This window comes from Geomonas sp. RF6, assembly GCF_021044625.1.
In the GTDB taxonomy this organism is placed as follows: Bacteria; Desulfobacterota; Desulfuromonadia; order Geobacterales; family Geobacteraceae; genus RF6.
The window spans coordinates 4,662,773-5,124,145 of record NZ_CP087999.1 but is presented as its reverse complement, the minus strand read 5'-3'; the positions used below and the strand labels follow the sequence as shown (position 1 = coordinate 5,124,145).

At 61.0% G+C, this 461,373-nt stretch carries 369 protein-coding genes, 6 tRNA genes and 3 pseudogenes (2 of these 378 only partly in view); 255 read left to right on the top strand and 123 right to left on the bottom strand.

Features of this window, described 5'->3' with window-relative positions:
• The 10 genes from LPW11_RS21735 to LPW11_RS21690 all read left to right on the top strand — a co-directional run.
• Positions 1 to 794, top strand: the 3' portion of a protein-coding gene (locus tag LPW11_RS21735) for an aspartate carbamoyltransferase catalytic subunit (RefSeq protein ID WP_230995961.1). The gene continues 142 nt to the left of window position 1, outside the view; the window shows 794 of its 936 coding nt (coding positions 143–936); the start codon falls outside the window, past its left edge; it ends in the stop codon at positions 792 to 794.
• A 166-nt stretch (positions 795 to 960) separates the two neighbouring features.
• The gene (locus LPW11_RS21730) at positions 961 to 2,235 is read left to right on the top strand and encodes a dihydroorotase (protein ID WP_230995960.1); all 1,275 of its coding nucleotides are present in this window, start codon (positions 961 to 963) and stop codon (positions 2,233 to 2,235) included.
• A 43-nt stretch (positions 2,236 to 2,278) separates the two neighbouring features.
• Positions 2,279 to 3,403, top strand: coding sequence for a glutamine-hydrolyzing carbamoyl-phosphate synthase small subunit (gene carA, locus LPW11_RS21725; protein WP_230995959.1), 1,125 nt, complete (start codon positions 2,279 to 2,281; stop codon positions 3,401 to 3,403).
• A 115-nt stretch (positions 3,404 to 3,518) separates the two neighbouring features.
• Positions 3,519 to 4,430: a radical SAM protein gene (locus LPW11_RS21720; RefSeq protein ID WP_230995958.1), complete on the top strand. Its 912-nt coding sequence runs from the start codon at positions 3,519 to 3,521 to the stop codon at positions 4,428 to 4,430.
• Positions 4,431 to 4,541: 111 nt separating this feature from the next.
• The gene (gene carB, locus LPW11_RS21715; protein WP_230995957.1) at positions 4,542 to 7,796 is read left to right on the top strand and encodes a carbamoyl-phosphate synthase large subunit; all 3,255 of its coding nucleotides are present in this window, start codon (positions 4,542 to 4,544) and stop codon (positions 7,794 to 7,796) included.
• Positions 7,797 to 7,894: 98 nt separating this feature from the next.
• Entirely contained in the window at positions 7,895 to 8,371 is a 477-nt protein-coding gene (gene greA, locus LPW11_RS21710; protein WP_230995956.1) for a transcription elongation factor GreA, read from the top strand.
• Positions 8,372 to 8,470: 99 nt separating this feature from the next.
• Positions 8,471 to 8,671 carry a DUF1858 domain-containing protein gene (locus LPW11_RS21705; protein ID WP_230995955.1) on the top strand — a complete coding sequence of 67 codons (201 nt, stop codon included), beginning with the start codon at positions 8,471 to 8,473 and terminating at the stop codon, positions 8,669 to 8,671.
• Positions 8,672 to 8,731: 60 nt separating this feature from the next.
• Positions 8,732 to 11,038: an ATP-dependent DNA helicase RecG gene (gene recG, locus LPW11_RS21700; protein ID WP_230995954.1), complete on the top strand. Its 2,307-nt coding sequence runs from the start codon at positions 8,732 to 8,734 to the stop codon at positions 11,036 to 11,038.
• Between the two features lie 1,089 nt (positions 11,039 to 12,127).
• On the top strand, positions 12,128 to 12,502 hold the full coding sequence (locus tag LPW11_RS21695) for a VOC family protein (protein ID WP_230995953.1): 375 nt from the start codon (positions 12,128 to 12,130) through the stop codon (positions 12,500 to 12,502).
• Positions 12,503 to 12,555: 53 nt separating this feature from the next.
• Positions 12,556 to 13,008, top strand: a complete 453-nt coding sequence (locus LPW11_RS21690; protein ID WP_230995952.1) for a DUF4385 domain-containing protein — start codon at positions 12,556 to 12,558, stop codon at positions 13,006 to 13,008.
• 64 nt (positions 13,009 to 13,072) lie between these two features.
• On the opposite strand, the gene LPW11_RS21685 is transcribed toward LPW11_RS21690, so the two are convergent.
• The 7 genes from LPW11_RS21685 to LPW11_RS21655 form a co-directional block, all read right to left on the bottom strand.
• Complete coding sequence (locus tag LPW11_RS21685; RefSeq protein ID WP_230995951.1) at positions 13,073 to 13,267, bottom strand: twin-arginine translocase TatA/TatE family subunit; 195 nt, start codon at positions 13,265 to 13,267, stop codon at positions 13,073 to 13,075.
• Between the two features lie 73 nt (positions 13,268 to 13,340).
• A complete protein-coding gene (gene tatC / locus LPW11_RS21680; protein WP_230995950.1) occupies positions 13,341 to 14,183 on the bottom strand; it encodes a twin-arginine translocase subunit TatC in 843 nt (280 codons plus the stop codon).
• Between the two features lie 36 nt (positions 14,184 to 14,219).
• On the bottom strand, positions 14,220 to 14,387 hold the full coding sequence (locus tag LPW11_RS21675; RefSeq protein ID WP_230995949.1) for a twin-arginine translocase TatA/TatE family subunit: 168 nt from the start codon (positions 14,385 to 14,387) through the stop codon (positions 14,220 to 14,222).
• Positions 14,388 to 14,480: 93 nt separating this feature from the next.
• Positions 14,481 to 15,404, bottom strand: a complete 924-nt coding sequence (locus LPW11_RS21670; protein WP_230995948.1) for a C-GCAxxG-C-C family (seleno)protein — start codon at positions 15,402 to 15,404, stop codon at positions 14,481 to 14,483.
• Between the two features lie 84 nt (positions 15,405 to 15,488).
• The gene (locus LPW11_RS21665; protein ID WP_230995947.1) at positions 15,489 to 18,890 is read right to left on the bottom strand and encodes a cytochrome c3 family protein; all 3,402 of its coding nucleotides are present in this window, start codon (positions 18,888 to 18,890) and stop codon (positions 15,489 to 15,491) included.
• An 82-nt stretch (positions 18,891 to 18,972) separates the two neighbouring features.
• The gene (locus LPW11_RS21660) at positions 18,973 to 19,749 is read right to left on the bottom strand and encodes a cytochrome c3 family protein (protein WP_230995946.1); all 777 of its coding nucleotides are present in this window, start codon (positions 19,747 to 19,749) and stop codon (positions 18,973 to 18,975) included.
• Positions 19,750 to 20,308: 559 nt separating this feature from the next.
• Complete coding sequence (locus LPW11_RS21655) at positions 20,309 to 21,787, bottom strand: leucyl aminopeptidase (RefSeq protein WP_230995945.1); 1,479 nt, start codon at positions 21,785 to 21,787, stop codon at positions 20,309 to 20,311.
• A gap of 173 nt (positions 21,788 to 21,960) precedes the next feature.
• On the opposite strand from LPW11_RS21655, the gene LPW11_RS21650 reads away from it, so the two are divergent.
• The 3 genes from LPW11_RS21650 to LPW11_RS21640 all read left to right on the top strand — a co-directional run bounded on the left by LPW11_RS21650 (position 21,961) and on the right by LPW11_RS21640 (position 24,701).
• The gene (locus LPW11_RS21650) at positions 21,961 to 23,250 is read left to right on the top strand and encodes a hypothetical protein (protein WP_230995944.1); all 1,290 of its coding nucleotides are present in this window, start codon (positions 21,961 to 21,963) and stop codon (positions 23,248 to 23,250) included.
• A gap of 182 nt (positions 23,251 to 23,432) precedes the next feature.
• Complete coding sequence (locus LPW11_RS21645) at positions 23,433 to 23,921, top strand: DUF456 domain-containing protein (RefSeq protein WP_230995943.1); 489 nt, start codon at positions 23,433 to 23,435, stop codon at positions 23,919 to 23,921.
• Between the two features lie 30 nt (positions 23,922 to 23,951).
• Positions 23,952 to 24,701, top strand: coding sequence for an SDR family oxidoreductase (locus LPW11_RS21640; RefSeq protein WP_230995942.1), 750 nt, complete (start codon positions 23,952 to 23,954; stop codon positions 24,699 to 24,701).
• Here LPW11_RS21640 and LPW11_RS21635 read toward each other — a convergent pair.
• From LPW11_RS21635 to LPW11_RS21625, 3 genes are all read right to left on the bottom strand, one after another.
• Positions 24,689 to 25,912, bottom strand: a complete 1,224-nt coding sequence (locus tag LPW11_RS21635; protein ID WP_230995941.1) for an aminotransferase class I/II-fold pyridoxal phosphate-dependent enzyme — start codon at positions 25,910 to 25,912, stop codon at positions 24,689 to 24,691. The genes LPW11_RS21640 and LPW11_RS21635 overlap by 13 nt on opposite strands.
• A 262-nt stretch (positions 25,913 to 26,174) precedes the next feature.
• Positions 26,175 to 26,441, bottom strand: a complete 267-nt coding sequence (locus LPW11_RS21630) for a hypothetical protein (RefSeq protein WP_230995940.1) — start codon at positions 26,439 to 26,441, stop codon at positions 26,175 to 26,177.
• Positions 26,442 to 26,747: 306 nt separating this feature from the next.
• Positions 26,748 to 26,990 carry a hypothetical protein gene (locus LPW11_RS21625; RefSeq protein ID WP_230995939.1) on the bottom strand — a complete coding sequence of 81 codons (243 nt, stop codon included), beginning with the start codon at positions 26,988 to 26,990 and terminating at the stop codon, positions 26,748 to 26,750.
• 193 nt (positions 26,991 to 27,183) lie between these two features.
• Here LPW11_RS21625 and ygiD point away from each other — a divergent pair, with 193 nt between their 5' ends.
• From ygiD to LPW11_RS21610, 3 genes are read left to right on the top strand one after another with little or no spacing between them, the layout of a single operon-like run.
• Entirely contained in the window at positions 27,184 to 27,963 is a 780-nt protein-coding gene (gene ygiD / locus LPW11_RS21620) for a 4,5-DOPA dioxygenase extradiol (RefSeq protein ID WP_230995938.1), read from the top strand.
• 21 nt (positions 27,964 to 27,984) lie between these two features.
• A complete protein-coding gene (locus LPW11_RS21615) occupies positions 27,985 to 29,307 on the top strand; it encodes a cytochrome ubiquinol oxidase subunit I (protein ID WP_230995937.1) in 1,323 nt (440 codons plus the stop codon).
• Positions 29,294 to 30,313: a cytochrome d ubiquinol oxidase subunit II gene (locus LPW11_RS21610; RefSeq protein ID WP_230995936.1), complete on the top strand. Its 1,020-nt coding sequence runs from the start codon at positions 29,294 to 29,296 to the stop codon at positions 30,311 to 30,313. The genes LPW11_RS21615 and LPW11_RS21610 overlap by 14 nt, the downstream gene beginning before the upstream one ends.
• 27 nt (positions 30,314 to 30,340) lie before the next feature.
• On the opposite strand, the gene LPW11_RS21605 is transcribed toward LPW11_RS21610, so the two are convergent.
• Positions 30,341 to 30,610, bottom strand: coding sequence for a hypothetical protein (locus LPW11_RS21605; protein ID WP_230995935.1), 270 nt, complete (start codon positions 30,608 to 30,610; stop codon positions 30,341 to 30,343).
• Positions 30,611 to 30,679: 69 nt separating this feature from the next.
• On the opposite strand from LPW11_RS21605, the gene LPW11_RS21600 reads away from it, so the two are divergent.
• The 15 genes and pseudogenes from LPW11_RS21600 to LPW11_RS21530 all read left to right on the top strand — a co-directional run bounded on the left by LPW11_RS21600 (position 30,680) and on the right by LPW11_RS21530 (position 53,715).
• Positions 30,680 to 31,072, top strand: a complete 393-nt coding sequence (locus LPW11_RS21600) for a response regulator (RefSeq protein ID WP_230995934.1) — start codon at positions 30,680 to 30,682, stop codon at positions 31,070 to 31,072.
• A gap of 251 nt (positions 31,073 to 31,323) precedes the next feature.
• The gene (treY, locus tag LPW11_RS21595) at positions 31,324 to 34,263 is read left to right on the top strand and encodes a malto-oligosyltrehalose synthase (protein WP_230995933.1); all 2,940 of its coding nucleotides are present in this window, start codon (positions 31,324 to 31,326) and stop codon (positions 34,261 to 34,263) included.
• 31 nt (positions 34,264 to 34,294) lie between these two features.
• Complete coding sequence (glgX, locus tag LPW11_RS21590; RefSeq protein ID WP_230995932.1) at positions 34,295 to 36,517, top strand: glycogen debranching protein GlgX; 2,223 nt, start codon at positions 34,295 to 34,297, stop codon at positions 36,515 to 36,517.
• A 335-nt stretch (positions 36,518 to 36,852) separates the two neighbouring features.
• Positions 36,853 to 37,746, top strand: a pseudogene (locus LPW11_RS21585) (ABC transporter substrate-binding protein); the annotation flags it as partial.
• A 3-nt stretch (positions 37,747 to 37,749) separates the two neighbouring features.
• Positions 37,750 to 39,399 carry a sensor histidine kinase gene (locus tag LPW11_RS21580; RefSeq protein WP_230995930.1) on the top strand — a complete coding sequence of 550 codons (1,650 nt, stop codon included), beginning with the start codon at positions 37,750 to 37,752 and terminating at the stop codon, positions 39,397 to 39,399.
• 2 nt (positions 39,400 to 39,401) lie between these two features.
• On the top strand, positions 39,402 to 39,782 hold the full coding sequence (locus LPW11_RS21575) for a response regulator (protein ID WP_230995929.1): 381 nt from the start codon (positions 39,402 to 39,404) through the stop codon (positions 39,780 to 39,782).
• A 422-nt stretch (positions 39,783 to 40,204) separates the two neighbouring features.
• Positions 40,205 to 41,422, top strand: coding sequence for an ammonium transporter (locus tag LPW11_RS21570; RefSeq protein WP_230995928.1), 1,218 nt, complete (start codon positions 40,205 to 40,207; stop codon positions 41,420 to 41,422).
• A gap of 27 nt (positions 41,423 to 41,449) precedes the next feature.
• Entirely contained in the window at positions 41,450 to 41,788 is a 339-nt protein-coding gene (locus LPW11_RS21565; protein ID WP_230995927.1) for a P-II family nitrogen regulator, read from the top strand.
• 533 nt (positions 41,789 to 42,321) lie between these two features.
• Positions 42,322 to 44,277 carry a hypothetical protein gene (locus LPW11_RS21560; protein WP_230995926.1) on the top strand — a complete coding sequence of 652 codons (1,956 nt, stop codon included), beginning with the start codon at positions 42,322 to 42,324 and terminating at the stop codon, positions 44,275 to 44,277.
• 673 nt (positions 44,278 to 44,950) lie between these two features.
• Entirely contained in the window at positions 44,951 to 45,889 is a 939-nt protein-coding gene (locus tag LPW11_RS21555) for a peptidoglycan-binding protein (protein ID WP_230995925.1), read from the top strand.
• Between the two features lie 22 nt (positions 45,890 to 45,911).
• Entirely contained in the window at positions 45,912 to 47,084 is a 1,173-nt protein-coding gene (locus LPW11_RS21550; protein WP_230995924.1) for an ABC transporter substrate-binding protein, read from the top strand.
• Positions 47,085 to 47,106: 22 nt separating this feature from the next.
• Complete coding sequence (pruA, locus tag LPW11_RS21545) at positions 47,107 to 50,088, top strand: L-glutamate gamma-semialdehyde dehydrogenase (protein WP_230995923.1); 2,982 nt, start codon at positions 47,107 to 47,109, stop codon at positions 50,086 to 50,088.
• A 210-nt stretch (positions 50,089 to 50,298) separates the two neighbouring features.
• Positions 50,299 to 51,294, top strand: a complete 996-nt coding sequence (locus tag LPW11_RS21540; protein WP_230995922.1) for a class 1 fructose-bisphosphatase — start codon at positions 50,299 to 50,301, stop codon at positions 51,292 to 51,294.
• Between the two features lie 34 nt (positions 51,295 to 51,328).
• The gene (locus LPW11_RS21535) at positions 51,329 to 51,568 is read left to right on the top strand and encodes a hypothetical protein (protein WP_230995921.1); all 240 of its coding nucleotides are present in this window, start codon (positions 51,329 to 51,331) and stop codon (positions 51,566 to 51,568) included.
• Positions 51,569 to 52,260: 692 nt separating this feature from the next.
• On the top strand, positions 52,261 to 53,715 hold the full coding sequence (locus LPW11_RS21530; protein WP_230995920.1) for a sigma-54-dependent transcriptional regulator: 1,455 nt from the start codon (positions 52,261 to 52,263) through the stop codon (positions 53,713 to 53,715).
• Positions 53,716 to 53,964: 249 nt separating this feature from the next.
• Here the strand turns inward: LPW11_RS21530 and LPW11_RS21525 are convergent, their stop codons facing one another.
• The 4 genes from LPW11_RS21525 to LPW11_RS21510 form a co-directional block, all read right to left on the bottom strand.
• Positions 53,965 to 54,576 carry a hypothetical protein gene (locus tag LPW11_RS21525; RefSeq protein ID WP_230995919.1) on the bottom strand — a complete coding sequence of 204 codons (612 nt, stop codon included), beginning with the start codon at positions 54,574 to 54,576 and terminating at the stop codon, positions 53,965 to 53,967.
• Between the two features lie 107 nt (positions 54,577 to 54,683).
• Entirely contained in the window at positions 54,684 to 56,477 is a 1,794-nt protein-coding gene (locus LPW11_RS21520; protein ID WP_230995918.1) for a hypothetical protein, read from the bottom strand.
• A gap of 132 nt (positions 56,478 to 56,609) precedes the next feature.
• Positions 56,610 to 57,656, bottom strand: coding sequence for an HD domain-containing phosphohydrolase (locus tag LPW11_RS21515; protein ID WP_230995917.1), 1,047 nt, complete (start codon positions 57,654 to 57,656; stop codon positions 56,610 to 56,612).
• Positions 57,653 to 59,968: a PAS domain S-box protein gene (locus LPW11_RS21510; protein ID WP_230995916.1), complete on the bottom strand. Its 2,316-nt coding sequence runs from the start codon at positions 59,966 to 59,968 to the stop codon at positions 57,653 to 57,655. Before LPW11_RS21510 ends, LPW11_RS21515 begins: the two co-directional genes overlap by 4 nt.
• A gap of 232 nt (positions 59,969 to 60,200) precedes the next feature.
• Between LPW11_RS21510 and fliK the strand changes: the two genes are divergently transcribed.
• A complete protein-coding gene (gene fliK / locus LPW11_RS21505) occupies positions 60,201 to 61,586 on the top strand; it encodes a flagellar hook-length control protein FliK (RefSeq protein WP_230995915.1) in 1,386 nt (461 codons plus the stop codon).
• On the top strand, positions 61,567 to 61,869 hold the full coding sequence (locus tag LPW11_RS21500; RefSeq protein ID WP_230995914.1) for an EscU/YscU/HrcU family type III secretion system export apparatus switch protein: 303 nt from the start codon (positions 61,567 to 61,569) through the stop codon (positions 61,867 to 61,869). The genes fliK and LPW11_RS21500 overlap by 20 nt, the downstream gene beginning before the upstream one ends.
• Here LPW11_RS21500 and LPW11_RS21495 read toward each other — a convergent pair.
• The 3 genes from LPW11_RS21495 to purM form a co-directional block, all read right to left on the bottom strand.
• Positions 61,824 to 62,681: a ChaN family lipoprotein gene (locus tag LPW11_RS21495; RefSeq protein ID WP_230995913.1), complete on the bottom strand. Its 858-nt coding sequence runs from the start codon at positions 62,679 to 62,681 to the stop codon at positions 61,824 to 61,826. The genes LPW11_RS21500 and LPW11_RS21495 overlap by 46 nt on opposite strands.
• A gap of 115 nt (positions 62,682 to 62,796) precedes the next feature.
• Positions 62,797 to 63,414 (bottom strand): phosphoribosylglycinamide formyltransferase, encoded by a 618-nt coding sequence (purN, locus tag LPW11_RS21490; protein WP_230995912.1) that lies wholly within the window; start codon positions 63,412 to 63,414, stop codon positions 62,797 to 62,799.
• A gap of 149 nt (positions 63,415 to 63,563) precedes the next feature.
• Complete coding sequence (gene purM, locus LPW11_RS21485; protein WP_269145363.1) at positions 63,564 to 64,610, bottom strand: phosphoribosylformylglycinamidine cyclo-ligase; 1,047 nt, start codon at positions 64,608 to 64,610, stop codon at positions 63,564 to 63,566.
• 144 nt (positions 64,611 to 64,754) lie between these two features.
• Between purM and rimI the strand changes: the two genes are divergently transcribed.
• From rimI to LPW11_RS21455, 6 genes are all read left to right on the top strand, one after another.
• The gene (rimI, locus tag LPW11_RS21480) at positions 64,755 to 65,171 is read left to right on the top strand and encodes a ribosomal protein S18-alanine N-acetyltransferase (protein ID WP_230995911.1); all 417 of its coding nucleotides are present in this window, start codon (positions 64,755 to 64,757) and stop codon (positions 65,169 to 65,171) included.
• A 34-nt stretch (positions 65,172 to 65,205) separates the two neighbouring features.
• Complete coding sequence (locus LPW11_RS21475) at positions 65,206 to 66,021, top strand: dihydroorotate dehydrogenase electron transfer subunit (protein WP_230995910.1); 816 nt, start codon at positions 65,206 to 65,208, stop codon at positions 66,019 to 66,021.
• A gap of 2 nt (positions 66,022 to 66,023) precedes the next feature.
• Positions 66,024 to 66,941, top strand: coding sequence for a dihydroorotate dehydrogenase (locus LPW11_RS21470; RefSeq protein WP_230995909.1), 918 nt, complete (start codon positions 66,024 to 66,026; stop codon positions 66,939 to 66,941).
• Positions 66,941 to 67,975: a KamA family radical SAM protein gene (locus LPW11_RS21465; RefSeq protein WP_230995908.1), complete on the top strand. Its 1,035-nt coding sequence runs from the start codon at positions 66,941 to 66,943 to the stop codon at positions 67,973 to 67,975. The genes LPW11_RS21470 and LPW11_RS21465 overlap by 1 nt, the downstream gene beginning before the upstream one ends.
• 164 nt (positions 67,976 to 68,139) lie before the next feature.
• On the top strand, positions 68,140 to 70,497 hold the full coding sequence (gene metE, locus LPW11_RS21460) for a 5-methyltetrahydropteroyltriglutamate--homocysteine S-methyltransferase (protein ID WP_230995907.1): 2,358 nt from the start codon (positions 68,140 to 68,142) through the stop codon (positions 70,495 to 70,497).
• A 78-nt stretch (positions 70,498 to 70,575) separates the two neighbouring features.
• Complete coding sequence (locus tag LPW11_RS21455; protein ID WP_230995906.1) at positions 70,576 to 71,649, top strand: HD domain-containing phosphohydrolase; 1,074 nt, start codon at positions 70,576 to 70,578, stop codon at positions 71,647 to 71,649.
• A 15-nt stretch (positions 71,650 to 71,664) separates the two neighbouring features.
• Here LPW11_RS21455 and LPW11_RS21450 read toward each other — a convergent pair whose 3' ends face one another.
• From LPW11_RS21450 to hydE, 5 genes are all read right to left on the bottom strand, one after another.
• A complete protein-coding gene (locus LPW11_RS21450) occupies positions 71,665 to 71,895 on the bottom strand; it encodes a HypC/HybG/HupF family hydrogenase formation chaperone (protein ID WP_230995905.1) in 231 nt (76 codons plus the stop codon).
• 144 nt (positions 71,896 to 72,039) lie between these two features.
• A complete protein-coding gene (gene hydF / locus LPW11_RS21445) occupies positions 72,040 to 73,266 on the bottom strand; it encodes a [FeFe] hydrogenase H-cluster maturation GTPase HydF (protein ID WP_230995904.1) in 1,227 nt (408 codons plus the stop codon).
• The gene (locus LPW11_RS21440) at positions 73,250 to 74,674 is read right to left on the bottom strand and encodes an aspartate ammonia-lyase (RefSeq protein WP_230995903.1); all 1,425 of its coding nucleotides are present in this window, start codon (positions 74,672 to 74,674) and stop codon (positions 73,250 to 73,252) included. Before LPW11_RS21440 ends, hydF begins: the two co-directional genes overlap by 17 nt.
• A 52-nt stretch (positions 74,675 to 74,726) precedes the next feature.
• The gene (gene hydG, locus LPW11_RS21435; RefSeq protein ID WP_230995902.1) at positions 74,727 to 76,151 is read right to left on the bottom strand and encodes a [FeFe] hydrogenase H-cluster radical SAM maturase HydG; all 1,425 of its coding nucleotides are present in this window, start codon (positions 76,149 to 76,151) and stop codon (positions 74,727 to 74,729) included.
• A 50-nt stretch (positions 76,152 to 76,201) separates the two neighbouring features.
• The gene (hydE, locus tag LPW11_RS21430; RefSeq protein ID WP_230995901.1) at positions 76,202 to 77,251 is read right to left on the bottom strand and encodes a [FeFe] hydrogenase H-cluster radical SAM maturase HydE; all 1,050 of its coding nucleotides are present in this window, start codon (positions 77,249 to 77,251) and stop codon (positions 76,202 to 76,204) included.
• A gap of 1,351 nt (positions 77,252 to 78,602) precedes the next feature.
• Here hydE and LPW11_RS21425 point away from each other — a divergent pair.
• The 12 genes from LPW11_RS21425 to LPW11_RS21370 all read left to right on the top strand — a co-directional run bounded on the left by LPW11_RS21425 (position 78,603) and on the right by LPW11_RS21370 (position 89,452).
• On the top strand, positions 78,603 to 80,495 hold the full coding sequence (locus tag LPW11_RS21425; protein WP_230995900.1) for an NADH-quinone oxidoreductase subunit 5 family protein: 1,893 nt from the start codon (positions 78,603 to 78,605) through the stop codon (positions 80,493 to 80,495).
• On the top strand, positions 80,492 to 81,346 hold the full coding sequence (locus LPW11_RS21420) for a respiratory chain complex I subunit 1 family protein (protein ID WP_230995899.1): 855 nt from the start codon (positions 80,492 to 80,494) through the stop codon (positions 81,344 to 81,346). The genes LPW11_RS21425 and LPW11_RS21420 overlap by 4 nt, the downstream gene beginning before the upstream one ends.
• A gap of 83 nt (positions 81,347 to 81,429) precedes the next feature.
• A complete protein-coding gene (locus LPW11_RS21415; RefSeq protein WP_230995898.1) occupies positions 81,430 to 81,927 on the top strand; it encodes an NADH-quinone oxidoreductase subunit B family protein in 498 nt (165 codons plus the stop codon).
• A 16-nt stretch (positions 81,928 to 81,943) separates the two neighbouring features.
• Entirely contained in the window at positions 81,944 to 82,348 is a 405-nt protein-coding gene (locus LPW11_RS21410; protein ID WP_230995897.1) for an NADH-quinone oxidoreductase subunit C, read from the top strand.
• Positions 82,349 to 82,353: 5 nt separating this feature from the next.
• Complete coding sequence (locus LPW11_RS21405; protein WP_230995896.1) at positions 82,354 to 83,430, top strand: hydrogenase large subunit; 1,077 nt, start codon at positions 82,354 to 82,356, stop codon at positions 83,428 to 83,430.
• 88 nt (positions 83,431 to 83,518) lie between these two features.
• Positions 83,519 to 83,896, top strand: coding sequence for a 4Fe-4S binding protein (locus LPW11_RS21400; protein ID WP_230995895.1), 378 nt, complete (start codon positions 83,519 to 83,521; stop codon positions 83,894 to 83,896).
• Positions 83,897 to 83,904: 8 nt separating this feature from the next.
• Positions 83,905 to 84,288 (top strand): hydrogenase maturation nickel metallochaperone HypA, encoded by a 384-nt coding sequence (gene hypA / locus LPW11_RS21395; RefSeq protein WP_230995894.1) that lies wholly within the window; start codon positions 83,905 to 83,907, stop codon positions 84,286 to 84,288.
• A gap of 120 nt (positions 84,289 to 84,408) precedes the next feature.
• Complete coding sequence (hypB, locus tag LPW11_RS21390; RefSeq protein WP_230995893.1) at positions 84,409 to 85,107, top strand: hydrogenase nickel incorporation protein HypB; 699 nt, start codon at positions 84,409 to 84,411, stop codon at positions 85,105 to 85,107.
• A gap of 173 nt (positions 85,108 to 85,280) precedes the next feature.
• Positions 85,281 to 85,802 (top strand): NADH-quinone oxidoreductase subunit NuoE family protein, encoded by a 522-nt coding sequence (locus LPW11_RS21385; RefSeq protein WP_230995892.1) that lies wholly within the window; start codon positions 85,281 to 85,283, stop codon positions 85,800 to 85,802.
• 14 nt (positions 85,803 to 85,816) lie between these two features.
• A complete protein-coding gene (locus LPW11_RS21380; RefSeq protein ID WP_230995891.1) occupies positions 85,817 to 86,188 on the top strand; it encodes a (2Fe-2S) ferredoxin domain-containing protein in 372 nt (123 codons plus the stop codon).
• A 15-nt stretch (positions 86,189 to 86,203) separates the two neighbouring features.
• Positions 86,204 to 87,673 (top strand): NADH-ubiquinone oxidoreductase-F iron-sulfur binding region domain-containing protein, encoded by a 1,470-nt coding sequence (locus LPW11_RS21375; protein ID WP_230995890.1) that lies wholly within the window; start codon positions 86,204 to 86,206, stop codon positions 87,671 to 87,673.
• Positions 87,674 to 87,691: 18 nt separating this feature from the next.
• Positions 87,692 to 89,452, top strand: a complete 1,761-nt coding sequence (locus LPW11_RS21370) for an NADH-dependent [FeFe] hydrogenase, group A6 (RefSeq protein ID WP_230995889.1) — start codon at positions 87,692 to 87,694, stop codon at positions 89,450 to 89,452.
• 263 nt (positions 89,453 to 89,715) lie between these two features.
• Here the strand turns inward: LPW11_RS21370 and LPW11_RS21365 are convergent, their stop codons facing one another.
• A complete protein-coding gene (locus LPW11_RS21365; protein WP_230995888.1) occupies positions 89,716 to 90,708 on the bottom strand; it encodes a tetratricopeptide repeat protein in 993 nt (330 codons plus the stop codon).
• A 542-nt stretch (positions 90,709 to 91,250) separates the two neighbouring features.
• On the opposite strand from LPW11_RS21365, the gene LPW11_RS21360 reads away from it, so the two are divergent.
• Positions 91,251 to 92,114, top strand: a complete 864-nt coding sequence (locus LPW11_RS21360; protein ID WP_230995887.1) for an NAD(P)-dependent oxidoreductase — start codon at positions 91,251 to 91,253, stop codon at positions 92,112 to 92,114.
• A gap of 203 nt (positions 92,115 to 92,317) precedes the next feature.
• Here the strand turns inward: LPW11_RS21360 and trpS are convergent, their stop codons facing one another.
• From trpS to LPW11_RS21325, 7 genes are all read right to left on the bottom strand, one after another.
• The gene (gene trpS, locus LPW11_RS21355) at positions 92,318 to 93,355 is read right to left on the bottom strand and encodes a tryptophan--tRNA ligase (RefSeq protein WP_230995886.1); all 1,038 of its coding nucleotides are present in this window, start codon (positions 93,353 to 93,355) and stop codon (positions 92,318 to 92,320) included.
• 6 nt (positions 93,356 to 93,361) lie between these two features.
• Positions 93,362 to 93,811: a c-type cytochrome gene (locus tag LPW11_RS21350; RefSeq protein WP_230995885.1), complete on the bottom strand. Its 450-nt coding sequence runs from the start codon at positions 93,809 to 93,811 to the stop codon at positions 93,362 to 93,364.
• On the bottom strand, positions 93,808 to 94,344 hold the full coding sequence (locus tag LPW11_RS21345) for a quinol:electron acceptor oxidoreductase subunit ActD (RefSeq protein ID WP_230995884.1): 537 nt from the start codon (positions 94,342 to 94,344) through the stop codon (positions 93,808 to 93,810). Before LPW11_RS21345 ends, LPW11_RS21350 begins: the two co-directional genes overlap by 4 nt.
• A gap of 1 nt (position 94,345) precedes the next feature.
• Positions 94,346 to 95,713: an NrfD/PsrC family molybdoenzyme membrane anchor subunit gene (gene nrfD, locus LPW11_RS21340; RefSeq protein ID WP_230995883.1), complete on the bottom strand. Its 1,368-nt coding sequence runs from the start codon at positions 95,711 to 95,713 to the stop codon at positions 94,346 to 94,348.
• Complete coding sequence (locus tag LPW11_RS21335) at positions 95,706 to 96,419, bottom strand: 4Fe-4S dicluster domain-containing protein (RefSeq protein ID WP_230995882.1); 714 nt, start codon at positions 96,417 to 96,419, stop codon at positions 95,706 to 95,708. Before LPW11_RS21335 ends, nrfD (LPW11_RS21340) begins: the two co-directional genes overlap by 8 nt.
• Positions 96,420 to 96,468: 49 nt before the next feature.
• Complete coding sequence (locus LPW11_RS21330) at positions 96,469 to 98,643, bottom strand: molybdopterin-containing oxidoreductase family protein (protein WP_230995881.1); 2,175 nt, start codon at positions 98,641 to 98,643, stop codon at positions 96,469 to 96,471.
• A gap of 61 nt (positions 98,644 to 98,704) precedes the next feature.
• Positions 98,705 to 99,211: a cytochrome c3 family protein gene (locus tag LPW11_RS21325; RefSeq protein WP_230995880.1), complete on the bottom strand. Its 507-nt coding sequence runs from the start codon at positions 99,209 to 99,211 to the stop codon at positions 98,705 to 98,707.
• Positions 99,212 to 99,675: 464 nt separating this feature from the next.
• On the opposite strand from LPW11_RS21325, the gene LPW11_RS21320 reads away from it, so the two are divergent.
• Complete coding sequence (locus LPW11_RS21320; RefSeq protein ID WP_230995879.1) at positions 99,676 to 100,224, top strand: hypothetical protein; 549 nt, start codon at positions 99,676 to 99,678, stop codon at positions 100,222 to 100,224.
• A 234-nt stretch (positions 100,225 to 100,458) separates the two neighbouring features.
• Here the strand turns inward: LPW11_RS21320 and LPW11_RS21315 are convergent, their stop codons facing one another.
• Positions 100,459 to 102,426, bottom strand: coding sequence for a cache domain-containing protein (locus tag LPW11_RS21315; protein ID WP_230995878.1), 1,968 nt, complete (start codon positions 102,424 to 102,426; stop codon positions 100,459 to 100,461).
• A gap of 362 nt (positions 102,427 to 102,788) precedes the next feature.
• On the bottom strand, positions 102,789 to 104,141 hold the full coding sequence (locus LPW11_RS21310) for a sigma-54-dependent transcriptional regulator (RefSeq protein ID WP_230995877.1): 1,353 nt from the start codon (positions 104,139 to 104,141) through the stop codon (positions 102,789 to 102,791).
• A 266-nt stretch (positions 104,142 to 104,407) separates the two neighbouring features.
• On the opposite strand from LPW11_RS21310, the gene LPW11_RS21305 reads away from it, so the two are divergent.
• From LPW11_RS21305 to galU, 12 genes are all read left to right on the top strand, one after another.
• Entirely contained in the window at positions 104,408 to 104,932 is a 525-nt protein-coding gene (locus LPW11_RS21305; protein WP_230995876.1) for an NADH-quinone oxidoreductase subunit NuoE family protein, read from the top strand.
• Between the two features lie 62 nt (positions 104,933 to 104,994).
• Positions 104,995 to 108,021: a formate dehydrogenase-N subunit alpha gene (gene fdnG / locus LPW11_RS21300; protein WP_230995875.1), complete on the top strand. Its 3,027-nt coding sequence runs from the start codon at positions 104,995 to 104,997 to the stop codon at positions 108,019 to 108,021.
• Positions 108,018 to 108,872: a 4Fe-4S dicluster domain-containing protein gene (locus tag LPW11_RS21295; RefSeq protein ID WP_230995874.1), complete on the top strand. Its 855-nt coding sequence runs from the start codon at positions 108,018 to 108,020 to the stop codon at positions 108,870 to 108,872. Before fdnG ends, LPW11_RS21295 begins: the two co-directional genes overlap by 4 nt.
• Entirely contained in the window at positions 108,859 to 110,103 is a 1,245-nt protein-coding gene (nrfD, locus tag LPW11_RS21290; RefSeq protein ID WP_230995873.1) for an NrfD/PsrC family molybdoenzyme membrane anchor subunit, read from the top strand. Before LPW11_RS21295 ends, nrfD (LPW11_RS21290) begins: the two co-directional genes overlap by 14 nt.
• A 118-nt stretch (positions 110,104 to 110,221) precedes the next feature.
• Positions 110,222 to 111,004 (top strand): formate dehydrogenase accessory sulfurtransferase FdhD, encoded by a 783-nt coding sequence (fdhD, locus tag LPW11_RS21285; protein WP_230995872.1) that lies wholly within the window; start codon positions 110,222 to 110,224, stop codon positions 111,002 to 111,004.
• Positions 111,005 to 111,730: 726 nt separating this feature from the next.
• Entirely contained in the window at positions 111,731 to 111,898 is a 168-nt protein-coding gene (tatA, locus tag LPW11_RS21280) for a twin-arginine translocase TatA/TatE family subunit (RefSeq protein WP_230995871.1), read from the top strand.
• Between the two features lie 115 nt (positions 111,899 to 112,013).
• The gene (locus LPW11_RS21275; RefSeq protein ID WP_230995870.1) at positions 112,014 to 112,343 is read left to right on the top strand and encodes a YggT family protein; all 330 of its coding nucleotides are present in this window, start codon (positions 112,014 to 112,016) and stop codon (positions 112,341 to 112,343) included.
• Positions 112,340 to 112,789 carry a DivIVA domain-containing protein gene (locus LPW11_RS21270; RefSeq protein ID WP_230995869.1) on the top strand — a complete coding sequence of 150 codons (450 nt, stop codon included), beginning with the start codon at positions 112,340 to 112,342 and terminating at the stop codon, positions 112,787 to 112,789. Before LPW11_RS21275 ends, LPW11_RS21270 begins: the two co-directional genes overlap by 4 nt.
• Positions 112,782 to 113,081, top strand: coding sequence for a DUF167 domain-containing protein (locus LPW11_RS21265; RefSeq protein WP_230995868.1), 300 nt, complete (start codon positions 112,782 to 112,784; stop codon positions 113,079 to 113,081). The genes LPW11_RS21270 and LPW11_RS21265 overlap by 8 nt, the downstream gene beginning before the upstream one ends.
• A 121-nt stretch (positions 113,082 to 113,202) precedes the next feature.
• On the top strand, positions 113,203 to 113,454 hold the full coding sequence (locus LPW11_RS21260; RefSeq protein ID WP_230995867.1) for an FmdB family zinc ribbon protein: 252 nt from the start codon (positions 113,203 to 113,205) through the stop codon (positions 113,452 to 113,454).
• A gap of 162 nt (positions 113,455 to 113,616) precedes the next feature.
• Positions 113,617 to 114,465: a bifunctional methylenetetrahydrofolate dehydrogenase/methenyltetrahydrofolate cyclohydrolase FolD gene (gene folD, locus LPW11_RS21255; protein ID WP_230995866.1), complete on the top strand. Its 849-nt coding sequence runs from the start codon at positions 113,617 to 113,619 to the stop codon at positions 114,463 to 114,465.
• A gap of 129 nt (positions 114,466 to 114,594) precedes the next feature.
• Positions 114,595 to 115,497 carry a UTP--glucose-1-phosphate uridylyltransferase GalU gene (gene galU / locus LPW11_RS21250; protein WP_230995865.1) on the top strand — a complete coding sequence of 301 codons (903 nt, stop codon included), beginning with the start codon at positions 114,595 to 114,597 and terminating at the stop codon, positions 115,495 to 115,497.
• A 105-nt stretch (positions 115,498 to 115,602) separates the two neighbouring features.
• On the opposite strand, the gene LPW11_RS21245 is transcribed toward galU, so the two are convergent.
• Positions 115,603 to 116,526 carry an energy transducer TonB family protein gene (locus tag LPW11_RS21245; protein WP_230995864.1) on the bottom strand — a complete coding sequence of 308 codons (924 nt, stop codon included), beginning with the start codon at positions 116,524 to 116,526 and terminating at the stop codon, positions 115,603 to 115,605.
• 260 nt (positions 116,527 to 116,786) lie between these two features.
• Positions 116,787 to 117,068 carry an ArsR/SmtB family transcription factor gene (locus tag LPW11_RS21240; RefSeq protein WP_230995863.1) on the bottom strand — a complete coding sequence of 94 codons (282 nt, stop codon included), beginning with the start codon at positions 117,066 to 117,068 and terminating at the stop codon, positions 116,787 to 116,789.
• A 518-nt stretch (positions 117,069 to 117,586) separates the two neighbouring features.
• Here LPW11_RS21240 and LPW11_RS22555 point away from each other — a divergent pair.
• Positions 117,587 to 117,760 carry an FmdB family zinc ribbon protein gene (locus tag LPW11_RS22555; RefSeq protein WP_442899797.1) on the top strand — a complete coding sequence of 58 codons (174 nt, stop codon included), beginning with the start codon at positions 117,587 to 117,589 and terminating at the stop codon, positions 117,758 to 117,760.
• Positions 117,761 to 117,858: 98 nt separating this feature from the next.
• Here LPW11_RS22555 and LPW11_RS21235 read toward each other — a convergent pair whose 3' ends face one another.
• The 4 genes from LPW11_RS21235 to fdh form a co-directional block, all read right to left on the bottom strand.
• Positions 117,859 to 119,079 (bottom strand): molybdopterin molybdotransferase MoeA, encoded by a 1,221-nt coding sequence (locus LPW11_RS21235; protein ID WP_230995862.1) that lies wholly within the window; start codon positions 119,077 to 119,079, stop codon positions 117,859 to 117,861.
• 379 nt (positions 119,080 to 119,458) lie between these two features.
• Positions 119,459 to 120,544: an NrfD/PsrC family molybdoenzyme membrane anchor subunit gene (gene nrfD / locus LPW11_RS21230; RefSeq protein WP_230995861.1), complete on the bottom strand. Its 1,086-nt coding sequence runs from the start codon at positions 120,542 to 120,544 to the stop codon at positions 119,459 to 119,461.
• Positions 120,541 to 121,332: a 4Fe-4S dicluster domain-containing protein gene (locus LPW11_RS21225; RefSeq protein WP_230995860.1), complete on the bottom strand. Its 792-nt coding sequence runs from the start codon at positions 121,330 to 121,332 to the stop codon at positions 120,541 to 120,543. Before LPW11_RS21225 ends, nrfD (LPW11_RS21230) begins: the two co-directional genes overlap by 4 nt.
• A gap of 1 nt (position 121,333) precedes the next feature.
• A complete protein-coding gene (gene fdh, locus LPW11_RS21220) occupies positions 121,334 to 124,603 on the bottom strand; it encodes a formate dehydrogenase (protein WP_230995859.1) in 3,270 nt (1,089 codons plus the stop codon).
• A 201-nt stretch (positions 124,604 to 124,804) separates the two neighbouring features.
• Here fdh and LPW11_RS21215 point away from each other — a divergent pair, with 201 nt between their 5' ends.
• From LPW11_RS21215 to LPW11_RS21170, 10 genes are all read left to right on the top strand, one after another.
• Positions 124,805 to 127,714, top strand: a complete 2,910-nt coding sequence (locus LPW11_RS21215) for a 4Fe-4S dicluster domain-containing protein (RefSeq protein WP_230995858.1) — start codon at positions 124,805 to 124,807, stop codon at positions 127,712 to 127,714.
• A 237-nt stretch (positions 127,715 to 127,951) separates the two neighbouring features.
• A complete protein-coding gene (locus LPW11_RS21210; RefSeq protein WP_230995857.1) occupies positions 127,952 to 129,826 on the top strand; it encodes a quinol:electron acceptor oxidoreductase subunit ActD in 1,875 nt (624 codons plus the stop codon).
• Complete coding sequence (locus LPW11_RS21205) at positions 129,813 to 130,901, top strand: hypothetical protein (protein ID WP_230995856.1); 1,089 nt, start codon at positions 129,813 to 129,815, stop codon at positions 130,899 to 130,901. The genes LPW11_RS21210 and LPW11_RS21205 overlap by 14 nt, the downstream gene beginning before the upstream one ends.
• Entirely contained in the window at positions 130,894 to 131,436 is a 543-nt protein-coding gene (locus LPW11_RS21200; RefSeq protein WP_230995855.1) for a cytochrome c3 family protein, read from the top strand. The genes LPW11_RS21205 and LPW11_RS21200 overlap by 8 nt, the downstream gene beginning before the upstream one ends.
• A 30-nt stretch (positions 131,437 to 131,466) precedes the next feature.
• Positions 131,467 to 132,858, top strand: a complete 1,392-nt coding sequence (locus LPW11_RS21195) for a cbb3-type cytochrome c oxidase subunit I (RefSeq protein ID WP_230995854.1) — start codon at positions 131,467 to 131,469, stop codon at positions 132,856 to 132,858.
• Entirely contained in the window at positions 132,855 to 133,847 is a 993-nt protein-coding gene (locus LPW11_RS21190) for a cbb3-type cytochrome c oxidase subunit II (RefSeq protein WP_230995853.1), read from the top strand. The genes LPW11_RS21195 and LPW11_RS21190 overlap by 4 nt, the downstream gene beginning before the upstream one ends.
• Positions 133,844 to 134,071 (top strand): cbb3-type cytochrome oxidase assembly protein, encoded by a 228-nt coding sequence (locus LPW11_RS21185; protein ID WP_230995852.1) that lies wholly within the window; start codon positions 133,844 to 133,846, stop codon positions 134,069 to 134,071. The genes LPW11_RS21190 and LPW11_RS21185 overlap by 4 nt, the downstream gene beginning before the upstream one ends.
• Before the next feature lie 182 nt (positions 134,072 to 134,253).
• Positions 134,254 to 134,568 (top strand): hypothetical protein, encoded by a 315-nt coding sequence (locus tag LPW11_RS21180; RefSeq protein WP_230995851.1) that lies wholly within the window; start codon positions 134,254 to 134,256, stop codon positions 134,566 to 134,568.
• Between the two features lie 7 nt (positions 134,569 to 134,575).
• Positions 134,576 to 134,875, top strand: coding sequence for a hypothetical protein (locus LPW11_RS21175; protein ID WP_230995850.1), 300 nt, complete (start codon positions 134,576 to 134,578; stop codon positions 134,873 to 134,875).
• Positions 134,872 to 135,372 (top strand): c-type cytochrome, encoded by a 501-nt coding sequence (locus LPW11_RS21170; protein ID WP_230995849.1) that lies wholly within the window; start codon positions 134,872 to 134,874, stop codon positions 135,370 to 135,372. Before LPW11_RS21175 ends, LPW11_RS21170 begins: the two co-directional genes overlap by 4 nt.
• Before the next feature lie 115 nt (positions 135,373 to 135,487).
• Here the strand turns inward: LPW11_RS21170 and LPW11_RS21165 are convergent, their stop codons facing one another.
• On the bottom strand, positions 135,488 to 135,898 hold the full coding sequence (locus tag LPW11_RS21165; protein ID WP_230995848.1) for a DUF2267 domain-containing protein: 411 nt from the start codon (positions 135,896 to 135,898) through the stop codon (positions 135,488 to 135,490).
• Positions 135,899 to 136,164: 266 nt separating this feature from the next.
• Here LPW11_RS21165 and LPW11_RS21160 point away from each other — a divergent pair, with 266 nt between their 5' ends.
• From LPW11_RS21160 to LPW11_RS21135, 6 genes are all read left to right on the top strand, one after another.
• Entirely contained in the window at positions 136,165 to 136,386 is a 222-nt protein-coding gene (locus LPW11_RS21160; RefSeq protein WP_230995847.1) for a tetratricopeptide repeat protein, read from the top strand.
• A 135-nt stretch (positions 136,387 to 136,521) separates the two neighbouring features.
• Positions 136,522 to 137,115: a DNA-3-methyladenine glycosylase I gene (locus tag LPW11_RS21155; protein ID WP_230995846.1), complete on the top strand. Its 594-nt coding sequence runs from the start codon at positions 136,522 to 136,524 to the stop codon at positions 137,113 to 137,115.
• A gap of 218 nt (positions 137,116 to 137,333) precedes the next feature.
• Positions 137,334 to 138,137: a c(7)-type cytochrome triheme domain-containing protein gene (locus LPW11_RS21150; RefSeq protein WP_230995845.1), complete on the top strand. Its 804-nt coding sequence runs from the start codon at positions 137,334 to 137,336 to the stop codon at positions 138,135 to 138,137.
• A 3-nt stretch (positions 138,138 to 138,140) separates the two neighbouring features.
• On the top strand, positions 138,141 to 138,452 hold the full coding sequence (locus LPW11_RS21145) for a hypothetical protein (protein ID WP_230995844.1): 312 nt from the start codon (positions 138,141 to 138,143) through the stop codon (positions 138,450 to 138,452).
• Positions 138,412 to 139,266, top strand: coding sequence for a c(7)-type cytochrome triheme domain-containing protein (locus LPW11_RS21140; protein ID WP_230995843.1), 855 nt, complete (start codon positions 138,412 to 138,414; stop codon positions 139,264 to 139,266). Before LPW11_RS21145 ends, LPW11_RS21140 begins: the two co-directional genes overlap by 41 nt.
• Positions 139,267 to 139,483: 217 nt before the next feature.
• Positions 139,484 to 140,626: a potassium channel family protein gene (locus LPW11_RS21135; RefSeq protein ID WP_230995842.1), complete on the top strand. Its 1,143-nt coding sequence runs from the start codon at positions 139,484 to 139,486 to the stop codon at positions 140,624 to 140,626.
• 196 nt (positions 140,627 to 140,822) lie between these two features.
• Here LPW11_RS21135 and LPW11_RS21130 read toward each other — a convergent pair whose 3' ends face one another.
• Both LPW11_RS21130 and LPW11_RS21125 read right to left on the bottom strand, forming a co-directional pair.
• Positions 140,823 to 141,704: a response regulator gene (locus LPW11_RS21130; protein WP_230995841.1), complete on the bottom strand. Its 882-nt coding sequence runs from the start codon at positions 141,702 to 141,704 to the stop codon at positions 140,823 to 140,825.
• 134 nt (positions 141,705 to 141,838) lie between these two features.
• A complete protein-coding gene (locus LPW11_RS21125; protein WP_230995840.1) occupies positions 141,839 to 143,599 on the bottom strand; it encodes a two-component system response regulator in 1,761 nt (586 codons plus the stop codon).
• A 966-nt stretch (positions 143,600 to 144,565) separates the two neighbouring features.
• Between LPW11_RS21125 and LPW11_RS21120 the strand changes: the two genes are divergently transcribed.
• Positions 144,566 to 145,798 (top strand): hypothetical protein, encoded by a 1,233-nt coding sequence (locus LPW11_RS21120; RefSeq protein WP_230995839.1) that lies wholly within the window; start codon positions 144,566 to 144,568, stop codon positions 145,796 to 145,798.
• Positions 145,799 to 145,800: 2 nt separating this feature from the next.
• Here the strand turns inward: LPW11_RS21120 and LPW11_RS21115 are convergent, their stop codons facing one another.
• Both LPW11_RS21115 and LPW11_RS21110 read right to left on the bottom strand, forming a co-directional pair.
• Entirely contained in the window at positions 145,801 to 148,281 is a 2,481-nt protein-coding gene (locus tag LPW11_RS21115) for a response regulator (RefSeq protein ID WP_230995838.1), read from the bottom strand.
• Positions 148,282 to 148,445: 164 nt separating this feature from the next.
• Positions 148,446 to 149,336 (bottom strand): zinc dependent phospholipase C family protein, encoded by an 891-nt coding sequence (locus LPW11_RS21110; RefSeq protein WP_230995837.1) that lies wholly within the window; start codon positions 149,334 to 149,336, stop codon positions 148,446 to 148,448.
• Between the two features lie 214 nt (positions 149,337 to 149,550).
• Here LPW11_RS21110 and LPW11_RS21105 point away from each other — a divergent pair, with 214 nt between their 5' ends.
• Both LPW11_RS21105 and LPW11_RS21100 read left to right on the top strand, forming a co-directional pair.
• Complete coding sequence (locus LPW11_RS21105) at positions 149,551 to 149,877, top strand: DUF1540 domain-containing protein (RefSeq protein WP_331001590.1); 327 nt, start codon at positions 149,551 to 149,553, stop codon at positions 149,875 to 149,877.
• A gap of 283 nt (positions 149,878 to 150,160) precedes the next feature.
• Positions 150,161 to 151,072 (top strand): cation diffusion facilitator family transporter, encoded by a 912-nt coding sequence (locus LPW11_RS21100; protein ID WP_230995836.1) that lies wholly within the window; start codon positions 150,161 to 150,163, stop codon positions 151,070 to 151,072.
• Between the two features lie 15 nt (positions 151,073 to 151,087).
• Here the strand turns inward: LPW11_RS21100 and LPW11_RS21095 are convergent, their stop codons facing one another.
• Both LPW11_RS21095 and LPW11_RS21090 read right to left on the bottom strand, forming a co-directional pair.
• Positions 151,088 to 151,411 (bottom strand): TSCPD domain-containing protein, encoded by a 324-nt coding sequence (locus LPW11_RS21095; protein ID WP_230995835.1) that lies wholly within the window; start codon positions 151,409 to 151,411, stop codon positions 151,088 to 151,090.
• Between the two features lie 534 nt (positions 151,412 to 151,945).
• A complete protein-coding gene (locus LPW11_RS21090; RefSeq protein WP_230995834.1) occupies positions 151,946 to 152,731 on the bottom strand; it encodes a polysaccharide deacetylase family protein in 786 nt (261 codons plus the stop codon).
• 263 nt (positions 152,732 to 152,994) lie between these two features.
• On the opposite strand from LPW11_RS21090, the gene LPW11_RS21085 reads away from it, so the two are divergent.
• A complete protein-coding gene (locus LPW11_RS21085; protein ID WP_230995833.1) occupies positions 152,995 to 154,272 on the top strand; it encodes an NfeD family protein in 1,278 nt (425 codons plus the stop codon).
• A 51-nt stretch (positions 154,273 to 154,323) separates the two neighbouring features.
• Here LPW11_RS21085 and LPW11_RS21080 read toward each other — a convergent pair whose 3' ends face one another.
• Together LPW11_RS21080 and LPW11_RS21075 are read right to left on the bottom strand one after the other, a co-directional pair.
• A complete protein-coding gene (locus tag LPW11_RS21080; protein WP_230995832.1) occupies positions 154,324 to 155,280 on the bottom strand; it encodes an NAD(P)-dependent oxidoreductase in 957 nt (318 codons plus the stop codon).
• A 266-nt stretch (positions 155,281 to 155,546) separates the two neighbouring features.
• Positions 155,547 to 155,816, bottom strand: coding sequence for a DUF378 domain-containing protein (locus tag LPW11_RS21075; protein WP_269145361.1), 270 nt, complete (start codon positions 155,814 to 155,816; stop codon positions 155,547 to 155,549).
• 245 nt (positions 155,817 to 156,061) lie between these two features.
• Between LPW11_RS21075 and LPW11_RS21070 the strand changes: the two genes are divergently transcribed.
• Positions 156,062 to 156,877: a hypothetical protein gene (locus LPW11_RS21070; RefSeq protein ID WP_230995831.1), complete on the top strand. Its 816-nt coding sequence runs from the start codon at positions 156,062 to 156,064 to the stop codon at positions 156,875 to 156,877.
• Positions 156,878 to 156,984: 107 nt separating this feature from the next.
• Here LPW11_RS21070 and LPW11_RS21065 read toward each other — a convergent pair whose 3' ends face one another.
• Together LPW11_RS21065 and rbr are read right to left on the bottom strand one after the other, a co-directional pair.
• Complete coding sequence (locus LPW11_RS21065; RefSeq protein WP_230995830.1) at positions 156,985 to 158,001, bottom strand: metalloregulator ArsR/SmtB family transcription factor; 1,017 nt, start codon at positions 157,999 to 158,001, stop codon at positions 156,985 to 156,987.
• A gap of 204 nt (positions 158,002 to 158,205) precedes the next feature.
• A complete protein-coding gene (rbr, locus tag LPW11_RS21060) occupies positions 158,206 to 158,742 on the bottom strand; it encodes a rubrerythrin (RefSeq protein ID WP_230995829.1) in 537 nt (178 codons plus the stop codon).
• Positions 158,743 to 159,060: 318 nt separating this feature from the next.
• Here rbr and LPW11_RS21055 point away from each other — a divergent pair, with 318 nt between their 5' ends.
• Positions 159,061 to 161,091 (top strand): PAS domain-containing hybrid sensor histidine kinase/response regulator, encoded by a 2,031-nt coding sequence (locus LPW11_RS21055; protein ID WP_230995828.1) that lies wholly within the window; start codon positions 159,061 to 159,063, stop codon positions 161,089 to 161,091.
• Positions 161,092 to 161,598: 507 nt separating this feature from the next.
• Here the strand turns inward: LPW11_RS21055 and LPW11_RS22450 are convergent.
• Positions 161,599 to 162,207, bottom strand: coding sequence for a DnaJ domain-containing protein (locus LPW11_RS22450; RefSeq protein WP_331001589.1), 609 nt, complete (start codon positions 162,205 to 162,207; stop codon positions 161,599 to 161,601).
• A gap of 280 nt (positions 162,208 to 162,487) precedes the next feature.
• Between LPW11_RS22450 and LPW11_RS21040 the strand changes: the two genes are divergently transcribed.
• Positions 162,488 to 163,600, top strand: a complete 1,113-nt coding sequence (locus LPW11_RS21040; RefSeq protein ID WP_230995827.1) for an endonuclease/exonuclease/phosphatase family protein — start codon at positions 162,488 to 162,490, stop codon at positions 163,598 to 163,600.
• 159 nt (positions 163,601 to 163,759) lie between these two features.
• Here LPW11_RS21040 and LPW11_RS21035 read toward each other — a convergent pair whose 3' ends face one another.
• Positions 163,760 to 164,659: a sigma-70 family RNA polymerase sigma factor gene (locus LPW11_RS21035; protein WP_230995826.1), complete on the bottom strand. Its 900-nt coding sequence runs from the start codon at positions 164,657 to 164,659 to the stop codon at positions 163,760 to 163,762.
• 451 nt (positions 164,660 to 165,110) lie between these two features.
• Here LPW11_RS21035 and LPW11_RS21030 point away from each other — a divergent pair, with 451 nt between their 5' ends.
• Positions 165,111 to 166,007, top strand: coding sequence for an energy transducer TonB (locus LPW11_RS21030; protein ID WP_230995825.1), 897 nt, complete (start codon positions 165,111 to 165,113; stop codon positions 166,005 to 166,007).
• A gap of 750 nt (positions 166,008 to 166,757) precedes the next feature.
• Complete coding sequence (locus LPW11_RS21025) at positions 166,758 to 167,462, top strand: ROK family protein (protein ID WP_230995824.1); 705 nt, start codon at positions 166,758 to 166,760, stop codon at positions 167,460 to 167,462.
• Positions 167,463 to 167,471: 9 nt separating this feature from the next.
• Here the strand turns inward: LPW11_RS21025 and LPW11_RS21020 are convergent, their stop codons facing one another.
• The 4 genes from LPW11_RS21020 to LPW11_RS21005 form a co-directional block, all read right to left on the bottom strand.
• On the bottom strand, positions 167,472 to 168,326 hold the full coding sequence (locus LPW11_RS21020) for a sulfurtransferase (RefSeq protein WP_230995823.1): 855 nt from the start codon (positions 168,324 to 168,326) through the stop codon (positions 167,472 to 167,474).
• A gap of 104 nt (positions 168,327 to 168,430) precedes the next feature.
• Complete coding sequence (locus LPW11_RS21015; RefSeq protein WP_230995822.1) at positions 168,431 to 169,063, bottom strand: LysE/ArgO family amino acid transporter; 633 nt, start codon at positions 169,061 to 169,063, stop codon at positions 168,431 to 168,433.
• Between the two features lie 361 nt (positions 169,064 to 169,424).
• Complete coding sequence (locus LPW11_RS21010; RefSeq protein WP_230995821.1) at positions 169,425 to 169,688, bottom strand: hypothetical protein; 264 nt, start codon at positions 169,686 to 169,688, stop codon at positions 169,425 to 169,427.
• Between the two features lie 258 nt (positions 169,689 to 169,946).
• Positions 169,947 to 170,213 (bottom strand): hypothetical protein, encoded by a 267-nt coding sequence (locus tag LPW11_RS21005; RefSeq protein ID WP_230995820.1) that lies wholly within the window; start codon positions 170,211 to 170,213, stop codon positions 169,947 to 169,949.
• Between the two features lie 230 nt (positions 170,214 to 170,443).
• Here LPW11_RS21005 and LPW11_RS21000 point away from each other — a divergent pair, with 230 nt between their 5' ends.
• The 3 genes from LPW11_RS21000 (at position 170,444) to LPW11_RS20990 (ending at position 173,422) form a co-directional block, all read left to right on the top strand.
• The gene (locus LPW11_RS21000; protein ID WP_230995819.1) at positions 170,444 to 170,917 is read left to right on the top strand and encodes a MarR family winged helix-turn-helix transcriptional regulator; all 474 of its coding nucleotides are present in this window, start codon (positions 170,444 to 170,446) and stop codon (positions 170,915 to 170,917) included.
• Between the two features lie 86 nt (positions 170,918 to 171,003).
• Positions 171,004 to 171,819, top strand: coding sequence for a DUF169 domain-containing protein (locus LPW11_RS20995; protein WP_230995818.1), 816 nt, complete (start codon positions 171,004 to 171,006; stop codon positions 171,817 to 171,819).
• A gap of 1,075 nt (positions 171,820 to 172,894) precedes the next feature.
• A complete protein-coding gene (locus LPW11_RS20990; protein WP_230995817.1) occupies positions 172,895 to 173,422 on the top strand; it encodes a PEP-CTERM sorting domain-containing protein in 528 nt (175 codons plus the stop codon).
• Positions 173,423 to 173,597: 175 nt separating this feature from the next.
• Here the strand turns inward: LPW11_RS20990 and tsaA are convergent, their stop codons facing one another.
• Positions 173,598 to 174,119 carry a tRNA (N6-threonylcarbamoyladenosine(37)-N6)-methyltransferase TrmO gene (gene tsaA / locus LPW11_RS20985; protein WP_230995816.1) on the bottom strand — a complete coding sequence of 174 codons (522 nt, stop codon included), beginning with the start codon at positions 174,117 to 174,119 and terminating at the stop codon, positions 173,598 to 173,600.
• A 100-nt stretch (positions 174,120 to 174,219) separates the two neighbouring features.
• Entirely contained in the window at positions 174,220 to 176,463 is a 2,244-nt protein-coding gene (locus LPW11_RS20980) for a vitamin B12-dependent ribonucleotide reductase (protein WP_230995815.1), read from the bottom strand.
• Positions 176,464 to 176,881: 418 nt separating this feature from the next.
• Here LPW11_RS20980 and LPW11_RS20975 point away from each other — a divergent pair, with 418 nt between their 5' ends.
• The 8 genes from LPW11_RS20975 to LPW11_RS20940 all read left to right on the top strand — a co-directional run bounded on the left by LPW11_RS20975 (position 176,882) and on the right by LPW11_RS20940 (position 181,120).
• Positions 176,882 to 177,949, top strand: coding sequence for a GGDEF domain-containing protein (locus LPW11_RS20975; RefSeq protein ID WP_230995814.1), 1,068 nt, complete (start codon positions 176,882 to 176,884; stop codon positions 177,947 to 177,949).
• 116 nt (positions 177,950 to 178,065) lie between these two features.
• Positions 178,066 to 179,253: a right-handed parallel beta-helix repeat-containing protein gene (locus LPW11_RS20970; RefSeq protein WP_230995813.1), complete on the top strand. Its 1,188-nt coding sequence runs from the start codon at positions 178,066 to 178,068 to the stop codon at positions 179,251 to 179,253.
• A gap of 41 nt (positions 179,254 to 179,294) precedes the next feature.
• Positions 179,295 to 180,014 carry a ribonuclease PH gene (gene rph, locus LPW11_RS20965; protein WP_230995812.1) on the top strand — a complete coding sequence of 240 codons (720 nt, stop codon included), beginning with the start codon at positions 179,295 to 179,297 and terminating at the stop codon, positions 180,012 to 180,014.
• Positions 180,011 to 180,604, top strand: a complete 594-nt coding sequence (locus LPW11_RS20960; protein WP_230995811.1) for an XTP/dITP diphosphatase — start codon at positions 180,011 to 180,013, stop codon at positions 180,602 to 180,604. Before rph ends, LPW11_RS20960 begins: the two co-directional genes overlap by 4 nt.
• A gap of 109 nt (positions 180,605 to 180,713) precedes the next feature.
• Positions 180,714 to 180,791 (top strand) — tRNA-Pro (locus tag LPW11_RS20955).
• A gap of 27 nt (positions 180,792 to 180,818) precedes the next feature.
• A tRNA-Arg gene (locus tag LPW11_RS20950) sits at positions 180,819 to 180,895 on the top strand.
• Positions 180,896 to 180,903: 8 nt separating this feature from the next.
• A tRNA-His gene (locus LPW11_RS20945) sits at positions 180,904 to 180,979 on the top strand.
• 57 nt (positions 180,980 to 181,036) lie between these two features.
• Positions 181,037 to 181,120, top strand: a tRNA-Leu gene (locus LPW11_RS20940).
• A gap of 189 nt (positions 181,121 to 181,309) precedes the next feature.
• Here LPW11_RS20940 and LPW11_RS20935 read toward each other — a convergent pair.
• The gene (locus LPW11_RS20935; protein ID WP_230995810.1) at positions 181,310 to 181,528 is read right to left on the bottom strand and encodes a hypothetical protein; all 219 of its coding nucleotides are present in this window, start codon (positions 181,526 to 181,528) and stop codon (positions 181,310 to 181,312) included.
• A 458-nt stretch (positions 181,529 to 181,986) separates the two neighbouring features.
• Between LPW11_RS20935 and LPW11_RS20930 the strand changes: the two genes are divergently transcribed.
• The 18 genes from LPW11_RS20930 (at position 181,987) to yedE (ending at position 216,858) form a co-directional block, all read left to right on the top strand.
• Complete coding sequence (locus tag LPW11_RS20930; protein ID WP_230995809.1) at positions 181,987 to 185,595, top strand: hypothetical protein; 3,609 nt, start codon at positions 181,987 to 181,989, stop codon at positions 185,593 to 185,595.
• Between the two features lie 11 nt (positions 185,596 to 185,606).
• Entirely contained in the window at positions 185,607 to 186,926 is a 1,320-nt protein-coding gene (locus tag LPW11_RS20925) for an NHL repeat-containing protein (protein WP_230995808.1), read from the top strand.
• A gap of 143 nt (positions 186,927 to 187,069) precedes the next feature.
• A complete protein-coding gene (locus LPW11_RS20920) occupies positions 187,070 to 193,348 on the top strand; it encodes a CxxxxCH/CxxCH domain c-type cytochrome (RefSeq protein ID WP_230995807.1) in 6,279 nt (2,092 codons plus the stop codon).
• 53 nt (positions 193,349 to 193,401) lie between these two features.
• Positions 193,402 to 203,508, top strand: a complete 10,107-nt coding sequence (locus tag LPW11_RS20915) for a fibronectin type III domain-containing protein (RefSeq protein ID WP_230995806.1) — start codon at positions 193,402 to 193,404, stop codon at positions 203,506 to 203,508.
• A 47-nt stretch (positions 203,509 to 203,555) separates the two neighbouring features.
• Positions 203,556 to 204,440, top strand: a complete 885-nt coding sequence (locus LPW11_RS20910; protein ID WP_230995805.1) for a carboxypeptidase-like regulatory domain-containing protein — start codon at positions 203,556 to 203,558, stop codon at positions 204,438 to 204,440.
• Between the two features lie 171 nt (positions 204,441 to 204,611).
• Entirely contained in the window at positions 204,612 to 207,119 is a 2,508-nt protein-coding gene (locus tag LPW11_RS20905; protein ID WP_230995804.1) for a right-handed parallel beta-helix repeat-containing protein, read from the top strand.
• Positions 207,120 to 207,421: 302 nt separating this feature from the next.
• A complete protein-coding gene (locus LPW11_RS20900; RefSeq protein WP_230995803.1) occupies positions 207,422 to 208,150 on the top strand; it encodes a carboxypeptidase-like regulatory domain-containing protein in 729 nt (242 codons plus the stop codon).
• 38 nt (positions 208,151 to 208,188) lie between these two features.
• On the top strand, positions 208,189 to 208,737 hold the full coding sequence (locus LPW11_RS20895; protein ID WP_230995802.1) for a glycine betaine ABC transporter substrate-binding protein: 549 nt from the start codon (positions 208,189 to 208,191) through the stop codon (positions 208,735 to 208,737).
• A gap of 25 nt (positions 208,738 to 208,762) precedes the next feature.
• A complete protein-coding gene (locus tag LPW11_RS20890) occupies positions 208,763 to 209,659 on the top strand; it encodes a ResB-like family cytochrome C biogenesis protein (RefSeq protein ID WP_230995801.1) in 897 nt (298 codons plus the stop codon).
• Entirely contained in the window at positions 209,646 to 210,488 is an 843-nt protein-coding gene (locus LPW11_RS20885; RefSeq protein ID WP_230995800.1) for a HoxN/HupN/NixA family nickel/cobalt transporter, read from the top strand. The genes LPW11_RS20890 and LPW11_RS20885 overlap by 14 nt, the downstream gene beginning before the upstream one ends.
• The gene (locus LPW11_RS20880; protein WP_230995799.1) at positions 210,485 to 211,045 is read left to right on the top strand and encodes a tetratricopeptide repeat protein; all 561 of its coding nucleotides are present in this window, start codon (positions 210,485 to 210,487) and stop codon (positions 211,043 to 211,045) included. The genes LPW11_RS20885 and LPW11_RS20880 overlap by 4 nt, the downstream gene beginning before the upstream one ends.
• Positions 211,042 to 212,010 (top strand): right-handed parallel beta-helix repeat-containing protein, encoded by a 969-nt coding sequence (locus tag LPW11_RS20875; RefSeq protein WP_230995798.1) that lies wholly within the window; start codon positions 211,042 to 211,044, stop codon positions 212,008 to 212,010. The genes LPW11_RS20880 and LPW11_RS20875 overlap by 4 nt, the downstream gene beginning before the upstream one ends.
• Positions 212,011 to 212,012: 2 nt before the next feature.
• Positions 212,013 to 212,324, top strand: a complete 312-nt coding sequence (locus LPW11_RS20870; RefSeq protein WP_230995797.1) for a GeoRSP system PqqD family peptide chaperone — start codon at positions 212,013 to 212,015, stop codon at positions 212,322 to 212,324.
• Entirely contained in the window at positions 212,314 to 213,315 is a 1,002-nt protein-coding gene (locus tag LPW11_RS20865) for a GeoRSP system radical SAM/SPASM protein (protein WP_230995796.1), read from the top strand. Before LPW11_RS20870 ends, LPW11_RS20865 begins: the two co-directional genes overlap by 11 nt.
• A gap of 1 nt (position 213,316) precedes the next feature.
• Entirely contained in the window at positions 213,317 to 214,198 is an 882-nt protein-coding gene (locus LPW11_RS20860) for an SPASM domain-containing protein (RefSeq protein WP_230995795.1), read from the top strand.
• Positions 214,199 to 214,338: 140 nt separating this feature from the next.
• A complete protein-coding gene (locus tag LPW11_RS20855) occupies positions 214,339 to 215,253 on the top strand; it encodes a phosphate/phosphite/phosphonate ABC transporter substrate-binding protein (RefSeq protein WP_230995794.1) in 915 nt (304 codons plus the stop codon).
• Between the two features lie 4 nt (positions 215,254 to 215,257).
• Complete coding sequence (locus LPW11_RS20850) at positions 215,258 to 215,800, top strand: hypothetical protein (protein WP_230995793.1); 543 nt, start codon at positions 215,258 to 215,260, stop codon at positions 215,798 to 215,800.
• Positions 215,797 to 216,858 (top strand): YedE family putative selenium transporter, encoded by a 1,062-nt coding sequence (yedE, locus tag LPW11_RS20845; RefSeq protein WP_230995792.1) that lies wholly within the window; start codon positions 215,797 to 215,799, stop codon positions 216,856 to 216,858. Before LPW11_RS20850 ends, yedE begins: the two co-directional genes overlap by 4 nt.
• A 186-nt stretch (positions 216,859 to 217,044) precedes the next feature.
• Here yedE and LPW11_RS20840 read toward each other — a convergent pair whose 3' ends face one another.
• Positions 217,045 to 217,962 carry a universal stress protein gene (locus LPW11_RS20840; protein ID WP_230995791.1) on the bottom strand — a complete coding sequence of 306 codons (918 nt, stop codon included), beginning with the start codon at positions 217,960 to 217,962 and terminating at the stop codon, positions 217,045 to 217,047.
• Entirely contained in the window at positions 217,959 to 219,260 is a 1,302-nt protein-coding gene (locus LPW11_RS20835; RefSeq protein WP_230995790.1) for an Nramp family divalent metal transporter, read from the bottom strand. The genes LPW11_RS20840 and LPW11_RS20835 overlap by 4 nt, the downstream gene beginning before the upstream one ends.
• Positions 219,261 to 219,545: 285 nt before the next feature.
• Here LPW11_RS20835 and LPW11_RS20830 point away from each other — a divergent pair, with 285 nt between their 5' ends.
• On the top strand, positions 219,546 to 222,659 hold the full coding sequence (locus LPW11_RS20830) for a methylmalonyl-CoA mutase family protein (RefSeq protein ID WP_230995789.1): 3,114 nt from the start codon (positions 219,546 to 219,548) through the stop codon (positions 222,657 to 222,659).
• A 257-nt stretch (positions 222,660 to 222,916) separates the two neighbouring features.
• Positions 222,917 to 223,498 (top strand): cob(I)yrinic acid a,c-diamide adenosyltransferase, encoded by a 582-nt coding sequence (gene cobO, locus LPW11_RS20825; RefSeq protein WP_230995788.1) that lies wholly within the window; start codon positions 222,917 to 222,919, stop codon positions 223,496 to 223,498.
• 21 nt (positions 223,499 to 223,519) lie between these two features.
• Here cobO and LPW11_RS20820 read toward each other — a convergent pair whose 3' ends face one another.
• Positions 223,520 to 223,771: a hypothetical protein gene (locus LPW11_RS20820; protein WP_230995787.1), complete on the bottom strand. Its 252-nt coding sequence runs from the start codon at positions 223,769 to 223,771 to the stop codon at positions 223,520 to 223,522.
• A 63-nt stretch (positions 223,772 to 223,834) separates the two neighbouring features.
• Here LPW11_RS20820 and LPW11_RS20815 point away from each other — a divergent pair, with 63 nt between their 5' ends.
• Genes LPW11_RS20815 through LPW11_RS20800 form a run of 4 tightly spaced genes read left to right on the top strand, consistent with a single transcriptional unit; the run spans position 223,835 to position 226,465 of the window.
• Positions 223,835 to 224,491, top strand: a complete 657-nt coding sequence (locus LPW11_RS20815; RefSeq protein ID WP_230995786.1) for an endonuclease V — start codon at positions 223,835 to 223,837, stop codon at positions 224,489 to 224,491.
• Positions 224,492 to 224,528: 37 nt separating this feature from the next.
• Positions 224,529 to 225,566, top strand: a complete 1,038-nt coding sequence (gene rtcA, locus LPW11_RS20810; protein ID WP_230995785.1) for an RNA 3'-terminal phosphate cyclase — start codon at positions 224,529 to 224,531, stop codon at positions 225,564 to 225,566.
• A 13-nt stretch (positions 225,567 to 225,579) separates the two neighbouring features.
• Positions 225,580 to 225,936, top strand: coding sequence for a hypothetical protein (locus tag LPW11_RS20805; protein ID WP_230995784.1), 357 nt, complete (start codon positions 225,580 to 225,582; stop codon positions 225,934 to 225,936).
• Positions 225,890 to 226,465, top strand: coding sequence for an HD domain-containing protein (locus LPW11_RS20800; protein ID WP_230995783.1), 576 nt, complete (start codon positions 225,890 to 225,892; stop codon positions 226,463 to 226,465). Before LPW11_RS20805 ends, LPW11_RS20800 begins: the two co-directional genes overlap by 47 nt.
• Before the next feature lie 41 nt (positions 226,466 to 226,506).
• Here the strand turns inward: LPW11_RS20800 and LPW11_RS20795 are convergent, their stop codons facing one another.
• The 3 genes from LPW11_RS20795 to LPW11_RS20785 form a co-directional block, all read right to left on the bottom strand.
• Positions 226,507 to 227,829, bottom strand: coding sequence for a M23 family metallopeptidase (locus LPW11_RS20795; protein WP_230995782.1), 1,323 nt, complete (start codon positions 227,827 to 227,829; stop codon positions 226,507 to 226,509).
• Between the two features lie 61 nt (positions 227,830 to 227,890).
• Positions 227,891 to 228,376: a ferritin-like domain-containing protein gene (locus LPW11_RS20790; protein ID WP_230995781.1), complete on the bottom strand. Its 486-nt coding sequence runs from the start codon at positions 228,374 to 228,376 to the stop codon at positions 227,891 to 227,893.
• A gap of 106 nt (positions 228,377 to 228,482) precedes the next feature.
• Positions 228,483 to 229,382 (bottom strand): DUF72 domain-containing protein, encoded by a 900-nt coding sequence (locus LPW11_RS20785; protein WP_230995780.1) that lies wholly within the window; start codon positions 229,380 to 229,382, stop codon positions 228,483 to 228,485.
• A 212-nt stretch (positions 229,383 to 229,594) separates the two neighbouring features.
• On the opposite strand from LPW11_RS20785, the gene LPW11_RS20780 reads away from it, so the two are divergent.
• The 3 genes from LPW11_RS20780 to LPW11_RS20770 all read left to right on the top strand — a co-directional run bounded on the left by LPW11_RS20780 (position 229,595) and on the right by LPW11_RS20770 (position 232,976).
• The gene (locus tag LPW11_RS20780) at positions 229,595 to 231,064 is read left to right on the top strand and encodes an ammonia-forming cytochrome c nitrite reductase subunit c552 (RefSeq protein ID WP_230995779.1); all 1,470 of its coding nucleotides are present in this window, start codon (positions 229,595 to 229,597) and stop codon (positions 231,062 to 231,064) included.
• Positions 231,065 to 231,208: 144 nt separating this feature from the next.
• Positions 231,209 to 232,207 (top strand): acetylserotonin O-methyltransferase, encoded by a 999-nt coding sequence (locus tag LPW11_RS20775; protein ID WP_230995778.1) that lies wholly within the window; start codon positions 231,209 to 231,211, stop codon positions 232,205 to 232,207.
• A 16-nt stretch (positions 232,208 to 232,223) separates the two neighbouring features.
• Positions 232,224 to 232,976, top strand: a complete 753-nt coding sequence (locus tag LPW11_RS20770; protein WP_230995777.1) for a DUF1499 domain-containing protein — start codon at positions 232,224 to 232,226, stop codon at positions 232,974 to 232,976.
• Positions 232,977 to 233,240: 264 nt separating this feature from the next.
• Here LPW11_RS20770 and LPW11_RS20765 read toward each other — a convergent pair whose 3' ends face one another.
• Positions 233,241 to 234,365: a lipid II:glycine glycyltransferase FemX gene (locus tag LPW11_RS20765; RefSeq protein WP_230995776.1), complete on the bottom strand. Its 1,125-nt coding sequence runs from the start codon at positions 234,363 to 234,365 to the stop codon at positions 233,241 to 233,243.
• Positions 234,366 to 234,754: 389 nt separating this feature from the next.
• Between LPW11_RS20765 and nifV the strand changes: the two genes are divergently transcribed.
• The 9 genes from nifV to LPW11_RS20720 all read left to right on the top strand — a co-directional run bounded on the left by nifV (position 234,755) and on the right by LPW11_RS20720 (position 245,195).
• Complete coding sequence (gene nifV / locus LPW11_RS20760; RefSeq protein ID WP_230995775.1) at positions 234,755 to 235,894, top strand: homocitrate synthase; 1,140 nt, start codon at positions 234,755 to 234,757, stop codon at positions 235,892 to 235,894.
• Between the two features lie 283 nt (positions 235,895 to 236,177).
• Positions 236,178 to 237,047 carry a nitrogenase iron protein gene (gene nifH / locus LPW11_RS20755; RefSeq protein WP_230995774.1) on the top strand — a complete coding sequence of 290 codons (870 nt, stop codon included), beginning with the start codon at positions 236,178 to 236,180 and terminating at the stop codon, positions 237,045 to 237,047.
• A 124-nt stretch (positions 237,048 to 237,171) separates the two neighbouring features.
• On the top strand, positions 237,172 to 238,617 hold the full coding sequence (nifD, locus tag LPW11_RS20750; RefSeq protein ID WP_230995773.1) for a nitrogenase molybdenum-iron protein alpha chain: 1,446 nt from the start codon (positions 237,172 to 237,174) through the stop codon (positions 238,615 to 238,617).
• 176 nt (positions 238,618 to 238,793) lie between these two features.
• Positions 238,794 to 240,263, top strand: a complete 1,470-nt coding sequence (gene nifK / locus LPW11_RS20745) for a nitrogenase molybdenum-iron protein subunit beta (protein ID WP_230995772.1) — start codon at positions 238,794 to 238,796, stop codon at positions 240,261 to 240,263.
• A 73-nt stretch (positions 240,264 to 240,336) separates the two neighbouring features.
• The gene (locus LPW11_RS20740) at positions 240,337 to 243,090 is read left to right on the top strand and encodes a bifunctional nitrogenase iron-molybdenum cofactor biosynthesis protein NifEN (protein WP_230995771.1); all 2,754 of its coding nucleotides are present in this window, start codon (positions 240,337 to 240,339) and stop codon (positions 243,088 to 243,090) included.
• Positions 243,091 to 243,107: 17 nt separating this feature from the next.
• Positions 243,108 to 243,494, top strand: coding sequence for a nitrogen fixation protein NifX (nifX, locus tag LPW11_RS20735; RefSeq protein ID WP_230995770.1), 387 nt, complete (start codon positions 243,108 to 243,110; stop codon positions 243,492 to 243,494).
• Between the two features lie 78 nt (positions 243,495 to 243,572).
• Positions 243,573 to 243,836, top strand: a complete 264-nt coding sequence (gene fdxB, locus LPW11_RS20730; protein ID WP_230995769.1) for a ferredoxin III, nif-specific — start codon at positions 243,573 to 243,575, stop codon at positions 243,834 to 243,836.
• A gap of 97 nt (positions 243,837 to 243,933) precedes the next feature.
• The gene (locus tag LPW11_RS20725; RefSeq protein WP_230995768.1) at positions 243,934 to 244,266 is read left to right on the top strand and encodes a NifB/NifX family molybdenum-iron cluster-binding protein; all 333 of its coding nucleotides are present in this window, start codon (positions 243,934 to 243,936) and stop codon (positions 244,264 to 244,266) included.
• A 134-nt stretch (positions 244,267 to 244,400) separates the two neighbouring features.
• On the top strand, positions 244,401 to 245,195 hold the full coding sequence (locus LPW11_RS20720; protein WP_230995767.1) for an NAD(+)--dinitrogen-reductase ADP-D-ribosyltransferase: 795 nt from the start codon (positions 244,401 to 244,403) through the stop codon (positions 245,193 to 245,195).
• A 338-nt stretch (positions 245,196 to 245,533) separates the two neighbouring features.
• Here LPW11_RS20720 and draG read toward each other — a convergent pair whose 3' ends face one another.
• Positions 245,534 to 246,442, bottom strand: coding sequence for an ADP-ribosyl-[dinitrogen reductase] hydrolase (gene draG / locus LPW11_RS20715; protein WP_230995766.1), 909 nt, complete (start codon positions 246,440 to 246,442; stop codon positions 245,534 to 245,536).
• Between the two features lie 473 nt (positions 246,443 to 246,915).
• On the opposite strand from draG, the gene LPW11_RS20710 reads away from it, so the two are divergent.
• Positions 246,916 to 247,776 (top strand): radical SAM protein, encoded by an 861-nt coding sequence (locus tag LPW11_RS20710; protein ID WP_230995765.1) that lies wholly within the window; start codon positions 246,916 to 246,918, stop codon positions 247,774 to 247,776.
• Between the two features lie 3 nt (positions 247,777 to 247,779).
• On the top strand, positions 247,780 to 248,583 hold the full coding sequence (locus tag LPW11_RS20705; RefSeq protein ID WP_230995764.1) for a GNAT family N-acetyltransferase: 804 nt from the start codon (positions 247,780 to 247,782) through the stop codon (positions 248,581 to 248,583).
• Positions 248,584 to 249,065: 482 nt separating this feature from the next.
• Here LPW11_RS20705 and ldhH read toward each other — a convergent pair whose 3' ends face one another.
• Positions 249,066 to 251,198, bottom strand: a complete 2,133-nt coding sequence (ldhH, locus tag LPW11_RS20700; protein WP_230995763.1) for an L-lactate dehydrogenase (quinone) large subunit LdhH — start codon at positions 251,196 to 251,198, stop codon at positions 249,066 to 249,068.
• Positions 251,195 to 251,773 carry a LutC/YkgG family protein gene (locus LPW11_RS20695; protein ID WP_230995762.1) on the bottom strand — a complete coding sequence of 193 codons (579 nt, stop codon included), beginning with the start codon at positions 251,771 to 251,773 and terminating at the stop codon, positions 251,195 to 251,197. The genes ldhH and LPW11_RS20695 overlap by 4 nt, the downstream gene beginning before the upstream one ends.
• Positions 251,774 to 252,210: 437 nt before the next feature.
• On the opposite strand from LPW11_RS20695, the gene LPW11_RS20690 reads away from it, so the two are divergent.
• From LPW11_RS20690 to LPW11_RS20615, 16 genes are all read left to right on the top strand, one after another.
• Positions 252,211 to 254,160 carry an L-lactate permease gene (locus LPW11_RS20690; protein ID WP_230995761.1) on the top strand — a complete coding sequence of 650 codons (1,950 nt, stop codon included), beginning with the start codon at positions 252,211 to 252,213 and terminating at the stop codon, positions 254,158 to 254,160.
• A gap of 238 nt (positions 254,161 to 254,398) precedes the next feature.
• Entirely contained in the window at positions 254,399 to 255,772 is a 1,374-nt protein-coding gene (locus LPW11_RS20685) for an FAD-binding oxidoreductase (RefSeq protein ID WP_230995760.1), read from the top strand.
• 209 nt (positions 255,773 to 255,981) lie between these two features.
• Positions 255,982 to 257,139, top strand: a complete 1,158-nt coding sequence (sucC, locus tag LPW11_RS20680) for an ADP-forming succinate--CoA ligase subunit beta (RefSeq protein WP_230995759.1) — start codon at positions 255,982 to 255,984, stop codon at positions 257,137 to 257,139.
• A 64-nt stretch (positions 257,140 to 257,203) separates the two neighbouring features.
• A complete protein-coding gene (sucD, locus tag LPW11_RS20675; protein WP_230995758.1) occupies positions 257,204 to 258,082 on the top strand; it encodes a succinate--CoA ligase subunit alpha in 879 nt (292 codons plus the stop codon).
• A 270-nt stretch (positions 258,083 to 258,352) separates the two neighbouring features.
• Positions 258,353 to 258,730, top strand: coding sequence for an endonuclease domain-containing protein (locus LPW11_RS20670; protein WP_269145360.1), 378 nt, complete (start codon positions 258,353 to 258,355; stop codon positions 258,728 to 258,730).
• 473 nt (positions 258,731 to 259,203) lie between these two features.
• Entirely contained in the window at positions 259,204 to 260,457 is a 1,254-nt protein-coding gene (locus tag LPW11_RS20665) for a (Fe-S)-binding protein (RefSeq protein WP_230995756.1), read from the top strand.
• A 309-nt stretch (positions 260,458 to 260,766) separates the two neighbouring features.
• Complete coding sequence (locus tag LPW11_RS20660) at positions 260,767 to 261,501, top strand: FadR/GntR family transcriptional regulator (RefSeq protein ID WP_230995755.1); 735 nt, start codon at positions 260,767 to 260,769, stop codon at positions 261,499 to 261,501.
• A gap of 535 nt (positions 261,502 to 262,036) precedes the next feature.
• On the top strand, positions 262,037 to 263,818 hold the full coding sequence (aspS, locus tag LPW11_RS20655) for an aspartate--tRNA ligase (RefSeq protein ID WP_230995754.1): 1,782 nt from the start codon (positions 262,037 to 262,039) through the stop codon (positions 263,816 to 263,818).
• Positions 263,819 to 263,829: 11 nt separating this feature from the next.
• Positions 263,830 to 264,534: a DUF4398 domain-containing protein gene (locus LPW11_RS20650; RefSeq protein ID WP_230995753.1), complete on the top strand. Its 705-nt coding sequence runs from the start codon at positions 263,830 to 263,832 to the stop codon at positions 264,532 to 264,534.
• Positions 264,535 to 265,023: 489 nt separating this feature from the next.
• Positions 265,024 to 266,433, top strand: coding sequence for an NADP-dependent isocitrate dehydrogenase (icd, locus tag LPW11_RS20645; RefSeq protein ID WP_230995752.1), 1,410 nt, complete (start codon positions 265,024 to 265,026; stop codon positions 266,431 to 266,433).
• 159 nt (positions 266,434 to 266,592) lie between these two features.
• Positions 266,593 to 267,546 (top strand): malate dehydrogenase, encoded by a 954-nt coding sequence (mdh, locus tag LPW11_RS20640; RefSeq protein WP_230995751.1) that lies wholly within the window; start codon positions 266,593 to 266,595, stop codon positions 267,544 to 267,546.
• A 241-nt stretch (positions 267,547 to 267,787) separates the two neighbouring features.
• A complete protein-coding gene (locus LPW11_RS20635) occupies positions 267,788 to 267,982 on the top strand; it encodes a 4Fe-4S binding protein (RefSeq protein WP_230995750.1) in 195 nt (64 codons plus the stop codon).
• 11 nt (positions 267,983 to 267,993) lie between these two features.
• Positions 267,994 to 269,127: a 2-oxoacid:acceptor oxidoreductase subunit alpha gene (locus LPW11_RS20630; RefSeq protein ID WP_230995749.1), complete on the top strand. Its 1,134-nt coding sequence runs from the start codon at positions 267,994 to 267,996 to the stop codon at positions 269,125 to 269,127.
• A gap of 1 nt (position 269,128) precedes the next feature.
• Positions 269,129 to 269,944: a 2-oxoacid:ferredoxin oxidoreductase subunit beta gene (locus LPW11_RS20625; protein ID WP_230995748.1), complete on the top strand. Its 816-nt coding sequence runs from the start codon at positions 269,129 to 269,131 to the stop codon at positions 269,942 to 269,944.
• A gap of 12 nt (positions 269,945 to 269,956) precedes the next feature.
• Positions 269,957 to 270,523: a 2-oxoacid:acceptor oxidoreductase family protein gene (locus LPW11_RS20620; protein ID WP_230995747.1), complete on the top strand. Its 567-nt coding sequence runs from the start codon at positions 269,957 to 269,959 to the stop codon at positions 270,521 to 270,523.
• Between the two features lie 284 nt (positions 270,524 to 270,807).
• On the top strand, positions 270,808 to 272,055 hold the full coding sequence (locus LPW11_RS20615; RefSeq protein WP_230995746.1) for an HD-GYP domain-containing protein: 1,248 nt from the start codon (positions 270,808 to 270,810) through the stop codon (positions 272,053 to 272,055).
• Positions 272,056 to 272,459: 404 nt separating this feature from the next.
• Here the strand turns inward: LPW11_RS20615 and LPW11_RS20610 are convergent, their stop codons facing one another.
• Together LPW11_RS20610 and rlmD are read right to left on the bottom strand one after the other, a co-directional pair.
• Positions 272,460 to 273,695 (bottom strand): HD domain-containing protein, encoded by a 1,236-nt coding sequence (locus tag LPW11_RS20610; RefSeq protein ID WP_230995745.1) that lies wholly within the window; start codon positions 273,693 to 273,695, stop codon positions 272,460 to 272,462.
• 200 nt (positions 273,696 to 273,895) lie between these two features.
• Entirely contained in the window at positions 273,896 to 275,248 is a 1,353-nt protein-coding gene (rlmD, locus tag LPW11_RS20605; protein ID WP_230995744.1) for a 23S rRNA (uracil(1939)-C(5))-methyltransferase RlmD, read from the bottom strand.
• A gap of 878 nt (positions 275,249 to 276,126) precedes the next feature.
• Here rlmD and LPW11_RS20600 point away from each other — a divergent pair.
• The 6 genes from LPW11_RS20600 (at position 276,127) to LPW11_RS20575 (ending at position 281,632) form a co-directional block, all read left to right on the top strand.
• Positions 276,127 to 276,582 carry a YbhB/YbcL family Raf kinase inhibitor-like protein gene (locus tag LPW11_RS20600; RefSeq protein WP_230995743.1) on the top strand — a complete coding sequence of 152 codons (456 nt, stop codon included), beginning with the start codon at positions 276,127 to 276,129 and terminating at the stop codon, positions 276,580 to 276,582.
• A 178-nt stretch (positions 276,583 to 276,760) separates the two neighbouring features.
• On the top strand, positions 276,761 to 277,816 hold the full coding sequence (ispG, locus tag LPW11_RS20595) for a flavodoxin-dependent (E)-4-hydroxy-3-methylbut-2-enyl-diphosphate synthase (protein ID WP_230995742.1): 1,056 nt from the start codon (positions 276,761 to 276,763) through the stop codon (positions 277,814 to 277,816).
• A gap of 148 nt (positions 277,817 to 277,964) precedes the next feature.
• On the top strand, positions 277,965 to 279,680 hold the full coding sequence (locus LPW11_RS20590) for a proline--tRNA ligase (protein WP_230998335.1): 1,716 nt from the start codon (positions 277,965 to 277,967) through the stop codon (positions 279,678 to 279,680).
• Positions 279,681 to 279,858: 178 nt separating this feature from the next.
• A complete protein-coding gene (gene pyrF, locus LPW11_RS20585; protein WP_230995741.1) occupies positions 279,859 to 280,581 on the top strand; it encodes an orotidine-5'-phosphate decarboxylase in 723 nt (240 codons plus the stop codon).
• A 158-nt stretch (positions 280,582 to 280,739) separates the two neighbouring features.
• Positions 280,740 to 281,489: a 23S rRNA (guanosine(2251)-2'-O)-methyltransferase RlmB gene (gene rlmB, locus LPW11_RS20580; protein WP_230995740.1), complete on the top strand. Its 750-nt coding sequence runs from the start codon at positions 280,740 to 280,742 to the stop codon at positions 281,487 to 281,489.
• Positions 281,490 to 281,555: 66 nt separating this feature from the next.
• Positions 281,556 to 281,632, top strand: a tRNA-Met gene (locus LPW11_RS20575).
• Between the two features lie 94 nt (positions 281,633 to 281,726).
• Here LPW11_RS20575 and LPW11_RS20570 read toward each other — a convergent pair.
• From LPW11_RS20570 to LPW11_RS20555, 4 genes are all read right to left on the bottom strand, one after another.
• Complete coding sequence (locus tag LPW11_RS20570; RefSeq protein WP_230995739.1) at positions 281,727 to 282,845, bottom strand: hypothetical protein; 1,119 nt, start codon at positions 282,843 to 282,845, stop codon at positions 281,727 to 281,729.
• Between the two features lie 354 nt (positions 282,846 to 283,199).
• Positions 283,200 to 283,850 (bottom strand): undecaprenyl diphosphate synthase family protein, encoded by a 651-nt coding sequence (locus LPW11_RS20565; RefSeq protein ID WP_230995738.1) that lies wholly within the window; start codon positions 283,848 to 283,850, stop codon positions 283,200 to 283,202.
• Positions 283,840 to 284,649, bottom strand: a complete 810-nt coding sequence (locus tag LPW11_RS20560) for a glycosyltransferase family 2 protein (RefSeq protein WP_230995737.1) — start codon at positions 284,647 to 284,649, stop codon at positions 283,840 to 283,842. Before LPW11_RS20560 ends, LPW11_RS20565 begins: the two co-directional genes overlap by 11 nt.
• Positions 284,650 to 285,486: 837 nt before the next feature.
• Complete coding sequence (locus LPW11_RS20555; RefSeq protein WP_230994357.1) at positions 285,487 to 286,482, bottom strand: IS30 family transposase; 996 nt, start codon at positions 286,480 to 286,482, stop codon at positions 285,487 to 285,489.
• Between the two features lie 240 nt (positions 286,483 to 286,722).
• Here LPW11_RS20555 and LPW11_RS20550 point away from each other — a divergent pair, with 240 nt between their 5' ends.
• Positions 286,723 to 288,624 carry an acyltransferase family protein gene (locus tag LPW11_RS20550; protein WP_230995736.1) on the top strand — a complete coding sequence of 634 codons (1,902 nt, stop codon included), beginning with the start codon at positions 286,723 to 286,725 and terminating at the stop codon, positions 288,622 to 288,624.
• 144 nt (positions 288,625 to 288,768) lie between these two features.
• On the opposite strand, the gene LPW11_RS20545 is transcribed toward LPW11_RS20550, so the two are convergent.
• Both LPW11_RS20545 and LPW11_RS20540 read right to left on the bottom strand, forming a co-directional pair.
• A complete protein-coding gene (locus LPW11_RS20545; RefSeq protein WP_230995735.1) occupies positions 288,769 to 289,746 on the bottom strand; it encodes a DUF2950 domain-containing protein in 978 nt (325 codons plus the stop codon).
• A 37-nt stretch (positions 289,747 to 289,783) separates the two neighbouring features.
• A complete protein-coding gene (locus LPW11_RS20540) occupies positions 289,784 to 291,037 on the bottom strand; it encodes a DUF3300 domain-containing protein (RefSeq protein ID WP_230995734.1) in 1,254 nt (417 codons plus the stop codon).
• A 437-nt stretch (positions 291,038 to 291,474) separates the two neighbouring features.
• On the opposite strand from LPW11_RS20540, the gene LPW11_RS20535 reads away from it, so the two are divergent.
• Together LPW11_RS20535 and LPW11_RS20530 are read left to right on the top strand one after the other, a co-directional pair.
• Positions 291,475 to 291,837, top strand: a complete 363-nt coding sequence (locus tag LPW11_RS20535) for a lipoprotein N-acyltransferase Lnb domain-containing protein (RefSeq protein ID WP_230995733.1) — start codon at positions 291,475 to 291,477, stop codon at positions 291,835 to 291,837.
• A 5-nt stretch (positions 291,838 to 291,842) separates the two neighbouring features.
• Positions 291,843 to 293,741 (top strand): esterase/lipase family protein, encoded by a 1,899-nt coding sequence (locus LPW11_RS20530; protein WP_230995732.1) that lies wholly within the window; start codon positions 291,843 to 291,845, stop codon positions 293,739 to 293,741.
• 147 nt (positions 293,742 to 293,888) lie between these two features.
• On the opposite strand, the gene LPW11_RS20525 is transcribed toward LPW11_RS20530, so the two are convergent.
• The gene (locus LPW11_RS20525; protein ID WP_230995731.1) at positions 293,889 to 295,979 is read right to left on the bottom strand and encodes a serine hydrolase domain-containing protein; all 2,091 of its coding nucleotides are present in this window, start codon (positions 295,977 to 295,979) and stop codon (positions 293,889 to 293,891) included.
• A 586-nt stretch (positions 295,980 to 296,565) separates the two neighbouring features.
• Here LPW11_RS20525 and LPW11_RS20520 point away from each other — a divergent pair.
• The 8 genes from LPW11_RS20520 (at position 296,566) to LPW11_RS20485 (ending at position 308,118) form a co-directional block, all read left to right on the top strand.
• Positions 296,566 to 297,207: a hypothetical protein gene (locus LPW11_RS20520; RefSeq protein ID WP_230995730.1), complete on the top strand. Its 642-nt coding sequence runs from the start codon at positions 296,566 to 296,568 to the stop codon at positions 297,205 to 297,207.
• A gap of 179 nt (positions 297,208 to 297,386) precedes the next feature.
• Positions 297,387 to 297,692 carry a hypothetical protein gene (locus tag LPW11_RS20515; RefSeq protein ID WP_230995729.1) on the top strand — a complete coding sequence of 102 codons (306 nt, stop codon included), beginning with the start codon at positions 297,387 to 297,389 and terminating at the stop codon, positions 297,690 to 297,692.
• Positions 297,693 to 298,006: 314 nt separating this feature from the next.
• Positions 298,007 to 299,689 (top strand): hypothetical protein, encoded by a 1,683-nt coding sequence (locus LPW11_RS20510; RefSeq protein ID WP_230995728.1) that lies wholly within the window; start codon positions 298,007 to 298,009, stop codon positions 299,687 to 299,689.
• 237 nt (positions 299,690 to 299,926) lie between these two features.
• Positions 299,927 to 301,024 carry an MBL fold metallo-hydrolase gene (locus tag LPW11_RS20505; RefSeq protein WP_230995727.1) on the top strand — a complete coding sequence of 366 codons (1,098 nt, stop codon included), beginning with the start codon at positions 299,927 to 299,929 and terminating at the stop codon, positions 301,022 to 301,024.
• Positions 301,025 to 301,341: 317 nt separating this feature from the next.
• Positions 301,342 to 302,361, top strand: coding sequence for a queuosine salvage family protein (locus LPW11_RS20500; protein ID WP_230995726.1), 1,020 nt, complete (start codon positions 301,342 to 301,344; stop codon positions 302,359 to 302,361).
• A gap of 253 nt (positions 302,362 to 302,614) precedes the next feature.
• Positions 302,615 to 304,531, top strand: a complete 1,917-nt coding sequence (locus LPW11_RS20495) for an alpha-amylase family glycosyl hydrolase (RefSeq protein WP_230995725.1) — start codon at positions 302,615 to 302,617, stop codon at positions 304,529 to 304,531.
• A gap of 393 nt (positions 304,532 to 304,924) precedes the next feature.
• Entirely contained in the window at positions 304,925 to 305,377 is a 453-nt protein-coding gene (locus tag LPW11_RS20490; protein WP_230995724.1) for a ferritin family protein, read from the top strand.
• A 698-nt stretch (positions 305,378 to 306,075) separates the two neighbouring features.
• The gene (locus LPW11_RS20485) at positions 306,076 to 308,118 is read left to right on the top strand and encodes a sensor histidine kinase (RefSeq protein ID WP_230995723.1); all 2,043 of its coding nucleotides are present in this window, start codon (positions 306,076 to 306,078) and stop codon (positions 308,116 to 308,118) included.
• 112 nt (positions 308,119 to 308,230) lie between these two features.
• Here the strand turns inward: LPW11_RS20485 and LPW11_RS20480 are convergent, their stop codons facing one another.
• A complete protein-coding gene (locus LPW11_RS20480; RefSeq protein ID WP_230995722.1) occupies positions 308,231 to 308,620 on the bottom strand; it encodes a hypothetical protein in 390 nt (129 codons plus the stop codon).
• Positions 308,621 to 308,793: 173 nt separating this feature from the next.
• Here LPW11_RS20480 and LPW11_RS20475 point away from each other — a divergent pair, with 173 nt between their 5' ends.
• The 12 genes from LPW11_RS20475 (at position 308,794) to LPW11_RS20420 (ending at position 322,893) form a co-directional block, all read left to right on the top strand.
• Positions 308,794 to 309,246: a ferritin-like domain-containing protein gene (locus LPW11_RS20475; protein WP_230995721.1), complete on the top strand. Its 453-nt coding sequence runs from the start codon at positions 308,794 to 308,796 to the stop codon at positions 309,244 to 309,246.
• A 305-nt stretch (positions 309,247 to 309,551) separates the two neighbouring features.
• Positions 309,552 to 310,217, top strand: coding sequence for a hypothetical protein (locus LPW11_RS20470; protein WP_230995720.1), 666 nt, complete (start codon positions 309,552 to 309,554; stop codon positions 310,215 to 310,217).
• A 274-nt stretch (positions 310,218 to 310,491) separates the two neighbouring features.
• The gene (locus tag LPW11_RS20465) at positions 310,492 to 312,054 is read left to right on the top strand and encodes an ATP-binding protein (RefSeq protein ID WP_230995719.1); all 1,563 of its coding nucleotides are present in this window, start codon (positions 310,492 to 310,494) and stop codon (positions 312,052 to 312,054) included.
• A gap of 379 nt (positions 312,055 to 312,433) precedes the next feature.
• Positions 312,434 to 313,057 (top strand): DUF2760 domain-containing protein, encoded by a 624-nt coding sequence (locus LPW11_RS20460; protein WP_230995718.1) that lies wholly within the window; start codon positions 312,434 to 312,436, stop codon positions 313,055 to 313,057.
• A 12-nt stretch (positions 313,058 to 313,069) separates the two neighbouring features.
• A complete protein-coding gene (locus LPW11_RS20455; RefSeq protein ID WP_230995717.1) occupies positions 313,070 to 314,917 on the top strand; it encodes an Hsp70 family protein in 1,848 nt (615 codons plus the stop codon).
• A 3-nt stretch (positions 314,918 to 314,920) separates the two neighbouring features.
• Positions 314,921 to 317,752, top strand: a complete 2,832-nt coding sequence (locus tag LPW11_RS20450; RefSeq protein WP_230995716.1) for a hsp70 family protein — start codon at positions 314,921 to 314,923, stop codon at positions 317,750 to 317,752.
• A gap of 157 nt (positions 317,753 to 317,909) precedes the next feature.
• A complete protein-coding gene (locus LPW11_RS20445; protein WP_230995715.1) occupies positions 317,910 to 318,485 on the top strand; it encodes an HDIG domain-containing metalloprotein in 576 nt (191 codons plus the stop codon).
• Between the two features lie 113 nt (positions 318,486 to 318,598).
• Positions 318,599 to 318,832, top strand: coding sequence for a DUF2795 domain-containing protein (locus LPW11_RS20440; protein WP_230995714.1), 234 nt, complete (start codon positions 318,599 to 318,601; stop codon positions 318,830 to 318,832).
• A gap of 457 nt (positions 318,833 to 319,289) precedes the next feature.
• The gene (locus tag LPW11_RS20435) at positions 319,290 to 319,937 is read left to right on the top strand and encodes a class I SAM-dependent methyltransferase (RefSeq protein ID WP_230995713.1); all 648 of its coding nucleotides are present in this window, start codon (positions 319,290 to 319,292) and stop codon (positions 319,935 to 319,937) included.
• A 115-nt stretch (positions 319,938 to 320,052) separates the two neighbouring features.
• Positions 320,053 to 320,682, top strand: a complete 630-nt coding sequence (gene upp / locus LPW11_RS20430; RefSeq protein ID WP_230995712.1) for a uracil phosphoribosyltransferase — start codon at positions 320,053 to 320,055, stop codon at positions 320,680 to 320,682.
• 22 nt (positions 320,683 to 320,704) lie between these two features.
• Positions 320,705 to 321,982, top strand: a complete 1,278-nt coding sequence (locus LPW11_RS20425; protein WP_230995711.1) for a uracil-xanthine permease family protein — start codon at positions 320,705 to 320,707, stop codon at positions 321,980 to 321,982.
• A gap of 680 nt (positions 321,983 to 322,662) precedes the next feature.
• Complete coding sequence (locus LPW11_RS20420) at positions 322,663 to 322,893, top strand: hypothetical protein (RefSeq protein ID WP_230995710.1); 231 nt, start codon at positions 322,663 to 322,665, stop codon at positions 322,891 to 322,893.
• A gap of 172 nt (positions 322,894 to 323,065) precedes the next feature.
• On the opposite strand, the pseudogene rnhA reads toward LPW11_RS20420, so the two are convergent.
• Positions 323,066 to 323,470: pseudogene (gene rnhA, locus LPW11_RS22445) on the bottom strand (ribonuclease HI); the annotation flags it as partial.
• 138 nt (positions 323,471 to 323,608) lie between these two features.
• Positions 323,609 to 324,337: pseudogene (locus LPW11_RS22440) on the bottom strand (5'-3' exonuclease); the annotation flags it as partial.
• Between the two features lie 312 nt (positions 324,338 to 324,649).
• Here LPW11_RS22440 and LPW11_RS20410 point away from each other — a divergent pair.
• Positions 324,650 to 325,777, top strand: a complete 1,128-nt coding sequence (locus LPW11_RS20410; protein WP_230995708.1) for a putative sulfate/molybdate transporter — start codon at positions 324,650 to 324,652, stop codon at positions 325,775 to 325,777.
• Here LPW11_RS20410 and LPW11_RS20405 read toward each other — a convergent pair.
• Entirely contained in the window at positions 325,749 to 327,758 is a 2,010-nt protein-coding gene (locus tag LPW11_RS20405) for a cation:proton antiporter domain-containing protein (protein ID WP_230995707.1), read from the bottom strand. The two genes, LPW11_RS20410 and LPW11_RS20405, sit on opposite strands and share 29 nt — an antisense overlap.
• Positions 327,759 to 328,129: 371 nt before the next feature.
• Here LPW11_RS20405 and LPW11_RS20400 point away from each other — a divergent pair, with 371 nt between their 5' ends.
• From LPW11_RS20400 to LPW11_RS20380, 5 genes are all read left to right on the top strand, one after another.
• A complete protein-coding gene (locus tag LPW11_RS20400; RefSeq protein WP_230995706.1) occupies positions 328,130 to 330,115 on the top strand; it encodes a hypothetical protein in 1,986 nt (661 codons plus the stop codon).
• Positions 330,116 to 330,129: 14 nt separating this feature from the next.
• On the top strand, positions 330,130 to 330,813 hold the full coding sequence (locus LPW11_RS20395; RefSeq protein ID WP_230995705.1) for an FKBP-type peptidyl-prolyl cis-trans isomerase N-terminal domain-containing protein: 684 nt from the start codon (positions 330,130 to 330,132) through the stop codon (positions 330,811 to 330,813).
• A gap of 37 nt (positions 330,814 to 330,850) precedes the next feature.
• Complete coding sequence (locus tag LPW11_RS20390) at positions 330,851 to 331,114, top strand: hypothetical protein (protein WP_230995704.1); 264 nt, start codon at positions 330,851 to 330,853, stop codon at positions 331,112 to 331,114.
• Complete coding sequence (locus tag LPW11_RS20385) at positions 331,111 to 335,985, top strand: choice-of-anchor D domain-containing protein (RefSeq protein ID WP_230995703.1); 4,875 nt, start codon at positions 331,111 to 331,113, stop codon at positions 335,983 to 335,985. Before LPW11_RS20390 ends, LPW11_RS20385 begins: the two co-directional genes overlap by 4 nt.
• Positions 335,986 to 336,130: 145 nt before the next feature.
• A complete protein-coding gene (locus LPW11_RS20380; protein ID WP_230995702.1) occupies positions 336,131 to 337,513 on the top strand; it encodes a hypothetical protein in 1,383 nt (460 codons plus the stop codon).
• A 133-nt stretch (positions 337,514 to 337,646) separates the two neighbouring features.
• Here LPW11_RS20380 and fbaA read toward each other — a convergent pair whose 3' ends face one another.
• A complete protein-coding gene (gene fbaA / locus LPW11_RS20375) occupies positions 337,647 to 338,672 on the bottom strand; it encodes a class II fructose-bisphosphate aldolase (protein WP_230995701.1) in 1,026 nt (341 codons plus the stop codon).
• Between the two features lie 433 nt (positions 338,673 to 339,105).
• Between fbaA and LPW11_RS20370 the strand changes: the two genes are divergently transcribed.
• Positions 339,106 to 340,029 carry a TFIIB-type zinc ribbon-containing protein gene (locus LPW11_RS20370; protein WP_230995700.1) on the top strand — a complete coding sequence of 308 codons (924 nt, stop codon included), beginning with the start codon at positions 339,106 to 339,108 and terminating at the stop codon, positions 340,027 to 340,029.
• Positions 340,030 to 340,203: 174 nt separating this feature from the next.
• Here the strand turns inward: LPW11_RS20370 and LPW11_RS20365 are convergent, their stop codons facing one another.
• Positions 340,204 to 340,413, bottom strand: a complete 210-nt coding sequence (locus LPW11_RS20365; protein ID WP_230995699.1) for a hypothetical protein — start codon at positions 340,411 to 340,413, stop codon at positions 340,204 to 340,206.
• A gap of 189 nt (positions 340,414 to 340,602) precedes the next feature.
• Entirely contained in the window at positions 340,603 to 341,325 is a 723-nt protein-coding gene (locus LPW11_RS20360) for a hypothetical protein (protein WP_230995698.1), read from the bottom strand.
• A gap of 281 nt (positions 341,326 to 341,606) precedes the next feature.
• Here LPW11_RS20360 and LPW11_RS20355 point away from each other — a divergent pair, with 281 nt between their 5' ends.
• Positions 341,607 to 342,353, top strand: coding sequence for a hypothetical protein (locus LPW11_RS20355; protein WP_230995697.1), 747 nt, complete (start codon positions 341,607 to 341,609; stop codon positions 342,351 to 342,353).
• A gap of 52 nt (positions 342,354 to 342,405) precedes the next feature.
• Here LPW11_RS20355 and LPW11_RS20350 read toward each other — a convergent pair whose 3' ends face one another.
• Positions 342,406 to 342,609 (bottom strand): hypothetical protein, encoded by a 204-nt coding sequence (locus LPW11_RS20350; protein WP_230995696.1) that lies wholly within the window; start codon positions 342,607 to 342,609, stop codon positions 342,406 to 342,408.
• A 209-nt stretch (positions 342,610 to 342,818) separates the two neighbouring features.
• Between LPW11_RS20350 and LPW11_RS20345 the strand changes: the two genes are divergently transcribed.
• The 3 genes from LPW11_RS20345 (at position 342,819) to LPW11_RS20340 (ending at position 344,483) form a co-directional block, all read left to right on the top strand.
• The gene (locus LPW11_RS20345; RefSeq protein ID WP_269145359.1) at positions 342,819 to 343,613 is read left to right on the top strand and encodes an L-dopachrome tautomerase-related protein; all 795 of its coding nucleotides are present in this window, start codon (positions 342,819 to 342,821) and stop codon (positions 343,611 to 343,613) included.
• A complete protein-coding gene (locus LPW11_RS22380; RefSeq protein WP_331001588.1) occupies positions 343,610 to 343,861 on the top strand; it encodes a hypothetical protein in 252 nt (83 codons plus the stop codon). Before LPW11_RS20345 ends, LPW11_RS22380 begins: the two co-directional genes overlap by 4 nt.
• Positions 343,862 to 344,090: 229 nt before the next feature.
• Entirely contained in the window at positions 344,091 to 344,483 is a 393-nt protein-coding gene (locus LPW11_RS20340; RefSeq protein WP_230995695.1) for a DUF3750 domain-containing protein, read from the top strand.
• A gap of 110 nt (positions 344,484 to 344,593) precedes the next feature.
• Here LPW11_RS20340 and LPW11_RS20335 read toward each other — a convergent pair whose 3' ends face one another.
• From LPW11_RS20335 to LPW11_RS20310, 6 genes are all read right to left on the bottom strand, one after another.
• A complete protein-coding gene (locus LPW11_RS20335) occupies positions 344,594 to 344,782 on the bottom strand; it encodes a hypothetical protein (protein ID WP_230995694.1) in 189 nt (62 codons plus the stop codon).
• A 146-nt stretch (positions 344,783 to 344,928) separates the two neighbouring features.
• Positions 344,929 to 346,230: a magnesium and cobalt transport protein CorA gene (locus LPW11_RS20330; protein ID WP_230995693.1), complete on the bottom strand. Its 1,302-nt coding sequence runs from the start codon at positions 346,228 to 346,230 to the stop codon at positions 344,929 to 344,931.
• Positions 346,231 to 346,488: 258 nt separating this feature from the next.
• Complete coding sequence (locus tag LPW11_RS20325; RefSeq protein WP_230995692.1) at positions 346,489 to 346,767, bottom strand: cytochrome c7; 279 nt, start codon at positions 346,765 to 346,767, stop codon at positions 346,489 to 346,491.
• A 106-nt stretch (positions 346,768 to 346,873) separates the two neighbouring features.
• The gene (locus tag LPW11_RS20320; protein WP_230995691.1) at positions 346,874 to 347,158 is read right to left on the bottom strand and encodes a DUF2917 domain-containing protein; all 285 of its coding nucleotides are present in this window, start codon (positions 347,156 to 347,158) and stop codon (positions 346,874 to 346,876) included.
• An 18-nt stretch (positions 347,159 to 347,176) separates the two neighbouring features.
• Positions 347,177 to 348,154, bottom strand: coding sequence for a GlxA family transcriptional regulator (locus LPW11_RS20315; RefSeq protein WP_230995690.1), 978 nt, complete (start codon positions 348,152 to 348,154; stop codon positions 347,177 to 347,179).
• Between the two features lie 399 nt (positions 348,155 to 348,553).
• The gene (locus tag LPW11_RS20310) at positions 348,554 to 349,546 is read right to left on the bottom strand and encodes a zinc-dependent alcohol dehydrogenase family protein (protein ID WP_230995689.1); all 993 of its coding nucleotides are present in this window, start codon (positions 349,544 to 349,546) and stop codon (positions 348,554 to 348,556) included.
• A 197-nt stretch (positions 349,547 to 349,743) separates the two neighbouring features.
• Between LPW11_RS20310 and LPW11_RS20305 the strand changes: the two genes are divergently transcribed.
• A complete protein-coding gene (locus LPW11_RS20305) occupies positions 349,744 to 350,214 on the top strand; it encodes a CHRD domain-containing protein (protein ID WP_230995688.1) in 471 nt (156 codons plus the stop codon).
• Positions 350,215 to 350,314: 100 nt separating this feature from the next.
• Here the strand turns inward: LPW11_RS20305 and LPW11_RS20300 are convergent, their stop codons facing one another.
• Positions 350,315 to 350,782, bottom strand: a complete 468-nt coding sequence (locus LPW11_RS20300; RefSeq protein ID WP_230995687.1) for a DUF1810 domain-containing protein — start codon at positions 350,780 to 350,782, stop codon at positions 350,315 to 350,317.
• Positions 350,783 to 350,963: 181 nt separating this feature from the next.
• Here LPW11_RS20300 and LPW11_RS20295 point away from each other — a divergent pair, with 181 nt between their 5' ends.
• The 11 genes from LPW11_RS20295 (at position 350,964) to LPW11_RS20245 (ending at position 362,582) form a co-directional block, all read left to right on the top strand.
• Entirely contained in the window at positions 350,964 to 351,299 is a 336-nt protein-coding gene (locus tag LPW11_RS20295) for a hypothetical protein (protein WP_230995686.1), read from the top strand.
• Between the two features lie 152 nt (positions 351,300 to 351,451).
• Positions 351,452 to 353,062 (top strand): methyl-accepting chemotaxis protein, encoded by a 1,611-nt coding sequence (locus tag LPW11_RS20290; RefSeq protein ID WP_230995685.1) that lies wholly within the window; start codon positions 351,452 to 351,454, stop codon positions 353,060 to 353,062.
• A gap of 363 nt (positions 353,063 to 353,425) precedes the next feature.
• Positions 353,426 to 354,559, top strand: a complete 1,134-nt coding sequence (locus tag LPW11_RS20285; protein WP_230995684.1) for an NAD(P)/FAD-dependent oxidoreductase — start codon at positions 353,426 to 353,428, stop codon at positions 354,557 to 354,559.
• Between the two features lie 21 nt (positions 354,560 to 354,580).
• Positions 354,581 to 355,417: a rhodanese-like domain-containing protein gene (locus LPW11_RS20280; protein WP_230995683.1), complete on the top strand. Its 837-nt coding sequence runs from the start codon at positions 354,581 to 354,583 to the stop codon at positions 355,415 to 355,417.
• Positions 355,414 to 355,956, top strand: a complete 543-nt coding sequence (locus LPW11_RS20275) for a DUF488 domain-containing protein (RefSeq protein WP_230995682.1) — start codon at positions 355,414 to 355,416, stop codon at positions 355,954 to 355,956. Before LPW11_RS20280 ends, LPW11_RS20275 begins: the two co-directional genes overlap by 4 nt.
• A 490-nt stretch (positions 355,957 to 356,446) precedes the next feature.
• On the top strand, positions 356,447 to 357,559 hold the full coding sequence (locus LPW11_RS20270) for a hydrogenase small subunit (protein ID WP_230995681.1): 1,113 nt from the start codon (positions 356,447 to 356,449) through the stop codon (positions 357,557 to 357,559).
• Positions 357,543 to 358,478, top strand: a complete 936-nt coding sequence (gene hybA, locus LPW11_RS20265; protein ID WP_230995680.1) for a hydrogenase 2 operon protein HybA — start codon at positions 357,543 to 357,545, stop codon at positions 358,476 to 358,478. The genes LPW11_RS20270 and hybA overlap by 17 nt, the downstream gene beginning before the upstream one ends.
• The gene (gene hybB, locus LPW11_RS20260; protein WP_230995679.1) at positions 358,478 to 359,779 is read left to right on the top strand and encodes a Ni/Fe-hydrogenase cytochrome b subunit; all 1,302 of its coding nucleotides are present in this window, start codon (positions 358,478 to 358,480) and stop codon (positions 359,777 to 359,779) included. The genes hybA and hybB overlap by 1 nt, the downstream gene beginning before the upstream one ends.
• 65 nt (positions 359,780 to 359,844) lie before the next feature.
• Positions 359,845 to 361,524: a nickel-dependent hydrogenase large subunit gene (locus LPW11_RS20255; RefSeq protein WP_230995678.1), complete on the top strand. Its 1,680-nt coding sequence runs from the start codon at positions 359,845 to 359,847 to the stop codon at positions 361,522 to 361,524.
• Positions 361,525 to 361,537: 13 nt separating this feature from the next.
• The gene (locus LPW11_RS20250) at positions 361,538 to 362,032 is read left to right on the top strand and encodes a HyaD/HybD family hydrogenase maturation endopeptidase (protein WP_230995677.1); all 495 of its coding nucleotides are present in this window, start codon (positions 361,538 to 361,540) and stop codon (positions 362,030 to 362,032) included.
• 58 nt (positions 362,033 to 362,090) lie between these two features.
• On the top strand, positions 362,091 to 362,582 hold the full coding sequence (locus LPW11_RS20245) for a gluconokinase (protein ID WP_269145357.1): 492 nt from the start codon (positions 362,091 to 362,093) through the stop codon (positions 362,580 to 362,582).
• A gap of 26 nt (positions 362,583 to 362,608) precedes the next feature.
• Here the strand turns inward: LPW11_RS20245 and LPW11_RS20240 are convergent, their stop codons facing one another.
• On the bottom strand, positions 362,609 to 362,947 hold the full coding sequence (locus tag LPW11_RS20240; protein ID WP_230995675.1) for a tRNA-binding protein: 339 nt from the start codon (positions 362,945 to 362,947) through the stop codon (positions 362,609 to 362,611).
• 1,185 nt (positions 362,948 to 364,132) lie between these two features.
• Here LPW11_RS20240 and LPW11_RS20235 point away from each other — a divergent pair.
• The 3 genes from LPW11_RS20235 (at position 364,133) to LPW11_RS20225 (ending at position 366,454) form a co-directional block, all read left to right on the top strand.
• A complete protein-coding gene (locus tag LPW11_RS20235) occupies positions 364,133 to 364,690 on the top strand; it encodes a hypothetical protein (RefSeq protein ID WP_230995674.1) in 558 nt (185 codons plus the stop codon).
• 109 nt (positions 364,691 to 364,799) lie between these two features.
• Positions 364,800 to 365,249 carry a YiiD C-terminal domain-containing protein gene (locus LPW11_RS20230; RefSeq protein ID WP_230995673.1) on the top strand — a complete coding sequence of 150 codons (450 nt, stop codon included), beginning with the start codon at positions 364,800 to 364,802 and terminating at the stop codon, positions 365,247 to 365,249.
• Positions 365,250 to 365,773: 524 nt separating this feature from the next.
• On the top strand, positions 365,774 to 366,454 hold the full coding sequence (locus tag LPW11_RS20225; protein ID WP_230995672.1) for a hypothetical protein: 681 nt from the start codon (positions 365,774 to 365,776) through the stop codon (positions 366,452 to 366,454).
• A gap of 110 nt (positions 366,455 to 366,564) precedes the next feature.
• On the opposite strand, the gene adeC is transcribed toward LPW11_RS20225, so the two are convergent.
• From adeC to LPW11_RS20205, 4 genes are all read right to left on the bottom strand, one after another.
• Positions 366,565 to 367,980: an AdeC/AdeK/OprM family multidrug efflux complex outer membrane factor gene (gene adeC / locus LPW11_RS20220; RefSeq protein ID WP_230995671.1), complete on the bottom strand. Its 1,416-nt coding sequence runs from the start codon at positions 367,978 to 367,980 to the stop codon at positions 366,565 to 366,567.
• A 2-nt stretch (positions 367,981 to 367,982) separates the two neighbouring features.
• Entirely contained in the window at positions 367,983 to 371,147 is a 3,165-nt protein-coding gene (locus tag LPW11_RS20215; protein WP_230995670.1) for an efflux RND transporter permease subunit, read from the bottom strand.
• Positions 371,148 to 371,226: 79 nt separating this feature from the next.
• The gene (locus LPW11_RS20210; RefSeq protein WP_230995669.1) at positions 371,227 to 372,438 is read right to left on the bottom strand and encodes an efflux RND transporter periplasmic adaptor subunit; all 1,212 of its coding nucleotides are present in this window, start codon (positions 372,436 to 372,438) and stop codon (positions 371,227 to 371,229) included.
• Between the two features lie 197 nt (positions 372,439 to 372,635).
• The gene (locus LPW11_RS20205) at positions 372,636 to 373,208 is read right to left on the bottom strand and encodes a TetR/AcrR family transcriptional regulator (protein ID WP_230995668.1); all 573 of its coding nucleotides are present in this window, start codon (positions 373,206 to 373,208) and stop codon (positions 372,636 to 372,638) included.
• A gap of 397 nt (positions 373,209 to 373,605) precedes the next feature.
• Between LPW11_RS20205 and LPW11_RS20200 the strand changes: the two genes are divergently transcribed.
• The 4 genes from LPW11_RS20200 (at position 373,606) to LPW11_RS20185 (ending at position 377,805) form a co-directional block, all read left to right on the top strand.
• Positions 373,606 to 374,520 (top strand): hypothetical protein, encoded by a 915-nt coding sequence (locus tag LPW11_RS20200; protein ID WP_230995667.1) that lies wholly within the window; start codon positions 373,606 to 373,608, stop codon positions 374,518 to 374,520.
• 278 nt (positions 374,521 to 374,798) lie between these two features.
• The gene (locus LPW11_RS20195) at positions 374,799 to 376,103 is read left to right on the top strand and encodes an ATP-binding protein (protein WP_230995666.1); all 1,305 of its coding nucleotides are present in this window, start codon (positions 374,799 to 374,801) and stop codon (positions 376,101 to 376,103) included.
• A gap of 11 nt (positions 376,104 to 376,114) precedes the next feature.
• Entirely contained in the window at positions 376,115 to 376,669 is a 555-nt protein-coding gene (locus LPW11_RS20190) for a hypothetical protein (RefSeq protein ID WP_230995665.1), read from the top strand.
• Positions 376,670 to 376,878: 209 nt separating this feature from the next.
• Positions 376,879 to 377,805, top strand: coding sequence for a hypothetical protein (locus tag LPW11_RS20185; protein WP_230995664.1), 927 nt, complete (start codon positions 376,879 to 376,881; stop codon positions 377,803 to 377,805).
• 50 nt (positions 377,806 to 377,855) lie between these two features.
• Here LPW11_RS20185 and LPW11_RS20180 read toward each other — a convergent pair whose 3' ends face one another.
• Positions 377,856 to 380,645, bottom strand: a complete 2,790-nt coding sequence (locus tag LPW11_RS20180) for a PAS domain S-box protein (protein WP_230995663.1) — start codon at positions 380,643 to 380,645, stop codon at positions 377,856 to 377,858.
• A gap of 185 nt (positions 380,646 to 380,830) precedes the next feature.
• Positions 380,831 to 381,616, bottom strand: a complete 786-nt coding sequence (locus LPW11_RS20175; RefSeq protein WP_230995662.1) for an FRG domain-containing protein — start codon at positions 381,614 to 381,616, stop codon at positions 380,831 to 380,833.
• 261 nt (positions 381,617 to 381,877) lie between these two features.
• Between LPW11_RS20175 and LPW11_RS20170 the strand changes: the two genes are divergently transcribed.
• From LPW11_RS20170 to hutH, 8 genes are all read left to right on the top strand, one after another.
• The gene (locus LPW11_RS20170; protein WP_230995661.1) at positions 381,878 to 382,042 is read left to right on the top strand and encodes a hypothetical protein; all 165 of its coding nucleotides are present in this window, start codon (positions 381,878 to 381,880) and stop codon (positions 382,040 to 382,042) included.
• A 17-nt stretch (positions 382,043 to 382,059) separates the two neighbouring features.
• Entirely contained in the window at positions 382,060 to 382,770 is a 711-nt protein-coding gene (locus LPW11_RS20165; protein WP_230995660.1) for a C1 family peptidase, read from the top strand.
• Positions 382,771 to 383,073: 303 nt separating this feature from the next.
• Complete coding sequence (locus LPW11_RS20160; RefSeq protein WP_230995659.1) at positions 383,074 to 385,935, top strand: right-handed parallel beta-helix repeat-containing protein; 2,862 nt, start codon at positions 383,074 to 383,076, stop codon at positions 385,933 to 385,935.
• A 486-nt stretch (positions 385,936 to 386,421) separates the two neighbouring features.
• On the top strand, positions 386,422 to 387,096 hold the full coding sequence (locus LPW11_RS20155; RefSeq protein WP_230995658.1) for a PEP-CTERM sorting domain-containing protein: 675 nt from the start codon (positions 386,422 to 386,424) through the stop codon (positions 387,094 to 387,096).
• A gap of 222 nt (positions 387,097 to 387,318) precedes the next feature.
• A complete protein-coding gene (hutI, locus tag LPW11_RS20150) occupies positions 387,319 to 388,557 on the top strand; it encodes an imidazolonepropionase (protein ID WP_230995657.1) in 1,239 nt (412 codons plus the stop codon).
• Positions 388,550 to 389,551: a formimidoylglutamase gene (gene hutG, locus LPW11_RS20145; RefSeq protein ID WP_230995656.1), complete on the top strand. Its 1,002-nt coding sequence runs from the start codon at positions 388,550 to 388,552 to the stop codon at positions 389,549 to 389,551. Before hutI ends, hutG begins: the two co-directional genes overlap by 8 nt.
• Entirely contained in the window at positions 389,548 to 391,212 is a 1,665-nt protein-coding gene (hutU, locus tag LPW11_RS20140) for a urocanate hydratase (RefSeq protein WP_230995655.1), read from the top strand. The genes hutG and hutU overlap by 4 nt, the downstream gene beginning before the upstream one ends.
• Positions 391,213 to 391,287: 75 nt before the next feature.
• Positions 391,288 to 392,856: a histidine ammonia-lyase gene (gene hutH, locus LPW11_RS20135; RefSeq protein ID WP_230995654.1), complete on the top strand. Its 1,569-nt coding sequence runs from the start codon at positions 391,288 to 391,290 to the stop codon at positions 392,854 to 392,856.
• A 305-nt stretch (positions 392,857 to 393,161) separates the two neighbouring features.
• Here the strand turns inward: hutH and LPW11_RS20130 are convergent, their stop codons facing one another.
• On the bottom strand, positions 393,162 to 393,539 hold the full coding sequence (locus LPW11_RS20130; protein ID WP_230995653.1) for a hypothetical protein: 378 nt from the start codon (positions 393,537 to 393,539) through the stop codon (positions 393,162 to 393,164).
• Between the two features lie 151 nt (positions 393,540 to 393,690).
• A complete protein-coding gene (locus LPW11_RS20125) occupies positions 393,691 to 394,389 on the bottom strand; it encodes a hypothetical protein (protein ID WP_230995652.1) in 699 nt (232 codons plus the stop codon).
• 315 nt (positions 394,390 to 394,704) lie between these two features.
• On the opposite strand from LPW11_RS20125, the gene LPW11_RS20120 reads away from it, so the two are divergent.
• A complete protein-coding gene (locus LPW11_RS20120; RefSeq protein ID WP_230995651.1) occupies positions 394,705 to 395,202 on the top strand; it encodes a rubrerythrin family protein in 498 nt (165 codons plus the stop codon).
• Between the two features lie 311 nt (positions 395,203 to 395,513).
• Here the strand turns inward: LPW11_RS20120 and LPW11_RS20115 are convergent, their stop codons facing one another.
• The gene (locus LPW11_RS20115; protein WP_230995650.1) at positions 395,514 to 396,359 is read right to left on the bottom strand and encodes an ABC transporter substrate-binding protein; all 846 of its coding nucleotides are present in this window, start codon (positions 396,357 to 396,359) and stop codon (positions 395,514 to 395,516) included.
• A complete protein-coding gene (locus LPW11_RS20110; protein WP_230995649.1) occupies positions 396,359 to 398,230 on the bottom strand; it encodes a TonB-dependent receptor plug domain-containing protein in 1,872 nt (623 codons plus the stop codon). Before LPW11_RS20110 ends, LPW11_RS20115 begins: the two co-directional genes overlap by 1 nt.
• Before the next feature lie 377 nt (positions 398,231 to 398,607).
• Here LPW11_RS20110 and LPW11_RS20105 point away from each other — a divergent pair, with 377 nt between their 5' ends.
• Entirely contained in the window at positions 398,608 to 400,968 is a 2,361-nt protein-coding gene (locus LPW11_RS20105; protein WP_230995648.1) for a hybrid sensor histidine kinase/response regulator, read from the top strand.
• Positions 400,969 to 401,972: 1,004 nt separating this feature from the next.
• Here the strand turns inward: LPW11_RS20105 and LPW11_RS20100 are convergent.
• Positions 401,973 to 402,380 carry a hemerythrin domain-containing protein gene (locus LPW11_RS20100; protein WP_230995647.1) on the bottom strand — a complete coding sequence of 136 codons (408 nt, stop codon included), beginning with the start codon at positions 402,378 to 402,380 and terminating at the stop codon, positions 401,973 to 401,975.
• 304 nt (positions 402,381 to 402,684) lie between these two features.
• Between LPW11_RS20100 and LPW11_RS20095 the strand changes: the two genes are divergently transcribed.
• Complete coding sequence (locus tag LPW11_RS20095) at positions 402,685 to 403,533, top strand: MBL fold metallo-hydrolase (RefSeq protein WP_230995646.1); 849 nt, start codon at positions 402,685 to 402,687, stop codon at positions 403,531 to 403,533.
• Between the two features lie 123 nt (positions 403,534 to 403,656).
• Complete coding sequence (gene acs, locus LPW11_RS20090) at positions 403,657 to 405,699, top strand: acetate--CoA ligase (RefSeq protein WP_230995645.1); 2,043 nt, start codon at positions 403,657 to 403,659, stop codon at positions 405,697 to 405,699.
• Positions 405,700 to 405,954: 255 nt separating this feature from the next.
• On the opposite strand, the gene LPW11_RS20085 is transcribed toward acs, so the two are convergent.
• Positions 405,955 to 408,072, bottom strand: coding sequence for a PAS domain S-box protein (locus LPW11_RS20085; RefSeq protein ID WP_230995644.1), 2,118 nt, complete (start codon positions 408,070 to 408,072; stop codon positions 405,955 to 405,957).
• A 272-nt stretch (positions 408,073 to 408,344) separates the two neighbouring features.
• On the opposite strand from LPW11_RS20085, the gene LPW11_RS20080 reads away from it, so the two are divergent.
• Entirely contained in the window at positions 408,345 to 409,613 is a 1,269-nt protein-coding gene (locus LPW11_RS20080; RefSeq protein ID WP_230995643.1) for a M16 family metallopeptidase, read from the top strand.
• A gap of 812 nt (positions 409,614 to 410,425) precedes the next feature.
• On the top strand, positions 410,426 to 410,740 hold the full coding sequence (locus LPW11_RS20075; protein ID WP_230995642.1) for an ArsR/SmtB family transcription factor: 315 nt from the start codon (positions 410,426 to 410,428) through the stop codon (positions 410,738 to 410,740).
• A gap of 12 nt (positions 410,741 to 410,752) precedes the next feature.
• Here LPW11_RS20075 and LPW11_RS20070 read toward each other — a convergent pair whose 3' ends face one another.
• The 4 genes from LPW11_RS20070 to LPW11_RS20055 form a co-directional block, all read right to left on the bottom strand.
• Entirely contained in the window at positions 410,753 to 411,535 is a 783-nt protein-coding gene (locus LPW11_RS20070) for an OBAP family protein (protein WP_230995641.1), read from the bottom strand.
• 340 nt (positions 411,536 to 411,875) lie between these two features.
• Complete coding sequence (locus tag LPW11_RS20065) at positions 411,876 to 412,412, bottom strand: shikimate kinase (protein WP_230995640.1); 537 nt, start codon at positions 412,410 to 412,412, stop codon at positions 411,876 to 411,878.
• A gap of 78 nt (positions 412,413 to 412,490) precedes the next feature.
• A complete protein-coding gene (locus LPW11_RS20060; RefSeq protein WP_230995639.1) occupies positions 412,491 to 412,937 on the bottom strand; it encodes a PaaI family thioesterase in 447 nt (148 codons plus the stop codon).
• Positions 412,938 to 413,064: 127 nt separating this feature from the next.
• Positions 413,065 to 415,113 carry a PilZ domain-containing protein gene (locus LPW11_RS20055; protein ID WP_230995638.1) on the bottom strand — a complete coding sequence of 683 codons (2,049 nt, stop codon included), beginning with the start codon at positions 415,111 to 415,113 and terminating at the stop codon, positions 413,065 to 413,067.
• Between the two features lie 470 nt (positions 415,114 to 415,583).
• On the opposite strand from LPW11_RS20055, the gene LPW11_RS20050 reads away from it, so the two are divergent.
• Both LPW11_RS20050 and LPW11_RS20045 read left to right on the top strand, forming a co-directional pair.
• Positions 415,584 to 415,931 carry a 4a-hydroxytetrahydrobiopterin dehydratase gene (locus tag LPW11_RS20050; protein WP_230995637.1) on the top strand — a complete coding sequence of 116 codons (348 nt, stop codon included), beginning with the start codon at positions 415,584 to 415,586 and terminating at the stop codon, positions 415,929 to 415,931.
• Positions 415,932 to 415,982: 51 nt separating this feature from the next.
• Complete coding sequence (locus LPW11_RS20045; protein WP_230995636.1) at positions 415,983 to 416,522, top strand: THUMP domain-containing protein; 540 nt, start codon at positions 415,983 to 415,985, stop codon at positions 416,520 to 416,522.
• 80 nt (positions 416,523 to 416,602) lie between these two features.
• On the opposite strand, the gene LPW11_RS20040 is transcribed toward LPW11_RS20045, so the two are convergent.
• The 4 genes from LPW11_RS20040 to LPW11_RS20025 form a co-directional block, all read right to left on the bottom strand.
• Positions 416,603 to 416,902 carry a DUF2325 domain-containing protein gene (locus LPW11_RS20040; protein ID WP_230995635.1) on the bottom strand — a complete coding sequence of 100 codons (300 nt, stop codon included), beginning with the start codon at positions 416,900 to 416,902 and terminating at the stop codon, positions 416,603 to 416,605.
• A 179-nt stretch (positions 416,903 to 417,081) separates the two neighbouring features.
• Positions 417,082 to 419,517: a PAS domain S-box protein gene (locus LPW11_RS20035; protein WP_230995634.1), complete on the bottom strand. Its 2,436-nt coding sequence runs from the start codon at positions 419,515 to 419,517 to the stop codon at positions 417,082 to 417,084.
• A gap of 470 nt (positions 419,518 to 419,987) precedes the next feature.
• A tRNA-Leu gene (locus LPW11_RS20030) sits at positions 419,988 to 420,074 on the bottom strand.
• Between the two features lie 105 nt (positions 420,075 to 420,179).
• On the bottom strand, positions 420,180 to 420,668 hold the full coding sequence (locus tag LPW11_RS20025) for a ferritin-like domain-containing protein (RefSeq protein ID WP_230995633.1): 489 nt from the start codon (positions 420,666 to 420,668) through the stop codon (positions 420,180 to 420,182).
• A gap of 242 nt (positions 420,669 to 420,910) precedes the next feature.
• On the opposite strand from LPW11_RS20025, the gene LPW11_RS20020 reads away from it, so the two are divergent.
• The 10 genes from LPW11_RS20020 (at position 420,911) to LPW11_RS19975 (ending at position 436,163) form a co-directional block, all read left to right on the top strand.
• A complete protein-coding gene (locus LPW11_RS20020; protein ID WP_230995632.1) occupies positions 420,911 to 421,273 on the top strand; it encodes a hypothetical protein in 363 nt (120 codons plus the stop codon).
• Between the two features lie 380 nt (positions 421,274 to 421,653).
• Entirely contained in the window at positions 421,654 to 422,169 is a 516-nt protein-coding gene (locus LPW11_RS20015; RefSeq protein ID WP_230995631.1) for a MucR family transcriptional regulator, read from the top strand.
• Positions 422,170 to 422,467: 298 nt separating this feature from the next.
• Entirely contained in the window at positions 422,468 to 422,869 is a 402-nt protein-coding gene (locus LPW11_RS20010) for an SseB family protein (RefSeq protein WP_230995630.1), read from the top strand.
• A 740-nt stretch (positions 422,870 to 423,609) separates the two neighbouring features.
• Positions 423,610 to 426,789: an exodeoxyribonuclease V subunit gamma gene (gene recC / locus LPW11_RS20005; RefSeq protein ID WP_230995629.1), complete on the top strand. Its 3,180-nt coding sequence runs from the start codon at positions 423,610 to 423,612 to the stop codon at positions 426,787 to 426,789.
• Between the two features lie 542 nt (positions 426,790 to 427,331).
• Positions 427,332 to 430,937, top strand: coding sequence for an exodeoxyribonuclease V subunit beta (recB, locus tag LPW11_RS20000; protein WP_230995628.1), 3,606 nt, complete (start codon positions 427,332 to 427,334; stop codon positions 430,935 to 430,937).
• Between the two features lie 3 nt (positions 430,938 to 430,940).
• On the top strand, positions 430,941 to 432,764 hold the full coding sequence (gene recD / locus LPW11_RS19995; protein WP_230995627.1) for an exodeoxyribonuclease V subunit alpha: 1,824 nt from the start codon (positions 430,941 to 430,943) through the stop codon (positions 432,762 to 432,764).
• Positions 432,765 to 432,896: 132 nt separating this feature from the next.
• Positions 432,897 to 433,874, top strand: a complete 978-nt coding sequence (locus LPW11_RS19990) for a diguanylate cyclase domain-containing protein (protein ID WP_230995626.1) — start codon at positions 432,897 to 432,899, stop codon at positions 433,872 to 433,874.
• 178 nt (positions 433,875 to 434,052) lie between these two features.
• Positions 434,053 to 435,240: a chromate efflux transporter gene (chrA, locus tag LPW11_RS19985; protein ID WP_230995625.1), complete on the top strand. Its 1,188-nt coding sequence runs from the start codon at positions 434,053 to 434,055 to the stop codon at positions 435,238 to 435,240.
• 183 nt (positions 435,241 to 435,423) lie between these two features.
• Positions 435,424 to 435,822 carry a NifB/NifX family molybdenum-iron cluster-binding protein gene (locus LPW11_RS19980; RefSeq protein ID WP_230995624.1) on the top strand — a complete coding sequence of 133 codons (399 nt, stop codon included), beginning with the start codon at positions 435,424 to 435,426 and terminating at the stop codon, positions 435,820 to 435,822.
• Positions 435,822 to 436,163 (top strand): DUF134 domain-containing protein, encoded by a 342-nt coding sequence (locus tag LPW11_RS19975; RefSeq protein WP_230995623.1) that lies wholly within the window; start codon positions 435,822 to 435,824, stop codon positions 436,161 to 436,163. The genes LPW11_RS19980 and LPW11_RS19975 overlap by 1 nt, the downstream gene beginning before the upstream one ends.
• A gap of 58 nt (positions 436,164 to 436,221) precedes the next feature.
• On the opposite strand, the gene LPW11_RS19970 is transcribed toward LPW11_RS19975, so the two are convergent.
• The 3 genes from LPW11_RS19970 to LPW11_RS19960 all read right to left on the bottom strand — a co-directional run bounded on the left by LPW11_RS19970 (position 436,222) and on the right by LPW11_RS19960 (position 439,801).
• Positions 436,222 to 437,904 (bottom strand): FAD-dependent oxidoreductase, encoded by a 1,683-nt coding sequence (locus LPW11_RS19970; RefSeq protein ID WP_230995622.1) that lies wholly within the window; start codon positions 437,902 to 437,904, stop codon positions 436,222 to 436,224.
• A 90-nt stretch (positions 437,905 to 437,994) separates the two neighbouring features.
• On the bottom strand, positions 437,995 to 438,747 hold the full coding sequence (locus LPW11_RS19965; protein WP_230995621.1) for an alpha/beta fold hydrolase: 753 nt from the start codon (positions 438,745 to 438,747) through the stop codon (positions 437,995 to 437,997).
• Positions 438,748 to 438,841: 94 nt separating this feature from the next.
• Positions 438,842 to 439,801 carry an SDR family NAD(P)-dependent oxidoreductase gene (locus LPW11_RS19960; protein ID WP_230995620.1) on the bottom strand — a complete coding sequence of 320 codons (960 nt, stop codon included), beginning with the start codon at positions 439,799 to 439,801 and terminating at the stop codon, positions 438,842 to 438,844.
• Positions 439,802 to 439,944: 143 nt separating this feature from the next.
• On the opposite strand from LPW11_RS19960, the gene LPW11_RS19955 reads away from it, so the two are divergent.
• Entirely contained in the window at positions 439,945 to 440,532 is a 588-nt protein-coding gene (locus LPW11_RS19955; RefSeq protein ID WP_230995619.1) for a DJ-1/PfpI family protein, read from the top strand.
• A gap of 195 nt (positions 440,533 to 440,727) precedes the next feature.
• Here LPW11_RS19955 and LPW11_RS19950 read toward each other — a convergent pair whose 3' ends face one another.
• Genes LPW11_RS19950 through LPW11_RS19940 form a run of 3 tightly spaced genes read right to left on the bottom strand, consistent with a single transcriptional unit; the run spans position 440,728 to position 443,306 of the window.
• On the bottom strand, positions 440,728 to 441,291 hold the full coding sequence (locus LPW11_RS19950; protein ID WP_230995618.1) for a hypothetical protein: 564 nt from the start codon (positions 441,289 to 441,291) through the stop codon (positions 440,728 to 440,730).
• Complete coding sequence (locus tag LPW11_RS19945) at positions 441,288 to 442,361, bottom strand: threonine aldolase family protein (RefSeq protein WP_230995617.1); 1,074 nt, start codon at positions 442,359 to 442,361, stop codon at positions 441,288 to 441,290. Before LPW11_RS19945 ends, LPW11_RS19950 begins: the two co-directional genes overlap by 4 nt.
• 39 nt (positions 442,362 to 442,400) lie before the next feature.
• Positions 442,401 to 443,306 (bottom strand): DMT family transporter, encoded by a 906-nt coding sequence (locus LPW11_RS19940; RefSeq protein ID WP_230995616.1) that lies wholly within the window; start codon positions 443,304 to 443,306, stop codon positions 442,401 to 442,403.
• A 395-nt stretch (positions 443,307 to 443,701) separates the two neighbouring features.
• Between LPW11_RS19940 and LPW11_RS19935 the strand changes: the two genes are divergently transcribed.
• The 7 genes from LPW11_RS19935 to LPW11_RS19905 all read left to right on the top strand — a co-directional run bounded on the left by LPW11_RS19935 (position 443,702) and on the right by LPW11_RS19905 (position 449,612).
• Positions 443,702 to 444,445 carry a basic amino acid ABC transporter substrate-binding protein gene (locus LPW11_RS19935; protein ID WP_230995615.1) on the top strand — a complete coding sequence of 248 codons (744 nt, stop codon included), beginning with the start codon at positions 443,702 to 443,704 and terminating at the stop codon, positions 444,443 to 444,445.
• A 137-nt stretch (positions 444,446 to 444,582) separates the two neighbouring features.
• On the top strand, positions 444,583 to 445,365 hold the full coding sequence (locus LPW11_RS19930; protein WP_230995614.1) for an amino acid ABC transporter permease: 783 nt from the start codon (positions 444,583 to 444,585) through the stop codon (positions 445,363 to 445,365).
• Positions 445,352 to 446,098, top strand: coding sequence for an amino acid ABC transporter ATP-binding protein (locus LPW11_RS19925; RefSeq protein ID WP_331001587.1), 747 nt, complete (start codon positions 445,352 to 445,354; stop codon positions 446,096 to 446,098). The genes LPW11_RS19930 and LPW11_RS19925 overlap by 14 nt, the downstream gene beginning before the upstream one ends.
• A 76-nt stretch (positions 446,099 to 446,174) precedes the next feature.
• On the top strand, positions 446,175 to 447,644 hold the full coding sequence (locus tag LPW11_RS19920) for a hypothetical protein (RefSeq protein ID WP_230995613.1): 1,470 nt from the start codon (positions 446,175 to 446,177) through the stop codon (positions 447,642 to 447,644).
• A gap of 70 nt (positions 447,645 to 447,714) precedes the next feature.
• Positions 447,715 to 448,029 (top strand): hypothetical protein, encoded by a 315-nt coding sequence (locus LPW11_RS19915; protein ID WP_230995612.1) that lies wholly within the window; start codon positions 447,715 to 447,717, stop codon positions 448,027 to 448,029.
• 73 nt (positions 448,030 to 448,102) lie between these two features.
• Positions 448,103 to 449,281 carry an ABC transporter substrate-binding protein gene (locus LPW11_RS19910; protein WP_230995611.1) on the top strand — a complete coding sequence of 393 codons (1,179 nt, stop codon included), beginning with the start codon at positions 448,103 to 448,105 and terminating at the stop codon, positions 449,279 to 449,281.
• Positions 449,282 to 449,414: 133 nt separating this feature from the next.
• Positions 449,415 to 449,612, top strand: a complete 198-nt coding sequence (locus tag LPW11_RS19905; RefSeq protein WP_230995610.1) for a rhodanese-like domain-containing protein — start codon at positions 449,415 to 449,417, stop codon at positions 449,610 to 449,612.
• A gap of 742 nt (positions 449,613 to 450,354) precedes the next feature.
• Here LPW11_RS19905 and LPW11_RS19900 read toward each other — a convergent pair.
• Positions 450,355 to 451,071: a FadR/GntR family transcriptional regulator gene (locus tag LPW11_RS19900; protein WP_230995609.1), complete on the bottom strand. Its 717-nt coding sequence runs from the start codon at positions 451,069 to 451,071 to the stop codon at positions 450,355 to 450,357.
• A gap of 184 nt (positions 451,072 to 451,255) precedes the next feature.
• Between LPW11_RS19900 and pruA (LPW11_RS19895) the strand changes: the two genes are divergently transcribed.
• From pruA (LPW11_RS19895) to LPW11_RS19880, 4 genes are all read left to right on the top strand, one after another.
• Complete coding sequence (gene pruA / locus LPW11_RS19895; RefSeq protein WP_230995608.1) at positions 451,256 to 454,252, top strand: L-glutamate gamma-semialdehyde dehydrogenase; 2,997 nt, start codon at positions 451,256 to 451,258, stop codon at positions 454,250 to 454,252.
• Positions 454,253 to 454,931: 679 nt separating this feature from the next.
• Positions 454,932 to 455,723: an amino acid ABC transporter substrate-binding protein gene (locus LPW11_RS19890; RefSeq protein ID WP_230995607.1), complete on the top strand. Its 792-nt coding sequence runs from the start codon at positions 454,932 to 454,934 to the stop codon at positions 455,721 to 455,723.
• Between the two features lie 46 nt (positions 455,724 to 455,769).
• Complete coding sequence (locus LPW11_RS19885) at positions 455,770 to 456,804, top strand: amino acid ABC transporter permease (protein ID WP_230995606.1); 1,035 nt, start codon at positions 455,770 to 455,772, stop codon at positions 456,802 to 456,804.
• Positions 456,791 to 457,567: an amino acid ABC transporter ATP-binding protein gene (locus tag LPW11_RS19880; protein WP_230995605.1), complete on the top strand. Its 777-nt coding sequence runs from the start codon at positions 456,791 to 456,793 to the stop codon at positions 457,565 to 457,567. Before LPW11_RS19885 ends, LPW11_RS19880 begins: the two co-directional genes overlap by 14 nt.
• Positions 457,568 to 457,625: 58 nt before the next feature.
• Here LPW11_RS19880 and LPW11_RS19875 read toward each other — a convergent pair whose 3' ends face one another.
• Together LPW11_RS19875 and LPW11_RS19870 are read right to left on the bottom strand one after the other, a co-directional pair.
• Positions 457,626 to 458,621: an IS30 family transposase gene (locus tag LPW11_RS19875; protein WP_230995604.1), complete on the bottom strand. Its 996-nt coding sequence runs from the start codon at positions 458,619 to 458,621 to the stop codon at positions 457,626 to 457,628.
• 175 nt (positions 458,622 to 458,796) lie between these two features.
• Positions 458,797 to 459,732, bottom strand: a complete 936-nt coding sequence (locus LPW11_RS19870) for a DMT family transporter (protein ID WP_230995603.1) — start codon at positions 459,730 to 459,732, stop codon at positions 458,797 to 458,799.
• 362 nt (positions 459,733 to 460,094) lie between these two features.
• On the opposite strand from LPW11_RS19870, the gene LPW11_RS19865 reads away from it, so the two are divergent.
• Together LPW11_RS19865 and LPW11_RS19860 are read left to right on the top strand one after the other, a co-directional pair.
• Entirely contained in the window at positions 460,095 to 460,970 is an 876-nt protein-coding gene (locus LPW11_RS19865; RefSeq protein ID WP_230995602.1) for a branched-chain amino acid ABC transporter permease, read from the top strand.
• Positions 460,971 to 460,974: 4 nt separating this feature from the next.
• Positions 460,975 to 461,373, top strand: partial view of a branched-chain amino acid ABC transporter permease gene (locus tag LPW11_RS19860; RefSeq protein ID WP_230995601.1) — the 5' portion only. It continues 531 nt past the right edge of the window; only the first 399 of its 930 coding nucleotides appear in the window; its start codon is at positions 460,975 to 460,977; its stop codon lies beyond the right edge, outside the window.

The following is a 461,373-nucleotide window of genomic DNA, read 5'->3' as shown; positions in this document are numbered from 1 at the left end:
TCATCAACCTCTTCTACGAGGCCTCCACCAGGACCCGCACCTCCTTCGAAATAGCCGCAAAGCGCCTCTCTGCCGACACGGTGAACATCTCCGCCTCCACAAGCTCCGTGGTGAAGGGAGAGACCCTCGCCGACACCGCGCTGAACCTCCTGGCCATGCAGCCGGACATCATCGTCATGCGCCACAGCATCTCCGGCGCCCACCACTACCTGGCGCAGAAGGTGTCGTGCTCCGTCATCAACGCAGGGGACGGCGCCCACGAGCACCCCTCCCAGGCGCTTCTGGACATGCTCACCATTCGGCAGCAGCTGGGGACCCTCGCGGGGCTGAAGGTGGCGATCGTTGGCGACATCACCCACAGCCGGGTAGCCCGCTCCAACATCTATGGACTAACGAAGCTCGGGTCGCAGGTGTTTCTTGCGGGACCAGCGACGATGATCCCGCCGGGGATCGAGAGACTCGGCAACGTAACTGTGTGCCGCGACATCCGCGAGGCGGTCGACCAGGCGGACGTAGTGATGATGCTGAGGATCCAGCTGGAGCGCCAGGGGAAGAGCCTCCTGCCGAGCCTCGCCGAATACTCCCGCTACTACGGCCTTAACGAGCAGGTGCTCTCCCTTGCCAAGCCGGGGGCGATGGTGCTGCACCCAGGCCCTGTGAACCGCGGCGTCGAACTCGGCTCCAGCGTCATGGACGGCGACCAGTCATTCATTTTAAAGCAGGTGGAAAACGGCGTGGCGGTACGCATGGCGATGCTCTACCACGTCAGCGGCGGGACGCTGGCGACGGAGTAGGGGGTGGACGAACCCCATCCCCACCCTGTCCCTCCCCTTGAAAGGGAGGGGACGCCGGGGGGGCAGATCCAGCGAAGGGAAATGTAGGCCGGGATAAGGGAAGCGTTCCCGGCAAAACCGGAGGCGGCCATGGAGCCCCCCCGCAGCAATGCTTGAGAGGTGCCAGATGAACCTGTTGATAAAGGGCGGCCGCCTGATAGACCCTTCCCAGGGGATCGACTCTGTCACCGACATCCTGATCGCCGACGGCGTTGTCATGGAAATCGGGTCGGATCTCGTGGCTCCGGCGACGACCCCGGTCATCGACGCGGCCGGCCTGGTGGTGGCCCCCGGGCTGATCGACATGCACGTGCACCTGCGCGATCCGGGGCTGGAGTACAAGGAAGACATCGCCAGCGGCAGCCGCGCCGCGGCGGCCGGCGGTTTCACCTCCATCGCCTGCATGCCGAACACCTCTCCGGTGAACGACAACAAGGCGGTCACCTCCTACATACTGAACCGCGCCGAGAAAGAGGCTGTGGTGAACGTCTTCCCCGTCGGGTGCATCACCAAGGGGGGGAAGGGGGAGAGCCTCGCGGAGATCGGGACGCTGAAGGAAGCCGGGTGCGTCGCCGTCTCCGACGACGGGAAGCCCGTTTCCGACGCGGACCTCATGCGCCGCGCGCTGGAGTACGCCAGGGGAATCGGCATCGCGGTCATCTCCCACAGCGAGGAGATGTCCCTTGCCGGCGAAGGGGTGATGAACGAAGGTGCTGTCTCCACCGAGCTCGGCCTGAAGGGGATCCCGTGGGCCGCGGAGGACGTGGCGGTCGCCCGCGACGTCTACCTCGCCGAGTTCACCGGTTCCCCGGTTCATATCGCCCACATCTCCACGCAAGGCTCCGCTCGCATCATCCGCAACGCGAAGGCCCGTGGCGTGAAGGTCACCTGCGAGACCGCGCCGCACTACTTCACCCTCACGGACGAGGCGGTACGCGGCTACAACACCAATGCCAAGATGAACCCGCCGTTGCGCGGAGCCGACGACGTCGCTGCGATGAAGGTGGCTCTCGCCGACGGGACGATCGACGCCATTGCCACAGATCACGCGCCGCACCATGCGGACGAGAAGGATGTGGAATACCCCCTCGCCATGAACGGGATCGTGGGGCTGGAGACGTCGCTGCCGCTGACGCTCGCCCTTGTCGAGGAGGGGGTTCTCGACCTTCAAGGGCTGGTAACGGTAATGTCGTGCAACCCCGCGAAGATCCTTGGCATAGCCAGAGGGACGCTGAAGCCGGGAGCCATCGCCGACGTCACCATCATCGACCCGCAGAGGGAGTGGATGCTGGATGCGGCGAGCCTCAATTCAAAGTCGAAGAACACCCCGTTTCTCGGGTGTCGCCTGAAAGGGGCGGCTGCCTACACTATCGTGAAGGGGCAGGTCGTTCACCAGGGATAGACGTTACAGATTGATCGAACAGAAAAAGATTCAGGAGCGAAACATGAAAGCAGTACTGGCTCTGGCGGATGGCCGGATCTTCAAGGGTGAGGCGTTCGGCGCATCGGGCGAAACGTCAGGCGAGGTCGTCTTCAATACGGCCATGACAGGTTACCAGGAGGTCCTGACCGATCCCTCCTACAAGGGGCAGATGGTCACCATGACCTACACCCAGATCGGCAACACCGGGATCAATCCGGAGGATATCGAGAGCAAACAGCTCTATCTTTCCGGCTTCATCGTCAGGGAATACCAGGACTGCTACTCCAACTGGAGAGCGACCATGAGCCTCGATGCCTACCTCAAGGAGAACGGCATCGTGGGGATCCAGGGGATCGACACCCGCGCGCTCACCCGCCACCTGCGCGACAAGGGTGCCCAGAACGGCATCATCTCCACCATCGACTTCGACCCGGAAAGCCTCGTGCGCAAGGCGCGCGCCATCCCCTCCATGTCCGGCCTCGACCTCGCCACCGGCGTCACCTGCGATGCGCCGTACCACTGGACCGAAGGTCTCTGGGAGTTGGAAGGGGGCTACCCGCAGGTCGACAAGTCGCAGCTCAAGTACAAGGTCGTGGCATACGACTTCGGGATCAAGCTGAACATCCTGCGCTGCCTCGTCTCCGCCGGCTGCGACGTAACCGTGGTACCCGCCACCTTCCCTGCGGAGTCGGTCCTGGCCATGAATCCGGACGGGATCTTCCTCTCCAATGGCCCGGGCGACCCGGAGCCGATGAAAGAGGTGATCGAGAACCTGAAAGGGGTGGTCGGGAAGAAGCCGACCTTCGGCATCTGCCTCGGCCATCAGCTCCTCGGGCTCGCACTCGGCGGGCGGACGGTGAAGCTGAAATTTGGCAACCACGGTTCAAACCTCCCGGTCATGGACATGAAGACGCACAAGGTGGAGATCACTGCCCAGAACCACGGCTTTGCCGTCGACATCCTCTCCGTCGGGGACCACTGCGACCTCGGTCACGAAAACCTGAACGACCAGACCGTCGAGGGGATGTTCCACAAGAACCTGCCGGTCTTCTCGGTGCAGCATCACCCCGAAGCTTCGCCGGGCCCCCACGACTCGCAGTACCTCTTCAAGCGCTTCGTGGAGATGATGGAGAGTGAGAAGAAGTAGGCCGATAAAATGTAGGCCGGAATAAGCGGAGCGTTTCCGGCACAAGGCAGGAATGCTGCCGGGAACGCCTTTCGGCTTATCCCGGCCTACATGGACTACAAGCCAAGAAGGGAGCATGCGCTACAAGGAAATGTTCGAATCCGGTGAACTCCTCGAGCGGGTCAGAGAGGGGTATCAGCGGTTAAGGAAGTGCGATATCTGCCCGCATGCCTGCGGGGTCGATCGCCTCGCGGGGCAGGTCGGGCGATGCGGAGCCGGAAAGGGTCCCCGCATCGCCTCGGCAAACATCCACCGGGGTGAGGAGCCGCCGATCTCCGGGAGCCGCGGTTCGGGCACCATCTTCCTCTCGGGGTGCACTCTCACCTGCCGGTTCTGCCAGAACTTCCCGATAAGCCAGCTCAGAAACGGCACCGACCTGTCGGTGCGCGAGCTCGCCGGCAAGATGCTCGGGCTGCAGGCGCGAGGGGCGCACAACATAAACTTCGTTACTCCGACCCACTACACCCCCCAGATCATGGCCGCGCTATACGCCGCGGTGCAAGATGGCTTCACCATCCCCATCGTCTGGAACACCAGCGGATACGAGCGAGTCGATACCCTGAAGCTTCTGGAGGGGATCGTGGACATCTACCTCCCCGACATGAAGTACACCTCGGAGAGCGAGGCGGTGCGCCTCTCCGGTGCCCCCGGATACACCGAGCTGAACCGCCTCGCGGTCGCCGAGATGCTCGCCCAGGTGGGGCACCTGGAGACGGATGAGGATGGTATCGGGACCCGCGGTCTCATCATCCGCCACCTGGTCCTCCCGGAAGGGGCGGCGGGGAGCGCCGAGACCCTTCGATGGATCGCTGAGCACCTGGGGAGAGAGACGCACATAGCGCTCATGAGCCAGTACTTCCCCGCCCACGTGGCGCCGGAGACCCCGGGGATCGGCAGGAGGATCACCGCGGAGGAGTATGCCGAGGCGGTGGAGGCTCTCGAGGAGTGCGAGCTTGATAACGGCTGGGTGCAGGACGAGCCGGAGTAGGGCCATCCGACATGTCAGACGAGTCAGACCCGTCGGACCAGTCTGACTGGTCTGACTAGAGATACATTGCAGTGGCGGGCCATCCGCCTTAAAGAAGGAGAAAGGTTTCACATGCCTAAACGTACAGACATCAACAAGATCCTCATCATAGGCGCAGGGCCGATCGTCATCGGGCAGGCGTGCGAGTTCGACTACTCCGGGACCCAGGCGTGCAAGGCGCTGAAGGAAGAGGGGTACCAGGTGGTGCTGCTGAACAGCAACCCCGCCACCATCATGACCGACCCGGACTTCGCCGATGCCACCTACATCGAGCCGGTGACCCCCGAGATCCTCGCGGCGATCCTGGAAAAGGAGCGCCCCGACGCGCTGCTGCCGACCCTTGGCGGGCAGACCGCGCTGAACACCGCTGTTGCGGTGGCGGAAAACGGTACGCTGGATCGTCTGGGCGTGGAACTGATCGGCGCGAAGCTTCCCGCCATCAAGAAGGCGGAGGACCGCACCCTCTTCAAGGAGGCGATGCAAAAGATCGGCATCGACCTGCCGCGCTCCGGCTTTGCCCACAACTACGCCGAGGCGATGGAAGTGGTAAAGCACGTCGGCTTCCCGGCAATCATCCGCCCCTCCTTCACCCTCGGCGGGACCGGCGGCGGCATCGCCTACAACATGGAAGAGTACGAGCGGATGGCGATGGCGGGCATCGACGCCTCCCCGACCGACGAGATCCTCGTCGAGGAGTCCCTCATCGGCTGGAAGGAGTACGAGCTGGAGGTCATGAGGGACACCGCGGACAACGTGGTGATCATCTGCTCCATCGAGAACTTCGATGCCATGGGCGTGCACACCGGCGACTCCATCACCGTCGCCCCGGCCCAGACCCTCACCGACAAGGAGTACCAGCTCCTGCGCGACGCCTCGCTGAAGATCATCCGCGAGATCGGCGTTGACACCGGCGGCTCCAACATCCAGTTCGGCGTGAACCCCAAGAACGGGCGGATGATCATCATCGAGATGAACCCCCGCGTCTCCCGCTCCTCGGCCCTTGCCTCCAAGGCGACCGGCTTCCCGATCGCGAAGATCGCGGCGAAGCTCGCCGTCGGCTACACCCTCGATGAGATCACCAACGACATCACGAAAGAGACGCCGGCCTGCTTCGAGCCGACCATCGACTACGTGGTGACGAAGATCCCGCGCTTCACCTTCGAGAAGTTCCCCGCAGCGGACGCGACCCTCACCACCCAGATGAAATCGGTGGGCGAGGTCATGTCCATCGGCCGCACCTTCAAGGAGTCGCTGCAAAAGGCGCTGCGCTCTCTCGAGATCGGCTCGAGCGGCTTCGAGTCCCGCTTCTTCTCCCCTTCGGAGGAGACGCGCCGCGCCCTCACCGACAAGGAGCGCTCCCTTCTGGTGGAGAAGCTGTGCGTGCCGAACTTCGACCGCCTCTGGTTCATCGCGGACGCGCTCAGAAGCGGCATGACTGTGGACGAGGTGTACAAGCACACCGCGGTGGACCCCTGGTTCCTGCACAACATCCGTCAGATCGTGGAGAAGGAGGAGGAGCTGAAGAGCGTGAAGCTCGACGCGCTCGCCGGTGAGGAGCTTTCCGACCTCCTGCGCGAGGCGAAGCGCTACGGCTTCTCCGACAAGTACCTTGCCACGCTCTGGCAGATGCCGGAGGCGGAGGTCCGCGCGAAACGGATCGCAGCCGGCGTGAAGCCGGTATTCAAGCGAGTCGACACCTGCGCCGCCGAGTTCGTCGCCTACACCCCGTACCTCTACTCCACCTACGAGGAGGAGTGCGAGGCGGAGCCGACGGGGCGCAAGAAGATCATGATCCTGGGCGGCGGCCCGAACCGCATCGGCCAGGGTATCGAGTTCGACTACTGCTGCGTGCACGGCGTATTCGCCCTCGAGGAGGACGGCTACGAGACGATCATGGTGAACTGCAACCCGGAGACGGTCTCCACCGACTACGACACCTCCGACCGCCTCTACTTCGAGCCCCTCACCTTCGAGGACGTGCTGAACATCGTGGAAGTGGAGAGGCCGGACGGTGTCATCGTGCAGTTTGGCGGCCAGACCCCGCTGAAGCTCGCCGTCGCGCTGGAGAAGGCAGGGGTTCCGATCATCGGCACCTCTCCGGACGCCATCGACCGCGCGGAGGACCGGGAGCGCTTCCAGGAGATGCTGCAGAAGCTCGACCTGCGCCAGCCGCAAAACGGCACCGCCCGCTCCTTCGAGGAGGCGGAGGCGGTGGCAAACCGCATCGGCTACCCGGTGGTAGTGCGCCCCTCCTACGTCCTCGGCGGCCGCGCCATGGAGATCGTGTACGATGTGGATAACCTGCGCCGCTACATGCACACCGCGGTGCAGGCTTCCCCCGAGCACCCGATCCTCATCGACCAGTTCCTCGACGAGGCGATCGAGATCGACGTCGACGCACTCTGCGATGGCCAGATAGCGGTCATCGGCGGTATCATGGAGCATATAGAGGAGGCGGGGATCCACTCCGGCGACTCCGCCTGCTCGCTGCCGCCGTACTCCATCTCCCAGGAGATCGTGGAGGAGATCAGGCGGCAGACGAGGATCATGGCGCTGGAGCTGAACGTAAAAGGGCTCATGAACGTGCAGTACGCGGTGAAAGGGAAGGACATCTACATCCTGGAGGTTAACCCCCGCGCCTCCCGCACCTCGCCCTTCGTCTCCAAGGCGACCGGCAGGCCGCTGGCGAAGATCGCGGCGCGCGTCATGGCGGGGAAGACCCTTACCGAGCTCGGTGTCACCGAGGAGATCGTCCCCACCCACATCTCGGTGAAGGAGTCGGTATTCCCCTTCGCGAAGTTCCCGGGAGTCGACACGATCCTCGGGCCGGAGATGAAGTCTACCGGAGAGGTCATGGGTATCGGCGCGACCTTCGCGCACGCCTACGCGAAGGCGCAACTCGGCGCCGGCGTGAAGCTTCCGGTGTCGGGGAAAGTATTCATCAGCGTTAAGGATAGTGACAAAAAACATATTGTCAGTGCCGCCAAAAGACTGTATGATCATGGCTTCCAACTGGTTGCCACGCGCGGCACCGCGGGTTACTTGCAGAAAGAAGGGATCCCGGTGCAGACAGTAAACAAGGTGATGGAAGGCCGCCCGCACATTGTTGACTCCATCAAGAACAATGAAATCTGCATGGTGATCAATACAACGCAGGGCGCACAGGCAGTAGCAGATTCCTTCTCCATTCGCAGGAATGCCCTGATACACAACGTCGCTTACTACACCACAGCCTCCGGCGCCCGCGCAGCGGTCGACGGCATTATTGCCAACTCGGAGACGAAGCTGACAGTAAACCCGATACAGCACTACCTGAACGAAGCCTAAAAAAGGGGGGAGCGCGAACGTGGCGTTCCCCTCTCGTTTGTTACTCGAGAAAGAGGGGCCTTCGGGCCCTTCACCACTTCACAAGAGGAGTAGAAGAGATGTCCCAGTCCGTCCCTTTGACAAAGGAAAGCTATGAGGCACTCCAGGAAGATCTGAAGCGCCTGATAAGGGAGGAACGTCCCAAGGTTATTCAGGACATAGCTGAGGCCAGATCGCACGGCGACCTCTCGGAGAACGCAGAGTACGACGCTGCCAAGCACCGCCAGGCCTTCATCGAGGGGCGCATCGCCGAGCTCGGCGACAAGCTCGCTCGCGCCTACGTCGTCGACCTTTCCAACCTGAAGCCTGACAAAGTCGTCTTCGGCGCCACGGTGACGGTGTACGACACCGCCACAGAGGAAGAGATCACCTACAAGATCGTGGGAGAGGACGAGGCGGACATCAAGGTCGGCAAGATCTCCTGTACTTCCCCGGTGGGAAAAGCCCTCATCGGCCACAAGCTCGACGACACCGTGAAGGTGAGCGTCCCGGCCGGTCTGAAGGAGTACGAGATCCTGGAAATCAGGTACGAATAGAAAAACCAAGTTCCCCGCAGGGAAATTGGAGGCCGGCGAGGAGACCCTCCTCAGCCTTCACTCTTTATCCTTCAGCCTCAACTACCAAAGGAGAATAACATGAGCCAGCAGGTAACCAAAGACATGACCTTCGCCGCAGTTATGAGAATGCACCCGGACACGGTCAAGGTCCTTAAAAAGTACAACCTCGGCTGCGTCGGCTGCATGGGCGCCCAGAACGAGTCCCTCGAGCAGGGTTGCGCCGCTCACGGCATCAACGTCGACGACATCGTCAACGACCTGAACGCCATTTTCCAGTAAGACCGACCCGGGCGGCGGCCACATCGGCCTCCGCCCGGTTTCTTTCCCCCTTCCTTTCCGATGCCGATCATCACTCTCTCCCCAGACGGCACCCTCGCGCTCCCCGAGGAGATCAGGGACTCCCTCTCCCTCAGGCCCGGAGACCTCCTCAGCGTGGAGGCCGTCGACGGCTCCCTGCGCATCTCGCTGCACACCCCCAAAGAAAAAGCGGAGAAGCCCATGATCCGGAAACCGCAGGATCTCCAGCATCCCGCCGAGCTCGCCACCCCCATACGCGTCATCAAGGGGGTGGGGCCCAGGCTGTCCGACATCCTTTCCAAAAAGGGGATGTGCACGGTGGAGGACGCCCTCTACGTCCTGCCGCACCGGTACGAGGACCGGCGCGAGCTGCAAAGGATTGCGGCGCTCCGGCCGGGCAGCAGCGCGGCGTTTTTTGCTTCCGTGGAGTCTGCGCAGGAGATGACCACGAAGGGGGGGCGGCGCTACTTCGAGGCGATCGTAAAGGACGAAACCGGGAGCCTCACGTTGAAGTGGTTCCACTTCCACCCTGCCTTCATGAAGAAGAATTGGCTCCCGGGGCGGCGCGGGATCTTCATCGGCGAGGTCTCCCAGTTCGGCTACCAGCGCGAGATGCACCACCCGGAGGTGGAATGGGCTGGCGAGGGGGAAGAGCTCGCCGAGGTCATGGCGCGCGATCCGGAGAACTTCGGACGCATACTCCCGGTGTACCCGCTGACGGAAGGGGTGACCCAGAAGGTGATGCGCAAGGTCATGCGCCAGGTCGTGCGGGACTACGCGCGTTTCGTCCCCGATCTACTCCCCGCCGAGATCGTGGAGCGCCAGGCACTTCTCCCCCTGCCGCGGGCGCTGAAGGAATCGCACGATCCGGATCCGGCGACGGCTCGCCTCGCGGAGCTGAACGAGGGGCGCGGTGCGGCACACAGATCTCTCGCCTTTGACGAATTCTTCTTCCTGCAGCTCGGGCTCGCCCTCAAGAAGCGCGGCATCGCGCTGGAGGAGGGGATCAGCTTCCAGGTCACCCACCGCTACACGAAGGAGCTCACGAAGCTCCTCCCTTTTTCCCTCACCGGTGCCCAGCGCCGCGTCCTCACCGAGATAAAGGAGGACATGATGACTCCGCACCCGATGCACAGGCTGGTGCAGGGTGACGTCGGTTGCGGGAAGACCCTTGTGGCGCTCATGGCTGCGCTCATCGCGGTGGAAAACGACTACCAGGTCGCTATTATGGCGCCCACCGAGCTCCTCGCCGAGCAGCACTATCTGAACATCCGCGGCTACTGCGACACCCTGGGAGTGACTACCGCGCTTCTGACCGGGAGCATCAAGGGGAAGAGCGACACGCTGGGAAAGATCGCCTCCGGAGAGACGCAGATCGTTGTGGGGACCCATGCGGTGATCCAGGAGAAGGTGGAGTTCAGGCGGCTGGGGCTCGGGGTCATCGACGAGCAGCACCGGTTCGGCGTCGTGCAGCGGGCCCTTCTGAAGCGGAAAGGGATCAATCCGGACATCCTTGTCATGACCGCCACCCCGATACCGCGCACCCTCTCCATGACCGTCTTCGGTGACCTCTCGCTCTCGGTTATCGATGAGCTCCCGCCGGGGAGAACGCCGATAGAGACGAAGGTAGCGCGCGAGTCGCGGCGCAAGCAGGTGTACGGAGTCGTGCGCGAAGAGGTGAGCCAGGGTCGGCAGGCCTACATCATCTATCCCCTGGTGGAAGAGACCGAGAAGAGCGACCTGAAGGCGGCGGTGCAGATGGCTGAGGAGTTGAGCACGAAGATCTTCCCTGACTTGCGCGTCGGCGTCCTGCACGGCAGGATGGCCGCGGCCGAGAAGGAAGCGGTAATGAAGGCGTTCAAGGCGGGCGAGAGCGACATCCTCGTGGCAACGACCGTCATCGAGGTGGGGATCGATGTGCCGAACGTCACCGTCATGGTGGTGGAGCACGCGGAGCGTTTCGGCCTGTCACAGCTGCACCAGCTTCGCGGCAGGGTAGGGCGCGGCAGCGCCCGCTCGCGCTGCATCCTCATGACCGGCGACCGCGTCTCCGAAGATAGCCTGAGGCGACTCGAGGTGATGGAGCAGAGCAACGACGGCTTCGTCATCGCAGAAGCCGATCTGGAGATCCGCGGCCCCGGCGACTTCTTCGGCACCCGCCAGGCGGGGATTCCCGAGCTTAAGGTGGCCGATCTCCTGCGCGACGCAGGGGTGCTGGAAGAGGCAAGAACGGAGGCGTTCGCCCTTGTAGAGGATGACCCCCATTTCCGCGCCCCCGGCCACGACACGCTGCGCCGCGAACTTATCCGCCGCTGGGGGGGCAGGCTCGAGCTTGCCTCCATCGCATAGCCGGCGTTGCGCCTGGCGAGTCACCGTAGGCCGGGATAAGCCGCGAGGCGTTCCCGGCAGTCCACGTGCGTCCATCGCGTAACGATCCCCTGCCGCAAACCACCAAAATCGCTTGCCTGCACGCGTCCCTCCGATAAAAGCTCCCTCCGTGGAAGGGGGGGGGCGAGTCACCGTAGGCCGGGATAAGCCGCCAGGCGTTCCCGGCAGTCCACCACAGACGCAGCCGCGCCCCAGCGGATGCCGGAAACGCTAGCGCTTATTCCGGCCTACATGTCACTTCACGTCTCCTCCCCCCATTACCGTAACCATCTTAAACAAGCTGTATCGGTTCCCCAACCTGCCGCAGCAACGAAAACGTCGAGCCTATCGAGTCACCGTAGGCCGGGATAAGCCGCCAGGCGTTCCCGGCAGTCCACCACAGACGCAGCCGCGCCCCAGGGGATGCCGGAAACGCTAGCGCTTATTCCGGCCTACATGTCACTTCACGTCTCCTCCCCCCATTACCGTAATCATCTTAAACAAGCTGTATCGGTTCCCCAACCTGCGGCAGCAACGAAAACGTCGAGCCTACCCAGTCACCGTAGGCCGGGATAAGCCGCCAGGCGTTCCCGGCAGTCCACCGCAGACGCAGCCGCGCCCCAGTGGATGCCGGAAACGCTAGCGCTTATTCCGGCCTACATGTCAGTTCACGTCTCCCCCCCCCCATTACCCTAACCATCCTAAAAAAGTATCGGTTCCCCAACCTGCGGCAGCAACGACAACGTCGAGCCCATCGAGTCACCGTAGGCCGGGATAAGCCGCCAGGCGTTCCCGGCAGTCCACCACAGACGCAGCCGCGCCCCAGCGGATGCCGGAAACGCTAGCGCTTATTCCGGCCTACATGTCAGCTCACGTCTCCTCCCCCCCATTTCCGTATCCCTTTTAAATAAACTGTACGGGTTCCCCTTTACAGGAGCAGGACCAGCAGTGGAAAATATCCTTAGGTGTAGCCGCGAACGCCACTGCAAGTTGCGGCGCGACATTCTGAGGTACTGCAACGGTCCGGTGAGTTGCAAACATGCCCTTAGGCCATTCACAGGAGATACAGTAATGAAAGGTAATCCCATTGCCTGGTTCGAAATCTATGTGCAGGACATGGAGCGCGCACGGCGCTTCTACGAGTCGGTGTTTCAGATCACGCTGCAAAGGCTGGAGTCGCCATTTCCGGGACCGGAGTTGTGGGCGTTTCCGGCCGACATGGGAACGTACGGCGCGTCCGGTGCGCTGGTGAAGATGGAAGGGTGCCCCTCCGGAGGGAGCGGGACGCTGGTCTACTTCCATTGCGATGACTGCGCTGTCGAGGAAGGGCGCGTAGCGTCTGCCGGTGGCGAGGTGCAGCGCAGCAAGACCTCCATCGGCCAGTACGGCTTCATATCGATCGTGTTTGATACGGAAGGGAACGCCATCGGCCTGCACTCGATGTAGGCGTAGAAAGTCGGGCACTGGCTGGGGCAAAGTGAAGACGCCCATCTGCAACCATGACTTTTGACTACACCCTCGACTTCTCCAGTATCGACTTCAGAAAGCACCCGGAGCTTTACCGGATCGGGAAGGGGGAGCAGGGGGTGCTGCTTGTGGAGCCTTACAAGAGCGAGATTCTTCCGTACTGGCGCTTCAAGACTCCCGACCTCGCGAGGCAATCTGCCGAGAGGATCTACCGGCTCTTCCTGGAGTACAGCGCTCAGGGAGATTTCGTGGGGATGGACATGGCGCGCAAGTTCCTCCAGATGGGGTACACCAGGTCGAGGCGGTACGCCAATCACCGCTCCGGACGGAAGTACGACAGCGACGGCATCCACTTGCCGCGGGAAGAAGATCAGGTGAAGGCGGCTTCGGCCGCTATATTCTACGAGATGTGGCAGAAGGTTCGGGAAGACAGCCACTATAGTGAGCTAAAGAAGAGGCACCGGGAGTTGTACGAAGGGGTATGAAAAAGAGAGCCCGCCTCCCCATGGAGAGACGGGCTCTTTCGTTCATTCATCTTTTTCAGAGCACCTACTGCTCGTTTTTGCACTCTTGTTTGCACTCTTCTTTGCAGCTGATCTCCTTCGGCTCTTCTTCCGAGGCCGTCTTGAAGCTCCTGATTGCGCCACCAAGCGACGCACCGAGTTGGGGGAGCTTCCCCGGGCCGAAGATCACCAACATGATGACCATGACGATTACCATTTCCGGCATGCCGATTCCAAACATGTCCTACCTCCTATTTGCACTTCTAAAAGTGGGGCCATCTTGCACAACAGCAAAAGATGCTACAGTCATCCGCTCAGGCAGGAACAGGCACAGGCGCGAGTTTCTCCCTTTTACCAAAGATCAACGCGGTCCAAATGCTGATCTCGTACATCAGGTACATGGGGATCATGATCACGAACATGGTGATCAGGTCCGCGTGAAAGGCGGCGACGATGGAACTCGCCAAAAGGGCGTATTTCCGCTTGGGGGCTAAAAGCTGGTAGCTGACCAGTCCAAAGCGCGTGAGTACCAGGGTGAGGACGGGAAGCTCGAAGATCAGGCCGAAGACCAGAATCAGGCGTAGGCAGAAGTTGATGTAGGCTGTGATGTTGAACCAACCCTGCAACCCCGCCGCCTCGTAGGAGAGGGAGAAGTTGATGATCACCGGCCAGATCACCGTCAGGAAAAACGCCGCCCCCACACAGAAAGCGAGGGAGGCTGCGGCGACAACGGGCACCACCATGCGGCGTTCCCTGGCGGTGAGTCCCGGCGCAATGAAAAGCCACACCTGATGAAAGATCACCGGTAAGACCAGTATCAACCCGGCCATCATGGAAAGCTTGCACTGGACGAAGAACGGTTCCAGCGGTGCGCTGTAGTTGAGAAGGTGCCTTTTGGGGGCGGTGGCGATCTCCTGCTCGAGCTTATAATGGCCGTAAAGGGCGGGGGAGAGCTCCTTTACCTGGAGGTACACCTCTTTCTTGATCCCTGTAAGATAGGTGTGGCCCGTCAGCGGCCGCTGAACGAATTCGAGGAGGGCGCCGGAGAAGTTCCAGGCCACTCCCATACCGATCACCAAGGCCACAACCATGACTATCAGCCTTTTTCTCAGCTCCGTCAGGTGTTCAATCCAAGTCAGCGTTTTGCTATCAGTCATGTGAGACCTTCTTTCGTCAAAAAGAAACCGGCCGGGTCAGTTTTCTTCGGGCTTGATCTCGATATCACGGCCTTCGGATGCGTTTTTGAAGTTACGGAGCGATTTCCCGAATGCACCGCCTATTTCAGGCAGACGGTTGGCTCCAAAGAGGACGAGGACGATTAAAAGTATGATTGCCAACTGCGGCATTCCGAATCCAAACATCACTTTCTCCCTAAAGTTATTGCAGCGGAAACGTGGGCGGGCCTCGCGGCCCGCCCAATTTGCGCATTGCAAGGGTTCTATTTCAGTGTGCGGTTACTTCCTGCCGGAGGTCGGCTCGGTATGGCAGGGGAGGCAGTCCATCTTCGTCTGCGCATCCTTTTTCGTCAGACCTGCCGTCCCGGAAGGATCATGGCAATCGAAGCAGCCGGCCATGGCGGCGGGTTTGGCCCAAGCGGACGGGTTCGTCTTATTCACAATCGTCTCGTTCAGGAGGGCGGCCGTGTAGGCGGCGGTATCGCCGGTTACCTTGGCGCAACGGTCTTCTTTCAGACCTCTCGCCGGACTCCCGCCGTCCGTATCCCCCAGTTTCACATGGGCTGCGGCGAGCCACTTGCTGACCGAGATGTGGCACAGCGGCGAGTCGGTCACCGCATGCCCTTTCACCTCGGCATCCGGTATCGGACGCGGGACGGCTACTTCCGCAGGGAAAGCGGTCGGGAAAACCACTGACCCGTCGTAACTGTCGAGGCCGGCCAGCGGGAAGTTCTGCTTCGTGTACCATTCGAACACCTTGCTGGCGTGAGTGCCGTGCAGATTCATAAGGTTCAGCACCCCGGCGGAGCCGGCGATCGCGCCGCACAGTGTGCCCCAGCCGCCAGCTCCGCCACCGTTGCACCAGGCGTAAAGATTGAGGGGGACGTCGACCCAGCGCTTGGGGTCGGTGCCTCCCCTGGTGTGGGCATCGAGGATGCCTGCGAGCAGAGCGCGCGCGGAGCCGAGGCCGCAGCCACTATAGCTTTTGTAGCAGTAGTAGCCGTACTGCCGAACCTTTTCAACGTCAATTGCGACGGTCGGGAGCGGGAAATCAGCCGTACCTATCGACGGGGTGGCAGCCTCGGCCTCACGGGGATTGACCAGAGACCCCGCAGTGAAGCCGACGGCGGCAAGGCCAATGGCACCCACTGCCGTGTTGCTGAGGAAACTGCGCCGGGACAGACCTTCTTTTTTCTCTTCCATTAATTCTCTCCTTTTCGAGATCGCTGGGCGATCGGTCATTATTTGATTTGCATCTCTGACTGCTGGATTGCAGTTTCTTCGTCGTTACAGGCCGAGCGCGCCGTCGCTTATGAAGTCGATGGAATCGTTTATGAGCTTCATCGCGTAGCTGTAGTTGTGGGCATAGGCGCCCTTCTCGCTCCAGAGCAGGTTGTAGTTGTAAGCCGCACCCATGGTGTGCTTCCAGTTTGCGGCGCCGTATGCCGCCGCCCAGTCTGTGACGGGAGTGTTAGCACCGCCTTCCACGTACGGTGCGGTGAAGAAGAAGGGGTGTACCGGCCCGTAGTGGATCCCCTTGGCGGCAAGCGCGAGCTTCAGGTTGTTGAGGGCGGCATCGTAATCTGCTTTCAGCTGCGCTGCGTCCAGGGTCCGGGCCTTCGTCCCGTCGTGGCAGGTGATACAAGCGGCAGCGGCAAAGCTGTGGTTCTTGCCGGGCATGTGGCAGGTTACGCAGGGGCCCTGGCCGGTGGCGCCGAGGTTCTTGTGAGCGCCGAGATCGTCGTTCAGACCGAAGTCATACCCCTTGTTGTACAGGGTGGCGGCAGCCGGCTGGTAGTGGGGGTCGACGAAGACGCGGATGCCGGTGGTGTTTGTATCGGCCTTGATGCTGTTACCCGTTTCGCGACCGCTGTGGCAGCGGGCACAGAGGGCGGAAGCTCCGGCAACGTTGAAGGTGGCAGTGGTGTTCGTCATGTTGATGGTGAACTCCGGAGCCGCATCGCGCAGTGCGCCGGTGGCGACGTCGGTGTGGCAGGCGGAGCATGCGAGGGTCTCAGCGGGCTTGAGGACATCGCTTGCCTGAAAGACGTTAGCGATGTTGTTCTCGTTTCCAAGCTTCTCCACGAATGCGGTGCCGTTGTGGCAGCGGGCGCAGGCAGAGCGGTTGGCGCTGCGCCAGTCGAAGTGAATCCACGCTTCGCCAGCGGTATTGCCGTGGGCGGACCCGGCATACTGCGGGAGGGCGGTCTTGTTCGCTGCCGTATCGGCGTGGCATTCGGCGCAGGAGACCGGCAAGGAGGCGGTGCTGATGTACTGGGCCTTCTGGAGGGAAGAGCCGCCGTTGTGGGCCGGGGTGACGCTGGTGTGGCAGTTCGCGCAGGAACCTTGTGCCGCCAGATTCGCCTCGGTGTGTGCTGTGGCAAGGGTGGTTGCGCCGCTGGTGAACGGTCTGGAGAGCGCATCCATCTGTGCATCGGTAAGAGGCTTGACGAACTCGTCCGGCATGTGCACCGCGTCGGCGCCACGCTTGAAGAGGACGCGCGGGCTCGCCACGTTCATCTGCTCAGGCATCCAGGTTCCTTTCGGATCCACGAGGTCAACGAAGTCGAACTTCAGGAGGCTCACGTTCTGCGGGACCGGGATTACCCCTTTCGGCCCTTGCCATGCGGTGCTCAGATCTGCTACCGCGACACCTGCTGCCGCTTTCCACTTCACGACGTCGACGGGAACGCCCGCGGCAAGGTTCGTGGCGGTGGCGGTGCCATGGCACGATACGCACCTGAGCGCGCCGGTTCTGGTGATGGAGTGGCTGTAGTACGGAGCGATGGAGACAAACGTCACACCCTGGCCGTCGTCCGCGCTGCTACCTTTTGCAGTCTGGTCGGCCATGAGGCTCTGCATGGAGCCGGGATACACCTTCGTCTTGCCGTCCGGCATGACGCGGTTCACGAGGAAGCGCCACGACTTGTCGCCCTGCCCGCCGAAGCGCGCGCTGGCGAACTTCTGGTGGGTCACGCTGCCGTCCTTGATCCCTTCGTTGTCGAAGTGGCAGTTGTAGCAGGCGACCACGGACTGGATGTGGCAGGTGGAGCAGTCGATGTCCGCCATGTGCTGGACGTGCTCCGGGATGTTGCTGATCGGGCCCTGAGCCTTGTTCAGCCCGTGGCAGTTGGCGCAGGCCGCGGTGATGGCGCCCGGGGAGAGGAGGCTGGTTTTTGCCGTGCCGTCGCCGTGCATGTCGCTGGAGGAGTGGCAGGCGGCGCAGCTCATACCCGCTGCGAAGTGTACGTCGGAGAGACCGAACCCTTGCGGGCTTCCTTCATATGCTTGGCGGCTGTGGCAGCCGTAGCAGGTCATGGGGGAAACGGCCGTTGCGGGGGTTGCGGGGGTGTGGCAGTCGACGCAGGAGGCTGCGGTCCAGGTGTCTACCCCGTCGACGGTCGTGGCCTGCGCATTGTGGCAGCTGGCGCAGGGGATCTCCGAGTAGGGGGTGTCGACGTAGTTGCCGAAGCCGAGCTGCAGCGGGGTGGCGTTGGGGTCGCCAAGGCCGTCATTGTAGAAGGTACCCTTGCCGGGGCGGGTACCGTGCAGGCTGGTGCTGAACTTCGTCTGGACGGCGTCGTGGCACACGATGCACGAAGAGGCGGGGGCGCTTACGTGGGTGCGAGTCGCCGAGTGCGCCGTGACGTGGCAGGAGACGCAGGTGCCGGTGAAATCCTTGTGCGGTGCAGTGGTGGCGAACTGGGGGTTGCGGTTGTAGTGGCAACCGGTGCAGGCGTCGATGGAAGCCTGATCGGCGCTCTTCACATTGAAGCTCAGGACCTTCGAATCGCTGGCGCCGGAGGCGCTGGTAGCCGTCACTGTGACGCTCACGCCGGTGGTGGCCGTAGGCGTAAAGAGTCTCTTTTCCGGGTGGTTGGCAACCGGTGCCAGAGTACCGCCATTGGCGCTGAACTGGTAGGTGGCGGGGCCGTCGTTGGTGATGCTGGCGGCGGTGATGGTGATGGGGACGGGGCTGTCTACCACGCCACTGTAGTTATCAGCGTACGGTGCCGCCTTTATGGTCGCTACCAGGCCGAACCCGATCTGGTTATAGGTGGCGTCGCCGGTGACGGTGACATCGTAGGTGCGCGCCTCCCCTTCGAAGACGCCGGTGACGGCGTTGCCGTTTATGTCCTTAACGATCTTGTAATCGGCATTCGGCGCGGCGGTAATCCTCACCTTAGCGCCCGACTTGAGGCCGCTGATGGAGCCTTTGCTGATGGAGCCGATCGGCCTGGGCACCGGATCGGATGAAAGTGCCTGAAGCGTCACCACGCCATGTCCCGGCTGTACGACGGATACTGTGTACGTGGTCGCGGTGTAGTAGACGACGAGGGTGTGGTTTTTCGCCGGGGCTCCGGCGGCAACCACGTAGGCGCCGTTTACCGGGTCGACTTTCACACCGTCGACGGCGACCTGAGACAGGGAGTACCCTGTCGCCGGTGCCACGGTGAAGCTCTGGGACGCGGCGGTCGACTTGAAGTAGCCGATGCGCGGCGTGTTCCCGGTCTTGGTGATGGAATAGACCCGTGGGGTGCCAGTGGAATAGGTCCCAAAACCGACGGACCCGGCACCTGCCTGCAATGACCCCAGCCCCGAACTGATCTTTCCCGTGACCGTCCAGGCCTGGGCAAAGCTCGGTACCGCGAGCGCGAGGGTCAGTAGTAACCCTACTTTTCTCAACATGTATCTCTCCTTTGGAAGTATTTTTTTCGCTGCTTCACGGGACGACGCGAGCGGCCAGGCTCGCGGATCCCATTCCGGCTCACTACTTGATGTGGCAGGAGAGGCAGAGCGCGGAACCTTCGTTGGTGGCAAGAAGGAGATAGTTGGTGGAGCCCGCCTTGTCCTTGTTTTTCTTGTTGTGGACGTCGTGGCAGGTCGCGCAGGTCATGATCGGTTTTCCCCCCTGGCTCGCGCTGGCCCAGAGACGATCGGCAATCTTCAGGCCGCTTCCTGCATAGGTGGCGTTCTTGTTGCGGATCCACTCGTCTTTCCCTTGGACGTGGTCCTCAAGATTAGGGTTGCCGGTCTCAGGCCCCTTGGCGATACCGCCGTCGGCGTCGTCATAGATGAAGCCGATCGGATGGTCGTTGGAGAGATTCCCCTTTTCCCCCACCGCCGGGGTGGAGAAGAGGTTGTCGTCCTGCTGCAGCTTCTTTCCGCCGGTGAAGGCGTAGTGGGTGTCCACCGCCACGGAGCCGTCGTGGCAGCTCATGCACAGCTTGCTCGGGCCTTCCATCATGGTGGTGGGATCGATGTTGGCATCGATGGTGGCGGATGCGTACGGGGTAAAGGTCTGTGTGGTCACCGTGTGGGACCAGAGGGGGAGGTAGTCATTCCCTTCCGTTATGGCGTGGTGCGGGGTGTGGCAGTATGCACAGACGCGTCCCTGCTGGACTTCCGGGTCGCCGCTCCCGTAGGCGCCGTAGATGGTCATGTCGTGAATCGATCCGGGCACGCCGCTCCCTGCTTCGGTACCGGCAAAGGCCGCGGTCCCTGCGAGGGCGACAAAGCTCAATGCTGCCAAAAGCTTCCTGTTCATTACGAGATTCTCCTTTTGATTGAATGAAATTGACTGCACATACAACGTCTTCCTTCCTTGAAGCTGCCTGGTTGCTATCCTCCTTTCCTGAATTTCCCGTTGGCGCCGGTGGTCGGGAGCCGGAGAGGGATAGCCAGCGACTGCAATGCGAACGCCATTGATGACGGGAAAATGATGGGGGGGAGACGGTGAGGTGACGGGAGGATTAGACCATGTAAACAAATTGAAATAAAAATAGGTATTTATATGAATGGTAATCTATATAAAAAAATGAATATATTCCGTTTCCTGCGTCGTGACAGCGGAAAGAACGGGAAGTGCAGACGGAATGCCCGGTGATTTGGCGGAAACAGGCAGCGATATGGCGCAGGGGCCCGTCCTTTGGCGGCTGCGTGCGTCCTTCCTGAGGGGCGGACGGCATCGGGAGGTCCGGAGGGGGGAGAATCCCGAGTCGTTGCAAGTGGCTGAAAAAGGCGGGTTTTTGCAGATGGGGGCAGAAGGTATGGCACAAGGAACGCAGCCGGCGGCGGCCAGCGTTCCCTGTTCCACCCTCGGAACCTTACTTGCTGGAGAGGTATTCGATGAGGAGCCTGACCCCGACTCCGGTCGCTCCTTTCGGGGTGTAGGGGCGGGCCTTGTCCGTCCAGGCGGTGCCGGCGATGTCGAGGTGCGCCCACGGCGTGCTGCCGACGAACTGCTTCAGGAACCACCCGGCGTTGATGGTGCCCCCGTCGCGGCTGCCGGCGTTTTTCAGGTCGGCGATCTCGCTTTTCATCGCCTCCCCGTACTCATCCCACAGGGGGAGCTCCCAGATCCGCTCGCCGCACCGCTCCCCCGCACCCTTCAGCGCCTCTACAAGCTCCGCGTTGTTTCCCATGATCCCGCTCGCCTCGTGCCCCAGCGCGACGACGCAGGCGCCGGTCAGGGTGGCGAGGTCGATCATGAGCGACGGCTTGTAGTTGGTAAGGGCGTAGTGCAGCGCATCGCAGAGGATGAGCCTCCCCTCTGCGTCGGTGTTGGTGATCTCTATGGTAGTCCCCGACATGGCGGTAAGGACATCGCCCGGCTTGAAGGCGTTGCTGTCCGGCATATTCTCCGCTGTCGGAATGATCCCCACCACGTTCACGGCGAGCTTCATCTCCGCGACCGCCTGCAGAGTGCCGAGTACGGCCGCCGCTCCCGCCATGTCCATCTTCATCGCCTCCATTCCCTGCCCCGGTTTTATGGAGATCCCGCCGGAGTCGAAGGTGACCCCTTTACCAACCAGCACGACCGGAGGATCTTTCTCCTCTCCCCCCCGATATTCGAGGGTGACGAGGCGCGGCAGCTCGACGGAGCCCTTTCCCACCGCTATCAGTGCGTTCAGGCGCAGTTCCTTCAGCTCGTCCATCTCCAGCACGCGGCACCCGAGGCCGTAGCGCTCCGAGAGCTCCCGCGCCGTTGCACTGAGGTAGGCGGGAGTGACCACGTTTCCCGGATGTGAGACCAGGTTGCGGGTGAGCTGCACCGCGTTGCAGATCGCCTCCGCCCGCTGAACGGCGGCGTGTGCGCCTTCGTTGCCCCCCTCGGCAAAAAGGATGGTCATCGTGTCGAAGGAAAAGCGCTCCTCTTTCTCCTTTGTCTTGTAGGCGTCGAAGGTGTAGCTTCCCAGCAGAGCCCCGGTGCAGACCGCCTCCACAGCACTGTCGCTGGTGCCGGAGAGGTGCAGCGCGGAGGCGAAGGAGGCGACGCGGACGCCGCGCAACGCCTGCATTGCGTTGCCAGCCCCCTGGCGCAGGCGCTCGCCCGTGAGCTCCCCCTGCTTTCCGAGCCCCACAAGGAGGAGCCGCTCGGCAGGGAGGCGCCCCATGGTGTGGATCAGCCGCGTGGAGTTGTGCTTGCCGTTCAGTTCCTTTGTCGCCGCGAGCCTTTCGAGCAGTCCGTCGAGGGCGGCGTCGCATTGGGAAAAGAGTTCCCCTTTGGCGTCCTGGAAGTACCCTATCACCAGCGCCGGTGTTCCATGTTCGAGCGGAGAAGCGGAGGAGGTTTCTATCTTCATTGGGACCTCGTGTTTTGTAGTAGTCGGTTCAGGTGCAATGGTGATCGCTACGTAGAATGTAACTCATTTTCGGTGACTTTCTCCCCCCTTTCATTGCTGATATCCTTGCAGAAGCCGGACGACGCGCCCTTTCCGCTGAAAGGGGACGCGGAGCTGCAGGGGAGGAGGACCGTATGGAAAAGGGTGGGGCTGATCGAGGCTTCCGGGAGATGCTCTCTTTCGGGGTGGTGGAGGCTTTGCTGGGGCGGCGTTCCAGGCGCTTCTTCATGGGAGCGGAAATACCGGACGGGGTGCTGGCGTTCAAGTCGCGGCAGCTGCCGCACGCTCTTTCGGAGCTGGAAAAGATGCTGGTGGTATCGGCCTGCGGCGGCAACACGAGCTGGCATCACATGATCTATCGCGCCGCCCGCTATGCCCCGCACCTCTCCAACTACGCAGGTGCGGCAGGAGGGCGTACCTTTCCGTCAGCCGCGGGGTTTCACACCAGCCAGACCTTCTTCACCGACGATGACGGTGTCTATACCCTCGAGATGCGTGACGCCCCTGCCTTTGCTGAGAGGGGGGCGGAGGGGGAACTGAGCCTCGAGGCGTTCGTCGCCAACGTACGTGGGCGAATCCGCAAGATCCAGGACGGCAGGCTTCTCTTTCCGTCGGAGGTGCCGTTCACGGAGCCGCACAATACGTGGGTCTTCAACAAGCCCTCGACGCTGGTGGTGATACCGGTGGGGGACCTTTCGCAGCATGTTCTTCTCAACCTCTGCTACATGCTGCAAAACGGCCTCGTGCTCCACGACGACATCAACGGGAGGCCGATCCCCGGGATCGAGAGGTACAGCGATATCGTCGACGTGCAAAACGTCTGGCCCCTCACCTTCGTGGAGCAGTGGTCGATGGCAGAACTGAGCGTCGAGCTCGGGACGAGCTGCTACGCGGGGGTTCTCATGCTGCAGGCGATGGGGCTCGGTGGATGGATGTTCAACGGGATCGATCCCTTCGCCATGCTCGGCGCCAGCGGCGACCCCTCCGTGAAGGGGCTCGGCTTCCGCTTCGACACCGACGAGCGCTGGCCCTACGCCAATCCCACCGGTCTTGAGGGGGTGATGGAGGGGTACTGCCCGCCGCATCACGGTGACATGCGGGTAGCGGTAGAGGCGCTTTGCGAGCGAAAGTTCGGAGCGGGCGGGCCGTTCAATCCGGAGACACCCGGCCCCTGGAAAGACAGCCGCAGGGTGCGCTCCGCCGCCCAGGTGCATGAGGAACGATTCCGCGCCTGCGTCGCGCACCAGGCCCAGTATCTCTACGAGACCTTCGGCAAGTTCCCGGCCACGGTCCCCTCCATTTTTGTCCTCATGTACCTGCAGGCGCACCACCTCGACCTGGACTTCTACGACGCCTTCTTTAACGACGGCGCCTACCTGAAGACGCATGGAAGACATATGCAGGACTGGCACCCCGAAAAATAGGGTTAGCGTATTTCCGGCATCCGCCGGACAGTCCCCACCCCCCTTGCGGGGGAGGGTTAGGGTGGGGGGGAAGGCGCGACCACTCCAGCAGATGGCAGCTTCACCCACCCCCTGTCCCCCTCCCGTCAAGGGAGGGGGAGCCTCTCCGATGATGCGAGATGACTTTCGGTGCGGAGCTTACTATGTCAGATCAATCAATCATCCTGTGGAGCATCGGAATCGTCCTCACCGTGCTCGGGCTCGCCGGGCTCCTTCTGCCGGTTTTGCCCGGTGCGCCGCTCCTCTTTGCCGGCCTTTTTTGCGCCGCCTGGGCTGAAGACTTCCGCTACGTCGGCGTCTGGACCCTCTCGGCCCTCGCCGTCATGGCGGCCCTGACCTACCTCGTGGAGTTCTTCAGCTCCATCTTCGGGGCGAAAAAGTTCGGCGGCTCCCGAAAGGCGATGACCGGAGCCGCCATCGGTGGGGCCATCGGAATCTTCCTCGGTATCCCCGGCATCATCCTCGGCCCCTTTCTGGGCGCGGTCCTCGGGGAATTGTCGCAGCAGCGGACCCTGCACCACGCCACGAGGGCTGGAATCGGGACGGTGGTGGGGATGGCGCTCGGGGTCGCCGGGAAGCTCGCCATCGGAATCGCCATGGTCGGTCTTTTCGTCGTCGTCAGGTTGTTCTGACGGGACTCACCGATTGCACAGGAGGTCGTTATGGCAGAGCAGAAGAAGTCCCTGCCGTTGAACGGGAAGACCGCGCTTGTCACCGGAGGGGGGCGCGGCATCGGGCGCGCCATAGCCTGCGCGCTCGCGGAAGCGGGTGCCGATGTGGCGATCGTCTACAGGAGTAACGAGGCGGCCGCGTACCAGGTGAGGGATGCCATCAGGAGCCTGGGGCGGCGCGGCGTTGCACTTCACTGCGACGTCTCCCGCTCGGCAGAGGTCAGTGCCGCGGTGGAGGGTATCCACCGGGAGCTGGGTGCCATCTCCATCGTCGTCAACAACGCCGGCATAGCGCAGATGCGCACCATGGACGAGATCACGGAAGGGGATTGGGACGAGGTCCTTGCGGTGAATCTGAAAGGGGCGTTCCTGGTGACGCAGGCGTCCCTTCCCGGCATGAGGGGGGCCCGCTGGGGGAGGATCATCAGCATCTCTTCAGTGGCCGCACAGGTCGGCGGGGTGGTGGGGATGCATTACGCCGCGTCGAAGGCCGGGATCATAGGGCTCACCCACTACTACGCCGCGTATCTTGCCAATGAGGGGATAACCGCGAACGCCATCGCGCCGGGGGCGATAGACACGGAGATGGCCGCAGCATTGCCTCTCCTCAAACCGGAAAGCGTGCCGGTGGGGCGTCTCGGAACGGCAGAAGAGATCGCCGCGGTCGCTGTCATGCTGGCGTGCAACGGCTATATCACAGGACAGACCATAAACGTCAATGGCGGGCGCTACCCGGGCTGAAGATGTGGCGCGGCCGCACGTGCGGAGGATCTCGCCTCTTGCAGCACCTGCCGAAAGATGGGGAGGGCCTTTCCGATCATCTCTTCGCTTCCGGTGAGGGAGAGGCGGAAATAACCTTCCGCTCCCTGGAGGCTCCCGGGGATGCAGAAGACGTCGTGTTCGGCGAGCATGTCGACAAAGACGCGGTCATCGGCGAGGGGGGAGCGGATCAGGCAGTAGAAAGTTCCTTCCGGCGGCCTCATCCGGTACCCCATGGAGGAAAGCTCCCGCACCACCAGGTCGCGCTTGCGCTGCAGACCCTCCACGTCGATGGCGATGTTGTCGAGTTCACCGAGGGCGTGCTGCATGAGGGCATTGGGGAAGGCCCAGCTGTTTAACATCTGCTGGGACCAGATCGCCTTCCTGAGCTGAGCCCGCTCCGGCATCGCCGGGTGGAGGGCGAGGTACCCTATCCGCTGCCCCGGCGTCAGGAGCGTTTTTCCGTAGGTGTACACGACGATGGTGCGATCATAGAAGGCAGCGGGACTTGGAAAGTCCATGCCGTCGAAGATGATGCGGGCGTACGCCTCGTCCGAGATGAGGTACACGCTGTGCCCGTATCGGGCGCTCGCCCTGGAGAGGATTGCGGAGAGTGCGCGGAGTGTCCTCTCGGAGTAGACCCTGCCGGTCGGGTTGTGCGGTGAGTTTACGATGACTGCGGAGGTCTTTTCGGTGATCGCTTCCTCGATGGCGTCCAGGTCGAGGTCGAAGGAGTCCGGAAGAGCCTTCACCGGTACCGGTACCGCGCCGGTGTTTATGATGATGGAGTCGTAGAGAAACCAGGACGGCGTCGTGTATATAACTTCGTTCCCGGCGTCGGCGATGGTGTGCAAGACGACGGCGAGGGCCCCGGTGGCGCCGTTGGTAAGAAAGATGTCCTCCACCTCGAACTCCATCCCCCGCCACTTTTTCAGCGATGCCGCTACGACCCTCCTCGGATTTTCCTCATTCATCTTGTATGCATACCAGTATCGGTCCTGCGGCTCCACTGAGTGTTTCAGCGCGTCGACAAAGGCCGGCATCGGCATCTCGTGCGGGTTGCCGATGGTGAAGTCACAGATGCCGGGGGTTCCAAACCGCTTTGCCCAGCGCGACTCGGAGAAGAATTGCAGAAGGGGCGTGACCGTTTTCAGCGCATGTTCCGCGCGCAGCGAGATGGCTCTTTTATTCATTGATAGGTCCCTTCATTGATGAGGAGTGCCTTCCTTACTAAATCTTAGATTGGGGGGAAGGGTGACGCAACGAAAGGCAGATTTAGTATGCTGAATTATCTGGGGGAGGGGCTATTTGCTGATGCGGATGCAAAGCTGGAGCTTTGCAGGCAAGTGCGTTCCCAAGGTGACCTTGGGAACGAGAACAAGACGTAGGCGCAAAGAAAAAGCCGCATCGATTGATGCGGCTTTTTGCTCGGCCTGTTTCTGGAGAAGGTCGAAATTACTTGGAAGCCGGTGCTTCAGCCGGAGTAGAAGTGCCACCGGCAGCGCCGCTTTCTTCCTTCTTCTCGGACTTCTTCGCCTTCTTGGCTTTTTTATGTTTTTTGTGTTTCTTGGTGGCCTTCTTCTCAGCCTTCTGGGTCTCAGCAGCCGGAGCGGAAGTATCGGAAGTTCCACCTGCAGGAGCAGTCGCGTCCTGTGCGAACACGACGCCAGCGAAAGAAACGGCTACCAGGGCTGCAACGATGCTGGACAAAACTTTCTTCATGTGTGACTCCTCTCAAAATTGTGGGTTGATTGCTGCTGCTCTACGGGACAGTGCATCTCGAATGCCAACTTTATCTGCTGCGGAAAATAGCAGTTTTACGGGCAGTTGGTGTCGTTACGCGGCAACGAATTTCCTTCCGCCTTGCCGCAAAACCTCAAGTTTCTGCTTCATATGAGGTAGTGCGAGTGGGGTGGGCCGTATTAATTAATTTGAACGCAGAACCGGAAAGCACAAAAGCCGCTCTCGGTGGAGCGGCTTTTGTGACTGCGCTTGAAGCTGCGGAATATCTTTTAGTGGAGCTCGCCTTCACTGAAGGAGGGAATCCTTCTTGATTTGGTCCTTTCTTATCTCATACTCCTCTTTCGTAATCTTTCCCGCCTTGTAATCGTCTTCCACCTGCTGCATGTTGCGGTGGTGGACGTACTCATAGGCACCCGCGCCTACTGCCGCTCCTCCCAATGCTCCGCCTGCAGCACTCCCTCCCTTTGAGCTGCATGCAGAGGTCAGTGCCATGAGGAGCAGGCCAACCAGCAGAAGATAACGTCTCATGATGTGGCTCCCGGATGTAACGCGTCGGCTTTAGGTTTGTCTCCATCAGCAGCGTAACATACCGGATTAAAAGGTGTCAATTTGACGGTTTCTGCCGCTGAAATAGCCACAGGACGGGCTTCCTCCGAAGTTCATGGTAAACTCCAGTGGTATTGCAGCTGTCGGTGTTTTTGAATGACAAGGAGGGGGAAGCATGGCCGCAACAATGCCGGCTCTTTTCGTGGGGCATGGCAACCCACTCAACGCTCTCTACACAAATAGCTACACCCGCGGATGGGAGAAGATCGGAAGATCCCTCCGCCGCCCGTCGGCTATCCTTTCCATCTCAGCCCACTGGTACATCCCGCGCTGCGCCGTGATGGCGAATGCGGCTCCGCGCACTATCCATGATTTCGGCGGCTTTCCCCAGGAGCTCTACGATGTGCACTACCCTGCTCCCGGGAGCCCCGGACTTGCCGAACGGGTGAAAGAGCTTCTCGCTCCGGTATCCGCGGAGTTGGATGAAAGCTGGGGACTCGATCATGGGACGTGGTCGGTGCTCAAGCACCTCTTTCCGGATGCCTCCATACCTGTCGTACAGCTGAGCATCGACGAGCGGCAACCGGCACCCTTCCACTACGCCCTTGGCAAGCGCCTCCTGCCGCTGCGCGACGAAGGGGTTCTCCTCCTCGGCAGCGGCAACCTAGTGCACAACCTGCATTCCTATGCCTGGGGGGAGGGTGGGGGAAAGCCGTACGAGTGGGCGGCGCGATTTGAGGAGCGGGTGCGAGAGCTGCTGGTCGCAGGCGATGATCCCCAGCTGGTCTCCTACGAGGAGCTCGGGCGCGACGCCATGCTCTCCGTCCCGACGCCGGACCACTACCTCCCCCTCCTGTATGTCCTGGGGGCCCGCAAGGAGAAGGATCGCATCACCTTTCCGGTCGAAGGGGTCGATGGGGGCTCCGTCTCCATGCTCGCGGTGAGGATGGGGTAGGGAAAAAAGAGAGGAAGAGGTATGGACAACCTGCTGTCTGCCCGCGCGCTGATGGGAATCTCCCTGGCGTTTCACATCATCTACGCCACCATCGGGATCGGGCTCCCTTTCATGTTGATGATGGCCGAGGGACTCTCCCTTTCCAGTGGCGACGACAGTTACCACCGCATCGCCCGCGGCTGGATCCGCCCCGCCGCCGTCCTCTTCGCCGTCGGTGCTGTCTCCGGCACCATTCTCTCCTTCGAGCTCGGGCTCCTGTGGCCCCGCTTCATGGAGTTCAGCGGTCCCCTGGTGGGGTTTGCCTTCTCCATGGAGGGGTTCGCCTTCTTTACCGAGGCGATCTTTCTCGCCTTGTACAGCTACGGCGAGAGGAGGCTGTCGCGCAGGGCGATCTTTCTGTGCACCATCCCCCTTACCGTGGCGGCGGCCACCTCTGCGCTCTTTGTCATCAGCGCGAACTCCTGGATGAATACCCCTGCAGGGTTCAGGCTGGTGAACGGGGTCCCGGCGCAGGTGCAGCCGTTGAAGGCGTTCTTCAACCCCGCCTGGCCCCACCAGGCGCTGCACGGAACGATCGCCGCCTATGTCGCCACAGCCTTCGCTCTTTCCGGGATGTACGCCTGGCGCTTCCTGCGTGGCCGCATCGACGAGGACGGGAAGCGCGCCCTCACCCTCTCCCTGGCCGTGGGGACGATCTGCCTGCCGCTCATGTTCCTCTCCGGAGACTGGGCAGCCTATTTCGTGGCCCAGCATGAAAAGCCGAAGCTTGCCGCCATGGAGGCTCATTTCAAGACTTCCAGAGGAGCACCTCTGGTGATGGGGGGATGGCCCGATCCCGCGACGGGGGAGGTGCACTTCGGCCTCGAGGTGCCGAAACTCTTGAGCTTCCTCGCGCACCGCGACCTGAACGCAGTGGTGGAAGGGCTCGACGCCTTTCCAGCCTCAGACGTGCCCGATCCCCGTCTGGTGCACCCCTTCTTCGACCTGATGGTCGGCTCCTTCTTCGTCATGTTCGTTGCTGCCTGCCGCTTCTGGTGGCGGCGCCTGCGGCACCGGGAGGTTCCCCTGGACAAGTGGTCGTTGTGGTCACTTCTCTTTGCCGGACCGTTCGGGATGATCGCGCTGGAGGCGGGGTGGATGGTGACGGAGTTCGGGCGGCAGCCGTGGGTGGTGGTCGGTTTTCTGCGCACGGAGCAGGGGGTGACGGTGAGCCCGGGGATAGGCCCCATCTTTCTGCTCTTTCTTCTGGTGTACCTGGCATTGACTGCAGGACTGCTGAAGCTACTTCTGGGCGGCGAGCCCGCAGGGGGCGGTCCGGGGGAGGGGCCTTATGGTGCGCCTTGAGCTGCTGGCGGCAGGGGTCCTCTTTCTCGGCCTCGTCATGTACGCCGTCTTTGCCGGCGCCGACTTCGGCGGCGGAATCTGGACGGCGCTCTCCTCCGGCCCGCGGGCGCGGGCGCAGCGGGAGAAGCTCTTTGACGCCATCGGGCCGGTATGGGAAACGAACCACGTCTGGCTCATCTTCGTGGTGGTGACCCTCTTCACCGCCTTCCCGAAGGGGTTCGCCGACCTGTGCACGACCCTCCTTGTGCCGCTGACCATCGCCCTTGTGGGGATCACTTTCCGCGGTGCCGCCTTTGCCTTCCGCCACTTCGGAAAGGAGACGGGGACAGGCGTCCCTGTGCTGGCGCGTTTTTTCGAGATCTCCAGCGTCCTCACCCCCTTTGCTCTCGGGGTTTCCGTCACCGCCGCCGCGTCCGGGACGATCTATGCGGCAAGCTCGCAGGTCCGCCCGCCGCTCTGGTCCTGGGTCACGCCCTTCAACCTCACCGGCGGCGTCATCGGAGTCGCCGTATGCGCCTACCTCGCGCCGCTGTACATGACGGTGCGCACAAAGGGGGATCTGCAGGATGATTTCCGCATTCGCGGCATCCTTGCCGGCATCGTTCTCGGCGTCGTCACGGCGCTGCAGATACCGGTTGCACGCTTCAGCGCGCCTCTCTTTGCCGACCGCCTCTTCAGACCGTGGGTCGTTGCCGTCGTCTGCCTCGCGGTTGCCGGAGGGATCGCCACCCAGGGGGCGCTCTGGCGTCGCCGCTACCTCTGGGCCCAGTTTTTCGGGGCGGGGACTGTGGCGGCAACGATCGCAGGTTTTGCTGCCGCTATTTATCCCGATCTCCTGATCGGCACCCTCACGCTCTCCGCCGCCGCTGCCCCCCGCGAGGCTCTGGTCGCCTTTCTTGTCGTGGTGCCGGTGGGAAGCCTTGTACTTGTCCCGTCGCTCATATTCCTTTACTGGACCTTCAGAGGGGAGCCGAATCCGGAGGCGCCGCCGGATGTGGAGGAGTAGCGTGATCCGGGGAGAAGAGTCTGCCGCTCAAGGCTCCTCCAGCAGCTGCCACTCCGCGTACCCTCGCTTGCGCCGCGCCACCTTTTGTCCTGTGAGCTCTATGCGGGTCCGCAGCGGGTCGGCCTTCACTGCGAGGTAGGCGCGGGCGATGGCAGCGATCGTCGCTTCCTGAAAGGTGAGGGAGGTGCCGTCGGCGAGTTCGATGGTGGTGCGCAGATGTAGATGCCCCTCGGGGATCTCCGCCCTCACCCTTACGACGTCTTCGTTGGCAAGAATTCTTGCCGCAATTGGTTGCATTGGTTCTCCTTTTGGTACCGCTATATTCCAGTCACTTCCCGTCCCCATGGGACGCCACAAGGAGCAGGTATGGCAAAGCTGGCGCTTTTGTATGTAGAAGATGACCCGGTCGGCAGGGGGCTTATCAGCAAGGCGATCTCGCTGAAGTTTCCGCAGATGACGCTCCTTGTCGCGGAGAACGGCCTGGAGGGGCTGCAGCTCTACAAGAAGCACAAACCGGAGCTGGTCCTGACAGACATGCAGATGCCGGTGCTCGACGGGATCTCCATGGCCTCGGAAATAAAGCGCCTGCAGCCCGATGCGGAGATCATACTTGTTTCGGCCTATTGTGACATACCGGAATACAGGACAAGAAGCAAGGAGGCGGGGATTACGCAGTGCATCCCCAAGCCGGTGGACCATCGGAAACTCTTTTCCGCCATAGAAAAAAGCATTGCAGAGGCGGAGCGGGAGATTTCCTAGCCCCCGACCCCCGACCGCACAACCTTTCCCTCGGCCCACCCCCATAGGACGCCTGCCAGACAGACGTTTTAGCCCGCAGGTACATCCCTCATCTTCTGAACCTCCCATATTTTCCCGCCTAATCAGGAGGACGCATCACCGAGAGCGTCCTCCGCTGCATCATTGAATAGCGATATGGATTTGGTATTTTTTAATGTGACGGGCGGCGCGAACAGATCGTCGCGCCCCCGCTGCGAGAAAAGGGGGCTTCCATGCCAGCAGAAAAATCAACGGCTTGCGTACCGGTCGCGACGTACCGGCTTCAGTTCAATAAGGATCTCGGATTCAAGACGGTTACCTCCCTGATCCCCTATCTCGCCGAGCTCGGCATCACGCACATCTACGCCTCCCCCTATCTCAAGGCGAGGCCCGGCAGTCTCCATGGCTACGACATCGTGGACCACCGCTCCATAAATCCGGAGGTAGGTACCGAGGAGGAGTTCCGGGAGTACCTGGAAACGCTGAAGAAGCACGGCATGAGCCAGATCCTCGACATCGTGCCGAACCACATGTGCGTGGAGTGCCGCGACAACAGGTGGTGGCAGGACGTCCTGGAAAACGGCAAGAGCGCACAGCACGCCGGCTACTTCGACATCAACTGGGCGCCGGTGAAGCGCCAGCTGACCGACAAGGTTCTCCTGCCGGTGCTGGGAGCACAGTTCGGAAAGATCCTGGAGAGCCAGGAGCTCCAGGTCACCTACCAGCCGGACGGCTTTTCCGTCGCCTACTACGAGCACAACTTCCCCCTTTCTCCCAGGAGCTATCCCCTTATCCTGTCGCACCGGATGGAGGAGTTGCAGCAGTCTCTCGCACCCGAGACGGTCGGGCAGCTGCAAAGCGTGATCGGTCTCCTTGGCGCCTTGCCCTCGGAGACGGAGACCGATCCGGAGCTTACGAAGAAACGGTACGACGACGCGGAGGTGGGGAAGAAGAGGCTGTGGCAGCTCTATCGGGACAGCGAAAAGGTAAAGGCCTTTATCGACGAGAACGTGAGGATCTACAACGGAGATACGGCCGATCCCTCATCGTTCGCACTCCTGGAGCGCCTGCTGCAGCAGCAGTCTTTCCGGGTGGCGCACTGGCGGGTCGCGACGGAGGAGATCAACTACCGCCGCTTCTTCGACATCAACGGGCTCGGCGCCATCAAGGTGGAGGAGGCAAGCGTCTTTGACGAGGTGCACGCACTCGTTCTCGACCTCCTGGAGCAGGGTCACGTGGCCGGATTTCGCGTCGACCACGCCGACGGCCTGTATAACCCGGTGAAGTATTTCCATCAGCTGCAGTACGCCTCCTTCCGCAGGATGTTGATGCAGAAAAAGGAGAACGACCAGACCGACGCGCAGATGCTGGAGCGCTTCCACGAACTCCTGGCGGAGGACCCGGATTTCAAGCCGTTTTACCTCGTGGGGGAAAAGATTCTTCTCGGGACCGAAAGGGTGCCGGCTGACTGGGCGATCCACGGGGAGACCGGCTACTCCTTCGTAAACAGCGTAAGCCAGCTCTTCATCGACCAGGGGAGCCAGGATACCCTCGACGGCTTCTACCGCTCCTTCACGGGGCTGCAGACGAAGTTCCAGGACATTCTCTACGAGAAGAAGAAGCTCATCATGTACGCCTCCATGTCGAGCGAGATCAATACCCTCGGCTACCACCTGAGCACCATCGCGGAAAACAACAGGCATACCCGCGACTACACGCTGCAAAGCCTCATAAAGACCCTCGTCGAGGTCATCGCCTTCTTCCCGGTGTACCGCACCTATACGAACTCGCTGCAGATCTCCGAGACGGACCGGGAGCATATCGAGCTTGCGGTGAACAAGGCGCTGCGAAAGAGCAAGGGGATCGACCCCTCCGTCTTCGACTTCGTGCGCGACGTCCTGACCCTCAACTTCCTCCCCGACATGGAGGACGACCAGAAGCACGAATGGCTCGATTTCCTCATGCGCTTCCAGCAGATCACCGGCCCGGTCATGGCGAAGGGGATGGAGGACACCTCCTTTTACATGTACAACCGCCTGATCTCGCTCAACGAAGTGGGAGGGGACCCGGACCGCTTCGGCCTTTCCCTCGAGGAGTTCCACGCCCAGAACGTGGAGCGGGTGCAATCGGTGCCGCACGCACTGCTCGCCACCACCACGCACGACACGAAAAGGAGCGAGGACGCCCGCATCCGCATCAACGTCCTCACCGAGATCCCCGACGAATGGACGGGTGCGGTCACCCGCTGGAGCAAGGCGAACCGCCGGCACAAGAAGATCGTGGACAACGACGTCATCCCCAACGCCAACAAGGAATACCTCCTCTACCAGACCCTGATGGGCGCCTGGCCCCTCAATTACGACGATCCGGAGGAGTTCGGGAGGTTTACGCAGAGAATCCAGCTGTACATGCAGAAGGCGCTCAGGGAAGCGAAGGAGCACACGAGCTGGATCAACCCCAACGAGCCGTATGAGCAGGCGGTGAGCCAGTTTGTGGACGAGGTGCTCGCTGACCGCACCTTCATCGACGACGCGAAGATCTTCGCCCGGCAGGTCGCCTGGTGCGGCATGTACGCGTCCCTCTCCATGACCCTCCTGAAGCTCACCTGCCCCGGCGTCCCGGACTTCTACCAGGGGAGCGAGCTGTGGGATCTCAGGCTGGTCGACCCGGACAACAGGCAGCCGGTCGATTTCGAGCACCGCACGGCCCTTCTGGCGGAGTTGAAGGACGCGATGTCGCAGCAGGGGAGCGCCTCCACCGCCCAGGGGCTCGCGGAAAACCCGGAGGACGGAAAAGTGAAGCTTTTCCTGATTTCCAAGGTGCTGCAATTCAGGAAGGCTCACGAGGAGCTTTTCGGGAGCGGAAACTATACCCCTCTGGAGGTGGCGGGTGCCCGCGCCCAGGAGGTCTGCGCCTTCTCCAGGCGTCACGACGAGGAGGAAGTGCTGGTGGTGGCGCCGCGCTTCTTCGCCCGCCTTACCCTGAGCGGCAAAAGAAAGCCGCTGGGAGAGGGGGTGTGGGGCGGCTCGCGTCTCATGCTGCCGGAGTCGGAAGGTGTGCGCTACAGAAACGTCATCACCGGCGACCAGTACGAGACGAAGGAGGGAGCCATCGACCTTGGCGAGGTGCTGAGGGCATTTCCGGTCGCACTTTTGGAGAGGGAAAAGCGATAAAGGGCGCAGCCGTTTTGCACGGGAGGGAGTTATGAAGATCTGGCCGGGAAAACCGTATCCGCTGGGGGCCACCTGGGATGGCTTCGGCGTCAACTTCGCCCTTTTTGCGGAAAATGCCGAGCGGGTGGAACTGTGCCTCTTCGACGCCCCGGACGCGGAGGCGGAGTCCGCGCGGATCCAGATGTCGGAGGTCACCGACCAGGTGTGGCATGCCTACCTGCGTGAGATTCAGCCGGGGCAGCTGTACGGCTACCGGGTGCACGGCCCGTACCGCCCCGAGGACGGCCTGCGCTTCAACCCGAACAAGCTCCTCATCGACCCGTACGCGAAGGCGATCGCGGGGGAGGTGGCCTGGGACGACAGCCTCTTTTCGTACACCATCGGGCACGAGAGCGGGGACCTCTCCTTCGACGAGCGGGACAGCGCCCGCCGCCTTCCGAAGTGCGTGGTGGTGGACCAGACCTTCGACTGGGAAGGGGACAAGCTCCTGCGCACCCCGTACCACGAGAGCATCATCTACGAGATGCACGTGAAGGGGTTCACCATGCGCCACCCGGAAATCGCCCCGGAGCAGCGCGGCACCTACTCGGGGGTTGTGGCCCCCGCTTCCCTCTCGTATCTGAAGTCGCTCGGGGTGACCGCGATCGAGCTCATGCCGGTGCACCAGTTCATCTCAGACCGCATCCTGGAGGACCAGGGGCTTTCCAACTACTGGGGATACAACACCATCGCCTACTTCGCACCGGCTGTGCAGTACGCCAGCACGGGCGTCATCGGAAAGCACGTCGCCGAGTTCAAGTACATGGTGAAGACGCTGCACAAGGAGGGGTTCGAAGTCATTCTCGACGTGGTGTACAACCACACCGCCGAGGGAAACCACATGGGGCCGACCCTCTCTTTCCGCGGCATCGACAACACGAGCTACTACCATCTCATGCCGGAGCGGCGCTACTACCTCGACTTCACCGGGTGCGGCAACACCCTCAACACGAACACCCCCCGGGTGCTGCAGCTCATCATGGACAGCCTGCGCTACTGGGTGCAGGATATGCACGTCGACGGCTTCCGCTTCGATCTCGCCTCCGCGCTGGCCCGCGAGCTGCACGAAGTAGACAAGCTCTCCTCCTTCTTCGACATCATCCACCAGGACCCGGTCCTCTCCCAGGTGAAGCTCATCGCGGAGCCGTGGGACGTGGGGCTCGGCGGCTACCAGGTCGGGAACTTCCCGGTGCTGTGGACCGAGTGGAACGGCCGCTACCGCGACACCACCAGGCGCTTCTGGCGCAGCGACGAGGGGCAGATGTATGACATGTGCTACCGCCTTACCGGCTCCAGCGACCTGTACAGCCGGGAAGGGCGGCGCCCCTACGCCAGCATCAACTTCGTCACCTGCCACGACGGTTTCACCCTGCACGATCTGGTGAGCTACAACGGCAAGCACAACGAGGCGAACCTGCAGGGGAACACGGACGGCGCCGACAACGACCTGAGCTGGAACTGCGGCGCGGAAGGGGGGACGGAAGACGAGGCGATCCTCGTGCTGAGGGAGCGGCAGAAGCGCAATTTCCTGGCGACGCTTCTCCTGTCGCAGGGGGTCCCGATGCTGCAGGCCGGCGACGAGATCGGCAGGACCCAGCAGGGGAACAACAACGCCTACTGCCAGGATAACGAGCTCTCCTGGCTCGACTGGAACCTCGACGACGCCAAGCGGGCCCTCTTTGACTTTACGAGGCTCATGATCCAGATCCGGCGCAACCATCCGGTTTTCCGGCGGCGCAACTTCTTTCAGGGGAAAAACGTCCGCTCCTCCGAGGTGAAGGACCTCACCTGGTTCCACTCCACCGGCGATGAAGTCAGCTTCGACCGCAGCGATTTCAACATGCGCTGCTTCGGGGTGCGGCTGGCCGGTGACGCTCTCGAGGATGTCGACGCTGAGGGGAACTTTCTCCTGGACGATACGTTTCTCATTCTCCTCAACGCCTACGTGGAGAAGGTTCCCTTCGTCATTCCGGGGCGGGGGGATACCGTACAGTGGGAACTGGTCCTGGACACCGCGAACCCGGCCGCGGCGGAAAGCGTCATGGGGCGGCACAGCCTCGTGGAGCCCCCCCTGGTGAGGAACCCGGCCTCCTCGGAGGTCCTGACGGTGAGGGTAGGGGACGTGTACGACCTGGAAGCGCATTCACTGGCGCTTTTCAGGCTGAGGGTGAAGCCTGTTGAGTCGAGCGTACTCCCGGAGCGGATTCAACTGTAAAAAGAGTGGGAGTCGCGGGGATTTTTCTGGATCAGATGAGGACGGAGCCGACGAAATTTTCGCCGGCTCTTGTTATTTGTAGAATTTCATGTATTGTACTCACTTTACCCCCGTTGTATGAGTGTGCTTCACTGTCATGTGAGAGAATCTATCACTCTACAGCCAGTACCGCTCCCGGGCTACTTCATCCTTTTCAGAGACAGGTGTCGATGAACCAGCCGCCATCCCCCGCGCTCCGTCCGTTGCGTTTCATCGTCCCCCTGCTTCTTTTGGCTCTGCTCGCCCTCGCCATCTGATACCGCTCCGTTCACGTTAAGCCCCGACCCCCCTCTCAGCGGGTGACTGTTGCCTTCAGCTCGCTCCCCTACGCCGCTCTTGCCCAGGTTGCACAGGCGCGCGGGTTCTTTGCGCAGGAGGGGCTGGAGATAGTCCCGTTGAGATTTGCCTACGGCAAACCTGCGTTGCAGGCTGTAATCGACAGCACCGCGGACTTTGCCACGGTGGCTGAGACCCCGGTTATGTTTGCAGTTATGCACGGTCAGAAAGTCTCCGTAATCGCCACCATCCACAGTTCCGGGAAGAGCCACGCGGTGGTGACGAGGAAGGGGAGCGGGGTGCGCACGCCGTACGGGCTGAGGGGGAAGACAATCGCCGTTCCTCTTGGAACGACGGCGCACTTCTTTCTCGATGTCTTTCTCGTCTCCAACGGCATCCCGCTGGAGGAGGTGAAGATCGTCGACATGAAGCCGGATGCCCTGGTCGATGCCCTTGCCAGCGGCAGTGCCGATGCCGTCGCCGCCTTCGATCCGTATGTGGTAATGGCGCGTCGGAGGCTCGGGGAGGGCGCGGTGGTCTTCTATGACGAGGATATCTACAGGGAAATGTTCACCGTCGTGGGGCGAAGCGCATACGTACAGAAGAATCCGGAAGTCGTGCGCAAGGTACTCCGGGGGCTGCTGCGCGCGCAGGAGTATGTAAGGAGCGAGCCGGCGCAGGCGCAGGAAAGCGTCGCGGAGCAGACGGGATTCGCGGTAGATGTCATCAGATCCTCCTGGAGCGGGGCCTTCCGCGTCACTCTGGACCAGTCGCTGGTACTGGCGCTGGAGGATGAATCACGCTGGGCGGCCGGCAGAGGTGTTCCCGGCGCCTCTCTCCCCAACTACCTGAACAACCTGTACCTGGGCGGGCTCGATGCGATCCAGCCCCAGGCGGTAAAGATACTGAGGTAAAAGATGCAGGTCAGAAAGGCGCTCAATCTTACCGTCTCAATCTCCGCCCTGGCTGTGGGGCTCGTCGTCTTTGTGCTCCTGTCGATGCTTTTTCAGGTCGAAAGGGCGATGAAGGCGGGGGAGGTCGCCGATTCCATCGTGAGTTCCGTCTTCGAGCGCTCCACCTTGCGTGACGACTATCTTCGCACCAAGAGCGAAAGGGCGCGCATCCAGCTCCTGGCCAAACAGCAGGAGATAGGGCGACTGTTGCACATCGCCGAAGAGAAATTCTGGCGTGCGGAAGACAAGGCAATTATCGTCGAGATGGTGCAGGACCATCAGTCGACGCAGAGGCTCTTCACCGCCGTCATGACGAGTGGCGCAGCGCCGTTGTCCCCTGCCCAGGCTGCCATACATAGCGAGATGGAGGAGAGGCTGCACACGCAGATCATCATGAGGGCGTACGAAACTGTAATCCACGCCCGGGACCTGCAGCAGGCCGGGAGGAGGCAGCTGATATCCTCTCTCACCATGGCCGGGGGGAGCATCGCCGGCACGATTGTGCTCCTCGCCGTCGCCGTCTTCGTCAATGGCTGGACCGTCGGCCGGACCGTTACCCGACGGGTGGCCGCCCTCAGAGACGGAGCCGCGACCATCGGTGCGGGGAATCTCGAGCACCGGATTTCCATGTCAGGCGACGACGAGTTCGTCGAGGTATCCAACGCCTTCGACAGCATGGCGGCCAATCTGCAGCGGTCGTACCGGGAGCTCGAAAAGGAGATCGCCCAGCGCAGGCGCGCCGAGGAGGCGCTGCACAAAAACCAGGAGGAGCTGGAGCTGCGTGTCGCGGAGAGAACAGAGGAACTGGAGAAGATACGGCAGGAGCTGGAGAGGCAAAACGAGAGGCTGCACGGTGCATTTCACGATCTGAAGGTCGAATCGGAGAACCGGTTGCAGGCTCTGGAAGAGTTGCGCCAGAAGGACCGGATGCTGATCCAGCAGGGGCGGCTGGCCGCCATGGGGGAGATGCTCAGCCACATCGCACACCAGTGGCGCCAGCCCCTGAACGTGGTCGGCCTCATCACTCAGCAGCTCGCCATGGACTTCGACTGCGGCGGCCTCGACCGCCACGCGCTGCAGCTGCATGTCGAAAAAACGATGCGCATCCTTGGCCACCTTTCGCAGACCATAAACGACTTCACCACCTTCGCCGGCCCCGACAGGGCGCGAACAGTTTTTCAGGTCGATGAGGTGATCAGCAGGACGATATCTCTGACAGAGCAGAGTTTCAGGAGCCAGAGGATAAAGATGGAGGTCACGGTTGAAGGCTCACCGGTGATAGACGGTTATCCGAATGAGTATGTCCAGGTCCTCCTGAACATACTCATGAACGCGAGAGACGTCCTCCTGGAGAGGAATGTGGGGAACCCGCTGGTAACCGTCCGCGCGGTGACGGAGAAGGGGAAGGCCGTAGTCTCTATCAGGGACAACGCAGGGGGTATCCCCGAGGAGATCGTGGAGAAGATCTTTGACCCTTACTTCACCACCAAGGAGAGCGGTAAGGGGACGGGGATCGGGCTCTTCATGTCAAAGACGATCATCGAGAAGAATATGGGAGGGCGCCTGACCGCCCGCAACGTGGGCGACGGCGCCGAATTCATCATTGAGGTATGACAATGGGGAGTGAAGCTTCGATATTGATTGTGGAAGACGACAATGATGCCTGCGCGGTCCTGTGCAGCGCGGTGCAAAGACGGTTCAACGTCACCACCTACTGCGCGGACAATGGAAGGACGGCGCTGGAACTGTACAAGACGCACAAGCCCTTCATCGTGCTGACCGACATCAACATGCCGGAGATGGACGGGCTGGAGATGGCCTGCGCCATAAAAACGATCACTCCTGATGCCCACCTCATCGTTATCACCGCCTATAGCGGAAAGGGGTATGTCGACAGGTTCAATGAGATCGGCTGTTGCCATTACCTGCTGAAGCCGCTCGAATTCGGCAAGCTTTTCTCCGCCATCGAAGGTTGCCTGGCCGAGAGTCAGAGCTAGCGCCCCACCAATATCCCCTCCGCATGAGCCATAAATCTCCCCTGCTGAAAGAGTCATCTGCCGCTTCGCGTCCCTCGCCTTGAGAACCCGTCCGTCGGGACGTGCTACACCATAACCCCCGCCTTTACAGCTGTTCCCACACGCCTGACCGATCCCTCTGCCTAAAAAAGCGGCATCGAGGCACCCCTCTGCCTACTTTCTATGCTCAATACTGTTAACTCTCTGTAATCAATCGTCGCTATGGATGCAAGTGGCTGACTTTATTGTGCAATACGCCTCAGGTACGGGCCTCATTAAGTGGCAGGTAAGTTGCATAAAAGCGGGCACTTCGCGGCGACGCTCACGCGCTGCGGAATTCATAAGCAGATCCGAATCGTCTTTCCCAACGACGGGAAAAACCTATACCAATGGAGGTATTTTGGATGGATGCTGTATCAACGGCAGCTAACTTGGGGAGCAGCACGGACGTGCTGTTTCTGATGCTTGGGGCGGTCATGGTTTTTGCCATGCACGCCGGTTTTGCCTTTCTTGAAGTCGGTACCGTTCGCAAGAAGAGTCAGGTCAACGCCTTCGTGAAGATCCTGTCCGACTGGTCCGTGTCGACAGTCGTCTACTTCCTCGTCGGCTTCCCCATAGCCTACGGCATCTCCTTTCTGAAACCCGCCAACGAACTGATGGGTGCCCAGGGGTACGATCTGGTGCACTTCTTCTTCCTCCTGTGCTTTGCCGCCTGCATCCCCGCCATCATCTCGGGCGGCATTGCCGAGCGCGCGAAGTTCTGGCCGCAGGTGGTCGCAGGCGCCATTTTCGCCGGCCTCGTCTATCCGCTTTTCGAGTCCTTCATCTGGGGGAAAAACGCCTCCATCCTGCAGGGGATCTTCAAGAGCATCGGTGGTGCGGAGTTCCACGACTACGCAGGCTCCGTGGTGGTGCACTCCATCGGCGGCTGGCTGGCGCTCCCGGCGGTGCTGATCCTCGGCGCCCGCGCCGACCGTTTCCGCGGCGGCAAAAATCACCCTCTCCCGATCAGCAACATCCCCTTCCTGGCGCTCGGTTCCTGGATCCTCGCCGTGGGTTGGTTCGGCTTCAACGTGATGAGCGCGGGGCATCTGCAGGCGATCTCGGGACTCGTGGCGGTAAATTCGCTGCTCGCCATGGTCGGCGGCGTCCTCTTTGCCCTGGTGGTCAGCAAGAACGACCCGGGCTTCATCCACAACGGCGCCCTCGCCGGGCTGATTGCCGTATGCGCCGGTAGCGACCTGATGCACCCGCTGGCAGCCTTCCTGACCGGCGGGATCGCCGCGGTGATCTTCGTGTACGGCTTCGAGATGGAGCAGTTCAAGCTCCGGATAGACGACGTCCTCGGCGTCTGGCCTTTGCATGGCATTTGCGGCACCTGGGGCGGGATTGCCGCGGGTATTTTCGGTTACAAGGAACTCGGCGGCATGGGCGGGGTGAGCTTCGTCTCGCAGCTCCTCGGCAGCGTCACCGCCCTTGTCTTTGCACTGGTGAGCGGCTTCGTCGTCTACACGCTACTCAACAAAACCGTCGGCATACGCCTGAGCCAGGAAGACGAATTCGCCGGCCCCGACCTTTCCATCCACCATATCGATGCCTACCCCGAGGACTCGATAAAGTAGCGGCAATAGTTTAGACGGAGGTAGAGAATGAAGCTTGTGGAAGCCATTATCAAGCCTTTCAAGCTGGACGATGTGAAGGGCGCGTTGCAGGAAATAGGGGTAGAGGGACTCACGGTAACCGAGGTGAAGGGGTTCGGCAGGCAGAAGGGGCATACCGAGCTGTACCGCGGAGCGGAGTACGTGGTCGACTTCATCCCCAAGGTGAAGATACAGATCGTCATTGCCGACGAGATGGTGACGAAGGTCGTGGAGACGATCGAGACGAGCGCCAGGACCGGCAAGATCGGCGACGGCAAGATATTCGTGCTCCCCCTGGACGGCGCAGTCCGCATCCGCACCGGTGAAAGGGACAACGACGCCATCTGACGCCTCACCATGACCTGCCCCCTCCCTTGACGGGAGGGGGACAGGGGGTAGGTGAAGCCGGCATCTTCTGATCCGGTGGCACCTTCCCCCCCACCCTGTCCCTCCCCCGCAAAGGGGGAGGGGACGTTTGTAGCGACTCTCCCTGTCCCCACCCGCGCATCCACCCCCGACCACCTTTTTGTCCTCTCATCCCACGGCTGGCCCACCTGCTCTGGATCCTCTTCCCTTTCGACTTTCCTTTATCGAGTCTTGTGTATAATTGGCATTGGCTAACGGTGGAGGGTCCACAGGAGCTTTATGTCATCCTTCCACCCGGAGCACTGCTATGATCTGTAGAATCAGGAGGGAAACTGCACATGTGGATGCGTCACTTCCCGTATCTGATCTTTTGCCTCCTCCTCACAACAACAGCTCCGTCAGTACGAGGAGCAGATCTTTGCCCTGTCACGCTCAGCCAGACTGAGATCATGCGCGGCAGTACCTTGAGAGTGACTGTTGAGAACGCCACGTCTGACAAAGAAGGCACCATTTACTTGAGAGGCGGGCGCTCCTACGGTCCAAAGGCAGTAAAAGTCAGCAACGGCACCCTCGACTACACCCTCCCCGACGATCTCTCACTCGGCCAATATGCGGTAACGGTAACCCTGGGGGGGCGCGGCTTCCACGCCTGCGACCTCTTGCATGTCGTTCCGGCTCCCAAATGGGAGGTGAGGCTTTTTCCCTTCGACCCGGAAGGGAGCTACGAGGCGGAGACAGTGTGGGTGCCGGACCGGAAGGTGCCAAAGCTGAAGACGGCGCGCCTTTCGCTGCGCGGCAGAGGGTTTTTGACCCAGAGGCCGCAAGACAACGAGATCATCATCAACGGACAGACGCAGGAGGTGCATTGGGACGGCTGCACCCTCCCCGAACCGGATCCCGCACATCCATCCCCAAATGTCATTCACGGCAGCGTCTTGTCGCCGGAAAGGATCGAGCTGTGTCGCGTCCCCGTCCCGCGCGACGGGACGCTGCGGCTGGCAGTAAAGCAGGGAGAACTCACCACCGAGGTGCAGCGTTTCACCGTGTACCGCTGGGGCGCCACGCCCGTCGCCATAGCCGCCGGGATAGGTGCCGGTCTCCTCGCCCTTGTCGTCGTTGCCCTCATCTACCGCTTCATCTCCGATCAGCCTAAAAATGGGCGCTACACTCCGCTGAAGGCGCTCTTTCTCGACCCGGAAACCGATACCTACAGCCTCTCCAAGTTGCAGTTCTACCTCTGGACCCTTGCCGCTCTCTTTGGCTACGGCTATCTCGTCATCAGTCGTGTCCTCGTGCAGCAGCAGTCCTGGCCCGACATCCCGGGGACGCTGCCGGGGATCATCGCCATAGGCGCGGGGACATCGGTCGGCGCCCAGCTGGTGACGAACGTGCGTGGGCCGAAGGGGTCGGGGACGGAGAATCCGAGCCTCGGGGATTTTGTCACCAGCGGCGGAGTGGCAGCGCCGGAGCGGGTGCAGATGCTGGTGTGGACCCTCTTTGGCGTCGGCATCTTCTGCCTCTCTGTCGTGCAGCATCCGCCGGGGGCGATTCGCGAACTCGACCCGGTTCCGGACGGGATGCTGTACCTCATGGGACTGAGCGCCGTCGGCTACCTGGGAGGGAAGCTTGCGCGGAAACCTGGGCCGGTCATAAACGAGATTTCCATCTCGCCAGCCGAGTCCGATGAGGCACTTTCCAATGCCGCCACACCTCCCCCTGCACCGCCGCCAAATATCGCCAATGCCGTCGCGGTGGCGGAAGCGTCTCTCGCAGAACTGAAGGAGGTCCCCGCCGGGTCGCTGGCCGCGGTAAATGCGCTGAAGGAGGCGGTTGCCGCGGCCTCGGAGACAAAGACCGCGTCCGATGTCGGCGCTCTGGTGGAGACTCTGAAGGAGAAGCGGCTCACCGCGGACGCCGCTGCACAGACAGCGGCGGAAGGGTATCTGAGGTCCGCAGCCACAGCCGGAGGGGCGCGTGCCGCCGAGATCGCACAGGAGGCAGCGGCCGCCGTGCAGGAGCTTGCCGCTGCGGTCTCCGCCGCCGTCTCCCTTGCGAAGGCGCCGCGGCTGCAGGAGAAAGGGGTGCTCAATTTCACCAGATCGGTTGAGCTGCGCGGGAGGAATCTTTCGTCGGAGGGGATTATAGAGATCGACGGCGACGAGTTGCCTTTCAGGATGCTCAGGAAAAACGACCAGGGGCACCGCGCTCCGGAGGTAGTGATCCGGGAGCAGGAGGATCCGACACTCGGGCGGGTACTCAGGCTGTTGATAGATCCGGCGGAGCTGGAGGGGCCCGATTTCCAGAAGTACAAGCGCTGGTTCGGGATGTCGAGCACCGGGAAGAAGACCTTCACCATCATCAATCCGGACGGGCAGAAGGCGGACCTGAGTTTCACAGTCCCCCCCGCCTCCGCCCAGAGCAGCGTGAAGAGGGGGCAGGAAGTGGAGGCGCCGGCAACGGCAGCGGGATAGGGCGCACGTTACGACGCCGCGAAGCTGCCCTCCATTCAACGGGAGGAAAAGGGTGGATATGGTGAGGTGGGGTGTAGCATCCATGTAGGCCGGGATAAGCCGCAGGCGTTCCCGGCAGTCCACCACAGACGCAGCCGCGCGGCAGCGAATGCCGGAAACGCTCCGCTTATTCCGGCCTACAATGTCAGCGCCTGGAGCAGGGTGGGGATAGGGTGAGCCTCCGGGGTAACGTCCATGTAGGCCGGGATAAGCCGCAGGCGTTCCCGGCAGTCCACCACAGACTCAGCCGCGCGGCAGCGAATGCCGGAGACGCTCCGCTTATTCCGCCCTACAATGTCAGCGCCTGGAGCAGGGTGGGGATAGGGTGAGGCTCCGAGGGCAGCGTCCATGTAGGCCGGGATAAGCCGCAGGCGTTCCCGGCAGTCCACCACAGACGCAGCCGCGCGGCAGCGAATGCCGGAAACGCTCCGCTTATTCCGGCCTACAATGTCAGCTCCGCGTCTCCGTATAAGGAACAGGGCAGGGATGGAGTGAGGCTCGGAGGCAGCGTCCATGTAGGCCGGGATAAGCCGCAGGCGTTCCCGGCAGTCCACAGACTCAGCAAGGCGGAGCGATTGCCGGAAACGCTACCGCTTATTCCGGCCTACAATCAAGCGCCTGCTGGAGGGGCTCTATGAACGAGCTGCAGAAAAAGACCGCACAGGCAATCGTCAATATATTCGAGAGCGGGCGAGTGCACGGTGACTACGGGGCGGTGGCGGTTCTGAAAGGGGACGAGGGGCATCTGACCTACGGGCGCAGCCAGACGACTCTCGGCAGCGGAAACCTCTTTGTCCTCGTCAAGTCTTACTGTTCCCGACCCGACGCCCTCTACTCGGAGGATCTGCGACCCTACCTCCGGGACCTCGCCCAGTGCAACATCGCGCTCGATTCCGACATGCACCTGCGCACCCTCTTGCGGGAGGCAGGGGAGGACCCGGTTATGAGAGACGAGCAGGACCGCTTCTTCGACGCCCATTTCTTCGAGCCTGCCCTTCGGGCCGCGAGCGGGCGAGGGGTCCTGACACCGCTTGGGCAGACGGTTATCTATGACAGTTTCATCCAGGGGGGCTTCAACCGCATCGTCTCCCTGGTCGGGGCGACGATCGGAGACAGGGACGTCGACGAGAAAACCTGGATCGCGCGCTATGTGAAGGCGCGGGAGGAGTGGCTTTCCCGGCTGAAACCGCCCCTTCCCACCACGGTGTACCGCCCGCAGGCTTTTTTCCGCCTGATCGAGCGCGATCAGTGGGAGCTTCCTCTGCCGCTTACGGTGCGCGGCGTGGTGATCTCAACCGAGACGCTGGAGGATACCATGCCGGTGGTACGGGCGTCGGCTGTCGATCCGTGCGATCCTCTCCCCGGAAAGGTACTGTACCTGACCACCCCGTATCTGCGCGGCCCGGAGGTGCTGAAGGTGCAGGAAGCATTGAGCACGCACGGCTTCGCCAATGGCGGTGACGGAGTCTACGGCCCCTTCACCGAGGCGCTGGTAAAGAAGTTCCAGGAGTCGAAGGGGCTGGCGGTTGACGGCATGGTCGGTCCGGCAACGCGTGCTGCATTGGGGCTGTGACACCGTAAGGAGGAGACCCTTCATGTTCGATAAAAAAGGCGCTGCTGTCCTCATTCTGTTCATCGTTTCCTTGTCTGTATTAGGATGCAAAAAATCGGACCTCTCCAACCGCTCCGGTGATAACGTCATCAAGATCGGGTTCCTCGGAGCCCTCACCGGCGATGTGGCCATGTTTGGGAAGCCAACGCTCGACGGCATGAAGCTGGCCGTGGACGAGGTGAACGCGTCGGGCGGCGTCCTAGGAAAGCGTCTGGTGATAGTCGAAGGGGACAACCGCGGCGACAAGCAGGAAGGGGCGGCCATCACCCAGAAGTTCATCGGACGGGACAAGGTAGCCGCCATAGTCGGAGATCCCACCACCGGAATAACAAAGGTCGCCGCTCCGATCGCGCAAAGGTCGAGGGTTGTGCTCCTCTCCGCCGGCGCCACGGGGCCCGGTGTCGTCGAGACCGGCGAGTACATCTTCCGCGACACTCTTCTCGACAGCGTCGCCATCCCCGCCTGCATCGAGTACTTCGCCAATGACCTCGGCTTCAGGAAGGTGGCGGTCATCACCTCCGACAACAACGACTACAGCGTCGGGCTCTCCCAGACCTTCCGTGATGCCACGGCCAAGGTGAAGGGGATCTCCATTGTTGCAGACGAAAAGATAAAGGACGGCGACAAGGATTTCAGCGCCCAGCTCACTACCATCAAGACGAAGACCCCGGATGTCATCTTCTTCTCCGGCTACTATACGGAAGGCGCCCTCATCATGAAGGAGGCGCGCAAGCAGGGGGTGCGGGTGGTGATGTTCGGCGGCGACGGGCTCTTCTCGCCGAAGTTCATCGAGCTCGGGGGGACTGCCGTGGAAGGCTCCATGGTAGCACTCGGCTTCTCCCCCGAGCACGCGGGGCCGGAGACGACGAGGTTCGTGAACGGGTACCGGGCGAAGTACAACGGCGAGCTTCCGGGGCTCTTCGCCGCGCAGGGGTACGATGCCATCCTTCTCCTTGCCGATGCCATGAAGCGGGCGAAGAGCAGCGACCCGAGCGTCTTCAAGAATGCGCTCGCACAGACACGAAACTTCAAGGGGGTCTCGGGGACCATAACGATCCGCCCCAACCGCGAGCCGATCAAGACGCCGCTGAGCCTTCTGGAGGTAAAAAACGGCAAGTTTACCCTCAAGGTGCAGGTGCCGGTAAGGATGGAGTAGCGAGCACGCTCAGGAGCACGAAATGAACGACAGCGAACTGAACAGCCGGATCATCTCCCGCGGCAAGGAGATATTCTCCGTAATCGCCGGAGAAAAACCGTCTCTTTTCGACAAGGGAGCCTGGGTAGGGAAGGTGATGGACTGGTGCATGAAAAACGAGGCGTTCAAGGTGCGCATGTTCCGCTTCGTCGATGTCTACCCGACCCTCAGCACCGGGAAGCTCCTGGCGAGCCACGTCCGGGAGTACTTCGGCGACGCAAAGGACGTCCCTGCCTTCCTCTCCACCGGCGCAAAAGTGGCCGGAAAGCTCGGGTCCCTCGGCGGCGTCGTCCTCGACAGAATCCTCAGCGGCAACATCGAGGAGATGGCCCGCCACTTCATCATCGGTGAGAATACGGGAGAGGCGCTCCGGACGCTGGCGCGACTCAGAAAAGAGGGATTTGCCGCCGTGGTCGATGTGCTCGGTGAGGCTACAGTCTCCGACAAGGAGGCGGAGCAGTACCTGGAAACCTACCTCGAGCTCCTCGCGGTCTTCCGCTCAGAATTGGAACGGTGGAAGTCCCTCCCGGGGGGAGGGGGGGAGCCGCACCTTGACTGGGGGCACGCCCCGAAGGTGAACCTCTCGGTGAAGCCCTCGGCTCTGTACGGCCTCGCTTCCCCGCAGGACTTCGAAGGCTCGGTGCAGCAGATCCTTTCCCGGTTGCGCCGCCTGATGCAGGAGGCGGTGCCCCTCAATGCCTTCGTGTGCATCGATATGGAGAGCTATCGGCACAAGGACATCACCATCGAGGTGTACAAGAGGGTGAGGCTCGAGTACCGGGACTATCCCCACCTGGGGATCGTGCTGCAGGCCTACCTGAAGGACACGGCCGCCGACCTCGAAGGTCTCCTCTCCTTTGCCCGGGAAAACTCCTGCCCCATCTCCATCCGGCTGGTAAAGGGCGCTTACTGGGACTATGAGACGGTGAAGGCGCGCCAGAACGGATGGGAGATTCCGGTGTGGACGATGAAGGCCCAGACCGATGCGGCGTTCGAGCGGCACGCCCGGAAGATCATGGAGAACCACGACATCTGCCACTTCGCCTGCGGCTCCCACAACATCCGCACCATCTCGGCGGTGCTGGAGATGGCGCGCGAGCTGCGGGTGCCGGAGGAGAAGTATGAATTCCAGCTCCTGTACGGGATGGCGGAACCGGTGCGCAGGGGGATACTGAGGATAGCCGGGCGGGTGCGACTCTACTGCCCCTACGGCAGCATGGTCCCGGGGATGGGATACCTCGTGCGGCGCCTCCTGGAAAATACGGCGAACGAGTCGTTCCTGCGTCTCAGCTTTGCCGAGGGGGCGCAAATAGAGAAGCTTCTTGCCGATCCCGCTGTCGCCGCCGAGGGCGCGGAGCCTCCAGCGCACGAGGCGCCGGCTGCTGCACGCCCCTTTGAAAACGAGCCGCTGGTCGATTTTGCGAGGGCGAGCCAGAGGGGGGAGTTCCCGAGGCACATTGCCCTGGTCCGCCAGTCGCTGGGGAAGCGATACCGGCTTCTCATCGGCGGTCGCGAGGTCGAGACCGCCGATACCCTCCCGTCCGTCAATCCGGCCCATCCCTCGGAGATCATCGGGGTGGTATGTCAGGCGGGAACCGACGAAGTGTCGCTCGCTATCGCAGCTGCGGCGGAGGCTTTTCCGTCCTGGCGCGATACGGATCCCGTGCGGCGGGCGGAGTATCTACGCAAGGGCGCGGCGCTGGCACGCGGCAGGATCTTCGAGCTCGCGGCATGGCAGATACTGGAGATCGGCAAGCAGTGGGACCAGGCGTACGCGGATGTGGCGGAGGCGATCGACTTCCTGGAGTACTACGCCTGGCAGATGACCCTTCTCGCCGGGGAGCGCCGCCTGGGGCACGCACCGGGAGAGGACAACCGCTACTTCTATGAGCCGAAGGGGGTGGCGGCGGTAATCTCCCCCTGGAACTTCCCCCTTGCCATAGGGATGGGGATGGCTGCTGCAGCAATCGTGGCGGGAAATACGGTCGTATTCAAGCCTTCCGGACTCACGCCGGTCGTCGGGTGGCAGATGACGGAGATTCTCCAGGAGGCGGGGATCCCTCCCGGCGTTCTGAACTACACACCGGGGCGCGGCAGCGTCATGGGGGACTTCCTTGTCGATCATCCGGGGATCAGTCTCATCGCCTTTACCGGCTCGCTGGAGACCGGGACCCGCATCCTGCAGCGCGCCTCGGTCGTCCACCCGGGGCAGGCTAACGTGAAGAAGGTGGTGTGCGAGATGGGGGGGAAGAACGCCATAATCGTGGACGACGACGCCGACCTCGATGAGGCGGTGCCGCAGGTGGTGTACAGCGCCTTCGCTTTCCAGGGGCAGAAGTGCTCCGCCTGCTCGCGGGTCATCGTCCTCGATGCGGTGTACGACAGGTTCGTGGAGCGCCTCCTCGAGATGGCGCGCTCTCTTTCCATCGGTCCTGCCGAGGATCCTGCGCACTATCTGGGCGCGGTGGCGGAGGAATCGGCGGTGCGGCGTATCCTCGAATACATCGAGATCGGCAGGAAGGAGGGGGAGCTTCTCTATGAGAGCCCGGTTCCGGCGGGGGGCTTCTATGTTCCCCTTGCCATAATCGGGGGGATCAGGCCGGAACACCGGATCGCGCAGGAGGAGATCTTCGGCCCCGTCCTTGCGGTCATGCGGGCGAAGGACTTCGACGAGGCGCTCGCCTTTGCCAACTCCACCCGCTTCGCCCTCACAGGGGGCGTCTTCAGCCGCAGCCCGGTCCATCTGGAGCGCGCCCGCCGGGAGTTTCGGGTAGGCAATCTCTACCTCAACAGGAATATCACCGGGGCGCTGGTGGGGCGCCAGCCCTTCGGCGGCTCGCGCATGTCCGGCGGAGGGACGAAGGCAGGGGGGCCGGACTACCTCCTGCACTTCATGGACCCGCGTGTGGTCACGGAAAACACCATGCGGCGCGGCTTTACGCCGGAGGAGGGGGCGGAGATGTAGCGGGGGTGAGCTGCGGGGATCAGGGTCAGTCGCACCAAAATCTGACATTCGTGACGACTTTCTGGCATAGAGTTAGGAGCCATTCTCTAAAGAAATGTAAAGTTCACTGTGAGGGCGCAGTCGTAAACTTTTTTACTTGCTTTGGAGGGGAAATTCGCATAATCTTACCGTCGTAAGATAATTCTAATTTAAAACTAATCGGGGGGTGCCATGCCAAGCGAACCGGGAAAAACCAAATTTCAGATTGATCTGCGCCGCCACCTGCGTCAACAGGGTATCTGTGACAATCTCGTCCACCTCATCTGTGAGATAGCAGAGGCCAGTAAATATGTGATCAATGCGGTGCGCACCGGTGATCTGGGTGTAGCTGGTACTTCCAACCTGTACGGCGAGGAGCAGCTCGCTCTCGACGTCCTCTCCGACCGCATCATGCGCAAGAGGCTGATCCAGTCCGGCGTGGTGTGCAACATCGCCTCCGAGGAGATGGACGAGATATACGAAGTGCAGGGGGACGCAAACGGTCTTTATTCCGTCGCCTACGATCCCCTCGACGGCTCCTCTCTCGTCGACGTCAACCTGGCGGTCGGCACCATCGTGTCGATCTACGCCGGCTGCGACCTGCTGCAGCCTGGCCGCAACCAGGTGGCCGCCCTCTACATCCTGTACGGACCGCGCGTCTCTCTCGTCTACACCGTCGGCGACGGCGTTCACGAGTTCACCATGAACCACCTGATGGAATTCACCCTCACCAGGGAAAACGTGCGCATGCAGCCGGAAGGGAACATCTACGCTCCGGGCGGGCTGCGCAACAAGTACAACGACGGAGACGAAGCCTTCATCAAGTACCTGGAGACGAAAGGGTGCAAGCTGCGCTACTCCGGCGGGTTCGTTCCGGACATCAACCAGGTTCTTATGAAGGGGAAGGGGCTCTTTATGTACCCGGCCCTGGTCGGCTCCCCGAACGGGAAGCTGCGCGTGCTTTTCGAGCTCAACCCGATGGCGTTCATCATGGAGCACGCCGGCGGCGCCGCCACCAACGGCACGATTCCCATTCTGGACATCAAGCCGGAATCGCTCGACCAGCGCGCCCCGATCTACATCGGCTGCAAGGCTGACGTAGCGAAGGCGATGGAATTTCTGAACGGCGCCGAGGGAGTAAGCGCTGGTAATTTGGAAACGAAAAGTGTAAAGTACGGCAGTGTTTGAAGCACAGCAACACGAGTAATATCAGGGGAAGTGTATGGAAACAAAAGAACCGGTGCGCAGGCTCTGTAGCGAAATCCAGCTCTTTGACCTGTGCAGTCTAGAAAACTGCCGCCAGAAAGAGGGTCGTTTCTGCACCAACAAGGAAGCGATCGAGAAGTTCGAGGCGATCCAGGAGGAGGATACCTCCAGCCAGTACCTCGCGGAAGAGTACGACGAGGAGGAGGACGAGGCATCCGACTACGAGGCGGACGAATACGAAGAAGAGGAAATGTAGCACTAAAACTTAATATAGCTGGAACTGGAAAGGACCGCCCTTGGAAAGGGGCGGTCCTTTTTTCGTGCAAGGCAAAATCCCCCGTGTCCCCCTTCGCAAAGGGTCATCCGGGAATTCCGGGAAGCTTGTATAGCTTGAATAAACCGGCCTTGTGTGCCTTTAGCAGAGCTCGAGCTCAGGCGTCCCCTCCCTTTCAAGGGGAGGGACAGGGTGGGGATGGGGTAGAGGTTGGCCGTGCCGACCCCATCCCCCTCCTGTCCTCCCCCTTGAAAGGGGAGGAACGCGCTGCCGACGGCTTGCTCTCATTGATCTCCTCCCCACAATTCCCGGAAGAACCTTTTCGAAGGGGGACAGGGGGGATTTGCTTTTTGTGGGTTCCGCATATGCGGCCGGCGCGGAGGAGCCCGCCCTGCGGCTCGAGACTCAAATGCTAGCTCCTTGCACAAAAGACGCCGTTAAAGGCTGGGCGGCCTCAGGAATTGCTGCAACTCTGGTATAATCCTCCTGTGATGCCCGGCCCGTACGACCGGTTGCATGTGATTTCTTTACTGTTTCCGCGATTTAAGCCTCATCTATTTCCTTACTCCCGCCGATAAGTCTGTAATACAAGAACTGTAAGCGCCGGACGATCCCGGTCGAGCGGCAGAGTGGAGAGCCGCTATATCCGAACCGGGCGCTAGAGGGAGGGCAGAATGACCGCAAAACTACTGATACTGGACGATGACCACGACATACTTCTCATGCTGAAAACCGTTTTCGCCGGAGAGGACTTCGAGGTATTCCTGGAAAGCGACAGCGAATCCGCACTGAGGAGACTGGTGGCCGATCGTCCCAACGTGGCGATCATCGATATCGGCCTGCCGCAGAAGTCCGGCCTCGAGGTGCTCCAGGAGGCGAAAAAGATCGACCCCGGGCTCGCCGTCATCATGGCCACCGGGTACAAGACCACGAAGAACGCCATCGAGGCGATGAAGTTCGGCGCGTTCGACTACGTCACCAAGCCTTTCGATACCGGGAAGCTGAAGGCGGCGGCGAAAAAGGCGCTGGAGTGCAACCTCCTGAGCAGAAAGGTGCGCTACACGAAGGAGCGCCCCAATATGGTGGTGGAGGAGGATCTGAGCGAAGACGTGATGATCGGCTCCTCCCCCGAGATGATCGAGATCTGGAAGATGGTCGGCTCCGTCGCCGATTCGGACGCCACGGTCCTCATCCAGGGTGAGTCCGGCACGGGGAAGGAGCTCCTGGCGCGCGCCGTGTACAACAACTCCAAGCGCAAGAACCGCCCTTTTCTGGCGGTGAACTGCGCGGCGCTCCCCGAGTCGCTCCTGGAGTCGGAGCTTTTCGGCCACGAGAAGGGCGCCTTCACCGATGCCCATTCGCGGCGCATCGGGAAATTCGAGCAGTGCAACGGGGGGACGATCTTCCTCGACGAGATCGGGGAGATGAGCCTCGCCAACCAGGGGAAGTTCCTGCGTGTCCTGGAAAACCAGGAGTTCGAGCGGGTAGGGGGGAACGAGACGATCAAGGTGGACGTGCGCGTCATCGCCGCCACCAACAAGAGCCTCCTCAACAGCGTGAAGGAAAAGAGCTTCCGCATGGACCTCTTCTACCGCCTGCGGGTGGTGAACTTCTTCCTGCCGCCGCTGAGGGACCGCGCCGAGGACGTCCCGCTTCTGGTGGACCTTTTCGTGAGGAAGTTTTCCAAGAAGTACGGGAAGAATATAAAAGGTGTGGCACCGGAGACGATGGCGCTCCTCGTCAATCACCCGTGGGAAGGGAATATCCGTGAACTGAAGAACGTGATCAACTCCGCCACGGTCTTTTGCCGCGGCGACATCCTCGTGCCGGCGGACTTCGAGTCCTTCCTGAAGGCGAAGGTGGGATTCAAGGAGATCGATCTTGAGGCGGCGGGGGACGATTACTACGAGGTCTTCTGGAGCATGCTGGAGCCGGTTTTCGACGGGATCTGCCAGAGGAACAAGGGTACCATCTACGAGAGCGTGAATATGGGGCTGGAAAAGGCGCTCATCCACATGGCGATGGAAAAGAGCAACAACAACCAGGTCTTCGCGGCGAAGCTCCTGGGGATCAGCAGGAACACCCTGCGCGACCGCCTAGAGCGTTACAGGATCGGGGCGACCGACTGATCTTCTCCCTCTGAAGGCATATATCAGAGATGAAACAAAAAAAAGAGACGCCGGTTGCCTCAACGCCCTTACTTAAAGTGTTGAAGGTTTGATCGCTTGAGCAAAACAAAACTCCCACCAATCCAGAGGTTAGGATGGTGGGAGTTTTTGTTTTTTCCTCGGAAAATATTTCCCCAGGCATTTTGAACTCAGTTTTCAGGACACCGTACGTGTCCAGGCTGTACGGATTTCACCGTTCTGGTAAGCCCCTCAATCTTCGTAGATCGGCACGAATCGGCTAAACTCGGGCATCCAGACCATAGGCAGTGTTGTAATTTCAGGCTCGTCGAAAGCTTGAATCGCAACAGCTTTACCTGAGAGTAACCGCTCCACAGCATTCTTAATCGCCTCTTCCACTCTCTTGGGGTTTTTCGTATATTCCTTGCTGAGATACCGCTTTGCGATTACATAGATCGAATTGGGTGCAGTTTTATCGAATACGCCCACGTTATCACTCGACATTTTCATTACCATCTGGTCAAGGTAATCGTGGAAAAACCACTTGCACTTACAATCAGTATATCCAGTACAGCCACTGATGTAGTTCTGTTCAGCGAAGAAGGGCTCAATTCGTTCATTGCTTCCACTTTTCTTGTAAATGGTCTTTCCTTTTGAGTATATCTTCAGCTCCCACTTGAAAGGTGAGTTAAAGTTTTTACTTTTGACGTGGAGTTCGATTTTGTCTTGAATGCCGTCTCCATCCACGTCTGCAAGTCTGGTTATGACCTCGTCTACAGGTTTGGAGGTGTCGTTCGGTGGACATGGTGAAGCAAAGGCAGTCGCAGAAAGAATGAAGAAAGCAGAAACTAGCATAAACTTCATAGGTTCCTCTTCCGTTGCCCATCATAGTGGTTGGCTGAGTATTGCTCCGTCGGATGACAGCAGACTGCTATACACTTGTTTACGACGTTCTGCAAGGAATTGATAGTTTATGACCCTGGGCTGTAATAGATGATGTCTTCAACAGTGCACGGTCCCTTGGCGAGGCCGAGTCGCATAGCCGGCGTTTTGCGATCATCACCGATTTTGACGAAGTTGTAGTAGACCCGGTAAATTTCAAGCATTTTCGCAGCCATGGCAGGATCGTAGGCGCTGTATCCATACCATCTCCTGCCCTGGACTGACGAGGAGGTGATCGGCCGCTCCAGCATAGATGTCTTGCGACGTGTCTGCATGAAGAATCGGTCGATTGGATGCAGGGTTGCCTTGAGCAGCAGGTTGGCCAGGTGTTCGTCATCGTAGTCGAACCAGTCAGCCTTCAGGCTAGTCAGATAGCACACCTGCTTCTCTGGCTCGGCCATATTCGGGAATGGGTACTCCAGCCAGCGATCCCCCCACTTCCCCTTCTGGCTCCACAACGTGTGCATCTTGTCCTTGAGGTACTGGCGCCGCTGTTCCTGTAGGTGCAAGCACTCATAGCCGTATTGCGCCACGTACTCATTCAGCTTCCGCTGGCTCTCGGCCACCAAAGCCAAGGCCCGATCCTTGGTGACTCCCTTACTGATGCTCACATAGAAGGCATCGCAGGTCTTAGAGAGCACCTCGTCGGCGAACGCCGACAGGCAGGCTGCCCGTATACCCGATTCCTGGTCGAGGAAGAACCTCACCTTGCCCGCTCCGGCCAGAAGGCTCTTGAGGTACAGGAAATGCGCGTAGAGGGTATATTCTGCGTGCACCAGCAACCCACGCCCAGGAGGCTGCCACTCACTCCTTGGGGAATCCGGTTGCTCGACGTCACCCCGAGCTGCCGCAGTAGCATAGACGGCATCTATCCAGTCGTCGAGGCTTTTCATCCCTTTAGTGCTGGGAATCTCCCCCTTTGCCACCTGAACCGCCTTCTCGTACTCTTCAGGCAGCCATAACCGCGCAAATCTCCTGAAGGGCGGCTGCTTTTCGTGGTCCGCACATTCAATGGCGGCCAACGCAACCTCGTCCTTTGAGAGAGTGTCGTCGTAGTTCACGTGCAGCGCCAGCACGAACCCCGTCTTCAGCTCAGCGCTCCCCACCGCCTGAATGGTGATGTTGCGCCTGTCGGCGCGGTTCGACCAGTTGATGATGTGGTCCATGCGGTCGACGCAGACGTACATACGGTCGAACTCCATGGAAGGTAGGCGACGCTCACGGTTAGAGGCGAAAAGCACGCACTGTCGGTGGATGAAGTCTACCTTACGGTACACAGTCTTCGGCGAAACCCGTGCAAACTCGGCAACGCAGCTGAGAGGCATCTTCTGGGTAAGAGCACGGAAGATCTCCGAGTTGAGGTGGCTCTTCCGTTGCCGCTTCGTCGACAGCCCCCGCACCGTCAGTGTCTTATTGCAAGCCTTGCATCGGTATCGCGGCGTACCTGCTTTGGTCTTTGTGTGCGACCAATACTGACTCGGCGCGGCGGAGGGTGGTACGCCCTCATTCGGGCATCCCGGTGTCTGGCACGACGGCTGAGATGGTGGCGCAAGTGGCGCCATCAGCCGTTGCAGCTCTTCAGCGATACCCTCGTTCGATTTGACAGGTATGTGCTCGCCGCAGCTCAGGCAGTTGAGTGTGGGGGGAGTTCCGGTGAGTTTGTATCGATCGGTGGTCTTTTTTGATCTTCCGCGTAACTGCTTAATTTCACTGGCAGGTATGCCGAAATGGCAGCATGCGGGGTTTTTGCAGAAGTTGACTTGGATGTTCCCACTGGGCGGCGGAATGCGTGGAATTTCGGCGAGTTGTAGATCTTCAGCCATAAAAAAACTCCCCCTAACCCGAAGGCAAGGGGGAGTATAGCTTACGTCACGACTTTTTCAACACTTTAAGTAAGGGCGTTGCGGTTGCCTGGCGTCTCTTTTTTACTTTGCGGCAGCGTTGAAGCCCTATCTCTAGTTCAGTTCCCTTCCCGCCGCGGCTTCCCAGGCTCCCTTCGGGATCTCCATGAACACCTCCACGAGCTTCGGGTCGAACTGGGAGCCGCTGCAGCGGACCACCTCTTCCCGCACCGTCTCGAAGGATAGACCTTTGCGGTAGGGGCGGTCGGAGGTCATGGCGTCCAGCGTGTCGGAAAGGGCGAAGATCCTCGCATTCATCGGTATGCCGATGCCGCACAGCCCGTGCGGATACCCCATCCCGTCAAAGCGCTCGTGGTGTGACAGTACCAGCTCCGCGGCCCCCTCGAAATACTTGATCCCATCCAGGATCTCGAAACCGACCAGCGGGTGCTGGCGCATGATCTCCCACTCCGCCTCGTTCAGCCTCGAAGGCTTCAGCAGGATGTTGTCGGAGATGCCGATCTTTCCGATGTCGTGCAGAAGCGCCCCCTTCGCCAGTATGGAGCACCCCGCCTCGTCCATCCCCGCCTGCCGGGCCAGAAGGGTGGCGTACGCCATCACCCTCTCGGAATGGGAGCCGACCTCTTTCTCCCGCGCGTCGAGCGCCCGTATCAGTGCCGCGAGGGTGTGCTCGTACGCCTGATTTATCTCCCCCATGACGGTGCGGATCACTTCCGTCTGCTCGCGGACCTTCTGCTCGAGGTTTATCTGGTACTCCTTGTTCTCGAGGGTGAGCGCGCGCTTCTCCAGTACGTTTTTCACCGTGAGAAGGACCCGGTCCACGTTGAAAGGCTTCGTGATGTAGTCTTCCGCGCCGTGGTGGATGCAGGAAAGTGCAGTGTCGATGTCGGTTCTGGCGGTGATCATCAGGACCACGGTGTCCGGAGACATCTGCTTCATGTCTTTTAGGAGCTCGATTCCCGAACGCCCCGGCATCATGATGTCCAAAAGGGCCATGTCGAGGTCCACCTTCCGGACGATCTCCAGCCCTTCCTCTGCGCTGCTCGCCTCGTGGCAGGTGAAACCTTCCTTCGAGAGTGTCAGGTTTATCAGGCCGCGGATCATCTCCTCGTCATCGGCGATAAGGATGTTCCCTCTCAATAGCTACCTCCCGATAGATGTTGTTCCTCTGCGGCGGAAAGGGAGTCCCCAAGCGTCTGCTTTACCTTTGCGATCAGGGCGTCGCTTCCGAACGGCTTCGGGAGGAAGGGCGCCCCCTCTTCCAGTACCTTCTCGAAACCGATCTTGTCGTCCGTGTGCCCGGACATGAAGAGGACCTTGAGCCGCGGGTTCTTCTGCAGCAGGGTTTGCGCGAGCTTCGGCCCGCTCATGAAGGGCATCACCACGTCGGTCAGGAGGAGGTCGATCCTCCCTGCGTTTTCCTCGAAGATGGTGACGCCATACAGCGGATCGGTCGTCTCCAGGACGGTAAACCCCTTCTTCGTCAGGGTCTGCACCACCAGTTGCAGCACACCCGGTTCATCCTCCACCACCAGGATCGTCTGCCTCCCTTCCGCTTCGTCCTCGGCCGTTTCCTCCACCACCTCCACGGGCTTCTCGAAGACCCGCGGAAAATAGATGTTGAAAGTCGCGCCCTGCTCAGGCTGGCTGATGACCTCGATGTAGCCGCTGCTCTGCTTCACGATGCCGTACACGGTTGCAAGCCCGAGCCCGGTACCGCGCCCCATCTCCTTTGTGGTGAAAAACGGCTCGAACACCCGCCTCTTCACCTCGTCGCTCATGCCGAAGCCGCGATCCTTCACCGAGAGCCTCACATAGCTCCCCGGATAGGCGCCGGGGTGCGAGAGGCAAAAAGCCCTGTCGATGTCGCAGTTCGCGGTCTCGATGGTGATGAGCCCTCCGGTCTCGGAGGCGTCCCGCGCGTTCACCACGAGGTTCATGATGACCTGCTCCACCTGCCCCGGGTCAATCTTTACAAGTCCCGTGTCGCTTCCGAGCGTGGTGACGAGCTCCACATGCTCCCCGATGAGGCGGCGCAGCATCTTTTCGATGGAGCGCACCTGCTCGTTCACGTTCAGGATGCGCGGCTCGAGGATCTGGCGCCGGCTGAAGCTCAGGAGCTGCCGCGTGAGATCCGCTGCGCGCTCCCCGGCTTTAAGGATCTGCTCCGCCTCCCGGTACATGACGGTCCCCTGCGTGAGGTCCTTCAGCAGGAGCGTGCTGTAGCCGTTTATGATGGTGAGCAGGTTGTTGAAGTCGTGGGCGATACCCCCGGCGAGCTGGCCGATCGCCTCCATCTTCTGCGCCTGGCGCACCTGGTCCACCTCGCGCTTTCGCTGCGTGATGTCCTCCTTCACCCCCACGAAGTGGGTTATGCGCCCGTCGCTGTTTCGCACAGCCGATATGGAGGCACTCTCCCAGTACAGCTCCCCGCTCTTTTTCCTGTTGTGAAACTCCCCGTGCCAGTCGCTCCCGGCGCTGATCGTCTGCCACAGGTTGCGATAGAAGGCGTCGTCCATCTCCCCCGACTTGAGGATACGCGGGTTCTGGCCGAGGACCTCCATCTCCGTATAGCCGGTGAGCTCGGTGAACTTCGGGTTCACGTACTCGATGTTCCCCTTCAGATCGGTGATGACCACCGCCACCGGGCTCTGCTCCACGGCGGCCGAGAGCTTGCTCAGCTGCTCCTCGGCGCGCTTTCGGTCCGAGATGTCCAAAAGGGTGCCGATGATAGCCTCGTTGCCGTCGTGGCGCGTCCTCGTGCCGTTCGCCTCCAGCTCGATAAGCTGCTGATCGTTGCGCCTCCCCTTGAAGAAGAGGTGCACGTTCTCCTTCTTTTCCGAAAGGGGTCGCAGGAAGTTCAGCATAACCGGGACCTGGTCGTCGGTCGCCACGAGGTCGAGGAGCCCCTTGCAATCGATCAGTTCGTCCTGGCGATAGCCGAACATCTGGGCGAACTTCGGGTTCACGTAGGTGAAGCGCTCCTGGCCGAGCATGAAGATGCCGACCAGCGACTGCTCCACGAGGCTCTGGAAGCGGGCCTCGGTCGCTCTGAGCGCCTCCTGCGCGATGCGCCGCTCCCGGCGCACCAGGGCCTCCTTCAGCTCTCTTTTTACGGCGGGAATGAGTCGGGTGAGGTTGTCCTTGACGAGGTAGTCGTGTGCGCCGGCGCGCATCGCCTCTACTGCGAGATCCTCTCCCGCCTGCCCGGAGAGGAGGATGAAGGGGAGATCCCTGCCGCTTTCGTGAAGGACCTGCAGCGCACAGAGGCCGCTGAAGTGCGGCATGAAGTAGTCGGAAATGACCAGATGCCACGACTCCCGCGCCAGCGCCTCCCGCATCTCCTGCGCTGTCTCGACACGCTCGTGTCCGATCGCGGAGAACTCCTGCTGCAGCCAGCGTATGATCAGAGCCGTATCTTCGGTGGAGTCATCTATGACCAAGATACGCAATGGCTGTTTCATCGGATGCCGGTCCTTTCTGTTCGGGCAGGGGAAGTGTCTTTCTAGCTTATCGGCAGCGTTTCCGGGAGGTTTAGCGTTTAGTGCCGTCATGCCCCCTCTTTCTGGCGGCCAGTGGCGATCCCTTTTTTCCATGTGCCGGAAAGAAGCGGATCTATTTACCCCTCCCGGTGAGCCGTTTGTACTACACTTTTTACCGCTTCTGCCGAAAAGTGATAGCGATGTGCCGCACTTTCGGCCGGGGGAGAGGATGCTCGTCAGCGACAACGTACAAAGGCAGCTGCTGGAACTTCTGGCGCGCGATTCGGCGCGGCAACCGGGGCAGGAGTCCGAGCAGCGCTCCGCAGCCCATCTGCAGCTCAATCCGGGGCAGCAGGTGAAGGCGGAGATCATCTCCACGCTGAGCAACCACCTCTATCTTGCGCGCGTCGCCGGAGAGCTCTTCAAGCTGGAGATACCGCGGGTAGTGCAACCGGGACAGAGCGTACCGCTGACTCTCGTTGCGGTCAAGCCTCGGGTGGTCTTCGAGGTGCGCGGGGGGCAGCAGGGGGGGGAGGCCGTCTCCCTCAGTTTCCTCGGGAAGAGGCTCTCGCTCCCGGAAGGAGGGGAAGGGCTCCCCCAGGAAGGGATCGCGGCGGAGCTCCCTGAGGGGGGGGACGCTCCCGCGGCGATAGTGCCGGATCCTCCCGAGCTGTCGATACCTTCCCCCACGGTGGAGGAAGAGAAGCTCTCCGCGGCGAAGCTGCAGCTCGCTCCGGGGCAGCAGGTAAAGGGTGAGGTGGTGCAGACCTTGGGGCGAAACCTCTACCTCGTGCAGGTGGAGGGGGAGACCTTTCAGCTGGCGCTCCCCGCGCAGCTGAAGAAGGGGGATAGCGTCTCCCTTGCCTTCGTCTCCTCCGATCCCCAGGTCCTCTTCGAACTGCAGCACGGCGAGGGGGCGGCTGAGCCGGTGCGCGTGAGCTCTCTCGGCAGGTGGCTGGCAGGGGCTCCTGATGAGGAGGCGGCTCCTTTCCCGGTGCAGGGCCCGCTTCTTGGCCGCGCAGGGGAGGGGGGGCCCGCCCTTGCCGCCCGATTGAAGGATGCACTTACGGCAGGGGGGCTCTTCTACGAGTCTCACCTCGCCAGATGGGCGGCGGGGGCGCTGCCGCTGGCGGAACTCTTGAAAGAGCCGCAGGGGAAGCTTTCCCGGCTGCGGCGGCCATCTGCGGGTGCTGCGGAAAGGGGGGAGGGGACGGCACGGGGAAACGGTGTAGCGGACGACCGCACGCTCCCCCTGGTGCGGGAGCAGCTTCTCCTCCTCAATACCCGTGTCCTCTCCTGGAAGGGGGAGCCGTGGGCGGGGCAGGAGATGGCGCTCACGGTGCGTGAAGCCGGCGATGAGGATGATCCTGGCGTCGAGGCGTCGCTGGCTCTGGACCTCCCGCACCTCGGCGGGGTACGGGCGAGGGTGCACCTCGGGGCGCAGGGGACGGCAGTGGAAGTCGTCGTCGAGACGCGGGAGAGCTGCGAGCTTCTGAAAAGCGAAAGGGGCAATCTGACGGCGGCGAGCAGTGCAGCAGGGGTGAGACTTTCGCGGGTGAGCGTGAGACATGAGGAAGAAGGGGAGTGACATGCGGCGCGCGGTGGCGATGGCCTACCGCGGCGGGGACGGCGCGCCGAAGGTGGTGGCGAAAGGCGCCGGTGTCAGCGCGGAGGCGATCATTGCGCTTGCGCGGGAAAACGGGGTGTACGTCCATGAATCGGCGGAGCTCGTGCAGCTCCTCATGCAGGTCGATCTGGACAGCGAGATCCCCCCGCAGCTGTACCAGGCGGTCGCCGAGCTCCTCGCCTGGCTCTATCGGATGGATCAGATGAGCCAGTCGAAGAGGGGGAAGGACTCCAGCATGAGGTAGTCGGCGTCCTCCGGGGTCATGTTTTTGGCACCGAGTCCCGGGATGGCGGGGATGATGACGCGGTAGGATGTGGTGCCAAGCTCCATCGGAATCCCCCCCTTGTGGCGGGCGTGTCCCGCACCTGCCAGAACCACCATCGTCCTTTCAGGATGTCTCGCCAAGTATCTGCTGATCCCCTGGGCCATGTAGCGGTTTCTGAGCATCTGTGCCTCGCAGATACGCCGGAAGGCGTCCCCCTTCCTCCCGTGGCTCGGGTAGGAGGCGCCGATGAACTTGAGGTAGGCGTCGCTCACCTCGCCGGTCACTCCCGGCGGGAGGGACTTGATCTCGGCGTCGGTGAGGGAATCGAAGCCGCGCACAGAAACCTGCTGCACGATGTTACGCGGGGCATTGAGCCCCACCATCGGGATGTGGTTGTCCCGGGCGTAGATGAATATATCCTCGTAGAGCCCCCACGGCAGATTTCTCCAGTTCCACTGGTACACCTTGATGAAGGCGCTTACCGGCACCTTCCCCGCCACCCAGGCGTCGAGCGCCCCCTGCGTAGAGGCTTCAAACATCTCCAGCCCGATCGCCACCGGCTTCCCCTGCTCATGGAGTCTCTTCACTATCTCGAGTTGCAGCTTGTGATGCGCCGAGACATCGTGGTGCTCCCCCACGAGGATGAGGGGCGCGTTGCGTACCTCTTCCATCATGACTTCGAGGCTCACACTCTCCCTGTCCTCCAGGCGCATGACCTTTGTGACGGAGGAGCAGCCTGCGCTGCAAAGAAGCGCCAGTACGAGGAGAAGGACCTTCGTGGTGTTGCTCATGATCTTTCCTTTGAGAAACCGGTGCGGGAAGGGGGGGTGACGCGGCGCGCGGGAGGGGGCGCAGCGGGGGCGGTGCAGTCTGTGCGGGAAGGGGTGGTGCAGCGGCGAGCTGTCGTCACTCGGGGGCCACCACGACCCGTCTCCCCTCGACGGTGAGGCGCCCCTGCGCGAAGAGCTTCACAGCCTCCGGATATATGCGGTGCTCTTCCATGAGTATGCGGGCGGAAAGGGCCTCCTCCGTGTCGTTCTCGAGGACGGGGACGGCAGCCTGCGCGATGATGGGGCCGGTGTCGGTCCCGGCATCGACGAAGTGCACGGTGCATCCGGACACCTTCGCGCCGTATTCCAGCGCCTGGCGTTGGGGGTACAGCCCGGGGAAGGCGGGGAGGAGTGACGGGTGAATGTTCATGACCGCCTGCGGGAAGGGGTCGAGGAGAACCTCGGTGATGATGCGCATGAACCCCGCCATGACGACGAGATCGACCTCGTGCCCTTTCAGCGCCTCCACCAGCGCCTCGTCGTAGGAGCGCCTTCCGGCGTAGTCGCGGTGGTTCAGGAATATCGCCGGTATCCCGGCCTGCCTCGCGCGCTCCAGTGCAAACGCATCGGCTACATTGCTGATGACGCAGACCACGCGGCCGTTGATCTCTCCCGCGGCGCAGGCGTCCATGATGCTCTGCAGGTTCGTGCCGCCGCCGGAGACGAGGACTCCTATTTTGATCTCGCTCTTCATTCTGTGGGGGATCATCCTGTACCTGCTGCCGGCACCCTGTTGAGGGGGCTCCCGGCGTGCAGAAAAAAAGGCTGAAGTCTGAGGAGTGGACCCTTCAGCCTTCAGCCTTCAGTGAGAGAGGTGCTTTTCCCTTCAGCTTTCAGCCTCAGCTACACCAGCTCGACGCACTCCTTCCCCGACTCGCACTTGACGACTTCGCCGATGTGGAAGGCGGTCTCGTTGAGCCCGGAGAGGCGGATCAGGATGTCGTCGACCTCGTTCTCCGGGACGACGAGCACCATGCCGATGCCGCAGTTGAAGGTGCGGAACATCTCGCTTTCCTCGATATTCCCCCCCTGCTGCATGATGTTGAAGATCGCCGGGACCTGCCAGCTGTCCCTGCGGATCACCGCCTTGCAACCGTGGGGGAGGACGCGGGGCACGTTCTCGAGGAGGCCGCCACCGGTGATGTGGGCCATGCCGTTGATGTTGAAGTCGCGCAGGAGGTTCAGAATGCTCTTTACATAGATCCTGGTCGGGGTGAGAAGCTCGTCCGCTACCGTCTTTCCGAGCTCGGCGATGGTGTCGTTGATGCCGAGCCCCATCCGCTCGAGGATGACCTTGCGGGCGAGGGAGTAGCCGTTGCTGTGCAGGCCGCTCGATGCGAGGCCGATCAGGTGGTTCCCCACGGTGATGGAGGAGCCGTCGATGATGCGGTCGCGCTCGACGACGCCAACGGTGAAGCCTGCGACGTCGTACTCCTCACCGGTGTAGAAGCCCGGCATTTCCGCGGTCTCGCCGCCGATGAGGGCGCACCCTGCCTGGACGCACCCGGCGGAGATACCTTTCACGATGGCGGTTGCCTTCACCGGGTCGAGCTTCGCGGTGGCGAGGTAGTCGAGGAAGAAAAGGGGCTCGGCGCCCTGCACGACGATGTCGTTCACGCACATCGCCACCAGGTCGATCCCTATGGTGTCATGGCGGTCCGCCATGAATGCGAGCTTCAGCTTCGTGCCGACCCCGTCCGTGCCGGAGACGAGCACCGGGTTCTTGTATTTCCCGGTGTTGAGCGAGAAGAGTCCACCGAAACCACCGATGTCGGCGAGAACCTCCGGGCGTGAGGTAGCCTTTACCAGCGGTTTGATCATCTTTACAAACGTGTTACCAGCATCGATGTCCACGCCTGCGTCTTTATAGGTGATTTTTGTCTCGTCCAAGAGTCGACCTCCGTTAAATTAAAAGGGAAATCTAACCGATCCGGTCGCAAATGTCAAAACGAAAAAATCGGTTTACTTCCCCTTGGGGTTTGCCTATCATACTGCGCTGTGCAGGAGAGCCAAAAGCATATCACGGTGCGCTCGATGACGGAAAAGGACCTCCCCGCGGTGCTCCGCATCGAGGAGGATTCCTTTCCTCACCCCTGGACGGAGTGCCACTTTCTGGACGAGATCGGGTCGCCGCACGGGTATCCGGTGGTGGCCGTCGCCGGTGCAGAGGTGGTCGGCTATCTTTGTCTGAAGGTGGTGCTGGATGAGGCGGAGATACTCGACGTCGCAGTCAACCGCTCCGCACGCGGTAGAGGGATCGGGCGCGCACTCGTTCAAAGCGCGCTCTCTTTTTGTCGCGAGCGCGGCGCCTCCTTCCTCTTTTTGGAGGTCCGGGCCGGCAATGCCCCCGCGCAGGCCCTCTACCGGGCCATGGGGTTCAGTGAAAGCGGGATCCGCAAGCGCTACTACCACGACGGCGAGGACGCCCTCCTGATGCAGTTCGACTTCTGACAAGACTCCCTCCCGTTTCAATCCAAGGAGTGCCATGCAGTTCAAATCTTACGTCATGAGCAATGCCGAAGTCTCCCCCGGGTACTTCCGCATGCGCTTCACCGTTCCTGCCGCGGTCGTCGAAGGCTCGGTCCCCGGACACTTTCTCATGCTGCGGGTGGTGGACGCCATCGACCCCCTGCTGCGCCGCCCCTTCGGGATCTTCGACGTCGGCACCTGCAGCGCCGTCTTCGCCGAGTCCGGCCGCACGAGCTACGGGGAGATCCTGTACAAGACGGTCGGAAAGGGGACCCGCCTCCTTTCCACGCTGCACCAGGGTGATGTGGTGGACCTCCTCGCCCCGCTCGGCCGCGGCTTCGACCTCGGGGCTGCGGGGGAGGAGAAGCTCCTCGTGGGGGGTGGCATCGGCCTCGCGCCCCTCTACTATCTCGCGAAAGAACTGACCGCAAAGGGCGAGAAGGTAAGACTTTTCGCCGGCGGCAGGAACCGCGACGACATCCTGTGCATCACCGAGTTCGAGCGGCTGGGGGTGGAAACGTACGTCTCCACCGACGACGGCACCCTCGGAGAGCAGGGGCTGGTGACCGAGGTGCTGGAGAGGCACCTGCAAAGCTCCGGTAAAAGGATCTTTGCCTGCGGGCCGACCCCCATGCTGCGCGCGGTCGCTGTCATGGCGAAGATGCACCGCGTCCCCTGCCAGGTCTCCATGGAGGCGTACATGGCGTGCGGCGTCGGCGCCTGCCTCGGCTGCGTGCTCCCCGGCGCGAACCACTCCCCCGAAACCCCGGACTACCGCTGCGTCTGCAAGGACGGCCCGGTCTTCGACAGCGAAGAACTGCAATGGAGTTAACGATGCAAAGACCGGACATGTCCGTCGAGGTTGCCGGGATCAAGATGCGCAACCCGGTGATGACCGCTTCCGGCACCTTCGGTTACGGAGCCGAATTTGCCGAGTATATGGAGCTTGACAGTATCGGTGCCCTCGTCACCAAGGGGCTTTCCCTGAAGCCGAAAGCAGGGAACCCTACCCCGAGGATCGTGGAGACTCCGGGGGGGATGCTGAACGCCATCGGCCTCCAGAACGTGGGGATCGACGCCTTCATCACCGAAAAGCTTCCCTACCTTGCAGGGGTTTCCACCCCCGTCATCGCGAACCTCTACGGCAATACCCTGGAGGAGTACGGCGAGGTGGCGAGCCGCCTTGACGGCCTTCCGGGGGTGGCGGGTATCGAGGTGAACATCTCCTGCCCGAACGTGAAGCAGGGCGGGATCGTCTTCGGGACCGATCCCGGGTGCGCGGCGGAGGTCGTATCCCTCGTGCGCCGCAACACCACGAAGCCGCTGATCGTAAAGCTCTCGCCGAACGTGACGGACGTGGTGGAGATGGCGAAATCGTGCGCCGACGCCGGTGCCGACGCACTCTCGCTCATCAATACCCTCACCGGGATGGCTATCGACCTCGACCGCCGCCGTCCGGTCCTCGCCAACATCACCGGCGGGCTCTCCGGCCCCGCCATAAAACCGGTGGCGCTGCGTATGGTGTGGCAGACTGCCCGCGCGGTAAAGCTTCCCCTGATCGGGATCGGCGGTATCATGAATGGGCGGGATGCCCTCGAGTTCATCCTCGCCGGCGCGACGGCGGTCCAGGTCGGCACCGCGAGCTTCCTCGACCCGGGAGCGGCGCAGCGGATCGCGCAGGAGATGGAACTCTACCTGGCGGAGCACGGCATAGCCGATGTAAAAAGCCTCATCGGAGCCCTGGAGATCTGATGCAGAGGTGGGAAAGACAGATAGCGCAGAGCGTAACCAGCCCGGAGGAGCTTTCCGGGCTTTTTCGTCTCGACTCCGGTGCGCTCGACGCCGTCGTCGCCCGCTATCCGATGCGCATCACGCCGTACTATCTTCGGCTCGTCACCGAGGCGGGGGATCCGATCTGGCGCCAGTGCGTCCCCGACCCGTTGGAACTCGCCGACCTCTCCCAGTCCCCGGACCCTCTCGACGAGGAGCGTCTCTCTCCTGTTCCGGGTCTCATCCACCGTTACCCGGACCGGGTGGTGTGGGTTGCCTCCTCCGCCTGTGCCGTGTACTGCCGCTTCTGCATGCGGAAGAGGGGAGTGGGGTGTGCCGGGATGGCATCCGCCTCGACGGATGCGGCCCTTGCCTACATCGCCTCGACCCCGGGGATCCGGGACGTCATCCTCTCCGGGGGAGACCCCCTCATGCTGCACGAAGACGTGCTGGAGGGGATCCTCACGGGGCTGCGGCGCATTCCGCACGTGGAGATCGTGCGCATAGGGACGAGGATCCCGGTGACGCTCCCTGAGCGTATCACCCCGAAGCTTGTCCGGCTCCTCAAGAAGTATCACCCCCTGTACATCAACACCCACTTCAACCACCCTGCAGAAATCACCGCCGAGTCGGCCGCCGCGTGTGCGCGCCTTGCGGACGCGGGGATGCCGCTCGGAAATCAGACCGTCCTTCTGAAGGGGGTAAATGACGATCCAGCGGTCATGCGGCGCCTGATGCAGCAGCTCCTTGCCATCCGGGTGCGTCCCTACTACATCCACCAGATGGATCTGGTAAAGGGAACGGCGCACTTCCGGACCGCGATCGACGACGGAATCTCGGTCTTGAAGGCTTTGCGAGGATACACCTCCGGGCTCGCCACTCCGCACTTCGTGGTCGATCTGCCGGGGGGGAAGGGGAAGGTGGAGGTAACCGCCACGGAGGTGGAACGGAGCGGGCGGGACTTCTTCTTCACCAACTTCCTCCGAGAGCGCGTTCCATACCGGGATGTGGAGTAAGCGCTGACGCTTCATTGCAAATCCCCCTCAAACCGTCCCTTCATGCTCCACTTCAGTAGAACCAATCCTCACCCTCTCACCCGCCTACCGCCCCTCATCCCCGATTCTTTAGCTATACTGAAACGGATGCTTTTGCTCATCATCGACCAGAGGAGGAGACGACAATGCTCACCCACAACCTGGGGTATCCGCGCATCGGCAGGCGCCGCGAGCTCAAGGAGGCATGCGAACGGTACTGGGCCGGCGAGTCCACCCTCGAGGAACTGCTCTCCGTCGGGCAGACGCTGCGGCGCTCGCACTGGCTGACGCAGCGCGAGGCGGGACTGGATCTCATCCCCTGCAATGACTTCTCCTACTACGACCACGTGCTGGACATGTCGCAGATGGTCGGCGCCATCCCTCCCCGCTATGCACCACTTGCCGGACTTCCCGCCATGGATCTCGCCTTTGCCATGGCTCGCGGCTATCAGAAGGACGGCCACGACCTCATCGCCATGGAGATGACGAAGTGGTTCGACACGAACTACCATTACCTCGTCCCCGAGTTCCACAAGGCGCAGACCTTTACCGTGCAGTCGAGCAAGGCGCTCGACGAGTTCCTGGAGGCGAAGGCTCTGGGAATGAATGCGAAGCCGGTACTCCTGGGACCGGTGAGCTACCTTATGCTCGGGAAGGAGAAGGAGGGGGGATTCCATCGGCTGCAGCTCCTGGAGAGGCTGCTGCCGGTGTACGCGGAGCTCATGCGCGATCTCTTCGAGGCGGGGGCGGAGTTTGTGCAGGTCGACGAGCCCTTCCTCTCTCTCGATCTCGAGGAGAACGTCGTCGAGGCGTACCGGACCGCCTACCGCGAGCTGAAGAGGGGGGTGCCGGGGATAAGGATCATCCTCACCAGCTACTTCGACGGGCTGCGCAACAACATCCCCCTTGCAGTGCACCTCCCGGTCCACACAGTGCACCTCGACCTCCAGCGCGCGCCGGAGCAACTCGAAGAGGTGCTCGCCGCAGCCCCGGAGGAACTCTGCTTTTCCCTCGGAGTCGTGGACGGCCGAAATATCTGGCGAAACGACTTCTCCGCTTCCCTCGCCCTCATCCGGAAGGCGATCGATGCCGTCGGCAGCAGCCGCCTCATGATCGCCCCCTCCTGCTCCCTTCTTCACGTCCCCTACGACACGGCCCTTGAAAGCGGTGGCGGCGCCCTGCCGGAGGTCGTGCTGGAGTGGCTCGCCTTTGCGCGCCAGAAGGTCGGGGAGGTCTGCGACATCGCCTATCTCGCCTCATCCCCCGGATCGCCGGAGGCGGCACTGCGCCTTGCGGAGAATGCCCTCGTGGTGCAGCGTCGCCGCTCTTCCCCGCTGTTGCACAACGAAGGGCTCGAGGAGCGGCTGGCAGATGTCGCGCCGCGCGATCTGAGACGGGAGAGCAGCTTCGAGGTGCGCAGCCGGAAGCAGGCGGCGGCCCTCAATCTCCCGCTCTTTCCGACGACGACGATCGGCTCCTTCCCTCAGACCACGGAGCTGCGCAGGCTGCGAAACCGCCTGCGCAAGGGTGAGATCGACATCGAGAGCTACCGTGAGGCGATAGAGGCGGAGATCGTAGCCGCCGTGCGCTGGCAGGAGGAGGCGGGGATCGACGTCCTCGTGCACGGCGAGTTCGAGCGCGCGGACATGGTCGAGTATTTCGGCAGGAAGCTGGACGGGTGCGGCTTCACCGCGCACGGCTGGGTGCAGAGCTACGGCTCCCGCTGCGTGAAGCCTCCCGTAATTTATGGAGACGTGGTGCGCAAGGGGGCGATGACGGTGCGCTGGAGCGACTTCGCCCGCTGCCTCACCAGAAAGCCGATGAAGGGGATGCTGACCGGGCCGGTGACGATCCTGCAGTGGTCCTTTGCAAGGGACGACCAGCCGAGGCGGGAGACTGCGCGTCAGCTCGCGCTCGCCATCCGCGACGAGGTGCGGGATCTGGAGAGGGCGGGACTGAAGATCATCCAGATTGACGAGCCCGCTTTCCGCGAGGGGATGCCGCTGCGCAAGGGGAGCCGGGAGGAGTATCTATCGTGGGCCGTGGAGGCCTTTCGCCTCGCCTCCAGCGGGGTGCGCGACGAGACGCAGATCCACACCCACATGTGCTACAGCGAGTTCAACGACATCATGCCGGAGATCGCGGCACTCGACGCCGACGTCATCACAATAGAAACGTCGCGCTCGCAGATGGAGCTTCTGGAGGCGTTCAACACCTTCCGCTACCCAAACGCCATCGGACCGGGGGTCTTCGACGTGCACACCCCCCGTGTGCCGACTGTGGAGGAGATGGTGACCCTTCTGCGCCGCGCTCTCTCGTACGTCCCGAAGGAGCGGCTCTGGGTGAATCCCGATTGCGGGCTGAAGACGCGGCGCTGGGAGGAGACGAAAGCAGCTCTGTCCAACATGGTGGCCGCTGCGCGCATCCTGCGGGAGGAGGGAGGGGAGGGGGAGGTGGAGCAGGAGGAGATGCCTGCCGCTTCCGGATCCGCTCCTTGCAAATGAGGCAGGGTCCGGTAAGGTTTGTGTGTTCAAATTTAAGGAGATATCGGAAGGACCGGCTTCAAAAATCGAGGGGGGACCATGACCAGCGAAGCAACCCCTGTGAGCAAATCGAGCATACTCCTTGTCGACGACGACCGCACCGCGCTGAAATGCGCATCGGTTCTCCTTTCCCAGAACGGGTATAGCACCGTCCTCTCCGACAATGCCGGTGATGCCCTCAGGATTGTACGCACAGACAATATAGAGGCCGTGATGACGGACATCAGGATGCCGGGGATGTCGGGGCTCGACCTCATGGAAGAGATCCACAAGGTCGACCCGGAGATCCCTGTCGTCCTGATGACGTGCGATGCGGAACTGAACACCGCGGTGGAGGCGATAAAGAAGGGAGCGTTTGACTTCCTCATCAAGCCGTACAACGTGCTGCAACTGACGCACTCGGCGAAAAAGGCGCTCGATTACCGTCGCCTGCTGCAGGTGGAGAGGAACTACAAGAAGACGCTCGAGGAGACCGTGCGGCTGCGGACCGAGCAGGTAAAGAACGCCAGTCGCGAGATGATCATGCGCCTCACCGTGGCGGCTGAATACCGGGACGACGAGACGGGGCACCACATTCGCCGGCTCGGCCTGTACGCCAAGAAGATCGCCCAGGCGATGGGTCTGTCACGGGATTTCGTGGAGGCGCTGACCTTCGCGAGTTCCATGCACGACATAGGAAAGATCGGCATTCCCGATCACATCTTCCTGAAGCCGGGGGTCTTCACCGACGAGGAATTCGAGGTCATGAAGACGCACACGATGATCGGGCACAAGATCCTGTCGGGCTCGACACACTCCAATATACAGGTCGCAGCCTCCATCGCGCTCACGCATCACGAGCGCTGGGACGGGACGGGATACCCGCAGGGGCTCAAGGGGAAGGAGATACCGCTGGAAGGGCGGATCGTCATGCTGGTGGACCACTACGACGCGCTGCGCAGCGAGCGCCCGTACAAGGCGGCGTTCAGCCACGACGACGCGGTGCGCATCACGAAAGAAGGGGACGGCAGGACAAAGCGGGAGCATTTCGATCCGGAGGTCCTGGACTCCTTTCTTTCCTGTGCGGGGGAGATTGACAAGATCTACTTGAAAAGGGGGGACTTTCGGGGCTGAAGGTCCCCGGAGACGCTACGGCTGTCCCGCTTCCAGGACTTCCCTCATGATGGCGAGGGTTTCCTCCGCCTCTTCCGTATTGAGCTTCGAGATGGCGAAGCCGGCGTGGATGATGACGTAATCGCCGAGGCCGACTTCGTCGCTGAGCAGGGACAACTTCACTTCACGGCGCACGCCGTCGCACTCCGCAACCGCGTCACTCTCACCGGTAAAGCTCACTATCTTCATCGGTATTGCCATGCACATGTAACACTCTCCTGTACGGGCCGCCAAAGCCGTTACTTTACGCTATTCCCTGAAGCAAATCAACACTCTGCGGAAGCAATTAGAGAACCAGGCACGAAAAAGGGGACAGGGTAGCCTGTCCCCTTTTTCTATAGATTCCTTTTTCTAAAGATGCTGCCGGTACACCTCGAGGGCGGAGGGGAAGGGGCCGAGGGCACGTTCCAGGATGCCGAGTGAGAAGGCGATGGCGAGGCCGTAGTTGGTGATGGGGACTCCCGCCCTCTGGCAGTGCAGGATGCGGGAGAGCATCTCGCGCCTGTTCCACATGCAGGAGCCGCAGTGCACCACCAGCTTGTACGATCCGAGGTCGGGGGGAAAGTCGTGCCCCTGGAAGTGGGTGAACTCGAGCTTTCCTCCGACGTACTGGGTAAGCCAGCGCGGGATCTTCACCCGGCCGATGTCCTCCCCGATCGGGTGGTGCGAGCACGCCTCGCACACCAGGACCTTGTCCCCCGGGCGCAGGTTTTCAATGGCGACAGCCCCTGCCACGAAGGCGGAGAGGTCCCCCTTGCTGCGGGCGAAGAGGATGGAGAAGGAGGTGAGGGGGACGCCGTCGGGGGTGTCGCCGGCGACCTTCAGGAAGGCCTGCGAGTCGGTCACCACGAGCGCCGGGGGGCGGTTCAAAAGGCCCAGGGCGTCGCGCAGTTCGCGCTCTTTCACCACCATGCAGAAGGAGTCGTTGTCCAGGAGGTCGCGGATCGACTGCACCTGCGGGAGGATGAGCCTCCCCTTCGGGGCTTCGGTGTCGATCGGCACCACGAGGACCGCGAGGTCGCCGGGGCCGACGAGGTCGCCGAGGATGCTCGGGGCGTTCAGGTACTCCTCCGGGGTGAGCTTGATGAGCGCCTCCCGCACGTCGAGGACGCCGCTGCCGTTCATGGCGGCGGTCTGGATGCAGGGTATCTCGTCGCGCCTGAAGCGCTCCAGGTGCTCGGCGGAGACATCCGCCACGTCGATCTTGTTGAAGACGACGATGGTGGGAGTCAGGCGCTCGGTGAGCTCCTTGAGGATTGCCTCCTCGAACTCTCCCCATTCCCCGGCGACCGCCACCACGATCCCGATGTCGGTGCGGTCGAAGATCTGCCGGGTCTTCTGGACCCGCATCTCGCCGAGCGCGCCGACGTCGTCGATGCCGGCGGTGTCGATAAAAAGAACCGGACCAATGGGGAGGAGCTCCATCGGCTTTTCCACAGGATCGGTCGTCGTCCCCGCCACGTCGGAGACGATGGAGACGTTCTGCCGGGTGAGTGCGTTGAGAAGAGAGGACTTGCCGACGTTCCTGCGGCCGAAGAGGCCTATGTGCAGGCGAACTCCCTTAGGTGCGCTTTTCATGCTCATCCTTTCGTAACGGTGATCCGAGTCTGGTGACGCTTTCCGGTGACACGAGCTGCTCGAAGTGCTCCCTCGTCATAAGTCCGCGCTCCACTGCGAGCTCCACGATCGGGCGCCCCGTCTCCTTCGCGGCGAGGGAGAGCTCCTGGGCCGCCTGGTAGCCGATCTCGTCCACCAGAGCGGTGACGGTCGCGGTAGCGCCGGCGACGTGGAGGCGGCAGCGCTCCTCGTCCGCTACGAGCCCGGCCACGCAGTGCCTGCGCAGGATCGAGCAGGCGTTCGTGAGCAGATCGAGGCTGTTGAGGAGCGCGTCGGCGATGAGGGGGAGAAAGGCGTTCAGCTCCAGGTTCCCGAGCGCCACCGCGACCGCAATGGTCTGATCATACCCCATAACCTGGAGTGCTGCTTGGGAAACCGCCTCGGGAATGACCGGATTTATCTTGTCCGGCATGATGCTCGAGCCGGACTGGCGCGGCGGCAGCCTGATCTCGCCAAAGCCCGCGTCCGGCCCGGAGGAGAGGAGCCTCAGGTCGCCGGCGGTCTTTAATAGATTGGTGGCGCACGCCTTCAATATTCCGCTTACTTCCACGAAGACGTCGTTATTCTGCGTCGCCTCGAAAAGGTTCTCCGCGCGGGCAAGTCCTATCCCGGTGATCGCCTTCAACTTCTCCGTGACACGGAAGATGTACTGGCGCGGCGCGGCAAGACCCGTTCCCACCGCGGTCCCCCCGAGGTTCAACACCCGCAGGCGCTCCTCGCACTTGTAGATGCGCCAGCGGTCGCGGGAAAAGGCCTCGGCATACGCGGACATCTCGCGGCCGAGAGTCACCAGCACCGCGTCCTGGAGCTGGGTGCGGCCGACCTTCACCACGTGGGCGAAAGCCTTCTCTTTTCCCTGGAACTCCTCCTGGAGCGCCACGACCTCCCGCTCCAGGTTTCGCAGGAGATTTATGGCTGCGACCTTCAGTGCCGAAGGGTAGGTGTCGTTGGTGGACTGGTGCAGGTTGATGTCGGCAAGGGGGCTGACGGTGCAGTAATCGCCGGGGGGGCGCCCCAGGATCTCCAGGGCGCGGTTGGCGAGCACCTCGTTCACGTTCATGTTCGTGGAGGTGCCGGCGCCACCCTGGAGCGCGTCGACCACGACGTGCGAGTCGAGCTTTCCCGCCATCATCTCCTGGCAGGCCTCCTCGATCGCCCGGGCCTTTTCTTCGTCCCACCAGCCGAGTTCGTGATTGGTGCGGGCGCAGGCGAGCTTCACCGCGCCGAAGGCGTGAATGAGCTCGCGATTTACCGGGCGCCCCGCCAGGGGGAAGTTTTCCAAAGCCCGGTCGGTGTGCACGCCGTACAGGGCCTGCGCCGGTACCTGGCGCTCCCCCAGCAGGTCTTTCTCGGTGCGGAAGTCGGGCATGTGCTATCTCTCACCGGGCCCTCCATTTCTGGCCGGCCCGGTCGGTGTGGATTTAGAAGGTGAGGTCGCGCTTCCCCTTCTCCTTTACGTCGGCCAGCCACTTGACCACCTTTTCCTTGATGTCGCCGTCCTGGAGGAGGGCGAGTTCATCGGCGATCAGCTTTTCACCGGCGGCGCGGGTCTCGGGGGAGGCGTAGTCGGAGAGGTACTCCTGCAGGGTGAGGAGCGCGTTGGGGGTGCAAAATTCCTTGATGAAGCCGGGGATGGAAAACTCCATGAAGTGCTCCCCGGTCCTACCGAGCCGGTAGCAGGAGGTGCAAAAGCTCGGGACGTAGCCATCGGTCATGAGCTCGCACATGACCTCGTCCAGGGAGCGCACGTCCCCGAGGACGAACTGCTCGCGCTCCATGACCTGTGCGTCCCCCGCCTCGGTATAGCCGCCGAGCTCGACACGGCTCCCGGCGTCGATCTGGGAGACGCCGAAGGACATGGCGGCGCGCCGCAGCTCCGCGTTCTCCCGGGCGGTGAGGATGAGGCCGGTGTACGGGACGGCGAGGCGCAGGACGGCTATCACCCGTTTGAAGTCCTCGTCATTTACCAGGAATCTCTCGTCCAGATCGACCCCGGAGGCGGGGCGCAGGCGCGGGAAGCTTATGGTGTGCGGCCCGACGTTGTAGCGCTCCTGCAGGTGCAGCGCATGGGTGACAAGGCTCAGCACCTCGAACTTCCAGTCGTGCAGACCGAAGAGGACCCCGAGGCCGACGTCGTCGCACCCGGCCTCCAGCGCGCGGCTCAGGCCGTCGAGGCGGTACAGGTAGTCACCCTTTCGCGTGTTTGCCGGGTGGATCTTCCCGTATGTCTCGTGGTGGTACGTCTCGTGGAAGATCTGGTATGTCCCTATGCCGGAGTCCTTCACGATCTTGTAGCCGTCCTGGTTAAGGGGCGCGGCGTTGATGTTCACGCGGCGGATCGAGCCGTTGCCGATCTTCGTCTCGTAGACGGTGCGCACGCACGAGGCGATGAACTCGGGATCGTACGCCTGGTGCTCGCCGAAAACGAGGATCAGTCTCTTGTGTCCCTTCTGCTCCAGCGCCTCCACCTGCCCCTTGATCTCCTCCGGGGAGAGGGTGCGGCGCACCTGAGCCACGTTGCTGCGCTTGAAGCCGCAGTAGGAGCAGTCGTTGACGCACTTGTTGCCGATGTACAGCGGCGCGAAGAGGACGATGCGGTTGCCGTAGACCCGCTTTTTCAGCTCGCGCGCGGCCTCGAAGATTTCCTCTATGAGCTCGGGCTGGTCCGCTCTCAGAAGGAGCGCGGTTTCCTTCACGGAGAGCGCCTGTTTCGCGAGGCTCTTCGCAATGACCTCGCGCACCTGCGCCGGGTCCGGTGCCCCCTCGGAGAGAAGGTCCGTGATGACCCCTTCGTCGATGAAATCGACTGCGCCTTTACTCAGTTGGAAAGCCGGTATTGCACACATGTACTACCTCACAAGTATTGAGTGTCTTTAGTTTCGCGATGGATCGCCCCTTACCCTTCTTTGCTGAGGTTCGGGGAGTCGCCGCGCCCCTGGCCGACCGTCCTGCCGATGGAGTGGATCCTTCCCCTCATGCAGGAGCGGCACTCGGCGGCGGTTTCGTCGATGCACGCCTTCGAGGGGTAGATCTCGTACTGGGCCCGGTACTTCTGCGGGCTCAGGTTCGGCATGACGATGTTCGCGCCGCGGCAAAGGCCAAGCTCCCGTCCCTTTGCCTTGTTGAGGGTCGCGAGCGCCGAGGTGCTCGGGATGTTCGATTTCGGGCAGACAAGGCGCGCAAGAGCGACCGTCTTGTACGTCATGAGTTCCCCTGTCGGCACCTGTTCCCCCTCAGGAAGGGGAGGGAGCTTTTCCGGGTCGCCGAGCGGAGTCAGCGGGTGCGAGATGTACGGGCCGACGCCGATCATGTCGAGATCGAGGGTGCGGAACATCTCTATGTCGTTTGCAAGGTCTTCATAGCTCTGCCCGGGGATCCCGATCATGACGCCGGAGCCGATTTCGTACCCCATGTCGCGCATGCGGCGCAGCAGGGCGAAGCGGTCGGACACGCGCCCCGGGAGGGGGGGATGGATCTTGTCGTAGAGGGCCCGGTTCGAGGTCTCGAAACGCAGGAGATAGCGGTCCGCACCCGCCTCCTTCCAGGCGAGGAGCTCATGGTCTTCACGCTCGCCGAGGCTCAGGGTGACGGCGAGCGGCGTCTCCTCCTTGATGCGGCGCACGAGGTTCGTGACCCGCTCCGTGCTGATGCCGTAGTCCTCGCCCGCCTGCAGTACCACGGTGCCGTAGCCGTACTCGACCCCTTCCTGCGCGCAGGATATGATCTCCTCGTCGGACATGCGGTAGCGCTCGACTTCCTTGTTCTCCAGCCTAAGCCCGCAGTAGCCGCAGCTGCGCGCGCAGTAGTTGGAAATTTCGATGAGCCCTCTCAGGTACACCTCGTCGCCGACGTTCTGGCGCCTCACCTCGTCCGCCTGCTGCCACAATGCTTCCAGCTGGTTCTCGTCGGTGGCGCGCAACCAGCCGAGGATCTCTTCCCTCTTCATAGTCTCTTTCCTCGCTCTTAAGCCGTTGAAGCAAAATTAATGTGCGGGAGACCGATCTCCCGTCTTTTCGGTATCCCTTCTCTTAAGGAGAACCGGCCCGACCCGGTCTGCGGAGGGCCTTCTGTCCGGGGAGTTTGTAAGTATCTAAGCGTGCGCAAATTAAAGAAAAAATCGGTAATGTGGCCCCTTGGCCGCATTCGGGTTGTATCGTACACAAAAGATATTCTTCCTGTCCAGCGGTTCTTGAGAAAAACACGTTTACATAATCCGGCACATTACAAGATGTTACCGTCGCATGCAGCGGCACTTCGCAGGGGGTATGAGGGCGCGCGACGGTAGTGGCGCTCCGGGCAACCATCCTTATTCTCTTCCATCTCCGGTTCCTTCCGGAATCCGGAAGGGCCATCCGCTGCCGCTGCGGTGGGTGCCGTTAGAGAGCAAGACACGTACCACTAATTAAGAAGTGTCGATAAGGTGGAAATTGGCTCAGGTGTATTATGTACATACCATCGGAGTTGATGAGCCCTTCTCGAGGAGGTCAGTCCCGATCTGGAACATCCGCAGTGACGGCTTTCTGACACCTGTTCCATAATGGAACCGGTGCGCTCTTTTGGAGCGTGCAGAAGGGGAACATGCTCCAACATGTTGTAAACACTGTAAAATGTTGATTGGCGCCTGTCTAGGACCCCCTCTGCGGGCTCCTGTTGTACTACCCTTTTTTAGAACGCCACCCCCGGATAGGGTATACGGGTGGTATACGTCTTGCAGTATACGTTGCCTCTCCTTCAACTTTCAAATAGTTACCCATTCCGAAACTCCCTCTCGCCCCTCCGGCGGGGCAATAGTTGGTTCCTTTTTTGCTCCTCAAGTCGCTGTCGCTGGCGAAGCGGAGGGTGCGGTACGCCCTGGAGATGGGAAAAGGGATGTTTCGTGTGGCGGAACTGAGGGTGTTGTTTTTTTAAACCCGATCCTGTAGAGTGAACTTGTCCTCACACGGCTCCTCCTAATCCTGATTTTCCAGGCACTTCCGCTTCTCTTCTCCGCTTACTTCCAGGTTATGACTCAGGCAACAGCACATGCTGTCTGATGCCATCAGCCGCGCCAGCTCCCTGACATAGATCCACGTTTTTTTTTAAAGTCGCACGGCTTGACAACCGATAGAGACGAGATAACTGTTTCTGATTGGCCAAAACTTTAACGTAGAGCCTTAGAGGAGGTAACGAAAGAGATGCTTGATACATTAATTGGTATCTGTATCCTGCTGCCGGTAGTATCTGCGATTCTCTGTTATGTCGCAGGAAGCAGCAAAGCAAGAAGTTACATCGTGGTATGTACAGGTGTATGTCTTGCTGTGAGCTCCCTACTGTTCTACAACCACGGTGCCTTCTCCTACACTCCCGACTCGATCCTGGGGCTGAAAGTCAACCTCCTCGTCACGGCAGCGGACTTCGGGCTTCTCTTCCTGATCTTCGGGATCGGCTGGAGCCGCCGCAATCCGCTGATCATGCTCCTGACGGTGCTCCAGATCCTCCCCCTGGCCTACTTCGAGTTCAAGATGGTGCATCATGTGGAGGTTATGCCCGCCTTTTACGGCGACGACCTCTCCATCATCATGAACCTGATCATCTCCATCGTGGGGTCGCTGATCTGTATCTTCGGTATCCCCTACATGGAGGAGCACGAGCACCATCTGCACCTGAAGAGGACGCGGCAGCCGCGCTTCTTCTTTTTCCTGATGGTCTTTCTCGGGGCGATGAACGGGCTCGTCTTCGCCAATAACCTCCTGTGGGTCTATTTCTTCTGGGAAGTCACCACGCTCTGTTCCTTCATGCTCATAAGCCACGACGGGACGGACATCGCCATAAAGAACGGCTCCCGCGCCCTGTGGATGAACATGCTCGGCGGCGTCGCCTTCGTCGCGGCGATCATCTTCCTGTACAAGAATACCGGGACGACTGCGTCGTTGTCGCTGCAGTACCTGGTGCAGCACCACGACCCGTCACTCGGCGTCCTTCTGCCGCTGGCGCTCCTTTGCTTTGCAGGCTTCACGAAGGCGGCCCAGGTGCCGTTCCAGTCGTGGCTGTGCGGCGCGATGGTGGCGCCTACCCCGGTCTCGGCGCTCCTGCACTCCAGTACCATGGTGAAGGCGGGGGTATACCTCATCGTGCGCCTGGCGCCCGCCTACGCCGGCACGACGCTCAGCCTCATGGTGGCCACCTTCGGCGCCTTTACCTTCCTCGCCACCTCGATGCTGGCGGTGAACATGCGTAACGGGAAGAAGATACTGGCCTACTCCACCATCGCGAACCTCGGCCTCATCGTCGCCTGCGCCGGGATCAATACCCCTGCGGCGATTGTGGCGGCGATCCTCCTCATCATCTTCCACGCCGTTTCCAAGGGTCTTCTCTTCCTCTGTGTGGGGACGATCGAGCACAACATCGGCAGCCGCGACATCGAGGACATGCGCGGCCTGTACAACCGCTTTCCCGCTGTGGCGCGCATCACCATCCTCGGCATGCTCACCATGATGATCCCCCCCTTCGGCGCCCTCATGAGCAAGTGGATGGCGATCGAGGCGGCGGCGAGCATCCCCTGGGTGGTGGCGATGCTCGCCCTTGGCAGCGGTCTTACCATGCTCTTCTGGGCGCGCTGGGCAGGGATCCTCGTCTCGGGAGCGTATCTCGAGGCGACCGACCAGGGGCGCGAGGTGTCGATGCTGAAGGCCTTCACCGACACCCTGACCCACGGTTTCGGCTCGCGGAAGGCTCCCTGGAAGGAGTCGATCGCCATCAAGATCCCGCTCCTCACCCTCGCTGCGGGAGCGATCGGCCTCTCGCTGGTCGCGCCCTGGGCCTACTCGCACCTCATCGACCCGCGTCTTGCGGTCGCCACCGCCACCCTGCCGTTCAGCGCAGCCGTGGGAGGGGCGGGGGCCGGCGCCCCGAGCGACGCCGGATCATTCTATGTGCTGCCGATCATGATCGTTTCCTTCCTCGGCTACTCCTTCGCGGTCCTCGCGGCACGCAGGAAAGGGCACCGGGTGATCAGCGCCCCCTACATGTGCGGGGAGCAGCACCCCGATCTTGGCCAGCCGCGCTTCAGGGGTCCCTTCAACGTCTGGAAGGACTACACCGCAGCCAATATCTACGCCTCGGAGTTCATCGGGGAGGAGAAGATCTCCACCTGGATCAACATCGCAGCGGTGGTGATACTTATTCTACTTTTCGCGGGGGTTGCTAGATGAAGATGGAAAACGTGGTGGCTATCGCTTTGGCACTGTTCCTCTCCCCGATCGTCGGGGGGGTGGTGGCGGGGATCGACAGAAAGATCACCGCACGCCTGCAGGGGCGCTACGGCCCGCCGATCCTGCAGCCTTTCTACGACGTGATGAAGCTCATCGGGAAGGAGAGCATGATCGTCAACCTGTGGCAGATCCTCTGCGCCTACGTCTACCTGGTGGCCGCGATCCTGACCGTCGTCCTGCTGGCGCTGCAGTCCGACCTGCTGCTCATCTTCTTCGTCCTCGCGGTGGGGGGTGTCTTCCTCGTTATCGGGGCACTGGCGGCGCAATCGCCGTACAGCCAGATAGGGGCGCAGCGCGAGCTGATCCAGATGCTCACCTATGAGCCGCTCCTGATCCTCGTCTTTGTCTCCATTTATCTCGTGACGGGGAGCTACAAGATCTCCGAGATCCTGAAGTTCCAGGAGCCGCTCCTGATCCCGCTGGCCTTGATGTACATCGTGCTCGGCTACGCGCTGACGATCAAGCTCAGGAAATCTCCTTTCGACATCTCCACCTCGCACCACGCGCACCAGGAGATCGTGAAAGGGGTGCTGACCGAGTACTCCGGGCCGTATCTCGCCATCATCGAGATCGCCCACTGGTACGAGACGGTCTTCGTGCTGGGGATCTGCGCGCTCTTCTGGCACACCAACGTGTACATAATGGTGCTTCTGGTGGTCCTTACCTACCTCGCCGAGATCATCATCGACAACGTCTGCGCCCGCCTGACCTGGCGCTGGATGCTCGGGTACGTCTGGAGTGCCGGGCTTCTCCTCTCCTTTGCGAACTACACCTGGATCTACGTCCGCTAGGGTGGGGGGCGCGCCAGTCGCGCCATGACGATGGAAGTGGCCGGGCCTGACGGTCCGAAAGCGAAAGGAACAAGAGGAATAACATGATACCGAAGAAACTTCTGAACAAGTCGCGGGTCAAGTCCCCCTGGCTCATACACTTCGACTGCGGCAGCTGCAACGGCTGCGACATCGAGGTCCTCGCCTGCCTCACCCCCCTCTACGACGTGGAGCGCTTCGGCATCCTGAACGTGGGGAACCCGAAGCACGCCGACATCCTCGTCGTCACCGGTACGGTGAACCACAGGAACCAGAAGGCTCTGAAGAACGTGTACGATCAGATGCCCGAGCCGAAGGTCGTGGTGGCAATCGGCGCCTGCGGCTCCACCGGCGGGATCTTCCGTGAGGCGTACAACGTGGTCGGCGGCGTCGACCAGGTCATCCCGGTCGACTCCTACGTCCCGGGGTGCGCGCCGAAGCCGGAGCGTATCATCGACGGGATCGTGCTCGCCCTGGAGAAGCTCGCCGAGAAGGGGAAGCGGGTCGACGAGGGGATATTCGAGCGGCTCGCCGGGACGCGCGAAGCCATTTCCGCACGCTAGCCAAAGGAGCGATACTTTGAACACATACGCACGAGTACTAAACGGCTTGAACACCAGCACCGTCCCCACGGAGCGCGTCGTCTCCTTCTCCAAGATCTTCAAGGACACGGGCTTTCGTTTTGTGACGATGTCGTCGAGCGATCTTGGCGACGCCATCGATCTCATCTACCACTTCGACAAGGATCTCGACCTGAGGAGCATGCGGGTGATCGTCCCGAAGGGGAGCGCGATCTCCAGCATCACCTCCGTCTTTGCCTGCGCGCTCCTGGTGGAGAACGAGATCAAGGAGCACTTCGGCGTCGACTTCGAGGGTCTGCCGATCGACTTCAACGGCACCTTCTATCTCGACGAGGAAGTGCAGAGAACCCCGTTCTGCAAGATAGGGATCGCCAAAAAGCCCGCCGACGCGCAGGAGGTCTAGAGAAGATGGCACGTACTACGTTACCGTTCGGTCCGCAGCACCCGGTTCTTCCCGAGCCGATTCACCTCTCCCTCGTACTGGAAGACGAGATCGTCGTGGAGGCGATCCCGAAGCTCGGCTACGTGCACCGCGGCCTTGAGAAGCTTGCCGAGATCAGGGATCACAACCAGATGATCCAGATCGTGGAGAGAACCTGCGGCATCTGCTCGACCTTGCACGCCATGTGCTACTGTCAGGGGATTGAGGGGCTCATGGATGTCGAGGTCCCCGATCGCGCGAAGTTTCTGCGCGTGGTGTGGGCGGAGATGCACCGCATCCACAGCCACCTTCTGTGGCTCGGCCTTTTTGCCGACGCCTTCGGCTTCGAGAGCCTCTTCATGCAGTGCTGGCGCATCAGGGAGAGGATCATGGACCTGCAGGAGGCGACCTCCGGGAACCGGGTCATCGTCTCCGTGAACGTGGTCGGAGGGGTGAAGCGCGACATAAAGCCGGAAACCCAGAAGTGGATCCTCGACACCCTGAAGCTCGTGGAGAAAGAGGTGCAGCAGCTGAAGGCGGTCATCATGGACGACTACACCGTGAAGAGGCGTACGGTGGGGATCGGCGTCCTGACGAAGGAGAGGGCGTTCGAGCTCGGCGCCTGCGGGCCGATGCTCAGGGCGAGCGGCGTGGAGCAGGACATGCGCCAGTTAGGGTACGCAGCCTACTCCATGCTCGACTTCCACGCGGTGGTGGAGACAGACGGTGACTCCTACGCGCGCACCCTGTGCCGCTTCAACGAGATCTTCCAGGGGATCGACCTGATCCGCCAGGCCTTTGCGAAGCTTCCGGAAGGGGAGATCAACGTGAAGGTGAAGGGGCTCCCCACGGGCGAGGTGGTGAGCCGTGTCGAGCAGCCGCGCGGGGAGTGCGTCTACTACATAAAGGCGACCGGGAAGAAGTTCCTGGACCGCCTGAGAATCAGGACGCCGACCTTCAACAACCTGGCGCCGCTTCTCGAGCTCCTGCCGGGGTGCGAGCTTGCCGACGTGCCGGTCCTCATTCTCACCATCGACCCGTGCATCAGCTGCACGGAGAGGTAGCCGCCACCGCGGCGAGTGAAAACGAAAACCCTGCAGGCAGGTCTTCGGCGCAGCGCTGCGTGCGCCGAACTTCCCGGGAGAGATTATCATGTTCATGCTGACTACCATTTTGAAGAACTTCTTTACCGGTTCGGCGACCCGTCTCTATCCGTTCAAGACGAGAGAGCCTTTTGAGGATGTAAAGGGAACGCTGAAGATCGACATAGAGAAGTGCACCTTCTGCACCGTCTGTCAGATAAAGTGTCCGTCCCAGTGCATCCAGGTCGACCGGAAGGAGAAGACGTGGAAATGCGACCCCTTTTCCTGCGTCTACTGCGGGATCTGCGTCGACGTCTGCCCCACCGACTCCCTCGTGCAGGATACCCAGTACCGCGAGGCGGTGTTCAACAAGTCCGCCGACTCCTTCGCGCAGCCTGCGAAGCCTGCGGCAGCAGAGACGCCCGATGAGGGGACAAAGAGTGTCTGAGGTGGGTAATGCACGAGCTTTCGGTAACGGAAGGACTGTTGAAGATCATCACTGACGAGGTGCAGGGAACGAGCGTCAGGAAGGTGTATGGAGTGAACCTGGTGATAGGGGATCTGGCCAGCATCGTCGACGAGTCGGTGCAGTTTTACTTCGATATCCTCAGCAAGGGGAGCATCGCGGAGGCCGCCCGGCTCTCCATCACGCGTGTTCCCGCCGAATTTTCCTGCCGGAGCTGCGGTTTTAATGTACAACACCGCCAAAATTGCTACAAATGCCTTGCATGCGGAGGCAATGATGTGTTAGTAACGAAAGGGTATGAGTTTTATATCGACAGTATTGAAGTAGAGACTAGCGAAGACTGTGTAAACGCAATTCCTTCCATGTCTCATTAGAGTAAAACTTCTCCCCAAACTTGTTTCTTTCAATGTGTCGTATACGAACAATGTGTTCGTATACGGAACACGAACTGTATACGTTCTATTTTTGTGTAAACGAAAATAGGTGTATACAGTATGCGTCGCGGATCGGCCTCGTTGTTGATGGGTACTGATGTGAAGATAGATGTGCGCAGGAACATCCTGGAAGCCAATCAGCAACTCTCCCAGAAAAACAACGACTTTTTCACGCTGAACCGCGTCCTCGCCGTGAACATCATGGCATCTCCGGGGGCGGGGAAGACGAGCACGATCCTTGCTACCATCGGGAGACTCGGCGGGGAGGCTGCCTTCGGGGTCATCGAGGGGGACATCGCCTCCAGCATCGATACGGAGAAGATCGCCGCGGCCGGTATTCCGGTGGTGCAGATCAACACCGGGAACATGTGCCACCTCGATGCGCCGATGATCGGCAAGGTGCTCGATCGCTTCTCCTACGACACCCCGAGCATCCTCTTCATCGAGAACGTCGGCAACCTGGTCTGCCCGGCGGAGTTCGGGATGGGGGAGGACGTAAATGTCGTCATCGCGAGCGTGCCTGAAGGGCACGACAAGCCCGCGAAGTACCCGGCCATCTTCATAAAGGCCGATGCCATTCTCCTGAACAAGATCGACTCCCGCGACAGCGAGGACTTCGACTGGGGACGGTTCCGGGAGACGGTGCAGGGGCTGAACCCCGCAGCACCCCTCTTCGAGATCTCCTGCCGGACCGGCGCGGGAATGGAGAATTGGTGCCAATGGCTTCTGGAGAGATTCCGGAGCAAATGTCTGCAATGAGGTGAGCGTCTCTCCCCTGTCGCTATGACAGAAACGGAGGGGCGCTGCACTGGTATAGAGAAGGTGAAGCTTCAGGTGAGGGAACATTGAGTCAAGGTTGTTTGCACAAACCGAGTATGTAGGTAGCAAGTGTCGCAGGCGATGCGCCACATCAAAGAAAGGAGAGGTGTATTATGCAAACCGGTTCAACGTGTCAGTTCACAGGGGGATGTAGTTTACCGCCGCGCACCAAGCTGCCGGAAGCGCTTACCCGGGAGCTGGAGGAGTTCGTCAACAGCCTGCCCACCAAGGAAGGGCATCTGGTGACGGCCCTGCACAAGGCCCAGAGCCTGTTCGGCTACCTGCCGATGGAGGTTCAGCAGACGGTTGCCCAGCTCATGGGTACCTCGCTGGCCCAGGTCTACGGCGTGGTGAGTTTCTACACGTACTTCACCATGGTCCCGAAAGGGAAGCATCCGATCTCCATCTGCAACGGCACCGCCTGCTTCGTCAAGGGTTCCGAGAAGGTCATCCACGCCTTCAAGGAGCAGCTCGGCGTTGAAGTTGGCGAGGTCACCAAGGACGGCAAGTTCTCCATCGATGTCCTCCGCTGCGTCGGCGCCTGCGCTCTCGCTCCGGTCCTCACGGTCGACGGCAAGACGTTCGCAAACGTGACCCCCGACCAGGTCAAAGACATCATAGCCGAATTCAAATAGGAGGTACGGGATAAATGGAAAAGATCAAGTCTCTTGCTGACCTCACGAACCTGAGGAAACAGCTGCAGGAAAAGGCTGTGCAGAATACCAATACCATCGTCAACGTCTCCCTCGGCACCTGCAGCATCGCCTCCGGCGGGCAGACCGCTCTCGACGTCATGAAGGCCGCCGTTGCCAAAAACGGCCTCGGCTCCGTCGAGTTCACCCAGTCGGGGTGCATGTGCTACTGCTTCGCAGAGCCGACCGTTGAGGTAAAGATCCCCGGCAAGGAGCCGGTCGTCTTTGGCTACGTCGATGCCGCGAAGGCTGAAGCTATCGTCGAGAAGTACATCAAAAACGGTGAGCTCCTCGAAGGTGTCATTCCCGTTAACTATCAAAGAGCTTAGGAGAGGGGGACCATAATGGAAGCAGTGAAAAAGCAAATCAGGATTGCCACCAGGAATTGCGGTTTCATCGATCCTGAGAACATCAACGAGTACATCGCTACTCGTGGGTATGAGGCTCTTGCGGATGCGGTGACCAACAAGACACCTGCCGACGTCGTGAACGAGATCAAGAAGGCCGGGCTTCGTGGCCGTGGGGGCGGGGGCTTCCCGACCGGCGTGAAGTGGGAAGTCGCTTCCAAGTACCAGGCCGACCAGAAGTACGTCGTCTGCAACGCCGACGAAGGGGACCCGGGTGCATTCATGGACCGCGCCGTTCTCGAAGGTGACCCGCACTCCGTCGTGGAGGCTATGGCGATCTGTGGTTACGCCATCGGCGCCACCAAGGGGACCGTGTACATCCGTGCAGAGTACCCGCTCGCCATCAAGCGCCTCCAGAAGGCGATCGACGACGCCCGCAACCTCGGCGTTCTCGGCGACAACATCTTCGGCTCCAGCCACAGCTTCGACATCGAGCTGAAATATGGCGCAGGCGCCTTCGTCTGCGGCGAGGAAACCGCCCTCATCCACTCCATGGAAGGGGAGCGCGGCGAGCCCACCACCAAGCCGCCTTTCCCGGCAGAGTCCGGCTACTGGGGGAAACCGACCGCTATCAACAACGTCGAGACCTTCGCCAACATCGTTCCGATCATGCTGAAGGGCGCCGACTGGTTCTCCTCCATCGGCACCGAGAAGTCGAAAGGTACCAAGGTTTTCGCACTCGCCGGCAAGATCAAGAACGTCGGTCTCATCGAGGTCCCCATGGGGATCACCCTCAATGAGGTCATCTTCGAGATCGGCGGCGGCATCCTCGGCGGCAAGAAGTTCAAGGCGGTACAGACCGGCGGTCCTTCCGGCGGCGCACTGACCTACAAGGACCTCGACACCCCGATCGACTACGACAACCTCATCGCCAAAGGGTCCATGATGGGCTCCGGCGGTATGATCGTCATGGACGAGGACGACTGCATGGTCTCCGTTGCGAAGTTCTTCCTCGACTTCACCATGGACGAGACCTGTGGCAAATGTACTCCGTGCCGCGTCGGCTCGAAGCGTCTCTACGAGATGCTGGAGAAGATCACCCAGGGCAAAGGGACGAACGAAGACATCGCCCGCCTGAAGCAGCTCAGCGTCACCGTAAAAGACACCGCCCTTTGCGGTCTCGGCCAGACGATGCCCAACCCGATCCTCTCCACCATGCGCGTGTTTGAGGACGAGTACAAGGCGCACATCGAAGATCACAAGTGCCCGGCCGGGGTGTGCAGCGCCCTGCTCCAGTACACGATCGTTCCTGAAAAGTGCGTCGGCTGCACCGCCTGCGCCCGCGTCTGCCCGGTCAACTGCATCTCCGGCAAAGTTAAGGAAGTCCACACCATTGATCAGAAGACCTGCATCAAGTGCGGCGCCTGCCTCGAGAAGTGCAAGTTTGACGCTATCACCAAACAATAGAAAAGGAGCGACTGTATTATGTCAATCGCGAACATCACTATAGATGGTAAACAGATCACGGTGCCGGCGGGCAGTACCATTCTGGAAGCTGCAAAGAAGCTGCACGTGGACATCCCGACCCTTTGCTACCTGAACCTTGAGCACCTCAAGGTGAACAACCAGCTCGCTACCTGCCGCGTGTGCGTGGTCGAAGTCGAAGGGCGCAGAAACCTCGCCCCGGCCTGCGCCACCCCGGTAACGGACGGTATGGTCATCAAATCGAACACCGTGCGCGTGCTGAACGCCCGCAAGACCGTCATGGAGCTCTTCCTCTCCGACCACCCGAAGGACTGCCTGGTCTGCCAGAAGTCCGGCGAGTGCGAGCTGCAGGACCTCTCCACCAAGTTCGGCCTGCGTGAGTCCCCGTACGACGGCGGCCAGATGTCCACCTATCGCAAGGACTTCTCCGAGTCCATCATCCGCGACATGGACAAATGCGTTATGTGCCGTCGCTGTGAGACGATGTGCAACGACGTCCAGACATGCAACGTCCTTTCCGGCGTGAACAGGGGCTTCACCGCCGTCGTCGCACCGGCGTTCGAAATGAACCTCGCCGACACCTCCTGCACCAACTGCGGTCAGTGCACCGCGGTCTGCCCGGTGGGCGCCCTCGTCGAGAAGGATCACACCTGGAGCGTCATCGAGGCTCTGGCCGATCCGGAGAAAGTGGTTGTCGTGCAGACCGCTCCGGCTGTCCGCGCCGCTCTCGGCGAGGACCTCGGCCTCCCCGCAGGGACCCTGGTCACCGGCAAGATGACCACCGCCCTCAGGGAACTCGGCTTCAACTACGTCTTCGACACCGACTTCACCGCCGACCTCACCATCATGGAAGAAGGGTCCGAGTTCCTGGACCGCCTCACCCGCTTCCTCGAAGGTGACAAGAGCGTGAAGCTCCCGATCATGACCTCCTGCTGCCCGGCGTGGGTGAAGTTCTTCGAGCATCAGTTCCCTGATCTCCTCGACGTTCCTTCCACCGCGAAGTCCCCGCAGCAGATGTTCGGCGCCGTGGCAAAGACGTACTTCGCCGAGCAGCTCGGGATTCCGCGCGAGAAGATGGTCGTTGTCTCCGTCATGCCGTGCCTTGCCAAGAAGTACGAGGCATCCCGTCCGGAGTTCTCCGTGAACGGCAACCGCGACGTCGACATCGTTCTCTCCACCCGCGAGCTGGCACGCCTCATCAAGCGTTCCAACATCGACTTCCCGTCGCTGCCTGACTCCGATTTCGACAGGCCGCTGGGCGAGTCCACCGGCGCCGCAGTCATCTTCGGCGCTACCGGCGGGGTTCTCGAGGCAGCTGTCAGGACCGCCTACGAGCTCGCCACGAAGACCGAGCTGCCGAAGCTCGACTTCACCGAACTGCGCGGTATGGAAGGGGTCAGGGTTGCCAACATCGGCGTCGGCGATCTCACCCTGAAGGTCGGTGTGGCCCACGAGCTCGGGAACGCCAGGAAGCTTCTCGAGATGGTGCGTGAAGGGAAAGAGCAGTTCCACGCCATCGAGATCATGTCCTGCCCGGGCGGCTGCATCGGCGGCGGCGGCCAGCCGTATCACCACGGCGACGAGACCGTCCTCGACAAGCGTACCGAAGCGATCTACCGCGAGGACGCCAACAAGCCGCTCAGGAAGTCCCACGAGAACCCGTACGTCATCGAGCTGTACGAGAAATTCCTCGGGAAGCCGCTGAGCGAGAAGTCTCACCACCTGCTGCACACCCACTACTTCAAGCGGGAAACTCCGTAACAAAAGGGCGGGGCGTGGCAATGCCACGCCCTGCCACAGCCGCATGCTGAAGTGAAAGAAGAAAGCCCTCCCGGAAGGAATTCCGGGGGGGCTTTTTTCATGGGGATCTTCGGAAGTCGGCTGTAGAGGTTCCCCCTCCCTTGACGGGAGTGGGACAGGGGGTGGGTGAAGCTGGCATCTGCCGGAATGGTGGCACCTTCCCCCCCACCCTGGCCCTCCCCCGCAAGGGGGGAGGGGACGACGCGACTCTGCGCTGAGAGGGGCTAGCTCCTGCCCCTCGACGGCCAGTAGCTCGGATCCGATTCCTTCGGCTCGGCCGGAGTTTGAGCGGCAGGCGCTGGCGGAGCAGGGTTCAACAGAGCCTCCAGGTCCTTCCTCGTTTTCTCGGCATCGCTTGCCGCGCCTATCTTCGCAAATATTTCCGCCGCACCGGTCATCCACTTCTTCGCCTCAGGGAGCTCGCCGCGGTCGCTGTGCAGCCAGCCGATGTAGCGGAAGGCCATCCCCTCCCAGTAGGCGTCCTGAGCCTTGCGCACGCCGTCAAGGCCGTCGTGCAGGCACTGCTTGGCATTGTCGTACGACTTGGTGAGCCGGTACATGCTGCCGAGGTTCAGGAGGTCGACGGAGAGACTGTGGGCATCATTGTTCTTGCGGTCTATGCTGATTGCCTTCTGCTGGTACTCGATCGCCTTGTCGTTCTCGCCTCTGCCAAGGTACACAGTGGCGATGTTGCCGTAGGTCGCTGCGTTCTTGCTGTCGTCGGGGCTCAGTTTGAGCGAGTTTTCGAAGTACATGAGGGCGAGGCTGTACTGGCTTCTGTTGTAGTAGATTACTGCCATGTTGTTGAGCGCGCTCGCTTCGTCGTCGATCCTGCCGAGCTCTTTCGCGAGGGTGCGATAGATGCCGTAATGCTTCAGCGCTGCCTCGACGTTGTCGAGCGTCGACATGATCATGCCGAGACGATTGTGGACCCGCATCAGGGAGAGCTTGTCCGTGGTGAGCTTCTCCGCGCGCTGCAATTCCTGCAGCGCGGCGGTCAGATCCCCCGATCTGCGGTACGCCTCGCCGAGACAGTAGCGCAGCCCCGCATCTTCCGGAGCACCCTTCAGCGCCTGCGTCGCACTCGATATCGCGGCGGGGTGGTCCCCTTTCTTCAACAGCTGCAGGCAGCTGTTTCCCTGCTCGTCGGCAAATGCTGTTGCTCCCTGTGCAAATATAAGAAGAGCGCCAGCAAGTAGAGGAGCCTTCTTTGACATCTGTTACCTCCATTGGACCAAGGATTTCGGATACTGATTGTTGCTTGAAAGGCTTCTTTATCTTCTTTAAGGAAGTTTGTGAGTGGCGATAAATGTGCAAAGGCTAACAGTGTCCCTGCCTCGGCAAATTTCCTTTTGTTTCAGTGAAATATTCCGAGCAATGAAATACTTTTTTCGCTTATAAGTCAATGGTTTTTGCTGCTCAGCCGGCATCGCAGCAGATGCCTGCGCTCCAGCGGGGGCACCCTGTGGTACTCGAGTAGGCTGGTTTCGAGATAGGTACCGGCGGCGCGTGGACTGCCGGGAACGCCTTTGGCTTATCCCGGCCTACATGGAAAACGAAAAAACCGTCTTTCACCATCGGTAGCTGCTGATCCGTACATTCAGAGGCACGCAGCAACCCTTGACGATGCCCCCGCTATGCTGTATTTGATGACGGGGATACGAACCAGGAACGTAAACCGACTGTGGCCCGGCATCCGGCGCGAGAATGGCGGCAGCGTCTCCGGACGAGGGCATGATATTCAAAAGGAGGATGTGCAATGAAATACGGCTTTCTGGGACTGGGAATCATGGGGAGCGCCATGGCAGCAAACCTCGTGCGCGCGGGGTTTGATGTGACGGTATGGAACCGCAATGCTGCAAAGTGCGATCAGCTCGTCGCCCTCGGAGCGAAGCGGGGGATGACTCCGAAGGAGGTCGCCTCCACCTGTGACATCACCATTGCCATGCTGGCAGATCCGGAAGCTGCCCTCCAGGTAGCTCTCGGCAAGGACGGCGTGGTGGAGGGGATCGGCGAAGGGCGCGGCTATGTGGACATGTCCACCGTCGACGACAAGACCGCCGGAGCCATCGCTGAAAGGATCGCGGCGGCAGGGGGGAGATTCCTCGAGGGACCCGTCTCGGGGACGAAGAAGCCAGCCGAGGACGGCACCCTCATCATCCTCGCCGCAGGGGACCGCTCCCTCTACGACGACGCCGCCCCTGCCTTTGACAAGATGGGAAAGAAGCGCCTCTTTCTCGGTGAGGTAGGGCAGGGCGCACGCATGAAGCTCGTGGTGAATTCGATCATGGGGGGGATGCTGGCCGTGTTTTGTGAAGGGATGGCACTCGGGAAGAAGGGGGGGCTCGATCCTGCCGAGATACTCGAGGTCCTCGACGCCGGTGCAATGGCAAACCCGATGTTCAAAGGGAAGGGGGGGATGCTCCTTGAGGGTAAGTACCCCACGAACTTTCCGCTGAAGCACATGCAGAAGGACCTGCGTCTCGCCGTGGCTCTGGGGGACGAACTGGGGCAGCCGCTCCACTGCGGCGCGTCGGTGAACGAACTCTTCAAGAGAGCCCGCGCCGCCGGCCATGCCGACGAAGATATTGCCGCGGTGTACCAGGTGGTGGAGCTGCCGTAGAGGGGAAAAGACCTGCGCCGCGGTCGCCGACCTTCAGCAGAGCAGGTGTCAAAGCGTCCCCTCCCTTTCAAGGGGAGGGACAGGGTGGGGATGGGGTAGAAGGTGGTGCAGGTGCGGGACCCCATCCCCCTCCTGTCCTCCCCCTTGAAAGGGGAGGGACGTACTGCCGGCGGCTGAGGTTCCATGGCAACTTACACTCCCTCCTACCGCTCCATCGGCGCAGGCAGCCCCACCGCCCTGCGCACCTCCGCGACCGTCTTACATGCCGTTTCCCGCGCCTCAAGGGACATCTGCCGTACCTTGCGAAGCGTGTACTCCCTGTCCTGCATGAGCTCCTGGCGCCGTTTTCGCAGAGGCGCGGCCATCTCCACGAGAGCGTCTGAGACCGCCTCCTTGAGCTTACTGTACTGCCGGCTCCCATCGCGGTACTCCCCGATCATCTGATCCGCCTGCTCGTTCTTGCCGCAGGCGTTCAGGATCCTGAAGAGATTCGCCACCCCCTCGCTCATCTCACCATCCTCTGAGATCCCCGAGTCCGTGACGGCACTCCTGATTTTCGAGCGGATCGTCCCTTCGTCATCGAAGATCCCGATGTAGTGGCGGGCGCCGTTTTGCTTGCTCATCTTCCGCTCCGGGTCGTTGAGGGACATGACCTTCGGCGCGTCGGTCTGCAGCGGCTGTGGCTCCCTGAAATAATCCCCGAAAAGGTAGTTGAAGCGGCGCACGATGTCGCGGGTCAGCTCCAGATGCTGCAGCTGGTCCTTCCCCACGGGAACAAGCGTGCCATGGTAGGCAAGAATGTCCGCGCACTGCAGCACCGGATAGGTGAAGAGCCCCGCAGAGATAAACCTGCCGGGGGAGTCGCTCCCTTCCGGCAGCGATTTCTCCTTGAACTGCGTCTGCCGGGTCAGATCGCCGAATGAGCAGACGCAGCCGAGGATCCAGCAAAGTTCGGCATGCTCCGGGACGAGGGACTGGATGAAGAGTGTGGAGCGGGGCGGGGTGATGCCGCAGGCGGCGAGGTCGATCGCCAGCTGCTCTGTGTTCGAACGCAGCTGCTCCGGCTGGTACGGCAGCGTCATGGCGTGCAGGTCGGCGATCATGAAAAAGGAGCGGTAGCGCTCCTGGTAATGCAACCAGTTCGCTATCGCCCCGAAATAGTTGCCGATGTGCAGCTCGCCGGTGGGCTGGATTCCTGAGACGATCACATCCTCTGAAATGGTCGTACCCTCCTGACGCATGGGGCTCTACCGGAGTGCGCGCAGATAGTTGATGATGTTCCACCGCTCCTCGGGACTCAGCTTGTCCTGGAAGGGGGGCATCCGGCCGAACCCCTTGGTAATTGCCCCGAAGATGATGGTGTCGTTCAGCGCCTGTATCAACGGGGGGGTGAGCCCCGGTGGCGGAGGGTTCAGCTTCAGCCCGACCGCCCCCCTCTTCGCGGCATCGCCGTGGCACATGAAACAGTTGATGGAGTAAAGGGCGCGCCCCGCGTTCACGGACGACTGGCTTGTGGGGACAGGGTTTTTCACGTCCCCCTCCGGCACGGACTCCACCCCGGTGACGGGGACCGCACCGGCCGGCGGGGCGAGGAGCGGCGCCTGATTCGGCTTGTGGCTCGGCTGCTCGTCCATCCAGATGGCGGCTGTCAAAAGGGGCGCGCACGCCAGCACAAGAGCGAGGAGTATCCTTTTCATGCCGTATCCTCCAGCGCCGGGATCACCTGCGCCTCTTTGATGGTAGGCAGCGCCCCCGTCTCCTTCATCACCTGCTGCGCCCGTTCCGCCCCCTTTTCATCATCAACCCTCACGCAGATCCCGACGTACCCCTCGGAGATGCGCGCATCGTAGGGGCGGTCTCCTCCCCACGCGGGAAGCTTCATCTCCAGAAACATCCCCACTATGGTGCCGACCATGGCAAAGAGCATGGTGATCTCGTAGGTGATGATCCCGGTCGGATAAAGCGCCACGATCGCCTTGTCCCCGGTCTGTACCGGGTAGACCCATGCCGTCCCCGCAGCAAGGAGAAAGCCCGCGCACGCCCCGGCGATGCCGGAGCCTACGGTGATCCAGCGCAGGATCGAATGGCGCCAGGTCTTCACCAGCACTCCATCAGGGTACGGAACCGAGGTGAGCGAGGTGATCTGACCCTCCGTGAACCCTGCGGCGACGAGACGATCGACCGCGACTGCCGCCTCTTCGACGTTATTGTAGAGCCCGAGCGTTTCCATCCTAATCATCTCCTGCAATGGCGGTTAATTTCGCACGACCGAATTTGACCTCGGCCTCGCGCGCTTCCAGTTCCCGCACGTCGGTCAGGGCCACCATCGGGAAGACCTTGGAGAAGACGGTGTACAGCAGCGCGAACCCCGCGAAGGCGGCGACGGTGATGGAGAGTTCCACCCATCCCGGAGTATAGCCGCGCCATACGTACGGCATGTTCTTGTGGGACAGGGAGGGGATGATGATGAGGTAGCGCTCGATGAACATCCCCACGTTGATGAGGAGGGTCAGTCCCAGCATGGCGGGGATGCAGCGTCGCACCGCCTTGAAGCAGAGGAGGGCGACCGGCAGGATCGAGCAGCCGATGATCATGGTGAGGAGCGGCCCGGTGTAGTGGCTGGACATGAAGCTAAAGGTCTCCCACTCGATCGGCTCGTGGGCGTACCACGTCGTCTGCACCTCCACAAAGTAGGCGTAGCTCCACAAAAGGGCGATGACGAGCTGGAGTTTCCCCATATTGTCGAAATGGAGCGGGGTGAGATACCCCTCCAGGTGAAAGACCTTGCGGATGATGATCATCAGGGTGATGACCGCGGCGACCCCGGAATGGATGGCGCCGATGACGAAGTAGGGTGGGAAGATCGTGCTGTGCCAGCCGGGGACGACGGTGACCGCGAAGTCCCAGGCGACTATGGAGTGGACGGAGACCGCGACTGGGATCACCAGCGCCGCCATGAGGGTCGAGGCCTTATGATAGATTAGCCACTCGCGGGCCGTGCCGCGCCACCCCATGGCGAGGACGGTGTACAGCGTGCGGCGCCACCCCACCGCCCGGTCGCGCGCCACGGCGAGGTCGGGGAGCATGCCGAGGTAGAGAAAGAGGGTGCTGCCTGTGATGTAGGTGGTGATGGCGGTTGCGTCCCACAGAAGAGCGGAGCGGAAATTGGGCCACAGTTCGCGCTGGTTCGGATAGGGCATGAGGTAGTAAAAGACCCAGTTGCGCCCGAGGTGGATGATGGGGAAGAGCCCGGCGACGGTGATGGTGAAGACCGTCATCGCCTCCGCAGCGCGCAGGATCGGGCGGCGCCAGTTCGCCTCGGAGAGGCGCAGGATGGAGGAGACCATGGTACCGGAGTGGGAGAGGCCGACCCAGAAGACGAAGTTGACGATGAAGATGCCCCACATGACCGGACGGCAGAGTCCCGTGCAGCTCATGTCGCTGGTCACCATGTAAAAGAAGGCGTACGCCCCCCAGGCGACTATGGCGCCGAGGATCCCCGCCAGGGCGTACCAGCGCCAGGTCGGGGTGCGGGTGGAGGAAAGCATCTCGTCGTTTAGCTGCTTTGCGCTCTTTATCGGTGCCAGTTGCTCAGACATGCTCCCGTCCTCCTCCCTTCAGGTAGACGATCGAGGGGTGGGTCCCGAGGTGCTCCAGGAGACGGAACCCGCGCGGGCTGCGGGAGAGGCGGGCGACGCGGCTCTGGGGATCGGCCATGTTGCCAAAGACGATCGCCTCGCTCGGGCAGGTCTGCGCGCAGGCGGGCTGCACCTCGCCGTCCGCTATCATGCGCCCTGCGCCCCTGGCGTCCTCCTTGGCGCGGCGGATGCGCTGGACGCAGAAGGTGCACTTCTCCATGACGCCGCGGGGACGCACGGTAACGTCGGGGCTCAGCTGGTTGTCGAGCGGCTTTGGCCAGGTGTGATCGTAGAAGTTGAAGACGCGGACCGCATAGGGGCAGTTGTTGCCGCAGTAGCGCGTCCCGACGCAGCGGTTGTACACCTGCCCGTTCAGTCCGTCCGGGTTGTGGTAGCTCGCGTACACCGGACAGACCGGCTCGCACGGCGCGTCGTGGCAGTGCTGGCAGAGGACCGGGAGGAAGCGCACCCGCACGTCCGGGTAGTCGCCGACCCAGAAGCGCTCGATGCGCAGCCAGTGCATGTTGCGCCCCTCGCTGATCTCCTTCTTTTCGCAGATCGCCACGTTGTTCTCGGCCTGGCAGGCCACGACACAGGCGCCGCAGCCGGTGCAGCGGTCCAGATCAATGATCATGCCCCACTTGTAGGGGCTGGTGAGCTTCTTCATCGGTACCTCGTGGCGGAGAGGGGGCGGGGCCATCCTCTCCGGTAGCGTTCTACACTCCTACCAGTTCGCTGCGATAGCTTCCTTGCGGGTGCCCGTGCATTACCAGGTTCCCCTCCGGTGAAATCCTCCTCACGCTCACGCGGGTCGCCTGCCATGCAGGGTGAGTCGCACCGGCCTCAGCAGCCGCCTGCAGGAGAACAAGGGGATTCACCCCCACACCCTTGGCATAGCGCCCGCCCGCGAACTGCCCCTGCCCGAGCGGGATCGCCACCAGGTCGGGACGGATGCCGGGGTAGATGATCGCCGGGAGCCGCACCGATCCCTGGGGGGAGGCTACCTCCACGAGGTCGCCGATAGCGATCCCGAGCTGAGCAGCCGTCTTCGGATTTATCTCCACCCAGCTGTCCCATACCACGGTCGTCATGGTGTCCGGGAGCTGCTGAAGCCATGGGAGGGCAGCGCCGCCGTTGGTCTTTATGGAGGGGTAGGTCTCCAGGAAAAGGGGGAACTGCTTCTGGTCCCCCACGAAGCGCGGCGGCTCCACATCGGGGGTGCCGCCACCGCCACTCCAGCGGTATTGCGCGCTTTCTCCACCCCGTTTCCCGAGCAGTACGCCCTGACGCAGGAGCTCATTCCACTGGGCGGGTGAATCAGCGGCCCCGCGCTTCTTGAGCGAGCCCTTCAGGTAATCAAGATACGTCTTCTGCTGGCCGGCTCCCGCCTGCCCATTGAGCGCTGCCGCTGTTGCGAGGAGGACGTCCCCGAACTGACGCGTGTCGTGCAGCGGCGCCACCACCGGCTGCATGAGCCCCACCACGGGCTCGCGCGTCCCGGAGACAGGCACCACGTCCCCCCAGCTCTCCAGCGTCGAGCTGTCGGGAAGGATCAGGTCCGCCGCCATGGCACTGTCGTTGAGGATGGAGGAGAAGCTCGCCACGAACGGCACCTTTGCCAGAGCCTCCTGGAAGCCGGTGGCGACCGGAATCGAATGGAAGGGGTTCCCGTGGATGAGCGCGGCCTCTATCTGCCCTGCCCGCATACGCTCCACGAGAGTGGCGAGCCCGGCATAGCCGCCGGTAGCCGAGGTTGAAGGCCCTGCCGCAGGATAGATGCCCCCCTTGCGGTTGAGGCCGCCCACAAGGACGTTCAGCAGGTGGACCGCCCTGAATGAGGCGCGCCCGTTGCTCTGGAAGGCCACCTTTTCCCCGACCATCGCCAGCGCGGGGGTGGTGGTGGCGAAGTCCTTGGCGAGCTCTACGATCGTCTGCGGCTGAATGCCGGCGAATTCCGCGACCCGGGGCACGTCGTACTTTGCCAGCCCCTTCAGCAGGGAACCGGCCTGGATCCCGTTGGCCGAGAGCGACCCCTCGTCGTGGAGCTTTTCCTGCAGGATAACCCGCGCCATGGCGAGGGCGACTGCTCCCTCGGTTCCGGGACGAGCCGGGACCCAGCGGTCGGCGGAGGCGGCGGTAAGGGAGAGCCTGCCCCCGACGTAGGCGAAATGCCCCCGCACCGTGTCACGCCCCTGGCGCATCTGCCCGAACGCGTAGCCGTAGTGGACCGGAGAGAGATGGTGCTCCAGGAAGTCGGCTCCAAAGCTCAAGACGTAGCGGGTTTCGGAGAGGTCGTAGTAGGGGAGGGCGGCAGATCCGTAGTTTTCCCGATACGCCGCTGCCAGCCACTCGGGGCTTTGCAGGTCGAAGGTCACGTGGTGCGGAGAGCCCATTCCCTTCATGAATTCGGCAGTGAGCTCGGCGAGGGAACCGTTGAAGGGAGGAGTCACGAGGGCAAGCCGGTCGCGCCCCCGCACCTGCACGCCTTTGAGTTGTGCGGTGAGGATCCGCATCGCCTCGTCCCAGGAGATCTTCGTGAAGTTCCCCGACCCTCGCGCGCCGCTGCGTTTCAGGGGGGTCACGATGCGGTCCGGGTGGTAGAGCTCCTGAACCAGCGCCTGTCCGCGTGCGCAGAGCTTGCCGCGGTTCACCGGGTGGGAAGGGTTCCCCTCGATCTTTTTTGCCCGTCCTTCAGAAACGCGCACGAGGATGCCGCACCCGGCAGCACAGGAGCGGCAGGCGCTGGCGTAGTAATTTGCACGTCCCGGAGTGATCCCTTCATCGGGAGGCACGAGGTAGGGGATCAGTTTCTCATTCCTCGACCGGCATCCCGCCAGGAGTGCAGTTGCGGCGCTCATGCCGCTCAATTTCAGGAACGCTCTTCTCTTCATTTCGGCTCCGTGTCGCTTGTCGTTGCTGCGTCTCGATCCTGTGCGTCCGCCGGGGCTGCCGCTACTTGTGGCAGGTCCAGCAATCGATACTCGCCTTGTGTTCCCGATGACAGTCGAGGCACCACCCCATCTTTAGCGCTACCGTGCGGTTGATCCGCTGCATCTCCGCCACGTTGCCATGGCAGTGAGCGCAGGGGACCGAGGCGCGGACATGCATGAAGTGCGGGAAGTAGACGTGGTCGGGGAGGACGTGCACCTTGACCCAGGGGATCGGTTCTTTTCTGTTCCAGTAGCCGATCAGCTTCTTTATCTCCGGCGATCCGGTGGCGATGTAGAGATGGCACTCGCGGCAGACGCTGACGGCGGGGACTCCGGCAAAGGCTGAGCGGGCAGCGCTGCGGTGGCAATAGAGGCAGGGGATGCCGTTGTCTCCGGCATGCTGCTTGTGGCTGAAGGCGATCGGCTGCGCGGGTGAGCGGTCTCCCGTGTCGAGCGGAAGGCTGTACAAGGCGGCGCCGGCCAAAAGAACACCCACCACAAGTGCTCCGATGAACAACCACTTTTTCATGCTGATCACCCGAGAAAAACCGGTAAAAGATGTCTGGGAGGAGGAGAGGTTTACGGATTTTATCATAGCGGGGTATGAGAGACTGTCAATGATGTGGTGATCCCGCTCCTATGTCTGGCACCATCCTGCTTTCTGTCTAGCAGGGGAAATTTTATGCCGACGCACCGTTTTTTAAATCAAGTGCTCCTACTCATAGGCCGCTTCGTCTTGAGGTTGTCAGAGGGGGCTGTAGCAGGAAATAGAGTGGACGTCACAGGAGTTGAGTATGGCTGCAGGTGAAACTTTGGAGGATACCGTGCGTCGGCTCCGTCCTTGACTTTGACCTCCCCTTGGTTACTTTTTTTGCTGGCGCATCAGAAACTCCAAAGGAGGAAGCCGGCATGTGGAGAGCTCTTTTTAGGACAACCTTGCTGATCGCGGTCGCCTTGATTCTTACTGCTGCACCTTCGATTGCAGCAGAGCAAGTGAAGCTGACTCAGAAATCGGTGGAGTTGAAAGAGACGTTACGGGATCTGTGGCTCGATCATGTCTTTTGGGAGAGAAATGCCGCCTTCGGGGTGAGTCTGGGGGAGGGGGCGGCTGTCGATGTCGCCGACGAGAAGGTCGTGATGAATGCGAAAGCGATCGCCGACTCGCTGAGGCCGTACTATGGAAACAATGTGGCCGACCAGATGTTCAGCCTTCTCGCCACTCACTACACGGCAGTGAAGGATTATCTCATGTCCACCCACACCAACAGCAAGTCGGGGCAGGACGCCGCGAAGGCTCGTCTGATGCAGAATGCGGGAGAAATTTCGACCTTCATGGCGCAGAAGAACCCGTACTGGGTGAAAGAGACGCTGCTGCCACTTTTCACCGCACACGCCAGTCATCACATGGTGCAGATCGAGAATTTTCACGTGAGGAATTATGGCGCCGAGGCGAGGGTCTACGTGGAGATGAAGAGGCACGTGTACATGATCGCCGACGCCATGGCGGCAGGGATCGCGAAGCAGTTTCCGAAGAAGTTTTGATGGGACCTCGGGAATGGTATGTGTATGTAGGCCGGGATAAGCCGCAGGCGTTCCCGGCATTTTCATGCGCTGGCGGTGCTGGTAAATTGTGCCCTTCGGGTACGACAGGGACCTGACACTGGAGCGCAGGTATCTTGCTTGCGATGGCGGCGGAGCCGCCACAGATTACGCGGCTGGCGCCGCGGCACAGGCTGGGAAGCCTATGCTCCAGCGCCGGTGCCACCGTTTCGCGTTTCAAACCGGCAGCAGCACCTTGAAGGTTGCTCCTTCCCCCGGCGCGCTGCGCACGTCGATCTGCCCGCCGTGCTCCTTCACGATCCCATACGAAACCGAGAGGCCAAGTCCCGTCCCGGTCGACTTGGTGGTGAAGAAGGGGTTGAAAAGCTGTGAGGCGTGCTGGTGCGGAATCCCCATCCCGCTGTCTGAAACCTGCACGCAGTAGATTCCCGCCTCGTCGTACAACATCGTCCCTATCGTCAGCAATCCTCCGTCCGGCATCGCCTGCACCGCGTTCAGTATCAGATTGGTGAACACCTGGCGCAGCTGGCCGCTATCCCCCTGCACCTCCCTGAGGTCCTCCGCATACCGCTCCTGCACCGTTATCCCGTCCAGTGGGACCTGATACGAGACGTGCTCCACGATCTCACGCAGCAGCGCATTGACCGAAAATGTCTCCATCCGCTTCGGCTGCCTCCGCGCGAAGGTGAGGAGGCTCGCTACAATCCGCTCCACCCTTTTCACCTGCTGGAAAATGGTCTCTACTTCCTCGCGATTGGGATCGCTCTCCGGCAGGGCAATCTGCAACAGCTCCGTGTTGCCGCGGATGATGGCGAGGGGATTGTTGATCTCGTGCCCGACCCCTGCGGCAAGCTCGCCGATCGCCGCCAGTTTCTCCGATCGTATCAGCTCCTCCCGCGCCTTCGCCAGGAGCCGGCTCTTCTCTTCAACCTCGGCGGTCCGCTCGGTAACCTTCTGCTCGAGGGTGCTGTTGAGCTCCTGGATCCGGTCCTCCCGCTCGGCGAGTGCGCTGCTCATCTCGTTGAACATCTGGGCCAATTCGCCGATCTCGTCTCTCGTGTCGACGGTGCTTTTGACGCCCCTTTCTCCCGCCGCCAGGCGTCGCGCCACCGACTCCAGTTCCTTTATCGGTTGTGCCAGCCGCTTACCCTGGTACCCCGAGATCGCTATGCCGATCAGGGCGCTCAGCAGGAGAACGCCGGTCAGCAGGAGCGACATCTGCTTTTTCAGCGCGGTGTACGGCGCCTCCTGCATCCCCACATAGAGCGAGCCGATGGCAGTCCCGTCGGGCGAGAAGATGGGCTCATAGGCGCTGAAGCACCAGTCCTTCACCACGAAGGCCCTCCCCACCCACTTCTGCCCTTTCACTATGACGCGGTCGTAGACCTCTCCGGAAAGGGAGGTGCCGATCGCCCTTGAGCCGTTACCGGTCCTCACATTGGTGGCGATCCGCAAATCCCACAGGAACATGGTGGCGCTCCCGCGGTCCTCTCCGCCATCGAAGACGATCCCCTTGATGGCGTCGACGAGGGTATTGTTGTTGTTCAGCAGCACCGCGCCGTAGAGGGAACCGAGGATCTTGCCACTCTCGTTTCGTACCGGTGCCGCGACCATGAGGAGCATTCCCCTCCGTTCCACCGACATCCGCCGCGGATGCGCACGCGGGGTCGCTACCACCGGGATCACCGCCTGCCGCGTCAGCGCCTCCCCCTCGGCCACCAGTTCGTCCTCCGAAAAGATGACGGTGCCGCTCGTGACATTGCCGCGCAGTGCCTGCGCCACGAGGGTGTTCCCTTTGCGGGAGTCACCCCGGCAGGCGGGGTTATTGGCGCGATATACCACCTTTCCCCGCGTGTCCACCGCCACGAGGATGTCCAGCTTCTCGCTCTCGCGCAAAGGGGAGAGGATGGTGCCGAGTCCTGCGATGTCGTCGGTGGCGATGGCGTCGGCTGTACGGGGCAGGCTGGCGGAAAGCCTCACCACCGAGGCGATGCGGGATAGCTCGTGCTGGTAGGCTTCGTGGGCGGTGTTGAGGTCGTGCCGGACCTTCTCCTGCGCCTGGACGGAGATCTTCTCGTGCAGGATGAAGACCCCCGCCATCCAGCAGATGATTATGGCGACCGATAGCGGAATAAGGGTGGCTATGGTGAGCTTCAGCTTTATGGGGAAACGCATGCGTGACATGGGTGCTCACTCGTGTAATGGGGGGGGACATCGTAGGCCGGAATAAGCGGTAGCGTTTCCGGCATCCGCTGGCGCGAGGCTGCCTCTGTGGTGGACTCACTCGTGTAAGGGGTGATATCGTAGGCCGGAATAAGCGGTAGCGTTTCCGGCATCCGCTGGCGCGAGGCTGCCTCTGTGGTGGACCGCCGGGAACGCCTGACGGCTTATCCGGGCCTACCCGAAGCGGGCCGGGCTGAATGTAGGCCGGAATAAGCGGTAGCGTTTCCGGCATTGCTGGCGCGAGGCTGCCTCTGTGGTGGACCGCCGGGAACGCCTGACGGCTTATCCCGGCCTACATTGCATCCATTGCAAGCCGGGACTGGCTACTGCACTTCGATGGCGTACTCGTGGATCTTTCTGTCCAGAGTCTTTCTGGAGATGCCGAGGATCTCGGCGCTCCGGCTCTTGTGGAAGCCGGTCTTTTGCAGGGTCCGCTCGATGTGCTCCTTCTCCACGCTGTCGAGCGAGACGAGATCCGGCTCCTGGGGCGCCTGGTTCTTGCTCCATAACGGGAGAAGCTCCGGTGTGATCATGCGACCCCTCGCGAGTATGACGGCGCGTTCCACCACGTTTTCCAGCTCCCGGATGTTTCCGGGCCAGCCGTACCCGGAGAGGAGCTTCAGCGCTTCCGGGGTGACGCCGTCCATCTCCTTGTTCATGCGCCGCGCATACTTCTTTATGAAATGCGCTACCAGCGGCTCGATGTCCTCCTTGCGCTCCCTCAACGGGGGGAGGGGGATGTTGATCACGTTCAGCCGGTAGAAGAGGTCCTCGCGGAAGGTGCCGCGATCGACCTCCTGCTCCAGGTCCTTGTTTGTTGCGGCCACAAGTCGCACGTCGACGCTCTTTGCGCGGGTCGCCCCCACCGGGAGGAACTCGCGCTGCTGGATCACCCGAAGGATCTTCGCCTGCGTTGTGAGGCTCATGTCGCCGATCTCGTCCAGAAAGAGCGTCCCGCCGTCGACTTCCTCGAGAATCCCCTTCTGATTTGTGACCGCCCCGCTGAAGGCGCCGCGCAGGTGGCCGAAAAGCTGGCTCTCTAAAAGGGTGTCGGAGAGTGCGGCGCAGTTCACCGAGACGAAGCGGCGTCTCTTGCGGCTGCTGTTGTAGTGCACCGCTCCCGCGATCAATTCTTTCCCCGTCCCAGATTCGCCGAGCACGAGGATGTTCGCCTCGCTCGCCGCGACCTGCAGGGTGAGCTCGTAGATCTCGCGGAAGGTGTCGCTTTTGAAGACGATGGCGTCCTGCATGACGGGGCGCCCGATCTGGTTTTTGAGTGAGCGGTTCTCCCGGAGCAGGCTCTCGCGCTCGAGAGCGTTTTTCAGGACGCTCAGGATCCTCTCCTTCGGGAAGGGCTTGGTGACGTAATCGTAGGCGCCGATTTTGATGGCGTCGACCGCCTGGTCTATCGAGCCGAATGCGGTCATGATGATTACCGGCAGCGCGCTTCGTATCTTTTTGACCTTCAGCACCACGTCGCGGCCGTCCATGTCGGGCATGCGCATGTCCTGCAGGAGCAGGTCGGGATCCTCCGTCTCCCTGTTCCGCACCCTCTCCAGGAGCTCGGTCCCGCTCCTGAAGGTTTCCACCACGTAACCCTCCGACTCCAGAAGTTTCTTCAGGTATTTGAGGATCCCTTCCTCGTCATCGCATATCAGAATACGTTCCCGCGCCATGGCCTGCCTCCGTCGTCCCAAAATTGCGTCAAAAGGATACACAATGGGACAAAACGACGCAAGTGAATACTGTATACATTGAGCGGCAGAAAATACGCCCATGCAAAAAAATGCAGTCGGACCGGCGGCTTACGCCTGAGACGTTTTTTCAAAAAGACGTATACAAAATGGCGCGCCGCTTGCTTTGTATACAGTATCCACTCATCCGGTTGCCTCGCGGCAGCGGGGGGGGGCCAATTGAAATGTCATGTAGGAGGAGATCACAAATGCAAAGCTGCCACTGCTCGGAAAGTGCGCCCCTTTCGCCGCGGATTCATCTGCCGGAAGCGGAGACGCGCGAACTCGAGCGATTCATAGCGAACCTGCCCGCCAAGGACGGTCATCTGGTGACCGCCCTGCACAAGGCGCAAAGCCTCTACGGGTACCTGCCGGTAGAGGCCCAAAAGACGGTCGCCCGCCTCATGGGAACCTCCCTCAGCCAGGTCTACGGCGTTGTCAGTTTCTATTCCTACTTCTCGATGTTGCCGAAGGGGAGGTACCCCATCTCGATCTGCAAGGGAACCGCCTGCTTCGTGCAGGGCGCGGAGAAGGTGATCGACAGCTTCAAGGCAGAGCTCGGTGTCGAAATCGGCGAGGTCACAGCCGACGGCAGGTTCTCCATCGACGTCCTGCGCTGCGTGGGCGCCTGCGCTCTCGCGCCGGTCCTCACGGTGGGGGAGAAGACCTACACCGCGGTGACCGCCGACCAGGTGAAGGAGATCCTGGCGCACTTCGACGCAGAGCAGGAATAGGGCATCAACATTCACCGATAACTCGGGACGCAACGCCCGAATTTGCCAAGGAGGTATCAGACATGGCTGTTTCAAGAAGACGATTCCTGCAAGGGGGGCTCGCTGCGGCGGGACTTGCCGTCACCGGCAAGACTGCCCAGGCGGGGACTGATTCCCCGCAACTGCGCACCAAGGGGTTGAAGACGACCACCACGATCTGCCCGTTCTGCGCGGTAGGGTGTGGACTCGTGGTGCACACCAAGGGGGGGAAGGTCGTAAACATCGAAGGCGACACAGCCCATCCGATCAACAGGGGCGCACTCTGCTCGAAGGGGAGCTCCCTTTTCCAGGTTGCCAACAACGAGCGGCGCCTGAAAAAGGTCCTGTACCGGGCTCCCGGCAGCGACCACTTCGAGGAACGCTCCTGGGAGTGGGCGATCGACACCATCGCCAAGCGCATGAAAGAGACGCGCGACAGGACCTTCAAGGCCCGCGAGATCAACAAGAAGGACTCGAAGGAGTACCTGGTAAACCGCACCGACGGGATGGCCTTTCTCGGCGGCGCCGGGCTCGACAACGAGGAATGTTACCTCTGGTCGAAGCTGGCGCGTTCCATGGGGGTGGGATACCTCGAACATCAGGCCCGAATATGACACTCCGCTACAGTCGCCGGTCTGGCGGCTTCGTTCGGCCGTGGTGCCATGACAAACCACTGGATTGACCTGAAAAACAGCGACTGCATCCTCGCTATCGGATGCAACCCTGCAGAAAACCACCCCATCTCCTTCAAGTGGATCGAGGAGGCGATGGACCGCGGCGGGAAGCTCATCGCGGTCGATCCGCGCTTTACCCGGACTGCCTCAAAAGCGGACCACTACGCACAGATCCGCCCCGGCACCGACATCGCCTTCCTCGGCGGGCTGATCAACTACGCGCTCACGCACAACATGATCCACGAGGAGTACGTGCGCGAGTACACAAACGCCACCTTCATCGTCAACGAGCAGTACGGCTTCGAGGACGGGCTCTTCGCGGCGTTCGATCCGAAGGAACAGACGTACGACCTGAAGGCGCTCGCCTACGAGCTCGACGCCGCCGGGAACCCGAAGCGCGACCTGACCATGAAAGACCCGCGCTCCGTCTACCAGCTCATGAAGACGCACTTCTCCCGCTACGACGTGGACACCGTCTGCTCCGTCACCGGCACCGACCGCAACGACTACGTTGCCGTCGCCAAGGCCTTCTGCGGCACCGGGCGCTCCGACCGGGCAGGCACCGTCCTCTACGCCATGGGGATCACCCAGTCGACCCACGGCACCCAGAACGTACGCGCCGTCGCTCTCCTGCAGCTCCTTTTGGGGAACATCGGGGTGGCCGGGGGCGGCGTGAACGCGCTGCGCGGCGAGAGCAACGTCCAGGGTTCCACCGACTACGGTCTCCTCTTCCACATCCTCCCGGGGTATCTGAAGTCCCCGGAGATCGACAACGTCGACCTGAAAGGGTACCTGGAGAAGTGGACCCCGAAGACAAAGGACAAAAAGAGCGCCAACTGGTGGGGTAACACCCCGAAGTACACGGTAAGCCTCCTGAAGGCATGGTACGGCGAGAACGCCACCGCCGAGAACGGTTTCTGCTACGACTACCTCCCGAAGAGAAGCGGCAACTACTCCTTTGTGAAGGTCATGGACCGGATGGCGAAAGGGGAGCTGGAAGGGCTCGTCTGTATGGGGCAGAATCCCGCCGTCGGTGCTCCCGACAGTCTCAAGGTGCGCGAGGGGCTTGGGAAACTGAAGTGGCTCGTCACCGCCGACCTCTGGGAGACGGAGACCTCCGTCTTCTGGAAGCGCCCCGGGGTGAACCCGAAGGAGATAAAGACCGAAGTCTTCATGCTCCCGGCAGCTTCCTCCATCGAGAAGGAAGGATCGATCTCCAACTCCGGGCGCTGGGCGCAGTGGCGCTACCAGGCCGTGGAGCCGGTAGGGGAGGCCAAAAGCGACCTGTGGATCATGCACCGCCTCGCGCTGAAGCTGAAGGAAGAGTACGCCAAGGGGGGCACCTTTCCCGAGCCGATCACCAAGCTCTCCTGGAACTACGGCACCGGCCATGAGCCCGATGTGCACCTGGTGGCGCAGGAGATAAACGGCCGCTTCACCCGCGACATGACCATCGTGGACAAGGACAAGACCCTCGAGTTCAAGGCGGGGGACCAGGTCCCGATGTTCAAGTACCTCCAGGAGGACGGCTCCACCACCTCCGGGTGCTGGATCTACTGCGGCTCCTACACAAAAGAGGGCAACCAGATGGCGCGCCGCGACGGGAGCGATCCCACGGGCCTCGGCCTTTTCCCGAAGTGGTCCTGGTGCTGGCCGGTAAACCGCCGCATCCTGTATAACCGCGGTTCGGTCAACCCCGACGGCGTCCCCTTCAATGCCGGGCGCGCGGTCATCGCCTGGGACGGGGTGGAGAAGAAGTGGAAGGGTGATGTGCCGGACGGTCCGTGGCCGCCGATGAGCGACGACAAGGAAGGGAAGTACCCCTTCATCATGGTGCCGGAGGGTCACGCGCGCCTCTACGCCCTCGACCTGAAGGACGGGCCGTTCCCGGAGCACTACGAGCCGGTGGAGAGCCCGACGCACAACCTCCTTTCCAAGGTGCAGTCAAACCCGGTGGTTAAGGTCCCGCCGCAGATGAAGCGTGATGCGGCGGCCTTCCCCTACGTCGGAACAACCTACCGCATGTCGGAGCACTGGCAGGCGGGCGCCATGACGCGTAACCTCCCCTGGCTGGTGGAACTGGTTCCCGACATGTTCGTGGAGATCAGTGAGTCCCTCGCCGCGAAGAAAGGGATCAAGAACGGCGAAAAGGTGCGGGTCCAGACGGAGCGCGGCTCCATAGAGGCGATTGCTCTGGTGACCTCTCGGCTCAAACCGCTGAAGGTGGCGGGGAAACTGGTGGAGCAGGTCGGTCTCCCCTGGCACTTCGGCTATGCCGGGCTTGCCAAAGGGGATAGCGGAAACGTCCTTACCCCCTCCGTGGGGTGCGCCAACACCAGCATTCCGGAATTTAAGGCGTTTCTCTGCAACATAGAGAAAGGGGGTAAACGCGCATGAGCAACGGGACCGAAGATTTTTCCAAAAACAAGGCATTTCTGATCGATACCACGAAGTGCACCGGCTGCCGCGGCTGCCAGGTCGCCTGCAAGCAGTGGAACCAGCTCCCCGGGGAGAAGACGACCTTCTTCACCGGGGACGCCTACCAGAACCCGCCGGCGATGTCGGAGCACACCTTCACCCGGATCCGCTTCCGCGACTACACCGCCAAGGGTGAGCAGCGCTTTGCCTTCTTCAAGGAGATGTGCATGCACTGCAACGAGCCGGCCTGCGCCTCGGTATGTCCCGTCGGGGCCTTCCAGAAGTCGAAGGAAGGGCCGGTGGTGTACAACGCCGAGCGCTGCATCGGCTGCCGCTTCTGCATGGTCGCCTGCCCCTTCGGCGTCCCGAAGTACCAGTGGAGCAAGGGGCTGCCGCTGGTGCGCAAATGCACCGGCTGCTACTCCCGCATAAAGGAGGGGATGAAACCGGCCTGCGCCACCGCCTGCCCCTCCGCCATAAGCTACGGCCCGCGGGACGAGATGATAAAGGAGGCGCAAAAGCGCGTGGCGTCGCGCCCCGAGCGCTACCTGTCGAAGATCTACGGCGCGCAGGAAGCGGGGGGCACGAGCGTCCTCTATCTCAGCGGCTATCCCTTCGACGAACTCGGCTTCAAGAAGGTCACCGACCGGCCGCTGCCGTCCTACACCTGGGCGTCGCTGCGGCTGGTGCCGGGGATCTTCCTCACCGTCGGGGGCTCGCTCTCGCTTCTCTCCTGGTTCACCCAGAGAAAGGAGCGCGTAAAGAACGAGGAGTTGCAGGAAAAGACCGGCGGGAAGCCGGAGAAAGGGGGGGATGATGACCGCGGCTAAAGCGATAGTCACCGAAGTGAAGGCGTATCACAGTTTCGTGAAGGTACTGATGGGGCTCGTAGCACTCGGCGTACTCGCCGCCATGGCGCGCTTCGCCTTCGGCCTCGGCGCCACCACGAACCTGAACGACACTTTCCCGTGGGGGCTCTGGATCTGTTTCGACGTCGTCACCGCCGTTCCGTTGGCGGCGGGCGCCTTCACCCTGGGAGCGATAGTGCATTGCTTCCACATCAAGAAGCTGGAGCCGCTGGTGCGCCCGGCCATCGTCACCGGATTTCTCGGGTATTCGCTGGTGAGCGTCGGGCTCTTCCTCGACCTCGGGCAGCCGCAGCGCGCCTGGCACCCGCTGGTGTACTGGAACCCGCACTCCCCGATGTTCGAGGTGTCGATGTGCATCATGGCGTACACCACGGTCCTCTTCCTGGAGTTTTTGAACCCGGTGTGCGAGAAGTTCGGCTACCACGTGCCGCTGCGCCTCCTGCGCACCCTGGAGGTGCCGCTGGTCGTTGCCGCCGCGGCGATCTCCACCCTGCACCAGTCGTCGCTGGGGACCTTCTTTCTCATCGCGGTAGGAAAGCTGCACCCGCTCTGGTACAACCCGCTCCTGCCGCTTCTTTTCTACCTCTCGGCGATCTGCGCGGGGATTTCCATCGTCATCATCGAGGCGACCATGAGCCACAGGTACATGGGTCAGCACGACGCCTCCGAGCTCCTGGCGATCCTCGCCCGCATCCTCCCCTGGGTGCTGGGGACGTACTTCGCGCTCAGGCTGTACACCATGTTCTTCCTTTCGCAGGGGAACCTCTTCGACAGGCCCGGGCTGCTGGTCTCGTGCTTCGTGGAAATCGCCATAGGGTCCGCACTCCCCCTTTATCTGCTCCTGCAGCGCAAGGTGGCCACCAACAGCAGTCTGAGGCTTGCCGCGGCTTTCCTGGTGATCGCGGGGCTCATCATGAATCGCTTCAACGTGTCTCTCGTCGGGATGATGGAGAAGGGATCGTTCTACTTCCCCTCCATCATCGAGTGCACCGTGAGCGCAGGGATCGTGGCCGCGCATCTCCTCCTCTTTGTCCTCATCGCGAAGTACTTCCCGATCTTCGAGCACCATCCGGAGACGGTGGACTACTCTCTGCCGGACCGCTTCAGGAAGATCGAGAAGGGGCACGGTGCCAGCGACCTGAAGGGGAAGGGGGTCCCCGCCGCAGCAGCCCTGCGGGAGGCGGCCGAGTAACCCGTATTATAATTTCCCCCTCCGCGTGCGGAGGGGGAGCAGTAGCATTGTAGGCCGGGATAAGCCGTCAGGCGTTCCCGGCAGGTCGGACGGGGTCTCAAAGACAGGAGTGCGTGACATGGCCAACGATATCTACACTTTCAGCAAAGGCGTCCTCACCCGCGAGGAAGCCGACGTGGTGGCTGAGTATCCTTTGAACCTGCATGTCAACGGCAGGGAAATCGCCACCTTGATCGCATCTCCGCACGACCTGCGCTTCCTCGTTGCCGGTTTTTTGAGGATGCAGGGGTTCGTGCAGTCGGTGGATGATTTCCAGGCCCTTTCCATCTGCAGCGATTTTGGCGCGGCGAGCGTGACGATCAAGGGGGAGCTCCCTGAGCGCCTGAAACCGGTACTGACCTCCGGGTGCGGCACCGGGATCACCTTCAACATGCCGAAGGCTCCCCCCCGGCTGGTGGGAAGGGGGAGTTACACCCCCGAGTCGATCTTCTCCCTCATGGAGGAAATGGCGAAACGGTCGCTGCAGTACCGCAGCCACGGCGGCATGCACTCCGCTGCGGTGGCGAAAGGATCCCTCCTTCTGCATGCAGAGGATATCGGACGGCACAACACCATCGACCGCCTGGCGGGGGAGGCGCTTCTAAAGGGGATCAACCTTTCCGGAGCGATGCTCGCGACCTCCGGGCGCGTCTCCACCGAGCTCATCGCGAAGGCCTCGCTCCTGGGAATCGAGCTCGTGGCATCGCGGACCTCCCCGACCGACATGGCGCTGAAGATGGCCAGGGAAGCGGGGATCACCCTGGTGGGGTACGTGCGGGGGGGGCGGTTCAATGTCTACGCCCATCCGCAGCGGATCAGCGCACCGACCGTCAGTGTCACAACTGCCGAAGTCGCGGCGTAGAAAAAGGATCGGGAAGAGCTGGACGAATCGCTTGGAGCGAAGGTTCCGTTCCGTCGAAGGAGTAGGCGAGCCCTTACGTTCCCCCCTTTGCAAAGGTCCATCGGGGAATTCCGGGGGAGCTGGGTACTTTGCCACGAAGCAGTGCAGAAGGCCTAACGTTCCCCCCTTTGCGAAGGGGGGGCAGGGGGGATTTGATCTTCAACTCTCCTCCAGAACCGCAGCCGCTTAACAGTACATCTCGGTCGTCGAACCGCGGTGCTGCGGCAGTCTGAAGATCAACGACATGGGCCCTACCAGCAAACTGGATTCAAAGAAATTGTCTGAGACCAAAGCAGTTGCGCACTTTGCAGGACGGTCGTGGCCAAGTCAAATCCCCCCTGTCCCCCCTTCGCAAAGGGGGGGACGCGAGGTCCCATGCGGCGCTTCGTTGAGACTACGGCTTCCCCGGAATTCCTGCGGCGCGACGCGAGGTCTCGTGCAATGCGCCGTGGGGAAGACTCCGCGTCCCGAAACACCCTAGGCTTGATCCCGAACCCCGCTCCGCCCCTCCCTTCGAAGTGACGGGGGCGCCGGCTTCCATGATGCCGTGATATGAAATGACGCCGTTCCCGCCAATCGATGTGACGGCAACTCCTTCCTTTGAAGGGAGGGGCGGGGCGGGGATCGGGGCCCGGGTCAGCAAGAGATAACCAAAACTTCTGTAAATGGAGAAAAAGGAGGCAGTACATGTTCGGTTTAGGGATGCCAGAGATAATGGTGATACTGGTGATCGCACTCGTTGTCGTGGGGCCGGGGAAGCTCCCCCAGCTCGGGCAGGCGCTCGGCAGCGGTATCAGGAATTTCAAGAAGGCGAGCTCCGGTGAAGACGCGCTCCCCATAGAAGAAAAGAGATAGACCCCCACCGGTCGATCCCCCTTCAGCCATACAGTCGCGCTCGCGTGCTTATATTGACAACGACTACGCTTTTCTGTATAGCTTGCAGGCAGCCACTTTGGTTGAAGGGGGAACGATGATTCTTTTTGGCAATATTCTTCTGGCCCTGGCAAAGATTGTTGAGATAGCCAGCGGTCTCCTCACCCTCTACAAGTACATCCTTCTGGCTCGAGTCATTATTTCCTGGGTCAATGCAGACCCGTACAATCCCATCGTCAACTTCATCTACAGAGCGACGGAGCCGGTCCTTTACAGGGTGCGCCGCTACATGCCCTCGACAGGGATGGTCGATCTCTCTCCCATTGTCGTTTTCCTGCTTATCTATGTGGTTCAGATCATCTTGTTCGATACGGCCTACGCCTATCTCATGATGTACAGCGCGCAGCTTAAGGGTCAGGGTCTATGAAAATCACTCCGATGGATATCCAGCAGCAGCAGTTCAAGGGGAAGATGATCGGCGGCCTCGACCCGGAGGATGTGGACGCCTTCCTGCAGACCGTGGCGGAGGAGATGGAGGAGCTGCTGCGCGAGAACAACGAGCTGAAGGAGAAACTCGCGAGGAGCGCGACGCAGATCACGGAGATGGAGTCGCGCGAGAGCCAGCTCAGGGAGACGATGCTGGCGGCGCACCGCATCACCGAGGAGATGAAGGCGAACGCCCAGAAGGAAGCGCAGCTCCTGATCTCCGAGGCGGAGCTCAAGGGAGAGCGGATCGTCGCCGACGCGGAGCATACCCTCGCCACTCTCCGGAACCAGATCCAGGAGCTCAAGAGGGAAAGGTCGCAGTTCGAGGGGAGCTTCAAGGCGCTTCTGGACAACTACTACAAGCTCCTCGCACTCGACAATGAGTGACCGGCTGCAGCTCACCCGGACAGAGGACGGGGTCTTTTTCCCCGTGCATGTGCAGCCGCGCGCCTCGCGCGCCGAGATCTGCGGCGTGAAGGAGGGTGAGCTGAGGCTTCGGCTCACCTCCCCCCCCGTCGAGGATGCGGCGAACAAGCAGTGCGTGGAGCTGATAGCAAAGGCGCTCGGGGTGGCGAAGTCGCGCGTCAGCATCCGCTCCGGCGCGAAGTCGCGGCACAAGGTCGTGGAGGTCGAAGGGGTAGGGGAGGAGGAGATCCTGTTCCTGGCGCCAGCGAGCTGACGGATCTGCGGCGTGCGGATTTCTCTCCGGCGCTCGCGAAAGGTCCGGGTTTACACCTTGACAACCTGAGGGGGTAATACTTATATTGACCTCGACAAGACTTAACAGGAGGTAGTGTATTATGCCGCTCTACGAATATCAGTGCACAAGCTGCGACAACGTCTTCGAGGTACGCCAGAAATTTTCCGATGCGCCGGCGACCGAGTGCCCCGCCTGCGGCGGCGAAGTGCGCAAAATGATCTCCCAGTCCGGGTTCTCCCTCAAGGGACAGGGCTGGTACGGGGACGGGTACAGCTCCGCAAACAGCAAGCCCGCCACTCCGAAGCCCTGCTCTTCGGGGGGAAGTTGCTCAGGTTGCCCTTCCGCTTCCTAAAAAATTCCAGACCCCCGGAAACGGGGGTTTTTTTTACGCCCCACTGCAAAGTCCCTTCGCGGTAACCTTTTTCACCAGTCAAAAAATTGAAATTACTCTAATTATGGTGTTTAATTAGGAGCGGGAGCCGGTTTTATCCGCCCCAGGAAAGGATGCAATACTATGGCAAATATCATTGACGGCAAGGCAATCGCCGCCAAAGTCCGTGCGCAGATTTCGGCAGAGACGGCGCGTCTCAAGGAGGCGGGCGTAGTGCCGGGCCTTGCGGTGGTTCTTGTAGGTGAGGACCCGGCGAGCAAGGTGTATGTCTCCATGAAGGAGAAGGCGTGCAGCGACGTGGGGATCTACTCCGACGAGTACAAGCTCCCCGCGGAGACGACGGAGAGCGAGCTCCTCGCCCTCATAGAGAAGCTGAACAAGGACGACAAGATCCACGGGATCCTGGTCCAGTTGCCCCTCCCGAAGCACATAAATACCGAAAAGGTCCTGGAAGCGATCTCACCGGAGAAGGACGCCGACGGGTTCCACCCCTACAACGTGGGGCGCCTCGTGATAGGGAAACCCCTTTTCCAGCCGTGCACCCCTTACGGCGTTATGGTCATGCTGAAGGAAGCAGGCGTCGACCTTTCCGGGAAGGAAGTGGTGGTAGTCGGGCGCTCCAACATCGTCGGGAAGCCCGTCGCCTTCATGTGCCTGCAGCAGAATGCCACCGTCACCCTGTGCCACTCCAAAACAAAGGATCTGCCGGCGAAGGTCGCACATGCCGACGTCCTCATCGCTGCGGTGGGACAGCCGGAGATGATCAAGGGGGAGTGGATCAAGGAAGGGGCGGTCGTCATCGACGTCGGTGTGAACCGCGTGGGGGAGAAGAAGCTCGTGGGGGACGTGGAGTTCGCCACCGCCAGCACCCGGGCCTCCGCCATTACGCCGGTGCCGGGAGGGGTCGGTCCCATGACCATAACCATGCTCCTCTACAACACCCTCGAAGCAGCGAAGAGACATATGAAATAAGCCGATCGCAGCCCCGGTGGAGGATTCTCCTTCGGGGCTGCCTCCTTCTTCAGGCGCTCACCAGGAGGGGCAGCGAGCTGGCGGCAGGGGCGATCGGTGCAGCGAGCGCCAACGAAAAGGAGTCTTGTCATGAAAGTGAGAAAGGCCGTTTTCCCTGTGGCGGGTCTCGGAACGAGGTTTCTTCCGGCGACCAAATCGACCCCGAAAGAGATGCTCCCCCTCATCGACAAGCCGCTGGTGCAGTACGTCGTCGAGGAGGCGGTAGCCGCGGGGATCGAGCAGGTGCTCTTTGTCACCGGCCGCAGCAAGCGGGCCCTTGAGGACCACTTCGACATCGCGCCGGAGCTGGAATCGCTTCTTTATGACAAGGGGAAGGACAAGGAACTTTCCCAGGTTCGCCAGATCGCGGAGATGGTGAACATCTTCTACGTGAGGCAGAAGCAGGCGCTCGGGCTCGGGCACGCCATACTTTGCGCGAAGGAGTTCGTCTGCGACGAGCCGTTCGCCGTTCTTCTCGGGGACGACATCATCGATTCCCGCATTCCCTGCCTCTCCCAACTTCTGAAAGTCTATGAAAGACATGGCGGCACGGTGCTGGCGCTGGAAAAGGTGCCGATGGAGAATATCTCCGCGTACGGGTGCGTGCGGGCAACCCCCCTGGAGGACCGGGTGTACGAGGTGCTCGACATGGTGGAGAAGCCGAAGAAGTCGGAGGCTCCTTCAGATCTCGCCATTATCGGCCGCTACGTCCTCACCCCCGGAATTTTCCCGATCCTCGAGAAGCAGGAACCGGGAAAGGGGGGGGAAATCCAGATAACGGACGCCATAAGGACGCTGGCGCATGACGAGCCGATTTTCGGATACGAGTTCGATGGGGTGCGCCACGACTGCGGCGACAAACTGGGCTTTTTGAAGGCGACTGTGGATATGGCGCTCAAGAGGGCGGAATTCAACGGCGACTTCCTGGAGTTTCTGCGGCAGCGGCTTGGCCCCCTCGACAACATGGAGCTCAAGAAGGTGAACGCCTCCTAGACGCCCCCCACCACTGCACCCCCATCAAGGGATTTCCCCACGCAGCACTGCAGGAGCCGTCGCGTTCCCCCCTTTGCGAAGGGGGGACAGGGGGGATTTGGGTGCTCAGTATCCTTGCGGTGACTGCGACGACACGAAGATCCACAGGAGGTTGAGCTTTTCGTGCTGCCACTTCTTCGGGAGCGGCCCCACGTACCCCGTCTCCCGCACTGCCGTGAGGGCGAGGTTGTCCAGAGCGGCGCTCCGTGTGGTTTCCACCATCTTCACGCTCTCGATCGACCCGTCCCGCCTGATCGTTACCTGCAGCACGCCGACACCGGCACCGTGACTCGCCGTCCTGCGCGCCAGCACTTTCAGGCTGTCGTTGGCGGCGACGAGGAGCCGATGGCTGTACACCGCGATCGTCGGGTCGTCCGTGTCCATCATCCGGGTGTCACCCTGCTCCGCCCCCTCATACTTCTTCCGGTACCCCTCCTCGAGGCTCGCGAGCCTCTTCTGGCTCGGGAAGAGCTTCGAAAGTCCTATCTCGTCCCCTTTCCCTTCCCCTTTGCGCACCCTGAAGATGTCATTACCACCGGTGCCTCTTCTCGCATCCGCGTCGGGCGGACGGATGCCGTCCTCCGAGACGGCAGGCGGCTTCCCCCCCTGCTGCTTTCCTGCAGTGCCGCGATCCGCTTCGGGGGTAGTCACACGCGGTGCGATCTTCGCTTCTCTCTGGGGGGCGCGGGATGCGGGGAGCGGTGGCGGGTTGTCGATGCGCTCGGCGAGCTTTGGAGTCGGGACAGGGGATTTCTCCGGTGCGGGGGCTTTCGGTACGGGGGGGGACTCCGGCAGCGGAGGTTCCTTCTGAGCCTGAAGCGGTGCAGGGGGGATGTCCGGGATGGTGCTCAGATCGACCATCATCGGCTCGTCCTTTACCTCAGGCTTTGCGGTCTCCATCCGGGAAAACACGAAGTATCCCGCCACGTGCAGGAGGATGGACAGAGCAAGCAGGTAGAGAAACGTTTTTTCGACGTATTTATCGGACATGTATCTCTGTCTTCAGGGGAAGCGGATCCTGAATATCTATGGGGGAGTGCGGCTCGTCACGCGGCGTAACCTGTGCAAGAAGGCGCAGATTGTTGCCGGGTGTCGTCGCAACTGGTCGATGTTAAGAGATGGACGGTGAAAAAGCAAGCCGGAACTGCCTTTTCCGCGACTCTGGGTGCGGCAGGATGAGGTTTGCGGAATTGGTGGGAAGTGCTGGGAGAGAAGGGGTGAGTGCCGATCGGGAAGGACCGGCACCGATGCTATTGCTGCATGAGGACTCTGACCAGGTCGCGGGCGAACTGGCTCACCACTGAGTAGCGCACCTCGACCCCCTCGCGGGTCCCCTCGATGATCCCCTTGTTCTTCAGGAGAGCGAGATGCTGGCTGACGGTTGCCTGGGGGAGTTCGAGACATTCCCACATGGTTTTTACGTTGCATGCCTGTGCGCACAGGCCCGCCACTATCTTCAATCGGATCGGATGACCGAGCACCTTCAGCATCTCCGCTTCCTTGCTAAAGTCCCTGCTTTTATCGAATTCCAATAGCTCACCTCCGGCTTATAACTGACCGCCTACTTTATAAGCCGACTGTACTTCTGTCAATGAAAAGCTAATCCCTATAGTAAAGTATTCACATTCATGGCGATCGCCGCCTATTACCCTCTGAGGCAGTTGGGTCCTCTCCTCGTCTTTCCCTGTTCCTGCCTGAAAAGTGAGATTCGTCTTGCACATATACATAAAGTAATATATATACTTCTTGTGGTGAAGAGGGGGCTGCGGTGCGGAAGGTTACTGCATGGGTGCGCTTTCAGCTAAAATAGAAAGGAGAGGAAAGCCATGACGGGAATATTGGTGTTCGTAGGAGTGGTTGTCGTTTGGGTGGCGCTGCAGAAATATATCCTGCCGCGTTTCGGGATTGCCACCTGAATGTCCGATGCGTGCGACCTCGCGGCGCGGGGCGACAAAAAGAAGGAATGCGGAGAAGAAGAGGGGAGAAAGTAGGGGAGTTGACGGTTCTGGCGAGATGATCACCGTCGGCCGGAAGGTGAGAAGGAGGAGACGTGCCACTTTATGAATTCAGCTGCAAGAGCTGCGGCAAACGGTTCGAGAAGTTGCTGCGCAGCGGGGAAACCGAGCTCCCCCCTTGCCCAGCCTGCGGATCCTCCGATGTCGGCAGGGAGGTGTCGGGCTTTGCTGAGGTAACCCCTCCCGGTTGTTCACCGGGAGGTGGCTGAAGGATCTGACCAACGGCACCGGTCGGTGCCGCCATAAAGAAGCGGCTCCGCATACTTTATGCGGAGCCGCTTCCATTTCCAGCCGCGTTTCCGGCAGACTATGCAACCCCTGCCTCCACCAGGCTTTTTCCAAAAGAGCTGTCCAGGAGCATGACCTCCACCTCGGCGCCGGTGGCGAGCGAGCACTCGGGGGGGAGCGTCATGAGCGCGTTTCCCCTCGTGAGGGAGGAGATCTTAGCCGAGCACTGCACTCCTGTGGTGGAGACGACGTAGCGGTCCTCCTCTCTGGTCACCATGCTGCGCATAAGGTGCGGCCGGGTCGCGGAGTTATGTACCACTTCCTGAAGAAAAGCCTTCACCGTCGGGCGGAAGATGTGCCGGTGTCCCATGCACCTGAGGAGCGCGGGGCGCACGAAGAGCTCGAAGGAGACGGCCGCCGCTACCGGATTACCGGGGAGGGCGAACACCGCCTTTCCCATCACCTCTCCGAAGGCGAGAGGTTTCCCCGGCTTCATGTCGACCTTCCAGAACGCGAAGGAGCCGCCGAGTTCCTCTATCGCAGCCTTCACGTAGTCCTTGTCACCTACCGATACTCCGCCGTTTAGCACCACAAAGTCGGCAGACGTTCCCGCCCTGATCTTCTCGGCCGTGTCGTGCAACGTGTCCGGCGCGATCCCCAGGAGGATCGGCTCCCCTCCCGCCTCCAGGACCTGGGCGGCGAGGGCGTAGCTGTTGCTGTTGATGATCTTCCCGGGAGTCGGCACGCATCCCGGCTCCACCAGCTCATCCCCGGTGGAGATGATGGCGACGCGGGCGCGACGATGTACCCTCACCGCGGTCTTCCCCATCGCGGCGAGGAGACTGAGTTCCTGCGGTCTCAGGACCGTTCCCTTCGCGAGAGCGACCTCTCCTGCGGCGATGTCCTCACCGCGGCGGCGCAGGTGCCTCCCTTCCTTTATGTCGGAAAGGATTCTCACGCTCGTCCCCTCGACTTCTACCTCCTCGACGGGGACCACCGTGTCGCACCCCGGCGGCACAGGGGCGCCGGTCATTATCTTCACCGCTTCCCCGGCGGGAACCGGCGTCAGGCGCACCTCTCCGGCGGAGAGGAACCCGGTGACCTGCAGCCGGTCCGCTGTGGTGGCGCGGCAGAAGGCGTACCCGTCCATGGCGGAGTTGTCTGCGGGAGGGATGTCCCAGGGGGAGATATGGTCTTCGGTGGTGACCCTGTTCAGAGCCTGCAGGAGTGGCACCTCTTCGCCCTCTACGGTGCTGATCCTCTCCAACACGGTGCGCTGCGCGTCTTCGATGCTGATCATTGCGGTGCCCTCCCTTCCGCCAGGCGCGGGGTGCCGCGGGAAAGTGCAGGTGATGAGGCGCGAAACCCGCGGGTCTGATTGCATGATTAAAGTGTGCTTATACCAGACAGGGTGAGCGCCCGCAAGGAAAGGGGCCGGAAGTGCAGGGGAAAGCTGGCTTGTGGCCGGGGGAGCATCGGCTAGGACCTGTTCGGTGACATCGGTAACACTTCAGGGGCCCGCGTGAAGTGCCGGCAGTTCCCCATATGGCAGCTTCACCCACCCCTTGACCCCCTCCCGTCGAGGGAGGGGGGACGTTGCTGCGACGCCTTCAGGGGACAGGCATCCTCTTAAAAGGTGCCTGTCCCCTTGCTCGCGTGTTCACTTGGCCCGGTGGGCGCTAAATGAACTGGGGGTACTCCCCTTGCAGCTCCCCACCGTTTTGCTGCATCGGGACGGCATCCTGATGCGCCCGCTGCGCCTCGAAGACCGCCTGCGGATCGCGTGCGGAACACTTCCCCGACTCCAGGAGGGCGTACCTGAGGCAGAGCGCGCCTACGGTGGTGAGCGCTCCGCCGAGCCTCCTCTTGAAGGGGGATTTGCCGGGGAGGAGGTTCAGAATTATTCCAGCGGCCACGAGTCCTCGGGCGCTCTGCCACAGGAAACCGCACTTTCCTTCCCTGAAGGGGTTGGCGACTTCGGGCACCCGCCCTGCGATCTTCTCCATCGCCATCATGCCGGCAGCTTCCCCGACTTTTCCGATCGTGCCGAATACCTGCACGACCCTTTCTTCGCGCTTCTTCAGCGGCAGCATCTCGAGGACCGCCGCGGTGCTTGCCATCGCGGACGCCGTGAAGAGGATCGGAAGGGTGCGGCGCGTCTGCCACCAGAGCGGGTTTGCCGTGTTCCCCAAGAGCACCCCTGTGTACCCGGAAAGGACGATCCCTCCTCCGGCGAGCGCCATGTTTGTCGGGCGCGCGGAGGGGCGATCCCCCTGCAGGAGTGCGATGGTGGAGAGCATCCCCGAGCCCGCCAATGCCCACGACCCGATGCTCATCGGTGAAGTCGGGCGAAAGACCCGCAGCATGTTCAAAAAGCGCGTCTTTTTTCCAAGGTCCCAGGTGAGGAGCGCGGGTCCGACGGTGGTGCCGAGGAATGAGAGCCAGCGGCAGGCCGAGGCGAGCTTGCGCATCTTTCTTTTTCCGTGCAGCGCCGCGCCGAGAACTGCGCTTCCCCCCGCCACACCCCCCGCCCAGAAGTAGACCGGCACCGACCAGATCCACACCGGCTCCTTTAGCAGGGGAATCCCGTAGTAGTCGGGGCGCCCCTGGCGATCTACCGACGGGAGCACCTCCCATACCGGAATCGGTGTGGACGCAGGTTCGGGACGCCGCACCGCGATCTGCGACCCTTCGCCGGTCACGATCGCCAGCTTCGGGTCGAGTTCCCTTCCCACCGTTGCCTTCTGTTTCCACGGGAGGTTCATCGTTTACCTCCGGCTCGCGCCGCAGCGAGGGCTGCGACCGTCATTCCTGCTGCTGCCAGGGCCATGGAGGCCCAGGAGATTCCCGTCGTCTTCGTCGGGACGCCGGGGGAGGGGGGAAGGTTGTACACCTCGGGGCGGTCCACCAGGAGGAAGAAGGCATTGAGCCCCTCCGTCCCCGGCTGGTCGTCGGCGGTCATCCCGTACAGATATGCCTCCGTCACCCCGCGCGCGTGCAGCTCGGACAGGCGCTTGCGGGCGTGCTCCTTCAGACTCTCCACCTCCCCGAAAAGGATGGAGTCGGTGGGACACGCCTTCGCGCAGGCGGGCTCGATCCCCTCCTTTTGCCGGTCGTAGCAGAGGGTGCACTTCCAGGCCCGCCCGTCGTCGTCCCTGCGGTTGATGACCCCGAAGGGGCAGGCGACGACGCAGTAGCCGCAGCCGTTGCAGACATCCGGCTGCACGTAGACGCTCTCGAACTCGTTGCGCACGATCGCGCCGGTGGGGCACGCCTCCAGGCACCCGGCGCGCCGGCAGTGCTTGCAGACGTCGGACATGAAAAGCCAGGAGAAGGGGCGCGTGCCGCTGATCTGCCCTGAGAGCTTTTTCTCCCGCTCCACGAAGGCGACGTGGCGCCAGCTCGTCGCCTCCAGGTGCACGGTGTTGTCGTAGGAGCGCCCGCTGAAGAAGTTGCCGTCGGCGGGAAGCTGGTTCCACTGCTTGCACGCCACCTCGCACGCCTTGCACCCGATGCACACGGTGGTGTCCGTGAAAAAACCTGTCGCTGCCATATCAGGCCTCCTCCGTAAGCTCGACTTTCCCGACCCGCACACCGTGGCTCCCCACCGGCTTTTTCTGCACCGGCGGGAGGTCGCGCGGCTCTTCCTCGATATCGGCCGGGCGCGACAGCGGCCCCGAGGTGGCGGCGCGGCGCTTCTCGCTGTGCCGCCCCGCGACGATATCGACCGAGAAAGCCTTCGACTCCTGGATGGATACGTTCGGGTCCGCTACAAAGGCTGTGAGCTCGTTTGCCGAGTCGCCGGTGGAGCGTCCGACGTAGCTCCAGTGGTACGGCAGGTTGATCTGGTGCACGACCCTGCCCTGCACCGTCAGGGGCTGCATGCGCGCCGTGACAAGGACCCTCGCCTCGATCTCGCCGCGAACCGTGCGGACCGTCGCCCAACCTCCGTTTTTCAGCCCGCGCAGCTCGGCAAGCTCCGGAGAGATCTCCACGAACATCTCCGGCTGCAGCTCGCAAAGCCACGGGAGCCAGCGCGACATTCCCCCTACGGTGTGATGCTCGGTGACGCGGGCGGTGGTGGCGACGAAGGGGTAGCGCGGGTCGTCGTACGCCTTGTGGTACGGGTTCTCCGGTCGCACCCACTCGATGCGCGCCGGGTTGCACTGCTGGCCGTAGAGGGCGTTTTGCACCACCGACTCTTCCGGCTCGTAGTGGGTCGGAAGGGGGCCGTCCAGAAGCCCGGTGGGGTCGTACATCCAGGCCTTTCCCTCCGCCTGCATGATGAAGGGATCGATACCCGAGAGGGTGTCCTTCCCCTCCGCGTCCTTCGGGGGGCGGTAGTCGGGGGGGCGGTCCGGGATCATGTCGGGGTTGTCGTGCCCGGTCCAGGCCTTCTTCTCGGCGTCCCACCAGATGTAGCTCTTCCGCTCTGACCAGGGGCGCCCCTCCGGGTCGGCGGAGGCGCGGTTGTACAGCATGCGCCGGTTCGCCGGCCACGCCCATCCCCACTCCGGTGCGACCCAGCTCTGCTCCTTTGCCGGTTTGCGCCTCGAGGGCTGGTTCACGCCGTCCTTGCGGCAGCCGCAGTAAATCCAGCAGCCGCAGGCGGTGCTGCCGTCGGCGGCAAGCTCCGTGTAGGCGCTGATCGGGCGTCTCTCCGGGAGGGTGTAGCCGTTTATCTCCGCAAGGATCTCCTCTGCGTCCGGCTCCTCCTGCTCTCCGAGGAGACGGTAGTCCCAGGTCAGGTTGAGGATCGGGCGGTCCTTCTTTTCGGTCGAGCCGGCGTACAACTCCTTCAGCCGTTTGCCGAGATGGTAGATGAAGTGCAGGTCGCTGCGGCAGTCCCCCGGCGGCTCCACTGCCTTGTGGTGCCACTGCAGGAGTCGCTGCGTGTTGGTAAATGAGCCGTCCTTTTCCGTGTGGGCCGCACAGGGGAAGAAGAAGACCTCCGTGGCGATGTCGCGCGACCTCACCTCGCCGCGGTCGAACTCCGGCCCGATGCGCCAGAACTCCGCGGTCTCCGTGGGAGCGAAATCGCGCACCACGAGCCATTCGAGGGCGCGCAGCCCTTTCCGCTGCAGGGCGTTGTTCATCGATCCCACCGCCGGGTTCTGCCCCATCACGAAGTACCCCTTCACAACGCCGTCCGCCATGGCGGAAACGGTCACCATATGGGAGTGGTCGCCGCTTATGTGGGGGAGATAGTCGTAGCACCAGTCGTTCCCGGCGGTGGCAGCACTCCCGTACCACGCCTTCAGAAGCGAGACGATGTACTTTCCGAAGTCGCTCCACCAGCCGGAGGCGGACTCGTTGTATTCGATGTACTTCTTGAGTTCCGTGTCGTAGGAGGCCTTCGGCATCGGGAGGTAGCCGGGGAGCATGTTGTAGAGGGTGGGGATGTCTGTGGAGCCCTGTATGGACGAGTGCCCCCGCAGCGCCATGATCCCTCCCCCCGGGCGGCCGATGTTCCCCAGAAGGAGTTGCACGATGGAGGCACAGCGGATGTACTGGACTCCGACCGAATGCTGCGTCCACCCGACAGCGTAGCAGAAGGCGCTGGTGCGCTCCCGTCCGGAGTTTTCGCACAGGGTCTTTGCCACCGTCAGGAAGAGGTCCTGCGGGATGCCTGTTATTCTTTCCACCATCTCCGGGGTGTAGCGGGAATAGTGGCGCTTAACGATCTGGAAGACGCAGTTCGGGTCCTGCAGGGTGTCGTCGTGCTCCTCAGCGGAGATGCTCGCGCCTCGCTCGGAACGCGGCTCCCCCGAGAACATCTCCCGGTGCCCGGCCGCCGGCGCGAGCTGCACGCCGCGGTACTGCCAGCTCTCCGGATCGTACTGCCCCTTCTCCTCGTCCCAGCCGCTGAAAAGACCGTCCAGCTCGTCGGTGTCGCGGTACTTCGGGTCGACGATGGCGGAGGCATTCGTGTAGTTCTCCACGTACTCGTGGAACCACAGGTCGTTTTCGATGATGTAGTTTATGAGCCCACCGAGGAAGGCGATGTCGCTTCCGGCACGGATCGGGACGTAGATGTCGGAGACTGCGCTGGTGCGGGTGAAGCGCGGGTCGATGTGGATTATCTTCGCGCCGCGGCGCTTTGCTTCCATCACCCACCTAAACCCCACCGGATGGCACTCCGCCATATTGGACCCTTCGATGACGATGCAATCGGAATTTTGCAGGTCCTGCTGGAAAGTGGTGGCGCCCCCCCTGCCGAAGGAGGTCCCCAGACCGGGGACCGTGGAGGAGTGTCAGATACGGGCCTGGTTCTCCACCTGTATGATCCCGAGGGAGCAGAAGAGCTTCTTGATGAGGTAGTTTTCCTCGTTGTCGAGGGTCGCCCCGCCGAGGTGCGCGATGCCGAGGGTGCGCCGCAGCGGGTGCCCCTGCTCGTGCAGCTCCTCCCAATTCTCGTCCCGGGTCTTTTTCACCCGTTGCGCCACCATGTCCAGGGCGCGCTCCAGCGGGATCTTCTCCCATCTCCTGCCGTGCGGGGGGCGGTACAGCACCGTGTCCACCCGGTGCGTCCCGGTCACGAGCTGCATGGCGGCCGCCCCCTTCGGGCAGAGGCACCCTCCCGAGATCGGGGAGTCGTAGTCCCCCTCGATGTCCATGATCTTCCCGTCCTTCACGTACACCTTCTGACCGCACCCCACCCCGCAGTAGGGGCAGACCGAGCCGACAGCTTTCTCGGCATCCTTGATACGGGGGGCGAGTGCGGCGCTGCGCCCCGACATCGCTGACTCCCCGAGCCCTGCGAGATCAGCCGAGAAAAGCTGCCGCAGCGCCGGCCACATCGAGCGTGACGACTTCTTTTTCATGGACATCTCCTTTACCGACGGATTTACGTCCAACATTGCCAAGTTTTAACGTTGCGAGGGGGTGTGTCAATGCCTTTTCTGTCCTTCAGAATCGTGGTGGTGGGGCGGATTCGCCGTCCTGGCACGGGTTTACGAGCCTTGACAAATATGGCTGTAACTTTAAAATTCATTAATAAATTCAGAGGGAAATGGGGAGCGGGAATGGGGATATCGAGGCGGACCTTTTTGTGGCTTACCGGCGGGAGCAGTATCGCGCTCGCCACCAACCCGCAGCGCAAGCTGGTGAACCAGCTCGTCCCCCTCGTCGTCCCTCCAGAAGCGATCCCCTCCGGAGAGTGGGCCCTCTACGCCACGACCTGTCGTGAATGCCCCGCCGGCTGCGGGATGCACCTGTGGCACCGTGACGGCCGAGTCACCAAGGCGGAAGGAAATCCGGACCACCCGGTGAACCGGGGAGGGCTCTGCCCGAGAGGGCACTCGAGCCTGCAGGGGGTGTACGATCCCGATCGGGTGAAGGGGGTGCGGCACCGTCCGCGGGGCGGGAGTGAAAGAAGCGCCACCTGGGAGGGGGCGATCTCCGACATCGCCGGGAAGCTCGCCTCCGGCGCCAGGGCGGCTGTCATCTCCTCCGTGCAGACCGGGACGCTCGCGCAGGTCATGCGCTCCTTTGCCGGGGCCTTTCCGCCGCAGCGCCTCCTTTTCTACGAGCCGCTGCACTACGAATATCAGAAGGCCGCGCACCGGCAGCTCTTCGGCCTGCCGGTCGTCCCGCAGTATCGCCTCGATCGCTGCGACTTCATCCTGAGCTTCGCGGCGGACTTCCTGGAGAGCTGGGTCTCTCCGGTCTCTTTTGCCTCCCAGTTCGGTGAGATGCGCGCCTGGCGCCCTGATCGTCCCCCGGCCCGGATGGCGTATGCGGGACCGAGGCTCTCGATGACCGCGGCCAATGCCGACCTCTTCCTGCGACTCCCACCGGGGGGAGAGCGCCTTCTCGCCCTGGCGATGCTGAGAATGATCATGGAAAAGGGGCTCGCAAAGCGCGACATCACGCGGGTGAAGCCGCTTCTCGACCGTGCCCTGCCGGCCGGATCGCAAATTCCCGGCGTCACCGAGGAAACGGTGCTGCAGCTCGTGACCTGGTTTACCGGGAGCAAGGGGAGCGTCGCCCTTCCGGGTCCTCTCGGAAGCTTCGCCCCTTACGCACAAGAGACCGCCGCCGCCTGCGCGCTCCTGAACTATGCGGCGGGGCGCGTGGGGGAGACGGTCGATTTCTCCCGTCCCCATGCCGTGGGGGAGGCTGCCGGTTCCCTCGACCTGCAGCGTTTCCTCGCCACGCTCGATGCCCGCGACGTCCTTTTCATTCACGACAGCAACCTCCTCTACTCCTTTCCGCAGGGGGCGCGCCAGGTCCAGCGGGCGGGGACGGTGGTGTATCTGGGGACGATGCCGGACGAGACGGCCCGGATAGCGGAGTGGGTCCTGCCCGTTGACTCCCCTCTCGAGGCGTGGGGGGACTACGATCCGACCCTTGGGGTCCACTCCCTCCAGCAGCCGACCATGGGGCGCACCACCGACAGCCGGCTGGCCGGCGACATCTTCCTCGATATTGCGCGTGCCGCCGGAAAGCACCTTTCAGCGGAAGGAGTCCCGCCAGACGCCGCCTTTCAGAGGTGGCTGTCGGCGCGTTGGGAAACGCTGCACCGCCAGCACTCTGCAGGTAACTCCTTCGAGGAGTTCTGGAAGAGCGCGCTTCGCTCCGGAGGTGTGTGGGTGAAAGGGGCGCCAGCTGCAACCGTGGCGCTGCGGGGGGTGCCCGACAATCTTTTCGGCGAGCCGGTGTCGCACCATCTGGATGCTGCCGAGGTGGAGCTCTGGCCGTGGGCCGGGATCACCCTTTTTGACGGCAGGGTGAGCAACCGGCCCTGGCTGCAGGAGGCGCCCGATCCGGTGACCTTTATCTCCTGGGGGAACTGGATCGACCTTCACCCGACCCAGGCGGCGGCGATGCAGCTGGCAGACGGAGACGTCGCCGAGCTCTCCAACTCCCTTGCCGCCGTACGCGCGCCGGTGCGCATCACCGAGGAGGTGCCGGAGCGGGTGGCGGCCCTTTCCTTTGGGCAGGGGCACCGCACCATGGGGAGGCACGCCGCCGGGACCGGCGCAAATGTGTTCGCCCTCCTCGGTGCTCCGGAGCCGGGTCCCGTCGTGCCGGTCTGCCGCCTGCGCAAGGTTGGGGAAAAGAGGCTATACGACCCTACCTACACGACCCTCACGAGGAACCAGTTCGACAGGAAGCTCCTGCAGTGGCAGAATCTGTCGGATCTCGCGAAGAAGCGGGAAGGGGAGGAGCTTGACTGGCCCCTGCCGGAGGGGTACCGGAAGGAGAAGGATCTCTATCCGAAACGGGAGTACTTAAGCTACCGCTGGGCGATGGCGATCGACCTGCAGCGCTGCATCGGCTGCGGCGCCTGCGCCGTTTCGTGCTACGCGGAAAACAACGTCGCGGTGATGGGGAAGAAGCAGGTCGCGAGACAGCTGGAGATGGCCTGGCTGCGCGTCGTGCCGTACAGGAAAGAGGGGAAGGTGCCGGGGCTTGCGTGGCTTCCGATGCTCTGCCAGCACTGCGACTCTGCGCCGTGCGAGCCTGTCTGCCCCGTGTACGCGGCGGTGCACAACGAGGAGGGGTTGAACGCCCAGGTGTACAACCGCTGCATCGGCACACGCTACTGCAACAACAACTGCCCCTACAAGGTGCGCCGCTTCAACTGGCTGAACGTGGAGTGGCCAAAGCCGCTCGACCTGCAGCTGAACCCGGAGGTGACGGTGCGAAGCCGCGGGGTGATGGAGAAATGCACCTTCTGCATCCAGCGCATCCGCAACGCGGAGTACCGGGCGGTTCGCGAGGGGCGTGCGGTGCGCGACGGCGAGATCCAGCCCGCCTGCGGCCAGTCCTGCCCCACCAGGGTGTACACATTCGGCAATCTCCTGGACCCGCACTCGAAGGTATCGCAGCTCGTGCGCACCGACCCGCGGCGCTACCAGGTTCTGCACGAGCTGAACACGAAGCCGGCCGTGATCTACCTGCGTCGGGTGGAAAACGATAGTGCGTGATGGTGGCGGGGCCGATGCCTCGATTGAAGCTGACCGCGAAGTTCGGGGAGCCGGCATCAGTAAGTCCCCCCTCCCTTGACGGGAGGGGGACAGGGGGTGGGTGAAGCTGCCATCATCTGTATTGTCGGCACCTTCCCCCCCACCCTGGCCCTCCCCCGCAAGGGGGGAGGGGATTCTTAGCGGACTCTCCGTAGTCCCGAAGACTTCGAGGAAGCCGACGCATGACCTGGGGGATGAGTGGCACAGCTTAAGTACGGAGACATCAACGACGACGCACTGCGGGCGATGCAGAAGCCGCATCTCCCGTATCTGGTGACCATCGCCCTCCTCGCCCTCATGGTCGGCGGCGCGGCCGTCGTGTGGGCGAACCAGATGCTGGTGGGTATGGGGGTGACCGGGCTGAACCACCCAGTCGGCTGGGCCACCTACATCGGCAACTTCGTCTTCTGGGTGGGGATCGCCCACTCCGGCACCCTCATCTCCGCAATCCTCTACCTGCTGCGCGCGAAGTGGCGCGATGCCGTATCCCGCTCCTCGGAGGCGATGACGATCTTTGCGGTCATGACCGCAGGGCTCTTCCCCATGATCCACCTGGGGCGCACCTGGGTTTTCTACTACATACTCCCGTACCCTTCGCAGCGCCAGATCTGGCCGAACTTCATAAGCCCGCTCATCTGGGACGTGTGCGCCGTCGGTACCTACTTCACCGTCAGCCTCATCTTCTGGTACGTCGGTCTCATCCCCGATCTTGCCGCCGCCCGCGACCGCTTCGAAATCACCCACGGCGACGACGCCTTCCGCACCCGCCTGTATCGCGCCCTTTCCCTCGGCTGGTCCGGAACCGGCAACCAGTGGCGCCACTACGGCCGCTCTTACCTCTTTTTCGCGGCGCTGGCGACACCGCTGGTCATCTCCGTCCACTCGGTCGTCTCCTGGGACTTCGCCATGAGCCTCCTTCCGGGGTGGCACAGCACGATATTCCCCCCGTATTTCGTCGCCGGCGCCATCCACTCGGGGCTTGCCATGGTACTGACCCTCCTCATCCCCATGCGCAAGCTCCTGCGCCTGGAGCGGCTGATAGAGCTGCACCACTTCGAGATGGTGGCCCGCACCATCATCGTCACCGCCGCAATCGTGGGGTACTCCTACGCGGTGGAGCCCTTCATCGCGTGGTACTCCGGGGACCCCTTCGAATGGCAGTTTTACCGGTGGCGCATGTTCGGGACGGCCGGCTGGATCTACTGGCTCCTGATCCCCCTGAACGTGCTGATCCCGCTCCTTTTCTGTTTCAGGAAGTTCCGGACGAGCTTTGCCTGGCTCTTCCTCATCTCCCTTCTCATCAACGTGGGGATGTGGCTGGAGCGTCTCTTCATCGTCTATACCTCGGTGGCCCGCGACTTTCTGCCGCACAACTGGGGGACCTACACCATCTCCTGGACGGAGGCGGCGATCACCGTCGGCTCCTTCGCCTTCTTTTTCTTTTTCTTCTTCGTCTTTTGCAAGACCTTCCCGACGGTGCCGGTGAGCGACCTGAAGGAGCGGATCGCGGACGAGGAGATCGAGCCGTGCGAGCGGTGCGAAACCGCGGTGCAGGCAAAGATAAACCCCGCCCGGCCGGCAGTGCTGGCGGTCTTCTCCAATGCCGGCCGGATGATCCAGGGGGTCCGCGCCGCCTGCGACGGCGGGTTCTCCGTCATGGAGACCTTTTCTCCTGTGAAGGTGGAAGAGGTGCACAAGGTCATGGGGCACCCGAAGAGCCCGGTGCGCTTCTGGACTCTGGCGGGGGCTCTGGCGGGACTATCCGGTGGGTTCTGGCTCGCCATCGGCACAGCCACGGTCAACAGCCTCGTGGTCGGGGGGAAGGTCCCGGTTTCGCCGATCCCCTATTGCGTGGTCGCCTTCGAGGGGACGGTGCTCCTGGGGAGTCTCTTTAATCTCGTCGGAATGATCTTCCACACCCGTCTCTTCAGGGCAAAGACCCGCCCGTTTTACGACCGGCGTTTCAGCCGCGACCGTTTCGGGCTTCTGGTGACCTGCAGCGGAGGTGAGGTCGAAATTCTGCAGAAACTCCTGCTCACTGCCCAACCGGAGGAGATCCATGTCCACCGCTGACCGCGCCACTTCCGCTCTCGTTCTGCGCTCCGTGGTGTGGCTCGTCCTCGCGGTGCTCGGCTTCCTCCTGTGGGCGCCCCTTCTGGACGGCGCGCAGGCGGCGAGGGGGTGGCGGGCGCTTCTGGCGGCGTTCACCTTCTTCATCTCCCTGGCGGGGGGGCTGGTGGTCTGGCCCGCCATCGTGCGCAGCGCCAACGGGGTCTGGCACAGCGGGATCGAGAGGCTTGCCTTCGCAGCACTCGGTTTCTCCCTTCCATCCCTTGCGCTTCTCGTGCTTCTCTGGGGTGGCAGCGCTTCCTGGGCGCCCTGGTACATGGTGACCCATCACCAGGGGGTGTGGCTGGAGAATTCCTTCCTCTTCGGGCGCGATCTGGCGGCGCTCCTCCTCTTCTGGCTCGTCGCCGCCCGCTATCACTTCCTGCTGCGTCGCGGGCGCGGCAGCGTGACCGGTGCCGTACTGATAGCGCTGTACGCCGGGGTCTTCTCGCTGCTGGGCTTTGACCTGATCATGGCGCTCGACCCGCACTGGTACAGTACTCTCGCCGGCGCCTACTTCTTCATGACCGGGCTCTACATCGCCATCGTCGCCTGGGCCTTTCTCGCCGCGTGGCGGGTGGAGGCGAAGCCGGAGCAGCTCCACGACCTCGGGCGTCTTATCGTCGCCTTCAGCATGATCGCCACCTACCTCATGTACGCCCACCTTCTCCCCATCTGGTACGAGGTGCTCCCCCACGAGGTCCGTTTCGTGGCGCCGCGCATGAACGTCCAGCCGTGGAAGACGGTGAGCCTTGCCCTCATCTGTTCGGTCTACCTGGGGCCCCTCGTCTTTCTCCTTACCGAGAGGGGGAAGCGGAGCCGCTGGTACCTTGGAGGGGTATCCCTCGTGATCCTCTGCGGCATGTGCGTGGAGCGGTGGTGGCTCATCGCACCGACCTTCGAGCCGGTACCGTCCCCGGGACTTGCGGAAGCCGCCATCTTCGTCGCCCTCCTCGGGCTTCTCGGACTCGGGATGGAGCTGGGGGGGCGGCTCCTGCCCGTTCTCGACAAGGGAGGGGAAAGAGAGCGCCATGACTAGCGGAAAGGACGAAATGGGGACGAGGTTCAAGTACCTCCCCGGGGTGGCCTCGGCGCTCGTGGTGGTGTTCGTGGTGATAAGCACCTTTCTCCTCTTCGACCGGCTCTACCCGTACGGCCTGGGGCCGAAGCAGCCGATCCCCTTCAGCCACAAGGTGCATGTGCATGTGAAGAGGCTAAGTTGCGTCATGTGCCACAGCCAGGTCGCCTCCACCGCGCGCGCCGGCATTCCGCCCCTGCAGACGTGCCTTCTCTGCCACGAGCGGATCATCACCAACTACCCGTACATCCGTCTCTTGCGGCGGCGCTTTGAGCAGGGGAAGCCGGTGATATGGGAGCGGGTGAACTGGCTGCCGGAGTTCGTCTATTTCAACCACTCGATGCACATCCATTACGGCATCGACTGCGGTCATTGCCACGGCAACGTGACGATGATGGATCGGGTCATGAAGGCGAGGAACTTCAAGATGGGATTTTGCATCGAGTGCCACCGGGACAACAACGCGTCCCACGATTGTTTCGCCTGTCATAGATAATTCATGCCGGACCGAGAACGGATACCAGCCATGCTACGAGCCTTGCAAAAACCTCAATCCGCAGCTCTCGCCTTCATGGTGGCTGGCGCCGCCTGGTTCGTGGTGGGTGCGTTGTACGGCATGCTCTCGGCGATCCACCTGGTGGCGCCGGAGTTTTTCCCGAGCCTCCAGTGGCTCGTCTTTGGCAGGGAGCGCCCGATCCACGTGAACACCATGCTGTACGGCTTTGTCGGCACCATGCTGATCGGGTGCGGCCTCTACTACACTCCCGCACTGCTGCGGACGAAGCTCTGGTCGGAGCCCCTTGCCTGGTGGAGCTTCTTCCTGTGGAACCTGGTCATCCTGAGCGGGCCCCTCTGCTTCTCCTTCGGCTACACGCAGGGGCGCGAGTACAACGAGTACGTGTGGCTCGCCGATGTGGCGCTGGTGCTGGCTGTCGCGCTCCTCATCGTCAACATGGTGATGACGATCGCCTCCCGCACCGAGGAGCAGCTCTACGTCTCCATCTGGTACTTCATGGCCACCTTTCTCTGGACGGCGGGGAACTATCCGATCGGCAACGTCATGTGGCATCCGGCGACCGGGGCGATGCCGGGACTCATCGACTCCATCTTCCTCTGGTTCTGGGGGCACAACCTCCCCGGGCTCCTGATCACCCCCCTTGCGACCGGCGCGGCGTACTTCGTGATCCCGCGTATTTCGAAGACCCCATTGAACTCCCACACGCTGTCGCTCCTCGGCTTCTGGATCCTCGTGGCGCTCTACACCCACATTGGCGGGCACCACATCCTGCAGTCGCCGATCCCGAACTGGCTGAAAGCGGTCTCGATCGTCGATTCGGTCGCCATGGTCATCCCGGTGAGCATCGTGGTGATGAACCTGTGGCTCACCTCGAGGGGAGAGGGGAGCGCGATCTGGCACGACCCCGCGGGGCGCCTCGTCATGGGAGGGATTGTCTGGTACCTGATCACCTGCATCCAGGGGCCGCTGCAGTCCCTGCCGTATCTGCAGCGGGTCACCCACTTCAACAACTGGACGGTGGGGCACGCCCACATCGCCATGTTAGGCTTCGGCGGCTACATCGCGCTCGGTGCCATGTGGCACATCGTGCCGCTCATCACGGGGCGCGAGCTCTGGTCGAGCCGGCTGGTGAGCCTCCAGTTCGGCCTCATCACCTTCGGGCTTGTCGGCTTCTTCCTCGTCCTCACCATGGCGGGGCTGAACCAGGGGAACGCCTGGAACAACGGGGAGACGGTGTACCGGGTCCTGCCGCAGCTGCGCCCCTACATGGTGTCTCGCGCCGCCCTCGGGGTCTTCATCCTCACCGGCGCCACGGTCGGGCTCGCCAATATCGTACTGACCCTCTGGCAGGGGCGCCGCATGGAGGTCGCCGAGCTGCGCAGGGCGGAGGAAGCGGTATGAAGATGCCCCCCGCCATCCTCATAGTCGGCGCCCTCATGGTCTTTTGGGCCTCCTCCTTCATCATCGTCGGCCTCCCGGCGCTTACCATGAAGGAGACCCCCTCGGAGATCTGGCGACCGCTGAGCGCGGACGAGGAGAGGGGGCACAGACTCTACGTGCAGAATGGCTGCAGCTATTGCCACTCGTTGTACATCCGCATCAACGACTGGGATATCGGGGCGGAACGGATAGCGGCCGAAGGTGACTATGTCGGCGTGGAGCCGGCTATTCTGGGGAGCGAGCGCACCGGGCCGGACCTGTCGCAGGAAGGGGGGGAGCATCCGGACGACTGGCACAGGGCGCACTTCGTCAATCCCCGTTACACCAGCCCCGTCTCCCTCATGCCCTCCTGGACCTTCCTCGGTGAGGGGAACATCCGCCTCCTGACGGCATACGTGCAGGCGCAGGGGGGAAAGCAGGCGGACGTGCGTATGAAAAGGCAGAACCGCTGGAAAGGAGCCTCGCTGGCAGCGTTTGCCTCCGGAGCGGATGGGAACGTGGAGTGGCTGCACGGCCAGGTGCCGGAGGTGTGGCGCCGCATGCCGAACCCGTACCCTGCCACGGAGGCTGCCCTGCAGCGCGGCAAGCGCATCTACCAGGACTTCTGCGTGAACTGCCACGGCCCGATCGGCGACGGCATGGGGCTGGCGGCGAAGTACCTCCACCCGAAGCCCCTCAACTTCACTCTTTTGCGCCGGCATCTGGTTGAGGGACGCTACATCGGGGGGATATTCTACTACCAGGTGATGAACGGGATCACCGGCACCGCCATGCCGTACTTCAAGAAGCATCTGGAGTCGGAAAAGATCTGGGACGTCTCCAACTACCTCGCCGTCTTCTTCGTCGGGTACACCGATGCCAACACCGAGCCGCGCGGCATCGACGCCTCCTATGAAGAGGAGTGGCGCAACCCGTACCAGCCGCCACCGCAGGGGGGGAGGGTGAAATGAGCCACAGCCCCGCCGACAACGGCACCTTTATCATTATCTGGATCGGGTTCACGGTCCTCATGGTCGTGGGGATTTCTCTCGTCTTCCTCTGGGGGGTGCGCAACCGCCAGTTCGAGAACCAGGACCGCGCCCGGCACCTGCCGCTCTGGAGCGGCATCCCGGATGATGAAGACGATGACGATGATGGTGACAGTGACGGTGGTGTTGGACGACGGCGAGGGTGACCTCCCGTTCTGCGAGATTGCGGTAATACCAGGGTAGTTCTGCTTGAGATCCCCCCTCCCTTGACGGGAGGGGGACAGGGGGTGGGTGAAGCTGCCATCTGCTGAGCTGGTGGCACCTTCCCCCCCACCCTGTCCCTCCCCCGCAAGGGGGGAGGGGATGTTCCTGCAGCAGTCGGCCCCAGATGAGAAAGAGGGTCGAAGGACCGGTCGCCATGATGCTCTTCAGCCTGTACGTGCAACAGAACCAGTGGATCGTGGTGGCCCTCCTGTGGGGCGCGGTGCTGGTGATTCTCACCTGCCTCACCTACCGCGGCATGTGGGGGCCGCGCGAGAGCGAGAGAGAAGAGGAGAGCAAGGTGAAGGTACGGGGGCCGATCACCTTTTTCAGCTGGGTCACCACTTTCATGCCGTGGGCGCTCATCCTCATCATCCTCGGCAGCGCCCTGTACACCGTAACCCACCTCTACATGGCGGCAACGACGCTGCCGAACTGGTGAGGCGACCATGATTCCGAAGTACGACGAAAAGCGAGAGCTGCCATCACCGTGGGAGTGGATCATCGTGTCGGCCCTGAGCGGATCTCTGATTCTCTTCGGGCTCTTCGTGTACTGGATCGTTCCTGACGGCCCGCGCCGGTGGGACGTGGGGCAGTTGCCCGACGCTCCGGCGGAGTCGATCTATTCCACCGAAGAGCCGTGGACGAGCAGGGCGCCGGAGCGCCAGCTGCCGCGGTTGCCGGAGGCGAAGGGGCCGCTGCCGAAGAAGCCGCGCAACGTGCCGTTGCGCGAGCGGGAGATTAAATGAAGAAGTATGCCCTCCTCGCCATCTTTATCGGTCTCCCCGCCCTGGCTCTTGCCGCTCTCTATGCCTACGTCTTCTACACCGGTCCGCGCATGAAAGTGCAGCCGCATATAAGGGCATACCAGACGGTGGCGCCGCTGCCGCCGAAGGGAACGGTGCCGGTGCAGGCACCCTCGCCCCTGCCGTCCGCGGCGGAGGCGGGCCGGTTCAAGAATCCCCTGTCGGAGAGTGCCGACACTCTCGGCCGCGGCAAGGTCTACTACGAGTACTACTGCGTCTTTTGCCACGGCGATGAGGGGGCGGGAGACGGCCCAGTCGGGGAGAGCTATGTGCCGAAGCCTGCCGACTTGCGAGGGGGGAAAATAGCAGCGTATGATGACGGGACTCTCTTGCGGGGGATGCTCACGGGAATCGGCCACCAGCCTGTGCTGGAGCAGGTGGTACCGCAGGAGCATCGGTGGTATCTCGTGGCGTTTGTGCGATCGCTGCAGAAACGGTGACGGCAGGGTGAAGTAAAGACAAAGCCGGGAAGCTACCACCGCTGTCCCGGCAGGATGTGGAAAGTGTATGTAGGCCGGAATAAGCGAAGCGTTTCCGGCAATACCTGATAATCTCCTACCCCAACTCCTCTTCAGCCCGATTGTAGTGTCCCGTCTCCAGCAACTCTTTCCAGTCAGCAGGCAATGTGTTGGAGACCGTCATGTATATTTCTCGCGGCAGTTCGTTTTTCACGATCCACAGTATCGATGTCACGACGCGCAGCGCATGCTCCTTGCGCAGGTGGAACTGCTCGGCGATTGTTTCGATGTAGTCGTCCGCGGAAATGTCGCGGTAGCGCGCCTGCGGCCTGCGCAATGCCTCGTAGGTGAGCGGCTGCGGCAGGGTGCTCGTCAGGAGGCGGGCATTGTCCTCGTCAAGGCGGCTTACCAGTATGCCGAGGACCATCCTTACCGCCGATTCGATCGTTTTCTCGTCCTGGAAAAACTCTACTCTGCGGGCCTGCTCCAAAAAATCTTCGTATTTCATACCGAAAGCCTCCGTCTGTCGCTTTTCGACAGGTAAACCTCCTGAAACGGCAGAGAAGAATGCTGTAATAATAATTAACTAGCCCTAAATATAAGTCTAAATCCTCTATCTCCTTATTCAATAGCTCTTGCCATAACCACTTGATATCACGACGGTGTAGCGGGTTGAGGTCGCAGGTACGGGCTCCTGGCCCTTGACATGCGCAGGCGCCGAAAGTACTGTGTACGTGCCCGTTCGGTGGGTATCTTCTATGGAGGTAAATGACAATGAAGAGGCTGCTACTGTCTCTGTTTATGGTGTTGGCTCTGTTGGGAGGGTGCAGCAGCGACAAGAGCAAGGAACTCTTTGATACTGCGCAGTTTGAAGAGAAGCAGAACAATCGGGAGCATGCGCGGAAACTCTACCAGGAAATCGTGGAGAAATACCCGGACAGTCCGCTGGCGAAGCAGGCACAGGAGAGATTGGCTGCTCTCGGAGGAAAGCAGTAGCAGCGTGTAGTTGTAGGCCGGGATAAGCCGCAGGCGTTCCCGGCAATTCCATTGCCGCAACGTCATGCAGGTGGACCGCCGGAAACGCTTCGCTTATTCCGGCCTACAAACATACCTGGAACATCGAGGACTCCTATGATCGCCTCATATGACCCCGGTCTCGTCCGCTGCTCCTGGGCGGGGACGGACCCGCTCTATGTCTCCTACCACGACTCTGAATGGGGGGTGCCGCTCCATGACGACGGGCGCCTCTTCGAGTTCCTCATCCTCGACGGGGCGCAGGCGGGGCTTTCGTGGATCACCATCCTCCGGAAGCGCGAGGCTTACAGGCGCGCCTTTTGCGGCTTCGATCCTGCAACGGTCGCCGCCTTTGATGAGGCCGACGCGGCTCGCCTGATGGCCGATCCGGGCATCGTGCGAAACCGCCTCAAGATCGCCTCTGCCATCTCCAACGCCCGCGCCTTCCTGCAGATACAGGAGGAGTGCGGCTCCTTCGACCGCTTCATCTGGGGCTTCGTCGACGGCGCTCCCGTCGTCAACCGCTGGAGCTCGGTCTCCGAAGTCCCCGCCACAAGTTCCGTCTCTGATGCCATGAGCCGCGAGTTGAAAAGGCGCGGTTTCCGCTTTGTCGGCTCTACCATCTGTTACGCCTTCATGCAGGCTGCGGGACTGGTGAACGATCATACCCTGGACTGCTTCAGGTGGAGCGAGGTGCAAAAGAATCCCTGATACCCTCCTGGTTTCAATCGCTCTCCAAAATGCTTCAATCGCAATACCTTCTCTCACAGAGGGGATTCGCGTCTCTCATTGCCCCACCACTTTCTGTCAAAGTCTCGGCTACTACATTGACACAATGTATTTTTGTAGTAATGTAATGATCCTGCGCTAATGGATCAACTGCGATACATGCTGTCTTGCACTGCAATGAGAGTGAAAGGGAGGGGGCCATGAAAAAAGCATTGCTGCTAATCTCTATCATCCTGCTCGCCGCTTCGACCGCCATCCACGCTGCCGGAACAAAGAAAAAGAAGCCTCTTCCCGCCGACTTCGGAGCCGTCACCATCGCCAACTATTCCCAGCAGGCAGGGCTTTCTCCTGTCGTCTTCGATCACTGGGTGCACAGGAAGAACTACAGTTGTCGCCTCTGCCATGTGGACATCGGGTTCGGCATGACCGCGGGGTCGACGAAGATCCGTGCTGCCGACAATATGAAAGGATATTTCTGCGGCACCTGCCACAACGGGCGCAGCACCTTCGGCAAGAACAAAATCTTTGAGGCGTGTTCTGCCACCTACACCCGTGAAGAGTACAAGCGCTGCGTGAAGTGCCACGTGCTGGAAAAGGATCCGGCGCGGGAGGAGGCTTTCGCCGCCTTCAGGGACAGCATGCCGAGAGAGACGCTGGGAAACGGCATAAACTGGGAAGTAGCGGAGCAGAAGGGGCTTTTGAAGCTCGTTGACCGACTGGACGGCGTTTCTGTGAAGAGGTCGGATATGAAGGTGGAAAATGACTTCGCCTTGAAGTCAAAGGTGGAGGGGATGCCGGACATTATCTTCTCCCACAGCAAGCACACCGCATGGAACGGGTGCGAGCTGTGCCATCCCGACATCTTCGTCGGCATCAAGACCGGGACGACGAAGTATTCGATGATAGAGATCTTTGACGGCAAGTATTGCGGCGTCTGTCACGACAAGGTCGCCTTCCCTCAGAGCGACTGCAAGCGCTGCCATGCCAAGCCGGTGCGGAGCTGACGTATGAAGAGTTCACTGCGTCGGGTCCGTTTCCTTGTCGCCATGATCGCTGCTCTGCTCCTCTTGGTCTCTCCCTCGTATGGCGAGGAGGACTGGCGGCTCGAGTTCGACACTGCCTGCGCCAGTACCACCAATGCCATGGGCCTTTCGGTTCCGCAGATCAAGGCGCTCCTGGACAAGTGCGACCGCGTGCAAAAGGCGATCGAGCAGCAGGATGAAACGGTGCGAAAGGTGTATCTAAAGAGGCTGCAGATGTGCAGGAACCTATATGCCTATGTACTGGAGTACAAGACGAAGGCGCAGGGGGAGCAGTGAGGTTTCGCCGCTACGGCACTCGGGGGGAGGGCTTCTTCTCGGCTCCCTCATCCTGGTGCTGGCACTCTCGTCCCACAGCTTCGGCCTCGATCACTTCGAGCTCGGCAAGGTGCTGCAGTCGATGCCACCGAACGGGCCCTTCTGGAAGTACGGCAACGTGATTATGCGGAGTGCGTCGCTCAGGTCGGGGATGCAGCCGGTGGTCTTTTCACACTGGAGCCACCGCGCCCGCTTTACCTGTCGCGTCTGCCACCAGGAACTCGGTTTCAGCATGCGCTCGGGGGACACCGGGATCACCAGGGAGGAGTACCTCGCCGGGAAGTACTGCGGATATTGCCACGACGGCGCGACCGCCTTCACCGTGAAAGACGCCCCGCAGCGTCAATGCGACAAGTGCCACATGAAGAGTACGGCGTCACTGGAAAAATCGTTTGCCGCATTCTCCCAAAACCTCCCGTTGGCGCCATTCGGCAACGGCATCGACTGGTCCGCCGCGCTGAAAGACGGGATGGTGAAGCCGGTGAACACCCTTAATCCCGCCTATGAACAGATTCCTATTCCGGACAAGCTTCGCGCGCCGATAAAGCTCGGTACCTCCGCCCCCAGAAGCGATGTCCTCTTTTCCCACGAGAGTCACTTCGCCGAGCTCGACTGCTCCAGCTGCCATCCCGATATTTTCAACATCAAGAAGAAGACCACTGCGTCCTTCACCATGGATCGCAATGTCTTCGGCAACTTCTGCGGAGCCTGCCACATGCAGGTGGCTTTTCCCATGAATGACTGCAGGCGGTGCCATGGGGGGATGAGCAACTAGATCGCGGCTTCATGCCGGCGCGGCAGCCACGTTCCCTCCCACCTTGCGGGGGAGGGACAGGGTGGGGGGGAACGTGCCACTGTTGCAGCAGCTAGCGGCTTCACCCACCCCCTATCCCCCTCCCGTCAAGGGAGGGGGGACGCTCAAGGAACCATCCGCCCAGAGCGTCTGATTTGGGAAAGGTATGTGTAGCGCCTGATGCTGCGAGGGAGGGTTCGTGACGGTTGAAGCGGTCGTTGCCGGGGTCTTCCTCATCGTGCTCGTTTTGTGGGAGGGATTCGAGTCGATCGTCCTGCCGCGCCGTGTCACCCGCCGCTTTCGCCTCACCCGTCTTTTCTACCGGACGACGTGGGATGCCTGGTCCTCTGCCGTCACCACCCTTATCCCCACAGGGCTCAGGGAGACATTTCTGAGCTTCTTCGGCCCGATCTCCCTCCTTTTGCTCCTCATCCTCTGGGCAGGCGGCCTGATCACCGGCTTTGCCCTCATGCATTGGGGGCTCGGAACCCCCCTGAAGACTCCGGATGGCTCCTACGGCTTTTTCACAGATCTCTACTTCAGCGGCACGACCTTTTTCACCCTCGGTCTGGGGGACGTTACTCCGGTCGTTACGGTATCACGTTTTCTGACCGCTCTCGAGGGGGGGATGGGGTTCGGCTTCCTCGCTCTGGTCATAAGCTATCTCCCTCTACTCAACCAGTCGTTCGCGCGGCGCGAGGTCAACATCTCCCTTTTGGACAGCCGGGCGGGCTCCCCTCCGACCGCGGCGGAGATGCTGCGCCGGCACAGCGAGCCCTCTTCGCTCGACTCCTTGCGCCAGCTCCTTCACGAGTGGGAGCTCTGGTCTTCAGAGCTCCTGGAGAGCCATCTTTCCTACCCCGTGCTCGCCTATTTTCGATCGCAGCACGAAAACCAGTCGTGGCTCGCCGCTCTCTGCGCCGTCCTCGACACCTGCGCGCTCTCCGTCGCCGGTCAGGCACCGGGGTGTTCGCGCCAGGCGCGACTGACCTTTGCCATGGCGCGCCATGCAGTTGTGGACCTCTCCCTGGTCTTCAAGCGGGCGCCGCAGAGGTCGGGCGCCGACCGTCTGCCGACGAAGCGCCTGGAGGAACTCCTTCGATATCTCGCGGAGGCAGGGGTGAAGATGGCGGAGGCGGAAAGAGTGGAGCCTGAACTGGCGCGGCTGCGGCTCATGTATGAACCGTACGTGCAGAGCCTGGGGGAGTACCTGCACCTTCAGGTTCCGCCGTGGATGATGGACGGGGAGAGGAAGGACAACTGGGAAGTGAGCGCGTGGGATGAGGAGCTTTCGCAGAAAAAGCCGAAGCGCAGGGCGCGGTCGGCAGGGGATCATTTTTGACCGACGCAGACTACTTGACTACTCGTTCGCAAGCTCCACCTTGGGAACGCACTTGCCAGCAAAGCTCCAGCTTTGCCTCCGCGAGAGCGGATGTGCAGAGTCGCAGAGCAGGGGAGGCTGAGCCTCCCGGGCAATTGTCTTCCAAGCAAGAGCTTGGGAAGAAGGGGGGGATGGGATTTGTGTGGATGAGGTGGGACTACCCGCGCGAATGCGTCTTGTACGCCGAAATTGCGCCGGTGTTGGTGACGAACTGGTCGAAAATCTCACGGTACGCTTTCTCGCTCTCCCGCAGCGCCAACTCCGTATGCTGCCGCTGGGTGATGTCGCCGCCGGAGTAGAGCAGTCCCTCCACATGGCCGTAGCTGTCGTGGATGAGCCCGCTGCGCATCTCCAGCACCCGCTCCTCGCCGTTTCTGGTGAGCACCTTCTGCACGAACTGCTCTCGTCCAAACTGGCAGAGGAGGGCCTGCGAAAAGAGCTGGCGGGCTTCCTTCCGGCACTCGGGCTCAAGAACGGTGGTGAACCAGTTTTTCCCCAGTAGCTCCTGCTCCGTGTACTCGAGGATCTCGCACCCCTTACGGTTGACCTGGATGATCTCACCTTCCTTGTTGAGCGCGATAAGGAGCACTCCTGCCACATCGAGGCAAAGCTTCGCCCGGTTCCTTTCCAGTCGCAGCTCCTCCACCCTCTGGTTCAGCGTCTCCTGCAGCTCGAGCACTCTCAACCCCACCTGGAGCCGCGCCCGCAGCTCTTCGGTCTGGTACGGCTTGGTGATGTAGTCGTTGGCGCCTGCCTCCAGCGCGGTCACGATATCTTTGGTGTTGTCGCGGCAGGTGAAAAAGAGGATATAGGGGGGGGTGGGGGTATTCATCTCCCGCAGCCGACGGCAAATCTCCAGACCGTTCAGTCCCGGCATCATCCAGTCCAGGATGATGAGGCGCGGCGCGTCCGGCGCCTGCAGCTTCTGCCAGGCGTCGGTGCCGTCCGCGGCGACCACGACGTCGTACCCCCAGGTGATCAGCATGTTGAGGATGATGGTGCGGATGCCGACGTTGTCTTCTGCAAGAAGTATCTTCATGGTGTACCTTCGGGTGTGAAATCAAAACCGGGAGGAGGGCCTCCTGCCCCGATTATCGTCGCTACATCGCCACGTTAGCGCGGCTGATATTATGCACCAATGAACGGGGGTAGTGCAAGTTGAGAAGCGCGACCCTACTGATCTTTCCGCCCGGAAATTCGCTCCTTCCACGAATCGCTCGCCAGAAGGCGGGACACCTCCTCCGGCATGAGCGGCTCGGTGAAGAGATATCCCTGCATCCCCGGGCAGTCGTGTGAAGAGAGAAAGGCCAGTTGGTCCTGCGCTTCCACCCCTTGCGCGACGACGTTGAGGCCGAGAGTGTGCGCCATCGTTATGACCGCTGTGGCAACCGCGGCGTCATCCGTGTCGACAGTGACGTCGCTCACCAGTGAGCGGTCGATCTTTACCGTCCTTATCGGCAGCTTCCTTATATAAGAAAAGGAAGTAAATCCGGTGCCGAAGTTGTCGATGGTGATTTGCACCCCGATGTCGTTCAGGCGGCGCATGGTGGCGTCCGTCGTCTCCACATCCTGCAGCATCACACCTTCCGTTACCTCGAGTTCCAGCCAGTGAGGATCGAGCCCCGTCTCCGACAGGATCTCCTGGACCATCTGCGCAAAGTGCATGCTCTGAAACTGCCGCGGCGAGATGTTCACCGCGACGCGCATGGGGGGAAATCCTCCATCCTGCCACTTCTTGTTTTGAGTGCAGGCTTTGCGTACGACCCACTCCGTCACCGCCGCAATCATCCCGCTCTCCTCGGCAAGGGGGATGAACTCGCGCGGGGGGACGAGCCCGAGTTCCGGGTGCTGCCAGCGCAGGAGCGCCTCGATGCTCACCACCCGCCCGCTCTTTACGTCGACGTTCGGCTGGTACTGGAGGAAAAACTCCTCCTTTTGCAACGCGGCGCGCACCCCCGTCTCCAGTGACAGGCGGCGCCGCGACTGCTCGTTCATCGACTGGTTGAAGAGGTGGTAGCGGTTGCGACCTTCCTCCTTGGCGCTGTACATCGCCACGTCGGCGTGCTTTATCAGCTCGTCCTCTGTCGTACCGTCGTCGGGAAAGAGGCTGATCCCGATGCTCGGGCTTATGAACACCTCGTGCTCCGCAAGCGCCATCGGTCTTGCGAAGGCGTCCAGAATCTTTTGCGCCACCCGCACCGCTTCGCCGGTGCTGTCGAAGTCGGAGAGGAGTATCACGAATTCGTCCCCGCCGCGTCTGGCCACCACGTCCTGATCGCGGCGGCAGCATTCCTTCAGGCGCTGTGCAGCGGCTTGCAGCAACTCATCCCCCACTGCGTGCCCGAGTGTGTCGTTGACAGTCTTGAAGCGGTCCAGATCGAGGTACAGGACCGCCAGATGCCACCCCTGGCGTTGTGCCTGGGCCAGCGCCTGGTGCAGCAATTCGTTGAAAAGGAGACGGTTCGGCAGCCCGGTGAGGGGGTCGTAGTAGGCCATGCGGCGGATCGACTCTTCCTGCAGCCGCACCTGGCGCCTCAGCAGGACCTCTTCGCTGCAGCGCCGCACCGACGCCACAAGCTTTCCCATCACGATCGGTTTCATCACGTAGTGGTTGATGCCGCTTTCGATGGCGTCGAGTATGAAGTCCCTGTCTGCGGCAGCGGTGAGAACGATGATCTGGGTTCCCTTGTCCATGGCCTTGATTTCCCGGGCCATCTGGATCCCGTCCTTTACCGGCATCATGATGTCGGTGAGGATGATGTCGGGATGGTGCGAGAGGAAGGCTTCCACCCCCTCCTCGCCGTTTTGTGCTATCTCAAGATCCATCTGAGGGAACTTGGCGCGAAGCATGGAGACAACCATCTTCTGGGTGCCCTTGTCGTCCTCCACATAGAGAAGCTTGATGCGGTTGTCTTCTGTAGCTGAGACGTCCATGGTGTTCCTTTCTCTGCAGTTAATCTGGGAGAATGTCACATATCATGTTTGCACTTGCAGCAGGTCCAGCAACTAGTGTACCAGATGGGCATTGCTTCAGAAGGTGCTGGCTGTTAAGCCAGTTGGGCTGAAACGGAGTGACAGGAAGGGTGTCTCGTAATGGTACATCTCTACTATCGAACGCCGATCAGACGGCAGGCAGTGGACCGCCGGGAACGCCTGCGGCTTATCCCGGCCTACTTAGAACGGTCCTCCGGGAGATCCGGGGGAGGGTGGGTACATTGCCACGTAGCACTGCAGAAGGCCCAACGTCCCCCCCTTTGCGAAGGTTCATCCGGGAATTCCGAGGGAGCGTGGGTCCATTACCACGAAGCACTGGCAGAAGGCCTAACGTTCCCCCCTTTGCGAAGGGGGGACAGGGGGGATTTGCGTTGTTAGCTCTGAGCTTGCGTATCCCACGGTGACCTTGCGAAGGAGTGACCATCCCGAAAAGCGGAACCGTTTCCCCCTTCCGGTTCTCCTTCCGGTGATGAATCTGCTATCCATCCACAAAAACTTCAGCTAAAGTAGCACCTTCCGACCCTCCCCCCTCTCGCGGGGCGGTAAAATTCCCGCATATCTTTCGGAGAAGGGCTCATCGCAAAGGCGCTCTCACACATAGCCGCTTCGGTACTGGCGGCGCTTCTTTGCTGCGGAGACGCCTCCGCCCTCACCCGCGAGGAGGGGGGCGCCCCCTCCTCAAAGGCGGCCGCTACCCTCTATGCCGAGGACTCCGCGACTGCGTCCCCTGCCGAGGCGCAGGGGAAGCCGTTCTTCGCCCTCCCGTCTCCACTTTCGCTGGGGCGGTGGCAGACCGTAAAGCAGGACTTCGCCCTCCACCCAAACGACCCCTTCTCCTCAGGGGACCGCATCTCCCTCTTCCAGAGAGCGCAGTACCGTCAGAAGGACACCACCTTCAAGGCGGAGATGGGGGACCTCTCCCTCGACGAGAGCCCCGGCACCATCAGCGATCTCTCCCGCAGGGGTGCGCGCTTCTCCCTTGCCAGATCGCTCCCTTCCGGCGTCGTCGAGTTCGATAACTTCGCCTTTACCGGCGACCACCCCGGAGACGACAGGAGCGTCCTCATCGGCACGGCCGCCCGCTTCACCCTGCTCGACAAGGCGCAGATAAGGGCGGTGTACGTGAGGGCAAGCGAGATGCTGGAGCCGGGCAACTGGCGCAGCGACGCGCGGCGCCGCGGCGACGTGGTCGGTGTGATCGCCCGCATCGACCCGTACCAGGGGCGCCTGGCCTTTGAGGGGGAAGCGGACTACGCCCTCTTCGATGAAGACACCAGCGACGCCGCGCCTGCGGTGGCCGATACTTCCTGTCGAGCCAAGCTCGGCGGGAGCGCGCAGGGGTATCGCTACAGCGCGCTCTACGAACGGACCGGCCCGCGCTACAACATCATCAGCGGCACGGAGCCCCGGAGGGACTGGGAAGGGTACGCGCTGGGGCTCGGGAAGGAGTTCGGGGTGCACGCGCTTGAGTTGAGGCTCTCCCGCTACAACGACAACGTGAAAAAGAATGCCGAGTCTCCGGTCGTGTACCGCTACGAAGGAATCCTCGAGTACAACTTCAAGAAGATCGAGACGCTGCCGCTCGGTTTCCAGTATGCAAAGAGGGTGGTGCAGAGCGTGGTGGAGGGGGGGGGACGAAACGGCTCCGGGGTGGATACCATTGCCGGAAAGATGACCTACCTCGCGGGGGAGTGGGATCTGGGGGTGAGGGCGAGCTACCTGCAGAGGAGGAACCTGGCGAGCGAGGAACGGGACCTTGCTGCCGCGACCGTCGCCCTGGCGCCCAAGTTCAATGCCGGAGACGTAACGGTCGCGCCCGACTTCTCCCTGAAGCGCTCCTTCTATCTCCTGGAGAGGCAGCGCAGCGACGAGTACTGGGCTGGTCTCGACATACGCGGCTTTGCTCTCGGAAGACAGCTCGATTACCAGCTCAGAGGAGGGGTTCGCAAGGTCCTTCCGGAGTCGGCTTCAGGAACCACCTCGGTGGGAGGAAACGTGAGGCTTGCCTACCCGCTGAAGCGGCTCCTCGGTGCCCTCTCCGCGCCTACCCTGGGAGTCAGGGGGGAATTCAACGGTGTAAGCGATTCGTGGCGTCGGGAGGGGAACTACTCGCTTCTCGTGGTCCTGGAGGGGCGCTGAGTCTACGCCACCAGAACTTCCCGCACCTTCTCAAGGAGTACCTGCGGAGTCGAAGGCTTGCACAGGAAGTTGTCGGTGCCGAACTTGATCCCCTTCCTGTTCACGTCGTCCGGTGTGTAGCCGCTGGTAAAGAGGACCTTCAGGTCGGGGCGCACCTTCGACAGCGCCTCAAACGCCTCTTTCCCGTTCATCTTCGGCATCACCACGTCCATGATGATCAGCTTCACTTCATCGGCGTGCTGCTTGAACTTCGCCACAGCATCTGCGCCGTCTGCCGCCTCGATAACGCGATACCCTGATTTCTCCAGCACCTCCTTCGTCAGGGTGCGCACCTCCGGCGAATCCTCCACCACCAGCACCGTCTCTGTCCCCTTCAGCTCCAGCTTCTTCCCTTCCAGGACACGCAGCGGCGCCGCTTCCCTCTGCTCCAGCGGGAGGTAGATGTTGAAGGTCGTCCCTTTACCCGGGGCGCTTTCGATGTCGATGTAGCCGTTGTGCTGCTTCACGTTTCCGTACACGATGGCGAGCCCGAGCCCGGTCCCTTTTCCCACTTCCTTCGTGGTGAAGAAAGGCTCGAAGACGTGAGCCTTTGTCTCGGCATCCATCCCGGTTCCGGTGTCGCTGACGGTGAGGAGCGCGTACGACCCGACGGCGCCGAAGCCGCGGGCCTCCACGAACTCCGCGTCGATGTAAGTGTGGCTCGTGGCGATGAGGAGGACTCCACCGCCGGTCATGGCGTCGCGGGCGTTCGTCGCCAGGTTCAGGATCACCTGGTCGATCTGCCCGCTGTCGGCAACGACCATCAGCCTCTCGTCGGTGAGGGAGAGTCTCAGCTCTATCTCCTCGGAGATCAGGCGCCTGAGGAGCTTCTCCATGGAGCGCACGAGCTGCCCGACCTCCACCGGCTGCGGGTGGGAGATCTGCTTCCGGCTGAAGGAGAGGAGCCCCTTGGTGAGGTGGGTGGCTCGCTCGGCGGCGAGGAGGATCTGCTTCAGGTATGGGACCGAAGGGTGGGTCTCGTCCGTCTGCATCTGCGCGAGCGTCGCAAACCCTATCATCGCCGTCAGCATGTTGTTGAAGTCGTGGGCGACCCCCCCTGCGAGCTGTCCGATCGCCTCCATCTTCTGCGATTGGCGGATCTGCTCGGAGAGCCGCCGCTCCTGGCTTATGTACATGGCGTTGCGGATGCTTATCCCGATGACCTGCGCGATCCCCACGAGGAGGCTCTTGTCGCTTTGGGTAAGGTCGGTCTTGGTGTGCTGGTTGTCCACCGCCAGCACGCCGAGCGATTCATTCTCGCAGACGATGGGGCAGCAGATGAAGGCCTGCACCCCCATCTTCTTTGCCCAGGCGACGCTGTGGGCGGTGAGGGTATGGGCGACCTCGGAGAAGTCGTTGACGAGGTAGGTCTCCTGCTCGTGGTAGCAGGTGACGAAGATGCCGCGGGATTCCGGGTTGTTGAGGCTGAAGGAGGTCCCCTTCAGAAAGGCGAGTTCCTGCTCCGTGTGTCCGAAGCCGGTGCAGAAAGTTAGTTGCGTCTTCTCCGCGTCGGCGAGGAGAATAACGCACCTGTCGAAGCCGAGGCGGTTCTCCAGCGTTCCCACGATGTTATCCAGCACCTCTTCGATCCCCGCCTGCTTGCTGATCGCCTGCCCGACCTCGTTCACCATGAGGGCGTTGTTGTAGTTTCTCCCTGTGTGCGCGAGGAGCTCGTCGGTGGAACCCTTCAGGTTGGTAAGGGCCGCACGGAGCTCCTTCTTTTCCATGGAGTCCGCTGCGAAGGAGAGGGGGAGGAGGAGAGCAGCCATCCAGGGGACGGCGTGGAGGAGGATGCCGAAGGGGCAGAACCAGGCAAGGAGGGCAGTGAGGGCGACGCAGCCGACGAAAAAGGCGTTTCTCAGCCACCTGAGCTTCATGTGCAGGCTCATCTTCCAGGTGACGATGTACCGGCAGGTCGCGCCCCCCTCGAAGAGGCACTCGGGATGCTCAATGACGGGGAAGTCGTAGTTGTACACAGCGAGGATCGCCTCGAAGAACCCCATGCGGTTCTTGCACTGAAAGGGGCTTTCGTGGGTACCGGGTCGCGGGGTTACCGTGATCTCGACCTTGCTGCGGCCGAGCCTCTTCGATTCGTAGACGGAGGATTTGGTGAAGTTCTCGACGGCTTTCTTTAAAGCCTTGAAGGTGTGCGCGGGACCGATGAGCCCCATGATGTAGTTCTTCATGAAGCCCAGCCCCTCTCCGGAGGCGGAGAAGCGTCCGGCGTCCCGTGCAATGTCCGGGTTGTCCGTCAGCTTTGTGAGGCTCTTGTGGAAGGCGTTTACCTGTTCCTGGGTGAACCAGTGCCCCTGGTCGCTCACCTCGTACGGCTTGATGTCCGCGCTGGACAGGGCCTCCTTGACATCGACGTGCGGATATTTTCTCTTAACGAACTTGACGTAGGTATTGATTATCCTGCTGTTATATAGATGCTCATCTGTCATTGCGAGATCGGCTCCAGGGTGTGACGCTCTTTGCACCACAAAGATGCTGCTTCAGGAGAGGAGGCTACCCTCTCTTCGGCCTTTGGGGTATTTTCTTGAGCTTTTTCTGCAGCACAGATTGTGCGCGGCTGTGCGCCCTGCCGCTCGATTCGGTCTTTCCTCCACTACCTCATGTGGCTTTGCCCGACACCGTGCCTCCCGGTGAGGAGATTTCCTCCGGGGGGATCGTGCAGTGCAGCGGCAAGGGACCCGGTGCTCTCGATGCGGGTGAAGAGAGCTGCGGTGCGCTCGACGACCTGGTCGGAAAGCTCCTCTATGGAGGCGCTGTGCGGGTCGCCGGTGACCGGGCAGTGCCACGTCTCGCCGTCCCCCCCTGTGGTGCCGCCGCCGCGCCGGGTGAGCGGGTAGAAGAGATGCTGCTGCTCCCTGAACGGAGGTCCCACGACGCGGGCGAGGGCCTTTGCCGCGAGCTTCCATGCCGGTCGGCTGTACATCCCCTGAAAGCGGCAGTGCAGGGCAAGGGCGTGCTCGAGCGCCTGGCGCGGCAGCGTGCGCTCCGGATCGAAAAGAAGCGCCGTCGCCTCCAGGAGGACCTCGCGGTCCTTGTTGACGAGCTGGGTCAGTCGGTGCGCGGGGGGCTTCAAGCCACGGCGCAGGAAGCGCACGTCGATGGCGGTTTCCAGCCGGTAGTGCTTCCCTATGTCCCCCTTTCCGGAATGAGCGTACACGAAGGGGTGCAGCACCATGTCCGCCTGCATGTGGCTCAACACCCCGAGGATGCAGGCCATCAGCTTCGGCGGGATGCCGTGCGGGAATGCCGCCTCCGCCCTGATGATCGGCAGATAGCTGTTGCCGTGGGCATCGTGAAAGCGGTTGGCGAGGGTGCGTGCCGCGGGATCATATGGTCCGCGGAAGATGTGCAGCAGCGTGTCGGGGAGAACCGCGCCTGCGTAGTAGATGTGGCGATCTTCCTGCACGGTCCTTTTGACCGGGCCCTCCCCGAGGCGCTGGAGAGCCTGCTCGGCGAGAATCCAGTGGGTCAGCTCCTTTGGCATGCGACTGCTCCGTTTCTGGTGGCTATTTTCGATCAGGTGTCGGGAATGTGCGATAACGGCTTCGGGCAGTCTAATTAATTGGGTGGCAAGGTGCAAGGGGATCTTTCGGCACTGCCTCGCGGAAGTCCCGGCGGCAGCATTCGGGGGGGGAGGGATCAGGTGGTGTCAGGAGAAGAATCTTGACTGAAGCGCGGGAAGACATTAATATTCTCTTATGCGCGAAGGGGGCAAAAGGAGCGTAACTATGCCAAAATCTATGGTTCAGATCCAACGGTGCGACGTGGAGCAGTGCTCTTACAATAAGAACAAGGAATGCCACACCATGGCGATTACGGTTGGCGGTCCGCAGGACCCATGCCCATCCTGCGACACCTATGTAGCGATAGGGCAGAAGGCGGGAGTACCGGACGTACAGGGCGCCGTCGGGGCCTGCAAGGTTTCCGCCTGTCAATTCAATGAGTCGCTGGAGTGCTCGGCACAGAATATCGTGGTTGGGCTGCATGATGGACACCCCGATTGCCAAACCTATCGCAAGAGGTAAAAATCTCGTGAACCGGTGCGCCTGCAGCGCGCCGGAAAGAAACTGTGCCTCCTTCCCGCTATCCGTGCTCAGTTAGCACGGCCTGACTCTCCCACACAGCATCCTCTGCCGCAAGGAACCTCACACGGAACAAAGGGAGACAGCGCCACGGCCAGGTGCGATTCTCCCGTTTCTCTGCACGCCTCAAAGGGGGACCACCTGGTCCCCCTTAAGAATCTCTTGTGATAGTGATGATGCAGAGAATTGCGACTCCCATTCCCCCCACATGAAAACAGGCACTCCCTTGACGTCACTAACCGCGGATACAAAACCTGCTGCAGGTCTTACACGCTACGCCTGGCTGTCGATCGCCGCGGCCGTTCTCACCATTGCGCTGAAGGCAGTCGCCTACCTGCTGACAGGCTCGGTCGGGCTCCTCTCTGATGCGCTGGAATCGTTGGTGAACCTGGCCGGCGCGCTGATGTCGCTGGCGATGCTCACTATCGCCGCCCGACCGGCTGATGAGGGGCATGCCTTCGGTCATGGCAAGGCGGAGTATTTCTCCAGCGGCGTCGAAGGTACCTTGATTCTGGTCGCTGCGGTCAGCATAGGGGTGGCCGCAATCGAGAGGCTTTTGGCGCCGAAGGCGCTGGAGGCGGTGGGCGCTGGTGCTGCGGTATCGATAGCGGCCACTTTGGTGAACCTCGGTGTGGCAGCGGTCCTGCTGAAGGCGGGGAGGCGCTACGGGTCGATTTCCCTTCAGGCCAACGCACAGCACCTGCTGACCGATGTCTGGACGACGGCAGGCGTTCTTTTGGGGGTAGGTGCCGTTGCCTTGACCGGGTGGCAGCGCATCGACCCTGTAGTGGCACTTGTGGTAGCGGGTAGCATCGTGCGTACAGGAGCGCGCATCGTGCGCGATTCCATAGCGGGTCTCATGGATGTGGCGTTACCTGCGGAAGTGCAGGCGACGATTCAGACGGTGTTGGAAAGGTACGAGCGGGATGGCATAAAGTGTCATGCGCTTCGCACGCGCCAGTCGGGGACGTACAGGTTCGTTTCACTTCATGTGCTGGTGCCGGGGAAGTGGACCGTTGAGCGCGGGCATCGGCTGCTGGAAGAAATAGAAAAGGATCTGCGCGTCGCCTTGCCCAATGTTGCTGTCACCACACACCTTGAACCGCTGAACGACCCGGCGTCATGGGATGATCCATGAGAAGAGGAGGGGGAATCACTCGTCCAGTGCATCCTGTATCGCCTTCGCCACCGCGTTGAGGCAGGTTTGCGGGCCCATGTGGCACTGGATCCCCGTGAGCGCCTTCACCGCCTGCTTCGGCTCCATCCCGGATCGAAGCGCGTAGCTTATCACCCTCGTGAGACCGTCCATGATGGCGGCGCCGCACCCGCCCGACTTGCCGAAACGTGCAAACACCTCCATTACCTGCCCCGTCTGGGGATCGCGGTTCACCGTGAGATATAGCTTCCCGCAATGTGTGTGCATCTCGAATGTTCGTCCCGGGAGTGCCTGCGGCCGCCTGATTTTGACAGATGTCATGATGTAAGCCTCGATCAGCATTGCTCTTTCCCCAAAGATCGGGAGTATCATCAGCCATAGCGCGGTGTAAGTCAAGCCGCACAATAGGCAGGAACCCCCTGGGGCGTGGAGACGGTCACCAGCACCTGTTCAGGCGGCTATCTTCCCTATCAGCATACGCTTCGATGCGCCGCATTTTGGGCAGTCGCTTCCGCCGCAATGGGTACAGTACTTCGTCCCGCAACTGTCGCACTTGTAGAGTGAGAAGAAAGTGCTCTGGGAACCACTTTCCGCCGCGCGTGAACAATTCGGACAACTAGGATAGGTACGCATCTCCACTCCTTTCATGCTGCTCATGTAGATGAGAATGTAAAAAACTTGGTAGTGTATCGTGAGTCGCCATAAAGACAACTCTATTTCTCTCTCATAAGCCCAGATGACTGAATGATGTAACATCAGGATGCGAATCTTTAGCCGGTGGGCATCGGTGGGATGGGGGCGTCTCTATATAGTGAGGACTTCACGTCACGGACGCACCTGATGCGCCGCAAGCCATCACCTGCGCAACACGCACCCTCTCACTTTGATGTAAGAGTCGATCGCCGTCGAGACATTCCCTCTGAACTGCGTCATCGACGTCGAGTGCTGGATGCTGTTGCGTGGCAGCGTGTACAGGGGGCTGTCGGTAGATACCGTCCCCTCGTCGACACCGACGGCGGCGTCGAGCCCGCAGCGCTCGACGATCGCGGGGGTCTCGGCGGCGTAGGCTCCCCACGGATACGCCATAAACCTTACCTCCCTCCCCAGAAGATCCTCCAGAACTGCCTTGGATCCTTGCACCTCGGTGCGGGCACCTTCAGGACTCAAACGATCCAGCCGTGGGTGGCTTTGAGTATGGCTTCCTATCTCGAAAACTCCGGAATCGGCCATTGCTCGGAGCTCTCCTGCCGAAAGGTACGCGTGACCGTTCTCCGTCGCGCCGACGAGATCTGTGATCATGAACAGGGTGGCGGGAAATCCATGCTTTTGCAGAAGTGGGAGGGCAGCGCTGTAGTTGTCCCGGTAACCGTCGTCAAAGGTGATGACGACGGCACCTCCACAATCTTTTCTTTCTCGCAGGCGGGCCACCAGGTCCGATAGCGACATGACCGGAATGTTGCAGTCGGCGAGATACTGCATCTGTTTCGCGAAAAGGTGCGGAGGGACGCTGAGGGGAGAGGTGGATTCACCTATGGAGTGGTACTTGAGGATCGAAGCACTCCCCGCCGGCAGCCGCGTGATCGGAACCATGGAAAAAAAGGTGGTTTTGAGAAAGGCCTTCATGTTGTTCTTGAGGTACATACCGCCATCTGCCCCTTCGTAAAAGCATACCTCACCGTGCCGTAACAAAAAGTCCGTTTTCCGCACCAACTCCGAGGGGAACGCGGGGTGACCGATCGCCTGACCCTGCGGTAAAGGGCATTTTGGGCGTCAGCTTGCCCGAACTCGAGCGGTTCCTCAGTGCGAAGAACGTGGTAGAATCCGGTAGACCTTGGCTTCACCGGAGATCCAGCGGCACGTCCGGCGACAACTCACTACTCTTTTGGGTTGCTATGGAAAAATTAATGACTACAATGTGCGTGCTCTTCGCGGCACTCCTTGTTCTAGTGCTCCCGCAGCAGACGATTGGGGGGGCGCCGGAGATTTCCCTTCTCTCGGTACATGGTCCCATCACCCCGGTGACCTCAGAGTATCTCCGCAGAAATATCGAGGAAGCCGGTGCGCGCGGCGATCAGTTGGTGCTGGTGGAGATGGATACGCCGGGAGGGCTGGACACGGCGATGCGTGAAGCGGTGCAGGCGGTCTTCGGGAGCCGGGTCCCCGTTGCCGTCTATGTTACCCCTTCCGGAGCGCGTGCTGCTTCTGCCGGCGCCGTAATCGCGCTGGCTGCCGACGTATGCGCCATGTCGCCGGGCACCAATATCGGTGCTGCTCATCCGGTGAACATCGGCTCGCAGCCGGACAAGGTAATGGGGACGAAGATAGTAAACGACGCCGCCGCATACCTGGAAGGGATTGCAGGGCGACGCGGTCGCAACATCGATCTGGCCGGGAAGATGGTGCGCGAGAGCATCTCCCTTACGGCGGAACGGGCACTCCAGGAGAAAGTGATCGATATTGTCGCGTCCGACCGGCACGACCTGCTGAAAAAGCTTGAGGGGCGTCGGCTGGTGCGGGGTGAAAAGGAGACGCAGCTGCATCTTTCCGGTGCGCGCATTACCACCCACGGGATGAGCGTGCGGGAGCGGATCCTCGATGCCGTCTGCAATCCCGACGTGGCGTACCTGCTGATGCTCGCCGGCTTCCTGGGGATCTTCTTCGAATTGGCCAATCCTGGGGTAATTCTCCCGGGAGTCATCGGCAGCATCTCGTTACTTCTCGCCTTTTTCGCGTTCCAGACGCTTCCGGTCGACTATGCCGGCCTCTTGCTGATCGTCGTCGCCATCGTTCTCTTCGCCGCGGAGGTGAAGATCGTCTCCCACGGCATACTCGGGGCAGGTGGAGTGATCGCATTGATCTTCGGATCGCTTCTTCTCTTTCCGTCGAAAGAGCCGTACCTGCGCCTGTCATGGGAAGTCCTTGGCGGGACGGTGCTCGTCGTCACCCTCTTTTTTCTGGTCGTTATTGCGAAGGTCGTGGAGGCGCACCGGCAGCGGCCGGTTACCGGGATCGAGGGGATGCTGGGTGAGCGAGGCGTCGCCTTGACAGATATCATGCCGGAGGGGAAGGTGCTGGTCCATGGGGAGTACTGGAATGCGACGAGTCGCGACCCGATCTCGCAGGACGAGAAGGTGGAGGTTACGGCAGTCGACGGACTGCGGGTAACGGTCAGGAAGGTGTAGCGATAAAATCGGGGCGTATGGCGATGAGCCCGGGTGCCACCATGGGGCAACTCAGTTAACAACGTTCAGTGGGCTCTCCGCGAGAAAGGCCGCGATGTTGTCGGCAGTCAGTTTCACAAGCCTCTGACGGGTCTCGAGACGCTTCCAGCCGATATGCGGAGTCATGATGACGTTGTCCATGGCAAAAAGGGGATTGTCCGTTTCAGGCGGCTCTTGTTCCTGGACGTCGAGTCCCGCTCCGGCGATTGTGCCGTTGCGCAACGCCTCGATGAGGTCGGCCTCGTTGATGATACCCCCGCGCGAGGTGTTGATGATATAGGCGGTCGGCCTCATCAGCGCGAGCGATTCCCTGTTGATCAGGTGCCGTGTTTGCGCGGTAAGAGGGCAATGGATGGAGACGAAGTCGCTCTTTTTCATTACCTCCTCAAAGGAGACGAACCGGACTCGCGGGTCATCCGAGACCTTCGGCGTGCGCTGGTTCACCAGGATATGCATGCCGAGGGCGAGCGCAAGCTTCATGGTGTGACCGCCGATGGCACCGCCGCCGATAATGCCGAGCGTCTTTCCGTGCACCTCGAAATGCGGCACCTGCAGTTCATGGGTGAAGTTGTGGAAGTCGCCGCGTTGCAGCATTATCTGCTGTTGAACGAGCGAGCAGCTGAGGTTCAGAATAAAGGTGATGGCCATCTGGGCAACTGCCTCGGTACTGTAATTGGGCACGTTGCAGACCGCGATCCCCCTTTTCCGGGCGACGACGATGTCGATGTTGTTGTAGCCGGTACCAGCCTCGCAGATCAATTTGACCGAAGAAGGAAACCGCGCAATCAGCTCCTCGCCCACCGGCAGTTCCTTGGTAATTACAACCTCCTGCCCTTGGACATTCTTGATGATCTCCCCGTCGACGCTGGAATCGTGCCTGGTGAAAGTTCCGAGTTGATCGAGAGGGGAAAAGTCGAGCTTGCCGTCAAAGTCGAGCTTTCTGGAATTGAGAAAAACTATAGTGCTCATAGCGGCTCCTGGGGCGAAAGGAAGTTTATCGGTGGTTTGCCGCGAATCGTATCCTGATAACGGGCTGGGGTCAAGCGCCCGGCATCCCCGGTCGCGTCCCCGTACAGGCTCGCCGCTGCTGAAAAGACGACGAGAGTGGGCGGCTCGTGTAATTCACTCCTGATCAAAAAGAAATGCCGTGGGACCCGCTGATTGGCCCACGGCACTTTTGTTTTTCCGGAAACTTCTACCTTATGTGAGCCGACGGCTCCTGATTGTGATCAGCCTCAGTGTCTGACAGAAGTAGCAGGCGCCTCAAGGTCGCACCAGCGGTGCTGCATGGAGCGGAAGCCGACAGTGTACTCGAAGATCTCGTACAGCGCGCTCAACCCCACCAAGGCGTAGATTACTCTCGACATGGCAGTGCCCTCACCGAAAATGGCCGCCACAAGATTAAACTCGAAAAAGCCGACCAGCCCCCAGTTGATGCCACCGATTATCAGCAAAGCAGCGACAATTATATCCAGCCAGTGCATCCCGCTAAGGTTTCTTCTCATGGAAGACCTCCTCTTAAAGGCGACGGTGTTCGTAACTTCACTCCAATGTATTTTACTCCACGTCCAAAAGGAAAAGAAGAGGCAGGGGCCCGGGCCCGAGGGGCTTTTGTGGCAGATCCCGCGATGGGAGAGGCGAAAAGAGGGGAGGGGGGGATGGTATAGTTTTATACGGATACGGCGTGCGGCCCTGAAGGAGCTTTGGCCACTGTAAAAACTGCAGGGGGCGGCGCAACGAGGAGAAGTTTGTGAGACCACTTCATAGCTTCATGCCAGCTCGTAACGCTCGGTACTTCGCCCGGCTGCTCCTCCTGCTCGTGATCGTTGTCTGGAGTACCTCTGCCGCTGCCGCTCCTGTTTCGGTGCGCTATTCAGAAGGTATCGTGCGCGGCTTCCTGGTGCTTCAATCGACGGATGGGGCACTAGTGGCATCGGGGGACTTTCTTCAGGTAAAGCAGGAAAACGGTGAGGTGGAGACCAGGACGGTATTCTACTTCAAGGACGGCTCCCTTTTTGATGAAACCGTCCGTTTCACGCAAAAGAATTCCTTCACCATGCAGAGCTACCGGCTGGTGCACAAGGGGCCTGCCTTCAAGCAGGACATGTCTGCGACCCTCGAACGAGCTTCAGGAAAATATCGCGTGGTCGTCAAGCCACATGGAAAGGCTGAGAAGGTGTACGAGGGGAAGTTTGACTTCCCCTCCGATCTCTACAACGGCATGATCCCGATAATAGCCAAGAATCTCCGCGAGGGTGGGGGCGAGAGTGTTCATCTGGTGGCGTTTACCCCGGCACCAAGAGTCATCGGACTTGATCTCGTCCCTTCGGGCAAGAACAAGGTCATGGTCGGTGCAATCGAGAAGAGCGTGCTCCACTATGTCCTGAAGCCGAAGCTCGGCGTCGGGCTGAAGATCCCTGCTGCTTTGTTGGGGCGGCTGCCGCCCGACAATCATCTTTGGGTGATGACCTCGGAGGTGCCCGCCTTCGTGCGCTTCGAGGGACCGCTCTACCCCGAGGGACCGGTCTGGCAGATAGAGCTGACCAGCCCCAGGTGGGTCAAGTAGACGCCACGTCATTCCTTTGGGTCACCCATAATCCGTTCTAGGCCCTCTGACTGCTATCTCTTGCCGCTCCTTTGTTATGCGAAGTGGCATGTGCGGTGAGGAAGAGACTAATCCTCTTTATTTGGCGTCAGCCGCTCCAACGCGCGGCGATACCCTCTTTCACTGTTGTACCCTCGCTCGCCGAAGGGTTGCAGCTTTGCCAGCCACTCCAGTTCAAGGGCTGCAAGGCGCTGCGGCACGTCTCCCGCTCCTTTTCCTGTGTCGAGTACGTCTACTGTCGTGAACTCGAAGCTATCGGCACCATATTCTGTCACGTCGGCCTGCAATTCCCTGTTGAAGACGATCTTTCCCATCCGCAGCTGAAAGAGCCTGCTGTTGCGGGTCCCCTCCAGATTTCTGCTGCTTCCGACATAGATCTTTCCGTTCACCTTGTTGCGGATCTGGTAGATTCCCATCTCCGGTGCCCTCTCCTTGTAAGCACGCTTTAGTTCCGTACGCCGCGTCTCTTGAGTGGTGCTCTTTGGTCCCTTTTGGAGCGCCTGCGGCAGCGCCTCAGCGGCAGGGGAGGGGAGGTCCTTTTCCCGCCAGTACGTCGCGCCTTCCCTGCGCACCAGCCCTTCCTCTACCAGGAGCCGCCGGATCATGCAGTAGTCATGGAAAAGCGGCAGGATGAGATCCGTCACCTCCTGCTCGCTGTAGCGGCGCCCCGATTCAAATCGGCTGGCAAACTGCTCCAGCACGATAAGTCTCTTTTTATGTTGAGCCGGCAGCTTTTCGAGCCTGCCATCCATAAAGAAGCTTGTAAGCACCTTCCGGCGGTACTCTTCCATCCGCACATCCTGCAACTCGCGATTGACAGGGGGTACCGAGACGATCTCCCGGAGGGTGGTGTCGAACACCGCATCGTTTGCTCGCACCATGGCGTAATACTGCTCTTTGTGGCTGGTTACGAGCCCAGCCTGTTCGAGCTTACGCAGATGAAAGGAGACGGTGGACGGTGCCAGCCCGTGTCTGCTGGCGATTTCCTCCACGTATTGGGATCGGTCCAGCAGGGAGTTGATGATGCCCAGCCGCGATTGGTCCGCGAGAGCCTTCATGATGGCGATGCACTGTTCTGGTTTCATATCTACCTCTTTCAATTCGATATTTGTAAAAACAAATTACCCTCGAATACGCCTGGAGTCAATCTGTTTTTATGTATATCGAAATGACAGTTCCGGCCGCCTCTCGCCGAATTCGTCGAAGTAGAGGGAAGAACCAAAAAAAGAGCCAAGGCATCGCCGCCCCGGCTCTTTTTTGACTTTTCAATTCGACTTCTGCAGAACCGTCTAGTAATGGTCCTCGACGAGCTCGAAGTACGCCTGGGGATGGTTGCACACCGGGCAACATTTCGGTGCTTCAGTCGATTGATGCAGATGCCCGCAATTTCTGCATCTCCAGCGCACGGTCTCGCCTTTGGCGAAGAAGGTCTGCGCCTCCACTTCAGCAAGGAGCTTGAGGAAGCGCTCCTGGTGCGCTTTTTCTATCGCCGCTATTCCTTCAAAGAGGGCGGCGATTTCCGCAAAACCTTCTTCCCTCGCTTCCCTGGCCATGCGCGGATACATGTCGGAGTGCTCATCGAGCTCACCGGCGGCAGATGCACGAAGGTTGTCGATGGTTGATCCGATTCCGGCGAGATGCTTGAGGTGCAGCTTCGCGTGCTCCTTCTCGTTGTCGGCAGTCTCCTGGAAAATGGCGGCGATCTTCTCGTACCCTTCTTTTTTCGCCACAGAAGCGAAGTAGGTGTACTTGTTTCGTGCCTGAGATTCGCCGGCGAAAGCTTCCATCAGGTTCTTTTCCGTCTTGCTCCCTTTGATGTCGGGCATTACTTTTCCTCCTCTTCATTACATTTGGATGTGAAACATGAGCGTCCGGAGCAGGTCTGTCACCTGCAGCCGGAGTAAGTGAGAATGCAGGATGCAGCCGGCAGCTATTCTACACAGCTCCTCATTTATTGCAATTGCTGTTTGTCACAAGGATGGAGTGCGTGAAATCGCAGGAGCTTTGTGATCCTTGCCACACGTTGGCGGACAAGTTGATGATCAAGCTATATTTGTTCCCTCCTTTTTGCTATATTCGCGGCTCCCATTGTACATCGATTGCCGATTCTCTGGAACCGCATCCCTTCACCGCCGGGGTAACAAATGGTAAATGAGAGCCTTGATCCGTCCGAGGATAATGGCACGTCGAGAGCGTGCTGCATGGTCTCCAGTCTCGACCTAGCCAACAGCTGCCGTCTGATCGACCACATCCTCGCACAGACACCGAACCCCACCTGGATATCCGACCGCTCCGGCACCCTCATCAGGATAAACCGCGCCTGTCTCCAACTGCTCAACGTGACAGAAGACGACGTAGTCGGCAAATACAACGTCCTCCAGGACAACCTTGTCAGGGAGCAGGGCTTTCTCCCTCTGGTGGAACGGGTTTTCGAGCTCGGGGAGACCGCCCGCTTCGAGATCAGGTACGACAGCTCGAGAGTGGAGCACCTCCAGTTGGAGAAGCATGCCCGGGTGACACTGGACGTCACCATCTTTGCCGTCAACGACGAGGGCGGTATCGTCACCAACGCCGTTATCCAGCATATCGACATCACGGCCCGCAGGGAGTCGGAGGAAGCGCTCGAGCGCGCAAATGCCGAGCTGGAGGCGCGGGTCGAGGCAAGAACCGCGGAACTTGCGGCGGCACACCGGGCCTTGCGTGACAGCGAGGAGTTGTTCCGTACCCTCTGTGCGGCCGCACCGATCGGGATTTTCATGACCGGTGCAGACGGAAATTGCATTTACGCAAACCCCCGGCTGCGGGATCTTCTCGGCGCCGGCGCAGAAGACGCTCAAGGGGTATCGTGGTCCGGCATCCTTTATCCTGAAGATCGGGAACGGATACTGTCGTCGTGGAGTACTGCGGTCGCTGCAGGAGCGCCCTTCGAGCACGAGTTTCAGATACCGAACGGACAGCGACCGGTGTGGGTACGGGGGCTCGCGCATCCATATTTTTCCCCCGGCGGAGGGGTAGCCGGGTATGTCGGCATAATCGATGACATAACTGAGCAGCGGCAGGCGCGCGAGGAGATGCTGAGAACCCAGAAGCTCGAGTCTCTCGGGGTACTGGCAGGCGGCATCGCCCACGACTTCAACAATGTCCTCACCATCATCCTCGGCTATGTCTCTCTGGCCCGCTCCCGTACCTCCGAGGTGGAGGTGGTCGAGCATCTCAGGGAGAGTGAGCGGGGTATTGTGCGTGCACGGGGGCTGACCCAGCAACTCCTGACCTTCGCCCGCGGCGGAAAACCTGTTCGCAAGACGGTGTTGCTGAATGATCTTCTGCACGATGCCGTCACTTTCGCTGCACTCGGCTCGAACGTGCGTTGCGATTTCCGGCTGGCGCCTGAAAAACTTCTTCTCCAGGCCGATGAGGGGCAGTTGGGGCAGGTGGTGCACAACCTGGTGCTGAACGCTATTCAAGCTATGCCCGAGGGGGGGAGCGTCACCGTCGAGTCACTCCGCTCCCTCACTGCGAGTGGGGAGCCCACCGTCAGCTTCTCGATTCGTGACACCGGTACCGGGATTGCCGAAAACATCAGGTCAAAGATTTTTGATCCCTACTTCAGCACCAAAAAAGGGAGCGGGTTGGGGCTCACCAGCTGTTATTCCATCATCAAGAACCACGACGGAAAGATCCGCGTCGATTCGGTCCCGGGGCTGGGCACCTCCTTCACCGTCACGCTTCCAGCCTGTCCTCCACAACCGTCACCTGAGCCGGTCACACTTTCCAACGGGCAGACGGGGTGCGGACGGATCCTGCTCATGGACGATGAGCCGCTGATACGCGAGGTGGGGCAGGCACTCCTCGAGCAACTCGGCTACCGGGTCGACGTTGTGGCGGATGGCGAGGCGGCGCTGGTTGCCTACCGCCGCAGCCTAAGGGAGAGCAGCAGGTATGCCGCCGTCATCATGGATCTCACGGTACCGGGCGGGATGGGGGGGAAGGAAGTTGTTTCGGCCCTCCTTCTCGAGGACCCCGCCGTAAAGGCAGTGGTATCGAGCGGGTACGCTGACGACCCTGTAATGGCGGAGTTCCGGGAATACGGGTTCAGCGGCGTGCTGGTGAAGCCGTACAGCGCGGATGATCTGAGCCACGTCATCAGTGCTGTCGTTGGCAGCGCAGAAACCTGAGTGGGGCATGGCCACGTCGTGCCCCATGGAGGAGATGCTCGGATAACGAAAATCCCCCCTGTCCCCCCTTCGCAAAGGGGGGAACGCAGTAGCGCTTCTCGTTTGAGAGCCGACACTCCCCAAGTTCCGAATTGCCGGAAGAACAACAGCCTACCTTCGTCCCTTCGATGGAACCATCCCAGTCTCCCGCACTAGGAGTGCTCGGTGTGTCGCGTTCCCCCCTTGGCGAAGGTTCATCCGGGAATTCCGGGAATTGAGCCCGGTCGCTTCCGTTGACGTGAGGGGACACTACTGGCGCCGCGCTGGAGCACAGGCTTCCCAGCCTGTACCGCGGCGCCAGCCGCGCGGCCTGTGGCGGCTGCGCCGCCATCGCAGGCAAGATGCCTACGCTCCAGCGTGGGGGCACCGGGATTCTTTGTAGCGCGTTCCCCTGAATTCCCGGAAGACCCTTTGCGAAGGGGCGACAGGGGGGATTTCCCTTGGTTTGGCAACCCTCTGTTGTTCCGGTCAGTCATCCGGTACTATTCGCAGCCTGAGAAAAAGGTCACCGTCGGCACCTCCTTCTTGACCGGGGCTGCCATGTCCGCGCAATATGATGAATGACCCGGCAGTCGCGCCGCGAGGCACTTCCACCACCAGGAACTCGCGCACCCTCTGGGTTGCGCCGTAGCTGTCGCGGAGAACCCTGACGAGCTCTATGGTCTTGAAGGCGCCACGCCGGGCATCGTCCACCGGTATCTCCAAAATCACCTCACGATCTTCTCCGCGTCGCCCCCATCCTCCACCTGAAAGTGCCTCTGCTGAATCTCTTGAAACAACTCCATGAAGGCCGTGCTCGCCGCTGCGCGGGGAGGGGTGCCCCGCATCCCTCGGACGCCAGAGATCGGCAGGCCACCGGAAAATGCCTTTCTGGTCCCTGTCGTACTGCCGGCGCTTCTCCGCATCTCCCAGTATCTCGTAAGCCGCAGCGATCTCCTTGAACTTGTCCTCCGCTCCCGGAGAGCCGTTGACATCGGGGTGATATCTCTGGGCAAGCCTTCGATACGCTTTCAGTATCTCTTCCTGCTGCGCACCTTTACTGACTCCAAGTGCCTTGTAGAAGTCTTTCCGGACCATTTCGTGTCCCGCCAATCCTCGTCCCTGCCATAGTCCACGATGCCGCCATTACCGCCAAAGGGCATTACATCACTTTTCTCCCTGCACTTCCAGTAGGTTATTATCTCGACGTCAATGCAGCCGGCGCCGGGATGACTGACGTCGCTCCGCGAGCTGCAGCTTCCCCTGACCTCATTGACATCTCTTCCTCTTGTAACTACAAAAAGCAATGGTAGAGATATCACGTGAAATCGTTGTTTTACGGTTAGGCACACCACCTCTCAAAGTCCGGAGGCACTCCATGCGGATCGCTTCATTCAATCTGGAGAACCTGTTTTCTCGCGCGCGTATCATGAACCTCGAGGACTGGAGCGCGGGCGCCGGGATACTGACGGAGTTCAGCCGTCTCAACACCCTGTTGCAAAAGGAAACGTACACGGAAGCGGACAAAAAGGAGATACTGGCCTCCATCGAGACTCTCGGCATGCTGGGACGCAACGAGGGTGAGTACGTCATCCTCCGTGAATGCCGTGGATGCCTCATCAAAAGAGGAAAAAACCGCCCGCCGGAAATTGTTGCAGACGGTCGGGATGATTGGGTGGGATGGCTCGAACTGAAGACGGAGGCTGTCGACGATATCGCTGTTCGAATGACGGCGAAGGTGGTCAAAGACGTTGGAGCCGACATCCTCGCTGTCATAGAGGCGGAAGACAGGATCGCCTTGCGTCATTTCAACGATCAACTCCTGAAGCCGGTCGGCGCGGCATACGACGGCATCATGCTGATCGACGGCAATGACGACAGAGGGATAGATGTGGGGCTCCTGACAAAGGGACAATACGAAATAGAGTCGATGGTGAGCCATGTGGATGATAAAAGGAGTGGCCGGAGAATCTTCAGCCGCGACTGCCCCGAATACTTCGTGAAGTGCGAAGGGGAGAGACCGCTCCTGATACTCGTCAACCACCTGAAGAGCAAAGGGTATGGCGCCCAGGATGACTCAGACCAGCGCCGAAAGGTGCAGGCTGAAAGAGTGCGGGAGATATACGACCTCAGGCGCTCACAAGGGTACGAATTTGTGGCGGTGGTTGGGGACTTCAACGACACCCCTGACAGCGGGCCTCTCTCTCCGCTCCTTTCGGGTAATTCGGAGCTCAAGGACATTTTCGATCATCCTCTCTTTGAAGGAGACGGGCGCCCCGGAACCTTTGCAAACGGGGCGAAATCAAACAAGATTGATTACATACTCCTTTCGCCCGCGCTGTTTCAACGCGTGACTCGCGGCGGCGTGTGGCGCAAAGGGGTGTGGGGTGGTGCCAACGGGACCCTTTTCCCCCACTACGAAGAGATCACCCAAGCTTCTCACGCCGCTTCCGACCATGCCGCGATATGGGTTGACATGGACCTCGGCTGATCGCAGAGAAATCCCTCTCGCTCTGGGCACGGTATGGATGGGACAGGGCGGCCGGGAGTACGCGGAAGGAGAAATAGAGGTGCAGATCTGAATCGGATTGGAACTGACCACTCATCAGTCAACCGTGACACAGGGATGGGCTCAAAGGAGGCTAAAGGATCAGCATTTGAGGTGTTCTTCGCAAAACCGCATCATCTTTTTCTGAATGGACATCCTGTACTGGTGGATAAGCTGCCTGCTCATCCCTTTTTTCTCTTCGGATGATACTCTGGCTGAACGTTCCAACATGCAGATTTGTTTCTCCTTCTCCGTCAGTTTGTTGAATTCCGCATCGTAAGCATCTTCAAGCTCCTTGATCTCGATGTACCTTTCGGGATTGCTGCCATTCTCGTCAACGAGCAAGTCGGCATACTCTGTCCCGTCATCCTCGCTCAGTCGCTTGTTGAGTGACAATGCATCTTCCATCTCGCTCAAGAGATCCAGCACCACTTTCTCTTCACATTCCATTTCGCGCGCTATTTCTGCGGGGGAAGGTTCATACCCATGCAGGGTGGTAAATCTGCTTATGATCGACCGCATCCTGTTCATGCGCTCGACGTGCCTCACAGGTGAGCGGACAGTCTTGTTCTGATTTGCAATGGCCCGTCCGATACACTGACGGATCCACCATTTTGCATAGGTGATGAACCGGATGTCTCTATTGCCATCGAATTTCTTCGCTGCGATGGTAAGGCCTATGCATCCCTCCTGGACGTAATCGGAAAACTTCAAGTGCCCTTCGTAATACCTTCTCGCTATCTGGATCACCAGACTCAGGTTGGACTTCACGAGCTTGTCCAATGCTGCCTGGTCCCCCTGCCTAATTCTCGCTGCCAGATCGAATTCTTCATCCTTGCTGAGCAAAGGGCCGATCGCTTTCTTCAGGCACGCCAACGGATCGTCCATAGAAGTCGGTTTGCAGACCTCGCCAGGATCGTCTTCCTCCTCCATTTCCAGCGCGATCAGATCCGTCTTCGTCGGCTGTGCATCATCAAGATCGTCTGAGTCTGGATCAAACATGGCGTGTTATTCCTGGGCGTGATTTTCAGCACAGCTCTAGCAGAGAGATCGCTGATCGGGTGGCGACGATTAGGCGGGGATACTCTGTTTGACCGCCTGCATGCTCATTTACTCCGACTAAAATCAATTTTCAAGCACATTAATAAAAAAAGCAAATTTGTATTCAATAATTCTATGTCACAACTGGGGACAGAAGACCTCGTAAAAGGCAGTTTCAGGCGAGAGGCAAGCTATGGCAGTACGACCGCGGCCTCCGCCCATAGTTATCTGCAGTAACCGCTGAGAGTGCGCATCAAGACCACGTAGAAAAGTGCTGCCATCAAAGAGCTGGCCATCGTGTGAGTGTCTGCAATAATTATTATCTGGTCGTACTCTTGAGGCATCCCGGCGGATGCACAGGTGCTTAGAAATGTCCCAGCATCGATAAGACAATGGCCGTGGGCGGAGAGAGATGTCTGATAAATACGTGGAAAAAAGCTTTCTGTACCTGATATTTCTCTCCGTCCTGCTACACGTGGCGATTTTTACGGCTTTGCTGCACCTTGCTCCTGAGCGAAAACCTCCCGCCCCGGAACCTCAGATGCTGGACCTGAACGACTTCAGAGAGCTCCCGCCTATAAAGCCGAAGAAGGAGGTGGAGACGAAAAGGCGCGGGGCGCAGAAACGCCGTGTGCCCAGGGAGGTGGCGCCGAAGGGGGAGTCGGAGTTTGGGCGGGGCGAGCAGAAGAGGGACACGGTTTCCCCCGCCGAAAAGCATCTGACGGAACGAGGAAGCCGCGGCAGGGTACCGCGCCGCGCGCCGCCGGTGGGGCCTGCGCCTTCTGCGGAGACGCCTGGTGAGTCTTCTGCCGAAGGTACTGCTCGCGCTACGCCCCGTGGCGAAGGATTGTTCAAGCCAAAGGGGGAGACGGGGCAGGGGGGGGAGATCGCCAAGCTCTTTCCCAGCGGCCGAAGCCTCGCGCGGACCGAGGAGAGCTACCGCAAGAAGTACGGACCCGAAGTGGAAGACGGCACAGCCAGCTTCCTCAACTCCGACGACATCCTCTTCGGGTCCTTTCTGATGCACTTCGAAAGGGCGGTCTATGGGGTCTGGCACTACCCGCAGGCGGCGGCCGAACAGGGGATTCAGGGGGTGACGCCGGTGAAGATCACCTTCAACAGGCGGGGAGAAATCGAGAAAGTAGAGCTGCTGGAAACCTCCGGCAGCAGGATCCTCGACAACGAGGTTCTGCGCACCCTCCGGATGATAGGCAGGGTCGGTTCATTCCCAAAGTCGTACCAGCACGAGACCTTCAACCTCATCGCCTTCTTCCACTACAAAATCGGCGGAGGCAGGCTTTTGCGGTAGCACGGCAAATAGCGACAGCGGTGGGTTCGTGCTTAGGGGCTCATCCGAGAGTTCCGAGGAGCTTAGCGCCGCACAAGACCTAGCGTCCCCCCCTTTGCGAAGGTTCATCCGTGAATGGTGAGGAAAAGGTAGTCTCTTTAAACGAAGCGCCGCACCGACCTCGCGTCCCCCCCTTTGCAAAGACTCATCCGAGAATTCCGGGGAAGCCGTAGTATGTTCCAATGATGGGCCGCACGAGGCCTCGCGTCCCCCCCTTTGCGAAGGGGGGACAGGGGGGATTTGACCTGACCAAAGCCGTCCTGCAAAGTGCGCAACTCAAGGAATTTGATTCCACCTTGCAAGAAACTGGTGGGGCCTATGTCGTTGATCTTTAGATCGCCGCAGCACTGCGTTCGACGACCGAGAGCGTTAAACGGGCTGCGGTTCTGGAGGAGACTTGAAGATCAAATCCCCCCTGCCCCCCCTTCGCAAAGGGGGGAACGTTAGGCCTTCTGCAGTGCTTCGTGGCAATGTATCCACGCTCCCCCGGATCCCTGGGATGAACCTTCGCAAAGGGGGGACGCGAGGTCGCGTGCGGCGCCTCGTTGAACATACTACGGCTTCCCCGGATCCGATTGGACCTTCGCCAAATGAGGACGTGAAAGCCTCGCCTACTCCTTTGAGGGTCCTATGAGGCAGGCTGTAATTCGTCGTGCTACAGTATTCTAAGTATCGGCAACCTATTCCGGTGAGGCTTCGGCAGAGGTTCATATGAACGTTTTGGTCGTCGACATTGGCGGGAATAACGTCAAGATGATGGCAACAGGGCAGAAGGAGCCGCGGAAATTCCCGTCAGGTACAGCATTGACCGCGCAGCAGATGGTCTCCGGTGTTTTGAAGGCGGTCGAGGGCTGGGAATTCGAAGCCGTCTCCCTCGGCTACCCCGGCCCTGTCCTTCGCGGACGCCCTGTCCTGGAGCCGGTCAACCTCGGGTTCGGATGGGTCGGGTTCGATTTCCAGGCTGCCTTCGGGCGTCCCGTCAAGGTCATCAACGACGCCGCGATGCAGGCGCTGGGGAGCTATGAGGGGGGTAAGATGCTCTTCCTCGGGCTTGGCACCGGCCTTGGCTCCGCCCTGATCGTCGATGGCATCATCGTCCCGATGGAACTGGGGCACCTGCCGTACCGGAAGGGGACCTTCGAGGAGTACGTGGGGCGGCGCGGGAGGATGCGGATGGGGAAGCAGAAATGGCGGCACTGCGTGGAAGACGTAGTAAAAAGGCTTGTCGCAGCCTTACTGCCGGAAGATGTAGTCCTCGGAGGAGGCGAAGTCCACAAGCTGAAAGAATTGCCCCCGGGGTGCCGGGCAGGGGACAACGCCAATGCATTCCGCGGCGGTTTCCGCTTGTGGGAGCAGACCGCTGAACTCGGTGTTTTTATTCCTCCGGGCCCCGGCACTGACGTCGCCCACTCCTAGTCAAAAGCGTCACTCCCCAGCGGCTACAGGCCTGTCCCCTTTTGTGATCCAGTCGCTCCAGGAACCTGAGTAGAGGCGAGGCATGCGGTTGCCGCAGTGCACGAAGGAAAGGATGCTCTGTGCAGCAGTGACGCCGGAGCCGCAATAAAAGATCGTCTTCTCCGCCGGCGTCTCCCCTGTTTTTACCTCAAATTGCCGCCGTAACTCCTCTGCTGTCTTTAGCTTCCCGTCCGGCGCGATATTGTCGACAAAGGGAGCCGAAATCGCGCCCGGAATATGCCCCGCCACCGGATCGATAGTCTCGTTTTCCCCGCGGAAGCGGTCTGACGCACGGGCATCGACAATGACCGTCGAAGGATCCCCTATCCTCTCCATTACGTCCTCTGCGACAACCACCAAACCGTCATTGAACCTGGGGCTGAAATCGCCGCGCTCGTTCGTGCGGCTCCCCGATTCCACCGACAGCCCGAGGCTCGTCCAACGCTGGTACCCTCCATCCAACACGGCAACAGCAGCGTGCCCTGCCCATTTTAGCAACCACCACAAACGCGCGGCCGCCATCTGCCCCGCCTGGTAGTCATACGCCACCACCTGCGAATCGCTGGAGATCCCGAGTCGGGAGAAAGTTCTTGCTACGGCGTCTTTGTGCGGCAACGGGTGCCGCCCGGTCAGAAGAGGGACGACCTCGCCGGAGAGATCCTTCTCGAGGTCGGCGTACACCGCGTTCTCGATGTGATTGGCCAGGTACTCCTTGTGGCCTTGCTCCTTGTCGGCCAGCTGGAACCGGCAGTCTATGAATACCCAACCGCCGTCTCCCAGATGCTTTGCTGCTTCCTCGCACGAAATGATCGTCTCAAACGGCATCGTCTTTCTCCTCCTCGATGGGGCGGGTTTTGCGCTGCCACGCTTCCGCTAACTGCGAAATTACCCCTGCCAGCGAATCATACTTCTGCTATACAGCGTTCGACTTAGATGGAGCATGCCAGCTTGATGGCGATTCCCCACATCGTGCAGCCGACAACGATGTCGAGGAGGCGCCATGCTAAAGGGTTGCGGAAGAGGGGAGCCAGCATGCGCGCGCCATAGCCGAGGGTGTAGAACCAGGCGAATGAGGCGGAGATGGCTCCTGCCGCAAAGAGGAGGCGTGACTGCCCCGCGTATTGCCCTGCAACGCTTCCGAGGAGGATCACAGTGTCGAGGAAGGCGTGCGGATTGAGGAGGCTCAGGGAAACCGTCGTTACCAGAACCTCCGCAAACTGTGCAGGCCCCTTTGCATCAGGAATTGCCTCAAGCATCCCCGGTCTCGCGGCCGCCGCGAAGGAGCGCAGGCCGTAGGCGGACAGAAAGAGGACACCTCCCCACAGCGTTACGGTCATGAGGAGCGGGGAAGTGGCGACAACCGAGCTGAATCCGCCGGCACCAAGAGAAATGAGAAGGGCATCGCACAGAAAGGAGATCGTGCTCACCGTGAAGACATGCTGGTTCTTTAGCCCCTGTCTGAGCACGAAGGCATTCTGGCTGCCGATAGCGACGATGAGGCTCGCCCCAAGACCGAAGCCTGTGACTGTCGGGGAGAGCGCGAGTGGATAGGCAGATATCATGTGGAAGGGCCCGTTGCTGGAATAGGTGTTGCCAAGCGTGCAACTTTAGGACGATTCGCCGCACGATGCAACTGCAAGATGGACGTGGAGGCAAAACGACTGTTGGAGTCAACGATAGGATATGACCACCGGTATTCGTGGAGAAAGAGGGACCGATCATGTGCGGGGCCGGCGGCAGGAAGCGGGCTGCACGTGCGGTCCTTTCGCCTGCGCGCCGTCACATATCGACGTGGTGATGCCCAGGTGACGAAAGCAGCAAATGGAAGCAACTTCCCATTTCCCCCCCCTGTGAAGGGGAGGGAACGGGTCTGGATGGTGGCTGACTTGACAACAGAAAAAGCAGGTCCCTGCATTCGGCGCTTTAGAAGAGCGTCCTCCCTACGCCGCCAAGAACCGCCACTCCGATGGCGATGACTCCCAGTATTATGCCTGCGATGCTCATGATCCCTCCGCCCACCCGCGGCGACGCGGCCATCATCAAGCCTATTCCACCGAGTGGGATCGCTAGCACGCCGCAGACGACAGCGAGTATGCCATGCCCTGCAAAGGTCAGAAAGAAACTCAGAAACGCCGCGATAAGAGACGCTACGGCGAGAGCACCTGTTTTTTGTTCAGTAACAACCATTCTGTTTCCTCCTCGTGACGTGGTAATGCGCGCGGTGAAGCACCATATAAATTATAGCTACATCGAGGAGCGATGGCAGGTTGCAGCGGAACTTGGGGGGAGCATCTGCGGCTGAGTGGCGGGGAATAGACACCGGAGGCTATGCGAAAAGCTTGTGGAAGGGGGGAGAAGTCCGATGATGTGCCGAAGGGGCCGCGTCTGCGGATTCAGGCTGAGACGCGACCCCCTGAACAGCTGGGACTGGCATCGGTGCAGGATCTAGTCGTGGCCGAAAACCATCTTCTGGACTTCTACTCCGTCAAACCGGTTCAGCGTTCCCGCAAGCTCCTTGTACTTCGTAGCATCCCCTACCATTTCCAGGAGAATGAGACCCGAGCCGGCGCAATAGTTGTCGGACACCTCGTGAAGCCCGATCCTCGTTTTGATATTGCAGCCATAAGCCGTCAGAACCTTCTGGACCTCCGGAGCATCTTTTACCCTGTTTTGCAGGTGAATACCCAAGACGACGTGGTTGTCTTTTTCCATACGATTTCTCCTTTTCTTGTTGCCGAGATGTCCTCTTTAGTCGCGGGGGGGCGGATACGGGAGTGTTTGCTAGGTGATCGAAAGGATCAAAGGTAATTTATACCGCAAAACTCTCCACCGCTCCGGAAAATATTATTTTGCCGTGGGGGTGGAGAAGAGCTTTGGCCCACCCGAACATTCAGTTGACAATCAGTTGTCAATGTTGCAACTTGCTGCCAACGGGGGGGGAGATGAGACACACGCCTGAAGGAGCCGATTTCACGAAGCTCATATTGGAGACATTTCGTCTCAATGGTGCCCTGATTGCTGCTGGCGACCAGTTGGTGGGTGTTCTGGGGCTGACGAGCGCGAGGTGGCAGGTTCTTGGTTCTGTATATGAAGGCCCGGCAACAGTGGCCGAGATTGCACGCCGGATGGGACTTACCAGGCAAAACGTCCAGCGCATCGCCGACTACCTGGCCAAAGACGGATTCGTCACGACGTCTGCCAACCCCGCACATCGCCGGGCAAAACTGTACTCGCTGACACCGCACGGAAAAAGCGTGATGGAGGAAGTGAGGAATCGTCAGGCGGAGTGGGCAAACCGTATTGCCGACGGAATCGGCACCACCCGAATCGGCGAGGCTATTTCGGTGATGACGGTGCTGACGAAACGGCTGGAGCACGGCTTGGCAAGGAGAAGGCATCAGGATGATGTCGACTGACGCACCGGTCTTGAACGGGAGAGGACGCCTGCACATCCTGTGGGCGTCGGGGCAGAGATCGTAACCATCAGAAAAGGAGAAGCAGGATGGACTCGGAGATTGCGAAGGTGTTGAGGTTGGAAACCGAGCCGGTGGCACTAATCTTCTCGGACGAGAAGCCGGAGGGAGCCGCACAATTCAAGGCGGGTGCTCCGTCCTGTGTCATGTTCATGTTTGCCTCGGCAGCCCGCGGCAATACGGCGGTTTTTGATCGTGAGTCCTATGCGTGCCCCGGTGGCGGGATCGGGCTGGGCTTTGGCAACGCGTATGAGAAGTTCCCCGGTGGCCTCCCCGGTTTTTGTCGGTTTCTCTCGACCGGGAACGAAAAGGATCCTGCCGGCAAAGCGATCGGTGAGGGGATGAAGGCGGCGGGTGCACCTGCCGGTTTCGTCGAGCACTTCCTGCATGGCGAGCGGTACAAGCAGACGCCCGATTTGGCGAATCAGTTCGTAAAGGCTTTGCCGATCACCGAGGTGCCGACGCAGTATGTAGTGATGAAACCGCTGTCGAAGGTCGACCCCGCGCAGGAGGAACCCGTTTCCGTCACCTTCCTGGTAAACGCGGATCAGCTCTCAGCATTGGTGATTTTCGCCAACTACGACCGCCCCGGCCTGGAAAACGTAGCAATCCCCTATGCTGCCGCCTGCCAGGTCATGGGGATACTCTCCTACAAAGAGGCGCAGTCGGAGAATCCCCGCTGCCTGATCGGCCTCACCGACATTTCGGCCCGGAAGAACCTGAAAAGCCAGGGCTGCGCCGACAAGCTAACATTCACCGTCCCGTTCCGGCGCCTGCGCCAGATGGAATCGGGTGTGGAAGGTAGCTTCCTGCAGGGGAACACCTGGGCAGGCGTAGTGGAGTGATAAAGGGCGGGGGTCAGGTCTTGAATTATCAGGTTTTTGATCAGCACCGCGTCTGGCCGAACTGAGAGGGAACCGACTCGCCTCAAAACCTTATATTTCAAGACCTGACCCCCTGGACCTGACCCCCTGGAATGACCCCCTGGAATGACCCCCTGGAATGTGACCTCCTGGAATGTGACCCCCTGGAATGTGACCCCCTGGAATGTGACCCCCTGGACTGTGACCCCCTGGACTGTGACCCCCTGGACTGACGGCACCGTCGATCGCTCTGGTTCCGGAGCCTGCAACCGCTGTCATGCTCTTCGCGGGGCCTGCAGTGGTTTCCTTGTTAGAAAGAAACTTCCGCCCCGACGGATCTTCTTCGAGACGCTCAGCGCCAGGCGCATCCAAGGTTGGCGTTTTACTCGGTCGGAGGGCGCGCTCACGCTGCTGGAGAAGTAAAAGGAACTCTCCCGTGTCCGCTAGCAAATCAATTTTCCATCGTCGTTCACCTCGTAGCCCGTGTGATCTTCCCTACCTCAAGTTATAGAAGCTATATCCCAGCGTCCCGCATTGAAAAAGATGCAGAGCTATTGGTTAAAGCTGATATGGCGCTTGATTTAGGTGAGCCGTGCCATCATCTCCACCATTTCTCACCAATATTCCCACTCACGATGTATCCTGCACATTGCCAACTATACAACCATCGGTACAGCTAAAACATACCTTGACCCAATGTTCATTAGCCATTTTACTTGTAGGACGCTGGCCACGAAGATGCGCATCTGCTGTTGCGGCGTTCTTTTCTATGGCGGTGGTAAATTAGACCACCATCTGTCTTTTGAGTCGTGCCATTTGCGGTGATGGGTGAGCGACTCCCATGATCGGTCCGCCCTGCCTCTTATGATAGCTGCACCTGCCTCCTCACCGTCAAGCATTGAGGTGCGGCTAGTCGAGGTCGGAAGCCGATCGCGAGCCGGGCACTTATTCTGTTCCGGCTCCGCCTGATGGGAATCTGTGGTGGAAAGATGCATGTCCTTTGCTCGCAGTTCCACTGAGATCCGAGAAAGAATCTCCAACAGTCAAAGGGGGACGCATGAGAAACACACTTATGGTACTCACTTTTCTGGCGATGCTGGCGCACGCCGCAGTCGCATCGGCAACGGTCTGGACGGTATCGGAGCATCCACACTACGGCTTCGGGCGAGGCGCCACCTACCAGACAACCCTCGACCTTGCCACAGATGGATTCACGCCTGGTGACTCCGTGCTCGGGGCCCTCCTTTTACTCGACTTCTCCGGGCCCGGCCACGTCAAATGGATCTCCGTGGACTCCGATTTGCGTCACTACCCTGCCTTTGTCAGTACCGACTTCTTCGCTTTCTTCCTCCAGGGAAGCACCCTGAGTGACGGCAGGGTTGACCTAACCGTCACCGCGAAGGACAGGCCCTCGCGGTGGCTCGATGATGTTTCATTCACCCTTGATGATATCGTCCTCACCGCAGTCGGGCGCGAGGCGGAGACGGCACCTGTCCCTGAGCCCGCAACTGTGATCTGTCTCAGCATCGGATGCTTCGGTGTTGCCATCTATGGCAAGCGGCGCAAAGGGGGCGTTTCAGCGTGATCCTCTCGCCCTGAAGCACTTTCGAGAGGTATGTGCCTCCTCGGCATCTGGGCACCTGCGACAGTCTGTGGGTGATCGTGCGCGGAAACTCTTTGATGCTACTTCAGACGTGAAAAAAGCCCTCTGTATGCCGGAGGGCTTTTTGTCTGGCGATTATGCCGCTGGTGCTTTCCTGCTATCTCGGCCTGCGCGGTCCCGGCGCTGAAAAACGACCGGATGCTGCGTCGAGTTCGTCTATCCAGCCGGCCCTGGAATCCGGGAAGGCGTCGGCGTACGGGACGTACGGCTTGATGTCCAGAACGGGTGTGCCATCGAGGAGGTCCACTCCCCGAAGGTGCAGCGTCTTTCCTTCGACGCTGACTAACTCTACGGCGGAGAGGCCGATGGAATTCGGACGGTGCGGCGACCTAGTGGCGAGGACGCCGCGCTTCGGGCCGCCGCGGGGGGGCTTCACACTGCTTTTCCACCCGTCATTCCGATGAAAGTCGAAGATGAGCCACAGCCTCTCGAAGCCGCTGAGGTCCTGAACGACCTTCTCGTCCAGCCAATCCTCTAGTACCAGCGTGGCTGTAGCGAGATTTCCGGTTGCCGTGCCGGCCACGACCGTACCTTGATGGGGGGCATCGAGGCGGCTGGAATAGGGGGAACGGAGAAGACCGATGGGGCGATAGGTGAAACGGGAATTCTCTTGCGTCATTTCTATTGCTTCTTGCTCGATATGAGTTTCAGGCAAAAGGAAAGCCCTCGTTGACTCCGAGGGCTTTCCTTTTCTTGTTAATACTGCAGATCGTTATACCCTACGCGCACTCGGAGTAGCCGCACACGCGGCAGACGGCGCAGCCCCCTTCATGCTCCACTACGCCGCCGCACTCGGGGCAGGCACCGCGCTCGAAGGTCGGTTTCTCGACCGTCTCTGCGTGGCCGGTGAGGACCAGGTGGGACTGGATTGCTTTGGCGACTGCGTCGGCGCAGGAGAGGACCTTGTTCTCGCCGAAGCCGGCCGGGGAGTGGCAGGAGATGCCGAGGAGCTGCTTCACGACGCTTCTTCCCTGGATGCCGCTTCGCCATGCCAGGGACACCATGCGCCCGATCGCTTCGCACTGCGATGCGGCGCAGCCGCCCGCCTTACCCATGGTGGTGAAGACTTCGAAGAGGCCGCTGTTGTCTTCGTTGATGGTGATGTACAGCGGGCCACAGCCGGTCTGCATCTGATAGGTCCACCCTTTAAGGGCTTTCGGACGTACCTTTTTGATGGTGCGCTTCTCTTCGGCGGACATGGCAGGAGCCGCCACCGGTGCCGCTTCTTCTTTCTTGGCGCCGGTGGAGAGGACCTGCTCGTCGCGGGAGCCGTCACGGTAGATCGTCACACCCTTGCAGTTGGACTCGTAGGCGAGGCGGTACACCTGCTCGACGTCCTGAATCGTTGCGGTGTTCGGGAAGTTCACCGTCTTGGAGACCGCGTTGTCGGTGTAGCGCTGGAAGGCGGCCTGCATGTTGATGTGCTCTTCCGGGGTGATGTCGTGGGCGGTGACGAAAACGTCGCGCACTTCCTGCGGAATCAGGGTGATGTCCTGGATGTGGCCGTGCTGCGCGATCTTCTGCATGAGCTCCTGGGAGTAGTAGCCACCTTCCTTCGCCACCTTCTCGAAGATCGGATTGACTTCCACCAGGATGTTCTTGTCCATGACCTGGCGCACGTAGGAGACAGCAAAGAGGGGCTCGACGCCGGAGGAGCAGTTTGCGATGATGGAGATCGTCCCGGTCGGGGCGATCGTCGTCACCGTGGCGTTACGCACCGGGGCCGCGCCCGGGCGGTCGTAGATGGAGCCTTTGAAGTTGGGGAAGGGGCCGCGGGCGACTGCGAGGTCGCGGGATGCCTGGTGCCCGACTTCGTTGATGAACTTCATGATCTTCTCGCCGAGGGCGACTGCCTCGTCGGAGTTGTACGGGATGTTCAGCATGATGAGCATGTCGGCCCATCCCATGACGCCGAGGCCGATCTTCCTGTTGGAGCGGGTCATCTCGTCGATCTGCGGGAGTGGGTAGTTGTTCACTTCGATGACGTTGTCGAGGAAGTGCACCGCGCTCTGCACGGTGTCCTTCAGCTTCTCCCAGTTCACCGCGCCGTTGGCCACCATCTTACCGAGGTTGATGGAGCCGAGGTTGCAGGACTCGTACGGGAGGAGCGGCTGCTCGCCGCAGGGGTTGGTGGACTCGATCTCGCCGATGTGCGGGGTCGGGTTGTCCTTGTTGAGCCTGTCGAGGAAGATGATCCCCGGCTCGCCGTTTTCCCACGCCTGCTTCACGATGCGGGAGAAGACCTTCGGCGCGTTCAGCGTCCCGGCGGGCTTGCCGTCGCGCGGGTTGATGAGGGTGTAGTCGGCACCGGCGTCAACGGCCTTCATGAACTCCTCGGTGATGCCGACGGAGATGTTGAAGTTGTTGAGCTGCTTCTGGTCCGCCTTGCACATGATGAAGTCCATGATGTCCGGGTGGTCCACGCGCAGGATCGCCATGTTGGCGCCGCGGCGGGTGCCACCCTGCTTGATCGTCTCGGTGGCGACGTCAAAGACCCTCATGAAGGAGAGGGGGCCGGAGGAGATGCCGGTGGTGGACATGACGGTGTCGTTTGCCGGGCGAAGCCTCGAGAAGGAGAAGCCGGTGCCGCCGCCGGACTTGTGGATCAGCGCGGTGTTCTTGACCGATTCGAAAATCTCCTCCATGGAGTCGCCGACCGGAAGAACGAAGCAGGCAGAGAGCTGCCCGAGCTCCCGACCCGCGTTCATCAGGGTAGGGGAGTTGGGGAGGAACTCGAAACGGGTCATCATCCCGTAGAACTTTTCGGTGAGGGCATCCAGATTGGCGGAGGGATCGAAGACGGCGTCAGCCGCGGCGATGGAGCGCGCCACGCGGCGGAACATGTCGGCAGGAGTTTCCAGCGGCTTGCCGGAAGCATCCCGCTTCAGATAGCGTTTTTCGAGTACCTTCAGTGCGTTTTCGGAAAGCGCCGGTGCGCTCCCCTTCTCTGCCGTCTTTTTCATAACCTTTCGTTCTCCTTAAATAAATTGCAGTTTGCAATGAAACATCTTTGATACCACATTTAGTGGCGGCATGGGAATAAACCACAAGATGTATGGCAAAGTCAAGCGATTATAGATTAAAAATGGGGCGTCGCTGGAAGGGCAGGAAGTGACGCGGTTTTTGGCTGCGCGCCCCTCGTAAGGCTCGTTTTCCTGTCGAAGAAGAGGGGGGCGGGGGTGGGGGGAGCTCCGAACGGGGACCCCTATATATGGTGGTGGCTGAGGTGACGGTGGACTGCCGGAAACGCTGCGCTTATTCCGGCCTACATGAACTCCTGCGGTCAGCGACTCACCGTCCGGATGGGAGGGGGTTAGAGGTTTGCAATCGCTCGGCCTTTGTGCTATTAGTGGACTCCATTTTCCGCCGGCCAGGAGAGTTATGCACCAGTGTGAAAGCTGCAGCAAGGAAGCTCTCGAATCGCAGGTAAAGGCGCTCAAGGATCTCATCGAGGTGGCAAAGGCGGTTGTGTCGACGCTCGACCTCGATACGGTCCTCCAGGCCATACTGAACAGCGCGATGGGTTTTGCCCAGACTCCGGCCGGGAGCGTGGCGCTGTACTACGACCAGAAGCGGGAGCTATCCCTCCACGCCCACGCGGGGCTCACCGCCGACTTCGTGAAGAAGGAGCGCTGGACGGTCACGCCGGGTGGGCTCACCGAGCAGGTACTGGCCGGGGGCGAGATCTATTTCGTGGAGGACATCCAGGAAACCTCCTTCTACAACAGCGGCATTGTGCTGGAAGAGGGGATCCGCTCCATGATCTGCGTGCCGCTCGTTTTCCAGAACCGCACCATGGGGCTTTTGTACCTGGACGACTTCGTGCCGAGGCAGTTCGACCGGGAGAAGCTGAACCTCCTCTCCATCCTCGCCTCCTTTGCCGCCATGGCGATCTTCAACGCCACGCTGCACAAGCGCACGAAGCTCATGGCGATCACCGACGCTCTCACGGGGCTGCACAACCACCGCTACTTCAAGCAGTACTTCAGGCAGGAGTTCGGGCGGGCCAAGAGGTACCACAAGCCGTTTTCCATCATCATGCTGGACGTCGACGACTTCAAGTCCTTCAACGACAGCTACGGCCACGCCACGGGGGACAAGGTACTCATCGCCATGGGGTCCTCCATCCTGGAGACAATCCGCTCCGTTGATGTCGGGTTCCGCTACGGCGGCGAGGAGTTCATCGTCATCCTGCCGGAGACGAGGCTCGAAAGCGCGATCCAGGTGGCGGAGCGGCTGCGCGAGAATGTGATGAACGGGACGACAAAGGCTCTGCGCGGCCAGATAAGCCGCGGGGTCACCGTCAGCATCGGAGTGGCGAGCTACCCGGAAAACACCGATCGCCTGGATGAGCTTTTCAATATTGTAGATACCCTCCTTTTCCAGGCGAAGAAGGAAGGAAAGAACAAGGTGCACTTCAAGCAGGGCCGACTGATTCCGGGGCTGTGAGCCCGGAGTCTCCCTCTCCGCAGCAAGGCGCCGTCGCGGTGGCTGCGGCCGCTGAAGACTCTCCTACAGGAAGGCGCGCCCCCCGCATCATAATTACCCCCACCAAAGGATGAGGCATGAAATCTCCTCGTTGCACCACGACCGGGCACTTTCCTTGCGCGAACGGAGCAGGCGCGCCCGCCTCCAAGCTGCGCCCTTTGCACGGCAGGCTCTGCCGCAGCGCATTCCTTGCATTTCCCCTTTTACTCTCACTGTACCTCCCCGCCCGTGCAGAGACCCCGGGGGCGGTGCCGGGTGCGGAGGGAAAGGGTGACGTCGTGACGCTCGCTGCTGCCACCTACCGGGAGCGGGTCATCAGCGAGGACACCGTCTGGCGCGGCGAGGTGAAGGTGGAGGGGGCGGTGGCGATTGCGTCGCAGGCGACCTTGAGGATAGAGCCTGGAACCGTTGTCCGCTTCAGGCGCGGTGCGTCGTCGGCCGGAGTCCTTATGGTGCAGGGGCGGCTTGTCGCCGTCGGCACCGCAGAGGCTCCCATACTCTTTGCCGGGAGCGCGCCGCGGGCACAGGGTGGCGAGTGGCAGGGGATCATGCTACTCGGCACCGAGAAGAAGAATCTCCTGGAGCAGTGCCGGATAGAGGGGGCATCCACGGGGGTGGAGATCCTTTACTCCAGCGCGACGCTCAAAAAGGTCTCCGCTACGCAGTGCCGCACCGGCGCAGTGGTCCAGGACTCCTTCGTCACCATGGATGGGTGCGCGTTCTCCGGATGCGACACCGGCGTCTCTCTGCGCGAGAGCGAGGTGGAGAACTACCGGGGGACCTTCTCCGGCAACGGGCAGGGGATCGTCGCACGCGGCGGGTCGCTCTATCTCTCCGAGGCGGAGATATCCGGCAACCGGGGTACGGCACTTTTCGGGATCAACGCACGGCTAAAGATCACTGGCGGGAGCGTCAGTGACAACGGCAGCGGCTTTTTCCTCTCCGGGTGCGAAGGGGTGATATCTGGGATGAAGGTCAGCGCCAGCCGCGAGATGGCCCTCGCGCTCTCTCACTCGCGCATGCGAATCACCGGGAACGAAATCACCAGAAACGGCGGGACGGGGATCTGGGTAGACGACGGGTCGGCAGTCGCGTGGGGGAATGCCATCTTCCAAAATGGAGGGCATGACCTGTACAATGCCGGTAGTGAAGAATTCCGCGCGCCGGGGAACTGGTTCGGCGGAGGTGAGCCGAAAGTTTTCGAAAATGAGGGACGCGGTCGCGTCATTCTCGCTCCGATCCTCGGGGCACGGCCGCATATGTAGAATAAACGGGCGCCCACTGCGCCAAGAGAAAAGGAAGGTACATGACAAGGAAAGACGGGCGCAAGCCCGATGAGTTGAGAAAGATCACGATTACCCGCGGCTTCCTGCAGCGCGCCGAGGGTTCGGTGCTGGTGGAATTTGGCGACACGAAGGTCATCTGCAACGCGACGGTGGAGAACCAGGTCCCTCCCTTCCTGCGCGGCAAGGGGAGCGGGTGGGTTACTGCGGAGTACAGCATGCTGCCGCGTGCGACCCATTCCCGCAACCAGCGCGAATCGGCGAAGGGGAAACTGACCGGGCGCACCCACGAAATCCAGCGCCTCATCGGCAGGTCGCTGCGGGCGGTGGTCGATCTCTCCCTTCTCGGGGAGCGCTCCATTCTCATCGACTGCGACGTCATCCAGGCCGACGGCGGGACCCGCACCGCTTCCATCACAGGCGCCTATGTGGCGCTCCACGACGCGCTCCAGGTCCTTCTGAAGTCGGGGGAGCTCTCCCGCAACCCGCTGAAGGAGGCGGTTGCCGCGGTCAGCGTCGGCATCGTCGGGGGAGAGGTCATGCTGGACCTCGACTATGGCGAGGATTCCGGCGCGGAGGTCGACATGAACTTTGTCATGACCTCCTCGCTGCGTTTTGTAGAGGTGCAGGGGACCGCTGAGGCGGAGCCGTTCGACATGGCCCAGATGGACGCCATGAGAGGGTCCGCCATCGCCGGGATCGAGAAGCTTTTCAAGATCCAGCAGGAGGCGATCGGTCAATGAAAGAGCTTCTGGTGGCGACAGGAAACAAGGGAAAGCTTCTGGAAGTGGCCGAGATCCTGAAAGGGTGCGTGGAGACGATCCTCTCCCCCGCCGATGTGGGGGGGATTCCCGATGTGGATGAGGACGGCGCGACCTTCGAGGAAAATGCGCTGAAAAAGGCGCGCTCCGCGGCTGCGGCGACCGGGAGACCGGTGATCGCAGACGATTCCGGGCTCTGCGTCGATGCGCTCGGCGGCGCCCCCGGAGTCATCTCCGCCCGCTATGCAGGGGAGGGAGCGACGGACCAGTTGAACAACGAAAAGCTCCTGAGAAATCTCGCGGGAGTGCCGCAGGAGAAGAGGACGGCGGCGTTTCACTGCGTGATCGCGCTCTGCCTGCCGGACGGCTCCTGCCACACCTTTGACGGCTCGGTCCCCGGAGTGATCCTTGAAGAGGGGAGGGGGGACGGAGGTTTCGGGTATGATCCCCTTTTCCTGGTGCCGCGTTTCGGGAAGACTCTGTCCGAGCTCTCCCTCGAGGAGAAGAACGCCATCAGCCACAGGGGGAACGCTCTGGCACTTCTGAAGTCGCACCTGAAGGGGGAAGGGTGAATAGCCACCTCACCGTGGGACCTTTTTGCACCTGTGTAAAGAAATCCGACATTGTTCAAAAAAGATCTTGCATGGGGTAGGGGGCTGTGCTATAAGGGTGATCTCGAATCGGGGTGTAGCGCAGCCTGGCTAGCGCACCTGCCTTGGGAGCAGGGGGTCGGAGGTTCGAATCCTCTCACCCCGACCATTGATTCGAAGAAGCGCCTGTGAGTATGCGCCTGTAGCTCAGCTGGATAGAGCAACGGCCTTCTAAGCCGTAGGTCAGAGGTTCGAACCCTCTCAGGCGTGCCAAAAATATGGTGGCTGTGGTGAAGTGGTAAACACAAACGACTGTGACTCGTTCATGCGAGGGTTCGAACCCCTCCAGCCACCCCAACTAAAACAAGACCCCGCCAAAAGCGGGGTTTATTGTTACCAAAGCAGGGCACTCGCGCGAGAGTGGCGGAATGGCAGACGCACCAGACTTAGGATCTGGCGGGGTAACTCGTAGGGGTTCAAGTCCCCTCTCTCGCACCAACGTATTTTTGAAAGGGCTTGGCCATCATTCGGCTGAGCCCTTTTTTCGTTTTCGGAGTTGACCAGTCGGACCAGTCGGACCAGTCGGACCAGTCGGACCAGTCGGACCTTCCATCTCCGCCAAAACGCGAAGACCCCGTCCGGGGGCGGGGTCTTCTGGTAAATCTTTATGTCCTTCACTCGGGCCTGCTATTCGTGCAGGCAGGCGTGTGGGCCGACTTTGTTGGTGATGTCCTGAGCCAGCTTTTTCAACGAGTCGCAGCTGTCGCAGCTGTCGAGATCGTTTTTGAATTCCGACGGAATGTTCCCGCTTGTGATGTAGACGTTCACGTCGTCTCCATGCTTGATGCGGAGGTCGCCGGAGTAGTCTACTTTCCAGCCGTCCTGGAAGTCGCACTTCATACTCATAGTTGTCCACCTCCTTTGAGATACCCCCATTATCGCACCTTCATGGTCAAACAATCAACTGAACACCCTACATGACCATTTCTTCTCCGAATCCGGCGGCGACCGGTGGCCCGCTCATTAAGGCGCCGTACTCCTTCTGCTCAAATCTAGAACAGCAGACTGTGGTCTAATAACCACACCTCTACCGTTATTTCACTGCCAAAAGCACCTCTTTTCTGTATACAGTCTCTACCTTCCTCCGGATTTAGCGCATCGGCATTAATAATTCACCGCCAGCGAAGGGGGAAATCCCCACCAGCATTAAGCTTCTCAAGTTGTTGCCTCTCATTAATTGAGAAGGCTTTATCATGTGGCGTGGATTTTGCATTTTAACGGCATTTAATTTTATTCTGCCGTTTAATGAGCCTTCACCTTTTGGTGTACTCACGGAGCGGCGTTTCGATAGGTGAGGGGGGTGCATGCTGGGGAAATTGTTTCAGACGGTACTTTTGCTGCTATGTCTGCCGGCCCTGGCTCACGCCTGGACTGTCACCGCGAAGATAGGGAGCGGCGCCGGGACCCTTGTCAGCGACACGAACAAGACGATCACCTCCGGTACCGGGTACATCACCGTACCTTCCACCACCGAATCCGTCACCATCACCGTGAAGCCAAGGGTGGGGTTCTACGTCTCCATGGTCGTGCTGGATGGGGTGAAGGTAACCAAGACCGGCAGCGGCGACTTGTCCTACACCATCGCGCGCGGCACCACCAACCACCTTTTCACCGCCTATTTCACCCCCACCGTCTACTTCGTTAACCTCACCTCCGCCAAGGGGGGGGTCCTCACAGCGCAGCGGGTTGCGCCGGTGCCAAGCACCGTGAGTCGCACCGGGCTCAGCGGCCTGAGCTATGGCGCAGAGGTGGAGATAGCGGCAACCCCGAACAGCGACTATCTCGTCACCGGCATCTACTCCGACGGCACTCGCGTCTATACCGGCTCAAGCTACACGGTGCAGAAACACCGCTTTACCGTCACCGGCAACAGTCGCTTCAGCGCCACCTACGAGCTTTTGAGGCAGGTCACTCCCCGTATTGCGGCGAGCCTCGTGCGCTGCGCGGTGAACCAAGCGATCGAGCTCAACTCCTCGAAAAGCTCGAGCAACGACGCCCCCATTTCCTACAGCTATTCCGTCGCCTCCGGCGATGCACGGAAGGTGACGCTGACGCCGGTGGGAGACGGCAGCCGGGCCACCTTTCAAGCGAGTGCCCCTGGGGAGTACACGGTGCGGGTGACCGCCACCACCAGCCACGGTGTCTCCGCCTCCGTCGTCAGCACCCCCATCACCGTCATCAACCCCGGAAACTTCAATTCCCAGCTGTGCACGGCCTGCCACGGCCCGCGCAACGCACAGATCACCAACAGCTATCTCGCCTCCGAGCACGCAAACGGCGCCATCGCGGTCACCTGCTCCGACTGCCACAACTACACAGGAACGGACCCGCACCCTCATGTCCGGGCCCCCATCGACGCCTGCAAGGGGTGCCATACCTCCTTTGCCACGAACGTCTTCGGGCACCAGTCAAAGGTCGGCACCAACACCTGCACCACCTGCCACGACCCCCACTCGGTCTTCCCGAGCCGCTTCAGCGGGCTCATGCCGCCGCACTTCAACACAGTCACCTCCGCCGGATACCCGGCAAGCTACGGCTCCTCGCGCGCCCACTGCAGCGACTGCCACAGCCCCACCAACGACGGCACCGCACTCGACGTGATCCGCCACGACTGGGCGGCGTCCGGTCACGGGGCGGTCTCTGACGCCGCCTGGTCACTCCTCGACTTCAAGACACTGGACGGCTGCGTGCGCTGCCACACGAGGACCGGCTTCCTCGCCTATTCCAGTGGAAAGGTGACCAGCGCCTGGGGAGTCGCCTCGGACAAGACGAAAGAGGTCCTCGCCTGCAACGGCTGCCACAGCGACATCGACACAGGGATGCTGCGCTCGGTCGCACCGACGGCGCCGTACGGCACTGACGCCGCGGCAAATCCGGACTTCGGCCCTTCCAACCTGTGCATCAGCTGTCACAGCGGTACGACGAGCGGCGGACGGATCAAGGCACTTCTATCGGAAGGGAACGATTTCGGCAATCTCCCCTTTGTGGACCCGCACTACTCGGCGGCCGGCGGGGTGCTCTGCGGCTCCGTCGGCTACCACTTCTCCGGCGCCCTGTACGCATCGTACTCCAGCCACACCCACCGCGTGGTGGGGACAGGTAACTATCGCGAGACCGGCCGCTCCGGCCCGTGCATCGCCTGCCACAAAAGCTCGAGCTACGGGCACAGCTTTGCGACCGGTGCGCTCCCTGTCTGCAGCGAGTGCCATGTCGGGCTCACCGATGCCTCCATCGCCGCTTCCCGTGCAAGTTTCCAGAATCTCCTCACGGTCCTGAAGGCGGAGCTCGCTGCCCGCGGCATAGGGTACCTCGAAACATGGCCCCACTTCAGCGTCACAAACTGGGGGGCGGGGCAGGCGGGGGCGGACCGCATGGGGGCCGCATTCAACTATGCTCTTCTGGTGAAGGAGCCGGGGGCTTTTGCCCACAACCCGAGCTACGCGAAGAAGCTCGTGGTCGACTCCATCGACATCCTCGACAACGGGGCTCTCGACGATTCCGTCGCCTCAGCGGCCCTTCCCGCTCTCAGGAACTCCGGCGCCATCACCGCCGACACGATGAAGCAGGCGGCTGCCTATCTCGCCACCTCCAGCTGCCTCTCCTGCCATGCCGGCACCGCAACGAGCTTTACCGGGGCGCGCGGGGTGGAGAAGGCGCCGCACTTTGCCAGCTATACCGGCTCTTATGCGGGCTCCCTGGCAAAGGGGGCGCGAAACGGCTGCGCCTCGTGCCATGTCCCGGGAAGCGGCGCCAACCGCGAGGCGCGCCTCGACTGGGCCGGCTCCGGCCACGGCGACGTGCAGGATGTCCCCTGGAAGGGGGACAACTTCGCCGCCCGCGGATCGGAGCGGGGAGAGGCGTGCGTGCGCTGCCACAGCACGACCGGCTATCTCAACTTCGTAAAGAATGGTGGGCTCAGCTCCTATGCCGACCCCGCCGATCCCACCCGCGAGGTGCTGCGCTGCAATGCCTGCCACAACCCCGACTACTCCCGCAGGGTGCTCCTCCCCTTCAGCTCATCCAGGGCGCACAGCGTGAAGATCGCCGCAGCATCGAGCGTCAGCGCGCCGGTAAAAAGCTCCGATCTCGGGATCTCCAACATCTGCGTCCCGTGCCACAGCGGCACGACGAGTGGCGAGCTGGTGAAAAGGGCCTTCGCCTTCACCGGGTTCAGCTCCGCAGGCCGCCTCATAAACCACTTCCTCGTCGGGGGGGGGATCCTCGACAACACCATCGGCTACGAGTACCAGGGGACCCCCGCCGGGACCGAGATCGATTACAACAAGCAAAATACCTGGCACGCCGGGATCGGGCTTCCCGAGTCGAAGGGGGTAACGGGGAGCGCCGGGCCGTGCGTCACCTGCCACATGCCGGCAGGGGAAGCTCACGGTTTCAGGGCGTTGACCCGCGACTCTTCCGGGGCGGTCGCCTCAGTCCCTGCGAAATCCGTTTGCGACAGGTGCCACCCCTCCTACCTCGGAGGTGGGCACAACATGGATCCGGAGACGATCCGCTCGGTGCAGGGGGATTTCGCCAGCGCACTGGAGGTGCTAAAGGCAGAGCTCGTCCTCAAGGGGTACGACCCGGATAAGGGTGTGCCGCGCAACTGGGGTGGCAGCGCGGAGGAGCGGGCCAACAACTTTGGTGCCTACTACAACTATCTGCTCCTGCGCGACAGCGACGCCGGCTCCTATGTGCACAACCCGACCTATTCGAAGAGACTGATCCAGTACTCCCTCGACTGGCTCGACGACCAGAGCTTCGACGACTCCGTGTACGCCGCCATGAGCGAGCTCCTGGGGGCGGGGCGCATCAGCCAGGCAGTCTACGACGGCGGCGGGCGCTATCTCGGGGTTGCACCCGGCGCCATGAGCGGAAGCTGCGTCCTTTGCCACAGGGACTACTACAACTAGAGGGGAGCCGCATGAAAAAGCATCTACTGCACCTTACGGTCAGCCTGACCCTCTGCGCCGCGTCCCTTTCCGCATACGGCGCTAACGCCCCGCAGGTGACGGTGGCGGGGGCTCTCGGGGCGCCTGTCGCAGCTCCGGGACGGATCTGCCTCGACGACGCGGGGGGGATCCACGTGGCGGACGTGCAGCAGCGCGGGGTCCTCTCCTTCGACGGGAGCGGCCGCTTTCTGAACAGGATCGAGGTGCCCGGCGTAGTGCGGGGGGTGGCGTGGAACGGGGGGCGGCTTCTGGTGAGCCATGACCGGCAGGTCAGCATGTACAACGCCGCAGGGACCGAGGTGGGCTCCCTCTCCGGCTACGACTTCCAGCTCCCGAGCGGGATCGCCAGCGACGCCGCCGGAAATATCTACGTCACCGACAGCAAGAGAAACCAGGTCGTCTCCTTTGCCCCGACAGGTGCGCTGCGCTACGCCTTCGGCGTTCCCGGAAGCCAGGGGGGCGCCTTCAATTTTCCCACCGGGATCGCCTTCAACCAGAGCTCCGGGGAGCTCGCCGTCGCCGACACGCTGAACCACCGGGTGCAGTTCTTTGACACCTCCGGCCGGTTCAGGCGTGGTATCGGCAGCCCGTCCGCCCCTCCGGGGCCCCTCTCCTTTACCTATCCGCAGGGGATTGCCTTCGACTACACGAGCGGCACCCGCCTCTACGTGGTGGATACCTTCCACAGCGAGGTGAAGGTCTACGACCTCTCCGGGACCCCGCGCTATCTGAGCACTATCGGCTCCTACGGGAGCGCGCTCGGTGAGCTCATGCAGCCGGGGGAGGCAGCCTTCGACGGACGCGGGCGTCGACTTCTGGTGGCGGACGCGGGAAGGGTGACGATCTTCGGGATTGACGGTGACGGCGCCCCGAGCGCGGGGACAGGCGGGGCGCTCCTCGATCCGGTCCCGGCAACGGTTTCCGGCCGCACCCTCCTTCTCTCCGGCAGCGTCCCCGCAGGGGGGCGCGTCTCCGTCTCGGTGGGGGTGGGAGCTGCGGGGGAGGGGGCCGTCAGCGACGGACGCTGGAGCGCCACCGCAACGCTTCTCCCCGGACAGAACCTCGTGCGGGTGAGTGCGCAGTGGAGCGGCGGGAGCGACTCTGCGACGGTCGCGGTCCTTTGCACCGCTGCGGCCGAGGGGAGGGACGGGAGCGCCACGGACGCCGGCGGTGCTGTCTCCGGCGGGAGCACCTCAGGCAGTTCGCAGCAGGGGACGGCTACCTGGAGCTACCCCGGCGGGGGGGACTGCCACCACACCAAAGGGGGCGGGCTGGTCTGCCGCGACAGGTAGGAACGAGGGATTGAAACGTCCCGGCAGAGCGGGAAAGACCGCGCCGGAGCCGGAGCTGCAAAGAATACCTACCATCGCCCTCCAGTTGTGGAGGGGGTACGTGATCGGGATGATATATGAGTGATAGATGTCGGAGGGGTTTCATGAGGAGCTTGGTCGGGATTACGGCAGCCGCAGCGGCGCTTCTGCTCGTCCTCTTTGCCGGGAGGGCGCATGCCGTGGCACCGCCGCACAACGAGAGCTGTCAGCAGTGCCATGTGTTCCACGACAAGCTCGGTGAGCAGCCAAACGCAAACCTCTGCCTCACCTGCCACAACTACTCCGGGGGGGCGAAAGCGCAGAGCCTTCCCTTTGCCGCAGGGGACGCCGCGACCCCGTATGGTTCCTCTCCCCACGGCTCCTCCCACAGCTGGTCCGGCTCCGACACCCGCCCCGAGGCTGGGGCCGAGCCCCCGCTGCGCGAGAAGCTGCGCTACCCGCGTCTTGCCGGAACGATGACCTGCTCCAAGTGCCACAACCTGCACGGGCCGAGGAGCTCCGCGGAGAACTCCGCCCCCTTTCTGAGGGACCTGAACGACAAGGACCAGATGTGCCTTGACTGCCACCGCTCCCGCAACGTAACCAGCCACCTCTCGGGCAGCCACCCCCTTTCGGGGAGCTACAGCGGCTCGGTTGCCCGCTTTGCCAACCACACCGCCCTCTTTTACAGCACCCCGCGCTCCGCAAACCCTGCCAACCCGAGCGGGAACGTAAAGCTCCTGGACGGTGCGCTCCTTTGCTCCTCCTGCCACCGCCCGCACTATGCAGATTCCGACAGCCGCTCCTTTGACAACGCAAGCTCCGCACTCCTGGGGAGGCTGCAGCCGTCCGGCGGGAACCTCCTGCGCACCGACTACCGGGGGAGGACTCCGGATGCCGTGAACATCTGCACGAGCTGCCACCGCGGCAAGATGGCCCACAACGGCGGCGGGCAGAACGTGCAGTGCACCGACTGCCACGGCGGGCATGTGGAGTACGACCCGCGCGCGACCGGGGGGGAGAAGGCCCCCAACGTCGATCTCGTGCGCCGCTACATGAACGTGTCGAGCTCCGTCGCACGGGTTTCCGGCGCCCGCGTCTTCTTCCAGTACACGGGGAGCTCCCGAAACTACAAGGACGCTTCCGGGACCGGGGTGTGCCAGGGGTGCCACGTCGTCCCCCCCGCCGGGTACAGCGCCGTGAAGGGGATCACCTATCCGATCGAGCACGACCTCTCCAGCGCCGCGGTCTGCGTGAACTGCCACGCGCACAACAACAGCAAGGGGTCGTTTTCCGGCTCCTGCTCCTCCTGCCACGGCTACCCGCCAGCTCCTGCAGCCGCCGGATACGCGACCCTCGATGAAAACCGCTCGCCGCACCTCATCCACGCAGGGGTTGGGGGGTACGGCTACGGCTGCGACGAGTGCCACAAAGGGTACAGCCACAACACCCACACCTATCAGGACGTCTTCCTCATGAAGGAGGCGACAAAGGCAGGGCTCGCGGCCTCCTACGACGGAGCCTCCAGAAGCTGCTCCCAGGTCTACTGCCACAGCAACGGCAACGGCGCGGCCGGCAACGTCGCGGCGCCGGTGTGGGGAGATACCCCCGGCTCGCTGGGAGCTGACTGCAGCGGCTGCCACGGCGGGAACAAGACGAGCTCCACCCCGATCAACACGAACGCCCACCGTGCCCATACAAACAGCGACTCCGTCCTCGGGGTGAGCTTCGGGTGCGTCGAGTGTCACGCAAACGTGGTGCTGAACGACCGCAGCATCAAAAACCGCCAGCTGCACGTGAACGGCTTCAAGGACTACTCGGGGGAGAAGGCAGGGCGGCACGACGAGGGGACGAAGCTTTGCGTGAACGTCTACTGTCACAGCAACGGCAAGATCGGCACCTCGGCCGGGAAGTACGAGAACCCGAAGGCATGGAACAGCGGGATCGCCACCGGCTGCAACTCCTGCCACGGGACGGGGAACGCGAAGGGGGCGCCGGACTACCTGAGCGGCCCCGCCGGCTCCGACACCGCGAACAGCCACCTGCGTCATTCGGTGACCAACACCACCTCCGGACAGGTGACGTGCAACAACTGTCACTCCTCCACGACGCTGAGCGGCTCCACCATCAGGGGGGACATCCTCCCGATGCGGCACATCAACAAAAACCCGGCGGACGTGACCTTCATCCCCTCCATGGCGAGCGGGCCGTACGACGCGGCGACGAAGACGTGCTCCACCGTGTACTGCCACAGTAACGGCTCACCTATGGACCGCCCGAACGTGTACCGCTCCGTCGTGTGGGGGGACCAGAGCCAGACCGCCTGCACCGCCTGCCACGACACCGGCGGGGCCGGATCCACCCTCTCGGGTCAGCACGCGCCGCACACGAGCGGCGCCTACTCCTACGGGTGCGAGAAGTGCCACAGCACGACGGTGAAGAGCTCCACCACCCTTAACAACGCGGGCCTGCACGTAAACCGGGTGAAGGACGTCGCCTTCAAGGACGGGGGGAGCTACGACGCCACGGGGAAGGGGTGCAACTCCTACTGCCACAGCGACGCCCTCGGCGGCAAGGGGCTCACCCCGGTGAAGTGGAGCGACAGCGGCACACCGATGGCGTGCTTCTCCTGCCACAAGGGACGCCTGGCCGACAACACCCAGGCAAACTGCGCCGCCACCGCAGGGACGTGGGACCAGAGGGGGTGGTGCGCCCCTTACCTGAACATCACCTCCAACGGCCACGCAAAGCTCGTGGGGCCGCAGTGGATCCGCAAATACGCCTGCTACTACTGCCACAGCGGGACGGTGGACGCAAATGGCAACGTCATCGACACGGTCCGCCACGCAAACGGCGCGAAAGACATCGTGGTGGACAGCCGCTGGGCTATCCCGGGACGTCCCGCCCCCTCCTACGACCGCGCCACGAAGACGTGCGACAACCTCTACTGCCACTCCGACGGTACCACCGATCCTGACCCGGTGAAGCTCCTCCCCTGGAACGAGCACGGCACCGAGTGCAACAGCTGCCACGGCCATCCAAGGGGTTCCTGCTCCGCGTCCGGGTGCCACGACGGGCGCACCGACAACATCGGGAAAGTGTGGGTGCTGCCCCCAAGCTACGGGAATATCTCCTCGTACCACTGGCCGCTCGGGCAGGAGTGGAAGGCGTCGACCCCGATGTTCCCGAGCGAGGGGCCGGGGACCGCGCGGGCGAACTCCCACATGCGCCACCTCCAGACGAACTTCACCTGCGACGAGTGCCACAAGGACACCATCCGCCAGGGGACCGACGGCTCCTCCTGCCTCGGCGCAGGATGTCACGTCTCCGGGCAGCCTCTCCCTACCGGAAGCATGAAGGAGGTCTCCCACCTGAAGGGTGAGTTCCACGTGAACTACAAGAAGGACGTCTCCTTCAAGCAGGGGGGATCGTACGATCCGGACAGGAAGACCTGCTCCAACACCGCCTGCCACACCGCCGGCCTCGACCCGCAGTGGGGGGGCTCGGTGAGCAGCCAGGTCGTGTGCCTCTCCTGCCACGGCACGACCTCTGCCGACAGCGACAGCTTCGGCGCGTTCGCCGGTCCCACCGGCACGCGCGCGAAGATAAATCTCACCGACTGGGTGGTGAACGGCCACGGCAGGCCGACGTCGTCCGGGCCGTACCCCATTTCCAATAACCCGGCGGCGAACTTCCCGGGGAATCCGTGCTGGTACTGCCACGACAACAACGTCGTGCACGGCGAGAGCGGCAACCCGTTCCGCCTGCGCCAGCACCCGCAGTTCTCCAACCGCTTCCAGAAGGAGTGCGTCTACTGCCACATGACCGGCTCCGACGAGGAGTGCCTCTCCTGCCACAACGGCGGCGAGACGCTGGCGAAGCAGCTCGCCGCAATCGACGCCGATGCAACCGCAGTCTGGCCAGACGGGACTCCCGCCGCGCGCCCCGACCACCGCGGCATGACAGACGGCAGGACCTCCTGCATCACCTCGCAGTGCCACTTCGTGGACCGGGCGAACCCGAAGAACGACCTGAAGATCCACAACCAGAAGGCGGGGCTTTGGGACGCGGGGCAGCTCGCGGACGTGAAGAACCAGTACATGATGATGGGGGTGTGCCTGAAGTGCCACGACGACGACACAGGCGGGCAGTGCACGAGTTGCCACGCCACGCCGTCTGACAACAAGTTCAAGTACGCGCTCGGCTTCGACCCCGGCACCGGCTTCGTGAAGCCTGCAAAGGCGAAGGCATCGTCGGTTCACTTCGGCTACAAGCACTACGCCGGGTACAAGATGAACGGCGTATGGAAGGGTGGGAAGTTCTGCTGGGACTGCCACGACCCGCACGGCGACTCCAACAACGTGAACGGCTCCACGGTGCGCAACATCTACATGATGCAGAGCCAGGTAGCGACCTCCACCGACGGCTGGTTCGGGCTTCCGTACACCCGCAGCCAGGTCATCTTCACCGACAAGCGCAGCGGCCTCGACTACGCAAAGACGGCGTCGCCGTACAACGGGATCTGCAACGTCTGCCACTCGCAGAACTCGAAACACTACCGCTCCGACGGCGGGGACGGGCACAACGCAAGCCGCTCCTGCACCGAGTGCCACGAGCACCGCTTCACCTCCAGCCACGCCGACAACGAGGCGTGCACGACCTGCCACAAGAACAAGCCGGTGCCGCGCCACTCCGCCTTCGGGCAGCCGAGGGAGTGCACCAAGTGCCACGCGGGCACAGTCGGGAACCGCGTGGACATCATGGGGCAGATGGGGGGCACCTCGCACCACATCCAGGGGGTCAACATCACCAGCAAGCAGTGCTACGCCTGCCACTGGGAGGCGACCCCCGAGGGGCTCATCGACAACCGCTATCACCAGGGGTTCAACACGCTGGACAACTCCTCGGTCCCCGATGCGCCGGTGGAGCTCGTGGTGTGGGGGGCGAGGACGAGGCCGACGTCCTTCAAGCTGTACTCCACAGCGGTGACGTATCTGGCGAAGAACATCTCTTACGGGATCCTCACCACGGAGCGCAAGGAGGTGGCGAAGCTCACGCCGCACTGCCTCTCCTGCCACAGCGACCAGAACAACGACACCCAGCCGTTTGGCGACTGCAAGACGCCGCGCCAGTACGCCTGGGACAAGCAGAGTATCGCCGCCCGCTATGACCAGACCGGCACCACCAAGTGGGGCAAGTACGGCACCAACGGCAAGAGTGGCGTCACGAAGGCGCTCTCGGCCCATGGCAACGCGACCGGCAACCAGGGTGGCTACGACGCCGCGAACGGCACCGACGCCGCCATCCCCAACACCCGCGGCGGCGCCTACAACGTCACCTGCTACGACTGCCACAACTCCCACGGCTCGCGTGTGGTGGGAACGACATCCAGCTACGCCACCTTCAACGGCACGAAAAACGGCGGCAACCTGAAGGAGACCCAGGCAGGGAAGGGCGGCTACTCCATGAGCTACTCCGCCCAGGCGAACACCGACCCCACCTCGGTGAACCCGTACGCGGCGGGAGCCGGACAGTGCTTCGACTGCCACATGACCACGAAGGCAGGGGCTACACCGTGGGGGTACCAGGGGACGTACGGCGCGAGCCTCGCCATCCGCGGGTACATGGACACCATGCGGTTCGGCCAGGGGGGGAACGGCAACTTCAGCCGCTACCCCTACAAGACAATGCCGACCGCAGGGGGGCACCTCAGGGCGTCGTCGTTCCTGAACCACACCACCGCGCTGGAAAACCGTGTCGACGGTCTGTGCACACCGTGCCACGACCCGCACGGCGTCTCCCCCACCCTGGGGGCGAAGCAGCAGTACGGGGTGCCGCTCCTTAAAGGGACGTGGCTCACCTCGCCGTACAAGGAGGACGCCGCCCCCGCAGGTTCCCCGACCGGGGCGCGCGGCCTGCCGGGGGGCGCCCAGCCGACCCCGAACGTGTACACCGACGACGCCACTTTCGGCTACGGCGGGAAGGTCAGCGAGGACGAGAGCTCCTTTGCCGGGCTGTGCGTCAGGTGCCACAACAAGGAGTACTTAACCGACGGCAAGGACCACACTTGGGCCGGAAAGAACAGGATCCACGAGTCGGTGAAGGGGTGGAAGACCGCCAACGCGAACCAGAAGCACAACTACACCTGCTCGAAGTGCCACGCCCCGCACGAGGCAGGGATGAAGCGCCTCATGGTCACCAACTGCCTCAACTACACCCACCGCGGCAGGGTCGCCTCCGGCGGCGAGGCCGGGTACGGGTCGGGGAGCGGCTATTACGAAGGGTCCGGAGGGCCCGGCGGGGGGAGCGGTTCCTTCCCGCTCGGGAACGGCTCGGCCGGGGTGAACTGCCATCCGGGCGCCGCGTGGCCGGACAACAGCTGGAACAGGGTGACCCCATGGTAACGCGGATGGCAGAGGGTCGCAGTTGCAAAGGTGCCTTAACCGGAGTTCTATCGATGAGCGTAAAGCCGTACAGATCCCTTATCCTCTTCTTGCTGTCTCTCCTGGTACTCCCGGCGGTAGCCTCCGGCGCCGGCGGCGACGTGGTGTGGCAGTTCGGCGACTCCCCTGCGGGGAAGCAGGAGGCGAAGGCCTCGGTGGTGGACAAAAACGGCGACGTGGTAGTCACCGGCTACCAGCTTCTGCCCGGGGGGAGCGACGACTACTATACGGTGAAGTTCAAGGGGGACGGGGCAGGGGTTGCCTGGCGGGCGGTGGTGGACAAGGCTGGGGGGTCGGACCAGGCGACCGCTGTGACGATCGACTCCAACAATGACGTCATCGTAACCGGATCGGTGTGGAGCGGGCGCAACACCGACATCCATACCGTAAAGTACAGCGGCGCGACCGGCGAAATCCTCTGGCAGCACACCTTCAACGGGGGGGCGAACGGGATCGACCGAGGCACCTCCGTCTGCGTCGACGCCGACGACAACGTCTACGTCGGCGGCTATACCCAGAACTCCAGCGGGGGAACCGACTACCTGGTCCTGAAGTACGGGCCGGCCGGTCCGGTGAGCGGCGCTCCTGCGTGGAAGGCGGCCTACCACGGCAGCGCCGCGGATGCCAACCGGGTAAATTCCATCACCGCAGGCCCCGGAGGGATTGCCGTCACCGGCGAGTCGTGGAACGCCACGAGCGGCGCCTTCGAGTTTGCCACGGTGAAGTTCGGCTACGACGGCTCGCAGCTCTGGGAGAAGCGTCACAGCACCGCCACCGCCGAGGGGAAGAAGCTGTACTGCTCCGGCCGCTATGCCCGCTTCGACGCTGCCGGAAATCTGGTCGTCACCGGCAGCGTCTCCAACGGGATCGATCTGGACATCTACACCGCTAAGCTGGCGGCAGACACAGGCGCCATCCTCTGGGAAAACACCTACAACGGTGCATACGACGACGAGCCGTACGGGGTGGTCATAGAACAGGGGGCTGTCTTCGTAGCAGGATACACCTGGACCCTCACCGGCACGAACGACTTCTACACCGCGCGCTACGACGCCCAGAGCGGCACCCTCGTGTGGGGCTCCGTGTACGACTCCGGTAACGGCAACGACGACATCACCGTCGCCACCGGGATCGTGACCGACCCGGCAGGGGACGTCTTTGTCACCGGCTACACCATCGCCGGCGGCAACTACGACTTCAAGACCGTGAAGTACAAAAAGGACGACGGGACGCAGCTTTGGTCCATCAAGTTCGACGGGAGCGCGGGTCTCAACGACCGCCCGGTGGGGATCGGCCTCTCCCCCGCAGGGGAGGTCCTCGTCTCCGGGTGGTCCGACAGCGACGCCAACGACCTCGACTACTACGTCATCAAGTACGACCCGGGGCTTTTGAACGCACCTTCCAACCTCACCGTCCAGGCTGCCTCCAACACGAGCATCCGTCTCTCCTTCACCGACAACGCCTCCAACGAGGAGAGCTTCGGGATCGAGCGCTGCGCCGGGGCAGGGTGCACCGAGTTCGCACCCCTCATGAAGGACGGCGCGCCCCTCAGGCTCCCGCCGCACACCGGCACCGGCCAGGTGAGCTACCTCGACACCGCCCTTGTGCCGAACAGCTACTACTCCTACCGGGTGAAGGCGGCAAACAGCGCAAACGGCGAGTCGCACTACAGTAACGTGGCGCAGACCGTCACCACCTACATAAGCATGATCCCCCCCGCCTGGAGCTACAGCTACAACGGGGTCGCCGCCCAGGAAGAGGCGGCGAGCGGGATTGCGGTCGGCCCGGACGGCAATCCGGTGGTCACGGGATACACCCGGGACTACCCCCTCGGCTACTCCGCCGGCGCCTCCTATGACTACGTCACGCTGAAGCTCCCGCGCGCGGGGGGGACGGCTCCGCTGTGGACCGCCCGCTACAACGACCCGAACACCCGCGACGACTTCGCCACCTGTGTCGCGGTCGATTCAGGGAACAAGGTCACCGTCTCCGGCTACGCCACGCTGTACAACGGAGTCAACGCCGACGTCTTCTCCCTCTACACGATACGCTACAGCTCAAGCGGTGCGGTCCTCGCCACCGACCAGTACAACGGCCCGGTGGCAGGGGGGGCGACCGACGACCGTTCCGTCGCCATCGCCAGCACCACCGACTCCTCCGGCGCCACCGCCATCGTGGGGTACGGCCTCGTCTCTGCCGGAAACGACAATATATACCTGCTCAAGTACAACGCCGACGGCAGCCGCGCCTGGGCCGCCACCCCGGCGGACGGGGCGGGGGGGGACGACCTGCCGAGCGCGGTGGCGTTTGCCCCGGACGGTTCCATCTACGTCACCGGCTACAGCGAGCGGCAGGCGCACGCCGGGGTGTACAAGCTTTTCACCGCACGCTACAACGGCTCCACAGGGGCCCTTATCTGGCGCGACCTCTACTCCCTCACCCTCACCGGGGACAACAAGGGGCAGGCGCTCGCCATCGACAGCCAGGGGAATGTCTACGTCACCGGCTCCGCCACGAACGCCGCAGGGAACCGCGACATCTACACCGTGAAGTACCGCGGAGGGGCGAGTACCCCGGACCGGCTGTGGGAGCGCGTCGCCGACGGCGCGGCCCACGGTGACGACAGCGCGGTGTCGGTGAAGATCGACGCGGCCGACGGCACGATCATAGTCGCCGGCACAGTGGAGAGCCGCCCCCTGGACCGCGACTTCAGGGTCATCAAGTACACCCCCGCGGGCGACGTGGTGTGGGACACCACCTACTTCAAGCCGGGCTCCTCCGAAGAGGGGGGGGCGATGGTCCTCGACTCCCTGGGGTATGCCTATGTCACCGGGCACACCGACAACAGCGACGGCAGCACCATCGACTCCGTCACGGTACGCTTCGCGCCGGACGGGGGGATCGTCGGAGCGACTATCTACAACGGCGCGGCAAACGGCAACGACGACAGCTACGCCATGACGGTGAGTCCGGACGACGAGGTCTTTGTCGCCGGCTACACCGATAGCGCGAGCGGGAAGGGGGACATCCTCGCCTACATGATCGCGCCGCCAGAGCCGCGAAACCTTGCGCTCGTCTCCAGCAACACCACCCAGGCGACCATCTCCTGGGGCGGCTCCCCCTTCGGGGAGACCTCCTTCCGCATCGAGCGCTGCGCCGGCGCCTCCTGCACCGACTTTGCCGCCGTCGGGAGCGCCGCCGCCCGCAGCACGCTTTATACCGACAGCACCATCTGCTCGGGCGGCTCCTACCGCTACCGGGTAGTGGCGGTGGGGGACGGGTGGGAGTCACTCCCCTCGAAGCCGGTGACGGTCGCCACCTCCGCAGGGGTCCCCCCGGCGAGCGTGACGGTTGTTTCCGCTACCGAGTCGCAGGTCGACCTCTCCTGGGGGGACACGAACGGCGACGAGACCGGGTACCTGATCGAGCGCTGCACCGGGGCGTCGTGCACGAACTTCTCCCCGCTCACCACCGTCCTGCCGGCCAACACCGCGAGCTACTCCGATCTGAAGCTCCCGGTGAACACCACCTACCGCTACCGCATCTCCGCGGTGAAAAGCGCCTCCTGCTCCTGGCAGGCGCCGGCTGCAGCGGTGAGCGCCACCACCGCGCTCCTTTCGCCGACAGGGCTCACCGCCCAGGGTGACAACAGCACCCAGGTAACGCTCAACTGGACCAACCGCACCACCACGGAGACCGGTCTGAAGATCGAGCGGTGCACCGGGGTCGGGTGCAGCGACTACGCCCAGGTCGGCACCACAACAGCCAAGGCGGTCACCTTCAAGGACACCGCGGTGTGCGCCGGGACCGTGTACAGCTACCGTGTGCGCGCCAACAACTCCCTTGCCCCCTGGGACAGCGAGTACAGCGGCGTGGCTGTGGTGGCGACCCCAGCGGCCGGAAACCTCCTTGCCGACCCCGGCTTCGAGAACGGCAGCACCGCCTGGACCGGCGCAGTCGGCACCCTCACCGGGACGAGCTTTGACACCTCCCTCTTTGCGGAAGGGACCCGCAGCTTGAAACTCAGCGCAAGCGGAGTCCAGATCGGGCGGTCCCAGAGCGTCGCGGTGGTGCCGGGGCAGCAGTACGTCCTTTCCGGATCGGTACGAGCAGGACTCACAGCCGGGGCAGGGCGCTGCCGGGTGTCGGGGACCGGGATCTCCTCGCCGGGAATCGCGATTTCCTTTGGCTCCGCTGACAACAACGCGGGGTGGAAGAGCCTGAGCGAAACGGTCACCATCCCGGCCGGCACCTCGTCCGTGACGGTGCAGTGCTATGCGGACGCCGGCAGCGCCGGCTCCATCAACTTCGATGCGCTGAGCCTCTCCATGGGAAGCTTCCCCCTCACCGCCACCGAGGTGAACGAGACGAAGGTGGCGCTCTCCTGGCCGGACATGGCGACGGACGAGACGGGGTATCGGATCCAGCGCTGCGCGGGGGCCGGATGCACCACCTTCGCGGAGGTGGGTACCGCGGGGGCTAACGTCACCTCCTACACCGACTCCGGTCTCTCCGCGCAGACCGTGTACCGCTACCAGGTGCAGCCGTACAAGACCGCGGTGTGCGGCTGGGCTGCGCCGGCCGGCCAGATTGCGGAGGTCACCACCGTGATCATGCCGCCGACCGGTGTCGTCGGGACCCTCGCCAACACGACCCAGGTGAACCTCTCCTGGAGCAACAACACCGTCAACGAGAGCGCCATCGTGGTGGAGAAGTGCACCGGGACCGGCTGCACCAACTACACCCAGACGCAGCTCGCGGCACGCAGCACCTCGTGGACCGACACCTTCGTGGCGGTGGGAGGCACCTACCAGTACCGGGTACGCGCCAAAAACACCACTGCCGGGTGGGATTCCGGCCCGAGCGCCGTCGTTACCGTCACCTCCCCACCCTTGAATCCGCCGTCGCTGGTCGCGACCTCCCTTACCGAGACCCAGGTGCGGCTTACCTGGAGCGACCCCACCATTGACGAGACGAGGTACTCCCTGCGGCGCTGCACCGTGCAGAGCGGGCAGACGACCTGCACCGGCCTCGCGGAAATAAAGAGCCTCGGCGCGAACGTCACCAGCTACGACGACACAGTAGGGCAGCTGGGGACATATGTGTACCAGGTGGTGGGGATGAAGACCGCGGACTACAGCTGGACCAACCCCAGCGCAACCGTGAAGATCACCCCCACGCCGCTCCCCCCGACGCTCTACTCCGTCGGGGTCTCCGGCACGAACCAGCTGTCGCCGTACTATACGCTCAGGACCTCCACCCACAACGGGGTCCTCGTGGAGCGCTGCCTGGGGATCAACTGTTCCACCTTCACCCAGGTCGCCAACGTGACGGCGCCCCCGTACACCTTCGTGGACACCAGCGTGTGCAGCGGGACGTCCTACACCTACAGAGTGCGGGCCACCAACACCGTCATCCCCTGGACCACTGACTACTCCACTACGCGCTACGCCAACACCACAATACCGGTGGCGCCGAGCTCCCTCTCCGCGACCCGCGTCTCCGAGGTTTCCACGGCGCTCTACTGGACCAGGTCGAGTACCGTGGACACCGAGGGGTACCGCATCTACCGCTGCACCGGGGCGGGGTGCAGCTTCGGAACCACGCCGCTTGCCACCGTCAGCAACTACATGACCTCCAGCTACACCGACGGCACGGTGATCCCGGGAGGGGTGTACCAGTACAAGGTAACCGGATTCAAGAGCACCGCCTCCTGCCCGTGGGAGACAGCGGCTACGAACGTGGTGCAGGCGACAGCCTCCCTGACGGCGCCGGCCTCCCTCAGCGCCACCGCGGTGAACTCTGCAAACGTACGGCTTTCCTGGCAGGACAACACCGCCTCCGAGACCGCATTCCTGATCGAGCGCTGCACCGTCCCGTCCGGCTCCTCCAGCTGCAGCGACTTCACCCAGCTCGCCGCGCAGGCCCCGGCGAACAGCTCTTCCAGCGCATCGTTTGTGGACTCCACCGTTATCCCATCCACGACGTACCTGTACCGGCTGCGGGCTACCAGCACCGGGACCCAGGTCTGGACGACCGGCTACAGCAACACCTCTGCTCCCGTGACTACCGCCTACCAGGGGCCCCCCTCCGACCTGCAGGCGGTGGCGGCGACGACGAAGGTGACCCTCTCCTGGGCTGACAACACCCCTGACGAGACCGGCTTCACCGTGTATCGCTGCCAGGGGGCAGGGTGCACCACCTTCACCCCCTTAACGAGCGTCGCCGCCAACTCCAGCGCCACCGCGGGGTACGTCGACACGACGGTGTGCGGCGGGATCACCTACCGCTACCAGGTGGTGGCTAACCGCGTCGCAGGAGACACCCTCCCCAGCGATCCGGTCTCCGCTACCACGGTGATTCCCGACTCCCCGTCCGTGACCGCCGCCCGCACCACCGAGAGCCAGATCACCCTGAACTGGAACGATCCCACCACCGACGAGACCGGGTACCGGATCATGCGCTGCGTAGGGGGCGGGTGCACGAGCTACACTGAGATAGCGACCGTGGGGCCGAACATCCTCACCTATGCAGATACCTCCGTCATGCCCGGCTACTCCTACAGTTACCGGGTGCGGGGGTACAACACTGTGTCGTGCGGATGGCAGACCGAAAGCGCCAGCGCCACCGCGGTGACGAGCATAGCAGGACCGACCGCCTTCACCGGGACGGCCGCGAGTTCCACGCAGGTCAATCTCTCCTGGAGCGACTCGAACAGCTACACCACCGGGTACCGCATCGAGCGCTGCACCGGCGCGGGGTGCACCGGTTTCAGCGAGATCGTTCTCACCGCCAACGCCACCCCGAGTTACAACGACACGACGGTATCCGCGGGGACGACCTACCGCTACAGGGTGCGGGCGGCGCGCACCACCCCGTATCTGTGGAACTCGAGCTACTCAGACATCGTGGAGGTCATCACCCCGGCGCCGGTGGCTCCGGCTGCGCTCGCCGCTGCCCCCTCCTCCTCCACGCAGGTGAACCTTTCGTGGAACAGCGGTTCCTCCGACAGCTCCGGCTACTCCATCGAGCGGTGCGAGGGGACGGGGTGCAAGAGCTTCTCGGAGGTGGCGCGGGTCGGGGCAGGGAGCACCAGCTACGCGAGCCAGGGGCTCACCCCCTCCACGAACTACTGCTACCGTGTGCGCGGGTACAAGACGGCCTACGCGTCGTGGTTCTCCGGGTACACGCCGGTATCGTGCGCCGCTACCGTCATGGACAACCCTACAACCATCACCGCGACGGCGCCGAATTCCATGACCGTGCACCTCTCCTGGGCGGACAGCGCCCTGGGGGAAGACGGCTACAACGTGGAGACCCTCCTTCCCTCCGGGCAGTGGGTGACGGTGGCGAGCCTGCCGCCGGACGCGACGACCTTCAACGACACGCAGGGGATCTCTCCGCTGCACAGCTACAGCTACAGGGTTCGCGCCTTCAGGGGCTCCGACTTCTCGGCGTACAGCGCGCCCGCGACGGTGCGGACTCCGGCGTACAAAAACGTCGACAACACCTGCGCCCAGACTGAAACCAACCTGCCGGCCTTCACCTCCACTCCTGTGCTGACCGCAGCGGAGAACGTGCCGTACAGCTACCAGGTCAGCGCCAGCGCGGCAGGGGGGGGGGCGGTCAGCTACTCCCTCTCCTCGAAGCCGACCGGGATGACGATCTCGGCGACGGGACTTATCACCTGGACCCCCGACTACAAACAGGAGGGGACGAAGAACGTGACGGTGCGGGCGACCGATTCCCTCCAGCGCAGCGCCGACCAGAGCTTCGCCATAGTGGTAGCCGGCGTGGACCGCGCCCCCGTAATCGGCGCGATCTCCGACACGACCGTGAGCGTCGGGCACCTCTTTAGCGTGCAGGCGTACGGTAGCGACGCCGACGGCGACACCCTCTCATACACCCTGACCAGCGCGCCGCAGGGTATGAACATCACCTCCGACGGTCTCATCACCTGGACCCCCCTGGCCGCCGCCGGTCCCACGGCGGTGACGGTGCGGGTCACCGACGGCACCCTCAGCGCCAGCACCACCTTCTCCGTCACGGCCCGCAGCGCGCGCCAGCCTTCCATAACCTCCACAGCGCCCACAAGCGCCATGGACGGAACGGAGTACGCCTACCAGCTGGTGGTCGACAACCCAGACGGCTACCCCTTGAGCTACACCCTCAGCACGGCTCCCTCCGGGATGAGTGTCTCGGGAGCCGGCAGGATCTCCTGGGTACCAACCGCAGCCGAGGTGGGGAGCGTGCCGGTGACGGTCGTGGTGAGCGACGGCGTCCAGCAGGCGTCGCAGCCCTTCACCGTCGTGGTGACACAGAACAACGTGCCGTACATAAAGTCGACCCCTCCCACCACAGGGCGCACCCTCACCCCCTACAGCTACACGGTGGTGGCGGTATCCCCTGCAGGTGGGTCTCTTACCTACACCATCAACAAGGGGCCGAGCGGGCTCTCCGTCTCCAGCGCCGGCGTGGTGAGCTGGACCCCGACGGCAAACCAGTGGGGAAATTTCCCGGTCTCGCTGAGGGTCTCTTCCACCACTTCCAGCATCGTGCAGGACTTTACCATCAAGGTGGCGATACCGGCGCCGACGGGGCTTACTCCTACATCGGTGAACGGCGGGTGCTGGGACTCCTACACCACCGTCTACTGGAACGCGGTCCCGACAACCGTTCTGGGCGGCAGCGTCACCTACTCCGTCGTCGTGAACAGCGGAGCGCAGAGCGCGTGGCAGACCGGCCTCAGCTTCCCGAACGTCTACGTCCCGGGGGGCGGGACCTCGACATGGAAAGTCATCGCCCGCGACCCGAACGATTACACCAACGTCAGCGAGACGGCCACCACCGTCTCCGACACCACCTGCAGCAGCGGCAGCTGCCCGATGCTGTACGCCTGGGACGGGGGCACCTTCGCCTTCGAGGTGGACGTCTTCGGCACAGGAAAGCTGGGGCTCAAGTCGGGGACGGGCTACGTGAAGCCTAATCCCCGCGATTTCCACGTCATGCAGGCCCAGCCGGTTCCGGGGCCTGACGGCCTGTACGACCTGAGGCTCGTGGAGGAGCGCTCTGAGGTCGACTACATGGACAAGGTGGCTCTGTACACGGTGGACATGCCGAAAGGATTCGACGTCTACGCGGAGCAGACCCCCTTCTCGGCCACGAACGTGTCGCAGCCGGCGACGATCCTGCACACCGTGGGGCCCCTCAAGAAACCGCTCTCGGTGACCCACCTGGAGACCGGGCGCGACGTCAGCGATCTGCTGTCGGCCTCCGATCAGCAGTACCTGCAGCTCAACGACGACAAGAACGTGCCGGCATGGCAGACGCTGGAGATCGACCTCGGTGACCTGTCGCAGGCGGCCGCGGTGAAACTGGTGCTCGACGGCGTCAGCGTGTACCCGACGAGCCAGGCAGCGTCGGTGCTGGCGAACCAGCTCTCTCCGTCATCGGACCGCACGAAGCTCGAGGTGCTGGACGAGAACGGCATCTGGGTGACCATCCCGAGGACGAAGCTGATCCTGCCGAAGCCGAAGGAGTTCAGGAGCCCGTACGTGGTGGACCTCACCAACGTCTTCCTGAGCAAGAACTACAAGATACGCCTCGGGTTCGTGTTCAAGACGTATCTGGACAGGATCGCCTTCGACACCACGGCGGACGAACCGGTTTCCGTCAACCCCGTCCCTCTCGTGTCGGCAACCCTCGGCTACTACGGCTCAAGCCAGAAGACGAACGACACCGAGGTGTACGGGTTCAACTACGGCGTCCAGTCCGGTGGAACGTACAACTACATGCCGGGTAACAACACGCGGTACGGCGACGTGCTCCCCCTCCTTTCCGCTGCCGACGACAAGTTCGTGATCTACAGCGGCGGGGACGAGGTTCGGCTGAAGTTCGGGGCACCGATACCCCAGCCGGAGGACGCGGACCGTCGCTTCCTGATCTACAGCCACGGCTTCTACAAGGACTTCAAGCCGAACAGCGTGATTCCCAAAACGGTGGAGCCGCTGCCGTTCAACTCCATGACCAACTTCCCGTACAACGAATCGGTGGAGCAGTATCCGGCCGACGAGGAGCACCAGCTGTACCGCGAGGAGTACAACACACGGACGCTGCCGTAGCGGCAGCGTCTGGTAGAGGCTTTCAGAAGCAAAACCGGAGAGGGTCGATGAACTACCTGAAAAAGATTCTTCCAGCGCTCCTTATCCTCGCAGCCCCTGTGGCGGCAGTTGCGATCACGCCGCCGTCGGCGCCCCAGCGTCCGGTGCAGCCTGCCGAGATGAAGGGGAGCACCGTGACCGGCCGCATCCTTATCGACGGTCAAACGCCCCTCGACGGAGGAGTGGTGTACTTCTTCAACGCGGCGACCGGTCCGGCACCGGCCCACGACAGGTACTGGCGCGTCCCGGATTTCATGAAGCAGCTCGACGAGGCGGGTCGCTTCTCCCTCAAGCTTCCGGAGGGGAGCTACTACCTCGGGGCGGTGAAGAGGCTTTCGGGACGCCTCGTCGGTCCGCCGCAGGAAGGTGACTACTACTTCACCAGCGTGGACGAAAAGGGTGACCCGGTGCGCTACCAGGTGAAGGTGCCGGGAGACATGGATCTTGGCTCCCTCTCCGGCGCGCAGCCATTCAAGAGCGGCGGGACCGGCTATCGCAAAGGGATCACCGCAGTGGAGGGAACGGTCGTGTCGGAAGAGGGGAAGCCGGTGCGCGACGCGCTGGTATTTGCCTACCGCAGTGCCGAGACCGTGGGCAGGCCGTTGTACACCTCGTACCCTTCGAGCCCCAACGGCCGGTTCCTCTTGCGGGTCGGTGAAGGGGGGACCTACTACCTGAAGGTCCGCAGCGTCTATGGCGGCTCCGCACCGGTTGCCGGCGAAGTCGTGGGAAATATCGGGCAGAAGGAGAGCCAGGCGGTCACCGTGAAGAAGGGTGAACTGGTGAAGGGTGTGGTGGTGAAGGCGAAAAGATTTGCCGGCAGGGGACCGGGATCCGCTAGGGCGGTAACGCCGCAGGCTGAAGGCATCAACAACGAAACGAAAGGGAGGTGATAAGCATGAAAAAGAAAAAATACGTCCGTCCGAGAATCGTGGGCGCTTCTGTGGTACATCCCTGCTAGTGCAGGAATAAGTGGCGAAAGAGGCGCCGGCATTGTATGCTGGCGCCTCTTTTTTTCGCGCTTCTCATCCGTACGGTTCAGTTTTCACCAGGGCTTCCTATCAATGGCTGCACGTCTCCTCGTTTTTATCGCCGTTTCCCTTCTGCTGCAACTCATCCCGCTGACGGCGCACGCCCGCGTTCTCACCTCCGACACCACCTGGAAAGGTGAAGTGATCGTCGAGGAAGACATCCTCGTCCCCGATGGCGTTACCCTCACCATCGCGCCGGGGACCACGGTGAAAGTGGGCGCTGCGGAAAGCTCCAAGACCGACCCGGAGTACCTCTCACCCCTGACCGAGATCACCGTGCGCGGCGTGCTGCGCGCCGAGGGGGACGAGCGACACCCCATCCTCTTCCAGGCGGGGGGGGAGAGGAAGGAGAGCGCCTGGGCCGGCATCATTGTCGACGGCGGCGAGAGCCGGCTTGCTGCTTGCCGCATCGAGTCCGCCGAAAGCGGCGTCTACCTCCTGCGCGGCCGCCTCCGTATCGACGGTTCCACCGTTACCGGAAACCGGTACGGCATCGTGCTGCAGGGGCGGGAGAGTACTGCCAGCGGCGCACGGAACAGCGCGATCGGGAACGACTATGGCCTTCTCCTTCTTTCCGGCGCTCCCCGTCCGAAGGGATTGGTGGAGCTTCGCGGCAACAGGAAAAAGGACGAATTCAGTGCTGCGGAAAGGGGAGGAGCAGTTACTGCCGTGAAGAATCCACCCCAGCGCCAGCCCCGGAAGGAGAGCGCCGACGTCCGGGTCTACCACGACGAGGTTCTGGCGGGGGAGACGGTGTGGCGCGGGATGGTCCGGGTGGACGGGACGCTACGGGTGCCACAGGGTAGCAGGCTGGTGATCCTTCCGGGGACGACGGTCGAGTTCACCTTCCGCGATACCAACGGTGACGGCATCGGCGAGAACGGCCTCCTCGTGCAGGGGATCGTCGTGGCAAAGGGGAGCGCCGCCTCCCCGATCCTCTTTCGCGGCGCAGACCGCTCCCGGCGCGGCTCCTGGGACTCCATCAACATCATGAACAGCGCCGGCCCCTGGAACCTCTTCGAGCACTGCATCATCGAGGACGCCTATCGCGGGCTGCATTTTCACTTCTCCAGGGTCGCCCTCACCGACTCCGAGATCAGCAACTGCTATCGCGCGGTGCAGTTCCAGGAGGCGACCGTCATCGTGCGCGGCAACCGCTTTTTCGGCAACAAGAGCGCGGTGCAGGGGAGGGACTCGGACCTCTCCTTCGACGAAAACAGCGTGAGCGAAAACCAGCAGGGGGCGAACTTCCTGCGGGTCCGGCTGAAGGCGCGCGGCAACAGGATCATGCGCAACGTGAGGGAAGGGATCAGGATCAGGGAGGGGGCGACGGTCTTCGAGGAGAACCTGGTGGAGGAGAACCGCTTCGGGATTCTGGTGCAGGACGCGTCCTTTCCGAGCTTCGAGCGCAATGCGATCAGCAACAACCTGGAGATAGGCGCATCGATTAAAAACGGCGACAACCTCCTCATAAGCGGCAACTTCATCTCCGGCAACGGGATCAACGGGGTGAATTTGAACGAAGTGCGCGGCGCGATCAGCGGGAACCTGGTGAGCGACAACGGCGAGCGAGGCATCGGCATCCAGTCCTTTAGCGGGACGATCGAGGGGAACAACTTCGCGGCGAACGGGTTGTGCGCCATCGATCCGGAAGGGAAGGGTGAGGTGGCGGCGCCGCGCAACTGGTGGGGGGGGAGCGACGCGCGAAGCTCCATCTGCACAGCACCCGCCTCCGCCGGGACGGTACTGGCCTCCGCTCCCGCTTCCCAACCGCTGCTTTTCCCCTGGCCGCTCTCCTTCGTGCCGCGCGAGACGACGTGGCGCGGCACGCTGTCGGTCGCGGGAAAGGTCGCAGTTCCGACAGGCTCGAGCCTCACCGTCACCCGCGGCACGACCGTCGGCTTTGGCGCAGGGGGGGGGCTCTCCGTCACCGGCAGGATCGTTGCAGCAGGAGACGCCGCCACCCCCGTCCTCTTCACCTCCGCCGGGCGCAAGGAGGGGGGCGCATGGGACGAGATCCTGCTTGAGCACGCCGATGGCAGCTCTTTCACCGGCTGCGTCTTCGAATACGCGGGGTGGGGGGTCCACAGCCATTTCACGAAGCTCTCGATAAAGGACTCGCTCTTTCACGGCAACGACGGCGGGATGAGGTTTCGAAGCGGCCCGGTCACCATCAGCGGCTCGGTCTTCACCGAAAACGGGATCGGGGTGCGCTCGTTTCGCGGCAACGCGGTCATAAGCGGGAATGTTTTCACCGGAAACGGTGTGGGGATCTTCGTACGGGAAAAAGGGAGCGGGCTGCAGGTGGAAGGGAACAACCTCTCCGGCAACGCAGACTACAATATGCGGCTGGGCGACTTCAATAACGAGGATGTGGCCGCGCCGGGAAACTGGTGGGGGAGTGCTGAGCCGGCGGAATCGATCTATGATGCAGGGCGTGAGCCAGGTATCGGCACGGTGCGCTACCAGCCTGTGGTCTCACAGGCGCTCTCCGGCGTAGGTAGCAGCGCGCCGAAATTGAGGGCGGGGGCAGAGAAATGATGTCGAGGTGCCAGTATCGGGAAAGTCAGGGGAACCTGAAGTACATTTCCACGAAGCGCTGCACGAGAACCCGCGTTCCCCCCTTTGCGAAGGGGGGACAGGGGGGATTTGTCTTTCCTTTGTCATACGACCACCAGACAAAGGCACGATCCCGCCAACTCCAAAAGCCTGTGACAGATGCCGAGCAACTGTTGTGGTCTCATTCACGGAGTGCCACGAAAAAGCAAATCCCCCCTGTCCCCCCTTCGCAAAGGGGGGGACGTAGTGGCTGCTCCTTTGGCACAGCCGGCATTCCGGGATCTTTGCTCCTGCTTTTACTTCTTGTCGTTGCGTCCATTGTCTCCTTTCCCGCACCGTCCATCGCAGGCGCAGAGGGGATCCTCACCGGCCACATCCTCGACGGAGGCGGCCACCCCGTCCCGGGGGCCGAGGTCTTCGCCTACGACTCCGCCGCCACGCGCAGACCGGCGGATTTCATCTCTGCGCCCGCCGATGGGGCCGGCATCTACCGCCTCGTCCTTCCCTCCGGCAAATACTGGCTCGTGGCGCGCCTGCGGACGGGGGAAAGGTTCGGCCCGCTCGCCTTCGGCGGAAAGCATTCCGGGGAGGCGCGCGAGACCGATGTCGACGCCGGCGCAGAGTCCTCCGTAGACTTCAGCGTCCTCAACGTGAGGGAGGCGGCACGGCTGAAAAAAGAGGAAGACGACGGCTGCCGCGAGGTCGCGGGACGCCTCCTCGGCAAGGAGGGGAAGCCTGTCGTCGGCGCCTACGCCTTCGCTCGCAGAGAGGGAACGACTGGCGCGATCCCCGACTACTTTTCGACCCTCTCCGACCGGGAGGGGCGATACAGCATCTACCTTCCGCCCGGAAGATACTGCATTGGTGGAGCGACTGCCTTCCCCCCCGACGAGGCCTCTTGCACCACGTTCAACGTGACGTCCGAACAGATTGTTATTGCTAATGATCTTCAACTAAACTATAGTATCGCATCCTTGGAAGAGCCAAAAGATAACAGTAAGAGCCTTGATTGAGTGTTGTATAAATAGAATCCAATTAAGAGGTGAAGGCGTTGAAAAAGATCATTTTGCTGCTGTTGATAGTATCCCTTCTTGGCTTACAGCAAATTGCCGGTGCCTGTGTCGGTAAGACACTGTATGTCGGGGTCGTCAACTCTCCTGGTGATCTGCTCTTTGCCGAGATGATTTCCGTGCTGGTGAACGAGCGCACCGGCACGACAGTGAAAGTGGTGCCCTTCAAGGAGTCCCGCGAGCTGTACAGCGCGGTGAAGAAGGGTGAGGTCGGCGTGATCGTCGAGACCCCCGAGCGCGGCCTGAAGGCGGTGGAAAAGGGTGGCGAGGGTAGCGGCAAGGTTGCCTACGAGGCGGCGAAAAAAGAGTTTCGCAAGTCCCTCAATCTGATATGGCTCGAGCCTTTCGGGGTGAGCCAGTACGCGGCACCGGTGATCTCGCAGGAGACGATCGGGAACCTCCCCGCTCTGCCGAAGCTTCTCAACAAGCTCTCCGGCGTCGTGAACGACGACAGCTTCGCAAAGCTCCTGAAGTCGGAGAAGGGGAAGAAGGCTGCAAAGGACTTCCTCAAGTCGCGCAAGCTGATCTAAGGTGCAGCAGGGCTCCGGCAGCGGCGTGAAAAGGGGAGTGCGCTGGCTCGCTTCCACCGAGTTCGCCATCATCCTCTTTCTCGTGCTCAGCCTCCTGGCACTTCCGGGCACCTTCGGCGAGAGCCGCGCGATCTACTCGTCACCACCCTTTCTCCTTCTTCTCGGGGCACTGGGGATGGCGACGGCAGTCTGCACGGTCGGGAAGGGGAGGCGCCTCCCTTTGCCGGTCCTGGTGATCCACGCGGCAGTCGTCCTGGTCCTCGCCGGTGCGGTGATCTCCGCCAGGGGATATGTCTCCACCGTCAATGTCCACGAAGGGCGCAGCACCGGCGCTGCATACCGCTGGGACGTGAACAAGGAACTGCCGCTCGGCTTTGATCTGGCCGTGCGGAAGGTTAATTCGGAATATTATCCGGTGCCGGTTCAGGTCGGTGTACTGCGCGGGAGCGAGAAGGTTGCCCTCTTCACCGTGCGCACCGGCGAGAGCTTCCGCTTCGACCGTTTTACCGTCACGGCAAACGAGCTCCATCTGCAGGGGAAAAGGCTCTCCCTGAGCGTGGCAGAAAAGGGGACAGAGCTCGGGAAGATCGATACGGCAGATGAAGGGACTATCGCCTCTTCCTTTCCGTACCGCTTCCGCTTGGTCGCCTACCGCACTCCGGCGCTCAAAAGGACCTGGGTGGACCTCGCCCTGCTGCGCGAGAGCCGGGTCCTCGCCGAGGGTACGAGCGAGGTAAATGCGCCCTTCTCGTGGCAGGGGCTCCAGTTCTTCCACGTGCAGAGCGACAGGGATCAAGAAGGGATCTACGCGGGGATCCAGATCGTGCGCGATCCGGGAAAACCGCTGGTGTTCGCGGGGCTTGCCCTGCTCGGTGTTGGTGCAGTGCTGCTTTTGGTTCGAAGGTGTTATGGAAAGCGTTAGCATCGGTTGGTTCAGCATCTATATCGCGGCATTCTTTCTCGGTGTCGCCCACTCCCTTGAGCCCGGTCACGGCAAGACGGTGGTGGCAGCTTATCTCGTCGGATCGCGGGGACGCAGTATCGATGCCCTCGTTCTTGGCCTCACCGTCACCTTCACCCACTGCTTCAGCATCATCCTTCTCGGCCTTCTCGCCAAATTTACCGCGCAGTACTTCAGTGAGCAGCAGGTGCACGGCTACCTCGGCATCGTCGCCAGTCTCCTCATCCTCGGGATGGGGGTATGGATGCTGAAGTCCCGCTGGGGGGCGATGCACGGCCACTCCCATGGGCACACGCACGACCACTCCCACGGTCACGGGCATGACCACGGGCACACGCATGACCACGGGCACACGCATGACCACGGGCACGCTCACGGTTTCCTGCGAAAGCTTTTCCACGGACATTCCCATGGCAGCGACGGTGACCATTCCCATGGCCACTCCCATGCGCACGCGCCTGCCGCGGAAGGGACCAGCCCGATCGGCCTTCTTCTTCTCGGCATCTCCGGCGGCATCGTGCCGTGCCCTGCTGCTCTCGCTATCCTGCTTGCTGCCGTCTCGGCCGGAACCCTCGGAAAGGGGCTCGCGCTGGTGCTCGTCTTCAGCGTCGGCCTCGCCTGTTCGCTCGTTGCCATCGGTCTCGTCATGGTGCACAGCGTGAAGGCCGCCGCCCGTTTCGTCGATACGGAGCGCTACGCGCAGAAGGTTTCCCTCGCCAGCGCCGTGGTGGTTACCGTCGTCGGCGCCGTCACCTTTTACTCGTCCCTTAGTCACCTGGCTCAGCAATGAAACCGCTTTCCCTCTGCATAGCGCCGCTTCTCGGTCTTTTCCTGATGCCCCGGCCGTGCCACGCGCATCCCGAGACCGGGCTCCTTCCCGACGCCATCGCGGAGGTCGAGTACCGCATCGTCCTCGACATCACCCCGAACGACCTGAAGACCCGCAACAGGCTCGGCGTGGTCCTTTGCCGGAAGAACAAGATCGCCGAGGCGGAGCGGGAATACGCCACCGTCCTGCGCATGGCACCGAACGACTTCGACGCGCATGACGGAATGGGGCTGGTACGCCTGAGGCAGCGCCGCTACGACGAGGCGCTCTCCTGGTTCAAAAAGGCGATCTCCCTCTGCCGCGAGGACAGCCTCGTGCACCGCGATCTGGGGAACGCCCTGGAAGGGAGCGGACGCACCTCCGAGGCACTCGCGGCGTACCGCGAAGGGATCGCCGTCAGCGACGTTCTGATACGGAAGGGGATAAACAGGGAAGCAGAAATCACCCGCCGCGCCGCACTCGTGGCAGCGCTGCAAAACCTGCAGGAAAAGATCAAATCGACGAAGGTGCCCCAATGAGAAAAAGAATCCTGGCTCTCCTTGCCTTGACCCTGTTCGCCGCTCTCGACTGCAACGCTGCACCTCTCCAGGTGGGGAAGGAAACGCTCACCAAGGACACGGTATGGTCGGGTGAGGTGGAGGTGACGGGAGACGTTTACGTTCCCCCCGGCGTGACCCTGACCGTTGCTCCCGGGACTATCGTGAAGTTCAATCGCATCGACGCCCAGAGCGACCGCAACCTTTTCGGCGGAAAGGTGCCGTACTACGCCCAGGCCGAGCTTATCGTGCGCGGCAAACTGGTGGCGCGCGGCACCGCGGAGAAGATGATCGTCTTTACCTCCGCAGAAAAGGAGCCGCAGCCCGCTGACTGGGGTGCCCTCAACTTCCTCGGGAGCAGCGGGAATGTGCTCGACTACTGCCGCGTCCTCTATGCCTACAACGGGATCCACTCCCACGGGGCCCAGGTGGAGGTGCAGCACAGCGAGCTCGCGAAGAACGCGGTCGCGATAAGCATCAGGAAGGAAGACGAGGTTCAGGGGGTCCCCTGGTGGGGGCAGGAATCGGATCTGACGGTGAAGGGGAGCTCCATCCACGACAACAAGGGGGGGATCAACTTCCGCGCCTCCCGCGTGGCCATCACCGGCAACAGCATCAAGGACAACAAGTTCTTCGGGCTCTGGGCGAAGGAGAAATCGCTCGGCGAGGTGAGCGGCAACGAGATCACCGGCAACTACAAGGGGATCTACATCTACCGCAGCGAAGGTACCCGGATCCACCACAACAATATCTACAAGAACTCCGAGTACGACATGGCGATAGCCGACGAGCAGGAGTCTGACGTGGCGGCAGCGCAGAACTGGTTTGGCAGCACCGACCGCACCGAGATCGCGGCGCACCTGTACGACAAGGAAAGTGATCCCACCGTTGCCCGCATCGTGTTCGAGCCGTTCCTTAAGGAGCCGGTGCAGGTCTCCGGGAGGTAATGATGCGCTACTACAGAAATCCCGATGTGCTGTGGCGTGAGGAGGACGAGCCGCGCGACGAGGCTCTGGCGGGGCTGGAGCGTGGCGAGGATGTGGAGGATGTAGGCACCGCTCTCCTTTTTGACGACTCCTCGATCCTTTCCATCAATGTTCTCGGCACCGAGGTGTGGAAGCTTTGCGACGGGCGCACCCTGGAAGAGATCGTGGCCGCTCTGGGAGAGGAGTTCGAAGTGGAGTCGGAGGTCCTGGCTGAGGATGTCTCCGCTTTCCTCGCGGAGCTCGCACAGAAGGGGTTCGTGCGCCATGCGGAGTGAATGGACCATAAAGGCGCCGCTCACCATAAACTGGGCGGTGAATAACAGCTGCAACTTCAGCTGCAAGCACTGCTACAGCAGGAGCGACGAGAGCCAGGAGCTCTCCTTTGACGAGCTCTGCCAGGCGATGGGGAAGGCGGCTAAGGCGGGAGTCCTCGCAGTGAACTTCGGCGGCGGCGAGCCTTTGCTGCGGCACGACCTTCCGTCGCTGGCGGCCTTTGCCCGCAGCTGCGGCATGCGCGTCACCATGAACAGCAACGGCTACCTTCTTGACGCTCAGCAGGCGCGGGTGCTGAAGGAATTCGGCTTCTACAAGGTGGGGATCAGCATCGACAGCCACGTCCCTGAAGTGCATGACTCATTCCGCGGCGTCCCCGGCAGCCATCGCCGCGCCATCGAGGCGCTCGCCCACCTGCGCGAGGTGGGGATAAAGACCTCCATCTCCACTGTCATCTGCCGCATCAACCACCTGCAGGTGGAGGAACTCGTGGCGCTCGCCACGGAGTGCGGCGTGGAGCAGCTGAACTTTCACAACTTCAAGTGCTCGGGGCTCGGGCTTGCCAACAAGGATGACCTGGATCTCAATCCGGAGGAGTGGCGGGAATTTTACCGGAAGGCGCTGGCGCTCCGTTCGCAGCCGCAGGGGGTGGAGATCTCGCTGGACGACCCGATCATCTCCTCACTCGGGCCGGAGCGAAACCCCGCGCTGGTGAAGGGGAGCGTGTGCGGGAAACTCTCCCTCAACATCAAGACCAACGGCGACATCACCCCGTGCGGCTTCATCCCCATGGTTATCGGGAACATCCTGCGGGATGACCTCTCCGCCGTGTGGCACGAATCCGAGGTGCTGTACCGGATGCGCCACAAGACGGCGACGGGAAAGTGCGCCTCCTGCGGCAGCTACGAAGACTGCCTCGGCGGCTGCAGTGCCCGCGCCCTTGCTCTCACCGGCGACCTGAACAGCCCCGACCCGCATTGCTGGGCCTCCTGAGATGATGGAGCTGAGCGTTCCGATCAGGGTGTATTGGGATCTGCCGGCGCCCCCCGCTGCCCCGTCGTTTGATCACCTCGCATTATGCGACGAACTCGTGGCGCTGCAGGTCCTTGCGCTCAATCTCTGGCAGCCGGGAGCTGAGGTCTCCGCTGCGACGATACAGGTCGTGGAAAGGCTTGCGAAGGAGAGGATCGCGGTAAATCTCACTCTCTCCGGCGACACGGTTGCGCGCTCGCTGGAGACCGTTTCGCGGCTGAAGGTGAAATCCCTCCTTCTGGATGTGAGCGGTATCGAGGAGCTCTGCTCACTGGACCGCTCCGTGTTGGATGCGGGAATGCCCACAGGTGTCAGCCTGCCGCTCCACGCAGGCAACTGCCGCGAGATCCCGGAGATCATCCGGTTTTGCCTTCAGCATGGCATCGGAGAATTGAGCTTTCCGATTGCGAGGGCGGTGGCGGGGCGCGGCGTCTTCTTCCTGAACCCAGCCGAGCGCCGGTTCCTGGCAGATGCACTGCGAGAAATGGAGCTCGATCGGGGGTTGCGGCTGACGATACACGATCCTTTCCTGTGGAAGATCTTTTACCCGGACAAGGCCTTTCCGGAGGGGGGATGCCAGGCGGCGAACAGCATGCTCTTTGTCACGCCGGAAGGAGAGGTGTGTCCTTGTCCCGCGCTTCCATACGCCCTTGGAAATCTCGGGGATACGACTTTTTCCGCCATTGCGAAGTCTCCGCAAAAGCGTGAGGTGCGAAAGGCACTGCGGCGCTTCCCTGAGGAATGCCTGGAGTGCGCTGCTCTTCCGACCTGCTTCGGCGGCTGCCGTGGCCGCGGGTATGCTGCAGCGCTCACCTTCGACGCCGCGGACCCGGGGTGCGGCTGATGTGGGAGATGTAGAGATGTAGGCCGGAATAAGCGGAGCGTTTCCGGCACAAGCTGTGTTTTGAGTACCATGCCGGGAAGCGCCGGGAACGCCCGCGGCTTATCCCGGCCTACAGGTAACCTTTGAGGATGATTCCTGTTATGAAGCTACCGCTGAACTGGCGCCTGGCGCCGCTCCTTTTCTGCCTCTTCTCTCTCCTCTGCACCGCGGGGTGCCGCACCGAGTCGAAACACCAGGCGGTAAAGATCGGCTTTATGATCTGCAACAACGAGAAGGAGACGCTGCAGCGCTTCACCCCGCTCACTCGCTACCTCTCGGAAAAGACCGGCGCCGATTTCACCCTCGTACCTGTCGACACCCAGGACTTCGAGAAGCGCTTCAAGAGCGGCGAATTCGCCTTCACCCATACCAACTCTCTCCTCTACATCATCCTCAAGGAGCGCTACTCCCTTTCACTGCTCGCCTCCGAAAAGCGTGGGCAGTACGGCTCGCGCACCGCAGGCGCCATCATCGCCCGCGCCGGGAGCGGCATAACGAAGCTCTCCGACATCCGCGGCAAAAGGATGGGCTTTGGCCCCATGCTCGCACCCACAGGTTACCTTGCCGAGTACGACCTGATGCTCCGGTCCGGTATCGACCCGGAGAAGAACCTCGCCTACTACTCCATCCCCTCCGGCTCCTTCAAGCACGAGAAGGTCATCTACGGTGTCCTTTTCGGTCAGTACGATGTCGCCGCAGCGCCTGCTCTCGACCTTGAGGAAATGACCCGGGAAGGGCGCATCTCCCCCGACAGCTTCGTCGTTCTGGGGCAGAGCCCGATAATCCCCTACTGCACCTTCGGCGCGTCGAAAGGGACCGACCCTGACCTGGTGGCGAAGGTGCGCAAGGCCCTCCTGGAGCTGAAGCCTTCCGACACGGTGAAAGTCGACGGTGAGGAAGTAAAGGTCCTGAAGGGGGCCTGGGTCGACGGATACGAGGAGCTTTTGGACAGCGACTACAACCCGATCCGCGACATGGCGCGCCGGGTCAACATGCCGCCGTACCAGAAGTTTTGATCCTGTGAAGAACGCCTACCGCAAAATACTCTGGAGCCTACTCGCGTTCGCCCTGACAGGAGCGGGCGCGCTTCTCTATGGAGAGGAGGGGAGGCCGAAGGAAGACGCTGGGCGCGCCTCCATAGATCGTGCAGTCGAGCGGGAGATGGCGGACCAGGCGCGGGGGGCCCTGCTCCAAAAGATTTACGGGCCGGTGCAGGCGCTGGTCGAGAAGGGGGACCTGCCGACTGCGATCTTCAAGCTTGACGAGCTGATGCGCAGCTACCCTGCCGAGGCGCACGGCTTCATCCTGAAGGGGGAGCTTTTGTACCGGATGGGGGCGCTGGAGGAGTCGCTGGCCACTCTCGTACAGGGTGTGCGGCTAAATGGCGAGTACCTCGAGCAGAAAAGCCCGCTCTCCAGACGAGCCCTTATCGAGAAGGTGGCGCAGGAGGGGCTCTCCTCCGTCGGGGCTAAGGTTCGCGCTCATCCCGAAAACGTTTCTGCCGCACGGTCGCTGAAGGACGTGAACTACCTCAGAAGCCGCCTGGCCGGGGGGTGCGAGTGACGCTGCGCGACAGGCATTTGTGGCTGGTGGTGGCGTGCGGTGTCGCCCTCGGAGCCCTCGGCGTCCTCCTCGCTGTCCTGGGGAACCCGGAGAACTCGGGGATCTGCGTCTCCTGCTTCATGGAAAATGTCGCCGGCGGGCTGGGGCTGCACGACAACAGCAGAATGCAGTACCTGAGGCCGGAGCTCTCCGGCTTTGTCCTCGGCGCCTTTCTCAGTGCCCTCTTTTTCCGCGAATTCCGCACGCGCGGCGGCAGCGCGCCCCTTTCCCGTCTCTTTGCCGGCATCCTCCTGATGGTAGGCTGCGGCGTCTTTATCGGCTGCCCTATAAAGCTCCTGCTGAGGCTGGGAGCCGGTGATCTCGGCGCACTCGCCGGCGTCGCCGGCCTCATCGCCGGCGTATGGGTCGGCACCGCCGGGCTGGCGCGCGGCGCGGAACTTCCCCACGGCGCCCCGCAGCCGGGCGCGAGCGGCATTCTCATCCCTGCCGCAGCGCTGGCGCTTCTGGCGCTTGTGGTTGGGCGCCCAGGCATGATCTCCTTTTCCACCATGGGGAGCGGTTCCCAGCACGCCCCCTGGGCGGCGTCATTGGCAGGATCGGTCGTTCTCGGTGCCCTCGCTCAGCGCAGCCGTTTCTGCATCACCGGGGGGATTCGCGATCTCTTCGTCCTGCGCTGGAGAGGGTACCTCTTTTACGGCGTCCTCGCTTTTGCGCTCTCGGCATTCGCTGCAAGCGTGGCAGCAGGGAGATTCCATCCCGGCCTGGCGGGGCAGCCGGGGGCGCACGTGGAGCATCTCTGGAGTTTTCTGGGGATGGGGCTTGTCGGATGGACCGCGACGCTGGTGGGGGGGTGCCCCTTCAGGCAGCTCGTGAAGGCCGGCGAAGGCGACACCGACGCGGGGCTTCTTACGGTGGGGATGCTTCTCGGGGGCGCGCTGGTGCAGTCTCTGGGGCTGGGGGCTACCACGGCAGGGGTTCCGCTGGCCGGGAAGCTCGCGGTGCTCCTCGGTGTCGCGGTGCTCGCGGGTCATGGGCTCGGACAGAGCCGCACTCGATAGGAAAGTCGGAGAACAGTGCCGGGGTCAGGCTTTGCATTTGGGGATTCGGCCAAGAACAGTGGCGGGGTCAGGCTTTGCATTTGGGGATTCTGCCCACCAAATCAACAAATGCAAAGCCTGACCCCAGCGGACCACAAATGCAAAGCCTGACCCCAGCGGACCATGACCCCAGCGGACCAGCGGAAGCTAGAGCTTCGTTACCGGGATCAGCAGGAGGGGGACCTGCAGCTTGCTGACGATCTTGTGCGTCACGCTCCCGGCCCAGAAGGCATCCATCCCTGTCTTGCCGTGCGTTGTCAGAACGATCAGGTCTATCTTCGCATTTACCGCCGCATCCATTATCACCTTCGCCGGATCGCCCCGCAGCACGTGGGCGCTTGCCAGAAATCCTTCCTCCTGCAGTTCCCTCGCCAGTGGCGTGAGATACGCCTCGGCATCCTTCATGGAAAGGTCCAGAAGTCTCGATGTCGTCCCCGGCAGCATGCGGCTTGCCATCGCCTTGTCTCCGGAGAGGCTCGTCAGCTCCGGAACGGCAAACGCCAGGTGGACCGTTGCTCCGCAGCTTCTGGCAAGCTCCTTCGACGCCGGCAATCCCTGGGCGTGCTCCGGTTGACCGTCCAGCGGTACGAGGATGTGGCGACAGTTGAATGCGCGCGGCTCCGCTCCCTTCTCCGCGGGATGGGTGATGAGGACCGGCCTGCGGTCCATGGCGATGACCCGCTGTGCGATGCTCCCCAGGATAAGGTGCAGTGCGGCTCCCTTTCCGTGGGAGCACATCACCACCAGGTCGTGAGACAGCTCTCCCGCGTGCGCCACGATGCTGGCGGCGACGTTGTCCACCTCCGTCGTATGTACGTGACATTCCACCTCGCTTGGCCTCGCGAAGTACTTCTTCGCCACCTCCCTCAGATAGACCGACGCTTCAGGCGCGCTCACCAGGTGGGTCTGGCCGTGCACCACGCTCGGGGCATCCTTTTCGATGACGTGCATGAGGGTGACGCGGCATTTCAGCCGTTCCGTCAGGAAGGCTGCCACCGGGAGCGCGGCCTCCGCCATCGCAGAGCCGTCGAGCGGCACGAGAATGTGTTTGAAGATCCCTTTCATCCGGTAACCGTTTTGTAGACGAGGTAAAGGTTGAGTACCACGATGAGCGCCGCTATCAGGGAGGCGATTGCGGTGGTGAGAGGTGCGTTGACCATATCACCCATGATAGCGCGGCTCCGGGTAAAAAGCACCAGAGGTATGACCGCAAAGGGAAGCCCGAAGCTCAGTACGACCTGGCTGATGACAAGGGTGCGGGTCGGATCGAGCCCGGAGGCGATGACCGCCATCGACGGCGCCATGGTGACGAGCCGCCTGAGCCAGATGGGGATGTGCGTCTTCAGAAATCCCTGCATGATGACCTGCCCGGCCCCGGTCCCGACCGTCGACGAGGAGAGGCCGGAGACGAGGAGGGAGAAGCCGAAGATGTACTTCGCCGCGCTGCCGAGGAGCGGCTCCAGGGTGCGGTATGCTTCTTCGATGCTGGCGACGTGGGTGTGCCCGGTGGCGTAGAATGTTGCCGCTGCCATGATGAGCATCGCAGCGTTGACGCAGCTCGCTACCCCCATCGCCATGACGACGTCCATTATCTCGTAGCGGTACAGGCTCTTTAGCCGCTCCTTGTCGCGCACCACTATGCGCCCCTGCATGAGCGCGGAGTGCAGGAAGATCGCGTGCGGCATGACGGTGGCGCCGAGTATCCCGGTGGCGAGAAGGACGCTTTCCGCGCCGGAGAACTTGGGCACGAAGGCGTGGTAGGCGACCTGCGACCAGTCCGGGCGCACGATGAATGTTTCCGCCACGTAGCACAGGGCGATCATCCCCACCATGCAGGAGATGACCGCCTCCAGGGGCCGGAAGCCGTACCGTTCCATCCCGAGGATGAGGATGGTGGCGATCCCGGTAAGGACCGCGCCGAGAAGAAGGGGCACCCCGAGCAGGAGCTGGAACCCGAGGGCGGCGCCGAGAAATTCCGCCAAATCGGTGGCTATGGCAACCCCTTCCATAAGTACCCACATGAGGTACACGATCGGCCTCGGGAAGTGTTCCCGGCACTGCTCCGCGAGGTTCAGGCCGGTGACGAGCCCGAGCTTCGCCGCGAGGGTCTGGACCAGCATCGCCATCAAGTTGCTCATGACGATGACCCAGATCAGCAGGTAGCCGAATTGGGCGCCACCCTGGATGTTGGTGGCGAAGTTTCCCGGATCGACATAGGCGACGCTGGCGATAAAGGCGGGGCCGAGGAAGGGCATGATGCGGGCAAAGAAGTTCTTCTTGCGGCTCCCGAGCACGTCGAGCGCCATCTGGACCGTCTTGGCATCGGAAGCTTTCGGTGTGTAGGCTGGTGTCGGCTCAGTCATGGGATCCCGTTTTCTGCTTCGTCGCCGTCCTTTGCTTTCATTGTCTGCTCATTGCGTTCGTCAGCTTTTGTTAAAGCGGAAATTGTAGTAGTCACAAGCGCACTGTCAAGCGGACCTTTTCTTTAAACCTCCTTCATTATTCTCTATCCTTCCTTTGCATAGGCTCTTTTCTGTCGTAGCGCCTGCCCTTAGACAAGACAAAACCGGGTGAGTATAATGGCATAAGTGCTGTTGGTGCACCTTCCTCTGTCACTTGACCTTTCCAAACGCTGCCGAGACCCGGGAATGACTATGGATAAAAAGGTTGTCAGGATACTTACCGCCGTCGCCTCCTACGACGGCCACGACGCTTCGGTGCTTGCTCTCAACAGGGCCCTCCTCGCCGGCACTTTTCCCATAGAGGTCATCTACCTCGGGTTCAACATGACGTGCGAACGGATCGTGATGGCTGCCCTTCAGGAAGATGTGCATGCCGTGGCGGTGAGCTCCTACAATGGCGGGCATCTGCACTTCTTCCCTCACCTGGTGAATTCTCTTAGGGAGAAGGGGCTGTCGGATGTGCTGGTTTTCGGCGGAGGGGGGGGGACGATCGTAGCGGGTGACATCGCCACGCTGGAGCGGTCCGGCGTGGAGCGGATCTACGGGCCCGGCTGCTCCATCGACGAGGTCGCGAGGGACCTTACGGAGCGGGTCGCTCTGAAGGTGGAACGGGAGCATCAAGTGCCGATGACTCCCGCTCCGGTGAAGACCGATCTGGAGTTGACGAGGCTCCTTACCCGGGCGGAGCGCGGAGAAATCGACCCTTCACCCATGACGGCGGGAACCTCGAAGACGGTCGTTTTCGCCGGCGACGGGGGAAGCGGGAAGAGCACCCTCATCGACGAGCTGGTGCGGCGCTTTTTGGCGGCATTTCCGGAAAAGAGGGTTGCGATACTGGCGAATGACCCGACGATTTCCACGGGCCGCGCCGACACCGCTTTTCTCGCCGACCGCGTCCGGATGAATCACATCTACCACGACAGTGTGTGGCTACGCAGTCTCGCCACCGGGACGCCATACGCCCCCCTTTCCCCGCGGCTCCCGGAGCTTGCGGCCATTATGCGCAGTTCCGGATTCGATCTTGTCCTGGTGGAGACGCCGGGGACCGGGCAGACCGGGGTCGATGTCTCCCGTATCTCCTCGGACCTCACGATCTACGTAAAGACGAGGGAATCCTCCGGCAGCCCCATCCAGTTGCAGAAGGACCAGCTGCTGCACGAGGCGGACCTGGTGATCCTCAACAAGGCCGATCTGGAAGGGGCCGAGAGCGCGCTGGGAGAGCTGCAGGGGGCGCTGGCGCAATTTGGCAGGAACGGGATCGTCTATCCTGCTACCTCGAAGACGGCGCGAGACCCTGGAGTATCGGCTGTCTTCGACGCGATCTGCTCGAGGCTCGGGTGGAGCGGGCCTCGCGAGGAGCGGGCTACCTCCGACATCTTCCGTTACGCAAAGAAGTCGACTCTCGTGCCTCACCGCAGGCGGGCGTACCTCGCCCAGATAGCGGACAAGGTGCGGGAGTACGACGAGTGGGTGGCGGGGCAGCTGCGTCGCGTGAGGGAGGCTCCGGGAAGGGGCGATGCCCTCGATCCCTCCTGCACACAGCTTCTTGAAAGATGGCAGGAGGAATGGCGCGAGATCTCAGGGAAGGCTGCGGCGAGCGCGGGGATGGAGGCCGAGGTGGAGACGGTGAACCGGCTGCGCCTGCCGCGTGTGGCGCTACCCGACCCCCGCGACCGCGCCGAGTCGCTGCGCTTTCTCCTGGAGGAGGGGCTCCCCGGGCGCTTCCCGTTTGTTACCGGGATATACCCGTACCGCCCGCCCTCCGCGGGGCAGACGCTGCGCCAGTTTGCCGGGCTGCGCGGCCCGGAGGAGACGAACCGCCGGTTGCACTTCCTTGCGCAGGGGGTGGCGAATCCGCGCCTGTCGATCGCCTTTGACGGGATCACCCTGTACGGCGGGGACAGTGACGACGACCCCGGGAGCATCGGTAAGATTGGCGAAGGAGGGGTGGCCATCGACAGCTGGGAGGACATGAAGCTCGTCCTCGAGGGGTTCCACATCCCGGAGATCAGCACCTCCATGACCATAAACGGGCCGGCGCCGATCATTCTGGCGATGTACTTCGTGGCGGCGCAGGAGATCGAGCTGGAGCGTGCGGAGCGCGAAAGGGGAGCGCTTTCCGATGCCGAGCGGGAAGAGATAAAGCTCGCTACGGTGCGCGACCTGCGCGGCACCGTGCAGGCCGACATCCTGAAGGAGATCCAGGCGCAAAACGAGAACCTTTTCCAGCCGGACTTCGCCGTGAAGCTTCTGGGAGACATTCAGGAGTGGTTTATCTCCCACGGCGTCCGGAAATTCTACTCCCTGAGCATTTCCGGGTATCACATTGGGGAGGCTGGGGCCACCCCTGCGCAGGAACTTGCCTTTACCCTTGCCAACGGTTTTACCTACGTGGAGAACTTCCTCTCGCGCGGCATGAAGGTCGACGACTTCGCGCCGAACCTCTCTTTCTTTTTCAAGGTTTCCCACGAGGCGGAGTGGCTCGCCTACGGCGCGGTGGTGCGAAAGATCTGGGCCATAGCGCTGCGCGACGTGTACGGCGCCTCGCAGCGGAGCCAGATGCTCAAATTCCACACCCAGACATCGGGACGCGCGCTGCAGGCGGAGGAGTGGGATACCGTAAACCCGGTCCGGCTCACCTACCACGCACTCCTGGGGCTCCTGGCGAACTCAAACTCACTGCACGTTGACTCGGCGGATGAGCCGATGACCACCCCCGCGGAAAAGTGGGTGCGCCAGGCAACGATGATTTCCAACTATCTGCGCGAGGAGGCGGAGGCGTTTGCGGTGCAGAACCTTCTTTCCGGCTCCTACGCGTTCCGCGCGCTCCTGAAGGAAGTGCAGGCGCAGGTCTTGGAGGAGTTCGACCGTCTGGACCAACTCGGCGGGGTGGGGCCGGCGACGGAGCAGGGGTACCAGCGGCGATGCATCGCGGACAGCTCGGCCCGGTACGAAATGGAGAGGCGGCGGATCAACGGCGACAACACCGAGCCGCCGCGCCGCAAGATTGTGGGGTACAACGCTTTTGAGCTCCCGGACGGCGACCCGCAGAAGTATCCGCCCCCAAGCCACCTTGTGCGCCCGGGCCCGGCTGACTGGGAGCGCCAGCTTGCGCGGGTGCGGGACTTCAAGGCGCGCCATGCTGCGGACGCTCCCGCCTATCTGGAGCGGTTGAAGCAAAGGGCGCTTGCCGAGGAGAACGTCTTTGACGAGCTCCTGGAGACCGTGCGCCACGCGACGCTCGGACAGATCGCTCGGGCATTGATGGAAGTCGGAGGGGAGTACCGGAAGATGGTGTGAGGCCACCGGAGCTACGGAACGGCCGGGTGAAGGTGCAAAAGCCAGTTGAGAATTGGTCATCCGGAAATTTCTATGTGAGCACTGCAAGCCGTTCCCCCTCCCTTGAGGGGAGGGGGGCAGGGGGTGGGTGAAGCTGCCATCTGCTGAAATGGCGGCATCTTCCCCCCCACCCTGTCCCTCCCCCGCGAGTGGGGAGGACTTTGGTAACAACTCTTCCTGTTATGTTCATTTCGGGAGACTAGAAAAAGGGGCGGACGATGACAAAGCGTGGGACGCTGCCTGACAAGATAGATCACCTGGAGCCGAAGGTGCGGCACGGGCTGGTCGTGGTGATAACGGGGAACGGGAAGGGGAAGACGACCTCGGCGCTGGGGATGGCGCTGCGCGCATGCGGGCACGGTCTCAGGGTGTGCATCATCCAGTTTATGAAGGGGGACCTCTATGCCGGGGAATGGGACGGCATCAAGCGGATGCAGTGCCCGATCGAGCTGCACGCCACGGGGAAAGGGTTCTGCGGCATCATGGGGAACCCGTACCCCTTCAGCGAGCACAGGGACAATGCGCAGGATGCGGTGGACCTTGCCCGGGAGAAGATAGATTCCGGCAGCTACGAGATGGTGATCCTCGACGAGATCAACAACGCCCTGAAGCTGAAGCTTGTGGACCTGGAGCAGGTGCTCGACCTGGTGCGGAGAAAAGGTGCTCTCCAGCATCTTATTCTGACGGGGCGGGATGCACATCCCGAGATCATCGAGCTTGCGGACACGGTGAGCGAGGTGCGGGAAATAAAGCACGCCTACCGCAAGGACATCGAGCCGCAGCCCGGAGTGGACTATTGATATGGCAGTGAGGGGAGGGGGCTACGGCTCCGACGGCACGTCATCGGTGGTGGGCGGGGTCTCCACAAGCTCCCAACCCGCGGTCTCCAGGTTGTGGCGCAGCAGGTAGCTGATCTCGTCGTCGCTGACGACCTTGTAGTAGTTGCAGTCGCTGTCGAACCAGCGATCGACGATCTCGGCGATGCGCACTTCCTTCCCTTCGGCAACAAACTCCAGCGGTTTCTCGTTTCCCTTCTCGTCTACTTCCGTCCTTACGCGCAACGGTTTTTCCATGGCGTTCTCTCCGTGCTTTATCCTTCTATGGAGTAGGGTATTCCTTTGCAGCCGGAGGCGGAAGTGGATAATGGCGCTACGAATGTATCTGCGGCGGACGCTCTCCAGAGAGAGATGGCGCGCCGCGTGCTCGTGAGGCGGCTGGAGAGGGAGCCGCGCACAGTCGCGGCGCTGGATGCTGCCTACCAGGAAGATGTTATCCACGCCGCTGCGGCACTCTTTACCCTGGACCCGTTGCGCCTTGTGGAGGAGCGCGTCGTGGTGCAGGAGTGTGCGGTTCCTTACCAGCCGGGATACTTCTTTTCGCGTGAGGCTCCCGCTCTCCTGGCTGCACTCTCGGCGCTTTCCGCCCCTCCTGATCTTCTGCTGATCGAAGGGCATGGCATCGCCCACCCGCGTCGCTGCGGCATCGCTTGCCATATCGGCGTTACAGTCGGCATTCCGAGTATCGGCTGCGCCAAGACGAGACTCGTGGGAACATACGTGGCGCCGGGGCCGGAGAAGGGGGACTGGAGCACGCTATCCGATGGGGAGGCGGTTGGTGCTGTGGTGCGAACGCGGAGCGGGGTGAAGCCTCTCTTTGTCTCGGTCGGGCATCTTATTACCCTTGAAGAGGCGGTAGATCTGGTCCTCAGGTGCTGTGGAGAGTATCGCATCCCTGGGCCACTGCGTGCTGCCGATATGGCGGCGAGAAAGGGTGTGCGGGAGCTGTTACACTAGCTCTAGATCTGCACCAGCACGAATTTCGAGGGCGGAGATGATCGAGATAGATGGGGGCATGGGGGAGGCGGGGGGGCAGCTCCTGCGGACTTCCCTGAGTCTTTCGTGCATAACCGGTAAGCCTTTCCGAATATTTGACATACGGAAGGCGCGGAAAAAACCGGGGCTGATGCCGCAGCACCTCGTCTGTGTGCAGGCCGCTGCCCGCATCTCCGGCGCGGAGATAGCCGGTGCGGAACAGGGCTCTCGTGATCTCACCTTTGTCCCTGCGCAGGTGCAACCCGGGAACTACTCCTTTCCGATCGGGACGGCCGGTGCCACCTCCATGGTGCTGCAGACGGTCGTTCCGGCGCTTCTATTCACCGGCAGCGAGAGTCGTCTCCTCTTTAGCGGCGGCACCCATGTACCGTTCAGTCCTCCGTGGGATTACCTCACCGATGTCTTCGCTCCTGCAGTGAAGAAGCTCGGGGTAATGCTTTCACTCACCCTGGAGCGGCACGGCTTTTACCCCAAGGGGGGAGGGGCGGTCCGCTGCAAGGTGGAGCCCGTGTCGTCCCTGGTGCCGCTGGCCGCGAGAGAGAGGGGGGCGCTGCGGCGTATCAGCGGGGTGGCGGCGGTTGCCAATCTTCCCGTCTCGATAGCCGAGCGGGAGGCGGCGAGTGCCGTGCACGTCATCCGCGAGGCTCTCGGAGCGGATACCCCTTGTGAGGTCAGGGTGAAAGAAGTGAAGGCTTTTGGCGCGGGAACTTTCATCTTTTTGAAGGCGGAATATGAGGAGAGCATCGCGGGATTCTCGGCGATAGGGGAACGGGGGAAGCGGGCCGAGACGGTAGGGGAGGAGGCTGCGCAGGAAATGGTGCAGCACCACCGCGCGGGCGCTCCCATAGATCCGCACCTCGCGGACCAGATGGTGCTCTACCTTCCCCTTTGCAGGGAACCGTCTGTCTTCTTTACCTCACGCATTACGGGGCACCTCCTGACGAACCTGGAGGTGACCGGGCGCTTTCTGCACTTTTCCTACGAGGTTGCAGGGGACAGGGGCGGGCCGGGGACGGTGCGGATACGGCCTCTGTAGGGCGAGCTCGACCTTGCCAAAAACAGTGGGCCGATTCCATGGCGGCTGCGCCGCCACCGCAGGCATGGATGCCTACGCTCCAGCGCGGGGGAGACGGACCTCCCCTGAGACTTCCTTCGCCCGCGAGGGAAATGGCGGCGCCGCGCTGGAGGATAGGCTTCCCAGCCTGTCCTGCGGCGACAGCCGCATCTGTGGTGTGGGCGATGCGCTGACGCGCGGTGGCAACGTGGTCCCGGGCTCTGCCGGGAACGCCTTCGGCTTCCCGGCCTACATTATCTACATCATCACATTCTGCACGACCAATGATCCTGAGGAGGTTCTCCTTGAGAGGCGCAGATTGCAGGAGACTTTTGAAGCGCTGGATGAATGACGGCTCTTTCGATGAACTTCTTCCGGAGGTCGCGGCCCTGCGCGGCGTGCCCCAGCCGGAGGCGTATCATGCGGAGGGGGATGTCTTCACTCACACGATGCTCGCGGTCGATGCCCTCGATGACGATGTGGACCCCCGGGTCTTCTGGGGGACGCTGCTGCACGACATCGGCAAGGCGCAAACGACGGTGATGGTGAATGGCCAGTGGCATGCCTACGGCCACGCGAAGGCGGGGGCTCTCCTTGTCCCCGCTGCCATGGAGCGCATTGGCTTTCCCCATCTCGCGCCCGATGTGGCCTGGCTTGTGCGGGAACATCTCTTTCACTTTACGTGGGAACTGCGGGGCGACGGCACTCTCACGAAGCTGCAGCGCCGTTACATGGAGCAGCCGCTCTTCCCCCTTCTCCTGCAGGTCTGTCTGGCCGACGCAGTGGCCTCCTACGGGAAGAGCCTGAAGGGGCGAAAGATAGAGGAGATCGCGGAGATGTACGAGGAATTCATCCCGGGAGAAGAATGGCCGCTCGACTAGGAGCGGCCATCCCCGGTGTGAGGCGGGTGCGGCACCCTGCCTTACTTCGTCTTGCTCATGGCGTCGGCCGCTTCCAGCTTGCTTGAAATGTTGTTCCTTATCCAGGAGGGATCCCACCACTCGACCGGGTTTACCTGCTCCCCCGATACCAGCATCCCGAAGTGGAGATGATCGCCGCCGGCGAGGCCGGTGTCGCCGGTGTTTCCGATTATCTGCCCTTTCTGTACGACGTCACCGGCTTTTACCGAGATGGCGCTCAGGTGCCCGTAAAGGCTCTGCAGCCCCATGCCGTGATCGATGATGACGCACTGGCCGTAGATTCCCAGGTAATCGGCATAGGCGACCTTCCCGCTGTTTGCTGCCGGTATCTGTGCGTGGGCGAGCGCCGCGAGGTCGGTGCCGAGATGCGTCTGCTGGTCGACCTCCTTCCCCTGGTAGATGTAGGTGCGCCGCTGTGCGTACGCGCCGCGGGGGGCGGAGTTCGGCATGCGCAGGAACACGTCTTTCCAGAGCGGCGTCGGGGAGGTCTTAAGCCCCGTCTCCTGCAGCTTTTTCGCGTCTGCCACCCGCAGTTCCCTGTTTACCTTCAGAAAGACTTCCAGCGGCGTCTTCGCCTGCGGAAACTGGTCCTGGAACTGGCCGTTCACGTGGTCGAGGTAGGCGTCGGTGAGATTGATCCTGTCCGCCGGGAAAACCTTCGGGAGGAGATGGAAGTAGATCCCGGTAAGCCGCTGGTTTCCGGCGAGGTCAACGGCGAGGATCTTTGGTATGTACTTCGTCTCGTCAGCGTCGAAGGGGAAGGGGAAGAGGCAGGCGTAGTAGCCGCCCGGCTGGCGGTATGCCGGGAAGAAGCGGTTGTCGAAGGCTACGCCGGTTTTCGAAACCTCCTTTGACACGGTGTATATGGCAAGGCCGACCCCGCCGCGGGCTATGTTGTGGGCGGTGCTGAGGACGACGACCGCAGGGGGCTTGTTGTCGAATTCGTAGGTGTGGACCTTGGAGTTCGAGTTTCCGGAGCCGAAGTTGAAGATAGAGTGGTCGGTGGCGCTCACCTGCAGCTTGAAGGGGCCCTGCTTCAGCGCTGCAGGTGTGAGGTCGAGTTTCTCTGTGGCGTTTGCCGTTCCCTTCGGGTAGCTCTTCGACAGTACCGTGACGGGCTTCTCCCCCTGGATGACGCTGACTGTGAGGCTCTTCAGCCCGGAGCCACGGTCTCCCGCTCTGACGGTCATTTCACCCTTTGCGGAGAGAGGACCGCTTTCCCGGCTCAGCGCCACGTACGGCGCGGTAGTGTCCTGAAAGTAAAAAAATCCGCCAACGGCCAAGGCGGCAATGATGATGAAGAGGAAGAAGGCGGACAGTTTCACAGTCACCCTCCCTGTGTTTGTGGAAGAAGGGGCGGCATGGGAGCCGTAGCCTCAGAGGCTGCTACAGCTCACGCAGGTTGGTGAATTCCCGCCACTCCAGGTAGTACTTCGGTTGCAGCACAAAGTCGTACAGATTCTCCATGATGTTGTAATGCTTCTTTTCCTCGTTTGCTATCTTCAGAAGAAGCTGGGCATGATCCGCGCTATCGACCTTGCTTGCGGCATCTTCGTAAAGCCTCACGCTGTCCGCCTCCGCCTTCATGGCGTAAAGGTAGCCGTCGGTATCTTCCTTCATGCTGTCGGTTACCTTCTGGTCGGCGGAAAGGACGTTGAAGACGTTTTGCGCTTCCTCCAGCATGGGGGTATCGAGCATCGCCCCCGACATCCCCTCTTCCATCTTCTGGATGTACTCGTAATGCTTCTGCTCGTCCTGGGCGAGCCCCAGGAAGATGGCCTTCAGCCCGATGTGGCCGGACCGCGCCGCGAGCTTTTCATAATGCGCCTTGCCGTCGAGTTCCATCTTCTTTGCAAATGCCAGGATTTCCATGTGCCCCCCTCCAGCCTCTATGAGCGCTGCTGCAGTATCTCCATCTTCCCCGTGAATCGCCGGATTCGGTCGATATGACTAGACTTTTACATCTCTGCAAGGTTTGTCAAGGAAGCGCGGAGGGAGCGTTACCGTGCAGGATCTTCTGCATCTGCAGGGCGTTTATGATGGCGTAGCCGATGTGGCAGTTGTTGAACATGACAAAGACCGTTCTCGCCTTCACCGACATCTCCCGCGCTACCTGTCCAAGCTGCAGGAGCTCCGCCTCGGAGTAGTTGTAGTGGTAGCGCTCGTGCCCCTTGCTGAGCCAGCTCTCCCTGTTTCTGCCGTGCAGGCGCAGGTAGGCGATAGGGGTCGTCGTCTCGGGGAGAAAGGGGATCGTCGCAAGGGTGCCGAGGTGCGGCTCGTCGGCGGTGATGTAGGTTATCTTGTGTTCCCGCAGAAAGCTGAAGGTCTCGTCGGCTCGCTGCCGGGTGAGCCAGCTGCCATGCCTGAATTCCACCGCAACTGGAAGCCCCTTCATCATCTCCTTGCACTGCAGGAGGTAGTCGAGATGTGCGGTCTTGTAGCCGAACCACGGGGGGAACTGGAATATGAGGAAGCCGAGCTTTTTGGTGCTGCGCAGCGGCTCCACTGCCGACACCAGCGCCGCGGCGATCTCCAGGAGAAAGAGCGGGTCGGCGATGCGGATGGAGGGCTGCCTGCGCTCCGCCTCGGGGAGGAGTTCGAACAGATCCTTCGGGAGGGTCTTCGGGTTGATGTTGTGACCGGTGAGCGCCGCGTACGCCTTCAGGTGGAAGAGGAATCCTTCCGGGGTGCGCTCGCTCCATTGTGTGGTGGTCGTCTGGGCCGGGATGGCGTAGTAGCTGCTGTCCACCTCGACCGTGTCGAAGCTTGCGGCGTAGTGCCTGAGGCGCCCCTCGGCGGACGATACGCCGGAGGGGTAAAAGACGCCGCTTTCCAGTAGCGATTTCTCCGTCCACGAGCACGAGCCGACCCTGATCATGTAGCTGCCCCTCTGCGGCGATTTCCTATAAAGCCGCGCCCCCCCTTGCGATACGGGGGTTTCATGGTAACAATCTTGGTGTTCCTGCTACAGAACCTCTTATTACCCTTCCTTTACTTCAGCTCATCGGGCGTGCAGCCCGGATAGATACATTGTTTTTCAAGCTTCTGCGCCATCAGCGGGTCTACATTCTAACGGTAAGGGGGAATCTCATGCAAGTAAAGGGTTTGGGGAAATGGTCGGCTCTTGCGCTGGTAGCGCTCGTGCTCCTTGCTGCCGGCTGTTCGAAGCCTCAGGCGAAGGCGCAGACTGCACAGGTGACGAAGCCGGAGATAGCGGATAACGCCATAGACCCGGCGGAGTGGGGGAAGGTGTATCCGGAGCAGTATGAGCTGTGGCAGATGACGTCGCAGCCGACGCTCCCTACCAAGACGAAGTACAAGCACGGCTACGAGGTCGGCGTCGACCCGCGTCCCGACAAGCTCGACGAATATCCATTTCTCGCCCTCCTGTACAACGGCTGGGGTTTTGGTCTCGAGTACAAGGAGCCGCGCGGCCACTACTTCATGGTGCAGGACCAGCTGGAGGTCGACCCGGGGAGAAAGAAGGCGGGCGGCTCCTGCCTCGCCTGCAAGACTCCGTACGCGCCGATGCTGCGCAATGAGATGGGCGCCGCCTTCTACAGCACGCCGTACAAGGATGTGCTGGCGAAGCTTCCGGCTGACAAGCAGTCTCTCGGCGTTGCCTGCAGCGATTGCCACGACAGCCGCACCCTCGACACCCGGATCAGCCGCAACTTCACCCTCGGCAGGGCGCTCAAGGATATCGGCGTCGATGCCACGAAGCTCTCCCGCGACGACAGGCGCACGCTGGTATGCGCCCAGTGTCACGTCACCTACGTCATACCGAAGGACAAGGACATGAACTCCACCGATGTCGTCTTCCCCTGGGCCGGCAGCCAGAGGGGGCACATCACCATCGAGAACATCATCAAGTTCATCAGGAGCAATCCTGCGCACCTGGAGTGGAAGCAGGCGGTCACCGGCTTCAAGATGGGATTCATCAGGCACCCCGAGTACGAGCTCTTCTCCAACGGCAGCCCGCACTGGGCCGGCGGGGTCACCTGCTCCGACTGCCATCTGCCGCAGGTCACCATGAACGGGAAGAAGGTCTCCGACCACCGTATCACGAGCCCTCTGAAGAGCGACCTGAAGGCGTGCGTGGCATGCCACCAGGAAGCTCCCGATTCGCTGCGCAAGAAGGTGTACGCGATCCAGGACCGTACCGTCTCTCTCTTCCTGCGCACCGGCTATGCTACCGCGACAGTGGCAAAAATATTCGAGATGGCCAACAAGGCAAACGCCGAAGGGAAAAAAGTAGATCCCGCGCTTTACGCCCAGGCGAAGGAAGCGTATGAAGAGGCATTCTACAGGCTCGTATTTATCGGGGCGGAGAACTCCGTAGGGTTCCACAACCCTCAGGAGTCGCTTCGTGTGCTGGGGGACGCCCAGAAGTACGCAGCGAAGGCGGACGCCACGCTGCGGCAGGCGATGAAGAGCGCAGGCGTCCCGGTGCCGGTGAAGGTCGACCTCCAGCTCTCGAAGTACCTGAACGAGCGCGGCGCGAAGAAGCTTATGTTCCATCCGGAGCGTGAGATCAAGGATCCCTTCGAAGGGAAGTAGTGACACAGGGGGGCAGCTCCCGGCTGCCCCTTAACCTCTTCCATCCTCTACAACCCACTCCAGGTTCTCCCGATTTTAAATCTGCGGTAATCTGAGTAATCTGCGGACAGTAAGCTTGGCCATGAAAAAGGAGGCATCTCTCAAATGAACGACTGGAATGTGCCGAAGCTCCTCGAACTCTCAGGGAGCTACTGGAATGTGTGCACCGTGCAGGCCGGGGTGAAATTAAACGTCTTCACGCCGCTGGCGGAAGGGGCTCTTTCCGCCGACGAACTGGCGACACGACTCTCCTGCGATCCCCGCGGAATGGAGACGCTCCTCAACGCCCTCTCGGCTCTCGGGCTTCTGGAGAAAAGGAACGCCCGATATGGCGCCACTCCTTTCGCCGCCCGTTTCCTCTCCCGGACCTCCCCCGAGTACCTGGGGCACATCATCATGCACCATCACCACCTTCTCCCGTCGTGGACAAGGCTTGATCAGGCGGTTGCGACAGGGGTGCCGGTGCGGGAGAGTGTCGCCTACGAAGATGATGCCTCCGTGCGGGAGAGCTTCCTCATGGGGATGTTCAACCTCGCCATGCAGCTCGCTCCGAGGGTCGCGGAGGGGCTCGACCTGAAGGGGCGCAAGCGCCTCCTTGATCTGGGCGGTGGTCCCGGCACCTACGCGATTCACTTCTGCCTGCAAAACCCGGAGATGTTCGCCGTCATCTGCGATCTACCTAGCACGCGGAAATTCGCCGAAGAGACGGTGGGACGCTTCAACCTCTCGGACCGGATCAGCTTCGAGGCCCGCGACTTCGACACGGAGGAGATACCCGGCGGCTTCGACGCGGCGTGGCTCTCCCACATACTGCACGGCGAGGGGCCGCGGGGGTGCGCCACGATACTCCGCAAGGCGGCCGCCGCGCTGAACCCGGGGGGGCTTCTGATGGTGCAGGAGTTCATCCTCGACGACACGAAGGATCGCCCCCTCTTCCCGGCGCTCTTTTCGCTGAACATGCTCGTGGGGACGACGGAAGGGCGGTCCTACTCGCAGGGAGAGATCAGCGCGATGCTGGAGGAGGCGGGGGCGCGCGACATACGTCGCATCCCGCTCGAACTGCCGAACGGCGCGGGAGCCATTGCCGGTACTATCCCGGGGTAGAGATCGGAGGCGCGGCATGAAAGGGGAAGAGGAAAAGGGGGAGGGGAGGTTTCTTGTTCAGCCCGCGACAGTGGCGGTGCTGGCTGTCTTTTGCCTGCTGGCACTTCTTGTGGCCGGCTTCGGCTCGCGCCTTGGCCTCTGGCACTTCCGGACCGGTTTTACCGTATTGAGGGTGGTGGCCTACTGCGGGCTTGTCGCGGCAGGCGCTGCGGCGGTCACCCTTTTTATTGCCGCAAAAAGGAAGAAGAAGGTCTCCATGGTCTTGAGCGTTCTCGCCCTTGCCGCTGCTGTGGTAGCTGTCGCCCTTCCCGTGTCGTGGGGGGTGAAGGCGAGCCGAGTCCCGAAGATCCACGACATCAGCACCGATGTGAACTCTCCGCCACAGTTCGTGGCTGTCGCTCCGCAGCGCCCTGACCGGGTGCAGTACGGAGGGGCTGCTGTGGCCTCGGAGCAGTTGAAGGCCTACCCGGATCTGAAGACGGTAATCCTCAACATGCCTGCCGACCAGGCTTTTGCGAAGGCCCTGGTGACCGCAAAGGAGATGGGGTGGGAGGTCGTGGCCATGGTTCCCGCCGAGGGGAGGATCGAAGCGACTGACACGACCTTCTGGTTCGGCTTCAAGGATGATATCTCCATACGGGTAGTGCCTGCCGGCGAACGATCCCTCCTTGACCTCCGTTCCGCCTCCAGGGTGGGGATAAGTGACGTCGGCACCAACGCGGAGAGGATCAGGTCGTACCTGAAGAAGTTTCAGGGGGGAGGGGCATAGGTTTGACTGCCCGGAAAGCTTTCAGCCGCAGGCATCGCGTACCTCCCCTTTCAAGGGGGAGGTCAGGAGGGGGATGGGGTTCGGCCGTCCTCACCAACATCTACCCCATCCCCACCCTGTCCCTCCCCTTGAAAGGGAGGGGACGCGTACGCTCCTGCTTCTGTTGATGAACCCCAACTCCTGATCGACGATGGACAAAATAAGAAAAGCCTTTGGCCGCCGCCAAAGGCTTTTCTCTTCTTTCCATCTGAAGCCGCCACACGCTCATGCCGGTTGCGGCTTCGGTGTTCCTTTCTCCTGCTTTCGCTTTCTGAGGTAGGCGCGCAGCTTTATCCTGCCGTCCCGCATGGATACACGGGCGGAGTCGGCCAGTTGAAAGAGGGTGCCGTACAAGGGGTTGGCGTAGGCGTCGTAGGAGCCGACCGAGCACCGTTCCGTCCCGTTCTTGCCGCACAAGCCGGACTTGAACTGATGAGTCCCGGGGTTGCGCGCCTTGTTGATCCCGCCGAGGTTGTAGCAGACCGCTCCCTCTTCCTTTATCCAGTTTAGCGCCCTCCACTGCAGGAGGTACGATGCTCGCAGGTTGAGCGCCGCGGTGCTTGTCCCCCCGTAGAGAAAGACACCCATTTTCCCGAGGCAGGAGCAGATCACCCCAGCAGCCGGCTGATCTTCGTGAAACGCGACGAAAATCCGCATGCGGTGCCGTTGCGCCAGCCCGTGCTGGATCTTGCAATACTGCGTCACATCGGAAGTTTCCAGGAACTTTTTCCTCTCGTGGGTCTGCTTGTAGGTGTCCAGAAACGCCTGGAAGATGGCGTCGTCCGTCCCCTCCTCAATTCTCAGCCCGTTTTTCTCCGCGGTCTTCAGGTTGTAGCGCCACTTTTCGTGCAGCCCCTTCCTCAGCTCCTCCACCGGAGCCTGCACATCTATCAGGAGCGTTCGTTGCGTCACGTTCAGGAGCGGATGACCATACCCTTCCTCCTTAAAGATTCTGCCGAAGGTTTCGTCCTGGTCCTCGAAAACGAGAGGGAGGAGGCGCAGCAGCTTGCGGCGCTTCACCACGTACTCCGTGCGCAGCGCCCGCAGGGCCTGCTGGAAGACCTCGATGTCTCCAACCGTGCCACGGGGGTGCCACATGGGGCCCCAGCGGAGATAGGCGACCCTCTTGTGGAAGAAAGGGACTTTCGCCAGCCTTACCTGGGCGGCTGCCACCAGCTTTCCGTCTTTCTCGAGCCGGAAGTGGCTCAAATTCTCCTCGCCGCTGCGGACCGCTTCGTACGACCATGTCTGGTAGATGTTGGCGTCATCAAAGTGGTCGATGATCTCTTCCCATGTTGCCTTGTCCAAGGCGTCGACCTTCGCGGTGTATCCAGGTAGCAGTTCGGTCATTTCAACTCCCGCGGTGCTTGGTGTTGCCAGAGTGGTGCACAACCTCCGTGAAGAATTCCGTACGGGTCTCTTCATCCGGCACCTTCACATTATATTAGATAGCGTTTCTCCGGCAACCTGAGGTGGGAACGGTGAGATAGGGGGGGCGATTGCCCATGCCTCCTTTTTCGGCATTTTAATGAACTTTGCCCCGCTAGCCAGCATCTGGCCGCGGCTCACCCTTCACCATCTTTATCTCCTCCAGCCCTGCCTCCCTGTTGAACCCGCCTGCCACGAGCCTTTACACCGTATTCACAATATTTCACCCCTGCTGGCACAGCTTCTGCTTTTTGATGGGCAAGGGCAGCGGAAGTTGCACTAATCATTGCTTTTTTGCCCTGGAGGTCTGCATGGATCGGATGACGAAAAACGATGTAATCATTGCGGACACCACCCTGCGGGATGGCGAGCAGACAGCCGGTGTGGTCTTTAGCGCAAAAGAGAAGCTCGCCATCGCCCGCATGCTCGATGCCATGGGGGTCCACGAGCTGGAGTGCGGCATTCCCGCCATGGGGCGGGAGGAACGGGGCGTCATCCGGGCTCTGGTGGAACTCGGGCTCAACGCCCGCCTCCTTACCTGGAACAGGGCGCTGGTGCCGGACATCGAGGCGAGCATCTCCTGCGGGATCCGGGCGGTGGACATCTCTCTCTCCGTCTCCGACATCATGATCGAGAACAAGATCTGCAAGAGCCGGGAGTGGGTGAAGGAGCAGCTGAAAAGGGCGCTGGGGTTTGCAAAGGAGCACGACCTCTACGTCTGCGTCGGTGGCGAGGATGCCAGCCGCGCCGATCTCTCCTTCCTCGCGGAGCTCATGACCCTCGCCAAGGGGCTCGGGGCGGACCGTTTCCGCTTCTGCGACACCCTAGGAGTGCTGGATCCTTTCACCATGTACGAGAAGGTGAGCGCCCTGAAAAGGGAGGTCCCCCGCCTCGAGATGGAGGTGCATGCGCACAACGACCTCGGCATGGCGACGGCGAATGCGATCGCCGGCGTGAAAGGGGGGGCACGCTACATAAGCACGACGGTGAATGGCCTCGGCGAGCGGGCAGGAAACGCGGCGCTGGAGGAGGTTGTTATGGCGCTGAAGGTGGCGAGCGGCATCGATGCCGGTATCGACACCCGCAGGCTCTCCGCGATCTCCAGGATGGTGGGAAAGGCGTCTAACCGCGAGGTGCCGGTCTGGAAGGCGGTGGTGGGGGAGCGGGTCTTCGCGCACGAATCCGGCGTACACGCTGACGGGGTGCTGAAGAACCCGGCGAACTACGAGCTCTTCCCGCCGGAGGCGGTCGGTCTCAAGCGCCACATCGTGGCGGGAAAGCACTCAGGGACGAGCGGCATCGTGGAGAGCTACCGCCAGCTCGGCATTCCTCTCTCCCGGGAGGAGGCTCAGCACCTGATGGCGAAGGTGCGCTGCACCGCCCAGAGGCTGAAACGCCCCCTGGAGGCGCACGATCTCATCCGGCTGCACCGCGGTGCGGCCGCCGCCTGATGGGGAAGGGGGCTATGACTAAAAGATAGGCAACTGCCTGAAGGACCGGCTCGATGCAGGGGGGGGTGAAGTAAAAGTAGTTGTAAATGCAAGAGGTTAGAAGTTGGCACGGTAGTAGCTATAGATAGAACAGAAACCGGAGAAGGATACAACGACGTGTCCCTTCCCTGTAAGTCGGCAAAGGCGCCCACATCCAGCACTTCTGGAGGAGCGCCTTTTTTTATTGGCCTCAAAACCACAGAGTCCTTTGGCGGATGAGCCAGGGACGAAAAGGAGACAGGAAATGAGACAGATCGCGATTTACGGCAAGGGCGGCATCGGCAAATCGACCACCACGCAGAACACGGTAGCGGGGCTCGCATCGCTGGGGAAAAAGGTGATGATCGTCGGCTGCGACCCGAAAGCGGACTCCACCCGCCTCATGCTGCACGCCAAGGCGCAGACCACCGTCATGGACCTGGTGCGTGAGCTCGGCACCGTCGAGGACCTGGAGCTGGACGACGTTCTCAAGGTCGGATACGGCGAGGTGAAGTGCGTCGAGTCCGGCGGCCCGGAGCCGGGGGTCGGCTGCGCAGGACGCGGCGTCATCACCGCCATCAACTTCCTCGAGGAGAATGGCGCCTACACCCCGGATCTCGACTTCGTCTTCTACGACGTCCTCGGTGACGTCGTCTGCGGCGGGTTCGCCATGCCGATCCGCGAGAACAAGGCGGAGGAGATCTACATCGTCTGCTCCGGCGAGATGATGGCCATGTACGCGGCGAACAACATCGCCAAAGGTATCCTCAAGTACGCCTCCTCCGGCAAGGTCCGCCTCGGCGGCCTGATCTGCAACTCCCGCAACACCGACCGCGAAGCGGACCTCATCGAGGCGCTCGCCGCGAAGCTCGGCACCCAGATGATCCATTTCGTGCCGCGCGACAACCAGGTGCAGCGCGCCGAGCTGCGCAGGATGACCGTCATCGAGTACTCCCCGGAGCACAAGCAGGCAAACGAGTACCGGGAGCTCGCCAGGAAGATCTCCGAGAACAAGATGCTGGTGGTCCCGACCCCGCTCACCATGGACGAGCTGGAGGAGCTCCTCATGGAGTTCGGCATCATGGAGGCCGACGACGAGTCGATCGTCGGGGTGGCCGAAGGGGCGGCGAAGTAACTGAAGGCACGAACCCTGTCACAAGCCTGGAATGGTCCCCTCCCGCCAGGGGAGGGGGACCTCCGGGGCGGGGAGCAACCTATCTGCCAGAGGCTACGACTTACTGGCAGCGGAGGAGTTTTATATGTCCACTGAAATAAAGACAGTTGAAGGTATCACCAAGGAGTCTACCCAGGCGATGATCGACGAGGTCCTGGAGCTCTACCCCGAAAAGGGGAAAAAGAAGCGTTCCGCGCACCTCGCGCCGAACGACCAGGCCTCCGGTTCAGCATGCGTCAAATCGAACAAGAAGACGGTCCCCGGCGTCATGAGCGCACGCGGTTGCGCCTACGCAGGGGCGAAAGGGGTGGTGTGGGGCCCGATCCGCGATATGGTGCACGTCTCTCACGGGCCGGTCGGCTGCGGCTGGTACTCCTGGGGCACCCGTCGTAACCTCATGAGCGGTATCACCGGCGTCACGAACTTCGCGATGCAGTTCACCTCCGACTTCCAGGAGAAGGACGTGGTGTACGGCGGCGACAAGAAGCTCGGCGTCCTCCTGAAGGAGGCAAAAGAGCTCTTCCCGCTGGCGAAGGGAATTTCCGTCCTCTCCGAATGCCCGGTTGGTCTCATCGGCGACGACATCAACGCAGTCGCAAAGACCGCGAGCGCCGAGCTCGACATCCCCGTCATCCCCTGCAACTGCGAGGGGTTCCGCGGCGTCTCCCAGTCCCTCGGCCACCACATCTCCAACGACACGATCCGTGACTACATCATCGAGACGCGTGAGTTTGCCGAGCCGGTCGGCCCCTACGACATCGCTCTCATCGGCGAGTACAACATCGGCGGCGACGCCTGGTCCACCAAGCCTCTTCTCGAGGAGTGCGGCTTCAACGTGAAGGCGGTCTGGACAGGCGACGGCGAGATGGACAGGATCGCGGCGACCCACCAGGTGAAGCTGAACGTGATCCACTGCTACCGCTCCATGAACTACATGTGCAAGGTCATGGAAGAGAAGTACGGCATCCCCTGGATCGAGCTCAACTTCTTCGGGCCTACGAAGATCAGGGAGAGCCTGCGAAAGCTCGCGGAACTCTTCGACGACTCCATCAAGGAGAAGGTGGAGGCGGTCATCGCGAAGTACGACCCGCAGATGCAGGCGATCATCGACGAGTACAAGCCGCGCCTGGACGGGAAGAAGGTCATGCTGTATGTCGGCGGCCTCCGCCCGCGCCACACCATCAACGCCTACGAGGACCTCGGCATGACCTGCGTCGGTTCCGGCTACGAGTTCGCCCACACCGACGACTACGATAGGACCGCATCCGAGATGCCGGAGGCCACCGTCGTGTATGACGACGCCTCCGAGATCGAGATGGAGAAGTTCGCCGAGGTGCTGAAGCCGGACCTCATCGGCTCCGGGATCAAGGAGAAGTACCTGTTCCAGAAGATGGCGATCCCCTTCCGCCAGATGCACAGCTGGGACTACTCAGGCCCGTACCACGGCTACAAAGGTTTCCCGATCTTCGCCCGCGACATAGACATGGCGGTGAACAGCCCGACCTGGAAACTGGTGAAGTCGCCGTTCTAGGGCTAGTCGGAGAGGTCCGACTCGTCCGACTTGTCCGACTTGTCCCACTTGTCCGACTTGTCTGACTTGTCCGACTTGTCTGACTTGTCTGACTTGTCTGACTTGTCTGACCCGTCGGGTGAATCTAACAGAAAGGGTGATGTGACGGATGAGTCTCTCACCCAAGGAGATATGCAATGGCTAACAATCTTGGATTAGCAGTGAAGCCGGTTACCGAGACCCCTGAAGAGGAAGTGCAGAGGGTAGCCGCCTGGATCAATACGGAAGAGTACAAGGAAAAGAACTTCGCCCGCCAGGCGCTGGTAATCAACCCGGCCCACGCCTGCCAGCCGCTCGGCGCCGAGCTCGTCGCCCACGCCTTCGAGGGGAGCCTCCCCTTCGTGCACGGGTCGCAAGGGTGCGCCTCCTACTACCGCTCCACCCTGAACCGCCACTTCCGCGAGCCGGCACCGGCGGTCTCCGACGCCATGACCGAGGACGGTGCGGTATTCGGCGGGCAGAACAACCTGCACGAGGCGCTGGAGAATGCCTACACCCTGTACAAGCCGAAGATGATTTCGGTCTTCACCTCCTGCATGCCGGAGATCATCGGCGACGACCTGACCGCCTTTATCAAGAACGCCCGCAACAAGGGGATCGTGCCGAAGGACTTCCCGGTCCCCTACGCCAACACCCCGAGCTTCAACGGCTCGCATGTCCACGGCTACGACGCCATGCTGCTGGCCATCCTGCAGACCTTGACGAGCGAGAAGCAGGTGGAAGGGCGCTGCACCGGGAAGCTGAACCTCATCCCCGGCTTCGACGCCAACACCGGGAACTTCAGGGAGTACAAGAGGATCCTGAAGGAGTTCGGGATACCGTACACGATACTCGGTGACATCTCCGACGTCTTCGACTCTCCGCTGGACGGCACCTACCGCCCCTATCCGGGGGGGACGAAGCTGGAGGACGCGGCCGATTCGATCAACGGCAAGGCGACCCTCGCGCTGGGGACCTACTCCACCGCAAAGACCTTCTCGTGGGTGAAGGACAACTACTCCGGAAAGCACTCAGCGATCCCCATGCCTTTCGGCATCGCCAAGACCGACGCGCTCCTCATGAAGCTCTCCGAGCTCTTCGACAAGCCGATCCCGGAGACGCTGAAAGAGGAACGGGGCCGCGCCGTCGACCTTATCACCGACGCGCACCAGTACATCCACGGCAAGAAGTTCGCCCTGTACGGCGACCCAGATTATCTTCTCGGCTACGTCTCCTTCCTCCTGGAAGTCGGCGCCGTGCCGACCCACATCCTCTGCTCCAAGGGGACGAAGAAGCTCGAGAAGGAGATCCAGGCGCTTCTCGATGCCTCGCCGTACGGGAAGGACGGGAAGATCTACATCAACAAGGACCTCTGGCACTTGAGAAGCCTTCTCGTGACCGAGCCGGTCGACGCGGTCATCGGCGATTCCCACGGCAAGTTCGCCGCACGCGACGCCAACGTCCCCCTCTTCAGGTTCGGCTTCCCGATCTTTGACAGGGTAAACCTGCACCGCGAGCCGCTGGTCGGGTACAAGGGGGCGATGTACATGATGGCCACCATCTGCAACAAGCTCATCGAGGTAGTCGACGAGACCTGCGACAGCCGCTTCTTCGAACTCATGCGCTAGGAACAACAATCCCCCCTCTCTCGTCATGGGAGGGGGGGGAGCAGCAAAGAAGTAAAAGAGCAAGGGGGCTCTTATGGCAAAGCCGGATTGGTACGACGTTACAGACTGCAAGACGAATGACGCGGGTGCTCCGAAATTCTGCAAGGTATCGGAGCCGGGGGAGGGGACGGAACGCTCCTGCGCCTACGACGGAGCGCGCGTCGTCCTTATGCCCCTTACCGATGTCATCCACCTGGTCCACGGCCCCATCGCCTGCGCGGGAAATTCCTGGGACAACCGCGGCGCCCGTTCCAGCGGCTCCCAGCTCTACAGGCGCGGCTTCACCACCGAGATGCTGGAAAACGACGTCATCTTCGGCGGCGAGAAGAAGCTGTACAAGGCGATCCTCGAGCTGGCGCAACGCTACGGGCACGAGGCGAAGGCGATCTTTGTCTACGCCACCTGCGTCACCGCCATGACCGGCGACGACATAGAGGCGGTGTGCAAGGCTGCCGCAGAAAGAGTATCCATTCCCGTGATCCCGGTGAACACCCCCGGCTTCATCGGGGACAAAAATATCGGCAACAGGCTGGCGGGGGAGGTCCTGTACAAGTACGTCATCGGGTCCGCGGAGCCTGCGACCACGACCCCCTACGACATCAATCTGATAGGCGAGTACAACATCGCAGGCGACCTGTGGGGAATGCTGCCGCTCTTTGAGAAGCTCGGAATCAGGGTGCTTTCCTGCATCAGCGGAGACGCGCGCTACGAGGATCTGCGCTACGCGCACCGCGCGAAGCTGAACGTAATCGTCTGCTCGAAGAGCCTCACCAATCTCGCCAAGAAGATGCAGAAAAATTACGGCATCCCGTACATCGAGGAGTCCTTCTACGGGATGACCGACACCGCGAAGGCGCTGCGCGACATCGCCAGGGCGCTGGATAAGTCCGCGCTGTCGCACGCCGTGATGCAGGAGCGGGTGGAGAAGCTTATCGAGGAGGAAGAGCGCCGCTGCCGGGAGAGTATCGCGCCGTATCGGGAAAAACTCGAGGGGAAGCGCGCCGTCCTTTTCACCGGCGGGGTAAAGACCTGGTCGATGGTGAATGCGCTTGCAGAGCTGGGGGTGGAGATCCTCGCCGCCGGGACGCAGAACTCCACTCTCGAGGACTTCTACCGCATGAAGGCGCTGATGCACAAGGACGCGAAGATCATAGAGGATACCAGCACCGCAGGGCTCCTGAGCGTCATGTACGAGAAGATGCCGGACCTGATCGTCGCGGGGGGCAAGACGAAGTTCCTCGCGCTGAAGACGAAGACCCCCTTTTTGGACATAAACCACGGCCGCTCCCACCCCTATGCGGGGTACGAGGGGATGGTGACCTTCGCAAAGCAGCTCGACCTCACGGTGAACAACCCGATCTGGAAGGCGCTGCGCGAGGCGTCCCCTGCGGAGAAGGGGTCGGAGAGACTCGCTGCGGATCTGGAGTACGCTCGCGGGCACGCGGAGCGCTTTCTGTCGGAGGACATCTCCCTCTCGCGAGTGAAGGTGCCGCAGAAGTGCGCCACGGTAAACCCGCAAAAGAATTCGCCGGCACTGGGCGCCACGCTCGCCTTTCTCGGCATCGATCGGATGCTGGGGCTGCTGCACGGAGCGCAGGGATGCTCCACATTTATCAGGCTGCAGCTCTCGCGGCACTTCAAGGAATCGATACCGCTCAATTCCACCGCCATGAGCGAGGACACCGCCATCTTCGGCGGCTGGAACAACCTGAAGAAGGGGCTCGGTCGGGTCATCGAAAAGTTCCAGCCGGGGGTGGTGGGCGTCATGACTTCCGGTCTGACCGAGACGATGGGGGACGACGTCAGAAGCGCCATCGCTACCTTCCGACAGGAGCACCCCGAGTACAACGGGACCCCGATCATCCATGCCTCCACCCCCGACTACTGCGGCTCCCTGCAGGAAGGGTACGCGGCCGCTGTGGAAGCGATCCTCACTACCCTTGCTGAAGGTGGAGAAAAGATCCCCGGGCAGGTGAACTTCCTCCCCGGGCATCACCTGACCCCGGCGGAAGTGGAGGAGCTGAAGGAGCTGATGGAGTCCTTCGGCCTTACGGTCCTCACTATCCCCGACATCTCCTGCTCCCTCGACGGCCACATCGACGAGCAGGTCTCGCATCTGGCGATGGGAGGAACCGGGGTGGACCGGATACGCCTCGCCGGCCGCAGCTGCGCCACGATCTATGTGGGGGACAGTCTGGCGAAGGCGGGTCTGAAGCTGAAGGAGAAATTCGGCATCCCCTGCTACGGGTTCAACTCCGCTACCGGGCTTGCCGAGGTCGATGCCATAGTGGAAACGCTCTCTGCGATCTCGGGGGGGCCGATCCCGGAAAAGCAGCTGCGCATGCGGGGGCGCCTTATGGATGCCATGGTGGACTGCCACTACCAGTTCGGGAAGAAGAAGATCGCCATTGCCCTGGAGTCGGACGCGCTGAAGGCGATGACCCTCTTTCTCAGCAGCATGGGGTGCAACGTGGAGGTCGCGCTGGCGGCGACGAGGACGCGCGGTCTCGACTCCCTCCCATGTCCGGACGTTTCCGTCGGCGATCTGGAGGATCTCGAGGGGATGGCGCAAGGGGCGGATCTCCTGGTGGCGAACAGCAACGGCAGGCAGGCCGCGGCCAAGCTCGGTATCAAGGCGCATCTGAGGACAGGCTACCCGCACTTCGACAGGCTCGGCGCCCACCAGAAGATGTGGGTCGGCTACCGCGGCACCATGAACCTCATCTTCGAGACGGCAAACATCTTCCAGGCAAATGCCAAAGAGGCGCAGAAGCTCTCGCACAACTAAGCGCAAAAGGAGCCCTTATGAAGATCGCATTTACCAGCAGTACCGGCGAAATCATCGACGAACATTTCGGCATGTCCACCAGCTTCACCATCTGGGAGGTGGGAGCCGACGAGGCATCTTTCCTGGAAACGATCAGGATAGGTGAGACCGGGGAGGACGAAGAGGACAAGATCCAGGCCCGAGCCGACGCCATTTCCGATTGCGCCATGGTCTATACCGTCCGCATCGGCGGCCCTGCAGCCGCAAAGCTGGTGGCGAAGAAGATCCATCCGCTTAAGACGAACGAGCCTGTGCCGGTAAAGGAAGCAGTGGAAAAGCTCCAGCAAGTCCTGCAGGGAAACCCTCCGCCATGGCTGCGCAAGGCGCTGAACAAGGGGACGGCGGGGTCGTTTCTGGACGAGTAAAGAGATGAACCATGTACAAGCGCTACTGCGCATCATCAAAGACGGCGAAACGCTGAAATCGACAAAGGAGTGGGAGAGATGGCATACATTACCGGTTTGACCAGGGACAAGAAAGAGTACACCCCGCAGTTCATCAAAAACATCGACGAGGAGACCTGTATCGGGTGCGCGCGCTGCTACAAGGTATGCGCCCACGACGTCCTTGCATTCGAGGAGGTGGACGAGGACGACTCCGCGAAGATGTTCATGAAGGTTTCCAACCCCGGCAACTGCATCGGTTGCATGGCATGCGGCAAGACCTGCTCGAAGAAGTGCTTCTCGTTCGAGCCGGTGTTGCTCTAGGACGAGCTCCATCACAGGAGGTGGAGCCGTCTCGACCGGGGCGGCTTCACCCCGCACTAACACCCCGGACCCATACTTCAACTCAACGGAGGCTGACATGCTTATCGCGGTTGCATCAAAAGATGGCAAGCAGATAGACCAGCATTTCGGGCACGCCGAGCGCTTCCTGATCTACGAGGTATCCGACGGCAAGGTGGTACTTGTCGATGAGAAGAAAGTGGAGCGTTATTGCCAGTTTGATCCGGAACACCCCCTGCGCACCCATACGCTGAAAGGGACTGCAGACGCGCTGAACGGTTGCCGCGCGATCGTGTGCGCCATGATGGGGGAGGCCCCGCGGCAGGAGCTTTCCCGCCTCGGCATCGAGCAGTACACGGTCGAGGGGCCGATCAAGGAAACGCTCCTCGAGCTGGCGAAGGTGCTCCTGTAAGGGGGACACCCCCGAGGGACTGGCTCCGCAGGTGCCAGTCCCTTTTGTGGCGCATTCGAGGCTGCCTGTCCCGAGGCAGCGCCTTCACAATGGTGACTCTCCACCTGATCAATATCACAAAGAGGTGATAGCCCGTGCTGAACTCCTTTAACCAGTGCAATCTTCCCCCGTGGGTTATCGCCTCGCGCCACTTCAACGAAAACCCGCAGCCACTGGAGATCCAGGGGGTGCGTCTTGCCAACAGATTCCTCTTTGACCGCCTCGCTACACTTGAGACCCCTCACCAGCGTGCCGAGATATTCAACGATTACATGTCGGTGAAGTTCCAGCTGCACCAGTGGCAGGACCAGAAGACGGACGGTGCACGCAAGGCGCTCAAGAACTCCTACCTGCGCTTTCTGCGCGGCTGGATGATGGATTCCAACTCCATCGAGGGCGCGGTGCTGAAGGGGTGGGTGGAGAGCCGCATGGGGCTTGCGCCGACCTTCCACAAGGCGCCGATCGTAAGCCAGCACAGCGACCAGTACCTTGCCTACGCCTTTGATCGCACCAAGGGGAGCATGCGCACCAGCGCCATCAACTCGCAGCTCGACCTGCTCTACGAGTACTGCCAGTACGAGCTTGCGTTGCGCTACCCGGGGGAGACGTGCATGACCTTGTATCGCGGGACGTTCGATCAGGACGAATACGAGCTCCTGGAGAAGGTTTCCAAAAGGGAAGAGCTGGTGCGGCTCAACAACCTCTCTTCCTTCACGACCATGGAGGAGCGCGCGTGGGAATTCGGCTTCATCGTGTGGGAGGTGCGTGTACCGCTGTGCAAGATCTTTTTCTACAGCGATCTGCTGCCGAATTCGATCCTGAAAGGGGAGGACGAGTGCATGGTTGTGGGAGGGGACTATCTCGTGAAGCGGATCATGTGCAGCGTGTGAAAGCTTGAGAGGAATCACGGGAAGCCGCGATGTACGTGCAATCAAAGGCGTGAGCGAGGCCTTACGTTCCCCCCTTTGCGAAGGTTCATCCGGGAATTCCGGGAATGGAGCCCGGTCTCTTACGTTGAGGTGAGGGGACACTAGTGGCGCCGCGCTGGAGCACAGGCTTCCCAGCCTGTACCGCGGCGCCAGCCGCGCGGTCTGTGGCGGCTGCGCCGCCATCGCAGGCAAGATGCCTACGCTCCAGCGTGGGGGCACCCGGATTCTTGTAGCGCGTTCCCCAGAATTCCCGGAAGAACCTTTGGGGACAGGGGGGATTTGATTTAGTCACGCCTGGCCTAGTCCAATGAGCCCTTTACAAGCGGTGCCATCCGCACCAGCCTCTCCGCCAGATAATTCAACTCAGCCACCAGTTTCTTGTCCAGCCTCTTTACCCACCGCGCCGGGATCTCAGCCTCACCGTAGTACGCCCCTGCGACCGCTCCGGCTATGGCGCCAGTGGTATCCGCGTCTCCTCCCTGATTTACCGTTTGCACCAGACAATCCTCAAAAGAACGGGTTCCGAAGAAGGTGTGAAACACGGTCTGCATCGTGTCCACGACGTATCCGGTGGCGAGCCCCTTGTACGGCTCGAAGTGAAAGGTGGGGTATGCCGCAATAAGAGCGTCAGTCTCCTCCCGCAGTCGCGTCCGGGAGCGCCCGATGAGGGCAAGGTGCATCATGGCGCCAAAAGAGATGCACGCCGCATCGGAGAGGGGATGGTTGTGGGTGAGATGCGCCTGCTGCCTCGCGTAATCTTCCAGGAGTGCGCGATCGCCGACCGTACAGAGCGCCACCGGTAGCATCCGCATCACGGCGCCGTTGCCGCCGTCCCATTCGTTCGGCGGCGACTCCATTACACCCTTCAGCATGTAGTTCCTGATGCCGCGGCGGCAGGTGTCTCCCACGTCTACCGGTTTCGACCTGAGCCATAGCGCAAAGTTCTCCGCGATCGCTTTCAGTGACCAGCCGCCGCTCTCCACGATAGCGCGGCTTACCGCAAGCGACATATCGGTGTCGTCGGTTACCTGTCCCGGCTTGAGGCGAAGCCAGCCACCTCCCACCATCTCCTCCAGCACGCCGTACTTCTCGCTAATCTCCCCGCGCGTCATGAACTCCACAGGAGCGCCCAAGGCATCACCTACGGCAAGTCCGATGAAGGCTGCGCGTGCGCGGGAAATTATGTCTGAAGCAGTTCGCTCGGCCATGAGAGCTGGGGAAGCAATTATTACGCCTGTTCCGGGTGCGGGAGGGTAGCAAGGGCCGGAGAACGGAGCCCTCTGGCTTCAATTGCAGCAAGAAGGCGAACTCGCGGCGAAAGGCGCGACCGCAGGTGAAGCGGCATCTCTGTGCGGCGCGGCGGGCTGCCCCGGGATTCGATATTCCAATGCCTAAAAAATAGTCGTTACCGGGTGGTGTGAGGCAGATGCGGGCGATGCCGGGAGATCAATTTCTGCTTGAAAGGCCAAGAAATACCGGCGGTTACGGGCAGCTTCCTGCTGGCATGCTAACTGCTAATTAGAGGCTACAGCAAGCTGGCCGCTGGCAGCACCGGAAGATCACCACCCACCGCACAACTACCACGGCCTCGCGCCGCGTTTTCTCATCGAGCGCCGGTTCCGCATGGAGCCTGCGCGTTCCCTGCCGTAGTTGGAACGGCACCGCAGAAAGGGAGGAAAAAATGGCTACATCTTGTAAGGGGAAAGAGAAGATCCAGGGACACCCGTGCTTCGGTGGAAATCACCGCAAAAACGGCAGGATGCATCTGGCCGTGGCACCGCGGTGCAATATCAAGTGTGGCTACTGCACGCGGCGCCATGACTGCGCCAATGAATCGCGTCCAGGCGTGACGAGCCGGCTGCTGACCCCCGCGGAGGCAATGGAGAAGGTTCGGGAGACGATGGGGAGCCCGATAATGGGGCCCATCATCAAGGTCATCGGCATCGCCGGTCCGGGCGACCCCCTTTTCAATCCGGAGACGTTCGAGACGTTCCGCATGATCGATGCGGAGTACCCCGAGCTTTTGAAGTGCATGAGCACAAACGGCCTCCTTCTCCCGGAGAAGATGCACCTTTTGAAAGAGATCGGGCTGCATAGCCTCACCGTCACCCTCAATGCTCTCGACCCGCGCGTCGGCGCCCGGATCTATTCCTATGTTCACCACAACGGGAAGACCTACACGGGAGAAGAGGGCGCGGAGATCCTGGTGCGAAACCAGCTGGAGGGAATCCGCCTGGCGGCGGAACTGGACATGACCATAAAGATCAACACAGTCTGCATCCCCGGCATCAACGAGGAGGAAATCCCCCTCATCTCCCAGAAGGTGAAGAGCCTTGGCGCGTACGTCATGAATATCATGCCCCTGATCCCGCAGGCGGACTTCGCCGGGATCCTTCCCCCTTCGCCGAAACGGCTCGAGGCGCTGCGGGCGGCGAATGAAAAGGTGATCGGGCAGTTCAAGCACTGCAACCAGTGCCGTGCCGACGCCGTGGGTCTCATCGGACAGGACCAGCCGGTGCTGCAACTGGAAGCAAGGGTGTAGGAGATGGGGGCCGAGGCCTTCACAGCGGCGGATATCCCGTCCTTTCTCACCCTTGCGGAAAGGGAAGGGTGGATATGCGAGGCGTGGGAACTGGAGTTCCTGCTGGCAACCTTTGGGCAGGGGTGCCGGGTCTGGCGCGAGAACGGGGGCGCGGGAGGATTTGTCACCTCCATCGGCTACGGGAAGAGCGGCTGGATCGGGAACCTTCTGGTGGTCCCTGAAATGCGACGGAAAGGGATCGGCAGGACGCTGATGCAGGCGGCTGTTCTGGCGCTTCTGCACGCAGGTGTCGAAACCGTGTGGCTTACCGCGTCGCAGCAGGGTGCGGAGTTGTATCGCAGGCTCGGGTTTATGCAGGTGGATACTGTGCAGCGGTGGGTAGGGGAGGGGAAGGGAAACGCAGCACCGCCGGCCGCGCCGCTCGATCTCGAGTGGCTGCGTGCCATCGATCGGGCGGGATGGGGGGACAGGCGGGATCGGCTGCTGCAGCTTGCCAGCAGTCGCGGAGCGCTTCTTTCCACCTCTGGAGCGTTTCTCTGCAAGCAGCGGTGGGGTAGTGGGGTGCAGATCGGCCCGTGGGGGTGCGTGATCCCGGCGCAGGCGCCGAGTCTGCTGGACGCCGCGCTCGGCGCGGCTCAGGGACGGGTATTTCTCGATGTCCCTGCGGGGAACCATGCGGCGGCACAGCTGCTGAGTTCTCGAGGATTTTCCGTTAAGGGACAGACAGCGCTGATGTATCTGGGAGCGCCACCGCCGTACCAGCCCGGGAATATCTTCGCGCTGGGGAGCATGGGGAGCATGGGGTAGAGCTGTTGCGTCTTGGGGTGGTTCTTCGACTGTCGCCACGAAGGACTGCAGGAGAACCCGCGTTCCCCCCTTTGCGAAGGGGGGACAGGGGGGATTTCTCCTTGCTAGGCTTTGGCAGCCAGAATGTATGCCGGAATAAGCGGAGCGTTTCCCGCAACTTGGGTGCAGCACGGTTCGGCTGCGCCGATGCCGGGAACGCCTGCGGTTTATCCCGGCCTACAGTTCCTTGATCACCACCGGCGTTTCCGGTTGCGACCGCTGAACCTCTTCCCTCTGGAGTCCTGACTATCGGCTGGAAAAGCAAATCCCCCCTGCCCCCCCTTCGCAAAGGGGGGAACGTAATGGCTAGTCCTTTGCGAAGGGACACAACACCCTTCCGCCGGAATTGTCGAACAAACAAAAAAAAAGGCCGGGGTGAGCTATTGCTCCCCCGGCCTCTCTCTTTCATCTGACTCCCGCCGCGGCGACGGCGGAGCCAACCACTACTTCAACCGCTCCGCCAGGAGCTCCACCGTGTGCTTCACGGTGACCTTCCCGCCTTCCTTGTCAAAGCCCCCCCTGATCTGCAGCACGCATCCGGGGCAGTCCATGGCGACGGTGCCGGCGCCGGTCTCCTTTATGTTCTTCAGCTTCCGCTCCAGGATCGGTGCCGAAATCTCCGGCAGCTTCAGCGAGTACGACCCGCCCATGCCGCAGCACATGTCGCATTCAAACATCTCGCTCAGTTCGAACCCGGCCTTCTGCAGGAGCTCCCTTGGCTGCTCCGATACCCTCAGCGTCCTCTTCAGATGGCAGGAGTCGTGATAGGTAATCTTCCCGAGCTCCACCCCTTCCGCGATATTCAGCCGCCCGTCGTCCACCAGTTTCTTCACCAGCGTGGAGAAGTCGATGGACTTGTCGGCGAGCTTCTGCGCCTGGGCGACCCACTCCGTCTTTTTCTCGACATCGAGCGTCTTCAAAAACTCATGTTTCAGCGCCACGGTGCAGGTCGGGCAGGCGGAGACGACGTAGCTCACGTCGGTCGCGGTGAGCGCCTTTATGTTGTCGATGGCGTTTTGCGCCGCCACATCCCACGCGCCGTTATAGAGCGCCGGTGCGCCGCAGCAGGTCTGCTCCTGCGGGAAGATGACCTCGAATCCCGCCTTGTTCAGTATCTTTACCAGCGCCTCTCCCATCTCGGGGTAGGCGAAGTCGATGAGGCACCCGGCGTAGAAGGCGATCTTTTCCTTCTGCTTTGGCTGGGCGATCTTTTCAAAGCGGTCACGGAACGGCTCTGCGGCTATTGCGGGAAGGCTGCGCATCTCCGTGAGCTCGGAAAGGAAGAAGGGGAGGTGCCTGATGAATCCGCCGGAGGTAAAGGGCTTGCCGGCAAGGGACGCGGTGCGCAGCATGCTATGGAAGAGCTTCCTGTTGTTCACCACGGAGAAGATCGACTTCTGCACCAGCGTCTGCCCCTTCTGGGAAACGAGACGCCGGCGGATCTCCAGTATCATGTCGGGGATGTCCAACTTCCCCGGGCACACTTCCTTGCAGTTGCCGCACTGCAGGCAGAGCCCCTGGATGTCTTCGGACTTCTGCATCTCCTCGAACCAGGCGGTGAGGATGGTGCCGATGCCGCCGGTGTACACGCTGCCGAAGACATGGCCGCCGACCAGGCGGAAGACGGGACAGACGTTGAGGCAGGAACCGCACCTGATGCACTGCAGCGCCTGCTTGAACTTGTCGTCGGCGGCCATGTCGGTGCGGCGGTTATCCATGAGGATGATGTGCAGGTCCTTCATGGAGCCGTCGGTATTCTGGGCGGGACCGGTGATGATGGAGACGTAGCTGGTGAGTAACTGGGCGGTCGCGCTTCGGGGGAGCGCGGTCAGCACCGGCACCACGTCCTCGAACTTCTCCACGAACTTCTCGATCCCTACTATCGCCACATGTACGCGGGGAAGGGTGGTGACCAGTCGCGCATTCCCCTCGTTCGTCACAAGGACAATGCTACCGGTCTCGGCGACGGCGATGTTGGCTCCGGAGATCCCCATGTCGGCGCGGAGAAACTTGGAGCGCAGCTCGTTTCGCGCGACCTCCACGAGGCGCGGGATGTCGGAGGTGAGCCGCTCGTTCACTTCCTTGCTGAATAGCTCGCTTACTTCCTCCTTCGTCATGTGGATCGCGGGCATGACCATGTGCGACGGTTTCTGCCCGGCAAGCTGGATGATCCACTCCCCGAGATCGGTCTCGCCTACCTCGATGCCGTTTTTCTCCAGATAGTCGTTTAGGTGGATCTCCTCGCTCGCCATCGACTTCGACTTCACGACCGACTTCACGTCATTTTCCCGCGCCACCTTCAGGATATACGCTTTTACCTCTTCCGGGTCGTTCGTCCTGAAGACCTTGGCGCCGGCGGCTTCTGCATTGATCTGGAAGGTCTGCGCCATCAGGTCGAGGTGCGCCGCTGCGTACGACTTGCGCTCCGCGATCGTCTCCCGCAGCGTCTCGAAGTCGATCCCTTCGTACGCCTTCTGCCGGTTTACCTTGTATGCTTCCGAAAATTTGCCGAGCGCGCCGGTAAGGGTGGCGTTGTGGACCGCCTTGCTGACGGAGCTTTTGAAATCTTTCTTCATAGCGTTTCTCCTTCCGACTCGTCTACGGCGAGGACGATCAGCCGCTTCGGCCCGTGTACCCCTATCGTCAAGACGCGTTCAATATCCGCGGTGCGGCTCGGTCCGGTGATGAAGGCGATGAACCTGCTCTTTCTCGGGTTGATCCGGGTGATGAGCGCTCCCTTGTCCGGGAGTATTGTATTCGTCCCGAGGATGGCGATGTGGATGGTGGGGAGGGAAGACGCCAGCCTCTGCTCCACCGCGCTCTGATCCTGGACCAGCGTGCCGGTGTCGGCCAGGGCGAAGTCGACCTCGGTGATGCCGATCAGCGCCTCCGCCGCGAGCTCCCTCGTCACTTCAAAGTGCACCCCGGGGATGGTGGAAAGCTCCGCCCCTTCCCACGACCGTATGGCAGGACCGGCAGCACAAACCGCAAAGGCACCGGCGCTGTCTGCTACCCCTTCCTTTTTCAGCAGGGGGATGAGTGACTCCAGCGCCTCGTAGCGCGTGCCGAAGCGGTAAACTTCCGTTCCCACGGCTTGGGCCTTCGTCTTGTAGCGTTCGTACAGCTCATCCAGGTCCGCTGTCTTCGTCATGGTGGGGCTCCTTGGAAATGATGTTATTGCGTGGGGGGATCGCAGCGTGTTGACACCACTGTATCTAAGTGCGTGGGTAGCTGCGCAGGGACACTTTACTGCACCCTCGTCCACATTTTCTGCGAAAAGTCAAATATTTTTAACGGAAGTGCTGCAAAAGTGTTTTACGGAGGTAGTATGAGGGGGCCGGTATACCGACCAGCACCTCCCGGGCGGGCCTCAAGCTGAGGCGGTCTTACCAATCAGCGAGGTGCAGATTAGTACAAAAGATTCCCGCAGTAAAGAATTTTCTGGCGTAAACAAAAACCCTTGACAGCCTATTCTGGGGCGTGGTAATTGGTCATACCAGATTTTAGAACTCGGTTTGAGCGCGTCAGTGGTGAATCGATCCGAACGCCGGCACAGGCTGGCATAAAGAAAAAAGGAGGGAATTGTTTATGCCGTGGATTCAAAGTTACACCCCCGTCGCGGGAAGCCTGGGAATGTCGGCCCTTGTGGCTGCCATCCCTCTTGTCGTGATCTTCGTCTGTCTTGCCGGGTTCAAAATGAAGGCCCACAAGGCAGGTCCGCTCGCCGTGGTAGTGGCGATCGCCATCGCCATCGGTGTCTGGGGGATGCCGGCGAAGCTTGCCGCCCTCGCCACGATGCACGGTGCAGCCTTCGGCCTTTTCCCTGTTTTCTACATCGTCGTCACCACTCTTCTTCTGTACAACATCACGGTGAAGGGGGGGCAGTTCGAGATCATCCGGGCTTCCCTTGCCGGACTGACCGGTGACCGCCGCCTCCAGGCTCTCCTCATCGCCTTCTGCTTCGGTGCCTTCATCGAGGGCGCGGCAGGCTTTGGAACGCCGGTTGCGATCGCCGGGGCGACCCTGGTAGGTCTCGGCTTCCGACCGTTCTACGCAGCAAGCGTCTGCCTCATTGCCAATACCGCACCGGTTGCCTTCGGCGCCATCGGTATTCCGGTCGTGGCTCTCGCCGGTGTCATGGGGCTCGACGATCCGGGGATGTTCAAGCTCTCCACCATGGTCGGCCGCCAGCTCCCCTTCATCTCCGTATTCATCCCGTTCTACGTCATCATGATCATGGCCGGGTGGAAAAAGACGCTTGAGGTTATGCCCGCGATCGTCGTCTGCGGCGGCACCTTCGCCCTCGCCCAGTGGGGATGCGCAAGCTACCTCGGCCCGTATCTCCCCGACATCGTCGCCTCCCTCGCCACCCTCGCTGCCCTCGTTATCCTGCTCCGCTTCTGGCAGCCGGCAAGCGTGTGGACCTTCGACCACGAGCCGGAGTTCGCCGGGAAAGAAAGCCATGACTACACCGGCGCGCAGGTCTTCCGCGCCTGGGCTCCCTATCTCGTCCTGACCATCATGGTCCTCATCTGGGGCATCCCGTCGCTGAAGGAGTCGCTCGACAAGAGCAAGGTCGTCATCCCTATCGCCGGCCTTGACAGCGCCATCGTGAAGAAGGTCTCGAAGCCGGAAGACGGCATCAAGAAAGCTGAAGCGGCGAAGCTGCAGATCACCAGGCAGCTCCAGACGCTGAACCCGGCAGATCCGAAGCAGGCCGAGCTTGCGGCAGGCCTCACCGAACTGAATGGCCTCGAGGACAGCCTGATCCAGGTGGAGCAGACCCTGCCGGTCGGCAAACCGGTCGTGACGAAGGAAAGGCTTGCCGCCTTCGACGCCATCGACAAGAAAGCCAAGGCGCTGCAGGCGATCGAGAAGTCGCTGGTTACTGAAAAGACCGTGGAGAAGGATCACTTCAAGGCGCTCGACAAGGCTGTCGGCGACCAGCTCCCGGCGAAGGTTGCGGCGAAGTTCACCTTCAACTTCATGTCCGCCGCCGGTACCGCGATCCTCATCGCCGCCATCATCTCCGCCTTCATCTGCGGGGTAGGGGTAGTCGACTTCTTCAGGGTCTTCGGAAAAACCCTCCACGACATGCGCTGGCCTGCGGTCACCGTCGCAGCGGTCGTCGGCCTCGCCTTCGTGATGAACGCATCGGGGATGACCACCAGCATGGGTATGGCCTTCACCACCACCGGGAAACTCTTCCCCTTCCTCTCCCCGTTCCTCGGCATGCTCGGCGTCTTCCTGACCGGCTCCGACACCTCCAGCAACGTCCTCTTCGGCGGTCTGCAGAAGGTCACCGCGGAGCAGCTCGGCCTGAACCCGCTCCTCACCTGCGCTGCCAACACCAGCGGCGGCGTCATGGGCAAGATGGTCTCCCCGCAGTCGATCGCGGTAGCCTGCGCGGCAACTGGCCTCGTCGGCGAAGAGGGGAACCTCTTCCGCTACACCCTGAAGCACGCGATATTCCTCACTACGGTGATGGGTGTCATAGTCGCCCTCCAGGCGTACGTGGTACCGTGGATGGTGCCGTAAGGACAGGTTATTCCCTTACCTCAGAAGCCCCCTCTCCCGCCGGGAGAGGGGGCAACTGCCGTGAAAGGGGTTACCTGACCATCTTCCCCTGCAGCTTCGCACCACAATTTTCCGTTCGTGCTGAGCTTGTCGAAGCACCCGCCTCCACAGACATGCTTCGACCGGCTCAGGGCCAACGGAATGCAGCTACACAACCCGACTTTGGCGTTCAAGTCTCAGCCTCAAAAGGACATCCCCAATGGAAAAGAGCTTCATAAAAGAGCTGACAGAGATTGTAGGAGAGCAGTACACCCTCACAGACCGTGAATCGCTCGCCGTCTACGGCTACGACTCCACCCCCGAGCTGCACAAGGCGCCGGGCGCGGTAGTTCTCCCGGAGACCGAGGAGGAAGTGGCGCGCGTGATCGCCCTTTGCGACGGCGCCGGCGTGCGTGTGACGCCGCGCGGCTCCGGGACGAATCTCTCCGGCGGCTCCGTCTCCCTCGACGGAGGCCTCGTGCTGCAGACGAGCCGGCTGAACAGGATCATCGAGGTCGACGAGGAGAACCTGACGGCAACGGTCCAGCCCGGTGTGGTGACGAGCGCGGTGCACCGCGAGGTGGAGTCCCGCGGCCTCTTTTACCCCCCCGACCCGGGGAGCATGAACATCTCCACCATGGGCGGGAACGTGGCGGAAAACTCCGGCGGCCTGCGCGGGCTCAAATACGGCGTGACCTCGGACTACGTTATGGGACTGAAGACGGTCCTGCCGAACGGCGATCTGCTGCAGACCGGCGGGAAGGTGGTAAAGGACGTGGCCGGCTACAACCTGAACCAGCTCCTCGTCTCCTCCGAAGGGACCCTCGGCATCTTCACCGAGATCACGGTGAAGCTCATCCCGAAGCCGCAGGTGAAAAAGACGATGCTGGTGCACTTCCCCGAGCTCTCCCAGGCAGCGCTCACCGTCTCCCACATCATCGCAGCGCGCGTCATCCCCGCGACTCTCGAGTTTCTCGACAGAGTCACCATCAAGTGCGTCGAGGACTACGCCCACGTAGGTCTCCCGCTCGACGTCGACGCGGTTCTCCTGATCGAGGTGGACGGTCATCCCGGCCAGGTTGAGGACGACGCTGCCGCCATAAAGGATATCTGCGAGCGGCACAGGTGCTCTTTCTTCCAGACCGCGGCCACCGCTGAGGAAGCGCTGAAGCTCGCCACCGCACGCCGCGTGGCGCTCTCGGCGCTCGCACGCCTGAGGCCGACGACGATCCTCGAGGACGCCACCGTACCGCGCAGCTGCATCGAGCCGATGGTGAAGATGATCCAGGAGACGGCGCAGAAATATTCCCTCACCATCGGGACATTCGGCCACGCCGGCGACGGCAACCTGCACCCGACCTGCCTCACCGACGAGAGGGACGCCGACGAGATCGCGCGCGCCCACAAGGCATTTGCCGAGATCTTCGATGCCGCCATCGCCATGGGGGGTACGATCACCGGCGAGCACGGCGTGGGGATGGCAAAGATGAAGTACCTGCCGAAACTGGTGGGTGAATCGGGACTGCGCGTCATGCGCGGCATCAAGAACGCCTTCGATCCGAAAGGCGTGCTGAACCCGGGGAAGATTTTCTAATCTTTACTCCTGTTTATCGGGTAAAATGAAAGCCGGACAGAGTCCGGAGCCGCACGGCAGGCCGCTCGACACGTTAAAGGAAACTTGGTTTACCCCCTTGACCCAGAGTGTCCGGAGGTACAGAATGGTGCGCTTGTCAACGTGGCGTGAGGCCACCGGCTGCCGACACCGGAGCCGCATTTTACCGATGGGTTAAACAGGAGTTCACCATGAACATCCACGAGTACCAGGCGAAAGAGATCCTGAGCGCCTTCGCAATCCCCATTCCGCGCGGGCGCGTGGCGCTTACCGCCGACCAGGTGGAGCGGGCTGCAAAGGAGATGGGGGGGCGCTGCGTTATCAAGGCCCAGATCTACGCAGGGGGGAGGGGAAAAGCCGGCGGCGTGAAGCTGGTGTACAGCCCCGACGAAGCGCAAGAGGTGGCAAAAGCGCTCTTTGGCAAAAAGCTGGTTACGGCGCAGACATCTCCGGAGGGGCTGAAAGTCAGGCGCATCCTCGTGGAAGAGACTGTGGACGTGGCGAGGGAGTTTTACCTTTCCATAACGCTGGACAGGAATTCATCCCGCTACATGATCATCGCCTCCGCCGAGGGGGGGATGAATATCGAGGAGGTGGCGAGACTAACCCCCGAGAAGATCCACAAGGTCACCATCGACCCCTTCATAGGGCTTCGTTCCTTCCAGGCGCGCAGGATTGCGCTGGCGCTGGGGCTTACCGGCTCGGTCGGCGAGGACTGCGTCCGCCTCATCCTGAACCTGTACCGGGTGTGCCAGGAGAAGGACTGCACGCTCGTGGAGATAAACCCGCTGGTCGTGACGAAGAGCGGGTGGATGATGGCGATGGACGCGAAGATCACCTTCGACGACAACGCGATATTCCGGCACAAGGAATATCCGGACATGATGGACTACGCCCAGCTCGACCCGCTGGAGATCACGGCCGGGAAGTACGACCTCGCCTACATCAAGCTCACCGGAAACATCGGCTGCCTGGTGAACGGCGCCGGGCTTGCCATGGCGACACTGGACGTCCTGAAGGAGTATGGCGGCGAGCCCGCGAACTTCCTGGACGTCGGTGGCGGTGCCACCCGCGAGAAGGTGGCGGAGGCTTTCAAGATCATCCTGGAGGACCAGGATGTGAAGGGGATCTTCGTGAACATCTTCGGCGGGATCATGCGCTGCGACGTCATCGCCCACGGCATCATGGAGGCGGCAGGGGAGGTGCACTGCACCCTTCCGATCGTGGTGCGCATGGACGGGAGCCAGGTGGAAGAGGGGAAGCGTCTTCTGTCCGAATCGGGACTGAACGTGCGCTGCCTCGACTCCCTCGGCGAGGCGGCGGCATGCATCGTGAGCATGCTCGGGTAAGGGTGCATCAGGCAGCGCGCTGGAGCCCCTGGAGGAGCTCGCGCGCAGAGTCAGGGAGAGTCTCATGTCCATACTAGTCAACAAGGCTTCTCGGATAGTCGTGCAAGGTATCACAGGCCGCAGCGGCCTCTTTCACATGCAGCAATGCCGCGACTACGGCACGAACGTGGTGGCGGGGGTGACACCTGGGAAGGGCGGCATCCACATCGAAGGAGTGCCGGTTTTCAATACCGTCGAGGAGGCGGCGCGCTACACGCAGGCAAATGTCTCCATGATCTTCGTGCCTCCCCCGTCAGCAGCGGATGCCATACTCGAGGCGGCGGAGGCCGGTCTCGACCTGGCGGTGTGCATAACGGAGGGGATCCCGATCCGCGACATGATCCCGGTGAAGAGGATCATCGATGGCGGGAAGACGAAGCTCATCGGCCCGAACTGCCCGGGGGTAATCACACCGGGCGAGTGCAAGGTGGGAATCATGCCCGGGCACATCCACCGTCCCGGAAAGATAGGGGTAATATCCCGCAGCGGCACGCTGACCTACGAGGCGGTGAAGCAGATCACCGACGAAGGGCTCGGGCAATCGTCCTGCGTGGGGATCGGCGGCGATCCGATCATCGGGATGAACTTCATCGACATCCTCAGCCTCTTCAATGACGATCCGGACACCGAAGGGGTGTTTCTGATCGGGGAGATCGGCGGCGCTGCCGAGGAAGAGGCGGCCGCCTGGATCAAGGAGAATATGAAAAAACCGGTGGCAGCCTTCATAGCTGGCGTCACCGCCCCTCCGGGAAAGAGGATGGGGCACGCCGGCGCGATCATAACGGGCGGGATGGGTCGCGCGGAAGACAAGATCCGCACCTTGAAGAGCGCAGGCGTCACCGTCGCGACGAGCCCGACGAAGATGGGCACGGCCATGCAGGAGGCGCTGGCTGGAGCGAGGTAGCCATCAAGACCCCATCCCCACCCTGTCCCTCCCCTTGAAAGAGAGGGGACGTTTGGCAGGCATGGCAGGTGGAGGCGCAGAGTTACAGTATATTTGACGAACGAAGTGCAGTTACCGGTATCGTCGAGGAATCATCTGACACCATCATCGTTCTAGTAAGTTTCGAGGCTGCTACAGAAATAGTTGAACGTCAGCATCGTCCTTGCCCCTCGCGTCCCCTCCCTTTCAAGGGAAGGGACAGGGTGGGGATGGGGTTCTCCTGAGGTGCGTATGCGTGGCCCGACCTCCGAGAGGATAAGACGTGAGAGGCTGCACCGTCAGCTTCGAAATCAAATGACAGACGCGGAGCGTGCGGTGTGGCGGATTCTAAGGGATCGCCACATGTCCGGGGTGAAGTTTCGCAGGCAGCATCCCTACGGGAGCTATATTCCCGACTTCGTCTCGTTTGACAGGATGCTGGTGATAGAGATTGACGGCAGCCAGCATGCTGACCAGGCCGCTTACGACGAAACTCGCACCACGGCGCTGCACGCCGCAGGATTCACGGTGCTGAGATTCACGAATCTCGAGGCCCTGCAGGAGACTGAGGCTGTAGCAGAGCGGATCTGGCTGGAGCTGAGGCAAAAGTCGACCCCATCCCCACCCTGACCCTCCCCTTGAAAGGGAGGGGATGTTTCGCAGGGCTTGGGGGTAGCAGCCAACGTCAGCGGAGCTTCTAAGGAATTTCTACCTGTGGACACTGGTGTTGCCGGGGGATGAGTGTCAAAGGTATCGATTGCGCGGCTCCATGCAAGAGGGGGCGTGGTAGCTATAACCCGTAAAACTAAAACGTCAGCCACTTCCCTCGCCCCCGCGTCCCCTCCCTTTCAAGGGGAGGGACAGGGTGGGGATGGGGTTCGCTCCGCCGCAACCGCCTGAAGAACCTTCTCTGCAAAAATTCGCGATTCCGCTACTGCTCTCCTCCTTCCTTCCGCGGTATGCTGCATCTTCTGAATTCGCAGCCGAAGCTAGATCCAAATAATCACCCGCTCTGGAACCGGGATCATCCCTGTTCCAGAGCAGCACCATCCTTCCACCTCCGGAGGGAAAGGAACCATAGAAGTACCGCTAGGAGTCTGACCATGGATTACCTGAAGCTTATCAACTGCATGCGTTGTGGGATGTGCCTGCCGCATTGCCCCACCTACAAGGAAACCTTTCTGGAAACAGCCTCTCCCCGCGGCCGCGTCGCCCTGGTGAGGAAATTCGAGGAGGGGGAGCTCCCCGAGAGCGAGAAGCTCATGGAGTACCTTTCCCTTTGCCTCGACTGCCAGGCCTGCGCCTCCGCCTGTCCCTGCGGTGTCAATGCAGGTGAACTGGTGGCCGAGATGCGCTGCGAGAGGAAAGCGGAGAAGGGTCTTTCGCGCATGGAGAAGATCGTGCTAAGGGACCTGGTGCCGCACCCGGACCGTCTCGAGGCTTCCATGGTGCCGCTTCGCGTGTACCAGCGCGTGGGACTGCAAAAGATGGTGCGCAGCCTCGGGGTCATGAAGATGTTCCCTCCGCAGCTGCAGCGGATGGAGAAACTCCTTCCGAAGTTGCCGTCCGCACCGCTGCGCCAGACCCTCCAGGAAGTGACACCGGCGGTGGGAAAAGAGAAGGGGACGGTAGGTTTCTTCCTCGGCTGCGTCATGAGCCTTCTTTTCAGCGAGGCGAGCTTTGCCACCGTGGAGCTTCTCTCGCGTCTCGGATACCGGGTCATCACGCCGAAGGCGCAGAAGTGCTGCGGAGCGCCGAACATGCTCGGACTGGACAAGGAAGGTCTTCTGGAGGCCGCTCGCTTCAATACCGATCTCTTCTCCGGCTACGACCTCGACTTCATCGTCACCGATTGCGGCGGGTGCGGCGCGGAGCTGAAAAAGTACGGTGAGCACCTGCACGGCGATGTCAGCGCCGCTGCCTTCAGCTCGAAAGTTCGGGACATCTCGCAGGTTCTCGCGGCGGAGAAAGAGGCTCTGGCGAAGGAGTTGAAATCGCTTCCGCTGGCGGTGACGTATCACGATGCCTGCCACATCGCTCACTGCCAGGGAATCCGCCTCGAGCCACGCACCCTGCTGAAGATGATCCCGGGGCTGGAGTTCCGCGAGATGGAAGATCCGGATGCCTGCTGCGGGAGTGCCGGCACGTACAACATCGAGAAGCCGGAGATGGCTGACAAGGTCCTGCGCCGCAAGGTCGACCGCGTTCGCAAGACCGGCGCGAAGTACCTGGTGACCGGGAACCCCGGCTGCCTGCTGCAGTTGAAGCAGGCGCTGGAATCGGAAGAAGAGCCGATCAAGGTGCTGCACCTGACCGAGCTTCTGGCGATGAGCCTCAAGGGGGGCGTGAAGGGGTAAGTCGAAAGTACCGGAAGTAGCAGGGACTATGGGGCTATGAAGCCTTGTGCACCTTGTGCATGTAGGCCGGGATAAGCCGCAGGCGTTCCCGGCAGATGATGCGGGTGCAAAGTGCGATGCCGGAAACGCTCCGCTTATTCCGGCCTACATTTCATCCCGGCTCGAGTGCCTGCATTGTCGACAGTATGCTGAGACTGCGGAAGGCTTTGATGCCTAACCGCCGGAAAGTGCAACCTATTACCTTCACCATTTTCCTTCATTCACTTGTTTTCTATTGCCTCGGCTCCATTAATATAGTATCTGCACCCTATGACATTTAAGCCGATAAAACCAAAAAAGGTATCGACACAGATAGCGGAGCAGATCCGGTCCTCTATTCTCGCGGGTGAATTCAATCCCGGTGACCGGCTCCCCCCCGAGCGCGAGCTGGCGGAGATGTTCGGCGTGTCGCGCCCATCTGTTCGCGAAGCGCTGAATGCTCTCGTGGCGTCAGGCCTTGTGGAGACGCACCAGGGCGGGGGAACTGTCGTCCGCTCCCTGCTGGAGAGCGCGGCGGGGATGCCTCTCTCCGAGCTCATCAGGATCGAGGCGGACCGGGCTCTCGACGTCATCGAGGTGCGCCAGGGGATCGAGTCGTGGACTTCATGGTACGCGGCGCAGAGGGCGCTGCCCGATGACGTGCGCCGCCTTGAAGTAATCGTGAAGGGAATGGAGTCCAACCTGACGGATCTGAAGCCTTCCGAGGATCTGGACGCCCACTTTCACATCCTGGTGGCGAAGGCGACGCACAACGTCGTATGGCTCCACATGATGCAAAGCATCTTTGACGCGATGCAGGAGTTCCAGCGCGATGTGTGGCGCGCCGTCTATCTCACCCAGGAGGACCATCGCACCCTTTACGGCCATCATCGCCGCATTTACGAGATGATTGCGGCGAAGGATCTGGAGGGTTCGCGCGAAGCGATGCTGGAACACCTGCGTTTCGCCCAGATGAAGTGCAGCGCCTACGTGACCAAACGCGAGGAAGAGTACAAGAGAGCGTAACAGGGAACAAGGCAGAGGGAACGAAACAGTTCAGGAAAGCAGGGTAGGGGAAGATGTTGACCATCTTCCCCTTCTTTTTTTGGGATCCGGGAATTTCGGGAAACCTCGGTTTATGTGCCTCCATGGGAGTGAGCGACGCCTCACGTTCCCCCCTTTGCGAAGGGGGGACAGGGGGGATTTGAATCGTGCTCTCCAGAAGCGTCACCGAGGTGGGGAGCGAGCAGGTAATCCGCCTCCTCCAGAGGTTGTGCGAGATGTAGGCCGGAATAAGCGGAGCGTTTCCGGCAAAAGGTGCCGAAGTGATCGGCTTGCGCCAGCGCCGGGAACGCCTGCGGCTTATCCCGGCCTACAACGTCCCCATATGTCCCCGTCGGCCTCCTCGAACCTTCATCTAGACATCCAATGCCTCTTTGCCGGTAAAGGAGCCCTCTTTTCCTCCGGCCGCGTCGGCTGGACCTTTTAGGTTGAACCGGCCTACACTTTTGGGTATAGTAATCCGATTTTTGTCCCCCGTATATTTCAAGGAGGTTCTTTAATGATAGATTTTCTGGGCGATTGGAAGAGAAGCAGCTACTGTGGTGAGCTTACCGCGCAAAACGTGGGACAAGAGGTGGTTCTTATGGGGTGGGCGGCACGCCGGCGCGACCACGGCGGCCTGATCTTCGTCGATCTGCGCGACCGTGAAGGGGTTGCCCAGGTTGTGTTCGATCCGGAGAGGTCCCCGGAGTCCCACGCGAAGGCGGAAACCGTCCGCAGCGAATTCGTCCTCGCCATCAAGGGTACCGTCTCCCCGCGCCCCGAAGGTACCGTCAACCCCAAGATGAAGACCGGCGAAGTGGAGATCCTCGTCACTGAGTGCAGGCTTCTCAACTCCTCCAAAGCGCTTCCCTTTACCCTCGACGGTTTCGTGGACGTCAATGAAAACATCCGCCTGAAGCACCGCTACCTCGACCTGAGAACCGCGACGCTGCAGGGGAACATGATTCTGCGCTCCAAGGTCGCCCAGCTCACCCGCCAGTACCTCACGGACAACGGCTTCCTGGAAATCGAGACGCCGTTCCTCACCAAGTCCACTCCGGAAGGGGCGCGCGACTTCCTGGTCCCCTCCCGCATCAACAAGGGTGATTTCTACGCGCTCCCGCAGTCCCCGCAGCTCTTCAAGCAGATCCTCATGGTTTCCGGCTTCGACCGCTATTTCCAGATCGTGCGCTGCTTCCGCGACGAGGACCTGCGCGCCGATCGCCAGCCTGAATTCACCCAGATCGACTGCGAGATGTCCTTTATCGACCGCGAGGACATCATCTCCGTCATGGAAGGGCTCATGGCCCGCATCTTCGCCGAAGCGAAAGGTGTCCAGGTGCAGCTCCCGATCCAGCGCATGACCTATGCCGAGGCGATTCGCCGTTTCGGCGTCGACAACCCGGACCTTCGCTTCGGCCTCGAGCTCGTCGAGCTCTCCGATCTCGTGGTCAACTCCGGCTTCAAGGTTTTCGCCGACATCGTGAAGGGCGGCGGGATCGTGAAGGGTATGAACGTGAAGGGCGCCGCCTCCATGAGCCGCAAGGAGATCGACGACCTCACCGAGTTCGCGAAGATCTACGGCGCGAAGGGGCTCGCCTACGTAAAGATGACCGAGGAAGGGTGGCAGTCTCCGATCGCCAAATTCTTCACTCCCGAAGAGATCGCTTCTCTGGACCAGGCTTTCGGCGCAGAGAAGGGGGACCTCCTCCTCTTCGTGGCGGACAAGCCGAAGGTGGTGAACGACTCCCTCGGGCGCCTGAGAAACCACCTCGCCGCGAAGCTTGGCCTCACCGACCCCAACGACTACCGCTTCGTCTGGATCACCGACTTCCCCCTCCTTGAGTGGGACGCCGACGAGAAGAGATGGTGCGCGGTGCATCACCCGTTCACCGCACCGATGGACGAGGACCTGGAGTACGTGGAGAGCGATCCGGGTCGCTGCCGCGCGAAGGCATACGATCTCGTCCTGAACGGCAACGAGGTCGGCGGCGGCTCCATCAGGATCCATCAGGAAGAGGTGCAGTCCCTCATGTTCAAGATGCTGGGGCTCTCCGACGAGAACGCCCGCGGCAAGTTCGGCTTCCTCCTCGACGCCCTCGAGTACGGCACCCCTCCGCACGGCGGAATCGCCTTCGGCCTCGACCGTCTCATGATGCTTCTTACCGGCAGTGACTCGATCCGCGACGTCATCGCATTCCCCAAGACGCAGAAGGGCGCCTGCCTTATGTCCGAGGCTCCTTCCGGTGTGGACCCGCTGCAGCTGCGGGAACTCGGCATCCGACTGGCCAAGCAGTAGGGGCCGGCGCCTTGAGGGCCCTGCGCCACCTCATATTTCTCCTCATCATCGCCTCAGCAGGCGCCTGCGCGGTCACACCGCCGCTCTGGCGCCCTGAGGCGCGCACGTCACTGGATCGCGCCACCGCCGCCAAGGCGGAAGAGATCTACCCCGCCGAATACCGCACCGCCCGCGACACTTTCCTCAAAGCCGAAGAGCTCCTGCAAAAAGGTGAGAAAAAGGAGGCTGAGAAGTACTTCCTCCTCGCCCAGCAGGAGGCAACGATGGTGCGCAAAAAAGCGGAGGCGGAGGCCGCCCGGCGCGCTGAGGAGCGCGCGCGTCTTGCGGAGGAAGCTGCTCGCGTCGCGGAGGAGCGGCGCAAGGAGAAGGAGATCGAGCTCGAGGAGGCGGCGCGGCTTCTGCAGCAAAAGGCTGCGGAGGAGGCAGCTGCCAAGGCGGCCGCCGAGGCTGCGCGCAAAAGGGTGAAGCCCGTGAAGGAGCAGCGTCCCGTCACCTCCTACACGGTGAGGAGAGGGCAGTCGTTGCCGCTCATCGCGGCGCAGCCGGAGGTGTACAACGACCGCAACCTCTGGCCCCTGCTGTACCGGGCAAACCGCGACCAGATCAGCGATCCGCGCCACCTCTGGCCGGGGCAGGTGCTGCGCGTGCCACGTAACTCCAGCCGCGACGATGTCGCCGAGGCTCGGAGGTATGCGCTGGAGAGGCCGCTGCATTAGGTTCCCATCCCCACCCTGTCCCTCCCCTTGAAAGGGAGGGGACTCCATGGGGGGGCGCACTTGCATTTGTAGGCCGGAATAAGCGCTAGCGTTTCCGGCATTCCCTGGTGGGCGGCTGCGTCTGGGGTGGACTACATTAACCACCCTGTCCCTCCCTTTGAGAGGGCGCGACGCCTGCGGCCCTTCTTTTATCCTTCCTGATCGTGCCGACAGCTACTGCATCGGTTAACCTGCTTTCTTTGACAATCCGCCCCCCGATCGGCAGCCAGCCGGTCGCCCCGCTTCAGCGCTCCAGCCTGATCAGAGGTAAATGCCTCTTTCTCCTTCATAAAACGCTGTCAAGATTTCCCCCTTGACACCCCCCATACCTTTGTATACTGTATACAAAAATTTCCGATTTCCGGGATGCGGCAACGGCGTGTTATAATCACCTGCAAATCGCGCAAACACCCGATTTTACAGACATCAAAAGGTTTGAAAGGAGAGGAGATGGCCTACACACATGTGAAAGTTCCCGCCGGCGGAAAGATCACCATGAAGCAGGGTGTGCTCGACGTGCCCGATAATCCGATCATCCCCTTCATCGAGGGGGACGGTACCGGCGTCGACATCTGGAAGGCTTCCGTGCGCGTATTCGACGCTGCAGTCGAGAAGGCTTACGGCGGCAAGAAGAAGATCAGCTGGATGGAGGTGTACGCCGGCGAGAAGGCGTTCAACCTCTTCAGGGGTGAGATGGGGGACCAGGCCTGGCTCCCGCAGGAGACGGTGGACGCCTTCCAGGAATTTTTGGTGGGGATCAAGGGACCGCTCACCACACCGATCGGCGGCGGCATCCGCTCCCTCAACGTGGCTCTGCGCCAGCTGCTCGACCTGTACGTCTGTCTGCGTCCCGTTCGCTACTTCCAGGGGGTTCCCTCGCCGGTGAAGAAGCCTGAGGACGTGGACATGGTCATCTTCCGCGAGAATACCGAGGACATCTACGCCGGTATCGAGTGGATGGTCGGCACGGCCGAGTGCGACAAGGTGAAGAAGTTCCTCATGGAGGAGATGGGGGTCAACAAGATCCGCTTCCCGGAGACCTCTTCCATCGGGATCAAGCCGATCTCCAAGGAAGGCTCCGAGCGCCTCTGCCGGGCCGCCATCCAGTATGCGCTGGACCACAAGCGCCGTTCCGTGACCCTGGTGCACAAGGGGAACATCATGAAGTTCACCGAGGGCGCCTTCAAGGACTGGGGGTACGGCATCGCGGTGAACGAGTTCCGCAGCCAGATCGTCACCGAGCGGGAGAGCTGGATCATCGACAACCAGGACAGGAACGGCTCCCTTTCCGCCGAGGAGAACGCCCGTCTTATCGACCCCGGTTTCGACATGATGAGTCCGAAGCAGCAGGAAAAGATCGTCAAAGAGGTGGAGCAGGCGCTCACCCTCATGCCGACCCACGGAAACGGCCAGTGGAAGAAGCTCCTGATGATCAAGGACGCCATCGCCGACATCGCGCTGCAGCAGGTGCTCACCCGCGCAAAAGAGTTCGACGTCATCGCCACCATGAACCTGGAAGGGGATTTCCTCTCCGACGCCCTCGCGGCACAGGTCGGCGGCATCGGCATCGCCCCCGGCGCCAACATCAACTACGTGACCGGTCACGCCATCTTCGAGGCGACCCACGGGACCGCGCCGAAGTACGCGAACCTCGACAAGGTTAACCCCGGCTCCGTGATCCTCTCCGGCGTCATGATGCTGGAGCACATGGGGTGGCAGGAGGCAGCCGACATGATCGTCTCCGCCATCGACAAGACCATCACCCAGAAACGCGTCACCTACGACTTCGAGCGCATGATGCCCGGCTCCACCCTCCTCAAGTGCTCCGAGTTCGCAGACGCCCTGATAGAGAATATGTAGGCCGCTTTCGGTGAATATGCAGTCATGTTATGGCAGAAGCCGCCTCGCACGAGGCGGCGGACGCATTTAATGTATCCTGACCGTGTGGAATATCGGCGATCTTCCGCTATAACGAGCAGAAGGCGATCCGGGACAGGTCAAATCAACAGGAGGCGAAAAATGGCAAGAAGAAAGATCTCTTTGATCGGCGGGGGGCAGATAGGAGGAGTACTGGCCCAACTCGCAGCGCAGCGCGAACTTGGCGACGTGGTCCTTTTCGACATCGTGGAAGGGCTCCCGCAGGGGAAAACGCTCGATATCGCCGAGGCGTCCCCGGTGGACAACTTCGACGTCTCCGTGGGCGGGGCGAACGATTTCACCGCCATCAAGGGGTCCGACATAGTCATCATCACCGCCGGGCTGCCGCGCAAGCCGGGGATGAGCCGCGACGACCTCATCTCCACCAATGCGAAGATCATGCAGTCGGTGGCGGAAGGGATCCGCGACAATGCGCCCGATGCCTTTGTCCTCGTCATCTCCAACCCGCTCGACGCGATGGTCACCCTGTGCCAGAGGGTGACCGGTTTCCCCTCCAACCGCGTCATCGGCATGGCCGGTGTGCTCGACTCGGCCCGTTTCGCTTCTTTCATCGCCTGGGAGCTGGGTGTATCGGTGCGCGACGTCAACGCCATGGTCCTCGGCGGTCACGGCGACACCATGGTGCCGATCGTGCGCTACGCCAACGTGAACGGCATCCCGGTCATGGAGATGCTGGAGCGCAAGTACAACGACCCGAAAAAGGCGAAGGAAGTCATGGCCGCCATCATCAAGCGCACCCAGAACGCCGGGGGGGAGGTCGTGGGCCTTCTGAAGACCGGCAGCGCATTCTACTCGCCCGCTTCCAGCGCCATCTGCATGGCGGAGGCGATCCTTCGCGACCAGAAGCGGCTTCTGCCGGCGTGCGCCATGCTGCACGGCGAGTTCGGCGTCGACGGCTACTACATCGGCGTACCGTGCGTCCTTGGCGCCGGTGGCGTGGAGCGGATCGTGGAATTCTCCCTCGATGCGGAAGAGCAGGCGCTCTTCGACAGCTCCGTCGCTGCCGTGAAGGAACTGGTCGACAGCATGAAGTAGGGGTGGTGCAGTGGTGCAGGATAGGAGGGGGACAGGCACCTTTTAACAAAGGAGCCAGTCCCCGTGTCTTCATGGTGGCGCCCCTGGGGGCGCCGCCAGTAAGGCCGGAGGGAGCGGGGATACCCCCCTTTTTTCCTTACGGAGCGTCGGGAAACGTCTTCTTGCCATATGTATACTGTATATGCTATAAGAGAGCCTAATTGCCGATCTTACAAGCAGTTACGCCAAAGGAGCCGGTAGCATGGAAAAGAAGTTACCTAAAATAGAAATCATTGAGAAGTACTGCAAGGGATGCCACATCTGTGTGGAATTTTGCCCCACGAAGGTCCTGGAAATGAAGGGGTTCGTGGCGAGCGTGAAGAACCTGGAGGCGTGCATCAAGTGCATGCAGTGCGAGCTCAGATGTCCCGATTTTGCCATCACGGTGTCTGAATAAGGAGGTAGTACGTGGCTAAGAAAGTAGCGTTCCTTCAGGGGAACGAGGCCGCCGCCCAAGGCGCTCTTTATGCCGGCTGCAACTTTTTCGCCGGTTATCCCATCACTCCCTCCACCGAGGTGGCCGAGGTATTGTCCGCTGAGCTCCCGAAGCGAAGCGGCAAGTTCATCCAGATGGAAGACGAGATCGGCGCGATGGCCGCCGTCATCGGCGCATCCCTTACCGGCGCGAAGGTACTAACCGCGACCTCCGGCCCGGGTCTTTCGCTGAAGCAGGAACTGATTGGCTACGCCTGCATCGCCGAGGTCCCCGTCGTCATCATCAACGTCATGCGCGGCGGCCCCTCGACCGGAATGCCGACCGGCCCGTCCCAGTCCGACGTCATGGCCGCACGCTGGGGCACGCATGGCGACCATGCCGCCATCTGCCTCGTCCCCGCTTCGGTGCAGGAGCTTTTCGAGGAGACGGTGCGCGCCTTCAACCTGGCCGAAAAGTACCGCATGCCGGTCTTTGTGATGCCGGACGAGATCGTCGGCCACATGCGCGAGCGCATCGTCTTCCCCGAGCCGGGGGAGCTTGAAGTCATCAGCCGCACTGCCCCGAGCGTGCCCCCCGAAGAGTACAAGCCGTACGACACCCGCTTTGGCGACGTGCCGCCGCTGGCTTCCTTCGGCTCCGGCTACCGCTTCCACGTGACCGGCCTCAACAAGGCCGAGGACGGTTTCCCCACCACGAAGGCCGCCCTGGTGCAGGCCGAAGAGGAGCGCCAGCTCAGGAAGGTGACCGCCAACATCGACGACATCGTCACCTTCGAGGAGTACCTCCTGGATGACGCCGAGGTCGCCGTCGTGGCGTTCGGCTCCACCTCCCGTTCCGCCCGCTTTGCGGTGAACGAGCTCAGGAAAGAGGGGGTCAAGGCGGGGCTCTTCCGCATCCGCACCTTCTGGCCCTTCCCGGACAAGCAGATCGCAGCACTCGGCGCAAGGGTGAAGGCGATCATCACGCCGGAGATGAATCTCGGCATGTGCACCAGCGAAGTGAAGCGCTGCGTGGAAGGGAAGGCGCCGGTGCACGGCATCTTCCGCGTCGACGGCGAGCCGATCAACCCGGGACAGATCGCCCAGAAAATCAGGGAGGTGCTCTAAGATGGCCTTTGAATACGACAAATACATCCGCGGCGGCAAGCTGCCGCACATCTGGTGCCCCGGCTGCGGCCACGGCATCGTGATGAAAGGGCTCATCCGGGCCATCGACACCCTGGGGCTCGAGAAGAACAACACCGCCATCGTATCGGGCATCGGCTGCGCCTCGCGCCTCCCCGGCTACATGGATTTCTGTACGCTGCACACCGCCCACGGCCGCGCCGCTGCATTTGCTACCGGTGTGAAGATGGCGAAGCCGGAGATGAACGTCATCCTCATCGGTGGCGACGGCGACGGCACCGCCATCGGCGGGAACCACTTCATCCACGCCTGCCGCAGAAACATCGACATGACGTACATCATCATGAACAACAACATCTACGGCATGACCGGTGGACAGTTCTCCCCCTGCACCCCGACCGGTGCCAAGGCGTCGACCACCCCGTACGGCAATCCCGATCCGGCGTTCGACATCGCAAAGCTGGCCATCGGCGCAGGCGCGACCTTTGTGGCCCGCGGCACTGCCTACCACGCGAACCAGATCGACAAGCTCATCGTGGAAGCGGTGCAGCACAAGGGGTTCTCGGTGGTGGAGATCCTGGACGACTGCCCGACGACCTACGGACGGCGCAACAAGTTCAAGTCGGTCATCGAGATGATGAACCGCCTGAAGGACATCGCGGTCCCGGTGAAGGCTGCCGAGAAGATGACCCCGGAGCAACTCCAGGGGAAGGTGCTGACCGGCGTGCTGTACAAGGAAGAGAAGCCGGAATACATCAGCGAATACGCCAAAGTCATAGAGCGCGCCAGCAAAGGATAAGGAGAAGGAACGATGTCTCGATATGAAATCAGGTTTTCCGGGGCCGGGGGGCAGGGCTTGATATTGGCAGGGGTCATCATGGCCGAGGCCGCATCGATCTATGACGGCAAGCAGGCGGTGCAGTCGCAGAGCTACGGGCCGGAAGCGCGGGGGGGCGCCTCGAAGTCGGAGGTGATCATCTCCGAAGACGCCATCGACTACCCGAAGGCGACGGTCGTCGATGCCCTTCTTGCCCTCACCCAGGAGGCTGCCGACAAGTACTGTCACGACTTGAAGGAAGGGGGGATGCTCCTGATCGACTCCGACCTCGTGAAGCGGGTTCCGGAGGGGAATTACAACACCGTCGCCTTCCCGATCATCAACACGGCGAAGAACGAAGTCGGTCGCGAAATCGTGGCAAACATCGTCGCACTCGGCGCCATGGTCGCGCTGACCGGCGTCGTCACGAAGGAAGGCGCCGAGAAAGCGGTCTTGGCCCGTGTGCCCGCAGCCTTCGTCGAGCTGAACCGCAAGGCATTCGAGACGGGATATCAGAAGGCAGTTGCCGCCATGGAAGTGGAGGCGGCCGCCGCCTGCTAAGGTCTTACTGAAATTGATAGCCACATCGTGCTGCCCGGCCGGGACCTCCCTGCCGGGCAGTGCTTTTTCTGTGCCCCTGTAGCCTTTGTAGGCCGGAATAAGCGAAGCGTTTCCGGCATCCCTCCTTCGCCTTGCGGCAAATGCCGGGAACGCCTACGGCTTATCCCGGCCTACAGTTCACCTCGACCCATGTCTCATTAAGCATAAGTTGTTGAAGCTTTTCCGCGCATCCGATAAAGTGGCGGTAAGAGGAAAGAAATCCGAATCGCTGAAAGGGATTTGCCATGTCTGACGACGAACTGGCCCGTCTGGCGCTAAGCCAAACCCTCGACCTGCTAGGGCTTACGGACCTGACCCTTCAGCAGCTTTCGAGGAGGCGCTTCACCAACGAGCGGCTCTATCGCGAGGTGCTCGGCAAGGTCCTGGGAGGAAACGGCAGGCGCGGCCCCAGCGGGGTTTTCATCGCCTCACAGGGCGCCGATTGCCATTGCTACAAGGGACGGGTGTTCCATCTGCGGCAAGGCGCGCTGGTCGAACGATCGGAGGAGATCACCATCGGCCTCGCGCAGAGTTTTGCCATCAGTCTCGTCAATGTGGAGGAGGCGAACACCTCCGTCGCTGTGAACTGGATGGAGGTGTGCGAGGGTGTCGAGGATTTCCAAAGCTACTTCCACGCCGATGTGGTGGCAGCGATGGAGGAATCGATCCTCAACTTCGTGAGTTGCCGGATCAGCGGCGAGGTTCCGGGCGTCATCGTGGCGTTCAACTACCCAGGGCGTGCGACAGACTACGATGCCGCCGTCCTGCGCGGCGCCGCTGTGACTATCGGCTCGCTCTTGAGTGTGTCAGACAACCTGAAGGACACCGAGGAGGCCTTCATTTACACGGTGGAGGCGCTGGCGCGTGCGTGCGAGGCGGCCGAGCCCGACACCGGGCAGCACATCCAGCGGGTGAATCGCTACGCAGGGGCGCTTGCTGCGAACATGGGACTTGACGAGTGTTTCGTGGAGGAGATCTCGTATTCGGCGCAGATGCACGATGTCGGGAAGCTCCGGATTCCTCCGACCATTCTTTTGAAGGAAGACCTCCTGTCGCCGAGCGAGATGCAGTTGATGCGCCGGCATCCGATCTTTGGCGCGGAGATAATCGGAGACAGCCCGCGGCTGAAGATGGCGCGAGAGATTGCGCTGTCGCACCACGAGAACTGGGACGGGTCTGGGTACCCAAAGCATCTGAAGCGGGAGAGGATTCCGCTATCGGGGCGGATAGTGCGGGTATGTGACTGCTACGACGCAATGCGGTCGCGGCGAAGCTACAAGCCGCCGTTTACTCACGAAGAAGCGCTGGCTGTCTTTCGGAAAGGGGACGATCGCATCCATCCCGAGCACTTCGACCCGACTGTGCTGGAGACCTTTTTCAAGATCGAGCACATGTTTGAAATGATCTACGACTCGTCAATTTTGAAAATCGGGATGAAGGAGCGAAAGACGCAGCAGGGGGAGTCGCTCGCGCAAGCTTCGGGACGTAGGTAGTCCCCCTCCCTTTCAAGGGGCCATACGGGATTTCCGGCGCAGCGTGGGTACATTGCCACGAAGCACTGCAGAAGGCCTAACGTTCCCCCCTTTGCGAAGGTTCATCCGGGAATTCCGGGAATTCAGCCCGGTCTCTTCCGTTGAGGTGAGGGGACACTAGTGGCGCCGCGCTGGAGCACAGGCTTCCCAGCCTGTACCGCGGCGCCAGCCGCGCGGTCTGTGGCGGCTGCGCCGCCATCGCAGGCAAGATGCCTACGCTCCAGCGTGGGGGCACCCGGATTCTTTGTAGCGCGTTCCCCAGAATTCCCGGAAGACCGTTCGCAAAGGGGGGGGGGGACGCGAAGCCTCGTGCGGACCTTCATTGGAACATACTACGCGTTCCCCGGAATTCTCGGATTAGCCTTTCAAGGGGAGGGCAGGGTGGGGATGGGGTCCGCCAAACCTTTCTGAACATTACGGAAGGCTTCGATCCTTCGCTGCAGCACGATCTCCTGCCGCTTTTCCGGCGCTATCCCGGCCTCGTCGAAATATCCCGGCTCCAGCCCGAGTTCCACCGTCGACAGCGCCGCAATCTTCACTGCGTCGTGCCACCCATCGAGCGGCTCACCAAAGTCAGCTGCCACCACCAGCGGCAGTATCTCCGATATCCCGCCCTTCACCGCATCGACCGCCAGGCGCATCTTGGTGCCGACCCGCAACTCCTGCCACCTGTTCGCATTCCCATGTGACCTGCAGACATACTCCAAGGCACGCTGCAAAGCCGCGGGAAGTTTCAGCCGCCTGCAAAGGGAAACCGCGGCTTCTGCCCCGGCAGCTTCATGCCCGTGATGCTTCGGATAGAGCTCCGGCGGTGTGGCGAGCTTCCCGAAGTCGTGGAAGAAGGCGCAGAAGCGAGCCGTGACATCCGGAGTCGACTGAGCCGCCCGCTCCAGAACCTGGAGCGAATGCGACAGGAGATCCCCTTCCGGATGGTGCTCCACCGGGCCGGCGGGAACGTGTGGCATCCTTGCGAGCTCGGGCAGAAAAGGAGTGCAGGTTCCCGTCTCCTGCAACCGCCGGAAGAAAAGTGCGGGTTCCTTCCTGCCGAGCGCCTTCAGCATCTCCTGCGAAAAGCGCTCGACCGGCAGGCGGCCGAAGTCTGCGGACCAGTCGCGGCTGGCGATGGTTTCCTCATCTTCCTTTGTCAGCCGCCAACCACCGGACTCGAAACGGAAGGCGCGGAAAATCCTGCCCGGGTCATTGGTGAGGCTTTCCGGACTGCACGTTTTGAGGATCATCTGCGCGAGATCGTCCCTGCCGCGAAGGGGATCGACGATAGTGCCGTCGAGGCTCTCGGCGATGGCGTTGATGGTGAAGTCGCGGCGCGAGAGGTCGTCTGTGAGATCCGAGATGTCGGAGAGGGGGGTGAGCTCGATCTTGCCGAGCTCTCTGTGGAAGCGGAAGTACATTGGCGGGGTGCTTTTCGACTGCACCAGCCGGAAGCCGAGCGCGATGAGTTCGTCGTGTGGCACCGCGCCGGCAAGGTCCACGTCCTGCGACTCTACCCCGAGAAGTAGGTCGCGGACCATACCGCCGACCATGAAAAGCCGCGGGTGCAGGTGCGGGGGAAAAAGACCTTTTACCTTTTCGATAAGCGTCATAAAGAAAGTTTTGTCCGCAGATTACGCAGATTACCGCAGATTAAAACCAGACCCTAAAGGCATCTCATCCGCAGATTACGCAGATTCCGCAGATTGCCTGACAAAGGCAGGGAAGGGGCAGTGCTTTCGGCCTGTGCGTAATACCGCAAAGCGTGGGTTCAAATCTGCGAAAATCTGCGTAATCTGCGGACGAAAAAGGTCTAGATCCTTTCCAGTAGTGCCACATCCTCGACATGCACCGTCTGCGGGAACATATCTACCGGCTGCACCTGCACCGTCCGATACCCGTGCCGCGAAAGGATATCGAGATCGCGCGCCAGCGTCTCCGGCGAGCACGATACATAAATCATCTTCTGCGGCTGCAGCGCGGCGGCGCTCTTCAGGACCTTTTCATCGCACCCCTTGCGCGGCGGGTTGAGTACGATGACGTCGGCGCCCCCTTCGCTGCCGATCTCGTCAAGTAGTCGCGCCGCGTCTCCCGCTTCGAATTCGCAGTTTTCCACCCGGTTCAGCTTCGCATTCTCGGTCGCATCGACGACGGCCGATTCGACCATTTCGATACCCACAACCTCTGCGGCGTCTTTCGCCAGAAGGAGGGAAATACCGCCGATCCCGCAGTAGAGATCGATCACCCGCTCCGTTCCCTTGAGCGCTGCCAGCTCGCGCACCTTTTCGTAGATGATGCGGGCGGCGCCGCTGTTCACCTGGAAAAACGAGCGCGGCGAAAGCGTAAAGGCGGTCTTGCCAATCTGCGCACGCAGGGTCTGCGCCTTGGTAAGGAAGCGGTCGCGCTGCCCAAAGATCACATTGCCGGTGGTGTTGTTGATGTTCTGTGCCACCACGATCACCTCCGGCACTTCCTTCTGGATGTGCTTCGCCAGGTGGTGTATCTCGTTGTACCCAACCTCTGTGGTGACGAGGACAACCATAACCTTGTCGCCAGGCTGGGCGACGCGGACCACCAGGTAGCGCAGCAGTCCCATCTCGCTCTTCGGGTTGTAGATCGGCACCTTTCCCTTTTTAATCCCGACTTTCGCAGCCTTCACCACCTTGTTGATGAGAGGATGGTGCAGGGGGCAATCGAGGTTTTCCTGCACGTCGTGGCTGTTTCGCTTGTACATCCCAATAACCGGATCGACGTTCTTCCCGGCGACGACGAGCTTCGCCGAGTTGCGGTACCCGAATTCCTGCGGAGAGGCGATCGTCTCGTGCACGGGGACGTGCGCGAGGGACGTGTATTTGCGCATGTGCCTCTGGACAAGCTGAGTTTTCCACGCCAGCTGTGAGGAGTAGCGCATCTGCATGAGACCGCAGCCGTCACAGGTGCGCCCCTTGCTGCAAAGCGGGACATTGACGCGATCCCCAGAGGGCTTCACGCACTTCAAAAGATTGCCGAACGCCTCGCGCCGCCCCACGTAGGTAACGCGTACGACCACCTGCTCGCCCGGCAGGGCGTGCGCAACGAGTACGCGGGTACCCTCATGGTAGGCCACCCCGAAGCCGTCGTCGTTGATGGAGGTGATCGAAAGCTCCAGTGTCTGCCCCGATCTCAACTGGGGATGTTCCTGCGTCGGTTTCCCTGCCGTGCGAGCCTGAGGCTTGGAACCGCCGGCATTCAACTGTCTCGACAGTCCCTCTTTACGGCGCTCGCCAGATGCAGATTTCGGCGTTGCCGTCTTGGTGTACGATTTGTCGTGGCGGTCGGCCCCGGTAAAGTCAGATTTTCTACCTTTAGCTTCCCCTCTGAACGGTTTTTCGGTCACCTCTGCGCGATCCGGTCTTGCGGCAGGCTTGGCTCCGAATTTTCTGCCACTCTTCTGGGAATCTGCTGGTCGTGCCGCATCAGGGGCGCGACGTGCCGGCGCCTCACGGTCTGCACGGGCAGCTTCGAATCGCTCACCTTTAGGCGGTCCGGCGTGCTTTTGCCCAACTGCGGCCTTCCCTGCAACAGGGCGCTGCTGCTCCTTGTGCGCGTGCTCGCGGGAGCCGGCGGAGGCTGCTCTCGGGGGACGTGCTGACTCGTCTTTTGCTGAAGTAGTCGGGCGGCGGGGTGCACCGGCTTTGGGGCGCTCGGACTTCGGTGTGGATGCGTGGATGGTTCTCTTCTCGGGACGGCTGCTTTTATTTTTCATGCTTCATACTTAAAGGTAATTGCGAGCAGTGTCAATGACGGAAACGGGCAGTGGTGCGAGATGTCGCCATCACTCGATGATCCTGTTTGCCAAATATGACTTCCCCTCACTCCGTTCCGCCGAGAAATTGCACCACCCTCTGCACGGGGTAGAATGTACCGGGGACCTGCCGGTGAAATTAAACGAGGTGAAACATGAGGCGAGTGTGGATTGTGCCCAGGAGAATCTTCTCAGCGACGTTGGCATTAGCCGTGGTACTCTGCTGTACTCTCCCTCTACAGGCAAAGGAGGCAAGGAAGATGAACGAGATGAAACTGACGAGCCCGGTCTTCGAGAATAAGGCGGCCATTCCCGCGAAATACAGTTGTGCCGGGCAGGACATCAATCCGCCGCTGGAGATAAGCGGTGTGCCTCAAGAGGCGAAGTCTCTGGCGCTGGTAGTCTCCGACCCCGACGCGCCGGCGGGGCTTTGGATACATTGGGTAATGTGGAACATCGAGCCGACAACGACCTCGATCGCCGAAGACAGCGTGCCGCGCGGAGCGATCCAGGGGAGCAACAGCTGGGGGAAGAAGAGCTACGGCGGACCGTGCCCCCCCTCCGGCACGCATCGGTATTTCTTCCGTCTCTACGCGCTGAAGCACAAGATCGAACTCTCACCGGCGGCCACAGCGCAGGTTCTTGAGCAGGCCATCAGGAACTCGACCATTGCCACTGCAGAGCTTATGGGTACATTCACCAGGAGGCAGGAGTAAAGGATGAGTTGCATTGCGCGCAGATCGATCGAGACGATCACTGGTCGAGCCGCCGCAATGTAACTTCATCTGTCAGAGCTGGTTCCACATTGGATGCGTGTGCAGCACTCCCGTCATCTCTTTCTACAGCTTTCGGTTTGCTTGCTTTTCACTCCTCTTTTAGCTACTATGCTCCGCTATGAGAAAACCGACCAGGCAGATTCAGATAGGTAATGTGAAGATCGGCGGGGGAGCTCCGGTCTCGGTCCAGTCGATGTGTTCCACCGATACCCGCGACACCAAGTCGACCCTGGACCAGATCGTCCGTCTCGCCGCCGCCGGCTGCGAGATCGTGCGCTGCGCGGTCCCCGATATGGACGCCGCACTGGCCCTGTCCACCATCAAAGCGGGAAGCTCCCTTCCTCTCATCGCCGACATCCATTTCGACTACCGCCTCGCGCTGAAGGCGCTGGAGGCAGGTGTGGACGGGCTGCGCCTCAACCCCGGCAACATCGGGGAGCGCTGGAAGGTCGCCGAGGTCGTCAAGGCCGCCGCGGAGCGCCAGGTGCCGATCCGCATCGGCGTAAACGGCGGCTCCCTGGAGAAGGAGATCCTCGCGAAATACGGGCACCCCACCGCCGAAGCGCTGGTTGAGTCCGCCCTGGGCCACGTGCGTATTCTCGAGGAGCTCGGCTACCAGGAGATCAAGGTGTCCATCAAGGTCTCCGACGTCATGCGCACCGTCGAGGCGTATCGCCTCCTTTCCTCTGCGATCGACTACCCGCTGCACATCGGCGTCACCGAAGCCGGCACCGTATTTTCCGGCACCATCAAGTCCGCCGTCGGCCTCGGCATCCTCCTCGCCGACGGGATTGGCGACACCATGCGCGTCTCCCTCACCGGTGATCCGGTTCATGAGGTGCGGGTGGCGTACGACATACTGAAGGCGGTCGGCGCCAGAAAGCGCGGCATTAACTTTGTCTCCTGCCCCACCTGCGGGCGCTGCCAGATCGATCTCATCCCGGTGGCGGAAGAAGTCGAGCGCAGGCTGCAGGATGTAAAGGAAGAGATAACGGTCGCCGTCATGGGGTGCGCGGTGAACGGCCCGGGTGAGGCGCGGGAAGCCGACTTCGGCATCGCCGGCGGAAAAGGGGAGGGGCTCCTCTTCAAGCACGGCGAGGTGATCCGGAAGGTCCCCGAATCGGAAATGGCCAACGCCCTCATCGAAGAAGTGGAACGGGCGGTAAAGAAGTAATAGAATCAAAGGCAGGTTCTTCTATCCGCAGATTACACAGATACCGCAGATACTCGACCCCTTGGGGGTTCAAAATCTGCGAACTCTGCGCGATCTGCGGATAGTTTTTATTTTTTTGAAATCAATTGTCCAGGAAGAGGTCTACAACATGCGCTATTCCCAGTATTTCATCCCCACCGTGAAGGAGACCCCCTCCGATGCAGAGGTGATCTCCCATCAGCTGATGCTGCGTGCCGGCATGATCCGCAAGCTCGCAGCCGGCATCTACAATTACCTCCCCCTGGGGCTTCGTTCCATCCGCAAGGTCGAGGCGATCGTCCGTGAGGAGATGAACCGGGCCGGCGCCATCGAGCTCCTGATGCCCGCGGTGCAGCCGGCTGAGCTCTGGAAGGAGTCGGGGCGCTGGGAATTCTACGGCAAGGAGCTGCTGCGCTTCCACGATCGCAAGGACGCGGAGTTCTGCATGGGCCCCACCCATGAGGAAGTCATCACCGACCTCGTGCGTAAAGAGATCCGCTCCTACCGCCAGATGCCGATCAACCTGTACCAGATACAGGGCAAATTCCGCGACGAGATCCGCCCGCGCTTCGGCCTTATGCGCGGCCGCGAGTTCATCATGAAGGACGCCTACTCCTTTGATGTGAACGAGGCGGGTGCCGACGTTTCCTACGCGAAGATGTACAAGGCGTACCGCCGCATATTCGAGCGCTGCGGGCTCCGGTTCCGCGCGGTGGAGGCAGACACCGGCTCCATCGGCGGCACCTCCTCCCACGAATTCATGGTCCTTGCCGACTCCGGTGAGGACGCCATCGTCTCCTGCTCCGCCTGCGAGTACGCGGCAAACATGGAGAAGGCCGAGTCCCGCAGGGCAGCCGCCGTCGAGCACGCCGACCCGCGCCCGCTGGAGCGCGTCGCCACCCCGGGAAAGAAGAGCATCGAAGAAGTCTCCGATTTCCTCGACGTCGATCCCTCCAAGGTGGTGAAGACCCTGGTGCTCCTGGCGGACAACGAGCCGGTCGTGGCGCTGCTGCGCGGCGATTTCGACCTCAACGAGATCAAGCTGAAGCATGTTCTTGGCTGCAACGAGATCGAGATGGCCAACGACGAAGTGGTGCAGAACGTAACCGGCGCGCCGACCGGCTATGCCGGCCCCATCGGCCTCAAGGTGCGCATCGTCGCCGACCTTTCCGTCCAGGGGATGCACAACTTCGTGGTCGGAGCAAACGAAGCCGACATGCACCTGAAGAACGTGAACCTGGACCGCGACTTCAAGGTCGCCACCTTTGCCGACATCCGCAACGTCGTCCTCGGCGACCCGTGCCCGCGCTGCGAGAGCGGCACGCTGGAGATCTGGCGCGGCATCGAAGTCGGCCACGTCTTCAAGCTCGGCACCAAGTACTCCGAAGCGCTGAAGGCCACCTTCCTCGACGCCGACGGCAAGGAGCAGGTGATCTACATGGGTTGCTACGGCATCGGCGTCGGCCGTACCGTCGCCGCCTGCATCGAGCAGAACCACGACGAAAACGGCATCATCTTCCCGATCCCCATCGCCCCGTTCCACTGCATCGTCTCCGTCATCGGCGCGAAGGACGAAGCCGTGAAGGAAGCCGCCGAGAAGATCTACGAAGAGCTGCAGCAGGCAGGCGTGGAAGTCCTCCTCGACGACCGCGACGAGCGCCCCGGCTTCAAGTTCAAGGACGCAGACCTTATCGGCATCCCTTTGCGCATAGTGGTAGGTGCGAAGGCTTTGGCAAACGGCAACGTCGAGCTCAAGGAGAGAAGGGGAGGGGAAGTCGAAATCCTCCCGGTCGCCGATGCTGTGGAGAAGGTGAAGAAAGCCGTCGAGGAAGCACTGAAGGCGTAAAGCAACAGTGTCGCAGCCGAAGCTGCAAAGACAGCGAGGATAGCAAAGGCAGATCCTCTTTAGCCAACACCCCCTCCCTCACGTCCCCTCCCTTTCAAGGGGAGGGACAGGGTGGGGATGGGGTTCCTTTTCCTCCGTCATGTACGGTGGAGGAAGAGGAAAAAGGAAACCGCATCAAATGACCAAAGAACAAGCCATAGAGAAAATCATCTTCGCGATGGACGTAAAGAGCGCCCACGAGCTGGAGCGCTGGGGGGAGTTGCTGGCATCGCACGTCGGCATGTTCAAGATCGGCAAGCAGCTCTTCACCTCCATGGGGCCTGCCGCAGTTGAACTGATCCAGAAGCGTGGCGGCCAGATCTTTCTCGATCTCAAATATCACGACATTCCCAACACCGTCGCCATGGCCACCCTCGAAGCCGCACGCCTCGGCGTCAAGCTCTGCGACCTCCACGCAATGGGCGGCTACGAGATGATGTCGAAGACGATGGAAGCGCTCGACAAGGAGTTCAGCGGCGAGGACCGTCCTAAGGTCCTTGCGATCACCGTCCTTACCTCCTCCAACGAGGAGACGCTGCGCGGGATCGGCGTAGAGCTGTCCGTGCCGGAAATGGTGGTGAAGCTTGCAAAGCTCGCCAAGAGCGCCGGCGTCGACGGTGTAGTCGCTTCCCCGCACGAAGTAGAGCTGATCCGTGAAGCCTGCGGCAAAGACTTCCTGATCGTCACCCCAGGCGTCCGTCCGAGCTTTTCATCCACCGACGACCAGAAGCGCATAATGACACCTGGCGAAGCGGTGAAAAAGGGCGCCGACTATCTGGTGATCGGTCGCCCGATAGCGGCAGCCGAAAACCCGGTGAAAGCCGCGGAGATGATCGTTGCGGAGATTTTGGGAAACCAGTAGCAAACAGAGCAGAGTATAGGGAAGGCGCAGCCCTTTAGCCGCGATACCTTCCCCAACGTCCCCTCTCCTTCAAGGAGAGGGACAGGGTGAGGATGGGTGTCCTCAGTCAGCATTGAACAGTGATCCACCACGTCCCACCAAAACAGAGGCCCCAGAGCATGTCGAAGCAAGAAGAAATAATCTACGGCCTCAATCCCGTAATAGAAGCGATGCGCGGCACCCGCCAGGTATATGAGCTGTATGTAGCGGGCACCAGCGCCGACAAGCGCATGGAGCGCCTGCTGAAACTGGCGGCCGAGCGCAAGGTCCCCGTGCGACAGCGGGACAAGCAGGATCTCAGCCGCCTGTGCGGCACCGACCACCACCAGGGCATTGCTCTCAAGGTCGAGCCATACCACTACGTCGACTTCGAAGACCTGATCGAAAAGGCGAAGAGCGAGCCCGACCCGCTGATCCTTCTTCTCGACAGCGTGCAGGACCCGCACAATCTCGGCGCCCTGATCCGCAGCGCCGCCTGCGCAGGGGCTCACGGAGTAGTGATACCGAAAGACCGCGCCGCAGGCGTCACAGCTGCAGTCGACAAAGCCTCTGCCGGCGCCACCGAGACGATAGCAGTAGCGCAGGTGACCAATCTCTCGCAGGCGCTCGAAGCGCTGAAGGCTGCCGGCTTCTGGATCTACGGAGCCGACGGCTCCGCCAGGGGAACCATCTATCAGCAGAATCTTTCTGGCCCAGTAGCGCTGGTAATAGGCGGAGAAGGTGGAGGGATAAGACCTCTCGTGCGCAAAGGGTGTGACGAGATAGTGAGCATCCCGATGCAGGGAGGGGTGAACTCGCTAAATGCTTCCGTAGCCGGAGGAATAATGCTTTTCGAGGTAGTGCGCCAGCGGCTGAGCAGCAAGAAGTGAAAAACAGTAATGTTTTCCTTGACTAAGGGAACGGTATTTAGTATAAAGGTTGAGTTCGAACGATGACGCGGGGTGGAGCAGTCTGGTAGCTCGTCGGGCTCATAACCCGAAGGTCAGAGGTTCAAATCCTCTCCCCGCAACCAAACAAAATCAAAGGGATCAGCCAATAAAGGTTGATCCCTTTTTTGCGTTCTGTGCACCATCTTATGCACCTTCGTTTGGATCCACACATTGCCGTTACGTCGCTTGTCTGTCCGATGTCCAAGTGCGACCCCACGGATCTTGTTTCATCCCAGTTGTTGGTGATTCAGGCAATTGTGGCACAAGTTGTTTATTTCTCAGCGATGTCTTTTGCGAAAGGTCTGCCACATAAACAGACTGCGACCAATGCTGCTCCCAATGGGGAGGAAGTCGTCCGACAAAAGAAAAGTCGTTCATGACCTCGCTGAGCCGGTAGTAAGCAAGCGAAATTGCAACTATCGCTGATAGTCCTGCCCACCCACAGTAAACCCACATCAGCGTCCATGCGGCAATGACGAGCCCGCCTGCCTGGTAAATTCGTGTGAGTAATATGTTTCTTTGTGGTAGCGCCAGACTCGACCATTGACGCAAAAGAAAGAGCCAAGCTGCCACTACTGCACCAAGAGCAAGAGATTTCGACTGGAACGAGGCCGCTGCAGTACCAATCAACGTCAGGATTCCGTAGTACATCGGTATATTGAGTGCCTTAAGTAGAATCATCCCACCAAGCCGAATCTGAGAAGAAATCCTGTACTCACCAGGAGCCGTATCGTCATCCCACATGAAGACATACTTTGAACGATCAGGCGCGTACGAATGACTGAGCATAGCTTTATTGCAGTCCGGGTCCTTAACATCTGCCGAGTACCAAATCAGGCGGAAGGCATCCGGGGCGTCCAGAACAACGCAGGCGATTGCAAGATTAGCCGTGATTGCGCACTGAATGGAGGATGAGACGAAAGGGAACCAACGCATCCCGTAGGACGCATGTGGACCATCACCGTGTGGTGATTCTACGGAGAGTTGCTTGATGCATCCGAGTGAATGGAACACGATCCTGTAACTGCCATCCTTCTGCACGGAGTTCATTCTGCTGCCAACATAGTCACTGCACACTCCAACGGCTACATGGACGATTTTGCAGTTGAAGCACACAGTGAACGGCTTCGAGGACACAAGAGTGATCTCGACCAACGAATCAGAATAGATAGAGTCGAAACGGAACGTCGCAAGAATCTTATCTCCTGGAGGGGGACCAAGATTCTCTACAACGGGCATTATGGGCGCGGAAGCCTCGTCCTCATCTATTTCAGAGGGAAAAGTTGGCATCGACATCATCTAACTCCTGTAACTTTAAATCTGTTGTCGCTGTCTCGCAGCAAAGGAGGGCTGGAAGACGGGTGTATAGGTGCCTATGCTGCCACGGCAGGTATCTCCGGCATGACCGGAAAAGCGCAAGACACTCCTAAAGCCGTTTTCTGAACTTTTTCAATGGCGCTTCCGGTATTTATTGGGGTAATTCTGCACTAACATCTCACGAGAACCTCGTTTTTCACCGGTTGCGGCAATGTTTCGGTAGTGAATTCGATCCCAGGTTTGGGTTACGGCGGATGCTAACAAGGCACCAAATGCCACAAGGGCATAAAAGACAACCTTATGCTCATCAGACACACAGAATAAGCGTGCGTATCACTCTCCGTATTTGTAGGCTTTTGAAGCAGCATCATGTTGCTCGCATATCGATATCAGTTCACGTACAGTAAAATCATTGAACAAAGCCGGAAGAAAATGCAGTTGCGCATACCTCGAATGAATAGGTAGAAAATCACTTAAAGTTGATGCTCCCCCGGTACGAATAAGTAGGTCAATTCTTTCGGCTGCCAGTGATTCCACTATGGATGAAATCTCCCTTTTCCCGGCCAAAAGTGCGCGTAGATGATTTTCAAAAGAGTAGCCTATGTATAGGTGGACGGTGGTTGCATCGCCCTCGGGATGTTGGACGTAGCGGAGCCTTTCCATTATTTCTGCAATGCGTGCGTGAGCATCCCTCATAGCCTCTATGTCGCCATAAACAGCTATTGGGATTTCTCTGGCAACAAGGTTGTCGATGAATTCACATTCAGCATCCAGACAGGCGTCAATTTCGTCCCGAATCCTCTTGAGGTTGTAGAGACTGAACATGTACACATGAATGTGTCTGACGCCGCGTTTGGAGAGCGCATCGATATGTTTAGTCAAATTCTTAAAGGCGTGGGCGTAACTGCAGGGCAAACTGATTCCCTCTCGCGCCGCCCATCTTCTGGTACCATCGGGAATGACCCCGATGCTTCTAATCGCCATAGAGTGCAATCGCCTGTGATGTATCTGTAGTAAAGACATATGAGTCAAAATCCGGGTAATACAGAGCTGAAAATGATGCGGGTCCAACTTGTGCAGTGATATTTTCTCTGGTGTTGGCTAAGTCCAAAATATGTGCGAGAAGAGGATTGTCAGCAACAAAAAGTGAAAGTGCATTACACACGGCGAGCACTTCGCTGCGTTTGGTAGCAACCGGAAAGGTGGTATCGTAAATAGCCGGTACAGGGATCCTCATAGGCATGACACCTGTGAGCGCATTGAAAATCACCTTCCTGTAAATCTCACTATAACCACTTATTACATTTCGCGATGTTCTCTGGCTTAACCTGTATCCGCGATAGCCACACGATACGTCTCTTATAAATACTCCCACTACTTCATCGATCAGAAGAGAGGCAAACAAGTTAGAAGCAATTTTTTGTGGGGGGATGCCTTCGAGATGTCCAAACCTATCACCGAGAACAAAGTCGGACTTGCTTAGCGCATGGCGGAAGGTATCCAGCAAGTGTGGTGGATGTTGGCCATCAGCGTCCATCAGGATCACGTGGGTGTAATCATGGAGCCTAGCATAGGACTCGCCGGTTCTGATCGCAGCTGAAACACCGAGATTCGCAGTATGTCGGACAACCGAAAATCCTAGATCCATCGCCACTTCATACGTGCTATCGTAACTCCCGTCGTCTACGATGAGTGTATGAGACCGTGGAACCTGCGAAAGGATATCCTCGAATCCCCTCTCGACATTATATGCAGGAAGTATAAGCAGTATCCTATGACTCATTACATTTCTTTTGTTATTAAATACTATTGGTGGTCGAGTGCACTCCCTGGCTTCCTTCGCAGGGGATTACCAAGGAACAGGGTAGATGATCGATTCCGGGTGGTGAACTTTGTCGCGAGCAGTAGATTCTTTAGCTTTTTTCACTGAAGAGACATCGCATGATGCCTTAAGGGGATGTGGCTTATACTCAATAGTCAGAACACCTTGCATGTGAGGGACTTTACGATAATATAAACGAACCTCAATGTCAACAGACTAAGCTCTGGTCCGATGAACAGGGGTGAGGAGGGTGGTCTTGATGAGGCGGCCGTGTGTATTGCTTTCTATCACTTATACATTGCCTAGTACGGGCTCAATCCCCAATTCCCCTCGTGGACGCTCCACATGGACCGCGTTTCTACCTGTCAGACTTTCTCCGCGATGCTGATAGCTGCACACCAATTTGTACACCAAATTTGGAAAATATGGCAAACATGGTGACATGGCAAGCCGAGGCGTGATAGACAACTGAGCAAAATTGCTGTAAGTTACTGAATGATAGGGGAAGACGACCTAGAGGCAGTGTCCCTCATAACCCGAAGGTCAGAGGGAAATCCTCTCCCCGCAACCAAACAAATTTAAAGGGATCGGCTGATATGGCCAATCCCTTTTTTGCGTCTTCTGCACCACTGTTTTTCGGGGACTGGCTCCGCAGGTGCCAGTCCCCTTGCATTTTAAGCAGTACAGTTCCTTCCGATCCAGTCCTCAGCGCTTCTGCACATGAGAAGCTGCCTGTCCCCCTCGCGCCTCCCATTAGAAGGTGCCTGTCCCCCTCGCCCCGTCCAGCCTAAGGTGAATTCAAGTTGTAAATGCACCACCGAATGATGCACGCAGAACTTCCGCAGGAGTCCGGTAGCCGAGGCACTTTCGTGGTCGATCGTTGACCTGTTTCACGACCTGCTGAATTTCTTCCTCTGATAGGGTCCTGAAGTCGAACCCCTTCGGAAAGTAGTGCCGCAAGATGCCGTTTGTGTTCTCATTGGTGCCACGCTGCCAAGACGCATAAGGATCCGCGAAATACACGGTAAGCCCTGTCTTAGTTTCCAGATCTTTGAATTCCGCAAACTCACTACCGTTATCAACGGTTACTGTCTGGCAGAGGATCTCGGGCAGAGGGCTGAAGCACCTCGCGCTATGATCCGTCATGGTTGCGGCCCTTCTGTCTGCGAGTCTTGCGGCAAGTAAAAAGCGGCTCTTGCGCTCAACGTACGTGGCAAGGTTTCCTGCGCCTTTCGCACCGTGCAGCGTGTCGCCTTCCCAGTCCCCAAATCGTTCTCTGGTACCAACTACTGCCGGCCTCTCCTTAATTGAGACTCGACCCGGAATGAACCGCCGTCCTGCGCAGTAGCGCGTTTGCCTACGGCGATTCCGCCTCCGACGGCGAAGATGCTTGTGAAGCTCGCCACCTTCTCTGGCGTCTAGGTAAATCCAGCGGTAGATGGTTTCATGACTGATGCGCATCGCCCGGTCCATTGGGAAATCCATTTTGAGCCTGGCGGCAATGGCTTCAGGTGGCCAATCCAGCATCAATTTCTCTTCAACGTAAGCGACCAGATCGGCGTTGTCCTGCCGCCGGAAAGACCTGGGCTGGTGACGACGTTTAAGCGCAGTGCCATGCGTGAAGGTGTACCAGTAAACTCCATCGGGGTATGTCGGGCCGTTGCGCGCAATCTCGCGCATGATGCTTGTGTGATGGCGTCCAAGCCTACGGCCGATTTCGCGAAGGCTAAATTTCGCCACCTTCAAATGGCTGATGACATATCGCTCATTTTCTGTAAGATGCGTGTGGGACATGGCGGGCTCCTCCTGGGGTATGTGTTGGTCGCGCTTCACACACTACCAGATTTGCCTGTCATGTCCTGCTTTTACATCAACTGGTGCAATTAAGAATAGAATCCACCTAAGCGCTCAGCCGCCACCCGCCCTGACATCGACGAAAGGTAAATCTGTCATTGGCCGGGAAAACAGTTGACGTTGGCCGACAGGGGAACTAGCATTGCGACCCGGTGGAGGGATTTACAGGTGGCAGGAGCTATGAAATACAGACCAGAGATAGACGGGCTGCGTGCTTTGGCAGTCATCCCGGTCATACTTTTTCACGCAGGCTTTCGACTATTTTCAGGTGGATTTGTCGGAGTTGACGTCTTTTTCGTCATCAGCGGCTACTTGATAACCTCTGTCATACTTGCTGAGAAGCGCGCCGGCACCTTCACGCTGGCGAGCTTTTACGAGCGCAGAGCGCGGCGGATACTGCCGGCGCTCTTTGTCGTGATGTTTGCCTGTTTACCGTTTGCCTGGCTCTGGTTGCTCCCCTCGGACATGAAGGTGTTTTCACAAAGCTTGGTTGCTGTTTCGGGCTTTTCTTCGAACGTCTTTTTCTTTCTCAAAAGTGGATACTTTGACGCCTCTACTGAATTGGTTCCGCTGTTACACACCTGGAGCCTGGCTGTAGAAGAACAATACTACATGCTGTTTCCAATCGTCCTGCTGCTGACGTGGAAGGTGGGCAGGCGGTGGATAGTCACGATATTCGCTGTGGTGGCTGTCATAAGTCTAGGTATAGCGCAGTGGGGTTCGCTGGCGCATCCGACCTTCACTTTCTTTTTGCTGCCTACTCGGGTGTGGGAACTACTGATCGGCGTTTTCGCCGCGTTCTATCTCTCCGGCAATGACTCTGCACGTGATGAAGTCAACTGCTCACAGCAGTTCGCTAGCTTCGCCGGTCTCTCCTTGATTGCATACGCCGTATGCGCCTTCGACAAGGGAACTCCCTTTCCAAGCGTGTATGCACTTATACCGACGATCGGCACAGCACTCATCATCGTAGCTGCAACGCCTCAAACTCTCGTTGGCAGGCTTCTGGGAAGTAAGCACCTCGTTGGTGTTGGGCTAATAAGCTACAGCGCATACTTATGGCACCAGCCGTTGTTTGCCTTTGCCAGGCATAGGAGTCTCAACGAGCCAAGTTTTCTTCTGTTAGCAACGCTAGTGCTTGCTACGGCAATCCTCGCATATCTGACTTGGAAGTACGTTGAGACGCCATTCAGGGATCGTCGCCGTTTTTCCCGCGCACAGATCTTCCGCTATGGTGCCGTGTGCACCGTGTTCTTCCTGGCAACGGGTTTTGCCGGGCACGCTAAAAACGGCTTCACAGCCAGGACTGCACCAAGCACCCTTCCGAGGGATTATTTCGAATCCGCCGCGCTCATACCTGTCTCTCCCGAAGGAGTGGATGGTAACCTGTGCATTTCTGAAGGGGCCAGCATCGGCAGAGTTAACATTGAGCCGGATGCGAAAAAAATACTGCTGGTCGGGGATTCTCACAGTGCAGATTACTCGGCCGAATTCCGCAGGTACGTCACGATCGAGAAGCTGGACGCCTGGCAATTCTCAGTCGGCGGGTGCGGATTCCTTCCGAGTCAGGCGGGGGTGAACGGGGGGCAATGTGGCAAGGCAATGCGCCTTCTTGAAGAAGTGATCGAAAAAAATCGTTTTGACGATATCGTAGTTATCGGCGCGTACTACAGTCATACGGGGCATAGCGACAAGGAGTTGCTGCGCAAGGACATGGATTACTTGTCAGCTTTGATCCACCATATGCTTCAACTCAATGCCCATGTCATCTTCTTCACCCCGAGATATTCCCTTTCTGTCGAGCCTATGCGTGCGGCAATGCTCAATAAGGTCGATCAGGTCAAAACAGTCAAGGAGGCTGCGGCAGATTACGTCGACAGCCGGATCGAGATGTTGACTCAGGCACCAAAATTTACCTTGTTCAACGAGAGGGACCGCCTGATAGGACTTGGATGTGGTGATGCCCAGTGCTTTAACGGGCACACTTCAGGTTTGAACCCGCTGTACCGCGATACAAACCATCTGACAAACTACGGCGCAAAGTTGGTATTTCAGCAATTGACATCTGCAGTGAAGCTTTAGCCCAGCCTGAAAAGTACCATTTGAGGGGGCCTCCAATCCCACGACGGCGCCGACAGATTTGAAGACCGGTTCCAGCGGTCTGCCGAAGGCACGCAGGGCATGGCTATGACGGCATCCCCTGCTCGCACATCTCTCGCGATCTCTTCATCTTCCCGTTGCGTCTCCCGCTACAGATGTATCCGGTTCCACCTTCTTCCAGCTCTTGTCGGGATTGTAAAGTTTGATGGCTGCCGCAACTTTGCCGGTGTCCGGTCCCATGTCCTTCTGGTAGACGATACCTTTTTGGTTAATGATGAACGTCATGACGCCGGACGAGCCGTATTGTGCCGGGTACGCCACCAGAGCAAAGCCAAGGGCCATTTTTCCGTTTACTACGTAGTCAAAGGCCCCCCCGTCGGCATTCTTGCCCTGGGCTGTCAAGATCCTGAAGAGATATCCGTGGTAGGGGATACGCTTTTCGTTTGTCGCGCGGTACCCCTCCCTTGCTGCCTGGGCGAGCAACGGACCGAGGGGGCTCTCGTCCTCGCCGTCCTTCGCTTCCCAATAGAGCCCGTCCTTTTTCCCCGGAGTGCTGCGGATCTTCTGGGCGAACTCTCCTCCGTTATGGTTCGGATCCATGGCGGCATATTCACGTTGGGCGTCCACGTAGGCGTGCAGGACGTCGACTGCCTTCAACTCGTTGCGGCCGATCCTGCGGTTCAGTAGCTCCTCCTTTCCTGCCTTGGCGTCAAAGACCCACACTCTGCTCTTTTTGACTACCGGGATAGGAAAGGGATAACCCTCCTTTCCGATGGACAGGAGTGCTTTACCGGTACCTGCCCCTTCGATTACCGCCTTTTCGTCATACAGTCTGAGGAATTCTTCCCTGCCGGACTTGTCGGCCACGGGGTCCCCGGAAGTGACGATCTCCCGCGACCCAGGGCCGAGAATGGCAAGAACTTCCCCGGAATCCCTACTTCTTACCGCGTCGATCAGGCTTTTCACGGCCTCCTCAGCGGAGTCGAAGGTCCTTTGCTTTTGCGAGGGAGATGCCCCCAGGGCGTGTGCCGCGCAGCCAAGGGCCAATAGTATAGCCAGCAGCAGACCGAAGCATATGCGCTTTTCCCGGAATGTCTTCACCATCGTGTGTCTCCTCCGTACGCGGAAATAGGTTCACCCCTTACCTGCGACGACCACCGCCACCGCCGCGGAAACCGCCGCCTCCGCCTCGTGAACCGCCGCCAAATCCTCCGCCAGATCGGGAGGCCCCACTGCTGCCGAAGCTGCTCTGGCGGCTTGCCCGCCCCCTGTCACTGGCTACCCGTTCCTGCGTGCCGCTACCATAACCGCCACCGAATGCGCTGTCACGCCCGCCTCGGGAGGAGGCTGCGGTGCGCGTTGTGGAACCGGCGGCCCTACTTGATGTTCCAGCGCCCCGTGCTGCGCCAGGCTCGCCTACGCGACCCGTGCCTCCGGGTGTCTGGCGTGCGCCCGTGCCAGCCCCACGCCCGCTCCCGTACCCCCTGGCGTCTGCCCTCGCCGCCGTCGAGCGTGCCGGGGACTGTCCATACCTTTTGGCCGTGGCGCCATCTTTGTAGGCCACCCCCTTGCGGTGGCTCGGGTTGTGCTGCCAGGTACTGTTCCCCCCCTGACGGTTTTCATACTTGCTGCGGTCGATGTTGCGGTTGAGAGTGACGTTCTGGTTGTGGTTGATCGTTACCTCCTGCCCGTGCCAGTCGCTGTGCCCCCAGGCATACCCCCAGGCAACCCCTACTGCCATGCCTGCGGCAAAATGATACGCCGGGTAAGAAGGGGGGGGCGGCGGATAGTAATAGGCTGGAGGGTATGCGGGATATGGCCAGGTCCCGTACACGACGGTCGGGCTGTAGCTGGGGACGTAGATTACCTGAGGATCGGCTGGCTTGATGATGATGGTCTCCTTTTCCACCACCACTACCTGCTCCTTGGTCGACTTCAGGTTACCCGCGGCCTGCGCCTTTTTCCGCAATTCCTGGATCGTTTCCAAAACGTCCTGCTGCTGGGAGAGGAAGGCATCGCCGATCTTTGTAGTCAGGTCGAGTTTGTCGCTCATCGCGGCCAGCACAGTGGGAAATTGGACGAGGGACTTAACGCTCGGGTCCCAACTTTCCTTTTCAAGGTCTTTTGCCAGTTGCTCTCCCGCGCTCTGCTTGTGGCTTTTTACCCAACGGTCCGCCTGTACGATTTCCAACGGATAGGTCGATGCCATCAGGATCTGCGTCACCAGGTCATCGGGGTAAAGTGCAATTGGCGCCAGCAGTTGGCCCAATTCCTCCTTCGACAGCTTCTTTTGGGGTGTGTTGTCTGAGTCCTGAGCCAGGGCCAGAAGGGGGAGGGCGAGGAGAACGGCTGCCAGGAGTGTCGCAATCCGCAACCACAGCGCTTTTCGTTTCATAGTGGCTCCTTCACGCCTTGTGTTTCCAGGACCGGGACAAGTCGTCGCCTGCCATTGCTAGCAAGGTGAACTCCGAGTAGAACTGCAGGAGCAGACAGCACTCAACGGTGCTCATGCTCAGAAGACAGGCGCCATCCGGAGCGGGTGCTTCATCCCGCCTCACAGCCATTATAATTATACATATCTAATTCAAAAGCTGTTGATAGTAGCGCCAACTGATACTGGCAACGGCTGTCGAGAAATACACGGAGCCATGCCGTCTTCAGGTGCCAAGGCTTTTTCTCCTCGGAGTGCCGGGGGTGGAGCGTGTGATTGTCATTGCGGTAAGGGCGCAAATTTTTCAGCGGATGGTAATGTTTTGTGGAGCGGTTCCCCCAACACACTCCCCCCATTTTTAGTTCAATAGTGAAGTGGCCCATGACCAGGTTTCTTGCCACATGCGGCACGATATTCCTTTCCCTCTGTCTCCTCGCCATGGCGGCCTGGGAACCCTCGCCTATCTCAAGGAGGTCAACAGCATCAAGCATCAACCCGAGTGGTACAACGCCCTCACCAGCAACTGCACGACCAACATCAGGGGGCATACCGCACAGTTCAATCCGGATGCAAAATTTGACTGGCGGATCGTCGTCAACGGATACGTCGACCAGATGCTCTACGAGCGAGGCATAATCGATACCAGCATGCCCTTCGAGGAACTGAAGCGCAGGAGCTACATCAACGCCGCTGCCCAGGCCGCGGACGGAGCCGCCGACTTCAATCGCCGCATCCGCAAGGGACTGCCCGGCATGGCGAGGTGAGGACAATGATGAAGAAAACGACGACGATACGATCTCTCTTGCGCGTCGTGGTGCCGCTCCTGCTCCTCTCGTTCCAGGCCGCTTGCGTCACCCCCATCGGGGTAAAGGAGGTCACCCCCAGCCAGTCCTACCACGATGCCTACGCCAATCCGTTGAGCGCGGGGGTTGCGAGCGATCAGACCAAGGCGGTGCTCAACCGGTACGACCTGCTCATGCAGTTCAAGAAGGACCAGGCTGCGGCAATCGCGGCGCTCCACGCCAGGGCGCTGCACGACCAGCGCCGAGATCTTCTCTATGCACTGTCCGAAACGTCCTATCTGTGCGGTGAGCGGCTCGCCAAAAGCAACGACCCGGTCGATCAGGGGCTTGCGCCCGACTATTTCCTTCTTTCTGCCATCTACGCGTACCTCTTCCTGCTGGACGACCGGAGCGAACCTCCGCCGACGGCATTCGACCAGCGCTTTCGCAACGCCTGCAACCTGTACAACTTTTCCTTGTGGCGCGCCCTTGCCACCGGGGAAGACGGCGGACTCGTCCTCGCGGGGGGGATGCGTAAGCTGCCTCTCGGCTCGGTCGCCATTACCCTGGAGAAGACGAAGTTCCCATGGCAGTTCTCGGATTTCAGCATCATCGAGCCCGCGGACAAGTATGCGGCCCGCGGCATCTCCGTGCGCAACAGGACCCCCGGGATGGGCCTTCCGCTGATAGCACTGAAGAAAGCGAACAAGGATTCTCCCTTCGGGGGGCAGGCGGTGCCGGTTACCGCCTTCCTGCGCATTCATGGGGACCTCGCAGCACTAAGCGTCGGCACCGCCGCGGCTACCCTTGAGCTCCACTCGACCTATGACGACTCCGCCATCGTCGTCAACAACCGTCTGATTCCTTTAGAAGCAGACCTCACCACCCCCCTTGCCTACATCCTCGAAGGAGCGTCGATTTGGGGGTTTGGGACGAGCGCCTTCCTCGGGAAGGAATTCAACCGGGTGCCAAATGGTCTTTACCTGACGCAGCCTTACCAGCCGGGCAGGATTCCCGTCGTCTTCGTGCACGGCACCGCGAGCAGTCCAGTCTGGTGGGTGGAGATGTTCAACACCCTGCGGGGCGATCCGGAACTGCGGTGCAATTACCAATTCTGGTACTTCGTCTACTCCAGCAACGCCCCGGTGGCCATGTCGGCTGCAGACCTCAGGGACGAGTTGGTGAAGAAGGTTGCCACCCTTGATCCGGAAGGAAAAGATCCTGCGCTCGGGCAGATGGTTGTGGTGGGGCACAGCCAGGGGGGGCTGCTCACCAAGTTTCTGGTAGTGGATACCGGCGAGAAGCTGGTGCGCTCGATGACCGGGAAGGGCATCGAGGCGCTGGAGATGTCAGTCTTTGACAAGGAGAGGCTGCGTCACATATCCATTGTGAAGCCGCTGCCGTTCGTGAAGGACGTCGTCTTCATCGCCACTCCGCACCGCGGAAGCTTCCGCAGCAAAATGTGGGTCAGGAAGCTGGTCCGCTCCCTGATAACCCTCCCCGCAACTGTCGTCTCGCGCACCGCCACCTACTATGAGTTTTTCACCGACGACGTGAAGAGGATTACGGGCGGTAACAGTATCGCCACCAGCGCCGACGGCATGTCCCCGGACAACCCTCTGCTCAAGGCGCTGGCCGACATGCCGCTGGCGCCCGGGGTCAGAGGGCACTCGATCATTGCCGTATTGCCGGGGATGGATATCCCGACGGGGAACGACGGCGTGGTGGAATACAAAAGCGCCCACCTTGAAGGGATGCAATCCGAGCTGGTGGTGCGCAGCGAACATTCCTGTCAGGGGAAGCCGCAGACCATCGAGGAGGTGCGGCGCATCCTTCTGGAGCATTTGCCCACTCCTCCTGCAGGAACGGTCGAGGCGCCGGATTAGGAGCCATCGCAGCTCAAGAGGTTGCGTGCCAGGGTTGCGTGCTAGGTCGGACCATGGGTGCGTGCCGGCTGTAGATGACCAGTAGGTGGATGTGATTAGAAGTCTTTGTGTAATTGAGGACGCGCGCGCTTTCCAGCGTGTACTGGTTTACGGCTCGACCGTCAACGTGATAGTCGTGTCCGGTGCGCCATGTAGCAGCAGATAAGTGCCGGCGTCGACCTTGCCGACGGCTCCCTTCCCCAGCCCCCACTTCATGAGCGCAAAGGCGCTATTGTACAGATACCACACAGTTGCGCCCTCATACGTGATGGACGAGGCTGCCGGCAACCGGCGCCACTCCCCCAGCCCCTCATGGCCAACAGTCACCGTGCCTCCGGTCCGTTCCAGAGCAGGCACTGTCGCCACTGGGCGATATCGGATACTCCCCCATCTCACCCATTCCTCGCCGTCCCGGACTTCGATCACCAGATCGTTGAGCCCCCACCCATTGTCGATGGGAATCTTGAGACACATGCGGGCACGATCGTCGCTCTCCACGGGATCCACGACCTGTACCAGGTCAAAACCCGCTGACGTGAGCGATGCTGCCAGATACCCATCCAGACCCTCGACCTGCACCAGGCTGAATAGGGGCGACTGGCGCCTCAGTGCGAGGAAGGCGGAGAAAGGGTCATCAACCACCAGCCAGCGGCGACCGACCCGCGACTGCCACCTGGCCGACAGGGGCTGCGGGGGCAGATCGTGGCTGTCGGGGAATTCCATGTCGTAATGCCCGAGCCCACCGGGCCTGCGCGCGGCCAGGTAACGCCTGCCTGCGGCGACGACCAGGCGGTACGCTATCTCGGGATGATCATCCGGGACGAAGCAACCATCCTGGCGCAGCCTGAACCCCTCGATGGACGGTTGCCACTCTCCGCTAACAAAATTTGACAAGGTAAGGGTGCCGTCGGGCATGGGATCCAGCCGGCGCGGGCCGTAACTGCTGACATAGATGCCTGCGATGGCGTCCAGATCTTCGGCTGTGGACGGGACGGCGGGGGGGGCGGCAGCTTCCGGCGGCGACGGAAATTTCGCGATGCTCCCACGCTCGGCCAAGGCATTGAGCAGGATGCGCTCGGCGAGGAGACCGGCAACGCTCCCTATTCCCACGTCGTTTGTAAGAAGGACGGCAACTGCAAGGCGCTCGCCGGGTGCTACGATGAAGAAGCTGTGATAATGATCGGCGTCGCCCGCCTTGTACCAGGCCGTCACCCCGACAGCGTCCAGTCCACCTTGGCGAACGCCGTCCCAGCCAAGGCCGAAATGAACTGGGTGGTCCGTGATCGGGTTCAACGGCAGGTTGAGAGTCTGGTCCCGTCCCATCTCGGCTATCGCCTCGACAGAGAGGATGCGCGTGTCCCCCAGGCGGCCGCCGTTGAGGAACATCATTGCCAGCCGCCCCATGTCGCTGGCGGTCGAAAAGAGGCCGCTGGCATAGGTATTGACGTATTCCTGCGGCTCTGGCCGACCCTCGGCATCCAACCCGGGGGCAAAGCTGCCGGATTCAAATTCTTCCAAGGTGAAGCGGCTGTGATTCATGCCCAGGGGCTCCAGAATTTCCTTCTGGACGAATTGTGTATAAGCTTGGCCGGTTACCGCGGCGACCACCAACTCGATCAGGGTGAAGCCGTCGCTACAGTACACCGCCATCTCGCCTGGCGGGTGCTTGAGGCGTTCGGCAGCCAGCGCGTCCTGAAAGTGGGCGGCGTAGCCAAAGACGGGGACAATGGTAAGGATGTTGCGGAAATGGGTGCCATGAAGGCCGGACGAGTGGTTGAGGAGCATGCGTACTGTGATGTCACGATACGATTCACCGTCGGCCATGCGGAAGTCGGGGAGGTAGCGCACCACAGGGGCATCGAGCTCGATCACTCCACGGTCGACCAGTATCATCACTGCGACTGCCGCGATAACCTTGCTGCACGACGCGATGCAGAAGAGGGTCTCGGTGGTGGGCGCAATGCTCAGGCTCCGGTCGATGGAGCCAAAAGCCTCAGACCAAAGAATGTGCTGGTCATCTGCCAGCGCAACCGTGACCGCGGATGTCCTGGTGTTGCCTTCGCCAACTTCTTTCAGGATCTCGGCGCGGGCATCAGCGATGGTGGCCTCATAGGGAAGCGACCTGTCGCAGTCATTGCAGCCGCGACCGGAGAGGGCGTGTGCTCGTCGATTGAAGACTGGATCGTTTGGAGAATTCATATAAGCTCCTTTGCCAGTGGGAGTTTCGTCACCCACAATTTGAAGAATTCGTCGCCATGCTGTCCGTCAACAGCCTTCCAAATCACACAATTGAAGTGTACCCCGAACGTCCCCTGCCTTTAGGCCTACATGCTCAGGACCTATCGGTTTTAAGGGAGCGCCGCAGGAGGCGTCGCGTCTCCCCCCTTCGCAAAGAAGAATCCGGGTTCCTCAGCGCTGGAGCGTAGGCATCTTGCCTGCGATGGCGGCGCAGCCGCCACAGACCGCGCGGCTCGCGCCGCGGCTACAGGCTGGGAAGCCTGTGCTCCAGCGCGGCGCCACTAGCGTCCCCTCCCGTCGACGAAAGCGGGTCGGCTACGCTGAGTTCGCGGAATTCCCGGATGACCCTTCGCAAAGGGTGGAACGAAATAGTCTGGCATCCTCGCTGGAGGGCGACAGATGCCGGTTTCACAGAATTTTCCGAAGGGACTTGGGATTGCCCCCAAAATTCGTTCGATACTAATAAAATCTAATGTTTTCTGCCCGCGACCCGATTAGTGGCATAGATAGCACGCTGCAGTACCATCAACCGGCAAAAGGAGGAGACATGGCTGCTCCAGCTGTACCCTTTTATGGGAAGGATGTCGACCGCCTGGCGAGGCTGTCCATCGCGTACAAGGCTCTGATGGAGTCGGAGACGTTCCTGGCGAACTGGCCTGTGACGGTTGCCACTCCTGCGGTGTTCAAGGAGAGGATCAACTCGTACCAGAGTGCTTACGAGGCCGCGATAAACTGCGACCGGCGCGCCATCGCCGCGCGCATCACAGCAGGCGAGGAGGCCGGAAGAACCTGGCAGAAAATCGTCAACTATGCCTGCTCCACGGAACAAGACAACAGCTCGCTGCTGGAGCAGATGGGTGCTCTCACCAAAGCTCGCAAGAGCACTTCGACATACCCTCCGCGGCAGCTTTACGCTCCCGACCTGGTGGTGGTCAATGTGGACCAGCGAGGTGGCGTGAGAGCGAGCTGCTCCCGCGAGCGGCGTCGCTACACCTACGATGTACAGGTTACGGAAGGCGATCCGCGGGTGGAGGAGGGGTGGTACCACAAGGCCAGCTTCGGGGACTGCACGAAGATGGATATGGACGGGTTCCAGTCCGGCAAGGACTACTCGTTCCGCTGCAGGATGATCGGAAGAGACAACTCCTTGGGACCGTGGTCTCTTACGGTGACTATCATGGTTACGTAATCAATCATTTCATCACACCACGCTTTACCCGTCGCTGCATCGCAAAGACTTACAGTATGCCCCTGCAACATGGAGACCTCACGAGCGGTCCCGTCGTTGCCGGGGCTTTCTTCTTTATACTGCATCTCCGGGAAGCCTCATCTGAGCGGTTGAGCCGTTGCGGGAGAGGACATGGAGACGTGGCACCTCCAGAAATGTTCGCGGCACCTCCAAAAATGTTCGCGGCACCTCCAAAAATGTTCGCGGCACCTCCAAAAATGTTCGTGGCACCTCCAAAAATGTTTGCGGCACCTCCAAAAATGTTCGTGGCACCTCCAGAAATGTTCGCGGCACCTCCAAAAATGTTCGCGGCACCTCCAAAAATGTTTGCGGCACCTCCAGAAATGTTCGCGGCACCTCCAAAAATGTTCGCGGCACCTCCAAAAATGTTCGCGGCACCTCCAAAAATGTTTGTGGCACCTCGAAAAATGTCCAAGGCCCTTTGAAAAATGTTCATGCCCCTCCAGCTGAAATCCCTTTGACTCAGACTCCTGACAAACCACGATAGCTGCTACCGGATCTTCTCGTCCTTTACACCCATATGTGTAAAAGCGTGACGGGCTCGTTTTACACTCATAACGGTGTAGAAGCGCGTGCTTTCTGTGAAGCGGGCATGGCAGGGGGATTGCTTGAGTACCTGCATAAGTGGTTCACACGCCAGCAGAAAGGGGCAGTATAGCGTCTTCGGACTGCCGAAATCGGGATTCCCGCGCTGGTGGTCGGGCTCGAGGGTGAGGACTCATCGGAAAGGAGAAACAACATGAAACTCAGACAGTGGATAATCGCGTCCTTAGTACTTATCTTCGCGCACACAGCGGCAAACGCTCAGGAATGGACCCCGGGCAAGTCGTACCTCTCGCCCGGGAGAGCACCGCAGCAGACGATGTACACGCTGGATGATAGCGCCTCCGGCCTGATCCAGACCATCAACAACATTGTCAATCTCACCGTCGTGTCGCGGGATGGCAACGACCTCAAGGCGGAGTACAGGGCTGGATTTGTCCAAGGGAAGCTCCAGGGAAAGACAATTGTGTCAGCCCGCGACAACGCCTGGGACAACGCCTACCTGACCAATCCCGACCATACTTTTCCGGCTCAGCTGGGACCGACGCCCCTCGAGCTTGGGAAGGCGGCGGTGTTGCTCAATGCCAACTATGCCGCGTTTGTGAAGTATCTGGAAAATCCCTCCACACCTACGGAAACTACATACCGCCTGAAACGGCTCCTGTTCCGCATGCTCGGTATCTATCACGGGGTCGTGCTCGACCAGCCGGCCGACCTTGATTTTTCAGGGGCCTGGCTCCCCGATGGCAACTACTTCGAGCCGTCCGAGCGTGTCCTTGGGTACGAGACCGCGCGGCTCACCTTCATGGATCTCTACTTCGTCAACGCCTTCTGCGACCTGATGGATGTGATCTCTTTTCTGGATCTGCCTCCGGGGGGAACGCGCCCCGGAGGTTTTCCTGACCACTGTTCGGCCTTCCTGAAGCGCGTCGGGAGCGAGGTTATCCTGACGCACAATTCATGGATGGGCTTTCTTTCCCAGACCATGGTCCAGACCATGGTGGTTAACAACGACATGATCACCTTCAATGCAGCGACCCCCGGCCTGATAGCTTCTACCACGGACTTTGGATACAACAACAAGGGTCTCATTTTCAACGAGACGACGCACCGGATGTCGTACAGCGAGGTGAAGCCGCTCGGCATCTGGACACTGTGGCGGGGAGCCCTCGCCGAGCAGTTCTCGTCTTCTGTTACCGAGTTCTTTGACGCCATCTCTATAGACAACAGCGGCAGCTACCTGAACGGCTATATGGTGGCGGACGCCACCACCAAGGAGACCGGCCTGGTTGAGATGTCCTACCGCTGCTTCATCTTTTACCGCTCCACTGGCGGCCCCTATACGGTGACGAGCAAGTCAATGGACGGCGGCGCCTGCTCCACCGACTTTGATGCAGAGATGGTCACCGCAGAGTACCTCATGGGAATCAACTATCCCGCGTCGCTGCAGGTGCGAACCGATCTCCAGTCAGACGACAACCGCCCTGAACGGCGTGTACAGTTTGCGAAACTCCTCCCCAAGGTCTCGAACCTGCAGATCGCGAAGAACGTCATTACCTATACGGACCCTGCAAACCCCCTTTCCATCTTCGGTCGGTGGGACCTCGGGTATGGCGTGACGCCATCTCCAAAGCAGGTCCCGGACGGCTCCGTCGACAGCAAGGCTGCATCCACGACCATGGTCGGTTCCTTCATGAAGCTGTCGGGCGAGCTTGACCCTTCATCCGCAACTACCGGCTTCTGGATGCTGTACGGGACGCCGCATGTGAAAGGAAAGCCGTTCATCTGGAGTGAATCGCTGTGGTCGTGGCAGCCGCTGCGCGACGTGCCGGACAGGGTGGATGGCAAGTTCACGCTGATGCCCCTGTACCTGAGGTAACGTGATCCAGCATCCACGACAGGTTCGGAGGTTTCTATGGGTGTCCGCGAAGCTCTCAGATACGCCATGTCACGTCGCACGTTTCTCAAGGGGGTCGGCTCTTCTCTGATCGCAGCGCCACTCTTCCCTGGAATTGGAGGGTCCCCGAAGGCAGGAGCATCGCCCTGCATACTTCGCGACTCCGGCGCGGGAAATTTCCGCACGAGGCTTGTCCTCCTTGGCACGGCGGGGGGGCCGGTGTGGTATCCGCGATCGAACCGGGTGAGTGCCTCGACTGCGCTGGTCGTGGGAGAGACTATCTATCTCATCGACCTGGGCCACGGCGCGACGCAGCGAATGGCAGAAGCATTCAATGCCAGTACCTTCGTCAACACCCCCGGGGGGAAGATCGAGGAATCGCAGTCCCGGTTCCTGCAGAATGTGGACGCGCTCTTCTTTACTCATCTTCACATGGACCACATTCTGGATTACCCAACCCTTTTGCTGGTCGGGCAAAACGCCGGCCTCGGCCAATCGCAGCCGCTCAAGGTATTTGGCCCCGGGGACCGTGGACAACTGGAGGAAAACAAGACCGGCTATCATGGGACGATCATCGAGACCCCCGCTGGGTCCAGAACCCCGGGGACAAAGGAGATGACGCATCTTCTCTGGCAGGCTTTTGCCCAGACGATTAACGACTTTACCCTGGATGACGGCTGGGTCGATTTCACAACCCTTGTCGATCTCCGTGAAATCGGCTGGCTCCAGGGGAGCGATATCGCCATCCCGTTGCCCCGGCACGCCGTTGCGGCCAGCGCTGCGGAATGTGCCCCTTACTTCATCGATCCCAACACGACTCCCTGCCCGTCCCTGGAGCCTTTCATCGTGTACCGAAACCCCGACAACGGCGTTACTGTCAGCGCCACGCTCGTCGACCATCACCAGGTCTTCCCAGCCCTCGCCTACCGGTTCGACACACCGGACGGTTCCGTCGTCATATCTGGCGACACCGGCGCCAATACCTGCGGAAATTTGCAGAGGCTGGCCTTGGGCGCTGATCTTCTCGTTCATGAGGTAATCGATGAGGAATGGATCGAACATCAGGCCGCAGTGGGCGTTCCCGCCGCGCTCATCGAGCACCTGAGCTCGGTGCACACCAAAATTGGCGAGGTAGGCGGAGTAGCCGAGGAGTGCGGGGTGAAAACTCTCGTCCTCAACCACATCGTACCCGGCAATGCTCCGGTGGGGCATCTGGTTAGAGCGAAACGGAACTTCTCCGGAGAGTTGATCATCGGGGAGGACGTGATGCAGATCGGCATAGGCCAGCCCGGCAGCGGCAGGTCTACTTGCCTGTGAGACCGGCAGCCAGGAACGTCATTGGGGAAGGGCGGAAGAGTAGGTCGAGCCCAAAAGGGAGACTGTAAAGAGATCTTACATGTTTTACACCGATCCGGTTTCACCTCCACAACGTTTCACAGCAGGCACACCTCTGACAGGAGGTGACAATGGAGCAACACGAGGTGGCTTCACCTGGACCGGGTGGGGGGGCAGGGGGTGGTGAAAGCGCATCAGCTCCATTCATTGCATAGATCGACATGGGCGACAAGAGGGCGCCTCCTGTGTTACCTTCCTCTACGAGAGGTACTTTGTGCAGCAGCCGCGCTGGAGTTGAGGTGATCGAGGTGAGTATCCGTTTTTGTGTGAATGTTGAACGTACTCACCTGCTGGCGCAGATTCTGCGAAGGCTGCAATATATCCCTGATACTTTCGATGACTGGACGCCGTTCAAGGGTGACCGGTATCGCGAGATGCACTTTCTCTTCTTCCTTACCTGCATTGACCACAACACCCACGGTTCAGAAAGGTATGAGGCTGTCATAGAGGGCGAATCATTCCACGGGTCGGAACTTATGTACTACCTGGCCCGGCAGGCGGCCTCGTCTGATCCTGATCTCTTTACCCCCGCACGCATGAAGGATCTGGCTGATGAAGCGGTAAGGGATATTTTTACCGCTCCCGGAGGGCAGATACCTGCAGGGATCGAAGAGAGGGGGGAACTTCTGCGTGATGCGGCAACAATTCTGTGCGCCAGGTATGGTTGCGACCTCGCCAACCTCTTCAGGGAGGGGCGCGGCCGGCTCCGGCGAGCCGATGGCAGAGGTGTGCTGGACCTGTTGAGGGAAGTGAAGGGTTTTTCCGACCCTCTGGAGAAAAAGAGCTTTCTGCTGGTAAAGCTGCTGCGTAGGCGGGGGGCGATAACGGTAGCCGACCCCGCGGCGCTGAACGTCCCGATAGATCATGTGCTCTTCACCCTTGCCTTGAGAAGCGGCCTCGTTGAACCGGACCGAACGATCCAGGACGACATCCTGGAGAGGAGGCCCCTTTCGGAAGAGATCGTAGCGGAGTTGCGGAGGGCGGGCTTGAAGGCTTTTAAGGAGTTGGCACTGCACTCCTCCATCCCCGTCGATATCCTCGATGATCTCTTCTGGGCCTATGGCCGGGAGTGTCTCAGGTTCGCACCTCCATTTCCTGAAGAAAATACGGACGAGATAGTAGAGACCGTGTGCAAGCACATCGGAGACAAGGGTGCCCTGAAGGAGTTCATCCTTTTTATAAACGGCCTCGACTCCGGATCCCCTGATCGACCCAGGCTTTACCCCGTTCCTTCTTTTTCTCCGAATCGTTACTTTTAGATCAGGCAACCGCTCCTCTGTGGCATAACAGGCCATGGCACTAACGTTGGCACCTCTCACCCGCCCACCCCTGGCGCCACGCCACTCCTCTTTACCTCTCCAATGGTGTTGACAACCTTATGTCGTGGCATATCCTTTCTTGTCGAAATCCCTCCTTCATTCTCCTAGCGATTCCTGCAGGCACCACTGTTTTTGATGACGGCGATCCCCGAGTGTTTTGACCACGAAGTCACTACAGCTAAAGGAGGAATCAATGTACAGAAATTTCGGTGCAATTGTGGATCATGCTAACAAGACTGTGCAATTCCGCGTCTTCTTCCCCGACCATGAGGTGGATCCGAACCAGTACTACAGGGAGTACAACGTTCGTGACGACAAGGGTAAACTTCTGTACACAAACAAGGGGGGAAAGCCCGAGATCTCGGAAATCAGGGTGGTGGGAGACTTCCAGGGGGCGCTCGGGGGGACGAATTGGGATGTGAAGACCGCGCCGGTTCTCGGGAAGATCCGTAGATACCCCGAAACTCCCGATGCCGCCAAAGGATTCCTTTACGAGTCAGACGTCATCAATCTGTCTGACGGCTTTTTCCAGTACCGCTACCAGGTGCTGCACAGCGGCGAGACCGAGCACCGCCTCTGCAACGACCCTTGCACCAAATATCACGACTACCGCGACGGGGACGGGGACGCTTCCGGTTTTGTGATCGGCGGGAACCCCCCTATAGAGGTTCAGCCTATAGCAGACCGGCTTCCTCTCGGCGACCTGGTCATATACGAGTTGCACCTCGAAGACTTTACCTGGGAAACTCGGCGCAACGAAGCCCCCATGGCAGAAATGCTGAAAAAAGTCGAGTACCTGGAGAGCCTTGGTGTCAATGCGGTGGAGATCCTCCCCTGGACAGGTTGCTCCGGCTCCGGGTACTCGTGGGGGTACACTCCCTTCCTCTATTTCTCCGTCACCAACAGGTACGTGGACGACAAGAAATACCCCCTGGAGAAGATCTCGCAGCTGAAGGCCCTTATCAACGCGCTGCACTCGAAGGGCATCCACGTCATCATGGACGGCGTGTACAACCACGTCTCAGATATGTTCCCGTACTACCAGCTGTACAAGGATAGGGACGTATGCCCCTTCATCGGCAACTTTAAGGAGTACGGGAGCTTCGGGCAGGTCATCGACTTCAACAACGAATGCGCCAACGAATTCATCCTCAGCGTGTGCAAGTACTGGATCGACGTTTTCAAGGTGGATGGGATCCGCTTCGACTATGTCAAAGGGTTTTACGATAAGGAGGACCGGCTCCACGGCTTCAGGACGCTGATCGAGAAGCTCAACGATTACATCGCCGAAGATCCCGCGCGGAAAAACATCTCTCTCACCCTGGAGCTCTTGAACGGCTACGACTGCATCAACGACACAAACACCGTCGACGCCACTGGATGCTGGCTTGACGACTATCTCTGGAGAACCTACGACTTCATCGAAAAGGGCAGGGTCAACAAGGAGATCATGCGCATCCTGAACGCAAACAAGGACTTCAAGCCGGGCAAGTCGCCCGTGATCTATGCGCAGAACCATGACCACCGGACACTGGTAAACAGCATCGGAAAAGGAAACTACAGCCGCGGCGAAGCCTGGCGCACTCAGCCGTACATCATCGCTCTTTTCACCTCCCCGGGCGCGATCCTCATGCACAGCGGCATGGAATGGGGGGAGAACACCTGGATGCCGGAAGGATCCGAGGAAGGGCCGTCCCGTACTTCCCGCATTCTGCACCGAGCCATCCACTGGTCTCAGCAGTACGACGCAGTCGGGACCATGTTGGCCTCAACCTATAAGAAGCTGATCGAGATCCGGAACAAGCACTCGGCACTGCGCTCCCCCAATTTCTACCCCGCCGACGACTACAGCACCTCCTTCAATCAGCAGGGGTACGGCTTCCATGAGGAAAAGCAGGTAGTGATCTATCACCGCTACGACAATAGCGAGAGATTCATAGTCGTTATCAACTTCTCGCAGAACAACCAGCAAATCGACATACCATTCCCGGCCAACGGCGTCTGGCGGGATCTGCTGAACGAGCACGACACCACGGTCTCCGGCTACTGGCTTCGGTCAGAGGTGGTGAACTCCAACTGGGGCAAAATCTTTTGGCAGAAGATATCCTGATCCTTGAATGCCCCGGGAGCCGCAGGGGGAGCAAGTGACAAGAGAAACAGCCGGGAAAGTGGCCGCAGGCCCGGTAGGAGGGAGTAGGGCGTACTTGAAGGGCCTCAGTATCCAGTAAGAAGGTCACAGGTCGACTTCTCTCCTGCACCGAATATAGAAAAGGGATCAGCGCGGAAGGTAGCTGATTCCTTTTTGCATTTATTCCAGGGTACTGCACCGTGGTTCATTGAATCCGAATCGCCATGTGCAAAGCCTGACCCCCGCCGCCCCGTCAAGCCTGTGCGCCTTATAAATCCGTTTTCGCCCGCTCCTGAAGACATTTGCTTGACTTCACAAATATGTGGCTGGTACATTAGCGGCCCGAAAGGGAACCCTGCCAAAAGGAGTAACAGCATGAGCGTTTACGGGTATGAGGAGATTGTGGCATCAGCCGTCGAGAACGAAATTGAGGCCTTCGATTTTTATACGTCCGCTGCGGGAAAAGTTGCTGACGTGACACTGAAGGCCATTTTCAATGATCTTGCTGCAGAGGAGCTGAAGCACCGTGAGTTCCTTCACAATCTTCTCAGCGAGCCGCAGGAGATGAGCTTCGACATGGATCACGAGTTCCATGTTGTCGCTTCGACCGACGAGCCGAAGCTGAGTATCTGGATGAAGCCATCCGAAGCCATTGCACTTGCAATCAAAAAGGAAGAAGAGGCAATGGTGAAATACGCAAGTCTTGCGAATGTCAGTTTGGACGGTCCTCAAAAAGACATGTTCGAGTCACTCTCACGCATGGAGCAGGGCCATAAGGTCAAGCTGGAGGCTGTCTACAACGACATGGCGTTTGCCGAAGCCTGGTAGCACCCAGGCAGTAAAACCTAATCAAGTAGGTACAATAGGAGGCGCGGCGAGATACTTGCCGTGCCTCTTTCACTTTTCAATTCAGCAAAACCGGGTGTCATCAACGAGTCACAGCACTTCGGGTTAGCTCTTGCCTTCCCCCTTGCTATAACAAACGAGACGAATATGGCCGTTAGACCGTCTTTCCCTCAGGATCTTGAATTTAGGAAAATAGAGCACGATGAAAATGACTCGCTTCCAAAGAAATTGCATTGTTGCAGGAGTTGTCTCTTACGGGATCTTGTGGCTGATAATTAGGATGCCATCCGCCGACCAGAGAAAGACCATAATCGATTGGCTTGCGGAGTTACCTATTATGTGGTGGAGGATCACGGGGGGAATACTCCTAATTCCAGCATTTTTCTTCTGGAAAAAGTTCTTTGGTAGGTCCGACAGGTAAACTTCAAGTTCGCAGGGTCCTCCGCGGCGAGGTAGTAGAAACGCCCATCTTCAGATCCTCATTCGGAACTCGCCTCAACTTTCACCTTTCTGCACAGCCATCACGTCCCCACTCTTTCTTCCGATTGCGAGAAAGTGTCTCCCAGCCTGTCCCTTTGCCTGCGTCCTTCATAATGAAGTTGCATTTTTCCCTTCACATATAACACTTTATCTCACGTTCCGGCTTCGCTCTTTCCGTGGTTTGCTAGAATGTCAGCAGAATGGACGAAGCGGAAGGGGGTAGCTGCATGCCGAGGGCGTGGCATCTCAAACGCAGAACTTCGTCAATTATGCTGGTCATCCTCACCACCGCATTTGTCTGCCTGATCAGCCTGTCGACATTGTGCCTTGCGCAGACGGAGAAAAACGTCCTTGTCCTCAACTCCTACTCTCCCGGCTTCAAGTGGACGGATGACACCATCGCCGGGATTTCAGAATCGTTGCGCCATTCCGGGCAACGCGTCAGGATCCACCACGAGTTTATGGACACCAAAAGGGTTTCTGACTCCCACTATCTCGCGCTTCTTTACGAGACCTACCGATACAAGTTTGGCCAGAGCAGCTTTGATTTGATCATGACCTCCGACGACGACGCCTTTGATTTCATGGTGAAGTACCGCGATCAACTATTCCCCAACATCCCAGTCGTTTTTTGCGGAGTCAACAACTTCGACCCGTCGCGACTTCACGGCGAGAGACTTTTTACAGGCGTCAATGAAGCGGTGGATCTCAAGAAAACTCTGGACCTCGCCCTTAGGCTACACCCGAAGACGAAGGAAGTTTTGGTCGTCAACGATACCACAACAACAGGGAGGACAGTCCACAGCCAGCTCGACGAGATCATCCCCGCCTATCTGTCCAGGGTGAACTTTACTCTCCTCGAAGATGTGGCAATGCCTGAGATTCTGGCGACGGTACAGAAGCTGGAGCCGGATGCCCTCGTGTTCTATCTCTTCTTCTCCCGCGACAAGCTTGGAAACCAGTTCGATTATGACGAGAGCATCTCACTCGTCGCGCACCGCTGTCCGGTTCCTGTCTATGGAGTGTGGGATTTTAACCTCGGCCGTGGGATCGTAGGAGGGATGCTGACCAGCGGATACACACAGGGGATCACCGCCGGGCGGATCGCGGTACGGGTCCTCCAGGGCGAAAGCGCGGACAACATCCCGGTAGTGATGACCAGCCCCAACAAATACATGTTCGACTACCGGCAGATGCAGCGGTTCGGCATCAAGGCCTCCGATTTGCCGGCTCAGAGCATAGTGGTAAATCGGCCATCGAACCAGTTCACCCTGTGGAGAGGCTTCGTCTGGGGAGGTGTTGCCGTTCTCACGCTGCTGGCACTGGCGATTTCAATACTGGTCTTCAAGATGGTGATGAAGAAGCGTATGGAACGGCGACTTTTCCATCTCAACAACGAGCTTGAGGAGCGGGTCAGGCAGAGAACAGAGGAACTGCGACTGAACCAGCTAGCTCTGGAGGAACAAAATGCGGTGTTGCAGCAGACTCTCAGCGCACTGAAGGTCGAGACGGAGGAACGCATCCGCGTAATGGAAGAACTCAGGGCACGGGACCAGTTGCTGATACACCAGAGTCGCATGGCCGCCATGGGAGAAATGCTTGGCAATATCGCGCACCAGTGGCGTCAGCCTCTAAACGTACTTGGGCTTTGCATTCAGGAACTTGGTCTTGCTTACAGCGTCGGAGAGTTCAGCGAGCAACTGCTGGAAACCAACACCAGGAAGATGATGACGCTTCTGGACCACCTTTCGAGGACGATCGACGACTTCAGGTCCATGTCCACCCCGGAGAGGGAAAAGATCCGGTTCAATGTCCGGCAGGTTATCGAGAAGACACTTTCGCTCGTGTCGGACAGCTTCGCGGCTCAGGGGATTCGTATTGAAACTGATATCTCCGGAGAGCCGGAGGTCAATGGGTACCCTAACGAGTACGGACAGGTGCTGCTCAACATCCTGATGAATGCAAGGGATGCGTTCCTGGAGCGTGCCGTGGCCGATGCGCGGATCACGGTGCGCGCATGGACGGAAGAAGGGCGGACAGTAGCGACGGTGACTGACAATGCCGGGGGGATGGACAACTCCATTCTTTGCAAGGCATTTGAGCCGTACTTCACGACCAAAGAGCCAGGGAAGGGAACCGGAATAGGTCTTTTCATGTCCAAGACCATCATTGAGAAAAACATGGGCGGCAAACTCAAGGCCCGCAACGTTGGTGGTGGCATGGAATTTAAGATAAGCATCTAGCCGATAGGGAACGGCCTAACGACCACAAAGCAGACGATGGGGATTAGCATGTTTGCAGGGCCTTTATGGCGAAAAGGGAAATTTCCGCTACTTCCCACAGCGCCCATAACTTCTACCTTCTTCGGGGTGCACGCCCGCCGATGGCGAAGGAGAGCCGGGCCAGACGGCGGTGAGGGTAGGTGGGGGCGATGACGGGAATGCCTTTGCTGCAGGTAACGAACCCGTCGGCCCAGGCTTTGTCAAAGCACTCGTGGGCTGCATTCCTCAGGGAATCGAAGAAGATGAGTGTGGTAAGCATGCTGTTGTAGCAGGAAACTCCCAGCACCTGGTAAGGCTCCAGACCGCACATGAACCCGCCACATGCCACGAGCAGGATGAACGGCACGCTCACCACTGCCGTATAGAGCACCAGCGTCGCCCGTGCACGAACTGCTTCCTTCGTTAGCCGTACCCCTTCCCACGGATCCTCATCGTCATATTCATAGTAGTCATGTTCGCGCACGCTTCCTCCCATGGACCCGTTTTATCCGCCGCTTCCGTCTCGTCAATTGTACCCAATTCTGCGCCGTGGCATCAACCCGGAGCCCACTCATCCGTCGTCGCTTGACATGTGTTAATTAACTCTGGTACTGTTCTGCCCCGCGGGTGTACTCACAATCGAACAGGAGGATGAGAATGAGAGAGTATGATTACAAGGAGATCATCGCATCGGCTGTAGAGAACGAAGTTGAGGCATTCGAATTCTACACCTCCGCCGGTGAAAAAGTTGCTGACGCCACCCTGAAGGCGACCTTCAAAGATCTTGCTGCCGAGGAATTGAAGCACCGGGAGTTCCTGCAAGGTCTCCTTTCCCAGCCGCAGCCGCTCAGCTTCGATGCGGCGCAGGATTACAAGGTTGCGGAGTCGATCGACAAGCCGAAGCTGACCGTCTGGATGAAGCCGGCCGATGCCATCGCACTCGCAATGAAAAATGAAGAAGAAGCGATGGTCATGTATGCGGAACTTGCCAAGGCAAGTGCCGATGAGTCGCAGAAGGCGATGTTTCAATCGCTGTCACGCATGGAGCAGGGGCATAAAGTGAAGCTGGAGGCGGTGTACAACGATTTGGCTTTCGCCGAAACGTGGTAAGCCGTAAGAACGATTCGGTGGCCTAAGCATTAGCGTCGACCGCCTGGGTATCCGGCCTCTGCAAGGCGATGTGACTGAAACGACAGGGTCGGGCGTGACGGAAAAGCGCGCCCGCACCCATTCACTATCAATAAAAAGTGATCCCCTTCCTTACGGTCTCACACCGTCCACACCTTCTCCATTCCAATAGAAACCGCACCTGAGGTGTCCTGGTAAAAACGAGACTCCGGTCTTTCCCTGGGCTACAATACTCCTGAAAAGTACACGAGAACGGAAAGCCTCGACGGCGTCAAAGGCGGAGCCCCATGAGCATTGAAGTCATAGCCAAGGTTTTAAAAGAATTGGGAGGAAAGGCGTTCGTCACCCTCGAGAGCGGACCCTTCCATACGAGGGTGAAGGAGGATGTAGCTGAGCAACTGAATGAAGTGTATGAAGATATTGATGAGGCAGCCTTTGATGTGGAGATTCGCCTTGAGTGGGACGCCAACCCTCGGGAAATTGCCGTCACCATACGCGCGGCATCGGCTGATTTTGACCATTCCAGGCGGCTCCATGCGTATCAACTAAGCAGCAGGGAGCGCAGCACGTTGCTCAAAGAGCTTGTTGACCAAAAGAAGCGGCTGCAAGCATTTGAACCGAGTAAGCCGAAAGTGATCGTGAGGAAAAAAGCTGACAACAGCTATGACCTTCATGTCGCGGCGCAGAAGTTGGATGTCGGCAGCGAGTGGTTCAAGAAAAATGTCCCGTGTACCGGGTACAACTGTGAGGGAGGTGAAGACAGCAAGAAAGTCCTCAACTTCCGATATCACAAGGAGATGGTCGACAGACTCTGCAAAGCAAAGGATGACGCTTTCGACGAGACAGACCTCAAATACGTTGCGGATGCCTGCTGCGAGGGGGACATTGAGTGGGCTCGGGAAATTGTTGCTTCATTGAAGGAGCAGAGAAAGAGGAGGACAGAGACGGACTAACTAAAACGGGGCTTCTCCTGACCCCTATGACCGCGCCCCGGCGCTCCGATCCCGGAGCTTCGCAAAAGATCATCTCCGACGACCCATCCCCGGGGTTCCTGATACCCAGAGTGTTGACTTTGGAATGACAAAGCTGTAGAACATGTGAATCTTTGTGGTCGCTAATAAAGCGGAGCCGGGTTGTCAGCCACTAAAGGGGATACACCTTCCACAAAGGATCGGCGTATAATCGGTTCGTGCCACACGCTGTGCCCGTTACAGACACGGAACCTGTATGAAAAATGGCCGCGCATCAAAAACCCACCTTGTTGCCCTGCGGATCGTTGCGATCTACGCATCCTTCAGCGCCCTCTGGATTTATCTCTCTGACCACATCGTAGGCCTCCTGGTAAGTGATCCGGATACTCTCATCTCCATTTCCACCTTCAAGGGTATTCTCTTCATTCTCCTGACATCGTGGCTTCTCTTTCGTCTTATTCTCCAGTACGTCGACAAAAGCGAGCGCGCCAATTCGACAGTGCGGGAGAGCGAGAGCAGGATGAACAAGGCGGAGGAGATGGCTCACCTCGGCAGCTGGGAACTTGATGTAGTCAACAACGTCCTTACCTGGTCAGACGAGGTCTACCGGATCTTCGGACTTGCCCCGCAGGCTTTCGCTGCAACCTATGAAGCGTTCCTGGATGTGGTGCACCCCGATGATCGTGCAGCGGTGGACGCAGCATATTCCGCATCGTTGAAAGACGCGAGTGACTCCTACGAAATAGGACACAGGGTCGTGCGCAGGTCGACGGGAGAGATCCGCTACGTGCTGGAAAAGTGCGAGCATATACGCGACTGCGACGGGAGGATCACCCGTTCCCTCGGCATGGTGTACGACATCACCGAGAGCATGCGGGCCGCAGAAGCGCTTAAAAAGGCGAACGAGGAACTTGAAGAGCGCGTCGCGCAGCGCACAGAAGAACTGGAAAAAAGCAGGCAGGAGCTGGAAAAACAGAACAGGCAACTGAGGGACACCTACCGCGAACTCGAGCTGGAGACGGCGGAGCGGATCCGTGCCCTCCGTGAGCTCCGCCACAAGGACCAGATGTTGATACAGCAAAACAGGCTGGCGGCAATGGGGGAGATGCTGGGAAACATTGCGCATCAGTGGCGCCAGCCTCTGAATGTTCTTGCGCTCATGGTGCAGGAAATGGGGTTGCGGTTCGAAGTGGGGGAGTGGAACAAGGATCATCTGGACTCCTATGTCGCCAAGACGATGGAGATCCTCGAGCACATGTCGCAGACGATCGAAGATTTCCGAAATTTCTCAACCCCCTCGAAAGAAAAGGCGCCCTTCAGTGTAAATGACCTCATCGCAAGGACCCTCTTTCTTTTCGAACAGAGCTTCGGCGCTCAAGGCGTTTCGATAAAGGTTTCGACCAGCGGCAACCCGGTCATCAACGGGTTCCGTAATGAGTACGGTCAGGTGCTCATCAATCTCCTGACCAATGCAAGGGATGCGCTGGTGGAGCAGGGAACGAAGGATCCTGTGATATACGTGCATTCCCGGGGTGAACAGGGGAAGTCGGTTGTCACCGTCGCCGACAACGCAGGGGGCATCGACGAAAAGATCATGGACAGGATCTTCGACGCCTACTTCACCACGAAGGACCACGGTAAAGGTTCCGGCATAGGTTTATTCATGTCCAAAAGCATCATAGAGAAAAGCATGGGCGGCCACATCACCGTGCGAAACGCCGAACGGGGCGCAGAATTCACAATAGAGGTGCCAGCTGTGCCCGGCGAGGCAGCTCTCCGCAACCTGACGGAAAATGCTCCGTTTCTGCGGCCGAGATGAAGGTTAATCTGGGAATTCCGGGGACTCTGCGTGGGGTTCCCTCTTTCCTCCAGAGGAGAGGACGCTAGTGGCGCCGCGCCTGGAGCACAGGCTTCCCAGCCTGTAGCCGCGGCGCCAGCCGCGCGGTCTGTGGCGGCTGCGCCGTCATCGCAGGCAAGATGCCTACGCTCCAGCGCGGGGGCACCCGGGTTCTTTGTAGCCACCGTCGGCTGCTGGAGTAGACCTCGCGTCCCCCTCTTCCCGCAGGTTCTTACATGACAACCTCCTTTCTCCGCCAGCACCTCCCTTTCGCACCGCCCGCTCGTTGTAAAACCTCAACAATGCGGTATAGATATGACGTCCTGTCGGACTTTCTTCACGTTATCGGGAGGGTGCAACGATGGATCTACTTCTTACCATGCTCGCCTTGGCTCTCGCGATCGTCATCTCGTTCGTCCCCCTTGATGCCGGTCTTTTGCACCTCCTGCAGATTCTCCTCGTCGTCTTCCTCGTCTCCCTTTTGGCGCTGAAATTTTTCCAGTCGCAGCGCTCGAAGCCGGCTGCAACGCCGGCGCCGAAGCAGGAACCGGCGGCCGCGCCGGCGGCAGTGGCACCGGCGCCCGAGGCTCTTGTCGAGGCCGGGGTGGTGCAGTTCCTGGCGCGCCTGCAGGAGAAAGGGCGTCTGGTGGACTTTCTCATGGATGACGTTACTCCCTACTCCAACGAGCAGGTCGGCGTGGCCGCGCGGGTGGTGCATCAGGGGTGCCGCGAGGTGCTGCGTGGGACGTTCGATATTGAGCCGCTGCACTCCGGCCAGGAGCGGGATGCAATCTCTCTCGCCGGTGACTACGACGCCGCGACCTATCGTCTGGTCGGAAAGGTGCCGGACCGTCCACCGTACCAGGGAACGGTGCTGCATCGCGGCTGGAAGGCTACCCGGATCTCCTTGCCGCGCGTTGCGGACAGTGCCGCTCAGTCGGCGGCTCGGAAGATCATCGCTCCCGCCGAAGTAGAGATGGGCTGAATGGAGGCTGACATGGAAAGACGCTACGCTGTCGGCATCGATCTCGGCACGTCCAACTCGGCGCTGGCTCTGGCGCCGGCTGAGCCGGAGGCCTCCCCCGAGGTCCTGCCGATCCCCCAGCACTTTTCCTTCCAGTCGGTCGCGGAGCTGGCGACTCTCCCATCGGTCCTTTATCTGCCGCTGGAAAATGAAGCAGAGAGCGCCGACGCGACCCTCCCGTGGGGCGAGGAGCCGTTGCGGTCGGGGGTGGTGGGGCAGTTCGCGCGGGAGCGGGGAACAGTGATGCCGGATCGGATGGTGGCCTCGGCGAAGTCCTGGCTCTGCAGTCCTCACGTCGACCCGGAGGAGCCGCTGCTGCCGTGGAATTCGGACATGGAGCCCACGCAAAAGGTATCCCCCTTTCAGGCCTCGGTGCGCTACCTGCGCCATCTCCGGGAGGCCTACATAGCCGCACTGCAGCAGAGAGGCGCGCCCTCAAGTCCGGAAGCATGCGAGATAGTGGTCACGGTTCCTGCCTCTTTCGACGACGTCGCCCGTTCCCTCACACACCGCGCTGCGCAGGCGGCGGGATGGGGGGGCGTGACACTCCTTGAGGAGCAGCAGGCGGCCTTCTACTACTGGATAGCCCAATCAGGAGGGAAGTGGCGCGACCTGGTCCGTCCGGGGGACCTCGTTCTGATCTGCGACGTCGGGGGCGGGACCGCCGACTTCTCCCTGGTGGCGGTTTCCGAGCAGGGGGGGGCATTGCAGCTGGAGCGGGTCAGCGTCGGCGACCATATCCTCCTCGGCGGCGACAACATGGATCTCGCCCTTGCCTATACCATGCGCGCCGAACTGGAGGGGGAGGGGCAAAAGATCGACAACTGGCAATTTCTTTCCCTGATCCACTCCTGCCGGGTGGGAAAGGAGACGCTCTTCGCCGATCCGGCGCTTTCCGCTTACCCCATCTCTCTGCCCAGTCGCGGCTCCAGCCTTTTCGCAGGCACGGTCTCCACCTCCCTCAGACGTGAAACGCTGGAGGCAGTCGTGCTGAACGGCTTCTTCCCCCGCACAGGAGCGGCTGACCATCCCGCCCGCCGCCGCAACCTGGGCCTCAAGGAGTTCGGCCTCGACTACGCCGCCGACCCCGCGCTCAGCAAGCACCTCGCCTTTTTCCTTGCTCGCAGCTTCAAAAACACCCTCGCAAGCGAAACCCTGTCGTCGCTGGTGTCGAGGCAGGTGCGGCAGGCGGAAGGGGTGGAATTCATTGCCCCCAGCGCCATCCTTTTCAACGGCGGGATCTTCAAGGCGGCCCCTTTGCGGGAAAGGGTCCTCGAGCTTCTCTCCTCCTGGAGCGGGTCGGCGGTGCTCGAGTTGCCGGAGTCGGACTTCGACCTCGCGGTGGCGAAGGGAGCGGCGGTGTACGCCCGCACGCGCCTTACCGGTGAAGGGATCCGCATAAAGGCGGGGACCGCTCGTTCCTATTACATCGGGCTGGAATCGTCCATGCCTGCGGTCCCTGGATTGATCCCGCCTCTCAAGGGGGTTTGCGTCGTTCCTCAGGGAATGGAGGAGGGGAGTGAGGAGACCTTGCCGGGACAGGATTTCGGCCTGGTGACCGGAGAGTCGGTGGAGTTTCGCTTCTTCTCTTCCTCCGTGCGATCCGGAGACAAAGTAGGGGACGTTGTCGACGCCGACGAAGACCTGGAGGAGACGGCGAGCCTGCAAGTCGTCCTTCCGCCGATCGAGGGGAAGGAGGGGACGATGATCCCGGTCAGGCTGCACTCCGTGGTTACCGAGCTCGGTACCCTGGAGCTATGGATGCGGCACGAGGCATCGGGGCAGCAATGGAAGCTCGAGTTCAACGTCCGGGGGGAGTAGCCCGTGGCACCTCCGCGCTTTGTAATCGGAATCGACCTCGGCACCACCAACTGCGTGGTTGCCTACCTGGAAGTCGAAAGTACCAGCTACCACCCAACGGTCCTCCCGGTGCTCCAGTGGGATACGCCGGAGAGTACTGTCGCACAGGAGACACTCCCCTCCTTCAACTACCTCGCCACCCCCGCCGAGCGTGACAGGGGATTTCGCAACGATCGAGCCGGCCTTCCCACCGCTGGCAGCTGGATCCCCGGCATCTATGCTCTGCAGCGCATGGGGGACACCCCCACCCGCGTCATCCACTCCGCCAAGTCGTGGCTCTGCCACGGCGGCATCGATCGCACCGCGGCGATTCTCCCCTGGCACTCCGACGAAGTTCCTCCCGAAGAGCGGCTCTCGCCGGTGGAGGCGAGCAGCGCCTACCTCGCCTATATGAAGGAATGCTGGAACAGGGCGCATACCGACGGAGGCACGGAATCGGCCTTCGACAACCAGCGCGTCGTGATAACCGTGCCGGCGTCCTTTGACGAGGCTGCCCAGCAGCTCACGCTGGAGGCGGCACGCCTCGCGGGATATCCGCAGGAGAGGATTTCCCTCATCGAGGAGCCGCAGGCTGCCTTTTACGATTGGCTCGGGTGGGGGAAGCACGCGAGCATTCTCCTGGACCTCCTCGAGCGGACGTCCGAGCGGTCGGCGCGGGTCCTTGTCTGCGACATCGGAGGGGGGACCACGGATCTCAGTCTCTTCGAGATCGCGGCGGATGCCAAGGCACCGAGCGGCCTGGCGCTGAGACGCGTGGCCGTGAGCGAACACCTGCTCCTGGGGGGGGACAACATCGACCTCACCCTCGCGCATCTTTTCGAGCAGAAACTGACCGGCGGCCAGAGGAAGCTGGCAGGCAGGCAGTGGAGCCAACTGCTGGTGCAGGCCCGGGAGCTGAAGGAGAGGATACTGTCGGATGAAGAACCCCATCCCCACCCTGACCCTCCTCTTGAAAGGGAGGGGACCTGGGGGGCGACTTTTACCCTGACGCTCGCCGGCACCGGGGCGGGGCTTTTCGATTCGACTCTCTCGGCGACTGTCACCGCCGCCGAGGTGCGGGAAACGGTGCTGGAGGGATTCTTCCCACGTTGCGCCGCGCACGACCGCCCGCGCAAGAAGGGTGGGGGGTTGAGGGAGTGGGGGCTTCCGTACGCGGAGGATACCGCGGTCACCCGGCATCTGGCGGCGTTCCTGGAGGGGCGCACCGTTCAGGCGATCCTCTATAACGGCGGCAGTGTCACGCCCGCCTTTCTGCGACAGCGCCTGACGGGTCTGGTAGCGTCCTGGCAGGGAGGCGATGCCCCGGTGGAGCTGCACAACGACGCCATGGCGCTTGCCGTCGCGCGGGGCGCCGCCCGTTACGGCCAGATCCTGCATTCACCCCGCACCGGCGACCGCATCACCGGGGGGCATGCTCACGCCCTCTACCTGGAAGTCACCGGGCGGGAGAAAAAGGTGCCGTCCCTCATCTGCGTGCTTCCGAAGGGGATGGAGGCAAACCAGTCGGTGCGCATCGAAAGCGAGGAGTTTGACCTGCTGGTGAACCAGTCGGTACGTTTTCAGTGCTACTTCTCCAACCGCCGCCTTCGGGATTCGGCGGGGGAGGTGGTCCCGTGGCGGGAAGATGAGTTCCAGCCGTTGCCCCCCCTGCAGACGGCGATCCACCTGCCGACCGATCGGCCGAAGCCTCCAAACAACCGGGTGCGGGTGACTCTGGAGTGCAGCCTCAACGAACTGGGGCTCCTGCAGCTTTACTGCGTGGAGCGGGACGGGCCGGGACGGTGGCGGCTCGACTTCAACCTGCGCCGTCCGGTGGGGGAAGAGGAGGGGGGGCAGGCGCGGGAGGCGACGACCCCTGCAAGGGAGCTTGGTGAAGCGGTGGGGCTCATTCTCTCGGTGTACGGCAAAAAGCGGGACCCGAGCCTGCCGGAGGCGAAGCCCCGACAGCTTATGCGGCAGCTGGAAAGATCTTTGGGTGCCTCACGCGAGAGCTGGGACTCTGCGACGTTGCGGGGGCTTTGGCCCGCGATTGCACAGGGGATGACCCGCCGCAGCCGTAGTGTGGATCATGAGGAGTCGTGGCTCTACCTCGCCGGGTTCGCCCTGCGCCCCGGCTATGGCTTCCCGCTGGACGAGTCGCGCATCGAGGAGCTCTGGCGACTCTTCGAGCTGGGGATGGCCTTTCCGAAGGAAAAGCGGGTGCAGGTCCAATGGTACCTGCTCTGGCGACGCACAGCGGGTGGACTGAATGCGCAGCGGCAGATGAAGATCCTGGAAGCTATCTTCAACAAGCTGCCGTCGCGTCCCGAGACGGACGAGATACTCTACCTGGCGGGCTCACTGGAGCGGCTCCCGCTCGACCGGAAGATGCAGCTTGTGAAGGTGCTTTCGGCAGGGCTCACAAAGCCGCAGACCGGGAACCGGGTGCCGTATGCCTGGTCGCTCGGGAGGATACTGTCGCGCGTCCCGCTTTACGGTGGTCCCGAGACGATTGTTGCCCCCTCCGAGGTGGAGAGGCTCTTTCGTCAGCTGCGGGAGCTCAACTGGAAGGATACCGACTTCGCCCCTCTCGTTCCCCTTTTCGCACAGGCCGCCAGAAGGACCGACCAGCGCGGCATCGACGTCACGCCGGAAGTGCGCGAGGAAATCGTACGGAAGATGAAGGAATCCGGTGCCCGGGCCGAGGAGCTCCAGGTGGTGAGGGAGACCGTCCCGGTGAAGGATGCCGATCGCGTGCGCCAGTTTGGTGAGTCCCTTCCCAGCGGTCTGGTCCTCGTCAAGGCGAAGGGGACGTAGACGCAGTAAATGTAGGCCGGGATAAGCCGCAGGCGTTCCCGGCGTCCCCCCCCTCACACTCATCCCGCCTAAAGAAGAAATCTTCATCTTTCCCGGTGATCGTGGTAAATTCCCGCTGGTCCTACGACTGAAGTCCGAAAACTGCCAAGGAGATCCGATGCCCGCGACACCGACTCGAGAAGAAGCCTGGAAACTGCTGACTGAATATGTGCCGAGCGACAACCTGCAGCGTCACGCCCTTGCCGTAGAGGCTGTGATGCGGTACCTCGCCCGCAAGGCGGGAGAGGATGAGGAACAATGGGGACTGATAGGCCTGGTCCACGATGTAGACTATGAACTCTATCCGGAGGAGCACTGCAAGAGGGCGCCGGAGATACTTCGCCAGCACGATTGGCCGGAGGAACTGATTCGCGCCGTCGTCTCTCATGGGTGGGGCATTTGCACCGATGTGGAGCCGGTCAGCGCTGCCGAGAAGACCCTTTTCGCCATCGATGAGTTGACCGGTCTCGTGGCTGCAGCTGCTCTCGTGCGACCGTCCAGAAGTATCCTGGACCTTCCGGTAAAGAGTGTACTGAAAAAGTGGAAGGACAAGGCCTTTGCAGCGGGGGCTGATCGTTCCGTCATCGAAAAGGGTGCTGCGATGCTGGGGGTGGAACTGGCTGAATTGATAGCTGATTGCATCGAGGGGATGAAAACGCAGGCCGAGGCAATCGGGCTGAAGGGAAACCTGTAACCGGACCCCGGTCAGTAGCTGGAGTGGGAGTCGTCCACCGCTGAAAACGTAGCTCCTTCTTGACCGCGGAATGATAAGATGGCTTATCTATCACAGCAGATCAAGGAGGCTTTATGACACTGAAACCACGAGTTGCCCAGCCTCTCGGCGGGGCAACAGGCAGCCATACCGTTGCCAATATGACCCGAGCGCTGCACGGGCTGGAATTCCCGGCAAGCAAGGAGGAGATGCTAACGCAGGCCAAGCACAACCATGCTCCAAAAGAAGCGCTGGACGACATCGAGAGGCTGGAGGATCAGCAATACTGCGACATGGAGGACGTGGTTAAGGATTACGGGAAGCGCTAGCGGCGCTGGGAGTATTCTGGAGGATGAAGGCGACATCAACGGAAGAGATACATTCTCCGGGGGTGCCGCCTTCTTTGTAACTTGATCCTCCGTCGGGCTCCTCCTGAGTGACCAGTCCTCCTGAATTGAGGTTCATCCGCGAAGTTGCCGGAAGCAAATGTTCATCCGGGAATTCCGGGAATTCAGCCCGGTCTCTTCCGCTGACGTGAGGGGACACTAGTGGCGCCGCGCTGGAGCACAGGCTTCCCAGCCTGTACCGCGGCGCCAGCCGCGCGGTCTGTGGCGGCTGCGCCGCCATCGCAGGCAAGATGCCTACGCTCCAGCGTGGGGGCACCCGGATTCTTTGTAGCGCGTTCCCAGAATTCTCGGAAGAACCTTCGCAAAGGGGGGAACGCTAGTGCTCGTGCAGTCCTTCGTGGCACCGTGGGTGGAGGAGCCATTCTGCTGGAGTCGGAGTATGAATCGTTCTGGAAAAGATAAAGATCCGGATGAGCTGGACGAGCTGGCCCTCGCGTTGGTACGGCGACTGTGGAGAGATACAAATGTCCTGGCTCTGGACGCTGCCTGCGGTCTTGGCGGGCAGGCGGTTCGGCTGGCAAAGGCCGGGGCGCAGGTCGTGGCCTTTGATAGCGCTGATCTATCGGCAGAGGTGCAGGCTCGCGCTGTTGAGGCCCGCGTCGCCGATCGTATCACCTTTTATCAGGGCGATCTCAGAAGGGGCGGCGACATTCTACGCGATCGAAGGTTCCACGTTATCTGCTGCCAGAGGGCGATTCACTATCTGCGCTGGAGTGACGCAGTCACCGTCGTGCGCAACTTTACCCAACTCCTTCATCCCGGCGGAAAGCTTTTCCTTTCTGCCTGTGGGCTCTATTCCGAGTTGCGCGACGGATATCCCTGGCTGGAGGCGCGAGAGACGAGATACGCCCCGCTGAGTGAATCGATGCGCGCCAAGCACGGCATCCAGGGCGATATCTGTCTCTACACCGAGGATGATCTTGCAGAACTCTTTCGCGAAGGGGGCTTGTCGAAGGAGACGATCTTCAGATCCCGATTCGGGAACGTGAAGGGCGTCGCGGTGAAAGAGTTCGGGAGGCAGCCTTGAGGGAAAGCGGGCTTTGTTTCGTCGTATCAACCGAGAAATAATTAATAGTAAAACTGCTGATTTGTTTCCTGATCTGCGGTATCTTACGGGACCGATATTACCTTTTGGGGGAGAGATGGGCGTACACGAGATAAATCATCCGCTGGTGAAGCACAAGATAGGGCTGATGCGGGAGGCGCGGATAAGCACGAAGAAGTTTCGCGAGCTTACGGCCGAGGTGGCCTGCTTGCTGGCCTACGAGGCATGCCGCGATTTTCCGCTCGAGGAAAAGACAATCGAGGGGTGGGACGGCAGCCCGATCACCATCCAGCAGATAAAAGGGAAGAAGGTTACCGTCGTCCCCATTCTGCGTGCGGGCATCGGCATGCTGGACGGCGTGCTCGACATGATCCCCAACGCAAAGGTAAGCGTGGTGGGATTGGCCCGCAACGAGGAGACGCTGGAGGCACACACCTACTTCGAGAGGTTCGTCGGGAAACTCGATGAGCGCCTTGCCCTCATCGTCGATCCGATGCTGGCGACCGGCGGCTCCATGGTAGCAACCATCGAGATGCTGAAAAAGGCGGGGTGCCGCCAGATCCGGGTTCTGTGCCTTGTGGCGGCGCCGGAAGGGCTGAAAAGGGTCACGGACCTTTATCCCGAAATAGACATCTACGTCGCCGCCGTCGACCAGGGGCTCAACTCCGTCGGCTACATTCTCCCCGGCCTCGGAGACGCGGGCGACAAGATCTTCGGAACGAAATAACATCACCAACAAGAGGATTTAGATGATAGAAGCAAAAGAACCGGTGTGGCGCCAGGCCCTTTCCGGTGCGCAGATTCTTTTCGTGGCATTCGGGGCACTGGTGCTGGTGCCGATCCTGACCGGGCTCAACCCGAGCATGGCTCTTTTGGGCGCCGGGATCGGGACACTGATCTTCCAACTCACCACCAAGCGAACCGTTCCTATCTTTCTCGGCTCCTCCTTCGCCTTTATCGCGCCGATCATCTACAGCACCCAGACCTGGGGACTTCCCGCCACCATGGGGGGGCTCTTCGTGGCCGGCTTCCTGTACCTGATACTCTCCTTTCTCATCTACCTGCGCGGTGTGAGCTTCATCCACCGCCTCATGCCCGCCGTCGTCGTCGGCCCGATCATCATGGTGATCGGTCTGGGACTTGCCGGAGTGGCTGTCAACATGGCGATGGGAAAGACAGGCGACGGCAAGATCGTGCTGGTCGAGTACCAGACAGCGCTTCTGGTGGCGGGGGTCTCCCTTGCAACGACAGCCGCAGTCGCCACGAAGGCGAAGGGGATCTTTCGGCTCCTCCCGGTCCTCTCCGGCGTCGCGGTGGGCTATATCCTCTCTGTCTGCCTCGGACTCGTCGATTTCTCCAAGATCGCCCAAGCCCCCTGGATTGCCGTTCCTAGCCTGGTGGCACCGCAGTGGAACTGGTCGGCGATCCTCTTCATGTTCCCGGTTGCGCTGGCCCCTGCCATCGAGCACGTCGGTGATGTCGTGGCCATCGGCGCGGTTACCGGCAAGGATTACACCGAAAAGCCGGGGCTGCACCGGACGATGCTCGGCGACGGTCTTGCCGTCTGCTGCGCCGCGCTGATCGGCGGGCCGCCGGTGACGACGTACGCCGAGGTGACCGGAGCGGTGATGATCACCCGCTGCTACAACCCCGTCATCATGACGTGGGCCGCGTGTTTTGCTGTGGCGATGGCCTTTTTCGGCAAGTTCAACGCCATTCTGCAATCGATTCCGGCACCGGTCATGGGGGGGATCATGATGCTCCTCTTCGGCTCGATCGCGTCGGTCGGTCTCAGCACTCTCGTGCAGGCGAAGGTAGACATGCACCGGCCGCGCAACCTGGTCATCGTCTCGCTCGTCCTCGTCTTCGGGATAGGGGGGCTGAGCATCAACGTGGCGGGTCAGCACCTGCACGGCGTCAGCCTGTGCGGTATCGCCGCGATCCTTTTGAATCTGCTCCTTCCGAAGGACAAGGAGCCGGTGCAGGATGCGGAGCCGGAGGCGGCTGCTTTGGGGTTGGCGGACTAAGGTAGGCGCCGATAGCATAATCGTCGGATTTAGATGGGAAGAAAAGGGCTGATCGAGTTGATCAGCCCTTTTTTCGTGTGTGCGCCCGGCGGGTATGACTCGTTCCGAAGATGCACCTTAGCTCGTTCCCAAGGTCCACCTCGGGAACGTACCTGCGCGCAAAGCTCCCGCTTTGCATCCGCGTCAGCGGCACAAGGGGAGGGCTCGCAGGCAATTTCCTCTCAGCATGGCGTCGTCTGTCCTTACCAGGGCAAATCCCCCCTGTCCCCCCTTCGCAAAGGGGGGAACGTTAGGCCTTCTGCAGTGCTTCGTGGCAGTGTACCCACGCTCCCCCGGAATTCCCGGATGAACCTTCGCAAAGGGGAGAACGCATTGGCCTCGCGTAGGCCTTCTAGGGCACATAGACTCAGCTTCCCCCGAATTCAAGCTTGTGAGGAGCCTCGGCGTAAGCCCGTTCCCAAGCTGGAGCTTGGGAACGAGATGCCTCTGGGAATTTCCAGAAGATCCTTCTTTCAATGCGGTAGTTAAGGCCCGCATAATGGAGAAAGGGAGAGAAATGTAGGCCGGCATAAGCGCAGCGTTGCCGGCAATGGCGGCTGGTCGGACGTCGCCGGGAACGCCTGCGGCTTATCCCGGCCTACATACAACAAGACGTGCCGGGAGTAGGGATGGAGGAAGATATGATGCTGAGTCTGGTTCTGGTCGAAGGTGAAAACGTGAGTGAGGAAAGGCTACGGAGTGTTTCGCTGGGGAATGCCAAGCAGCTCGTGGTTGGAAGCGCGTACGGGTTTGGCGTCATTCTGCATATCGCCGCAGAAACGCCTGCGGATTTCAGCAACGCGCTGCGCGATTTTGCAGAAGTGCCGGGCGTTACCGGGCTGGTGACTCTCGCGCTCCGGACGCCGATGTGATGAACTAGCAGAGCAGCAGCTGGCCATCGCTGTCGGCCTCGTACACAATCTCCTCGCTGCATGCTACCGCAACGTGGTCAACCGGAGTGGCGGGCAAAGGGGTGATCCGCTCTTGAGGTTTCGCCTCCGCCGGCGGACATTCCCTCGGGAGGGACAGCTCGCCTTCCCCTGCTGCGCGTTTCGCCAGCTTGTCGCACCTCTCGTTGAACGGATGCCCCGCATGTCCCGGCACCCACTTCCAGGTCACCTCATGTTTCGCGGAAAGGTCCGCAAGTCGCCGCCACAGGTCCTGATTCTTGAGGGCTTCGGGACTCTCGAGGCGACCGGCGCGGATCCACCCTTGAAGCCATTCGCTCATACCCCGCACCAGATACTGCGAGTCGCTGTAGACGTGCACCCTCCTCGGCGTGTTCAAGGCTTCCAGCCCCTTTATCGCCGCGATAAGCTCCATCCGCTGAGAGGTCGATGAAATCTCGAAGCCGCTCAACTCCTTTTCGTGCTCCCCGTACCGCAGAATCACGCCATAGCCACCGGGTCCCGAGTCTCGCCCCGACCCGTCGCTGTACAGTTCCACCACTCCCGGCGGCGGAGGTGTGAAGGCGACTTCCAGAGCCGCGAAGTCCAGCTCGCGCAGCAGAGGAATCAGAAGCTGGAGGTTTGGCGGCCGCATCTCCAGGTCGGCAAGAGAGACCTCGAGAGGGACGTCGTAGCGCACAGTCGCCAGCTTTTTCGAGAGCCGGGCCTGATCGGCGTGGCGGTGCAGGCTCTCCCTGCGCGACTTCCCGTTGACGAGACTGCTCCACTTGAGGATACCCTCCAGTGAGCCGAACTGCTGTACCAGCTTCGCTGCTGTCTTTTCACCTATCCCGGGAACGCCGGGGATGTTGTCGCTGGCGTCCCCTGCGAGCCCCAATACATCCGCCACCTGCTCGGGAGAAACCCCGAAGCGCTCGACGACTTCCTCTCTCCCGGAGAGCTTGTCTTTCATGGTGTCCAGAAGCCTTATACCGTCGGCCACAATCTGCAGCAGGTCCTTGTCGCCGGTGACGACCGTGACTTCCACCCCTTGCGCGGCAAAACTTCGGGCCAGGGTGGCGATGACGTCGTCCGCCTCGAATCCGGGAGCTTCCACGACAGGGATGTTCAAGGCGTCCAGCATCTTCCTGATGTACGGGATCTGGGCGATGAGGTCCTCAGGTGTCGCGTCACGGTTGGCCTTGTACTGCGGGTAGATTTCGCGGCGAAAGGTTTCCTCACGGGGAGGGTCGAAGGCGACGGCCAGGTAGTCCGGGCGGCTCTCCTGTATGAGTCCCAGGAGCATGCGCGTGAAACCGAATATTGCGTTGGTGGAGACACCGTCGGTGGTGGCAAGCTCACGAATGCCGTAATAGGCACGGTAGATATAACTGGAGCCGTCCAGTAAGTACAGCTGCGGCAATTTCACGTTTTCTCCACAGGTAAAAGTGGCGGGATTCTGTCGTGGCCCAGAGCGAACGTTACGCGGTGGCTGCAGGAGAGCGTCTACGCAGGCGCGCCAATCTACACCACATGTCGCAGCTATTCAAGGTCGAAAGGTGATGCATTCTGGGAAGGGACGGGCGCCATCGCGGGGGGGGGATGCTGCTAGCCGGGTAGCCTCCTGGAGATAACGATTGTGCTGTGACACGTTCTTTTGCTACTCTGCTGCGGCGTTAGGGTCACATTCATAAATTCGTTCCCACACTGTTGCGGGAAACGACTGGAGCGGCGGAGTCTGATGATGCACGGGGGCGGGGGGACAAGATTCAGCAGGGTCAGCGGTGAGGTCTCAGGTGCCTTCGGGGATCTCGGTACTTTTCTGCCGCATGTCCTTGGCGTCATCTCCGTCGCGGGGCTCAAGCCGGGAGGGATCTTCACCCTTTTCGGGATCTTCTATTTTTTTACCGGCCTCTTCTACCGGCTACCGATCCCGGTGCAGCCGATGAAGGTCGCTTCTGCGGCTATCGTTACAGGAAAGGTGACGCCTCCGGAGATAGCGGGGGCATCCATCATGATCGGAGCTACACTGGTCGTGCTCGGTCTGACGGGTGTCATCGGTGTCATTGCCCGCTCCATTCCCCGCAGCGTCGTGTCCGGCATTCAGCTCGGGCTTGGCGCGGGGCTCGCGGTGCTGGGGCTAAAGATGGTCCAGCACAACCTTCTGATCGGGTGCCTTACGCTGCTGGTCATGCTCCCCGTCGGGTTCAATCGCAGGCTTCCTCAGGCGATAACCGGGGTTGCCGTCGGCGTGCTGGCGGGGCTGGTGCTAGGGGGCTTTCCCCCCATGCAGCACATGGCGCCTTCGCTGCAATTGCCCCATCTCGTTTTTCCCGGATGGGGCGATATCTGGCGCGGCACCATCAGCATAGGGCTGCCGCAGCTTGCCCTTACACTTACCAACGCCGTCATCGTGACCTCCACGCTGGCGGAGCACTTCTTCCCCGAAAACCGTCGCGTCGCCCCATTCACCCTGGCCCTCACACAGGGGGGTGCCAATCTGCTAAGCGGTGTGCTGGGCGGGATTCCCATGTGCCACGGTGCGGGGGGGCTGGCGTCGCACCATCGCTTCGGCGCCCGCACCGGCGCAGTCGGAGTCCTTCTCGGCACCAGCTTTCTTGCTATCGGCCTCTTTTTCGCCGACCCCGCGCTGGCGTTTCTGAAGCTCATCCCTGAGGGGACCCTCGGAGCACTTCTCTTCTATGGAGCACTCGATCTGGCCATCGGCGGGTGGGCGCCTGCTTCGCGGTGGGATATTGTCGTCGCCGTCGTCGTCGCGCTCCTGGCATTCTTCGTAAATCCTGCGCTGGCTGTCGTGGTTGGGGTTGCGTTCTTTCGTTTCACTCCCGGCTCGCGTCCTCCGGGTTGATCAATCCTTCGGCTGCTGAGACCTGCTTCTTTGTCCCAAGGAGTCCGACGGTGTCCCCCACTTGCAGCACCTCGGAGGGATCGGGATTGGTGATGATTTCACTCCCCCTGATAATGGCGATCAGAGACACCCCGATGCGGCGCCGGAGATCGGCCTGCGCCAGTGTCGTTCCTGCAACCGCACTGTTGCCCCCCACCTTTCGCCAGACCACCTCCATTCCCCGCACCGCAGCCATCATCTGCGCCAGCACCCTCTGCTCGCCAACGGTCGACACGTCAAGGTCGTAATGGTCACGCCGGACCTCGTCGGCGTACTCCTGAACCTGTACTGCAGGTATGCCGAGGAAGAGGAGCGTGTTTCTCATTATTTCCAGACCTCCCTCCAACTCGGGATGGATTACGACTGTGGCACCCAGCTCCGCCAGGCGCTCCACTCCCTTCACCGTCATCCCTCGAACAATTACCGGCAGGGCAGGGGCACTCTGGCGGGCGAAGGCAACGACGATCTCGGCTGCCGCCTCATCTGAAACCGTTACCACGAGGGCTCTCGCCTTAGCCAGGGAGGCGTGATCAAGAATCTCGGAGTTGGCGGCATCTCCATACAGAACCGGGATTCCCCGGCTGTTCAGGTCGTTCATTTTCGCCGGGTCATTCTCCACTACCAGTGCCGGTATTCCCATATGTTCCAGCACGTACACGAGGTAACCACCCACCCGTCCCGACCCGATTATCACCACATGCCCCTCGCGGTCCGCGGGAGGGGACTGCTCAGCACCTATGCGCCGCGCCATGAGGCGCCACAGGAAGCCGACCCGCCTGACCCCCCGTTCCAGCGGTCCGATCGCCCCGAACATGAAGGGGTTAAGCATGATGGAGAGGACGGCTCCTGCGAGGATGAGGGAGTATTGCTCCTGCTGGAGTATGCCGAGGGAGACGCCCGCCTGACCGACGATGAAGGAGAATTCGCCGATCTGGCTAAGCCCCGCGGCGACAACGATCATGGTGCGCGGAGGGGCCGGCAGTATGAACCCGAGGAAGAGGGTCAACGCTGTCTTCGCGATCATGATCAGCGCGGTGAGCTCGAGTACCTGCCGGATGTGCGTCAGGAGGTAGTGGGGATTCACCAGCATCCCTACGGAGACAAAAAAGAGGACGGTGAAGACGTCGCGAAAGGGGGCGATCTCTGCGCTGATGTGGTGACTGGTGCTGCTCCGCCCGAGTACCACCCCACCGAGAAAGGCGCCGAGTGCGAGGGATACCCCGAAGATCTCCGCCGAACCGACGGCAGTGCCGAGTGCGACCGCCACCACCGAAAGGATGAAGAGCTCGCGGGACCTGGTAAAGGTGATCTTCATCAGAAGCCAGGGGAGTAGCCTTCTGCCGACGACGAGGATGAGAACCACGAATCCCGCTGCCTTCAGCAGCCCCCAGATGACGGAAGCGGTGCCGCCTTCCCCCTGCGAGAAGAGGGGAGGCAGCAGAACAAGGATAAGGATGGTTGCCAGATCCTCCAGCACCAGCCAGCCGACAGCCACGCGTCCGTGGGTGCTGTTCAGCAGACCGTTGTCCATGAGGCCGCGCAGCAGGACTACTGTGCTGGCGATCGATACCGCGAGCCCCAGGATGAGACCGGCCCGCGGGGACCACCCCCAGGAGAGGGCCAATGCAAAGGCGAGCACCGTCGATCCTGTCATCTGGATGACGGCGCCGGGAATCGCTACCTTTCGCACCTCCCAAAGATCGCGCAGCGAAAAGTGGAGTCCCACCCCGAACATGAGAAATACCACGCCGATCTCTGCGAGTTGCCCTATCTGGGCGGTGTCCCCGATGAATCCCGGAGTGAATGGACCGATGGCAACTCCGGCAAGGAGGTAGCCGACCAGGGTAGGGAGGCCGAGCCGCCGGGCGAGCACCCCACCCGCAAAGGCCCACACCAGCGCCATCGTTATGTTCAGGAGAAGAGACAGATTATGATGTTCCATTTTTCATCCCGCAGTGGTGGCAAGAGTCAGACGCAGAGGCCCTGGGAGGAGTACCCCTCCACTTCTTTCCATGTACCCCATATTAACACCCGCTCGGGGTGCAGAAGGGAAGAGTCTACTTTTCCGGGCGCCTCAGGGTCGTAAAGTAGCCTGTCCCCTTTCTGCTGCCTCTATTTTTTCGACAAGGTAACAAAATTTCTCACCCTTCCGGGTGGTAGTCTCCGTTCTCTTCCCTTCGCAATGCCGCGGTTTCCCGCGCTTTCTGCACAGAATAGCTTCACTGGCACGTTCTTGGCTCTAGGCCTCACCCCAGAGCGGTTTCCGGTCCTTTTACGGGGACCATGAAAATACACAAGTCGCGGAGGGATGCAATGAAAAAGTCAAAGCTAATCGAGAAGGTCCTACTGGTGCTCGCGGTCGGCGCTATTGCCGGCTGCGGCGGCGGTTCAGGCAGCTCCGTCGGCGGTAATGGCGGTCCGGGAGGCGGGGGGGCGACCTCCGTTCAGATGGGGGGGGCGGTGCAGGGAACGGCGCTGGCGCTCACCGGCAGCATCGGCTCCTTTGCCGGCTCGACGGCATCGAGCGACGGCGTCGGTGCCGCCGCCCGCTTCAATCACCCCAACAGCGTGACCTCCGACGGCACCTTCCTCTATGTTGCAGACACGGCCAACAACCTGGTGCGCAAGGTGGCAATCGCCAACGGTGCCGTCTCCACTCTGGCAGGCGCCGCAGGAGTAACCGGCTCCAGCGACGGGACCGGGTCTGCCGCCCGCTTCAACACCCCCTACGGCATCACCATCAGCGCCGACAAGAGCACTCTCTACGTCTGTGATACCGGAAACGACACGATCCGCTCCATCGCCATTGCATCGGGTGCGGTAAGCACCGTCGCGGGGAGCGCCGGGCAGATAGGGAGCGCAAACGGCGTGGGAGCGGCGGCACGCTTCAACGCCCCGACCGGGATCACCACCGATGGGCCAAGTCTCTTCGTCGCCGATACCTTCAACAACGCTGTCCGGCGCATCGACATCGCCTCCGGCACCGTGTCGACCCTCGCTGGAAGCGGAAGCCCCGGATTTGCGGACGGGGTAGGGACGGAGGCGAGCTTCACCTCGCCGCTCGGAATCACCACCGACGGCGCCACCGTCTATCTCACGGACAACGGCAACTCGGCGGTGCGCAGTATCTCCCTTTCCTCCGGATCGGTCTCCACTCTCGTAGAGTCGAACCCGCTTGTCGCGTCCCCTGCCGGCATCGCCACCGACGGCACCACTCTGTATGTGGCTGATGCGGATCTCAACGTGGTGCAGAAGGTCGACATCGCCACCCAGGCTGTCTCAACGCTGGCGGGAGATGCGGTGACCGGAGCCGCGGGAGCGGTCGACGGCACCGGCGGAGCGGCACGTTTCAACCAGCCTGCCGGGCTCGTGCTTCAAGGGACCAATCTTTTCCTCGCCGATGCCGAAAACGGCACCATCCGCGCGATAGCGGTGGGTAGTGCTGCCGTCTCCACCGTGGCGGGCACCCCCGCCGGCGCAGATGGCACAGGAGCCGCCTCCAGCTTCAACTCTCCATATGATCTCGCCACCGACGGCAGCAGCATCTACGTTGCCGATGCGGGGAGCGGCAGCATCAGAAAGATAGCGATCGCCACCGGCGCAGTCTCCACCGTCGCCGGGAGCGCCGGATCTGTCGGCAGCGCTGACGGCACCGCAGGCGCGGCGCGCTTCAACTTCCCCAGCAGCATCACCACGACCCTCACCGACCTCTATGTCGCGGACTCCGGAAACCACACCATCCGCAAGATCTCCCTCGCGAGTGGGGCGGTGACCACTTTCGCCGGGAGCGCTGGGAGCGCGGGTAACGCTGACGGCTCGGGTGGCGCGGCGCGCTTTTTCAACCCCGGCGGCATCACCACCGACATGACCTACCTCTACGTCTCCGATACGGACAACAACGCGATCCGCAAGGTCAACATCGCCACCGGCGCGGTCACCACCCTCGTCGGCGCGACTGCCGGCTTGAGCTCCCCCTACGGCATCACCACCGACGGCACGAGCCTGTATGTAGCCGATGCGGGTAACAACGCCATAAAGGTGGTCAGCATAGCCACCGGAGCGGTTTCCACCCTCTCCATCACCGGCGGGGCGCTCAACTACCCCACCGCAGTCACCACCGACGGCACGAGCCTCTATGTCGCCGACTCCGGAAACGGTGCAGTGCGCAGGATCGTCCTCGCAAGCGGGGCGATGACGACCATTTCCTCGGCGTTCCACAATCCCAGCGGCATCACCACCGACGGCACGAGGCTCTACGTGGCGGACGCCAGCGACAACGTGCTGCTGAAGCTTTGGTAGGGGGGATTCGAGCGATGATAAGACTTCTCCTGATATTCCTTTGCCTTGCCGCAGCCCCCGTTCACGCGGAGGACGCCCAGGTGAAGACGCCGCGCGAAAAGGCGAGCTACGCCCTCGGGGTGAACCTCATGGGGAACCTGAAGCAGCAGGGGGTGGATTTCGACCTTGAGCTGGTCCAGAAGGGGATGCGCGATGCCGCGAGCGGAAATGCGCTCCTTCTGGAGGACGAGGAATTGCGCAAGTACGTGAGCATGTACTACAACCAGGTGCGCAACAAGCAGGCAGGGTCCCGCCCGCAGTCGGCACAGAAAAACAAGAAAGCGGGTGCAGCGTATCTGGCGCAGAATTCCCGGAAGGAGGGGGTGGTAACACGACCGAGCGGGATGCAGTACCAGGTGCTGAAGGAGGGGGAGGGGAAAAAGCCGGCTCCTTCCGACTCGGTGGAATTCCACTACCGCACGACCTCCATCACCGGCACCGAGTACGACAGCTCCTATCTTCTGGAGAAGCCGACGCAGGCAAAGGTGAGCGGCGGCGTGGTGCCGGGACTGAGCGAGGCGCTGCAGCTCATGCCGGTCGGATCAAAGTGGCGGCTCTTCCTGCCACCGCAGCTCGCCTATGGCGCGCGCGGCTACGGCAACAAGGTGGGGCCGGAAGAGACGGTTGTTCTCGAGGTTGAGCTTCTGGCGATCAGGTAACGGGTCCGGTTACGGACCTGCAAAAGGAGGGAATACCATGATGAAACTACTACTGGCGGTGGGGCTGATATCTTCGGCACTCATGGCGTCGACGGTGCAGGCAGAGCCCGCACCCTCCGTGCAGGAAGGGAAGGCGGCGGCGCCCCCTGCGCACACGAAAGGGGGATCCGCCCTTTCGGCGCGGGAGCAGAGAAGCGAGGTGAAAAAGCGCGCGGCCGAGCGGAGAAAGACGCTGATGGAAGGTGCTGCGGGGATTATGGAGAAAAAACGGACACCCTCTGAACGAAAGGAGACTCTATGAAAAGGCGAAGCCTCATCTGCATCTGCCTTGCGACCGTGGCACTCGCCTTCACCGGAGCCGGTCCTGCAGGCGCGGCGCCTCCGGTCACCATGCCGGGAAGCGTCCCCGACTACTATGAAACGCCCAACTGGGCCAACAGCCCGCCCCTCAGGAAGTTCGTGGACACCCTGCCCGGACTGAACGTCGGGAACAAGAACAACCTGAATCAGTACATCCCGGTGGCGATCCCGGACAAGACGACCTATCCAGGGAGCGACTACTACGAGATCGAGGTGGGGCAGTACACCGAGCAGATGCATTCGGACCTCGATCCCACCACCCTGCGCGGCTACCGCCAGACCAACACCGGCGATACCACGGTAAGCCAGTTCCACTACCTGGGACCGCTGATCGTGGCCACGAAGGGGACGCCGGTGCGCGTGAAGTTCACCAACTCACTCCCGACCGGCTCGGGCGGCGACCTCTTTCTCCCTGTGGACCCCACCATCATGGGGTCGGGGGACGGTCCCCTTCCGGAGGGGTGCACCCCCAGCGAGCCGGGGATGCCCGGAACGTGCGAGCAGTACACCCGCAACCGCGCCACGCTGCACCTGCACGGCGGCCGCACCCCCTGGATCAGCGACGGCACGCCGCACCAGTGGATCACCCCGAAGGGGGAGACGACCTCCTACCCGAAAGGGGTGAGCGTGCAGAACGTGCCGGATATGTGGTTCGACGCCAGCGGCAACACGATCGCCAGCTGCGCCGGTGCGTTGACCTGCAACGTGCCGGGGGCCACAAACGACCCCGGCGCCGGGTCGCAGACCTACTACTGGACCAACGACCAGAGCGGGCGCCTCATGTTCTACCATGACCACTCCTCCGGCATCACACGCCTGAACGTCTATGCAGGGGAGGCGGCGGGATACCTCATCCAGGACGCTGTGGAGCAGGACCTCGTGGCCCGCAATGTGATTCCGGGCGCTGCTAACACCATTCCCCTGGTGATCCAGGACAAGACGTACGTCGACGACAACCCCGCCAGCCCGACCTATGTCAGGAAGACCGATCCGACCTGGAACTGGGGGACCGGCGCCCTTGCCGCGACCCCCAATGCCATGGGAGTGCGGGAGCGGACCCCGAAGAAGGGGGATCTGTGGTGGCCGCACGTCTACATGCCTGCGGAGAACCCGTACAACCCGGACCTCAGCGGCATGAGCTCCTTCGGTCGCTGGTTCTACGGGCCGTGGTTCTACCCGGCGACGCCGGTGTGCGGCCAGGACGGTGCGGCGCTCCCCTTGTGCATCGCGCAGGGGCCTGTGGCAAACCCTTACTACGATCCCGCGTGCGTACCGGGACCGACGACCCCTTTCTGCCAGCCACCCGAAATACCGGGAACCCCCGACGTGTCGTGGGGTGCGGAGGCCTTCCTCGACACCATGGTGGTGAACGGGACGGTATACCCGACGACCACGGTGAAGCCCGAGAAGTACCGCCTGCGCATCCTGAACGCGGCACACGACCGCTTCCTCAACCTGCAGCTCTACCAGGCCGACCCGGCGCAGCTCCCGGATCCTGCCGTCTGCCCCACCTGCGTCATCAACACCGAGGTGAAGATGCTCCCTGCGGTGCTTGACCAGGCGAATCCGGCGGCATGGCCTTCCAACTGGCCGGAGAACCTCTTCGACGGCAGGGAAGGGGGAGTGCCCGACCCGGCGACCCGCGGCCCCGCCTTCATCCAGATAGGGACCGAAGGGGGCTTTCTGCCCGGGCCGGTGGTGCTGCCGAACCAGCCTATCGCCTGGAACAACGATCCCACCACCTTCAACTTCGGCAACGTCGACAGCGGCACCCTTATCCTCGCCCCTGCCGAGCGAGCCGACGTCATCGTCGACTTCAGCAAGTACGCAGGGAAGACTCTCATCCTGTACAACGACGCACCGACCGCCTTCCCGGCGCTGGTTCCGCAGTACAACTACTACACCGGCGCGCCCGACCGCACCGACGTAGGGGGTATCGCAGGCACACCGGTAGGTATGGGTCCCAACGTGCGCACCGTCATGCAGATCAAGGTCTCCGGCACCGGGGGGGCAGCACCTCCGGACGACTTCGATCCGGCGACCCTGGCGGCGCTGCAGGCGGAGTTCACGGCGACGCCGACCACCCAGAGCGCCTTCCAGAAAGGGCAGGAGCCGATCATCGTCGGCCAGACCGCCTACAACGCCACCTACAACACCACCTTCCCGGCGACCTGGCCCAACTGGGGGATCTCGGGTATCAACGACACCCAGCTCAGCTACCAGCAGGTCGACGGCACCGTTGTCTCGAAGTTCCCCATGAAGCCGAAGGCGATCCACGACGAGATGGGTGCCTCCTTCGACGAGTACGGGCGCATGGCCGCTAAACTCGGCCTGGAGCTTCCGAAAACGAACGCAGGGAACGCGAACTTCCTGCTGCAGAACTACGTCGATCCCCCCACCGAGCAGGTGCTGCCGAACGGCGTGCAGATCTGGAAGATCTCCCACAACGGGGTTGACGCCCATCCGCTTCACTTCCACCTCTTCGACGTGCAGCTCCTGAACCGCGTTGCCTGGGACGGCGCCATCCGTCTTCCGGACCCGAACGAGCTGGGGTGGAAGGACACCATCAGGGTGAATCCGCTGGAGGACACCATCGTCGCGCTGCGTCCGATCCTCCCGGTCGTCCCGTTCCCGCTTCCGGACAGCATCCGTCCGCTGAACCCGGCGGTGCCTCTCGGGTCCGCCATGGGCTTCTCCCAGACCGATCCGCGGGACGGCGGCAACCTGACCGGTGCCGCCCAGATCACCAACCAGATGTACAACTTCGGTCACGAGTACGTCTGGCACTGCCATATCCTTAGCCACGAAGAGAATGACTTCATGCGTCCCATGTCCCTTCTCGTCGCCCCCCCGGCACCTTCCGGGCTGACAGCAGGGAACGTCGGCGGCAAGGCCATCGTTACCTTCACCGACAACTCCGCGAACGAGACGGGCTTCGTGGTGCAAAGCAGCAACGATCCGACCTTCACCACGGTCCTGAGCACGCAGACCGTCGCCCCGAGCGCGCCGAGCACCTCGAGCGGGAAGACGGTGAGCTACTCCATCGACCCGCCCTTTGGGGTGTACTTCAGAGTGCAGGCGGTGGATGAGTATTCGACCGTTCCTGCGGCATATCGGCCGGAATGGCAGGCTCAGGCAACCTACTCCGCCTGGACCGCAAACGCCACCGTCGGCGCGGCCAGCGGGGCGCTCGCCTCGGCGGCGCCGAGCGCACTCGCCTTTGGCGCACAATACGTCAACACTACCAGTGCGCCGCAGCAGATCCGGCTCAGCAACATCGGGGATCAGACCCTCGATATTTCAGCGGTTGCCCTCGCGGGCGCCAACAGCGGCGACTTCGCCTTCACCAGTACCTGCGGTGCTACCGTCGCCGCAGGAGGCAACTGCACCTTCAGCGTCACGGCGCGCCCCACGGCCACCGGTTTGCGCGGCGCCTCGCTCGTCATCACCAGCAATTCCGTGGCACAGCCGAGTCTGTCGCTCCCGCTCTCCGCGACCGGGGTGGCGGCAGTCGCCTCCGTGGCGCCGGGTGCGGTGATCTTCCCGATCCAGCAGGTGCTGACCACCAGCCCGGCAACCACGCTCACCCTCTCCAACACCGGGACCGCCGCGCTTGCCGTTAGCGGCATCACCTTCAGCGGCGCGAATGCCGCAGATTTCGCCCAGACAAACACCTGCGGCACCCCTGTGGTGGCAGGGGGGAACTGCACCGTGAGGGTTACCTTCAGGCCGACCGCGACCGGAATCCGCACGGCGCAGATCTCCATCGCCACCAACGACCCGGTCAACGCGACCGCAAGCGCCTCCCTGACCGGCACCGGGACCGGCCCAGTCGGGAGCGTGTCGCCGAGCGCCCTTGCATTTGGCAGCGTCCTCGTCAACACCACCGGCGCCCCGCAGACCGTGACCGTCACCAACAGCGGCTCCTCAGCCATGACGATCAGCAGCATCGCACTGGCAGGTGCAAACAGCACGGAATTCAGCCTGGCCAAGACGTGCGGAGCAACGCTTGCCGCAGGGGCGAGCTGCACGGCAACGGTGAATTTCTCGCCGACCTCCCAGGGGGCGAAGGCGGCACAGCTCACCATAGCAACAGACGCCCCGCTCAACGGAGGGGCCACCTCCTTGCAGCTCCCGATGAGCGGCCTCGGCACAACCGTGACGCTGAGCTCGCAGGCGCTCTACTTCGGGCCGCAGATTCTCAACAGCACCAGCTCGACGCAGGTGATTTCAATCCTCAACACCAGCACCGCGCCGATGACCATCAGTAACATCGCCGTCTCCGGCAGCAATGCCGGCGACTTTACTCAGACGAACAACTGCCCAGCCAGCTTGAGAAGCGGGCAGTCCTGCACCATCAACGTCCGCTTTGCCCCCACGGCGGTCGGAACTCGTGTAGCCACGATGTCCATCACCGACAGCGCGGCGGGGAGTCCGCAGTCGGTGCCGTTAAACGGCAGCGGCGTGCAGGGGCCGGCAGCGAGTGTCACCCCCGGCTCCATCAACTTCGGCACCGTTGCCAGGGGCTCCACGAGCGCGCCCGGCACCATCACCCTGGCGAGCACCGGTGGAGTTGCACTGAATATCAGCGGCATCTCTCTCGGCGGTAACAGCCCCGGCGACTTCACTCTCACCAACAACAACTGCCCGATCGGCGGGGCAGGGCTTGCCTCGGGCAACAGCTGCACCGTGAGCGTCGCCTTCAAGCCGACCCGCCGCACAGGGATCCGCACGGCGACCGTCTCCTTCACCGACAACGCCGGCGGCAACAACAGCACCCAGAGCGTCACCCTGCAAGGGCTGGCGCAGTAAGCCATCCTCTTCGGAGGATTCCGGTGGGGAGGGGGAACCCTCCCCACCTTTTTCACATCGTCTCGGATAAAAGAGTTGGCGCCCATTCGGGCGTTGCAGGAGCAGCTCGCTAAAAACGTCGTCTAGGTGGATGAGGAGGTCACAGATGTCGGGAAAAATGTTGGGCAGGTTTATCCTTCCTTTTGCAGCGCTTCTTGCTGCTGTTCCGGGGTATGCCGCACCGTCGGTAACGATCAGCCCGGCAGGGAGCGGGAGTTTCGTGGTCCGGGGCACGGGCTTCAATCACGCTGCTACGGTAGATCTGCAGATTTCCTATGACAGTGCCGCCCTCTCCAATCCGCGGGTTGCAGGGGGGGCTTTGGCGGCAAACGGATTCACTGCCGCAAACGCAACGGCTCCGGGCAGCCTCTCTCTTTCGGTCGTGGCCAATGGTCCCATGACCGGCAGCGGTCCTCTGGCTTCCATCACCTTCGATCGCATCGGTGGTGCCACTGGTGGTATCACCACAGTGACCGGAAGGATCATCGGGGTCGACGGTAACATCGTCCCGGTGGTTATATTTGGCGAAGCTGCGGCTCAGCAGACAGGAGATTCCACAACGGGGATAACCGGAAGCGGCAAGGGAACATCATCTCTGAGCGGCGCAAACGATCAGCAGGGGGGAGTGACGTCAGGCTCGGGCTCCTCAGCCGGTCCGGCTGTGGTGGGGGGAAGTGTGACTCTTCCTGGCGATCCTTTTAGGAATGTGGAGGAGGCGAGGGAGCAACCTGCCCAGGTCGAAGAACAGGAGCTGGCGGCGGGGGGACGCAGGGAAGATGTCGCCGAAGCACGTCAAACCGCTCGGGGTGAGGAGTCAAAGGCCGCTCCAGCGGAGAGGCCGGAGCCTGAAATCCACTCTGCGAGCGGGGAGGGTTCTGCAGTACCTGTGCTGGTAACCCCTCTGGAGAATTTCCGTACCTTTACGGGGGAAGCGACGCCGCATTCACTGCTCGCGCTTCTGAAGAGCGCCGCACCAATGGACCTGGTCCAGGAACCGGCGGTCGCGATTGCGGACGGTAAGGCGACCGTGAAAGTGAAGGTAAAGGTGCCGGGGGAGAAGGCCCCGAATTTTGCTCTCAATGCGGCACGCACTGTCTCTGTCGCCCTAGTCGAGGGGGGCTACCAGCTGGAGATCCAGCCGGTCAACGGTGCCTTGCAGGCGAGCATCATGGTTGTGACGGGGTCGTCGCTGACGGAGATGCCCCTCACGGTCGCACCCCCGGCCGATGTGGATCTGGACCGGTCGGGAAAGGTGACAGAGGGGGACTTCGCGCTCTTTCTGACGGATCGGGGAAAGCCTGCTCCTTCCCGTTTCGACCTGAACGGCGATGGCAGGCACGACTACATGGACGACTACATCTTTACCGCGAACTATTTCGCCGCCATTGCAAAACAGGAGAAAGAAGGGCCCGGGAAGCAGGATCGAGCAACGAAGCGGCCGATGGTGGCGGATGCCGCCTTGGCCGCAGGCGGGGCGGCGAGGAAGTGAAAGTGGCACGGCTTTTATTGATGTTGTAGGCCGGGATAAGCCGCAAGGCGTTCCCGGCGTCGGCGCCAGCCGATTGAGGCGGTCGGACTTGCCGGAAACGCTGCGCTTATTCCGGCCTACATGGTCCGCGCCCTTACCCTATAAACAGAGTCGTTCCCGTCCCTCGCAGCTCAGTCACCGCCCGCTTTACCCTTTCTGCCATGGCCGCCTCCGCAAGCGCCATGTAGGTGCGGGGATCGTACGCCTTCTTGTCCCCCATCTCTCCGTCCACCCGCAGCACCCCGTTATAATGCGTGAACATGTGAGCAACGATGGGGCGGGTAAATGCGTATTGGGTGTCGGTGTCTATGTTCATCTTCACGACGCCATAGTCCAGTGCCTCATGTATTTCCGAGAGCTCCGATCCTGACCCGCCGTGGAAGACGAGGTCAAAACAGGCGGATTTGCCGTATTCGGCTGCCACGGCATCCTGGCAGTCCTTCAGGATCGAAGGCTTTAGCTTTACCGAGCCGGGCTTGTACACACCGTGGACGTTGCCGAAGGTTGCCGCCAGCAGGTAGCGGCCGCCAATGCCGTTCAGGCGACGGGCTACCTCCAGGGTATCCTCCGGTGTGGTGTAGAGCTTGGCACTCGCGTCTGCGGCAACACCATCCTCCTCCCCACCAACAACGCCTGCTTCTATCTCCAGAATGAGTTCGCTTTGCTTGAAGCGCTCCATTAGCTTCGCGGATATGTCCAGGTTCTCCTTCAGCGGCAGGGCGCTGCCGTCGAACATGTGGCTGCTGAAGAGGTTCGGCAGCCCCGCGGCCCGGCGCCGTTCCGTTTCCTCCACCAGTGGCAGAACGAACTTGTCGAGCTTGTCGGCCTGGCAGTGGTCGGTATGCAGAGCAACATATATGGGGTAGCGCGCCGCTACCCGGTGCACGTGCTCGGCGATGGACATCGCGCCCAACGCCATATCCTTGAGCGCCGTTCCCGAGGCAAAGGCGCCGCCTCCCGTGGAGACCTGGATGATTCCGTCGCTTCCGCTCTCGGCGAGCCCTTTCAATACTGCATTTGCCGTGGTCAGCGACGTGACGTTGATGGCAGGGTAGGCGTATCCCTTTTCCCTCGCACGATCAAGCATCTGGCAATATGTTTTGAAATCGGCAACTGGCATCGTTTCCCCCGTCGTCGCGTATGTTATTATGAGCCGCCGCGGCAGGTGACGGCTGTTGGACAAACGCTGACGTAGTGTAGTGGCGTTAACCTTTATATTATACGCCCGCGCTGGCGTCGTGCCGCAGGGCGAGGCGCACCCGAACCGGCCTGGCTTTCATGGGCCGGGCAGATGCGCGCTCCAGATAAGCAGCGTGGCCGCGTGCTGTATCAGTTCCTTCACCCACCCCTTCCTTGACACCAAAGTAAAATAATCCTACTTTGTGCTTCTCTTGGGCTGGCAGAATTTGCCGTGCCTCACGATATGTCTGTTCTGGAGGATGCGTGGAAGGAGTAAAGTATCGTGTAGTGACGGCGGGTGAGATACATTCAGGATTTCTTTCGCAGAGGTGCAAAAAAATCTTCTCCCGCTGTGCAAAGGTGACAGCAACAAAGTGGAACGGATCTTCTCCGGCAGTCTCTTTGTATTTGCCTCCGGTATTGATCTTCTCTCTGCAAGGCGACACAAAACTTCGCTGGACCAGACCGGCATCGTCTGCCACATCGAGCCAGTAACTCCAATTCCCCAAAAAGTTCCAGAGTCACAGTTGCCCGCACCTGTGAGAGAGGAGCCGTCCAGCTGTCCAAAATGCGGCGCACCGTACAATGGTGAGGCGGTTTGCGGGTCGTGCGGCGTTGTCCCCGCAAAATACCTGGAGAGACAAAGGGTTGAACAGGAAGCCCGCCAGGCAGAAGCCATTCCAACTGGACGCACCACAGCCGCGAAGAACATTTTCCTCGTCGCAGCCATCGTGGTACTCGGCGCCGCCCTGCTATCGGCATCATTTCTCCTGCCCAAAGGTTTCAAGTATGACGTTTGGGACTGGGCAGACCGGCTTAAGTCGCCAAACTTCGAGCATCCCTTGAACTCCTTTGCCGGGCAGACCCAGAACGACCTTATCAGGGAGTACCAGGAGAGAGGCTTTACCCTTCACTGTTATGGGAACCTGCGCCCGGATGAAAGGGTTTCCAAAAGCGAGGACTATGCCTGCTGGTTTCCTATCAAATCTGCCTACAACAACATCCCCGCACGCTATGTTACCTTCTTCTTCTCCGGCGGGATTCTGAGCCACGCGCGTCTCGAGTTTCCGGATTCCTCTTTTGCCCAGGTGCAGGATTACTTGCAAAAGAAGCTGGGGACCGAAAGGCGCCTGGATATGTTGCCTCAGCACCGCGTGCGGACTGATATCTACGGTGTGCCGGTGATGGTATGGGAAGTGAATGGTGGGTGGATCCAGACAGCATCGAAGGCAACGCCTGGACGGACAGTCATGGTGCTCTGGACAAGGAAGGGAGCAGGAGACGCACAACAGGATTGATCACGGCGTCGCCAAAGTGGCGCCTTGAGCCTGGGAGACGGGGAGGGGCGCCGCGGATGGTTCCAGCGTCTAAGAGGAGAAGGGGACGTCGGCGCGGAGCCACTGTAGAGGTGCCCGCGACTTCGTCCCCTTCGTCTGAAACAGCAGCTCAGTTGCCGGCTGCCTCTGATCCCGTCAGTCAATATCCGCTCCCTCAACGGGATCCAGATCAGCAGTATGATGTTCGAACGCTTCGTGTGAAGGTGACGCCATCCCAGGACCATCAGGACCTTCAGCCGGTTCACGCCCCGGCGTCATCTCTGTCCCCGCCAGCTGCCCTGTTTGCTGGTTTTGAAATTCCGGTGTTGCTGATGCGGCACGTTTATGGTGTTTGTGCTTACTCATTCTGGCTTTCCTCCCCTTGTTACATCCCGTCCACTGCCCGGTCCTTCCTACCATAAGCAATTATATACCTTTGGGCATGTTGACTGTGCAGAACCGGCACTTACCGACGCTGCGGCAAGTGAAATGAGGGGGGGATCCCTTTGAAATTGAAAAAGGCCCTGCACAACCTGCAGGGCCTTAGCGGCATTCTTACCGCTTCATCTCGACAACCAGGACGCGGCACTCGGTTGCGCCTACGTTTTGGACCTGGTGCGTTTCTGGCTCGTGCCACTGCGGTTCGCCAGCATCCATCGATACCTCTTCAGCTCTGCCGGCGGATGAGGTGAACCTCAACTTGCAGGGCGACAGCGGGTACGCGACGTACCCGGCACGATGCGAATGCATCGGCTCTGCTGCACCCCCTCTCATCCGGACTTCGGCCACCCGTACAGCGTCATTTTCAAAAATCAGCCTGAAGTCGGACAGCGCGGCCGCCGCTGGCGGTGCGATCGCCTTTCCTGCGGTCATCATTGCGCTTTGCTCTTTAACCCCTACAAACAAAATATGACCGTCGGTGTCACCAAAGTTTGCCGCATGATGTATTTCTGCGTTGTGCCAATGCACGTCTCCCGGTTGCATCGCCGTCTCTTCCACTTCTCCGTCCGGGGAGGTGTATCTCATCTTGCAGGGCGCCAACACATACGTCAGGTATGGAGTTGCGTGAGCATGCATCGGCGAGATTTCACCGCTCTTCATGCGGATATCGATCACCTTTACGAATTCGTTCTCCAGAATCACGTTGAAGATCCTCGGTGCGGCGATCGTCTCCTCGGGGGCGGTAGTGATTTCAGGCCTCCTCTTGGCGCCCTGGACAAAGCCTCTGCCATATCTCTTCTCTGTCGTTCGTCCCGTCCTTCCTGTCAGTCCGGGCATTCCTTTTCACCTCCTGTTTTCCCTGAACGACGTCTTTTTTCTGACCCTTCGAGTTTTCTTCCCTCTTAAAGATCATTATATTTCATCGTCCAGAGACGAAGCAAATACCCCGGCAAGCACGGCTTCCCCCCGTTTTGTGTTCGCGGGCATGTAAAGATTAAAGGTGCAGCGTTTTGGTGGGGAAAAGAGCAGGATCGCGTGGGCGTGAGGCGGGCGAGGTGGCTGATTGCGGTATAGAATATCTCTGCACTGCAGCTTTGATACTACTACCGGAGGACGCTATGGAAACACGTATCGAGGAAATCTTTCCCGGCACCTACAGACTCTCCACCTACGTGGCAAAGATCGATCTGCAGTTCAACCAGTTCCTGGTCGATGACGACGAACCGCTTCTTTACCACACCGGGATGAAAGGGCTATTCCCGTATGTAGGGGATGCTGTTGCCAAAATTCTCGATCCTGCGCGCATTTGCTGGATCGGCTTCAGCCATTTCGAGTCTGACGAATGCGGCTCCCTCAACGAATGGCTTTCGGTGGCGCCGGATGCGAAGCCGGTGTGCGGGACGGTGGGAGCTCTGGTGAACATCAACGACTTCATAGGGGGCAGGGCCCACGTCCTGGCAGATGGCGAAACCTTCTCCACCGGCCGCCATCGCTTTCGCTTTCTCGAGACCCCTCATGTCCCCCATGCCTGGGATGCGAGCCTGCTTTTTGAGGAGACGGAAGGGACGCTGTACTGCTCCGACCTTTTTTTGCAAAATGGCAGCGCCGATGCCCTGACAGAGGTGGATATCGTTCCGTCTGCGCGGCAGGCGCTTGCTGCCTACCAGGCCGGGCCCCTGGCAAACCCCTATCCGTATTCCCCGCTGACGGGTCCTACCTTGCAGAGGCTGGCACAGCTAAAGCCCCGCGTTCTAGCCGCCATGCACGGCTCCTCGTTCAGGGGGGATTGCGCAGCGGCTTTGGACGCTCTGGCAAGGGTTTATGCCGAAATGCTTGGGGCACCTCGTGAGGAGTCACAGCGGTAGGGGGTGAGCCGAGGCCACATGCGGGAGCGCAATCGCAACGGCTGCTCCCGCGTCATTTACGGGACTTGCTCTCTCCCTTCTTCCCGCTCTCTGTCTCCGAATGCTTCTGCTTGTCCGGCACGAACCCATGGTCCATGGCGTTGAGCAGCCGTGCCTGGGCCTCGGCCTTACCCTTTGTGGTTCCCTTGGCGTGGACTGCATTGGGCGTGCTCACCTTGTAGCTGCCGTCCTTGTTTTTCGTCACTTTCGCCGGCATTGTCGCCTCCCCACACTTCCAAGCTCGCTTAGTCGTATTTGGCTATCTCACCGTATTATATACTTTTGACTATGGCGAAAGAAGGGTAGGTGGACGGGCGCCGGGATCATCGATTACCAGGCACTCTGACGGAGGACGTTATGAGAAGATTTCTCGGTCTTTGCATTTTTGGTTGTGTCGTATCCCTTGGGTGCTCCCACCAGGAAAGAGTGCGAGAACCGCAATCTGTAGCCGCCCGCGCAGGGGAACGACTCGGCACTGTAGCGAGTTTCAGAGGCGCTCAGGTCACCGGGGTCACGGTCACCGATACCGGGCGGGTCTTCGCCAATTTCCCCCGCTGGCGCGACGGCATCCCTTTCTCGGTGGTAGAAATCGCCCGTGACGGGTCTATTCACCAGTATCCGGATGAAGCGTGGAACCGGTGGGACGGACGCCCGGGGACGAACCGTTTTACCTGCGTGCAGTCGGTGGTGGCGCACGGGAGCGCGCTGTATGTGCTCGACCCCAGCAGTCCGAAGTTCGCAGGGGTAGTGGGGACGGCGAAACTCTTCGTCTTCGACCTGCGGACCAACAAGCTGGAAAGGACCTACGAGTTTGACAAAAGCGTCGCGCCGCAAAAGTCGTATCTCAACGATCTGCGCATCGACGACTCAGCCGGCAAGGCGTATATCACCGACTCCGGCCTGGGCGCAATCGTGGTCCTCGACCTGAAAAGCGGGGAGTCGCGTCGGCTTCTCGGCAATCACGTCTCCACCAAGGCCGAGGAGATCACGGTGCGCATCGACGGGAAGGAGTTCCTGCGCAACGGCGCCCCTCCACGCATCCATTCCGACGGCATCGCGCTCGATGAGAAGCACGGTCGTACTACCATGCGCTCACCGGGTACCACCTGTACCGCGTTCCGACGAAGGCTCTTGTGGCGGCATTTCTCGATCCTCGTGAGGAAGCGGCACTCGCAGCGAAGGTTGAAGATCTCGGAAAGACTCCGGCTCCTGATGGAATGATTTTCGACAGCGCGGGAAACCTGTACATGGGGGATCTGGAGAGAGATGCCATAGCGTATCGGACCGCAGCAGGGGAGATGCGCACACTGGTTCAGGACCCGCGGATCCGCTGGGCAGACACCTTTGCCATAGATCCGCAAAACCGGCTCATCTTCACCGTCTCCAGGATCCACCAGGTACCGGTCACAGGGGGGATCGAGGGGATGGACTTTCCGATCTATGCCTACCCGCTCCCCGGGGGGGAGTAGCCTCAACGGCAGCTCCCTCACTCATGAGCTTTATTGACAGCGTGGCGTGATCGGCGACATAATCAACGTCAAACTAAAGTGCAAGGGAGTGATATCTTTGAGATTTATTATGCTCGGATTCCTGCTCTTCCTGGGGACGGGGTGCGCAGGGAAAGACTGGCGAACGGCGAGTCGGGAGCCCGCAGGGATTGCTCCTGACCCCAAAAGCACGTCCGAGGCTGTCCTTCAGGTGTACGGAGCGCCAACATGGGGGTGGCGCGGGTGGTTTGCCATCCATACCTGGGTCGCTGCCAAGCACACCGGGGAATCGTCCTATACCGTCTACGAGCTGATTGGGTGGCGCAAGTACAGTGGCCTCCCTATTGTCCGCATCGAGAAGGACGTGCCGGACCGCTACTGGTTCGGCGAGCGTCCGAGGCTTTTGAGCCAGCATCGCGGTGCCGGGGTTGACGAGTTGATTAACGCCGTCGACAAGGCGGCGCGGTCATACCCGTGGGCGCAGAGGTATAACGCCTTTCCCGGACCGAACAGCAATACCTTCACTGCCTGGATTGCGCGCCAGGTGCCGCAACTTCGGCTTTCCCTCCCATTTACAGCGATCGGCAGCGGCTACCACGACTAGTCGCTTGCGGCGATCTTCCCGCGGTACAAAGAAAAAGCCCCACCTGTTCGGGTGGGGCTTTTTCTGTCAACGAGTCGCAAAGGCTAATCCGGCCGGGGAACTAAAGCTCGTCACTCCCTTTCTTCGCAAACCTGCAAGGACATCCGCGTACGGGTGAGGTGACTGTCGAGATTGACCCATGCCGGGTTCAGTTCAGGCTTGGACCCCTCAGTTGCCTCGTTCAGAAACATCGGAGTTTTCTTCAACTCTTCTTGCAAAGCGTACAGCTGCGAGCGAATGGGATCGCACTTTGTAGCCATGGTTTCCTCCTCCAAGGTGGCGTACCACCAAGAAAATTATAGCATCAGGAGGTCCTGGAGTAACGCTTATCTCGTACGCGCCATCAGATGGAGTCGGTTGATGATGCGGGAGTGCCATCAGTGCGCCAGCGCCGGAGGCGAAGTCCCTACAGAGTCGAGGTCCCGCTTTTCTTGCGCGCGGTGCGTTTCTCGTACCTTCTCAGGATGAAGTAGGTAAGCCACGCGACCAGCACCATGCCGACGGTGAAAATGGCGTAGGAGAGCGCCCACGGGATGTTGCCGGTCATCATGGTGAACTCGGACATCCCGAAGATCCCGGCGATCACGTTCAGCGGCATGAATATGACGCTGAGCACGGTCAGACGGTAGATCACCCGGTTCTGGTTCACGTTGACGAAGCCGACGATGGCGTCCATGAGGAAGTTTATCTTGTCGAAGAGAAAGGCCGTGTGACCGTCGAGCGACTCGATGTCGCGCACGATCTGCTGGGCGTCCTCAAGCTGCGCGGCGGAGAGGAGCTTTCGGCGCACCAGAAAGGTCAGCGCGCGGCGGGTGTCCAGGACATTCCTCCGAATGCGGCCGTTCAGGTCCTCCTGTTCGGCGATGGCGGCAAGGGCCTGCGCGGCCTCCTCGTCCGTCATCGTTTCGTTCAGTACCTGCTTCCCGACCTCGCCAAGCGCAAGGTACGTCTCTTCCAGGGAATCTGCGGAGTACTCGGCATCTGCCGCATAGAGGTCGAGGAGCATGTCTGTGCCGTCCGAGACGTACCCCTTTTGGGTGCGGGCACGAAGTCGTTGCAGACGAAATACGGGGAGTTCCTCGCTTCGTACGGAAAAGAGGATGTCCTTGTAGAGGATGAAGGCGACGGCGATGTTTCGGGAGTCCCCCTCGCGGTCGAGCAGGAAGTCGGAGTGCAGATGGATCTCCCCCGACTCCTGGACGTAGAAGCGGGCACTCGCCTCCAGGTCGGTGAGGTCATCCGGATCAGGAATCTCCAGTCCGAAGTAGTCGCCGATCCATTCGCGGTCAGCCTTGGAGGGGTCGACGAGATCCACCCATATCGGCTTTATCCCGTCGAGATCTTCATTGCTGTTGAGGGGGACCTGCCGCAGCCGCCCCTCGGAAAGCTCGAATGCATTGAGACTGAGGGATCTGTGCTGCTCCTCGAGGATCTCCCGCACGTCCCCTCTGATTTCGTGCAGCACGTCGTCGGCGAGCCTGTCCGGTACATTTTCCCATACAAGCACCGCCTCCTCGGTCGACAGCGACTCCAGGATCTCCACGACTTCCTGTGTGCCGAGCTGCGAAAGGAGGGAGCGCATATCGCTGCGCAGCTGCTTGTGCACCTGCGTTTCAACCTGTTCCTGACGCGGCAGCGGTTGCCGGTGCGCCATCTCCTCAAGGAGTCTCTGTTTTTCAAGCAGCTCTAAAACTGCACGTAATGACACTGCGCTACCTCCTGCTTCTCAGCCCCGAGCGGCCATTACAGCTTTTCTACCACCCGGTGAAGGGCGCGGTCAAGAAACTACCTCAGTACCTGCACAATAATGTTCCGTTGAAGAAGGAGGATGTCTTGAACTGTAGTGATTGAAACGGGAGGTGAAGCGGGAAGTGACGGGGAAAGTGGTTTGCTTGCTGCGCTGGGGGAGGGGAGCTGCTCTTTTGAGAACAGTCTCCCCTTTCGTCTGCAGGATTTGATAGATCAGTTACTTCTTGTGGCACTCATTGCACTTGGCGGGGCCTTTTCCCTTCTCCTTGTGGCATCCCATACACGTCTTGTGGGCCCAGTCCTTGCCGAGGTCGGCAATCTTCCCTCCCTTCTCGGTTTCATGGCAGCTGGTGCAGGCCAGGGCCTCTTTGTGCTTCTGGTGGGGGAAGCTGACGTTGCCATTTTTGGCAGGCAGTACCACGACGGCGTCCTCAGCGGCTGCGGCGAGCCCTGCGGCGAAAAGGGTGAGCGCGAGAACTGTGACAAAGCGGGTCATAGTCGTATCTCCTTTGGTTTCTGATCTGGTGACACCTGACAGAATACCCGCTCGCATCGTCATTGCAATTGACACTCTCAACCATTCTCACTAACAGCCCAATGATCTAGGACGCCTGCGGCACACAGTGACGATGCTCTACCTTCACCATGGCGACCCTTACCGAACTCGGTGCCATTTTCCACTTCACCGATACAGAGGCACTTTCCAGCGCTTCGATAACGACACCCTTGGCGCTCTTGATAGAGCAAAGGCTCCCCGCATCGATACAGTAATCTGCGCCGTCATCCTCTTTGGTCAGCCACACCCGCCCGGTCACGACCTCGACCGCCTCCATCGCAGGGGTAGTGACCAGCGTAAGCACCTCGCCCTTTTCGAGAAGGTAATTCATAGTAGTACTCCTTTTTCCTTAGAACCTTTTCCGATACGCGATGGGGGTGATCCCCATCTGCCGAATGAATGTGCGCCGCATCTGCTCTTCGCCACTGAACCCGCTCCGGCACGCCACGGTCCCGATGGAGAGGGCGTTATCCTCCAGCAGTCCCATGGCGCGCTCCATGCGCAGCTTGTCCAGGTACCTCGCCGGCGTCATCCCAGTCTCCCGCAGGAAGACGCGGGCGAAGTTGCGCGGGCTCATCGCCGCCTGACACGCCAGGTCGTCGATGGAGATCTTGCGATGTGCGTTTTCCTGCAGCCAGGACAACAGCGAGGCGAGGGGACCGCCATCGACCATCTGTGCCCGCAACTGCGCGCTGAACTGCGCCTGTCCCCCGGGACGCTTCAGGAACATGACCATGCGGCGGGCGACAGCGAGCGCGGTCTGCCGGCCGAAGTCTTCTTCTACCAGGGACAGAGTCAGGTCCATCCCGGCAGTGATCCCGGCGGAGGTGGCGATGTTGCCGTCCCGCACGTATATGGCGTCGGTATCGACCGTGACCTGCGGGTACCTCGACGAGAGGTGGTCAAGATCCTTCCAGTGCGTGGCGACCCGGCGGCCATCCAGGAGTCCCGCCTCCGCCAGGAGAAACGCGCCGGTACAGACGGAGACGAGGCGCCGCACTCTCGACTGCATCACGGTGATCCACTCCAGAAAGGTCGGGTTCGCCATCACCTTGCCGAGGGCGTCGTTGTGGCTTCCTACCACGATCAGGGTGTCGACAGGTCCGGTGAGATCGTGCCAGGAGAGATCGGCGACGAGCTTTATGCCTGCGGAAGTCACAAACGGCCCCGGCTTTTCCGCGAGGAGCGCGATGTGGTATCCGCTCTCTTTTTTCCCAGCGTCCTGCAGGCACCGGTTCAGCATGTCAAAGACTTCTATGGGGCCTGTAACGTCGAGAATTTCCGCGCCTTCGTAGGCGGCTATGGCAACCGTGCGCTTGCCTGTCACGCTGCACCCTCCAGATCCGATTCGTTCGCAGGACGGATGATCACATAAAGTTGCCCCGAGTTCAATGACAACGAACCTGCAAATTCTGCCATGTGAAAAATAGGGAACATGCCAATGAAAGGCGGGTGTGGAGGGCGACTGGGAACTGAGCCAGAGGGTGTGTTTTCAGCGACGGGAACAGTAGCGCGGCGTCCCCTCCCTTTCAAGGGGAGGGAGAGGGTGGGGATGGGGTAGTTGTCCGTGCCTCTCGGACATGCATGAGCGCAGAACCCCATCCCCCTCCTGTCCTCCCCCTTGAAAGGGGAGGGACGTGCTGCCGAGCCCTCTGCGTGGGGAGGGTCGGCTGTCGACCCCATGGAAAGGGGAGGGACGTTCGGCCAGCGGGAAGGCTTCGCTTTCCTACTTCACCGTCACCACGATCTTCCCGCGCTGCACGTTTGACTCCATGTACTGATGCGCTTCGACAATGCTCGACAACGGGAAAGTTCGGTCGATTGTCGGGTGCAGGGCCCCATTCTCCAGACCGTCCAGGATGAATTTCAAGCCGCGCGCCAGCATGTCCGGAGCCCTGATGATCTCGAAGAGAATATATCCCCGCACGGTCAATCCTTTTCCTATCGCCGCAAAAAGAGGGAAGGGGGTCGGCTCCGGTGAAAGGGCGCCGTATTCGAAGATTATCCCCTGGAGCGCCGCCGCCTCACTGAGTTTCTCCAGAGTCGGTCCGGCCACCGCATCGAAAATGATCTGGGCCCCCATGTTCGATGTGGCCGCCATTATCGCTCCGACCAGGTCCTCCTCGTCGGTAACAATGACGTGTTCTGCGCCCGCGTCTCTCAGAAACCCCTTCTTCGCAGCTTTGCGTGTGGTGGCGATTGGAACGGCGCCCACCGCTTTCACTATCTGGATAGCTGCCAGTCCCACGCTGCTGCTGGCGGCGGTTATGACGACGCTTTGCCCTTGCCCCAATCCGCCGAACTCCACCAGCGCGCCGTAGGCGGTGAGGTACGGCATCCAGATGGCAGCGCCCTCTACCGGCGAGAGTTTTTCAGGGTAACGTGTCACGGCATATGCCGGGACGATGGCGCTTTCGCCGTACACTCCGTAGCGCCCCATCTCAAAGGACGGGATGGTGCTGACCCGGTCGCCGACGTTGACCCCTGTTACGCCCGGCCCGACTGCGTCGACTGTTCCTGCGGCCTCGTACCCTATCCGCGACGGCAGCTTCGGGTCCTCCAGGTATCGGCCCTGCCGGAACATGACCTCGGCGCGATTCAATCCGATTGCTTCGACTGCCAGACGTACCTCTCCCGCGCCTGGACTTTCCAGCGGTACCTCTTCTATCTTCAGGACCTCAGCTGCGCCTGTCTCATGAAATCGCACGATCTTCGGCATGACATTCCTCCTTTGGGCCCATCTGCTCTCTCTTGTTCAATTTTACTAGATGCGTTTCAGGAAAAAGGTATCCGCAGGAAAAGTAGCCTGTCCCGTAGCCGGTCCCCTTCTCTCCGCGCGCCAAAGGTTTGACAATGTGTCGCAGCGAATAATACAATTTAATGTATGGTGTATCGCAAACAAAAGGAGTAAAGATCATGAGAAAGTTCGTACTGTTGCTCGTTGTGCTCTTCAGCGCCGTTTTCGTCGGCTCCGCATGCTACGCGGCGGAGAAGCACTTCAGCGCCATGCTGACGGGGCAGGAAGAAACGCCTCCGGTCAATACGAAGGCTACCGGAAAAGCGGATTTCAAGCTCAGCAATGACGGGAAAAAATTGAGCTACTACATCTCGGTGCGGGATCTCCAGAACGTCAACGCCGCCCATATCCACACCGGGAAGAAAGGGGAATCCGGTCCCCCGGTGGCAAATCTCTTTTCCGGAGCGGCCAAAAAGGGGGCGGTAAACGGGAAATTCACCCAGGGGCAGCTAACGGATAAGGACCTCATGGGACCACTGCAGGGAAAAACGATGGCCGACCTGGTATCGCTCATAACCTCAGGTGGCGCCTTCGTCAACGTACACACCGATGCCAACCCTAACGGCGAGATAAGGGGGCAGATCAAGTAGTCCTCTTTTGCCGGATCAGTTTCATCTCGGGGTAGAGATTCCTTCCACAGGGGTCTCTACCTCTCGCTCCCCTAACGCCGACAGCGCAAGATCCCTTCCGTCAGTCCCGGCGCCCTCCCTTTTGCCGCTCCAGAATCGCCAGCGTTGCGGTATCCCTCTCGTTGCCATAGTACTTCTCCAGGACTTTGGCAAAAACAGAGTCCGACTCGTCCGCGACGACTTCAAAGAGGGTCATCGACGACTTGAGCTTCATGTCGTCCGGGTAACCCATGATCGCAGAGGCGGAGCGCCCCTGCACCGCGAGGACCGCTTCCGCACACTCCCTGAGCCTTTTTCCCAGTACCGGATGAGCGAGGTAGGCTCGCGCCTCGTCCAGGCTCTTTATCGCGTACTGAATGGCCATGGAGCTGCGCCCCAGGCCGTTTATCTGCGGGAAAATGAACCACATCCAGTGGCTCCGTTTCTGCCCGTTCTTCAGCTCTGCCAGCGCCCGCGAGTAGATGCCATCCTGCGCCGATACAAACCGCTGCAAGCCATGGGGATCATCTCCGACATCCTGAACTGTCATATGCTCCTCCTTCTTCCCCTTCGTTGTAGTTCTTCCTAGGTTATAGCACCGGCATTCCTTTTCCACTGAAGAACCCCGCGGCGGCAACTCTGCTTCCGGGGCGCCTTATTACGACAGTACCTCCGGGACGAGACTGGAGGAGAATGCGGTCCCCTTTTCCTTTGACAGCACGAAGATCAAAATGAGCAACAAGACCATTGACGGGAGGGATTTGAAGTTCGCCTCATCGCAGGGGATACGGACGGTCCTTTATACGGTGCCGCAATACCATGAACGGATCCGGTATCTCAGCAACCATAGCGGCTTCCTTCAGGCCGTGGCGATCGTGTCGGGTGTGTGGAACATCGGATATGTGAACTACGGAGGGGACGACCTGTGCCGGGACTGCACCCTCTTCTACGACGCCACTGACCTGAACCGTAAGGGAGCGCGTCTTTTCTCGGAGAAATTGGCGCGGGTAGTCGCAGGTGAATTTGCAGGGCACGATTTTGCCGGCGGTGTGGCAGACCCGCGCTGAATGCAGTGCGCAGCTGATGCCAGCTGATGCCCTTTTGCACTTTGGCACTAAAGATATGAATCGAGTCGCCGATACCTCTCTAAACGGAAATGAGGACGGCTCGGTTCAGCATCAGAGCGGCGTGAAGCCAAAGGAAAAGGGGAAGATCAAGCATGTCGATCAAAGCGCGCATAGGACTTTTTGTCGGTGTTGTCATAGCGTTCTCTCTCGTACTGGGAGTAGGGGCATTTTTCAACATCAGGTATCTCTCCGCCAAAACCGACGAAACGAACATGAGTGGCGTCCTCAATACGCGGCGGCTGGCAACCGCCCAGGATGCCATGTGGAAGCTGCGTTTCGGGGTCTCGCAGTACCTCGCAGTACCCGATCCGGCATCACGAAAAAAGATCATCGACGAGAGCCCGAAGTGGTTCGGGATACTTGACGAGAATCTGAAACTCTACCAGGAAGGAAATCTTTCTGATGGTGCAAAAGCGGCGTTGAAGAAGCTGACGGACGTTTACGCCCAGTACAGGGAGGCGCGTCCCAAATGGTTTGCACTCATGGAGGCCGGGAAGATCGAGGAGGCTGCAGAGTTTCGGTCCAAGACGATCCTCATCTCAGGTGCCGGGACGGTCAAGGCTCTCGATAACCTGATCGATGAGCAGAAGAAGCTGAGCGATTCCCTCGCCGCGACGTCCAAAGCCGCAGCGCGCAGTGCACTCCTCGCCATAGGTATCATCGGCGCCCTTGGCATTGTCACAACGATCGCGATCGGGCTCTGGATCATCCGCGGCTTTAATGTTCCGGTAACAAAGGTTCTTGAGGGGCTCGAAAATCTGAGAAAAGGTGATCTCAACCTGCGTTGCCCCGTCACGTCCGGTGACGAAATAGGCACACTCGCAGCAGGATTGAATGAAGCAGCGGAGAGGATTGCAGGGATCATTCGCCAGATCTCGGAGACGGCATCGCAGGTCTCGACTTCTTCGTCCCAGTTGCACGCCACTGCCGGGCGGATAGCAGCCGGGTCCGAGGGGACCTCCAACGAAATTTCCACCGTGGCTGCAGCGAGCCACGAGATGATGGTTGTCGGGCAGGACATTGCCAAAAACTGCCTTCTGGTAGCTGACTCCGCCTCCAGGGCGAGCGACTCCGCAGCTTCGGGCGCCACGGTCGTGAAGGATACGATCGACGGGATGGAGAGGATATCGGAACAGGTCCGCGCTGCAGCCGACGCCGTGGAAGCGCTCGGATCCCGTTCCGAGCAGATAGGGGCCATAGTCGGGACAATTGAGGATATTGCCGACCAGACGAACCTGCTCGCGCTGAACGCAGCGATCGAGGCCGCCCGGGCCGGGGAGCAGGGGAGGGGCTTTGCCGTCGTAGCCGACGAGGTACGCGCCCTTGCAGAGCGCACCACGAAGGCGACGCGCGAGGTGGGGGCGATGATCAAGTCCATCCAGACAGAGACGCGGGAGGCAGTCTCCGCTATGGAGCTCGGTGTAGCCGAGGTCGCGAAAGGGACCTCTGCATCGGTAAAATCGGGGGAAGCTCTGGAGAGCATACTGCAGCAGATAAACGGGCTGTCGATGCAGATCAACCAGATTGCCATAGCTTCCGAGGAGCAGGACGCAACGGTCAGAGAGATCACCCAGAGTATCCAGAATATAAGCGAGATCGTGCACACGACCTCGAGAGGGTCGTCGGAGATCGCAACCGAGGCATCGGAGCTCTCGCGCGGCTCGGACGATCTGCGAAGGCTGGTGGGGCAGTTCAGGTTGTAGCAGTAAAAGACGGCGCTGCAAAAAGAGGGGGTCTGCATTCGGTTGCAGGCCCCTTTGTTTTTTCAGGGTGTGAGTTTATGTAGGCCGGAATAAGCGCAGCGTTTCCGGCATATGTACGCAGCACCTGTCGCCTGGCGCCGACGCCTGGAACGCCTGCGGCTTATCCCGGCCTACAACTGCAACGGCTTCCACATGGACGTTGACATGGGGTGAGGGGATGGTACCAATTCGATATAACCTCTGAAAAGTTGCGCATCTTTCACACGTCCTTTCACCCTTTGCCTTTCGATCCGCGGAACCCGACCGTGTTCAACGGAAGTAAGTGAGGCGCGTGACGGCTCAACCAAAGCAAAAGGTGGCGCCATGACAAAAAATCTCGTTTTGGTGGGAGGGGGGCACGCCCACATGACGGTGCTCCTCCGTCTGGGGGACTTTTCCTCGAACGGGCACCGTGTGACGGTGATCAGCCCCTCACCACATCATTTTTACTCAGGAATGGGGCCCGGGCTCCTGTCGGGGATCTATGACCCGCCGCAGGTCCGCTTCAACATCCGGAAGATGGCGGTGGATGGCGGCGCGTCATTTATCGAGGACGAGGCCGTCCGGATCGACCCGGCGCACAGGTCGATAACGCTCCGTTCCGGAGCCGAGGTGGCGTACGACGTAGCCTCCTTCAACACGGGGAGCCGGATCGCGGTCGGGCCGGACGCGGCGCCCTCGGACCGCGTCGTCCCCGTGAAGCCGATCATAAACCTCTACCGGGCTCGTAAAAGAATCCTCGAGGAACTCGCGCAAAGAGACCTGCGGATTGCGGTGATAGGTGGGGGCGCTGCGGGGGTCGAAATTGCAGCGAACCTGTGGCGTCTGGCCCGACGGAAGGCGCACAGGGCTGAGATTACTCTCGTCGGCGGCGAGAGGATCCTCGGTACCTTTCCGGAACGGGTGCGCGCTCTGGCGATCGAGTCGCTGCTGAAAAGGGACGTGGAGGTGATAGGGGGGACCCGCGCGAGGGCCGGCGCGGATGGCACCGTTGCCCTCTCGAACGGCTCCTCGCTGCGCTGCGACTACGTCTTCATGGCGACGGGGGTGGAGCCGACACCCCTCTTCAGCGACTCCGGCATTCCCACAGGTGAAGACGGAGGGCTGCTGGTAAACTCTTTCCTCCAGAGCACGGCTCATCCGGAGCTCTTCGGCGGCGGCGACTGCATCGCCCTCTCCGGGACCCCCCTTGCCAAGGTCGGCGTTTTTGCGGTGCGCCAGAACCCCGTCCTCTTCCACAACCTGATGGCCGCCCTGGAAGGGGATGCGCTGCATCCCTTTGAGGATGTGAGGGAATACATGCTGATCATGAACATGGGGGATGGCACGGGGATCGTCTGGAAAAGAGACCGCGTCTGGGATGGCCGGCTCGCCTTCCTCTTCAAGGACGTCATCGACAGGCGGTTCATGATGAAGTTCCAGGTCTCCGGCGAACGAAAAGAGTCCGCCGAATCCTGAGCAAAAGGAGAATGAAAAGCCATGAGTGTGCTGGACTATTTCAAGCCGGTCACCACCTGGACAGCGGAGCAGGTGAGAAGCTTCATCAGTGACAAGGAGGACGGTACCTACAAGCTTCTGGACGTCCGTCAGCCGGAGGAGTACGAAAGGGGGCACTTGCCGGGGGCGATACTGATCCCGGTGGGGGAACTCGATGAACGTGTCTCGGAACTCGATCGCGAAAGCCTCACTATCGTCTACTGTGCCGCAGGGATGCGCAGCCGTGCCGCCGCATCCATTCTCATGCGCGCCGGCTTCGAGGAGGTGTACAGCATGTCCGGCGGGATCAACGCCTGGAACGGAGCCGTGGCGGACGGATTCCCCGAGACCGGAATCGCCTGGTTCTCCGCCGCGCACTCGGGGGAGGAGCTGACGGCGCTGGCGTGGGCGCTGGAGGATGGCACTGAGACCTTTTACAGGACGATGGCGGAAAAGGGGGGGGACCCGGAAGCCGCCGAGCTCTTCCGCAAGCTGGTCAAGGCGGAAGAGGGGCACAAGGAGATGCTCTCCGTGCTCCAGCGGCGCCTCTCCAGCGAGGGTGAAAACATCGACTTCCCCTCCGTCCTGAAGGGTTACCCGCCGGAAAAGATAATGGAAGGTGGGATGAAAGTAAAAGACGCGGTCGCCTGGGCAGAAGGGAAGGGGGTAAAGGAGGTAGTGGAGCTCGCCATCTCGCTGGAGACGAGTTCCTATGACCGCTACCAGACGCTGCAAAGACGGGTGGAATACGAAGCATCGGTGCAGCTTTTCAAGTCTCTTGCCGCGGAGGAGAAGAATCACCTGAAGTTGCTGACGGACCTATTTGAGAAACGGCTGTGAAACCTGAGCCCACTTTCCCTATCCATACCATCGGGCATTCCACCCACACCCTGGAAGAATTCGTCGTCATCCTGCAGGCCTATGACATAGCTCTTTTGGCGGACGTGAGAACGATCCCCCGCTCCCGGCACAACCCGCAGTTCAACCTGGAAACGGTGGGGGAAAACCTCACCGCTGCCGGGATCGAGTATCTGCACCTCAAGGAACTGGGGGGCTTGAGGCACCCCCGCCCGGACTCCCCCAATGCCGGGTGGCGAAACGACTCATTTCGCGGCTACGCCGACTACATGCTCACCGAGCCCTTCATCGCAACGCTGGAGAGGCTGATATCCCTGGCGATGGAGAAGAGGACGGCGATCATGTGCGCCGAGGCGGTCCCCTGGCGCTGCCACCGCTCCCTCATTGGCGATGCCCTCCTCGTGCGCGGCATCGATGTCGTCGACATCTACTCCGCCACCTCCTCCAAGCGTCATGAACTGACGCGGATGGCGGTGGTGCGCGGCACCGAGATAACCTACCCCTCCGACCCTCCCGCGTAGCATCGACATCACCCCCCCCACCTCCGATTTTCGAAAAAGAGTTGCATCTCCTCCAGCTGAATCCGATTTCGTTGCTTCTCCTTCCGGCTCACTGTCGAATGCCCCATCCGCAAGTGCCTGTATTGGCACGGTACAGAGGCGTCCGTGGTCGTAAACGCATAAAGAGAACGACTTTTTACTTTTGTGTATATTTTATGTTGACACATGAAGATCCATACTGTATACGTTTTCACGGTTCTCCGAACCGGTCTTACCATTTTCCGCCTCACCAAGCTGCTTCACACTTGTATTCGCCCTTGCGCCCCGACCTCCATCGGCCGCAGCGACTGTTTTGATATGCAGATAGCCGTCAGATACATCTCCTTTCATTCGGGACGCAGCTCCATCAGCGGCTTCTTCAGATAAGACCACCACATACTGTCTCCGTAGGAGGCACGTATCGCGGCTATAGAACGGCTGACTGTCATTCTTTCTGTTCGAGGAGGGAGCTATGAAAGAGGAAACGACCCTGCGCGGGGTTTCCCGAAGGGATTTCATGAAGGCGTGCGTCACCGTCACGGCGATGATGGGGCTCCCCTTCGAGATGGCGGCCAAAGTTGCCGAAGCGGCGGAGCGGGCTGACAACAGGCCGGCCGTGATCTGGCTTCACTTCCAGGAGTGCACCGGCTGCTCCGAATCGCTCCTGCGCTCCTCCCACCCGACGATCGCCACCCTCATTCTCGACCAGATATCCCTCGACTACCACGAAACGCTCATGATCGGCTCCGGCGCCCAGGCGGAGAAGTCGCTGCACGACTCCATGAAGGCGAACCGCGGCAAGTACATCCTCGTGGTGGAGGGGGCGATCCCGACGCGCGACTTCGGGATCTACTGCAAGATCTCGGGGAAGACGGCGATGGAGTCACTGAAGCACGCAGCCGAGGGTGCCGCGGCGATCATCCCCATCGGCAGCTGCGCAAGCTACGGCGGAATCCAGGCGGCCGAGCCGAATCCGACCGGCGCGGTCGGGGTGCGCGACCTCATAAAGGACAAGCCGATCATCAATATACCCGGCTGCCCCCCGAGCCCTTACAACTTCCTCTCCACCGTGATGTACTACCTTACCTTCAAGAAGCTTCCTGAGCTCGACTCTCTCGGCCGCCCGAAGTTCGCCTACGGCAGGCGCATCCACGAGCACTGCGAGCGCAGGCCCCACTTCGACGCGGGGCGCTTCGCCAAGGAGTACGGCGACAAGGGGCATGCGGAAGGGTACTGCCTGTACCAGCTCGGCTGCAAGGGGCCGGCGACCTACGCGAACTGCTCGGTGCAGCGCTTCAACGACGTCGGCGTCTGGCCGGTGGCAGCGGGGCACCCCTGCATCGGATGCACCGAGCCGGAGATCCTCTTCAGGAAGCCGATCGCCGAGAAGGTGCAGATCCACGAGCCGACCCCCTTTGACGCCTACCCGCCGGTGGATCAGGAGAAAGGGAAGGGGCCGGAGCCTCTTACCACCGGGATACTCGGGATCGCGGCCGGCTCCGCTCTCGGCGCCGGTGGGATGTTCGCCAGGAACCTGAAGCAGGGGGAGCTGAAGGAGGACGCGGACCATGAGAAGACAGAGTAGGCGTGACTTTTTAAAGAGTGTCGCCGTCGCCGGGGCAGGGGTCCTTTCCTGCGGAGCGGCCGCCGCTTCAAGCGGACCGGGGAAGGTGAACAACGAGGAGCTGGGCCTTTTGTACGACGCCACGAGGTGCGTGGGGTGCAAGGCGTGCATGGCCTCCTGCAAGAGGGTGAACGCCGCCTCCGGGTCCCTCGCCTACGAGCACGCGGACTGGGACAAGGACGAGCTCTGGGACGCGCCGCAGGATCTCTCCGGGAGCACACGCACCGTCATCAAGCTGTACAAGGAGTCCCCGACCCGCTGGTCGTACGTCCAGTCCTCCTGCATGCACTGCCAGAAACCCGCCTGCGTCTCCGTCTGCCCGGTAGGGGCGATGACAAAGGACAAGACGACGGGGATCGTGGAGTACGACAAGAACGCCTGCATCGGCTGCCGCTACTGCCAGGTCGCCTGCTCCTTCACCATTCCGCGCTTCCAGTGGGAAAAGACGATCCCGCAGATCGTCAAGTGCGACCTGTGCAAGAACACCAATCTGGCGCAGAAGGGGATACCCGCCTGTGCCGAGACCTGCCCGGCCGGCGCCCTCACCTTCGGCAAGCGGAAGGATCTCCTGGCCGACGCCCGCCAAAGGCTGAAGGAGAGCCCGGACAGGTACGTGAACCGGATCTACGGCGAGACGGAAGGGGGAGGTACAAACCACCTCTACCTCGCCGCCTACCCCTTCGAAAAGCTCGGCCTGCCTGATCTGCCCCCCGAGGCGCCGGCTGAATTCTCCGAGAAGATCCAGCACACGATCTACAAGGGGTTCATGGCGCCGGTCGCCCTCTACGGAACACTCTGCTTCGTGGCGGTGAAGAACATGAAGAAGCAGGATACGGACGAGCACCCGGAAAAAGACGCAGGGAAAAGGAGGGATGAGTAATGGCCGGACACAATGACGAGTTTCAGAGGCTCGACGCGCGCATCTTCACCCCCTCCTTCTTCGTGCTCCTGGCGCTCACCCTGATCGGCTTCTTCCTCGTGGGGGTGCGCTACGTGAAGGGGATCGGGGCGGTGACCAATCTCTCCGACGGCTTCCCCTGGGGGATATGGATCACCTACGACGTCGCCACCGGGACCGCCATCGCCTGCGGTGGATACGCGGTCGCGATACTTGTGTACATCAGGAACCACATGCGCTACCACCCGATGATCCGGAGCGCGGTCCTCACCAGCATGTTCGGCTACGGGCTCGCCGGTGCCTCCGTCATGATCGATCTCGGGCGCCCGTGGAACTCCTACAACTTCTTCCTCCCTTCGCGCTGGCAGGGGAACTCGGTCATGCTGGAGGTCGCCCTCTGCGTCATGGCATATTCCATGGTCCTCGCCATCGAGTTTCTTCCTGCGCTTCTCTCGGCGATGGAAAACTCCGACTGGGGGCCCTTCCAGAACTTTGTGAACTGGCTCCACCCGCGCCTCGTCTCCGACCGGGAGAGTCTCAACACCGGGAAGGAGTGGATGCGCTCGGCGGCGGCGAAGATCAGGCCACGGCTCGACAAGGCCCTCATATTCATCATCGCGCTGGGGATCACCCTCCCGACGATGCACCAGTCATCGCTCGGCTCCATGCTTCTCATAGCCTCGACGAAGCTGCACCCGCTCTGGCACACGGCGTTCTTGCCCCTTTTGTTCCTCATCAACTGCATCTACATCGGGTACTCCATCGCGATCCTGGAGTCGATCATCTCCTCCTACGCCTTCAACCGCCCCTTCGAGGTGCGCGAACTCTCAGGTCTTGCCGGGATCGTCCCCTGGCTTTCCGTGATCTGGCTCTCCGTCGTGGTGGGGGACCTGGTGTGGCGCGGGCAGCTTCACGCCGCCCTCTCCCTCGACTTCTACTCCCGCTTCTTCCTCGCCGAATTTCTCCTGGTGGCGGTCGGTTCCATGATCCTCTTCAACAAGCGGATGCGGCGCACCCCCCGGTGGCTCTTCGTGAGCGCCGCGCTGATCGTCCTCGGCGGGGCTCTGTACCGCTTCAACGTGTACCTGATCGGCTTCGACCCCGGGAAGGGATGGCGCTACTTCCCCTCCCTTGCGGAGCTCATGATCACCGTCGGTATCGTATCCTTCGAAATCCTCGGCTACCAGGTGCTGGTGAAGCTATTGCCGGTCCTGCCGCGCATGGCGCGGCGCGGCAGCCACGCCCGGGAGAGGGGCGCGCGGCTCGCCGGGGACGCCACCTGAGGGCTTTAGCACCGTGAACCTTCGACAGAGCACTGTCTTCGAATTCTTTTGACCTGGAGGGAAAAATGGCCCGGATAACCTTAGACCCCATCACCCGCATAGAAGGGCATCTGCGCATCGACGTGGAGATAAATGGCGACCGAGTCATCGACGCCTGGGCTTCAGCCCAGATGTGGCGCGGCATAGAGACGATCCTGAAGGGGCGCCCCCCCGAGGACGCCTGGAGCTTCACCCAGCGCTTCTGCGGCGTGTGCACCACGGTGCACGCCATCGCCTCCATTCGCTCCGTCGAGCACGCGCTTAACGTGGAGGTACCGCTAAACGCGCAATACATCCGCAACATGATGATCGCGCAGCACTCGGTGCAGGACCACATCGTGCACTTCTACCACCTCTCCGCGCTCGACTGGGTGGACATCGTCTCGGCCCTCAAGGCCGACCCGAAAAAGACCGCGCAGATCGCGCAGTCGATCTCCGAGTGGCCGGGGAACAGCGAGAAGGAGTTCAAGGCGGTGCAGGAGAAGCTGAAGAGCTTCGTCTCCACCGGGAGGCTGGGGATCTTCGCCTCCGGCTACTGGGGGCATCCGGCGATGAAGCTCCCGCCGGAGGTCAATCTTATGGCGACGGCGCACTACCTGACCGCGCTCGACTACCAGAGGAAGGCTTCCCAGGCGGTGGCGATCCTCGGCGGGAAAAACCCGCACATCCAGAACCTGGTGGTGGGTGGGGTGGCTACCGCTCTCAATACCGAGAATGTGGCCACCATCAACATGGAGCGCCTCGCATTCCTGCGTACCCTCATGGAGGAGAGCCGGGCATTCGTGCAGAACGTGTACTATCCCGATGTCGTCGCCATCGCCTCCGCCTACAAGGAGTGGTTCGGCTACGGCGCCGGCGTCACGAACTACCTCGCGGTGCCGGAGTTCCCGGAAGACACGAAGGGGACGCAGTTCGCCCTGAATGGCGGCGTCCTTTTCGACGCCAATCCCGCCACCTTCCGGGTCATCAAAGATCACCGCGACGAGTACCTTATCAAGAACATCAACGAGAACGTGGACCGCGCCTGGTATCGCGGCGAGGAGAGCCTGCACCCCTGGGAAGGGGAGACGAAGCCCGCCTACTCCGACTTCCAGGAAAACGGCAAGTACTCCTGGTGCAAGGCGCCGCGACTGGAAGGGAAACCGGTCCAGGTCGGGCCGCCGGCGCAGATACTCGCCTCGTACCTCTCCGGAAACGAGAAGGTGAAAAAGCTCGTCGACGGCACCTGCAAGCAGGTGGGGATAGGGTTGAAGGATCTGCACTCCACCATGGGGCGGCTCGCCGCACGCGCCATCCGGGCGCATCTCATGGCGGACCTCTCGCTTGAGTATCTGGACAAGCTCATCGCCAACGTGGCGAAGGGGGACACCGACTACGCCAACCACACCGAGATCCCGGTCGGCGACTACCGCGGTGTCGGTTTCCACGAGGCGCCGCGCGGCACCCTTTCCCACTGGCTGGTCATCAAGGATAAGAAGATCCACAACTACCAGGCGGTGGTTCCTTCCACCTGGAACGCCTCTCCGCGCGACGGAAAAGGGCAGCTCGGACCGTACGAGGCCTCCCTGAAGGGGAACCCCGTCGCTCAGCACGACAAGCCGCTGGAGGTGCTGCGCACCATCCACTCCTTCGACCCGTGCATCGCCTGCGCTGTGCACGCCATCGATCCGGAAGGTAAGGAGATCACCCGGGTGAAGGCGCTGTAGGGAAGGAGCGGCTATGAGGACACTGATTTTCGGAGCGGGAAACCTGCTCCTTTCCGATGAGGGGTTCGGGGTGCATGCCATCCGCTATCTGGAGGAGCACTACGATCTGCCGGAGGAGGTGGAGCTCTTCGATGGCGGGACGCTGGGGATCATGGTGACGCACAAGCTGGAGGAGGCGGAGCGGATCTACGTACTCGACGTGGTGGACGCGGCCGGAGAGCCGGGAAAGCTGTACCGCTTCGAAAAGGAAGAGATCATGCTCGACCGGCTGCCGCTGAAGATGTCGCCGCACCAGATCGGCATCCAGGAGGTGCTCTTCCTGACCGAGATGCGCGGCACCTGCCCGGAGCGGGTTTCCCTCATCGGTGTAATCCCTGGATCGCTTGAGGCGGGGTGTGAACTCACCCCGCCCCTGCAGGGGCGCGTGGCGCAGGTGGCCGAGATGGTGGCCGACGAGCTTCGTGCAGACGGCCTGGAGGTGCGGCGGAAGGCGCATAACGGGGATTGAGACGTCGGCCGCCCGGAAACGGGCGGCCTTTTTCTTTTGCTGCCGGTACAATCACTACATGATTGTGATCATTTCCGGAGTATCTGGGGCGGGCAAGACCTTGATCGGGACGCTCCTGGCGGCGGAGCTCGGCTGGGACTTCTACGACGCCGATCTCTTTCACTCTCCCCACAACATCGAAAAGATGAGGCAGGGGATCCCCCTCACGGATGAGGACCGGGCGCCGTGGCTGGAGGTCCTGTGCGACCTGCTGCGCACGGTACGGAAGGAGAATGGAAGCGCCGTGCTCGCCTGCTCGGCGCTTAAGGAGCCCTACCGCCAGCTCCTGTTCGACTGCGCTGAAGGGGATGCAAGACTGGTCCTGCTGACCGGCGACTTCGACCTCATAGCCAGGCGCCTTCAGGAGCGGCGTGGTCACTTCATCGACCCGAAGCTCCTTGAGAGCCAGGTCGAGACACTGGAGGAGCCGAGGGAGGGTGCAGTTGTTGTCGATGTCGCACTTTCTCCCTCGGACATTATCAAACAGATCCGGAAGGAACTAAAGCTCTAGCCCCTGCTCGTCTGACAGCCCAACATCTAGCCGAGTTTTGCTCCATTCTGCACCGGACGCTCCGGCACTGCCAGGACTACCGCGCGGTCCTCGCGGTAAAAGCCGCAGACGAGAAATTCCGATTGCACCGGGCCTATCCGTTTGGCGGGGAAGTTTACCACCCCGACTATCTGGCGGCCTATCAGCTCTTCCGGCTTGTACAGGTCGGTAATCTGGGCGCTGGACCTCTTGATGCCGATCTCCGGACCAAAATCTGCGGCTATCTTGTAGGCTGGCTTTCTGGCTTCAGGGAAAACTTCAGCCTCCACTATCGTTCCAACTCGAAGCTCTACCTGTTCGAATTCATCCCACGTTATCTCTTTCATCTCTGCCTCCAGTGATTTTTGCCAGAGCCAATGTAACTGCACGATTCCATAGCGTCAATGAAAAGAGGGGTTTTCCGTGTCATAGGTATGAGGCGTGTGTTGCTTCTGGTTTTAATTATCGAATCAGGTGTTTTGCGGACTGATAGTTGTCCTGTTATAAGAAGTGCTAGTATTTGCAAAGGTTGCTCTCCAACTCTCCAGCTTCTGCTTCAATGACGTCTGCCGGAGGTCCGCGTGGTCCCTCGGAAGGTTCGCATCAGGTATCGTCAGTCGACTGATCCGTGGGAGTTCTTCTGGCCGGGAGCGTGCTCCGTCTGCGTCCACCTGCTTCTGACGATCTTCTTCCTTGTCGAGTGGCCACTTCAGCAGGAGGTGGTGTGGGTCTCCATGGTATCGGAGCCTGCAGGGCGCGTATTAGCAGAGATTTCTGATGCTCCTGAAGGTATGGATGAGGTATCGGATCCAAAGCCGCAGGACGAGGCCGCTGCCGTGGAAAGTGAAGAAGCAGACGGCGAGGAGACCTTTGCGATGAAGGCCGCACCTGTAGCGGCACGACGGCCTGCAAAGCCGGTCCAAACGGTCTCTTCCGCAGAGAAGGGGAGAGCGACACCAACGACGGAGCGTTTAGCAGGATCCGCGCGATTCGAGAAAATTTCCTCCGCCTCTCCTTTCTCAAAAAAAGAAGTCGCATCTGCTGCACCTTTGCCGGCACCGCAAAAGCCCGCTGCGCCTGAAATTGTCCCGCCCCCTGCAGCGCAACCCGTCACGGTACCCGAGCCCAAGCCTGCAGCGCCACCCCCCGCGCGCGAGCGTCCCCAGCAGCGCGAGGCGAAGGTCATTCCGGCTCCTGCTGCACCAGCCAAACGGGAACCGATAGCAACGCCTCCTCCTGCACCAGCGAAATCGGAACCGATAGCGACGACTCCTCCTGTACAAGCCAAACGAGAACCGATAGCGACGGCTCCTCCCGCACCTGCCAAGCCGGAACCGGTAGCGACGGCTCATTCCTCTCCAGCGAAACGGGATTCAGTGGCGACGGCAGGGATGGGGAAGGGGACCTCTGCAACAAAGCCGGCACCTTCAGTTCCGGCGACTTCGACGGTTGCGGGGCACACCCCGCCTCCAGTGGGCGCGGTGCCGTCAGCCCCTGTGCAGCAGGCCGCGCCCGCAAAGCGGTGGGCTGTGGTGGCACCGGCAAAGCCGGCGCAGGAGATGCGGGAGAAAGGCCCGACGGCGCAGGCACGACCTCCTGACCCCGTTTTCCCTGCGCCCAAGAAAGGGGAGCTGGAGCTTCAGATAAGCGGGAAGGAGATAGCTGCGAACGGTCTGACGGTGCAGGTTCTCTTCAGGCCTTATCCGAAGGCGCGCCACAAGAAAGGACAGACGGCGGCAGAGGCGAAAAAGGTCCAGACGCTTTCGCCGACGTGCCTGCGGATCGGGGTGAATACCATTCAGGCTGTTATAGAGAATGCGCCGGACGGGATTTACGAATTCCGCAGCGCGCAAATGAGCAGCCAGGCTGAGGTGAGTTGCGTCACTACCATCCACGGATCGAGCAGCGCGCCTATTGTGAAGAAGCTCGGCACCAGGAAGCTCGGGAGCAACGGCTACATTTTCAAGGTGCTCATGCCTGAGGGTATCCTCTGGGACGATGACAACAGCTTCAGCGGAAGTCTGGAGGACAGCGAAAGCATAACGAAGTTCAGGACGGAAACTGGGCTTGTGTGGAAGGAGTACAAGTAACTGAGATTTTGTCGGCTGGCGCAGATGCCGGGAACGCCTGCGGCTTATCCCGGCCTACATTGCACCACAACCCTCCATCGGGACAGCCTCAGCGCGTAACGGGGATACCATGACACCTACAGAACTCCAGCAGTACCTGCATGAGAACATCCCGCTGTCCAAGGTCATGGAGGTTGCAGTTGTCTCTGTTACTGAAGACAGTGTCGTTCTCACTGCGCCGCTTCCTCCAAACATTAACCACCAGCACACTGTCTTTGGAGGGAGTGCGTCGGCGGTAGCTATTCTTGCAGCGTGGTCCCTGGTGCACGTCCACCTCTCCTTGGCAGGCATCTCCACAGGCATCGTGATCCAACGCAACAGCATGGAGTACCTGCGCCCCATGTGGGGGGCCTTCACCGCAACCTCGCACATTCCCGCTGCAGAAGATTGGAAGCGCTTTGTGCGCATGCTGGAACGTCGGGGCATCGGGAGAATTGTCTTACCTTCTGTTCTTCAGTACGAGGGAGAGATCGCTGGAGCCTTCGAGGGTGAGTTTGTGGCGACTCTCGACAGGAGCTAATACTCTATCGAAGGATATATCTTTCTGTCACTGACCACGCCTGTCCTCTTGTCTTTCCAGAAGCCCTTCCGTAGTTCGACTTTCTTTCTCTCCTAGTGGAAACTTACTACTCTTGACAGGTGGCTTTTACAGATTAAGCTGCCCTAAAGTACTCTATGTTATGTCATTGATACTGTCCCACGGAGGGCGTCGGCACATGCCACCTTTCTGCTAATCCACAGCGCCTTTGCTTGAGCCTACTGTTTTGCGTTGCAGGCGGTATCTCTGCGTGCACAAGGCGTTTCTCTGTCTACGTCTCTTACCATGCCACTATGCGCTGTCCTCGTCGACAGCAAAAAGGAGGGGTCTGAAGTCACAAAAGCATGCGGTGCAACGCATGGTCATCATTAGGATCTCTAACAAGGAGGAGTACGATGAAAGCAAAGGCACTGTTCAGCAGCACCTTGGTTCTTCTCTCCTTTTGTGGGACGATTGCAATCGCCGGCACGGCACCAAGATCAGGTGTCCAAGGCTCGGTGCATGATATGACCTTGTATGCTGCTCCCATAGGTGCATCGGACCCAGAGATATTGCAGGGGCGTGTATGCGCGTACTGCCATACCCCGCACCACGCCATCACAACGGGGAACGACTATCTCCCCCTCTGGTCCCACACCTTGCCGAACAAGACCTACACCCCTTACAACACCGCAACCATCGACGCTACGATCGACCCTCAAACGATGATGGAAGGCCCGAGCCTGCTGTGCATGAGCTGCCATGACGGCGCCATCGCAGTAGACACGCACTACGCTTTTACTGGCGGCAAGTACCTTACTCAGAGCGACACCGACTTCGCTACCCCGGTCATCGGAAAGGACGGCATCCTTTCCAACGACCATCCCATCGGCTTCGTCTATGACGGCATCAACAACGCCGACGGCGTCGCTACTGGACCTGTCACTGGCGATCCCCCCCTCGAGGCGCACGTTAAAGGGAAAGATGAGTGGGTGAGAATCTCCGACGCGACCTTCACAGGGAGCACCATGAAGATCGCGGACCGTCTCTACGCCAGCCAGACGAGGGGGGGCAGGCTGATCATGACCTGTGCTACCTGTCACGACGTCCACAACAAGAAGAACCAGGACGAGGCCAACGCCACCAACTACCTGCTGCTCGGGTCAAACCGCAACTCCGCCCTCTGTCTCTCCTGCCACATCAAGTAACGAACGAGAGCGGAAGTTGTACACACAAAAAAAGTGGCCGAATCCCTGAGAGGATCGGCCACTTTTTTTGTCCTACCGAAAGCAGTTGGATGTTGCTGTAGCGAAACGCGTTACGCGCCGCCGCCGAGAACCTTGTACAGGGTGACGAGGTTCGCGATCCTCGAGAGACGCAGCGAGATCAGGTTCTGCTGCGCGGCGTAGAGGGCGCGCTGGGAGTCGAGGACGGCGAGGTAGCTGTCCACCCCCTTCTGGTAGCGAGCTTCGGAAAGCCGCCGGGACGCGGCCGCGGCGTCGACCAGTGCCTGCTGCGCGGAGAGCTGGTCCTCCACGGTGCCGCGTGTGGCGAGGGCATCGGCAATCTCGCGGAACGCCACCTGGATCGACTTCTCGTACTGGCTCACCAGGATGTCCCTGTCCACTTCCGCCACCCTCAGGTTTGCCTTGTTAGCCCCCGCATTGAAGATCGGGATGCTGATCTGCGGTGCAAAGCTCCACAGTCCCGCCCCTCCCTTGAAGAGGTTGCTGAGCTGGCTGCTGCCGAGGCCGATGTCTGTGGTGAGCGTGATGCGCGGGAAGAACGCAGCGCGGGCCGCTCCTATATTCGCATTGGCACCTTTGAGGCGGTTCTCCGCTTCCAGGATGTCCGGACGGCGCTGCAGCACATCGGAGGGGAGCCCCGGCGAAACACCCTTCAGCGCGCTCACCACGTTGAGCTCCTGCGGCAGCAGTTCGGCCGGGACGGTGGCCCCTGCCAGGAGATCGAGGGCATTTCGGTCCTGCGCCACGATGGAGGTATAGCGGGCTATGTCGACGCGAGCCGCCTCCACGTTTGTCTGCGCCTGCCGCAGGTCGAGCTCGGAAGCGACGCCGAGATCGAAACGCTTTCTCGTGAGCTCATACGACTGCTGGTTCGTTGCCAGCGTCTCCTTTGCAAGCCTCAGGCGCTCCTGGTCCGCGCCAAGCGACAGCCAGGTGTTGGCGACCTCGGAGACGAGGGCGATCTGCGCGCTTCTGCGTGCCTGCTCCGTGGCGAGGAACTCTTCCAGAGCCCTTTCCTTGAGGCTTCTGATCCGCCCGAAGAGGTCGAGCTCATAGGCGCTGAAACCGACGGTCAGCGCGTAGGTGTGGGAGGTGACGGCATCCCCCCCCGCAAGCGTCCTCGGGGTGCGTGCCGCGACGTAGCTCCCGCCGGCATCGACGTACGGGAAGAGCTCGGAGCGCTGGATCTGGTACAGGGAGCGCGTCCTCTCGATGTTCAGCACCGCGACCCTGAGATCCCGGTTGTTGTCGAGGGAGAGGGAGAGCACCTTGCGCAGGCGATCATCGGTGAAGAAGTCCTTCCAGGCGATGTCGGCCGCCGCCTGGTCACCAGCCGTTCCTGCGGTGTTCTTGTAGGCGCCGCCGGTGGGCCAGGCTGCCGGCACCGGAGCCGCAGGTTGCTTGTACTTCGGTGCCAGCGTGGAGCAGCCGGTAAGGGAAAGGAGGGCACCGATGGCGATGCCCATGCTCAGATTGATCCTTCTCATTATCAAATGACCTCCGGGGCGTCCACTGAGGTGGCCGGTGCAGCGGCGGGAGCCTTTTTCCGGGCAAATGTCCGGGTGACGAGGACGAAGAAGAACGGTATGAAAATCAGGTCGATGAAGGTCGCCGAAAGGAGACCGCCGGTGACGGCGGTGCCGATGGCGTTCTGCGCGCCTGCCCCTGCACCCCTGGTCAGTGCCAGAGGGAGCGTACCGAAGAAGAAGGCGAGCGAGGTCATGATGACCGGTCTGAGCCTGATCTTTACTGCCGCAAGTGTCGCTTCCACAACCCCCAGCCCCTCTTTCATCTGATCCTTGATGAACTGGATGATGAGGATGGCGTTCTTCGTCGAGAGACCGACCGTGGTGAGGAGGCCGATCTGCAGGTAGACGTCGTTCGGCAGGTGCCGGAAGGTAACCGCCGTGACCGCACCCACCAGACCGAGCGGGAGCATGAGGAGGTTTACAAACGGTATCGTCCAGCTCTCATACAGCGCCGCGACGCTCAAAAAGACGACCAGAAGGGAGATGGCATAGAGCGCCGGAGCCTGCGCGCCCGCCTTCTTCTCCTCGTAGGAGAGGCCGGTCCACTCGTAGCCGATCCCCGGGGGAAGCTGGGCGGCCATCTTTTCCATTTCGGCCATCGCCTCACCGGTGGAGATGCCGGGGGCAGCCTGCCCCATGACTTCCACGGAGGGGAGGCCGTTGTAGCGCTCCAGTCGCGGCGAGCCGTACTGCCAGTGCGCGGTTGCAAAGGCGGAGAAAGGCACCATCTGGCCGGACTTGTTCGGCACGTACCAGGTGTTTATGTCCTCCGGCAGCATGCGGAACTTCGGGTCAGCCTGCAGGTAGACCTTTTTCACGCGGCCGTTCTGGATGAAGTCGTTCACGTAGGAACTCCCCCAGGCGGTGGCGAGGACGCTGTTGATGTCATCGAGGGAGACGCCGAGGGCGCCTGCGCGCACGTCGTCGATGTCGAGCTTGAACTGCGGCGAGTCGTCCTGGCCGTTCGGGCGTACCGCGACGAGCTTCTTGTTCTGCATCGCCATGCCAAGGAGCTGCTTGCGCGCCTCCATGAGCTTCGCATGGCCGAGTCCGCTGCGGTCCTGCAGCTGGAAGTCGAAGCCGTTTGCCTGGCCAAGCTCCACGACCGCAGGGGGGGAGAAGGCAAAGGCCATGGCGTCTCTGATCTGGGAGAAGGCCCCCATGGCGCGCCCCGCGACTGCCTGCGCCTTCAGGTTGGGGTTCTGGCGAAGTTTCCAGTCCTTGAGTTTCACGAAGGCGATCCCCATGTTCTGGCCGCGCCCTGCCCAGCTGAAGCCCGCCACGGTGATGACGGAGTCGACCGCATCCTTTTCCTTCTCTTCAAAGTGCTTCTCGATCTGCCGGATCACCGCGGTGGTGCGCTCCATGGTGGCGCCGGTGGGGAGCTGCACCATGCACATGATGAAGCCCTGGTCCTCCTCCGGGAGGAAGGCGGTCGGAAGTCTCAGGAAGAAGAAGACCATGCAGGCGACGATGGCGCCGTACACCACGAGGTAGCGCACCGGCTTCCCGAAGGAGCGCCCGACGATCCCTTCGTATTTCCCCCTGCTGAAGTCAAAGAGCCGGTTGAACCAGCGGAAGAATCCCTTGAACAGCCCCGATTCTCCCGGGTGATGCCCCTTCGCCACAGGCTTCAGCATGGTGGCGCACAGGGCGGGTGTGAGGATCATCGCCACCAGCACCGAGAGGATCATGGCGGAGACGATGGTGATGGAGAACTGCCGGTAGATGACGCCGGTAGAGCCGCCAAAGAAGGCCATCGGGATGAAGACGGCGGAGAGGACGGTCACGATGCCGACCAGCGCGGAGCTGATCTGCCCCATCGACTTGATCGTCGCTTCCTTCGGCGGGAGACCCTCCTCGGTCATGATACGCTCGACGTTCTCCACGACGACGATGGCGTCGTCCACGAGGAGACCGATGACGATGACCAGGGCGAACATGGTGAGGGTGTTTATGGAGTATCCGCCGGCCGCGAGGACGCCGAAGGTCCCGAGAAGAACGACCGGCACCGCGATCGTCGGGATGAGGGTGGCGCGGATGTTCTGCAGGAAGAGGAACATGATGCAGAAGACGAGGATGACAGCCTCGAAGAGGGTCTTCACGACCTCCTCGATGGATATCTTCACGAACGGCGTCGTGTCGTACGGGTAGACGGCCTTCACCCCGGCCGGGAAGTACTTCGACAGCTCCTCCATCTTGTCCTTGATGCGGTTTGCGGTGTCGAGGGCGTTTGCCCCCGCCGCCAGACGGATCGCCATGGCGCCTACGGGCTTACCCTTGTACCAGGAGAGGATGTCGTAGTTTTCGGTGCCGATCTTCGTCTCGGCGACGTCCTTCAGGCGAACGGTGGAGCCGTCCGGGTTGGTGCGCAGGATGATGGAATCAAACTGCTCCGGAGTCTGCAGAAGGCTGCGTGCGGTGATGGTGGCGTTCAGCTGCTGCCCCTGTATCGCGGGGGTGCCGCCGAACTGGCCGGCGGAGACCTGGGCGTTCTGGGCCTGCACCGCGGCGATGACGTCCTTCGTGGTCAGGTGGAAGTTGTTCAGCTTCGCGGGGTTCAGCCAGATGCGCATGGCGTTTTGCGAGCCGAAGATCTGCATCTCGCCGACCCCTTCGAGGCGGCTCACGATGTCCTGGACGTTGGAGACGAGGTAGTCGGTCAGGGCGTTTCTGTCCATCTTGCCGTCTTCGGAGACGAGACCGACGAGGAGCAGGAAGTTCCTGGTCGACTTCACGACCTGGATACCCTGCTTCTGCACGATCTGCGGCAGGACCGGCACGGCGAGCTGGAGCTTGTTCTGCACCTGCACCTGGGCGATGTTGGGGTCGGTCCCTGCCTTGAAGGTCAGGTTGATCGCCACAGCACCCGCGGAGTCGCTGGTGGAGGACATGTAGATCAGGTTGTCGATGCCGTTCAGCTTCTGCTCGATGACCTGGGTGACCGTGTCCTGCACCGTCTGGGCGGACGCGCCGGGGTACATGGCGTTGATGGTGATCTGGGGCGGCGCAATCGGCGGATACTGCGACACCGGCAGGGTCTTGACCGCCAGAAGGCCGGCAAGCATGACCATGATCGCCAGGACCCAGGCAAAGATCGGGCGGTTGATGAAAAAACGAGGCATTGGAGAAGCTCCTTATTCGTCTGCGCGATTCAATGGACGGCCCCAACCCTCCTCGGAGGGAGGGGCCGGAAAAACAGTCCTACTTGCTCGCCGTGGTGACCGGCTTCGCCCCCGGAGCGGGTGCGGCAGGCTGTGTCCCTTCCGGTTTCCCGGTAAAGGCTACCGCTTTCACCGGAGAGCCGGGACGCGCCTTCTGCAGCCCCTCGACGATGACCCTCTCGCCCGGCTTCAGCCCGTCGTCGACGAGCCACTTGTCGCCGACTGCGCGGGAAACCTTCAGCGTGCGCGGCTCCACCGTCTCCCCTGCACCCACGAGCATAACGGTGGCGTTCCCGGCAGGATCGCGGGTGACCCCCTGCTGCGGGATCATGATGGCGTTGTCGGCAACCCCTTCCTCGAGAATCGCCCTCACATACATCCCCGGGAGGAGAATCTGCTTCGGGTTGGGGAAGACGGTGCGCACGGTGAGGGAGCCGGTGCTCTGGTCGACGGTGACGTCGGAGAACTTCAGCGTGCCGGTGAGAGGGTAGGGGGCGCCGTTTTCGAGGACCAGCCGCACCTTCGCCTGGTCACCCTTCTTCATCTTTCCGCTGGAGAGGCTCTGCTTCAGCCTCAGGAGGTCGGTCGCCGACTGCGTCACGTCGACATAGACCTGGTCCAGGCGCTGGATGGTGGAGAGGGGGGCAGCCTGGTTCGCCGTCACAAGGGCACCGGTGGTGACGGAGGATTTCCCGATCCTGCCGGAGATCGGCGCCTTCACCTTCGTGTAGGCGAGGTTGATGCGCGCGGTTTCCACGGCAGCCTTCGCCGCCTCGATCTCCGCCTCGGCCTGCTTTAGCTGTGCAGAGACGTCGTCGTACTCCTGCCTGCTGACTGCATTCATCGCCACCAGCTCCTTGAAGCGCTCCGCCTTCAGGCGGACCGGGATGATGCTCGCCTCGGCGCGGCTCAAGGTCGCCTTGGCGCTGGCATAGGCAGCCTGGTAGGTGGCGGGGTCGATCTGGTAGAGGACTTCCCCTTCCTTCACGTCGGCGCCTTCTGTGAAGAGGCGCTTTTGCACGATCCCGCCCACCTGCGGGCGCACCTCCGCTACAAGATACGCGGAAGTCCTGCCGGGGAGTTCGGTGGTCAATGCCACCGATTGCGGCTGGACCGTCACCACCCCCACCTCGGCAGGCGGCATCTTCTGCTGAGACGGGCCGGCCGCGGCCTTCTTCTCGCAACCGGTCAATAACGCTCCCGTCACGAGGACGGCGGCGGCCAACACGCTGAGTCTGTAAACTGCTTTCATAAAAACCTCACCCCTTTGAGATCGTGCCTTTCGGCTATTCATCATGATGTTTCGAACGCTTGGACCAACCTGAGACCAAAGCTATAAAAGCGATTGCGATGCATACCCCGGCGTAGGAGAAAACCAGAAAATCCATCAGGTACCGAATCACCTTATGTCCCTCCATTCAAAATGAGCATTCATTCCGCAAATCCGCCTCACTTGCGGATCGCTTCCCAGCAGGCTTCCACACAGCTGTCGATGAGCTTTGCGTCGAGCTCGATGAAGTGCAGTATGTGGTCGCGCGAGATGTCGAGCAACGGGCAGAAGCCGAGGGCGAAGAGGACCGGGAGGGGAAGATCCTTCACCATCCCGGCCTTTGCCGCCTCGGTAAAGAGGTCGAAAAGCACGTCCTTCTCTTTGTTGCCGAAAAACTTCTCGCGCCGGTGTGCGATCCCGTACGGAGAGTTGTGAAACTGCTCAAGAAATCTGAACTCCAGAGGAGACGAGGTGCAGTATTTGACAAGAGCTTTCCCCATGTGGAGGAAGCGCTCCCGCACCGGCGCGCCTTCCGGATAGCCGTCCATGACTACGGCGAGAAAACGCTCCTCGAGAAAATGGTATATTTCCGCTATCAGTACATCCTTGCTTTCAAAGTACCGGTAGATGGTCCCGGCGGCGACGCCGGAGCGCTCCGCCACGAGCGCCATCGGGGTGCCGTGAAATCCTTGTTCTGCCACGATCTCGAGGGTGGCACGCATGATGGTGCACCTCTTGTCGACTTTCTCCATTGCTTCCTCCGGAATGAACGGTCATTCCGTTTTACCCCTTTCACTCTCACATGTCAACAGAGTTCATTAGGTTCCAAGGCCTTGCGCCGGAAGAACCTTATAATTCAAGACCTGACCCCGGGGTCAGGTCTTGAATTATAAGGTCATTGGTCCGGCTGCAGCTGCAGGGGAGACTGGAGAGGCTTTGCCGTGAGCCTTTGTGCACCCTGAAGTACGAGAGGGGTTGACAGGATGCCATTTGAGGGAGCATAGAAGAACGTTGTCGGGGTGATGGCGCAGATGGCGCCGGGCCTGGCGGAGTTCCCATTCTTTTGCTTTCCGGGAGTGAGAGATGCTGAGGTTGCTACAGTCTCTGTTCGGTAAAGGTCCATCGACAGGTCCTTACCCGAAAGGCCTTGTGAAGAGGGCGATCGAGCGGGCGGTGGACGGGACGGATCCGTGGATCCGCGCGGTGTCAGGGTACCAGAAGAAGCTCCGTCCCTCGGTCCTTCATGCCATTGATCATGTCTACTCCCTTGCCGACGGCATGACGCCTGCCATTGTCTTCGATCCCGCCCTCTACGACACGAACCCGCTGCTGCGCACTTTATTCATGTCCGCCGGGGAGATGCAGAGGTTTCTGGAGAGCGATGAGACGCTGGCGGAGTTTCGCCGCGAGCACGGCAGGGTAAAGGATGCTTCCTCACTGCACGGCATGCTCGTTGTGGAGAAGCAGGAGAAGAACGCCTTCGGCGTGGAGCGCTCGGGCAACGTCATCATGCGGGACGTGGCGCAGGTGACGGTGAGCTTCGAAGGGCACCGGCTCGTCGATCTCTCCTTCAAGGAGGAGGAAAGGAGTCGTCTCCTGAGGCGCCGGGCGTATGACCATCTCCTGAAGCTTGCCCTCGGTCGCCTGACCGCGGTAAAGACCAGGCGGGGGCGGCTGGAGAAACACAGGACCCTCCTGCGCTCCAAACTCGACCTCTTGCAACGGGAGGGGTGGGGATTCGACGACTCTCCCCGCGGCAAGCACCACGACGTGGCCGCCATCGAGGAAGATCTCCAGCGAATCGAAAAAGAGATTTTGGATGTGGGGGGGGATGACAAGATGCTGGAAGCCTACCTTGGAATAGTCGCCGACGTCCTGGGGAATGCCGAGAGCCACTTCTGGAGGAAAAAGGAGACTCTGATCGTCGACCGGATGGGTATCAAGCGCGGGGTCGCCGCCAGCGACGCCCCGGAGATCCCCCTCGACATGCTCTACAACATCGAGGGGCGCAGCCTTGCGGTCTCTTTGGTGACTCTCCCGATGGAGGTTGTGAAGGGGCGATAGCCCCCGCGCTCCGTGAATGCCTGCATGTACGCCGGGATAAGCCGGAGGCGTTCCAGGCTTCCGTGGGAATGGGGGCTGCCGGAAACGCTTCGCTTATTCCGGCCTACATGCGCCGCTTTCCTTTCCCGGCAACGGACTTTTTTACTCCTTCCCATGCCCTACCTCCCTTGAACCTCAACTTTTCTTGTCTCACATCCAAAAAACAGTACTATGCTCGGAAAGGGAGCACTTTTTCCCAATACGGCAGGGGTAGTTACGCTCAAGGCGGGGGGTAGATAATGGGGCACCTGGTAGGGAAGGATCTATTCCGGAAGCTTGGTGAGAAGATCGACGGGCTGGAGACGCGGACTCCGTGGAACGAGACGCTGTATGCGATCCTGAAGGAGCTCTACACGGATGAGGAGGCGGACCTCGTGGTGCGCATGCCGAACGGACTCTCCACTCTGGAGCGTCTGCAGCAAACGACGGCCATCCCCAAGGAGCGCCTGACGACCCTCCTGCATGGACTCGCCGAGAAGGGGCTGGTGCTCGACATCTGGGGAACTGATGCCTGGCACTATGCCCCATCCCCCTTCATCATCGGGATCATGGAGTTCTCGATGATGAGGACAGGCCCCGAGGTCAACACGAAGGTGCTCGCCGGCCTCTTTCACGACTACCTGCGGGGCTCTTTCCTGGAGAGCAACTACGGCCATGGGGAAGTGCACTCCATCTTTCGCACCGTTCCGCATGAGGAGGCGATCAGGGCGCCGGAACGCACCGAGATCCTCGACTACGAAAAGGCCGCTGCGCTCATCGCGCACTCCAAACGTTTCGCCATCGGGATTTGCGCCTGCCGTCACGAGATGATGCACCTCGGGAGCAAAGGGTGCGACGTCCCTCTCGAATCGTGCACCTCGTTCGATGTGGCCGCGGACCTGCTGATACGGCACAAGCTGGCACGGGAGGTCTCCCGTCGCGAGATGGAGGAGTGGTTCACCGAGTCGCGAAGCCGGGGCCTTGTTCTTACCGCCGACAACGTCCGCACCAATGTCCGCTTTGTCTGCCATTGCTGCGGCTGCTGTTGTAACCTCCTGAGAGGGATCAGCGAGTACGGCTATGGCAACATAATCGTCACCTCCAACTACATCGCGGCAGTCGATCACCCCCGGTGCGCCGGGTGTGGCAAGTGTGCCAAGGCGTGCCCCATCCGCGCGATCGCAATGACCTGCGACGAGCGCGACGCTGGAGGGAAGAGAACGGCCGCCGTCGATGACTCGATCTGCCTCGGCTGCGGTGTCTGCGCCCTGAGCTGCCGCAGCGGCGCCCTGACTCTGGCGCAACGGTCGCAGCGGGTCATTCATCCGGAAAACACCTTCGAGCGCATCATGCTGCAGTCGCTGGAGAAGGGGACGCTGCAAAATCAGATCTTCGACGACCCCAGTCGCATGGACCACCGGCTGCTGCGCGCCTTCGTGGGCGGGTTTCTCCGGCTGCCGCCAGTGAAGAAGGCGCTCCTTGGCGACAGGTTCAGATCGCGCTTTCTCGGCGCCATGAAGGGGGGGATTGAAAGAGAAGGGAAGGGGTGGATGCTGCAGCTCTAGAGGAGGTCATTGTGCAAATTGACTTTACAGGCGCAGCGGAGTTGATCGACAGCGCGGCACGCATCATAAAGACATTCACCGAGGGGCTGCGTGATGCTCTGAAGGCGAGCATAGAGACGGTGGACCTCGTGTCCGCCCGCACCGCTCAGAACAGGCTGAGGGAGGTGCACCGGCGGGCCCTTTTCCTCGTCAATCGCCAGGGCTTGATGCTGATGCCCTCTGCGGAAAAATATACCCAGATACCCACCGCCGAAAACTGGAGAGCGGTCCGTGAGGAGATCGTTGGGACGCTGAAGGAGGTCGAGGCCCTCTCCGGCGACCTCATGGCGCTGCGCGGTGATTTTCTCCTCGAGGAAACCTACCTCGGGCTCCTCGAGGCGATGACCAAGCGTGAGCATGCTCTGCGGGAAGTGCTCGAAATCTCGGAACCACCGACGACCCCGAACGAGATGGGGGCCTTCAGGGAGTTCCTGAAAAGCTACGTCGTTCTCGTGAGGGAACTGCAGCACATGAACATCAGCCTCGGAGGGTACATCAGGGCGCGGGAAGGGGGCGCAAAGGGGTAAACTTCGAGATAAAACAACAGGTCCGTGACGCCCGGCAAGGCAGAGGCGGCACGGACTCCCCGCCTCAGTGGGGCGGACGAGCTCGCCCGCATTAAATTCTTTGAACTTTCTCAGCAATCCATGCTACCTTGCTGCGCCAGTCGCGCTTCCCCCGGGCTTCCAGGGGAATGGCGGCGAAAGCAGTCTATTCTATTTGCTGAGGAGAGGGCATGGGACGATTTTTGTGCAATGTGATGTTACTTTTTGTGGTGCTATGTGCTTTGGCGGGGTGCGGCGGCGGTGGTGGTGGGGCATCTTCCTCCAGCAGCTCGTCGGGGGTGATTACGGGAGTGGCATGGTCGTTCGAAAACGAGTCGCCGGATCTCTCGGGTAACGTTGCCACCTGTTACCTGAACGTCCAGGTGAAGTGCAGCCCCTCCATTGCTGCAAGCGACATAGCAAACTGGGCAGTTACCGCTCCGACCGGCTGGGGATGGAGGATCTCCGGGGCGAACAGCGCCAAGGGAATTACCAGCAACGGGACGCCCTACATCGCGGCTGGTATGTGGTACGGCGCCGATATCAATGCCTTCCCGCTCGCCGGCAACTGGAAAGTGACCATAGTCCTGGCCAACGGTGAGGTTTCCTCGTACGATTTTGTGATGCAGGAGCCCGGCTCTACAGCCAACGCCACTCACGACTTTCTCTACACCCCTGAAGACTCGACCCCATTCTTCCCTGCGCAGTATATCGCGGCGCTGAAGCGTTTTCCTGCAGAGGGGTGCACCTTCAACTTCACCGGGAACAGCGTTGTCTCCAGCGGCTTCGCGTCGGCCGCAGCATCGTATCTGGCTGCGGAACCTCGTGCATACAACCTGTACCTGTGGCTCTATGACGGGAACTTCAGCTACGTCGGCTACTCCCAGCCGGTATATTCCCTCACAGACCACTCCGCCAGCGCTCTCATGACCCCGGACGGGGAAATCTCCCTCACGCCTGCGTCTGTCACGACCTCCACCGGTGCTGTAGATCTTTCCCAGGTGAGGTACGTAAGGGTAATCGCTGTGGACGGGGGGCAGTTCCCCTTGTCGGGGGCTCTGCTGTTCCACTACCGCTCCATATCGGCACCGGTACCGGTCGCGGCTCCACTTACCTAGTCTTCTTCGGATAATCTTCATGCGCCGCGCCCCGCTGGGGGCGCGGCACTCTACGCCGCCAGCGGGATCTCCAGCGTGAAGGTCGCGCCTTTTCCCGCTCCATCGCTGGCAGCGTTCAGAGTGCCCCCCATCTCCTGTGCCGCTAGCGCACAGCCGTGCAGCCCGAAGCCGTGCCCCTTCCTCTTCGTGGTGAAACCGTGGTTGAAGATGCGCGTCAGGTTCTCCTCCGGTATCCCTTCGCCGTTGTCCCCCACCGCTATCCGCAGTGTCGACTCTTCCGCCCCCCCCACCACTTCTACTCGCAGCTCAAGCCGGCGCGTTCCGTCACCACCGCGTGCCATGGCGTACACCGCATTCTTGATCAGGTTCACCAGGATGAGGAGGAGCCGCGCCTTGTCGAGCGGGATATGCCCGATGTCGCAGACCTCCCGCTCCACCGTTACGAAGTACCGCCGGATCGCCTCCGCGTTTATGTGGAGGGCGTCCTCCAGAAGGTCGCGCACCTGTACCGGTTGCACGATCCCGGAGGCGCCGGCATAGCGCTGCTGCGTGGCGATGACCTCCTCGATATGCTCCACGCTCTTGCGCAGCCGGTCGAGCTCATCGAGTACCTGCGCCTGCTCCTCCTTCAGAGCGTCCGCGAGCTTCTGCAGATAGTCCGGCAGGAGCCTGCCACGCTTCTCCTCCGTGAGAAAGCGCGGGAGATCTCCGGCGTTTGCGTTCAGAAGCGCCACTGCACGCGACAGCCCCGGTGCCTTCGAGGTCTGCACCATCCCGATGACCTGGCCGGCCGAGACGGCGACGCTGTTCAGCACGTTTCCCACGTTGTGCAGGACGTTCACCGCGATCTCCGCCATCCCCGCCTGGCGCGCGCTCGCCATGACCTTCCCCTGGGCCTCCCGCAGCTCCGTGATGTCGCGTATCACCGCCACCACGAAGCGGTTTCCTGCCGCATCCTCGTAGCGGGTCTTGCGGGTGAGGATGGTGAGGACGCTGCCGTCCGGTCCGTTGATGACCTCTTCATTCCTGTTGCTTTCGCCGCTGTCCAGAACGTGCCGGTCGATGGCGTTGAATACCTCTGCCTGCTCCAGCGGCACAAAATCGGAGTCCTTCTTTCCGAGGATTTCCTCGCGGTTTCGTCCAAAGAGTCTGCAAGCTGCATCGTTTACGAGGGCAAAGCGGCAGTCGTTGTCCTTCACGATGACCGGATCCCCGATGGTGTTCAGCACGCTGTTCAGGTACTCATGGGCCCTGCGCACCTCCTCCTCGGCTGTGCGACGGCTGGTTATGTCGCGGGTGACACCCTGGAATCCCGCCAGGGCATTGTCGTTGTAAATCGGGGTGCACACGATCTCCACCCATATTGATCCCTTCCTCGTCAGCTGTTCCGCCTGCAGTACAACCGTCTGCAGCCGTTCCCCGCGCCTGACAAGCTCGCGCTGCTTTTCCTCCATCGATCTGAACTCCTCGATGGAGCATGGTGAGAGGGTTTCCCAGAAAGGCTTTCCGAGCACCTCGGTGGCTGTGTACCCGCGCTGTCTCTCGTCCGACGGGCTTACATAGGTAAAGAGGTACCTGGGTGTGGTGCGCCAGAAGACGTCCTGCATGTTCTCGGCGAGGAGACGGTAATGCTCCTCACTGGCTGTGAGCGCCACCATCCCCTCTACCAGGGTCGCCGTCATCTGGTTCAGGTGGCGATATATCAGCCCCACCTCGTCTTGGCGGCCGGTCTCCGGGAAGAAGTGCGGCATGGAGAAGTCGCAACTCTTCATGAGCGGGACCAGTCTGCGCAGCGGAAAGATAAAGCGCCAGAGGTATACCAGCGAGGCGCTGAAGAGGAGGACCAGGTAAGCCGCCGTCTTCCACGCGAGCTGGCTCAGGAAGCTCCCGGTAAAGATCGAGCGCGGTACCTGGAGGACGATCCTGAACGATTGCCCCGGCGCTACCTCCACCTCCTTCACGCTGCTGTAGATCACTCCTTCCGGCGTCTTCAGGCGGCGAAACGCGTTTCCCCCTGCACCCAGCGCCTGGACCGCCAGGCGCTCGACGGCGAAAGAGTTGTCCCGCAGGGTAGGGGGGGCACTCAGGCGCGCGAGTCGCGCCACGAGCCTTGAGTCGGAAGTTGCCAGCACGTTTCCGCCGCCATCGGTGATTACTACGCGGGCTCCTGACAACTGTGAGGAGCATTTGGCAAGAAATGCAGAGAGATCCTTCAGCTCCAGGTGCACCCCCACCACACCGGCTCCCCTGCCGAGTCTTTTCACAGCGGTGATGCCGAGGGCCGAGGGGGCGCACAGGAGATAGGGCCGGCTCCAGGAGATCTTGCCGGAGGCGCTGCCGAGGGTGTACCAGGGACGGGTACGCGGATCGTATACTTCTTTTTCCTTCTTGCGCGAGAGCTCGCTCCCGTCAGGGGCGAGGGTGATCCAGGTGACGATACCAGGAGTGGTGCCGTCGTGCAGGCGGTTCTTCCACCCGGTGGGGGTCTGCAGCAGGAGAAAGCCGTTCCCTTCGGGATCCCCCTCTTTAACCGCGGTGAGTGTGCCGTAGCGTCGCAGTAACGGTATCGCCAGGTTGTTCACCGACTCGGGGCGCCTGAAGTCCACGCTCCCTTTTCTGTAACCCTCTTCAAGCTGGTCGAGGAGGGTCGCCGTGGCCGAGGTCAACTGCTGCACCTCGCCGGTCACCGTACGCTCGGTCTGTGTGAGGAGGGCCTGGGCCTGGACCGCTCCACTTTGCTCGGCGTGATAGTAGTCGAGCGTGATGAGCACGAGGAATAGCGCCGTGACGAGGGCGATGAACCCCTCGAGGAGTCCGAATCGAGTCAGATAACGATGCATGAAGTATCGACCTTTTGTGCGAGCCTGCGAAAGAGGGGCGCCCGTCGTAGCTGATGGTGAAGGGAGCGCTTACAGCGCCGCCATTCCCATATCGGAATCTGCCCGTTTTCCTTTAGCGGCGAAGATTTAGCCCCCGTGACGCGGTTAGTGACGAGGGGAGGTGAGGCGGAGAGCGCAGGCGGGCTTCAGGTCTTCGGGCTGTAGCGGCGCTTCAGCCAGCGACTCAGCCCGTCCAGTCCGGGAAAGAGGACCCGTTCCGTGATGTTCCCCTGATCGAGCTTGTCGCGGATCTCCCACTTGAGCGCCGCGGGAATGATGATCTTTCGCCCCATACCGGGGTGCTCTACGAGCCAGTCGTCCAGCCCCTTGCGCGGGTCGGACATGACGGAGAAGAGGGCGAACTGGTTTACGATGCGGTCGTCCAGGGAAGGTGGCTCGAAAAAAATGGCGATGCTGCGCTCCGCCATCTCCTCCAGCTCCGCCAGCGAGCTCACCGCCTCGGAAAGCATCTCCACGGTCAGCACATGGGCCCCCTCCAGATCGACTTTTTCCCTCAGGGGCGCGGGAAGCATCTGGTGCGCCTTGTCGTAGTTTATCGCCCAGATCGCCCCGTCGGTGGAGTACTTCTCGATGTTGGAGGTCGCAAAATGCATGGCGACGAAGGGTGAATAGGTCCAGTCGAGGATGCGGGTAGGGAGCCCGTAGTGCTGCGCCACGGAGAGCCAGTGCCACAGGGAGTCCCGCTCTGCGCCGCTGCGGTGCGCGTATTTCTTGAAATTTCTGAGGAGGTGCCGTTCGAGGGCCGCGTAGTCCCCCCCGAGCCGCATGAGCGTCGTGTTTAGGCGGTAGGCTGCATCGGAAAGCCCACGAAAGGCGTAGCGCGAGCGGAAGCGCCCGAGAGCGGGATTCCACGATCCCTCGAAAAGTTCACTCTGCAGTTCTTCCCAGCTGTGTACCGTCACGATTTCCATTCTTTAACCGTCCTTGTCTGCGCCTCTTTTATCCCGGGCGCCTTCTCCGTATCGGAACTTTCCGCCCCTTCTTGAGGCGCGTTTTCCACCGCGCTGCGCCCCCGCTCTCAATCAAAGAGGGCGAGTTGCCTCTTCCTCCCCAGTCTCTATTATCTAAGACGTGCAGACCATCCGGCTGCTACCGATCTTCATCCCTCCCGGACCTCTTCTTTGGGAATGCGGCCCCGCGAGCCGCAACTACAAAAACAGCAGGAGGAGACCATGACACAGATTGTGGGAATGGGCTGGATTCCGGATCACCCAGACATCAGGGACTACACCCCCGACCACCCTGCCATCAGGGGGATCATGCAACAGGCGAAGGAGAAGGGGGCGGGGAGGGGGGAGCCGAGCATGCGGCGCTGGAGAAGGGGTCGATCGACCTGAGGGAGTGGTGCTCCCCGGTGGAGAACCAGCTGACCCTCGGCTCCTGCACCGCGAACGCGGCGGCGGGGATGTATGAATACTTCGAGCAGCGAGCACAGGGGAAATACATAGACTGCTCCCGTCTCTTTATCTACAAGGTCACCCGCAACCTCCTGGGGTGGACCGGCGACACCGGCGCCTTCCTGCGCGCCACCATGGGGGCGCTGACCCTCTTCGGCTCTCCCCCTGAAAAGTACTATCCGTACTCCGTGCCGGACTTTGACAAGGAGCCGAGCGCTTTTTGCTACGCCTTTGCCCAGAACTTCCAGGCAGTGCAGTACTTCCGGCTCGACCCGCCGGGAACGAGCCCCACGAGCTTTTTGAACAACATCAAGAAGTACCTCGCCTCCGGCTTTGTCTCCATCATCGGCTTCACCGTCTACGACTCGATCTCGCAGGGGAGCGCCACAGGAAAGATCCCCTTCCCGGTGGCGACGGAGAAGGTACTCGGCGGCCATGCCATCGCCGTTGTCGGCTTCGACGATAACATGAAGATCAAGAACACCCTGAAGGGGGGGGTGGAGACCACAGGCGCGCTCCTGATACGGAATTCCTGGGGGACCGGTTGGGGCTCCGCCGGATATGGATGGCTGCCGTACGACTACGTCCTCAGAGGGCTTGCCATCGACTGCTGGTCCATGATCAAGGGGGAGTGGGTGGAGACAGGGCAGTTCGGCCTCCCGACCTGACGCTGACGATTCAGCAGGTAGTGCCCCCGAAGTGTGAGCGGTGTCACTAAGGGGGCACTTTCCTCCTTGACTATCGCCGCAAACCCTCGCTTGTGCTTGACACGCGTGCTAGTATGCAAACCCATCCCTCCCTCCCTACCTTTTTTCCCTCTCCTTAATTCTTCGCCATCAATAACTATCTAAAATGCTTACTTTTTTAAAGGCTGGGGCCGTTTCCATCGAGGCGATGGTGAGGAGAAACCAGATGCTGCTCTCTGGCAGCGATCTAGCGCTGCAAACATAAAGGTAAAAGGTGAGGAAGGTATGCGATCTTTCGATGTGAGAGCAGTCAAGGCAGTCATTCTTGCCATTCTGGTAGTAATCAGCATGGCCACGGCAGTGCAGGCGGCGGTGTACTACGTCGACGCAACGAACGGAAACGATTCCTACGATGGCATGTCCGCCAGCACGCCGTGGAAGACGATCTCCAGGGTCAACGGGAGTTCTTTTGCCCCTGGCGACAGCATCCTCTTCAAGCGCGGAGAGATGTGGCGGGAGCAGCTGACCCCGCCGTCATCGGGGGCGCTCGGAAGCGTCATCACCTTCGGCACCTACGGCACAGGCTCAAGACCTGTCATCAGCGGCTCCAATATCGTCAACGGCATCCCCTACATCATAAACGACACCTTCACCGGCAATGCGGTCAGGGGGTGGGCGGCAGGGCGCGGCACCGTTCAAGCCACGAACGACCACCTGGAGGCGGTCCTGGACGGCGTCGACAACAACTACGGCGACTACCTGACCAGAGACGTCCCTGCCATGAAGGAGGGGTGGCTCATGTACCGCTTCAGCCTCATCAAGGGGTACACCTGGACGAAGGACCAGGCGGTCGTAGGAAGCGGTGTCATCGACGGCGCCTACGTCGGGCTGATCAACGCCAACGGCGCGCCGGTCTGGCGGGTCAGGGTGGAGAGGGACGGCGGCTTTGACTACTATGTGCCGGCGGCCCCGAGCGTCCAGGACGGGATCTGGTATGACGTGAAGGTCCATGTGAAAGCCGCCAGCGCAGCGGGTGCCAACGACGGCGCGGTGCAGGTGTGGATAAACGGAGCGCTGATCTTCAATCTCTCCGGCATCGACAGCGATACGAAGACGCTGAAGAAAGTCAGCATGGGGAACACCTACTATGCCCCTGCTGGGTTGAGCATGCGGCTGGGGATCGACGACGTGAAGTTCGCCAACTGCGACATCAACGGGTCGGAGAGCGGGGGATGGAACGCCACCGGAGTCTCCGGCTCCGACGGGAGCGACATCTACCAGGGGTATGCCTTCTTCGACTCCAGCACCCTCTTTGAAAACAGGAGCGCCCTCAAAAAAGTGGCCTGGAGCACGGACCTTGCCACCACCGCCGCGCGTATGCAGGCGGGCACCTGGACGATCGACACCAAGAACTGGCTCCTCTACGTCATCCCCTCCACCCCGGTCCTTCCCGATTCCAATCTCTACGAAGCGAGCACCCGTGCCAACAGCATCCTCGTCAGCGGGAAGAATTACACCAAGTTCGAAGGGCTGGAGCTGAAGAACTCGGACCGCGAGTCGCTCCTCTTCATGAAGCTGACCGGGATAGAGATCAACGACATCGTCGCCCACCACAACGGATGCCAGGGAACGAACCTCTCCACGGTGCAGGGGCAGACGGTCAACGACGTCTACGTCCACGACTCCATATTCCGCGACTCCTCCTGGAACGGCGTCTCGGTCGACTGCTACTACGGCCCCTCCTCCAACATCACCATCGAGAACAACACGATCTTCAACAACATTCACAACGGGATCGATTTCAAGGCCGCGGCGAACTATACCTACAGCAACCTGAAGGTCACCGGCAACCGGTCGTATAGAAACGGCACGCACGGCCTGTACATGCAGAACTATACCGTCGGCGGCGCGAAGAACGCCACCATCGCCCACAACCTCTTCTACCGCAACTACGGAGCGGGGGGGTACATCCACAAGAACTTCACCGGCCAGGAACACAGCGGGATAAAGGTCTACGGCAACACCTTCGCCTACAACGGCGTCGACGGCGGGTTCGGCCCGGGTGTCCAGCTCGAGGCGGTGGACAGCGACATCCGTGACAACAACTTCTACACCGACAGCGTGACCGCATCGGGAAACTCGGAGTACCGCATCAACGGCTCGGGGAACAGCAGCGACTTCAACAACTCCTTTGACCGCGGTCGTACCGCCTATCTCTACTACAACGGCGCCTCCTACACCTTCCCCGCCTTCAGGAGCCTCGGCTTCGAGGCGCAGGGGAGCTCCGTCAACCCGAGGTTCAACGGGGAGTTCACCGACGACTACACGCTCAGGTGGGATTCCCCCTCCATCGACGCAGGGGTCGCCATTTCAGGGATCAGCACCGACATCCTCGGGAACCCCATCTACGGCACCCCCGATCTCGGGGCCTTCGAATTCCAGCCCCCCTACACCATGGGGTTCGATGCGCCCGACACCGCTTCCAACGTGCGGATCTACAGCGACGGGAAGTTCCGCAACACGCTTCCCCCTGCCGGGACCGCGGCACACCTCGTCATCGCGCCGAGCGGCGGCTTTACCTCCGGCAAGTACGACGAGTGGATGAATCTCGTCATCAACGCCTGGGAAACGAGCGGTGTCTTTGAAAAGAGCTGGCGGGAATCGAGTTCCACCATCGGGTACCTCCAGACCGCCCACACGGTCGGTGATCTGCAGCCGAGCAGGTACTATGCGGTCGCGGTCGACACGGTAACCGGCCTCGGCATCGGGGGAGCGGGGTGCTCCGCCGGTATCTGCCTCTCGGACGCGGAAGGAAAGATCTCCTTCACCTACAATGGCGGCTACAACGGGGGGACCCACACCTTCAGCGTCAGGGAGAGCGGCACCATCCCGAGCTGCGTAGCCCTTACCAATTCCGTCTGCTACCCCTCGATCAGCGCGGCCTACCAGTCGCTGTCTGAGGACGGGACGATACTGGTGCGCAACCTGAGTCTCACGGAGAACCTCACTTTCGACAAGAACATCAGCGTCTCCGTGTTCGGCGGCTATGATGCCGGGTTCACCAGCAAGACGGGGATTACCACCGTCAGCGGCAGCCTCTCCGTCACCACCGGCGCGGTCACCTTCGGGAGTTTCAGCATGAAGTAAGAGGAGCTGTTAACGGATCAGCAACGGCGCAGGAAAGGGCACGGTCACCCGGAGGGAGCCGTGCCCTTTCGCGTTATGGCATGCCCTTTCAAGGGAGAAGCCTCTTCCAAATCGCCCTCTCTTTGAACCTTTGTGCATTCCTTGCACAGGAGCCGACCGGCGTTGAATGACACCGGAGCGGGAAGTATCCGATTTGCCATTAAAAATTCCCAAGCTGCTTCGCCGTGTCATGGTACCGGTCTTGCGACTGCTGAAGGAACGACGCTGTCGCAGCTCCTTTCACAATGTGACCCTGAAGCCGTAAAGGAGATCTCCCTATGCGGCAACCTCGCACGTCTGATGCACCAGGACGAGGTCAAATCCACAGTTCGAGGAGGTGATGCACGGAAGCAGGTAGCAAGGCAGGAGATGCAAATCCACGAAAGGGAGGTGATAAAGGACGCGTTCTCGAAGCTTGGTTTCTGTAAAACAACGTAGGAGGAAGCCATGAAGAAAGGATTGATTCTTGCGGTAGCAACAGGTCTCACCATCCTATTAGCTGCAGCGTCAGTTTCTGCAACACCGATCGGGCCGACCCTGTCTCTGGACGACGGCACCCACGTCATGACGATCGAGGACAACGGTCCCCACGACAGCAGCCCGATCGCCGGGATCGTGGCTTTTGCAGGTCCCTTTTACGAGTGGTTCCTGACGGTCGACATCGGCATTTCCACCGCTAGTGGCGGCACACCGTACATGCACCTCAACTCCCTCGACTCGACCTTCTTTGGGGCGGGCACCTTGACGGTCATGCTGACCGACTTCATTACCACCCCGTGGAGCGGGCCGGGCGCGCGGGTGTCGGTCGGCGGGGCCTTCGGCGGCCACGGGGACAGTGCAACTTTCATGACCATGGTCAACGGGATCGATGTCAGCACCCTGAACTTCAACACCTCGTCGGGGTTGGGTTTCTCCGGCAACGACGCGTTCTACTACGAGCCCACCGGGGATGACATGCTGCAGTTGTGCGCCATTCTCACCCATCCGTGGTCTATCGTCAACGTCAGCTCCTTCGATTACGCCGTCACTCCGGTCCCCGAACCTGGCACATTCGTGCTCTTCGGGGCCGCATTCTTCAGCCTCGCCGTCTATGGAAAGCGGCGTGCTTACAGAAGGACGTGATGCACTTGCTGCGAGTGTCGTTGCACCACGAAAGGCGTTGCGCATGCAACGCCTTTCTCAGTCTGAGCTGAAGAAATTCCTCCCCGCAACGCCCCTCACCGCTCCCCCCACCATAACCGCTCCCCTATCGGATCTCCCCGAAATTATTCCCGATGCAGGTGACGCGAATTCTCACCATGGTGTACGATATCAATATCCACCAATTCCCTTTGCAGGTGAGCCATGGATCAGGAAATAAGCAACTGTGACCGTCTTTGGACCAACGCGCGCCTCGTAACCCTTGACCCGGCAACCGGTGCCGGCTATGCCATGCTGGAGCACTACGCCCTCGGCGTCAGCGACGGCCTTATCGCTGTCATCGCCCCGATGGAGGGGCTTGATCTCTCCGGCTTCGACAAGGAGGTTACCGATTGCCGCGGCGCCCTGATTACCCCCGGTTTCATCGATTGCCATACCCATCTTGTGTACGGAGGAAACCGCGCCGGCGACTTCGTGAAGAGGCTGCAGGGGATGAGCTACGAGCAGATCTCCCGCACCGGCGGGGGGATCCGCTCCACGATGCAGGCCACCCGGGCCTCCAGCGAGGAAGAGCTTTTCCTGAAGGCGCGCCCCCGCCTCTTGTCCCTCATCGCCGAGGGGTGCACCATGGTGGAGATCAAGTCGGGGTACGGGCTTAACGTCTATGACGAGCTGAAGATGCTGCGGGTGGTGCAGCGTCTGCGCGAGGAACATCCTGTGCGGATCAGTGCCACACTCCTCGCCGCCCACGCAGTTCCCCCGGAATATCTCGGCAAGTCCGACGCCTACGTCGACCTCATCTGCACCGAGCTGATCCCGCGGGTGTCCATACAGAAGCTCGCCGACGCCGTCGACGTCTTTTGCGAGAAAATCGCCTTCACCGCCATGCAGGCGGAACGCCTTTTCCTGGCCGCGCGCGACTACGGGCTCGGTCTCAAGATACACGCAGAGCAGCTCTCCGATACCGGCGCCGCCGCCCTTGCCGCCGCCTACGGTGCATGGTCCGCCGACCACCTGGAGCAACTCGAGGAAGAAGGGGTGCGCGCGCTGCAGCAGGCCGGCACCGTCGCCACCCTTCTCCCCGGCGCCTATTATTTCCTGAAAGAGACGAGGATGCCGCCGGTCGCGCTCTTCCGAGAGTACCGCGTACCGATGGCCCTTTCCACAGATCTCAATCCCGGCTCCTCTCCCTTCGCCTCGATCCGCCTCATCATGAACCTCGCCTGCCTCCTCTGGGGGCTCACCCCCGAGGAGGCGCTTGCCGGCGTCACCCGCAATGCCGCACGAGCTCTCGGGTGGGGGGACCGGCTCGGAACGCTGACCGTCGGGAAAGAGGCGGACTTCCTCGTGTGGGATCTGGAAGACCCGGCGCAACTCCCCTCCGAGGTGGGGCTCTCCGCCCCTCTCCAGCGCGTCCTTAAGGGGGTAGTGACCCGTGCATGAAGAGACGCAGATCTCCCTCTGGCAGGGGAGGGTCGATGCCGAGGAAGGGGGGGAGCGGTGGCATCAGCGGGTCCGGCTTCTCGACCCGCGGGGGGAGCGGCATGCTCCCCCCGGCCTTGCGCTGCTCGGGGTCTGCAGCGACGCCGGGGTGACACGAAACCTCGGAAGAGGGGGGGCGCGCAACGGGCCGGATGCGGTCCGCAAGGCCCTCGCGCCTTTCGCCTGGCACCAGGAAAGGCCGCTCTACGACGCCGGGAACCTCATCTGCGTGAATGACGACCTCGAGGGGGTACAGGAGGAGCAGGCGCGCTGGGTGGCGGCCCTTCTCGAGTTGGAACATTTCCCGCTCCTGATCGGCGGCGGGCACGAGATGGCGCTCGGCACCTTCCTCGGCTTGCAAAGCCGCCTCTTCGCTGGGAAGATGCGCGGCGAGATAGGTGTCATCAACTTCGATTCACACTTTGACCTGCGCGCCGCGGAGCGTTCTACTTCCGGCACCCCCTTTCTGCAGATCGCACGCAGACAGGAAGAGGAGAACCTTCCTTTCAGGTACCTTTGCCTCGGCGTGAGCGAGCCGGGAAACACCGCCGCGCTTTTCCGCCGGGCAGGATCACTCGGCGCGGAGTGGCTCCTCGACGAAGAGCTGGCGGCGTGGAACATGGCGGCAGCGGAGCGGCGTGTGCGGCACTTCCTCGCCCGGTGCGACTTCATTCACCTGAGCATCGATCTCGACATCCTCCCGGCCTCCGTGGCTCCCGGCGTCAGCGCACCTGCGCCGCGCGGCGTAGCGCTGGAAGTCGTAGAACACCTCCTGCAGGTTATAGGTGAAGATGGGGGGAAGGTCGCGGTCGCGGAGATAGCGGAGATGAACCCCGAATTTGACGGCGACGGTCGCACCGCAAAGGTCGCGGCGAGGCTCTGTTATCTGGTGGCGCGCTCTTTCGTCACTTCGCCGGGAGAGAGCGTACCCGATACGGAAGGAGAGATCCCATGAAGGAGCGGCTCGATCCCCCCCGCCACATCAGGGCCCCCAGAGGGGGTGAGAGGAGTGCCAGAAGCTGGCTTACCGAGTCGTGCCTGCGCATGCTCATGAATAACCTCGACCCGGAGGTGGCCGAGCGCCCGGAAGAGCTGGTGGTCTACGGCGGTATCGGGCGGGCCGCGCGCAACTGGGAGTGCTACGACCGCATCGTGGAGGTGCTGCGCCGGCTCGAGGATGACGAGACCCTCCTGGTGCAGTCCGGAAAGCCGGTTGGTGTTTTCAAGACGCACCCCGACGCGCCGCGCGTCCTCATCGCCAACTCCAACCTCGTCCCTCGCTGGGCGACCTGGGAGCACTTCAACGAGCTGGACCGGAAGGGGCTCATGATGTTCGGGCAGATGACGGCCGGCTCCTGGGTGTACATCGGGTCGCAGGGGATCGTGCAGGGGACGTACGAGACCTTTGCTGCTGCCGCGCAAAAGCATTTCGGAGGAGAGGCGAGGGGGCGCTGGGTCCTCACCGGCGGGCTCGGGGGGATGGGAGGGGCGCAGCCGCTGGCGGCAACGATGGCGGGATACTCTCTTCTTGCCGTTGAGTGCGACGAGAAGCGGATCGACAAGCGGCTTGCGACGGGGTACCTCGACCGGAAGGTCACCGATCTGGAAGAGGCGCTGGAGATGATCGACAGGGCGCGGCGCGACGGCGAAGCGCTCTCCGTAGGTCTCCTCGGGAACTGCGCGGAGATACTTCCGGAGATGGCGAGGCGCGGCGTCCTCCCCGATATGGTCACCGACCAGACGAGCGCGCACGACCCCTTGAACGGGTATCTGCCGGCGGGGTGGTCGCTGGAAAAGGCGCGAGTGATGCGACGGGACGATCCTGCGGCGGTGGAGAAGGCTGCGAGATCATCCATTGCGACCCATGTTCGCGCCATGCTCGCGCTGCAAAGGGGAGGGGCACAGACCTTCGATTACGGGAACAACATCCGGCAGATCGCTCTCGAAGAGGGTGTCGAGGATGCCTTCGACTTCCCCGGGTTCGTCCCCGCCTACATCCGGCCGCTATTTTGCCAGGGGATCGGCCCCTTCCGCTGGGTGGCGGTGTCCGGTGATCCGGAGGATATCTATCGCACCGACGAGAAGGTAAAGGAGCTCCTTCCGGAGAACCGGTTGCTGCACAACTGGCTCGATCTCGCCCGCAGGCGCATCAAGTTCCAGGGGCTCCCCGCGCGCATCTGCTGGGTAGGGCTGAAGGACCGGGCACGGCTCGGGATCGCATTCAACGAAATGGTGGCGCAGGGGGAGCTGAAGGGGCCGATCGTCATCGGGAGGGATCACCTCGACTCCGGCTCCGTCGCCAGCCCGAACAGGGAGACTGAAGGGATGGCGGACGGCTCCGATGCTGTTTCGGACTGGCCCATCCTGAACGCCCTTCTCAACACCGCAAGCGGCGCGACCTGGGTCAGTTTCCACCACGGCGGCGGAGTCGGCATCGGTTTCAGCCAGCATGCAGGACTCGTCATCGTTGCGGACGGCACCGAAGGTGCGGCCCGGCGTCTGGCGCGGGTACTCCGGAACGATCCCGGCACCGGCGTCATGCGGCATGCAGACGCCGGGTATGAGCAGGCGATTGAGTGCGCGAGGGAGAATGGTCTCGACCTGCCGATGTTATAAAGGCGGGGCGGGGCAGGCACCACAGTAACCGGCCGAATTCCGGCTGTATTGTCATGCGAGGCCTGAGGAGGGATCATGTTCACCCTCAAACTCCACCCGGGGAACCTCACCCTCAAGGAACTGCGCCAGGTCAGGGACGAGGCGGTTCGGGTCGACCTCGATCCCGGGTGCGTCGCGGCAGTCGAGCGCTCGGTCCAGACGGTGCGGAGCATGATCGAGGAAGGGTGCGCCATCTACGGGGTCAATACGGGGTTCGGGCTCCTGGCACGGACGCGCATCCCTCTCGAAGAGCTGGAAAACCTGCAGCGCGCCATCGTCCTCTCCCATGCAGCCGGGACGGGGGCGCTCATGGCGGAATCGACCGTCCGCCTCCTGATGGTACTGAAGATAAACAGCCTCGCCCGCGGCTACTCCGGGATCCGTCTCCAGGTTGTGGAGGCGTTGGCGCGCCTGCTGGAGGCGGAGGTGTACCCATGCATCCCTCAGAAAGGGTCCGTCGGGGCCTCCGGAGACCTTGCCCCTCTGGCCCACATGAGCACGGTCCTCCTGGGTGAGGGGGAGGTGCTGCATCGTGGAGAACGCCTTTCGGGGCGGCGCGGGCTGGAGATTGCTGGGCTCGAGCCGGTCACCCTCGCGCCGAAGGAAGGGCTGGCGCTTCTCAACGGTACCCAGGCCTCCACCGCTTTTGCGCTGGAAGCGCTCTTTGCCACCGAAGATCTCTTCTGCGCGGCGCTCGTTGCGGGGAGTCTCTGCGTCGAGGCCGCCCTTGCCAGCAGACGACCGTTCGAGGCTCCCATTCATGAGGTGCGCGGCCATCGCGGCCAGATCGACGTCGCCGCTGCCTACCGCCACCTGCTGGCCCATAGCGAAATAGAGGCCTCGCACGAGGGGTGCGGCGCGGTCCAGGATCCTTACTCCCTGCGCTGCCAGCCACAGGTCATGGGGGCATGCCTCGACCAGATCAGGCACGTGGCCAGGATCCTTCTGATAGAGGCGAATGCGGTCTCCGACAATCCCCTCGTTTTTGCCGACTCCCAGGACGTGATTTCCGGGGGAAATTTTCACGCCGAGCCTGTGGCGCTGGCCGCCGACAACCTGGCCCTCGCCATTGCCGAGGTTGGCGCGCTGTCGGAGCGTCGCATCGCGCTCCTCATCGACGCGAACCTGAGCAAGCTTCCACCGTTCCTGGTGGAGAAGGGGGGGCTCAATTCCGGCTTCATGATAGCGCAGGTCACCGCCGCGGCACTCGCCAGCGAAAACAAGAGTCTTGCCCACCCCGCCTCCGTCGACAGCCTCCCCACCTCGGCCAATCAGGAGGACCACGTCTCCATGTCCACATTTGCGGCAAGGCGGTTGCTGGAGATGACAGACAACAGCGCGGGGATCGTCGCCATCGAGCTCCTCGCCGCCTGCCAGGGCGTCGATTTTCGCGCACCAAACAAAAGCTCCCCGCTCCTTGAAGAGGCGAAAAGGCAATTGCGCCAGGAAGTTTCCTTTTACGAGGAGGATCGCTACTTTGCGCCGGATATAGAAAAGTCGAAGAAACTGATAAAAGACGGGATCTACAGCGACCTTCTGGGGCGGCAACTACTCGAGGGAGCCGAGGCATCCGTGGACAGCGAGTGTGTGCTTTCAAAGGAGTAAGCGAGGTAGCGTTCCCCCTTCGCAGGCTCATCCGCGAATTCCGGGGAAGCCGTAGTATGTTCCAATGAAGGGCCGCGCGAGGCCTCGCGTCCCCCCCTTCGCAAAGGGGGGAACGTTGGGCCTTCTGCAGTGCTTCGTGGCATTTACCCACACTCCCCCGGCATTCTCGGATGAGCCTTCGCAGAGGGGGGGCCGCGAGGGCTCGCGCGGCGCTTCGTTGAAGCATAATACGCCGCAAAAACGGAAAAAGGCCCGGATGTCAGGTCCGGGCCTTTTTGAAGCGGTTTATACCACGCTAGTAGACACTATTCCCCAAGGTCTACATCTTCTTCACTCTTCCCGAGGTTGCTTTGGCTCTGGTTCTGGATGTTCTTGCTCTGCCCCTGGCTGCTCTGGCCCTGGCCAAACTGGCTCTGACTCTGGCCAAATTGGCTCTGGCTCTGGCTGGATTGACTCTGTCCGCTTTGGAAATCGCTTTGCCCGCTCTGGCTGCTAAAACTGCTTTGGCTGCCTTCCCTCAATTGGGTGCTTGAGGCGAGAGTAACATCCGGGCTGCAAAGAAGTGAAGGATCGTGTGCGCTGGCACCGCATCTGGTGCATGTTACGGTGGAATCAGATTTGTCGGAGAAGTCTTCGGTTACCATATCTATGCTACGAGGGCAATCCTCTTTTTTAATCTTCATGTCTTACCTCCTGGGCGGGGTGAGTTGCCGCTAATTGCTATTGGACCATATCGCCCAAAAAAAATCAAACCTTCCGGTACTGCCCCGAAGGTTTGTGTAACTGTCTAGAAATGCAGGAAAAGCGGGTGCTGCTGGAACCGCTGTGAACGGGTCAGAAGAAGCTCTCGATACTTCCCAACACCGATTGACATTCAAGAAAAACAGTGTTGTCTCTGTTTTCGGTGTACTGCCAGGAGTGGCCATTCTCATAGGCACAGTACGCGGTGATCCACATGCGATGCCTCTTGATGTTAAACGCTATGCAGTTGCTGTGAATATGTGCCGGTTCCTTCCTTTTTAGATCATCCAATGCTGCTATCGCAACTGCCAAGCCCACTCTATACCTGATGTTGTTTTCCCTGCACTGTTTCGTAAGGTGCCTGAGACTCTTTTTATCCTCTACGGAAAAGAAATAGCCCTTGCTATCCCCTGAGCCATCCCCCGCCTCTCTCGGTGCCGAGCGCACCCTGGAGCAGCTCTCATAGGGGTGGGTGTGGAAGTCTCCGAGGTACTCAAGGTGCGGCCAGTAGCAGTGCATCGTCTCCGCTTTCAGTATCATCGCCTCGGGGTAATATTTCACCCCATCCGCTTTTCTCTTTGCCGAGGTGTCGATATTCGCCATTTCCACCTGGTACAGCGTCCTTTCGTCCAGCATCGTTGCCTGGTATCCGAATAGGCAGCCGTAAGTCTCGACGAAACGCGCTCTCCGGTCGTGCATAACGGAGTATGCTTCGAGCCCGTTGAGGATCATTCCTATCAGTGCTGGCTCGGAAAGTCTGACCACGTATCCGACACTGTTACGCGGAGCCATAGTTCATATCCTCGCAGTGCTGTCAGTGAAAAATCACCTTTGAGAGAATAGCTTTAAGGATCCTTAAGTCAAACTCATGTGCGATATGCGCCGCCATCGAAGTACCAGGAAGGATTTGAAGTAGAAGTGGACAGGCATATGGTATACGGTGCCTCGCATCGGCATAAGCTATTGTCATTTCTAGCTACTCCATGTCATGTGGCGTGGCTTAGAGAGAAAAATTAGAGACAATGTCGTTTCATGTGCTATATTTCTGTGCTGTCTGCCTGGGAAGCTCGGGCGAAAGAGTACATCTTCAATTTTATGGAGGGCACAATGACTAAGTCTGAAACAAATCTGGCTGCCGCGTTCGCCGGCGAATCCCAAGCAAACCGCAAGTACCTTGCCTTTGCCAAGCAGGCGGAGAAGGAAGGGTACCTCCAGGCAGCAAAACTGTTCCGCGCTGCGGCTGAGGCGGAGACGGTACATGCGCACATGCATCTGCGCGTGCTCGGCGGGATCAAGAGTACCCGCGAGAACCTTCTCGAGGCGATAGGGGGGGAGACCCACGAGTTCACCGAGATGTATCCGCAGATGATCTCGGAGGCATCAGCCGAAGGCGCTGCTCAGGCGGAGCGCGGCTTCACCTGGGCAAACGAGGTGGAGAAGGTGCATGCCGGCCTGTACCAGAAGATGCTCGATTCCCTGCAGCAGGGAGAGGCGAGCTACGACTACTACATCTGCAACGTCTGCGGCCACACCGTCGAGCGCGAGCCCCTGGAGAAGTGCCCGGTTTGCAACGCGAACAAGGTGGCGTTCTTCAAGGCGCCGTAAGGTTTAGGTCGGCCTGCACGAAATGAAAAAGCCGTCTCCAGGTGGGGACGGCTTTTTTAGTTGATCCAGTTTTTAAGAAACCGGCTTCGGGGTGAGGTCTGGAGGAGGTACCCAAGGCAAATCCCCCCTGCCCCCCCTTCGCAAAGGGGGGAACGTTAGGCCTTCTGCAGTGCTTCGTGGCAATGCACCCACGCTCCCTCGGAATTTCCGGAAGAACCTTCGCAAAGGGGGGGGCGTGATGTCTCCTTTAGTGCTGCAAGCCCTTGATTGCCTTGAATACCTGATCCTGAATCTGGTTCGGTGAGTAAAAGCTATCTCGCCTTCAGTCCGACCTTTCTGAGGACGGTATCGTTGGTGCGCAGCAGCGACCGGCGCGGGTCGACCGTGGGAACCTTCCTGGAGGACGGGGTGTAGATGCGCGCCACTGCCATCTCCGCGGCCTGCACACCGATGTCGAAGTAGTCGAGGTCAAGCGCTGCCGCCGCGCCGTACTGGAGGTACTGACTGCTGAAGGTGATGATCGGCACGTTGTGTGCCACGGAGAAGAGGAGGAACGCCTCCATGTTGACGCTGCTGAACACGGTGCTGTCCGGCAGCACCCAGAGCGCCTCAACATTCCCCTTCAGCGATTCGAGCTTCGACTGGATATCCCGGGGTGCCCTCACCGGTTCAGGCACCAGCGTGATCCCCATCTGCTTTGCTTCCTGCGTCACCCTCTTCAGATACCGGCCGGACCTTGCGGGGTCGTACAGGACGCCGACCCTCTCCACCCCGATCGTGCCAAACGCCTTCAGGTACTGCTCCGGCGCCGCAAGAAGGGTGATGCCGCCGACGTTATCCGCGTGCTCTCTGAGTATGTTCAGGGAGAGGATGGATACCACCGGTATCTCCCGCACCATCTTCGCAGCAGCAAGAGCCTTGTCACCCATCGCCACTATCACCCGCGGACGCTCTTCCCTCACCAGTCGCTCGACGTTCACCTCCGCGTAGTCGCTGAGGATGATCGTCTGCTCCGACTCTTTGCACGCGGCACGGAAGCCGCGCAGCGCCTCGCTGTAGGCGGGGGCGCGCTGCGACTGCAGCACGAGGATGTCAGCCCCCCAGGCAGGGAGTACGGTCAACGCCGCAAGGGCTATGGACAGGACCAGTCTGCGCATCAGAACCGGTACCTCATGCCACCTTCCACCCAGCGGGGGGTGTTGGGACGGAGATCGAACTGATACTGATCGTCGTTAAAGATGTTGTGCAGGGAGAAGAAGATCTCCGGCGACAGCTCCCGGCTGGGGAAGAGCTTCTGGGTCAGATGCAGGTCCCAGATGATGGAAGAGAGCTTTGAGTCATATCCCGGCAGGTTGTAGTAGACGTAGTTGCCAAGGAGAGAGGCGCGGCTGCCGATGGCGCTGTTGTCGTAATTGACCCCGAGCTTCAGCCCCTCACGCGGACCGGTGTCCCCCGTCAGCTCCAGCCCCGTCTTTTTGTCGCGCGAATCGCTGTAGGTGTAGCCGGCGCTGAGTGCGACGCCATAAATCGGCGAGGTGCGCAGCTCTGCGTCGAATCCCTGCCTCGTCTGCTCCGCAAGGACGACGCCGCCGTCACCGAGCGTGCCTGTGAAGGTCTGGATGTTCCAGATGTTGTTGTAAAAGAAGGTCCCTTTTACCCAGAGGTACGGGATGGCCGCCGACTCCACCCCTGCCTGTACTGTCCAGAGGTTCTGCAGCTGGCGCCGCCCGTTCAGGACCTCCACGTTGTTGATCATCGGCAGGCTATAGCCGCGTGCGCCGTATGCCCGCAGGATCGTGTTGTCGGTGAGGCGCACCGTCGCGCCGAGGGTATAGCTTAAGGCATCCTCCACGAGGTTTGAGTGGTCGAACCGCACCCCGGGGAGGATGGAGACGCGCCCTATGGTATAGGTGCCGTTTAGATAGGCGCCGGTGCGCTTGAAGGAGGCGGTGAAATTGGCGGCGGGATCCATAGTCACCAGCTCCCTTTGCCAGATATCGACCGACTGGAAGTCGATACCGCCGACCACATTTACTTCCGCGTCACCCCAGTTGATCTCGGCCTTCGCGTTGTGGAAGATTTCCTTCGCCGCGCCGTCCCGGTAGAGGAACGGCTCGCTGATCGGTCCCTGCTGTGTTGAGATGGAGCGGCGTCCGCCGGAGGCCTGCACGGAAAGGTTCAGCCGGTCGGCCAGTGGATGGGTAAAGGTGAGACGGCCGCTCAGGTTGTCGATATTCCCCGTGCCGGTGTAGTCGTATTTGGGGAAGGTTCCCTGCCCCGGCGAGTTGTCGCGCAGGTCGAATCCGAAGGCGAGGTTCCCCCCTGTGGGGAGGTCGTATGTGAGTTTGGCAAAGAGGTGGTTCAGGGTCGTCCCGTTGCCGGGAATGAGCCCTTGGGAGTGGATGTTCCCTCCGGTGAGGTAGTAGCCGAGTTTTCCTGCAGTGCCGGTGATCTCAGCGCGCGCGTCGGTGGTGCTCTGCTCGCCGAGGGAGGCGGAGGCGATTCCTCCCACGGTTTGCTCCGCGTTGGGCGACTTCGTGAGGACGTTGATCACCCCGCCGAGGGCGGAGCCCCAGGCCGCTGAGGCGGCTCCTTTTATTATCTCGACCCTGTCGATCATCTGCACCGGGATCGACCCGGGGTCGGCGATGTTGTCCGCGCTCAGGAAGTTCTGCGGGACGCCGTCGATGAGGAGCTGAATGTGCCGTGTTGTCGTTCCGAGGACGCTGATGAAGGAGAAGGTCCCGGGGGTCGTCACCTCGTCGAGCTGCACGCCTGCGACGGTCTGCAGCACGTCGGCAAGGGTGTGGGCATTGACGCGAGCTATATCGTCGGCGGTGATAATGGTGACATTTTCGGCGATCTTAGAAGCGGGGCGGGGGAAACGGGAGATGGTGCCCCCTTCCTCTGCGGATAGTCCGAGGGAGCGGGAGAGCTCGTCAGCATCTTCTACAGCGCTCGCGGGAGCGACGGGCCACCAAAGGGAGAGGCCGGCGAAGACGAATATGTAAACGAGGGTTCGTAGCAACAGGTACCAACGCAACAATAGGGTAATGAAAGGGTGATGCAAAAATTTGCCTGCTTCTTACCAGTTTCCTTTACTAATGTCAAAGCGTTTCTAGAACCCTGTTTGTTACAATTGCAATAAGTTATAACCTTGTAATGTTCTGTCATCCCTTCCCTTACACCTTGAACTCGTTGTCTGCAGATAGTACTTGCATTTGAAAACGTTTGTGTTAAATTCCCCCTAATCTTTGAACGGTTAGGTACGCTTACTTTGGCTCACAAAGGTCATTCCCATAATAACTATTACAGCCTCAGAAAAATCTCTCACGCTCAGCTTCTCGGTCCACTCATATCCTGCTGTGGCTTTCGGCCACCGGTGGTGCAGAAGTGATGGCAGGTATGAATAACAGAAAGCTCCTTTCGCGGCTCACACCCTCCCGCTCCAGCTTCCAGCTGAAGCTCTTTCTCCTCTTTACCCTTCTAACTTTCGTTCTCACCGCCCTCTTCGTTTCCCTTTTTGTGGTGCGCGAGATCCGCCAGCACAGGCGCGAGGCGTCCGAGAAACTGCAGCTCACCGCCAACGCCTTCGCCAACTCCATCCGGCTTCCCCTCTACGCGGAGAACCGTGAGCTCCTGAAGCACCTGGCAGAGGAGATCGTGAGGCTGCCGCAGGTAAAGGCCGTGGAAATCGTCTCGGCCAACGGTGCCGTGCTGGTGCGCATTCCCGAAGTCGCAAGCGCCGTCTCCGCGCATCATATAACCAAAGAGGTGGAAATCCGCAGCACCGCCGCGCCGCTGTGGCCCGAGACGGCAGTCGGGGAGACCGACAGCGCAGGCGACCTCATCGGCACGGTGCGCCTCTCAAGGGGGACGGAGGATCTGCAGGCGAGCGCGCAAAGGGTGGTCGTGACCGGGTGCGCCTACGCCATCCTCTTCTGGCTCGTCGTTTCCTTCTCCTGCCACCTCTTGCTGCGACGGGTCACCCGTTCGTTCCAGGCCCTCATGGAGGGGCTCGAGCGTGTGCACAGCGGTGATTACGTCTCCCGCATCGAGGTGAATTCTGATGACGAGCCGGGTAGGGCGTCCGCCGCCGTGAACGTTCTTGCAGAAACTTTGCGTCAGCGTGACGAGGAGAACCGGCGTCTCAACGCCGATCTCCTGGAGGCGGTGCGCCAGGAGACCGCTTCGAAGGAGCGGCTTGTCGAGTTGAATCAGGCGCTCGAGGAAGAGGTGGAGGAAAGGGTCCAGGCCCAGCAGGAATTGAGGAATCTCGTGCAGCAGCTGCCGGTGGGGATCGTGTGGTCCGACACCCACGGCACCGTGGAGTACCTGAATCACTTCATGCTGGAGCGCATCGGCTACCTCTACAACGAAGCGCGCACCTTCGACGAGTGGCTCTCCCACGCCTGCCCCGACGAAGCACAGCGGGAGCGGGTGGCGTCCCTGCGTGCGGAGGCGATCGCGGCATGGCGGGGGGGAGCGACGGAGAGCTCCTTCTACGATGTGCGGGTGGTGTGCAAGGACGGCTCCGTGCGCGACCTGAGCTGCACGAACCAGCTCTCGGGCGGGCGCACGGTGGACATACTGATAGATATGACGGAGCGGGAGCTCCTGCAGCAGCAGATCATCAGAAACCAGAAGCTGGAATCGATAGGGGTGCTGGCAGGGGGGATCGCGCACAACTTCAACAACGCCCTCACCGGCGTCCTCGGCTATATCTCCTTTGCCAGGAAGATGCTCGGGGAGTCTCACCGCGCCTACGAGCTCCTGCGCTACGCGGAGAAGGCCTCCAAGAGGGCGGCGGGGCTCGCAACGCAGCTTCTGACCTTTGCCAGCGGCGGAGCCCCGGTGAAGAAGGTTGTTTCACTGGTAAAACTGGTGGAGGAATCAGTCACCCTTGCCACCACCGGCTCCTCCGTCGCGAGCCGCCTCGAATTCCCCGAAGCGCTCCACAACGTGTATGTGGACGACGGCCAGATCTGCCAGGCATTCAACTGCATCTGCATCAACGCCGTGCAGTCGATGCCGGGTGGCGGTGTGTTGACGGTGCGGGGAAGAAACGTCAGCAGCGAAAGCGAGAAGATCCCGGTGAAGACGGCAGGGGAGTATGTAGAGCTCTCCTTCATAGACCGGGGGTGCGGCATCAGCGAGGAGGACAGCCCGAAGATATTCACCCCGTACTTCACCACAAAGGCGGAGGTCGGCACAGGCTTGGGGCTCGCCACCGCCCACTCCATCATCACCAGACACGGAGGCGCCATCACCTTCAGCTCCACCCCCGGCAGGGGAACGACCTTCACGATCTATCTTCCGGCGATCAGAAAGCCGGAGGCACCGCTGCAACCAGAGGAAGAGATAGCCGCAGCGGTGAGCGCCGAGGGGACCCCCGTGCTGGTGATGGATGACGAGGAAATTATCCGCGATCTTGCGCGAGATGTGCTGGAGAAGCAGGGATACGTGGTGACTGCGTGCTGCACCGGTGAGGAAGCGGTGAACCTGTGGCGGGAAGCCTGTGAGGCAGGGAGGCCATTCGAGGTGGGGATCCTTGATCTAACGGTCCCCGGCGGCATGGGGGGGAGAGAGACCGCGCAGCAGATCCTCAAGCTGCATCCCGGCGCCCGTCTGATCGTGTCGAGCGGGTATTCCAACGATCCGGTGATGAGCGCCTGGAACGAGCACGGCTTTTGCGCGGCATATCCGAAACCGTACGACGCAGATACTTTGTCGAGGCTATTGGGACAGTTGGGGATTCCCGCGTAGGTGCGTGTGGACCGCCGGGAACGCCTCCGGCTTATCCCGGCCTACAGGAATGCTGTGTAGCCATGTAGGCCGGAATAAGCGCAGCGTTTCCGGCATAAGGTGGCATTGTGCCATGGCGGCTGCGCCGCGTACGTTGTCGAGGTTTTGGGACAGCGTGGGATTCACGCGTAGGTTCGTGTGGACCGCCGGGAACGCCTCCGGCTTATCCCGGCCTACAGGAATGCTGTGTAGCCATGTAGGCCGGAATAAGCGCAGCGTTTCCGGCATAAGGTGGCCGTGCGCTGGCGGCTGCGCCGCCTACCTTGTCGAGCTTTTGGGACAGCGTAGGATTCCCCGCGTAGGCGCGGGTGGACCGCCGGGAACGCCTCCGGCTTATCCCGGCCTACAGGAATGCTGTGTAGCCATGTAGGCCGGAATAAGCGCAGCGTTTCCGGCATAAGCTGGCCTTGCGCTATGGCGGCTGCGCCGCCTACCTTGTCGAGCTTTTGGGACAGCTTGGGATTCCCGCGTAGGCGCGTGTGGACCGCCGGGAACGCCTCCGGCTTATCCCGGCCTACAGAGATGCCGTGTAGCCATGTAGGCCGGAATAAGCGCAGCGTTTCCGGCATAAGGTGGCATTGCGCTATGGCGGCTGCGCCGCTTACCTTGTCGAGCTTTTGGGACAGCGTGGGATTCACGCGTAGGTTCGTGTGGACCGCCGGGAACGCCTCCGGCTTACCCCGTCCTACAGGAATGCTGTGTAGCCATGTAGGCCGGAATAAGCGTAGCGTTTCCGGCATAAGGTGGCATTGTGCCATGGCGACTGCGCCGCCTACCTTGTCGAGCTTTTGGGACAGCGTGGGATTCCCGCATAGGTTCGTGTGGACCGCCGGGAACGCCTCCGGCTTATCCCGGCCTACATAGATGCTGTGTAGCCAATGTCGGGCGGAATAAGCGCTCGTTCCTTCATCCTGGAATTCCCTGTCGCACCCCGCTCAACGACTACTGCACCTATTCCTTCCTGACTACGGGCACAGCTTGTCATACTCTCGATAGATAGTGCCTTCTTCACTGCGCAGCCTTCGCGCGATCGCCGCATAAAGCTTCCCGAACGCAACCGCAAAATCGATATTGTGCTCCGTCCCTGACGGCGTATAGGTGTCGAAGAAAGTAACCGCATTCCGGGTGATTTCTTCCATGTCCCTCGTGTAGTGGTCGAGGAGTTTCTTCAGTGCCGGGTCCTTCTGGGCTGCGGCGTTGAGGAGGGGGTAGAGATGCGCGTCCTCTTTGCGCAGGTGGTTCAGAAGCGAGTTCCGGGCGGAGAGGAGTATCTTGTGCACGTCCTTGTGGGAACTCCTTGCCTCTTTCACCTGCTCCAGCATCGCTGCAATGTCCGCGTGGTCCTTTTTCAAATCGTCAGTTAGTCGCCCCATCTTCAACCTCTTCGTCAATGTTTTCGTCCGCCATCTGCTGCGGCTGTCATGGTTCGACTATACGCCCGACGCTGCCTTCCTTTCTTTGACCGATGTCAACAGAACATCAAACCATGCAACTCCCCCCTCATGCTCCGTGTCGTTCATATCTCGCCCGTCCTGTCCGTGCGGCCGCCCGGAGATCCTCCTGCCAAAGGAGCCATCTCTTTCCTGAGCATCTCCGATGCAGGTGCCAAGGTACTGCCATGGTAAACTCTTATTAACAACGACAGGCAGTCGCGTTTGCAGCAGCACGGAGGCGGCAGTGGTTACATCTCATAGGGTGGAGGTGTTATCTTCACCCGGCAGTGACGACCCGAACCTTGGCTCCATTTTTTTTATCGGAACAGCGACCACCCTCATCACTGGTGGTGGTTTCACCATCCTTACTGATCCCAATTTCCTCCATGCAGGTGACCACGCCCATCTCGGATACGGTCTCACCTCCCGTCGCCGAACCAACCCCGCTCGCGAAATAGAAGACCTCCCCCCCCTCGATGTCTGTCTCCTGTCGCATCTGCACGGCGACCATTGGGACCACATCGCACAGGCGAAGCTTTCGAAGGATCTTCCGATAGTGACGACGGTGCATGCGGCGAGGGTGCTGGGGCAGCGCGGCTTCAGGAGGACGATCGGCCTTGGGACCTGGGACGAGGCGGTTCTGTCTCAAGGGGATCGCTGGCTGAGGGTGACGTCGATGCCAGGGCGGCACGGGCCGGGGGTGGTGAATTCTCTCCTGCCACCGGTCATGGGGAGCATGCTCGAATGGGGGAGCGGCGAGGGTGAGCCCACCTTCCGCCTCTACATCTCCGGCGACACTCTGGTCGGCGAGCACTTGATGGAGATACCCCACAGGTACCCGAAAGTGAACCTTGGGCTCTTTCACCTCGGCGGAACGCGAATTCTGGGCGTCCTGGTGACGATGGATGCGGAGGAAGGGATCAAGGCGATCCGCATCATCAACGCCGACAAGAATATCCCGATACATTACAACGACTACCGGGTGTTCAAGTCGTCGCTGGAAGCGTTTGTGATAGCGGTCAGGGTAGCGGGACTGGAAGGGAAGGTTCTCTACCTCACCCATGGCGACACGTACGAGTTCCGCATTCCTTGAGAAATGGCATTCACCGCCGGGATGGCGTGCGGCTTGTCCCGGCCTACACCCTACATGCCGCACGGGGAGTTCTGACGTCCGCATCTGCCGCCCGTTTGCATGACGGTAAAGGAGGAGAGAACCATGAAGACAGCAAGGGATGAACGGGTATCGGAAGCGGAGATAGCGGTTCACTGGCAGGAAGAGGAGTACTACCAGCCACCGGTCCCCTTCATAAAACAGGCGAATCTGGCGGACCCGGCGATATACGAGCGCTTTGCACCGGAGAGGTTTCCGGCCTGCTTTGCGGAGTACGCAGAGCTTCTCGACTGGTACCGGCGCTGGGACACGGTCCTCGACAGCAGCCACCCCCCTTTCTGGCGCTGGTTCGTCGGGGGAAGGCTGAACGCGAGTTACAACTGCATCGACCGGCATCTCGCGCGCTTCAAGAACAAGGCGGCCCTGCACTTCGTGCCAGAGCCGGAGGACGAACCGATTCACCATGTGACGTACCAGGAGCTGTCGTACCGGGTGAACGAGTTTGCCACCCTGCTCAGGGAAGTGGCGAGGGTGAAGAAGGGGGACCGCGTGACGCTGCACCTCCCGATGGTGGCGGAGCTGCCGATCGCCATGCTCGCCTGCGCCCGCATCGGCGCGATCCACTCCCAGGTTTTCAGCGGCTACAGCGCAAAAAGCCTCGCCGACCGGATCATCGACGCCGGCAGCAGCGTCCTCATCACCATGGATGCCTACTACCGTGGGGGGAGGCTCCTCGATCACAAGGCAGGTGCAGACCAGGCGGTGGAACTGGCCGAAAACGGAGGCCAGCGCATCGAAAAGGTGCTTGTGTGGGAGCGCTATCCCGGTCGCTACTCCAGCAAGGCGCCGCTGGTCGAGGGGCGCGACTGCCTGGTGAACGAGATGCTGAAGGGGTACCATGGCTGCCGCGTCAAGCCGGAGGAGAGCGCGGCGGAAGACCCTCTCTTTCTGATGTACACCAGCGGCACCACCGGCCGCCCGAAGGGATGCCAGCACAGTACCGGGGGGTATCTCTCCTACGTCACCGGGACCGCGAAGTACGTGGAGGACATACATCCGGAGGACGTCTACTGGTGCATGGCGGATATCGGCTGGATCACCGGTCACTCCTACATCGTCTACGGCCCCCTGGCGCTGGCGGCGTCGGTGGTGATCTACGAAGGGCTGCCGACCTGGCCGGATGCCGGGCGGCCGTGGCGCATCGCACAGGAGCTCGACGTGAACATCTTCCACACCTCGCCGACGGCGATTCGCGGGCTGCGCCGGGCAGGGCCAGACGAGCCGGCGAAGTACGACTACCACTTCAAGCTCATGACAACGGTAGGGGAGGCGATCGAGCCGGAGGTGTGGCGCTGGTATCACGATGTCGTGGGGAAAGGGGAGGCGGTCATCGTCGACACCTGGTGGCAGACCGAGACAGGCGGATTTCTGACCAGCACCATGCCGGCGATCCACCCGATGAAGCCGGGGAGCACGGGGCCTGCCATGCCGGGGATCTATCCGGTGATCCTCGACGACGAAGGGCGGGAGATCCCGGAGGGATCGGGGCGGGCCGGGAATATCTGCATCAGCAACCCCTGGCCGGGGTGCTTCCAGACGATCTGGAAGGATCCCGGGCGCTTCGTCGCGCAGTACTATGCCCGCTATTGCCGTGACCCCGAGAGCACGGACTGGCGAGACTGGCCCTACATGTCCGGGGACGGCGCCATGCAGGGGGAGGACGGGTATTACCGCATCCTCGGGCGGATAGACGACGTCATCAATGTGGCTGGGCACCGGCTCGGTGCGAAGGAAATAGAGTCCGCCGCGCTCAGTGTCGCCGAAGTCGCGGAAGCCGCCGTCGTGCCGGTGGCGGATGAGATAAAGGGGAGGATGCCGGAGCTCTACGTGTCGCTAAAGCCCGGGTTTACCCCTGGCGAGGATGTGAGGCAGCGGGTGACCGCGGCTGTGACGGCGGAGATAGGGCCATTTGCACGCCCGAAGCAGGTCATAATGGTGCCGGACATGCCGAAGACCCGCTCCGGAAAGATCATGCGCCGGGTGCTCGCCGCGCTCTCCAACGGAGAAGATCCTGGAGACGTCACCACTCTTGCAAATCCGGAGGTGGTGGAGGAGATCAGGCAGATCCGGAACGCCCTCTCCGGGTAATGCGTTATAGGTGCGACACTCAGGGGACGAGGCGTTTGTGCAGTCCTCTAAGTGGAAAAGGCCCGGCATCAGGTTCCCCCCTTCATGAAGGCTCTTCCGAGAATTCCGGGGAAGCCGTAGTATGTTTCAATGAAGGCCGCACGAGGCCTCGCGTCCCCCCCTTTGCGAAGGGGGGGACGTTAGGCGTTCTGCAGTGCTTCGTGGCAATGTACTTACGCTCCCCCGGCATTTCTGGATGAACCTGCCTAGCGCCCCTTACACCTGCACCGGTAATTCCAGGGTAAAGGTGGCACCCCGTCCCGGACCGGCGCTTACTGCGGTCAGGGTCCCCCCCATCTCGCTGGCGGCAAGGGCGCAGCTGTGCAGCCCGAAGCCGTGCCCGTCCTTTTTCGTGGTGAAACCGTGGGCGAAGATGCGGGTCAGGTTCTCCTCGCAGATCCCTTCACCGACGTCCTGCACTGCAATCTGCAAGGCGCGCCCCCCCTCCTTCTCCGCCAGGCGCAGCCGCAGCGTCAGGATCTGCTCCCGGTCGGTAACCTTCCCCATGGCGTGCTTTGCGTTGCGGATCAGATTGACGAGGATCATCATGATGCGCGCCTTGTCGAGGGGGATCTCCGGGACGTCGCGAAAATCCCTCACCACCGTGACCGTGTGCCTTGTCAGCGACTCCGCGTTCATGCGTAGCGCGTCCTCCAGGAGGGTGCGGACCTGCACCATCTCAACCAGCGTGGAGGCTCCCGCATACGATTGCTGGGTCGCCACGATATCCTTTATGTGGTCGATGCTCCTCGAAATCCTCCCCACCTCTTCGAGTATCTCTTGCTGCTCCGCCGAGAGTGTCGTGGCGAGCTTCTCCAGGTAGTCCGGGAGGAGCTTCCCTTTTGGGTCATTGAGAAGAAAGTCCGGGAGGCGCTCCGCATTCGCCTTCAGCATCGTGCTTGCTTTCGTGAGACCCGCCACTTTCGAGGCGTGCACCCGCGCCTGCAAGCTCCCCGCAGAGACGTTGACGCTGTTTAGCACGTTTCCTATGTTGTGCAGCATATTCGTGGCGATCTCGGCCATCCCCGCGTGCCGGGCGCTGTCCAGGAGTTTTGTCTGCGCCTCTCTCAACTCCGTTATGTCGGAGAGGATGCCGACAAACTCGGTTATCGTCCCCTTTGCGTCGCGCACGGCCGTAAGGGACATCCATCCGGGGAAGAGGGTGCCGTCGGCGCGTCGGTACCATACTTCCCCCTGCCACTCGCCGAGGGTGAGGAGCGCGTGCACCTGTGACTTGTAGAACTCCATAGGGTGCCGGTCGGATCTCAGGAAGCTCGGATGCTGCCCGAGCACTTCGGCGCGCGGATACCCCGTGATCTGCTCAAAGGCGCTGTTGGCGTCGATTATTGCGCCTTCCGGGGTGGTGACGACGATACCTTCGCTTGTGGTCTCGTACACCTTTGCCGCCAGGCGCACCCCCTCGGTGGCGCGTCTCTGGGCCGACACGAGGGAGGCAAGGAGGTAGCCGAAGACGGCGACTCCGGCGAGTATGAGCTGCAGCCCGAAGATGGCGATGAAGGCGGTCTCCTGCGGTTCCTTTGCGACGCGCAGGACCGCTCCACCGACCGTTGCTGTTGCAAAGAGAAAGACGGCGCCTGCCATGGCGGTTGTCGGGAAGCGGTAGGCAATCCACAAGAAGAGGATCAGTACCGCGACGACCAGCGGTTCATGCGCCTCGTGGGAGAGCGTCGGCCCCTGCCACAGAAACGCTGCACAGGCGAGTGCCGCGAGGGTGGCTGCGAACTCGAGGCGGCGGACTCCACCGGCGGCCGCGGACCAGTCATCAAGGGTGCAGATCAGAAAGGGGGCCACCAGCACGATGCCGACAGCGCAGGAGCCGAACCAGGTGATCAGGAGCGAGAGGTAGAGAGGAGCGGGGATGACCCCGAATGAGACGTAGGCGGTGACACCAATTGCAGCGGAAAGTAACGAGGCAACGAGGGAACCGATCAGAAGACGCGCAACGCTCCTTATTTCGAGCCTGCGCAAGGCGCTGGCGCCCCCGGTCATCATCTTGTAGCAGAGGTATTCGCTCCCGGAGTTGGCGATCGCCACCAGTATTCCGGCGGTGAGGGGCGTCCCCATCCTGCAGTCCAGGGCAAGTGAGCCGATGAAGGCGCCTGCGGCAGGCCACCTCCCGAAACGGAGGAGCGCCGCAACGGTGATCCCGGAGGGGAGCCACACGGTCGTTATCGCTCCGTTTGGGGGGGCGCCGAGGGCTACGATGGCGCGCCCGGTGACGTAGTACGCAGCGGCAACGCCGGAGACGATCAGCAGAGTGCGGACGATCCGCAGAAGAAATGCTCTCTTTTCCAGTCTCGGCTCTCTTGTCATGAAGCCCATCCCTCAGGAAGAATCCGGGTTACCCGGTGCACTCCTTATCGACCGCAGGGGAGGAAACTTTTGCTTTTAATGCAAGTCACGGGACGGCATCAGGCTGCAGCGCGAAAGGCGATCTTTGATAACGGTGGCACGCAGCACCTCTGACGCGGTATCATTAAAGCAAAGGACTTCATCTCCGGAGGCTGAGACAGCCTGATCTAACCCAGCGTGACCCGCTCCTTCTCCTTTCGTGAGAGGGATTCGGATATAGACAAGGAGCAACCATGACAACACCGAGGTTACCGGACGTGCAGATGACGACCCTCTCAAACGGCATCCGCGTCGCGACGCAGCAGGTGAACATGCAGGGCGCCGCCATCGGGATCCGCATAGAGAGCAGCACGAGAAACGAGGAGCCCGACACCGGCGGCGCCTCCCACTTCATAGAGCATCTTCTCTTCAAGGGGACGGAAAAGCGCAGTGCAGACAGGATCATGGACGAATTCAACGCCCTCGGCGCGCGTGCCAACGCCTACACGAGCCAGGAGGAAGTCTTCTACTACGCCGTGTGCCTCGCTTCCACCATCCCTCAGGTCTTCGAGATCCTGGCGGACATGTACGTCAACGCGTCCTTTCCCACCAAGGAGGTCGACAAGGAGCGCGGCGTCGTGCTGCAGGAAATCTCCATGAACTTCGACAACCCGAACCGCTTCCTGTACAACCAGTTCCACCAGGGGTACTGGATCGGGCACCCGGTGGGGCTTCCGATCCTTGGCACCGCCGAAACCATAAGCTCCATCGCGCGCGACCGGCTGGTGGCGCACAAGCTCATCAACTACCTTGCCAACGGCACAATCGTGTCGGTGGCGGGAAACGTGGAGCATGCACCGATCGTGGAGCTTGCTGAGCGCCTCCTGGGCCAGCTCCCGGTCGGAGCCCTCCCGTCGCGCCCCTCCCACCCCGCGTGGCAGCCGGCCCTGCGGCAGAAGGCGCATCACACCCGCCCCATGGAGCAGACGCAGTTCTACATGGGATACCCGATTCCCCCTGCCGGGAGCGCGCAGCGTCACGCACTCGCGGTGCTGAACCAGATTCTCGGATCCGGGATGAACTCGAGGCTTTTCCGCGAGGTACGCGAGCGGCGCTCGCTGGCCTACTCGGTGTACTCGCATCTGCAGTTCTACAGCGATACCGGGGCACTCCTGATCTACGCTGCAACCGGCCCTGAGCGCGCGGAGGAGGCGGTGAAGGTCTCCCATGGGGAGATCATGAAGCTGTGCGATGAGATGGTGGGGGAGGATACGCTGCGTGACGCAAAAGAGCAGCTGCGGTGCAACCGGCTGATGGCGCTGGACGACTGCGAGATCCAGATGAGGCGCATCTCCAACAACGTGTCGATACTGGGTGCTCCGGAACCGATAGCGTTTTCTCTCGAGGCACTCGAAGCGGTCACCGCCGAGGACGTCCGCTCCCTCGCACAGCAGCTCTTCGGCACCGTCGTCCCGCGCGTCGAGTCCGTCGGACCGGGGGAAGGGCCGGTATTGCCGGAGTGATATGGAATCAGGGACACGCGTTCCTGCTTTGCACCCGGAAATTCAGGGAGCCGGAGTACGTTGCCATAAGCGCTGTACGCGAACCAGCGTTCCCTCCGTTGCGAAGGCTCATCCGAGAATTCCGGGGCAGCGTGGGGCCAGTGCCACGAAGCACCGCACGAGGCCTCGCGTTCCCCCCTTTGCGAAGGGGGGACAGGGGGGATTTGACTTGGCCGGAAGCGTCCTGCAAAGTGCGCAACTGCTGTAGTCTCAAGCACTTTCCTTGAGTCCACTTTCAAAGAACTGGTGGGGGCCTATGTCGTTGATTTTTAGATGCCGCAGCACTGTTGTTCGACGACCCAGATGTACTGTTACCGGGCTGGCACTTCTGGAGGAGACTTGAAGATCAAATCCCCCCTGCCCCCCCTTCGCAAAGTGTCTTCCGGGAATTCCGGGGAACGCCCTGCGATGGCGGCGCAGCCGGCACAGACCGCGCGGCTGGCGCCGCGGTACAGGCTGGGAAGCCTGTGCTCCAGTGCGGCGCCACTAGTGTCCCCTCACCTCAACGGAAGAGACCGGGCTCCATTCCCGGAATTCCCGGATGAACCTTCGCAAAGGGGGGACAAGGCGATTTGCTCTTCCGGGCGCCGCGCTGATGAACCTTGAACGAGGGGAGAGGGGAGGAAGGTGGTAGAGAAAACTGTAATAAATAAAAGTTTGTATTCCGGGCGTGGCCAAGAAAAAGGATGATCTCGCAGCGCAAACATGCTAATTATCCCGACCTGAAGAAGGCGTCAGAGCCGACGCCATCTCGTGTTTTGGAAGGAGTTGCAATGAACGACCTGATCGAGTGGCGGGCCGACATCCTGAACGCCCTGGGACAACCGACCCGCCTGAAGATCATCGAGTGCCTGCGTGACGGGGAACGGAGCGTCTGCGACATCTCCTCAGCGATCGGTGAGGAACAATACCCGGTGCACCGCCACCTGAACCTCATGCTTGCCGCCGGCATTCTGAGCCGCAGCCGCGAGGGGCTGAAGATTTTCTATGCCATCAAGCATCCTGAGGTCCTCTCTATCGCCGATCTCGCGGCAGAGATGATGCTGAGGGAAGCCGGGCTCCCCCTCCCTTGGCAGGAGGAGCACTGACTCTCTCTTTCCCTATTTGCCGGCTTCCACCTTCCGGGCAGGAACGACTAAATCTCCTGTCCGCTTCCTTCTCCCTTCTGTAAGTGTCACCTGCGGCGCGGGACCGTTCTGCCACGCGTCCGCCCCCGGCACCGGCTTCGGCGTCGGGATGTCCGCCCTGTTCTTCTTGTGCTCCGCAGAGTCGACCTTGAGGAGCCGGTCCCTTTCCTGCATAACCTGCGGCTTCATCTGCCCGTCCGCTGTAAATCCCATCATCAATATCGGTATGCCGAGCGGCAGGGGATCGTACGCCGACTCCCAGGTATGCCACGTCTTTCCGTAGGTGCTTACGATCTTCTCCATCAGCTGGTGCTCGACGGCAAGAGGTATACCCGGAGCTACCAGCGTCCCCGACTTCACCTCGTATCTGTGGCTGTGCCAGAGCTTTCGCTCCTCCTCCGGCAGGGTGCCGAAGAGGCGTTCGCTCACGATGTATTCAATGCCGATGAGGCGTGAGTTCTTGTCGTTTCCGTCATAGAGGACGCACTGCGTCAGTTCTTCGCTCAGCCCCGAGCAGTAGTGGTACGCGGTCATCTGGTGGGTCATGTCGCCGGAATGGAAGTGGAAGCCGTTCAGGTACATGCTCATCGCCTTCAGTGGAGACCTCTCCTGGATGAGCTTTGCTCCTGCTTCGAGCGCCTTTGTCCTTGTGGTCTTCTCGGCGCCGGGGATCTGTTTCCCCGGCTCGGCATGAGCAGGGGTGAGGGTGGCGAGTAAAAGTATGATGGCGAGCCGAAGTGTATGTCGTCTCTGCATGAGTCCCCCCGCATGAGTGTGGGCACCTTTCGTGCCATCGAAGCCTTGTCGCCATGAATTTATAGCAGATATTTAATGTGGAGCAATCGCGGTGAAATCCTGACAGATGGTTGCGGAAAAGGAGGGGGCGAGGATGTTTTGCGGTGTGTGGATGTAGGCCGGGATAAGCCCAGGCGTTCCCGGCGTCGGCGCCAGCCGATGGAGCTGGCGAGGTCTGCCGGAAACGCTCCGCTTATTCCGGCCTACATGGTCTTGCATTCTGGTGGAAGGCGCCAGCCGATGGAGCTGCCGGGATCTGCCGGAAACGCTGCGCTTATTCCGGCCTACATTGGTACATTGGCTACATTGTCCGGGTGAGGGGGGAGGGGGGGGCGGCGAGGAGATCTTCTATCTGCTTGCACACCTCCTCGTGCGTCAGGGCGTCACAGTGGACTGTGAGGTCTGCGTACCTGGTGTAGAGGGCGAAGCGCTCGGCAAAGAGGTCGTCGATGGTCTGATCGGGGCGTTTTGCGAGCCCTCTGGTGGTGTAGTCGCGGACTCGCGCTTTCAGGGTGGCCAGGCGTACGTCGAGAAAGACCGCCAGGCCGTTCCGTTTAAGATGTGTCATGGCGGCATCGCTGTACACCGCGCTCCCTCCGGTGGCGATGACGTGGCCGCGGCAGGAGAGGCCGACCAGGATCTTCTCTTCGATCTTGCGCAGCTCGAGGTACCCCTCGTTGTCGACGACCGATTGCAGAGTTCGCCCGATGGCGGTCTGGATGACGACATCGGTGTCGACGAAGTTGCGGGAGATCCGCTTTGCCAGCACGACGCCGACCGTGCTCTTCCCCGAGCCGGGCATGCCGATGAGAATGATGTTTGTGTCGGGGTGTGGCATGGTGAGCTCCTTTTTTCCTCGGGCACACCAAGATTGTAGGGGATAGGTACTTCCCCGGCAAATGCCGACGAGCCAGGATCATCCCCCCCGCTTTACCCTGAAGAGTGAAGTGAAGGTCGCGGCCTTCACGTCGTTCTCGTCGAAGACCTCGGCGACCCCTTCTATCGTCCGCTCGTCCTTCATGCTCGTCGTCGCGACGGCACGGACGGTGCCGCCGGTAACAGGTGCGTGAAATTTGAGGGCGAGGCTCATGGTGACGAAGTGGGTCCCTTCCGGGAGTAGACTCTTTATCGCCATGGCGACCGCCGTGTCGGCAAGGGCGGTGATAGCTCCGCCATGCATAAGCCCCTTCCCCTGGGCGAGCTTTGCCTGGAACGGCATGCTCAAAAGCGCCTTCCCCTCCCGTGCTTCCTCGATCTTCATGCCGAGGTACTCCTCAAAGGGAGCACAGGCGATCCAGCCGGGGAGTTGGAAGGGGAGCGGCTCCCCCCGGATGATCTTCTCCTCGTAGATGTCCTCGTACACTCGCCACCTCCATTGACTACAGCAGGCAAAAAAACTCCCGCCCCTCGGTGAAAGGGCAGGAGAATATGATTGCATGGCAACGTAGCCGACTACGCCTGTGGAGTCAAGCGCTATGCGAGGGGGATGGCTAGTGCTTCACCGTCTTGATCAGGCGGTCCAGATAGGAGAAGTACTCGTCCGTGTGGTTCATGCTGAGCACCCAGAGGTTGTACGTCTTTTCGTACTCGATCTCCTGGGCGTCGGCGTATGCGGCGGGGTAGAGGAGGACCGGCATCTCCTCCTGCTCGAACTTGTGCACCAGTTGCTTCAGCACCGGTTGCAGCAGCTCCTTGGAGAGCTCTTCCTGGTCCAGCACGAAGACCTTTATACAGTTGGTGAGATCCGACATGTTGAGGCCGACGTCCGAGAGAACGACCGTCACCACCGCAAGGAGGTGCCCCCCCTTTTTTCTCAGCGACAGGAGGTGTCTCTCCCTCTTGAAGTCGATCGCTGCGTACTCGCGGGCAATGTCCTCGTCCGCCGAATCATTGGGGTGCAGGTCGAGGGCGTCGATCATCAGTCCGCCGGAGTGGTTTTCGTAGAAGCGGGAGAGCTCGCGCAGGTCTTCGTGGGTGGCGGGAGTAAGCTGCCACTCCTCGCTCTCCTCGGCGGGCGCCGCATTCTCGTCGCGCTGCACATGGAGGTAGGCCATCGGATCGAGGGAACTCGCCTGCGGGTCTTTCAGATGCCTCGCCACGCCGCCGAAGACGCGGTGCGGGAACTTGTTGTCCGGACGGTAGTAGCAAAAGACGTAATCGAGGTGGATCGAATGGAGCCTGTGCGAATCGTTTATGAAGCGGCCGATCTGGTTCAGCACCACGAGCCCGGCGCGGTTCGACTCCACCTTGCTCGCGGCGTGGTGGTGAATGAGCCAGGCGTTCTCGTAGAAGCGCACCATGGCCATGTGGCCGAGAATCGATCCCTTGTCCTGGTAGATGAAGTGACGCGCGATACGCGGGCTCGCCGTGTAGAGCTTCTCGTAGAGGCTTCTGAATTTGGCCTTGTTCGCCTTGATGAAGGCGTATTTCTTGGGGTAAATGAATCCGGTCTCGAAGAAGAACTGCCACAGCTTGTCCATGTCCACCCGGTTGTTCAGGTAGGAGTTCCGCTCGTGCACCTGGTACAGCAGGGAGAGGAGGTTCACGTGATCCTGTACGTCCATGTCCAGAATGGCCAGGCCGCAGCGCACCACGTCCTCTTCCTCGATGACCTTCCTGAACACCACCTGCACCCTGCAGCGGGTCGCGAAGCTGTTCCCGAAGTTGAGCTCCGCCTCCGGCACCACGAGCCCCGGGACGAGCACGGAGTTCTCCACGCTCTCCTCGACGGAGAAGCCGGTGCCGGAGATATCGACGATCTTCAGGTCGACGATCTTGTCGGTGAGGGGATGATCGAAGACGACGTTGGGGGAGGGGAGGAGCTGCTGGCGCGTCGAGCGGTAGGCCTTGGTGCGGAACCGCGGCTTGTGCTGCCCGTCCGGCTCAAGCACGAAGCTGCGCTCACGCGCCCCGTGCGACTGCTTCACGATGTGGCAGATTGCTGAGTAGTACGTTTCCTTCCCGTCGGAAAATGAGACCACCACCGGGGACTCGTGGTCGATCCACTGGAATGTCTGGGGGGGCTTGGCCTGCAGGTCGACGCGGAAGTGGACGGCGTTGAAGTCGGCGAGGGTTCCCGTAAAGACGGCGCTGTTCTGGGAGAGCTGCACCGAAATACCGCTGCACTGGTGCCTTCTCATCTTGCGGTAGCTCAGCTCCCGCCCCGTCTCCGGGAGTCGTACTGTGATACCGGTTGCGTCGACCTTGACGACCGTCGGCTCGATAACTACCAGCTTGTGGCCGTCTACAATGAAGAGATTTTCGAAGTTGCTTGATTTAAGTTTTTTCTCTATGTCTTCTGTATCAACCCAGTAACAGTGCAGGGTGTCATCTTCACAGGGCTGCGGCTTTGCTTCGAGCGTTACATTTTGAAAGTATCTCTTGTGTTTGAAGTTGACGAGAACTGTGCCGTCCTGAAAGTTAACATAGTTCAGACGGTTAATCAGGCGTTGCCTGTTGATTTGCTTCTCGTTGTCCTGGCGGAAAGGAAGGTTTGAATCAGGCTTTACAAAATGTAATAGCTTTCTGGCCGTTTCCATAATGCTCCAGTTGCTGTATCAGCCTTTGATTGTATCAGATTTAATGGGGAATAGTAGAGTAGGGTAAACATTAGGCGGATCAACTTGAGGCATGGTATCACAGGGAACATCACGGTTTCTCCATAAAAATTTAAAATAAGATCTGCCTTGGAAAAGGGCGCAGTCATTTTCGCAAACCCGGCCTGAGGGGAAATGCCTGAAGCTTCGCTGGGAGCGGCTCCGCGAAAGAGTGCCCCGTACAGACCTCCTCAGGGTTAATTAACAAAAAGTCACACCCCTTTTTTCAGCAACGGTACATGCAGCTCCAAGCGTGCTGCCGAGGAAAAGTGGCGTAGTTACGCCTGCTTTTGGCAGGGCTTAGAAGTCATGCCCACGACACGTGTGGCGTCGGCATCGCATGGTATAGTGAAGTGTGGTACCGATTCGAGCGGCCGGCGGCCGGCGAGCCTGCCGTCCAAGGAGGATTGCCAGTGGGAAATGAAGTGTGCGATCTCTCGCAGAAGCACTGCACTCCATGCGAAGAAGGTGGGGCGCCCCTGGGGCTCGAGGAGGCGCAGCGCCTCCTTTCGAAACTTTCCGGATGGGAGTTGGGGGAGAAGGGCATTTCCAAGAAATACGACTTCAAGAACTACTACCAGACCATCGCCTTTGTGAATGCGATTGCCTGGATCGCGCACGCCGAGGGGCATCACCCGGACCTGGAGGTCTCGTATCGCTCATGCCTGGTCCGCTACACCACCCATGCGGTGAGGGGGCTCTCGGAAAACGACTTCATCTGCGCGGCGCGGGTGGACGCGCTCTTTGGCAAAGAGGCCTGACACGACTCGCGGGGAAGTAGCGTTCCCTGCCACAGATATCTGGAGGATGACATGAATGACTGGAACGTTGTGGTGACGGTCTACGAAGGGGGGTACAACCACGCCCGGAGGGTTCTTGAGCCTTACGGGCCGGTAGCGAAGAGTGATTTTTTCAACGTGCTCCTGATGCGCGTGGAGGACCCGCGGCGCCTCCTCGACGCCATCACGGAGGAGGCTGCGCGGGAACCTGCGAAGTTGCATGCGATCGCACGCCTGATGCCCGTGCTGCAGACCTTCACCTTCCAGTCACCGATGGATTTCGAACAGAAGGCCCGCAACGCGGTGACGGCCTGGTTGCCGTCTCTGGAAGGGAAGAGATTTCACCTGCGGATGCATCGCCGCGGCTTCAAGGGAAAGCTCTCCACGATGGACGAGGAGCGCTTTCTCGACACCTATCTTCTTGAGGCTCTCCAGATGGCGGGGATGCCCGCCCGTATCTCCTTCGACAACCCCGACGTGATCATCGCCCTTGAAACTGTCGGCCCCCGCGCCGGGCTCTCCCTCTGGACCCGCGAGGAACTGCAGCGCTATCAGCTGCTCCATCTAGATTAACTACATCCTTAAGGGGGTGAACCGGCGCCCTGCCGGTTCGCCAGCAGCGGAGAGGGCGCCTTACCTATAAACTCTTCCCTTTAGGCTGCGCAGGCAGCGTTGTTTTTGAAGCAATCGAGGCACTCGCGCAAGGTGCAAACGCCGCAGGAATGTCGCAGCAGGACCGGGATCCCGTTTGCCTTCGCGGCTTTCATCGCCTCGATCTTCGCCCGATGCGAGACCTTGTTGGTGAAGACCACCATGGCATCGACGTGCTTCAGCTTGGAAACGAGATTTACCTCGCTTTGGCTGAAGACCCTCAGTTCGACCCCCGCATGTGCCCCTTCCTCGAGATAATGCTTCCCTATGCGGTCAATTCCCCCTATGAGTGCAACACACATGACTCCCTCCGGTCCTACAGTATTCGTTGGTATTTCGCTGTCCGCTATCGCTCATGACATTCCTGCAGCACACGTCCTTCCAGCTTATCTGATCGTGTGATATTGAAAGTTGCTTTCATCTATATCCCCTGACGATCCCCTTGTCAAGCGGAATCCGGGGGGGTACACGCCTTCACCTCTCAGAATTCGATCCTGAACTGGGCGCCGCCCTCCACGTTCCTGGCGCTCAGCGTGCCGTTCATGCTCTTCTCCACGATGGTCTTGCACATGAAGAGGCCGACACCTGTTCCCTTGTCTGGCCCTTTGGTGGTGAAGTACGGTTCGAAGATCTTCTCGAGGACCCACCCCGGAATGCCCCCCGCATTGTCCGTGATGGTAACGACCGCCTTTCCCCCCTCCTCGAAAACGTCGATGGTGATGGTGGGATCGGGGACCCTGACGGAGGCGAAGGCATCCCGTGCGTTTATGAGTATGTTCATCAGCACCTGGGAGAACTCGTTCGGAAATCCCTCCACCTCAGGATCGGACGCCTTGTTCACCTCGACCTTTATCAGGGACACCTTGAGGCTCCCCTCCAGGAGGTTCAGCGCCTTCTCGATGCTCTCGGAGACCCTGAAGTAGACCTTTTCCTTCTCCGGCCTGAAGAAGTTCCGGAAATCATCGATCGTCTTGGACATGTGGTTGATGATCTCCATCGTCTTGTGGAAGTTTACGTCCGCCCCCTCTTTCGTTCCCTTCTCCGGGGCGTAGTAATAGTGCATCTCCTGGGCAAGGAGTCCGAGCGTGTTCAGGGGCTGGCGCCACTGGTGCGCGATGTTGCTTATCATCTCTCCCATGACCGCCTGCCTGCTCTGGACGATCAGCATCTTGTCCTTCTGGCGCAACTCGGCCACCGTCTCCTTCACGCGCAGTTCCAGCGTCTCCGCAAGCTGCTTGTACTTTAGCTCGCTCTCCTTGAGCGCGCGTTCCGCCGTGAGGCGCTCGGTTATGTCGAGGCAGACGATGAGGACATTGATGGTGCCGTTGAGGTCGTAGGTTGCCTGCCCCAGTTCCTCGACCCACAAGGTCCTCCCGCTTCTGCAGAGCTTCCGAAACTGCCATGTGTACACCTGCCCCGGGTTGGCGATGCACCGCTCGATCTGGCTGACGATGTCGGCGCGATCTTCGTGATGGAAGAAGAAGGAAATCTTCTGCCCTTCCATGTCCTCGACCGCGTACCCCAGCTGCCGTGCGGAGGCGGGATTCGCCGACACGATGGTCATGCTGGAGTCGACGGTGAATATCATGGTGGGGTTTTCGCGGTACAGCGTCCTGTAGCGGGCCTCGCTGAAGCGCAGCGCCTCCTCCGCCTTCTTCCGCTCCGTTATGTCCTCAACTACACCTACGTGATGCAGGAGCTTTCCGGTCTCGTCGTGCACGCCGCGCACCTGCACGACGATGCTGATGACTTCGCCGTTTTTGCGCGATATCAGCGCCTCGAACCTCTCCATGTGCCCCCCATCCTGAAGCACGGATGCAAGGGTGCAGGTTTTCTTCGTCTCCTCTATGGTATGCAGAAGGTCGCCGCAGGCGGCGAGAAGCTCCGCAGGAGATTCATATCCCAGCATGGCGGCGAGGGCGGGGTTGACGTCGATGAGATGCCTCTGTGGCGAGGCATAGAAGATGCCGTCGACGGAGTTTTCAAAGATGCCGCGGTACTTCGCCTCTGCGAGCTTCAGTTCCTCGTCTGCGCGTACGCGCTCCGTCACGTCGCGGATCGCCGCGGTAATAAGGAGTTTGTCGTCAAGATAAAAGGGGCTGAGGCTTATATCGACCGGGAACTCGCTGCCGTCCTTGCGCAGGGCGTACAGCTGTTCACCGTTTTCTCCCATGGCGCGATATCGCGGCGCACTTTTGTAGCGCCCGACGTGAGAGGTATGATCATCGCGGTAGCGCCGCGGCATGAGAATAAGCATCGATTTGCCGAGCAACTCCTCCCTGCTGTAGCCGAAAAGGTGCTCTGTCTGTGCATTTACAATGACGATCGCCTCATCGCTGTCGACGATGACCATGGCGTCCGGCGCGGCATCCAGCAGCCCTTTCAACCTCTCGGTGCTGTAGATGTTCTCCAGCGCTACCGCACTCTGGGCGGCGATGATCTCGAGGATAAGGATGCGATCTTCATCGAAGGCCCCAGCTGCACGGTCATTTTCCAGGTAGAGCACGCCGAGGGTGGAGTCATCCCTCACGATCGGGATGCAGGCAAAGGAGCCCCCCTTTTTTCTGGAGAAATAGTCATCTTCGGAAAAAAGGTGGGGACGGGAGGTGTCATCGATCACGACCTTCTGCTTCGATCCCCTCGCAAAGTCCACCGCCGCAAGCGGCAAGACGGTGGGGGAGGGGACGAAACTCTCCATCTGAACGCGGACCCTTTCCCGATCGGCAACAGCTGTTGCCGTTACCTGCAACTCACCCTTCTCCGCGAGCAGAAGGTAGCCGGTCAGCGCGCCGGAATCTTCGACCGCGAGCCTGATGACGGTGGCACAGAGCCCGACGACTGTCGCCTCCCTGGCGATGGCGTGGCACGCCGCTGCGACAGTGATGATATCCGGGTGTGCGTCCTCTTTTAAGCGCACGTTGCTACCTCACAAGACGGCATAGTCGCAGTAGACGGTGTGGTGTAAATGGGCGAGTTTTCGGCGCGGAGACGGCTCGGTTGCATGAGCACAGGGTGACGGGGAGGGTGTACTTTCCTGGGGGAGAGTTTATGGCAGGCAAGGAATGAATCCGGTTCAGCCATGGAAAAACCTCTTCACAATCTGCCAGATTGTCTAACACCCTCCTATTGTCGCATTTCTACAAAATTATATCGCGGTGCATGTGCCGCTGCGTGAAGACGGGGGGCAGCCGCCTGGAGAGCGTGCGAGGCAGGCGCCTTATGGGATGGAATGAGACCGGCCGGAATGGTGGGGCCGTTTCCCTTCCCTTTGGAGGGACAGGGTGGGGATGGGGCAGACTGTTGACAAGCCCGCCGAATCGATCGTGCCGTCGGCCAAGCTTCTCTTGAACAAAAAAAAGGGCCAGCAGTTAGCTGACCCTGAACTTTTGGTGCCGAAGACTGGAATCGAACCAGCACGAGGGAACCCTCACTAGAACCTGAATCTAGCGCGTCTACCAATTCCGCCACTCCGGCTTTGAGCGAAGAAATTTATATCATTCTCGTTACTTGTTGGCAAGAAAAAAAACTAACGTGCCGCGCGGGCGAGGCACGCGCCATACTCAAGCGAAGAGGGGACAACTACTCTCGCACGAAGATATCAATGTCCGATTCGTGCACCATCTTCATGATTCTCGCGTACTCCGACTCGATGGTCAGGTAGTGATTGCGAGTCTCATCGGCGTTGCGCTCAAAGACCGCCCTTACGGCATCATCCGTGAGCTTTGACGCAGTCTGCCGCAGCGTACTCTCCAGGTTCGATTCCCTTTCCATCGCCAGTTCCAGCGCGCGCTCTTCGGTGAAGTCGTCTCCGATCAGCTTCCTGATCGATCCAACCCATACGGAAGCGTATTCCGGCGGGGTTGCCATGAATCCGTCGAAGGAGGGGATGTCATTGCCGTGATACTCCCTGTAGAATTGGGCCGCGTGCTCTTTCTCCTCCTTGGCGAGCTGCTCGAAGAGACGCTTCGCTTCCGGATCTTTCATCTGCTCCGCGCCGATCTGGTAGAAGTTCATGGCATTCTTTTCAGTCTGGATCGCTGTCTTTATTGCTGCCTCGACGTCGTTCATAGCTTTCCTCCCGGGAGAATCGATGCTGGATGTTTACATTATAAGACGCAGGTGCTGTTGTCAATTAAAGCACTTTTCGTTCCGGTTCCCTTCGTCCTGGAATCGTTATATTTCAGGGCGGTTATGGCATGTGCCACGTTTGACATTACATCTGGGCGTTGATAGCGTTTAGGAGAGCGGGAGGCATTTCAAGTCCTTACCGCCTGAAAATCCACTGCAAAGGAGAAAGAAAGGAGACGCTCATGGACCGAATTACAAAGATGGCATTTACCCTGCTCTTCTCGGCGCTGCTGGCCGCCCCTGTTGCTGCCAATGCCGCCGAACGGAAAGGCGAAGTGGTGATGAAGGAAGGGGGGACGGTGCACCTTTTTCACAGCGGTACCTCCGATGTGAAGAAAGAGATCTGCCTCAACGACGTGATCCCGGTATACCGGGAGACGATGGCCGGCGGGCATACCACCAGCAGGAAGGTAGGGAAGGTAAAGGTATTGTCGTACGAGGGAGAGCACTACTTCGAGGCGCAGGTCCTGGAGGGAGAGGTTAAACCTGGCGACATCGTGAAGAAAAAGAGCGCTTCCTGCCTTATCTACACCCCGAATCAGTAATCCTGCCTTCCTTGGTACGGCTCCGGAACAGCGTCGTTCCGGGCTTTCCTTCCCACCACCAAGTCCAGCGCCCGAAGAAAACGCTTCCTCATGCCCAACTGTATAACATGGGTGTATACGGGATGGGATTGACAGCAACTGTCAAGTATCGAGCAGAGTCCCCTCATAGAGGATACTTTCTGTGCCTCTGTTTCTCACAGATGTGATTTTTTCACGATACCTCCCAGAGTGGAAGAGAGCCTCTGTCAGCGGGGCGTGACATAGAATCCTCAGAAGCAACTTCACAGTCTTCATCTATGCCTAAGGAAAAAAACTCATTGACAAGGGAAAGACCATCATTGAATATATTAAGAAAAATTTATGCATGGAGGGCTACGTTTATGTCGACGCTCGTTGAAGTGGCAGCGCAAGTAGTTTCTGCTCATGCGTCAAATTCGGCTATGACCACCGATGAACTCGTCGCTGAAATTGGAAGGGTATATGCTGCCCTTAGAAATCTTGAATCCGCCAACCTGTCTGATGATCCTGCAGAAAGGAGGACCGCGCTCACTGTCAAAGAGGCATTCCGGAAGCACGAAATCGTCTGTCTCGAGTGCGGCAAAGGTGGCTTCAAGACACTGTCGAGACATCTGCAGACCACCCACAAGATGAAACCGAAGGAGTACCGCAAGAAGCACGGCATCGATTCCAAGCAGTCGCTGGCAGCGAAGAGCTTCTCTGATGCGCGTCGTCAGATGGCGGCTGAGAAGGGGCTGGCCGATAATCTGGCGAAGGCCAGGGAAATCAGGGCAGCAAAGCTGAAAGCAAGGAAGGCGCCTCTGCAGCCGAAGCAGAAGGTGGTGAAAGCCAGAGTCGACCAGACGGCGACCTCGCTTCTTGCGACCGGAACGGAGTAGTCCCCCTCAAACCCCCTCTTTTTTACTAGCCTGCACCGCCGTCCCTTTCGAAAGGGACGCCTCGCCGAGGCGTCCCTGATACTCTCCTTTTTCCCCTCTCATTTTCCGCCACGCTCTTCCAGGTCAACCCACTCCAGGAGTGCGTCCACTCCGGTTCACGGAACCGACAGCCGCAGAATCTCGTTGTTTGACGCCTGAGTAAGTGATACTCTGCGGCGCCAGCGTCATGCCTGCGACAGGAAACTCCCAGAGTCAATCCGGCAGTACTCCCCAGTTATCCGAAAGGACCGCCCCCACGATGACCGAACTTGACAACGCCCTCGTCTCCCTGCGTGAGGACATGAACGACGCCGAGAGACAGTCGCAGTACTACGACCTTTTTCTCAACGCCACCTTCTTTGTTCCCACCATGGAGGACGATTCCGCTGACGCCGACCCATCCGCAGCCTGTCCCCTCGTCATCGAAGCCGGCGGCTCCGAATACCTCATGCTCTTTGACTCCGCCGACCGACTCTACGGCTGGGCAGGGTCGAAAGTGCCCCACGTGGAGGTCCCCGGATACCTTCTGGCATCGAGCACCATGGACCAGTTGCACTGGGCGCTGAACGTAGGCACCGACTTTTCCAAAAGCTTCCTCCCCGCAGAGATTGCCTGGCTCAAAGAAGTAGTGGAGAAGTGTGAGGCGGAGGCAGCGGAGTAGACAGTAGTGCCAGAAGGTTAGCCCACCTTCTGCAAACGCCAAGTGGCCGCGCTGGAGCGCAGGCATCTTGCCTGCGTTGGCGGCGCAGCCGCCACAGAATGCGCGGCTGGCGCCGCTGGACAGGCTGGAAGCCTATCCTCCAGGCCGGCTACAGCGGTTGGCGCCCGGGATCAAGCTTCTCCTTCAGCGGACGCCAGGTGGCCTCACGCTGGAGCGCAGGCATCCCTGCCTGCGTCGGCGGCGCAGCCGCCACACAATGCGCGGCTGGCGCCGCGGGACAGGCTGGGAAGCCTATCCTCCAGCGCGGGTTCAACTGTTTGTCCGCGGGGATCAAGCTTCTCCTTCTGCGGACGCCAGGTGGCCTCACGCTGGAGCGCAGGCATCCTTGCCTGCGTCGGCGGCGCAGCCGCCACAGATGACGCGGCTGGCGCCGCGGGACAGGCTGGAAGCCTATCCTCCAGCGCGGGTTCAACTGTTTGTCCGCGAGGATCAAGCTTCTCCTTCTGCGGACGCCAGGTCGCCTCACGCTGGAGCGCAGGCATCCCTGCCTGCGTTGGCGGCGCAGCCGCCACAGATGACACGGCTGGCGCCGCGGGACAGGCTGGAAGCCTATCCTCCAGCGCGGCTTCAACTGTTTGTCCCGGGTGGTTCATGCGACTTACTATGTCATTTCAGCGGATTCCCTTCGCTACACTTTGCTGCAGGATAAGAACGGACTGCCAGGAGAGGAGGACTCTCTCATGCCCCTAAAGATTTACACCAGCAACAGGATGGAGAACCTCGTCGACGCCCTCTCCGGCGTTCTCGCGAAACCATTGTCCTCCCCCTTTGCCCCCGAGTTCCTCGTGGTGCAGAGCAAGGGGATGGAGCGCTGGGCCGCTATGGAGTTGGCGAAGAGGCTCGGCATCTGGGCGAACTGCAAGTATTTCTTCCCCAAGGTCATGGTCTGGGAGCTCTTCAGAAAGACCCTTCCGAACCTGTCGGAAACTTCTTTCTTCAATCCCGACCTTATGGCGTGGAAGATCATGATGCTTCTTCCGCTCTTCCTCAACCGTCCTGAGTTCGCCCCCTTGAGGCACTACCTCCGGGACGACCGCGACGGATTGAAGCGCTTCCAGCTCGCGGGGAAGATTGCCGGCGTTTTCGAGGAATATACCGTCTTTCGCCCTGATCTCCTTCTCTCGTGGGAAGGTGCAGAAGGTGGCGACTGGCAGGAGATACTGTGGCGGGAGGTTGCCCGCTGCGGCAACGGCCAGCATCGTGCGAGGCTCAAGGAGGACTTCCTCAAGCTTCTGGCCGAGGGGGAGATCGGCCGCAACGCGCTGCCGGAGAGGATCACCGTCTTTGGCATCTCCTATCTGCCGAACTACCATATGGACCTGCTGGCGCAGGTCGCCGAGCACAGGGATGTTCATCTCTTCCTGCTGAGCCCCTGCCGCGAGTACTGGGTCGACATTGTCTCGGCCCGGGAAAAGGCGCGCCGAGCTCCTGAGGCGCGGGAGTATCTTGTGGAGGGAAACCCGCTCCTCGCTTCCCTTGGCAGACTGGCGCGCGATTTTTCCAACACGGTGATCTCCTGCGGCGCCGTTTCCGAAGATACCGACCTCTATGAGGACCCGGGGAGCGGGACCCTTCTGGCTGCCCTGCAGTCCGACGTCCTCAACCTGCGCGGCAGGGAAGGGGACCGGCCGCGGCGTACCATCGCACCGGATGACGCCTCCGTGCAGATCCACTCCTGCCACAGCCGCATGCGCGAGATCGAGGTGCTGCACGACAACCTCCTCTCCCTGCTGGATAAAGACCCCACCCTCAACTGCTGGGATATCGTGGTGATGACCACGGACATCGAGAGGTACGCGCCGTACATCTCCATGGTCTTCGACGGGTGCCAGGACCCCGCCAGAAGGATCCCCTTTTCCATCGCAGACCGCAACCTCTCAAGCCAGGGGGTGGTCGCCGCAGCGCTCCTAAAGCTCCTCGCTCTTCCGGGGACGCGACTCACGGTCACCAGCGTCTTCGACATCCTCGAGTCACTCCCTGTGCGGACCCGTTTCGACCTGGAGGCGCAGGAGCTCGATCTGGTGCGCTCCTGGATTGAAGACACCCGCATCCGTTGGGGAGTCGATGAGGAGCATCGCGCAGGGCTCGGGCTCCCGCCGTACCGGGACAATTCGTGGCGCGCCGGGCTCGACCGGCTCCTCCTGGGATATGCCATGCCGGAGGAGGGGCACCAGCTCTTCAACGGCATCCTCCCCTACGACGAGATGGAGGGGGGGAGCGCGGAGACGCTCGGGAAGTTTGCGGAGTTCGTCCGCCGCGTGGTGAAGCTCTGCGACATCCTCTGCCGGAAGCGCTCTCTCCGCGAGTGGGGAAGTGTCCTGAAGGAAATGATCGCCGACTTCGTGGAGACAGGCGACGACCTCGCGCACGAGGTCGCGACGGTGAACCGGATCGTCCAGTCGCTGGAGGAAGCCGCAGCGAGGACCTCCTTTGCAGAAGAGGTGGACCTCTCCGTCATCAGGTCGTGGATTTCCTCCCGCTTGAGCGAAGCCGAGCAGGGTGTCGGCTTCCTCACCGGCGGGGTGACCTTCTGCGCGATGGTGCCGATGCGATCGATCCCCTTTTCCGTGGTGGCGCTCGTCGGCATGAGCGACAACGCCTTCCCCCCCCAGAGCCGCTCCACCGGCTTCGATCTCATCGCGCAAGACCCGCAGCGCGGCGACCGGTCGGCGCGGGACGAGTACCGGTACCTCTTCCTGGAGTGCCTCCTCTCGGCCCGAAAATATCTGTACATGAGCTACGTGGGGCAAAGCATCAAGGACAACAGCACCATTCCACCGTCGGTGGTGGTAAGCGAATTCCTCGATGCCGTGGAGGGCTCCTTCGAGGCACCGGGACGAAAGGTCGAGGAGCGGCTGGTGACAAAGCACCGGCTGCAGGCATTCAGCCGAAGCTACTTCGACGGCTCCGGGCTCTTCAGCTACTCGACGGAAAACTGCGATGCAGTGAAGGAAGCCGCGGCAGCCGTCGCCTCCCGCACCGAATTCATCTCAGCGCCGCTCAAGGAGCCGCCGAGAGAGATGCGCGAGGTGGATCTGTTGCAGCTGGTGCGTTTTTTCGCCAATCCGGCGCGTTTTCTTCTGGAAAACCGGCTGGAGATAAGGCTCGAGGACGTGGCAACGCCCCTTCCTGAGCGAGAAGTCTTTGCGGTGGACGGGCTCGACGCATACGGGCTCAACCAGGAGCTCCTGGAAAAGAAGCTGGCTGGAGCAGAGCTCGATCCTTTCTGCACCATAGCGCGCTGCCGCGGTCTTCTCCCTCCTGCGCGCCATGGGGAAATCGTCTTTGCCGACGCCGTCGCGGAGGTTGAGTCGCTCGTGGAGAAGATCGAGGAGCAGTGTGCCGGGCAAAAGGAGCTTCCTCCCTTCGTTTTCGATGAGGTGCTGGGGGATTTCCGCCTTTCCGGGCGGGTAGGGGGAATCTGGAGCAAGCGAAAGATCGTGCACCGCTGCGCCAACCTGAAGGCAAAGGACGAGATCAAGGGGTGGATCGAGCACCTCGCGCTGAACGCATTTGCGCCGGAGGGGTACCCGCGGGAGAGTATCGTCATCATGAAAAATGCAGTGGTGACCTTCGCGCCGGTGGAGAACGCAGCAGAGCTTCTCGCCTCCCTTCTGGAGTGCTACTGGGAAGGGCTGAAGATGCCACTGCGCTTCTTTCCGACCTCCTCCATGGAATACGTCTGCCGAAACGGCGATGTGGAGATGGCCCGGAAGAAGTGGGAGACGGGGTTTTATAAGGGGGAGGAAGAGGATCCCCACTTCCAGCTCTGCTTCGGGCAGGAAGAGGACCCTCTGGACGAGAGCTTCGAGCGGCTGGCACAAGAGCTTCTGGGTCCTCTCGTGCAGCACAGGTCGTAAAGGCAAAATCACGAACCGCAAAGACGCAAAGGGCGCAAAGAAAGGCTGAACGCCCCCATGGGATGTACAACTCGTACAACACGTACAACACGTACAACTCGTTCCCAGGGTCATCCTGGGAACGCACCTGGGTGCAAAGCTCCGGCTTTGCATCCGCGTCAGCGGATAATCTATCGCTGTCGAAAGAGGCGAGGCTGAGCCTCGCGGGCAATTGCGTCCCCAAGCTGGAGCTTGGGAACGAGTAGACAACTCGTTCCCAGGGTCATCTTGGGAACGCACCTGGGTGCAAAGCTCCGGCTTTGCATCCGCGTGAGCGGTGGGTCGCTGGCGCAATAGGCGAGGCTGGGCCTCGCTGGCAATTCCGTCCCCAAGCTGGAGCTTGGGAACGAGTTTGAGAACGCAACAGAAGGCGTAGTCCGGGGACGACGAGATGTACATGTCCGACCTGTAGGCCGGGATAAGCCGCAAGGCGTTCCCGGCATGACAGAGCCGATCCGGGAGGTCCCGCCGGAATGCGCCACTACTCCTTAAGGCAGGGTGCCATGAAAGAGCTCGATCACCTACATATTGACCTCTCCGGCAGGAATCTCATCGAGGCGAGCGCCGGGACGGGGAAGACGTACGCCATCGCCTGCCTGTACCTGCGCCTCCTTGTGGAGCTCGATCTCCCGCCGGAAAAGATCCTCGTGGTGACCTACACGGAGGCCGCCACGGAGGAGCTTCGCGGCCGTATCCGCGCCCGTATCCGCGAGGCCCTCTCCGTTTTCGACGGAGCCGCCACCGATGACCTCTTCCTCTCCGGACTGGCGCAGAACGCCAGCGGCAAGGGACCGTGTCCGGAGGTCGCACGCGACCGGCTCGACCGCGCCCTCAAATCGTTCGACCTCGCCTCCATTTTCACCATACACGGCTTCTGCCTCAGGGCTCTGCAGGATAACGCCTTCGAGAGCGGCTCTCTCTACGATACGGAGCTCGTCACAGACCAGTCCGATCTCCTGCAGGAGATTGTCGATGACTTCTGGCGCAGCCACTTCTTTGCCGACCCTGCACCTCTTTTGAGCTATGCCCTCCGCAAAGGTCTTTCCCCACCCTACTTCGTCGGCTTCCTCAAAGGTATGCTCGGGAACCCGAAGCTGGAGGTGGTGCCGCATTTCGATCTGGCCGGGCTTCCAGCGCTCGAGACGGAGTGTCGGGAGGCATTTGCGGCAGTGGCGGCTCTGTGGCAGGGGGCGCACGAAGAGGTCAGGGAGCTCCTGGAGACGCACAAGGGGCTCTCCCGCGCGCAGGGGAAATATCATCCCGACTCCCTCCCCGAGCTTTTCGACGCGATGGAGTGCTACCTGCGCGGGGCGCAGCCGTACGAGGTTTGCGCGGGCTTCGAGAAGTTCACCGTGAGCGGCATCCTGGCAGGCAAAAAGCCGAGCGGAGCCGCTCCTGAGCACCGTTTCTTCGAGCGTTGCGAGGAGCTACTGACCATTCTCGAGCGCAGATTCCTCGCGCTGAAGTGCGAGCTTCTGGACTTTGCCCGCGAACGCCTTCCGGCACGGAAGAGAGAGCGCAACGTCCGCTGTTTCGACGACCTCCTCACCTCCCTCTACGATGCGCTCAAGAGCGAGAGGGGCGCCGACCTGGCCCTTGCCCTGCGCCAAAAGTACCGCGCCGCGCTTATCGACGAGTTCCAGGACACGGACCCGGTGCAGTTCGACATCTTTCGCACCATCTACTCGGACGCCGACTCACCCCTCTTTCTGATCGGCGATCCGAAGCAGGCGATCTACAGCTTTCGCGGTGCGGACATCTTCGCCTACCTAGAGGCGGCCGCCGATGTGGAGGAAGAGCGCCGCTTTACCCTCACCAGCAACTGGCGCTCTACTCCGCGCCTCCTCGATGCCTTCAATACCGTCTTTGAAGACGACCTCCGTCCCTTCATCTTCGGCCAGATCTCCTACCATCCGGTGAAGTACGGGAAGAAGGAAGGGGGGGACCGCCTGGTCCTCCCCGACGCCGACGACGCGCCGCTGCAGCTTTGGCATCTCCCGGAGGTGCACAACGGCAGGGAAGTGAATGTGGGGGTGGCAAACGACATCGTCCCCGGAGCGGTCGCCGCCGAGATCGCACGCCTTCTGAGGGATGGAGCGCAGGGAAAGGCGCTCATCGGAGAAAAGCCCCTTCTTCCTGAACACATCGCAGTCATCGTGCGCAGCCACCGGCAGGCCGCCTGCATGCAGGAGGCGCTCTCCGCGCTCTCCATTCCGAGCGTCATGCGCAGCGACAAGAGCGTTCTCACCAGCCGCGAGGCGCGCGAGCTCTGTACCCTTCTCGCCGCGCTCGCATCTCCGGGGAGCGAGCCGAAGGTGCGCGCCGCGCTCGTCATCGACATCCTCGGGGTGAGCGGCGACGGCATCGCGGAACTTCTGGAGGACGAGCCTCGCTGGGAAGAGTGGCTGGCGAGGTTTCGCGAGTACCACCAGCTCTGGGTCGAGCGCGGATTCATGGTCATGGTGCAGGCGCTTATGTCGAGGGAAGGGGTGCGCGGAAGGCTCCTTGCCAGGAGCGACGGCGAGAGGCGACTCACCAACCTCCTGCACTGCTTCGAGATTCTGCACGCCGCCACCCAGGAGAGGAGTCTCGGCGCGGAGGGTGCCGTCACCTGGTTCGGGGAGCGGATAAGCGCGGAGGATGCCGCGGAGGAGTACCAGATCCGCCTGGAGACCGACGAGAAGGCGGTGAAGATCCTCACCATCCACGTCAGCAAGGGGCTGGAGTACCCCGTCGTCTTTTGCCCCTTCCTGTGGGGGGGGATCCGCTCCGGCGACGAGATCATCACCTTCCACGACGATTACCGCCTCATCAAGGACTTCGGCTCACCCGATCGCTCCCGCAACGAGCTCCTGGCGCAGAAGGAGTCCCTCGCGGAGAACCTGCGCCTCCTCTATGTGGCGCTTACCCGGGCCAAGTTTCGCTGCTATGTCGTTGGCGGGAGGATTGCCGACAAGACCGGGCGCAACCGGCCGGAGACCTCCCCCCTTGCCTATCTTTTCCATGCCTCCACCGAGACGCGCACCTCAACCGACGTGGTGGGGAGCCTCGCGAGAGAGGTAAAGAAGCTCTCCTGTGCCGGTATGGTGCAGCAGCTCCGGGACGTGGCGGGGCGCAATCCGGGGGCGATCTCCGTCTCCCCCTTGCCCGAGCCGGATGCGGAGCCTTTCTCTCCCATGAAGGGGGGTGAGGAGGCGTTCAGCGCGCTTTCCTTCAGCCGTCACATCGACCGCGACTGGCGCGTTTCCAGCTTTACCTCCTTTGCGGCGCACGACGGGGGCGCGGAACTTCCGGACCGCGACCAGAGCGGCGAGGGTGAGGCGCAGATTCCCGCCGCCCCTCCTCCGGAGCCGCAGGGGATGAGCATCTTTACCTTCCCGCGCGGCGCCCGCGCCGGTATCTTCCTGCACGAGATATTCGAGAAGCTCGATTTTGCCGGAGCTTCCGAGGAGAAGACGGCGGATCTGGTGCGGACATGCCTCGAGGCGCATCACTTCAGCGACGAGTGGGCTCCGTCCATCAGCTCCATGGTGCGAAACGTGGTGACGGCCCCCCTTGCCGCCCCGGGGGGTACTTTTTCCCTCTCCGACCTCCAGCAGGACAAATGGCTGAGCGAGCTCGAGTTTTTCTTTCCATTGCGCTTTGTTACCTCCGGGAACCTGAAGAGCTACTTCCAGAAATGGAGCGGACAGCACCGTGCGGTGGACCTCCTCGCCCTTTGCTCCCAGCTGAGGTTTCGCCCCGCAAAGGGGATGGTGCGGGGCTTCATCGACCTTGTCTTCGAGCACGACGGGCGCTTCTACCTCGTGGACTGGAAGTCCAACCACCTGGGTAACCAGGTGGAGGATTACCGCCCCGAGCGTCTGGCCGGTGCCATGGAGCAGAAGCTCTACCCCCTGCAGTACCTGCTGTACACCGTGGCGCTGAACCGTTTCCTGAAGCTCCGCGTACCGGGCTACAGCTACGAGAGCCACTTCGGTGGAGTCCTCTACTTCTTCCTGCGCGGCGTGCGGAAGGACCGCGGTGAGGAATTCGGCATCTTCAGGGATACGCCGCCGCGGGAGATGATCGACGAGCTGACAAGTTGCCTCATCGAGGCCGGAGGGTAAGCGGTGAACACACCTTTTGTACTCAATGCCACCGACAGGCACTTTGCCGATTTCATTGCCAGGGAGGCGGGGTCGGCAAGCCCGTGGCTCTGGCACGCCGTCTCCCTCGCCAGCAACGCCGTCGCCGGAGGCAATATCTGCCTCAACCTCGGCGACATCGCAGGCGCGGAGATCGAGGTCGACGGGGAACTCTATCCTGTCCCGTCGCTGGAAGAGCTGCGGGGGCACCTCTCGCAGACTTCGGTCGTGGGCTCTCCGGGAGAGTTTCGCCCCCTCGTCCTTGACGAGGACGGGCGGCTTTACCTGTACCGGTACTGGAAATACGAGCGGGATCTGGTGCGGGTCATCAGGGAAAAGTCGGCCTGCCTGGAGGACGGGGTCGACGAGCCACTTCTCGCCGCCGGTGTGGGCAGGCTTTTCCCCGCGTCGCCGGGGGAGGTGGACTGGCAGAAGCTCACAGCCCTTGCCGCGGTAAGAAAGAGGTTCAGCGTCATCTCCGGAGGGCCCGGCACCGGGAAGACCTCCACCGTCGTGAAGATCCTTGCGCTTCTCCTTGAGCAGGCGGCGGGAAAGAAGGTGCGCATCGCCCTTGCCGCGCCGACCGGAAAGGCTGCTGCGCGTCTGAAGGATTCGATCCGGGGGATGAAGGAGAAGCTCGACACGAGCGCCGAGATCAGGGCGCTCATACCGGAGGAGGTCAGCACCATCCACCGTCTCCTGGGGGTGCGCGCGGGCTCCTTCCGCTTTCGCCACTCCGAGGATAACCCGCTCCCCTTCGACGTCGTCATCATCGACGAGGCATCGATGGTCGCCTTGCCGCTCATGGCGAAGCTCGCTACAGCTCTGAAGCCTGACGCTCGTTTTATCCTTTTGGGCGACAGGGATCAGCTCGCGTCGGTGGAGGCGGGGGCTGCGCTTGGGGATATCTGCGGCGGCGGGCGGCGGGAGCCGTTCTCTGAAGCATTCTCAGCCTTTGCCGAGCGCGTTGCCGGGGAGGTCCTGCCCCCCTACGAACCGGGATCGTGCCTCACCGATTCCCTCGTCGTCCTGAAGAAAAATTACCGCTTCGGCTCCGAAAGCGGTATCGGAGCGTCGGCCCGCGCAGTAAATGCAGGGGAGGGGAGGAGCGCGCTCTCCCTTTTGCGGGAAGGTCGAGATGATGTGAGGTGGCAGGCCGTCCCCGCGCCGGAGCGGCTCAAGAAATCGCTGACCGAGCAGGTCATCACCGGCTATCGCGGGTACCTCTGCGCCTCCACTGCCGAGGAAGCGCTGCGGCGCTTCGACTCATTCCGCATCCTGTGCGCGCTGCGTCAGGGTCCGTACGGGGTGACAGGGATGAACGATCTCGTGGAGGAGATCCTCTCCGAAAAAGGGTTGATCCAAAAGGGGAGCCGCTGGTACAGCGGCAGGCCGATCATGATCACGGTGAACGACTACAACCTGAAGCTCTTCAACGGAGACATCGGGATTGTCCTGCCCGACCAGGAAGGGGAGGGGGCGCTGCGCGTCTTCTTTCCGTCACCCGATGGAGGGGTGCGCAAGGTCTCGCCGGTGCGCCTCCCCGCGCACGACACGGTCTTTGCCATGACGGTACACAAGAGCCAGGGATCAGAGTTCGACAAGGTCCTCATGGTCCTCCCCGCCCACGAGACTGAGGCGCTGACCCGGGAACTCATCTACACCGGAATAACCAGGGCAAAGAGCTCTGTGGAGATCTGGGGGGACGAGGAGGTTTTTCTGGGGGCGGTTTCGCGCAAGGTCGACCGCAAATCTGGTCTGAGGGACGCGCTGTGGACGGTAGCGGAGGGTGCCGAAATAGTTTCATGAATAAGCTAAAGCCGCTGTCGATTCTGTCGATACCATACACGAACCTTCTTCGCGTTTTTCCGGAATTCGACCTCCGGTTGCTGCACAGGCTTTGCATCAGATGACATTCGGCGGGTAGAGATGGGAACAGACATGCAAAAGCTTTTGATCGTGGACGACACGCAGACAAACATAGAGATTCTGCGCGGGATACTGCACCACGATTACAAGATCTACTCGGCCAACTGCGGTGCTGATGCACTGCAGATCGCGAACCGTGAGGCGCCCGACCTGATTCTTCTCGACGTGATGATGCCGGAGATGGACGGCTACGAGGTTTGCCAGGAACTGAAGAGGAGCGCAAAGACAAAGGATGTGCCGGTAATCTTCGTCAGCGCCATGAGTACAGAGGCGGACCAGGCGAAGGGGCTGGAATGCGGCGCCATAGACTACATGCTGAAGCCCGTCAGCACGCCGATTGTGAAGGCGCGCGTCAGGAACCACCTCGAATTGAAACGCAGCCGCGATCTCCTGCAGCAATTGGCCGCGGAGCTCAGCAGGAAAAACCAGGATCTGCAAAAGCTCGCCATCGAGGATGGTCTCACTCGCCTTGCCAACCGCAGGCACTTCAACGAGGTGCTGGAGATGGAGGTGCGGCGTGCCTGCCATACCGGGCAATGCCTGTCGCTCATTCTGTGCGACGTTGACTTCTTCAAGCGCTACAACGACGCGTACGGCCATCTTGCCGGTGACCGCTGCCTGAAGGTGGTGGCAAACACCATGCGCACCGTCTTCAGGCGTGCCGGTGACCTGGTGGCGCGCTTCGGGGGAGAGGAGTTTGCGGTCATACTGGCCGATACCCCGCCTCATGCCGCCTCGCTCCTGGCGGAAAAGCTGCGCGAGGAGATGATGAGGATCCACGTGCCGCACCAGACCTCGCAGGTCGCTGACTGCGTCACCATCAGTCTGGGGGTCGTGGGGGCACCGGTGACGAGGTCGAGCACGGTCTCCTGGTTTATCGAGGCGGCGGACCGGGCTCTGTATGTATCGAAGCAGGCCGGTCGCAACCGCGTCAGCGTATGGCCCTGCGGCGCCGAAGATTTCGTTGACAGGGGCTGTGAAATCAACTAGAAGTGTGCAGCCTCATGCTGCAGGGCACGCGCCGCCGTCATGATGCGGCGGCAGCGACGCACCGGGCACGCTGCCCGTACCGATTCCAGCCGGTTGCACGGCTGACGCATTCTTTGAGGCTGAACTCGATGACAGGGTTCGGCCTTTTTTCTTTTGTGAGCTTCGCTAAGAGGTTGCGATGAAGTTTTGCGAGCAGGATCTCCCAGTGACGGAGACTAAGGAAAAGGCAGAGGGGGGACGCGAGCTCTTCTGGGAGTTCCTGAAGCTCGGGTGCACCGCCTTTGGAGGGCCGGCGATCATCGCCCACGTTCGGGAACTCGCAGTGGTGAGGAAAAAGTGGGTAGATGCTGCCACCTTCAAGGACGGTGTCGTACTTTCCCAATCCATTCCCGGCGCCACCGCGATGCAGGTCGCTGCCTATGTGGGGCTCAAGGCGCAGGGCGTAAGGGGGGCGGCGCTCGCCTACCTCGGCCTCGGCCTCCCCGCCTTTTTTCTCATGCTCCTCCTCTCCCGTTTCTACGCCGCATCCCGTTCGATCACGGAGGTGGTCTCCCTCTTCGGCGGTCTCCAGGTCATCGTGGTGTCGATCGTCGCGCACGCGGCGTGCACCTTCGGGAAGGACATCGTGAAAAGCGTGAAGGGTGTCGCGATCGCCCTTCTTTGCGCCGGGCTTCTCTACCTGAAGATTAATGCCGCTGCGGTAATCGGCGCCAGCGCCCTGGTAGGCATGGTCATTTTCCGTGCCACCCCCGCCACCTCTCCCGTACCGGAAGCCGGTGACAGTACGGTGAGAAAGCGTGTGGTGATCTCTGCTGCGTGCGTTGGTGTGGGCTTGGCCGCTCTCTGGTTCGCGCACCCGCGGCTTTTCACCCTTTCGGCCCGGATGTTGGAGATCAATTTCCTCGCTTTTGGGGGCGGTCTCTCAGCCCTTCCCCTCATGCATCACGAGTTCGTCTCCCGAGGCTGGCTCGAGAGCAAGGCGTTCATCGACGGCATCGCACTGGGGCAGGTGACGCCGGGGCCGATCAGCATTACCGGGACCTTCATCGGCTACCTCCTCTTCGGTGTTGCCGGCGCGGTAGCTGCGACCTTGGCAACCTTTTCTCCCTCCTTTATCCTCCTGATACTCTCGGAGCCGTACTTTGCCCGCCTGAAGTCTTCACAACTCTTTGCCTGCGCCTCCAGGGGGATCATGGCGTGCTTCGTAGGCCTCCTCTTTTACGTGACGTACCAGTTCTCTCTGGAGATCCCGTGGGACGCGAAGAGAGGAATCCTCGCGCTTGTCGCCTTCTGCGCGCTGCTGCGCAAGGTCGATCTTCTCCTCGTCGTTTTCGCGGGGGCGGCTTTCTCGCTGGCGCTCCTGTAAGAGGCTACCTTGTGCCCCCCTAACAGAGCTCGCTGCCTTATGCCGGAAACGCTCCGCTTATTCCGGCCTACATTCCTACAATTTCCCGCGGCTAGTCGGGGCCACATAACGCTTCCCTTCTTACCTTGACATGTGGTGTCCGGTGTATATTCTGTGCATATACTCAATTTTAACGGGAGGTGCATGATGCGAGTCTGTTTTCCTGTAGCAGAAGACAACGGGATGGAGAGCGAGATCTTCGGGCACTTCGGATCGGCGCCGGTATTTCTCGTCGTCGATCTGGCAACGAGCGATGTGGCTGCCATTCAGAACGCCAACCGCATTCACGATCATGGCGGCTGCAATCCGATTGCCGCACTCGGTGGTGAGCGCGTCGACGGAGTCGTCGTCGGCGGCATCGGGCTCGGTGCTCTGCAGAAGCTGCATGCGGCCGGGATGCGGGTTTACCAGGCGAAGGAGGCGACCGTCGGCGGTAATGTACCGCTCTTGAAGGCGAGCACCCTCCCCGAGTTCGAGCCCGGACAAACCTGTCGTGGCGGGCATGGTCATGGACACGGCCATGGCTCAGGGTGCTCACACTGATGCCGCGGCCGCGCAAGGCGAGGATCTGCAGTTGCCGCCACAAGGATGGGTGCGGAACGGTGTTCAAGCCCGCAGGGGTTCAGATGGCGGACCTGGAGGTAATACGGCTCGGGCATGATGAGCTCGAGGCGCTGCACCTTTGTGATGGTGAGGGGAAGACCCAGGAGGAAGCGGGTCTCTCCATGGGGGTCTCGCGCGGCACGGTCCAGAGGCTGGTGGCGAGCGCCCGAAAGAAGGTTGCGTTGGCTCTCGTGGGGGAGAAGGCGCTGGCTGTGGTTGAATGTGACACCAAATCCCTTCCGGGAGACGGAGCGCCGTCCGACGCTGAAGGAAGAGAGTGAAAGTGCGAGTGGGTGCGTTCACCACCCACTCGCGCTGCGTCACCCAGCCTGCACCCGGCTACCCCTGCGGCCGTATGAGCTGGTAAGGCCAGGTAAGGATCCCGCCATCCATGAAGGACGTCCTCGGAAACCCTGCTGCGTCGAGTATTTTCTGCGCCTCGTACCCCCTCAGACTGATCTTGCAGAAGGTGACGATCTCCTTGTCTTTTGGGAGCGTGTCGAGCTTCTCGCGCAGCATGCCGAGCGGGATGAGCTTCGCACCCTCTATGGCGACCTCAGCGTGTTCCGCCGGAGAGCGTACATCGAGCAGGACGAAGTCCTCCCCCTCGTCGAGCTTTCGCTTTACTTCCATCGGGGAGATGCCGCGGGCCTCCCCGCTTATCTTGTTCTTCAGGATATCGGCGGCAACGATGAGGTTGTCCATCGCGGCGGAGTACGGTGGAGCGTAGGCCAGATCGAGCTGCGAGATCTGTTCCGCCGTGGCCCTGAAGGTGATGGCGGTGGCCGCCGCGTCGACCCTCTTGTCGACGGCCCCTTCACCGACCGCCTGCAGCCCCAGGAGCCTGCCGGTGCCGCGATCGGCTACCAGCTTCAAAGCTATTGGCTTGGCACCGGGAAAGAAGTGTGCGCGATCCGGGGCAGGGGAGAGGACCGTCGCCACCTCGTACCCTTCCGCCCTGGCCTGCGCCTCGGTCAGTCCTGTCCTGCCGGCATTTATGCTCAACACCCTGATGATGCCCGTGCCGATCACTCCTTGAAACCTGGCGTCACCCCCAGCTGCGTTGATCCCCGCCACCCGCCCCTGTTTGTTGGCAGTGCTGCCGAGTGGGAGATAGACCTTTTTTCCTGTCACGAGGTGGGTGCATTCGCAGCAATCTCCGCAGGCATAGATGTCGGGATCGCTGGTGCGCATATGGTCGTCGACCGCTATCGCACCTTTCACACCCGTCTCCAGCCCTGCCCCCTGTGCGAGCTCGCCGTTCGGCTTCACCCCAAGGGACAGTACGACCAGGTCAGTGGGGATTTCACCCGTGCTGGTGAGAACGGAGGCAACGCTTCCCTTTCCGGTGAACCCCGTGAGGCTGCAGGATGTATGTACCTCCACGCCGCTTTGACGGAGTTTCTTCTCCACCAGATAGGCCATCTCGGGATCGAACAGACCAGGGAGTAGCTGCTCCCGCATCTCCACAACGGTGACCTCCATCCCCTTCATCTGAAAGGCCTCAGCCGTCTCCAGCCCGATCAGTCCCCCCCCTACAACGCAGGCCCGCTTCCCCGGTTGTGCCAATTCCTTCAGGCGCTGCGCGTCCTCTATCGACTTCACCGTGACGATCCCTGAGAGGTCAAGACCGGAAAGGGGAGGGACGAGGGGGGAACTGCCGGTCGCCAGGATGAGTGTGTCGTAGGGGAGGGTGAAGGTTCGCCCGCTTTCCAGCTCGACAAGGTGCACCAGCTTTTTCTGGCGCTCCACCCCGATCGCTTCGGTCCTGATGAGGACCTCGACCCCCTTCACCTTCCTGAAGAAGGGGACGTCGCGGACGACCCCCACCGGGGTCGACATCAGATCCTTCACGTCCGCGACCGTGTCGGAGATGTAGTAGGGAATGCCGCAGGCGCCATACGATATGAAGCTTCCGCGGTCGACAACTGTGACCTGAGCGGAAGGGTTTATTCGTTTCGCCTTGGCGGCTGCCTTCGCCCCGGCGGCGTTTGCGCCGATGACCACGATACGCTCTTGCATGGTGCCTCCTTCTTCAGCATGAATGGTGGGTATAGTTGTTGTTGAATATATGATAAAAACTATATGTGGTCAAGAAGTATGAGTGGGAGTTCAGGAAAAGATGTCAGCCTCAGCATGAAGGAAGGGGAGCATCACGCGTACGACCTCCCGAGGCATGCTGAAGTTGAGGACATGCTGCCCGCCGGGGATAATGCGCAGCTCCCCGCGGGGGAGGAGGCGCACCGCTTCCTCTGCCCATCTCTGGGGGCAGACCGGGTCGCGAGAACCTCTTACAACCAGGACGGGGACAGGGATGCGGGGGAGTTTCTCCTCTTCTCTGTCGTTGAGGGTGATGGCGGTAATGGCGACGGAGCGCCTGAAGCCGACGGTAGAGTAGTCGGCAGCGATGACCGGCAGGAGAGGCTTCTGGTAAAGCGCGTTTTCCATTTGCCGCCAGAGTTGACGCCAGAAGGAGCGTGCGTGCGGGTCGACTGTCGGCCCGAGGAAAACGATGCGGTCGACGCGGGACGGGAAGCGGGTGGCAAAGTCGGCGATGACCTGGCACCCCATGGAGTTGCCGACCAGGTGGACACGGGAGAATCGCTTTGCCTCCAACCACGCCTCGATGGCGTCAGCCAACTCTGTCATCCCTGAAGGGAGAGCCGGCTTGGAACTATTGCCGTAGCCGGGGAGGTCGAGAGCGTAGACGGGGAAGTACGCCGCGAGGCGCGACGCGAGCGGGATCATGTAGCGGCTGGTGACTACCAGCCCGTGCACGAGGATGACGGGCGTTCCCGCCAGATCGATCCCGCCGCGCCGGGCGTAGATAGTGCCGCACGACGTCTCGGTACAGTCATCGACCAAGTCCGCCTTTTTGTCGCTGTGTTGGGGCGTGGGAATCATCCCTGCTCCGCCGTCCGGCGCGAGGGCGCCATTTCTTGAGCTCGCGTTATCGCCGTCATGCCCGCGCCATGCGCCTCGCGGCGAAAAACCCGAGAACCAGTGCGGCCGAGGCAAGAGCTATCCCGCGGGCGGGCGCTTTGCCACCCCTCCATCCACCCGACACGGAATTGTCATCCGGCGGATGATAAAGGTTCCCATCGTGCGTTGCCGCCTGCTCCGGACCCAACTGTTCCCGGTCTACCTTGGTCGCCATTATTTTTTCTCCGATTCCCGGCATCATTGCTATCCGCGTGAGGAGAGGGGCTCTGCAGCCGAGATAGGCGCTGTTTCTTGGGTGCCGGATCAGCCGCAATACGGCTCGTGCGGCGGCTTCAGCCGCGAGAACCGGTTTAAGCGGTCGCACTTCGAGTCCGGTATAGTTCGCGGCGTGCCCAAAAAGCGGAGTATCGATGGAGGGAAAGCGCATGGTGCATACCCGGATCCCCGGCACGTCCCTTAGCTCCATGCGCAACGACTTTGACAGACCCTCGATCCCGGCTTTGGCGGCGACGTAAGGGGCTGCGAATGGCTGGCCGCTCAGCCCTGCAACGGAGCCGATGTTGATGAGGAGGCCGTGACCCTGCTCCCGGAAGACCGAGATGGCGGCCTGTGCCCCGTGGAAGTAGCCGAGGAGATCGACATCCAGCACCCGCCGTACCGCCTGGGAGGGGATTTCCTCCAGTCGTCCCATGATGAAGACAGCGGCATTATTGATCCAGACGTCGATGCGACCGCAGTATTCCACCATCCGTCGGGCCACGTCGTGCATCTGTTCGGCGTGGGTGACGTCGGCCGGCAGTTCTACTGCCATCCCCCCCTTGCTGCGGCATTCGTTGGCTACTACCTGCAACGACTTTCTGTTTCGGGCAACGAGCCAGACCGTACCCCCCTTCGCAGCGACATGGAGGGCGACCGCTCTGCCGATGCCGCTCGATGCTCCGGTGACGACGACTGCCATATCGCGAATCTTTGCCATAAGAGCTCCTCCCGAAGATGAGATGTCCTTCAATCCACCAGGAGTATAGCATCGCGAGGTCCGGTCGCCGGTACAAGCGGTGGACATGCCGTCCGTGCGGTGGTAATGTTGGCGTCCATTCATTCCGAGGATCAGGAGGAGCCGTGGTAGAGAAAAAGAGGGTAGCCATTCTCATAATCGATGATGTGGAGGTTCTGGACTTTGCCGGTCCGTTCGAAGTCTTTTCCGTCACCAATGAAGTGAATGGATATGGTCTTATGGAGATCTTCACCGTGTCGGGAGAGAAGAGGGAGGTACGAGCCCGAAACGGGCTGTCGGTGATCCCGCACTACGCCCTCGGGGAGGCGCCGGTGCCGGACATTCTGATCATCCCTGGTGGCAGCGGGACGCGTCCCCTCCTGCACGACAACGAGGTCCTCTCCTGGATCGTCACATCGGCACAGGGGGCCGAGAGGGTGCTTTCGGTCTGTACCGGGGCACTGCTCCTCGGGAAGGCGGGTCTTCTGAACGGGCTGCGATGCACCACCCATCACAGTGCTTTCGGGCTCCTCGCCGAGATAGCTCCCGAAAGCGAGGTCTTGCGTGACGCACGCTTTGTGGATGAAGGGAAGGTGGTGACCTCAGCCGGAATCAGCGCGGGAATAGACATGAGCCTCCACGTCGTCGCCTCCCTTTTCGGGAAAGAAGTCGCGCAAGGGACGGCAGCCTACATGGAGTACCCCTTTCCATAGAGCTCGGCGGAATGTTGACGTGTTGTAGGCCGGAATAAGCGGAGCGTTTCCGGCATCCTGGTGCCGCATGAAGGAGGGGGCGCCGGGAAAGCCTGCGGCTCATCCCGCCCGACAAAAAAAAGGCCAGGTGGGTACCTGGCCTTCATCTCTTCCTGCAATACTTTATCTGCTGCAGCGTAAGCTGCCGATCCTGCGTTACTTCAGCGCCTTCTCATCGCAGGTGCCGGTGATGCCGAGCTTGTGGCATGCTTCCTCGAACCGTGCGTTGATTTCCGCACTCCCCATCCCGAGCTCTTCCCTTACTTTTTCCTCGGCGAGCTTGTCCCACTGCTGCTCGTTTTCCCTCAATTCGCTGCGGTTGTACCTGTGGTCGTAACGGTTGAAAAAGGCGATGGAGAGACGACGCCACTCTTTGTCCTGGATGTCGGCCGCCTTTTTCTTCAGCGCCAGCAGTTCCCGCGCTTTTGCCTTCGGGTCAGCAGGGGGGGGCGGGGTCGGCTTCGTCGACGGGGCGGTCGTCGTTCCCCTCATCAGCTCGAGAAGGCGGTCGTTCGCGTTCAGCGCGAGATCGCTGGTGGGGAAGCGGTCGATGATCGCTTCGTACAGCTCTTTTGCCTTGGCCTGCTGGTCCTGCCGCTCAGCCTTCCCGGCCTGGAGGTAGAGGGATTGTGCCGTCTCCGCCGGTGCCGGTTCGGCGGCCTGTGCGGATGCGGAGGTGAGAACGATCAGTAGTGCGGTGAGTACGATGCTGCGCTTCATGCTTTTTCCCCTTTCAATTGTGCGCTTGCTGCCTGGATGTCTTTGACCAGTGCGTCCACATCAGCTTCAGTAGTCTCCCAGGAGCACATGAAGCGGGCGCCGCCCGAGCCGATAAAGGTATAGAAGTGCCATCCCATTTCCCGCAGCATCTCGGCCAGCTGCGGCGGGAGGTCGACAAAAACGGCGTTGGCCTGGCTCGGATACATGACATCGACGCCATCGATCGACCTGAGCTGGCTCTCCAGGAGGCGGGCGCACCGGTTGGCGTTCCCCGCGCGGGTCAGCCACATGTCGTTTTCCAGCATCCCCACCCATGGTGCCGTCAAAAAACGCATTTTGGAGGCGAGTTGCCCCGCCTGCTTGCAGCGATACTCGAACTCGTAGGCGAGCTCCTTGTTGAAGAAGACGACCGCCTCACCGATGGCAAACCCGTTCTTTGTCCCGCCGAAGCAGAGGACGTCGACGCCGGCCTTCCAGGTGATTTCTTTCGGGGCGACTCCGAGGGAGGCGACCGCGTTGGAGAAGCGGGCCCCGTCCATGTGGATGCGCAGCTTGTGCCTGCGGGCCAGTTCCGCTATCGCCTGCAACTCGTCCACGGAGTAGACAGTCCCAAGCTCTGTCGCCTGCGTGAGGCTCAGCACCTTCGGCTTCGGATAGTGGATGTCGGAGCGGCGCTTCACGGCGTGCACCACCTCGGCCGGGTCGACCTTCCCGTTGTCCCCGCGCACGAGCAGTACCTTCGTGCCGTTACTGAAGAATTCCGCGGCACCGCACTCGTCCGTCTCTATGTGCGCCATTTCGTGGCAGATGATACTGTGGTACGACTGGCAAAGCGAGGCGAGAGCAAGGGAGTTCGCGGCGGTGCCGTTGAAGACGAAGAAGACCTCGCAGTCCGTCTCGAAGATCTCGCGCAGGCGCTCGGAGGCGCGCGCGGTCCAGGGGTCCTCGCCGTAGGAGGAGGCGTAGCCGCGATTTGCCTCGGCCATCGCCTCCCATGCCTCCGGGCAGACTCCGGCGTAGTTGTCGCTGGCAAATTGAAAACGGGTAGGGTGGGTGCTGGTAACGGTCATGCGACGGGAATTCCTTTCCGCTGCTAGGTGCAGCTCTGGTTAGTCGGCGGCCTCTTCGACGACGATGGGAAAAGGTGCAGAGACTTTTGCCGGCAAGAGCTCGGAGACGAGCATGCTGGTAACGATAAGGCCTGCGCCCAGGAAGCCGTAGCTCCCGAGCGATTCCTTCCCCACCTTGAAGGCGTAAAGGGCGCCGAAAACGGGCTCGCAGCAAAAGATGAGAGCCGTGTGCGCCGGGCTCAGCACGCGCTGCATGGAGGTCTGCACCAGGAAGGCGAAGACGGTGGCAAAGATCGCGCAGACGCCGACAGCCCACCCGGTCCCTTCCTGCAGCACGAGTACCGGCTGGCCGCGCCAGAGCGCCACCACGAAGCTCAGGAAAAAGACGGTGCCGATCTGCATCGCGGTGAGCCACAGGACGTCGGTTCCTCCCTTGCGCGCAAAGCGGCTGGTGCACAGAAGATGGAGCGCGACGCAGACCGCGCAGACTGCGGCCAGGAGATCGCCCGGGTTAAAGTTCATCCCTTTCCCGTCGGTGCAAAGGAGAAAGAGGCCGACGGTCGCGAGCGACACGCCGAGCCCCACGGGGAGGGAGATGGAGTGCCTGAAGCAGATCGCCCCCAGAAGGGGCACCAGTACGACATTGAGGCCGGTAAGGAACGCGGTGTTGGTGGCGCTCGTGAAAAGAAGCGCGATGGTCTGGAAAGCGAAGGCCATGAAGAGGAAGACGCCGAGGAGCGCCCCGTCTCGAACGGTCGCCGGGTTTACCGGCCTCTTCTTGATGAGGCAGAGGCAAACCAGGAGGATGAAGGCGAGGAAGAAGCGCTGGGAGAGGAAAACGAATACATCTACTTTGGCTACCGCATCCTTGACGACTGTGAAGGTGACCCCCCAGAAGAAGGTGGTGATCAAGAGGAGGACGACTGCCATCCCTTTTTTCATCATAGTAGACTCCATCCCTTCGCCCAAAGATTTTCAAGGCTCCTTGCCACGGTGGACCTGCAAATATTGGGGGCCACAAGGAGCGCTCCCGGGATCGATCCACGTCATGCGAGTTTGCCAGCCGCATCCCACAGATCTGCCCTTCAGGTGAAGAATAAAGAAAGACACCCGATGGTCAGAAAAAGTATTACCTTTGGGAACGGAAACGGCCAACCTATGGATCAAAAAGGGAGTGATGACGAAGGGTGAGTCATTGTGGCCCATTTCCAGGGAGAAATGCAAATAAAAAGCAAATGGTCATACCAAAGCTATTGACATCGATAGAAAATCTGTTTACAAGTAAGGCCGTTCCGGTGGCTAAAACAATTGTTTATTAAAATGAGAATGGAGGCCTTCAAATGAAAAAACTGCTGCGTCTGCTGTTGCCTGTGCTGACCCTTTCCCTGTGCCTTGCGGCTACCGCGCTCGCTGCTCCACGGACGTTGACCGTGGCTACCGATGCCACCTGGCCCCCGATGGAGATGGTGGATGCCAACAAGAACATCGTTGGCTACGACATCGATTTCCTGAAGGCTGCCGCCAAGGAGGCCGGTTTCAACGTCGTCTTCAAGAACACCGCATGGGACGGGATCTTTGCCGGCCTCGACTCCGGCCAGTACGACGCCGTTATCTCCTCCGTAACCATCACCCCCGAGCGCCAGAAGAAGTACGACTTCTCCCTGCCGTATATCGATGCCGGCCAGATCCTCGTCGTGCCTAAGACCGACAAGGCTGCGAAGCTCGCCGACATGAAGGGGAAGAAGGTCGGCGCCCAGATCGGGACCACCGGTGCTTTCGAGGTAAAGAAGGTGGCAGGGCTCGAGCTGAAGACCTATGACGAGATCGGTCTTGCCTTCGAAGACATGGCAGCAGGCCGCATCCAGGGGGTCGTCTGCGACGAGCCGACCGCGATCATCTATGCTCTCCAGAAGAAGGAGTACAAGGAGAAGTTCAAGATCGCCGGGAAGGCCTTCACCAAGGAAGCGTACGGCATCTGCGTGAAGAAGGGGAACAAGGACGTCGTGGCCCTGCTCAACAAGGGGATCACGGCTGTGAAGGCGAAGAAGATCGACCAGCAGCTCAAGAAGAAGTGGCTGAAATAGTTTCGTCCTGCCCCCCCTCCCTCGGGAGGGGGGCAGCGGGCGTGTGAAGCCGCCGCTGGCGGTCTTCCTCCACACCCTCACCTCCCCCCGCAAGGGGAGGGACTGTACTGAGTAATGCGCATGAAGGATTTTATTTGATGTTAGAAAACGGAAAGAAACGCATCGAGGTGGGTGACGGAGCCGCCATCCCCACCAAGAAGGACATGGGGCTCTTCACTGCATGGCGCATCGCCTTTTTCGGGGCGATCGCTCTCCTTGGCTGGCTGGTCTACTACATACCGGACCCGTATCTCACCATCCTCAAGTTCGTTCCCGACGGCATCGTCGTCACCTTCAAGGTTACGGTCGGGGCGATCCTCCTGGCACTCGTCATCGGCCTCATCGCGGGGCTTGGGCGCGTCGCCCACAACCCGATCATCAACGGAATCGCTTCTCTGTACGTTGAGGTCATCCGCGGCATCCCGCTCCTTGTCCAGATCTTCTACATCTACTACGCTCTCGGCCGCATCGTGAAGGTCCCGGACATGCTCTCCGCCATCATCGCCATGGCGATCTGCTACGGCGCCTACATGGGGGAGGTCTTCCGCGCAGGGATCCAGTCGATACCGAAAGGGCAGATGGAGGCAGCTCTCACCCTCGGCATGAGCCGCGGGCAGGCGATGTACCACGTCATCGTCCCGCAGGCCTTCAAGGTCGTCCTGCCGCCGGTGGGGAACGAGTTCATCGCACTCTTGAAGGACTCGTCCCTCGTCTCCATCCTCGCGGTCGCCGATCTCCTGCGCCGCGGGCGGGAGTTCGCCTCCGAATCGTTCACCTATTTCGAAACCTACACGGTGATAGCGCTGATATACCTCATCATCACGCTGTTTTTCTCGAAGCTGATAGGGATCATGGAGGAGCGTATCAATGCCGGCAGGTAACACTCGGAAGATGGTGGAAGCACGAGACGTCGTGAAGTTCTACGGAAGATTCAAGGCGCTGGACCGGGTCTCGGTCGACGTGAAGGAAAGGGAGAAAGTCGTCATCATCGGCCCTTCCGGATCGGGGAAGAGCACGCTGCTGCGCGCCATGAACAGGCTCGAGGAGATCGACGCCGGGACCATGGTGGTGAACGGGATGGACCTGTACGACCCGCGCACCGACATCAGCAAGGTGCGGGAAGAGGTGGGGATGGTGTTCCAGTCCTTCAACCTCTTTCCCCACAAGACGGTAATGGAGAACCTGACTCTGGCACAGAGGGTCGTGCGCAAGCGCCCGAAGGACGAGGCGATCGAGCGTGCGGCGAAGCTTCTGGCAAAAGTCGGCCTTACCGACAAGGCAAACGCCTACCCGGGGAGGCTCTCCGGGGGGCAGCAGCAACGAGTGGCCATCGCGCGTTCCCTGGCGATGGACCCGAAGATGATCCTTTTTGACGAGCCGACCTCCGCGCTCGACCCGGAAATGATCGGGGAGGTGCTCGACGTCATGAAGGACCTGGCACGTGAGGGGATGACCATGGTGGTGGTTACCCACGAAATGGGGTTCGCCCGCGAGGTCGCCGACCGAGTCCTCTTCATGGACCACGGCAGCGTCATCGAAGAGGGAACCCCGGAGCACTTCTTCACCGCTCCGAGCCACCCGCGTACCCAGCTTTTCTTGAGTCAGATCCTGTAGCTATGTAACAATGTGTTTGTGTAGCAACGGTGGGTGCGCACTATCGCGCACCTCCTATATCAAGGGGGAGGGCAATATGAAAGTAAGCAGTAAACTTCTGGTCTTCGCGGTTTCCGGCGCGCTGACCGCAGCAGCAGTTCCGGCTCTTGCGCTGGAAAACGAGTTCCACGGGATGTTCCAGCTGCAGTTCGACAACTCGAACTTCAACGGCTCCAACACCGCTGACGCGACGGGCGCACGGTACACGCCGGAGGGGAAGGACGCGAAGGCTGCAACCGCGAACTTCTTCGAGCAGCGCGCGCGTCTGGCCTACATCGCCAAGGCGAACCAGGACGTCAAACTCGTCACCAAGTTCGAGCTGGACTACTCCTACTGGGGTAACTCGAGCTACACCACCAAGCGCAACCAGGGTGGCGCGCTTGGCGCCGACACCGTCAACCTCGAGACGAAGAACGTCTTCCTCGACCTGAACTCCCCGACGCTGGCCACCAGCGCCAAGTTCGGCATGCAGCCGGTCGACGACGCCTTCAAGGGGATCTTCTTCAGCGCCGACATGCCGGGTGTGATGCTGACCCACGATTTCTCCAAGGCAACCGCCTCGGTCGGCTTCTTCCGCTGGAACGACACCTCCGGGAAGGTCAATCCCTTCACCTCCCTCGGCAAGGACGCCCGCGACATGGTCCTCTTCGACGGCAAGCTGAAGGTCACCGACACCACGAAGCTCGGGCTCGCCTACTACTTCGTCAACTCCAACAATGTGAACATAATGACTGCGGCTGACGATGATGCGGCTACGACCGCCATCGATGAGTCTGTACTCAACGAGAACCTTACCGTTCACACCGTCGGCCTGAATGGGGAAACCGCCATCGGTCCGGTCACCATCGACGGCTTCGCCCTGTACCAGTTCGGCACCAACTACGCCGGCAACCAGTCCTTCTGGCAGACTCCGGCCACCGCAGACGCCAACAAGCACCGCAGCGCCTGGGCCGCCAACGTCGGCGCCCGTATGAAGGTCGCACCGAACGGCACCCTGCGCAGCGAATTCCTTTACGTCTCCGGCGAGGGGAACGCAGACCGCGGCACCACCAACGCCTTCTACACCCCGGCGACCTTCAACTACTCCGAGTCCGGCTTCTGGAACAACGAGATGGTCATCCTCGGCCGCGACAAGAACGCCTTCACCAACGACACCGCCATCGTCTTCGACGGCAACAACAAGAACGAGGGCGTCTTCTTCGGCTCTGTCGGCTACGACCACACCTTCACCGACAAGATCTCCGGCAGCGTGAATGCAGGTTTCGCCGCGGCAGCGAAGGCGAACGCGGCCAAGCCGGTCAACCTCAACACCGGCAGCCAGAACAGCAGCAACTACCTCGGCACCGAGATCAACGCGGAGGTGAACTACAAGTTCGCAGAGAACGTCACCTTCTCGACCCGCGCCGGTTATGTCTTCCTTGGCGACTACTTCAAGGGTGTCGCTGCAGGCGGCCAGGATCCGGACGATCCGTATGACGTGAAAGTTCTGGTAAACTACAGCTTCTAAGGACTAGCCACCAGCTGCCGGGGATTTTCCCCGGCGGCTTTTCCCACAACGAGTGCACAGGAGGCGTATCATGAAGAAAGTTTCCGCTTTGTTCCTCGCATGCCTGATGTTCGCAGCCGTTCCCGTTTACGCCCAGTCGTCCAGCCAGGGGCAGGTCTCTGCACAGGAGAAGGACGAGTGCCTCCTGGCAGCCAGGGGGTGCGCCAATGAGGTGGATTCCATCCAGAAGCAGGTGAAGAAACTGCAGAAGGAGATCCGCAAAGGTGACCGGGTGTACACGAAGGAAGAGCTGCAGACCCTGAAGCGTAAGTTGGAGGAGGTGAACTCTCTTCTGGCTGACCTCAACAAACCCGGCGGAGGTGGCGGGGGTGGTGGCGGTCGCTAGGAGAAGCTGATCGTAGTGCGGTACCGTTGAGTCTATTTTTGTATCTCATGCCATGAAAAAGGAGGGTGTACCAATGACGATGAAGAAATATGCAGCGCTGCTGATGGTCGGCCTGATGGCTGCAGGCAGCTTCGGCTGCAAGAAGAAGGAAGAGGGTGCCGGTTCCGCCGCTGGCGGCGACACTGTAAAAATCGGCTTCCTGGGTGCTCTGACCGGCGACGTCGCGATGTTCGGCAAGCCGACCCTGGAAGGGATGAAGATGGCGGCAGAAGAGATCAATGCCGCCGGCGGCGTAAACGGCAAGAAGATCGAGATCGTCGAGTCCGACAACCGCGGCGACAAGCAGGAAGGCGCTTCGGTCACCCAGAAGCTCATCACCCGTGACGGCGTCGTCGCCATCGTCGGCGACCCGACCACCGGCATCACCAAAGTTGCCGCCCCGATCGCGCAGAAAGCCCAGGTGGTACTCCTCTCCGCAGGCGCCACCGGCCCGGGCGTCGTGGAAAACGGCGACTTCATCTACCGCGACACCCTGCTCGACAGCGTCGCCATCCCGGCCTGCATCGACTACTTCGCAAAAGACCTCGGCTTCAAGAAAGTCGCAGTGATCACTTCCGACAACAACGACTACAGCGTCGGCTTCTCCCAGACCTTCCGCGATGCGGCAAAAGGGAAGGGGATCGAGATCGTCTCCGAGGAGAAGGTGAAGGACGGCGACAAGGACTTCTCCGCACAGGTAACGAACATCAAGGCGAAGAATCCGGACGTCATCTTCTTCTCCGGCTACTACACCGAAGGCGCCCTGATCATGAAGGAAGCGCGCAAGCAGGGGCTGAAGGCGAACATGTTCGGCGGCGACGGCCTCTTCTCTCCGAAGTTCATCGAGCTCGGCGGCCCCGCGGTTGAAGGCTCCATGTGCGCTCTCGGCTTCTCTCCGGAGCAGGCTTCCCCGACCACCGCGAAATTCGTCGAGGCGTTCAAGAAGAAGTTCAACGGCGCCGAGCCGGGCCTCTTCGACGCACAGGGCTACGACGCCGTCATGCTCCTCGCGGACTCCATGAAGCGCGCGAAGAGCAACGACCCGAAAGTATTCAAGACCGCCCTTGGCCAGACGAAGAACTTCGAAGGCGTTTCCGGCACCATCACCATCCGCGCAAATCGCGAGCCGATCAAGACCCCGCTCGCACTTCTCGAAGTGAAGGGTGGCAAGTACGCACTGAAGGCAAAGGTTCCCGTCAAGCTGGAAGAGTAAGACGCGAATCGCACGAAGCAGAAGGAAAGCCCGGCGGAGAGATCTGCCGGGCTTTTTTGCGGCCAGGCGACGCCGGCTTTCTCTGGTAAGCTTCTCAAGGTGGCAACACCCATTCCTGCGAAAGGAGGAAGAAATGGCCGAAGCGAAGCGAGTGAAGCCGGAAGAAGCGCGGCGGAAGGTGCAGGCGGGGGAGGCGCTCCTTGTCTGCGCGTATGACGACGAGGAAAAGTGCGAACGTGCGCGGCTGGAAGGGGCGATGACCTTTGGGGAGTTCAGCACGAAGCTTCCGGAGATCGGGAAGGAGAGGGAGATCATCTTTTACTGCAAGTGACCGGACGAGTACTCGTCTGCCGGTCGGGCAGCGGAATTTGCAGAAAAAGGGTACCGGAATCTCTCGGCTCTGGAAGGAGGGGTGGACGCGTGGACGAAGGCGGGATACCCGTAGCAGCTGAGCCGATGTGTTCCATGTAGGCCGGAATAAGCGGAGCGTTTCCGGCGGTCCACACATCGGCTCGCGCCGACGCCGGGAACGCCTGCGGCTTATCCCGGCCGGCAACGACAGATCAGAAAGCCCGCGGACCTTCATCCTGCGGGCTTTTTTATGAAGCGTCGCACCAAGCCACACGTTCCCCCCTTTGCGAAGGTTCATCCGGGAATTCCGGGAATTGAGCCCGGTCGCCTCCGTTGACGTGAGGGGACACTAGTGGCGCCGCGCTGGAGCACAGGCTTCCCAGCCTGTACCGCGGCGCCAGCCGCGCGGTCTGTGACGGCTGCGTCGCCATCCCAGGCAAGATGCCTACGCTCCAGCGTGGGGCACCCGGATTCTTTGTAGCGCGTTCCCCAGAATTCCCGGAAGACCCTTTGCGAAGGGGTACCGAATCTCTCTCGGCTCTGGAAGGAAGGGTGTAGGCGTGGACGAAGGCGGGATACCCGTAGCAGCTGAGCCGATGTGTTCCATGTAGGCCGGAATAAGCGGAGCGTTTCCGGCGGTCCACACATCGCCTCGCGCCGACGCCGGGAACGCCTGCGGCTTATCCCGGCCTACAACTGAGAAAGCCCGCGGAGTCTGATTCTTAACTGACCCCTTTCTGCTCCATGTAGCTGTTGAAACGGCTTACGTGTTCGCGGGCGACCCTTCTCGCTTCCTCGGCATTGCCGGCCTCTATGGCGGCGATCAGCTGGATCATGTCCTGGTGGTTCTCCTGGAGGAGTGCCTCGTCCCTCGGCAGGAAGCTCTCGTAATAGGTATGGATGTTCTGGGAGAGGGATTCGAGTACCGAGATGAAAAGAGGATTTCTGGTGGTCTCGGCGACACCGAGATGGATCTCCTCGTCGGTACGGATGAAGCTGTCCCAGAAGTCCGGGCCTTTCTGGAAGAAGTCCGATGCCTTCGCCAGAAGCGCCTTCAGCTTCGCGACATCCTCGGCTGTAGCGCGGGTAGCGGCGAGGGCAGCCACGTCTCCTTCCAGCCCGATGCGGAACTCCGCGAGGTTCTGCAGGGAGACCTTCTTGTAGCGGATCAGCAGCGCGAGACTCGCGCTTACCTGCTCAGTACCCACCCCTTTCACTATTGAGCCGCCTGCCACACCGGTACGTATCTCGATGAGCCCTTTCTGCTCCAGTACCCGCAGCGCCTCCCTCAGCGTCCCCCTGCTTACCTGAAACCTCTCCTTCAGATCGCGCTCGGCTGGAAGCTGGTCTCCGGTTTTCAGCTTTCCGGTAACGATCGCTTCCTGGATCTGTTCGACCACGTCCTGGTATACCCTGCTCTGTTTTGCTTGTCGGAACATCCTAAAAATCCTTTCAGGCCGCACGCTCTTTTCAGGGTCTCGGACCCTCGCTATCAACGGTTGAACCTTTATACCAGCAAGCCGGAAGTATGGCAATAACCAATGGTTGAACAGTGTTGACAAGTATACAAAAATGGATTATGTAATGGTCCAACCATTACAAGTTGCACCAGAGGAGCCTCCTATGCAAACAGCACTTAACGAAAAAATAATTTCCCGCGGTAAGGAATTCTTCGCCACCATCAGCGGCGAAAAACCGTCCCTCTTCAACAAGGGCGCCTGGATGGGGAAGGTCATGGACTGGAGCATGCAAAACGAGCAGTTCAAGGTCCAGATGTTCCGCTTCGTAGACGTTTTCCCTTCGCTCACCACGAGCAGGCTTCTTACCGACCACATCAAGGAATACTTCGGCGGCGAGCAGGAAATGCCACCGGTCCTTTCCTGGGGGGCGAAGGCGGCGGGGATGCTCGGTTCTCTCGGCGGAGCAGTGCTCAACAAGGCGCTTTCCTCCAACATCCAGGAGATGGCACGCCAATTCATCGTTGGCGAGACGACGAAAGAGGCTGTGAAGAACCTGGAGAAGCTCAGAAAGGAAGGATTTGCCTTCGTGGTGGACGTCCTAGGTGAGGCGACCCTTTCCGAGGAAGAGGCGGAGATCTACACGAACACCTACCTGGAGCTCCTGGAGTCCCTCAAGAAAGAGCAGCGGAGCTGGAAGGCACTGGGTAACGCATCGGGGGATCTCGACTGGGGACACGCTCCGAAGGTGAACGTCGCGGTGAAGCCGACCGCTCTCTTTTGCCTCGCGAACCCGCAGGACTTCGAAGGCTCGGTTGTGGCGATTCTGGAGCGGCTGCGCCGCATTTGCGCGAAAGTCGTCGAGCTGGACGGCTTCCTGTGCATCGACATGGAGTCCTATCGCCACAAGGCGATCATCCTCGAGGTCTTCCGGCGCCTGAAGCTCGAGTACCGCGACTACCCGCACCTGGGGATCGTGCTCCAGGCCTACCTGAAGGACACCGATCAGGATCTTCCGGAGCTTCTCGACTGGGCGAGGAATGAGGGGGTGCAGATCTCCATCCGCCTGGTGAAGGGGGCATACTGGGATTACGAGACGGTGAAGGCGAAACAGAACGACTGGCAGGTGCCGGTCTGGACGGTGAAGGCGGAGAGCGACGCCGCCTTCGAGAGGCACGCCCGCAGGATCCTCGAAAACAGCGACATCTGCCACTTCGCCTGCGCCTCCCACAATATCCGCACCATCTCCTCCGTTCTGGAGACTGCGCGCGAACTGAAGGTTCCCGAGGATCGCTATGAGTTCCAGGTCCTGTACGGCATGGCTGAGCCGGTCCGTCGCGGCATCCTGAAGGTCGCCGGCCGCATCCGTCTCTACTGCCCGTACGGCGACATGGTCCCGGGAATGGGGTACCTGGTGCGCCGCCTCCTGGAAAACACCGCCAACGAGTCGTTCCTCAGGCAGAGCTTTGCCGGCGACGCGCAGGTGGAAAAGCTCCTGGAGGATCCTACCGTTACCGCCAAGCGGGAGCACGCAGCACGCGCGCCGGAGCTGAGCCCGAAAGAGGGAAAGGGACTTCCTCGCTTCAAGAACGAGGCGATGGTGGACTTCACCCGCGCCGATCATCGCGAAGCGTTCCCGCGGCACATCGCCGAGGTGCGCGAGGAACTCGGCAACACCTACCCCCTCTTCATAAACGGGAAGGAGGTGCGCACCATGGAGCTCCTGCCGACCGTGAACCCGAACCGTCCCTCCGAGGTCCTCGGGCAGGTCTGCCAGGCAGGGACGAGGGAAGTCGGGGAAGCGATCGCCGCCGCCAAGGGCGCCTTCCCGGCATGGCGCGACACCCCCTCGTCCGAGCGCGCCGGTTATCTCCTCAGGGCCGCCGAAATCGCCCGCAGGCGCGTCTTCGAGCTCTCGGCATGGCAGGTGCTGGAGATTGGAAAGCAATGGGACCAGGCGTACGCTGACGTGACGGAGGCGATCGACTTCCTCGAGTACTACGCACGCGAGATGGTCAGGCTCGGCGAGCCGAGGCGGCTCGGAAACGTGCCGGGAGAGCTGAACCACTACCTGTACGAGCCGAAAGGGGTCGCCGCCGTCATCGCTCCGTGGAACTTCCCCCTCGCTATTGCCATGGGTATGGTCTCCGCGGCGGTCGTCACCGGCAACTGCGTCGTCTTCAAGCCGTCCGGGCTCACCTCCATCATCGGGTGGCACCTGGTGGAGATCTTCCGCGAGGCGGGGCTCCCGGCAGGGGTCTTCAACTACACCCCTGGGCGCGGCTCCGTCATGGGGGACTTCCTCGTCGACAGCCCTGACGTCAGCCTGATCGCCTTCACCGGTTCGATGGAGGTGGGTCTGAGGATCATCGAGCGGGCGGCAAAGGTCCACCCGGGACAGCAGAACGTGAAGAAGATCGTCTGCGAGATGGGGGGCAAAAACGCCATCATCATCGACGACGACGCGGATCTCGACGAAGCGGTGCCGCACGTTCTCTACTCCGCCTTCGCCTTCCAGGGGCAGAAGTGCTCCGCCTGCTCCCGCGTAATCGTGCTCGACGCGGTGTACGACAAGTTCGTGGAGCGCCTCGTCGCCATGGCGAAGGCGACGCAGGTCGGTCCTTCCGAGGACCCCGCCTATTACATGGGGGCGGTTGCCGACGACAAGGCGCAGCAGACCATCAAGGCGTACGCCGAGATCGGCAAGAAGGAGGGGCACCTCCTCTATGAAAGCCCGGTGCCGGCGGGGGAGGGGTACTTCGTACCGATGACGATAATCGGCGGGATCAAGCCGGAGCACCGCATCGCCCAGGAGGAGATCTTCGGACCGGTCCTCGCGGTCATGAGGGTGAAGGACTTTGACCAGGCGATCGAGTGGGCGAACTCCACGAGGTTTGCCCTCACCGGCGGCGTCTTCAGCCGCAGCCCCGAGCATCTGGACCAGGCGCGCCGCGAGTTCAGGGTCGGCAACCTCTACCTCAACAGGAACAACACCGGCGCACTCGTGGAGCGCCAGCCGTTTGGCGGCTCGAAGATGTCCGGCGTCGGCACCAAGGCGGGTGGCCCCGACTACCTGCTGCACTTCATGGACCCGCGGGTTATCACGGAGAACACCATGCGCCGCGGCTTCGCTCCCGTAGAAAGCGGCGACGACATGCCGTAAGGGATGGCGGCGGCTCCGGCTCCGCGGTGCCGCGAGCTCGCCCCTCAGCCCGGCTCCGGAGAAGGTTCTTCCACGGATTCGGGGGAGCGTGGGTACATTGCCACGAAGCACTGCAGAAGGCCTAACGTTCCCCCCTTTGCGAAGGGGGGGCAGGGGGGATTTGATCTTCGTTAACAAACACTTGGTCGTCGAACCGCAGTGCTGCGGCATCTAAAAATCAACGACATAGGCCCCCACCAGTTCTTTGGTAAGTGAACTCAAGGAAAGTGCTTGAGACTGCAGCAGTTGCGCACTTTGCAGGACGGTTCCGGCCCAGTCAAATCCCCCCTGTCCCCCCTTCGCAAAGGGGGGGACGCGAGGTCTCGTGCGCCCCTTCATTGGAACATACTACGGCTTCCCCGGAATTCGCGGATGAGCCTTCGCAAAGGAGGGGACGTAAGGCCTCTTGTGACCAAAGCGGATCAGGCGGATCGACGCGGATAAAGCTGAAGGGTATTCCCCCTGCCTTGCCTTTGCCCGCGAAGATCCGCCCATCCGCCCTGTCCCTGCACCCCACCTTTGTCCCTCAGTTTCGGCAGGGCAAAAGAAGTTTACGCAATGCTTGACGTCGGTTCCGATTTCTGGAATAATCGCCGCCGGTCAGACCAATGACCCTAAAATGTTATTAATAGGAGGGAAGATGAAAAAGTTTGTCGTTTTGCTTGCCGCAATGCTGGTTGCTGCAATCGCCACTTCGGCTCTCGCAGCCGATGGTTCCTTCGCCCGTGTGAAGAGCGCCGGCAAGATGGTTATCGGCCTCGATGATGCCTTCCCTCCCATGGGATACCGCGATGACAGCGGCAAGCTCGTCGGCTTTGATATCGACACCGCCGAGGAAGTCGGCAAGCGTCTCGGCATCAAGATTGAGTGGCAGCCGACCGCATGGGACGGCGTCATCCACTCCCTCAACGCGAAGAAGTTCGACGCCATCTGGAACGGCATGACCATCACCGATGAGCGCGCCAAGGAAGTCGCCTTCACCAAGCCGTACATCATGGACGGCCAGATCGCCGTCGTCCGCTTCAACGAGAAGCGCTTCAAGGCTCTCAAGGACCTGAAAAACGTGAAGGTCGGCGCGCAGAAAGGTTCCTCCGCGCTGAGCTCCGTGAAGAAGCTTCCGACCGCTCCCGCCGAGCTGAAAGAGTACGAGGACAACCCGAAAGCCCTTCTCGACCTCGAAGCGGGCCGCCTCGACGTGGTGGTGATGGACAACGTCACCGGCCGCGACTTCATCGCGAAGCGCCCCGGCAAGTTCAAGGTCATCCCGGGCTTCATCAGCAAGGAGCCGTTCGGCATCGCCTTCCGTAAAGAAGACGTGGAGCTGCGCGGCCAGGTTCAGAAGACCCTCGACAAGATGGTGAAGGACGGCTCGCTGGCGAAGATTTCCCGCAAGTGGTTTGCAGAAGACATCACCAACCCGAAGAAGTGGTAGTACGGCCAGGTACTGTGAATTTGCATCATGTAGAAGAAGGCTGTTTATGACTCTTTTTCCAAAGGTATCCAGCAGGGTCGCTCTGACGACCCTGCTTTTTTTGTGGGCGCTCTTCCTCCCCTTTTTCCATGCCGGTGCGGCCTCCCTTGAGCCGGACCAGGTCTTCAGGCAGGCAAACGAGCTGATGGGGCAGGGTGACCTCCCTGCGGCGCTCGCCGAGCTCCAGAAGATCCCGAAGCCTGCCGGTGCTGACGACGGCGAGGCTTACGTACGGAGCCGGATGCAGATCGCAAAGCTCCACTTTTCTCTCGGCGAGATGGAAAAAGCACAAGGGGCCGCCCGCGAGGTGCTCGCGCTCTACCCCGACAACAGCGAGGCGAAGAACTTCGTGGCGTCCGTCGCCTCGGCGATGCAGCCGAAGTACGTCACCTTCCTGAAGGACTGCCTGCGCTTCCTTCCGTCCCTTCTGAAGGGGGCATGCACCACGCTTCTTCTCGTAATCGGCACGATGCTCATCTCCCCCTTCGGCGGCCTTCTTCTCGCGCTGGGGAGGATCAGCACCTATCGCCCCGTCTCCGGTTTCTGCTGGTTCGTGATCTGGTTCTTTCGCGGCACTCCGCTTCTTTTGCAGCTCTTCTTCATCTACTACGGCCTTCCGTCGCTGGGGATCACCCTGTCGCCGCACACGGCTGCGATCATCGGCCTTGGGCTCAACTATTCCGCCTATCTCGGCGAGATCATCCGCGGCGGCATCCAGAGTATCGACCACGGGCAGATGGAAGCCGCAAAGGCGATCGGGATGAGCTACCGCCAGGCGATGCGGCGCGTGATCATTCCCCAGACCTACAAGCGGCTCATGCCGCCGGTGGGGAACGAGTTCATCGCGCTCATCAAGGACACCGCGCTCGTCTCCACCATCGCCATGGTGGAGCTCATGCGCTCCGCCGACCAGCTCTTCAACACCTATTTCAACGTGACGGCGCTTGTCCTGGCGGCACTCGTCTATCTCGCCTTCACCACCCTCTTCACTTTCATTTTCGAAAAGATCGAGTACCGTGCGGGGATTTATGAACACCGATAGGCTGCCGCTCATTCAGCTCGAGGGGATCACGAAGCGCTTCAAGAGTTTGACGGCGGTAAACGGGGTCTCCCTCTCCGTCCATCCCGGTGAAAAGCTCGTCATCATCGGTCCGTCCGGCTCCGGGAAGTCGACCCTTCTGCGCTCCATCAACTTCCTGGAGGAGATCGACGAGGGGACGATCCGGTTCGAGGGGCGTGAGGTGGGGTACGTGCGCAAGCACGGGAAGCTGCACCTGGACAAACAGCCGGTCATCTGTGCCTTGCGCGCCGAGATCGGTATGGTTTTCCAGCACTTCCACCTCTTTCCGCACATGACGGTGCTGGGAAATGTCATGGAAGGGCCGCTCACCGTACAGAAGAAATCTGCCGACGAGGCGAGAAGTATCGCCATCGACATGCTGGCAAAGGTGGGGCTCTCCGAGAAGCGAGACGTTTATCCTGCGACCCTTTCGGGGGGGCAGAAGCAGAGGGTGGCGATCGCCCGGGCACTCGCGATGCGACCCAAACTGATGCTCTTTGACGAGCCTACCTCGGCCCTTGACCCCGAGCTGGTGGGGGAAGTCTTCGACACCATCCATGCCCTTGCCGACGAAGGGATGACGATGATCATCGTGACGCATCACATGGGTTTTGCGCGCGAGCTCGCGGACCGGGTCATGTTCATGGAAAAGGGGAATTTCATCGCGGAAGGAAAACCGTACGAGTTCTTCGACAACCAGGGGGGGAATGAGCGTATCAAGAGCTTCCTGAGCAGGATTATCTAGCCACTGCTTTGACTTCTTCAACTTAGTGCCGGCCTGGCGAAAAAGCTAAAAGGTGAATTCAAGTTGTAAATGCACCACCGAATGATGCACGCAGAACTTCCGCAGGAGTCCGGTAGCCGAGGCACTTTCGTGGTCGATCGTTGACCTGTTTCACGACCTGCTGAATTTCTTCCTCTGAGAGGGTCCTGAAGTCGAACCCCTTCGGAAAGTAGTGCCGCAAGATGCCGTTTGTGTTCTCATTGGTGCCACGCTGCCAAGACGCATAAGGATCCGCGAAATACACGGTAAGCCCTGTCTTAGTTTCCAGATCTTTGAATTCCGCAAACTCACTACCGTTATCAACGGTTACTGTCTGGCAGAGGATCTCGGGCAGAGGGCTGAAGCACCTCGCGCTATGATCCGTCATGGTTGCGGCCCTTCTGTCTGCGAGTCTTGCGGCAAGTAAAAAGCGGCTCTTGCGCTCAACGTACGTGGCAAGGTTTCCTGCGCCTTTCGCACCGTGCAGCGTGTCGCCTTCCCAGTCCCCAAATCGTTCTCTGGTACCAACTACTGCCGGCCTCTCCTTAATTGAGACTCGACCCGGAATGAACCGCCGTCCTGCGCAGTAGCGCGTTTGCCTACGGCGATTCCGCCTCCGACGGCGAAGATGCTTGTGAAGCTCGCCACCTTCTCTGGCGTCTAGGTAAATCCAGCGGTAGATGGTTTCATGACTGATGCGCATCGCCCGGTCCATTGGGAAATCCATTTTGAGCCTGGCGGCAATGGCTTCAGGTGGCCAATCCAGCATCAATTTCTCTTCAACGTAAGCGACCAGATCGGCGTTGTCCTGCCGCCGGAAAGACCTGGGCTGGTGACGACGTTTAAGCGCAGTGCCATGCGTGAAGGTGTACCAGTAAACTCCATCGGGGTATGTCGGGCCGTTGCGCGCAATCTCGCGCATGATGCTTGTGTGATGGCGTCCAAGCCTACGGCCGATTTCGCGAAGGCTAAATTTCGCCACCTTCAAATGGCTGATGACATATCGCTCATTTTCTGTAAGATGCGTGTAGGACATGGCGGGCTCCTCCTGGGGTATGTGTTGGTCGCGCTTCACACACTACCAGATTTGCCTGTCATGTCCTGCTTTTACATCAACTGGTGCAATTAAGAATAGAATCCACCAAATTCAAGACCTGACCCCGGGGTCAGGTCTTGAATTATAAGGTTTTGTACTCAGGCCGCTTCCGCAGCTACTCCGCATCTCCCTCTGTCGCCAGCCGCGCTCTTTTCCGGACCGGCAGCGATACAAGTAGTACCCCTCCCAGAATGAGGGCACCGCCGGCGAAGAATGAGCTGCCGAGGTGCTCGCCCAGTATGAGCCATCCCAGCAATGCCCCCACTACCGGCTGCAGAAAGAAGAAGACCGAGCCGACCCCTGCCTCCACAAGCTGCAACCCCTTGTTCCACAGGAAAAACGCCCCCGCCGTTGCCACGACGCCGAGATAGGCGATCGCCAGCCATACGATCGGACGATCGAGCCCCTGCACCGGCAGGTAGCGCCACTCCAGAACCATGGCGGGTGTGGTGAAGATCGCGGCCCAGAATATGGCATAGGCGGTCGTCACGAGCGGCGGGTAGCTGGCAGATGCCCGTCGCGCCAGCACGGAGAGGAGCGCCCATGTCCCCGCCGCCCCGAGAAGGGCCAGGTTCCCGAGGAGTGCCCGGCTTCCCGCGCCGTCTCCACTCTCCCAGCCGACTACAACCAGCACGCCGAAGCTGGCGAGAACCACGGAGAGGACTTTCCGGACGCTCAATCTCTCTCCGAGCATGGTGCGCGCGAAGACGACTATGAAGGCGGGGCTCGCGGAGGTGAGGATCGCTCCCATGTGTGCGCTGGAGAGTCGCGTCCCGATGAACTGAAGCCCGACGGAGACGAAGTAGCCGATGAAGCCTATGCTCATGAAGGTGCGGCAGTCGTTCAGGAGAGGCTGCCGCAGACCGGAGCGGGTGACCAGGGCAAAGAGGACCGCAAATCCGACCACGTAGCGCAGCCACAGGAGGGTGAAGGGGGGGACGAAATCGAGGGCGTACTTGCTGACGACATACATCCCGCCCCAGATGGAGGCGGCGCCGGCGAGTGCGAGATAGCCGGCAAGGGGACGGTTACTTGTGCTGCCATGCTGCATCGATGACCTCTTGATAGGAAAAGTACGGAATTCTAACCTCATTTTTCCGTCGGGGCAACCGATAACGTTCGGGGTGGGGAAGGGGGGGCATCTTCCTCGACCGGTCAACGCTTAGGTGCGCGTAAACCTGCGTAATCTTCGCGTAATGAACCAATCCTTATTTTGGTAATACCAAATATTTGTCTTGCCCCTGAGCCCGATTCATGGTAGATATCCCGGGCTTAGTGTAGCGGTGTATACAAAATACGCCCGCACCCGCACGCCGCAACGTCCCGTCTTTCCCGCGATCGAAGCCGCTGTGTGGTGCGTCACTCATGAACAACCGGCCACGCCGAGAAAATCGTGACAAGGACCGTCGAACAATGTTTCTACAGCAACTCATAAACGGCATAGCCCTGGGGAGCACCTACGCGCTCATCGCGCTCGGCTACACCATGGTGTACGGCATCATCACCCTCATCAACTTTGCTCACGGCGAGATCTTCATGGCCGGTGCCTTCGTGGGGATGCTGCTGGTCAGCTACTTCAAGCTGAACATCTTCGTGGCGATGGCTCTCTCCATGACCTTCTGCATGATCCTTGGCGTGGTCATCGAGCTCATCGCCTACCGCAGGCTGCGCCGCTCCTCCAGGCTCTCGGCCCTCATCTCCGCGATCGGCGTCTCCATCTTCCTTTCCTCGCTGGCCCTCATGATCTTCGGCGCCGACGCAAAGGCATTCCCCGACAACGCATTCCCGCTGCACCAGATACACATCGGCAACGCCGACATCTCCACTCTGCAGATCTCCATCATCGGCATCTCCGCTCTTCTCATGCTGACGCTCGAGTTCATCGTGCAGAAGACGAAGATCGGTAAGGCGATGAGGGCGACCTCTGAGGACTACACCGCAGCCGCACTGATGGGAATAAACGTAAACCGCGTCATCTCCTTCACCTTCGCGCTCGGCTCCGCGCTCGCCGCCGCAGGGGGGATGCTGGTGGGACTCCTTTTCAACGCCGTTACCTTCAACATGGGACTCATGGCGGGCCTGAAGGCCTTCGCTGCCGCTGTCCTCGGGGGGATCGGTTCCATTCCCGGCGCGATGCTGGGAGGGGTGCTTCTCGGGGTGACCGAGGTTTTCGGGGTGGCGATCGGCTACTCCTCCTACCGCGATGCAATCGCCTTTGCGATCCTCGTCCTGGTGCTGCTCCTGAAGCCGACCGGCCTCCTCGGCCAAAAAATCCAGAAGAAGGTTTAAGAACATGGCTGATTTTCTCCAGAGCTTGGTGGGGTCCATCGACCCCTATACATTGCAGATCCTTGTGAACATCGGCGTCGCCATCCCGCTCGCCCTTGGTCTCAACGTCATCACCGGCCTTACCGGGCAGCTCTCCCTGGGGCACGCGGCCTTCATGAGCATCGGCGCCTTCATCAGCGCGATCTTCACCAACAGGCTGGGGCTCCCCTTCGAGCTGAACCTGGTGATGTCCGGCCTCTTTACCGCACTGATCGGCGTCATGATCGGATTTCCGATCCTGCGTCTCACCGGCGATTACCTCGCGATCTGCACCCTCGGGTTTGCCGAGATCGTGAAGGTCGTCTTCCTGAACCTCGATATCACCAACAAGGCGCTCGGCTTGCAGGTCCTCCCTGCGAAGACC

Excerpts from the sequence above, each read along its gene's own strand:
- LPW11_RS20625 (WP_230995748.1), top strand. The coding sequence starts at position 269,129 with ATGGCCTTTGAATACGACAAATACATCCGCGGCGGCAAGCTGCCGCAC.
- nrfD (WP_230995883.1), bottom strand. The coding sequence starts at position 95,713 with ATGTCTGAGCAACTGGCACCGATAAAGAGCGCAAAGCAGCTAAACGAC.
- LPW11_RS20175 (WP_230995662.1), bottom strand. The coding sequence starts at position 381,616 with ATGGAAATCGTGACGGTACACAGCTGGGAAGAACTGCAGAGTGAACTT.
- adeC (WP_230995671.1), bottom strand. The coding sequence starts at position 367,980 with ATGAGAAGGATCAATCTGAGCATGGGCATCGCCATCGGTGCCCTCCTT.
- LPW11_RS21385 (WP_230995892.1), top strand. The coding sequence starts at position 85,281 with ATGCAAACCGGTTCAACGTGTCAGTTCACAGGGGGATGTAGTTTACCG.
- trpS (WP_230995886.1), bottom strand. The coding sequence starts at position 93,355 with ATGCGTCAGGAGGGTACGACCATTTCAGAGGATGTGATCGTCTCAGGA.
- LPW11_RS20470 (WP_230995720.1), top strand. The coding sequence starts at position 309,552 with ATGAGCATTGAAGTCATAGCCAAGGTTTTAAAAGAATTGGGAGGAAAG.
- LPW11_RS21475 (WP_230995910.1), top strand. The coding sequence starts at position 65,206 with ATGCAGTTCAAATCTTACGTCATGAGCAATGCCGAAGTCTCCCCCGGG.
- LPW11_RS21535 (WP_230995921.1), top strand. The coding sequence starts at position 51,329 with ATGGAAACAAAAGAACCGGTGCGCAGGCTCTGTAGCGAAATCCAGCTC.
- LPW11_RS19925 (WP_331001587.1), top strand. The coding sequence starts at position 445,352 with ATGCCGGCAGGTAACACTCGGAAGATGGTGGAAGCACGAGACGTCGTG.
- LPW11_RS20990 (WP_230995817.1), top strand. The coding sequence starts at position 172,895 with ATGAGAAACACACTTATGGTACTCACTTTTCTGGCGATGCTGGCGCAC.
- LPW11_RS21030 (WP_230995825.1), top strand. The coding sequence starts at position 165,111 with ATGTCTGATAAATACGTGGAAAAAAGCTTTCTGTACCTGATATTTCTC.
- LPW11_RS20975 (WP_230995814.1), top strand. The coding sequence starts at position 176,882 with ATGCACCAGTGTGAAAGCTGCAGCAAGGAAGCTCTCGAATCGCAGGTA.
- hydG (WP_230995902.1), bottom strand. The coding sequence starts at position 76,151 with ATGTGTGCAATACCGGCTTTCCAACTGAGTAAAGGCGCAGTCGATTTC.
- LPW11_RS19890 (WP_230995607.1), top strand. The coding sequence starts at position 454,932 with ATGAAAAAGTTTGTCGTTTTGCTTGCCGCAATGCTGGTTGCTGCAATC.
- LPW11_RS20705 (WP_230995764.1), top strand. The coding sequence starts at position 247,780 with ATGGGGGCCGAGGCCTTCACAGCGGCGGATATCCCGTCCTTTCTCACC.
- LPW11_RS19885 (WP_230995606.1), top strand. The coding sequence starts at position 455,770 with ATGACTCTTTTTCCAAAGGTATCCAGCAGGGTCGCTCTGACGACCCTG.
- LPW11_RS20255 (WP_230995678.1), top strand. The coding sequence starts at position 359,845 with ATGGCCCGGATAACCTTAGACCCCATCACCCGCATAGAAGGGCATCTG.
- LPW11_RS21095 (WP_230995835.1), bottom strand. The coding sequence starts at position 151,411 with ATGACATCTGTCAAAATCAGGCGGCCGCAGGCACTCCCGGGACGAACA.
- LPW11_RS20440 (WP_230995714.1), top strand. The coding sequence starts at position 318,599 with ATGACACTGAAACCACGAGTTGCCCAGCCTCTCGGCGGGGCAACAGGC.
- LPW11_RS21195 (WP_230995854.1), top strand. The coding sequence starts at position 131,467 with ATGCTACGAGCCTTGCAAAAACCTCAATCCGCAGCTCTCGCCTTCATG.
- LPW11_RS20320 (WP_230995691.1), bottom strand. The coding sequence starts at position 347,158 with ATGAATTACCTTCTCGAAAAGGGCGAGGTGCTTACGCTGGTCACTACC.
- tatC (WP_230995950.1), bottom strand. The coding sequence starts at position 14,183 with ATGACTGATAGCAAAACGCTGACTTGGATTGAACACCTGACGGAGCTG.
- LPW11_RS21650 (WP_230995944.1), top strand. The coding sequence starts at position 21,961 with ATGGAAAAGGGTGGGGCTGATCGAGGCTTCCGGGAGATGCTCTCTTTC.
- ldhH (WP_230995763.1), bottom strand. The coding sequence starts at position 251,198 with ATGAAGAAAGATTTCAAAAGCTCCGTCAGCAAGGCGGTCCACAACGCC.
- LPW11_RS20295 (WP_230995686.1), top strand. The coding sequence starts at position 350,964 with ATGAGCAACAAGACCATTGACGGGAGGGATTTGAAGTTCGCCTCATCG.
- LPW11_RS20160 (WP_230995659.1), top strand. The coding sequence starts at position 383,074 with ATGCGATCTTTCGATGTGAGAGCAGTCAAGGCAGTCATTCTTGCCATT.
- cobO (WP_230995788.1), top strand. The coding sequence starts at position 222,917 with ATGACAAAGCGTGGGACGCTGCCTGACAAGATAGATCACCTGGAGCCG.
- LPW11_RS21495 (WP_230995913.1), bottom strand. The coding sequence starts at position 62,681 with ATGAGCAACACCACGAAGGTCCTTCTCCTCGTACTGGCGCTTCTTTGC.
- LPW11_RS20545 (WP_230995735.1), bottom strand. The coding sequence starts at position 289,746 with ATGGTGAAGACATTCCGGGAAAAGCGCATATGCTTCGGTCTGCTGCTG.
- greA (WP_230995956.1), top strand. The coding sequence starts at position 7,895 with ATGTCCCAGTCCGTCCCTTTGACAAAGGAAAGCTATGAGGCACTCCAG.
- LPW11_RS20780 (WP_230995779.1), top strand. The coding sequence starts at position 229,595 with ATGCAAGTAAAGGGTTTGGGGAAATGGTCGGCTCTTGCGCTGGTAGCG.
- LPW11_RS20365 (WP_230995699.1), bottom strand. The coding sequence starts at position 340,413 with ATGAGTAAGCACAAACACCATAAACGTGCCGCATCAGCAACACCGGAA.
- LPW11_RS21350 (WP_230995885.1), bottom strand. The coding sequence starts at position 93,811 with ATGAAAAGGATACTCCTCGCTCTTGTGCTGGCGTGCGCGCCCCTTTTG.
- LPW11_RS20665 (WP_230995756.1), top strand. The coding sequence starts at position 259,204 with ATGGATTACCTGAAGCTTATCAACTGCATGCGTTGTGGGATGTGCCTG.
- LPW11_RS20080 (WP_230995643.1), top strand. The coding sequence starts at position 408,345 with ATGACAACACCGAGGTTACCGGACGTGCAGATGACGACCCTCTCAAAC.
- LPW11_RS21310 (WP_230995877.1), bottom strand. The coding sequence starts at position 104,141 with ATGGCGCGGGAACGTATTCTGATATGCGATGACGAGGAAGGGATCCTC.
- LPW11_RS19960 (WP_230995620.1), bottom strand. The coding sequence starts at position 439,801 with ATGGCAAAGATTCGCGATATGGCAGTCGTCGTCACCGGAGCATCGAGC.
- LPW11_RS20075 (WP_230995642.1), top strand. The coding sequence starts at position 410,426 with ATGAACGACCTGATCGAGTGGCGGGCCGACATCCTGAACGCCCTGGGA.
- LPW11_RS21160 (WP_230995847.1), top strand. The coding sequence starts at position 136,165 with ATGAAGAGGCTGCTACTGTCTCTGTTTATGGTGTTGGCTCTGTTGGGA.
- nrfD (WP_230995861.1), bottom strand. The coding sequence starts at position 120,544 with ATGAACCTCCCGTGGAAACAGAAGGCAACGGTGGGAAGGGAACTCGAC.
- LPW11_RS20115 (WP_230995650.1), bottom strand. The coding sequence starts at position 396,359 with ATGCGCAGACTGGTCCTGTCCATAGCCCTTGCGGCGTTGACCGTACTC.
- nifK (WP_230995772.1), top strand. The coding sequence starts at position 238,794 with ATGGCTAACAATCTTGGATTAGCAGTGAAGCCGGTTACCGAGACCCCT.
- LPW11_RS21020 (WP_230995823.1), bottom strand. The coding sequence starts at position 168,326 with ATGCCGTTTGAGACGATCATTTCGTGCGAGGAAGCAGCAAAGCATCTG.
- LPW11_RS20310 (WP_230995689.1), bottom strand. The coding sequence starts at position 349,546 with ATGCCGAAGATCGTGCGATTTCATGAGACAGGCGCAGCTGAGGTCCTG.
- mdh (WP_230995751.1), top strand. The coding sequence starts at position 266,593 with ATGGCAAGAAGAAAGATCTCTTTGATCGGCGGGGGGCAGATAGGAGGA.
- LPW11_RS21500 (WP_230995914.1), top strand. The coding sequence starts at position 61,567 with ATGAGGAAGAAGGGGAGTGACATGCGGCGCGCGGTGGCGATGGCCTAC.
- recG (WP_230995954.1), top strand. The coding sequence starts at position 8,732 with ATGCCGATCATCACTCTCTCCCCAGACGGCACCCTCGCGCTCCCCGAG.
- glgX (WP_230995932.1), top strand. The coding sequence starts at position 34,295 with ATGAAGATCTGGCCGGGAAAACCGTATCCGCTGGGGGCCACCTGGGAT.
- hutI (WP_230995657.1), top strand. The coding sequence starts at position 387,319 with ATGGATCAGGAAATAAGCAACTGTGACCGTCTTTGGACCAACGCGCGC.
- LPW11_RS20915 (WP_230995806.1), top strand. The coding sequence starts at position 193,402 with ATGAGCGTAAAGCCGTACAGATCCCTTATCCTCTTCTTGCTGTCTCTC.
- LPW11_RS21575 (WP_230995929.1), top strand. The coding sequence starts at position 39,402 with ATGGGGAGTGAAGCTTCGATATTGATTGTGGAAGACGACAATGATGCC.
- LPW11_RS20865 (WP_230995796.1), top strand. The coding sequence starts at position 212,314 with ATGCGGAGTGAATGGACCATAAAGGCGCCGCTCACCATAAACTGGGCG.
- LPW11_RS20300 (WP_230995687.1), bottom strand. The coding sequence starts at position 350,782 with ATGACAGTTCAGGATGTCGGAGATGATCCCCATGGCTTGCAGCGGTTT.
- recC (WP_230995629.1), top strand. The coding sequence starts at position 423,610 with ATGCCCCTAAAGATTTACACCAGCAACAGGATGGAGAACCTCGTCGAC.
- LPW11_RS21330 (WP_230995881.1), bottom strand. The coding sequence starts at position 98,643 with ATGAAGAGAAGAGCGTTCCTGAAATTGAGCGGCATGAGCGCCGCAACT.
- LPW11_RS20385 (WP_230995703.1), top strand. The coding sequence starts at position 331,111 with ATGAAAAGGCGAAGCCTCATCTGCATCTGCCTTGCGACCGTGGCACTC.
- nifD (WP_230995773.1), top strand. The coding sequence starts at position 237,172 with ATGTCCACTGAAATAAAGACAGTTGAAGGTATCACCAAGGAGTCTACC.
- LPW11_RS21420 (WP_230995899.1), top strand. The coding sequence starts at position 80,492 with ATGAAGATGGAAAACGTGGTGGCTATCGCTTTGGCACTGTTCCTCTCC.
- LPW11_RS21205 (WP_230995856.1), top strand. The coding sequence starts at position 129,813 with ATGTCCACCGCTGACCGCGCCACTTCCGCTCTCGTTCTGCGCTCCGTG.
- LPW11_RS21520 (WP_230995918.1), bottom strand. The coding sequence starts at position 56,477 with ATGGCTGAAGATCTACAACTCGCCGAAATTCCACGCATTCCGCCGCCC.
- LPW11_RS20055 (WP_230995638.1), bottom strand. The coding sequence starts at position 415,113 with ATGGAAACGGCCAGAAAGCTATTACATTTTGTAAAGCCTGATTCAAAC.
- LPW11_RS20530 (WP_230995732.1), top strand. The coding sequence starts at position 291,843 with ATGATGAAGAAAACGACGACGATACGATCTCTCTTGCGCGTCGTGGTG.
- LPW11_RS19940 (WP_230995616.1), bottom strand. The coding sequence starts at position 443,306 with ATGATGAAAAAAGGGATGGCAGTCGTCCTCCTCTTGATCACCACCTTC.
- LPW11_RS20270 (WP_230995681.1), top strand. The coding sequence starts at position 356,447 with ATGAAAGAGGAAACGACCCTGCGCGGGGTTTCCCGAAGGGATTTCATG.
- LPW11_RS21165 (WP_230995848.1), bottom strand. The coding sequence starts at position 135,898 with ATGAAATACGAAGATTTTTTGGAGCAGGCCCGCAGAGTAGAGTTTTTC.
- LPW11_RS20130 (WP_230995653.1), bottom strand. The coding sequence starts at position 393,539 with ATGAAGATTAAAAAAGAGGATTGCCCTCGTAGCATAGATATGGTAACC.
- LPW11_RS20930 (WP_230995809.1), top strand. The coding sequence starts at position 181,987 with ATGCTGGGGAAATTGTTTCAGACGGTACTTTTGCTGCTATGTCTGCCG.
- LPW11_RS20420 (WP_230995710.1), top strand. The coding sequence starts at position 322,663 with ATGATGCTGAGTCTGGTTCTGGTCGAAGGTGAAAACGTGAGTGAGGAA.
- LPW11_RS20085 (WP_230995644.1), bottom strand. The coding sequence starts at position 408,072 with ATGACAAGAGAGCCGAGACTGGAAAAGAGAGCATTTCTTCTGCGGATC.
- LPW11_RS21695 (WP_230995953.1), top strand. The coding sequence starts at position 12,128 with ATGAAAGGTAATCCCATTGCCTGGTTCGAAATCTATGTGCAGGACATG.
- LPW11_RS21640 (WP_230995942.1), top strand. The coding sequence starts at position 23,952 with ATGGCAGAGCAGAAGAAGTCCCTGCCGTTGAACGGGAAGACCGCGCTT.
- LPW11_RS20925 (WP_230995808.1), top strand. The coding sequence starts at position 185,607 with ATGAAAAAGCATCTACTGCACCTTACGGTCAGCCTGACCCTCTGCGCC.
- LPW11_RS20180 (WP_230995663.1), bottom strand. The coding sequence starts at position 380,645 with ATGCATCGTTATCTGACTCGATTCGGACTCCTCGAGGGGTTCATCGCC.
- LPW11_RS20765 (WP_230995776.1), bottom strand. The coding sequence starts at position 234,365 with ATGACCGAACTGCTACCTGGATACACCGCGAAGGTCGACGCCTTGGAC.
- LPW11_RS21185 (WP_230995852.1), top strand. The coding sequence starts at position 133,844 with ATGAGCCACAGCCCCGCCGACAACGGCACCTTTATCATTATCTGGATC.
- LPW11_RS21540 (WP_230995922.1), top strand. The coding sequence starts at position 50,299 with ATGCCAAGCGAACCGGGAAAAACCAAATTTCAGATTGATCTGCGCCGC.
- LPW11_RS20205 (WP_230995668.1), bottom strand. The coding sequence starts at position 373,208 with ATGGAGAAAGTCGACAAGAGGTGCACCATCATGCGTGCCACCCTCGAG.
- LPW11_RS19945 (WP_230995617.1), bottom strand. The coding sequence starts at position 442,361 with ATGACCGTTACCAGCACCCACCCTACCCGTTTTCAATTTGCCAGCGAC.
- LPW11_RS21375 (WP_230995890.1), top strand. The coding sequence starts at position 86,204 with ATGGAAGCAGTGAAAAAGCAAATCAGGATTGCCACCAGGAATTGCGGT.
- LPW11_RS21610 (WP_230995936.1), top strand. The coding sequence starts at position 29,294 with ATGGTGCGCCTTGAGCTGCTGGCGGCAGGGGTCCTCTTTCTCGGCCTC.
- LPW11_RS20120 (WP_230995651.1), top strand. The coding sequence starts at position 394,705 with ATGACTAAGTCTGAAACAAATCTGGCTGCCGCGTTCGCCGGCGAATCC.
- LPW11_RS21530 (WP_230995920.1), top strand. The coding sequence starts at position 52,261 with ATGACCGCAAAACTACTGATACTGGACGATGACCACGACATACTTCTC.
- LPW11_RS20070 (WP_230995641.1), bottom strand. The coding sequence starts at position 411,535 with ATGCAGAGACGACATACACTTCGGCTCGCCATCATACTTTTACTCGCC.
- ygiD (WP_230995938.1), top strand. The coding sequence starts at position 27,184 with ATGGCCGCAACAATGCCGGCTCTTTTCGTGGGGCATGGCAACCCACTC.
- LPW11_RS21630 (WP_230995940.1), bottom strand. The coding sequence starts at position 26,441 with ATGAAGAAAGTTTTGTCCAGCATCGTTGCAGCCCTGGTAGCCGTTTCT.
- purN (WP_230995912.1), bottom strand. The coding sequence starts at position 63,414 with ATGAAGAGCGAGATCAAAATAGGAGTCCTCGTCTCCGGCGGCGGCACG.
- hybA (WP_230995680.1), top strand. The coding sequence starts at position 357,543 with ATGAGAAGACAGAGTAGGCGTGACTTTTTAAAGAGTGTCGCCGTCGCC.
- LPW11_RS20820 (WP_230995787.1), bottom strand. The coding sequence starts at position 223,771 with ATGGAAAAACCGTTGCGCGTAAGGACGGAAGTAGACGAGAAGGGAAAC.
- LPW11_RS19875 (WP_230995604.1), bottom strand. The coding sequence starts at position 458,621 with ATGTCCTACACGCATCTTACAGAAAATGAGCGATATGTCATCAGCCAT.
- LPW11_RS20445 (WP_230995715.1), top strand. The coding sequence starts at position 317,910 with ATGCCCGCGACACCGACTCGAGAAGAAGCCTGGAAACTGCTGACTGAA.
- LPW11_RS20555 (WP_230994357.1), bottom strand. The coding sequence starts at position 286,482 with ATGTCCCACACGCATCTTACAGAAAATGAGCGATATGTCATCAGCCAT.
- LPW11_RS20775 (WP_230995778.1), top strand. The coding sequence starts at position 231,209 with ATGAACGACTGGAATGTGCCGAAGCTCCTCGAACTCTCAGGGAGCTAC.
- LPW11_RS20615 (WP_230995746.1), top strand. The coding sequence starts at position 270,808 with ATGTCTGACGACGAACTGGCCCGTCTGGCGCTAAGCCAAACCCTCGAC.
- LPW11_RS20935 (WP_230995810.1), bottom strand. The coding sequence starts at position 181,528 with ATGAGTATGAAGTGCGACTTCCAGGACGGCTGGAAAGTAGACTACTCC.
- LPW11_RS21200 (WP_230995855.1), top strand. The coding sequence starts at position 130,894 with ATGACTAGCGGAAAGGACGAAATGGGGACGAGGTTCAAGTACCTCCCC.
- LPW11_RS21675 (WP_230995949.1), bottom strand. The coding sequence starts at position 14,387 with ATGTTTGGATTCGGAATGCCGCAGTTGGCAATCATACTTTTAATCGTC.
- LPW11_RS20550 (WP_230995736.1), top strand. The coding sequence starts at position 286,723 with ATGAAATACAGACCAGAGATAGACGGGCTGCGTGCTTTGGCAGTCATC.
- LPW11_RS21105 (WP_331001590.1), top strand. The coding sequence starts at position 149,551 with ATGCGCGAAGGGGGCAAAAGGAGCGTAACTATGCCAAAATCTATGGTT.
- LPW11_RS21645 (WP_230995943.1), top strand. The coding sequence starts at position 23,433 with ATGTCAGATCAATCAATCATCCTGTGGAGCATCGGAATCGTCCTCACC.
- fbaA (WP_230995701.1), bottom strand. The coding sequence starts at position 338,672 with ATGCCAGTTGCCGATTTCAAAACATATTGCCAGATGCTTGATCGTGCG.
- LPW11_RS21730 (WP_230995960.1), top strand. The coding sequence starts at position 961 with ATGAACCTGTTGATAAAGGGCGGCCGCCTGATAGACCCTTCCCAGGGG.
- LPW11_RS20770 (WP_230995777.1), top strand. The coding sequence starts at position 232,224 with ATGAAAGGGGAAGAGGAAAAGGGGGAGGGGAGGTTTCTTGTTCAGCCC.
- LPW11_RS21140 (WP_230995843.1), top strand. The coding sequence starts at position 138,412 with ATGTACTGGAGTACAAGACGAAGGCGCAGGGGGAGCAGTGAGGTTTCG.
- LPW11_RS21720 (WP_230995958.1), top strand. The coding sequence starts at position 3,519 with ATGCGCTACAAGGAAATGTTCGAATCCGGTGAACTCCTCGAGCGGGTC.
- folD (WP_230995866.1), top strand. The coding sequence starts at position 113,617 with ATGGCAAATATCATTGACGGCAAGGCAATCGCCGCCAAAGTCCGTGCG.
- LPW11_RS20225 (WP_230995672.1), top strand. The coding sequence starts at position 365,774 with ATGACCTTGTATGCTGCTCCCATAGGTGCATCGGACCCAGAGATATTG.
- hydF (WP_230995904.1), bottom strand. The coding sequence starts at position 73,266 with ATGAAAAGCGCACCTAAGGGAGTTCGCCTGCACATAGGCCTCTTCGGC.
- LPW11_RS20065 (WP_230995640.1), bottom strand. The coding sequence starts at position 412,412 with ATGCCACACCCCGACACAAACATCATTCTCATCGGCATGCCCGGCTCG.
- LPW11_RS21565 (WP_230995927.1), top strand. The coding sequence starts at position 41,450 with ATGAAGCTTGTGGAAGCCATTATCAAGCCTTTCAAGCTGGACGATGTG.
- LPW11_RS20040 (WP_230995635.1), bottom strand. The coding sequence starts at position 416,902 with ATGTGTGTTGCACTCATAGGGGGAATTGACCGCATAGGGAAGCATTAT.
- LPW11_RS21275 (WP_230995870.1), top strand. The coding sequence starts at position 112,014 with ATGATTCTTTTTGGCAATATTCTTCTGGCCCTGGCAAAGATTGTTGAG.
- LPW11_RS20610 (WP_230995745.1), bottom strand. The coding sequence starts at position 273,695 with ATGACGCTTATCGAAAAGGTAAAAGGTCTTTTTCCCCCGCACCTGCAC.
- LPW11_RS20960 (WP_230995811.1), top strand. The coding sequence starts at position 180,011 with ATGAAAGAGCTTCTGGTGGCGACAGGAAACAAGGGAAAGCTTCTGGAA.
- hydE (WP_230995901.1), bottom strand. The coding sequence starts at position 77,251 with ATGAAGAGGGAAGAGATCCTCGGCTGGTTGCGCGCCACCGACGAGAAC.
- LPW11_RS20790 (WP_230995781.1), bottom strand. The coding sequence starts at position 228,376 with ATGGAAATCCTGGCATTTGCAAAGAAGATGGAACTCGACGGCAAGGCG.
- LPW11_RS20185 (WP_230995664.1), top strand. The coding sequence starts at position 376,879 with ATGGGACGATTTTTGTGCAATGTGATGTTACTTTTTGTGGTGCTATGT.
- LPW11_RS20835 (WP_230995790.1), bottom strand. The coding sequence starts at position 219,260 with ATGACTGAGCCGACACCAGCCTACACACCGAAAGCTTCCGATGCCAAG.
- icd (WP_230995752.1), top strand. The coding sequence starts at position 265,024 with ATGGCCTACACACATGTGAAAGTTCCCGCCGGCGGAAAGATCACCATG.
- LPW11_RS21235 (WP_230995862.1), bottom strand. The coding sequence starts at position 119,079 with ATGATCAGCATCGAAGACGCGCAGCGCACCGTGTTGGAGAGGATCAGC.
- LPW11_RS21075 (WP_269145361.1), bottom strand. The coding sequence starts at position 155,816 with ATGAGAAGAAACCTTAGCGGGATGCACTGGCTGGATATAATTGTCGCT.
- LPW11_RS21665 (WP_230995947.1), bottom strand. The coding sequence starts at position 18,890 with ATGTTGAGAAAAGTAGGGTTACTACTGACCCTCGCGCTCGCGGTACCG.
- LPW11_RS21005 (WP_230995820.1), bottom strand. The coding sequence starts at position 170,213 with ATGGAAAAAGACAACCACGTCGTCTTGGGTATTCACCTGCAAAACAGG.
- LPW11_RS21175 (WP_230995850.1), top strand. The coding sequence starts at position 134,576 with ATGATTCCGAAGTACGACGAAAAGCGAGAGCTGCCATCACCGTGGGAG.
- LPW11_RS20855 (WP_230995794.1), top strand. The coding sequence starts at position 214,339 with ATGAAGCTACCGCTGAACTGGCGCCTGGCGCCGCTCCTTTTCTGCCTC.
- LPW11_RS20405 (WP_230995707.1), bottom strand. The coding sequence starts at position 327,758 with ATGGAACATCATAATCTGTCTCTTCTCCTGAACATAACGATGGCGCTG.
- LPW11_RS20350 (WP_230995696.1), bottom strand. The coding sequence starts at position 342,609 with ATGCCGGCGAAAGTGACGAAAAACAAGGACGGCAGCTACAAGGTGAGC.
- LPW11_RS20285 (WP_230995684.1), top strand. The coding sequence starts at position 353,426 with ATGACAAAAAATCTCGTTTTGGTGGGAGGGGGGCACGCCCACATGACG.
- LPW11_RS20910 (WP_230995805.1), top strand. The coding sequence starts at position 203,556 with ATGAACTACCTGAAAAAGATTCTTCCAGCGCTCCTTATCCTCGCAGCC.
- LPW11_RS20785 (WP_230995780.1), bottom strand. The coding sequence starts at position 229,382 with ATGATCAGGGTCGGCTCGTGCTCGTGGACGGAGAAATCGCTACTGGAA.
- hybB (WP_230995679.1), top strand. The coding sequence starts at position 358,478 with ATGGCCGGACACAATGACGAGTTTCAGAGGCTCGACGCGCGCATCTTC.
- tsaA (WP_230995816.1), bottom strand. The coding sequence starts at position 174,119 with ATGACGCAAGAGAATTCCCGTTTCACCTATCGCCCCATCGGTCTTCTC.
- LPW11_RS20920 (WP_230995807.1), top strand. The coding sequence starts at position 187,070 with ATGAGGAGCTTGGTCGGGATTACGGCAGCCGCAGCGGCGCTTCTGCTC.
- carA (WP_230995959.1), top strand. The coding sequence starts at position 2,279 with ATGAAAGCAGTACTGGCTCTGGCGGATGGCCGGATCTTCAAGGGTGAG.
- LPW11_RS21335 (WP_230995882.1), bottom strand. The coding sequence starts at position 96,419 with ATGAAGAAGCTCACCAGCCCCTACAAGTGGGGCATGATCATTGATCTG.
- tatA (WP_230995871.1), top strand. The coding sequence starts at position 111,731 with ATGTTCGGTTTAGGGATGCCAGAGATAATGGTGATACTGGTGATCGCA.
- pruA (WP_230995608.1), top strand. The coding sequence starts at position 451,256 with ATGCAAACAGCACTTAACGAAAAAATAATTTCCCGCGGTAAGGAATTC.
- LPW11_RS20635 (WP_230995750.1), top strand. The coding sequence starts at position 267,788 with ATGGAAAAGAAGTTACCTAAAATAGAAATCATTGAGAAGTACTGCAAG.
- LPW11_RS19980 (WP_230995624.1), top strand. The coding sequence starts at position 435,424 with ATGATGCGAGTCTGTTTTCCTGTAGCAGAAGACAACGGGATGGAGAGC.
- LPW11_RS20525 (WP_230995731.1), bottom strand. The coding sequence starts at position 295,979 with ATGAATTCTCCAAACGATCCAGTCTTCAATCGACGAGCACACGCCCTC.
- LPW11_RS20510 (WP_230995728.1), top strand. The coding sequence starts at position 298,007 with ATGAAACTCAGACAGTGGATAATCGCGTCCTTAGTACTTATCTTCGCG.
- LPW11_RS20460 (WP_230995718.1), top strand. The coding sequence starts at position 312,434 with ATGGATCTACTTCTTACCATGCTCGCCTTGGCTCTCGCGATCGTCATC.
- LPW11_RS20015 (WP_230995631.1), top strand. The coding sequence starts at position 421,654 with ATGTCGACGCTCGTTGAAGTGGCAGCGCAAGTAGTTTCTGCTCATGCG.
- LPW11_RS21600 (WP_230995934.1), top strand. The coding sequence starts at position 30,680 with ATGGCAAAGCTGGCGCTTTTGTATGTAGAAGATGACCCGGTCGGCAGG.
- LPW11_RS21190 (WP_230995853.1), top strand. The coding sequence starts at position 132,855 with ATGAAGATGCCCCCCGCCATCCTCATAGTCGGCGCCCTCATGGTCTTT.
- LPW11_RS20335 (WP_230995694.1), bottom strand. The coding sequence starts at position 344,782 with ATGGCTACAAAGTGCGATCCCATTCGCTCGCAGCTGTACGCTTTGCAA.
- LPW11_RS20125 (WP_230995652.1), bottom strand. The coding sequence starts at position 394,389 with ATGGCTCCGCGTAACAGTGTCGGATACGTGGTCAGACTTTCCGAGCCA.
- LPW11_RS19910 (WP_230995611.1), top strand. The coding sequence starts at position 448,103 with ATGACGATGAAGAAATATGCAGCGCTGCTGATGGTCGGCCTGATGGCT.
- pruA (WP_230995923.1), top strand. The coding sequence starts at position 47,107 with ATGAACGACAGCGAACTGAACAGCCGGATCATCTCCCGCGGCAAGGAG.
- LPW11_RS20830 (WP_230995789.1), top strand. The coding sequence starts at position 219,546 with ATGACTATGGATAAAAAGGTTGTCAGGATACTTACCGCCGTCGCCTCC.
- LPW11_RS20570 (WP_230995739.1), bottom strand. The coding sequence starts at position 282,845 with ATGTCGATGCCAACTTTTCCCTCTGAAATAGATGAGGACGAGGCTTCC.
- LPW11_RS21010 (WP_230995821.1), bottom strand. The coding sequence starts at position 169,688 with ATGGTTGTTACTGAACAAAAAACAGGTGCTCTCGCCGTAGCGTCTCTT.
- LPW11_RS20390 (WP_230995704.1), top strand. The coding sequence starts at position 330,851 with ATGATGAAACTACTACTGGCGGTGGGGCTGATATCTTCGGCACTCATG.
- LPW11_RS21685 (WP_230995951.1), bottom strand. The coding sequence starts at position 13,267 with ATGTTTGGAATCGGCATGCCGGAAATGGTAATCGTCATGGTCATCATG.
- LPW11_RS20195 (WP_230995666.1), top strand. The coding sequence starts at position 374,799 with ATGGGGCACCTGGTAGGGAAGGATCTATTCCGGAAGCTTGGTGAGAAG.
- LPW11_RS20250 (WP_230995677.1), top strand. The coding sequence starts at position 361,538 with ATGAGGACACTGATTTTCGGAGCGGGAAACCTGCTCCTTTCCGATGAG.
- LPW11_RS20010 (WP_230995630.1), top strand. The coding sequence starts at position 422,468 with ATGACCGAACTTGACAACGCCCTCGTCTCCCTGCGTGAGGACATGAAC.
- LPW11_RS20395 (WP_230995705.1), top strand. The coding sequence starts at position 330,130 with ATGATAAGACTTCTCCTGATATTCCTTTGCCTTGCCGCAGCCCCCGTT.
- LPW11_RS20230 (WP_230995673.1), top strand. The coding sequence starts at position 364,800 with ATGACACCTACAGAACTCCAGCAGTACCTGCATGAGAACATCCCGCTG.
- rph (WP_230995812.1), top strand. The coding sequence starts at position 179,295 with ATGACAAGGAAAGACGGGCGCAAGCCCGATGAGTTGAGAAAGATCACG.
- LPW11_RS21270 (WP_230995869.1), top strand. The coding sequence starts at position 112,340 with ATGAAAATCACTCCGATGGATATCCAGCAGCAGCAGTTCAAGGGGAAG.
- LPW11_RS20690 (WP_230995761.1), top strand. The coding sequence starts at position 252,211 with ATGCCGTGGATTCAAAGTTACACCCCCGTCGCGGGAAGCCTGGGAATG.
- LPW11_RS19920 (WP_230995613.1), top strand. The coding sequence starts at position 446,175 with ATGAAAGTAAGCAGTAAACTTCTGGTCTTCGCGGTTTCCGGCGCGCTG.
- LPW11_RS20590 (WP_230998335.1), top strand. The coding sequence starts at position 277,965 with ATGCGCTATTCCCAGTATTTCATCCCCACCGTGAAGGAGACCCCCTCC.
- LPW11_RS20600 (WP_230995743.1), top strand. The coding sequence starts at position 276,127 with ATGAACGAGATGAAACTGACGAGCCCGGTCTTCGAGAATAAGGCGGCC.
- LPW11_RS20870 (WP_230995797.1), top strand. The coding sequence starts at position 212,013 with ATGCGCTACTACAGAAATCCCGATGTGCTGTGGCGTGAGGAGGACGAG.
- LPW11_RS20995 (WP_230995818.1), top strand. The coding sequence starts at position 171,004 with ATGGACTCGGAGATTGCGAAGGTGTTGAGGTTGGAAACCGAGCCGGTG.
- LPW11_RS20620 (WP_230995747.1), top strand. The coding sequence starts at position 269,957 with ATGTCTCGATATGAAATCAGGTTTTCCGGGGCCGGGGGGCAGGGCTTG.
- LPW11_RS21215 (WP_230995858.1), top strand. The coding sequence starts at position 124,805 with ATGGGGATATCGAGGCGGACCTTTTTGTGGCTTACCGGCGGGAGCAGT.
- LPW11_RS20885 (WP_230995800.1), top strand. The coding sequence starts at position 209,646 with ATGGAAAGCGTTAGCATCGGTTGGTTCAGCATCTATATCGCGGCATTC.
- rimI (WP_230995911.1), top strand. The coding sequence starts at position 64,755 with ATGACGGAAAAGGACCTCCCCGCGGTGCTCCGCATCGAGGAGGATTCC.
- LPW11_RS20660 (WP_230995755.1), top strand. The coding sequence starts at position 260,767 with ATGACATTTAAGCCGATAAAACCAAAAAAGGTATCGACACAGATAGCG.
- LPW11_RS20170 (WP_230995661.1), top strand. The coding sequence starts at position 381,878 with ATGACACAGATTGTGGGAATGGGCTGGATTCCGGATCACCCAGACATC.
- LPW11_RS20540 (WP_230995734.1), bottom strand. The coding sequence starts at position 291,037 with ATGAAACGAAAAGCGCTGTGGTTGCGGATTGCGACACTCCTGGCAGCC.
- LPW11_RS20380 (WP_230995702.1), top strand. The coding sequence starts at position 336,131 with ATGTCGGGAAAAATGTTGGGCAGGTTTATCCTTCCTTTTGCAGCGCTT.
- LPW11_RS20280 (WP_230995683.1), top strand. The coding sequence starts at position 354,581 with ATGAGTGTGCTGGACTATTTCAAGCCGGTCACCACCTGGACAGCGGAG.
- LPW11_RS21465 (WP_230995908.1), top strand. The coding sequence starts at position 66,941 with ATGCAGAGGTGGGAAAGACAGATAGCGCAGAGCGTAACCAGCCCGGAG.
- LPW11_RS20305 (WP_230995688.1), top strand. The coding sequence starts at position 349,744 with ATGAGAAAGTTCGTACTGTTGCTCGTTGTGCTCTTCAGCGCCGTTTTC.
- rbr (WP_230995829.1), bottom strand. The coding sequence starts at position 158,742 with ATGCCCGACATCAAAGGGAGCAAGACGGAAAAGAACCTGATGGAAGCT.
- nifV (WP_230995775.1), top strand. The coding sequence starts at position 234,755 with ATGGATCGGATGACGAAAAACGATGTAATCATTGCGGACACCACCCTG.
- LPW11_RS21145 (WP_230995844.1), top strand. The coding sequence starts at position 138,141 with ATGAAGAGTTCACTGCGTCGGGTCCGTTTCCTTGTCGCCATGATCGCT.
- LPW11_RS21055 (WP_230995828.1), top strand. The coding sequence starts at position 159,061 with ATGGTAAATGAGAGCCTTGATCCGTCCGAGGATAATGGCACGTCGAGA.
- LPW11_RS21455 (WP_230995906.1), top strand. The coding sequence starts at position 70,576 with ATGACCAGCGAAGCAACCCCTGTGAGCAAATCGAGCATACTCCTTGTC.
- LPW11_RS20045 (WP_230995636.1), top strand. The coding sequence starts at position 415,983 with ATGAATGACTGGAACGTTGTGGTGACGGTCTACGAAGGGGGGTACAAC.
- LPW11_RS21115 (WP_230995838.1), bottom strand. The coding sequence starts at position 148,281 with ATGACAGATGAGCATCTATATAACAGCAGGATAATCAATACCTACGTC.
- LPW11_RS20905 (WP_230995804.1), top strand. The coding sequence starts at position 204,612 with ATGGCTGCACGTCTCCTCGTTTTTATCGCCGTTTCCCTTCTGCTGCAA.
- LPW11_RS19915 (WP_230995612.1), top strand. The coding sequence starts at position 447,715 with ATGAAGAAAGTTTCCGCTTTGTTCCTCGCATGCCTGATGTTCGCAGCC.
- LPW11_RS21315 (WP_230995878.1), bottom strand. The coding sequence starts at position 102,426 with ATGTCACGCATGCGTTTCCCCATAAAGCTGAAGCTCACCATAGCCACC.
- LPW11_RS20355 (WP_230995697.1), top strand. The coding sequence starts at position 341,607 with ATGGAAACACGTATCGAGGAAATCTTTCCCGGCACCTACAGACTCTCC.
- LPW11_RS22380 (WP_331001588.1), top strand. The coding sequence starts at position 343,610 with ATGATTTTCGACAGCGCGGGAAACCTGTACATGGGGGATCTGGAGAGA.
- LPW11_RS21090 (WP_230995834.1), bottom strand. The coding sequence starts at position 152,731 with ATGTACCTCAAGAACAACATGAAGGCCTTTCTCAAAACCACCTTTTTT.
- rtcA (WP_230995785.1), top strand. The coding sequence starts at position 224,529 with ATGATCGAGATAGATGGGGGCATGGGGGAGGCGGGGGGGCAGCTCCTG.
- LPW11_RS20710 (WP_230995765.1), top strand. The coding sequence starts at position 246,916 with ATGGCTACATCTTGTAAGGGGAAAGAGAAGATCCAGGGACACCCGTGC.
- LPW11_RS21260 (WP_230995867.1), top strand. The coding sequence starts at position 113,203 with ATGCCGCTCTACGAATATCAGTGCACAAGCTGCGACAACGTCTTCGAG.
- LPW11_RS21625 (WP_230995939.1), bottom strand. The coding sequence starts at position 26,990 with ATGAGACGTTATCTTCTGCTGGTTGGCCTGCTCCTCATGGCACTGACC.
- LPW11_RS19870 (WP_230995603.1), bottom strand. The coding sequence starts at position 459,732 with ATGCAGCATGGCAGCACAAGTAACCGTCCCCTTGCCGGCTATCTCGCA.
- LPW11_RS21000 (WP_230995819.1), top strand. The coding sequence starts at position 170,444 with ATGAGACACACGCCTGAAGGAGCCGATTTCACGAAGCTCATATTGGAG.
- LPW11_RS21705 (WP_230995955.1), top strand. The coding sequence starts at position 8,471 with ATGAGCCAGCAGGTAACCAAAGACATGACCTTCGCCGCAGTTATGAGA.
- LPW11_RS21180 (WP_230995851.1), top strand. The coding sequence starts at position 134,254 with ATGAGAAAGAGGGTCGAAGGACCGGTCGCCATGATGCTCTTCAGCCTG.
- hutU (WP_230995655.1), top strand. The coding sequence starts at position 389,548 with ATGAAGGAGCGGCTCGATCCCCCCCGCCACATCAGGGCCCCCAGAGGG.
- LPW11_RS19950 (WP_230995618.1), bottom strand. The coding sequence starts at position 441,291 with ATGAAGCGCAGCATCGTACTCACCGCACTACTGATCGTTCTCACCTCC.
- LPW11_RS19880 (WP_230995605.1), top strand. The coding sequence starts at position 456,791 with ATGAACACCGATAGGCTGCCGCTCATTCAGCTCGAGGGGATCACGAAG.
- carB (WP_230995957.1), top strand. The coding sequence starts at position 4,542 with ATGCCTAAACGTACAGACATCAACAAGATCCTCATCATAGGCGCAGGG.
- LPW11_RS20840 (WP_230995791.1), bottom strand. The coding sequence starts at position 217,962 with ATGAAAGGGATCTTCAAACACATTCTCGTGCCGCTCGACGGCTCTGCG.
- LPW11_RS21245 (WP_230995864.1), bottom strand. The coding sequence starts at position 116,526 with ATGTCCGATAAATACGTCGAAAAAACGTTTCTCTACCTGCTTGCTCTG.
- LPW11_RS20740 (WP_230995771.1), top strand. The coding sequence starts at position 240,337 with ATGGCAAAGCCGGATTGGTACGACGTTACAGACTGCAAGACGAATGAC.
- fdxB (WP_230995769.1), top strand. The coding sequence starts at position 243,573 with ATGGCATACATTACCGGTTTGACCAGGGACAAGAAAGAGTACACCCCG.
- LPW11_RS20685 (WP_230995760.1), top strand. The coding sequence starts at position 254,399 with ATGGAAAAGAGCTTCATAAAAGAGCTGACAGAGATTGTAGGAGAGCAG.
- LPW11_RS20725 (WP_230995768.1), top strand. The coding sequence starts at position 243,934 with ATGCTTATCGCGGTTGCATCAAAAGATGGCAAGCAGATAGACCAGCAT.
- LPW11_RS21035 (WP_230995826.1), bottom strand. The coding sequence starts at position 164,659 with ATGTTTGATCCAGACTCAGACGATCTTGATGATGCACAGCCGACGAAG.
- LPW11_RS20520 (WP_230995730.1), top strand. The coding sequence starts at position 296,566 with ATGGCTGCTCCAGCTGTACCCTTTTATGGGAAGGATGTCGACCGCCTG.
- rlmB (WP_230995740.1), top strand. The coding sequence starts at position 280,740 with ATGTCGAAGCAAGAAGAAATAATCTACGGCCTCAATCCCGTAATAGAA.
- LPW11_RS20695 (WP_230995762.1), bottom strand. The coding sequence starts at position 251,773 with ATGACGAAGACAGCGGACCTGGATGAGCTGTACGAACGCTACAAGACG.
- LPW11_RS21265 (WP_230995868.1), top strand. The coding sequence starts at position 112,782 with ATGAGTGACCGGCTGCAGCTCACCCGGACAGAGGACGGGGTCTTTTTC.
- LPW11_RS21580 (WP_230995930.1), top strand. The coding sequence starts at position 37,750 with ATGCAGGTCAGAAAGGCGCTCAATCTTACCGTCTCAATCTCCGCCCTG.
- sucD (WP_230995758.1), top strand. The coding sequence starts at position 257,204 with ATGTCCATACTAGTCAACAAGGCTTCTCGGATAGTCGTGCAAGGTATC.
- LPW11_RS20435 (WP_230995713.1), top strand. The coding sequence starts at position 319,290 with ATGAATCGTTCTGGAAAAGATAAAGATCCGGATGAGCTGGACGAGCTG.
- hypB (WP_230995893.1), top strand. The coding sequence starts at position 84,409 with ATGCGTCGCGGATCGGCCTCGTTGTTGATGGGTACTGATGTGAAGATA.
- LPW11_RS21040 (WP_230995827.1), top strand. The coding sequence starts at position 162,488 with ATGCGGATCGCTTCATTCAATCTGGAGAACCTGTTTTCTCGCGCGCGT.
- LPW11_RS20155 (WP_230995658.1), top strand. The coding sequence starts at position 386,422 with ATGAAGAAAGGATTGATTCTTGCGGTAGCAACAGGTCTCACCATCCTA.
- LPW11_RS19975 (WP_230995623.1), top strand. The coding sequence starts at position 435,822 with ATGCCGCGGCCGCGCAAGGCGAGGATCTGCAGTTGCCGCCACAAGGAT.
- LPW11_RS21345 (WP_230995884.1), bottom strand. The coding sequence starts at position 94,344 with ATGGAAACGCTCGGGCTCTACAATAACGTCGAAGAGGCGGCAGTCGCG.
- LPW11_RS20475 (WP_230995721.1), top strand. The coding sequence starts at position 308,794 with ATGAGAGAGTATGATTACAAGGAGATCATCGCATCGGCTGTAGAGAAC.
- LPW11_RS21365 (WP_230995888.1), bottom strand. The coding sequence starts at position 90,708 with ATGTCAAAGAAGGCTCCTCTACTTGCTGGCGCTCTTCTTATATTTGCA.
- aspS (WP_230995754.1), top strand. The coding sequence starts at position 262,037 with ATGATAGATTTTCTGGGCGATTGGAAGAGAAGCAGCTACTGTGGTGAG.
- LPW11_RS20860 (WP_230995795.1), top strand. The coding sequence starts at position 213,317 with ATGATGGAGCTGAGCGTTCCGATCAGGGTGTATTGGGATCTGCCGGCG.
- nifX (WP_230995770.1), top strand. The coding sequence starts at position 243,108 with ATGAAGATCGCATTTACCAGCAGTACCGGCGAAATCATCGACGAACAT.
- LPW11_RS20360 (WP_230995698.1), bottom strand. The coding sequence starts at position 341,325 with ATGCCCGGACTGACAGGAAGGACGGGACGAACGACAGAGAAGAGATAT.
- LPW11_RS21525 (WP_230995919.1), bottom strand. The coding sequence starts at position 54,576 with ATGAAGTTTATGCTAGTTTCTGCTTTCTTCATTCTTTCTGCGACTGCC.
- LPW11_RS20490 (WP_230995724.1), top strand. The coding sequence starts at position 304,925 with ATGAGCGTTTACGGGTATGAGGAGATTGTGGCATCAGCCGTCGAGAAC.
- LPW11_RS21120 (WP_230995839.1), top strand. The coding sequence starts at position 144,566 with ATGGGGGACCTCTCCCTCGACGAGAGCCCCGGCACCATCAGCGATCTC.
- LPW11_RS21400 (WP_230995895.1), top strand. The coding sequence starts at position 83,519 with ATGTTCATGCTGACTACCATTTTGAAGAACTTCTTTACCGGTTCGGCG.
- LPW11_RS21450 (WP_230995905.1), bottom strand. The coding sequence starts at position 71,895 with ATGTGCATGGCAATACCGATGAAGATAGTGAGCTTTACCGGTGAGAGT.
- LPW11_RS21555 (WP_230995925.1), top strand. The coding sequence starts at position 44,951 with ATGAACGAGCTGCAGAAAAAGACCGCACAGGCAATCGTCAATATATTC.
- LPW11_RS20535 (WP_230995733.1), top strand. The coding sequence starts at position 291,475 with ATGCGGCACGATATTCCTTTCCCTCTGTCTCCTCGCCATGGCGGCCTG.
- LPW11_RS21025 (WP_230995824.1), top strand. The coding sequence starts at position 166,758 with ATGAACGTTTTGGTCGTCGACATTGGCGGGAATAACGTCAAGATGATG.
- hutH (WP_230995654.1), top strand. The coding sequence starts at position 391,288 with ATGTTCACCCTCAAACTCCACCCGGGGAACCTCACCCTCAAGGAACTG.
- ispG (WP_230995742.1), top strand. The coding sequence starts at position 276,761 with ATGAGAAAACCGACCAGGCAGATTCAGATAGGTAATGTGAAGATCGGC.
- LPW11_RS19930 (WP_230995614.1), top strand. The coding sequence starts at position 444,583 with ATGTTAGAAAACGGAAAGAAACGCATCGAGGTGGGTGACGGAGCCGCC.
- LPW11_RS20425 (WP_230995711.1), top strand. The coding sequence starts at position 320,705 with ATGATAGAAGCAAAAGAACCGGTGTGGCGCCAGGCCCTTTCCGGTGCG.
- LPW11_RS20105 (WP_230995648.1), top strand. The coding sequence starts at position 398,608 with ATGAATAACAGAAAGCTCCTTTCGCGGCTCACACCCTCCCGCTCCAGC.
- upp (WP_230995712.1), top strand. The coding sequence starts at position 320,053 with ATGGGCGTACACGAGATAAATCATCCGCTGGTGAAGCACAAGATAGGG.
- LPW11_RS20670 (WP_269145360.1), top strand. The coding sequence starts at position 258,353 with ATGCGTGGCCCGACCTCCGAGAGGATAAGACGTGAGAGGCTGCACCGT.
- LPW11_RS21615 (WP_230995937.1), top strand. The coding sequence starts at position 27,985 with ATGGACAACCTGCTGTCTGCCCGCGCGCTGATGGGAATCTCCCTGGCG.
- nifH (WP_230995774.1), top strand. The coding sequence starts at position 236,178 with ATGAGACAGATCGCGATTTACGGCAAGGGCGGCATCGGCAAATCGACC.
- LPW11_RS21655 (WP_230995945.1), bottom strand. The coding sequence starts at position 21,787 with ATGAAGATAGAAACCTCCTCCGCTTCTCCGCTCGAACATGGAACACCG.
- LPW11_RS21470 (WP_230995909.1), top strand. The coding sequence starts at position 66,024 with ATGCAAAGACCGGACATGTCCGTCGAGGTTGCCGGGATCAAGATGCGC.
- LPW11_RS21550 (WP_230995924.1), top strand. The coding sequence starts at position 45,912 with ATGTTCGATAAAAAAGGCGCTGCTGTCCTCATTCTGTTCATCGTTTCC.
- LPW11_RS20245 (WP_269145357.1), top strand. The coding sequence starts at position 362,091 with ATGATTGTGATCATTTCCGGAGTATCTGGGGCGGGCAAGACCTTGATC.
- LPW11_RS21085 (WP_230995833.1), top strand. The coding sequence starts at position 152,995 with ATGACTACAATGTGCGTGCTCTTCGCGGCACTCCTTGTTCTAGTGCTC.
- LPW11_RS21570 (WP_230995928.1), top strand. The coding sequence starts at position 40,205 with ATGGATGCTGTATCAACGGCAGCTAACTTGGGGAGCAGCACGGACGTG.
- treY (WP_230995933.1), top strand. The coding sequence starts at position 31,324 with ATGCCAGCAGAAAAATCAACGGCTTGCGTACCGGTCGCGACGTACCGG.
- LPW11_RS21130 (WP_230995841.1), bottom strand. The coding sequence starts at position 141,704 with ATGAAGATACTTCTTGCAGAAGACAACGTCGGCATCCGCACCATCATC.
- LPW11_RS21440 (WP_230995903.1), bottom strand. The coding sequence starts at position 74,674 with ATGCCCGACTTCCGCACCGAGAAAGACCTGCTGGGGGAGCGCCAGGTA.
- LPW11_RS20465 (WP_230995719.1), top strand. The coding sequence starts at position 310,492 with ATGAAAAATGGCCGCGCATCAAAAACCCACCTTGTTGCCCTGCGGATC.
- recB (WP_230995628.1), top strand. The coding sequence starts at position 427,332 with ATGAAAGAGCTCGATCACCTACATATTGACCTCTCCGGCAGGAATCTC.
- LPW11_RS20325 (WP_230995692.1), bottom strand. The coding sequence starts at position 346,767 with ATGACCCGCTTTGTCACAGTTCTCGCGCTCACCCTTTTCGCCGCAGGG.
- LPW11_RS21660 (WP_230995946.1), bottom strand. The coding sequence starts at position 19,749 with ATGAACAGGAAGCTTTTGGCAGCATTGAGCTTTGTCGCCCTCGCAGGG.
- LPW11_RS20210 (WP_230995669.1), bottom strand. The coding sequence starts at position 372,438 with ATGAAAGCAGTTTACAGACTCAGCGTGTTGGCCGCCGCCGTCCTCGTG.
- LPW11_RS21690 (WP_230995952.1), top strand. The coding sequence starts at position 12,556 with ATGACTTTTGACTACACCCTCGACTTCTCCAGTATCGACTTCAGAAAG.
- hypA (WP_230995894.1), top strand. The coding sequence starts at position 83,905 with ATGCACGAGCTTTCGGTAACGGAAGGACTGTTGAAGATCATCACTGAC.
- nrfD (WP_230995873.1), top strand. The coding sequence starts at position 108,859 with ATGACCGCGGCTAAAGCGATAGTCACCGAAGTGAAGGCGTATCACAGT.
- LPW11_RS20100 (WP_230995647.1), bottom strand. The coding sequence starts at position 402,380 with ATGGGGCGACTAACTGACGATTTGAAAAAGGACCACGCGGACATTGCA.
- LPW11_RS21125 (WP_230995840.1), bottom strand. The coding sequence starts at position 143,599 with ATGGACGTCTCAGCTACAGAAGACAACCGCATCAAGCTTCTCTATGTG.
- LPW11_RS21305 (WP_230995876.1), top strand. The coding sequence starts at position 104,408 with ATGCAAAGCTGCCACTGCTCGGAAAGTGCGCCCCTTTCGCCGCGGATT.
- LPW11_RS21605 (WP_230995935.1), bottom strand. The coding sequence starts at position 30,610 with ATGCAACCAATTGCGGCAAGAATTCTTGCCAACGAAGACGTCGTAAGG.
- LPW11_RS21225 (WP_230995860.1), bottom strand. The coding sequence starts at position 121,332 with ATGGCAGCGACAGGTTTTTTCACGGACACCACCGTGTGCATCGGGTGC.
- LPW11_RS20240 (WP_230995675.1), bottom strand. The coding sequence starts at position 362,947 with ATGAAAGAGATAACGTGGGATGAATTCGAACAGGTAGAGCTTCGAGTT.
- LPW11_RS21360 (WP_230995887.1), top strand. The coding sequence starts at position 91,251 with ATGAAATACGGCTTTCTGGGACTGGGAATCATGGGGAGCGCCATGGCA.
- LPW11_RS20410 (WP_230995708.1), top strand. The coding sequence starts at position 324,650 with ATGATGCACGGGGGCGGGGGGACAAGATTCAGCAGGGTCAGCGGTGAG.
- LPW11_RS21325 (WP_230995880.1), bottom strand. The coding sequence starts at position 99,211 with ATGAAAAAGTGGTTGTTCATCGGAGCACTTGTGGTGGGTGTTCTTTTG.
- LPW11_RS21415 (WP_230995898.1), top strand. The coding sequence starts at position 81,430 with ATGATACCGAAGAAACTTCTGAACAAGTCGCGGGTCAAGTCCCCCTGG.
- LPW11_RS22450 (WP_331001589.1), bottom strand. The coding sequence starts at position 162,207 with ATGGTCCGGAAAGACTTCTACAAGGCACTTGGAGTCAGTAAAGGTGCG.
- LPW11_RS21155 (WP_230995846.1), top strand. The coding sequence starts at position 136,522 with ATGATCGCCTCATATGACCCCGGTCTCGTCCGCTGCTCCTGGGCGGGG.
- metE (WP_230995907.1), top strand. The coding sequence starts at position 68,140 with ATGCTCACCCACAACCTGGGGTATCCGCGCATCGGCAGGCGCCGCGAG.
- LPW11_RS20875 (WP_230995798.1), top strand. The coding sequence starts at position 211,042 with ATGAGAAAAAGAATCCTGGCTCTCCTTGCCTTGACCCTGTTCGCCGCT.
- LPW11_RS20495 (WP_230995725.1), top strand. The coding sequence starts at position 302,615 with ATGTACAGAAATTTCGGTGCAATTGTGGATCATGCTAACAAGACTGTG.
- LPW11_RS21065 (WP_230995830.1), bottom strand. The coding sequence starts at position 158,001 with ATGAAACCAGAACAGTGCATCGCCATCATGAAGGCTCTCGCGGACCAA.
- LPW11_RS20290 (WP_230995685.1), top strand. The coding sequence starts at position 351,452 with ATGTCGATCAAAGCGCGCATAGGACTTTTTGTCGGTGTTGTCATAGCG.
- LPW11_RS20020 (WP_230995632.1), top strand. The coding sequence starts at position 420,911 with ATGGACCGAATTACAAAGATGGCATTTACCCTGCTCTTCTCGGCGCTG.
- LPW11_RS21295 (WP_230995874.1), top strand. The coding sequence starts at position 108,018 with ATGAGCAACGGGACCGAAGATTTTTCCAAAAACAAGGCATTTCTGATC.
- chrA (WP_230995625.1), top strand. The coding sequence starts at position 434,053 with ATGAAGTTTTGCGAGCAGGATCTCCCAGTGACGGAGACTAAGGAAAAG.
- LPW11_RS19865 (WP_230995602.1), top strand. The coding sequence starts at position 460,095 with ATGTTTCTACAGCAACTCATAAACGGCATAGCCCTGGGGAGCACCTAC.
- LPW11_RS20980 (WP_230995815.1), bottom strand. The coding sequence starts at position 176,463 with ATGAAAAAGACGGCAGAGAAGGGGAGCGCACCGGCGCTTTCCGAAAAC.
- LPW11_RS21670 (WP_230995948.1), bottom strand. The coding sequence starts at position 15,404 with ATGGAAGAGAAAAAAGAAGGTCTGTCCCGGCGCAGTTTCCTCAGCAAC.
- LPW11_RS20025 (WP_230995633.1), bottom strand. The coding sequence starts at position 420,668 with ATGAACGACGTCGAGGCAGCAATAAAGACAGCGATCCAGACTGAAAAG.
- LPW11_RS19970 (WP_230995622.1), bottom strand. The coding sequence starts at position 437,904 with ATGCAAGAGCGTATCGTGGTCATCGGCGCAAACGCCGCCGGGGCGAAG.
- LPW11_RS21635 (WP_230995941.1), bottom strand. The coding sequence starts at position 25,912 with ATGAATAAAAGAGCCATCTCGCTGCGCGCGGAACATGCGCTGAAAACG.
- LPW11_RS19935 (WP_230995615.1), top strand. The coding sequence starts at position 443,702 with ATGAAAAAACTGCTGCGTCTGCTGTTGCCTGTGCTGACCCTTTCCCTG.
- LPW11_RS21150 (WP_230995845.1), top strand. The coding sequence starts at position 137,334 with ATGAAAAAAGCATTGCTGCTAATCTCTATCATCCTGCTCGCCGCTTCG.
- LPW11_RS20970 (WP_230995813.1), top strand. The coding sequence starts at position 178,066 with ATGAAATCTCCTCGTTGCACCACGACCGGGCACTTTCCTTGCGCGAAC.
- LPW11_RS20485 (WP_230995723.1), top strand. The coding sequence starts at position 306,076 with ATGGACGAAGCGGAAGGGGGTAGCTGCATGCCGAGGGCGTGGCATCTC.
- LPW11_RS21370 (WP_230995889.1), top strand. The coding sequence starts at position 87,692 with ATGTCAATCGCGAACATCACTATAGATGGTAAACAGATCACGGTGCCG.
- LPW11_RS20400 (WP_230995706.1), top strand. The coding sequence starts at position 328,130 with ATGAAAAAGTCAAAGCTAATCGAGAAGGTCCTACTGGTGCTCGCGGTC.
- LPW11_RS20560 (WP_230995737.1), bottom strand. The coding sequence starts at position 284,649 with ATGAGTCATAGGATACTGCTTATACTTCCTGCATATAATGTCGAGAGG.
- pyrF (WP_230995741.1), top strand. The coding sequence starts at position 279,859 with ATGACCAAAGAACAAGCCATAGAGAAAATCATCTTCGCGATGGACGTA.
- LPW11_RS19990 (WP_230995626.1), top strand. The coding sequence starts at position 432,897 with ATGCAAAAGCTTTTGATCGTGGACGACACGCAGACAAACATAGAGATT.
- LPW11_RS20880 (WP_230995799.1), top strand. The coding sequence starts at position 210,485 with ATGAAACCGCTTTCCCTCTGCATAGCGCCGCTTCTCGGTCTTTTCCTG.
- LPW11_RS20455 (WP_230995717.1), top strand. The coding sequence starts at position 313,070 with ATGGAAAGACGCTACGCTGTCGGCATCGATCTCGGCACGTCCAACTCG.
- LPW11_RS21405 (WP_230995896.1), top strand. The coding sequence starts at position 82,354 with ATGGCACGTACTACGTTACCGTTCGGTCCGCAGCACCCGGTTCTTCCC.
- LPW11_RS21110 (WP_230995837.1), bottom strand. The coding sequence starts at position 149,336 with ATGCCAAAGGAGCTGACCCACTGGATTCTCGCCGAGCAGGCTCTCCAG.
- LPW11_RS20215 (WP_230995670.1), bottom strand. The coding sequence starts at position 371,147 with ATGCCTCGTTTTTTCATCAACCGCCCGATCTTTGCCTGGGTCCTGGCG.
- sucC (WP_230995759.1), top strand. The coding sequence starts at position 255,982 with ATGAACATCCACGAGTACCAGGCGAAAGAGATCCTGAGCGCCTTCGCA.
- LPW11_RS21380 (WP_230995891.1), top strand. The coding sequence starts at position 85,817 with ATGGAAAAGATCAAGTCTCTTGCTGACCTCACGAACCTGAGGAAACAG.
- LPW11_RS21170 (WP_230995849.1), top strand. The coding sequence starts at position 134,872 with ATGAAGAAGTATGCCCTCCTCGCCATCTTTATCGGTCTCCCCGCCCTG.
- draG (WP_230995766.1), bottom strand. The coding sequence starts at position 246,442 with ATGGCCGAGCGAACTGCTTCAGACATAATTTCCCGCGCACGCGCAGCC.
- LPW11_RS20565 (WP_230995738.1), bottom strand. The coding sequence starts at position 283,850 with ATGGCGATTAGAAGCATCGGGGTCATTCCCGATGGTACCAGAAGATGG.
- fdhD (WP_230995872.1), top strand. The coding sequence starts at position 110,222 with ATGGCCAACGATATCTACACTTTCAGCAAAGGCGTCCTCACCCGCGAG.
- acs (WP_230995645.1), top strand. The coding sequence starts at position 403,657 with ATGAAGACAGCAAGGGATGAACGGGTATCGGAAGCGGAGATAGCGGTT.
- galU (WP_230995865.1), top strand. The coding sequence starts at position 114,595 with ATGAAAGTGAGAAAGGCCGTTTTCCCTGTGGCGGGTCTCGGAACGAGG.
- LPW11_RS21080 (WP_230995832.1), bottom strand. The coding sequence starts at position 155,280 with ATGAGCACTATAGTTTTTCTCAATTCCAGAAAGCTCGACTTTGACGGC.
- LPW11_RS19900 (WP_230995609.1), bottom strand. The coding sequence starts at position 451,071 with ATGTTCCGACAAGCAAAACAGAGCAGGGTATACCAGGACGTGGTCGAA.
- LPW11_RS19905 (WP_230995610.1), top strand. The coding sequence starts at position 449,415 with ATGGCCGAAGCGAAGCGAGTGAAGCCGGAAGAAGCGCGGCGGAAGGTG.
- LPW11_RS21015 (WP_230995822.1), bottom strand. The coding sequence starts at position 169,063 with ATGATATCTGCCTATCCACTCGCGCTCTCCCCGACAGTCACAGGCTTC.